Source organism: Klebsiella sp. RIT-PI-d, assembly GCF_001187865.1.
Taxonomy (GTDB): Bacteria; Pseudomonadota; Gammaproteobacteria; order Enterobacterales; family Enterobacteriaceae; genus Superficieibacter.
Genome location: NZ_LGIT01000009.1, coordinates 1,095,508 through 1,556,880, shown reverse-complemented (window position 1 = coordinate 1,556,880; position 461,373 = coordinate 1,095,508). Strand labels below are relative to the sequence as shown.

At 52.1% G+C, this 461,373-nt stretch carries 436 protein-coding genes, 4 tRNA genes, 2 other RNA genes, 4 pseudogenes, 1 riboswitch and 1 other annotated feature (2 of these 448 cut by a window edge); of the genes and pseudogenes, 245 read left to right on the top strand and 201 right to left on the bottom strand.

Annotated elements, in window-relative coordinates:
• From cheA to AC791_RS13670, 18 genes are all read left to right on the top strand, one after another.
• Positions 1-979: the end of a chemotaxis protein CheA gene (gene cheA, locus AC791_RS13755; RefSeq protein ID WP_049840983.1), read on the top strand. Its footprint begins 1,019 nt before the window's first position; 979 of the gene's 1,998 nt are visible here — the last part of the coding sequence; its start codon lies off the left edge, out of view; its stop codon occupies positions 977-979.
• Between the two features lie 20 nt (positions 980-999).
• Entirely contained in the window at positions 1,000-1,503 is a 504-nt protein-coding gene (cheW, locus tag AC791_RS13750) for a chemotaxis protein CheW (RefSeq protein WP_049840982.1), read from the top strand.
• A 516-nt stretch (positions 1,504-2,019) separates the two neighbouring features.
• Positions 2,020-2,580 (top strand): spore coat U domain-containing protein, encoded by a 561-nt coding sequence (locus AC791_RS13745; protein WP_416202306.1) that lies wholly within the window; start codon positions 2,020-2,022, stop codon positions 2,578-2,580.
• An 8-nt stretch (positions 2,581-2,588) separates the two neighbouring features.
• The gene (locus tag AC791_RS13740) at positions 2,589-3,137 is read left to right on the top strand and encodes a spore coat U domain-containing protein (protein ID WP_049840981.1); all 549 of its coding nucleotides are present in this window, start codon (positions 2,589-2,591) and stop codon (positions 3,135-3,137) included.
• Between the two features lie 34 nt (positions 3,138-3,171).
• Positions 3,172-3,915, top strand: a complete 744-nt coding sequence (locus AC791_RS13735) for a molecular chaperone (RefSeq protein ID WP_228136910.1) — start codon at positions 3,172-3,174, stop codon at positions 3,913-3,915.
• Positions 3,891-6,287 carry a fimbria/pilus outer membrane usher protein gene (locus AC791_RS13730; RefSeq protein WP_049840979.1) on the top strand — a complete coding sequence of 799 codons (2,397 nt, stop codon included), beginning with the start codon at positions 3,891-3,893 and terminating at the stop codon, positions 6,285-6,287. The genes AC791_RS13735 and AC791_RS13730 overlap by 25 nt, the downstream gene beginning before the upstream one ends.
• Positions 6,284-7,249: a spore coat U domain-containing protein gene (locus AC791_RS20625; RefSeq protein WP_049840978.1), complete on the top strand. Its 966-nt coding sequence runs from the start codon at positions 6,284-6,286 to the stop codon at positions 7,247-7,249. The genes AC791_RS13730 and AC791_RS20625 overlap by 4 nt, the downstream gene beginning before the upstream one ends.
• Before the next feature lie 93 nt (positions 7,250-7,342).
• Entirely contained in the window at positions 7,343-8,992 is a 1,650-nt protein-coding gene (tar, locus tag AC791_RS20620; protein ID WP_049840977.1) for a methyl-accepting chemotaxis protein II, read from the top strand.
• Positions 8,993-9,034: 42 nt separating this feature from the next.
• Positions 9,035-10,636, top strand: a complete 1,602-nt coding sequence (tap, locus tag AC791_RS13715) for a methyl-accepting chemotaxis protein IV (RefSeq protein ID WP_049840976.1) — start codon at positions 9,035-9,037, stop codon at positions 10,634-10,636.
• Between the two features lie 19 nt (positions 10,637-10,655).
• The gene (gene cheR / locus AC791_RS13710) at positions 10,656-11,522 is read left to right on the top strand and encodes a protein-glutamate O-methyltransferase CheR (protein ID WP_049840975.1); all 867 of its coding nucleotides are present in this window, start codon (positions 10,656-10,658) and stop codon (positions 11,520-11,522) included.
• Positions 11,519-12,568, top strand: coding sequence for a protein-glutamate methylesterase/protein-glutamine glutaminase (locus tag AC791_RS13705; protein ID WP_049840974.1), 1,050 nt, complete (start codon positions 11,519-11,521; stop codon positions 12,566-12,568). The genes cheR and AC791_RS13705 overlap by 4 nt, the downstream gene beginning before the upstream one ends.
• A gap of 16 nt (positions 12,569-12,584) precedes the next feature.
• A complete protein-coding gene (cheY, locus tag AC791_RS13700) occupies positions 12,585-12,974 on the top strand; it encodes a chemotaxis response regulator CheY (RefSeq protein ID WP_049840973.1) in 390 nt (129 codons plus the stop codon).
• 9 nt (positions 12,975-12,983) lie between these two features.
• A complete protein-coding gene (gene cheZ / locus AC791_RS13695; protein ID WP_049840972.1) occupies positions 12,984-13,625 on the top strand; it encodes a protein phosphatase CheZ in 642 nt (213 codons plus the stop codon).
• A gap of 223 nt (positions 13,626-13,848) precedes the next feature.
• Positions 13,849-14,997 (top strand): flagellar biosynthesis protein FlhB, encoded by a 1,149-nt coding sequence (gene flhB, locus AC791_RS13690; protein WP_049840971.1) that lies wholly within the window; start codon positions 13,849-13,851, stop codon positions 14,995-14,997.
• Positions 14,990-17,071 carry a flagellar biosynthesis protein FlhA gene (gene flhA / locus AC791_RS13685; RefSeq protein ID WP_049840970.1) on the top strand — a complete coding sequence of 694 codons (2,082 nt, stop codon included), beginning with the start codon at positions 14,990-14,992 and terminating at the stop codon, positions 17,069-17,071. Before flhB ends, flhA begins: the two co-directional genes overlap by 8 nt.
• Positions 17,071-17,463, top strand: a complete 393-nt coding sequence (gene flhE, locus AC791_RS13680) for a flagellar protein FlhE (RefSeq protein ID WP_049840969.1) — start codon at positions 17,071-17,073, stop codon at positions 17,461-17,463. The genes flhA and flhE overlap by 1 nt, the downstream gene beginning before the upstream one ends.
• A gap of 261 nt (positions 17,464-17,724) precedes the next feature.
• On the top strand, positions 17,725-19,305 hold the full coding sequence (locus AC791_RS13675) for an MFS transporter (RefSeq protein WP_049840968.1): 1,581 nt from the start codon (positions 17,725-17,727) through the stop codon (positions 19,303-19,305).
• A 4-nt stretch (positions 19,306-19,309) separates the two neighbouring features.
• A complete protein-coding gene (locus AC791_RS13670) occupies positions 19,310-20,449 on the top strand; it encodes a glycoside hydrolase family 88/105 protein (RefSeq protein WP_049840967.1) in 1,140 nt (379 codons plus the stop codon).
• A 60-nt stretch (positions 20,450-20,509) separates the two neighbouring features.
• Here AC791_RS13670 and argS read toward each other — a convergent pair whose 3' ends face one another.
• The gene (gene argS, locus AC791_RS13665; RefSeq protein WP_049840966.1) at positions 20,510-22,243 is read right to left on the bottom strand and encodes an arginine--tRNA ligase; all 1,734 of its coding nucleotides are present in this window, start codon (positions 22,241-22,243) and stop codon (positions 20,510-20,512) included.
• 192 nt (positions 22,244-22,435) lie between these two features.
• On the opposite strand from argS, the gene AC791_RS13660 reads away from it, so the two are divergent.
• Genes AC791_RS13660 through cutC form a run of 3 tightly spaced genes read left to right on the top strand, consistent with a single transcriptional unit; the run spans position 22,436 to position 24,459 of the window.
• A complete protein-coding gene (locus tag AC791_RS13660) occupies positions 22,436-23,008 on the top strand; it encodes a VOC family protein (protein WP_049840965.1) in 573 nt (190 codons plus the stop codon).
• A gap of 52 nt (positions 23,009-23,060) precedes the next feature.
• The gene (locus AC791_RS13655; protein WP_049840964.1) at positions 23,061-23,699 is read left to right on the top strand and encodes a DUF2238 domain-containing protein; all 639 of its coding nucleotides are present in this window, start codon (positions 23,061-23,063) and stop codon (positions 23,697-23,699) included.
• A 10-nt stretch (positions 23,700-23,709) separates the two neighbouring features.
• Positions 23,710-24,459, top strand: a complete 750-nt coding sequence (cutC, locus tag AC791_RS13650) for a copper homeostasis protein CutC (protein WP_049840963.1) — start codon at positions 23,710-23,712, stop codon at positions 24,457-24,459.
• Positions 24,460-24,540: 81 nt separating this feature from the next.
• Here cutC and cmoB read toward each other — a convergent pair whose 3' ends face one another.
• The 5 genes from cmoB to AC791_RS13625 are packed head-to-tail and all read right to left on the bottom strand — an operon-like array spanning position 24,541 to position 28,121.
• Positions 24,541-25,512 (bottom strand): tRNA 5-methoxyuridine(34)/uridine 5-oxyacetic acid(34) synthase CmoB, encoded by a 972-nt coding sequence (gene cmoB, locus AC791_RS13645; protein ID WP_049840962.1) that lies wholly within the window; start codon positions 25,510-25,512, stop codon positions 24,541-24,543.
• Positions 25,509-26,252: a carboxy-S-adenosyl-L-methionine synthase CmoA gene (gene cmoA / locus AC791_RS13640; RefSeq protein ID WP_049840961.1), complete on the bottom strand. Its 744-nt coding sequence runs from the start codon at positions 26,250-26,252 to the stop codon at positions 25,509-25,511. Before cmoA ends, cmoB begins: the two co-directional genes overlap by 4 nt.
• A gap of 39 nt (positions 26,253-26,291) precedes the next feature.
• Positions 26,292-26,687 carry an MAPEG family protein gene (locus tag AC791_RS13635; RefSeq protein WP_049840960.1) on the bottom strand — a complete coding sequence of 132 codons (396 nt, stop codon included), beginning with the start codon at positions 26,685-26,687 and terminating at the stop codon, positions 26,292-26,294.
• 52 nt (positions 26,688-26,739) lie between these two features.
• Entirely contained in the window at positions 26,740-27,558 is an 819-nt protein-coding gene (locus tag AC791_RS13630; RefSeq protein ID WP_049840959.1) for a DUF72 domain-containing protein, read from the bottom strand.
• Complete coding sequence (locus AC791_RS13625) at positions 27,555-28,121, bottom strand: hydrolase (RefSeq protein ID WP_049840958.1); 567 nt, start codon at positions 28,119-28,121, stop codon at positions 27,555-27,557. Before AC791_RS13625 ends, AC791_RS13630 begins: the two co-directional genes overlap by 4 nt.
• Positions 28,122-28,374: 253 nt before the next feature.
• Between AC791_RS13625 and aspS the strand changes: the two genes are divergently transcribed.
• The 4 genes from aspS to ruvC are packed head-to-tail and all read left to right on the top strand — an operon-like array spanning position 28,375 to position 31,923.
• On the top strand, positions 28,375-30,153 hold the full coding sequence (gene aspS, locus AC791_RS13620; RefSeq protein ID WP_049840957.1) for an aspartate--tRNA ligase: 1,779 nt from the start codon (positions 28,375-28,377) through the stop codon (positions 30,151-30,153).
• The gene (nudB, locus tag AC791_RS13615; protein WP_148677823.1) at positions 30,146-30,598 is read left to right on the top strand and encodes a dihydroneopterin triphosphate diphosphatase; all 453 of its coding nucleotides are present in this window, start codon (positions 30,146-30,148) and stop codon (positions 30,596-30,598) included. The genes aspS and nudB overlap by 8 nt, the downstream gene beginning before the upstream one ends.
• A 25-nt stretch (positions 30,599-30,623) precedes the next feature.
• Positions 30,624-31,367, top strand: coding sequence for a YebC/PmpR family DNA-binding transcriptional regulator (locus AC791_RS13610; RefSeq protein WP_049840955.1), 744 nt, complete (start codon positions 30,624-30,626; stop codon positions 31,365-31,367).
• Between the two features lie 34 nt (positions 31,368-31,401).
• Positions 31,402-31,923: a crossover junction endodeoxyribonuclease RuvC gene (ruvC, locus tag AC791_RS13605; protein ID WP_049840954.1), complete on the top strand. Its 522-nt coding sequence runs from the start codon at positions 31,402-31,404 to the stop codon at positions 31,921-31,923.
• A gap of 41 nt (positions 31,924-31,964) precedes the next feature.
• Here the strand turns inward: ruvC and AC791_RS13600 are convergent, their stop codons facing one another.
• Entirely contained in the window at positions 31,965-32,561 is a 597-nt protein-coding gene (locus AC791_RS13600) for a YebB family permuted papain-like enzyme (protein WP_049840953.1), read from the bottom strand.
• A 152-nt stretch (positions 32,562-32,713) separates the two neighbouring features.
• Here AC791_RS13600 and AC791_RS13595 point away from each other — a divergent pair, with 152 nt between their 5' ends.
• The 4 genes from AC791_RS13595 (at position 32,714) to AC791_RS13580 (ending at position 35,788) form a co-directional block, all read left to right on the top strand.
• Positions 32,714-33,388, top strand: coding sequence for a hypothetical protein (locus AC791_RS13595; protein WP_049840952.1), 675 nt, complete (start codon positions 32,714-32,716; stop codon positions 33,386-33,388).
• Positions 33,389-33,539: 151 nt separating this feature from the next.
• Positions 33,540-34,151: a Holliday junction branch migration protein RuvA gene (ruvA, locus tag AC791_RS13590; RefSeq protein ID WP_049840951.1), complete on the top strand. Its 612-nt coding sequence runs from the start codon at positions 33,540-33,542 to the stop codon at positions 34,149-34,151.
• Between the two features lie 8 nt (positions 34,152-34,159).
• Positions 34,160-35,173, top strand: coding sequence for a Holliday junction branch migration DNA helicase RuvB (gene ruvB, locus AC791_RS13585; protein ID WP_049840950.1), 1,014 nt, complete (start codon positions 34,160-34,162; stop codon positions 35,171-35,173).
• 162 nt (positions 35,174-35,335) lie between these two features.
• Positions 35,336-35,788, top strand: coding sequence for a hypothetical protein (locus AC791_RS13580; RefSeq protein ID WP_049840949.1), 453 nt, complete (start codon positions 35,336-35,338; stop codon positions 35,786-35,788).
• Positions 35,789-35,862: 74 nt separating this feature from the next.
• On the opposite strand, the gene znuB is transcribed toward AC791_RS13580, so the two are convergent.
• Positions 35,863-36,651, bottom strand: coding sequence for a zinc ABC transporter permease subunit ZnuB (gene znuB, locus AC791_RS13575; RefSeq protein ID WP_049840948.1), 789 nt, complete (start codon positions 36,649-36,651; stop codon positions 35,863-35,865).
• Complete coding sequence (gene znuC / locus AC791_RS13570; protein WP_049840947.1) at positions 36,648-37,403, bottom strand: zinc ABC transporter ATP-binding protein ZnuC; 756 nt, start codon at positions 37,401-37,403, stop codon at positions 36,648-36,650. Before znuC ends, znuB begins: the two co-directional genes overlap by 4 nt.
• A gap of 77 nt (positions 37,404-37,480) precedes the next feature.
• Here znuC and znuA point away from each other — a divergent pair, with 77 nt between their 5' ends.
• From znuA to lpxM, 3 genes are all read left to right on the top strand, one after another.
• Entirely contained in the window at positions 37,481-38,425 is a 945-nt protein-coding gene (znuA, locus tag AC791_RS13565) for a zinc ABC transporter substrate-binding protein ZnuA (protein ID WP_049841638.1), read from the top strand.
• Between the two features lie 15 nt (positions 38,426-38,440).
• Positions 38,441-39,760: a murein DD-endopeptidase MepM gene (mepM, locus tag AC791_RS13560; protein WP_049840946.1), complete on the top strand. Its 1,320-nt coding sequence runs from the start codon at positions 38,441-38,443 to the stop codon at positions 39,758-39,760.
• A 118-nt stretch (positions 39,761-39,878) separates the two neighbouring features.
• On the top strand, positions 39,879-40,856 hold the full coding sequence (gene lpxM / locus AC791_RS13555) for a lauroyl-Kdo(2)-lipid IV(A) myristoyltransferase (protein ID WP_049840945.1): 978 nt from the start codon (positions 39,879-39,881) through the stop codon (positions 40,854-40,856).
• Between the two features lie 36 nt (positions 40,857-40,892).
• On the opposite strand, the gene pyk is transcribed toward lpxM, so the two are convergent.
• Positions 40,893-42,335: a pyruvate kinase gene (pyk, locus tag AC791_RS13550; RefSeq protein WP_049840944.1), complete on the bottom strand. Its 1,443-nt coding sequence runs from the start codon at positions 42,333-42,335 to the stop codon at positions 40,893-40,895.
• A 105-nt stretch (positions 42,336-42,440) separates the two neighbouring features.
• On the bottom strand, positions 42,441-43,331 hold the full coding sequence (locus AC791_RS13545) for a MurR/RpiR family transcriptional regulator (RefSeq protein WP_049840943.1): 891 nt from the start codon (positions 43,329-43,331) through the stop codon (positions 42,441-42,443).
• Positions 43,332-43,685: 354 nt separating this feature from the next.
• On the opposite strand from AC791_RS13545, the gene zwf reads away from it, so the two are divergent.
• From zwf to kdgA, 3 genes are all read left to right on the top strand, one after another.
• A complete protein-coding gene (gene zwf, locus AC791_RS13540; protein ID WP_049840942.1) occupies positions 43,686-45,161 on the top strand; it encodes a glucose-6-phosphate dehydrogenase in 1,476 nt (491 codons plus the stop codon).
• 221 nt (positions 45,162-45,382) lie between these two features.
• Positions 45,383-47,194 carry a phosphogluconate dehydratase gene (edd, locus tag AC791_RS13535; RefSeq protein ID WP_049840941.1) on the top strand — a complete coding sequence of 604 codons (1,812 nt, stop codon included), beginning with the start codon at positions 45,383-45,385 and terminating at the stop codon, positions 47,192-47,194.
• Positions 47,195-47,233: 39 nt separating this feature from the next.
• On the top strand, positions 47,234-47,875 hold the full coding sequence (gene kdgA, locus AC791_RS13530; RefSeq protein WP_049840940.1) for a bifunctional 4-hydroxy-2-oxoglutarate aldolase/2-dehydro-3-deoxy-phosphogluconate aldolase: 642 nt from the start codon (positions 47,234-47,236) through the stop codon (positions 47,873-47,875).
• A gap of 62 nt (positions 47,876-47,937) precedes the next feature.
• Here the strand turns inward: kdgA and purT are convergent, their stop codons facing one another.
• On the bottom strand, positions 47,938-49,116 hold the full coding sequence (gene purT / locus AC791_RS13525) for a formate-dependent phosphoribosylglycinamide formyltransferase (protein ID WP_049840939.1): 1,179 nt from the start codon (positions 49,114-49,116) through the stop codon (positions 47,938-47,940).
• 141 nt (positions 49,117-49,257) lie between these two features.
• Here purT and AC791_RS13520 point away from each other — a divergent pair, with 141 nt between their 5' ends.
• The 4 genes from AC791_RS13520 (at position 49,258) to ptrB (ending at position 52,902) form a co-directional block, all read left to right on the top strand.
• Positions 49,258-49,545, top strand: a complete 288-nt coding sequence (locus AC791_RS13520) for a YebG family protein (protein WP_049840938.1) — start codon at positions 49,258-49,260, stop codon at positions 49,543-49,545.
• Positions 49,546-49,625: 80 nt separating this feature from the next.
• Positions 49,626-49,985 (top strand): protein YebF, encoded by a 360-nt coding sequence (gene yebF, locus AC791_RS13515; protein ID WP_049840937.1) that lies wholly within the window; start codon positions 49,626-49,628, stop codon positions 49,983-49,985.
• Between the two features lie 94 nt (positions 49,986-50,079).
• Complete coding sequence (locus AC791_RS13510) at positions 50,080-50,739, top strand: tellurite resistance TerB family protein (protein WP_049840936.1); 660 nt, start codon at positions 50,080-50,082, stop codon at positions 50,737-50,739.
• Between the two features lie 87 nt (positions 50,740-50,826).
• Positions 50,827-52,902: an oligopeptidase B gene (ptrB, locus tag AC791_RS13505; RefSeq protein ID WP_049840935.1), complete on the top strand. Its 2,076-nt coding sequence runs from the start codon at positions 50,827-50,829 to the stop codon at positions 52,900-52,902.
• Here ptrB and exoX read toward each other — a convergent pair.
• Positions 52,884-53,546, bottom strand: coding sequence for an exodeoxyribonuclease X (gene exoX, locus AC791_RS13500; protein ID WP_049840934.1), 663 nt, complete (start codon positions 53,544-53,546; stop codon positions 52,884-52,886). The genes ptrB and exoX overlap by 19 nt on opposite strands.
• 33 nt (positions 53,547-53,579) lie before the next feature.
• Positions 53,580-53,810, bottom strand: coding sequence for a DNA polymerase III subunit theta (locus AC791_RS13495; RefSeq protein ID WP_049840933.1), 231 nt, complete (start codon positions 53,808-53,810; stop codon positions 53,580-53,582).
• A gap of 136 nt (positions 53,811-53,946) precedes the next feature.
• Here AC791_RS13495 and yobA point away from each other — a divergent pair, with 136 nt between their 5' ends.
• From yobA to AC791_RS13480, 3 genes are read left to right on the top strand one after another with little or no spacing between them, the layout of a single operon-like run.
• The gene (gene yobA / locus AC791_RS13490; RefSeq protein WP_049840932.1) at positions 53,947-54,321 is read left to right on the top strand and encodes a CopC domain-containing protein YobA; all 375 of its coding nucleotides are present in this window, start codon (positions 53,947-53,949) and stop codon (positions 54,319-54,321) included.
• 1 nt (position 54,322) lies between these two features.
• Positions 54,323-55,192 carry a copper homeostasis membrane protein CopD gene (copD, locus tag AC791_RS13485; RefSeq protein ID WP_049840931.1) on the top strand — a complete coding sequence of 290 codons (870 nt, stop codon included), beginning with the start codon at positions 54,323-54,325 and terminating at the stop codon, positions 55,190-55,192.
• 16 nt (positions 55,193-55,208) lie between these two features.
• Complete coding sequence (locus tag AC791_RS13480) at positions 55,209-55,550, top strand: YebY family protein (RefSeq protein WP_049840930.1); 342 nt, start codon at positions 55,209-55,211, stop codon at positions 55,548-55,550.
• 536 nt (positions 55,551-56,086) lie between these two features.
• On the opposite strand, the gene AC791_RS13475 is transcribed toward AC791_RS13480, so the two are convergent.
• Both AC791_RS13475 and AC791_RS13470 read right to left on the bottom strand, forming a co-directional pair.
• On the bottom strand, positions 56,087-56,500 hold the full coding sequence (locus tag AC791_RS13475) for a hypothetical protein (protein ID WP_049840929.1): 414 nt from the start codon (positions 56,498-56,500) through the stop codon (positions 56,087-56,089).
• On the bottom strand, positions 56,497-57,042 hold the full coding sequence (locus tag AC791_RS13470) for a TetR/AcrR family transcriptional regulator (RefSeq protein ID WP_049840928.1): 546 nt from the start codon (positions 57,040-57,042) through the stop codon (positions 56,497-56,499). Before AC791_RS13470 ends, AC791_RS13475 begins: the two co-directional genes overlap by 4 nt.
• A 101-nt stretch (positions 57,043-57,143) precedes the next feature.
• On the opposite strand from AC791_RS13470, the gene AC791_RS20965 reads away from it, so the two are divergent.
• The gene (locus tag AC791_RS20965; RefSeq protein WP_049840927.1) at positions 57,144-57,572 is read left to right on the top strand and encodes a PACE efflux transporter; all 429 of its coding nucleotides are present in this window, start codon (positions 57,144-57,146) and stop codon (positions 57,570-57,572) included.
• 112 nt (positions 57,573-57,684) lie between these two features.
• Here the strand turns inward: AC791_RS20965 and AC791_RS13460 are convergent, their stop codons facing one another.
• From AC791_RS13460 to yebS, 6 genes are all read right to left on the bottom strand, one after another.
• Positions 57,685-57,870, bottom strand: coding sequence for a hypothetical protein (locus AC791_RS13460; RefSeq protein ID WP_049840926.1), 186 nt, complete (start codon positions 57,868-57,870; stop codon positions 57,685-57,687).
• Positions 57,871-58,063: 193 nt separating this feature from the next.
• Positions 58,064-58,255, bottom strand: coding sequence for a YebW family protein (locus AC791_RS13455; RefSeq protein ID WP_049840925.1), 192 nt, complete (start codon positions 58,253-58,255; stop codon positions 58,064-58,066).
• 105 nt (positions 58,256-58,360) lie between these two features.
• Complete coding sequence (locus AC791_RS13450; RefSeq protein WP_049840924.1) at positions 58,361-58,600, bottom strand: YebV family protein; 240 nt, start codon at positions 58,598-58,600, stop codon at positions 58,361-58,363.
• 112 nt (positions 58,601-58,712) lie between these two features.
• A complete protein-coding gene (gene rsmF / locus AC791_RS13445; RefSeq protein WP_049841637.1) occupies positions 58,713-60,152 on the bottom strand; it encodes a 16S rRNA (cytosine(1407)-C(5))-methyltransferase RsmF in 1,440 nt (479 codons plus the stop codon).
• 76 nt (positions 60,153-60,228) lie between these two features.
• Positions 60,229-62,862, bottom strand: coding sequence for a PqiB family protein (locus tag AC791_RS13440; RefSeq protein WP_049840923.1), 2,634 nt, complete (start codon positions 62,860-62,862; stop codon positions 60,229-60,231).
• Complete coding sequence (gene yebS, locus AC791_RS13435) at positions 62,831-64,114, bottom strand: membrane integrity lipid transport subunit YebS (RefSeq protein WP_049840922.1); 1,284 nt, start codon at positions 64,112-64,114, stop codon at positions 62,831-62,833. The genes AC791_RS13440 and yebS overlap by 32 nt, the downstream gene beginning before the upstream one ends.
• 144 nt (positions 64,115-64,258) lie before the next feature.
• On the opposite strand from yebS, the gene AC791_RS13430 reads away from it, so the two are divergent.
• The 4 genes from AC791_RS13430 to htpX all read left to right on the top strand — a co-directional run bounded on the left by AC791_RS13430 (position 64,259) and on the right by htpX (position 68,670).
• Entirely contained in the window at positions 64,259-64,756 is a 498-nt protein-coding gene (locus AC791_RS13430; protein ID WP_049840921.1) for a GAF domain-containing protein, read from the top strand.
• A gap of 98 nt (positions 64,757-64,854) precedes the next feature.
• Positions 64,855-65,541, top strand: a complete 687-nt coding sequence (gene proQ / locus AC791_RS13425; RefSeq protein ID WP_049840920.1) for an RNA chaperone ProQ — start codon at positions 64,855-64,857, stop codon at positions 65,539-65,541.
• Between the two features lie 19 nt (positions 65,542-65,560).
• Complete coding sequence (gene prc, locus AC791_RS13420) at positions 65,561-67,597, top strand: carboxy terminal-processing peptidase (protein WP_049840919.1); 2,037 nt, start codon at positions 65,561-65,563, stop codon at positions 67,595-67,597.
• Positions 67,598-67,788: 191 nt separating this feature from the next.
• Complete coding sequence (htpX, locus tag AC791_RS13415) at positions 67,789-68,670, top strand: protease HtpX (RefSeq protein WP_049841636.1); 882 nt, start codon at positions 67,789-67,791, stop codon at positions 68,668-68,670.
• 42 nt (positions 68,671-68,712) lie between these two features.
• On the opposite strand, the gene AC791_RS13410 is transcribed toward htpX, so the two are convergent.
• Positions 68,713-70,086 (bottom strand): MFS transporter, encoded by a 1,374-nt coding sequence (locus tag AC791_RS13410; RefSeq protein ID WP_049840918.1) that lies wholly within the window; start codon positions 70,084-70,086, stop codon positions 68,713-68,715.
• Between the two features lie 176 nt (positions 70,087-70,262).
• On the opposite strand from AC791_RS13410, the gene kdgR reads away from it, so the two are divergent.
• From kdgR to rlmA, 7 genes and pseudogenes are all read left to right on the top strand, one after another.
• Positions 70,263-71,054, top strand: a complete 792-nt coding sequence (gene kdgR / locus AC791_RS13405; protein ID WP_049840917.1) for a DNA-binding transcriptional regulator KdgR — start codon at positions 70,263-70,265, stop codon at positions 71,052-71,054.
• A gap of 186 nt (positions 71,055-71,240) precedes the next feature.
• Positions 71,241-71,384, top strand: a complete 144-nt coding sequence (gene mgrB / locus AC791_RS13400) for a PhoP/PhoQ regulator MgrB (RefSeq protein ID WP_049840916.1) — start codon at positions 71,241-71,243, stop codon at positions 71,382-71,384.
• A gap of 72 nt (positions 71,385-71,456) precedes the next feature.
• Positions 71,457-71,744 carry a YebO family protein gene (locus tag AC791_RS13395; RefSeq protein WP_049840915.1) on the top strand — a complete coding sequence of 96 codons (288 nt, stop codon included), beginning with the start codon at positions 71,457-71,459 and terminating at the stop codon, positions 71,742-71,744.
• A 645-nt stretch (positions 71,745-72,389) separates the two neighbouring features.
• Positions 72,390-72,535: pseudogene (locus AC791_RS20395) on the top strand (DUF2627 domain-containing protein).
• 12 nt (positions 72,536-72,547) lie between these two features.
• Positions 72,548-72,757: a transcription antiterminator/RNA stability regulator CspE gene (cspE, locus tag AC791_RS13390; RefSeq protein ID WP_001062678.1), complete on the top strand. Its 210-nt coding sequence runs from the start codon at positions 72,548-72,550 to the stop codon at positions 72,755-72,757.
• 217 nt (positions 72,758-72,974) lie between these two features.
• Positions 72,975-74,720 (top strand): peptidoglycan glycosyltransferase FtsI, encoded by a 1,746-nt coding sequence (gene ftsI, locus AC791_RS13385; RefSeq protein WP_049840914.1) that lies wholly within the window; start codon positions 72,975-72,977, stop codon positions 74,718-74,720.
• Positions 74,721-74,781: 61 nt separating this feature from the next.
• A complete protein-coding gene (rlmA, locus tag AC791_RS13380) occupies positions 74,782-75,576 on the top strand; it encodes a 23S rRNA (guanine(745)-N(1))-methyltransferase (RefSeq protein ID WP_049840913.1) in 795 nt (264 codons plus the stop codon).
• Here the strand turns inward: rlmA and mntP are convergent.
• The 5 genes from mntP to manX all read right to left on the bottom strand — a co-directional run bounded on the left by mntP (position 75,573) and on the right by manX (position 79,723).
• Positions 75,573-76,139, bottom strand: coding sequence for a manganese efflux pump MntP (gene mntP / locus AC791_RS13375; RefSeq protein WP_049841635.1), 567 nt, complete (start codon positions 76,137-76,139; stop codon positions 75,573-75,575). The two genes, rlmA and mntP, sit on opposite strands and share 4 nt — an antisense overlap.
• 1 nt (position 76,140) lies before the next feature.
• A riboswitch (yybP-ykoY riboswitch) is annotated at positions 76,141-76,320 on the bottom strand.
• Positions 76,321-76,519: 199 nt separating this feature from the next.
• Positions 76,520-76,975, bottom strand: a complete 456-nt coding sequence (locus AC791_RS13370) for a DUF986 family protein (protein ID WP_049840912.1) — start codon at positions 76,973-76,975, stop codon at positions 76,520-76,522.
• A gap of 52 nt (positions 76,976-77,027) precedes the next feature.
• Complete coding sequence (gene manZ / locus AC791_RS13365; RefSeq protein ID WP_049840911.1) at positions 77,028-77,879, bottom strand: PTS mannose transporter subunit IID; 852 nt, start codon at positions 77,877-77,879, stop codon at positions 77,028-77,030.
• Between the two features lie 12 nt (positions 77,880-77,891).
• Positions 77,892-78,692, bottom strand: a complete 801-nt coding sequence (manY, locus tag AC791_RS13360) for a PTS mannose transporter subunit IIC (RefSeq protein WP_049840910.1) — start codon at positions 78,690-78,692, stop codon at positions 77,892-77,894.
• 59 nt (positions 78,693-78,751) lie between these two features.
• The gene (gene manX, locus AC791_RS13355; RefSeq protein WP_049840909.1) at positions 78,752-79,723 is read right to left on the bottom strand and encodes a PTS mannose transporter subunit IIAB; all 972 of its coding nucleotides are present in this window, start codon (positions 79,721-79,723) and stop codon (positions 78,752-78,754) included.
• A gap of 439 nt (positions 79,724-80,162) precedes the next feature.
• On the opposite strand from manX, the gene yoaE reads away from it, so the two are divergent.
• Positions 80,163-81,722 carry a CNNM family cation transport protein YoaE gene (gene yoaE / locus AC791_RS13350; RefSeq protein ID WP_049840908.1) on the top strand — a complete coding sequence of 520 codons (1,560 nt, stop codon included), beginning with the start codon at positions 80,163-80,165 and terminating at the stop codon, positions 81,720-81,722.
• A gap of 334 nt (positions 81,723-82,056) precedes the next feature.
• Here yoaE and sdaA read toward each other — a convergent pair whose 3' ends face one another.
• From sdaA to pabB, 3 genes are all read right to left on the bottom strand, one after another.
• On the bottom strand, positions 82,057-83,421 hold the full coding sequence (gene sdaA / locus AC791_RS13345; protein ID WP_049840907.1) for an L-serine ammonia-lyase: 1,365 nt from the start codon (positions 83,419-83,421) through the stop codon (positions 82,057-82,059).
• A gap of 161 nt (positions 83,422-83,582) precedes the next feature.
• Positions 83,583-84,161, bottom strand: a complete 579-nt coding sequence (locus AC791_RS13340) for a CoA pyrophosphatase (protein ID WP_049840906.1) — start codon at positions 84,159-84,161, stop codon at positions 83,583-83,585.
• A gap of 3 nt (positions 84,162-84,164) precedes the next feature.
• Positions 84,165-85,526, bottom strand: a complete 1,362-nt coding sequence (gene pabB / locus AC791_RS13335) for an aminodeoxychorismate synthase component 1 (RefSeq protein ID WP_049840905.1) — start codon at positions 85,524-85,526, stop codon at positions 84,165-84,167.
• A gap of 83 nt (positions 85,527-85,609) precedes the next feature.
• Between pabB and AC791_RS13330 the strand changes: the two genes are divergently transcribed.
• Together AC791_RS13330 and AC791_RS20555 are read left to right on the top strand one after the other, a co-directional pair.
• Positions 85,610-85,792: a YoaH family protein gene (locus tag AC791_RS13330; RefSeq protein ID WP_049840904.1), complete on the top strand. Its 183-nt coding sequence runs from the start codon at positions 85,610-85,612 to the stop codon at positions 85,790-85,792.
• Between the two features lie 14 nt (positions 85,793-85,806).
• A complete protein-coding gene (locus AC791_RS20555; protein WP_158443034.1) occupies positions 85,807-85,971 on the top strand; it encodes a hypothetical protein in 165 nt (54 codons plus the stop codon).
• Positions 85,972-86,005: 34 nt separating this feature from the next.
• Here AC791_RS20555 and AC791_RS13325 read toward each other — a convergent pair whose 3' ends face one another.
• Complete coding sequence (locus AC791_RS13325; protein ID WP_049840903.1) at positions 86,006-86,350, bottom strand: RidA family protein; 345 nt, start codon at positions 86,348-86,350, stop codon at positions 86,006-86,008.
• A 130-nt stretch (positions 86,351-86,480) separates the two neighbouring features.
• Between AC791_RS13325 and AC791_RS13320 the strand changes: the two genes are divergently transcribed.
• The 5 genes from AC791_RS13320 (at position 86,481) to rnd (ending at position 92,883) form a co-directional block, all read left to right on the top strand.
• Entirely contained in the window at positions 86,481-88,391 is a 1,911-nt protein-coding gene (locus AC791_RS13320; protein WP_049840902.1) for an ATP-dependent DNA helicase, read from the top strand.
• Between the two features lie 63 nt (positions 88,392-88,454).
• Positions 88,455-89,150, top strand: coding sequence for a tRNA (adenosine(37)-N6)-threonylcarbamoyltransferase complex dimerization subunit type 1 TsaB (gene tsaB / locus AC791_RS13315; protein ID WP_049840901.1), 696 nt, complete (start codon positions 88,455-88,457; stop codon positions 89,148-89,150).
• 37 nt (positions 89,151-89,187) lie between these two features.
• A complete protein-coding gene (locus AC791_RS13310; protein WP_049840900.1) occupies positions 89,188-89,769 on the top strand; it encodes a Slp family lipoprotein in 582 nt (193 codons plus the stop codon).
• Positions 89,770-89,974: 205 nt separating this feature from the next.
• On the top strand, positions 89,975-91,660 hold the full coding sequence (fadD, locus tag AC791_RS13305; protein WP_148677800.1) for a long-chain-fatty-acid--CoA ligase FadD: 1,686 nt from the start codon (positions 89,975-89,977) through the stop codon (positions 91,658-91,660).
• Between the two features lie 104 nt (positions 91,661-91,764).
• The gene (rnd, locus tag AC791_RS13300) at positions 91,765-92,883 is read left to right on the top strand and encodes a ribonuclease D (protein ID WP_049840898.1); all 1,119 of its coding nucleotides are present in this window, start codon (positions 91,765-91,767) and stop codon (positions 92,881-92,883) included.
• A gap of 46 nt (positions 92,884-92,929) precedes the next feature.
• On the opposite strand, the gene minE is transcribed toward rnd, so the two are convergent.
• The 3 genes from minE to minC are packed head-to-tail and all read right to left on the bottom strand — an operon-like array spanning position 92,930 to position 94,733.
• Positions 92,930-93,196 (bottom strand): cell division topological specificity factor MinE, encoded by a 267-nt coding sequence (gene minE, locus AC791_RS13295; protein WP_049840897.1) that lies wholly within the window; start codon positions 93,194-93,196, stop codon positions 92,930-92,932.
• Between the two features lie 3 nt (positions 93,197-93,199).
• The gene (minD, locus tag AC791_RS13290) at positions 93,200-94,012 is read right to left on the bottom strand and encodes a septum site-determining protein MinD (RefSeq protein ID WP_049840896.1); all 813 of its coding nucleotides are present in this window, start codon (positions 94,010-94,012) and stop codon (positions 93,200-93,202) included.
• 22 nt (positions 94,013-94,034) lie between these two features.
• Positions 94,035-94,733, bottom strand: a complete 699-nt coding sequence (gene minC, locus AC791_RS13285; protein ID WP_049840895.1) for a septum site-determining protein MinC — start codon at positions 94,731-94,733, stop codon at positions 94,035-94,037.
• Positions 94,734-94,859: 126 nt separating this feature from the next.
• On the opposite strand from minC, the gene AC791_RS13280 reads away from it, so the two are divergent.
• From AC791_RS13280 to AC791_RS13270, 3 genes are all read left to right on the top strand, one after another.
• On the top strand, positions 94,860-95,135 hold the full coding sequence (locus AC791_RS13280) for a YcgL domain-containing protein (RefSeq protein ID WP_049840894.1): 276 nt from the start codon (positions 94,860-94,862) through the stop codon (positions 95,133-95,135).
• A 36-nt stretch (positions 95,136-95,171) separates the two neighbouring features.
• Positions 95,172-95,831: a fumarylacetoacetate hydrolase family protein gene (locus tag AC791_RS13275; RefSeq protein ID WP_049840893.1), complete on the top strand. Its 660-nt coding sequence runs from the start codon at positions 95,172-95,174 to the stop codon at positions 95,829-95,831.
• A 93-nt stretch (positions 95,832-95,924) separates the two neighbouring features.
• Positions 95,925-96,371, top strand: a complete 447-nt coding sequence (locus tag AC791_RS13270; protein WP_049840892.1) for a YcgN family cysteine cluster protein — start codon at positions 95,925-95,927, stop codon at positions 96,369-96,371.
• Positions 96,372-96,499: 128 nt separating this feature from the next.
• Here AC791_RS13270 and AC791_RS20390 read toward each other — a convergent pair whose 3' ends face one another.
• A complete protein-coding gene (locus tag AC791_RS20390) occupies positions 96,500-96,598 on the bottom strand; it encodes a YoaK family small membrane protein (RefSeq protein WP_148677799.1) in 99 nt (32 codons plus the stop codon).
• Between the two features lie 4 nt (positions 96,599-96,602).
• Positions 96,603-96,764 carry a hypothetical protein gene (locus AC791_RS20615; RefSeq protein WP_199485508.1) on the bottom strand — a complete coding sequence of 54 codons (162 nt, stop codon included), beginning with the start codon at positions 96,762-96,764 and terminating at the stop codon, positions 96,603-96,605.
• Between the two features lie 446 nt (positions 96,765-97,210).
• Between AC791_RS20615 and AC791_RS13265 the strand changes: the two genes are divergently transcribed.
• Both AC791_RS13265 and AC791_RS20610 read left to right on the top strand, forming a co-directional pair.
• Positions 97,211-97,549: a hypothetical protein gene (locus tag AC791_RS13265; RefSeq protein ID WP_148677798.1), complete on the top strand. Its 339-nt coding sequence runs from the start codon at positions 97,211-97,213 to the stop codon at positions 97,547-97,549.
• Between the two features lie 142 nt (positions 97,550-97,691).
• Positions 97,692-97,847 carry a hypothetical protein gene (locus AC791_RS20610; protein ID WP_199485507.1) on the top strand — a complete coding sequence of 52 codons (156 nt, stop codon included), beginning with the start codon at positions 97,692-97,694 and terminating at the stop codon, positions 97,845-97,847.
• Between the two features lie 599 nt (positions 97,848-98,446).
• Here the strand turns inward: AC791_RS20610 and AC791_RS19880 are convergent.
• Positions 98,447-98,620, bottom strand: coding sequence for a general stress protein (locus AC791_RS19880; protein ID WP_072094355.1), 174 nt, complete (start codon positions 98,618-98,620; stop codon positions 98,447-98,449).
• 705 nt (positions 98,621-99,325) lie between these two features.
• Between AC791_RS19880 and AC791_RS13260 the strand changes: the two genes are divergently transcribed.
• Both AC791_RS13260 and umuC read left to right on the top strand, forming a co-directional pair.
• Positions 99,326-99,742 carry a translesion error-prone DNA polymerase V autoproteolytic subunit gene (locus AC791_RS13260; protein ID WP_077264634.1) on the top strand — a complete coding sequence of 139 codons (417 nt, stop codon included), beginning with the start codon at positions 99,326-99,328 and terminating at the stop codon, positions 99,740-99,742.
• 2 nt (positions 99,743-99,744) lie between these two features.
• Positions 99,745-101,016 carry a translesion error-prone DNA polymerase V subunit UmuC gene (umuC, locus tag AC791_RS13255; RefSeq protein WP_049840889.1) on the top strand — a complete coding sequence of 424 codons (1,272 nt, stop codon included), beginning with the start codon at positions 99,745-99,747 and terminating at the stop codon, positions 101,014-101,016.
• Positions 101,017-101,053: 37 nt separating this feature from the next.
• On the opposite strand, the gene dsbB is transcribed toward umuC, so the two are convergent.
• Entirely contained in the window at positions 101,054-101,584 is a 531-nt protein-coding gene (gene dsbB, locus AC791_RS13250; protein WP_049840888.1) for a disulfide bond formation protein DsbB, read from the bottom strand.
• A 287-nt stretch (positions 101,585-101,871) separates the two neighbouring features.
• Here dsbB and fadR point away from each other — a divergent pair, with 287 nt between their 5' ends.
• Positions 101,872-102,591, top strand: coding sequence for a fatty acid metabolism transcriptional regulator FadR (gene fadR, locus AC791_RS13245; protein ID WP_049840887.1), 720 nt, complete (start codon positions 101,872-101,874; stop codon positions 102,589-102,591).
• 45 nt (positions 102,592-102,636) lie between these two features.
• On the opposite strand, the gene AC791_RS13240 is transcribed toward fadR, so the two are convergent.
• Positions 102,637-104,169, bottom strand: a complete 1,533-nt coding sequence (locus tag AC791_RS13240) for a SpoVR family protein (RefSeq protein WP_049840886.1) — start codon at positions 104,167-104,169, stop codon at positions 102,637-102,639.
• 320 nt (positions 104,170-104,489) lie between these two features.
• On the opposite strand from AC791_RS13240, the gene AC791_RS13235 reads away from it, so the two are divergent.
• Together AC791_RS13235 and dadX are read left to right on the top strand one after the other, a co-directional pair.
• On the top strand, positions 104,490-105,788 hold the full coding sequence (locus AC791_RS13235) for a D-amino acid dehydrogenase (RefSeq protein WP_049840885.1): 1,299 nt from the start codon (positions 104,490-104,492) through the stop codon (positions 105,786-105,788).
• 9 nt (positions 105,789-105,797) lie between these two features.
• On the top strand, positions 105,798-106,868 hold the full coding sequence (dadX, locus tag AC791_RS13230) for a catabolic alanine racemase DadX (RefSeq protein ID WP_049840884.1): 1,071 nt from the start codon (positions 105,798-105,800) through the stop codon (positions 106,866-106,868).
• 98 nt (positions 106,869-106,966) lie between these two features.
• Here the strand turns inward: dadX and AC791_RS13225 are convergent, their stop codons facing one another.
• A complete protein-coding gene (locus AC791_RS13225) occupies positions 106,967-108,700 on the bottom strand; it encodes a potassium/proton antiporter (protein ID WP_049840883.1) in 1,734 nt (577 codons plus the stop codon).
• Positions 108,701-108,798: 98 nt separating this feature from the next.
• Complete coding sequence (gene ldcA, locus AC791_RS13220) at positions 108,799-109,713, bottom strand: muramoyltetrapeptide carboxypeptidase (protein ID WP_049840882.1); 915 nt, start codon at positions 109,711-109,713, stop codon at positions 108,799-108,801.
• A 95-nt stretch (positions 109,714-109,808) separates the two neighbouring features.
• On the opposite strand from ldcA, the gene emtA reads away from it, so the two are divergent.
• Positions 109,809-110,420 carry a membrane-bound lytic murein transglycosylase EmtA gene (gene emtA, locus AC791_RS13215; RefSeq protein WP_049840881.1) on the top strand — a complete coding sequence of 204 codons (612 nt, stop codon included), beginning with the start codon at positions 109,809-109,811 and terminating at the stop codon, positions 110,418-110,420.
• Here the strand turns inward: emtA and ycgR are convergent, their stop codons facing one another.
• Entirely contained in the window at positions 110,421-111,152 is a 732-nt protein-coding gene (ycgR, locus tag AC791_RS13210; protein WP_049840880.1) for a flagellar brake protein YcgR, read from the bottom strand.
• A 198-nt stretch (positions 111,153-111,350) separates the two neighbouring features.
• Between ycgR and AC791_RS13205 the strand changes: the two genes are divergently transcribed.
• The gene (locus AC791_RS13205) at positions 111,351-111,602 is read left to right on the top strand and encodes a GlsB/YeaQ/YmgE family stress response membrane protein (RefSeq protein WP_049840879.1); all 252 of its coding nucleotides are present in this window, start codon (positions 111,351-111,353) and stop codon (positions 111,600-111,602) included.
• A 48-nt stretch (positions 111,603-111,650) separates the two neighbouring features.
• Here AC791_RS13205 and AC791_RS13200 read toward each other — a convergent pair whose 3' ends face one another.
• From AC791_RS13200 to AC791_RS13175, 6 genes are all read right to left on the bottom strand, one after another.
• Complete coding sequence (locus AC791_RS13200) at positions 111,651-113,768, bottom strand: TonB-dependent siderophore receptor (protein WP_049840878.1); 2,118 nt, start codon at positions 113,766-113,768, stop codon at positions 111,651-111,653.
• 194 nt (positions 113,769-113,962) lie between these two features.
• Positions 113,963-115,642, bottom strand: coding sequence for an alpha,alpha-trehalase (locus AC791_RS13195; RefSeq protein WP_049840877.1), 1,680 nt, complete (start codon positions 115,640-115,642; stop codon positions 113,963-113,965).
• A 146-nt stretch (positions 115,643-115,788) separates the two neighbouring features.
• A complete protein-coding gene (locus tag AC791_RS13190) occupies positions 115,789-116,586 on the bottom strand; it encodes an ABC transporter permease (RefSeq protein WP_049840876.1) in 798 nt (265 codons plus the stop codon).
• Entirely contained in the window at positions 116,579-117,337 is a 759-nt protein-coding gene (locus AC791_RS13185; RefSeq protein ID WP_049840875.1) for an ABC transporter ATP-binding protein, read from the bottom strand. Before AC791_RS13185 ends, AC791_RS13190 begins: the two co-directional genes overlap by 8 nt.
• The gene (locus AC791_RS13180) at positions 117,334-118,641 is read right to left on the bottom strand and encodes an acyl-CoA thioester hydrolase/BAAT C-terminal domain-containing protein (protein WP_049840874.1); all 1,308 of its coding nucleotides are present in this window, start codon (positions 118,639-118,641) and stop codon (positions 117,334-117,336) included. Before AC791_RS13180 ends, AC791_RS13185 begins: the two co-directional genes overlap by 4 nt.
• Entirely contained in the window at positions 118,638-119,702 is a 1,065-nt protein-coding gene (locus tag AC791_RS13175) for an ABC transporter substrate-binding protein (protein WP_049840873.1), read from the bottom strand. The genes AC791_RS13180 and AC791_RS13175 overlap by 4 nt, the downstream gene beginning before the upstream one ends.
• A 411-nt stretch (positions 119,703-120,113) precedes the next feature.
• Between AC791_RS13175 and AC791_RS13170 the strand changes: the two genes are divergently transcribed.
• The 8 genes from AC791_RS13170 to AC791_RS13135 are packed head-to-tail and all read left to right on the top strand — an operon-like array spanning position 120,114 to position 127,093.
• Positions 120,114-120,812, top strand: a complete 699-nt coding sequence (locus AC791_RS13170) for a GntR family transcriptional regulator (RefSeq protein WP_049840872.1) — start codon at positions 120,114-120,116, stop codon at positions 120,810-120,812.
• Positions 120,809-121,576 (top strand): ABC transporter ATP-binding protein, encoded by a 768-nt coding sequence (locus AC791_RS13165; RefSeq protein WP_049840871.1) that lies wholly within the window; start codon positions 120,809-120,811, stop codon positions 121,574-121,576. Before AC791_RS13170 ends, AC791_RS13165 begins: the two co-directional genes overlap by 4 nt.
• A complete protein-coding gene (locus tag AC791_RS13160) occupies positions 121,577-122,350 on the top strand; it encodes an ABC transporter permease (protein ID WP_049840870.1) in 774 nt (257 codons plus the stop codon).
• Positions 122,351-122,354: 4 nt separating this feature from the next.
• A complete protein-coding gene (locus AC791_RS13155; RefSeq protein ID WP_049840869.1) occupies positions 122,355-123,335 on the top strand; it encodes an ABC transporter substrate-binding protein in 981 nt (326 codons plus the stop codon).
• A gap of 12 nt (positions 123,336-123,347) precedes the next feature.
• Positions 123,348-124,364 (top strand): zinc-binding dehydrogenase, encoded by a 1,017-nt coding sequence (locus AC791_RS13150; RefSeq protein ID WP_049840868.1) that lies wholly within the window; start codon positions 123,348-123,350, stop codon positions 124,362-124,364.
• A 12-nt stretch (positions 124,365-124,376) separates the two neighbouring features.
• Positions 124,377-124,790, top strand: coding sequence for a PaaI family thioesterase (locus AC791_RS13145; RefSeq protein ID WP_049840867.1), 414 nt, complete (start codon positions 124,377-124,379; stop codon positions 124,788-124,790).
• A 9-nt stretch (positions 124,791-124,799) separates the two neighbouring features.
• On the top strand, positions 124,800-125,588 hold the full coding sequence (locus AC791_RS13140) for a VOC family protein (RefSeq protein ID WP_049840866.1): 789 nt from the start codon (positions 124,800-124,802) through the stop codon (positions 125,586-125,588).
• On the top strand, positions 125,585-127,093 hold the full coding sequence (locus AC791_RS13135; RefSeq protein ID WP_049840865.1) for a class I adenylate-forming enzyme family protein: 1,509 nt from the start codon (positions 125,585-125,587) through the stop codon (positions 127,091-127,093). The genes AC791_RS13140 and AC791_RS13135 overlap by 4 nt, the downstream gene beginning before the upstream one ends.
• 45 nt (positions 127,094-127,138) lie before the next feature.
• Here the strand turns inward: AC791_RS13135 and AC791_RS13130 are convergent, their stop codons facing one another.
• A complete protein-coding gene (locus AC791_RS13130) occupies positions 127,139-128,143 on the bottom strand; it encodes an AraC family transcriptional regulator (protein ID WP_049840864.1) in 1,005 nt (334 codons plus the stop codon).
• A gap of 61 nt (positions 128,144-128,204) precedes the next feature.
• On the opposite strand from AC791_RS13130, the gene AC791_RS13125 reads away from it, so the two are divergent.
• Positions 128,205-129,437: an MFS transporter gene (locus AC791_RS13125; RefSeq protein WP_049840863.1), complete on the top strand. Its 1,233-nt coding sequence runs from the start codon at positions 128,205-128,207 to the stop codon at positions 129,435-129,437.
• A gap of 43 nt (positions 129,438-129,480) precedes the next feature.
• On the opposite strand, the gene AC791_RS13120 is transcribed toward AC791_RS13125, so the two are convergent.
• Positions 129,481-130,359, bottom strand: coding sequence for an alpha/beta fold hydrolase (locus tag AC791_RS13120; protein ID WP_049840862.1), 879 nt, complete (start codon positions 130,357-130,359; stop codon positions 129,481-129,483).
• Positions 130,360-130,515: 156 nt separating this feature from the next.
• Between AC791_RS13120 and AC791_RS13115 the strand changes: the two genes are divergently transcribed.
• Both AC791_RS13115 and AC791_RS13110 read left to right on the top strand, forming a co-directional pair.
• The gene (locus tag AC791_RS13115; RefSeq protein WP_049840861.1) at positions 130,516-131,103 is read left to right on the top strand and encodes a CGNR zinc finger domain-containing protein; all 588 of its coding nucleotides are present in this window, start codon (positions 130,516-130,518) and stop codon (positions 131,101-131,103) included.
• Positions 131,104-131,166: 63 nt separating this feature from the next.
• Complete coding sequence (locus AC791_RS13110) at positions 131,167-131,670, top strand: cupin domain-containing protein (protein ID WP_049840860.1); 504 nt, start codon at positions 131,167-131,169, stop codon at positions 131,668-131,670.
• Here the strand turns inward: AC791_RS13110 and AC791_RS13105 are convergent.
• The 6 genes from AC791_RS13105 to AC791_RS13080 form a co-directional block, all read right to left on the bottom strand.
• Positions 131,617-132,228 (bottom strand): nucleotidyltransferase family protein, encoded by a 612-nt coding sequence (locus AC791_RS13105; protein WP_072094354.1) that lies wholly within the window; start codon positions 132,226-132,228, stop codon positions 131,617-131,619. The genes AC791_RS13110 and AC791_RS13105 overlap by 54 nt on opposite strands.
• Positions 132,216-133,166: an XdhC family protein gene (locus tag AC791_RS13100; RefSeq protein ID WP_049840859.1), complete on the bottom strand. Its 951-nt coding sequence runs from the start codon at positions 133,164-133,166 to the stop codon at positions 132,216-132,218. The genes AC791_RS13105 and AC791_RS13100 overlap by 13 nt, the downstream gene beginning before the upstream one ends.
• Positions 133,167-133,170: 4 nt before the next feature.
• Positions 133,171-135,378 (bottom strand): aldehyde oxidoreductase molybdenum-binding subunit PaoC, encoded by a 2,208-nt coding sequence (gene paoC / locus AC791_RS13095; protein ID WP_049840858.1) that lies wholly within the window; start codon positions 135,376-135,378, stop codon positions 133,171-133,173.
• Positions 135,379-135,382: 4 nt separating this feature from the next.
• The gene (locus tag AC791_RS13090; protein ID WP_049840857.1) at positions 135,383-136,333 is read right to left on the bottom strand and encodes an FAD binding domain-containing protein; all 951 of its coding nucleotides are present in this window, start codon (positions 136,331-136,333) and stop codon (positions 135,383-135,385) included.
• Positions 136,330-136,890 (bottom strand): aldehyde dehydrogenase iron-sulfur subunit PaoA, encoded by a 561-nt coding sequence (paoA, locus tag AC791_RS13085; protein WP_049840856.1) that lies wholly within the window; start codon positions 136,888-136,890, stop codon positions 136,330-136,332. The genes AC791_RS13090 and paoA overlap by 4 nt, the downstream gene beginning before the upstream one ends.
• A gap of 169 nt (positions 136,891-137,059) precedes the next feature.
• A complete protein-coding gene (locus AC791_RS13080) occupies positions 137,060-138,382 on the bottom strand; it encodes a cation:proton antiporter (protein ID WP_049840855.1) in 1,323 nt (440 codons plus the stop codon).
• Positions 138,383-138,488: 106 nt separating this feature from the next.
• On the opposite strand from AC791_RS13080, the gene AC791_RS13075 reads away from it, so the two are divergent.
• On the top strand, positions 138,489-139,280 hold the full coding sequence (locus AC791_RS13075) for a phosphate/phosphite/phosphonate ABC transporter substrate-binding protein (protein WP_049840854.1): 792 nt from the start codon (positions 138,489-138,491) through the stop codon (positions 139,278-139,280).
• A 43-nt stretch (positions 139,281-139,323) separates the two neighbouring features.
• Here AC791_RS13075 and AC791_RS13070 read toward each other — a convergent pair whose 3' ends face one another.
• The 3 genes from AC791_RS13070 to AC791_RS13060 form a co-directional block, all read right to left on the bottom strand.
• Positions 139,324-140,214: an oxidoreductase gene (locus AC791_RS13070; protein WP_049840853.1), complete on the bottom strand. Its 891-nt coding sequence runs from the start codon at positions 140,212-140,214 to the stop codon at positions 139,324-139,326.
• A gap of 20 nt (positions 140,215-140,234) precedes the next feature.
• Positions 140,235-141,062, bottom strand: a complete 828-nt coding sequence (locus AC791_RS13065) for an EamA family transporter (protein ID WP_049840852.1) — start codon at positions 141,060-141,062, stop codon at positions 140,235-140,237.
• 75 nt (positions 141,063-141,137) lie between these two features.
• Positions 141,138-142,043 carry a LysR substrate-binding domain-containing protein gene (locus AC791_RS13060; protein WP_049840851.1) on the bottom strand — a complete coding sequence of 302 codons (906 nt, stop codon included), beginning with the start codon at positions 142,041-142,043 and terminating at the stop codon, positions 141,138-141,140.
• A gap of 335 nt (positions 142,044-142,378) precedes the next feature.
• Here AC791_RS13060 and AC791_RS13055 point away from each other — a divergent pair, with 335 nt between their 5' ends.
• Positions 142,379-142,912, top strand: coding sequence for a cysteine hydrolase family protein (locus AC791_RS13055; protein WP_049840850.1), 534 nt, complete (start codon positions 142,379-142,381; stop codon positions 142,910-142,912).
• Between the two features lie 180 nt (positions 142,913-143,092).
• Here the strand turns inward: AC791_RS13055 and AC791_RS13050 are convergent, their stop codons facing one another.
• The 3 genes from AC791_RS13050 to pth all read right to left on the bottom strand — a co-directional run bounded on the left by AC791_RS13050 (position 143,093) and on the right by pth (position 145,974).
• Complete coding sequence (locus AC791_RS13050; RefSeq protein WP_049840849.1) at positions 143,093-143,809, bottom strand: YebC/PmpR family DNA-binding transcriptional regulator; 717 nt, start codon at positions 143,807-143,809, stop codon at positions 143,093-143,095.
• A gap of 372 nt (positions 143,810-144,181) precedes the next feature.
• Entirely contained in the window at positions 144,182-145,273 is a 1,092-nt protein-coding gene (gene ychF / locus AC791_RS13045; RefSeq protein WP_049840848.1) for a redox-regulated ATPase YchF, read from the bottom strand.
• 116 nt (positions 145,274-145,389) lie between these two features.
• Positions 145,390-145,974 (bottom strand): aminoacyl-tRNA hydrolase, encoded by a 585-nt coding sequence (gene pth / locus AC791_RS13040; protein ID WP_049840847.1) that lies wholly within the window; start codon positions 145,972-145,974, stop codon positions 145,390-145,392.
• Between the two features lie 256 nt (positions 145,975-146,230).
• Here pth and ychH point away from each other — a divergent pair, with 256 nt between their 5' ends.
• A complete protein-coding gene (ychH, locus tag AC791_RS13035) occupies positions 146,231-146,503 on the top strand; it encodes a stress-induced protein YchH (protein ID WP_049840846.1) in 273 nt (90 codons plus the stop codon).
• 44 nt (positions 146,504-146,547) lie between these two features.
• On the opposite strand, the gene dauA is transcribed toward ychH, so the two are convergent.
• From dauA to lolB, 4 genes are all read right to left on the bottom strand, one after another.
• A complete protein-coding gene (gene dauA, locus AC791_RS13030; RefSeq protein WP_416202300.1) occupies positions 146,548-148,263 on the bottom strand; it encodes a C4-dicarboxylic acid transporter DauA in 1,716 nt (571 codons plus the stop codon).
• A gap of 99 nt (positions 148,264-148,362) precedes the next feature.
• On the bottom strand, positions 148,363-149,310 hold the full coding sequence (gene prs, locus AC791_RS13025; RefSeq protein WP_148677797.1) for a ribose-phosphate diphosphokinase: 948 nt from the start codon (positions 149,308-149,310) through the stop codon (positions 148,363-148,365).
• 126 nt (positions 149,311-149,436) lie between these two features.
• On the bottom strand, positions 149,437-150,306 hold the full coding sequence (gene ispE / locus AC791_RS13020; protein ID WP_049840844.1) for a 4-(cytidine 5'-diphospho)-2-C-methyl-D-erythritol kinase: 870 nt from the start codon (positions 150,304-150,306) through the stop codon (positions 149,437-149,439).
• The gene (gene lolB / locus AC791_RS13015) at positions 150,303-150,920 is read right to left on the bottom strand and encodes a lipoprotein insertase outer membrane protein LolB (RefSeq protein WP_049840843.1); all 618 of its coding nucleotides are present in this window, start codon (positions 150,918-150,920) and stop codon (positions 150,303-150,305) included. Before lolB ends, ispE begins: the two co-directional genes overlap by 4 nt.
• Before the next feature lie 195 nt (positions 150,921-151,115).
• Here lolB and hemA point away from each other — a divergent pair, with 195 nt between their 5' ends.
• The 6 genes and pseudogenes from hemA (at position 151,116) to kdsA (ending at position 156,261) form a co-directional block, all read left to right on the top strand.
• Positions 151,116-152,372: a glutamyl-tRNA reductase gene (gene hemA, locus AC791_RS13010; RefSeq protein WP_049840842.1), complete on the top strand. Its 1,257-nt coding sequence runs from the start codon at positions 151,116-151,118 to the stop codon at positions 152,370-152,372.
• Positions 152,373-152,407: 35 nt separating this feature from the next.
• On the top strand, positions 152,408-153,490 hold the full coding sequence (gene prfA / locus AC791_RS13005; RefSeq protein WP_049840841.1) for a peptide chain release factor 1: 1,083 nt from the start codon (positions 152,408-152,410) through the stop codon (positions 153,488-153,490).
• Positions 153,490-154,329 carry a peptide chain release factor N(5)-glutamine methyltransferase gene (gene prmC, locus AC791_RS13000; protein WP_049840840.1) on the top strand — a complete coding sequence of 280 codons (840 nt, stop codon included), beginning with the start codon at positions 153,490-153,492 and terminating at the stop codon, positions 154,327-154,329. Before prfA ends, prmC begins: the two co-directional genes overlap by 1 nt.
• A 57-nt stretch (positions 154,330-154,386) precedes the next feature.
• Positions 154,387-154,557, top strand: a pseudogene (locus AC791_RS20810) (siroheme synthase); the annotation flags it as partial.
• 3 nt (positions 154,558-154,560) lie between these two features.
• The gene (sirB1, locus tag AC791_RS12995; protein WP_049840839.1) at positions 154,561-155,367 is read left to right on the top strand and encodes an invasion regulator SirB1; all 807 of its coding nucleotides are present in this window, start codon (positions 154,561-154,563) and stop codon (positions 155,365-155,367) included.
• A 39-nt stretch (positions 155,368-155,406) separates the two neighbouring features.
• Positions 155,407-156,261 (top strand): 3-deoxy-8-phosphooctulonate synthase, encoded by an 855-nt coding sequence (gene kdsA / locus AC791_RS12990; protein WP_049840838.1) that lies wholly within the window; start codon positions 155,407-155,409, stop codon positions 156,259-156,261.
• 50 nt (positions 156,262-156,311) lie between these two features.
• Here the strand turns inward: kdsA and chaA are convergent, their stop codons facing one another.
• Positions 156,312-157,406, bottom strand: a complete 1,095-nt coding sequence (gene chaA / locus AC791_RS12985) for a sodium-potassium/proton antiporter ChaA (RefSeq protein WP_049840837.1) — start codon at positions 157,404-157,406, stop codon at positions 156,312-156,314.
• A 262-nt stretch (positions 157,407-157,668) separates the two neighbouring features.
• On the opposite strand from chaA, the gene chaB reads away from it, so the two are divergent.
• Entirely contained in the window at positions 157,669-157,899 is a 231-nt protein-coding gene (chaB, locus tag AC791_RS12980) for a putative cation transport regulator ChaB (protein WP_049840836.1), read from the top strand.
• Between the two features lie 161 nt (positions 157,900-158,060).
• Positions 158,061-158,726, top strand: a complete 666-nt coding sequence (locus tag AC791_RS12975; protein WP_049840835.1) for a gamma-glutamylcyclotransferase — start codon at positions 158,061-158,063, stop codon at positions 158,724-158,726.
• 44 nt (positions 158,727-158,770) lie between these two features.
• On the opposite strand, the gene AC791_RS12970 is transcribed toward AC791_RS12975, so the two are convergent.
• The 3 genes from AC791_RS12970 to AC791_RS12960 form a co-directional block, all read right to left on the bottom strand.
• Entirely contained in the window at positions 158,771-160,555 is a 1,785-nt protein-coding gene (locus AC791_RS12970) for a methyl-accepting chemotaxis protein (protein ID WP_049840834.1), read from the bottom strand.
• Positions 160,556-160,662: 107 nt separating this feature from the next.
• Positions 160,663-161,016, bottom strand: a complete 354-nt coding sequence (locus tag AC791_RS12965; RefSeq protein WP_049840833.1) for a DsrE/DsrF/TusD sulfur relay family protein — start codon at positions 161,014-161,016, stop codon at positions 160,663-160,665.
• Positions 161,017-161,111: 95 nt separating this feature from the next.
• Positions 161,112-161,663: a YbhB/YbcL family Raf kinase inhibitor-like protein gene (locus AC791_RS12960; protein ID WP_049841633.1), complete on the bottom strand. Its 552-nt coding sequence runs from the start codon at positions 161,661-161,663 to the stop codon at positions 161,112-161,114.
• A 153-nt stretch (positions 161,664-161,816) separates the two neighbouring features.
• Between AC791_RS12960 and AC791_RS12955 the strand changes: the two genes are divergently transcribed.
• Positions 161,817-163,205 carry a YchO/YchP family invasin gene (locus AC791_RS12955; RefSeq protein WP_049841632.1) on the top strand — a complete coding sequence of 463 codons (1,389 nt, stop codon included), beginning with the start codon at positions 161,817-161,819 and terminating at the stop codon, positions 163,203-163,205.
• Here the strand turns inward: AC791_RS12955 and narL are convergent.
• Both narL and narX read right to left on the bottom strand, forming a co-directional pair.
• Entirely contained in the window at positions 163,202-163,852 is a 651-nt protein-coding gene (gene narL / locus AC791_RS12950) for a two-component system response regulator NarL (protein WP_049840832.1), read from the bottom strand. The two genes, AC791_RS12955 and narL, sit on opposite strands and share 4 nt — an antisense overlap.
• On the bottom strand, positions 163,815-165,641 hold the full coding sequence (gene narX, locus AC791_RS12945; RefSeq protein ID WP_049840831.1) for a nitrate/nitrite two-component system sensor histidine kinase NarX: 1,827 nt from the start codon (positions 165,639-165,641) through the stop codon (positions 163,815-163,817). Before narX ends, narL begins: the two co-directional genes overlap by 38 nt.
• A gap of 310 nt (positions 165,642-165,951) precedes the next feature.
• Between narX and AC791_RS12940 the strand changes: the two genes are divergently transcribed.
• From AC791_RS12940 to AC791_RS12865, 16 genes are all read left to right on the top strand, one after another.
• Complete coding sequence (locus AC791_RS12940) at positions 165,952-167,349, top strand: NarK family nitrate/nitrite MFS transporter (protein ID WP_049840830.1); 1,398 nt, start codon at positions 165,952-165,954, stop codon at positions 167,347-167,349.
• A 380-nt stretch (positions 167,350-167,729) separates the two neighbouring features.
• Positions 167,730-171,473 carry a nitrate reductase subunit alpha gene (locus tag AC791_RS12935; RefSeq protein ID WP_049840829.1) on the top strand — a complete coding sequence of 1,248 codons (3,744 nt, stop codon included), beginning with the start codon at positions 167,730-167,732 and terminating at the stop codon, positions 171,471-171,473.
• Entirely contained in the window at positions 171,470-173,005 is a 1,536-nt protein-coding gene (gene narH, locus AC791_RS12930; RefSeq protein WP_049840828.1) for a nitrate reductase subunit beta, read from the top strand. Before AC791_RS12935 ends, narH begins: the two co-directional genes overlap by 4 nt.
• Positions 173,002-173,712: a nitrate reductase molybdenum cofactor assembly chaperone gene (gene narJ / locus AC791_RS12925; RefSeq protein ID WP_049840827.1), complete on the top strand. Its 711-nt coding sequence runs from the start codon at positions 173,002-173,004 to the stop codon at positions 173,710-173,712. Before narH ends, narJ begins: the two co-directional genes overlap by 4 nt.
• Positions 173,712-174,389, top strand: a complete 678-nt coding sequence (narI, locus tag AC791_RS12920; RefSeq protein WP_049840826.1) for a respiratory nitrate reductase subunit gamma — start codon at positions 173,712-173,714, stop codon at positions 174,387-174,389. Before narJ ends, narI begins: the two co-directional genes overlap by 1 nt.
• Before the next feature lie 106 nt (positions 174,390-174,495).
• Complete coding sequence (locus tag AC791_RS12915) at positions 174,496-175,503, top strand: 3-oxoacyl-[acyl-carrier-protein] synthase III C-terminal domain-containing protein (RefSeq protein ID WP_049840825.1); 1,008 nt, start codon at positions 174,496-174,498, stop codon at positions 175,501-175,503.
• Positions 175,500-176,516, top strand: a complete 1,017-nt coding sequence (locus AC791_RS12910) for an NAD-dependent epimerase/dehydratase family protein (protein ID WP_049840824.1) — start codon at positions 175,500-175,502, stop codon at positions 176,514-176,516. Before AC791_RS12915 ends, AC791_RS12910 begins: the two co-directional genes overlap by 4 nt.
• Positions 176,494-177,300, top strand: coding sequence for an MBL fold metallo-hydrolase (locus tag AC791_RS12905; RefSeq protein WP_049840823.1), 807 nt, complete (start codon positions 176,494-176,496; stop codon positions 177,298-177,300). Before AC791_RS12910 ends, AC791_RS12905 begins: the two co-directional genes overlap by 23 nt.
• The gene (locus tag AC791_RS12900) at positions 177,297-178,583 is read left to right on the top strand and encodes a F390 synthetase-related protein (protein WP_049840822.1); all 1,287 of its coding nucleotides are present in this window, start codon (positions 177,297-177,299) and stop codon (positions 178,581-178,583) included. Before AC791_RS12905 ends, AC791_RS12900 begins: the two co-directional genes overlap by 4 nt.
• The gene (locus tag AC791_RS12895) at positions 178,583-179,197 is read left to right on the top strand and encodes a phosphatase PAP2 family protein (protein WP_416202299.1); all 615 of its coding nucleotides are present in this window, start codon (positions 178,583-178,585) and stop codon (positions 179,195-179,197) included. Before AC791_RS12900 ends, AC791_RS12895 begins: the two co-directional genes overlap by 1 nt.
• Positions 179,190-180,314: a sterol desaturase family protein gene (locus AC791_RS12890; RefSeq protein ID WP_049840821.1), complete on the top strand. Its 1,125-nt coding sequence runs from the start codon at positions 179,190-179,192 to the stop codon at positions 180,312-180,314. The genes AC791_RS12895 and AC791_RS12890 overlap by 8 nt, the downstream gene beginning before the upstream one ends.
• On the top strand, positions 180,301-181,398 hold the full coding sequence (locus AC791_RS12885; protein WP_049840820.1) for a fatty acid desaturase family protein: 1,098 nt from the start codon (positions 180,301-180,303) through the stop codon (positions 181,396-181,398). The genes AC791_RS12890 and AC791_RS12885 overlap by 14 nt, the downstream gene beginning before the upstream one ends.
• Complete coding sequence (locus AC791_RS12880) at positions 181,398-182,363, top strand: NAD-dependent epimerase/dehydratase family protein (protein ID WP_049840819.1); 966 nt, start codon at positions 181,398-181,400, stop codon at positions 182,361-182,363. Before AC791_RS12885 ends, AC791_RS12880 begins: the two co-directional genes overlap by 1 nt.
• Complete coding sequence (locus AC791_RS12875; protein WP_049840818.1) at positions 182,360-183,487, top strand: glycosyltransferase family 2 protein; 1,128 nt, start codon at positions 182,360-182,362, stop codon at positions 183,485-183,487. Before AC791_RS12880 ends, AC791_RS12875 begins: the two co-directional genes overlap by 4 nt.
• Entirely contained in the window at positions 183,484-184,026 is a 543-nt protein-coding gene (locus AC791_RS12870) for a hypothetical protein (protein WP_049840817.1), read from the top strand. Before AC791_RS12875 ends, AC791_RS12870 begins: the two co-directional genes overlap by 4 nt.
• Positions 184,026-185,228, top strand: coding sequence for a glycosyltransferase (locus tag AC791_RS12865; protein WP_049840816.1), 1,203 nt, complete (start codon positions 184,026-184,028; stop codon positions 185,226-185,228). Before AC791_RS12870 ends, AC791_RS12865 begins: the two co-directional genes overlap by 1 nt.
• A 137-nt stretch (positions 185,229-185,365) precedes the next feature.
• On the opposite strand, the gene AC791_RS12860 is transcribed toward AC791_RS12865, so the two are convergent.
• From AC791_RS12860 to AC791_RS12845, 5 genes are all read right to left on the bottom strand, one after another.
• Positions 185,366-185,450 (bottom strand) — tRNA-Tyr (locus tag AC791_RS12860).
• A 36-nt stretch (positions 185,451-185,486) separates the two neighbouring features.
• A non-coding RNA gene (locus AC791_RS19870) (RtT sRNA) lies at positions 185,487-185,618 on the bottom strand.
• 44 nt (positions 185,619-185,662) lie between these two features.
• Positions 185,663-185,747, bottom strand: a tRNA-Tyr gene (locus tag AC791_RS12855).
• Positions 185,748-185,909: 162 nt separating this feature from the next.
• Positions 185,910-186,752, bottom strand: coding sequence for a formyltetrahydrofolate deformylase (purU, locus tag AC791_RS12850; RefSeq protein WP_049840815.1), 843 nt, complete (start codon positions 186,750-186,752; stop codon positions 185,910-185,912).
• Positions 186,753-186,801: 49 nt separating this feature from the next.
• Positions 186,802-187,260, bottom strand: a complete 459-nt coding sequence (locus AC791_RS12845) for a YchJ family protein (protein WP_072094353.1) — start codon at positions 187,258-187,260, stop codon at positions 186,802-186,804.
• Between the two features lie 696 nt (positions 187,261-187,956).
• Here AC791_RS12845 and rssB point away from each other — a divergent pair.
• Together rssB and galU are read left to right on the top strand one after the other, a co-directional pair.
• Complete coding sequence (rssB, locus tag AC791_RS12830) at positions 187,957-188,970, top strand: two-component system response regulator RssB (protein WP_049840811.1); 1,014 nt, start codon at positions 187,957-187,959, stop codon at positions 188,968-188,970.
• Positions 188,971-189,286: 316 nt separating this feature from the next.
• The gene (gene galU, locus AC791_RS12825) at positions 189,287-190,186 is read left to right on the top strand and encodes a UTP--glucose-1-phosphate uridylyltransferase GalU (protein WP_049840810.1); all 900 of its coding nucleotides are present in this window, start codon (positions 189,287-189,289) and stop codon (positions 190,184-190,186) included.
• 145 nt (positions 190,187-190,331) lie between these two features.
• Here the strand turns inward: galU and hns are convergent, their stop codons facing one another.
• The gene (gene hns / locus AC791_RS12820) at positions 190,332-190,745 is read right to left on the bottom strand and encodes a histone-like nucleoid-structuring protein H-NS (protein ID WP_049840809.1); all 414 of its coding nucleotides are present in this window, start codon (positions 190,743-190,745) and stop codon (positions 190,332-190,334) included.
• A gap of 558 nt (positions 190,746-191,303) precedes the next feature.
• Here hns and tdk point away from each other — a divergent pair.
• Complete coding sequence (gene tdk, locus AC791_RS12815; protein ID WP_049840808.1) at positions 191,304-191,927, top strand: thymidine kinase; 624 nt, start codon at positions 191,304-191,306, stop codon at positions 191,925-191,927.
• An 88-nt stretch (positions 191,928-192,015) separates the two neighbouring features.
• Here the strand turns inward: tdk and adhE are convergent, their stop codons facing one another.
• Entirely contained in the window at positions 192,016-194,694 is a 2,679-nt protein-coding gene (adhE, locus tag AC791_RS12810; protein WP_049840807.1) for a bifunctional acetaldehyde-CoA/alcohol dehydrogenase, read from the bottom strand.
• 478 nt (positions 194,695-195,172) lie between these two features.
• Between adhE and AC791_RS12805 the strand changes: the two genes are divergently transcribed.
• The 6 genes from AC791_RS12805 to oppF all read left to right on the top strand — a co-directional run bounded on the left by AC791_RS12805 (position 195,173) and on the right by oppF (position 202,168).
• Positions 195,173-195,820: a YchE family NAAT transporter gene (locus AC791_RS12805; protein ID WP_049840806.1), complete on the top strand. Its 648-nt coding sequence runs from the start codon at positions 195,173-195,175 to the stop codon at positions 195,818-195,820.
• 768 nt (positions 195,821-196,588) lie between these two features.
• Positions 196,589-198,223 carry an oligopeptide ABC transporter substrate-binding protein OppA gene (oppA, locus tag AC791_RS12800; protein ID WP_049841630.1) on the top strand — a complete coding sequence of 545 codons (1,635 nt, stop codon included), beginning with the start codon at positions 196,589-196,591 and terminating at the stop codon, positions 198,221-198,223.
• An 84-nt stretch (positions 198,224-198,307) separates the two neighbouring features.
• The gene (gene oppB / locus AC791_RS12795; RefSeq protein WP_049840805.1) at positions 198,308-199,228 is read left to right on the top strand and encodes an oligopeptide ABC transporter permease OppB; all 921 of its coding nucleotides are present in this window, start codon (positions 198,308-198,310) and stop codon (positions 199,226-199,228) included.
• Between the two features lie 14 nt (positions 199,229-199,242).
• The gene (gene oppC / locus AC791_RS12790) at positions 199,243-200,151 is read left to right on the top strand and encodes an oligopeptide ABC transporter permease OppC (RefSeq protein WP_049840804.1); all 909 of its coding nucleotides are present in this window, start codon (positions 199,243-199,245) and stop codon (positions 200,149-200,151) included.
• An 11-nt stretch (positions 200,152-200,162) separates the two neighbouring features.
• On the top strand, positions 200,163-201,167 hold the full coding sequence (locus AC791_RS12785; protein WP_049840803.1) for an ABC transporter ATP-binding protein: 1,005 nt from the start codon (positions 200,163-200,165) through the stop codon (positions 201,165-201,167).
• Positions 201,164-202,168 carry a murein tripeptide/oligopeptide ABC transporter ATP-binding protein OppF gene (gene oppF, locus AC791_RS12780; RefSeq protein ID WP_049840802.1) on the top strand — a complete coding sequence of 335 codons (1,005 nt, stop codon included), beginning with the start codon at positions 201,164-201,166 and terminating at the stop codon, positions 202,166-202,168. The genes AC791_RS12785 and oppF overlap by 4 nt, the downstream gene beginning before the upstream one ends.
• Before the next feature lie 75 nt (positions 202,169-202,243).
• Here the strand turns inward: oppF and AC791_RS12775 are convergent, their stop codons facing one another.
• Together AC791_RS12775 and cls are read right to left on the bottom strand one after the other, a co-directional pair.
• Positions 202,244-202,573, bottom strand: coding sequence for an HI1450 family dsDNA-mimic protein (locus AC791_RS12775; RefSeq protein WP_072094352.1), 330 nt, complete (start codon positions 202,571-202,573; stop codon positions 202,244-202,246).
• Between the two features lie 34 nt (positions 202,574-202,607).
• Entirely contained in the window at positions 202,608-204,068 is a 1,461-nt protein-coding gene (gene cls, locus AC791_RS12770) for a cardiolipin synthase (RefSeq protein ID WP_049840801.1), read from the bottom strand.
• Positions 204,069-204,213: 145 nt separating this feature from the next.
• On the opposite strand from cls, the gene AC791_RS20385 reads away from it, so the two are divergent.
• Positions 204,214-204,387: a YciY family protein gene (locus AC791_RS20385; RefSeq protein ID WP_133159223.1), complete on the top strand. Its 174-nt coding sequence runs from the start codon at positions 204,214-204,216 to the stop codon at positions 204,385-204,387.
• Between the two features lie 33 nt (positions 204,388-204,420).
• Here AC791_RS20385 and AC791_RS12765 read toward each other — a convergent pair whose 3' ends face one another.
• Positions 204,421-204,717 carry a YciI family protein gene (locus tag AC791_RS12765; protein ID WP_049840800.1) on the bottom strand — a complete coding sequence of 99 codons (297 nt, stop codon included), beginning with the start codon at positions 204,715-204,717 and terminating at the stop codon, positions 204,421-204,423.
• Between the two features lie 219 nt (positions 204,718-204,936).
• On the opposite strand from AC791_RS12765, the gene tonB reads away from it, so the two are divergent.
• The gene (gene tonB, locus AC791_RS12760) at positions 204,937-205,656 is read left to right on the top strand and encodes a TonB system transport protein TonB (protein WP_049841628.1); all 720 of its coding nucleotides are present in this window, start codon (positions 204,937-204,939) and stop codon (positions 205,654-205,656) included.
• Between the two features lie 32 nt (positions 205,657-205,688).
• Here tonB and AC791_RS12755 read toward each other — a convergent pair whose 3' ends face one another.
• The 3 genes from AC791_RS12755 to pfkB form a co-directional block, all read right to left on the bottom strand.
• Positions 205,689-206,549: a fructosamine kinase family protein gene (locus AC791_RS12755; protein WP_049840799.1), complete on the bottom strand. Its 861-nt coding sequence runs from the start codon at positions 206,547-206,549 to the stop codon at positions 205,689-205,691.
• Between the two features lie 104 nt (positions 206,550-206,653).
• Positions 206,654-206,944: a type V toxin-antitoxin system endoribonuclease antitoxin GhoS gene (ghoS, locus tag AC791_RS12750; protein ID WP_049840798.1), complete on the bottom strand. Its 291-nt coding sequence runs from the start codon at positions 206,942-206,944 to the stop codon at positions 206,654-206,656.
• A gap of 86 nt (positions 206,945-207,030) precedes the next feature.
• Entirely contained in the window at positions 207,031-207,963 is a 933-nt protein-coding gene (gene pfkB, locus AC791_RS12745; RefSeq protein WP_049840797.1) for a 6-phosphofructokinase II, read from the bottom strand.
• 313 nt (positions 207,964-208,276) lie between these two features.
• Between pfkB and AC791_RS12740 the strand changes: the two genes are divergently transcribed.
• The 15 genes from AC791_RS12740 to selO all read left to right on the top strand — a co-directional run bounded on the left by AC791_RS12740 (position 208,277) and on the right by selO (position 222,154).
• Positions 208,277-209,035, top strand: coding sequence for a DUF481 domain-containing protein (locus AC791_RS12740; protein ID WP_049840796.1), 759 nt, complete (start codon positions 208,277-208,279; stop codon positions 209,033-209,035).
• Positions 209,036-209,355: 320 nt separating this feature from the next.
• On the top strand, positions 209,356-211,284 hold the full coding sequence (gene thrS / locus AC791_RS12735; RefSeq protein ID WP_049840795.1) for a threonine--tRNA ligase: 1,929 nt from the start codon (positions 209,356-209,358) through the stop codon (positions 211,282-211,284).
• 3 nt (positions 211,285-211,287) lie between these two features.
• On the top strand, positions 211,288-211,830 hold the full coding sequence (gene infC, locus AC791_RS12730) for a translation initiation factor IF-3 (RefSeq protein ID WP_072094350.1): 543 nt from the start codon (positions 211,288-211,290) through the stop codon (positions 211,828-211,830).
• A gap of 86 nt (positions 211,831-211,916) precedes the next feature.
• Positions 211,917-212,114, top strand: coding sequence for a 50S ribosomal protein L35 (gene rpmI / locus AC791_RS12725; protein ID WP_001124225.1), 198 nt, complete (start codon positions 211,917-211,919; stop codon positions 212,112-212,114).
• A gap of 50 nt (positions 212,115-212,164) precedes the next feature.
• A complete protein-coding gene (gene rplT / locus AC791_RS12720) occupies positions 212,165-212,521 on the top strand; it encodes a 50S ribosomal protein L20 (protein WP_002440151.1) in 357 nt (118 codons plus the stop codon).
• Between the two features lie 106 nt (positions 212,522-212,627).
• Positions 212,628-212,751 (top strand) — a sequence feature (Phe leader region).
• Entirely contained in the window at positions 212,633-212,677 is a 45-nt protein-coding gene (gene pheM, locus AC791_RS20550; RefSeq protein WP_001386830.1) for a pheST operon leader peptide PheM, read from the top strand. Its footprint overlaps the feature before it by 45 nt.
• Before the next feature lie 40 nt (positions 212,752-212,791).
• Positions 212,792-213,775, top strand: coding sequence for a phenylalanine--tRNA ligase subunit alpha (gene pheS, locus AC791_RS12715; protein WP_049840794.1), 984 nt, complete (start codon positions 212,792-212,794; stop codon positions 213,773-213,775).
• 15 nt (positions 213,776-213,790) lie between these two features.
• Positions 213,791-216,178 carry a phenylalanine--tRNA ligase subunit beta gene (pheT, locus tag AC791_RS12710; RefSeq protein ID WP_049840793.1) on the top strand — a complete coding sequence of 796 codons (2,388 nt, stop codon included), beginning with the start codon at positions 213,791-213,793 and terminating at the stop codon, positions 216,176-216,178.
• 4 nt (positions 216,179-216,182) lie between these two features.
• The gene (gene ihfA / locus AC791_RS12705; RefSeq protein WP_006820203.1) at positions 216,183-216,482 is read left to right on the top strand and encodes an integration host factor subunit alpha; all 300 of its coding nucleotides are present in this window, start codon (positions 216,183-216,185) and stop codon (positions 216,480-216,482) included.
• 157 nt (positions 216,483-216,639) lie between these two features.
• Complete coding sequence (gene btuC / locus AC791_RS12700) at positions 216,640-217,620, top strand: vitamin B12 ABC transporter permease BtuC (protein WP_049840792.1); 981 nt, start codon at positions 216,640-216,642, stop codon at positions 217,618-217,620.
• Between the two features lie 29 nt (positions 217,621-217,649).
• Positions 217,650-218,201 carry a glutathione peroxidase gene (locus AC791_RS12695; RefSeq protein ID WP_049840791.1) on the top strand — a complete coding sequence of 184 codons (552 nt, stop codon included), beginning with the start codon at positions 217,650-217,652 and terminating at the stop codon, positions 218,199-218,201.
• Positions 218,201-218,950 carry a vitamin B12 ABC transporter ATP-binding protein BtuD gene (gene btuD, locus AC791_RS12690; RefSeq protein ID WP_049840790.1) on the top strand — a complete coding sequence of 250 codons (750 nt, stop codon included), beginning with the start codon at positions 218,201-218,203 and terminating at the stop codon, positions 218,948-218,950. The genes AC791_RS12695 and btuD overlap by 1 nt, the downstream gene beginning before the upstream one ends.
• 79 nt (positions 218,951-219,029) lie before the next feature.
• The gene (locus AC791_RS12685; protein WP_049840789.1) at positions 219,030-219,494 is read left to right on the top strand and encodes a C40 family peptidase; all 465 of its coding nucleotides are present in this window, start codon (positions 219,030-219,032) and stop codon (positions 219,492-219,494) included.
• Positions 219,495-219,935: 441 nt separating this feature from the next.
• Positions 219,936-220,649 (top strand): EAL domain-containing protein, encoded by a 714-nt coding sequence (locus AC791_RS12680; protein WP_049840788.1) that lies wholly within the window; start codon positions 219,936-219,938, stop codon positions 220,647-220,649.
• Positions 220,650-220,711: 62 nt separating this feature from the next.
• Positions 220,712-222,154, top strand: a complete 1,443-nt coding sequence (gene selO, locus AC791_RS12675) for a protein adenylyltransferase SelO (protein WP_049840787.1) — start codon at positions 220,712-220,714, stop codon at positions 222,152-222,154.
• A gap of 5 nt (positions 222,155-222,159) precedes the next feature.
• Here selO and hemP read toward each other — a convergent pair whose 3' ends face one another.
• From hemP to AC791_RS12665, 3 genes are all read right to left on the bottom strand, one after another.
• The gene (gene hemP / locus AC791_RS19860; protein WP_072094348.1) at positions 222,160-222,339 is read right to left on the bottom strand and encodes a hemin uptake protein HemP; all 180 of its coding nucleotides are present in this window, start codon (positions 222,337-222,339) and stop codon (positions 222,160-222,162) included.
• Between the two features lie 135 nt (positions 222,340-222,474).
• Positions 222,475-223,521 carry a 3-deoxy-7-phosphoheptulonate synthase AroH gene (aroH, locus tag AC791_RS12670; RefSeq protein WP_049840786.1) on the bottom strand — a complete coding sequence of 349 codons (1,047 nt, stop codon included), beginning with the start codon at positions 223,519-223,521 and terminating at the stop codon, positions 222,475-222,477.
• Between the two features lie 154 nt (positions 223,522-223,675).
• The gene (locus tag AC791_RS12665) at positions 223,676-224,509 is read right to left on the bottom strand and encodes a pyruvate, water dikinase regulatory protein (RefSeq protein ID WP_049841627.1); all 834 of its coding nucleotides are present in this window, start codon (positions 224,507-224,509) and stop codon (positions 223,676-223,678) included.
• A gap of 330 nt (positions 224,510-224,839) precedes the next feature.
• Here AC791_RS12665 and ppsA point away from each other — a divergent pair, with 330 nt between their 5' ends.
• The gene (ppsA, locus tag AC791_RS12660) at positions 224,840-227,218 is read left to right on the top strand and encodes a phosphoenolpyruvate synthase (protein WP_049840785.1); all 2,379 of its coding nucleotides are present in this window, start codon (positions 224,840-224,842) and stop codon (positions 227,216-227,218) included.
• Positions 227,219-227,288: 70 nt separating this feature from the next.
• Here ppsA and rprA read toward each other — a convergent pair.
• Together rprA and ydiK are read right to left on the bottom strand one after the other, a co-directional pair.
• Positions 227,289-227,396: antisense sRNA RprA (gene rprA / locus AC791_RS19855), an RNA gene on the bottom strand.
• A gap of 216 nt (positions 227,397-227,612) precedes the next feature.
• Entirely contained in the window at positions 227,613-228,671 is a 1,059-nt protein-coding gene (ydiK, locus tag AC791_RS12655; RefSeq protein WP_049840784.1) for an AI-2E family transporter YdiK, read from the bottom strand.
• A 197-nt stretch (positions 228,672-228,868) separates the two neighbouring features.
• Here ydiK and AC791_RS12650 point away from each other — a divergent pair, with 197 nt between their 5' ends.
• From AC791_RS12650 to lpxP, 3 genes are all read left to right on the top strand, one after another.
• Positions 228,869-231,925, top strand: coding sequence for an FAD-binding and (Fe-S)-binding domain-containing protein (locus AC791_RS12650; protein ID WP_049840783.1), 3,057 nt, complete (start codon positions 228,869-228,871; stop codon positions 231,923-231,925).
• Positions 231,922-232,332, top strand: coding sequence for a 1,4-dihydroxy-2-naphthoyl-CoA hydrolase (menI, locus tag AC791_RS12645; protein ID WP_049840782.1), 411 nt, complete (start codon positions 231,922-231,924; stop codon positions 232,330-232,332). The genes AC791_RS12650 and menI overlap by 4 nt, the downstream gene beginning before the upstream one ends.
• A 204-nt stretch (positions 232,333-232,536) precedes the next feature.
• Positions 232,537-233,457 carry a kdo(2)-lipid IV(A) palmitoleoyltransferase gene (gene lpxP / locus AC791_RS12640; RefSeq protein ID WP_049840781.1) on the top strand — a complete coding sequence of 307 codons (921 nt, stop codon included), beginning with the start codon at positions 232,537-232,539 and terminating at the stop codon, positions 233,455-233,457.
• Positions 233,458-233,497: 40 nt separating this feature from the next.
• Here the strand turns inward: lpxP and iraP are convergent, their stop codons facing one another.
• The gene (gene iraP, locus AC791_RS12635; protein WP_049840780.1) at positions 233,498-233,836 is read right to left on the bottom strand and encodes an anti-adapter protein IraP; all 339 of its coding nucleotides are present in this window, start codon (positions 233,834-233,836) and stop codon (positions 233,498-233,500) included.
• A 430-nt stretch (positions 233,837-234,266) separates the two neighbouring features.
• Between iraP and sufA the strand changes: the two genes are divergently transcribed.
• The 7 genes from sufA (at position 234,267) to ldtE (ending at position 240,910) form a co-directional block, all read left to right on the top strand.
• A complete protein-coding gene (gene sufA, locus AC791_RS12630) occupies positions 234,267-234,644 on the top strand; it encodes a Fe-S cluster assembly scaffold SufA (RefSeq protein WP_049840779.1) in 378 nt (125 codons plus the stop codon).
• 2 nt (positions 234,645-234,646) lie between these two features.
• Complete coding sequence (gene sufB / locus AC791_RS12625; protein ID WP_049840778.1) at positions 234,647-236,131, top strand: Fe-S cluster assembly protein SufB; 1,485 nt, start codon at positions 234,647-234,649, stop codon at positions 236,129-236,131.
• Positions 236,132-236,150: 19 nt separating this feature from the next.
• Complete coding sequence (gene sufC / locus AC791_RS12620) at positions 236,151-236,897, top strand: Fe-S cluster assembly ATPase SufC (RefSeq protein ID WP_049840777.1); 747 nt, start codon at positions 236,151-236,153, stop codon at positions 236,895-236,897.
• The gene (gene sufD / locus AC791_RS12615; protein WP_049840776.1) at positions 236,872-238,146 is read left to right on the top strand and encodes a Fe-S cluster assembly protein SufD; all 1,275 of its coding nucleotides are present in this window, start codon (positions 236,872-236,874) and stop codon (positions 238,144-238,146) included. Before sufC ends, sufD begins: the two co-directional genes overlap by 26 nt.
• Complete coding sequence (gene sufS, locus AC791_RS12610) at positions 238,143-239,363, top strand: cysteine desulfurase SufS (protein WP_049840775.1); 1,221 nt, start codon at positions 238,143-238,145, stop codon at positions 239,361-239,363. The genes sufD and sufS overlap by 4 nt, the downstream gene beginning before the upstream one ends.
• Positions 239,364-239,375: 12 nt before the next feature.
• Positions 239,376-239,792 carry a cysteine desulfuration protein SufE gene (sufE, locus tag AC791_RS12605; protein WP_049840774.1) on the top strand — a complete coding sequence of 139 codons (417 nt, stop codon included), beginning with the start codon at positions 239,376-239,378 and terminating at the stop codon, positions 239,790-239,792.
• A gap of 98 nt (positions 239,793-239,890) precedes the next feature.
• Complete coding sequence (gene ldtE / locus AC791_RS12600; protein ID WP_049840773.1) at positions 239,891-240,910, top strand: L,D-transpeptidase LdtE; 1,020 nt, start codon at positions 239,891-239,893, stop codon at positions 240,908-240,910.
• 62 nt (positions 240,911-240,972) lie between these two features.
• On the opposite strand, the gene AC791_RS12595 is transcribed toward ldtE, so the two are convergent.
• Entirely contained in the window at positions 240,973-241,209 is a 237-nt protein-coding gene (locus tag AC791_RS12595; RefSeq protein ID WP_049840772.1) for a major outer membrane lipoprotein, read from the bottom strand.
• A 310-nt stretch (positions 241,210-241,519) separates the two neighbouring features.
• A complete protein-coding gene (gene pykF, locus AC791_RS12590; RefSeq protein ID WP_049840771.1) occupies positions 241,520-242,932 on the bottom strand; it encodes a pyruvate kinase PykF in 1,413 nt (470 codons plus the stop codon).
• A 459-nt stretch (positions 242,933-243,391) separates the two neighbouring features.
• On the opposite strand from pykF, the gene fumD reads away from it, so the two are divergent.
• Positions 243,392-243,604 (top strand): fumarate hydratase FumD, encoded by a 213-nt coding sequence (gene fumD / locus AC791_RS12585; RefSeq protein ID WP_049840770.1) that lies wholly within the window; start codon positions 243,392-243,394, stop codon positions 243,602-243,604.
• A gap of 37 nt (positions 243,605-243,641) precedes the next feature.
• Positions 243,642-244,445: pseudogene (locus AC791_RS12580) on the top strand (sugar phosphate isomerase/epimerase family protein); the annotation flags it as partial.
• Positions 244,446-244,474: 29 nt separating this feature from the next.
• Here AC791_RS12580 and AC791_RS12575 read toward each other — a convergent pair.
• The 3 genes from AC791_RS12575 to mdtK form a co-directional block, all read right to left on the bottom strand.
• A tRNA-Val gene (locus tag AC791_RS12575) sits at positions 244,475-244,551 on the bottom strand.
• 9 nt (positions 244,552-244,560) lie between these two features.
• Positions 244,561-244,637 (bottom strand) — tRNA-Val (locus AC791_RS12570).
• 152 nt (positions 244,638-244,789) lie between these two features.
• Positions 244,790-246,163 (bottom strand): MdtK family multidrug efflux MATE transporter, encoded by a 1,374-nt coding sequence (gene mdtK, locus AC791_RS12565; RefSeq protein ID WP_049841626.1) that lies wholly within the window; start codon positions 246,161-246,163, stop codon positions 244,790-244,792.
• Positions 246,164-246,395: 232 nt separating this feature from the next.
• Here mdtK and AC791_RS12560 point away from each other — a divergent pair, with 232 nt between their 5' ends.
• Entirely contained in the window at positions 246,396-247,034 is a 639-nt protein-coding gene (locus AC791_RS12560; RefSeq protein WP_049840768.1) for a riboflavin synthase, read from the top strand.
• Between the two features lie 70 nt (positions 247,035-247,104).
• Here the strand turns inward: AC791_RS12560 and cfa are convergent, their stop codons facing one another.
• The gene (gene cfa, locus AC791_RS12555; RefSeq protein ID WP_049840767.1) at positions 247,105-248,253 is read right to left on the bottom strand and encodes a cyclopropane fatty acyl phospholipid synthase; all 1,149 of its coding nucleotides are present in this window, start codon (positions 248,251-248,253) and stop codon (positions 247,105-247,107) included.
• 297 nt (positions 248,254-248,550) lie between these two features.
• On the bottom strand, positions 248,551-249,732 hold the full coding sequence (gene punC, locus AC791_RS12550) for a purine nucleoside transporter PunC (RefSeq protein ID WP_049840766.1): 1,182 nt from the start codon (positions 249,730-249,732) through the stop codon (positions 248,551-248,553).
• A gap of 111 nt (positions 249,733-249,843) precedes the next feature.
• Here punC and punR point away from each other — a divergent pair, with 111 nt between their 5' ends.
• Positions 249,844-250,773: a DNA-binding transcriptional activator PunR gene (punR, locus tag AC791_RS12545; RefSeq protein ID WP_049840765.1), complete on the top strand. Its 930-nt coding sequence runs from the start codon at positions 249,844-249,846 to the stop codon at positions 250,771-250,773.
• Position 250,774: 1 nt separating this feature from the next.
• Here the strand turns inward: punR and purR are convergent, their stop codons facing one another.
• On the bottom strand, positions 250,775-251,800 hold the full coding sequence (gene purR, locus AC791_RS12540; protein WP_049840764.1) for an HTH-type transcriptional repressor PurR: 1,026 nt from the start codon (positions 251,798-251,800) through the stop codon (positions 250,775-250,777).
• Positions 251,801-252,096: 296 nt separating this feature from the next.
• Between purR and AC791_RS20380 the strand changes: the two genes are divergently transcribed.
• On the top strand, positions 252,097-252,186 hold the full coding sequence (locus AC791_RS20380; protein ID WP_148677796.1) for a YnhF family membrane protein: 90 nt from the start codon (positions 252,097-252,099) through the stop codon (positions 252,184-252,186).
• A 192-nt stretch (positions 252,187-252,378) separates the two neighbouring features.
• Here AC791_RS20380 and sodB read toward each other — a convergent pair whose 3' ends face one another.
• The gene (sodB, locus tag AC791_RS12535) at positions 252,379-252,960 is read right to left on the bottom strand and encodes a superoxide dismutase [Fe] (RefSeq protein ID WP_049840763.1); all 582 of its coding nucleotides are present in this window, start codon (positions 252,958-252,960) and stop codon (positions 252,379-252,381) included.
• Between the two features lie 120 nt (positions 252,961-253,080).
• Positions 253,081-253,878: a C40 family peptidase gene (locus AC791_RS12530; protein ID WP_049840762.1), complete on the bottom strand. Its 798-nt coding sequence runs from the start codon at positions 253,876-253,878 to the stop codon at positions 253,081-253,083.
• Positions 253,879-254,222: 344 nt separating this feature from the next.
• Between AC791_RS12530 and AC791_RS12525 the strand changes: the two genes are divergently transcribed.
• Positions 254,223-254,570 (top strand): Grx4 family monothiol glutaredoxin, encoded by a 348-nt coding sequence (locus AC791_RS12525; RefSeq protein WP_049840761.1) that lies wholly within the window; start codon positions 254,223-254,225, stop codon positions 254,568-254,570.
• A gap of 46 nt (positions 254,571-254,616) precedes the next feature.
• On the opposite strand, the gene rnt is transcribed toward AC791_RS12525, so the two are convergent.
• From rnt to AC791_RS12505, 4 genes are all read right to left on the bottom strand, one after another.
• Positions 254,617-255,264, bottom strand: a complete 648-nt coding sequence (gene rnt, locus AC791_RS12520) for a ribonuclease T (protein WP_049841625.1) — start codon at positions 255,262-255,264, stop codon at positions 254,617-254,619.
• Between the two features lie 105 nt (positions 255,265-255,369).
• A complete protein-coding gene (gene gloA, locus AC791_RS12515; protein ID WP_049840760.1) occupies positions 255,370-255,777 on the bottom strand; it encodes a lactoylglutathione lyase in 408 nt (135 codons plus the stop codon).
• A 90-nt stretch (positions 255,778-255,867) separates the two neighbouring features.
• Positions 255,868-256,965: an alkene reductase gene (locus AC791_RS12510; RefSeq protein WP_049840759.1), complete on the bottom strand. Its 1,098-nt coding sequence runs from the start codon at positions 256,963-256,965 to the stop codon at positions 255,868-255,870.
• A 55-nt stretch (positions 256,966-257,020) separates the two neighbouring features.
• Entirely contained in the window at positions 257,021-257,620 is a 600-nt protein-coding gene (locus AC791_RS12505) for a TetR/AcrR family transcriptional regulator (RefSeq protein WP_049840758.1), read from the bottom strand.
• Between the two features lie 105 nt (positions 257,621-257,725).
• Here AC791_RS12505 and AC791_RS20375 point away from each other — a divergent pair, with 105 nt between their 5' ends.
• From AC791_RS20375 to sodC, 3 genes are all read left to right on the top strand, one after another.
• Complete coding sequence (locus tag AC791_RS20375; RefSeq protein ID WP_199485517.1) at positions 257,726-257,968, top strand: DUF1289 domain-containing protein; 243 nt, start codon at positions 257,726-257,728, stop codon at positions 257,966-257,968.
• Positions 257,969-258,016: 48 nt separating this feature from the next.
• Positions 258,017-258,913: an aldo/keto reductase gene (locus AC791_RS12500; protein ID WP_049840757.1), complete on the top strand. Its 897-nt coding sequence runs from the start codon at positions 258,017-258,019 to the stop codon at positions 258,911-258,913.
• Positions 258,914-258,994: 81 nt separating this feature from the next.
• Positions 258,995-259,516, top strand: coding sequence for a superoxide dismutase [Cu-Zn] SodC (gene sodC, locus AC791_RS12495; protein WP_049840756.1), 522 nt, complete (start codon positions 258,995-258,997; stop codon positions 259,514-259,516).
• On the opposite strand, the gene AC791_RS12490 is transcribed toward sodC, so the two are convergent.
• Genes AC791_RS12490 through AC791_RS12480 form a run of 3 tightly spaced genes read right to left on the bottom strand, consistent with a single transcriptional unit; the run spans position 259,517 to position 262,639 of the window.
• Positions 259,517-261,532, bottom strand: a complete 2,016-nt coding sequence (locus AC791_RS12490) for an FUSC family protein (protein ID WP_049840755.1) — start codon at positions 261,530-261,532, stop codon at positions 259,517-259,519. It lies immediately after the preceding gene.
• Positions 261,529-262,392 carry an HlyD family secretion protein gene (locus AC791_RS12485; RefSeq protein WP_049840754.1) on the bottom strand — a complete coding sequence of 288 codons (864 nt, stop codon included), beginning with the start codon at positions 262,390-262,392 and terminating at the stop codon, positions 261,529-261,531. The genes AC791_RS12490 and AC791_RS12485 overlap by 4 nt, the downstream gene beginning before the upstream one ends.
• A gap of 4 nt (positions 262,393-262,396) precedes the next feature.
• Positions 262,397-262,639, bottom strand: coding sequence for a DUF1656 domain-containing protein (locus AC791_RS12480; protein WP_416202298.1), 243 nt, complete (start codon positions 262,637-262,639; stop codon positions 262,397-262,399).
• 188 nt (positions 262,640-262,827) lie between these two features.
• Here AC791_RS12480 and slyA point away from each other — a divergent pair, with 188 nt between their 5' ends.
• On the top strand, positions 262,828-263,268 hold the full coding sequence (gene slyA / locus AC791_RS12475; RefSeq protein ID WP_049840753.1) for a transcriptional regulator SlyA: 441 nt from the start codon (positions 262,828-262,830) through the stop codon (positions 263,266-263,268).
• 28 nt (positions 263,269-263,296) lie between these two features.
• On the opposite strand, the gene AC791_RS12470 is transcribed toward slyA, so the two are convergent.
• Both AC791_RS12470 and slyB read right to left on the bottom strand, forming a co-directional pair.
• Positions 263,297-264,658: a GGDEF domain-containing protein gene (locus AC791_RS12470; RefSeq protein WP_049840752.1), complete on the bottom strand. Its 1,362-nt coding sequence runs from the start codon at positions 264,656-264,658 to the stop codon at positions 263,297-263,299.
• A gap of 262 nt (positions 264,659-264,920) precedes the next feature.
• On the bottom strand, positions 264,921-265,388 hold the full coding sequence (gene slyB / locus AC791_RS12465; RefSeq protein WP_049840751.1) for an outer membrane lipoprotein SlyB: 468 nt from the start codon (positions 265,386-265,388) through the stop codon (positions 264,921-264,923).
• Between the two features lie 257 nt (positions 265,389-265,645).
• Here slyB and anmK point away from each other — a divergent pair, with 257 nt between their 5' ends.
• The 4 genes from anmK (at position 265,646) to tyrS (ending at position 269,307) form a co-directional block, all read left to right on the top strand.
• Complete coding sequence (gene anmK, locus AC791_RS12460) at positions 265,646-266,758, top strand: anhydro-N-acetylmuramic acid kinase (RefSeq protein ID WP_049840750.1); 1,113 nt, start codon at positions 265,646-265,648, stop codon at positions 266,756-266,758.
• Positions 266,759-266,863: 105 nt separating this feature from the next.
• A complete protein-coding gene (mliC, locus tag AC791_RS12455; RefSeq protein WP_049840749.1) occupies positions 266,864-267,187 on the top strand; it encodes a C-type lysozyme inhibitor in 324 nt (107 codons plus the stop codon).
• Between the two features lie 63 nt (positions 267,188-267,250).
• Positions 267,251-267,907, top strand: a complete 657-nt coding sequence (gene pdxH / locus AC791_RS12450) for a pyridoxamine 5'-phosphate oxidase (protein WP_049840748.1) — start codon at positions 267,251-267,253, stop codon at positions 267,905-267,907.
• A 125-nt stretch (positions 267,908-268,032) separates the two neighbouring features.
• Entirely contained in the window at positions 268,033-269,307 is a 1,275-nt protein-coding gene (tyrS, locus tag AC791_RS12445) for a tyrosine--tRNA ligase (protein WP_049840747.1), read from the top strand.
• Between the two features lie 58 nt (positions 269,308-269,365).
• Here tyrS and gstA read toward each other — a convergent pair whose 3' ends face one another.
• The 13 genes from gstA to blr all read right to left on the bottom strand — a co-directional run bounded on the left by gstA (position 269,366) and on the right by blr (position 281,245).
• On the bottom strand, positions 269,366-269,971 hold the full coding sequence (gene gstA / locus AC791_RS12440) for a glutathione transferase GstA (RefSeq protein ID WP_049840746.1): 606 nt from the start codon (positions 269,969-269,971) through the stop codon (positions 269,366-269,368).
• 111 nt (positions 269,972-270,082) lie between these two features.
• Positions 270,083-271,588, bottom strand: coding sequence for a dipeptide/tripeptide permease DtpA (dtpA, locus tag AC791_RS12435; protein ID WP_049840745.1), 1,506 nt, complete (start codon positions 271,586-271,588; stop codon positions 270,083-270,085).
• A 596-nt stretch (positions 271,589-272,184) separates the two neighbouring features.
• Positions 272,185-272,820 (bottom strand): endonuclease III, encoded by a 636-nt coding sequence (nth, locus tag AC791_RS12430; protein ID WP_049840744.1) that lies wholly within the window; start codon positions 272,818-272,820, stop codon positions 272,185-272,187.
• A complete protein-coding gene (locus tag AC791_RS12425) occupies positions 272,820-273,518 on the bottom strand; it encodes an electron transport complex subunit E (protein ID WP_049840743.1) in 699 nt (232 codons plus the stop codon). The genes nth and AC791_RS12425 overlap by 1 nt, the downstream gene beginning before the upstream one ends.
• Before the next feature lie 3 nt (positions 273,519-273,521).
• Positions 273,522-274,142 carry an electron transport complex subunit RsxG gene (gene rsxG, locus AC791_RS12420; protein WP_049840742.1) on the bottom strand — a complete coding sequence of 207 codons (621 nt, stop codon included), beginning with the start codon at positions 274,140-274,142 and terminating at the stop codon, positions 273,522-273,524.
• Between the two features lie 9 nt (positions 274,143-274,151).
• Positions 274,152-275,204, bottom strand: coding sequence for an electron transport complex subunit RsxD (gene rsxD / locus AC791_RS12415; RefSeq protein WP_049840741.1), 1,053 nt, complete (start codon positions 275,202-275,204; stop codon positions 274,152-274,154).
• A complete protein-coding gene (gene rsxC, locus AC791_RS12410; protein WP_049840740.1) occupies positions 275,205-277,331 on the bottom strand; it encodes an electron transport complex subunit RsxC in 2,127 nt (708 codons plus the stop codon).
• On the bottom strand, positions 277,324-277,902 hold the full coding sequence (gene rsxB / locus AC791_RS12405) for an electron transport complex subunit RsxB (protein ID WP_049841623.1): 579 nt from the start codon (positions 277,900-277,902) through the stop codon (positions 277,324-277,326). Before rsxB ends, rsxC begins: the two co-directional genes overlap by 8 nt.
• Positions 277,902-278,483 (bottom strand): electron transport complex subunit RsxA, encoded by a 582-nt coding sequence (gene rsxA, locus AC791_RS12400; protein ID WP_049840739.1) that lies wholly within the window; start codon positions 278,481-278,483, stop codon positions 277,902-277,904. Before rsxA ends, rsxB begins: the two co-directional genes overlap by 1 nt.
• Before the next feature lie 77 nt (positions 278,484-278,560).
• Entirely contained in the window at positions 278,561-279,001 is a 441-nt protein-coding gene (locus AC791_RS12395) for a DUF2569 domain-containing protein (RefSeq protein WP_049840738.1), read from the bottom strand.
• Between the two features lie 83 nt (positions 279,002-279,084).
• Positions 279,085-279,300 (bottom strand): transcription modulator YdgT, encoded by a 216-nt coding sequence (gene ydgT, locus AC791_RS12390; protein WP_049840737.1) that lies wholly within the window; start codon positions 279,298-279,300, stop codon positions 279,085-279,087.
• A 267-nt stretch (positions 279,301-279,567) separates the two neighbouring features.
• Entirely contained in the window at positions 279,568-280,968 is a 1,401-nt protein-coding gene (locus tag AC791_RS12385) for a GH1 family beta-glucosidase (RefSeq protein WP_049840736.1), read from the bottom strand.
• Positions 280,969-281,080: 112 nt separating this feature from the next.
• Positions 281,081-281,245, bottom strand: coding sequence for a division septum protein Blr (gene blr / locus AC791_RS20365; protein ID WP_416202297.1), 165 nt, complete (start codon positions 281,243-281,245; stop codon positions 281,081-281,083).
• A gap of 186 nt (positions 281,246-281,431) precedes the next feature.
• Here blr and AC791_RS12375 point away from each other — a divergent pair, with 186 nt between their 5' ends.
• Positions 281,432-282,475, top strand: coding sequence for an oxidoreductase (locus AC791_RS12375; RefSeq protein WP_049840735.1), 1,044 nt, complete (start codon positions 281,432-281,434; stop codon positions 282,473-282,475).
• Positions 282,476-282,512: 37 nt separating this feature from the next.
• On the opposite strand, the gene add is transcribed toward AC791_RS12375, so the two are convergent.
• Positions 282,513-283,514, bottom strand: a complete 1,002-nt coding sequence (gene add / locus AC791_RS12370; RefSeq protein WP_049840734.1) for an adenosine deaminase — start codon at positions 283,512-283,514, stop codon at positions 282,513-282,515.
• Between the two features lie 351 nt (positions 283,515-283,865).
• Here add and AC791_RS12365 point away from each other — a divergent pair, with 351 nt between their 5' ends.
• From AC791_RS12365 to AC791_RS12355, 3 genes are all read left to right on the top strand, one after another.
• Positions 283,866-284,312, top strand: coding sequence for a DUF3290 domain-containing protein (locus tag AC791_RS12365; protein WP_049840733.1), 447 nt, complete (start codon positions 283,866-283,868; stop codon positions 284,310-284,312).
• Positions 284,313-284,320: 8 nt separating this feature from the next.
• Complete coding sequence (locus AC791_RS12360) at positions 284,321-284,956, top strand: DUF421 domain-containing protein (protein ID WP_049840732.1); 636 nt, start codon at positions 284,321-284,323, stop codon at positions 284,954-284,956.
• A 265-nt stretch (positions 284,957-285,221) separates the two neighbouring features.
• Positions 285,222-285,659, top strand: coding sequence for a VOC family protein (locus tag AC791_RS12355; protein WP_049840731.1), 438 nt, complete (start codon positions 285,222-285,224; stop codon positions 285,657-285,659).
• Positions 285,660-285,772: 113 nt separating this feature from the next.
• On the opposite strand, the gene AC791_RS12350 is transcribed toward AC791_RS12355, so the two are convergent.
• The 4 genes from AC791_RS12350 to malX all read right to left on the bottom strand — a co-directional run bounded on the left by AC791_RS12350 (position 285,773) and on the right by malX (position 289,646).
• Entirely contained in the window at positions 285,773-286,105 is a 333-nt protein-coding gene (locus tag AC791_RS12350; RefSeq protein ID WP_049840730.1) for a DMT family transporter, read from the bottom strand.
• 212 nt (positions 286,106-286,317) lie between these two features.
• Positions 286,318-286,698 (bottom strand): hypothetical protein, encoded by a 381-nt coding sequence (locus tag AC791_RS12345; protein WP_049840729.1) that lies wholly within the window; start codon positions 286,696-286,698, stop codon positions 286,318-286,320.
• A gap of 113 nt (positions 286,699-286,811) precedes the next feature.
• Positions 286,812-287,990: a MalY/PatB family protein gene (locus AC791_RS12340; RefSeq protein WP_049840728.1), complete on the bottom strand. Its 1,179-nt coding sequence runs from the start codon at positions 287,988-287,990 to the stop codon at positions 286,812-286,814.
• 63 nt (positions 287,991-288,053) lie between these two features.
• Complete coding sequence (malX, locus tag AC791_RS12335) at positions 288,054-289,646, bottom strand: maltose/glucose-specific PTS transporter subunit IIBC (protein WP_416202296.1); 1,593 nt, start codon at positions 289,644-289,646, stop codon at positions 288,054-288,056.
• A gap of 165 nt (positions 289,647-289,811) precedes the next feature.
• On the opposite strand from malX, the gene AC791_RS12330 reads away from it, so the two are divergent.
• Entirely contained in the window at positions 289,812-290,840 is a 1,029-nt protein-coding gene (locus AC791_RS12330) for a Mal regulon transcriptional regulator MalI (protein ID WP_049840726.1), read from the top strand.
• 26 nt (positions 290,841-290,866) lie between these two features.
• On the opposite strand, the gene AC791_RS12325 is transcribed toward AC791_RS12330, so the two are convergent.
• A complete protein-coding gene (locus tag AC791_RS12325; RefSeq protein ID WP_049840725.1) occupies positions 290,867-292,444 on the bottom strand; it encodes a YdgA family protein in 1,578 nt (525 codons plus the stop codon).
• 101 nt (positions 292,445-292,545) lie between these two features.
• Positions 292,546-293,724: a mannose-6-phosphate isomerase gene (gene manA / locus AC791_RS12320; protein ID WP_049840724.1), complete on the bottom strand. Its 1,179-nt coding sequence runs from the start codon at positions 293,722-293,724 to the stop codon at positions 292,546-292,548.
• Between the two features lie 196 nt (positions 293,725-293,920).
• On the opposite strand from manA, the gene fumA reads away from it, so the two are divergent.
• Both fumA and fumC read left to right on the top strand, forming a co-directional pair.
• On the top strand, positions 293,921-295,567 hold the full coding sequence (gene fumA / locus AC791_RS12315; RefSeq protein WP_049840723.1) for a class I fumarate hydratase FumA: 1,647 nt from the start codon (positions 293,921-293,923) through the stop codon (positions 295,565-295,567).
• A gap of 151 nt (positions 295,568-295,718) precedes the next feature.
• Positions 295,719-297,122 carry a class II fumarate hydratase gene (gene fumC, locus AC791_RS12310; protein ID WP_049840722.1) on the top strand — a complete coding sequence of 468 codons (1,404 nt, stop codon included), beginning with the start codon at positions 295,719-295,721 and terminating at the stop codon, positions 297,120-297,122.
• Here fumC and tus read toward each other — a convergent pair.
• From tus to rstA, 3 genes are all read right to left on the bottom strand, one after another.
• The gene (gene tus, locus AC791_RS12305; protein ID WP_049840721.1) at positions 297,112-298,044 is read right to left on the bottom strand and encodes a DNA replication terminus site-binding protein; all 933 of its coding nucleotides are present in this window, start codon (positions 298,042-298,044) and stop codon (positions 297,112-297,114) included. The genes fumC and tus overlap by 11 nt on opposite strands.
• A gap of 73 nt (positions 298,045-298,117) precedes the next feature.
• Positions 298,118-299,419 carry a two-component system sensor histidine kinase RstB gene (gene rstB, locus AC791_RS12300; RefSeq protein WP_049840720.1) on the bottom strand — a complete coding sequence of 434 codons (1,302 nt, stop codon included), beginning with the start codon at positions 299,417-299,419 and terminating at the stop codon, positions 298,118-298,120.
• 28 nt (positions 299,420-299,447) lie between these two features.
• Positions 299,448-300,164, bottom strand: a complete 717-nt coding sequence (gene rstA, locus AC791_RS12295) for a two-component system response regulator RstA (protein ID WP_049841621.1) — start codon at positions 300,162-300,164, stop codon at positions 299,448-299,450.
• A gap of 126 nt (positions 300,165-300,290) precedes the next feature.
• Here rstA and AC791_RS12290 point away from each other — a divergent pair, with 126 nt between their 5' ends.
• The gene (locus tag AC791_RS12290) at positions 300,291-300,626 is read left to right on the top strand and encodes a GlpM family protein (protein ID WP_049840719.1); all 336 of its coding nucleotides are present in this window, start codon (positions 300,291-300,293) and stop codon (positions 300,624-300,626) included.
• Here AC791_RS12290 and folM read toward each other — a convergent pair.
• The 3 genes from folM to ydgH all read right to left on the bottom strand — a co-directional run bounded on the left by folM (position 300,623) and on the right by ydgH (position 303,905).
• Entirely contained in the window at positions 300,623-301,342 is a 720-nt protein-coding gene (gene folM / locus AC791_RS12285; protein WP_049840718.1) for a dihydromonapterin reductase, read from the bottom strand. The genes AC791_RS12290 and folM overlap by 4 nt on opposite strands.
• Before the next feature lie 37 nt (positions 301,343-301,379).
• A complete protein-coding gene (locus AC791_RS12280) occupies positions 301,380-302,762 on the bottom strand; it encodes an amino acid permease (protein ID WP_049840717.1) in 1,383 nt (460 codons plus the stop codon).
• Positions 302,763-302,960: 198 nt separating this feature from the next.
• On the bottom strand, positions 302,961-303,905 hold the full coding sequence (gene ydgH / locus AC791_RS12275; RefSeq protein WP_049840716.1) for a DUF1471 family protein YdgH: 945 nt from the start codon (positions 303,903-303,905) through the stop codon (positions 302,961-302,963).
• A gap of 518 nt (positions 303,906-304,423) precedes the next feature.
• Between ydgH and pntA the strand changes: the two genes are divergently transcribed.
• From pntA to AC791_RS12260, 3 genes are all read left to right on the top strand, one after another.
• Complete coding sequence (pntA, locus tag AC791_RS12270) at positions 304,424-305,953, top strand: Re/Si-specific NAD(P)(+) transhydrogenase subunit alpha (protein WP_049840715.1); 1,530 nt, start codon at positions 304,424-304,426, stop codon at positions 305,951-305,953.
• Positions 305,954-305,963: 10 nt separating this feature from the next.
• Positions 305,964-307,352 carry a Re/Si-specific NAD(P)(+) transhydrogenase subunit beta gene (pntB, locus tag AC791_RS12265; RefSeq protein WP_049840714.1) on the top strand — a complete coding sequence of 463 codons (1,389 nt, stop codon included), beginning with the start codon at positions 305,964-305,966 and terminating at the stop codon, positions 307,350-307,352.
• Positions 307,353-307,463: 111 nt separating this feature from the next.
• On the top strand, positions 307,464-307,724 hold the full coding sequence (locus tag AC791_RS12260) for a DUF2534 family protein (protein WP_049840713.1): 261 nt from the start codon (positions 307,464-307,466) through the stop codon (positions 307,722-307,724).
• A gap of 42 nt (positions 307,725-307,766) precedes the next feature.
• On the opposite strand, the gene uspE is transcribed toward AC791_RS12260, so the two are convergent.
• The 3 genes from uspE to ogt all read right to left on the bottom strand — a co-directional run bounded on the left by uspE (position 307,767) and on the right by ogt (position 310,309).
• Positions 307,767-308,717: a universal stress protein UspE gene (gene uspE, locus AC791_RS12255; RefSeq protein ID WP_049840712.1), complete on the bottom strand. Its 951-nt coding sequence runs from the start codon at positions 308,715-308,717 to the stop codon at positions 307,767-307,769.
• Positions 308,718-308,856: 139 nt separating this feature from the next.
• Complete coding sequence (gene fnr / locus AC791_RS12250; protein WP_133159226.1) at positions 308,857-309,609, bottom strand: fumarate/nitrate reduction transcriptional regulator Fnr; 753 nt, start codon at positions 309,607-309,609, stop codon at positions 308,857-308,859.
• A gap of 184 nt (positions 309,610-309,793) precedes the next feature.
• Positions 309,794-310,309: a methylated-DNA--[protein]-cysteine S-methyltransferase gene (ogt, locus tag AC791_RS12245; protein ID WP_049840710.1), complete on the bottom strand. Its 516-nt coding sequence runs from the start codon at positions 310,307-310,309 to the stop codon at positions 309,794-309,796.
• Positions 310,310-310,883: 574 nt separating this feature from the next.
• Here ogt and smrA point away from each other — a divergent pair.
• A complete protein-coding gene (smrA, locus tag AC791_RS12240) occupies positions 310,884-311,447 on the top strand; it encodes a DNA endonuclease SmrA (protein ID WP_049840709.1) in 564 nt (187 codons plus the stop codon).
• Here the strand turns inward: smrA and AC791_RS12235 are convergent.
• From AC791_RS12235 to AC791_RS12225, 3 genes are all read right to left on the bottom strand, one after another.
• Entirely contained in the window at positions 311,444-312,256 is an 813-nt protein-coding gene (locus AC791_RS12235) for a trypsin-like serine peptidase (protein WP_049840708.1), read from the bottom strand. The two genes, smrA and AC791_RS12235, sit on opposite strands and share 4 nt — an antisense overlap.
• 253 nt (positions 312,257-312,509) lie before the next feature.
• Positions 312,510-312,848, bottom strand: coding sequence for an acid resistance repetitive basic protein Asr (gene asr / locus AC791_RS12230; protein ID WP_049840707.1), 339 nt, complete (start codon positions 312,846-312,848; stop codon positions 312,510-312,512).
• A gap of 140 nt (positions 312,849-312,988) precedes the next feature.
• Positions 312,989-314,239 (bottom strand): MFS transporter, encoded by a 1,251-nt coding sequence (locus tag AC791_RS12225; RefSeq protein ID WP_049840706.1) that lies wholly within the window; start codon positions 314,237-314,239, stop codon positions 312,989-312,991.
• Between the two features lie 104 nt (positions 314,240-314,343).
• On the opposite strand from AC791_RS12225, the gene AC791_RS12220 reads away from it, so the two are divergent.
• The 3 genes from AC791_RS12220 to bioD all read left to right on the top strand — a co-directional run bounded on the left by AC791_RS12220 (position 314,344) and on the right by bioD (position 317,403).
• Positions 314,344-315,246, top strand: a complete 903-nt coding sequence (locus AC791_RS12220) for a LysR substrate-binding domain-containing protein (RefSeq protein ID WP_049840705.1) — start codon at positions 314,344-314,346, stop codon at positions 315,244-315,246.
• A 113-nt stretch (positions 315,247-315,359) separates the two neighbouring features.
• Positions 315,360-316,580, top strand: a complete 1,221-nt coding sequence (mlc, locus tag AC791_RS12215; RefSeq protein ID WP_049840704.1) for a sugar metabolism global transcriptional regulator Mlc — start codon at positions 315,360-315,362, stop codon at positions 316,578-316,580.
• A 127-nt stretch (positions 316,581-316,707) separates the two neighbouring features.
• Positions 316,708-317,403 carry a dethiobiotin synthase gene (gene bioD, locus AC791_RS12210; protein ID WP_049840703.1) on the top strand — a complete coding sequence of 232 codons (696 nt, stop codon included), beginning with the start codon at positions 316,708-316,710 and terminating at the stop codon, positions 317,401-317,403.
• A 138-nt stretch (positions 317,404-317,541) separates the two neighbouring features.
• Here the strand turns inward: bioD and osmV are convergent, their stop codons facing one another.
• From osmV to AC791_RS12175, 7 genes are all read right to left on the bottom strand, one after another.
• Complete coding sequence (gene osmV, locus AC791_RS12205; RefSeq protein WP_049840702.1) at positions 317,542-318,690, bottom strand: osmoprotectant ABC transporter ATP-binding protein OsmV; 1,149 nt, start codon at positions 318,688-318,690, stop codon at positions 317,542-317,544.
• On the bottom strand, positions 318,690-319,337 hold the full coding sequence (gene osmW / locus AC791_RS12200; RefSeq protein WP_049840701.1) for an osmoprotectant ABC transporter permease OsmW: 648 nt from the start codon (positions 319,335-319,337) through the stop codon (positions 318,690-318,692). The genes osmV and osmW overlap by 1 nt, the downstream gene beginning before the upstream one ends.
• A gap of 9 nt (positions 319,338-319,346) precedes the next feature.
• Positions 319,347-320,249: an osmoprotectant ABC transporter substrate-binding protein OsmX gene (osmX, locus tag AC791_RS12195; protein WP_049840700.1), complete on the bottom strand. Its 903-nt coding sequence runs from the start codon at positions 320,247-320,249 to the stop codon at positions 319,347-319,349.
• A gap of 19 nt (positions 320,250-320,268) precedes the next feature.
• The gene (gene osmY / locus AC791_RS12190; RefSeq protein ID WP_049840699.1) at positions 320,269-320,985 is read right to left on the bottom strand and encodes an osmoprotectant ABC transporter permease OsmY; all 717 of its coding nucleotides are present in this window, start codon (positions 320,983-320,985) and stop codon (positions 320,269-320,271) included.
• 331 nt (positions 320,986-321,316) lie between these two features.
• Complete coding sequence (dmsD, locus tag AC791_RS12185) at positions 321,317-321,931, bottom strand: Tat proofreading chaperone DmsD (protein WP_049840698.1); 615 nt, start codon at positions 321,929-321,931, stop codon at positions 321,317-321,319.
• A 160-nt stretch (positions 321,932-322,091) separates the two neighbouring features.
• Positions 322,092-324,527, bottom strand: coding sequence for a selenate/tellurate reductase subunit YnfE (ynfE, locus tag AC791_RS12180; RefSeq protein ID WP_049840697.1), 2,436 nt, complete (start codon positions 324,525-324,527; stop codon positions 322,092-322,094).
• Positions 324,528-324,725: 198 nt separating this feature from the next.
• Positions 324,726-325,028 (bottom strand): DUF1161 domain-containing protein, encoded by a 303-nt coding sequence (locus tag AC791_RS12175; RefSeq protein ID WP_049840696.1) that lies wholly within the window; start codon positions 325,026-325,028, stop codon positions 324,726-324,728.
• A gap of 104 nt (positions 325,029-325,132) precedes the next feature.
• Between AC791_RS12175 and AC791_RS12170 the strand changes: the two genes are divergently transcribed.
• Positions 325,133-325,843, top strand: a complete 711-nt coding sequence (locus AC791_RS12170; protein ID WP_077264631.1) for a YnfC family lipoprotein — start codon at positions 325,133-325,135, stop codon at positions 325,841-325,843.
• A gap of 16 nt (positions 325,844-325,859) precedes the next feature.
• Here AC791_RS12170 and speG read toward each other — a convergent pair whose 3' ends face one another.
• Both speG and AC791_RS12160 read right to left on the bottom strand, forming a co-directional pair.
• Positions 325,860-326,414: a spermidine N1-acetyltransferase gene (gene speG, locus AC791_RS12165; protein ID WP_049840694.1), complete on the bottom strand. Its 555-nt coding sequence runs from the start codon at positions 326,412-326,414 to the stop codon at positions 325,860-325,862.
• 41 nt (positions 326,415-326,455) lie between these two features.
• Positions 326,456-326,803 (bottom strand): DUF1283 family protein, encoded by a 348-nt coding sequence (locus AC791_RS12160; RefSeq protein ID WP_049840693.1) that lies wholly within the window; start codon positions 326,801-326,803, stop codon positions 326,456-326,458.
• Between the two features lie 145 nt (positions 326,804-326,948).
• On the opposite strand from AC791_RS12160, the gene AC791_RS12155 reads away from it, so the two are divergent.
• The 7 genes from AC791_RS12155 (at position 326,949) to AC791_RS12125 (ending at position 335,704) form a co-directional block, all read left to right on the top strand.
• A complete protein-coding gene (locus tag AC791_RS12155; RefSeq protein ID WP_049840692.1) occupies positions 326,949-327,275 on the top strand; it encodes a YnfA family protein in 327 nt (108 codons plus the stop codon).
• Between the two features lie 107 nt (positions 327,276-327,382).
• Positions 327,383-328,597: a starvation-sensing protein RspA gene (rspA, locus tag AC791_RS12150; protein WP_049840691.1), complete on the top strand. Its 1,215-nt coding sequence runs from the start codon at positions 327,383-327,385 to the stop codon at positions 328,595-328,597.
• Between the two features lie 11 nt (positions 328,598-328,608).
• Positions 328,609-329,625, top strand: a complete 1,017-nt coding sequence (locus tag AC791_RS12145; RefSeq protein ID WP_049840690.1) for a Zn-dependent oxidoreductase — start codon at positions 328,609-328,611, stop codon at positions 329,623-329,625.
• Positions 329,626-329,680: 55 nt separating this feature from the next.
• Complete coding sequence (locus AC791_RS12140; protein ID WP_049840689.1) at positions 329,681-331,057, top strand: MFS transporter; 1,377 nt, start codon at positions 329,681-329,683, stop codon at positions 331,055-331,057.
• A gap of 54 nt (positions 331,058-331,111) precedes the next feature.
• Positions 331,112-332,518 carry a glucuronate isomerase gene (uxaC, locus tag AC791_RS12135; RefSeq protein ID WP_049840688.1) on the top strand — a complete coding sequence of 469 codons (1,407 nt, stop codon included), beginning with the start codon at positions 331,112-331,114 and terminating at the stop codon, positions 332,516-332,518.
• Positions 332,519-332,544: 26 nt separating this feature from the next.
• Positions 332,545-334,089: an MFS transporter gene (locus tag AC791_RS12130; RefSeq protein WP_049840687.1), complete on the top strand. Its 1,545-nt coding sequence runs from the start codon at positions 332,545-332,547 to the stop codon at positions 334,087-334,089.
• 151 nt (positions 334,090-334,240) lie between these two features.
• Entirely contained in the window at positions 334,241-335,704 is a 1,464-nt protein-coding gene (locus AC791_RS12125) for a mannitol dehydrogenase family protein (RefSeq protein ID WP_049840686.1), read from the top strand.
• Positions 335,705-335,761: 57 nt separating this feature from the next.
• On the opposite strand, the gene AC791_RS12120 is transcribed toward AC791_RS12125, so the two are convergent.
• Together AC791_RS12120 and ydfG are read right to left on the bottom strand one after the other, a co-directional pair.
• Complete coding sequence (locus AC791_RS12120) at positions 335,762-336,448, bottom strand: GntR family transcriptional regulator (RefSeq protein ID WP_049840685.1); 687 nt, start codon at positions 336,446-336,448, stop codon at positions 335,762-335,764.
• A gap of 90 nt (positions 336,449-336,538) precedes the next feature.
• A complete protein-coding gene (gene ydfG, locus AC791_RS12115; protein ID WP_049840684.1) occupies positions 336,539-337,285 on the bottom strand; it encodes a bifunctional NADP-dependent 3-hydroxy acid dehydrogenase/3-hydroxypropionate dehydrogenase YdfG in 747 nt (248 codons plus the stop codon).
• Between the two features lie 203 nt (positions 337,286-337,488).
• Between ydfG and dcp the strand changes: the two genes are divergently transcribed.
• Complete coding sequence (gene dcp / locus AC791_RS12110) at positions 337,489-339,534, top strand: peptidyl-dipeptidase Dcp (protein ID WP_049840683.1); 2,046 nt, start codon at positions 337,489-337,491, stop codon at positions 339,532-339,534.
• Positions 339,535-339,641: 107 nt separating this feature from the next.
• On the opposite strand, the gene AC791_RS12105 is transcribed toward dcp, so the two are convergent.
• Complete coding sequence (locus tag AC791_RS12105) at positions 339,642-339,884, bottom strand: biofilm development regulator YmgB/AriR family protein (RefSeq protein WP_228136899.1); 243 nt, start codon at positions 339,882-339,884, stop codon at positions 339,642-339,644.
• Positions 339,885-340,051: 167 nt separating this feature from the next.
• Complete coding sequence (ftrA, locus tag AC791_RS12100) at positions 340,052-341,104, bottom strand: transcriptional regulator FtrA (protein WP_077264630.1); 1,053 nt, start codon at positions 341,102-341,104, stop codon at positions 340,052-340,054.
• Between the two features lie 68 nt (positions 341,105-341,172).
• Between ftrA and AC791_RS12095 the strand changes: the two genes are divergently transcribed.
• The 7 genes from AC791_RS12095 to urtE all read left to right on the top strand — a co-directional run bounded on the left by AC791_RS12095 (position 341,173) and on the right by urtE (position 348,494).
• Positions 341,173-341,577, top strand: coding sequence for a rhodanese-like domain-containing protein (locus AC791_RS12095; protein ID WP_049840681.1), 405 nt, complete (start codon positions 341,173-341,175; stop codon positions 341,575-341,577).
• A 154-nt stretch (positions 341,578-341,731) separates the two neighbouring features.
• Positions 341,732-342,835, top strand: coding sequence for a cobalamin-independent methionine synthase II family protein (locus AC791_RS12090; RefSeq protein ID WP_049840680.1), 1,104 nt, complete (start codon positions 341,732-341,734; stop codon positions 342,833-342,835).
• Positions 342,836-343,026: 191 nt separating this feature from the next.
• Positions 343,027-344,298 carry an urea ABC transporter substrate-binding protein gene (urtA, locus tag AC791_RS12085; RefSeq protein ID WP_049840679.1) on the top strand — a complete coding sequence of 424 codons (1,272 nt, stop codon included), beginning with the start codon at positions 343,027-343,029 and terminating at the stop codon, positions 344,296-344,298.
• 43 nt (positions 344,299-344,341) lie between these two features.
• Positions 344,342-345,916, top strand: a complete 1,575-nt coding sequence (gene urtB, locus AC791_RS12080; RefSeq protein ID WP_049840678.1) for an urea ABC transporter permease subunit UrtB — start codon at positions 344,342-344,344, stop codon at positions 345,914-345,916.
• A complete protein-coding gene (gene urtC, locus AC791_RS12075; RefSeq protein ID WP_049840677.1) occupies positions 345,916-346,989 on the top strand; it encodes an urea ABC transporter permease subunit UrtC in 1,074 nt (357 codons plus the stop codon). The genes urtB and urtC overlap by 1 nt, the downstream gene beginning before the upstream one ends.
• Positions 346,989-347,786 (top strand): urea ABC transporter ATP-binding protein UrtD, encoded by a 798-nt coding sequence (gene urtD / locus AC791_RS12070; protein WP_049840676.1) that lies wholly within the window; start codon positions 346,989-346,991, stop codon positions 347,784-347,786. The genes urtC and urtD overlap by 1 nt, the downstream gene beginning before the upstream one ends.
• 9 nt (positions 347,787-347,795) lie before the next feature.
• The gene (urtE, locus tag AC791_RS12065) at positions 347,796-348,494 is read left to right on the top strand and encodes an urea ABC transporter ATP-binding subunit UrtE (protein ID WP_049840675.1); all 699 of its coding nucleotides are present in this window, start codon (positions 347,796-347,798) and stop codon (positions 348,492-348,494) included.
• A gap of 43 nt (positions 348,495-348,537) precedes the next feature.
• Here the strand turns inward: urtE and ydeE are convergent, their stop codons facing one another.
• The gene (gene ydeE, locus AC791_RS12060) at positions 348,538-349,728 is read right to left on the bottom strand and encodes an efflux MFS transporter YdeE (RefSeq protein WP_049840674.1); all 1,191 of its coding nucleotides are present in this window, start codon (positions 349,726-349,728) and stop codon (positions 348,538-348,540) included.
• A gap of 183 nt (positions 349,729-349,911) precedes the next feature.
• On the opposite strand from ydeE, the gene eamA reads away from it, so the two are divergent.
• Positions 349,912-350,811: an O-acetylserine/cysteine exporter gene (gene eamA, locus AC791_RS12055; protein WP_049840673.1), complete on the top strand. Its 900-nt coding sequence runs from the start codon at positions 349,912-349,914 to the stop codon at positions 350,809-350,811.
• Between the two features lie 30 nt (positions 350,812-350,841).
• Here the strand turns inward: eamA and marB are convergent, their stop codons facing one another.
• The 6 genes from marB to ptrR form a co-directional block, all read right to left on the bottom strand.
• A complete protein-coding gene (gene marB, locus AC791_RS12050; RefSeq protein WP_049840672.1) occupies positions 350,842-351,060 on the bottom strand; it encodes a multiple antibiotic resistance protein MarB in 219 nt (72 codons plus the stop codon).
• A gap of 30 nt (positions 351,061-351,090) precedes the next feature.
• Positions 351,091-351,474, bottom strand: coding sequence for an MDR efflux pump AcrAB transcriptional activator MarA (gene marA / locus AC791_RS12045; RefSeq protein WP_049840671.1), 384 nt, complete (start codon positions 351,472-351,474; stop codon positions 351,091-351,093).
• Between the two features lie 17 nt (positions 351,475-351,491).
• A complete protein-coding gene (gene marR / locus AC791_RS12040; protein ID WP_049840670.1) occupies positions 351,492-351,926 on the bottom strand; it encodes a multiple antibiotic resistance transcriptional regulator MarR in 435 nt (144 codons plus the stop codon).
• A gap of 238 nt (positions 351,927-352,164) precedes the next feature.
• Positions 352,165-353,355 (bottom strand): sugar transporter, encoded by a 1,191-nt coding sequence (locus tag AC791_RS12035; RefSeq protein ID WP_049840669.1) that lies wholly within the window; start codon positions 353,353-353,355, stop codon positions 352,165-352,167.
• A 251-nt stretch (positions 353,356-353,606) separates the two neighbouring features.
• The gene (locus tag AC791_RS12030; RefSeq protein ID WP_049840668.1) at positions 353,607-354,551 is read right to left on the bottom strand and encodes an L-lactate dehydrogenase; all 945 of its coding nucleotides are present in this window, start codon (positions 354,549-354,551) and stop codon (positions 353,607-353,609) included.
• Between the two features lie 88 nt (positions 354,552-354,639).
• Positions 354,640-355,503, bottom strand: a complete 864-nt coding sequence (ptrR, locus tag AC791_RS12025; RefSeq protein ID WP_049840667.1) for a putrescine utilization regulator PtrR — start codon at positions 355,501-355,503, stop codon at positions 354,640-354,642.
• A 106-nt stretch (positions 355,504-355,609) separates the two neighbouring features.
• On the opposite strand from ptrR, the gene sad reads away from it, so the two are divergent.
• The 15 genes from sad to AC791_RS11955 all read left to right on the top strand — a co-directional run bounded on the left by sad (position 355,610) and on the right by AC791_RS11955 (position 370,357).
• Positions 355,610-356,995 carry a succinate-semialdehyde dehydrogenase gene (gene sad, locus AC791_RS12020; RefSeq protein WP_049840666.1) on the top strand — a complete coding sequence of 462 codons (1,386 nt, stop codon included), beginning with the start codon at positions 355,610-355,612 and terminating at the stop codon, positions 356,993-356,995.
• Positions 356,996-357,074: 79 nt separating this feature from the next.
• A complete protein-coding gene (locus AC791_RS12015) occupies positions 357,075-358,664 on the top strand; it encodes a methyl-accepting chemotaxis protein (RefSeq protein ID WP_049840665.1) in 1,590 nt (529 codons plus the stop codon).
• A gap of 62 nt (positions 358,665-358,726) precedes the next feature.
• Entirely contained in the window at positions 358,727-359,653 is a 927-nt protein-coding gene (gene glsB, locus AC791_RS12010; RefSeq protein WP_049840664.1) for a glutaminase B, read from the top strand.
• Complete coding sequence (locus tag AC791_RS12005) at positions 359,653-360,015, top strand: DUF4186 domain-containing protein (protein ID WP_049840663.1); 363 nt, start codon at positions 359,653-359,655, stop codon at positions 360,013-360,015. Before glsB ends, AC791_RS12005 begins: the two co-directional genes overlap by 1 nt.
• Positions 360,016-360,197: 182 nt before the next feature.
• Positions 360,198-361,190: a diguanylate cyclase gene (locus tag AC791_RS12000; RefSeq protein ID WP_049841620.1), complete on the top strand. Its 993-nt coding sequence runs from the start codon at positions 360,198-360,200 to the stop codon at positions 361,188-361,190.
• A gap of 51 nt (positions 361,191-361,241) precedes the next feature.
• Complete coding sequence (locus tag AC791_RS11995) at positions 361,242-362,210, top strand: sensor domain-containing diguanylate cyclase (protein WP_049840662.1); 969 nt, start codon at positions 361,242-361,244, stop codon at positions 362,208-362,210.
• Between the two features lie 81 nt (positions 362,211-362,291).
• Positions 362,292-362,819 (top strand): GNAT family N-acetyltransferase, encoded by a 528-nt coding sequence (locus AC791_RS11990; RefSeq protein WP_049840661.1) that lies wholly within the window; start codon positions 362,292-362,294, stop codon positions 362,817-362,819.
• Positions 362,820-362,935: 116 nt separating this feature from the next.
• Complete coding sequence (locus tag AC791_RS11985) at positions 362,936-364,387, top strand: tagaturonate reductase (protein WP_049840660.1); 1,452 nt, start codon at positions 362,936-362,938, stop codon at positions 364,385-364,387.
• Positions 364,388-364,580: 193 nt separating this feature from the next.
• Positions 364,581-365,495 (top strand): bestrophin family protein, encoded by a 915-nt coding sequence (locus AC791_RS11980; protein ID WP_049840659.1) that lies wholly within the window; start codon positions 364,581-364,583, stop codon positions 365,493-365,495.
• 16 nt (positions 365,496-365,511) lie between these two features.
• Positions 365,512-365,739, top strand: a complete 228-nt coding sequence (locus AC791_RS19845) for a DUF1272 domain-containing protein (RefSeq protein WP_072094346.1) — start codon at positions 365,512-365,514, stop codon at positions 365,737-365,739.
• Positions 365,740-365,949: 210 nt separating this feature from the next.
• Entirely contained in the window at positions 365,950-366,657 is a 708-nt protein-coding gene (locus AC791_RS11975) for a phage antirepressor KilAC domain-containing protein (RefSeq protein ID WP_049840658.1), read from the top strand.
• Between the two features lie 169 nt (positions 366,658-366,826).
• The gene (locus tag AC791_RS11970; RefSeq protein WP_049840657.1) at positions 366,827-367,687 is read left to right on the top strand and encodes an aldo/keto reductase family oxidoreductase; all 861 of its coding nucleotides are present in this window, start codon (positions 366,827-366,829) and stop codon (positions 367,685-367,687) included.
• A 250-nt stretch (positions 367,688-367,937) separates the two neighbouring features.
• Positions 367,938-368,174: a DUF2171 domain-containing protein gene (locus tag AC791_RS11965; protein WP_049840656.1), complete on the top strand. Its 237-nt coding sequence runs from the start codon at positions 367,938-367,940 to the stop codon at positions 368,172-368,174.
• A 219-nt stretch (positions 368,175-368,393) separates the two neighbouring features.
• Entirely contained in the window at positions 368,394-368,975 is a 582-nt protein-coding gene (locus AC791_RS11960; RefSeq protein WP_049840655.1) for a YrbL family protein, read from the top strand.
• 434 nt (positions 368,976-369,409) lie between these two features.
• Complete coding sequence (locus AC791_RS11955) at positions 369,410-370,357, top strand: heparin lyase I family protein (RefSeq protein WP_049840654.1); 948 nt, start codon at positions 369,410-369,412, stop codon at positions 370,355-370,357.
• A gap of 76 nt (positions 370,358-370,433) precedes the next feature.
• Here the strand turns inward: AC791_RS11955 and AC791_RS11950 are convergent, their stop codons facing one another.
• Positions 370,434-370,754: a hypothetical protein gene (locus AC791_RS11950; protein WP_049840653.1), complete on the bottom strand. Its 321-nt coding sequence runs from the start codon at positions 370,752-370,754 to the stop codon at positions 370,434-370,436.
• 163 nt (positions 370,755-370,917) lie between these two features.
• A complete protein-coding gene (locus AC791_RS11945) occupies positions 370,918-371,142 on the bottom strand; it encodes a hypothetical protein (RefSeq protein ID WP_049840652.1) in 225 nt (74 codons plus the stop codon).
• Here AC791_RS11945 and AC791_RS11940 point away from each other — a divergent pair.
• The gene (locus AC791_RS11940) at positions 371,113-371,535 is read left to right on the top strand and encodes a hypothetical protein (RefSeq protein WP_049840651.1); all 423 of its coding nucleotides are present in this window, start codon (positions 371,113-371,115) and stop codon (positions 371,533-371,535) included. The genes AC791_RS11945 and AC791_RS11940 overlap by 30 nt on opposite strands.
• Positions 371,536-371,565: 30 nt before the next feature.
• Here the strand turns inward: AC791_RS11940 and AC791_RS11935 are convergent, their stop codons facing one another.
• Positions 371,566-371,961 carry a cytoplasmic protein gene (locus AC791_RS11935; RefSeq protein WP_049840650.1) on the bottom strand — a complete coding sequence of 132 codons (396 nt, stop codon included), beginning with the start codon at positions 371,959-371,961 and terminating at the stop codon, positions 371,566-371,568.
• A 376-nt stretch (positions 371,962-372,337) separates the two neighbouring features.
• On the opposite strand from AC791_RS11935, the gene AC791_RS11930 reads away from it, so the two are divergent.
• The 7 genes and pseudogenes from AC791_RS11930 (at position 372,338) to AC791_RS11905 (ending at position 381,383) form a co-directional block, all read left to right on the top strand.
• Positions 372,338-373,807: a basic amino acid/polyamine antiporter gene (locus tag AC791_RS11930; protein WP_049840649.1), complete on the top strand. Its 1,470-nt coding sequence runs from the start codon at positions 372,338-372,340 to the stop codon at positions 373,805-373,807.
• A 98-nt stretch (positions 373,808-373,905) separates the two neighbouring features.
• Complete coding sequence (locus tag AC791_RS11925; protein WP_049840648.1) at positions 373,906-376,275, top strand: Orn/Lys/Arg decarboxylase N-terminal domain-containing protein; 2,370 nt, start codon at positions 373,906-373,908, stop codon at positions 376,273-376,275.
• A 74-nt stretch (positions 376,276-376,349) separates the two neighbouring features.
• Positions 376,350-377,849, top strand: a complete 1,500-nt coding sequence (locus tag AC791_RS11920) for a basic amino acid/polyamine antiporter (protein ID WP_199485506.1) — start codon at positions 376,350-376,352, stop codon at positions 377,847-377,849.
• A 545-nt stretch (positions 377,850-378,394) separates the two neighbouring features.
• Positions 378,395-378,688: a helix-turn-helix domain-containing protein gene (locus AC791_RS11915; protein ID WP_049841618.1), complete on the top strand. Its 294-nt coding sequence runs from the start codon at positions 378,395-378,397 to the stop codon at positions 378,686-378,688.
• 4 nt (positions 378,689-378,692) lie between these two features.
• Positions 378,693-378,836 (top strand): annotated as a pseudogene (locus AC791_RS20805) (type II toxin-antitoxin system HipA family toxin); the annotation flags it as partial.
• Positions 378,837-379,463: 627 nt separating this feature from the next.
• On the top strand, positions 379,464-380,462 hold the full coding sequence (locus tag AC791_RS11910) for a hypothetical protein (RefSeq protein WP_049840647.1): 999 nt from the start codon (positions 379,464-379,466) through the stop codon (positions 380,460-380,462).
• 3 nt (positions 380,463-380,465) lie between these two features.
• On the top strand, positions 380,466-381,383 hold the full coding sequence (locus AC791_RS11905; protein ID WP_158443033.1) for an S-4TM family putative pore-forming effector: 918 nt from the start codon (positions 380,466-380,468) through the stop codon (positions 381,381-381,383).
• 91 nt (positions 381,384-381,474) lie between these two features.
• Here the strand turns inward: AC791_RS11905 and AC791_RS11900 are convergent, their stop codons facing one another.
• The 4 genes from AC791_RS11900 to AC791_RS11885 form a co-directional block, all read right to left on the bottom strand.
• Positions 381,475-381,954 (bottom strand): hypothetical protein, encoded by a 480-nt coding sequence (locus AC791_RS11900; RefSeq protein ID WP_049840646.1) that lies wholly within the window; start codon positions 381,952-381,954, stop codon positions 381,475-381,477.
• Positions 381,954-382,229 carry an ECs_2282 family putative zinc-binding protein gene (locus AC791_RS11895; RefSeq protein WP_049840645.1) on the bottom strand — a complete coding sequence of 92 codons (276 nt, stop codon included), beginning with the start codon at positions 382,227-382,229 and terminating at the stop codon, positions 381,954-381,956. Before AC791_RS11895 ends, AC791_RS11900 begins: the two co-directional genes overlap by 1 nt.
• A 98-nt stretch (positions 382,230-382,327) precedes the next feature.
• On the bottom strand, positions 382,328-383,725 hold the full coding sequence (locus AC791_RS11890) for an ISNCY family transposase (protein ID WP_049840644.1): 1,398 nt from the start codon (positions 383,723-383,725) through the stop codon (positions 382,328-382,330).
• Positions 383,726-384,087: 362 nt separating this feature from the next.
• Positions 384,088-385,554, bottom strand: coding sequence for an EAL domain-containing protein (locus AC791_RS11885; protein WP_049840643.1), 1,467 nt, complete (start codon positions 385,552-385,554; stop codon positions 384,088-384,090).
• A gap of 324 nt (positions 385,555-385,878) precedes the next feature.
• Here AC791_RS11885 and AC791_RS11880 point away from each other — a divergent pair, with 324 nt between their 5' ends.
• Complete coding sequence (locus tag AC791_RS11880; protein ID WP_049840642.1) at positions 385,879-386,763, top strand: hypothetical protein; 885 nt, start codon at positions 385,879-385,881, stop codon at positions 386,761-386,763.
• Positions 386,764-386,798: 35 nt separating this feature from the next.
• Here AC791_RS11880 and AC791_RS11875 read toward each other — a convergent pair whose 3' ends face one another.
• The 12 genes from AC791_RS11875 to AC791_RS11820 form a co-directional block, all read right to left on the bottom strand.
• A complete protein-coding gene (locus tag AC791_RS11875) occupies positions 386,799-387,974 on the bottom strand; it encodes an HlyD family type I secretion periplasmic adaptor subunit (protein ID WP_049840641.1) in 1,176 nt (391 codons plus the stop codon).
• Positions 387,971-390,145: a type I secretion system permease/ATPase gene (locus AC791_RS11870; RefSeq protein WP_049841616.1), complete on the bottom strand. Its 2,175-nt coding sequence runs from the start codon at positions 390,143-390,145 to the stop codon at positions 387,971-387,973. The genes AC791_RS11875 and AC791_RS11870 overlap by 4 nt, the downstream gene beginning before the upstream one ends.
• Positions 390,146-390,209: 64 nt before the next feature.
• Positions 390,210-410,006, bottom strand: a complete 19,797-nt coding sequence (locus AC791_RS11865) for an Ig-like domain-containing protein (RefSeq protein WP_049840640.1) — start codon at positions 410,004-410,006, stop codon at positions 390,210-390,212.
• A gap of 121 nt (positions 410,007-410,127) precedes the next feature.
• Positions 410,128-411,465 (bottom strand): TolC family outer membrane protein, encoded by a 1,338-nt coding sequence (locus AC791_RS11860; RefSeq protein WP_049840639.1) that lies wholly within the window; start codon positions 411,463-411,465, stop codon positions 410,128-410,130.
• 643 nt (positions 411,466-412,108) lie between these two features.
• Positions 412,109-412,540, bottom strand: coding sequence for a nuclear transport factor 2 family protein (locus AC791_RS11855; protein WP_049840638.1), 432 nt, complete (start codon positions 412,538-412,540; stop codon positions 412,109-412,111).
• A 244-nt stretch (positions 412,541-412,784) separates the two neighbouring features.
• The gene (locus AC791_RS11850) at positions 412,785-414,020 is read right to left on the bottom strand and encodes a Zn-dependent hydrolase (protein ID WP_049840637.1); all 1,236 of its coding nucleotides are present in this window, start codon (positions 414,018-414,020) and stop codon (positions 412,785-412,787) included.
• A complete protein-coding gene (locus AC791_RS11845; RefSeq protein WP_049840636.1) occupies positions 414,017-414,499 on the bottom strand; it encodes an L-2-amino-thiazoline-4-carboxylic acid hydrolase in 483 nt (160 codons plus the stop codon). Before AC791_RS11845 ends, AC791_RS11850 begins: the two co-directional genes overlap by 4 nt.
• Positions 414,500-414,516: 17 nt before the next feature.
• Positions 414,517-415,674, bottom strand: a complete 1,158-nt coding sequence (locus AC791_RS11840) for a branched-chain amino acid ABC transporter substrate-binding protein (RefSeq protein ID WP_049840635.1) — start codon at positions 415,672-415,674, stop codon at positions 414,517-414,519.
• Between the two features lie 24 nt (positions 415,675-415,698).
• Entirely contained in the window at positions 415,699-416,421 is a 723-nt protein-coding gene (locus AC791_RS11835; RefSeq protein ID WP_049840634.1) for an ABC transporter ATP-binding protein, read from the bottom strand.
• Entirely contained in the window at positions 416,414-417,181 is a 768-nt protein-coding gene (locus AC791_RS11830) for an ABC transporter ATP-binding protein (RefSeq protein WP_049840633.1), read from the bottom strand. Before AC791_RS11830 ends, AC791_RS11835 begins: the two co-directional genes overlap by 8 nt.
• A complete protein-coding gene (locus tag AC791_RS11825) occupies positions 417,178-418,287 on the bottom strand; it encodes a branched-chain amino acid ABC transporter permease (protein ID WP_049840632.1) in 1,110 nt (369 codons plus the stop codon). Before AC791_RS11825 ends, AC791_RS11830 begins: the two co-directional genes overlap by 4 nt.
• An 8-nt stretch (positions 418,288-418,295) precedes the next feature.
• On the bottom strand, positions 418,296-419,246 hold the full coding sequence (locus tag AC791_RS11820) for a branched-chain amino acid ABC transporter permease (RefSeq protein WP_049840631.1): 951 nt from the start codon (positions 419,244-419,246) through the stop codon (positions 418,296-418,298).
• Positions 419,247-419,413: 167 nt separating this feature from the next.
• On the opposite strand from AC791_RS11820, the gene AC791_RS11815 reads away from it, so the two are divergent.
• From AC791_RS11815 to AC791_RS11805, 3 genes are all read left to right on the top strand, one after another.
• Positions 419,414-420,349, top strand: coding sequence for a LysR substrate-binding domain-containing protein (locus AC791_RS11815; protein ID WP_049840630.1), 936 nt, complete (start codon positions 419,414-419,416; stop codon positions 420,347-420,349).
• Between the two features lie 138 nt (positions 420,350-420,487).
• Positions 420,488-420,760, top strand: coding sequence for a VF530 family DNA-binding protein (locus tag AC791_RS11810; RefSeq protein WP_049840629.1), 273 nt, complete (start codon positions 420,488-420,490; stop codon positions 420,758-420,760).
• A 185-nt stretch (positions 420,761-420,945) separates the two neighbouring features.
• Positions 420,946-422,271, top strand: coding sequence for a glycoside hydrolase family 10 protein (locus AC791_RS11805; protein WP_049841615.1), 1,326 nt, complete (start codon positions 420,946-420,948; stop codon positions 422,269-422,271).
• A 66-nt stretch (positions 422,272-422,337) separates the two neighbouring features.
• Here the strand turns inward: AC791_RS11805 and AC791_RS11800 are convergent, their stop codons facing one another.
• Positions 422,338-423,069: a MerR family transcriptional regulator gene (locus AC791_RS11800; RefSeq protein ID WP_049840628.1), complete on the bottom strand. Its 732-nt coding sequence runs from the start codon at positions 423,067-423,069 to the stop codon at positions 422,338-422,340.
• A 183-nt stretch (positions 423,070-423,252) separates the two neighbouring features.
• Positions 423,253-424,473, bottom strand: a complete 1,221-nt coding sequence (locus AC791_RS11795) for a diguanylate phosphodiesterase (RefSeq protein WP_049840627.1) — start codon at positions 424,471-424,473, stop codon at positions 423,253-423,255.
• Positions 424,474-424,804: 331 nt separating this feature from the next.
• On the opposite strand from AC791_RS11795, the gene ycgZ reads away from it, so the two are divergent.
• The 4 genes from ycgZ to AC791_RS11775 all read left to right on the top strand — a co-directional run bounded on the left by ycgZ (position 424,805) and on the right by AC791_RS11775 (position 426,672).
• Positions 424,805-425,044, top strand: a complete 240-nt coding sequence (ycgZ, locus tag AC791_RS11790) for a regulatory protein YcgZ (protein ID WP_049840626.1) — start codon at positions 424,805-424,807, stop codon at positions 425,042-425,044.
• Between the two features lie 159 nt (positions 425,045-425,203).
• Positions 425,204-425,497, top strand: a complete 294-nt coding sequence (locus AC791_RS11785) for a hypothetical protein (RefSeq protein ID WP_049840625.1) — start codon at positions 425,204-425,206, stop codon at positions 425,495-425,497.
• Positions 425,498-425,548: 51 nt separating this feature from the next.
• Positions 425,549-425,815: a biofilm development regulator YmgB/AriR family protein gene (locus tag AC791_RS11780; RefSeq protein WP_049841614.1), complete on the top strand. Its 267-nt coding sequence runs from the start codon at positions 425,549-425,551 to the stop codon at positions 425,813-425,815.
• A 194-nt stretch (positions 425,816-426,009) separates the two neighbouring features.
• On the top strand, positions 426,010-426,672 hold the full coding sequence (locus tag AC791_RS11775) for an HAD family hydrolase (RefSeq protein WP_049840624.1): 663 nt from the start codon (positions 426,010-426,012) through the stop codon (positions 426,670-426,672).
• A gap of 41 nt (positions 426,673-426,713) precedes the next feature.
• On the opposite strand, the gene AC791_RS11770 is transcribed toward AC791_RS11775, so the two are convergent.
• The 7 genes from AC791_RS11770 to AC791_RS11740 all read right to left on the bottom strand — a co-directional run bounded on the left by AC791_RS11770 (position 426,714) and on the right by AC791_RS11740 (position 432,609).
• Positions 426,714-427,955, bottom strand: coding sequence for a vWA domain-containing protein (locus AC791_RS11770; protein WP_049840623.1), 1,242 nt, complete (start codon positions 427,953-427,955; stop codon positions 426,714-426,716).
• Between the two features lie 114 nt (positions 427,956-428,069).
• Positions 428,070-428,645 (bottom strand): TerD family protein, encoded by a 576-nt coding sequence (locus AC791_RS11765; protein WP_049840622.1) that lies wholly within the window; start codon positions 428,643-428,645, stop codon positions 428,070-428,072.
• Between the two features lie 61 nt (positions 428,646-428,706).
• Positions 428,707-429,285: a tellurium resistance membrane protein TerD gene (gene terD / locus AC791_RS11760; protein WP_049840621.1), complete on the bottom strand. Its 579-nt coding sequence runs from the start codon at positions 429,283-429,285 to the stop codon at positions 428,707-428,709.
• Between the two features lie 36 nt (positions 429,286-429,321).
• Positions 429,322-430,353 carry a TerC/Alx family metal homeostasis membrane protein gene (locus AC791_RS11755; RefSeq protein WP_049840620.1) on the bottom strand — a complete coding sequence of 344 codons (1,032 nt, stop codon included), beginning with the start codon at positions 430,351-430,353 and terminating at the stop codon, positions 429,322-429,324.
• Positions 430,354-430,374: 21 nt separating this feature from the next.
• Positions 430,375-430,830: a tellurite resistance TerB family protein gene (locus AC791_RS11750; RefSeq protein ID WP_049841613.1), complete on the bottom strand. Its 456-nt coding sequence runs from the start codon at positions 430,828-430,830 to the stop codon at positions 430,375-430,377.
• Positions 430,831-430,852: 22 nt separating this feature from the next.
• On the bottom strand, positions 430,853-432,028 hold the full coding sequence (locus AC791_RS11745) for a TerD family protein (RefSeq protein ID WP_049840619.1): 1,176 nt from the start codon (positions 432,026-432,028) through the stop codon (positions 430,853-430,855).
• On the bottom strand, positions 432,028-432,609 hold the full coding sequence (locus tag AC791_RS11740; RefSeq protein WP_049840618.1) for a TerD family protein: 582 nt from the start codon (positions 432,607-432,609) through the stop codon (positions 432,028-432,030). The genes AC791_RS11745 and AC791_RS11740 overlap by 1 nt, the downstream gene beginning before the upstream one ends.
• A 320-nt stretch (positions 432,610-432,929) precedes the next feature.
• On the opposite strand from AC791_RS11740, the gene AC791_RS11735 reads away from it, so the two are divergent.
• From AC791_RS11735 to AC791_RS11680, 12 genes are all read left to right on the top strand, one after another.
• Positions 432,930-433,985, top strand: a complete 1,056-nt coding sequence (locus tag AC791_RS11735) for an ATP-grasp domain-containing protein (protein WP_049840617.1) — start codon at positions 432,930-432,932, stop codon at positions 433,983-433,985.
• Positions 433,986-434,058: 73 nt separating this feature from the next.
• Positions 434,059-435,201, top strand: a complete 1,143-nt coding sequence (locus AC791_RS11730; protein WP_049840616.1) for a phosphoribosyltransferase domain-containing protein — start codon at positions 434,059-434,061, stop codon at positions 435,199-435,201.
• On the top strand, positions 435,194-435,976 hold the full coding sequence (locus AC791_RS11725) for a hypothetical protein (RefSeq protein ID WP_049840615.1): 783 nt from the start codon (positions 435,194-435,196) through the stop codon (positions 435,974-435,976). Before AC791_RS11730 ends, AC791_RS11725 begins: the two co-directional genes overlap by 8 nt.
• Positions 435,969-437,042, top strand: a complete 1,074-nt coding sequence (locus AC791_RS11720) for a cysteine protease StiP family protein (protein ID WP_049840614.1) — start codon at positions 435,969-435,971, stop codon at positions 437,040-437,042. The genes AC791_RS11725 and AC791_RS11720 overlap by 8 nt, the downstream gene beginning before the upstream one ends.
• Positions 437,042-437,998 (top strand): HpcH/HpaI aldolase/citrate lyase family protein, encoded by a 957-nt coding sequence (locus AC791_RS11715; RefSeq protein ID WP_049840613.1) that lies wholly within the window; start codon positions 437,042-437,044, stop codon positions 437,996-437,998. The genes AC791_RS11720 and AC791_RS11715 overlap by 1 nt, the downstream gene beginning before the upstream one ends.
• A 14-nt stretch (positions 437,999-438,012) precedes the next feature.
• Positions 438,013-438,480 carry a hypothetical protein gene (locus tag AC791_RS11710; protein ID WP_049840612.1) on the top strand — a complete coding sequence of 156 codons (468 nt, stop codon included), beginning with the start codon at positions 438,013-438,015 and terminating at the stop codon, positions 438,478-438,480.
• Between the two features lie 169 nt (positions 438,481-438,649).
• Positions 438,650-439,285 (top strand): vWA domain-containing protein, encoded by a 636-nt coding sequence (locus AC791_RS11705; RefSeq protein ID WP_049840611.1) that lies wholly within the window; start codon positions 438,650-438,652, stop codon positions 439,283-439,285.
• Positions 439,286-439,306: 21 nt separating this feature from the next.
• A complete protein-coding gene (locus AC791_RS11700) occupies positions 439,307-439,948 on the top strand; it encodes a TerD family protein (protein ID WP_049840610.1) in 642 nt (213 codons plus the stop codon).
• A gap of 1 nt (position 439,949) precedes the next feature.
• Positions 439,950-440,588 (top strand): vWA domain-containing protein, encoded by a 639-nt coding sequence (locus tag AC791_RS11695; RefSeq protein WP_049840609.1) that lies wholly within the window; start codon positions 439,950-439,952, stop codon positions 440,586-440,588.
• A gap of 22 nt (positions 440,589-440,610) precedes the next feature.
• The gene (locus AC791_RS11690; protein WP_049840608.1) at positions 440,611-441,648 is read left to right on the top strand and encodes a TerY-C metal binding domain-containing protein; all 1,038 of its coding nucleotides are present in this window, start codon (positions 440,611-440,613) and stop codon (positions 441,646-441,648) included.
• The gene (locus tag AC791_RS11685) at positions 441,645-443,204 is read left to right on the top strand and encodes a PP2C family serine/threonine-protein phosphatase (RefSeq protein ID WP_148677792.1); all 1,560 of its coding nucleotides are present in this window, start codon (positions 441,645-441,647) and stop codon (positions 443,202-443,204) included. Before AC791_RS11690 ends, AC791_RS11685 begins: the two co-directional genes overlap by 4 nt.
• 19 nt (positions 443,205-443,223) lie before the next feature.
• Entirely contained in the window at positions 443,224-444,723 is a 1,500-nt protein-coding gene (locus AC791_RS11680; RefSeq protein WP_049840607.1) for a helix-hairpin-helix domain-containing protein, read from the top strand.
• Positions 444,724-444,762: 39 nt separating this feature from the next.
• Here AC791_RS11680 and AC791_RS11675 read toward each other — a convergent pair whose 3' ends face one another.
• The gene (locus tag AC791_RS11675; protein ID WP_049840606.1) at positions 444,763-445,950 is read right to left on the bottom strand and encodes a zinc-dependent alcohol dehydrogenase; all 1,188 of its coding nucleotides are present in this window, start codon (positions 445,948-445,950) and stop codon (positions 444,763-444,765) included.
• Positions 445,951-446,120: 170 nt separating this feature from the next.
• On the opposite strand from AC791_RS11675, the gene AC791_RS11670 reads away from it, so the two are divergent.
• Genes AC791_RS11670 through AC791_RS11660 form a run of 3 tightly spaced genes read left to right on the top strand, consistent with a single transcriptional unit; the run spans position 446,121 to position 447,933 of the window.
• A complete protein-coding gene (locus tag AC791_RS11670) occupies positions 446,121-446,903 on the top strand; it encodes an OBAP family protein (protein ID WP_049840605.1) in 783 nt (260 codons plus the stop codon).
• A gap of 54 nt (positions 446,904-446,957) precedes the next feature.
• On the top strand, positions 446,958-447,152 hold the full coding sequence (locus AC791_RS11665; protein WP_049840604.1) for a hypothetical protein: 195 nt from the start codon (positions 446,958-446,960) through the stop codon (positions 447,150-447,152).
• Between the two features lies 1 nt (position 447,153).
• On the top strand, positions 447,154-447,933 hold the full coding sequence (locus AC791_RS11660) for a hypothetical protein (protein WP_049840603.1): 780 nt from the start codon (positions 447,154-447,156) through the stop codon (positions 447,931-447,933).
• Positions 447,934-447,967: 34 nt separating this feature from the next.
• On the opposite strand, the gene AC791_RS11655 is transcribed toward AC791_RS11660, so the two are convergent.
• Entirely contained in the window at positions 447,968-448,399 is a 432-nt protein-coding gene (locus AC791_RS11655; RefSeq protein WP_049840602.1) for an OsmC family protein, read from the bottom strand.
• A gap of 223 nt (positions 448,400-448,622) precedes the next feature.
• On the opposite strand from AC791_RS11655, the gene sra reads away from it, so the two are divergent.
• On the top strand, positions 448,623-448,763 hold the full coding sequence (gene sra, locus AC791_RS11650; protein WP_049840601.1) for a stationary-phase-induced ribosome-associated protein: 141 nt from the start codon (positions 448,623-448,625) through the stop codon (positions 448,761-448,763).
• A gap of 68 nt (positions 448,764-448,831) precedes the next feature.
• Here sra and AC791_RS11645 read toward each other — a convergent pair whose 3' ends face one another.
• The 5 genes from AC791_RS11645 to fdnG all read right to left on the bottom strand — a co-directional run bounded on the left by AC791_RS11645 (position 448,832) and on the right by fdnG (position 455,547).
• Positions 448,832-450,040 (bottom strand): alpha/beta hydrolase, encoded by a 1,209-nt coding sequence (locus AC791_RS11645; RefSeq protein WP_049840600.1) that lies wholly within the window; start codon positions 450,038-450,040, stop codon positions 448,832-448,834.
• 72 nt (positions 450,041-450,112) lie between these two features.
• On the bottom strand, positions 450,113-450,481 hold the full coding sequence (locus tag AC791_RS11640; protein WP_049840599.1) for a hypothetical protein: 369 nt from the start codon (positions 450,479-450,481) through the stop codon (positions 450,113-450,115).
• 477 nt (positions 450,482-450,958) lie between these two features.
• Positions 450,959-451,612: a formate dehydrogenase-N subunit gamma gene (gene fdnI / locus AC791_RS11635; RefSeq protein WP_049840598.1), complete on the bottom strand. Its 654-nt coding sequence runs from the start codon at positions 451,610-451,612 to the stop codon at positions 450,959-450,961.
• Complete coding sequence (gene fdxH / locus AC791_RS11630) at positions 451,605-452,489, bottom strand: formate dehydrogenase subunit beta (protein ID WP_049840597.1); 885 nt, start codon at positions 452,487-452,489, stop codon at positions 451,605-451,607. Before fdxH ends, fdnI begins: the two co-directional genes overlap by 8 nt.
• Positions 452,490-452,499: 10 nt before the next feature.
• Positions 452,500-455,547: a formate dehydrogenase-N subunit alpha gene (fdnG, locus tag AC791_RS11625; protein WP_148677791.1), complete on the bottom strand. Its 3,048-nt coding sequence runs from the start codon at positions 455,545-455,547 to the stop codon at positions 452,500-452,502.
• Between the two features lie 217 nt (positions 455,548-455,764).
• On the opposite strand from fdnG, the gene yddG reads away from it, so the two are divergent.
• Complete coding sequence (yddG, locus tag AC791_RS11615) at positions 455,765-456,646, top strand: aromatic amino acid DMT transporter YddG (RefSeq protein WP_049840594.1); 882 nt, start codon at positions 455,765-455,767, stop codon at positions 456,644-456,646.
• On the opposite strand, the gene AC791_RS11610 is transcribed toward yddG, so the two are convergent.
• Entirely contained in the window at positions 456,643-458,136 is a 1,494-nt protein-coding gene (locus AC791_RS11610) for a SmvA family efflux MFS transporter (RefSeq protein ID WP_049840593.1), read from the bottom strand. The genes yddG and AC791_RS11610 overlap by 4 nt on opposite strands.
• 124 nt (positions 458,137-458,260) lie before the next feature.
• Here AC791_RS11610 and AC791_RS11605 point away from each other — a divergent pair, with 124 nt between their 5' ends.
• Positions 458,261-458,845 (top strand): TetR family transcriptional regulator, encoded by a 585-nt coding sequence (locus tag AC791_RS11605; RefSeq protein ID WP_049840592.1) that lies wholly within the window; start codon positions 458,261-458,263, stop codon positions 458,843-458,845.
• A 40-nt stretch (positions 458,846-458,885) separates the two neighbouring features.
• Here the strand turns inward: AC791_RS11605 and nhoA are convergent, their stop codons facing one another.
• Together nhoA and AC791_RS11595 are read right to left on the bottom strand one after the other, a co-directional pair.
• Positions 458,886-459,731 carry an N-hydroxyarylamine O-acetyltransferase gene (nhoA, locus tag AC791_RS11600; RefSeq protein WP_049840591.1) on the bottom strand — a complete coding sequence of 282 codons (846 nt, stop codon included), beginning with the start codon at positions 459,729-459,731 and terminating at the stop codon, positions 458,886-458,888.
• Between the two features lie 72 nt (positions 459,732-459,803).
• Positions 459,804-461,373: the 3' portion of an ABC transporter permease gene (locus AC791_RS11595; RefSeq protein ID WP_199485515.1), read on the bottom strand. It continues 50 nt past the right edge of the window; 1,570 of the gene's 1,620 nt are visible here — the last part of the coding sequence; its start codon lies off the right edge, out of view — the gene reads right to left on this strand; the stop codon is at positions 459,804-459,806.

The window sequence follows — 461,373 nt, the reverse complement described above, 5'->3', positions numbered from 1 at the left end:
GGAATATGTCTTCAGCCGCTTCCCGCGTCTGGTGCGGGATCTGGCCAGTAAGCTGAATAAGGAAATTGAACTGACGCTGGTGGGGAGTTCCACCGAGCTTGATAAAAGCCTGATTGAACGCATCATCGATCCGCTGACGCACCTGGTGCGTAACAGCCTTGACCACGGTATTGAATCCCCGGATACGCGGCTTGCCGCCGGAAAATCGGCGGTGGGTAATCTGGTGCTGTCCGCCGAACATCAGGGCGGCAATATCTGTATTGAAGTGACCGACGACGGTGCAGGACTGAATCGTCAGCGGATCCTGGCGAAAGCCGCCTCGCAGGGCATGGCCGTTCATGACAACATGAGCGACGAAGAGGTCGGGATGCTGATTTTCGCTCCGGGCTTCTCCACCGCGGAGCAGGTGACCGATGTGTCCGGGCGCGGTGTCGGTATGGATGTGGTAAAACGGAACATCCAGGAGATGGGGGGGCACGTTGAGATCCAGTCGAAACAGGGTACGGGCACCACCATTCGCATCCTGCTGCCGCTAACATTAGCTATTCTTGATGGCATGTCGGTGAAAGTGAGCGGGGAAGTATTTATCCTGCCGCTGAATGCCGTTATGGAATCCCTGCAGCCGCGCATAGAAGATCTGCATCCGCTGGCGGGTGGCGAACGGGTACTGGAAGTCCGCGGCGAGTATTTGCCGCTGGTTGAATTGTGGAAAGTGTTTGATGTTCAGGGTGCCAGAACCGAAGCGACGCAAGGAATTGTGGTGATCCTGCAAACAGCCGGACGCCGTTATGCGCTGCTGGTCGATCAGCTTATCGGCCAGCATCAGGTGGTGGTGAAAAACCTCGAGAGTAATTATCGCAAAGTACCGGGTATTTCTGCCGCCACTATTCTCGGGGATGGTAGCGTGGCGCTGATCGTCGATGTTTCAGCGCTTCAGGGATTAAATCGTGAACAACGTATGGCGCACACAGCAGCCTGATTAAGTTAAAAGGGTAAAAAATGACCGGTATGAATAACGTTACAAAACTGGCAGGTGAGCCATCGGGTCAGGAATTTTTGGTCTTCACGCTGGCCGATGAAGAGTATGGGATTGATATCCTGAAAGTGCAGGAGATCCGCGGTTACGATCAGGTAACCCGCATTGCCAACACCCCGGCTTTCATTAAGGGCGTGACCAATCTGCGCGGAGTTATTGTCCCTATCGTTGATCTGCGGGTGAAATTTGAGCAGCAGGGCGTTGAGTATAATGACAACACGGTGGTGATCGTACTCAATCTCGGTCAGCGTGTGGTCGGAATTGTGGTTGATGGGGTTTCCGATGTGCTGTCACTGACTGCTGAACAAATCCGTCCGGCACCGGAATTTGCCGTCACGCTCTCTACCGAATACCTGACCGGTCTCGGCGCACTGGGCGAACGCATGTTGATTCTGGTTAATATTGAGAAATTACTCAACAGCGAAGAGATGGCGCTGCTGGATTCTGCTGCAAATCACGCTGCCTGATACATCCTAAGACACCCTGTCCGCAGCCGCGGACAGAGTGTCTCTTTCCGATAAGTACTGCTGGTCCATTTCTGCCGTTTCGCTATAAATACTTTTTCTTTACAATGAATCGCTTAACCCAATATCGCTGATATTATTGCGAAGTATATTATATTCGTTAGCTATTAAGTCTGTGTAATATAAAGTTAAGCAGTATTAAATTAAATATTGATTTTAAAATATCACCTGCCGCAGTTAATGGGAAATTCGGCATTGTTCAGCGTGATAAAAATCACAAAATCAGCACCACTTGTATGAAATAAATTGATGAAAGAGTGGCTTCTCGGCTAATTGGCTGAAATATAATATGAATAATATCATTATGGAAAAACAATGCTGAAACTTTTATCTTTATTATTCGGTTGGTTTAATCTAAATTAAATAAGAAGGCTGCTTGTGCAGCATCGCGTATTCACGGGTGGCGGCGTAAATAAAACGCTGAAATTATCTTATACCGGAGACGGTACTATGAACCGAATGCGTCTTTTAATCCTTACGAGCAGTATTCTGGTTTTAATGAACACTCAGGCCCACGCGGTCACCAGCAACGGCACCATTGGTGCCACGCTAACGCTGACCAACGGCTGTTTAATCAATGGTTCGCCCAGTCAGAATGGAATTAATTTCGGTACCCTGGATTTTGGTACGCACCCGGCAACGTTCTCCACGCTTACCACGCAATTAAGAGGGGCCACCAGCGGTAATAGTTTTGGTATTCAATGCACCACCACCAGTTATCGGGTTGAAATTACGGGGAATACGCATACGGCAAATCCAGGCTCTTCAGTTGGAACGCCGGGCACCGATCCACGCTATCTGGTCAATACTGATGATGCCACTCAGGGCGTCGCGTATAATTTGTATAGCGACAGTGGTTTTAATAATGAAATCACCAATAACACTCCCATTCCCATCGCATCAAATACCGGACCTGTCGATAATTACACGTTGTATGGACGTATCCAGGACGGCGGTAACAGTATTAGTGTGGTTCCCGGCACATATACCGACACCATTAATGTCAGCGTAACGTACTGATTCTCCCGATGCGGCGAATACTAAAAGGCTCCTTTCGGGGAGCCGGGCTACGCCTACGCACAGGCTTTTTTTTCGCCCTGACGATCTTACCGTTCAGCGGGCCGCAGGCGCTAACCAAACAAACCTTTCAGGTAAGCGCCACCATTGTGCGGGGATGTTCGGTAGTCAGCGGCACGGGAGGAGAGCTGGGGGTGCTCAATTTTGGCACCCGCTCCGGTGCAGCGTTCGGCACTATCAGCGCGCAGTTCGTGCCCAATACAGCGCTCTCGCTGGCCTGTACGCCGGGCGTCGCGCTGACCATGACTATTGATGGCGGCCAGCATTATGCTTCAGTACGCAACATGCAGCGGGCGCAGGGAGCGGAGCGTGTTCCTTATCGGCTTTACAGCAGCAGTTCGCTGGCCGCCAACAGTGAGATTGTGGTCAACCAGCAGGTGGCCGTTCCGGTAACTGACGCCGGTAATATCGCTCTGACGCTGTTTGGCGTGGCGCAACTGACTGCGCTAAGTCCGGCAGGGGTTTATAACGATCAATTAACGGTGACCTTATCGTGGTGATTCAGGGAGAACAAAAATGAGAGCTGTTACTGTTATGGCGCTGGCGGCCTTGCTGATGTCAGGCTGCTTTGCGGGCGACCAAAAAGCCCATGCCGCTGCCACTATCTTATTGTGGCCTATCGATCCGTGGCTTGGCGCCGACATGAATGCCAGCGAGCTGTGGATTGAGAATCAGGGAAACAGCGCTGCCACCATGCAAATACGCATTGTGCGCTGGACGCAGGAGGGCGGCTATGAGCGATACCAGTCGCAGCAGGACGTGGTTGCCAGCCCGCCGATCCTGCGTATCGATCGCGGCAGTAAGCAGTTAATTCGGCTGATTAAGCAGACCGCTGCTCCTGCCGGCGTCGAGAAAGCCTATCGCATTATTATTGATGAAATTCCCCAGCCTGATGCCCCCGCGACGCCGCAAATGGGGATCAAACTGCAAATGCGCTATTCCCTGCCGCTATTTGTATATGGCAGCGGGATACGCACTCAGCTCAATGCTGCCAATCATGCTGATGTCCAGACTGACCGGCTGAGCTGGCGTGTAGTTCAGCAGGCGGGCAAACCGGCCATCGAAGTCATCAACCGGGGTAATGTCCATCTGCGCCTGAGCCACGTCACGGTGGCGCAAAACGGGCAGAAATACAAACTGGGAGAAGGGCTGCTGGGATATGTCCTGCCCGGTCAGTTCCACCGCTGGCCGTTACCGGCGGGTGCCAGCCGACCGAACGCACTGGAGGCGACAATTAATGCGAAGGATGCTAAATGGCACTCCGCACCCGGCAATTAGGCTCGCTGATGCTACTGACTTTAGTAACCCACGCCACCGCGGTAAATGCTCAGGATGCGGATGATGCACTGCCGCCGCCGCCGGGTGCGTCTGCCGTTAACGCAGAGACGCTATATCATCTGGCGCTGGTGATTAACCACTACGACACGCGGCAGGTGGTGCCAGTGGTACAGCGTCAGGGTCACTATTTTGTCAGCAGCGCAGATTTACAGCGTGCCGGTCTGGCGGCTGAGCATCTGCCGCAGGGGGAAGTTAATCTGTCAGCATTGCCCGAGGTGCGCGTAGAGTACGACGGCAACGGTCAGCGTCTGTTATTACGCGTGCCGCGCGACTGGCTACCTGTTACGGCCACCGCGTTTCGCGACGGCATTGCGCATACAGAGCCGGTCAACGGGCAGGGCGCGCTGATCAATTACGATCTTTACACCAGTCAAACCGAGCACGGCACTGGCCAGGCGACGCTCTGGCATGAGTTTCGTTATTTCTACGACATTGGCTCGCTCACCTCGACAGGCAGCCTGCGATATATCTACGCGGGCGATCATCCGCAGCAGGAGGGATATATTCGCTACGACACGACGCTTAATCTGACAAATGAAGAAGATGTCACTCAGTGGAGCATCGGCGATGTGATCACCGAATCGCTGAGCTGGAGTAATAGCGTGCGCGTCGGCGGCATACGCTACGGGCGGGATTTTTCGCTGCGTCCGGACCTGGTCACGTGGCCGCTTCCGGCATTCTCCGGCGAGGCGGCGGTGCCCACCGCTGTTGATCTGTTCATTGACGGCTACCGGGCCGGAAGCACTCAACTTCAGCCCGGGCCTTTTTCGCTGACCAATCTGCCCTATGTTAACGGGTCGGGCAATGCGGTACTGGTGACAACGGATGCGCTGGGGCGTCAGGTCAGCACCGTTCTGCCTTTTTATGTTGACAGCGCACTGCTTAGCCCAGGTCTGAGCGATGGGGCGATTACGTTAGGCGCGCTGCGCAGACGCTATGGTATCGACAATTTTGACTATGGTCCGGCGGTGGGCAGCGGTTCCTGGCGCTATGGTCTGACCGACTGGCTGACGCTGGAGAGTCATGCTGAAGGGGCAGAGTCGCTGGCGCTTGGGGGGCTCGGCAGCGTGGTAAAACTGTGGCGCATGGGCGTGGTGAACAGCGCCTGGACGCAGAGCCAGATGCGCGGTGAAGAGGGACATCAACTCAACTGGGGATACCAGTACAACACCAGTACCTTTAGCCTCGGCACTCAGCACACCCGGCGCGATGCCGATTTTGGCAATCTCGCGCTCTATGACTACGATCGACCCGTCAATATGAAAGGCAATAATGAGCCGATCGCCAGCCTGAGTAAAAGTGCCGATCAGTATTCACTGTCTGTCAATCTGGATGAATGGGGCAACGTGGGGGCGGCATGGATTGGGGTACAAAGTTTTGACGGGCAGCGTAGCGAACTGCTGAATATCTCCTGGAGCCGCAATCTGTGGGGCAGCAGCAGTATCTACCTGGCGGCCAGTCAGGATCGGCAGCGTGATGACTGGACCCTGGCGATGTCCATTCAGATCCCGTTCGGCGAACGGGACGGCGTTGGGGTGAGTCTTGAGAAAACGCCGGACGCCGGGACGTCACAGCGCATTAACTATAGCCATGCCATGCCTACCGATGGCGGTTTTAGCTGGGACATGGCGTGGGCCAGGCAGTCTCAGGCCAGCCAGTATCAACAGGCTTCGCTCGGCTGGCGTAATAATTACGTTGAGTTGCAGGGCGGCGGCTACGGCGAGCGGAATATGATGACATGGTGGGGTGAGGCGACGGGATCGCTGGTCTTTATGGACAGCCAGTTTTTTACCGCCAATAAAATTAACGACGCTTTTGTGGTGATCAGCACCGATGGCTATCCCGATATTCCGGTCAGTTATGAAAATCAGCCCATGGGGAAAACGGACAAAAATGGCTACCTGCTGGTCAGCGGCGTATCGTCCTATTATCCGGCGAGCTATCGCATCGACGCGCTGAATTTGCCGGCGGATACCCGCTTAAAAGAAACGGAGCAGCGGGTAGCCCTGCGCCGTAATAGCGGTTATCTGGTGGAATTTCCGATGACCCAGACCAAAGTGGCCAGCGTGATCCTCCATGATGAAAACGGTGATGATATCCCGCCGGGAAGCCAGGTCTACAGGCATATGCAGCCCGCTACCGTAGTGGGCTATGACGGTATTGCGTGGCTGGAAAATCTCAGCGAGGTTAATACGCTGAAAGTGATAACCTCTGACGGGATGACGTGCCATGTTACCCTGACCCTGCGCGACAACCCGCTCCATCAGCTACGTACCTATGGGCCATTGACCTGTAAGGCCGATCGCTTATGAAACGGGCGTCCATTGTTTTACTTGTACTTTTATTTTTCAGTCCGGCACTACGCGCCGCCTGCGTTGCCAGTATTGGTAATGCCGCCTTCGGCTCGCTCTCCTCGTTTACCGTCAGCAATACGGAGCCGCAGGTGGCGGTGAATCTGATCGTCGAATGCGACACGGTGCTTAATCTGTTAACCAACGACTCGGTAACGCTCACTTATTCCAGCGCCTCATTTAGCGCCGATAGCCGCGCTACCCTGCGGCGCACCGATGCGCCAGCTAATCCGGATGCCGTGCCCGTCCGGCTGTGCGGCGGGCAGAATTGTACCGCCGCCACAGAAACCCTGACCACCCGCAGCTACACCTGGAGCGGAAATACGCTCCTGGGTCTGCTTGCCGTGAAACGCTATACGCTGCCGGTTTATTTACGGCTGACAGGTGGTCAGAGCGTCAGCGCAGGACCGTATCGGGTGACGCTCAATTTCTCGGTGAGTTACAGCATCTGCGCGCTGGGGGCATCCTTAATATGCACGACGGCGCAAACCGGCACTAAAATGCTCTCGACGCAGGTTGATCTTACCGTACTGAGCGACTGTATTACGATTAATGCGCCAAACGTCAACTTCGGCAGCGCGCCCATGGTGCGGGATTTTCCGGTTATCTCCCAGTCTGTAGGCATCACCTGTACTAAAGGCAGTACGTATACCGTCGGGATTAACAATGGCAACTGGGCCAGCGGCAGCGTGCGCAATATGGCCTCTGGCGCTAACCGTCTGAGTTACGATCTCTATAAAGGCGCAACCACCAGTCGCTGGGGCAGTACCGGGGCGGAGCGCTGGGCCAGTAGCGATGCATCCGCCGTCAGTCAGGACGGATTGCTGCGGACTTACCACTACACCGCCCGTATTCTCAGCGGGCAATCCACTCCGCCGGTCGGCGACTACAGCGACACGCTGCTTATCGATATCGTCTTCTGAACGTAACGATGAAATATTATTCCGTAAGGCAAACATAAAGTTCCCTTCCGGCTTGCCGATAACTTCGATAACAAGCCATTGAGAAGGTGCTGTATGTTGAATCGTATCCGCGTTGTCACATTGCTGATGATGGTGCTGGGCGTCTTCGCGCTCCTGCAACTGCTGTCCGGCGGTCTGCTGTTTTCATCATTACAACAGAATCAGCACAGTTTTATCCTTTCCAACGATCTGCGTACTCATCAGGCTGAAATCAATAAAACCTGGGCACTGATGCTGCAAACCCGCATCAACCTTAGCCGCTCGTCAGCGCGCATGATGATGGATGCGGCAAACCAGCAGAGCGGTGCCAAAACGGATCTGCTGAAAAATGCCCGCAGTACGCTTGAGGACGCGGGCAGACATTACGCGCTCTTCCAGCGTACGCCACAGCCGGCAGAGATGCTGGCAGCCAGCCAGACGCTGGACGCCAGCTATCAGAAATACCGCACCGCACTCAGCGAACTGATTCAGTTTCTGGAAAACGGTCAAATGGATGCCTATTTTGCGCAGCCCACTCAGGGGATGCAAAATGCGATGGGCGAGGCGATGACCCGGTACGCGGCCCTGAGCGAAACGCTGTACCACGACGCCTTCACCGCCAGCGCGCAGGATTACCGTTTTGCCCAGTGGCAACTGGCGATCCTTGCGGTCGTTCTGGTGATGGTGCTGGTCGGCGTCTGGTACGCCATTCGCCATACCTTGCTCGCGCCGCTGGCCGCCATTATCAGCCATCTGCGCCACATCGCCAGCGGCGATCTCACCCGGCCAGTGATGCTTTCCGGGCGTAACGAAATGGCTCAGCTTGCCGGAACAGTTGAGCACATGCAGCAAGCGTTGATCACTACGGTCACTAACGTGCGTAGTGGAACGGATGCCATCCATAGCGGGATGACCGACATTGCCCGTGGCAATCACGATCTTTCTTCCCGTACCGAACAGCAGGCTGCCGCGCTGGAAGAGACTGCCGCCAGTATGGAACAGCTTACCGCCACGGTGAAACAAAATGCCGACAACGCCCGCCAGGCATCGCAACTGGCGCAGAGCGCATCCGGCACGGCTCGCCACGGGGGGAAAGTGGTTGATAGCGTTGTGAATACGATGCACGACATCGCCGCCAGCTCGAAAAAAATCGCTGACATCACCAGTGTCATCGACGGCATTGCTTTTCAGACCAACATTCTTGCGCTTAACGCAGCCGTTGAAGCGGCACGTGCCGGCGAGCAGGGCCGGGGATTTGCCGTGGTCGCAGGCGAAGTGCGCAACCTCGCCAGCCGCAGCGCGCAGGCGGCAAAAGAAATCAAAGCGTTGATTGACGACTCGGTGAGCCGCGTTGACACCGGCTCGGTGCTGGTGGAAAGCGCGGGTGAAACCATGGCGGATATCGTCACTGCCGTCACCCGGGTTACCGACATTATGGGCGAGATCGCTTCCGCCTCTGATGAGCAAAGTCGCGGCATTGAACAAGTGGCGCTGGCGGTCGCCGAAATGGATCGCGTCACGCAGCAAAATGCCTCTCTGGTGCAGGGATCGGCGGCATCAGCCGTCGAACTGGAACAGCAGGCCAGCCGACTGACTCAGGCGGTATCGACGTTTCGTCTGTCGTCTGGTGCAACCGCCATCGTTTCATCGCCGCCGCCAATGGCTGCAACACCGCATTCACGCCCGGCGGTTGCCGGGGCTGATAATAACTGGGAAACCTTTTGATTTTTTGTGATGGCGGCGCATTGCCGTGTAATGGGAGCGTTGATGTTTAATCGTATTCGTATCTCGACCACCTTGTTTTTGATCCTTGTTCTCTGTGGTTTGCTACAGGTAGGAAGTAACGGTCTGTCCTTTTGGGCGTTCCGTGATGGTGTACAAAACGTTAATCAAATCGAACGCAGCAATCAACAGCGTACGCTGTTGATGCAGAGCCGGGCGGTAATGCTGGCGGCCAGTAATTCGCTCAATAAAGCCGGTACGCTGACGGCCCTGAGCTATCCGCCGGATGACATTAAAGCGCTGATGACCCGCGCCCGTGACAGTATGAAACAGGCCGATAAGCACATTGCTGAACTGATGGCGCTGCCTGCGGCGACGGAAAACGGCAAAATGCTACAGGCGGAGACGAAGAAAAGCTTCAGCGCGTGGCGTAACGACCTGGAGCATCAGGCCACCTGGCTTGAGAGCAACCAGCTTTCTGACTTTATGAGTGCGCCGGTCGACCAGTCTCAGCAGGCCTTTGAGAAAAACTTTACGGCCTGGCAGACCTACATTGATGGGCTGACGGTGCAGGCTCGCCAGGGCAGCGAAACCAATTATCACATGTCGGCGGCGATCTTCATTTCGATGATCGTTATTGCGGGGCTTATCACTACCGCGTCGCTATTCTGGTCGCGACGAATGATTGTCCAGCCGCTGGCGATAATTTCCAGCCACTTTGACAGCATTGCCAAAGGCGATCTTGCGCGTCCTGTCGCGGTGTACGGTAAAAACGAAATATCGGCTATTTTTGCCAGCCTGCTGGCAATGCAAACGGCGCTGCGTGCAACGGTGAGCGAAGTGCGGCAGGGCAGTTTTGCGATGCATACCGGCATTTCTGAAATTGCCGAAGGCAATAACGATCTGTCATCACGTACCGAGCAGCAGGCCGCATCGCTGGCAGAAACCGCCGCCAGTATGGAGCAGTTAACGGCCACGGTCGGACAGAACGCCGATAATGCACGTCAGGCTTCAGGACTGGCGCGCAGCGCAGCCGATACCGCCCAAAAGGGCGGTACTCAGGCATCGCACGTGGCCGATACCATGCGTGATATCGAAACCAGTTCGCAAAAAATTGGCGATATCATCAGCGTTATCGACGGTATTGCCTTTCAGACCAATATTCTGGCGCTCAACGCGGCGGTAGAGGCAGCACGCGCGGGCGAACAGGGACGCGGTTTCGCCGTGGTCGCAGGTGAAGTGCGTAATCTGGCCAGCCGCAGCGCGCAGGCAGCAAAAGAGATAAAAGTGCTAATTGAAGAATCCGTATCCCGGGTTCATGAAGGATCGGCGCAGGCGGAAGTCGCGGCCAAAACGCTGAGTGAGATCGTGCGCTCAGTGACCCAGGTTAACGACATCATGGGCGAAATTGCCTCGGCGTCGGACGAGCAGCGCCGGGGCATTGAACAGGTCGCGCTGGCGGTCAGCCAGATGGATCAGGTGACTCAGCAGAATGCCGCCCTGGTTGAAGAGGGCGCGGCCGCTACCGAAGAATTAACCAGCCAGGCCAATCATATGACGGCCCTGGTATCCCGCTTCCAGCTGGATGCATCACCCGTAACACACGATGCCAGGACGCCGGTGCAAGCTGCGTCACAGATCACCTGAAGGTAATTGAGAAGCCGCCATGACATCATCGCTGCCCGCCGGGCAAACGTCGTTACTTATGCAGATGACTCAGCGCCTCGCGCTGTCCGACACCCATTTTCGTCGGATATGTCAGTTGATTTACCAGCGAGCAGGAATTGTGCTGGCGGACCACAAACGTGACATGGTCTACAACCGTCTGGTGCGCCGTTTACGGACCCTGGGGCTGGAAGATTTTGGTCATTATCTGGGCATGCTGGAAGCGAATCCTAACAGCGCAGAGTGGCAGGCATTTATTAACTCCCTGACCACTAACCTGACGGCATTCTTCCGCGAAGGGCATCACTTCCCGGTGCTGGCGGAACATGCGCGTAAGCGGCAGGGCGAGTATCGCGTCTGGAGCGCGGCAGCCTCCACCGGCGAAGAGCCCTACTCGCTGGCGATCACCCTGGCCGATACGCTGGGCACCGCGCCGGGCCGCTGGAAAGTTTATGGCAGCGACATAGACACCGAGGTCCTGCGTAAAGCGCAAGAGGGTATCTATCGTCAGGAAGAGTTAAAAACGCTGTCGCCACAGCAGCTTCAGCGCTACTTCATGCGCGGTACCGGACCGCATTCCGGGCTGGTGCGGGTCCGTCAGGAGCTGGCGAACTATGTTGAGTTTGCGCCGTTAAATCTGCTCGAAAAACAGTACAACGTGCAGGGGCCGTTTGATGCGATCTTCTGCCGTAACGTAATGATTTATTTTGATAAAACGACGCAGCAGGACATTTTGCGTCGCTTTGTCCCGCTGCTCAAACCCGACGGGCTACTGTTCGCCGGACATTCGGAGAATTTCAGCCAGCTGGCGCGCGAATTCACGCTGCGTGGGCAGACGGTTTATGCGCTGAGTAAGGAGAAAGCATGAGCAAAATCAGGGTGCTTTCCGTAGACGATTCGGCGCTAATGCGCCAAATCATGACGGAAATCATTAACAGTCACAGCGACATGGAAATGGTAGCTACCGCGCCCGACCCGCTGGTAGCACGGGATTTGATCAAGAAATACAATCCTGATGTGCTGACCCTCGACGTTGAAATGCCGCGCATGGACGGACTGGATTTCCTGGAAAAATTAATGCGCCTGCGGCCGATGCCGGTGGTAATGGTTTCCTCTCTGACCGGCAAAGGCTCGGAAGTGACCCTGCGCGCGCTGGAGCTTGGAGCCATCGACTTTGTGACCAAACCGCAGTTGGGCATTCGTGAAGGGATGCTGGCCTACAGTGAGATGATCGCTGATAAAGTCCGTACCGCGTCGCGAGCGAAACTGGCGGCGAATAAACCGATTGCCGCACCGGTAACGCTCAAGGCAGGGCCGCTGCTCAGCTCTGAAAAACTGATGGTCATTGGCGCATCTACTGGCGGCACCGAGGCTATCCGTCACGTACTCCAGCCGCTGCCGCTCTCCAGTCCTGCGGTATTAATTACCCAGCATATGCCGCCGGGTTTTACCCGTTCATTTGCCGAGCGGCTTAATAAGCTGTGCCAAATAAGCGTTAAAGAGGCCGAAGATGGCGAGCGCGTGTTGCCAGGGCATGCCTACATTGCGCCGGGCGATAAGCATATGGAACTGGCGCGCAGCGGGGCCAACTATCAAATCAAAATTCATGACGGCCCGCCGGTTAACCGACATCGCCCATCTGTCGATGTGTTGTTTCACTCGGTAGCCAAATACGCGGGACGCAACGCCGTCGGGGTGATCCTGACGGGGATGGGTAACGATGGCGCGGTCGGAATGCGGGCAATGCACGAGGCGGGTGCCTGGACCATTGCCCAGAACGAGGCAAGTTGTGTGGTGTTCGGCATGCCGCGCGAAGCTATCAATAGTGGTGGCGTGAGCGAAGTGGTCGATCTTAGTCAGATAAGCCAGCAAATGCTGGCGAAAATCAGTGCCGGACAGGCAATACGTATTTAACGAGGAGTAGTATTTTATGGCGGATAAAGAGCTCAGGTTTCTGGTTGTGGATGACTTTTCCACCATGCGTCGCATTGTGCGTAACCTGCTTAAAGAGCTGGGTTTTAACAACGTTGAAGAAGCAGAAGACGGCGTTGACGCACTGAATAAATTGCAGGCGGGTGGTTTCGGTTTTGTGATCTCCGACTGGAACATGCCCAACATGGACGGTCTGGAGCTGTTAAAAACCATTCGTGCTGACGGCGCAATGTCATCCATGCCGGTACTGATGGTGACGGCAGAAGCCAAAAAAGAAAATATCATTGCGGCCGCGCAGGCGGGGGCCAGCGGCTACGTCGTTAAACCATTTACCGCAGCCACTCTGGAAGAAAAGCTGAATAAGATTTTCGAGAAACTTGGCATGTAAGGAATTGTTATGATGCAATCTTTTAATCTTGCTGAAGAACATTCAGCCGGGGATATTATTGCCCGCATCGGTAGCTTAACCCGTATGTTGCGCGACAGTCTGCGTGAACTGGGTCTGGACCAGGCGATTGCCGAAGCGGCGGAAGCGATTCCTGATGCCCGCGATCGTCTTGATTATGTTGTGCAAATGACCGCGCAGGCGGCCGAACGCGCGTTGAACTGCGTGGAGCTGTCACAGCCTCACCAGAATCAGATGGAAACGCAGGCCAAAGCGCTGTCCGGGCGCTGGGATGAGTGGTTTGAAAATCCCATTGAGCTGGCCGATGCACGCGAACTGGTGACCGATACGCGCAGTTACCTGGCCGACGTGCCGGGTCACACCAGCTTTACCAACGCGCAGCTGCTGGAAATCATGATGGCGCAGGACTTCCAGGATCTGACCGGGCAGGTCATCAAGCGAATGATGGACGTTATCCAGGAAATTGAGCGTCAGTTGTTAATGGTGCTGCTGGAGAACATGCCGGAGCCGGGCGCGCGAGCAAAACGTGAGAACGACAGCCTGCTCAACGGTCCGCAGGTTGACGCCTCTAAAGTGGGCGTGGTGGCCAGTCAGGATCAGGTGGACGACCTGCTGGATAGCCTGGGCTTTTAACCGTTTTGCGTCAGCACATGTCTGCCTGTAGCTAATAAAGTATTGATATTAATATTTTTTCCGCTCAGGGGCAGAGTAAAGTCACACTTGGCGAAACGGCAAGCCGGATTTGTCATCAACCTTAAAGGGCCTGAAAAGGCCCTTTTTCGCATAGCTATTCAGCGCATTAGCCCGCAGCGATTCTGGCATCATGATTGCGGGTAAAGCAGGATGAATAGAACGCGTGGCTGAAGATAACGACGACAAAACAGAATCCCCCACACCCCAGCGACTTGAAAAAGCGCGTGAGGAAGGGCAGATCCCCCGATCCCGCGAGTTAACCTCGCTGCTGATCTTACTGGTCGGCGTCTGCATTATCTGGATTGGCGGCGAATCGCTGGCACGCAGGCTGGCGGCGCTGCTGTCATCGGGACTGCGCTTTGATCACCGTATCATCAACGATCCGAATCTCATTCTCGGGCAAATTATCCTCCTGATCCGCGAGGCGATGCTGGGACTTTTACCGCTGATCGCCGGGGTGGTCGTGGTGGCGCTTATTGGCCCGGTGATGCTTGGCGGTCTGGTATTTAGCGGAAAATCGCTCTCCTTAAAGCTCGATAAACTCAATCCTTTACCCGGTATTAAACGCATGTTCTCTGCGCAGTCGGCGGCGGAGCTGGTGAAAGCGCTGCTGAAAGCGGCGCTGGTAGGCAGTGTGACCGGGTTTTACCTCTGGTCACACTGGCCGGATATGATGCATTTAATCAGCCAGTCGCCGTTAACGGCGATGGGTAATGCGCTAAATCTGGTTGGCCTGTGCGCACTGCTGGTGGCCCTCGGGGTGATCCCGATGGTGGGTTTCGATGTCTTCTGGCAAATCCACAGTCATATTAAAAAACTACGTATGTCACGCCAGGACATTCGTGACGAATTCAAACAAAGCGAAGGCGACCCGCACGTGAAGGGGCGCATTCGTCAGATGCAGCGGGCGGCGGCCCGGCGACGGATGATGGCCGATGTGCCGAAAGCGGACGTGATCGTGACTAACCCCACCCATTACTCGGTGGCGTTGCAGTATGACGAAAGCAAAATGAGCGCGCCGAAAGTGGTGGCAAAAGGGGCGGGGCTGGTGGCGCTGCGCATCCGCGAGCTGGCGGCTGAACATCGGGTGCCGGTACTGGAAGCGCCGCCGCTGGCGCGTGCCCTTTACCGACATGCAGAAATTGGTCAGCAAATTCCAGGCCAGCTCTATGCGGCCGTTGCGGAAGTGCTGGCCTGGGTCTGGCAGCTTAAACGCTGGCGACTGGCGGGTGGGCAACGCCCGCAAAAACCTGAAAATCTTCCGGTGCCAGAGGCGCTGGATTTTATGAATGAGAAGGACACTGATGGCTAACCTGGTGGCAATGTTACGACTGCCCAACAACCTGAAATCGACCCAATGGCAGGTGCTGGCCGGACCGGTACTGATTTTACTGATCCTGTCGATGATGGTATTGCCGCTGCCCGCCTTTGTGCTGGATATGCTGTTTACCTTTAACATTGCGCTGTCGATCATGGTGTTGCTGGTGGCGATGTTTACTCAGCGCACGCTGGAGTTCGCGGCATTTCCAACCATTCTGCTGTTTACCACGCTGCTGCGCCTGGCGCTCAACGTGGCATCAACGCGTATTATCCTGATGGACGGTCATACCGGCGGTGCGGCGGCGGGAAAAGTGGTTGAAGCCTTCGGCCACTTTCTTGTCGGCGGCAATTTTGCTATCGGTATCGTAGTTTTTATTATTCTCGTTATCATCAACTTCATGGTCATTACCAAAGGGGCCGGACGTATTGCGGAAGTGGGTGCGCGTTTTGTGCTGGACGGGATGCCGGGCAAACAGATGGCCATTGATGCCGATCTGAACGCCGGACTGATTGGTGAAGACGAAGCGAAAAAGCGCCGCTCGGATGTGACTCAGGAAGCCGATTTCTACGGTTCGATGGACGGTGCAAGTAAATTCGTGCGCGGTGATGCGGTCGCCGGGATCCTGATCATGGTCATCAACGTGATTGGCGGCCTGCTGGTCGGGGTGTTGCAGCACGGGTTACCGATGGCGCAGGCGGCGGAATCCTACACCCTGCTGACTATCGGTGACGGGCTGGTGGCGCAGATCCCGGCGCTGGTTATCTCTACGGCTGCCGGCGTTATCGTAACCCGGGTCAGCACCGAGCAGGATGTCGGTGAGCAGATGGTGACCCAGCTATTTAATAATCCGCGCGTCATGATGTTGAGCGCCGGGGTACTGGGCCTGTTGGGCATGGTGCCGGGGATGCCAAATTTTGTCTTTCTGCTGTTCACGGCTGGCCTGCTGGGACTGGCATGGTGGGCGCGCGGTCGGGAAACGAAAGCCGTTGCCGCGCCGTCATCACCGGTAAAAATGGCGGAAACGGCCCCGGCGGCTGAAGCAACGTGGAGCGATGTCCAGCTTGAAGACACACTTGGAATGGAAGTGGGCTATCGCCTCATTCCGATGGTAGATTTTCAGCAGGATGGCGAGTTACTGGGTCGTATTCGCAGCATTCGCAAGAAAATCGCCCAGGATCTTGGCTTTTTGCCGCCGGTCGTTCATATCCGGGACAATATGGATCTGCCTCCGGCGCGTTATCGCATTCTGATGAAAGGGGTCGAAATTGGCAGCGGTGATGCCTATCCAGGCCGCTGGCTGGCGATTAACCCCGGTACGGCGGCGGGAACCCTGCCCGGCGAACAGACGGTCGATCCAGCATTTGGCCTGGCCGCTATCTGGATTGAGAGCGCGCTGAAAGAGCAGGCACAAATTCAGGGCTTTACCGTGGTTGAAGCCAGTACCGTGGTAGCAACCCATCTCAATCATCTGATCAGCCAGTTTTCGGCCGAGCTGTTTGGACGTCAGGAAGCGCAGCAGCTGCTTGAGCGCGTAACGCAGGAGATGCCAAAGCTTACTGAAGATTTAGTCCCGGGCGTCATCACGCTGACCACACTCCATAAAGTGCTGCAAAATCTGCTGGAAGAGAAAATTCCCATCCGCGATATGCGCACCATCCTGGAAACGCTGGCAGAACATGCGCCGATACAAAACGATCCGCATGAATTGACGGCCGTCGTGCGTGTGGCGCTGGGTCGCGCAATCACCCAACAGTGGTTCCCCGGGACCGGTGAAGTTCAGGTTATCGGCCTTGACACCCCGCTGGAGCGTTTGCTGCTTCAGGCGCTTCAGGGTGGCGGTGGGCTGGAGCCGGGCCTTGCCGATCGTCTTCTGGCGCAAACCCAGGAAGCATTAAGCCGTCAGGAAATGCTGGGCGCACCGCCGGTGCTGTTAGTTAACCACGCGCTGCGTCCGCTGCTGGCCCGCTTCCTGCGCCGCAGCCTGCCGCAGTTGACCGTGCTGTCGAATATGGAATTGTCGGACAACCGTAATATCCGCATGACGGCGACTATCGGAGGCAAGTAATGCGCCACTTATTATGGCTGCTTTTGCTGCCGTTTAGCGTCATGGCGGCGGGTGAAGGGGCATGGCAGGCCAGCGGGCGGGGGGTGACGCTGAATCAGCGCGGCGTGGCCGCGTCGTCAGCGCCGCTGGTTTCCACCCAACCGGTAAACGGTCTGATGACCCTGGTTGCCTGGCGCTATACGCTCAATGGCCCGACACCTGCCGGGCTAAATGTGCGCCTGTGTTCTCAAAGCCGCTGTGTGCCGCTGGACGGGCAGAGCGGCGTCACTCGCGGACTAACCGGCGTTCCAGCCATCGAACCGCTGCGTTTTGTCTGGGACGTGCCCGGCGGCGGACGGCTGATGCCTTCGCTCCAGGTGTCCAGCAATCAGGTCATCGTTAACTACCGCTGATTGCACTCTTTTTCACCGGTCATCAGTAAAAACTGATGGCTGGCTCGCATTTTTGACCCGTCCTTTTGATGCAAAAGAAACACTGTTTTATAAATCAGTGAGCTTCGTGGCGCGTCTCTTTGTAATTTTGCCATTTACAGGAATGGGATGGCAAAAACAAAAAGGTAACCCTTTCTGCATACTTTTACTGTAGCCGTGTATTAACTCCCTTTGGCGAAGCCCGGTTACCGGGGCATCCCACTATAAAATCAGGGTACGGCAATGGAAAAACGTAAACCAGGTGTTATGAACTACCTCGCCTACGGCTCAGGCGACTTTCTTGGCGCAGGAACGACAGCGCTTACCGCCGCATGGCTTCTTTATTTCTACACCACCTTTTGTGGCTTAACGCCTATCGAAGCCACCTTCATTTTTGCGATTGCCCGGATACTGGATGCGGTTGTCAGTCCACTGATGGGCTTTCTGACCGACAACTTCGGCTCCACCTGGCTCGGCAGGCGTTTTGGCCGACGCAAATTCTTTATTCTGCTCGGTATTCCCTGCGTCTTTAGTTATTCACTGATGTGGATTGGCGATATGAGTTTCTGGTATTACCTGCTGAGCTATCTGGTTTTTGACGTGGTATACACCATGATCCTGGTACCGTACGAAACGCTGGTGCCGGAAATGACTGACGACTTTAAACAAAAAACCAAATTTTCTGGCGCACGCATTTCAATGGCGCAGATGTCAGCCATTCTCGCGTCTTTTTTGCCAGGTGTCCTGCTAAGCGCATTTGGTAAAGACAATCCGATCTCCTTCTTTTACGCAAGTCTGGTGTTCTCCGTACTGTGCGCGATCATGCTGACACTGGTGTGGTGTTTCACCTGGGAACGGCCCCGGGAAGAGTGGACCGCAGCCGCGCTACGTGCTGAAGAAGAAAAACGCAGCCTGACCTTTGGGCAGAGTATTCACCGGCTGGTCATTGAACTCACCTCGACGCTGCGTATTAAAATCTTTCGCCAGCATCTGGGTATGTATCTTGGCGGCTACATCGCGCAGGACGTTTTTAACGCGGTTTTTACCTACTATGTGGTCTTTGTTCTGTTACAGGATGCCTCGCTGGCCTCAAACCTGCTCGGCACCATGGCCATTTGTCAGTTCCTCGCGGTTATTGCGATGATCCCGCTGTGTATTCGCTTTGGCCCGGCTCCCTCCTACCGGATGGTGATCGTACTGTTCGGCCTCGCCTCACTCTCTTTTGCCCTCCTCTACTATGCCGGGTTGAGCGATATTTATGCGTTACTGCTGCTGGTTTCCGCCATTGCCGGGCTGGGGCGCGGCGGGATTAACTATGTACCGTGGAATATTTATACCTATATCGCTGATGTTGATGAAGTGATCACCGGACAGCGCCGCGAGGGCATTTTCGCCGGCATCATGACCCTGACGCGTAAAGCATCTCAGGCCGGAGCGGTCATGCTGGTGGGCATTATTATGCAACTCTCTGGCTTTGTCTCCGGGCAAAAAATTCAGCCGCCGGAGGTCAGTCATACCATTCTGCTGATCCTGAGCACAGGGACGATTGGGGTACTTGCCTGCGGTTTTCTGGTCTCTCTGCGCTTTAAACTGAATCTTAAAACCCACAGCGTTCTGCGTGAAGAAACCCGGAAAATGCGTGAAGCGGGACATGCGCTGGCGTACATCACGCCCGAGGCGCGCGCGACGGTCGAAATGCTTGCCGGTCTGCCTTATGAGTCGCTGTGGGGCAATAACAACGTTGGTTATCTCAATCGTAATAAACCTGCTGCGCATTCGCCCGGTCAGGGTGTTCCACTGAATTCGACATACAACAGAGGTTAAGGATATGAAGGTTTGGCCTGTTACTTATAGCGCGTTACTCCGTCAGCCTGAGCGCTTTATCACCAGGGAAGAGCTGAAAGCACTGATCAAGAAAGTCACGCATAATCTGGTCAATATTCACGATGAAAGCGGTGAATTCTTGCTGCGGCTTGACGACGGGCGGGTGATCGATACCAAAGGCTGGGCGGGCTGGGAGTGGACGCACGGCGTGGGGCTTTACGGTATCTGGCAGTACTATCAGCAGACCGGCGATCTGGAGATGCGCGACATTATCGATGGCTGGTTCACCGAGCGTTTTGCCGAGGGTGCGACCACCAAAAATGTTAATACGATGGCACCGTTTCTGACCCTCGCGTATCGCTATGAGGAGGATCATAATCCGGCGTACCTGCCGTGGCTGGAGAGCTGGGCTGAATGGGCAATGTACGAGATGCCGCGCACTGACTACGGCGGAATGCAACACATTACGCTGGCGGAAGAGAATCATCAGCAAATGTGGGACGATACCCTGATGATGACTGTTCTGCCGCTGGCCAAAATTGGCACGTTATTAAACCGCCCTGAGTATGTGGAAGAAGCGAGCTATCAATTTCTGCTGCACGTGCAAAATCTGATGGACCGGGAAACCGGGCTGTGGTTCCACGGCTGGAACTATGAAGGTCATCATAATTTTGCCAGGGCCCGTTGGGCGCGTGGCAATAGCTGGTTAACGATGGTTATCCCGGATTTCCTTGAGCTTCTGGATCTACCCGCCAACAATGCCGTCCATCGCTATCTGGTGCAGGTACTCAATGTGCAGATAGCCGCGCTGGCGAAATGCCAGGATGACAGCGGTCTGTGGCATACGCTGCTCGACGATCCTCACTCCTATCCTGAAGCGTCGGCCACCGCAGGATTCGCCTACGGGATACTCAAAGCGCTGCGTAAACGCTATGTCGGACCGGAATATGCGGATGTTGCTGAAAAAGCGATTCAGGGAATCGTGGCGCACATTTCCCCGGAAGGCGAGTTAATGCAAACCTCCTTTGGGACGGGCATGGGATCAAATCTGGCGTTCTACCGTCAGATCCCGCTGACTTCAATGCCCTATGGGCAGGCGATGGCGAATTTGTGCCTGACGGAGTATCTGCGCAAATATTTCTGAGGTGAAGACAAGAAGCGGTAAAACAGAAACGGTGCCCTCAGGCACCGTTTTTACTGGATATTACATCCGTTCTACCGTTTCAATCCCCAGCATATCCAGCCCCAGCTTCAGCGTTTTCGCCGTCAGCAAGGCCAGTTTCAGGCGGCTGTTACGCACGTCTTCGCTTTCTGCGGTGAGGATAGGGCAGTGTTCATAGAAACCTGAGAACAGACCGGCAACATCGTACAGATAGGCGCACATAACGTGTGGCGTACCTTCACGCGCAACGACCGTAACCGTTTCTTCAAATTGGAGCAGACGCGCAGCAAGCTGGGCTTCACGATCTTCACTGATACGGACTGTAGTCTTCAGCAACTGCTGCTCATCAATTTGCGCTTTACGGAAAACGGACAGCACGCGGGTATAGGCATACTGCATATACGGCGCAGTATTACCTTCGAAGGCCAGCATATTGTCCCAGTCGAAGATGTAGTCGGTAGTCCGGTTCTTTGACAGATCCGCATATTTCACCGCGCCGATACCGACCGCATTGGCCAGTTTTTCCAGCTCTTCAGCGGGCATGTCCGGGTTCTTTTCTGCCACCAGACGACGGGCGCGCTCCAGCGCTTCATCCAGCAGATCGGACAATTTCACGGTACCGCCCGCGCGGGTTTTAAACGGCTTACCGTCTTTGCCCAGCATCATACCGAACATGTGATGTTCCAGCGGCACAGACTCAGGAACGTAACCGGCTTTGCGCACGATTGTCCACGCCTGCATCAGGTGCTGGTGCTGACGGGAGTCAATGTAATACAGCACGCGGTCGGCATGCAGCGTTTCATAACGGTATTTTGCGCAGGCAATATCGGTGGTGGTGTAGAGGTAGCCGCCATCCTTTTTCTGAATGATGACGCCCATCGGCTCACCTTCTTTATTTTTATATTCGTCGAGGAAGACGACGGTCGCACCTTCGCTCTCAACGGCCAGCCCTTTGGCTTTCAGGTCGGCAACAATGCCCGGCAGCATCGGATTATACAGGCTTTCACCCATCACGTTATCGCGGGTCAGGGTAACGTTCAGACGCTGATAGGCAATCTGATTCTGTGCCATGGTGATATCCACCAGCTTGCGCCACATTTCACGGCAATACGCGTCGCCGCCCTGCAGTTTAACCACGTAGCCACGGGCACGTTCAGCGAACGCTGCATCTTCGTCGTAGTGCTTTTTGGCATCGCGATAGAAGGCTTCCAGATCCGCCAGTGCCATCTCACCCGCGTTTTCCTGCTGCTGTTTTTCGAGATAGGCAATCAGCATACCGAACTGGGTGCCCCAGTCGCCGACGTGGTTCGCACGGATGACGTTATGGCCGAGGAACTCCTGCGTGCGCACCGCCGCGTCACCAATAATGGTGGAACGCAGGTGGCCCACGTGCATCTCTTTCGCCACGTTAGGCGCAGAGTAATCAATCACGATGGTCTGCGGCGCGGGTTGAGAAATTCCCAGACGCGCAGAATTCAGCGCATCATCAACCTGTGCTGACAGGAAGGCGGGATCGAGAAAGATATTAATAAAACCCGGTCCGGCGATCTCAGTTTTGCTGGCAATACCGTTAAGATCGAGATGAGTCAGGACCTGTTCTGCCAGTTGTCGCGGTGCCATGCCCAGTTTTTTGGCAACGGCCATGACGCCATTTGCCTGATAATCGCCGAACTGGACTTTCGCCGACTGTCGAACCTGCGGTTCGCAATCTGCGGGCGCACCTGCAGCAATCAGAGCCTGACTGACTTTTTCTGAGAGAAGAGCCTGAATATTCACCGGAATACCTTACGTTGATGGCGTGACGACATTGAATAACCCGCGCCGCGCTGACATGAGAAAAATTAGCCCGGCATTATACTGCATTTGACGCAGAGCGTCAGCATCGGCCCGAAGCAACATAATCAAAGGTTGGTAAGCATGCGACGACAGGGTAAATTACCGTTTTTAAAGACGACTTCAGGCAAAGACATGGCCCACTGGCAGACAATTGACGAATTGCAGGATATTTTTGCGGACCTGCCGCGTTTTACCCAGGCGCTGGCACAGCTAAGCGCCCGACTGGGGCTGAATATCGCACCGCTGGATGCCGATCATATTTCGCTGCGCTGTCATCAAAATACAACGGCCGAACGCTGGCGGCGCGGTTTTGAACAATGCGGTGAGCTACTATCGGAAAACACAATCAACGGCCGGGCAATCTGTCTTTTTAAACTGGCAGAACCTGTTGAAGTTGCCCACTGGCGCTTTACGGTGGTGGAACTGCCGTGGCCAGGCGAAAAGCGCTATCCGCATGAAGGGTGGGAGCACGTAGAAATTGTTCTGCCGGGTGCGCCAGAAACCCTTAATGCCCGGGCGCTGGCGCTGCTGTCCGATAACGGCCTCAGCCAGCCGGGGATTGCGGTGAAAACCAGTGCGCCAAAAGGTGAACATGAGCGTCTGCCGAACCCCACGCTGGCGGTGACCGACGGCAAGGTCACCCTTAAATTTCATCCCTGGTCTATTGAGGCCATCGTAGCCAGTGAAACATCGTCGGAAAATTGAAAAATTCCCGTACAGGACGGATAGTTAACATTTCTATGCTAAGGGCATACTTATGACTTCAACCCTGAGTCCGCTGCTGATGAAAACCGGCGTTGCGATCCTGCTATTACTGCTGATTTACACGGGTATGGCGACAAAAGACAGCGCCACATGGATGATGGAAGTCACGCCGGTCGTAATCGCGATCCCGCTCCTGTTGCTGGCCCGGCGGCGCTATCCTCTGACGCCGCTGCTGTATGTTTTGATTTTTTTTCACGCCGTTATTCTGATCGTTGGCGGAATGTACACTTATGCAAAAGTACCGATAGGTTTTGACGTGCAGGCGTGGTTCGGCTTAAGCCGTAATCCTTACGACAAACTGGGGCACTTTTTTCAGGGGCTGGTGCCGGCGCTGGCAGCGCGTGAAATTCTGCTGCGCGGACGGATCGTCCGTGGCAAAAAAATGCTGGCATTTATCGTCTGCTGCATTGCGCTTGCTATCAGCGCAACCTATGAGCTGATTGAGTGGTGGGCGGCGCTGGCGATGGGGCAGGGGGCAGATGATTTTCTCGGGACCCAGGGCGATCCGTGGGACACGCAATCCGATATGTTTTGTGCCCTGCTGGGGGCTATTACCACCGTACTTATCCTTGCCGGCTGGCACACGCGTCAGCTTTTGCATCACCGTTTAATAACAACAGTAAAGGACTAAAGGAGAGAAAATGGCGTTGCTGGAAATTTGTTGTTACAGCCTGGAGTGCGCGATTAGCGCGCAGCATCACGGTGCGGATCGCATTGAGCTTTGCGCTGCGCCGCTGGAAGGAGGGCTAACGCCATCATACGGCGTGCTGAAATCAGTTCGCCAGCAGGTCACCATTCCCGTTCATCCGATTATACGACCGCGCGGCGGTGACTTTTGCTATACCGACGGTGAATTTGCCGTCCTGCTCGACGATGTTCGCACCGTGCGGGAAATGGGCTTCGCAGGCGTAGTGACGGGGGTACTGGACGAAGACGGTAATGTCGATTACGGCCGAATGAAGCAGATTATGGCAGCCGCGGGTCCGCTGGCGGTTACTTTTCACCGCGCATTTGATATGTGTGTTAATCCTTATCAGGCGTTTGATAATCTTAAAGAATTAGGTGTCTCACGCATTCTGACATCCGGCCAGCAGCCTACGGCTGAAAAAGGAATTTTATTAATTGCGGAACTTATTAGCCGTTCGCGTGTTCCAATCATTATGGCCGGATCTGGCGTCCGCGCTGGCAACCTCGATATGCTGCTTAATGCAGGCGTAAAAGAGGTTCACAGCTCCGCCGGTGGGTGGAACCCTTCACCAATGCGCTACCGCAACCCTGGATTATCCATGTCGACGGACCCGAACGCAGATGAGTATCAGCGTTATGCGGTAAACGGCAGGGCGGTGGCAGAAATGAAGGCGATCGTTACCCGCTTTAGCCAACAGAATTAACGATTTTTACCGCGCATCATGTCGCCCATATGATGCTTGTTTGTACCAGGCCCCTGCATTTACAGGGGCCTTTTTTTATCTTCAGGGTTTGCGGGCAATCAGCACCGCGCGCAGCGGCGCAGGGTAGCCTTCGACGGTTTTACTGCTGTCGTTAGGATCGAGGAAGTCAGCCAGTGATTCGGTGATCATCCAGTCCGTACGACGCTGCTCCTGCGTGGTGGTAACTGATACATCGGCAATCCGCACGTCAACAAAACCGCATTTCTCCAGCCAGTTTTTCAGCGCCAGGGCAGAAGGAATAAAGTAGACGTTGCGCATTTGCGCATAGCGATCGCCGGGCACCAGCACGCTATTTTCATCGCCTTCCACCACCAGCGTCTCAAGCACCAGCTCACCGTCCCGCACCAGCTGATCTTTAAGCTGCCACAGGTGTTCCAGCGGCGAGCGGCGATGATAAAGCACACCCATCGAAAATACGGTATCAAACGCATTTAGCGCCGGAAGCTGTTCAATTCCCAGCGGCAGCAGGTGAGCGCGCCGGTCGTTGCCGAGCAATTTGCGTACCGCTTCAAACTGGCAGAGAAAAAGATGAGTGGGATCGATACCCACCGCCATCTGTGCGCCCGCGCCAATCATCCGCCACAGGTGATAACCGCTTCCGCAGCCGACATCGAGGATCGTACGGCCGGTAAGGTCGGAAAGATGCGGCAGCACGCGATCCCATTTCCAGTCGGAGCGCCATTCGGTATCAACATTAACGCCATAAAGCGAAAACGGACCTTTACGCCACGGCATCAAATTGCGCAGCAACGTGTCGATGCGGGTGATCTGACCCTGACTGAGCGGCGTCTCGCTTTCGGCCGTTACGCTGTGCAGGAGATCCAGTCGATACGGTGCCAGTTCCGGCAGAAATTCTACGGCGTTGGACCACTGTTTAAACAGACCGTGCTGCGACTCGCGCTGCCAGCTGGCAATTTGCGCGGGCAGGGTTTCCAGCCAGTGGGCCAGCGTGCCTTTAGCAATTTGCTGATAAAAGCTGCCGAACTCAATCATGCCGGCACCTCAGCTTTTAGCGCGACCAGTGAACCAAAATTAAAGCACTGAAACCACAGTTCGCTGTGCTCAAAACCGGCCTGATGCAGACGCGCTTTATGTGTTTCTACAGGATCCGTAAGCATGACATTTTCCAGCATGCTGCGCTTCTGGCTAATTTCCAGTTCGCTGTAGCCGTTCGCCCGTTTAAAGTCGTGGTGCATATTAAACAGCAGCTCGCCGACGCTGGCGTCTTCAAAACTGAATTTCTCTGACAGCACCAGCGCGCCGCCGGGATTCAATCCCTGATAAATTTTGTCCAGCAACGCCTGGCGCTCGGGCGGGGCCAAAAATTGCAGGGTAAAATTCAGCACTACCATCGAGGCATTTTCAATGGTCACATCGCGAATATCGCCCTCGATAACCTCAACTGGCGTGGGTGCTTTATAGGCATCCAGATGACGGCGGCAGCGTTCAATCATGGCGGGAGAGTTATCAATCGCGATAATTTTACAGCCTTCGTGGGCAATATTGCGGCGAATAGAGAGCGTGGCGGCACCCAGCGAACAGCCCAGGTCGTAGACCTGCGTGTCAGGGCGGGCAAAACGTTCGGCGAGCATACCGATCATTGAGATGATGTTAGAGTAACCGGGGACCGAGCGCTGGATCATATCCGGGAAGACTTCGGCTACCCGTTCATCAAATGTCCAGTCACCGAGGCTGGCGATAGGCGCAGAAAAAAGCGTGTCGCGGTCAGACATAACGTTAAACCTAAAATAAAAAAAGTGGCGTATTGTGCGCTAATGGAGGGTGAAAACCAACTCCCACGGCATGTACCAGAGATTTGCCAGCACCATTAGCAACAGAGAGCACCAGGTTGCGCTCAGGCCTGAACGCTTCCAGCGGCCCAGTCGCTGATGCAGCCCGTAGTAATGCATCAGTCTTCCTGCCAGCAGCAGCAGGCCGCAAAGATGTACCATCCACGTTTCTGCGCCGTTCATTTCCATAAAAAGCAGCAGTATTAAGGCCGCGGGGATATATTCCAGCGCGTTGCTTTGAATACGGATAGCGCTTTGTAGCTCGCTAAAACCGCCGTCGCCATAGGCAACGCGGTACTGCATACGCAGGCGGGCAACATCAAACGAGAACTTAATTAACAACAACGCACCCAGTACGGCATACAGCGCGCTTACCATACATATTTCCTTTCAGGCAGGTATGCCGCACAGTTTATGTCAGGTTGTGTCATCAGAAAAGACAAGATTGCTGTGGGATGTCGGGGGCATCACCGAGATCGGGCAGCGCCGCCTTCAACGCCGGCCACAAGGTATCGACCAGTTCAGGCGCGTGAGCAATATCTGGCGTATGCAGGAACAGCCACGGCGTTGAGGACTGCGTCCACTGGGGCAGCAGCTTAAGCCACGCCTCAAAGAAAACCTGGTTCTGAGCCAGATCGTCGCTGCCGATAAATCTCACCATAGGGTTGTCGGCAGTGATCACGGCATGGACCGGCACTTTAGGCTTCATCTTCTGCGCTTTGATCACCGCTTCGCTGCGGGGCAGGGCGCTGTGAACCGGGCGACTATCGAGGATCACCCGATTCACCCCGCGCGCGTTCAGCCCGCGGTTAAAGTGCTGCTCGGCCTCGCCTTTGGCAAAAAATTCCGGATGACGCACTTCAACGCCGTAGGTAAATGCAGACGGTAGCCCGTCAAGAAACTGCCAGAGTGCGGGCAGATCCTGCGGACCGAATGTGGCCGGGAGCTGAAGCCAGTACTGGCCAATACGATCGGCCAGCGGCGACAGGCGCTGCAAAAACGCATCGGTCAGATCGTCGCAGTGACGTAATGCTGCCTGATGGGAAATGGTCGCCGGAAATTTAAAGCAGAAGCGGAAATTGTCATTGGTCTGCTCGCGCCAGCGCGCAACTATTTCTGCTTTGGGCAGCGCATAAAGCGTCGTGTTACCCTCCACACAGTTAAAGTGGCGGGCGTAATCCTCAAGGCTGGTAATCCCAAGCCGGCCCCATTTGGGGTGCGACCACTGCGGCAGACCAATGTAAATCATAGTGCGTTCAGAACTTCCTCAGTGCTGCGCACGCGTCCAATGCGCGGAAAAATATGGCTCATGCTGCCCTGGTGCTGATCGGCACTCGCAGCGCTACAGGCATCTTCAACCACCACCAGGTTAAAACCCAGCTCCCAGGCGTTACGGGCGGTAGACTCGACGCCGATATTGGTGGAGATGCCACACAGAATGATAGTCTCAATTCCGCGACGGCGCAGTTGCAGTTCCAGATCGGTGCCATAAAATGCGCCCCACTGGCGTTTAATCACTTCAATGTCAGTATCCTGTTTGCCCAGCGTCTGGGGATATTGCCACCAGTTTTCCGGCAGCGCGCTGCCGCCCGCCTGCATATCTACCGGCTGTTTCAGCGCCTCGGCGAAATCCGCAGACCAGCCGACACGAACCGTGACCACCGGCGCGCCCTGTTCGCGACACTTCGCTGCCAGCCGCGCAGCACGTTTAACCACATCATCAGCCGTATGCGGGCCACCGGCAAACGGCAGGATACCTTCCTGTAAATCAATGATGACCAGCGCCGTTTTTTTCGCGTTTAATTCAAACATGTTATTTTCCGTTGTTCGTGAACTGAGCCGCTCATCCTACGACGTTAGCGTCACAAATTTTGTTAATTTTTGTGAGAATCCGCAATAACCGCGCAGCAAACACGCTTACAGTACGTATCGGGCTTATCGCGAGGCAGAAATTCCAGTATAATAGCCCCCTTTTTCATCCAGTTGTGACATACAGCTAAAGCTGCGACAGTAGTGCCTGCAAGGCAGGCGACAACCAGCCTGCGGCTAAGTTAAGGGATATCTCATGCGTACAGAATATTGTGGACAGCTACGACTGTCCCACGTGGGGCAGCAGGTGACTCTGTGTGGTTGGGTCAACCGTCGTCGTGATCTCGGCAGCCTTATCTTTATTGATATGCGCGACCGCGAAGGCATCGTTCAGGTTTTCTTCGATCCGGATCGCGATGAGGCTTTTAAGCTGGCCTCTGAACTGCGTAATGAGTTCTGCATTCAGATCACGGGCACCGTGCGTGCGCGTGACGAAAAAAACACCAATAAAGAGATGGCGACTGGGGAAGTAGAAGTTTTTGCTACCGACCTGACCATCATCAACCGTTCAGAATCACTGCCGCTCGACTCGAATCACGTCAATACCGAAGAAGCGCGTCTGAAGTTCCGCTATCTGGATCTGCGTCGCCCGGAAATGGCTCAGCGCCTGAAAACGCGCGCCAGAATTACCAGTCTGGTGCGTCGTTTTATGGATGACCACGGCTTCCTCGACATCGAAACGCCGATGCTGACCAAAGCCACGCCGGAAGGTGCGCGTGACTATCTGGTGCCTTCTCGCGTTCACAAGGGTAAATTCTACGCGCTGCCGCAGTCGCCTCAGTTGTTCAAACAGCTGCTGATGATGTCCGGTTTTGACCGCTATTATCAAATCGTGAAATGCTTCCGAGATGAAGACCTGCGTGCAGACCGTCAGCCGGAATTTACCCAGATCGACGTAGAAACTTCCTTCATGACCGCCGAACAGGTGCGCGAGGTGATGGAAGCGCTGGTTCGCGGCCTGTGGCAGGACGTGAAGGGTGTGGATCTGGGCGATTTCCCGATCATGACATTCGCGGAAGCGGAACGCCGTTACGGTTCTGATAAACCGGACCTGCGTAACCCGATGGAGCTGGTGGATGTTGCCGACCTGCTGAAAAACGTTGAGTTTGCGGTTTTTGCGGGCCCTGCTAACGACGCGAAAGGCCGCGTTGCCGCGCTGCGCGTCCCGGGTGGTGCTACCCTCAGCCGTAAGCAGATTGACGACTACGGCAACTTTATCAAGATTTACGGTGCGAAAGGACTGGCGTACATCAAAGTTACCGAACGCGCAAAAGGTCTGGAAGGCATCAACAGCCCGGTGGCTAAATTCCTCAATGCAGAGATTGTTGAAGCGATCCTCGAACGCACGGGCGCGCAGGATGGCGACATGATTTTCTTCGGCGCGGACAACAAAAAAGTCGTCGCCGATGCGCTGGGTGCGCTGCGTCTCAAGCTGGGTAAAGACCTGAGCCTGACCGACGAGTCGAAATGGGCCCCGCTGTGGGTGATTGACTTCCCGATGTTTGAAGACAACGGCGAAGGCGGTCTGACCGCAATGCACCATCCGTTCACCTCACCGAAAGACATGACTGCCGACGAGCTGAAAGCCGCGCCGGAAGAGGCAGTAGCTAACGCCTACGACATGGTCATCAATGGTTATGAAGTGGGCGGTGGTTCCGTACGTATCCACCGTGGCGACATGCAGCAGACCGTGTTTGGTATTCTGGGGATTACCGAGCAGGAGCAGCGTGAAAAATTCGGCTTCCTGCTGGACGCCCTGAAATACGGCACGCCACCACATGCAGGCCTGGCTTTCGGTCTTGACCGTCTGACCATGCTGCTGACCGGCACTGACAACATCCGCGATGTTATCGCATTCCCGAAAACTACCGCGGCAGCTTGTCTGATGACTGAAGCACCGAGCTTTGCAAATCAGGCTGCGCTGAACGAGCTGGGTATTGACGTTATCAAAAAAGAGTCGCCGGAGAATAACTGATATGCGCTATAAGCGTCCCGTTTCTGTTCTGGTGGTGATTTATGCCCGGGACACGAAACGGGTGCTGATGTTGCAGCGACGCGACGATCCGGCATTCTGGCAGTCGGTGACCGGCAGCGTGGAAGAGGGCGAAACCGCGTTGCAGGCTGCTCTGCGTGAAGTTAATGAAGAGGTCACTATTGATGTTGCCGCCGAGCAACTGACCTTACTTGACTGTCAGCGGACGGTAGAGTTTGAAATTTTCAGTCATCTACGCCATCGCTACGCACCGGGCATTGAGCGCAATACAGAATCCTGGTTCTGTCTTGCGCTACCCCACGAACGGCAGATCGTTTTTACTGAACATCTGACTTACCGCTGGCTCGATGCACCCGCTGCGGCTGCATTGACCAAGTCGTGGAGCAACCGGCAGGCTATCGAAGAATTTATAATTCATACCGCCTGAACAGGCGGTTTTTTGGAGAAATTTTATGGCAGGTCACAGTAAATGGGCCAATACCAGACACCGTAAAGCAGCGCAGGATTCTAAGCGCGGCAAAATTTTTACCAAGATCATTCGTGAGCTGGTGACCGCGGCGAAACTTGGCGGCGGCGATCCTGATGCCAACCCGCGTTTACGTGCAGCGATTGATAAAGCCCTGTCTAATAACATGACGCGTGACACCCTCAACCGTGCGATCGCGCGTGGTGTGGGCGGTGATGAAGACGCGAACATGGAAACCATCATTTATGAGGGTTACGGCCCGGGCGGCACCGCGGTGATGATTGAATGTCTGTCTGATAACCGCAACCGTACCGTTGCTGAAGTGCGTCATGCGTTCAGCAAAACCGGCGGTAACCTCGGCACCGACGGTTCTGTTGCCTATCTGTTCAGCAAAAAAGGCATTATTTCCTTCGAGCAGGGTGATGAAGACACTATCATGGAGGCGGCGCTGGAAGCGGGTGCAGAAGACGTTGTAACCTTCGACGACGGCGCAATTGACGTCTACACCGCGTGGGAAGATATGGGCAAAGTGCGTGATGCGCTGGAAGCGGCTGGCCTTAAAGCCGATGCTGCTGAAGTCTCAATGATCCCTTCTACCAAAGCCGATATGGATGCCGAAACGGCACCAAAACTGATCCGCCTAATCGACATGCTGGAAGACTGTGACGACGTTCAGGAAGTTTACCATAACGGTGAAATTTCTGATGAGGTTGCTGCAACCTTAGAATGATGCCATCAAGCCAGGCAGTAACAGGAGATGCGTGATGTCTATTATTCTCGGCATTGACCCGGGATCGCGCATCACTGGTTATGGTGTCATCCGTCAGGTTGGTCGACAGCTTACTTATCTGGGCAGCGGATGTATCCGGACTAAAGTCGACGATTTACCGTCACGTCTGAAGCTTATCTATGCAGGCGTGTCGGAAATCATTACTCAGTTTCAGCCGGATTTTTTTGCTATCGAGCAGGTTTTTATGGCCAAAAATGCCGATTCAGCACTGAAGCTGGGGCAGGCGCGCGGCGTGGCTATCGTGGCAGCGGTAAATCAGGATCTGCCGGTGTTTGAGTACGCGGCGCGTCAGGTTAAGCAGACGGTTGTCGGTATCGGCAGCGCCGAAAAAAGCCAGGTACAGCACATGGTCCGTACGTTGCTTAAGCTGACGGCAAACCCGCAGGCTGACGCTGCCGATGCGCTGGCCATCGCGATAACGCACTGTCACGTCACCCAGAACGCCATGCAAATGAGCGAGTCCCGGCTTAACCTGGCGCGGGGGCGACTGCGTTAAGCCGGTCTGCATCCGGCTTGATTAATACGCATAGCCATCAGCTATGCGGCTTCTTCAGACTTGTCGGCGAACTGATGGCTGGCATAGATTAAATCCAGACGTGAATGATGCCACAGGCTGGCTGGCGTTACCGTCTTACGTTCCCACGGAATCGATCCCAGAAACCAGAACGTCCAGAAGGTCAGTTTTGCATCGGGATTGTTGCGCAGAAGCTGGCCAAACGTTTCAATATTGCCGACAGACGTACACAATGCCTCTTTATAGATGTCAAAGACAAACTTGGAGCAAAACTGGCGGGAAGAGTCGTATTTAAATCCGGTGTGATACAGCTTGTTCAGCCGGGAAGGAACCTGCCCGACGATAGCGTTTTTTTGTTCCTCACTCAGCCCGCCCTGCAAGCGGCGTACGGCGTAGCGCTTCGCCGACGACCGCTGAATAAAGCGCTGAAGCGTGGTTATGGTTGAGAGCGGAACCCGACTCTCGGCAACCAGAAAATCTTCGCCATTATGACCGATAATAATGCCGACATGATTGCTCCAGCACCGTGAGGCAGTAGATATTTGGCTAAACAACGTTGCACCAATACAGGTGAAAACAATGTCGCCGATTTCATATTTTTCAGGGTACTGATAATGCATCTTATTCATTCCTTTGGTCAGTATGCGGATACTCGCTTACCCGTTATGGCGAGGTATTATTACCACATCGCCATCGTGCTGACAGCTGCAAACGCTATTTTTTTCAGGACTCAATCATACGATTTATACCTTTTAAATTAACGAGTTATGGGATGAATATTAAGAAGCTGACAACACCCTTTTTAGCCCTGCTGCTACTCTATAGCGGTTATGCCGGATTGACGGAGTACCGCTATTACCGTGACAGTCTCCCGCTTCCTGGCAGAGTCTCGAATGTAGATGTTGTGACCTCTGAGCAGCGGCGTATGACTGACACCTGTACGCACTTTCGCGGCAGAGAAGATTGCGCAACGCTTTATCGTTACGACATAACATGGCGTGTATTAAATAAAGACTATGTTTACTCTGTTACAGATCGGCATAAACAACCTTCAACGGTCGAATGTATCGACGTGTTTATGCCAAATCCGACGGTCGCAAAGCCCTGCAATCACCTGTTTTTCAATGCCAGCCATCTGCCCGCCATTATCGCCATCTGGGCAATAGTGGCGTTTATCCTGCTGACCCTGATGCTGTATAGATATAAACAACGCCGTTTTAACCCGCCCTGCAAACCACAGCGGCACCGTATTTATAATCATCGACACCAGCTGTTACTTGAAACGGACGATCGTGATGAGGCATTTCGTTTCATCAACAGCGGATATCGTCTGCATTCAGCTTCTAAATCCGTCATTGAAATCGCAGCGGGACAGGAAAGAGGGGAAATGGAGTGCGTCAATTATTCCGTTCGCAGCCGAAAAGGGCGCAGGAAAATGGGCCCGTGAGGAATTAACGCTGCAAAATACCGATGGCTATCGCATTAGCGCCATGCAAACGATGAAAAGCGCAGGAATAATGTGTTTTACGCTGGATATCTATCCAGCCTTTTTTTATGATACACGCTGATATCATGAGCCATCAACGCAGGAGCGTCATGTGATAGGCAGACTCAGAGGCATTATTCTCGAAAAACAACCCCCCATTGTTCTGCTGGAGACGGGCGGCGTAGGCTATGAGGTCCATATGCCGATGACCTGCTTCTATGAGTTACCGGATGCAGGCCAGGAAGCCATCGTTTTTACCCACTTCGTGGTCCGTGAAGATGCTCAACTGCTGTACGGTTTCAATAACAAACAGGAGCGAACCCTGTTTAAAGAGCTGATTAAAACCAATGGCGTCGGGCCAAAACTGGCGCTGGCGATCCTCTCCGGAATGTCAGCACCTCAATTTGTTAACGCTGTTGAGCGTGAAGATCCGGCCGCCCTGGTCAAACTGCCGGGTATCGGTAAGAAAACGGCTGAACGCCTGATTGTTGAAATGAAAGACCGCTTTAAAGGATTACACGGCGATCTCTTTACGCCGGCAGCGGATCTGGTATTAACGTCTCCGGCAGGCCCTGGCACTGAAGATGCCGAGCAGGAAGCCGTTGCCGCACTGGTCGCACTCGGGTATAAACCGCAGGAAGCCAGCCGGATGGTCAGCAAAGTTGCGCGTACGGATGCCAGCAGTGAAACATTGATCCGCGAAGCGCTGCGCGCGGCGCTATGAGGTAAAGAATGATAGAAGCAGATCGCCTGATTTCAGCGGGCAATACCCTGGTTGAAGACGTTGCGGATCGCGCTATTCGTCCCAAACTACTGGAAGAGTATATCGGTCAACCGCAGGTGCGCTCACAAATGGAAATTTTCATTCAGGCGGCAAAACTGCGTAGCGAAGCGCTCGATCACCTTCTGATCTTCGGCCCGCCAGGGCTGGGTAAAACCACGCTGGCGAATATTGTGGCCAATGAAATGGGCGTAAACCTGCGTACTACTTCTGGCCCGGTGCTGGAAAAAGCGGGCGATCTGGCCGCGATGTTGACCAACCTTGAACCGCATGATGTGCTGTTCATTGATGAGATCCATCGTCTGTCGCCGGTTGTAGAAGAAGTGTTATATCCGGCAATGGAAGATTACCAGCTTGATATCATGATCGGCGAGGGGCCAGCCGCGCGCTCGATTAAAATCGATCTGCCGCCGTTTACGTTGATTGGCGCTACCACCCGTGCCGGCTCCCTGACGTCACCGCTGCGCGACCGCTTCGGCATTGTACAGCGGCTGGAGTTTTATCAGGTGCCGGATCTGCAATATATTGTCGGCCGCAGCGCGCGTTTTATGGGGCTGGAAATGAGTGAAGAAGGCGCGCTGGAGGTGGCACGCCGTGCACGAGGCACGCCGCGTATCGCCAACCGTCTGCTCAGGCGCGTGCGTGATTTCTCTGAAGTGCGGCATGATGGCACTATCTCTGCTGAAATTGCGTCACAGGCGCTGGACATGCTTAATGTCGATGCAGAAGGGTTTGACTATATGGACCGCAAACTGCTGCTGGCCATTCTCGACAAATTCTTCGGTGGCCCGGTGGGGCTGGATAACCTCGCCGCGGCCATTGGCGAGGAGCGTGAAACTATCGAAGATGTGCTTGAACCCTATCTCATTCAACAAGGGTTTTTGCAGCGCACGCCGCGCGGGCGTATGGTAACAGTCCGTGCGTGGGATCATTTTGGCATCACCCCGCCAGAAATGCCGAAATGATGGGCAGGCGAGATACTGGCTCCCGCCTGTGAAGATAACCGGTTTTTTACCTCATCTGATTTATCATACATATCATTTCTGGTAACTCGCTCATTTGTGATGGGTTTATAGCTAAGTCCTTATGTTATAAACAAATTTCACTAACACATGAGGAGTCCGAAAATGAAATCAATAAAAGTTATCTCTATTGCCGCGCTGACAATGGCGGCTATCTCAGGCGTTGCCAATGCTGCTATTTCCGATACCCAGAAATGGCAAGTAGTAGGCGAACAGGTACAAAATACCAGTAACGGACACACACTCTGTATCTCTGATGTTGCTCTTCAACAGGCGACAGTGGAAGAATGTGGTTCTAATCCAACGATGCAAAATATTCGCCGGGTCAATTTCGATTTGCAGGGCTCGCTGCGACTGGATGCAATCCCGAGTGAAGGTTACTCGCCACTCGGCGATAAAGTTGTGGTTCGTGAATATGCCCGGCTGCGTGATGATTGGGAATATAGAAATGGACAGCTGAAAATCGCTGACGTCAATGATGAGGTTAAGTGTCTTGATATTGAAGGCGGTAAGAACGTCAAGGGCGCTAAATTGTATTTGGCAACGTGTACTAAATAAAAAATAAGCGCCGGTGATTTCATCGATGCCCGGCTGCGTTGTTAATCACCCCCTCCTGTGAAGGGGGTGTTCATTTATGTATTTGGTTGTTTTTTCATCATGCTGAAAATAAACAGCAGCGCAGCGCAAAGCACTACGGATGGGCCCGCCGGTGTATCATAGAATGCCGAGAAGGTCAGGCCGCCTGTGACCGCAATCATTCCAGCGACCACCGCGATCCCCGCCATTTGCTCCGGCGTGCGGGCAAAGCGCCGCGCCGTGGCGGCGGGAATAATCAGCAATGAGGTGATAATCAGCGCGCCGACAAATTTCATGGCAACGCCAATAGTCAGCGCCGTCACCAGCATCAACAGCAGTTTCACCCGCTGTAACTTTACCCCATCAACAAATGCCAGATCCGGGCTGATCGTCATCGACAGCAGGTTACGCCACTGCCAGAGCAAAATCCCCAGTACGACAGCAACCCCGACGGCAATAGCGATAAGATCGTCAGGCGTAACGGCCAGCAGGTCGCCAAACAGATAAGCCATCAGGTCAACGCGGATGTTGGACATCAGGCTGACTACCACCAGCCCCAGAGAGAGCGCGCTGTGAGCCATGATCCCCAGTAGCGTATCCACGGCCAGGTGAGGCCGTTTTTCCAGCCACACCAGTCCGGCGGCCAGCAGCAGCGTAACCGCAATAACGGCATAGAACGGATTAACGTCCAGCAGTAAACCGAAAGCCACGCCAAGTAACGACGCATGTGCCAGCGTATCGCCAAAATAGGACATCCGACGCCAGACAACAAATGATCCAAGCGGACCGGCAGCGCAGGCCAACATCATTCCGGCCAGCCAGCCGGGCAATAAGAGTTCAATCATGAGTGTCCATTTCCCCGGCGCAGTACAATTCGACCCTGTAAATCGTGGCGATGATTATGGTTATGGCGATAGATACCAAGCTGTTCGGCCCCGCGCTGCCCAAACATTGAAATAAACTCAGGATGCAAAGAGACCACTTCTGGTGTCCCTGAGCAGCAAATATGCTGATTAAGACACAATACCTCATCGGTTTTTGCCATGACCAGGTGCAGATCGTGGGACACCATGAGTACGGCACAATCCAGCTCACGCCTCAGCCGATCGATAAGATCGTACAGCGCGACCTGACCGTTAACATCAACACCCTGCGTCGGTTCATCGAGCACCAGCAGTTGCGGACGATTGAGCAGCGCGCGGGCCAGTAAAACCCGTTGTGTTTCACCCCCGGACAGTTTTTGCATTGCGGCGTCGATCAGATGAGCGGCCTGAACACGTTTTAACGCAGGCAGAATATCATCCTTACGGGTGCCGGGACGCAGGCGCATAAACCGGCTGACAGTGAGCGGCAGGGTAGCATCAAGATGCAATTTCTGCGGCACATAGCCGATCCGCAACATGCCGTCTCGCTTGATGACACCCGAGTCGGGTGCTACCAGCCCCAGTACTACGCGCACCAGCGTGGACTTGCCCGCACCGTTGGGACCGAGCAGCGTTAAAATTTTCCCACTCGTCAATTGCAACGAAATATCAGACAGGACGCGGCGCTGCCCAAAGGAGAGTGAGACCTTTTCCAGAGTAATTAGATTTGTCATGTCATTTAAAGGTTGCACAAGAAGATGAATGTTATAATATCACATTCCACCTATCCATTACGATTATAAGTCGCAATATGTTACATAAAAATACGTTTCTTTTCGCTGCATTATCAGTAGCACTTTGGGGGAGCGCGGCGCATCAGGCTGACGCTGCGGTTGTTGCTTCAATCAAACCACTGGGCTTTATTGCTGCCGCCATCGCTGATGGGGTAACGGATACCCAGGTTCTCCTGCCTGATGGGGCTTCAGAGCATGATTACTCACTGCGTCCTTCAGACGTAAAACGCATTAAAAACGCGGACTTAGTTGTATGGATTGGTCCCGATATGGAAGCGTTTATGACTAAATCTGTTCAGGGCACGCCTGAGGCAAAAAAAGTCACTATTGCCGATCTTGCGAAAGTGAAGCCGCTTCTGCAAAAAGGACATGACGATGATGATGATGAGCACGGTCATGACGGCGACGAAGGTGAAAAAGGTGACCATCATCACCATCACGGCGACTATAACATGCATCTCTGGTTGTCCCCGGAGATCGCGAAGGCAAGTGCAGTTGCAATCCATCAAAAATTAGTAGAACTTATGCCGCAAAGTCGAGCCACACTTGACGCCAACCTGCAGGCATTCGAGGACAATCTCGCTGCTACTGATAAGCAGGTAGGTACTGAGCTGGCACCGTTGAAGGGCAAAGGTTATTTCGTTTTCCATGATGCTTATGGTTACTACGAAAAACATTATGGGCTGACCCCGCTTGGCCATTTTACCGTAAACCCCGAAATTCAACCTGGTGCCCAGCGTTTACATGAAATCAGAACACAGTTGGTTGAGCAAAAAGCAACGTGCGTTTTTGCTGAGCCACAGTTCAGGCCAGCGGTCGTAGAAGCTGTTGCCCGTGGAACCTCCGTTCGAATGGGAACGCTGGATCCTCTTGGGACCAGTATCAAGTTGGGTAAAGAGAGCTATAGCCAGTTCCTGACTCAACTTGCGAATCAGTATGCGAGCTGCCTGAAAGGAGATTAATGAGGAAGTGAATACGTGCAACAGATAGCCCGCTCTGTCGCCCTGGCATTTAATAACTTGCCCCGACCTCACCGCGTTATGTTGGGGTCGCTTACTGTTCTCACTTTAGCGGTCGCCGTCTGGCGACCCTATGTCTATCATCCTCAATCCGCACCGATTGTAAAAGTCATTGAGCTAGAGAAAAGTGAGGTTCGTTCGCTGCTTCCTGAGGCCAGCGAGCCAATCGATCAGGCACCGCAGGAAGATGAAGCCATCCCGCAGGATGAGCTGGATGATAAAATTGGTAATGAATCCGGCGTTCACGAATATGTCGTGTCTACTGGCGACACGCTGAGTAGCGTATTAAATCAGTACGGCATTGATATGGGCGATATCACCCAGATTGCCACCGCCGATAAAGAGCTGCGTAATTTAAAAATTGGCCAGCAGCTTTCATGGACGTTAACCGCCGATGGCGACTTACAGCGTCTGACCTGGGAAATGTCCCGCCGCGAAACCCGCACTTACGATCGTACGCCGACCGGCTTTAAAATGAGCAGCGAATTGCAGCAGGGTGACTGGGTTAACAGCAGCCTGAAAGGCACCGTGGGTTCAGGCTTTATTGCCAGCGCCAGAAGTGCCGGTCTGAGCAGCGGTGAGGTCAGTTCGGTTGTTAAAGCAATGCAGTGGCAGATGGATTTCCGCAAAATGAAGAAGGGCGATAAATTTGCCGTACTCATGTCGCGTGAAATGCTGGATGGTAAGGCAGAGCAGAGTCAGCTACTGGGCGTGCGTCTGAGCCTTGATGGCAAAGATTATTATGCTTTCCGTGCCGAAGACGGTAAGTTTTACGATCGCACCGGTACCGGGCTGGCCAAGGGCTTCCTGCGCTTCCCGACGTCGCGCCAGTTCCGCGTTTCCTCCAACTTTAATCCGCGCCGTACCAATCCGGTTACTGGCCGCATTGCACCGCATCGCGGGGTGGATTTTGCCATGCCACAAGGTACGCCAGTACTGGCTGTTGGCGACGGTGAAGTGGTGGTAGCCAAACGCAGCGGGGCGGCAGGGTATTATGTCGCTATCCGCCATGGTCGCACCTATACCACCCGCTATATGCACCTGCGTAAACTGCTGGTGAAACCAGGGCAAAAAGTGAAACGTGGCGATCGCGTGGCGCTTTCCGGCAATACCGGACGTTCTACCGGTCCGCACCTGCATTATGAAGTATGGATCAACCAGCAGGCAGTGAATCCGCTGACGGCGAAGTTGCCGCGCACTGAAGGCCTGACGGGCAAAGACCGTACCGATTATCTCGCACAGGTTAAAGAGGTTCTGCCGCAGTTGAGCTTCGACTAAAAAAGTCACTTCCAGCCGGCGTTTACTCCTCGCCGGCTTTTTTCTTTTGTGCGTGGCCGCAGGCCTCGTTACACTACATTATTATTTCTGACGTTATTTTTATCAGTACGGAACAGACATGGAACCTAAAAAGAATAATAGTCACTATATTCCAACATTTGAGAAACGCTTTCTGCTTCCACGCTACTGGGGAGCCTGGCTGGGAATTCTGGCTTTTTGCGCGATTGCCATCACGCCGCCGTCGTTTCGCGATCCGCTCTTAGGTAAGCTGGGCCGTCTGGTGGGACGCCTCGGTAAAAGCGCCCGTCGTCGGGCGCAAATTAACCTGCTTTATTGTTTCCCGGAAAAGAGCGAGCAGGAGCGCGAAGCCATTATCGACAAAATGTATGCTACTGCGCCGCAGGCGATGGTGTTAATGGCCGAACTGGCGATACGCAAAGAAAAAAAAGTCTCCGATCGCATCCTCTGGCAGGGCAAAGACATCATTGATGAGATGCGCCTTAATAACGAAAAGGTTATTCTGCTGGTGCCGCACGGCTGGAGCGTGGATATCCCGGCTATGCTAATGGCCTCGCAGGGACAACAGGTAGCGGGCATGTTCCATAATCAGGGCAATCCGGTGTTTGATTATGTGTGGAATAAGGTTCGGCTGCGTTTTGGTGGGCGCTTACATCCGCGTAATGACGGAATTAAACCGTTTATTCAGTCTATCCGTAACGGATTCTGGGGATATTATCTCCCTGACCAGGATCATGGCCCTGAGCAAAGTGAATTTGTTGATTTCTTTGGCACCTATAAAGCCACGCTACCTGCGGTAGGGCGCCTGATGAAATTGTGTAAAGCCCGGGTGGTGCCTCTTTTTCCAGTCTATGACAGCAAAACCCACTGCCTGACTATTCATGTTCGTCCACCAATGGACGATCTGCCGACCGCTGACGATCCCACGATTGCCCGTCGGATGAATGAAGAGGTAGAGCATCTGGTTGGCCCGCATCCGGAACAGTATACCTGGCTGCTAAAATTGCTGAAAACGCGCAGACCTGGCGAAACGGAACCGTATCGCCGTCGGGATCTTTACCCCGACGAGAAAAAGTAGAAAAAGCCCGGCATCGCCGGGCTTTTTAATGCAACGTTATTGCACGGTCAGAATACGTGTAGTGTTGGTCGTACCGATAGTGCTCATGACATCGCCCTGGGTCACGATCACCAGATCCCCTGATACCAGATAGCCTTTATCGCGCAGCAGATTCACCGCATCGGTAGCCGCCACCACGCCGTCGTTCACGCTGTCGAAATAAACCGGCGTTACGCCGCGGTACAGCGCAGTCAGGTTCAGGGTGCGCTCGTGACGGGACATTGCAAAGATCGGCAATCCGGAGCTGATGCGCGACGTCATCAGCGCAGTACGACCTGATTCGGTCATGCTGATGATAGCGGATACGCCTTTGGTGTGGTTAGCCGCATACATCGCCGACATCGCAATTGCTTCTTCCACGTTATCGAATTCAATATCCAGACGGTGCTTCGACACGTTAATGCTCGGGATTTTTTCAGCGCCCAGGCACACGCGCGCCATTGCTGCAACGGTTTCAGACGGATATTGCCCGGCGGCAGTCTCTGCCGACAGCATTACCGCGTCGGTTCCGTCCAGCACCGCGTTCGCCACATCCATGACTTCTGCCCGGGTCGGCATTGGGTTGGTGATCATGGATTCCATCATCTGCGTGGCAGTGATCACGGCCCGGTTTAGCTGGCGTGCGCGGCGAATGAGCGCCTTCTGAATACCGACCAGCTCCGGATCGCCGATTTCAACACCGAGATCGCCACGGGCTACCATGACCACGTCAGAGGCAAGGATGATGTCATCCATCGCGTCCTGAGTGGCAACCGCTTCGGCACGTTCAACCTTAGAAACAATTTTTGCATCGCAGCCGGCATCGCGTGCCAGACGGCGGGCGTAGTTCAGATCTTCGCCACAGCGCGGGAAGGAGACTGCAAGGTAGTCAACGCCAATCTGTGCGGCGGTAAGAATATCTGCTTTATCTTTTTCAGTCAGCGCTTCGGCGGAAAGGCCACCGCCCAGCTTGTTAATGCCTTTATTATTGGAAAGTGGGCCGCCAACCGTCACTTCGGTAAACACTTTCAGGCCCTGAACTTCCAGAACTTTAAGCTGAACGCGGCCATCATCAAGCAGCAGGATATCGCCTGGTACGACATCGGAAGGCAGACCTTTATAATCAATGCCGACCTTCTCTTTATCGCCTTCACCTTTGCCAAGATTGGCATCAAGCAGGAATTTGTCCCCGATGTTGAGGAAAACTTTTCCCTCTTTAAAGGTTGAAACACGGATTTTTGGCCCCTGCAAATCGCCGAGGATAGCCACGTGACGACCAAGTTTAGCCGCAATTTCACGAACTTTATCCGCGCGTATTTTATGGTCTTCCGCGGTGCCGTGGGAGAAATTCATGCGCACAACGTTAGCGCCAGCAGCAATAACTTTTTCGAGATTATTATCGCGATCGGTAGCCGGACCTAGCGTGGTTACAATTTTGGTTCTGCGAAGCCTTCTGGACATGTAATACTCCGTTGACTGAATCAAATTTTGGTGTTGCCTGAACAGGGATTCGGCAGCTCTGCGTTTAAACAACACTGCAAGAACTTACCCGAATGATGAAATAAGTTACAGCTTTGTTATCATTTTCTTGGGGGACTCCCCATAAGACTGAAGTACTTTATCAAAACGCGATTCTTTCAAAGCTTCTTTGACACGCTTCAAGTTATCTCTGAATTTTGTGCCGCGGCGTAAGGTAAATCCGGTTGCCAGTACGTCAATCACCGTTAACTGGGCTAATCGTGAAACCATCGGCATGTAAATATCCGTATCTTCCGGCACGTCGAGCGTGATAGCCAGCGTAGCCTCATGCGCGAGCGGCGTTCCGGGGGAGGTCAGCGCAATCACCATGGCATCGTTTTCCCGGGCCAGTCGGGCCAGTTCGACCAGCGTTTTCGTTCGTCCGGTATGAGAAATCAGTACCACAACATCATCATCATTGCAGTTCATACAGCTCATGCGTTGCAGAACAATGTCATCGGTATACACCACCGGAACGTTGAAGCGAAAAAATTTGTTCATCGCATCATGCGCGACGGCAGCCGAAGAGCCAAGCCCGAAAAAGGCGATTTTCTTGGCCTGGGTCAGGAGATCAACGGCACGATTGACTGCCGCCATATCCAGAGACTGACGCACATGATCGAGACTTGCCATCGCCGATTCAAAGATTTTACCGGTATAGGCTTCAACGCTGTCATCTTCATCGACATTGCGATTAACATAGGGCGTGCCATTGGCCAGACTTTGCGCCAGCTGAAGTTTAAAATCGGGGAAGCCGCGGGTATCCATACTGCGGCAGAAGCGGTTAACCGTCGGTTCACTGACTCCGGCTTCTACAGCCAGCGCCGCGATGCTGGAATGAATCGCCTGGGCTGGCGTTGCCAGGATAACATCCGCTACTTTACGCTCGGATTTGCTAAGGTGTTCCAGTTGGGACTGAATTTTTTCCAGCATATTCATTATTTACACTGCGCTCACGGTGATAAAGGATCGCTTAATAAGTAGAATTATCGTGCGGTTAAGCAAGAATATACCCCGCTGGCGAGATCAAAAGTGCATTAGCACGACAAAATGATGTTGTTTTTTTTCATTACATGATCGCGGTCGGATTTCGGTCAACGCACAATGAGAAAAATTAGCAGCAAAATTAGGGAAATGCCTGATGAAAATGCCGGATGTTTTCCCAATTATGCCTTTTAACGGGACGCAGCCGGAGCAGGGGTTTCAGGATATTGGTAAACACAGTACAGTGCTGTGTAAGAAAATTACAAGTCAGGCCTGGGAGTACCAGGATGTCCAATTGAGGAGAATGACATGGCGGTAACGCAAACGGCTCATGCATGTGATTTGGTTATATTCGGCGCGAAAGGTGATTTAGCTCGTCGCAAATTGCTTCCTTCCCTGTATCAGCTGGAAAAAGCAGGCCAGATCCATGATGATACCCGTATTCTGGGCGTAGGACGGGCTGACTGGGATAAAGACGCTTATACCAAAGTGGTCCGCGAGGCGCTGGAAACCTTCATGAAAGAAAAAATTGATGAAGGTTTGTGGGACAAGCTGAGCGCCCGTCTGGACTTCTGTACCCTGGACGTCAATGATACCGCCGCTTTTACCAGACTCGGTAAAATGCTGGATCAGGAAAATCGCGTCACTATTAACTATTTTGCTATGCCGCCGGATACCTTTGGGGCGATTTGCAAGGGGCTGGGTAAAGCTAAATTAAATGCTAAACCGGCGCGCGTGGTGATGGAGAAACCGCTCGGAACGTCGCTTGATACTTCTCGCCAGATCAACGATCAGGTTGGTGAGTATTTTGAAGAGTGCCAGGTATACCGTATCGACCATTATCTGGGTAAAGAAACGGTTCTTAACCTGCTGGCGCTGCGTTTTGCCAACTCGCTGTTTGTCAATAACTGGGACAACCGCACCATCGATCACGTCGAAATTACCGTGGCTGAAGAGGTCGGCATTGAAGGCCGCTGGGGATATTTCGACCAGGCGGGCCAGATGCGCGATATGATCCAGAACCATCTGCTGCAAATTCTCTGCATGATCGCCATGTCGCCACCGGCTGACCTGAGTGCTGACAGCATTCGTGATGAAAAAGTGAAGGTATTGAAATCTCTGCGCCGTATCGATCGCACCAACGTGCGTGAAAAAACGGTACGTGGTCAGTACACCGCCGGATTCGCGCAGGGCAAAAAAGTGCCGGGTTACCTGGAAGAAGAGGGCGCAAATAAATCAAGTCATACCGAAACGTTCGTGGCGATCCGCGTTGATCTCGACAACTGGCGCTGGGCGGGCGTGCCGTTCTATCTGCGTACCGGTAAACGACTGCCGACCAAGTGCTCTGAAGTTGTGGTGTATTTCAAAAATCCGGAGCTTAATTTATTCAAAGAGTCTTGGCAGGAATTGCCGCAGAATAAATTAACCATCCGTTTGCAACCCGATGAAGGGGTGGATATTCAGATCCTCAATAAAGTGCCGGGATTAGATCACAAACATAACCTGCAAACAACGAAACTGGATCTGAGCTATTCCGAAACCTTCAACGAGACACATCTGGCCGATGCCTATGAGCGCCTGTTGCTGGAGACAATGCGTGGCATTCAGGCTCTTTTTGTCCGTCGTGATGAAGTGGAAGAAGCGTGGAAATGGGTTGACTCCATTACCGAGGCCTGGGCCACCGATCAGGATGCACCGAAACCCTATCAGGCAGGTACCTGGGGACCCGTGGCCTCAGTGGCAATGATCACCCGCGACGGTCGCTCATGGAATGAGTTTGAATAACCCCTTAAGGTTATTTTACCGGTAACATGATCTAACACAGTTTGTCGCGTTATTTTCGACCATTTACGCCCTGCGTGGATTTCCCCGCAGGGCTTTTTTTATTACACTACCCGCAGTGATTTACCTCTGGGCTGCGCTAATCCTGCCGATTTACTCATCGCAACAGGCTGAGAATCTGCCTCGTAACGTAGCTGACAAGATAAAAATGTTAAGGAGCTTTTATGAATCCTGATTTGTTACGGGTAACAAAACGCATCGTTGAACGTTCCCGCGAGACCCGTTCTGCCTACCTCACGCGTATTGAGGCAGCCAGGAGCAGTACCGTTCAGCGCTCAACGCTTGCCTGCGGTAACCTGGCACACGGTTTTGCCGCCTGCCAGCCGGACGACAAAGCATCCTTAAAAAGCATGCTGCGCAATAACATTGCGATCATCACCTCCTATAACGATATGCTTTCCGCACATCAGCCCTATGAACATTACCCGGAGATTATCCGTAAAGCATTGCATCAGGCCAACGCAGTCGGCCAGGTCGCAGGCGGCGTTCCGGCAATGTGCGATGGTGTCACGCAGGGGCAGGACGGGATGGAGCTTTCCTTGCTCAGCCGGGAGATCATCGCGATGTCTGCCGCAGTCGGCCTGTCACATAATATGTTCGACGGCGCGTTATGGCTCGGCGTATGCGACAAAATCGTACCCGGTCTGGCGATGGCTGCCCTGTCTTTTGGTCATCTGCCCTCGGTGTTCATTCCGTCAGGCCCGATGGCCAGCGGCCTGCCGAATAAAGAAAAGGTCAGAATTCGTCAGCTGTATGCCGAGGGCAAAGTGGATCGCATGGCGTTGCTGGAATCAGAAGCAGCCTCCTATCATGCACCCGGCACCTGTACCTTTTACGGCACGGCTAACACCAATCAGATGGTGATTGAGTTCATGGGAATGCAGTTGCCCGGCTCCTCTTTTATTCAACCCGACGCACCGCTGCGCGAGGCATTAACATCAGCCGCTGCCCGCCAGGTTACGCGCCTGACCAGCAACGGCACTGAATGGATGCCGCTTGGCAAGATGATCGATGAAAAAGTGGTGGTCAACGGCATAGTGGCGCTGTTGGCGACCGGTGGCTCAACCAACCACACCATGCATCTTGTTGCGATGGCACGCGCCGCCGGGATCCTGATTAACTGGGATGACTTCACCGATCTTTCGGCGATTGTGCCGCTGATGGCGCGTCTTTATCCGAACGGTCCGGCAGATATTAATCACTTCCAGGCAGCGGGTGGCGTACCGGTACTGGTGCGCGAATTGCTCAAAGGCGGTCTGCTGCATGAAGATGTGAATACCGTAGCAGGGTTTGGACTTTCCCGTTATACCCTGGAGCCATGGCTGAATGAGGGCAATCTGGAGTGGCGCGAAGGGGCTGAGGCATCGCTCGATAGCAGCATTATTGCCACCATTGATAAGCCATTTTCCCCCCACGGCGGCACGAAAGTACTCAGCGGTAATCTTGGGCGTGCCGTCATGAAAACCTCCGCCGTTCCGGTTGAGAACCAGATTATTGAAGCACCAGCAGTGGTGTTTGAAAGTCAACATGACGTGCTGCCGGCTTTTGAAGCGGGTCTTCTGGATAAAGATTGCGTTGTTGTGGTTCGCCATCAGGGGCCTAAAGCGAACGGAATGCCAGAATTACATAAACTTATGCCGCCGCTTGGTGTATTATTGGACCGCCGTTTCAAAATCGCGCTGGTCACCGATGGACGGCTTTCTGGCGCATCGGGTAAAGTCCCTTCAGCCATTCATGTTACCCCGGAAGCTTACGACGGCGGATTACTGGCTAAAGTGTGTGATGGCGACATGATCCGCGTGAACGGACAGACGGGCGAGCTAACGCTACTGGTGGATGAAAAGGAACTTGCTGCCCGACAGCCGCATATTCCTGACCTGAGCGCAATGCGTGTGGGAACGGGGCGTGAACTGTTTGGAGCACTGCGTGAAAAACTCTCCGGTGCTGAGCAGGGCGCAACCTGCATCACTTTTTAAGATGACAAATTTGTAGATCTGGCGAGAGAAAAAACTCTGATGAAAAACTGGAAAACAAGTGCAGAAGCAATCCTGACCACCGGACCGGTCGTACCGGTTATCGTTGTCAACAAACTCGAACATGCCGTGCCGATGGCGAAAGCGCTGGTCGCAGGCGGCGTTCGCGTACTCGAAGTCACTCTGCGTACCCCGTGCGCGATGGATGCGATTCGCGCCATTGCTAAAGAAGTTCCGGACGCGATTATCGGTGCGGGTACCGTTCTGAACGCGCAGCAACTGGCGGAAGTGACTGAAGCGGGCGCGCAGTTTGCCATCAGCCCGGGGCTGACTGAGCCGCTGCTCAAAGCGGCAACCGAAGGCACTATTCCGCTGATCCCGGGCATCAGCACCGTATCTGAACTGATGCTGGGTATGGACTACGGCCTGAAAGAATTTAAATTCTTCCCGGCGGAAGCCAACGGCGGAACCAAAGCGCTGCAGGCTATTGCAGGTCCATTCTCTCAGGTTCGTTTTTGCCCGACCGGCGGCATCTCTCCGGCTAACTATCGCGATTATCTGGCACTGAAAAGCGTGCTATGTATCGGCGGCTCGTGGCTGGTTCCGGCTGACGCGCTGGAAGCAGGCGACTATGATCGCATTACCACCCTGGCGCGTGAAGCTGTTGAAGGCGCAAAACAGTAAGTTGTTAAATGCCCGCCGGTGACGGACGGGCACGGTAAACACGGGCCGACAGGCCCGTTTTTTTATCCCTGTACCTTGACCTGTGCAGCCGCCGATTTTGCACGAGCAACAGCCTCGTCAACGCTGTCGCCAGTGGCAAGCGTCACGCCCAGACGACGTGATCCGTCAATTTCTGGTTTCGCAAATAAACGCAGCTGCAAACCTGCGCCGCACGCTGTCTCGACATGACTGTAGGTAATATTCTGACTGGTAAGCTGCGGCAAAATCACTGCCGATGCGGCCGGGCCATACTGTCGAATTCCCCCTACCGGCAGGCCTAAAAATGCGCGGACATGTAGAGCAAACTCTGATAGATCCTGAGAAATGAGCGTTACCATTCCGGTGTCATGCGGGCGCGGCGACACTTCGCTGAAAATGACCTCATCGCCACACACGAACAACTCCACGCCAAACAAACCGAAGCCGCCTAACGCCAGTACTATTTCGCGGGCTATTGCCTGAGCACGTTCCAGCGCCAGAGCGCTCATGTGCTGAGGCTGCCATGATTCACGATAATCGCCATCTTCCTGTCGATGGCCCACCGGCGCACAGAAATGAACGCCATCGACAGCGCTCACGGTCAGCAGGGTAATTTCAAAATCAAACGCCACGACGCCTTCGACAATGACGCGTCCGGCGCCTGCTCGCCCGCCCTGTTGGGCATAGTCCCAGGCTTTACTAAGTTGTTCTGCACTGCGGATAAAACTCTGCCCTTTACCGGACGAACTCATAACCGGCTTAACGATGCAGGGCAGTCCAATTTCGCCTACCGCCTGCTGAAAATCGGCCTGGCTATCGGCAAAGCGGTAGGTCGACGTCGGAAGCGAAAGGGTTTCTGCCGCCAGTCGACGAATACCCTCGCGGTTCATTGTCAGTTGCGCGGCACGGGCGCAGGGAACGACTTTTTGTCCGGCCTGCTCCAGCGCAATCAGCATGTCGGTGGCGATAGCTTCTATCTCCGGCACGATATAATCCGGTTTTTCTGCGTCTACCAGCTCCTTCAGTGCCTGACCATCAAGCATATTAATGACGTGTGCGCGGTGCGCCACATGCATGGCGGGTGCATTGGCATAGCGATCGACGGCAATGACCTCAAGCCCCAGACGCTGGCACTCAATGGCGACCTCTTTACCTAATTCACCAGACCCTAATAGCATGATGCGGGTTGCTGCCGGGCGCAGCGCAGTACCTAATAAAATCATCACTCTGTTTCCTTAAACTGACCTGTCGGCAGTATAAACGAAAACGTTTGCGTCTGTCTTCGTTGGTCTTTATTTCACGGATTGATTCTTTAAAAAACGGGTGATATACTGTATAAAATTACAGTGATATGGGGCTGCAAAATGGCGGTTGAAGTTAAATACGTTGTGATCCGTGAAGGTGAGGAAAAAATGTCTTTTGCCAGCAAGAAGGACGCCGATGCGTATGACAAAATGCTCGATCTGGCGGAAGTGTTGGGTAATTGGTTAAGCCAGTCGCCGGTAACGCTGGAAGACGAGCAGCGTGAAGTCATGGCTATGTGGCTTGCCGAACAAAAAGATGTGCTGGGTACCCTGCTTAAAGCCGGGAAGCTTCCCGCGCCAAAAGCCGTGGCAGATGAAGCGTCGGCTAAACGGACAAAAGCTGCCTGACAGCCACTTGCGCTCCTGCCGTTTTGTACCATGCTTTTTCTTCAATCCCTGCGTAATGATGGGGTCTTAAGGAGAAAATAATGCATAAACGTGGAGCGCTTTTATGCCTTCTGCTATTAGCGGGTAGCGCATCAGTACAGGCGGTAAGTCACGATCCGCATCCTAAGACGGTTAAATTTCCGAACTGCGAAAAGCTGGACGCCAGCGGAATTGCAGCCAGTGTTAAACGCGACTACCAGCAAAATCGTATCGTGCGCTGGGCTGACGATCGTCAGAAAATCGGCCAGGCAGATCCCGTTGTATGGGTCGACAGTAAAGAAGTAACGGGCGCCGAAGGCCAGTGGAAGGTGCCTCTTACGGTACGGGGTAAAAGCGCGGATCTGCATTATCTGGTGCAGGTCGACTGTGCAGGAGGCACTGCCAGCTATCAGAGCCGATAACCGACAGTAATTTTCGCACCTTTTGTCGCCTTGACACTTTCTTACGTCCCTTCGCTTACGCTGAATATATCGCAGCTAAACGGAGGGGGTATGTATGGCAAACTGGCTCAATCAGCTTCAATCACTTCTGGCGCAAAAAGGCGTTTCTTCTTCTGCATCTGGCGAACAGGGGCTTAGCAAGCTGCTCGGCCCCGGTGCGCTTGGTGGCCTGGCCGGTTTACTGGTGGCAAATAAATCCTCACGCAAGTTGCTAAGCAAATACGGAACCGGCGCGTTGTTAATGGGCGGCGGTGCCGTTGCTGGCACGGTATTATGGAATAAATACAAAGATAAAATTCGCGAGGCGCATCGGGACGAACCCCATTACGGTACGCAGACAACGCCGCTTGATAAACGAACCGAGCGACTGATTCTGGCGCTGGTTTTTGCGGCCAAAAGTGACGGTCATATTGACGACAGCGAGCGGGCGGCCATTGAGGCGCAGCTGCGTGAATCGGGTGTCGAGGAGCAGGGCAGAGCGCTGGTCGCTCAGGCCATTGAACAACCTCTCGATCCGCAGCGGCTGGCACGTGATGTGGCCAATGAAGAAGAAGCGCTGGAACTCTACTTTCTCAGCTGTGCCGCTATCGATGTCGATCACTTTATGGAGCGCAGCTATCTTACGGCCCTCGGCGATGCGCTCAACATTCCGCAGGAGGTCCGCGAGGGTGTCGAGCAGGATCTTAAACAGCAAAAACAGGCGCTTCCTGAGTAATTCGTGCGGAAAGTCCCTGCGTTTCGCTTGCATCGCTGGCGTCTTTTGCCAACCTTATAGGATGTGAAAAAGCAAAAGAACCGATCTATGCCACCGAAAGCCAAACGTATTCCACATACCATGACCCTACACGGCGACACGCGCACCGATAATTACTATTGGCTGCGCGATGACGACCGTTCCGATCCTGACGTGCTTGGTTATCTTCAGGATGAAAACCGTTACGGTCATCGGATTATGGCGACGCAGCAGGTCTTACAGGATCGTATCCTGGAGGAAATTGTGGCGCGCATCCCGCAGCGGGAAGTTTCTGCCCCGTGGACAAAAAACGGTTACCGCTATCGGCATATTTATGAACCCGGCTGTGAATATGCCATTTATCAGCGTCAGTCGGTGCTGCTGGCGGAATGGGATGACTGGGAACTTCTGCTCGACGCCAACAAACGTGCCGCACACAGCGAGTTTTATACGCTTGGCGGAATGGCGGTGTCTCCCGATAACACGATTATGGCGCTGGCGGAAGATTATCTATCACGGCGTCAATATGGCCTGCGGCTGCGCAATCTGCAAACGGGTAACTGGTATCCGGAGCTGCTGGATAACATCTCTCCTGATTTTGTCTGGGGCAACGACTCTCAAACGCTTTACTACGTACGTAAGCATCCGGTGACGCTACTGCCTTATCAGGTCTGGCGGCACATGGTGGGCACCTCGTCGGCATCAGATGAGCTGATCTACGAAGAGCATGATGAAACCTTTTACGTAGGATTGCATAAAACCACCTCACAGCATTTTGTCCTGATCGCGCTTTCCAGTGCGACGACCAGCGAAATGTTGCTGTTGGATGCTTCCCTGGCAGACGCCCAGCCAATGCCATTTTTAGCCCGTCGTAAAGATCATGAATATAGCCTTGATCACTATCAGCATAAGTTCTACATCCGCTCTAATCGTGATGGCAAAAACTTCGGTCTTTACCGCAGTCGCGTACGCGATGAGCAACAGTGGGAAGTGCTTATTCCGGCGCGGGAGGACATTATGCTGGAAGGCTTTACGCTGTTCACCGACTGGCTGGTGGTCGAGGAGCGCCAGCGAGGGCTGACCAGTCTGCGGCAAATCAATCGTAAGACACGCGAAGTGACGGGCATTGCCTTTGACGATCCGGCCTATGTGACATGGCTTGCCTATAATCCGGAGCCGGAGACGTCGCGCCTGCGTTATGGCTACTCGTCAATGACCACCCCGGATACCCTGTTCGAACTGGATATGGACACCGGCGAACGCCAGGTGCTGAAACAGTCCGACGTCGCCGGCTTCGACGGTAATCTTTATCGCAGCGAACATATCTGGATTGTCGTTCGCGATGGAACTGAAGTTCCGGTTTCGCTGGTTTATCACCGCCAGCATTTTCAAAAAGGTAAAAACCCGCTGCTGGTGTATGGCTATGGCTCTTATGGCAGCAGTATGGATGCGGATTTCAGCAGTAGCCGCCTGAGCCTGCTCGATCGTGGGTTTGTTTTTGCTATTGCCCACGTGCGGGGCGGAGGAGAACTGGGTCAGCACTGGTACGAGGAGGGCAAGTTTCTGCAGAAGAAAAACACCTTTAACGATTATCTTGATGTGTGTGAGGGACTGTTAAGGCAAGGCTATGGCGACCCAGGATTATGCTTCGGTATGGGCGGCAGTGCAGGCGGGATGCTCATGGGCGCAGCCATCAACCAGCGTCCCGATCTTTTCCACGGGATCATTGCTCAGGTGCCGTTTGTGGATGTCGTCACAACCATGCTGGATGAATCTATCCCGCTGACCACCGGTGAGTTTGAAGAGTGGGGGAATCCGAAAGATGAAACCTACTATAACTATATGAAAAGTTACAGTCCGTACGATAATGTCGGGGCGAAAGCGTATCCGCATCTGCTGGTCACCACCGGGCTCCACGACTCTCAGGTTCAGTACTGGGAACCGGCAAAGTGGGTGGCCCGGCTGCGTGAGCTGAAAACCGATGAGAATGTGTTGCTGCTTTGTACCGATATGGACTCCGGGCACGGCGGTAAGTCCGGGCGCTTCAAGAGCTATGAAGGTGTCGCTATGGAGTACACCTTTCTTATCGCGCTTGCGCAAGGCTGGTTATCAGGAAAAAACGCAGATCAGGCTTTATCCAGATAGTGCTTAAGGGTCAGGCGCATTTCCGGGCTCATTCTGTCGAGGTTGTTAAACAGCCAGCGCAGATAGCCCGGATCGCGCTCAGCAACTTCAGCCACTGGCTTTCCGCGATATTTGCCAAAGCTAAAGGTGGAGACAAGGCCGGGGCGTCCGGTGACGTCGACCATCTCTTCCGGCGTCCAGCCCGAAGTCTTAATAATGTCGATAAGCAGCGCAGCCGTGATATAGCAGTCATATAAGGCGCGGTGATGATGTAATCCTGGTGGCGTTTCGACGCTCAGATTGCGCGATTTATACAGACCCATATTGCTGTACTTTATTCCCGGCCACAGACGACGCGCCATTTTCATGGTACAGATCCACTCGCCATTCATCTCAGGTAAAACCCGGCGATCAAAACTGGCGTTGTGCGCGACATACCATGGGCTGCCCTGGTAGAACGGTAGCACCTCTTCAATCCACGGCTGGTCTGCAACCATAGACTCGGTGATCCGGTGTATAGCCATGGCCTGCGGGCTAATCGGACGGTCCGGACGAACCAGATGGCTCATGGGATTGGTGATCTTCCCGTCCACCACGTCCACCGAGGCAATTTCGACTACACCGCCCTGTAAATCGCAGGTTTCGGTATCAATGACGCGCAGCATGGTTGACTCCTGAATTGACGTAATACATCACGCTTACTTGCTTCTGGGTTCCCAGGGCAGGCGTGACAAATTAACTGAGGCGAGACGATGAGCGATCAGCCGCTGGCGAAACCAGTCGCGCAGATGTTCAGGCTGCTCCCGCTCCACCATCTCGGCCACGATGGGCATATTGTAACGCTCTTTAAACGCGACGGACGCGGCGGCCAGATCAACATTAATTTTGTCCATCTCCTGCTGGGGAAGCTGGGCTAGATTGGTTTGCATCGCTCTCTCCTGTCTCAAACATGCAAAAGTTTCCGGGGTTGGCGCAGAATAACACGTCTGCCAGTGACTATTCTCGACTAAGGCATTATACAGAGTTATTCTTTGGTGCAATTACATAACAAAAAGGAATGACATCATGACGTTTACGGCCTCTTCTGTACGCAGCATAGTCCTTCTGGTCAGTGCATTATTAACGACGCCTGCTGTTTTTGCTCATGCGCATCTTAAACATCAGTATCCGGCAGCGGATGCGGAAGTTGCGGCAGCGCCTCAGGCGTTAACGCTGAATTTCTCTGAAGGTATTGAGGCGAACTTTAGCGGTCTGACAGTAACCGGCCCCGCCCAGGCAATCATTGATACCGGCAACGCGAAACGTAATGAAAAAGATCCAACTCAGCTGATTGTGCCGCTGAATCAGCCTCTCACACCAGGGCAGTATACCGTAGACTGGCATGTTGTTTCGGTCGACGGGCATAAGACGCAGGGACAATATCACTTTAGCGTGAAATAACATGCTGGAGGAAGTGTGGACAGGACTGCGTTTCGTTCATTTTGCCGCGCTAATGCTGGGTTTTGGCTGCGTGTTTTTTTGTGCCTGGCTGGCTCCCGATGCGCTGCGTGAACGTCTCGCCCGCCGTTTTAGCTTATTTCTCCGCCTCCTGCTGACGCTGAATGCGTTGACTGCGCTCCTGCTCTTGATGGTGCAGGGCGGTATTATGGCCGGCGGCTGGTCAGATGTCTGGAAACCCGGTATCTGGCGGGCGGTAGCCGGCACCCAATTTGGCGCTATCTGGCAATGGCAGATTGTGATCGGTATGATAACGCTGGCGATAGCTGTCATATTGCCACGGCGCCATCTCGCGGTATTACTGATGCTTCTCGGCGCACAGTTAATCCTTCAGGCGAGCGTGGGCCACGCAGCAATGCATGCGGGCTTTACGGGTATAGCGCATCGGGCTAATCAGGTTGTGCATTTACTCTGTGGCTCGGTTTGGATCGGCGGGTTGCCTGTCTTTATCGCCTGTCTGAAGCTGGCGAATGGGCGCAGACGACAGTCAGCCATTTATGCCATGATGCGCTTTTCGCGTTACGGGCACCTCGCCGTCGCAGGGATACTTATTACCGGCATCAACAATGCATGGCTTATTCAGGGGGCGCTATTTAGCTCCTCTGCTTATGGGCGAGCACTGCTGCTTAAATGCGTACTGGTTGGGCTGATGGTTGCCATTGCGCTGGTGAACCGTTATATCCTGGTCCCCCGAATGAACCGCGATAACGCGCGTGCGCAGAGCTTTTTTATTCGTATGACTCAAACTGAAATGGTCCTTGGGGCGCTGGTACTGGCAGTTGTTAGCCTGTTTGCCACCTGGGAGCCTTTCTGAACAACTGGCGAAAACCATGAAAAAAATTGTGATGTTAGCTGTTTTACTGACGACTTCAGCCTCCGCACTGGCGGCCCCGGGTTTAATTACCGTCAGTCGTTTTGACATAGGCAAAGACAAATGGGCGTTTAACCGGGAAGAAGTGATGTTAACGTGCAGACCTGGCAATGCGCTAATGGTCATTAATCCTTCAACGCTGGTACAGTATCCGCTGAATGACATTGCTCAACAGCAAATTAAAGACGGTAAGATGAGCGGGCAACCCTTGAGCGTGATCCAGATTGACGATCCGCAGCATCCGGGGCAAAAAATGAGCCTGGCACCGTTTATTGAGCGGGCGCAAAAACTCTGTCAGTGATGAAAGAACAGGATTATTTCCAATAAAAAAACCGCGGGCTTATCGTGATGAAAAGCTGCGGTTTTTTTCTTTTTTTGACGCGACACTCAGGCGATATTTCTGGTCACTTTTACATCAGACTGGAAAACCTGGTATGGTCAACTATTATTATTAAGCACGGCGACTAAGCCTGCATTAATGCCAACTTTTAGCGCACGGCTCTTTCTCTGGAGCCATTTCCCTGGACCGAATACAGGAATCGTATTCGGTCTCTTTTTATCTTGTTGAATGCTAAGTGTTTTTCACGGCTTCACGCTGAGAACCACCAAAAATTCACTCATTCTCTGCATTCAGCTTAAACCATAACATAATCATCCCCACGGGCGTCCAGCTATTTTTGTGTCATTGATAAAATTTTATGCCCTCACCACCGCGGTGCAATGAACGGAGATGTGCCTTTGCGGGTTAACTCTTGTTTTCAGGTTAGTAAAGTGGATAAGGGCTCGGCTGCTATAGCGTGGTAAGGACTGACGGAGCGGGTAGTGATGCGCCCTCATTTATTTATAAAATTGCGCTATTTTCAGCGCCTCGTTTTGGGTTGGCGCAGACTGGTAAAAACCCCCTTCGGTCTTAATCGGAGAAACGATCCTGGATTCCAGGATGACGTCACCATTAAATAAAACGGTAAGCTTATTATTAAGATTATCCAGGAAGAGATCGTTGAATTTTTCTGAACACGTATCGCTACGCTTCACTTTAAAAAATACAACAGGAGATACAGGGTTTCTTGAAGATGCCTGTACCAGACACTCTTTTTTAAGAGAAAAAACGCGATTACCCGCTCTATATTCCAGTCCTTTAGCCGTATCCGGACTTTTACAGCCGATCGTTGATACCATCATAAGTATGATCAGCGAGATTCTGGCGCTTTTTTTTGTCATCGTCCCGCCGGAGATAATTGCATTTATCATTTCCCGGCCTCAAGCATCATTTCGAGATCGTGAAATATATCATTCCAGACGGCATCGCTTATAGGATGGCCTACCATGTTTCTGATAAAGATCGCACCTTCAGCGGCGAGATACAGGATCCTGTGTTTGCGCTCTTCGGGCGTTTCTACTTCGAAATTACCCATCCGTTTTTGGTACCAGGCTTTCATAAACTCACTTTGAGTTCCTGAGCCAACCTGAGCGGCCAGCAACGTCAAAACACGGCTGCCTGCTTCATTCGACTCCTCCTTTGTAGAACCAATGTGAGCCTGGAGCTGACTTTTCGCATCCGTCATAGCACCCAAATGATGTGCATATCTGGCTTGCTCTCTTTCCATCCATTTTTCAAGCAGGGCATCCAGAATCTTTTCTCTGGTACCAAAGACGGACTGCACGCTGGCTTTGGAAACACCCGCTTTTATGGCAATGGCACCAAATGACAGTGCCTGGGTACCTTCAATGCTTATCACCGCTTCGGCGGCATTAAGCAAAGCTTCACGATCTAGTGTCCTTGGACGGGCCATACTCTCTCCTTTATTGATTTAAATACGATCGTATGTTAATCTAAACTTACCTTATTTCATCCGTTTAATCTATTGATTGTCTTTTATGTTCAGGAGCTTGTATGGTTCATCTTCAACCAGTGTCACGAAGAGTGGTTTATGTCCTGTTATTTGAACTCTTCGCAATTATTTTTTCCTCTATGATACTGGCTGGTATAAGTAATGGCGAGGTAGCATCATCCTTTTTCATCGCTGCCGCGCTGTCTCTTATCGCTATAGTCTGGAATTATATCTATAATACACTATTTGAAATGTGGGAAAATAAAAATAATATCATCAACAGAAGCTTTTTTATTAGGGTAATGCACTCTTTGATATTTGAAAGTGGTTTCATTTTGATCGCAGTTCCACTGTTTATGTGGTGGTACCATGTCACATTTATCCAGGCATTTATAATGGAAATAGGGATAATTTTATTTTTCCTAATATATACGTTCGTATTTACCTGGATGTTCGATAAAATTTTTCCAAAAGTGGTTACAGGCTCCTGACCTGTTTTCTACCAGAAGAAGGGTCGCGGTGCGCCATGATGATGGACGTGCAGTCAGTACGGCAAATAAACCTGCCGACAAAGTGTCATTCCCGCTGCGCTAACAACCGAACTTAGAACGTATCCATGATTGCATCAAGGATCTCTTCACAAGAAAAATGGTGTAGGCTGGCTAAACTTTCTGCTAATTCCTCAAGGGTAGAACCTGAGATACGGTTACCCTCTGAGGGTTGTGCAAAAAAGCTGCCGTCTGACAGGCCAATATCATAGACATTATTACCAAGATAAATTTTTTCCATTTTCAGCTTCTTATCAGATACCGGCAACAAGAGGACAGGTGAAATTGTTACAGACAATGTAGCCTAACTGAAGCTACCAGAATTGTCAGGTTATTTTAGTCCTGCTTAACTGTTAGCCCGGGCGATAACGTTGTCATCTCAACTCGCCCGACGGGCGAATGTGTGAGAGTGAGATAGAAAGGAGGAAAGCAGACTAAAAATCGCTGTATTCCTGGGCGGGACGCCAGAAACCGTCAATAAAATCTTCGACAGGGTAACAACCGCCGTGGCGCATACGCTGATCGTGCATGGCGACCACACATTGCTGCTCGGTATTATAGACATCCACTATGATGTCGTCACAACCCCCATCAAGATAACAAATAAATAATACCAGTGCGTACATCCTGTCCTCAGGCCTGCAGAAATATAAACTAAGTGTAGGGGATGAAACGGTAGCGGGGAAATTCCAGGAATAAATAACCCGCCTCGGCGACGGGTTCATTATGGGTCAGGCAAGGCGCATTACCCATGAATTAGAGTTCTGGTCATAATGCTCGCGATAGAGCACAGAATGTTCACCGTCAAGTATCGCCGGCACGCTGGTATCAGGGTCCCAGGCATCAAGTTGCATACATAAATCTGGATCGGAGCTGCACGGGATCACAAGCGTTCGCTCGCCCTGGGTATCACCTTTCAGTTCAGCATCTTCAATCTCGAAGGCACCAATACGTACATTCGTCTTCGTCATATCGCTCTCCGTTGATCGGCTAAAAGTGTGGTACGACCAGTTTTGTCGTCCATCTTATAGCGTAGTCAACGGCATTAAATCCGCCACTCAGAAGATGCTGAATTCCGGTATGTCATTCGTTCTTGCTGGCAAATAAGCGCCCGTCACGCACCAGTTCACGTGGATAGCTGTTTTTAAGACGTGAGCCGACCTTTTTCGCCAGTCCCAGTGGATAACCCTGGTAGGTGACCAGAACGTCGTCTACTACCGGAGGATGCTGCGGATAAATATCCCGGCCGCGATACCACTCTTCGGCTTCGGTCTGGGTTAGCTCAAAACGCAGCTTATCACTGTGCGCCAGAGCGATAATTGCTTCGTGCTGCCAGCGAAAACCTTTGTTGTGACGCTCTGCCAGTTTGATGCCCGGTCGTGAAAAACGTACCTGAGTTAACATAGGTTCTACTTCGACGGGAAACAGCCAGATCTCTTTATCGCGCTGCCATAGCTTATGGTGGCAATCCCAGCTCACGCCGGCCAGGCTTGCAGCATGAACAATCTCAGCCGTCTCGCGCGTTTTCATCGGCATAAACGGAAACTTACCCATTTTATAACCCGGTGCGGGCAGCGCTTCTACGGCGGCTGTTTTACGCAGGCGAGCAACAAAGAAGCCTTCGCAGTCAAATAGTTGCGGAAAAACGCGTAAAAAGCCGTCTGCGGTCGCTGCCTGACTGGCCCCGGTAAACAGGCTATCCAGCGGTACTATCTCCACGGCGTGGGGAAAGCGGGAAAGCAGCCAGTGCACCACGTTTTCATTTTCGTCATGATTCAGGGTGCAGGTGGAGTATACCAGGGTTCCTCCCGGCCGCAGGGCGTGAAACGCGCTTTCGATAAGCTCACGTTGGGTAGCGGCAATATCAAGGTTACTTTCGGGTGACCAGTTTTTTAGGGCATCAGGATCTTTACGTACTACACCTTCACCGGAGCAGGGCGCATCCAGCAGAATAGCATCGAAGATTTCCGGCAGTGCCGCGCCAAATACACGCCCGTCAAAATGGGTTAACGCGACATTGCTGACGCCACAGCGGCTAATATTGGCATGAAGTACTTTCACCCGACTGGCGGAAAATTCGTTGGCCAGGATCACGCCCTGATTGTCCATTTTGGCCGCGATCTGAGTAGTTTTTGAACCCGGCGCGGCGGCGACATCCATCACCCTCAGAGGTCGTGTATCATCGGCAAAAAGGGCCGTGACCGGCAGCATTGAACTGGCTTCCTGAATGTAGAACAGGCCGCTGAGATGCTCCGCCGTGCTACCCAGAGGTAATGCTTCGTCATCTTCTCGCGCGATCCAGAAGCCTTCTGTGCACCACGGGATCGGTGTCAGTTGCCAGCCGTAAGGCGCAACCAGCGTTAAGAAATCGGCAACGGTTATTTTAAGCGTATTAACTCTGATGCTGCGACGCAGAGGACGCTGACAGGCAGCCACAAAATCGTCGAATAAGAGATGGGCAGGCATGATCGCCCGCATTTGGGTCAGAAATTCATCAGGAAGAAAAGCAGAGCTGGTAGCCACGGCGCACACCACTGAAAAAAACGGGTGCGCAGTGTACCACATCTGCTCCGGCGCAGGTACGCCGGAGCAGGAGAGGTTAACGTGGCAGGGCCGTTCCCCACTGACGCCACTCTTTCGGCTCGCTTTCCTGCAACAGGAAGTGTTTCCCTTCCTGCGCTTTCGGCGACAGCGGCGTACCCGGTGGTGTTGCAAAGGCAATGCCACCGCGAATGAACTGGTTGAACGTCCCGGTTTTCACCATCCCGCCGGTGATGCCAAAGTCCAGGGAGTACCCTGAAGCCAGCCAGAACACCGAGTTATTACGCACCAGATGCTGATACCGTTTACTGATGCGCATGTTAATCATAATGCGATCGGAAAGTGAGCCAAGCGTCAGGCCCGTCACTGTCCCGACTTCAATGCCGCGGAACAGAACCGGGGTGCCGATATTTAACGATCCGGCTTCCGGCGCTTCAACCACCAGACTCAGACCATCCAGATAGCGTGAATCGGTAATCGTTGCTTCCTGAAGCTCAAATTCACGGCGGACATTACCCTGACCCGGTTCAACGTTAATGTACGGCTGTAACAACGTATCCAGATGTTCCACACCAGCGGCAGAAATTTGCGGCGTCACCACCGAGAAGCGCGTACCGGATCGGGCGAAGGTTTGCATATATTCCGGATAAAGGACCGCTTTGGCCTGCACCTCATTGCGTGAGGTGATGAGATTTAGCGTCTGCACCTGGCCGATATCAATCCCTAAATAGCGAATCGGCATGCCGGCGGCCAGTTTACCGGCATCGAAAGCATGTAACGTGATCTGACCACCTACCGCGCGCGCTTCCGTCTCGGACGCATAAAGAATGCGTTTATCGCCTTTACGTAAGCCGCCGCCAGCACCGTTCAGATTATCGAAGCTAATCGCACCTTTGATCGCCCGGGAAAGAGGAGAGGCCTGTACCGTCAGACCGCTGCCGTTGAGCTGTACCTTCGCGCCGCCCTCCGCCCAGAATACCGTGTCTTTGGTCAGCAGGTTTTGATATTCCGGCTTGATGTGCAACTCAATATCAAAGGCATTGGCACGCGGACGCACGGTAATAACTTCGCCGACTTCAAACTTACGATACAGAACTACGGACCCCGGCTGAACGTCAGGCAGGGCGCTGGCCGTCAGCGTCAGCGTCGTGGTCGGCAAATCGCTGAGGCTATTCTCCAGCGCTTTTTCCAGATTCGCGTACAGCGGATAACTGGACTTCATTTCGCCGGTTTTACCCGGCAGAATGCGTACGCCGCCGCTAAGCCATTCGCTGGCGCTGGCGCCTAAAAACTCCACGCCATCAAGGCCTACTTTTACGTCAACCCGACTATTGACCACGAATTTGCTGTCACCATGAACCAGGTCGCGATACTGCGGATCGACCGCGATGGCAAACGAGACGCCTTTGTTCGACAGCTTACGTTCAAGGACCTGCCCAATCTGCACGCCGTGCAGGATAAGCGGCTGGCCAGTATCGATGCCATAACTCTCCGGTGCAGTCAGGGTAAGCGTGAGAACATTGGGCTCCTGCAACAGCGTTTTATTGGCCGGCAGCACCACAAAGTGATCGCGCGGTTCACCTTCGCCGGGGACTAGCTCGAACGTGCTACCGGTCAGCAATGAACTGATACTGGCATTATCCAGCGATAATTTTGGGTTGCGCAGTTCAATACGTGTCTTCTCGCGCAGCAGATTCACCACGCTCGGATCAACGGTCATCTCGCCAGTGACTGCGCCACCGGGATTAAGTTTAATTTTACTCAGCTCGCCGACTTCCAGCCCCTGATACATCAAGCGGGTCGATCCGGCTTTAAGCCCGTTGCCGCCGGGTAAGTCAAGTTTAACTATCACGCCGCGCTGGCTGTGGGCCAGATCTTCATAAAGACCGTATTCGTCATCCTGGCTTGCAGGCTTTGATTCATCGGGTGAGTCAAATGCAATCGCGCCATTTACCAGGGCTGCCAGGCTCTCAAGCTGAATATTGGCTCCGCTAAGATCGATATCGGCCTTTATGCCTGAAACGTTCCAGAAGCGACTGCCTTTTTTCACAAGATTGGTAAAGCGACGTTCAATCAGAACATCAACGGTTACCCCTTCTTTATTCGGATTGATTGTATAGTCATAGACCCGACCAACCGGAATTTTACGAAAATAGACCAGAGAACCACTGTTTAGCGAACCAAGATCTGGCGCGTGAAGGTGGATCATTAGCTCGCCGGTATTAAGACGGTATTTAGGCTGCGTATCCAGCGCGGTAAAGTGATCTTCCGGTTCACCTTTGCCGGGCATCATGCCGATATAGTTGCCGCCAACCAGCGCATCCAGACCTGAAACTCCCGCCAGCGAGGCTTTCGGGGTGATAAGCCAGAACTGGGTTTCCCGACGAAGCGCATCTTTCATATCGCTTTTAATGCTGGCTGTGACTTCAATCTTTTTCAGATCCTCACTGAGACGGATCTCCTGAACCGTACCGATTTCCACCCCCTGATAACGTACAGGCGTACGTCCGGCGACGATGCCGTCAGCAGACATAAAATCGATAGTGATCGTCGTTCCACGCTCTTCATAACTGCTCCAGATTAACCAGCCAGCAATAAGCAGAGCGATGACAGGCAGCAGCCAGAATGGCGAAATGCGCCTTTTTGTTTTAATTCGCGCTTCAGTCGTCGAAGCGGGCGTTTCCTGACTCATGTGCATCCCAAAGTAAGCGGCTATCCAGCCATTCAACAGCAAGAATTGTCAAAATTACCGCTGCGCCAAAATAAAACGCAGCTGGCCCCATGGTAAACGCGAGCAACTGGTCGCGATTGATAAGCGACATTGTCAGCGAAATAACAAATAAATCCAGCATTGACCATCGGCCGATCCAAATCACCATGCGCAGCAGATTAATGCGCAGGCGCAGCCCATGGGCCCATTTAAAGTGAATACTAATAAGTAGCGTAAACAGTACAATCACTTTGGTAAAGGGGACCAGGATACTGGCAACAAACACCACTGCCGCTACCGCGACATTACTGCTGGCAAGCGACATTATCCCGGAGAAAATCGTATCCTCCTGGCGCCCGCCGTTGAGATAAATAACGGAGATAGGAAGCAGGTTAGCAGGCACCAAAAAGATTAGCGAGGCGGTTAACGCCGCCCAGCATTTTTGCAGACTATGACGGCGGCGCAGACGCAGGGGAATATGACAGCGCGGACAACGCCCGTTTTTGTCTGGCAAACCGGTAAAATGACATCCCAGGCAAACTCGCAGATCGGGATGAATGCGCAATGCCGGGCGCGTCGGATAAAACCGTTCCCACAGCTGCTCGACGTTAAGATGAATAAGTGTCAATACGCTTAAGAGCATCAGCGCGACAAAGGCCAAAAGCCCAATACCGGGTTGCAGGTAAGCATAATCCTGTACTTTGATTGCCGCGACACCAATTCCTACCAGATAGATGTCGAGCATTACCCACTCTTTGAGTTTATCCAGCATCAGCAGCACCGGGCGCAGATTCATGCCGAGAATGTTGCCCAGCCACAGATAGGCGATCGCACAGACCAGCACCAGCGGCGCGCCGATAGTGCAAAACAAAACCATGGTAGCTGTGATCGGATCGCCCATCTCCTTCATTTGCCAGATCCCCTGTAGCACATTGGCATCAATACGGACGCCCAGCAGGTAGATCCGCAGCAGAGGCTCATTCCAGGCGAAGGGCATCAGCAGCAGCATCGCAATGGCCATTGCGCCGAGACGCGTCAGCGACCAGTCGCGACTGTCACGAATTTTTGCCTCGCATTGCGGGCAGTATGCGCTTTGATTCGATTTCATGACCGGCAACATAAAAAGCGTATCGCATTGCGGACAACGTTGATACTGTGCGCGAGGCAACGGATCGCTAACCGAATGGACGATAATTTTTTTCGACGGTCTAAAGGTGTTTGCTTTAAGTGCCATTTAGTGAGAACAGAAATGAATATATAACACTATATTAACTCATGAATCGGATTCACCTTGAGCCTAAACGCATTTAATGCTTATTTTATAGGGCAAAGAGTCGGACAAAGAGCCGAAGCGAATTTTAATACAAATGGTTGGATAATGAACAAAACAGAATTTTACGCGGATCTGAACCGTGATTTAAAGGCATTAATGGCAGGCGAAACCAGTTTTCTGGCGATTCTTTCCAATACCAGCGCGCTGCTTTTCGAACGTCTGGAAGCGGTTAACTGGGCAGGATTTTATTTACTGGAGGGCGAAACGCTGGTTTTAGGTCCCTTCCAGGGGAAAATTGCCTGCGTGCGCATTCCGTCAGGACGCGGTGTTTGCGGCACGGCGGTGGCTGAAAATCGTATTCAGCGCGTTGATGATGTCCATGCATTTGCCGGTCACATCGCCTGCGACTCTGCCAGCAATGCAGAAATCGTATTGCCGTTGACGGTAGAAAATCAGATTATTGGCGTTCTGGATATCGACAGCACCGTCTTCTCGCGCTTCACAACCGAGGACGAGCAGGGGCTAAGTGAGCTGGTTGAGCATCTTGAGAAACTGCTTGCCGCCAGTGATTATCAAAAATTCTTTGCCCTCAAAGCAGGATAATCAACGGATAACGTAGCATTTACCGATAGCGTCATTATAATGACGCCTGTTCATGCCTGCGGGCTTGTTGGCTACGTCCGTTGTAATCAGGAAATTTCATGGAAAATCAACCTAAGTTGAATAGTAGTAAAGAAGTTATCGCATTTCTGGCCGAACGTTTTCCTCAGTGTTTTAGTGCTGAAGGTGAAGCGCGTCCGCTTAAAATCGGCATTTTTCAGGATCTGGTCGCCCGTGTTGAAGGTGAAATGAACCTCAGCAAGACTCAGCTTCGCTCCGCACTGCGTTTGTATACCTCAAGCTGGCGTTACCTGTACGGCATTAAAGCGGGTGCAACCCGTGTCGATCTCGACGGCAATGCCTGCGGTGAACTGGATGAGCAGCACGTTTTACACGCTCGCCAGCAGCTGGAAGAGGCGAAAGCGCGCGTACAGGCACAGCGTGCTGAGCAGCAGGCGAAGAAGCGTGAAGCAGCAGGTGAAGGCCAGCAGCCGACCGACGCCCCGCGTCGCGAACGTAAGCCGCGTCCTCCGGTTCGCCGTAAAGAAGATGCTGAACGTAAATCTCGCGCCGCTAAACCGGCACCAAAAGCGCAGCCTGTTGCCCGTGAAGAAAAATTCACGCCGGTTTCAGATCTCTCTGCGCTGACCGTGGGCCAGTCCCTTAAGGTGAAAGCGGGTAATAGCGCTATGGATGCTACCATCCTGGAAATCACCAAAGATGGCGTTCGAGTACAGCTGACGTCTGGTATGTCAATGATTGTACGCGCAGAACACCTGGTGTTCTGAAACGGAGGCCAGGCCTGGCATGAACACATTTTTTAAACTCACTGCAATCGCAGGCATGTTTTTAGCGGCAGGCCATGCTTTTTCAGCGGATGAGATCACGCGTGCCGATCAGATTCCGGTTCTTAAGGAAGATGTTCAGCACTCTACGGTAAGCGAGCGTGTTACATCGCGTTTCACGCGCTCGCATTACCGTCAGTTCGATTTAGATAAGGCCTTTTCCGCCAAAATCTTCGATCGTTATCTGAACCTGCTTGACTACAGTCACAACGTCCTGCTGGCCAGCGACGTTGAAAAGTTTGCAGATAAAAAAACGGTGCTTGGCGACGAGCTGCGTTCAGGCAAGCTTAACGTCTTTTATGATCTGTATAATTTGGGGCAGCAGCGTCGTTTCGAGCGTTATCAATATGCGTTAAAAGTGCTGGAACGTCCGATGGATTTTTCCGGCAACGATACGTTTAACCTCGATCGCAGCAAGTCCCCGTGGCCCAAAGACGAAGCAGAGTTAAACGCGCTGTGGGACGGTAAAGTTAAGTATGATGAACTGAGCCTGAAACTGACCGGCAAAACCGACAAAGAGATCCGCGAGACGTTAAACCGTCGCTACAAATTTGCGATCCGCCGGCTGGCGCAGTCCAACAGTGAAGACGTTTTCTCTCTGGCGATGACCGCATTCGCTCATGAAATCGATCCGCACACTAACTATCTGTCACCGCGCAATACCGAGCAGTTCAATACCGAAATGAGCCTCTCGCTCGAAGGGATTGGTGCCGTATTACAAATGGATGATGATTATACGCTGATCAACTCAATGGTCGCCGGTGGACCGGCGGCGAAAAGCAAAGCGATCTCGGTGGGCGACCGTATTGTTGGGGTCGGCCAGGTCGGACAGACCATGGTCGATGTCATTGGCTGGCGTCTTGACGATGTTGTAGCGCTGATCAAAGGCCCAAAAGGCAGCAAGGTTCGCCTTGAAGTATTGCCGGAAGGTAAGGGCACTAAAACGCGTATTGTTACTCTGACCCGTGAGCGAATTCGTCTCGAAGACCGCGCGGTTAAGATGACGGTAAAAAACGTCGGTAAAGAGAAAGTCGGCGTGCTGGATATTCCGGGCTTTTATGTTGGTCTGACCGATGACGTCAAGGTACAACTGCAGAAGCTCGAGAAACAGAACGTCAGCAGCGTCATTATTGATTTACGGACTAACGGCGGCGGAGCGCTGACTGAAGCTGTATCGCTTTCCGGCCTGTTTATTCCGTCTGGCCCTGTGGTCCAGGTACGCGATAATAACGGTAAGGTTCGTGAAGATAGCGACACTGACGGCGTGGTCTATTACAAAGGTCCACTCGTCGTGCTGGTCGACCGTTTCAGCGCTTCAGCTTCTGAAATCTTTGCGGCGGCAATGCAGGATTATGGCCGGGCGCTGATTGTGGGTGAACCTACCTTCGGTAAAGGTACGGTGCAACAGTATCGTTCTCTGAACCGTATTTACGATCAGATGTTGCGTCCGGAATGGCCTGCGCTAGGTTCTGTGCAGTATACCATCCAGAAATTCTACCGCATCAACGGCGGCAGTACTCAGCGCAAAGGTGTGACCCCCGATATCCTCATGCCAACCGGCACGGAAGAGACGGAAACCGGCGAGAAATTTGAAGATAATGCGCTGCCGTGGGATAGCATCAATGCGGCAACCTTTGTGAAGTCAGGTGATTTGACGCCTTTTGGACCTGAACTGCTGAAAGATCACAATGCACGCATTGCTGAAGATCACGAGTTCCAGTACATCATTAAAGACATCGCCCGCTTTAATGCGCTGAAGGATAAGCGAAACAACGTTTCTCTTAATTACGCCCAGCGTGAGAAAGAAAATGCTGAAGATGATGCGACGCGTCTGGCGCGGATTAACGACCGATTTGCGCGGGAAGGTAAGCCGTTACTGAAAAAACTCGACGATTTGCCGAAGGATTATCAGGAACCTGACCCGTATCTTGATGAAACGGTGCATATCGCCGTGGATTTATCCCATCTGCAAAAAGAGCAGCCGGCGAAAAGCAAATAGTAACAGGCACCGGACAAATTTCTGTTCGGTGCTTTTTTTACATTCTCCCCCGACGTAAGAAACCCCCGCTAAAATGTAAAGTTGCGTTATTCTCGTGACTTAGCGCGCCAGATTGCTTGAAAATGGCGATAATACCCATACGATATGGGTATCGCATAGTGCGTTTTGTTAAGCTGAGGTTAAAAAATATTATGATGCGAATCGCGCTTTTCCTGATGACCAACCTGGCTGTTATGGTGGTGTTTGGGCTGGTGCTAAGCCTGACGGGAATTCAGTCGAGCAGTATGACTGGCCTGCTAATTATGGCGCTGCTGTTTGGTTTTGGTGGTTCGATTGTTTCACTATTAATGTCGAAATGGATGGCCCTTAAATCTGTCGGCGGTGAAGTGATTGAGCAGCCGCGCAACGAAACAGAGCGCTGGCTGATGCAAACCGTATCACAGCAGGCTAATCAGGCGGGTATCGCCATGCCGCAGGTGGCCATTTACCATGCGCCGGATATCAACGCGTTTGCCACGGGTGCGCGCCGTGATGTGTCGCTGGTGGCGGTCAGTACCGGGCTGTTACAGAACATGAGCCGTGATGAAGCTGAGGCGGTTATCGCCCATGAAATCAGTCACATCGCGAATGGTGATATGGTCACCATGACCCTGATTCAGGGGGTGGTGAACACGTTTGTGATTTTCATCTCGCGCGTACTGGCCCAGATAGCCGCGGGTTTTCTCGGTGGCAACCGGGATGAAGGTGAAAGTAACAACGGCAACCCGCTGATTTATTTTGCGGTTGCGATGGTGCTGGAACTGCTGTTCGGCATTCTGGCGAGCATGATCACCATGTGGTTCTCGCGCCACCGTGAGTTCCATGCAGATGCGGGCTCGGCACGTCTGGTGGGGCGTGAAAAAATGATTGCCGCCCTGCAGCGTCTGAAAACCAGCTATGAGCCGCAGGAGGCCAGCAGCATGATGGCATTCTGTATTAACGGTAAGTCGAAATCGCTGAGTGAGTTTTTTATGACTCACCCGCCGCTGGATAAGCGTATTGAAGCGCTGCGCAGCGGCGAATACCTCAAGTAGTTGTTGTCCTCAATGCCCGGCTGCTAAACACGGCCGGGTTTTTTATGCCTGCGCCCGGGGCTGGGTCATGCGTAAACCGCTGACAATTGCCGCCATAACGGCCAGTACACCCGCCAGCAGCAGACAGGTATGGGTGCCCGCATCGCTAAACAAATTAAACATCAGGGCCACCAGCGCCGCACCAATACTTTGCCCCAGCAAGCGTGCCGTACCCAGCATTCCACTGGCTCCGCCACTGCGCTGACGTGGCGCTGATGAAATAATAGTATGGTTATTGGGAGACTGAAACAAACCGAATCCCGCACCGCACAGCAGCATTGGCCAGATGATATTCCAGTCAGATGGCGAGGCGGGTAGTAAGGCCAGTCCAAACAAACCGCAGGCCATCACTATCATGCCCAATGACCCCAGCAAGCCCGCGTGAACTTTTTCAATCAAATATCCTGCCAGCGGAGCCATGATCATTGTCGCCAGAGGCCACGGCGTCAGTAATAGCCCGGTTTCTACCTCACTGCGTCCGACAATGGATTGCAGGAAAAAGGGCAGGGAGACCATTGCCAGCATTTGCGCACAGAACGAGCAAATTGACGTGCAAAGAGATAACGAAAAAACAGGAATACGCAGCAGATCAATAGGCAGAAGCGGCACCGGAAGCTGTAACTGGCGGCGAACAAAGAAATAGCCTGCGACCAGCATCACGAATACCTCAAGCATGACCAGTTCTTTCGATTGCCCCTGCGCAAAACCGCTTAGGGCCGCGATCAATAAGCCAAATGTCAGCGCATTCATTACTGCACTCGGGAGATCAAATCGTGGCGTGCTGGTACGCGGGCCGTTGGCCGGCAGAAAACGCAGCGCCAGCACCAGGGCGATAATCCCTAACGGCACATTAATCAAAAATAGCCACTGCCAGGAGGCCACTGAGAGAATACCTGCTGCGATGGTCGGACTGGCAGCAGACGAAACGGCAACCACAAACGAGTTAATTCCCATTCCCCGGCCCAGTTGACGCGCCGGATAAATAAGGCGGATTAACGCGGTATTCACACTCATTAATGCCGCGCCGCCGAATCCCTGTGCGACACGGGCAAGCGTCAGCGTGAGTAATGAGTCAGAGAGCGCACAGGCAAGCGACGAAAACGTGAAAACCACCAGTCCGATTTTATAGATCCGCCGATAACCAAACATGTCTCCGAGAAATGCCAGCGATAAGAGGGTGATAACAATCGCGATTTGATAGGCATTGACTATCCATATGGACGACGCGGGCGAGGCATTCAGGTCGCCTGCAATGGTTGGCAGGGCGACATTAGCGATTGCACCATCCAATACGGCCATTGCGATGCCAAGAACGATGGTCGCAATTGCACCGTAACGCTGAGCCGTCGGCAGGCCGTCAGAAAACGTGTTTTTCATAGTGTAAAAAGATAAGGTGAGCAAATGATTGTCTGGAAAATAATTCTAGCACTAATAATTCGAAGCCAGTTCGCAGATTTGTAACGAAGAAGCAGAAGAACCGTTGCGGCCGGAGGGGCGCGAATTTATAATAAAAACTCGTTCTGATTTTTATAAAACAAAACCCGAGGTGATAAATGGCACTCGCAGATTTGGATAAGCAGCCAGATTCTGTCTCTTCAGTATTGAAGGTTTTTGGCATCCTGCAGGCGCTTGGCGAAGAGCGTGAAATTGGGATCACCGAACTGTCGCAGCGCGTCATGATGTCGAAAAGCACCGTTTATCGCTTTTTGCAGACCATGAAATCACTGGGGTATGTCGCTCAGGAAGGGGAGTCTGAAAAATACTCCCTGACCCTTAAGCTGTTTGAACTGGGCGCGCGCGCGCTGCAAAATGTTGATTTAATCCGCAGCGCGGACATCCAGATGCGGGAGCTTTCGCGCCTGACAAAAGAGACGATTCACCTTGGTGCCCTGGATGAAGACAGCATTGTCTACATCCATAAAATTGATTCCATGTACAACCTGCGCATGTATTCACGTATTGGCCGCCGCAATCCGCTTTATAGCACCGCAATTGGTAAAGTGCTGCTGGCATGGCGCGAGCGGGATGAAGTCGTGCAGATCCTTGACGGCGTGGAGTATAAACGCAGCACCGATAGCACGATCACCAGTACGCAAGCGCTGCTGCCGCTGCTCGATCAGGTGAAAGCACAGGGGTTTGGCGAAGATAATCAGGAGCAAGAAGAAGGTCTGCGCTGCATCGGCGTGCCGGTTTTTGACCGTTTTGGCGTGGTCATTGCTGGGTTGAGCATCTCTTTCCCAACGCTGCGTTTTTCTGAAGAAAGACTGCACGAGTATGTCGCAATGTTACATACCGCGGCACGTAAAATTTCAGAGCAAATGGGGTATAACGCTTACCCGTTCTGATTATTATCACGCCGCCCAATGCGGCGTGATAGTCACAGAGTTTAACTTATCGTTGACGACGGCAACCTGTCCGCGTCGTTAAGGCAAAGCCAAAATATCTTAATAACCAGACTTTCAGGCAGTTAACTCCCTGTTTAAGATAAGCATGTTAACCTGGCTTTATAAGATGACGATGTGGAGTCCGGTGTGAAAAAATTTAGATGGGTGCTTCTGGCAGGCGCAATTGTTGTTGGTTTGCTGATCTGGACCCAGTTGCTCAATGCATTGTGCGATGAGGACGTACAATTTTTCAGTGGCATTTGTGCGATAAATAAATTCATTCCCTGGTAAGCATTTTTTGCATCAGTGATTTCCTTCCTTAGCGCGAGTGGTAAGATAGCGTGTTTCCTTTGAGGTGGTGAAATGAATGAATTAATCAATTCCGGGATGCTGAATATTGCCTCCCTGCTGGTGTCTCTGCTTGTACTGATTGTGGGGCTGGTGCTGTGGTTTTTTATCAATCGCGCAAGCTCCCGAACCAATGAGCAAATAGAACTTCTGGAAGCGCTGCTCGATCAGCAAAAGCGACAGAATGCGTTGCTTCGTCGGCTTTGTGAAGCCAATGAACCTGAGAAAGCGGCGACGCCCTCCCATTCTGCAGACGTTAGTGCGGGCGAAGATGATTTTATTCGCCTGGTAGCCGAACGCTAATCAGCATTACCCGGCAGGCATTTTACCGTGCCGGGTTTTTTCTTACCTCTGCTCGTTTTCAGTGCAAATCGGGTATGGTGATATCGATAAGTGTGTAAAGTATGATGGCTTAATAAGCCGCGTTCTATTGGCACTGTATAAACAATATCTCCGACATCATTTCTCTTTAAGAATGAACTTATCTTCATCGAAACGTTTTCATTGCCTTTCAATGATGCAATATTACCCGTGTTTCATTATTTTGGTGCATATTATAAAAGCATTAAATTATCATTAAGCATTGATTAAACTTTAGCTGGTCTGGTTAAAAAACATGCCCTGGCTAATTCTTGTCTATGATTTTTTACGCATAACTATGCATAAAATCATCTAAGTTGGCGATGAGTAGTGGCCAGTATCCACGTTTATGCTTCCGCAAAACAAGACGAAAGAGGGTGCTGAAGCCCTTCATAGCGCTATTTCCCTGCCTCAGGCCTCGGATCGGTAAAAATTACGGATGCTGTAGAAATCGCATAAAATGTGGATCGGCAATAAAACGACTAATAAATATGTGCGATGGATCGATACCTGTTTAAAAATGGCTTGCCATAATTAACGTTATATGTGATAACACCTTCAGGTTAAACGAGGTACAGTCCTGTTTATATGTGGCATTTCAGTAAAGAAGTTCTGAGTAAACACCTTGCGTTGAATACCGCTTCTCTGCCGAACCTTTTATTTGTGCCTCAAGCAGTAATGTAAAGTCTCAGTTTTATCCATGCTAGAGCCTTCGGGCAAAGAAAACTCTCTAAGGAATTTTGCAAATGGCAAAGATCAAAGGTCAAGTTAAGTGGTTCAACGAATCTAAAGGTTTTGGTTTCATTACGCCTGCTGACGGCAGCAAAGATGTGTTTGTACACTTCTCTGCAATCCAGGGTAACGGCTTCAAAACTCTGGCTGAAGGCCAGAACGTTGAGTTCGAAATTCAGGACGGCCAGAAAGGTCCGGCTGCTGTTAACGTAACTGCAATCTGAATTTAATACCACTGATCTTGTCGCGCGCAGCGCATCACTATCAGCTTTAAAGCCTCGCCATAGCGGGGCTTTTTTACGATTATTTTTCAAAGTGTTACAGTAAGCCTCTTCTCGTCGTGCTTTGTTGCAAAACGACATCATAATTCGCACCGCTCTCTCGTCGTAACGGGTATTCTCCAGCCCGATCATCGCGTTATCATCGACGAATGGAGTCTGCGTGCAGAATAAAAAAAGTAATACAGGTCATCCTTTCACTGCGGTGCGTTTTGGGCTGGTATGTGTCGTCATTTTAGGTTGTCTGGGGCTATTGCTGGCGCGGGTCGGCTGGTTACAAATTGTGGAGCCAGACGATCTGGTGAAGCAAGAGGATATGCGTTCATTACGTGAAATTCCGTCGGCAGCACCTCGCGGAATGATCGAGGATCGCAATGGCAGACCGCTGGCGGTCAGCGTACCGGTGGATGCCATCTGGGCCGACCCTCTGACGTTGTTAGACAAAGGTGGGCCAGGCACCGATGCGCGCTGGCAGGGGCTGGCAACGCTTTTGAATATGTCACTGGATACGCTCTCGCAACGTATTAACGAGCATCCACATTCAAGGTTTATTTACCTTGCCCGGCAGGTCGATCCCCAACAGGCAAAATGGGTCGGCAAACTTAACTTACCCGGCATTAACCTGCGCGAAGAGTCCCGGCGCTTTTATCCGGCGGGACACGTTGCTGCTAATCTGATTGGATTTACCAATATCGACGGGCAGGGAATTGAGGGTGTAGAAAAAAGCTTTAATGCTGAGTTAACCGGTAAACCTGGTGCCCGGCTGGTCCGCCGCGATCGTCATGGTCAGGTTATCGAAAATCTCACCGACATTACGCCGGTTCCGGCGCACAACATCCAGCTCAGTATCGATGAGCGTTTGCAAACCGTAACGGAAGATGCACTGGATAACGCTGTCCGCTGGAATAAAGCTCAGTCGGGGGCGGCAGTGCTTATTAAGATCGATACCGGTGAAATTCTCTCGATGGCCAGTTATCCGGATTTCAACCCTAACAACCGGGAAAAGGCCACGCTGGATGATTTTCGTAACCGGGCGATCAGCGATACGTTTGAACCGGGTTCTACGGTTAAACCCCTGGTTATCATGACTGCACTTCAGCAGGGTATTGTGCAACCGGGAAGCGTGGTCGATACCCATCCCTATACCCTTGATGGCCATCGTATTCGCGATGTGGGCTTTTATCCCGAACTGACCCTGACCGGCATCTTACAGAAATCGAGTGATACCGGCGTTTCCAGGCTTTCGCTGGCAATGCCGGTGCAACACCTGCTGGATACGTATGAACATTTTGGCTTTGGTGAGCCAACCGGGCTTGGGCTGACAGGTGAGAGCCGTGGCCTTCTGCCACAGCGTCGCTACTGGGGGCTGCTGGATCGCGCAACCTTTTCTTTCGGCTACGGTCTGATGGTTACGCCGCTACAGCTGGCGCATGTGTATGCCACGATTGGCAGCTTTGGTCTTGAGAAACCGCTGTCGATTACCCGTATCGATCCGCCGGTGTTAGGTAAAAGAGTGATGCCGGAAGAGATCGTTCATCAGGTTGAACATATGATGGAAAGCGTTGCCCTGCCAGGCGGTGGGGGAACTAAAGCCGCAGTACGCGACTACCGGGTGGCGGTGAAAACCGGGACGGCCAAAAAAATTGGCGATGACGGAAAATATATTGATAAATATGTCGCTTATACCGCAGGTGTCGCGCCTGCCAGTCATCCGTTGTTTGCCCTGGCGGTAGTCATTAACGATCCGCAGAACGGCAAATACTATGGCGGGGCAGTTTCCGCGCCCGTTTTCAGCCAGATTATGGGTGATGTATTACGACTGGAAAATGTCATGCCGGATGGTATGGCTCCGGACGCCGAACACCTGCTGGTAGTGCACGCGTCCTCTGTTGACCGGACCTCATTGTAATGATTTCCTCCATGGGCGATAAGCGTTACACTTTCGCCCTCGAATTTTTCCCGGAGTCGTTATGTCTTACAGTTGCCCGCTTTGCCATGCCCCACTGACCCGGCATGATAACAGCTATCTTTGCCCGCAGCGGCATCAGTTCGACCAGGCAAAAGAGGGGTACGTAAATCTGCTGCCGGTACAACATAAGCGTTCACGCGATCCGGGTGACAGTGCAGAGATGATGCAGGCGCGGCGTGCCTTTCTCGATGCCGGGCATTATCAGCCGCTGCGTGACGCGCTGGTGGAAAGGTTGCGGCATATTGCTCCGCAAACGCTTCTGGATATTGGATGTGGAGAGGGATATTACACCCATGCTTTTGCTGATGTTGCCGGAGATACATGGGGGCTTGATGTCGCAAAAGCGGCTATCCGGCCGGCGGCTAAACGCTATCCTCAGGTGAATTTTTGCGTTGCCTCCAGCCAGCGTCTGCCGTTTAATGCGCACAGCATGGACGCCGTTATGCGTATTTATGCGCCCTGTAATCCGCAGGAGCTGGCGAGAGTAGTTAAGCCTGGAGGGTGGGTGATCACAGTAACGCCGGGGCCCCGGCATTTAATGGAGCTGAAAGGGCTTATCTATCCGCAAATTCATTTGCATGAACCGACCAACGAACCACTTACCCATTTTGAGCTTTATGAACATAACTCGCTGAGTTATGAGATGGCGTTACGTGGGGAAGAGGCCGTGGCACTACTGCAAATGACGCCTTTTGCCTGGCGGGCAAAGCCGTCAGTGTGGCAAACGTTAGCAACCCAGGCGGTATTTCGCTGCCAGACTGATTTCAGTATTCACTGCTGGCAGCGGGAAAGTTAACCGGCGTAGTGGCTCCAGAGGATCTGGCAGCCGATGCCGATAAGCACCACGCCGCCGAGGATCTCTGCCCGCTTGCCCAGCAGCGGGCCTATAAAGCGACCAAGCATGATACCGAGGGTGGACATCACAAGTGTTGCGCAGCCAATGGCCAGCGCGGTGGTAATAATGTTGACCTGCAAAAATGCCAGACCGACGCCAACCGCCATTGCATCAAGACTGGTGGCAATCGCCGTAGTGACCAGCAGGAAAAAACCATGGCGGTGCTGCGGCTCGCCCCTCTCATCCTCATTATCGCGAAAACCTTCGATAACCATACGGCAGCCTAAAAACAGCAGCAGGAAAAAGGCAATCCAGTGGTTCCACTCCAGTACAAACTGGGTGGCCAGCATACCCAGTGCCCAACCAATCAGCGGCGTTAGCGTTTCGACTGCCCCAAAGATAAGACCGGTACGCAGGGCTTCAGAGAATTTAGGTTTGTGAAGAGTGGCACCCTTTCCGATAGAGGCGGCGAAAGCATCCATCGACATGCCGAGAGCAAGGAGAACGGTAGCGGATAAATTCATAATAACGTCCTGACCGGGAACCATTAAACACATCACCACCCCCAGTAAACAGTGGTTGATGCGCCTATGGTCTCGCCTGATCGCAGTACTGCGACCCGTACGCGCCACGTCTTTCAACGAGTATGTTGACACGTACATTTCCGGGAACGGTGGAAATCGGCTACTCCCCAATGACGGGCGCAACCTTAACATATTTAATTAATATCAGACAATAACAAAAAATAGTTATTTCATCGTCAGAGTGATAACGATTTTCATTTGCTGCCATACGTAAATAAAACGTTAATAAGTATAAGCGTATTCATGAGTGAATATAGCCGTGGCTATATTCATAACCTCAGGCTAAAAAGAAATATAGCTATGGCTAATTTTATAACTAACTAATTTGCAACAAGTAATTTATATATTCTCTCTAAATCGTCTATATTTCGTACCCTTACCAGCAGCCGGCGATGTTCCAGTTGTATAACCAGAACACCATCTTCGGATAAATTCATCTCTTTAATCCGGCTATATTCTATCCACACATTGGCAAAGAAAAACCCGTCTTTCTTGAAAATGATTTTCGGCACCCTGATCCAAAATAGATACAGTCCCATTAATGCCAGCGCACTTAATAACCATGTGGTTATTATTGCGCCATGGATGCTCACGTTATTGTAGATAAGGATGCCGATTAATCCGACGAAGATAAAGCTGTCAATGCGCCCACGTCGCAGCAGAGGTACCGCGAGCAGGACAGGGCCATGACGGCGAGGCATGATGAACTGATCGTAGAGAGCAAATCCCAACAGCAGGGCGATAAACAGAACCAGCACAATATCGGTCAGGGTCATTTATTTTCCTCAAAAAAAAGCCGGGGCATAGCCCCGGCGGCACAACGTATTATTACAGACCCAGCAGGCCAACCGCATATCCGGCGATACCGATAACAAAGAACCCGATGATGATCCAAAGTGGGTTAACTTTCTTACGCAGTAGCCACATACAGGCGAAAGTAAGCAGCAGAGGAACCAGACCCGGCATAAGCTGGTCAAGGATCGTCTGGACGGTGGTGACGTTTTCTTTACCGGTCTGGTCGGTGATCCGCGATACGACCAGCGGAATGTTAACGTGCGTCCACTTGTTTACCAGCGCTCCCATGACAAACAGGCCGAGAATTGACGCCCCCTCAGTCAGTTTCTGCAGAAAGCCGCCGCCCATATCTTTTACGATATCAATACCTTTACGGTATCCGTAGGCCACACCGTAATAACGGGTTGCCAGACGAACCGCGTTAAACAGGATGAAGAACAGCAGGGGTCCCAGCAGGCTACCGCTCATCGCGATACCGGCACCCAGCGCGGCAAATACCGGGCGTACCGTTCCCCAGAAAATCGGGTCGCCGACGCCGGCCAAAGGCCCCATCAGACCGACTTTGATGCCGTTAATGGCCCCGTCGTCGATCTCTGCACCATTGGCACGCTGTTCTTCCATCGCCAGCGTCACGCCCAGAACCGGTGCTGCGACATAAGGATGGGTGTTAAAAAATTCCAGGTGACGTTTAATTGCCTGACGGCGCGCTTCGTTATTTTCCGGATACAGGCGTTTAATAGCCGGCACCATGGAGAAGCAAAAGCCCAGCGCCTGCATACGTTCGAAGTTCCATGAACCCTGAAACAGGTTAGAACGCAGGAATACGCCACGAATATCACCCGGAGTCAGTTTCTTCTCGGTAGTCGTTTTAGTGATATCAACCATTTCGTTCACCTGTTAGTCCAGTTCATTATCAAGATCGTTTGCACCAGCCGCCGGAGCCGGGGCGCCTGCGCTACGGTTGTATTTCGGGCTCAGCTGGATGTACAGAACTGCCATCACTGCGCCGATAACGCCGAGTGCAACCAGGTTGAAGTTAGTAAAGGCTGCAGTTACAAAGCCCAGGTAGAAGAACGGCATCAGGTAGCCTGCGCGCATCATGTTGATGACCATCGCATAACCGACGACTACGATCATCCCACCTGCGATATTCAGACCGCCGGTCACCACTTCCGGAATAGCGTTCAGCATATTCTGGACTTCACTGGTCCCGACAGAAATTGCCACGATCACGGCCGGAATAGCGATACGCATCGCTTGCAGGAACAGGGAAGAGACGTGGATCCAGGAGAGGGCCGTCAGGTTGCCGCTGTCTGCCGCCTTATCCGCTGCGTGCTGGAACGCCACGGTAATAGTACGAACGATGATAGTCAGAACCTGACCGGCGGCTGCCAGTGGGATAGCCAGCGCGATACCAGCACCGATGCTTTGATGTCCCGCAATGACCAGAATGGTCGAAATAATGGAGGCCAGTGCCGCATCAGGTGCAACAGCGGCACCGATGTTCATCCACCCCAGGGCAATCATTTCCAGAGTACCACCGATAATAATACCGGTCTTCATATCTCCAAGAACGATACCGATGAGGGTACAGGCCACCAGCGGGCGGTGAAACTGAAACTCATCGAGAATCGATTCCATGCCCGCGATACACGCTACGATAAATACCAGTACAATCTGAAGAGTGGTAATCTCCATTGCACTTCTCCTATGAACGTAAGACTAAAATATGAAATAAATAACGTCTGCGCGATGGGTTATTTACTGACTTTTGCGATCAATTCCATCATTTTCAGTTTTTGATCGCTTGAAACTTTACGAACTTCAAGCTCAATGCCGCGATCGTTCAATTGTCTGAACGCTGCGATATCTTTTTCATCGACTGAAACCGCGTTATTAACCTGCGTTTTACCCTGACGGAATGCCATGCCGCCAATATTGACTGAGGTGATTTTCACCCCACCTTCCACCAGACGCTCAACATCCGTTGGATTGGTAAACAGCAGCATGACGCGCTCACCCGCGTATTTCGGATTATTGTAAACGCGGATCATTTTATCGATATCAACTACGTGTGCCGTCACGCCCGGAGGCGCAACCTGGGTTAGCAGCGTTTTACGCACGGTATCTGCCGCCACTTCATCACTGACAACGATAATACGACGTACGTTGGTTTCTTTCGTCCAGCGGGTCGCCACCTGACCGTGAATTAAACGGTCGTCGATGCGGGCAAGACCAATGACCATGTAGTCATTCTCACCCATAGGTTTTGCAGGCGTTGCCGGGCGTGGTGCCGCCGCTGCAACGGGCGCAGGCGCAGCCTGTTCAACCGGTTTCGCTTTCAGTGCTTTCACACCTTCACGACCCGTTTCAACCGCCAGAGCTACCAGTTCATCAAACGTCGGATTATCATCGCGACCCATTAACGTTTCGACCAGCATCGGGATATTCACGCCGGCGATAACTTCGTAGTGCTCTTTATCGACGACAATACGGCTTGCAGCATTAAACGGGCTGCCTCCCCATGTATCGACGAGAAATAGCACACCGTGGGTAGTATCAAGCTTTGCTAATTGCGCGTTATACTTCTCAATCAGCGTTTCTGCATTTTCGCCGGGCACAAAATCAATCCAGCCGACGTTTTCCTGCTCGCCTAAAAGCATTTCAGCGGTTTTAAGCAGTTGTTCTGCAGCCCAACCGTGTGTACCAATTACAATAGCAATCGTCACTTGCTACCTCCTTTATTATCGTTAATACATCGACTCTCGGATGCATTGTGAATCGTTTTAGGAAACCGAATCGATTCAGATCTCTATTTGGCCCAAAACTCATTACTACGGTGAATTATTTTAGATAGTAAAAAAATAAATAATGTGATGAAGATCCGTAATTTAAATATGTGTCGAGATTAATTTCGCGACGCAAAAGATCGCACATTATGCAAAGACAGGTAAATCTTTGCCAAACCTGGGTTTTGTCTGATATGTTTAACTTTCGTTTAACCTAGCAGGAGAACAGGGCAGCCGCCCGTCGTATGGACCGTCACCGACGCCTTTTTGCATTCACGCACCCTCGTGCCATTTCTCGTCATCACATGATCCCTTTCGCCATTGTCACGCCTGAAATAATCCCGGCGTTAACCAAACTCGTCGCCAGCAGGAGCCTGTCATGGAATTGTTAATGGACCCCTCAATCTGGGTCGGGCTGCTTACGCTCGTCGTCCTTGAGATTGTGCTTGGCATTGATAACCTGGTGTTTATCGCCATCCTCGCGGATAAGCTACCGCCTAAACAGCGCGATAAAGCCCGTTTGATTGGTCTGTCGCTGGCGTTAATTATGCGACTGGCGCTGCTGTCGGTTATTTCGTGGATGGTTACGCTCACCAAACCGCTGTTTAGCGTCTGGGACTACGCTTTCTCAGGCCGCGATTTGATTATGCTGCTGGGGGGACTTTTCCTGTTGTTTAAAGCGACAACGGAGCTCCACGAGCGGCTGGAAAATCGCCAGCATGACGGTGGACATGGCAAAGGGTACGCCAGCTTTTGGGTGGTCGTCGTGCAGATCGTTATCCTGGATGCGGTGTTCTCGCTTGACGCAGTCATCACTGCGGTAGGGATGGTTAACCACCTGCCGGTAATGATGGCGGCGGTGGTGATTGCAATGACGGTTATGCTTCTGGCCTCGAAGCCGTTGACCAACTTCGTTAACCAGCATCCGACGGTAGTGGTGCTGTGTCTGAGCTTCCTGCTGATGATTGGTCTGAGTCTGGTGGCTGAAGGCTTTGGTTTCCATATTCCGAAAGGCTATCTGTACGCGGCCATTGGTTTTTCGATTATTATCGAATTTTTCAATCAGGTGGCGCGCCGCAATTTTATCCGCCATCAGTCCACGCTGCCGCTGCGCGCGCGTACTGCCGATGCTATCTTACGGTTAATGGGCGGGCGCAAACGTAATAACAGCCAGAGCGAATCGGATACCCATACTCACGTGCCCATTCCGGAAGGGGCATTTGCCGACGAAGAACGCTACATGATCAATGGCGTGCTTACTCTGGCTTCCCGCTCGCTGCGCAGCATCATGACGCCGCGCGGGGATATCAGCTGGGTCGATGCCAATCTGAGCACTGATGCTATCCGTCAGCAGCTGCTTTCATCACCACATAGTCTTTTCCCGGTGTGCCGTGGCGAGCTGGATGAAGTGATTGGTATCGTGCGGGCAAAAGAATTGCTGGTAGCACTTGAGGCGGGCGAGGACGTCATCGCGATGGCCTCGGCATCACCAGCGATTGTGGTTCCGGAAACGCTGGACCCCATTAACCTGCTGGGCGTTTTGCGCCGGGCACGCGGTAGCTTCGTGATCGTTACCAACGAGTTTGGCGTGGTACAGGGGCTGGTTACGCCGCTGGACGTGCTGGAAGCTATTGCCGGTGAATTCCCGGATGCGGATGAAACGCCAGAAATCATTGCCGATGCTGAAGGCTGGCTGGTGAAAGGCGGAACCGATCTTCACGCCCTGCAACATGCGCTGGGGCTGGATACTCTTGTTAATGACGAAGACGATGTGGCAACGGTTGCAGGCCTGGTAATCGCGGTTAATGGGCATATTCCTGCCGTTGGCGACGTTATTGAACTGTCTCCGCTGCGTATTACTATTGTTAACGCTAACGATTATCGCGTTGACCTGGTGCGCGTGGTTAAAGAGCCGTCGGAACACGACGAAGAAGAGTAATTTGACGAGTGCGCCATATTTTCCCGCTGGGAAGTGTGGCGCACTTAATATACCCCGCTTTTAAAACCGCTTATCGAGCCGCCCCTTATTTCTGCTTATTTAAACATGCTGCGAGCCAGCAATAAAATCGCGCGCATTCTGAATTAGGCTACGCTGCGAAATAAATCGTATTCATACGTCGCAATTGTCCATCAATCCTGATGCATTGAGTAGGGTATAACGTTTAGTCGGGCAGGCTTATTCAGCGCCAATAAAAATGCCCGCATCACGGCGTGTGATACGGGCAGAATAGAGACCGAAAAATTTATCCCATCAATGAAAGACGGGCCGGGGGTTAGTCACACTGGACTTTGATGGCCAGGCCACCGCGTGAAGTTTCACGATATTTCGCGTTCATATCCTTGCCGGTTTCGTACATCGTCTCAATAACTTTATCCAGAGACACGCGCGGTTCGCTGGTGCGACGCATCGCCATACGCGCCGAGTTAATCGCTTTAACCGAGGCAATCGCGTTACGTTCAATGCACGGAACCTGAACCTGTCCGGCTACCGGATCGCAGGTCAGACCAAGGTTGTGTTCCATGCCAATTTCAGCTGCAACACACACTTGCTCAGGACTGGCTCCCAGCAACTCTGCCAGACCTGCTGCGGCCATCGAGCAGGCAACGCCAACCTCGCCCTGACACCCGACCTCAGCGCCAGAAATAGAGGCATTCATTTTATACAGCGCGCCAATCGCGCCCGCCGCCATAAAATAGCGAATATAGATATCCGGGCTAACCGGCTCGATAAAATGATCGTAATAGGCCAGTACCGCCGGAACGATACCGCAGGCACCGTTGGTTGGCGCGGTCACCACGCGCCCGCCCGCAGCGTTCTCTTCATTGACGGCCAGCGCAAACATATTTACCCAGTCAATGACGATCATTGGATCGTTGGACATTTTATCGCTGGAAACCAGCATCCGACGCAGCGCAGAAGCGCGACGGGGAACGCGCAGTGGGCCGGGCAGCACGCCTTCAGTATTTAAGCCGCGATCGATGCAGGCCCGCATGGTCTGCCAGACATCAGCAAAGTACGCTTCAATTTCAGCTTTACTGTGCAGGGCCAGCTCGTTCTGCATGACCATTGCGGACAAAGAAAGCCCGGTTTCTTTGCAGTAGTTAAGCATCTCCTGGGCCGATTTAAACGGGTACGGCACGTTAACATCGCCGCCAGCATCCTGACCAAAATGCTCTTCATCAACAATAAAACCGCCGCCGATGGAGTAGTAGGTTTTGCTGTAGATAACCTTATCGCCGTTCCACGCGTGAATTTGCATGCCGTTTTCATGCAGCGATAAGTTATCGCTGCGAAAATGCATCCCGTCATTAGCGGGAAAATCCACCTCATGGGCCCCGTTTGCCAGCAGCAGGCGACCGCGGGTTTCGACATCGCGGATAAACGCCGGAATACTGTCGATGTCAACGGTTGCAGGCAGGTTACCGGCCAGGCCCATAATAATCGCGATATCCGTATGGTGACCTTTACCGGTCAGCGAGAGTGAGCCATAGACGTCGACCGATACGCGGGTGACCTGGGTCAGCAGATCTTTTTCGACCAGATCATCGACGAACTGTTTACCGGCCTTCATTGGCCCTACAGTGTGGGAAGATGAGGGACCTATCCCCACCTTAAACATGTCGAATAGACTAATCACGGTATGTACTCCTGACAGGGTTACTGGGTAACAGTAACGATGTAAAAATTGGGCTTAGTGTAAGAGGGAACGGGATTTTCAGCCTGACTATTCACATGAATTAAACTAATCAATAACGACTGATTTTCTAATGAATACAGGCTGCGTCATAACAACTATAGTCAGGGTTTCAGTCCCACTTGTAGCGCCAGCTCACGAATAATGCCCGCGGTCATGCCCCAGACAAAATAGTGCTGATACCAGGAGAGCCAGACGCGATGCGAATTGCCGCGTCGGTGGATATCAAGAGGATGGTAACGCCCCAGACGCAGGGCCTCTGCCAGCGGCATTTCGAATACGGCGGCAACTTCATCTTCACTGGCGCGCCAGCGCAGATCCGGCGGAATAATACCGACGACAGGGGTGACCTGAAAGCCGGTAACGCTGTCAACCGGCGGCAGGACGCCGATGACGTCTACGGCCTGCGGCGGAATAGCCACTTCTTCCTGCGCTTCTCTCAACGCGGCGGCAATCAGCGACGCATCGCTTGCATCCACTGCGCCGCCGGGAAAGGCGACCTGCCCGGCGTGTTTACGCAGGTGAGGGGCGCGGCGGGTGAGTAACAGTCCCGGCTGCGGCCGGCGGATAATCGGGATCAAGACGGCTGCCTGCCGACGGTTAAGGGTCGCGTCGTTCGCCTGCGGCCGTAAAAGCTGAAAGCGTGATAAAAAATCATCGAGGGTCAGATTGTGGGCATCCACCAGTCATTTCTCCAGTTGTTGCAGGATACGATTCACTTTATCGAAGGTTTCCTGATATTCCGCTTCTTGCTGGCTATCTGCGACAATTCCGCCGCCTGCGGAGCAGTAAAGCTGTCCGTCTTGTGCGATAAGCGTACGGATCGTAATGCTGGTATCCATATTTTTGCACAGGCTCAGATAGCCGATACTCCCGCACCAGGCATTGCGGCGGTGCGGCTCCAGTTCATCAATGATTTCCATCGCCCTGACCTTGGGGGCACCGGTGATAGAGCCGCCGGGAAAGGCGGCGCGCAGTAAGTCAGTAGCATGAGTCTGTTCAGGCAGCGTCGCAGTCACGGTACTGACCAGATGATGCACCGCCGGAAACGGTTCAACCACGAACAGCTCCGGTACCCTGACCGTACCGGGAACCGCAACGCGACCAATATCATTACGCATTAAATCCACAATCATCAGATTTTCAGCGCGATCTTTTGGCGAGTCAGCCAGTTTGGCCGCCTGCCGGGCATCGTCATCAGGATTATCCAGCCTCGGCAGGGTGCCTTTAATCGGTCGGGTCTGGATCTGCCCTGCGCGCAACTGGATAAAACGCTCCGGCGACAGGCTGATAATCGCCCCCTCATTAAGACGAATAAATGCGCTAAACGGGGCTTTATTAGCGGCGTTAAGCTGACAAAACATCGGCCACTCATCGCCACAATATTGCGCCTGAAAACGCTGCGCCAGGTTGACCTGATAGCAGTCGCCGCTGTGTAACCAGGCCTGCACCAGGCGAAATTTTTCCCCGTACTCTTCGCGGGTCATATTAGAGCGCCACGTCGACGTTAAACTAAACGCAGTGCGGTCAGGTAAGGGGCGCTCAAGAAGCCAGGTCAGACGCTGACGGGCATCAGTATGGCTGAGCAGAATGACCCGTTGGCGACAGTGATCGACTATCAGCGCCCAGTCATAAATCCCCACCGCCATATCCGGCAGCGAAATATCCGCCAGCGCGTGTTCAGGGAGTTTTTCGAAACGTCGGCCTAAATCGTAGCCAAAAAGACCCAGCGCGCCGCCCTGAAACGGCAGATCATCCTGCTTTTCAGGATGGAGATTTAGCCTCTCCAGCGCGTGTTGCACCAGCGTTAATGGATCGTCCGCTGAACAGTATTGTTCGGCAGTGCTGGCTATCGTCGTGGTATCACCCTGCGTCACCAGCGTGGTGCACGGATCGGCGACCAGAATATCGAAGCGGCTGTGCGGATGGCTGGCATAACCTGAATGCAGTAACATCGCCCACGGCAGGTGGCTAATGGCGGAGAAGTAATATTCGGCAGCGTCGCAACGCCAGGGTAAATCAATTAAAGTGGGGGATTGGGTATTCATCGTATCTGACTCTGTGCTCTCCCGCTGGCTAAGCGCCGGACAGCATGAAATAATAAGCGCTAACAATGTAGCAGGAGTACGTCATGTTTGCAGGTTTACCTTCGCTCAGTCATGAGCAACAGCAACAAGCGGTCGAGCGTATCCAGGAACTGATGTCGCAAGGCATGAGCAGCGGTGAAGCCATTTCACTGGTTGCCAGTGAGCTGCGTGCCAGTCATACCGGTGAACGGATTGTGGCGCGTTTTGAGGATGAAGACGACGAGTAAGTGCCCGGGAGCACATGATGCGGCGCGGGCATCGAGTTTTACCGCATGGAAACGGGGTTACGCTGCATCATACCTACGCCGGGGATCGGTTTCATCGCGTGGCAGAACTGGCCATTGAGCATAAGCCGCAGGCCAGTTACGAGGCGAGGATTAACGCGCTACATCACTACAGCGAATAGGGTGATTTCCTGGACCTCACCTGCGGCATCGCGATTAAACCGCAGCAATAATTTTGATCTCAACTTTATACTGCGGTTTCATTAGCGTTGCCTGTACCGTACAGCGTACCGGCGCATGGCCTGCGACAACCCACGCGTCCCACGCGTTATTCATCGCGGCAAAATCTTCGCGATCCGCCAGAAAAATCGTTGCGTCCAGAATCTGCGTTTTATCGCTGCCCTGTTTTGCCAGCACGGCGTCAATTTGCGCCAGCGTGTTGGCGGTTTGCGCCTCGGCATCGGCATCCAGATTTTCCGGTACGCCAGTGTAGTACAGGGTCTGATTGTGGATCACCACATCAGACCAGCGGGCCTCGGCATCAATACGGGTAATTGTCATGGTATTATCCTTTTTACATTCTCATCTTCAGCGGCTAAGACTGCCACAGAGTCGGCGCGCCGTCATCTCTTCGACTGGCTAAAGTGCGCTTCCCCTGACATAATCACTGGCGATTTAACCAGGGGGTAGCGTGACGGACGATTTTGCAACAGACGGCCAGTTAGCCAAAGCCATACCGGGCTTTAAACCGCGTGAGCCGCAGCGCCAGATGGCGGCAGCCGTTGCCAGCGCGATTGAGAAAACGCAGCCGCTGGTGGTTGAAGCGGGAACCGGGACCGGCAAAACCTATGCCTATCTTGCGCCTGCGCTGCGTGCGGGTAAAAAAGTCATTATTTCCACCGGTTCAAAAGCCTTACAGGATCAGCTCTATAGCCGCGATCTGCCTACCGTCGCTAAAGCACTGGAATTTACCGGCAAGCTGGCGCTGTTGAAAGGGCGCTCCAACTATCTTTGCCTTGAGCGTCTGGAACAACAGGCGCTGGCGGGCGGCGATCTTCCGGTACAAACGTTAAGCGATGTGATCCTCCTGCGTTCGTGGGCCAATCACACTATCGATGGCGACATCAGCACCTGCGCAAGCGTGGCGGAAGATTCTCAGGCGTGGCCGCTGGTCACCAGCACCAATGACAACTGTCTGGGCAGCGATTGTCCGCTGTACAAAGAGTGCTTCGTGGTTAAAGCGCGTAAAAAAGCGATGGACGCGGATGTGGTGGTGGTGAACCACCATCTTTTTCTCGCCGATATGGTGGTCAAAGACAGCGGTTTCGGCGAGCTTATTCCTGAAGCCGAGGTTATGATTTTCGATGAAGCGCATCAGCTACCGGACATTGCCAGCCAGTATTTCGGCCAGTCGCTCTCCAGCCGTCAACTGCTGGATCTGGCGAGGGACATCAGTATTGCCTACCGCACCGAGGTAAAAGACACTCAGCAGCTGCAAAAATGTGCCGACCGCCTGGCGCAAAGCGCGCAGGATTTTCGCGTGCAGTTAGGTGAGCCGGGCTATCGCGGTAATCTGCGGGAGCTGCTGGCGGATGCCAGTATTCAGCGTGCGCTGCTGTTGCTTGATGATGCGCTTGAGCTTTGTTATGACGTGGCAAAACTGTCTCTGGGGCGTTCAGCGCTGCTGGATGCGGCGTTTGAACGTGCCACGCTGTATCGCGCCCGTTTAAAACGGCTGAAGGAGATTAACCAGCCGGGCTACAGCTACTGGTATGAATGTAACTCGCGTCACTTTACCCTTGCGCTGACGCCCCTGACCGTGGCTGAAAAATTCAAAGAGGTGATGGCGCAGAAACCGGGAAGCTGGATCTTCACTTCCGCAACGCTTTCAGTTAACGATGAACTTCATCATTTTACCTCGCGTCTGGGCATTGATGAGGCACATTCTCTGTTGCTGCCCAGTCCCTTCGACTACGCCACGCAGGCGTTACTGTGCGTGCCGCGTAACCTGCCAACCGCTAATCAACCCGGTGCCGCGCGTCAGCTGGCGGCAATGCTGAAGCCGATGATTGAGGCGAACAACGGCCGCTGCTTTATGCTCTGCACCTCTCACGCCATGATGCGCGACCTGGCCGAACAGTTTCGTGCCACCATGACGCTGCCGGTTCTGCTCCAGGGCGAAACCAGCAAAGGCCAGCTTTTGCAGCAGTTTGTTAGTGCCGGTAATGCGTTACTGGTGGCAACCAGTAGCTTCTGGGAAGGGGTCGATGTGCGTGGCGATGCGCTGTCGCTGGTGATCATTGATAAACTGCCGTTTACCTCGCCGGAAGACCCGCTGCTTAAAGCGCGCATGGAGGATTGCCGCCTGCGCGGGGGCGATCCTTTTGATGACGTCCAGCTCCCGGATGCCGTAATCACCCTCAAGCAGGGGGTAGGGCGTCTTATTCGCGACGTTGAAGACCGTGGCGTGCTGGTTATCTGCGATAATCGGCTGGTGATGCGACCTTACGGGGCGGTGTTTCTTGCCAGCCTGCCACCGACGCCGCGCACCCGCGATATCGGCCGGGCCGTTCGCTTCCTTGCCGTTCCGCCAGCGCGGTAATTTCTCTGAGGCTGTGATAAAATCAGCCTAATTTAGTGATATGGAGCGTAAGACGCCATCCCCATGCGAATTCTGGCTATTGATACCGCCACTGAGGCTTGTTCCGTTGCCTTGTGGAATGACGGTAAAATCGGTGCTCATTTTGAACTGTGTCCGCGAGAACATACTCAACGTATTTTGCCCCTCGTACAGCAGCAGCTGAGTGAAGGCGGCGTTACGCTGGCGGAACTTGACGCGCTGGCCTTCGGACGTGGACCGGGAAGCTTTACCGGGGTGCGGATTGGCATCGGCATTGCGCAAGGGCTGGCATTAGGGGCCGGACTGCCGATGATTGGCGTATCGACCCTGATGACCATGGCGCAGGGAGCCTGGCGTAAAACCGGGGCAACTCGGGTGCTGGCCGCCATAGATGCCCGAATGGGCGAGGTTTACTGGGCCGAATACCAGCGTGATGACAACGGCGTCTGGCATGGAGAGGCGACCGAAGCAGTGCTTAAACCTGAGGCTGTCAGCGCACGGTTAAAAAATCTGCACGGAGAGTGGGCCACGGTCGGTACCGGCTGGCCTGCCTGGCCTGATTTAGCGCAGGGCAGCGATCTTGTCGTTACCGACGGTGACATTCTCCTTCCAGCAGCTGAAGATATGCTTCCGCTGGCCTGTCAACTGCTGGCGCGTCAGCAGACCGTGACGGTTGAGGCGGCTGAACCAATATATTTACGTAATGAAGTCGCGTGGAAGAAACTTCCTGGCCGGGAATGAATCTGAGTACACAAAGACTCAGTAAAGAGGATGTATTATGGCGGTTCAAAAACAGATTTTACGCTGGATAGCCGCGGGTGCAGTGACCCTGGCGCTTAGCGGGTGCGTCACCATTCCTGATGCGATTAAAGGCTCCAGCCCCACGCCGCAGCAGGATTTGGTCCGGGTAATGAATGCGCCACAACTGTATATCGGCCAGGAAGCGCGCTTCGGTGGTAAAGTTGTTGGCATTGAGAACCTGCAGGGCAAAACCCGTCTGGAAATTGCCACCGTCTCGCTGGACGATGGCGCACGCCCGGCGCTCGGTGAACCGTCTCGTGGGCGGATCTACGCCGACGTCAGCGGTTTCCTCGATCCGGTCGACTTCCGCAATCAACTGGTGACCGTCGTTGGGCCGATTACCGGAACCACTGAAGGTAAGGTCGGCAACACGCCCTACACCTTTATGGTCATGCAGGTGAACGGCTATAAACGCTGGCGCGTCATGCAGCAGGTTATGCTGCCGCCACAGCCGATTGACCCCTGGTTCTGGGGAGCCGGACCCCACCCCTGGGGCTATGGCTACGGCGGCTGGTACAACCCTGGACCGGCTCAGGTACAGAGTGTTGTAACCGAATAACTACTTGTAATCTATAACAAATAAGCAGCGGCAGGTCCGCTGCTTCTCTGTGGTTTACAGGCATTACAAAAATAAATAGTGACGCGCTTCGCAACCTGAATTCTGGTTGATTAATAAACTGGTACGCTGAGTTAATATAATGTTAACGGCTTGTTTATTATCTGGGGTTGTGATGACGACGAATTCACGTTTTAGAGGTGCTGCATTGAAAAAGGTTTGGCTAAACCGTTATCCCGCCGACGTTCCGGCGGAGATCAATCCTGACCGTTATCACACCCTGATTGAACTGTTTGAACACTCAGTTGCACGCTACGCCGATCAACCTGCCTTTGTGAATATGGGTGAGGTGATGACCTTCCGCAAGCTGGAGGAGCGTAGCCGGGCCTTCGCCGCCTGGCTCCAGCAGGGGCTGGGCATGAAAAAGGGCGATCGTGTCGCGCTGATGATGCCCAATCTGCTGCAATATCCGGTCGCCCTGTTTGGCATTCTGCGCGCCGGCATGACGGTGGTTAACGTCAATCCCCTGTATACGCCACGCGAACTGGAACATCAGCTGAATGACAGCGGCGCAACGGCCATTGTCATCGTTTCCAACTTTGCCCACACGCTGGAAAAAGTCGTTGATAAGACTCAGGTAAAGCATGTCATCCTGACCCGCATGGGCGATCAGCTCTCGCCTGGCAAAGGCACGCTGGTCAATTTCGTGGTCAAATACGTCAAGCGGCTGGTACCGAAATACCATCTGCCGGATGCTATCTCGTTTCGCAGCGCCCTGCATAACGGCTATCGACTCCAGTACGTTAAGCCCGATCTGGTGCCGGACGACCTGGCGTTCCTGCAATATACCGGCGGCACTACCGGCGTGGCGAAAGGCGCTATGCTCACCCACCGTAATATGCTGGCGAACCTGGAACAGGTTAACGCGACTTACGGGCCGCTGCTGCATCGCGGTACTGAGCTGGTTATTACTGCGCTCCCGCTGTATCACATCTTTGCGCTTACCATGAATTGCCTGCTGTTTATTGAGCTGGGTGGGCAAAACGTATTGATAACCAACCCGCGTGATATTCCCGGGCTGGTGAAAGAGCTGGCGAAATATCCGTTCACTGCCATGACCGGTGTAAATACCCTTTTCAACGCGCTGCTGAACAACAAAGATTTCCAGCAGCTCGATTTCTCTACTCTGCATCTTTCTGCGGGCGGCGGAATGCCGGTCCAGCAGGCGGTGGCAGAGCGCTGGGTGAAATTAACCGGGCAATATTTGCTGGAAGGGTACGGCCTGACCGAATGCTCTCCTCTGGTAAGCGTAAATCCACACGATATTGATTATCACAGCGGCAGTATCGGCCTGCCCGTGCCCTCTACTGAAGTGAAGCTGGTGGATGATGAGGACAACGAAGTGGCGGCTGGCGAAGCAGGCGAGCTGTGCATTAAAGGTCCGCAGGTGATGCTCGGCTACTGGCAGCGCCCGGATGCCACTGATGAAATCATCAAAGATGGCTGGCTGCACACCGGTGATATCGCCGTAATGGATGATGAAGGCTTCCTGCGCATTGTCGATCGCAAGAAAGACATGATCCTGGTATCCGGTTTTAACGTGTACCCCAACGAAATCGAAGACATCGTGATGCAGCATCCCGGTGTGCTGGAAGTGGCGGCGGTCGGGGTACCGTCCGGCAGCAGCGGCGAAGCGGTAAAGATTTTCGTGGTCAAAAAAGAGAACAGTCTCAGCGAAGAGTCGCTGATCGCTTTCTGCCGCCGCCAGTTAACCGGTTACAAAGTGCCAAAACAGGTAGAGTTTCGTACCGAGCTGCCAAAATCGAACGTCGGTAAAATTTTGCGGCGAGAACTGCGTGACGAAGCGCGTAGTAATGTGGACAATAAAGCCTGAGCCACGAGTAAGTCGCCAGACGCCGGTTAATCCGGCGTTTTTTATGGGCGCAAGTTAATAGCCTGATGAATCAGGGTTTAAGAGAATACGATTTGAACTATCAGATGATCACCACTAATGACGCGCTGCTCACCCTGTGTGAAGAGGCGCGCCACGTTCCGGCAATCGCGCTGGACACCGAGTTTGTCCGCACTCGCACTTACCATCCACAGTTAGGCCTGCTGCAATTATTTGACGGACAGCGCGTAACGCTGATTGATCCGCTGGGGATCACCGACTGGTCGCCGGTACGCGAGTTATTGCAAAACCAAAACGTCACTAAATTTCTGCATGCCGGTAGTGAAGATCTGGAAGTTTTTCTGAAAGAGTTCGGCGTGATGCCGCAGCCCTTTATCGACACCCAGATCCTGGCCGCCTTTTGCGGTCGCCCGGGATCGTGGGGCTTTGCGCCAATGGTCGAAGAGTTTACCGGTCTGAAGCTGGACAAAAGCGAGTCGCGTACCGACTGGCTGGCGCGTCCGCTGACCGAGCGACAATGTGATTATGCTGCGGCTGATGTCTGGTATCTGCTGCCCATCGCCCACCAGCTGCTGGCCGAAACCGAACGTGCTGGCTGGCTTGCCGCGGCGCTGGATGAATGCGAGCTAATGAAAAAGCGTCGTCAGGAGAGTGTTGACCCGCAAGAGGCATGGCGTGATGTTACTAATGCATGGCAATTGCGCCCTCGTCAGCTGGCGTGTTTACAACTGCTGGCCGCGTGGCGACTGAATAAAGCGCGCGATCGCGACATGGCCGTCAACTTCGTGGTCCGGGAAGAGCATCTGTGGACAGTGGCGCGCTATATGCCGGGCAGTCTCGGTGAACTGAGCAGTCTCGGTCTTTCAGGCAGCGAAATTCGTTTTCATGGCAAAGCGCTGCTGGCGCTGGTTGAAAAAGCACAGGCGATTGCGGATGAAGACTTACCGCAGCCACTGCTGAATCTGATGGATATGCCCGGTTATCGTAAAGTCTTCAAAGATATTAAAGCGATAGTGCAGGAGATCAGCGCGGTGAAAGGCTTGAGTGCTGAACTGCTGGCGTCGCGCCGGCAGATTAACCAGCTGCTAAACTGGCACTGGAAGCTGAAAACGCCTGCGGCGCTGCCCGAGCTGATTTCTGGCTGGCGTGGTGAATTAATGCGCGAGCCACTTGAGACGTTGCTGGCGAAGTATCCGCGCAGCTAAAACAGAAAAGGATACCGGGCGGCGCTGACCGCCCGGTGAAGTGCGGCTACTTTGACTCTTCCGCTTCAGGCAGAGTGACGTTCAGTTCCAGAATGGAAATATCATCTCCCTTCTGTTCCAGTTGCACGGTGACCATTTCAGGGTCGATCTGCACGTAGCGGCAAATCACTTCCAGAATATCGCGTTTCAGCTGCGGCAGGTAGTGCGGCTCGGCGTCACTACGGCGACGTTCTGCAACAATAATCTGTAATCGCTCTTTCGCGATATTAGCCGTATTCTTTTTCCGTGACAGAAAAAAGTCGAGTAATGCCATAACTTATCCTCCGAACAGGCGCTTGAGGAAACCTTTCTTCTCTTCTTCAACGAAGCGGAAAGGGCGTTCTTCTCCCAACAGGCGATCCACCGTATCGGCGTATGCTTTGCCCGCATCTGAAACGGTATCCAGAATGACAGGCTCCCCCTGGTTGGAAGCGCGCAGGACGGACTGGTCTTCCGGGATCACACCAACTAATTTGATGCGCAGAATTTCCAGCACGTCTTCCATGCTTAACATATCACCTCTGCTCACGCGCCCTGGGTTGTAGCGGGTTAACAACAGATGCTCTTTAATTGGTTCATCACCATTTTCTGCCCGGCGTGATTTGGAGGCCAGAATACCCAGAATACGATCGGAGTCACGCACCGATGAGACTTCCGGGTTGGTGGTAATAATGGCTTCATCCGCAAAATAGAGGGCCATCAGCGCCCCGGTTTCTATACCGGCCGGTGAGTCGCAGACAATGAAATCAAAATCCATTCCCTTTAGCTCATCAAGCACTTTTTCGACGCCTTCGCGGGTCAACGCGTCTTTATCACGCGTTTGCGACGCCGGAAGAACGTAGAGGTTCTCCGTGCGCTTGTCTTTAATCATTGCCTGATTCAGCGTGGCATCGCCCTGAATCACGTTAACGAAATCGTAAACCACGCGCCGCTCACAACCCATAATTAAATCGAGGTTACGCAGGCCGATATCGAAATCAATAACGATGGTTTTTTTACCCTTCTGGGCTAAACCTGTAGCGATGGCCGCGCTGGAGGTGGTCTTGCCAACGCCCCCTTTACCCGAAGTAACTACAATAATGCGTGCCATAAAAATTCCTTGTTAAAAGGGATTACTCTAAGGGTTCGATCGACAAAGCATCATTCGCCAGACGTAAGCGCGCGGCTTTGCCGTAAAATTCGGCTGGTATTTGATCGCTCAGCCAGTATTCACCTGCGATAGAAATTAATTCCGCCGTCAGGTGCGTACAAAATATTTGTGCTTCTCTGTCACCGCTGGCACCTGCGAGAACACGACCTCTCATCATGCCATAAACATGGATATTTCCGTCGGCAATTAATTCTGCACCTGCGCTGACGTTGCTTGTCACAATTAAATCACATTGTGGTGCATAGACGCGCTGACCAGAACGAACGGGAACATCAATTAGCCGTGTTTTTGTGACGGGCGTCACGACCGCGGGGGCGGGTGGTTCATCTGCCGGGACCGGCCGAATAACTTTTTCCTTACCCTCAGTAAGAAGAGGAAAACCCGCTCTGTCTATTTCTGCTTTAAGTGCAGGGTCCTTACAACCGCTCACGCCGATAATACGTAAACCTGTTGCAGTGATTGCTTGCTGAATAGGCAGCCAGTTAAAGGGCACGTCCAGTGTACTCACGTTAACGACCACCGGGGCATGGCGTAAAAACGCCGGTGCCTGGGCGATTTTGTCTTCTAACGCCTGACGAATAACTTCCGGCTTTGCCTCATGCAAATGAACCACTGATAAGGTGAAACTACTTCCTTTAAGTTCGATTGGCGTGTTTGACATCCTGGCCTTACTCAATTTGCTTTTTACCACCGCCGATGTGGGATGATATTCCGAAGACTCTCTGGCATGTTATAGTCACTATTATATTGAGGCAAGTCACCTCCCGCTTAATTCAGAGTAAAAGTTATGTTTTGTGTGATCTACAGAAGTATCCGACGCGAGCAGACCTATTTGTATGTTGAAAAAAAGGACGATTTTTCACGCGTGCCGCCAGAACTGATGGACGGTTTTGGTAAACCTCAGCTCACTATGCTGCTGCCGCTCGATGGCCGCAAAAAATTAGCCGGGGCTGATTTACAAAAAGTGAAACAGGCATTAACTGAGCAGGGCTATTATTTACAGCTCCCGCCGCCGCCTGAGAATTTACTGAAGCAACATCTGGAATTGGCAGGCAAAAAATAACCTCAATCGAACATTTGATTAACTGCAGGGGAAAATATGTATCAACATCATAACTGGCAGGGCGCTCTGCTGGATTACCCGGTTAGTAAAGTGGTCTGTGTGGGCAGTAATTATGCTAAGCACATTAAAGAAATGGGCAGCGCCACGCCGGAAGAGCCGGTGCTGTTCATTAAGCCTGAAACCGCGCTGTGCGATCTGCGCCAGCCATTGTCGTTGCTCCAGGGGCACGGCTCAGTGCATCATGAAGTAGAGCTGGCGGTGCTTATCGGTGCCACGCTGCGTCAGGCGTCAGAAGAACACGTTGCCAAAGCGATTGCAGGCTACGGGGTGGCACTCGATCTTACGCTGCGCGACGTGCAGGGAAAAATGAAAAAGGCGGGGCAGCCCTGGGAAAAAGCTAAAGGGTTTGATAACTCCTGCCCACTTTCGGGATTTATTCCGGCCGCCGAATTCAGCGGTGACCCGCAGGACACCCCGCTGGGCCTGAAAATTAACGGCGAAGTGCGCCAGCAGGGCACGACGGCGGATATGATCCATAAAATTATTCCGCTTATCGCCTATATGAGCCGCTTTTTCACCCTGAAAGCCGGAGATGTGATATTAACCGGCACGCCAGAAGGCGTGGGGCCGTTGCACAGCGGCGATGAACTTGAGGTCAGTTTCAACGGTCATTCTTTGACTACGCGTGTGTTGTAACGCACTCTTGCCGCCGGCACAGGCGGCAAAACTTGCATCAGGGTGTCAGAGTGGTTATAAGGAGCACCCTGGATCTTAATCGTGGACATCTTTATGAGCAATTTACCCTTCTGGCAGAGCAAAACCCTTGACGAAATGTCCGACGCAGAGTGGGAATCGCTGTGTGACGGCTGCGGACAATGCTGTTTGCATAAGCTGATGGATGAAGATACCGATGAGATCTACTTCACTAATGTCGCCTGCCGCCAGCTCAATATTAAAACCTGCCAGTGCCGTAACTATGAGCGTCGTTTCGAGTACGAGCCGGATTGTATCAAGCTAACCCGTGATAATCTGCCAACCTTCGAATGGCTGCCGCATACCTGCGCCTATCGCTTACTGGCAGAAGGGAAAGATTTACCGGCCTGGCATCCGCTGTTAAGCGGTTCAAAAGCCGCGATGCACGGCGAACGTATTTCAGTTCGCCATATTGCGGTACGTGAGTCTGAAGTGAGCGACTGGCAGGACCATATCCTCAATAAACCGGACTGGGCGCAGTAATTTACTCCCTGTTATTCGCCAGGGTTAACTGCCCGCTGCCATTGTTGCGCGGTAAGGCGGTATACCCGGCTCGGCGGCGCGTCAGGAACATCGCAAACGTGAAGTGGTTAACATAAGGGCGGCCTTACTTATGAGCCGGGCGTCGCGTAGCCGCCGCCAATGAACCACGTCAGAAAAGCGACGGCGACAAAAAAGATCACGATGGGAAAAGCGATACCTAATCTCACAGTTTTACCCTTGCAGTGCTACACCAATAATCGCATTCACCAGGGCAGAAATCATAAAAACGCCGCCCAGAATGGTCCAGACGCGCTGGCGTTGTCTGAACGCCAGCGCAAGAAAAATGAGCGCCATCACAAAAAACGGCACGGCGATGATAGCAAATGTGGACATCGTTTTCTCCATAATAAATATCGCTGCCACATTTTGCAGCCGTTCCCTTTATAGCGTTAATCATCAGATAAATGAAAGTATAAATGAAATCATTCCCTAATAATGGTAGGCCACAGGTTAGCTAAATCTAAACGTTATTAGACGGTACATCGCCCATCACTTTACGCTTTTCGGTTATGGCGGGGCACAACGCACCGCTGGAATAACCTCCTTAAAGAAGGATAGTTCTTAAAAAGTCGCACACCGCTGACGGTTATCAATACCAAACAAGATTTATAACGCATTGTTATGCCAATATTATTTAAGCATTAAGCTTTTTTATGATTCCCTTGCGATGTCCTGCCGATATTTGCTTTTTGTGCGCTCGAAAAAACAGGCGTATTAAAAAAAGGTAATATCAGGTTCCAGCATAACATCTGCAATGTAACTCATAGCATCGGGAGAAGATGATGAAAGACGTATCCACCCACCATACTCACTGCCCATCGTGTAATGAGCTGATTACGGTAGACGCTGAGGCATGTGAGCATTGCCATGCCCATAAAATAGACAACTATATTCCCCATGACGTCCGACTAAAAATAAAAGCGTTAACCGGCATTGTCGCCTTCCTGCCGTTACTGGGTTTTTTAATTTCTGCGATTTATCTTAACCACATAATGCTCACCGGCATCATTTGTCTGTTGTTATCTGTGGCAGCGGGTTCTGTTGTGTATCAGAAATTGCAGACTCATGAGAAAAAGAAAAACATCACTGTCTGGAAGCGCCGAACGTTAACCTGGTAATAAAAAGGGGAAAACTAACCGGTTTGTTAAAGCAATAGACTGCCTGATAATCAGTTGTGGTCAGGGAAGTACCGTACTTACTTGTTAAAACCCCGTTTTTCTTCCAGGCTTAATGCAACGACAGTCAGAAGGAGAAAGCAAAATGAGCAAGCACGATGTCAACCGTGAGCAAGAGAAAGACCAACACACGCGTTCCGTTAAGGATAATCCAAAAGAGCAGGGGGAGATCCCGCGCACGCGCGACAGCAGTGATGATGATAAAGAGGATCCTTATAAAGACGAGAACACCTCCCGCTAGCGACGCTGAGTCCCTGTACGGTCAAAGGCATTGACAACAGTAAAATGCCTTTACTTTGTTCCCGGCTAACACGGTACTGGTTAAACGGGCTCATCAAAACATAAACAGGATACCGCGTGTACAATTTACCGCAGTCATAATTAAAATATTTTGTTGCACTATAAATAGCCTGATAAGTATTAATTAGGCCAGCCAGCAGAATGACTTTCTGTATTTTTTATGCGTTTATTCAACCTGATTAAAAACAACGCCTATTAAGCACAAAGCGCTAAAAATTAACGCAGGTCAATGTATATTATTCTGCGCACTGACCTCGTCGCCATGGATTGGTAGTTAGTTGGAATATTCCGCGGGGTCAGTCCAAATTTTAAGCGGTAAATGAATGCGAATGACGCAAATACATTTTACGCGATTGAGGACAGTATCAGCAGGTCACCTGCGATCTGTTTTATAAACGTAATAGATTTTAAATGCCCGAAGGTTTATATAAGGAAGGCGGGATAAAACGTGGCGAGCCAGAATCAGCTCGCCATTGCAGCTATAAAATTAATGTATTTTTAATCTTTCATTACATTACTTTTATGCGTTATCAGGTGGTCTTACTTTTTACCGCTGCTCTGTCCGCCTTTTTTACCGGCTTCAGACGCTTTTTGCGGGTCATCTTTAAAGTTACCGCCGCTACCGCCGCCGCTCTTTCCGCCTTTCTTGCCGGCTTCAGACGCTTTCTGCGGATCATCTTTAAAATTACCAGAACCACCACGATGTTCAGCCATCATATATCTCCACTGTACGTTAGACATATAATCGATACTTATGATAAATATCGACTGCTTTCAGATCTAAAGTTAGCTTAAAAAGAAAGGGCGTCAAATTATATAAAAACCTGGCTGCCGCTTCGTTGCCTGGAAATTTGCCGCTTCGCTTTTATGCGCACTCATGGCAACAGATTGAAACTCTCAGCTTTTTTACATGTTAACAGCGTCAGTGATTATTTTACCCTGGGTGACGGATGTGTTTTCGCTTACTTTTGCTTACAGGTTAGCGTGTTTTTTACCGCAAATTATTGACCCGCTTCGTTACCAAGGTGTCTTTTTCTTTCGCTAATAATGTCAAAAACACAGAATATGTTTCTCCGTTAACCATAAGTTTTGCATATAGACTCAAAAACAGTCTTTACCGTGGCAGTCTGGCGGCATGTGCATTGCGGCAGTATTTTGTAATTAACGTGCCTGGCCTGGTTATGAAACAGGCCAACGGTATTCTTCTGCAACAAAAACGATGTTAATGATTTATCTTTTTTTGCTCAGGCTTCGGGTAAACACGCTTCGCGTGCAAAGTGACAAATTTGTTGTCACTAACCTCTCTGTTTGCAGCAAAATTTTCTGTGAAAGAAATTAATAGTTATTCTCTGACTTGATCTCAACGGCAACTCAAATTACTGTTTAAATATACAGTTGTTCATTGAGGTACTCATTTTGATGTTTATTCAACCAGCGGAACTGCGTCCGATCGTTTTGCTGCCTTTATTCAGCGATCTGGTTCAGTGCGGTTTTCCATCCCCCGCGCAGGACTATGTCGAGCAGCGCATTGACCTCAATGAACTGATGATCCAGCACCCCAGCGCAACCTATTTTGTTCGCGCATCAGGCGATTCAATGATTGAAGGAGGAATTAGCGATGGGGATTTACTGATAGTAGACAGCTCAAAGACCGCAGGGCATGGGGATATTGTTATCGCCTCCGTCGAAGGTGAGTTTACGGTAAAACAGCTACAGTTGCGCCCGGCCATCCGTTTAAATGCGCTCAATAAAGCCTACGCGCCCATCTTCGTCGGCTGTGACGAGGTACTGGAGATATTTGGTGTCGTCACATGGATTGTTAAAGCGGCGGGCTGAGTATGTTTGCGCTGGTTGATGTTAATTCGTTTTATGCCAGCTGCGAGACGGTTTTTCGCCCCGATTTAAAAGGATGGCCGGTGGTCGTGCTTTCCAATAATGACGGATGCGTTATTGCCCGCAGCGCTGAAGCTGCGCGGCTGGGCATTAAAATGGGAGAGCCGTACTTTAAGCAGCGCATACTTTTCCAGCAGCATCGGGTTGCTGTTTTTAGCAGTAATTATGAACTGTATGCCGATATGAGCCAGCGGGTTATGTCGATTCTGGAAGACATCATGCCCGGAATAGAAATTTACAGCATCGATGAAGCGTTTTGCGATCTGACCGGCGTCAGCCACTGTCGCGACCTGGCCTCATTTGGCATGGAAGTGCAAAATATCCTGCGACAAAGTACGCATCTGACCGTCGGCGTCGGGATCGCGCCCACTAAAACGCTGGCCAAACTTGCAAATCTTGCTGCCAAAAAATGGCCGCAGACGAAGGGGGTGGTCGATCTGTCAAACCCCGAGCGCCAGCGTAAATTAATGGCGCATCTGTCGGTGGGTGATGTCTGGGGCGTAGGCAGAAATATTGCCAAAAAACTGTCCACCCTGGGTATCGATAACGTACTGCAACTGGCCGACGCCGATATTCGCCTGATCAGAAAACATTTTAGCGTCGTTCTGGAAAGAACCGTGCGTGAACTGCGCGGTGAGTCCTGTCTGCAAGTGGATGAGTTTATTCCTGAGAAGCAGGAAATTATGTGCTCCCGCTCTTTTGGCGAACGGATCTGTGACTACCCACCGATGCGTGAGGCCGTTTGCTATTACGCGTCACGGGCAGCAGAACGAATGCGTGGGCAGCACCAGTATTGTCGGTTTATCTCCGTATTTATTAAAACGTCCCCCTTTGCGCCTTATGCTGCCCGCTACGATAACAGCGCCTCAGTACGACTCCACATTCCCACCCACGATACGCGCGACATCATCGACGCGGCGATGAAATGCCTTGATGCCATCTGGCGCGAAGGCCATCACTATCAAAAAGCCGGGGTGATGTTGAGCGATTTCTTCAGTCAGGGTGTGGCTCAGCTTAATCTGTTCGACAGCAATACACCGCGCGTGGATAGCGAAGCATTAATGGGTGTGATGGATAAGTTGAATCAAAAGCAGGGGCGGGGAACGCTTTTTTTTGCCGGACAGGGAATGGAGCAGCAGTGGCAAATGAAGCGTGAGATGCTGTCGCCGCGCTATACCACCCGCTTTTCTGATTTGCCGCGCGTGCGCGTGCGCTAGATAAAGAAAGCCCGGCAATAAGCCGGGCTGCAAAATCTTATCGGCCGAACAAATCGCGTTTTTTTGGCTTTAGCGGCTGGGCAATGACCACCAGGATCGCAACAACCAGATAGGCAGCGAAAATACCCACCAGCCATTGCGGCATCTCCAGCGTCAGGAACGACCACTGACGCTCGGCGCAGTCGCCCGAGGCAACGAACACGCTGGGAAGCCACTTGTCCAGCGGCAGCCACTGCGGGAAGCGTGCGGCGAAATCACAGGTCTGGAACGGTGACGGATGCAGCTGGATCATTGTATGTTCCCATGCCAGCTGCAGGCCGCGCCATGCGCTGTACAGCCAGATAAGGATCGCCACGTAACGTAGCGGTGTTTTCGGTGCAGCGGCACCCACCAGACCCGCTCCCATAATACCAAACAGCGCGCTACGCTCATAAATACACAGCACGCAGGGCTTGAGCAACATAACGTGCTGGAACCACAACGCAACCATCTCCAGCGCAAAGGCGGTTAGCGCCATTAATAACCATGCTCCGCGTCCGCGAGAGCATTGGTTTAAAAATCGCAACATAATTATTTCCCTGGAACATGCTAAGAGACGGCAGTGTAAACGAAATCATTCAGCAGGCCACTAGCCGTAACGAAAATAGTGCGTAAATGAGTATTTATTATGCGAAAAGTCAAATGGCGCCGTAAAGCGTATTATCAGTAAATAAGAAATTGATATGTCAGTGGGCAAAATAAAAGCGTGAAAATGAAACAGCGATCCCTTTTTAATTGACGGTACGTGCTACCTGCCTGGTGGGAGCTCTGGTATGATGAGTCAACGTTGCAACGCTGAGTAATGGAAATAGCACTATGGTTATAAAGGCGCAAAGCCCGGCGGGTTTCGCTGAAGAGTACATTATTGAGAGCATCTGGAATAGCCGTTTTCCTCCAGGCTCTATTCTGCCTGCTGAACGCGAACTCTCTGAATTAATTGGCGTGACGCGGACGACTCTACGTGAAGTCTTGCAACGTCTGGCGCGTGATGGCTGGCTCACCATTCAGCATGGTAAGCCGACAAAAGTGAACAACTTCTGGGAAACGTCCGGGCTGAATATCCTCGAAACGCTGGCCCGCCTCGATCATGAAAGCGTCCCGCAGCTTATCGACAACCTGCTGTCGGTGCGGACCAATATTTCCACGATTTTTATCCGTACGGCATTTCGTCAGCATCCCGACCGTGCGCTGGAGGTCCTGAGTCGCGCGCGCCTGATAGAAGACCACGCCGATGCGTTTGCCGAACTCGATTACAACATTTTCCGGGGGCTGGCGTTTGCTTCCGGCAATCCTATTTACGGTCTGATCCTTAACGGCATGAAAGGCTTGTATACCCGCATCGGACGCCACTATTTCGCTAATCCGGAAGCGCGCAGTCTGGCGCTGGGCTTTTACCACCGGCTGGTGGAGATTTGTGAGCAGGGTCTGCACGAGCAGGTTTATGATACGATCCGCCGCTATGGGCGCGAAAGCGGTGAGATCTGGCACAGGATGCAAAAAACGCTGCCCGGCGATCTCGTCATTCAGAGTCGGTAATCATACTTAACCGGGTAGCCCTGAGCGCTACCCGGCGTCTCTTCTTTACAACGTATTCATTTTTGTCGGACAGCGTTCCAGTAACTCAATACTGCCGTCCGCGTTCTGCTGTTCAAGCTTTACGTCAAACCCCCACAGCCGATGTACGTGTTTCAGCACGTCTCGCCGGCCCTTGTCCAGCGGCACACGGTTATGCGGAATGTAGCGCAAGGTCAGGGAGCGATCTCCGCGTAAATCCACATTCCAGACCTGAATATTAGGTTCAAGATTACTCAGATTATATTGTGCCGACAGACGAGAGCGTAGTTCGCGATAACCGTCCTCATTATGGATCGCAGAAATCTCCAGATAGTTGTGATGATCGTCATCCACCACGCTGAACAGCCGAAAATCACGCATCACTTTCGGCGACAGAAACTGACTGATAAAACTTTCGTCTTTAAAATCGCGCATGGCGAAATGCAGCGTTTCCAGCCAGTCGGAACCGGCGATGTCCGGGAACCAGTATTTATCTTCTTCCTCAGGCGACTGGCAAATCCGTTTAATATCCTGGAACATGGCAAAACCCAGCGCGTACGGGTTAATACCGCTGTACCACGGACTGTTGTACGGGGGCTGGAACACAACATTCGTATGACTGTGTAAAAACTCCAGCATAAACCGTTCGGTTACTTTTCCTTCATCGTAGAGATGATTGAGAATGGTGTAGTGCCAGAACGTGGCCCAGCCTTCATTCATGACCTGAGTCTGTTTTTGCGGATAAAAATACTGACTGACTTTACGCACAATACGCAGGATCTCACGCTGCCACGGCTCCAGCAGCGGCGCATTTTTCTCCATAAAATAGAGTAAATTCTCCTGCGGCTCGGAAGGATAGCGGCGCGCCTCGGTTACCGCCTTTTCCTCTTCCCGTTTTGGCAGCGTGCGCCACAGCGTATTTACCTGACTTTGCAGATATTCCTCGCGGCTTTTCTGCCGGGCTTTCTCTTCCTGAAGCGAGATTTTTTGCGGACGCTTATAGCGATCGACGCCATAATTCATCAGGGCATGGCAGGAGTCCAGCAGCTTTTCGACTTCTTCAACGCCGTAGCGTTCTTCGCACTGGCTAATATAGTTGCGGGCGAAAAGCAGGTAGTCAACAATGGAACTGGCATCAGTCCAGCTGCGGAAAAGATAATTGTTTTTGAAGAAGGAATTGTGACCGTAGCAGGCATGGGCCATGACCAGCGCCTGCATAGTGATGGTATTCTCTTCCATCAGATAGGCGATGCAGGGGTTTGAGTTTATGACGATTTCATAAGCCAGCCCTTGCTGGCCGTGCTTATACAGCCGTTCCGTCTCAATAAATTTTTTGCCGAACGACCAGTGGGTATAGTTAATCGGCATTCCGACGCTGGAATAGGCGTCCATCATCTGTTCTGAGGTGATCACTTCAATTTGATGCGGGTAGGTATCGAGCCGATAGTGTTTTGCAACCCGGTCAATCTCCTGCAGGTAGACGTCCAGTAAGTCAAACGTCCAGTCGGGTCCATCGCTCAAACGTATCGTGTCCTTGTTCATGGAATCAATCGTTGCCATTAGCGCGCCCTCATTGTTAGCGGCTCTCTCTGTCTGGAAAGCCTCATTTCAAGCATAGAACACCGGATAAAATGTGTGCAGGGTGAGAACGCTTTTCTTCCCCGCCTTCTCAACGTAAAGCGATAAAAAAAAGCTGGTTAGCAGCCGTTTATGCTGGATAAAAATCGTCGTCAGCAGGAGATGCCAAAAGTTACGTTTCCATAACTGACGGGCATGATGTGAGGTAGCTCACCATAAAAAAGTCGAATGTTGAATAATATATTCATCTGGGTTATCAATTTGTAATCAGACGATTGTTCTTTACTCATGATGGAGTGGATATGCACGTTGTCGTACTGGGAAGTGGCGTGGTGGGCGTAACCAGCGCCTGGTATTTACGTCAGGCCGGGCATGATGTCACGGTTATCGACAGGGCCGCCGGGCCGGCGCTTGAAACCAGCGCCGCTAATGCCGGACAAATCTCCCCTGGCTATGCGGCACCGTGGGCGGCACCCGGCGTTCCGCTAAAGGCCATCAAATGGATGTTCCAGCGTCACGCTCCGCTGGCCGTCTCGCTTGACGGATCGTCGTTCCAGCTAAAATGGATGTGGCAGATGCTGCGCAATTGCGATACGCGCCACTATATGGAAAACAAAGGCCGCATGGTGCGTCTTGCTGAGTACAGCCGCGACTGCCTGAGAACACTGCGTGCCGATACCGGTATTCAGTATGAAGGGCGGCAGGGCGGTACGCTTCAGCTCTTCCGTACCGCGCAGCAGTATGAAAATGCGGCGCGCGATATTGCGGTGCTGAAAGACGCCGGCGTCCCGTATCAGCTGCTGGAAGCCCGCGATCTGGCGCAGATAGAACCTGCGTTGGGTGGCGTATCGCACCGTCTTACCGGCGGACTACGGCTTCCTAACGACGAAACCGGTGATTGTCAGCTTTTCAGTCAGCGGCTGGCTGAGATGGCTGAGCAGGCGGGCGTGGTTTTTCGCTATAACATGTCGGTCGATCGCCTGTTGTATGAGAGCAATAAAATTTACGGCGTGAAATGTGGCGACAATATTATCAAGGCCGACGCGTACGTGATGGCGTTTGGCTCTTACTCCACTACGATGTTAAAGGGGCTGATGGATATCCCGGTGTATCCTCTGAAGGGCTACTCGCTGACCATCCCAATTGATGACGAGAGCGGTGCACCCGTTTCGACTATTCTGGATGAAACCTACAAAATTGCCATTACGCGCTTTGAGCAGCGTATCCGCGTTGGCGGCATGGCGGAGATCGTCGGTTTTAATACCCGGCTCTTACCCCCGCGCCGCGAAACCCTCGAAATGGTCGTCCGCGATCTGTTTCCTCGCGGCGGGCACGTTGAGCAGGCAACGTTCTGGACCGGCCTGCGGCCGATGACGCCGGACGGTACGCCGATTGTCGGACGCACGCCGTTTAAAAATCTGTGGCTGAATACCGGTCACGGCACGCTGGGATGGACAATGGCCTGCGGCTCCGGCCAGCTCATCAGCGATCTTATTTCCGGACGCACGCCGGCTATTCCCTTTGACGATTTGGGCGTCGCACGCTACAGCGCGGGCTTCAGACCGTCAACGCCCGCGCATTTGCACGGCGCACACTCATAAGGAGTTGTTATGTCCCGACCTGTCCACGCCACGGTGGATCTTAACGCCCTGCGGCAGAATCTGCTGATTATCCGCCGGGCTGCGCCGCAGTCGCGCGTCTGGTCAGTGGTTAAAGCCAACGCATACGGACACGGGCTGGATCGGATCTGGGGCGCGTTAAACGCCACGGACGGGTTTGCGCTGTTAAATCTGGAAGAGGCCATTCTGTTACGTGAGCGCGGCTGGAAGGGGCCCATTCTGATGCTCGAGGGCTTTTTTCATGCAGATGAGCTGGAGCTGTTTGATAAATACCGGCTCACCACCAGCGTTCACAGCAACTGGCAAATTAAAGCGATTCAAACGGCGCGGCTTCATGCGCCGCTGGATATCTATCTGAAGATCAACAGCGGTATGAATCGCCTCGGCTTTATGCCGGATCGTATTTACAGTGTGTGTCAGCAGCTGCGCGCCCTGCGCAATGTCGGTAGTCTGACGCTGATGTCGCATTTTGCTAACGCCGATAAGCCAGACGGGATCGACGACGCCATGCAGCGAATTGAGCAGGCGGCAGAAGGCATTGATGCGCCGCGCTCATTGTCGAATTCAGCGGCGACGTTATGGCATCCGCAGGCGCATTTTGACTGGGTACGGCCGGGGATCGTGCTGTACGGAGCATCGCCCTCCGGACACTGGCAGGATATTGCTAATAGCGGGCTTAAACCGGTTATGACCCTGCGCAGTGAAATCATCGGTATTCAAAATTTGCGGGCCGGAGAGACCGTTGGCTACGGTAGCCGCTATCGCGCAGGCGGCGAACAGCGGATAGGGATTGTGGCCTGTGGCTATGCCGACGGATATCCGCGTCATGCCCCGAACGACACGCCGGTAATGGTGGATGGCGTGCGTACCCGGGTGATTGGCACCATTTCTATGGATATGCTGACTGTCGATCTTACGCCGTGCCCGCAGGCCGGAATTGGATCATCGGTCGAACTGTGGGGACAGGAGATTAAGATCGATGATGTGGCACGTGCAGCAGGCACCGTGGGCTATGAATTAATGTGCGCCCTGGCGCCGCGCGTGCCTGTAGTGACAGTGTAACGTTTAACATCTGTGCCTTTTGCCCGGTGGCGCTACGCTTACCGGGTCTGGAGGTCAGATCGGTTCTATATGTTAAGTCCAGCGCCGGTATACGCGCGCTACTCGACATCATCCTCTGCCACGCGCACACCCACCTTGCGCACGTCATTATCCTCTTTTTCCGCGACTGTCCATACCATTCCGGCGAACTCAACCTGGTCGCCGACCACCGGAGCAGCACCTAACAGATGCTGCACAATTTCGCCCAGCGATTGCTGACTGTCGCGAAACGCTTCCCCGCCTTCAAGACCATAAATCACGGCTACGTCGGCAAATTTAGCGCTGGCCTCCAGAATAAAGTCGCCGAAGAAGCGTTGGTCAAGCGACACCGGTGGAGACTGGCTGAACAGTTTACCCAGCGCCGGGAGATCGCGCTCGCGACCGATCACGCACAGCACATCGTTCTCGCGAAGACGCGTGCTGCCGGTCGGGTGTAACAGCGCATTATCACGAAACAGCGCGGCAATGCGGGTTTCACGTGGCATATGCAGATCGCGCAGCGCAGCCCCGACGCACCACTGATCGGCGCTAAGCTGATAAATAAACTGCTCCCACGGGTTATCCGGATGAATATCCAGCCCAATCCGGGAGCCGGGACGACCAACCGGCGGCACCACCACTTTGGCTTTTTTTGCCGCCCAGCCGAGGGAGGTCCCCTGGAGCAGCAGCGAAATCAACACTACGAAAAAGGCCACATTAAAGAATAATCGGGCGTTTTCCAGCCCGGCCATCATCGGGAATACCGCCAGGATAATCGGCACCGCGCCGCGCAGGCCGACCCAACTGATAAAAATACGCTCGCGCAGATTGAATCCGCGAAACGGCAGCAGGGCGGCAAACACTGATAGCGGACGGGCAATGAAAATCATCCATGCCGACAGCACCAGCGCCAGCGCAGCAATCGGCAGCAGATCCGAGGGCGTAACCAGCAGGCCCAGCACCAGGAACATGCCAATCTGCGATAGCCACGCAAGGCCATCAAAGTTTTGCAGAATGCCAAAGCGATTGCGAATAGGGTGATTACCCAGCCAGAAGCCGCACAGGTAGACCGCCAGAATGCCGCTGCCATCAAGTGAGGTGGTCAGGGCGAAAACCAGTATGCCTCCGCTCAGCGCCAGCAGCGGATAGAGCCCGGCGGGCAGAACGATGCGGTTAATCATCTGCTGTAGCAGATAGCCTCCAAACAGGCCAATCGCGATGCCCAGTCCGAACTGCTGAATAATGTGTACCACAAATAGCCAGCTCAGCCCGGTTTCATGCTGCTGGATCATCTCTATCAAGGTGATGGTCAGGAATACCGCCATCGGATCGTTGCTACCGGATTCAATCTCAAGCGTCGACCCCACGCGTTCGTTAAGCCCTTTACCGCCCAGCAGAGAGAAGACTGCTGCCGCGTCGGTCGAACCGACAATGGCGCCAATCAGCAGACCTTCGATCACATTCAGGTTAAAGAGCCACGCGGCCATCATGCCGGTTAATGCGGAGGTGATTAGCACGCCTATTGTTGCCAGCGACAGGGCCGGACCCAGCGCGACGCGGAATGAGCTGGCCTGGGTGCGCATCCCGCCGTCCAGCAGGATCACCGCCAGCGCCAGGTTACTGATCAGGTACGCCAGCGGATAGTTATCAAATGGAATACCACCGATGCCATCGACACCTGCCAGCATGCCGATAGCCAAAAAAATAACCAGGATTGGAATACCAAGACGCGACGAAAATGAACTTAATAAAATGCTACTGGTGATTAACACCGAACCCAGAATAAACAGACTAATTATCGCCGTGGCGTCCAAAGTTCACGTACTCCTCATCTTCGTGAATGATCTTTACAAAAAGTTACCATAATTACGCTACGTTGATGGGACTAATACGTGCCTTATAGGGATTTTTTTTACTGTCTCATGACCGGGTGACCACTGATGGTGAGCGCCGAACGATGGCCAGTATGAAGTAATGTTGCCTGCGCCCCGAGCGGCAGGGTGACGGTACGCGGCTCATGACCAAAATCCAGCCCGCTAATCACCGGTACGTCAAGGCGCGAGCGCAGGTAGTCACACATTACGTCAAGATCGTACCCTGCATCATAGTCGTTGGCCGCCACGCCGCTAAAGCTGCCGAGCACAATAGCCTGCTGGCGGTTAAGCAGCCCGGCGTAATGAAGTTGCAGCAGCATACGCTCAACGCGGAACGGATGTTCGTTGATGTCTTCGACGACCAGAATACCGTTGTCGATAGTCGGAAGCCATGGCGTGCCGATGAGCGAAACCAGCATTGCCAGGTTGCCGCCCCATAGCGTACCGGTGGCGCGGCAGGCCGGACCATTACCTTGCCATTCGAGGGTAAATTCCGGCTCGCGCAGAGCCTGCCAGAAATGATGCTCCGTAAATTCATCCAGCGTGTCCGCGCCAAAATTACCGGCCAGCATCGGGCCGCTAAAGGTAATGATGTTGCCGGTAGCCAACAGCCCCATCTGGATAGCCGTAAAATCACTGTGGCCGCAAATCAACAGCGGGTCCTGCTGCTGGCGCTTGACCAGCGCCGGCCAGTCAATCTCTGCCAGCAGGCGACTGGCACCGTAGCCGCCGCGCACCGCCAGCACAATCCGATCGGCGCCAGCGAGTGTCGCCAGGCCGTTAATCTCCGCCAGCCGGGCCTGCTCGCTTCCGGCAAATCGCTGGTCGCGGCGCAAGATAGCGTCACGGTTTTCCACCACGTGCCCGGCGGCTTCAAGGCGTTCAACGCCGCGCGCCGCGGCAATCTGGTTAATGCAATAGCCGGACGGGGCAACAAGATGAATCAGAGACATGGCATTTCCTTGCTGGGAATGAAACGGTTATCATGCATTTAACCCCCACCGTTGTCATCCGCAGCGGCAGATCTCAGGTTTAAAAGGATTGATGCGTGAAATTAAGATGGTTTGCTTTTCTGATTGTATTACTGGCCGGATGTTCGTCAAAAAAAGAGTATACCAACCCGCCGTGGAACCCTGAAGTTCCGGTAAAACGCGCAATGCAGTGGATGCCAATAAGTCAGAAAGCGGGCGCGGCGTGGGGCGTCAGTCCGCGGCTTATCACCGCGATCATCGCCATTGAGTCCGGGGGGAATCCAACGGTTGTCAGCAAATCGAATGCCGTAGGATTAATGCAGCTTAAAGCCTCAACGTCGGGGCGCGATGTCTATCGCCACATGGGCTGGCGCGGAGAGCCATCGACCAGCGAGCTGAAAAATCCGGAACGGAATATCTCTATGGGCACCGCCTATTTGAGCATTCTGGAACACGGGTCGCTGGCGGGGATCCAGGATCCTGTCATCATGCAGTACGCGCTGGTGGTGTCGTATGCCAACGGGGCAGGCGCATTATTAAGAACCTTCTCCTCTAACCGCAAAGAAGCGATCAAGAAGATTAACGCGCTAAGCCCGGATGAATTTGTTGAGCACGTAGCCGATAACCATCCTGCACCGCAGGCCCCGCGCTATATCTGGAAAGTTCAGAAAGCCATGGACGCCATGTAATCAGCGCACTTTTTTGGCGCGTTCGCGCGCCTCGCGCTCCAGCGAGAAGATGATCCGCTGCAGTTCGCGCTCCGCCGCTGGGCTGACGTTAAGAAAACGAAAACTCAGGCGTGGCGTGCTGATAGTCTCATTTTTACCGTCCACTACTTTGCGCTCGGTGATGGCAATCAGCTGAACGTCAAAATGAAAACGTCCCCATTCGCCCATATCCAGTTCAATCTGCGACAAACGCGTTCCCGGCTGTAACAGCTGTGGTGGCGCATTTTCCATCAGCGCGCCCAGCCCGCCCAGCGACAGGTCATATAGCCGAAAGCGAATTGCACTTTTATCAGCCAGTTTTGCATGACAGAAGTAGGCCGGATGCAGCGGAGCATTGATGCGGAAATATTCCCGGCGCTGGAGAAACCACAGCGTTGACGGCAGAGGGGTCACAAATGCCGGAAGCTGTTGCCAGCTGACGCTTTGCAGTGAGGGCAGATGAAATTCAACCTTAGCGCCCTGTGTCTCGGCGGTGATCTCAATATTCTGTGCGCGCTGGACGGCGCTGTTTTCATAACCCTGGCTGCCAAAATCAATAACCAGCTGCTCCTGAGTTACATCCAGAATACGGCTGATAAACTGCCCCGACGCCCAGCATACGCGGATCGGAATTTGCTGTTTATGCAGATCGCGCAGGACGCCGAGCACCGCCAGCGGGCTTTGTTTAAGAAACTGTTCACTGTATTGCGTCACGCCGAAAGGTTCCCTGATGATATTCCTTTGCTGAAGTATCGGCGGCTGGCGGCAGAACTTCATAGCAGAGCGTGGTTTTTTTGCCAGTGAGAAAAATTTTCTCCGGCGCCGCACATTTACCAGGATTTACCTATACTTGAAACGTTAGTGCAGGGGAACAACGCCTGCTTTTTGTGTGACTTACAGGAGGATGGACTGATGGGTATTATTGCCTGGATCGTATTTGGACTTATTGCAGGTATTATTGCCAAGCTGATCATGCCGGGACGCGACGGGGGTGGATTTTTTCTGACCTGTATCCTGGGGATTATTGGTGCGGTAGTAGGTGGCTGGCTGAGTACGCTGTTTGGGATCGGTGGCCCGGTAAGCGGCTTTAACTTCGGCAGCTTCATGGTCGCGGTAGTGGGCGCCATTGTGGTACTGGCGATCTTCCGAATGGTACGCCGGTAACCCGTAGTCATGTTTTTGCCGGGCAGCAGATGCTGCCCGGCACGATTATCAGAAGTCGTAACCCACTGTCGCTATCACGCTTCGTTCAGCGCCCACATAACAGTTTCCTGTCCCGTAGCAGCCCGCCACATAATCACGATCGGTCAAATTGTTCGCATTAACCTGAACAAACGCCCCTTTTAACGATGGTGTCCACGCGCCCAGATCGGCCCGCACGGAGGCATCCAGCAACGTTGTTGACGGTAAACGCTCGGTGTTGCGATCGTCAGCCCACTGCTTGCCAATATAGCGCACGCCGGTGCCGACACTTATTCCATCGGTGATCCGATAGTGCGCCCATAACGAGGCCATCTGATCCGGTGTCAGCTGCGGCGTATTGCCATCATTACCGTCCAGTGAATCCTGGAAGCGCAGACGGTTCCAGCTATAAGAGGCGATAGTGCTCAGTTCCGGCGTAATTTGATTACGCGCTTCCAGCTCTACGCCCTGCGAATGGACTTTGCCCGCGGGAATAAAGGTGGCCGTGGCGATGTTAATATCGCGCGTTGCCACATCCTTCTGCGTCAAATCATACATGGCCACGCTATACATATCGGCAGTGCCCGGCGGCTGGAATTTAATCCCCGCTTCATACTGCTCGGCAGTGGTCGGTTTTAACAGCTTCCCGTTCGCCCCGGCAAGCGTTGCCGGCGTAATGGCTTCACTGTAGCTGATATAGGGTGATAATCCGTTTTCAAAGGCATAAAGCAGCGAGGCGCGGGTGCTGACATGATCGTCCGAGCGGCGGTTTTTAGTATCAAACGTATCGCTGACCTGCTCAGAGACCAGACGATCGAAACGGCCGGAGAGATCCAAATGCCAGCGGTTCCAGACCATTTCATCCTGGAGATAAACGCCAGTCTGATAGTAGCGACGGTTGTTATAGTCGCTGTAGGTCACGGTATGGCCGGTCTGCAGCGTATAGCCGGTAAATGGATCGAGCATGGCGGCAGAGCCGGCACCGGTCCATAAATCATTGCGGAAACGATGATATTCGCCGCCCAGCACCAGGGTATGCGCAACATCGCCGGTTGCGAAATCGGCCTGCACGCGGTTATCCGTAGACCACGCATCCAGCGAACCGCGCGAACCACTGTAGCCGCGCGCCAGGTTATCGGAGCCGTCAATCCAGCCAACCTGATACACCTGATCCAGCGACACGTTGGAGTGGGTATAGCTGCCGCTGGAGTGTACTGACCAGATATCATCGAACTGATGATCGAATTCGATACTGTAAATCTGCTCGCGACGCTTATAGCCATCACCCGGATCGCCTTCATTGGTGTCTGTCGACAGCTTACGACCGTTGTGGGCATAGCGCGTTCCCTCCAGCGGCAGGGAACCGTGATAGCCACCGGACGGATCTTTTTGCAGGTACGCGCGCAGCAGCAGGCTGGTGTCGGTATCCGGCTGCCAGAGCAGGGAAGGTGAGATCGCATAGCGTTCTTCACGGGTATTGTCGTACTGGGTATCACTGGTGCGGGTCATGCCGATAATGCGCCACGCCCACTGATCGTTAATGGCGTCGGTAAAATCAAACGCGCCGCCTTTGGTATTCTGGGTGCCGCCGCTGAGGCGAACATGTCCCTGCGGGGTAAACTGTGGACGTTTAGAGGTCAAATTCACCAGTCCGCCCGGTACGCTCTGACCGTACAGCGCGGATGACGGGCCTTTTACCACGTCCACGCGTTCGATAAACCACGGATCGATCTGAATGACGTTATGGCTGCCGCCGTCGCTCATCAGGCGCATACCGTCGAGGAACAGGTTGTCCACGTCGCCGCCGTGGAAACCGCGCAGCGACACGGTGTCAAAACGGGTCGCACCGCCGCTAAAGTTGGAATAAACCCCCGGGGTATAATTCAGGGCCTGACTGATGGTATTCGCGCCTTGATCGTCCATTTGCTGGCGGGTGACTACCGAAACCGACTGTGCGGTGGTGATCAGCGGTTTATCGGTTTTGGTCGCGCCGCGTGAGGTTTTAGCCGTATAGCCTTCGGTCGGGGTGAGGGCAGAGTCAGCAGGTGCGGCAGTCACCACCACCGTTTCTTCTGCCAGCGCAAAATGAGGAAGCGCCAGCGCGAGTGCGCAGGCCAGCGTGGAGCGTTTAGCCATCAATCGGGTCATCGCAAATTCCGGAGTTATGTAAAAGTGTAAGCAGGAAATGCGAATTATTATTGTTATCGTTTTTATATTCAAGCGATTTGCGCGGATAAATCCCTGCCAAATCAAAGGACTCAGCGGTTAAGTACGCATCAGGAAAGGAATATTTACGACACAAGCGCTACCCCACTACCAGAATGGGTAGTGGGGTACACAGGTTACTGCGCCTGTTTTGTGCTTACTGCATCATCGTTTGCCGCATCCGGACGGGTGGCAGGCACGTTATCGCAGGGTTTTTCTTTTGGACAGACGCGATCCAGCATTTTCAGGGTGACCCCGTTAGTCCAGCCAAATCCGTCCTGAAGAGGATATTCTCCGCCGCCACCGCCGGTTCCGGTTGAGCTGACGTCGTATTTCTCGACCAGCTTTTTCTCCCGGTCATACGTATGCTGCACATTGGTCAGGAAGCGCCAGGTGACGTCCATCGCCACTTTATGATGACCGTAATTTTGCAGGCCTTCGGCCGCTACCCACTGCAATGGTGCCCAGCCGTTCGGCGCATCCCACTGCTGACCGGTGTTAACCGTGGTGGTAGTGATGCCGCCGGGTTTGAGTAACTGTGAGGCGGTGACCGCCGCCACTTTGTCGGCCCGATCTCGCGCGGCGGCATTGACGTACAGCGGGAACAGGGCCGCCGCCGTCAACTGACTGCGCACTTTTTTCGTTTTCAGATCATAATCGGCGTACCAGCCTTGTTTATCATTCCACAGCCAGGTTTCCATTGCCCGCTGACGTGCGCTGGCTTCGGCATCATACTGACTGGCCTTCGCCTCGTCGCCTGCCGCTTTACTGGCACGGGCCAGCACTTTCTCCATTTTGAACATCAGCGAGTTTAAGTCCACCGGCACGATGCTGGTGGTGCGCAGGCTGCCGAGCTGATGAGGATCGTCCATCCAGCGCGAGCTGAAATCCCAGCCGGAGGCGGCACCGGCGCGCAGGTCACGATACACCTCGGTCGCCGGGCGATTTGGCGTATTTTTAGCGGTCGTCACATCGTCGAGCCAGGACTCAGTACGCGGCGCATCACGCTCATCCCAGTAGCGGTTAAGCAGCGCGCCATCATCAAGTTTCACCACCCGCTTATTGCCTTGTCCTGCGGTCAGTGAACTCGCGCCATCCATCCAGTAGTTATGTTCTTTCTCAAGCTGGGGCAAATATTTTTTTAACACCTCATCACCATTGTGATCGGCCAGCAGCTCGACCATAAAAGCGAAGAAAGGCGGCTGTGAACGGCTGAGATAGTAGCTGCGGTTACCGTTAGGAATATGGCCAAAGGTGTCAATTTCCCAGGCGAAGTTGGCAATCATGTCTTCAATCTTGTCCCAGTGCCCGCTCTCTGCCAGACCCAGCATGGTGAAATAACTGTCCCAGTAGTAGATCTCGCGAAAGCGCCCGCCGGGCACCACGTAAGATTCAGGCAGCGGAAGCAACGAATCCCATTTACTTGCGCGATCGGTGGTGCGGGTCAGCACCGGCCACAGGCCATCAATATGCGCGCGCAGGCTCTGACCCGCGGGCGGAACATACTTTTCGCCTTCGCCAGGCAGGGTAAAGTTCAGATCAACAAAACGGCGCAAATCAAAACCGCGCTGGCCGCGCTGCATCCGATAGTCGGCGAGGATCATCAGCGGATCGCCTTTTGGCACCGCATCGGCAAAGGTTTTCTGATCGGGGAACAGTTTGGCACTCTGTACGTCGGTAAACAGCGGGCCGAGCAGGACATCAGGCGGCTGTTTAAGGGCATCGTCAGCCAGTGCAGAACCGGCGGTAAAAAGCAGGGTGCTGAGCGCAATGTTCAGCGCCAGCACGCGAGGGCGGCGCATAGCAGGTATTATCATCGATTATTCTCCTTAAGACAGGTATATCAGCGCAACCGCTGCATCAACCTTCTGAAAACCTTAGACGAATATCGGCCCCTGCGAGTGATGAATGTGGCATTTTGCGGTACAACAGACATTTTCGCTTCACCAGATGCCACCGCAACTTAGCGACCGGCGGTTTTTCTTCCCCGACGATGGCGTACCGCCGCGCCGCCTTCCCAGAAGACCACCCGCTGCTGTAGCCAGCGCACAGTCTGCGCCCCGCAGAGACCCAGCAGCGCCAGCAGAACAACGCCGGAAAACATCGCCGACAGGTTCATGCTGACCGAGCTTGAGGCGATGAGATACCCCAGTCCGCTTTGGGCTGAAAGAAATTCCGCCACTACCGCGCCGATCAGCGCCAGCGCCACGCCAATTTGCAGCCCGGCGAAAATCTCACCTGCGGCCGAGGGCAGTTTGACGTGAAACAGCAGCCAGCGCGGTGACGCTGAAAATGCCCTGCAGGCGTCGAGTAACTCTGCATCGGTACGGCGAATACCGTTTACCGTATTCACAAATAGCGGGAAAAAGCAGACCAGCGACACCAGCACGACTTTTGACAGCATCCCAAAACCGAACCACACCAGAATAATGGGCCCCAGCGCCACTTTCGGTGTTGCCTGTAGGGCGACCAGTAGCGGGTAGATAAACTGCTCAAAGGTGCGCGACTGTGCCAGCGCGATGCCAAGAATAATCGCCAGCAGGCTGCCAATGACATACCCACTCAGGGTTTCACTTAGCGTGGTGGCAATGTGCGGCCACAGGCTGCCATCGCGAAAACCGGTCAGCAACGCCTGCCAGACCGCAGCCGGGGAGGGCAGCAGATAGTCCGGAATAGCGAAAATGCGTACACAGCCGTCCCAGATAACCAGCAGAACGGCCAGACTAATAAAAGGATACAGATGCGGTAAAAATCTACGCATGGGTAAAGTACCTCCGTAAATGCTGGCACAGGGCCATAAACTGCGGATCGCCGAGGGTCTGTGACGTGCGGGGGCGCGCCAGAGGGACAGGCAGCTCCTCAATGATGCGGCCCGGGCGCGGTGACATCACCAGCACCCGGTCGGCCAGAAACACTGCTTCCTGGATACTATGAGTAATAAACAGTACCGACTTACGCTGCTGCCCCCAGATGCGCTGAAGCTCAAGCGTCAGCGCTTCCCGCGACAGCGCATCCAGTGCGGCAAACGGTTCGTCCATCAATAACAACTGCGGATCGTGGAGCAGCATGCGGGCAATGCCAACGCGCTGCTGCATCCCGCCCGACAGCTCAAAAGGATAATCGGTGGCAAAATCAGCCAACCCTACCAGCTCCAGCATTTGCCGGGCGCGGACGCTGGCTGCGGCACGCGGCATTCCCAGCGTACGGGCCGGCAGCAGAACATTTTCGAGAACGCTCTTCCACGGCAGCAGATTCGGCTTTTGAAACACCACCCCCGCGTCACGACCCGGACCGTTAACCGGCTGGGCGGCCAGCAGAACCTCCCCGCGAGTGGCGTGCATCAGGCCCGCTGCCAGCTTTAATACGGTGGATTTTCCGCAGCCGGAAGGCCCCAGTAGTGCGACAAATTCACCTGCGCCAACCTGTAAATCGACACCGTCGAGGGCGTCAATTTCGCCCCGGCGGGTCGCATAGGTTAGCCCGACGCCACGCAGTTCCAGCGCTATACTCATGTTTGCTCCTGATGTGCGCCAACCGCTGCCGTAAGGAATGTCAGCACCTGTTGCCAGCTCAGCCGATTGGCGCGGGCATTGGCTACAGGCGTACCGCCGCCGTCGATGATCACCCCGGCAACCGGGTGTACTTTGGCAATATCCGTGGTGGGAACGAATGGAAAGCCGATAGCGTGGCCGCTCCCTTCATTGCGCTGATGCACGACCGGCCAGCGGTGCTGGCGATCGCTCAGGTCGGCCGCGATCCGCGAGCAGTAATCGGTGGAGGGCCAGAATCCGTCGTCGGTTGCTGAAATTAACAGCACCGGCCCGGCAATGCGCTCTACCGGAATACGCGCCGCCGCCAGGCTGTCTGCATCGCGTTCGACATTAACGAACGCCGGGGCCTGGCGAATAGGTACGCCCGCACGCGCCGGATGGTCAAAGGCATGCCAGTCGGCGCAGGGATTATCCTGCCAGATATTACGCAGCGGCTGTCCACGCCAGGTCCAGGCCGGGGCATCGCGGGGTTCGTCAGGGCGTCCGGCCCGCAGCGTGCCGTGGATCACGGCGCTGGGGACGTAGCCAATCACCGCAGAGACGCGCTCCGGAAAGGTGGCGCCCAGCAGCAGGGCCAGCTCGCCGCCGCGTGAATGACCGGCCACCGCCACAAACCCGTGGCGCGGGTGCAGCGTCTGATGAACCCAGTCGAGGGCGGTTGAAAAATATTCCAGCGGCGTAGCGGAAATAGTCTCAGGACGTCCCGGGGCCTTAAAGTAAGCCAGCGCGAACGCCAGATAACCATGCGCGGCCAGCAGCGCCGCACGCTGCCCGGGCGTACCGCCACCGGAGCCATTCAATACAATAACGGCCGGATGCGGGCCTTCCCCGGCAGGAATAAACAGCGTGCCGGACAGGCCGTGCTCCCGTACCTCACGGCAGGTTACGCCGTCAGCGAGAAACCGCTGCGTGATGTGGGCCCGGGCCGTCTGACCCGCCGCGTCAACGATTTCAAGCTCTGTCCGACGCGGTTGCAGAGAATCGCTCAGCGCAGCGTCAACCGGCGGTGTCACCTGGCGCAGTGACCACAGCGCCGCCATTGGCTCATGTGATACGGTATTGTCCGTCAGCGGCGAGGCGTCATTTACCTCGAGGGTGCCGTCATCCGCAATCATAAAACGGGTATGGCTCTGCCAGCGGCTGCCATCTGCCAGCCCCAGCGAGGCACTGAGGTGGGCGATGCCGGGCGCGAGTCCCTGCGCAGACAGACGACGCGGCTGGTCAATCAGCCCGTCAGGTTTATCAACGTAAAGCGTGGCACTCATTTTGCCGCCTCCGCTCTGGCCCGCAGGGCGGTTTTATCAAAATCATCAAAGTCGGCAACAAATTCACGGGAGAAAATTTTCTCAACCGGTACGTTGGCATCGGGGAATTCTCCCGCCTTCGCCATCGCGGTAATTGCCGTGCGAATGACGGCCAGATCGTACTCACCGGGTTTACGGCGGGTGCCATCAGGAGAGTAAAGCGTGCGCTGAAGACGTCTGGTCAGCAGCGTTTTGGCCTCTTCAAATCCTTTGCCATCTGCATTGGCTGGTTTACTTTCAGGGTGTTGTCGCCAGAAGGCCCGCACGCAGTAGCCGGGATTAATTTCGCAGACATACTGCGCTTCGGTGTAGGCCCGGCCAAAACGACGGATCAGATCGGGATTTTCGGTGAAGGTGTCCTGATGGGCAATAAAGCCGTTGCCGGGGGCCTGCTGGAAAACATCCGGATAGGGAATACGGCGGATTTTCGTTCCGGTCAGCTCAAAAATATCTCCCCAGCTATTGTTGTAGTTAAGGGCATCAACCCGATGACTGCGCAGCGCCTGGAAACCGGAGCCGAGGACGCCCACCGCCACAAACTGCACGTTTTTACCCGGCTCCAGCCCGGCGACCCGCAGCGCAGCGCGACTATTGGGCAGGGTGCCCCAGGTCAGCGCACCGACCCCAATGGTTTTTCCTTTTAAATCGGCCAGCGTTTTGATTGGGGAGTCCGCCAGGACCGTATATTCCAGGGTTTGCGCCGGTGTTCCGTTATAGAAATAGCGTAGCGGCAGCGGATTTTTGCCGTTGAAATAGCTGGAGATAACCGGTTCCGCGACCGGATAACCAAAGGTCACGCGTTTACTGGCAACCTGCGGTAACAGCGCGCCTGCACCCTGGAAGACCAGTACTTTCACCGCCAGGTTTTGCTCTTTAAACAGCCCCAGCTCTTCTGCCGCCGCGTACGGCGCACCGTCATGAACGGCGGGAGGAATAGCTAACGCAACGGTGACCTCATCCGGCGTCTGCGCATGGGCAACGCCGCTGAGGCCAACAGTCAGTAATAATGAGGATAAGCGCATACACGATCCTTGACCGGGAGAAAACGGCCAGGTTAGAGCATGACCGGCTTTCACAGAACGAACAATTCTCGCTATCAATATGCGCAAAATGTGTTTGTTGAGCAGCTCATCGGCAAAGCGCCTTTTTCCACCCATCGAAAGCCTGCATCAGGCGAGTGAAAACCCAGCGGCTGGCACGCTGCCGGCCTGCATGGATACTGACCTGGCACCATGTTAACCCTCTGGTATTGATTCAGTGATCAGTACAGCGTGGCGCTGTGAGCATCTCAGCTCAGACAAATTCAGGGATTATATTGCCGGTTTTGTTATTAGAATTTGGCCGGAAACCGATCCTAGAATGGCCTCACTAAGACGACCAACGCCGGGCTGTGAGATGCTCACCGCCGGCGCGTTACCCAGCGTGAGGAAAACATGGCGCACTCTTTATCATTAAGCGATCGGGCATATCAGGCCATCCGCCGCGACATTCTGACCTGTCGCATGATGCCGGGCGCGCTGGTGACAGAATCTGAACTCATGGAGCGCTATCTGCTGGGAAAAAGCACCTGTCGTCTGGCGCTGGCGCGGCTTAGCCATGAGTTTTTGATTGAGTCCCGGCCGCGTAAAGGCTACCGCATCGCGCCTATCACCCTACAGGATGTGGAGGAAATTTTTACCCTGCGCGCCCAGCTTGAGCCGTTGGCTGCCCGGCTGGCAGTGGGCAAAGTGGATATTGACCTGCTTAAACAGCTGGAAGCTGACTGCCGGGTCGAGGTTGCTGCACCGCTGCCAACGCGTATCGACGTCTTTATGAATGCCAATAAACGTTTTCATCTGGCCATTGCCGGGGCGGCGGGAAACCAGCATTTACTGCGCACGCTTTCGACGCTGATGGATGAAATGTCGCGGCTGGTGGCGCTGGGATTTAATGTCCAGCAAACCAAACCAGAAATTCGCCACGATCATAATGCCATGATCCAGGCTTTCGAAGAGCAGGACCGCAAACGGGTTGAGTTTATCGCCCGGCGGCACATTGAAACCTTTCAGGCGATGACCCTGGAAAAAATTTACGCCACCCTCACCACCGGCGGCACGCTGCTGCCGATACAGAAACGGAGTCCCGGCTTATGAGCGCACAGCTTAACGATTTTCCCGCGCCTGTTGACCCGGTGATCCATCTGGACGGCGTCAGCAAGCAATTTGATGGACAAACGGTGCTGGAGAATATCGCCCTTGATGTCTGGCCCGGCGAAATAGTCGCCCTGCTCGGTGCATCCGGCGGCGGCAAAAGTACCTTACTGAATATTATCTCAGGTCTGTTGCCGGCTGACAGCGGCGCTATCACGCTGCAGGGAGAGGACATTACGCGCTTTAGTCAGTGGCGTCAGGTGGCCTATTTGTTTCAGGAGGATCGCCTTTTGCCGTGGCGCACGGTTCATCAGAACGTTAACTTTGCGCTGGAAAACAGCAGGCTTACGCGTCAGGTACGCCGTCAGCGGGTTGACGACGCGTTACGGCTGGTCGGCATGGAAAAGGTCGCGGCGAAGTGGCCGCACCAGCTCTCCGGCGGGATGCGCAGCCGTATTGCCCTGGCGCGCAGCCTGGTGGCCGATCCGCAGATATTGTTGATGGACGAACCCTTTTCCCGGCTCGATCCACATACCCGTAGCACCATGCACAGTGAACTGTTGCGCATCTGCGCGCTGAAAAATATGACGGTGGTCATCGTCACGCATGACGTTGAAGAGGCGGTGATCCTCGCCGACCGGATTGTGATTTTGCAGCCCAATCCGGGGCGCATCAAACAGAGCGTCACCCTCGCATTACCGCGTCCACGGCTGCCCACCGGGCGCGATGTCGCGGAAAAAGTGCGCCTGCTGCGCCTGGAGGTATAGATGAACTGGCTGCGTAAAAGACGCTCGTTGATCGTTCAACGCCTGGTGCTGCTGGGGATCTTCTTTCTGGCCTGGATGCTGGCCGCGCACAATATGCCTGCGTTTGTCCTGCCGGGGCCGCAAAAAACGTTTCAGGCGCTGCTGGCACTGTGGCAAAACGATACTCTGTTGCAGGATGTAAGCGTGACGTTCTCGCGAGTGCTCAGCGGCTTTCTGCTGGCGACACTGGTGGGTACTCTCGCCGGGCTGGCGCTGGGAGCCAGTCGTCAGCTGGCACAATTTTTTGAGCCGCTGCTGGCGGTGTTCAATACGGTCTCCTCGGCGATCTGGGCGATTTTCGCCATTATCTGGTTTGGCATCTCTAATGCAACCACGGTTTTTGTGGTGTTCATGACCGCCATGCCGCTGATCCTGACCAACGTCTGGCAGGGGGCGCAAACCGTTGAGCGGCACTATGTCGAACTGGCACAGAGCTTTCGCATGAGCCGCCTGCAAACGCTCGGCAAAATCTACCTGCCGACCATTTTGCCGTACTTCTTCTCGGGCGCGCGGCTGGCCTTCGGCTTTGGCTGGCGCGTGTCGCTGGTGGCCGAAACCCTTGGCGCGTCGGATGGCATCGGCTATCGCCTGCGTCAGGCCGGGGATCTGGTGCAAACCGATCAGGTTTTCGCCTGGACGCTATTGCTTGTCTCACTGATGCTGCTGCTGGAAGGCGGGGTACTTAAGCCGCTGGAGCGTCATCTTTTTCGCTGGAAATCATCGACACAGGACTAACAGTATGAAAAACGGGTTAAAGGCGGCTATCCTGGCTGCCGGGGCGCTCTTTGCCCTGAACACAGCAGCCGCTGACAAAGTGCGTATTGGTTACTGGAGCAGTGGTGTCAGCCTCGGCTACGGTACCGTACTGGAAAATAAAGACTTTTTAGCTAAACGCGGCATTGACGCCGAGTTTGTTCATTTCCCGGATGTGAATGCGCCGATCAAAGCACTGGCGTCAGGCTCTATCGATCTGGCCTTTGGTGCGCCGCTGGCGGGAGTGTTTAGCAGTAGCGCGCAGGGGGTGCCAATCCAGATTTTTGCCGCCACGCAGCCTGCGGATGTGCAATTTGTCGTGCCGAAAGGATCGCCGATTACCTCGCTCGATCAGCTTAAGGGCAAGAAGATCGGCATGTCGCCCGCTGGCTCCTCGGTGGCGGTTATCGCCTCCACGCTATTGCAGAACAATAACCACATCGACGCCAGCGATTTCCAGCTTATTGGCGGCAATGAGTCGCGGCTGGCGCAGTTCCTGGTGCAAAAGCAGGTGGATGCGGCAGCATTGCGCTCGCTAACCATCGCCCAGCTCAACGAGCTAAACGTGACGTCGCTCGGCAGCTTTGCCGACGAGTGGAAAAAATTAACGCATAGCGAAGCGGTGCCGTACATCGGCGTCGGGGCGGTGCGCAGCGAGCTGATTGAAAAGCACCCGCAGACCGTCGCCCGCGTCATCGCCGCGCTGCGTGACACCCTGGCATGGGGCAAAACTCACCCGCAGGAGGTGGTTGAGCTGCTGCAAAAAAATGCCAATCTGCCAAAGCATGATGCCGAAGTCTATTTCAGCCGCTGGGACAGTATGAACCGCCTTACGTTTGAGCCTGAGGATATCGACACCCTCAAGCGCCAGCACCAGGTCTTCGTCGCCAGCGGCACGGTAAAGGGCGACGTGCCCGACAACCTGTATAACGACTCCGCCTATCGCGCGGCCAAATCCATTCAATAAACGGAGATCACCGTGAGCCATACCATGAAAGCATTACAGCTCAATCAGCACGGCAGCCTCGACAATCTGTCGGTCGTAACCGATAAGCCCCGGCCAGTGCTACAGGCCGGACATGTCATTGTGCGGGTTAAAGCCTCCTCATTTAACTATCACGATGTGTTTACCGTTAACGGTATGCCAGGCATTAAAGTGCCGCTGCCGGTGGTGCCAGGCCTGGATCTGGCCGGCGTTATTGATGACGTTGCCGATGACGTCAGCGGCTGGACCCCGGGGGACAGGGTACTAGTTAATCCGTTAAAACCCGGCGTCGGGCTGATGGGTGAAATGACCGACGGCGGCATGGCCGAGTATGCGCTGGTTGAGGCGGCACAGCTTATTGCCCTGCCTGACGGCGTAAGTTTTGCTCAGGCTGCCGCACTGCCCGTGGCTTACGGGACTGCGCACCGGATGCTGTTTACCCATAACACCATTAAACCCGGCGATCGGGTGCTGATCCTCGGAGCCAGCGGCGGCGTCGGGAGCGCCTGCGTGGTGCTGGCCAAAAAATTGGGAGCAGAAGTGATTGCCTGCGCAGGCAGCGCGGAAAAAGCAGAGGCATTGCGCAATTTGGGCGCTGACTGGGTGGTGAACTACCGGGAGGAGGACTTCTCGCGCTGGGCGATAAATCGCTACGGCAAACCGCAGCGCCGCAACTATGAAGGCGGTGTGGATGTGGTGATCAACTTCACCGGCGGCGATACCTGGCGCCCGTCACTTAAATGCCTGAAACGCGGCGGTACGCTTCTGGTGTGTGGTGCCACCGCAGGCTATGACCCGGTGGAAGACCTGCGCTATATCTGGAGTTTTGAACTCACCATCAAAGGGTCTAACAGTTTCTATCAGGACGATTTAGAGGCGCTGCTGCAACTTGTTGCCCGGGGCGTCATCGTGCCGTTAATCGACCGGGAAGTACCGCTGGAGCAGGCGGCAGAAGGATTACGGCTTATCCGCGACCGGGAAGTCCTCGGCAAAGTCATCGTCACCCCTTAAGGAGAAAACACCATGAGCGAAATACTTTTAAACGCTGCACAGGTGCAGGAAAAATTGTTGAAAGGAGCGTATCACCAGTGGCTCGGGCTGGAAGTCGAGGCCGTGGCAGAAGGCGAAATTACGCTGCGCGCCCGTTTTCGTGATGAATGGGTGGTTAACCCGGCGGGTGGCTACATTCACGGCGGCATTCTTGCGGCGCTGGTCGACCTGACCGCCGACTGGGCGCTGGTGGCCTGGACCGGCAAAGGTGTGCCGACGCTGGATATTCGCGTCGATTATCACCGCGCCGCGCGTGGCGATCTGCGCATTACAGGCAAAGTGATTAAAGTGGGTAAGCAGGTATCCAGCGCAGAAGCCTGGGTCTATGACGCAGAAAACCGGCTGGTGGCCAGCGGTCGCGGCCTGTACGCCATGCCTGCGGCATAGGGAGACATTATGCCGCTGACGCTCGATCATCTGGTCATCAATAATCATTTTGAGCTGACCATTGCCCGCGAGGCGTTTACCGCCCTCGGATTTACCCTCACGCCGGAAAGCCATCATTCGCTGGGCTCGCTGAATCAGCTGATTATGTTCAGCGATCATTATCTTGAGCTGATTGGTCTCCCGGGTGACGGGAGTCGGGTGCGTCAGGAGTTGCTCGACAGCCCACGCGGTATTGACGGCCTGGTGTTTCGCAGCCCAGATGCCTTCGATACCGCGCGGCAGCTGGCCGCGCAGGGGTTTTCAGTCCTGCCGGTACAGCATTTTTCCCGCACCGTTGAGGCTGACGGCGAGCGCGGTGAAGCGCGGTTTAGCACCGTACGCCTGGCGCCTGGCAGCTTTGCGGCCGGGCGGGTTTACTTTTGCCAGCACCATACTCCGCAGTGGCTGTGGCGCGAGCCGTGGCTACAGCACGCCAACGGTGTCAGAGGCATTGAGAGCCTGATTCTGGTAACCGATTCTCCTGATCAGGAACAGCGCGCGTGGCAGCGTGCTGGCACGCTGTCTCCGGGTTTTACGCTGCGCATCATTTCCGGCGAGCAGTGGACGCACTATTCGGCAGGTCTTCCGGGGCTGAACCCGGCGCGTCAGAGCCAGTTTGCGGCGATCGCATTTCGCGGCGGCAATCCGCAGCGGCTTATCCGCGCGGCACAACAGGCTGGACTGCCCCATATTCAGACTGAGGAGCGGCTGCTTATTGCCATTCCGGCTATTCACACTTTACTTGAGTTCAGTCTATGATCCTGACTAATCTTGGTTCGCTATCGTCCACGGTTCGCGCTGTGCAGCAGGCCGCATTTATTCAGCCCGCACATGATAATAATCATGAGTACAGCATAACCTTTGCTGAACTCGACGCCCGCGCGGATGCGGTGGGGGCGGCGCTGTATCAGCAGGGATATCAACCCGGCGAGCGGGTAGCGCTGCTGGGGCGTAATTCGGTTGCCTGGATGATCGCCTTTCTCGGCATCCTGCGCGCCGGGCTGGTGGCGGTGCCTGTCAACATTAAATTCCCGCCGGCAACGCTTGCCGATATTCTCATCGATTGCGATGCCCGGCAGGTTATCGGTGAGCCGGAATTACTGGAGAGCGTAACGTTTGCCGGTCCGCAGTGGACGTTTGACGCGTTAGTCGATCTTCCTGCTGCCGTCGGCTTTATGCCGTTTCAGCCGCAGGCCGACAGCCTCGCAATGCTGCTCTACACCTCCGGCTCCACCGGAATGCCAAAGGGCGTCCGTCTGACCCATGCCAGCCATCGCTGGGTAGTCGAGACCCGGCTGGCAATGAATGAACTGGCCGGCCAGCGAGTACTGATTGCCGCACCGTTTTACCATATGAATGCGCTGGCCCTGGCATTATTGACTCTGGCAAGCGGAGTGACCACCGTTCTGCTACCCCAGTTTCAGGTACGCGATTACATCGCGGCGATTGCCCACTATCGTTGCAGCTGGCTGACCGCCGTTCCGCCGATGATTGCAATGATGATGAAAGAGAAAACGCTGCTGGCACAAAGCGATCTCTCCTCCGTTCGGGTGGTGCGCATGGGGTCGGCCCCGGTTAACGATGGCCTGTTTCAGCAGATCCAGCAAATCTGGCCGCAGGCGCGGATCATTAATGCCTATGGCACGACCGAGGGCGGCCCAATTGTGTTTGGTCCACATCCTGACGGGCTGGTGGCCCCGCAATCTGCAAATGGCTATGCGCATCCGGCGGTCTCTTTACGCCTGCGTGATGAGCACGGTACGCTGACTCATCACGGTGTGCTGGAAATAAAAAGCCCGGCCTTAATGCAGGGCTACCATCAGCGACCTGATATCGCCAGCCCGTTTACCGATGATGGCTACTACCGCAGCGGAGATGTCTTTACCCGTGATGAACAGGGCTTTTACACCTTTGTCGGACGGCAGGACGATATGTTTGTCTGCGGCGGTGAGAATATTTATCCCGGCGAAGTAGAACGGCTGCTTGAGCAGCATCCCGCTGTCCAGCAGGCGTGCGTGGTGGCTATTCCGGATGAAATTAAAGGCAGCAAACCGGTGGCGTGGGTGATCCCCCGCGAGGGCTACCCGGTGCAGCCAGAGGCCATTAAAGCCTGGACATTACAGCACGGCCCGGCGTATTTACACCCTCGTCATATCTGGTTGACCGCATTTTTCCCGCTGGCGGGGACCAACAAAGTGGACCGCCATGCGTTACGCAGACAGGCACTGCAGCAGCTTGCCGGGCAGACGCCGCACCCTGTTTAATCGCTGATCGCTATCGCGAACCTTTCTGCGCCAGCGGCATAGCGGTCATAGCGACGCCTGTTTCAGACGCCTGGCGCCTGGCGCCTGTCCGGTGACACGTTTGAATGCCCGGCTGAAGGCCGCCTGGGAAGTATAACCCAGCCGCTGTGCAACCGTTTCGATCGGCAGTCGATGCTCGGCTAACCACTGGCTGGCAAGGTGCATACGTAATTCAGTGACATAACGTAAAGGGGAAGTGCCAATAGTCGCCTGGAAGCGATCGGCGAAAACCGAGCGTGAGATATGGCATTCCGCCGCCAGTTCGCTGACCGTCCAGCTACGTCCTGGCTCGCGGTGCAGTGCCAGGATAGCCCGTGCCAGTCGGGGATCGCGCAGTGCGGCGACCAGCCCGGACTCATTATCGCAGCCGCATTCCACCCAGCCGCGAACAATCATCGCAGCCACGACATCGGCCAGCCGGGCAAGTATCCCGGCGAAGCCCACGCGTGATGAGCACATCTCCTGCTGCATCGATCCCAGTACCGGAACCAGCCCCGGATAGCGTCCACTGTGAATATCAACCAGCATCATATCGGGCATTAATGGCTCCAGCCCCTGCATCCCGCCCAGGTTAAATTCCATACAGCCGTAGAAAAAGACCGCCCCCGATGCCGGGCTGGCTTTCTGGCAGGTTTTTACTGCATAGACGGTTTCTCCTATTGGCGCAGCATCGAGACTTTCCAGGCAGTGCACAGCGGCGGCAGAATGCGATACCAGCTGATGTTGCGTACCCTTCGGCATAAACACAGCATTTCCAGCGTCAAGCCGATGCAGTTGACCATCGTGCAGGCGTAGTAGAGCCGTGCCGGACGCCAGAAAATGGAAATAGGCACGCCCCGCTTTGGCCGGGAAGTTCAGGCCAAATTCGCTACCGGTCACTACCCGGCGATATTGCACGCCACGCAGACGCATTCCGGTTAATAATTCACTAATTAATGCTGAAGAAAGGGCAAAGGGCGCTTGAGGCTTCATTTCAGGTGTTTGAGTCAAAAATAGCGGGTTTTGCATCATAGACCATCCTGCTTTTAGCCTCCACAATTTTACCTCTCTCACTCTTTTCAGGATTATTACAATGAGCCATACCGTGTGCGACAGCCGTTGCGCCTTAACGGAGCATTCAGCGCCCACTACTCCCGCCTGGCTGGCGGTATTTTCACTGGCGATGGGCGTATTTAGTCTGTTGACCGCAGAATATCTGCCTGCCAGCTTATTATCTCCAATGGCAACAGAATTGGGTGTTTCTGAAGCGTTAACCGGGCAGGCCGTGACTGTGACAGCAGTGGCTGCGCTCTTTGCCGGACTGCTGGTGCCTGGACTAACGCGTAATATCGACCGTCGGACAGTGCTCCTTATTTTCACCGCCTTAATGATTGTATCCAGTTTACTGGTGGCCTGGTCATCCAGCCTGGGCATCTTGTTGCTGATGCGTATCGTATTAGGCGTCGCGCTGGGAGGATTCTGGAGCATGGCCGCTGCGATAGCGATGCGCCTCGTGCCGCTGGCGCTGCTGCCGCGCGCGTTATCGATTATTTTTAGCGGCGTGGCGGTGGGCACTGTAGTTGCCGTGCCGCTTGGCAGTTACATGGGCGGCCTGTTTGGCTGGCGCAGCGCGTTTATCGCGTCCGCCGCGCTGGGCGGGATAACCCTGATAGTCCAGTGGTCCTCGCTTCCTTCGCTGGTGCCCGGTAAACCGGCGCAGCTGAAAACGATTATTGAAGTACTGCGCCGCCGTGGCATTGCGATGGGAATGCTGGCCTGCATACTGGTACACAGCGGGCATTTTGCGCTGTTTACCTACATTCGGCCTTTTCTTGAAACTACCAGCGGGCCGGGTACAAACGGTATTGCGTTGATCCTGTTGGGCTTTGGGGTCGCCAACTTCATCGGGACGCTGCTGACGGGGTCGCTACTTGCACGTAGCGTTCGTGCCACAATGGTCATAATGCCGATGGTGATCGGCGTAACCGCACTGGCGCTGGTATGCCTACCCGCCACGCTACCGCTTCAGGCAGCGCTGATAGCGCTATGGGGGCTGGCGTTTGGAGGCATTCCGGTAGCGTGGTCGAATTGGGTGACCCGGGCAGTACCAGACAGGGCGGAAAGCGCTGGAGGAATGGTCGTGGCATCCGTTCAGTCGGCGATAGCTGCAGGCGCGGCCGGAGGTGGGCTGATGTTTAGCGTCAACGGAATTAGCGGCGTCTTTATTGCGGCAGGGAGCGTTATGCTGCTGGCTGCGCTAGTGATTGGCACAAAAGTACAAAGTAATCCGGCCTCTTCTCAGCCCCGCGAGCGGGCCTCACGTTAGCGTTGACGCCGCGCAGCGTTCTGTTGCGCGGCAATAATCGTGATTACCTCGCATCGCCAATCACGTCGCGGATGCGGGTGGCGATATGATTCACATGGGTTTCCAGCGCGAAATGACCGGTGTCCAGCAGTTCCACCACCGCACGCGGGTTATCACGCTGCCAGGCTTTGGCGCCGGGTGGAATAAAGAACGGATCGTGCTGGCCCCAAATAACCAGCGTGGGAAGCTGTCTGGCGCGGAAAAAAGCCTGAAACTCCGGGTAGCGGGTCAGATTATTGGCATAGTCGAGAAACAGATCCAGCTGAATATCCCTGTTGCCCGGCCGCTCCATTAACAGGGTATCAAGATGCCAGGTTTCCGGGGCCACGCTCTGCGGATCTTTTACGCCGTGCAGATACTGCCAGCGTATCCCTTCCAGATTCAATACTGCATCATTGACGACCTGGCGGTTTTCTGCCGTGGGTGACGCCCAGTATGCGCGGACCGGAGCCCAGGCCTCACCCAGACCCTCAAGATACGCGTTGCCATTTTGTGAGATCAAGCCGCTTACCCGCTCAGGATAATTCAGCGCCAGTCGCAAACCAGCAGGTGCGCCATAATCGAAGATGTACAGCGCGTAGCGTTGCAGATCCAGGGCATCGACAAAGGCCGTCAATGTCTGGCCGAGGGCATCAAACGTGTAACGATAGTGGCGTTCTGGCGGAATTTCGGTAAATCCAAATCCCGGCAAGTCAGGCGCAATCAGATGAAATTTATCTGCCAGCAAAGGAATTAATTGCCGAAATTGATGGGACGAAGCGGCAAAACCATGGACCAGCAGCAGGGTCGGCAGCGTGGGTTCTCCGGCTTCCCGATAAAATACGCGTACGCCATCAGCATCGACAAACTGGTAACGCACGGGGTAATGAATATTCATCGTCATACGATCTTCCTTCTTGTAACTGTTAAATTGCTATTTGAGTGGTTACTTAATGTCAGTATGGGCCAAATAAGTAACCAGTCAAATTATTTTTAAAGGTTACATGCGACCCGGCATCGGCTATTATGCGTTGACGCTTATTGAGCATTGAGGTGAGTTATGACTTCTGAAACCCCGGCGCAGACCGATCGCCAGCCGTTATTTCTGGCGGATCACGCCGCGCTGGATTTTCTTAATACGGTAATGCAGGTGAATGGATCGGCGCACGATCTCTGGCAGTCGGATGAAGATGTCTGGCGCTGGCTGGTAGACGCGAGCCTAATCAGTCCGGATGAAAAAATCATCTGGCCTGCCGGAGCATTACTGAACGATGCCCGGCATCTGCGGGAGATCGTTCGCACGCTGGTGGTGCAAAAAAAATCCGCAAATACGCTGGAGCCACAGGCGCTTAACGCCTGGCTGGCTGCGGTTCCCGCTTACCGGCAACTTGTTGTTGATGACGAGGGTATCGGGCGCAGCACAACGGTTTATGCCAGTCATAGCCCAACCCGGCTGCTGGCAGCCGTCGCCGGACTGGCGGTGACGTTGCTTATCGACCCGCATGTTGAGCTGATCCGCACCTGCGAACATCCTGATTGCACATTATGGTTTTACGATCGCACCAAATCACATCGCCGTCGCTGGTGCAGTATGGCGCTGTGCGGCAATCGGGCAAAAGTCGCCCGTTTTCGTCAACAGCAAAGATAGTGGCCGGAGCAATGCTTAACAGCGACTACACTCACAGGGTGTGGCTAACGACGGAGAGCAACGATGCCCGATCAACATCACCGGACAGTAACACCGCAGACCCAGTTTTTTATTGCCCATGACTGGGTGCCCAATCATCCCCGTCTGCCGGTACTGATTTATCCGCGCGTGGAGCCAGAAGGGGATAGCGCCGGTGCGCTGGAACGCCGCTTTGCCGACAACGGCTGGCCACCCGCCTGGCGAGATGGCGTATTCGATTATCATCATTACCACTCAACGGCTCATGAAGTATTGGGCATTGCTGCCGGGACGGCACGCCTGCTACTGGGCGGCCCGGGTGGGAAAGCATTTGATGTGCGACAAGGCGATGTCATCCTGCTGCCCGCGGGCACCGGGCATTGCCGGATATCCGCCTCGACTGATTTTCTGGTGGTGGGCGCGTATCCTGTGGGGCAGAAGCCGGATCTCTGCCAGCAGGCGGCGACCGAAGAGATGCTGGCGCGCATTGCGGCGCTAGCGTGGCCGGCGCGCGATCCGGTTAATGGCGATGTCATGCGCGCAGGATGATCCCGCCTGCCTTTTTTTGCGGGCCGCCAGTCGCTGACGTGCCCGGTTAAGATCGGCGAGCGTGTCAACGTCATGAATAATACCAACATCATGACAGGTTATATCCCGGACTTTTCCTGCTGCTCTCGCCGCGCGAACAATTGCCGCCGCGCCGGTATCGGCGTTCAGGGCGCTGAGCGCGACCAGATGCTCGCGGCCAAACGCCACCGGATGCCCGTGCTGTTGACGAAAGTGAGGTACCACCACTGAGTGCCCGCCCAGCGCACCGGCGACCCGTTGCAGGGTTCGCGGGCGGATCAGCGGAAGATCGCCGGGCAAAATTAGCCAGCCTGATGCGTCGGCCGTGGCGCGAACCCCTGCGGCTATTGAAGCACCTATTCCGGCAGTTCCGCCTTCAGGACGTACCAGATACCCGCGCAGCCCGGCGTTATCCACCGCGTCCAGCACATGCTGCAACACGGTTCGCCCCGCAAGTAACGTATCGAGCTTATGGCATTCGCCTCCCGAGGCCAGAAAGCGGGTGCCCTGACCAGCAGCAAGGATAATCACCGTTGGCATAAATAATTATCCAGCATTCTCGTTCGGGCAGCGGCCACGTCTGCCAGCACCGAGAGGGCCAGCGAACCGGCATCGCGGGCTTTGGGGAAAAGACCAATGGGGGCGTTGATCCGCGCAATCACCTGCGGCGAGTAGCCCAGCGCCAGTAGCCTTTCTGTACGCCGCTGGTGAGTCCGTTCGCTGCCCAGCGCGCCAATATAAAACGGGGTGGCGTGCAGCGCCGCATCCAGAAACGGCAGCTCCTGATGCAGGTCGTGATACAGCAGGACCACCGCGGTGTCATCATCAATCAGTCCGGCAACACTGGCGGGGCGAAGACCCTCGCCGGTGTATATTTCATACCCGGCAGCCTGGGCAATGCTGACGGTAATATCAAGCGCGGCGGGGCGACCCGCCATGACAACCCGGGGGCGAGGGCGATAACCAATTTGATACCCCGACTCAGTATACCCGGTTGTTATCGCCTCAGGCAGGGCGGTAAAGCCAGCATGCTCAGGGTGCCAGGACAAGCCCGCTGGCCGGCGCTGCTCCAGCGCGTTAAGCACTGAGAGCAGGGGCTGTACTGAAGAGATCTGCCGGATGTGCAGGGTAATACCGCCCCCGCACGGCAGGACGATATCCATATATGGCGAACCCTCACCATACAGAACATCGCGATCGCGACCGCTACGAAGCACCTCCAGCGCTTCGCAGGCCGCCGCCGCCTCAATGCAGCCGCCGGACCCCACCCCGCAATACTGCCCGTCTCCCCGGACCGCCATTTGCGCCCCGAGCGGTCGCGACGAGCCGCCGCGGATGGCCGTTAAGGTAACCAGTGCGGCGGCCATGCCGGCGTGCAGCGCCTCGGCGGCGAACCGCAGGATCACCTGCGGTTCGTCTGACTGAAATGCCGGGCGCGGCGTACATGGAACCGGTATAGCGGTGATAGATTGCAGCACGGTATCATCCTTTTTGCGGCGGTTCAGGCATCTCTGCCAGCAGTTTATCGAGCGTGACCGGATATTCCCGCACTCGTACGCCAGTCGCGTTATAAATGGCATTGGCAATAGCCGCCCCGACGCCGCACAGACCCAGTTCACCAACGCCTTTGGCTTTCATTGGCGAAGACACAGGATCAGTTTCATCAAGGAAAATCACCTCCTGCTCACCGATATCGGCATGGACCGGCACCTCATAAGCCGCCAGATCGTGATTCACAAAATAGCCGCGCCGGGTATCCACCACCAGTTCTTCCATGAGTGCTGCGCCCACGCCCATAGTCATCGCGCCAATGACCTGGCTACGTGCAGTTTTAGGATTCAGAATGCGTCCCGCTGCGCACACCGCCAGCATCCGGCGAATACGCACTTCAGCGGTGAACCTATCAACGCCCACCTCGACAAAATGCCCGGCGAAGGTGGACTGCTGGAACTGCTTATCCAGATTGCCGAATTCAATAGAATCCTCAGCGGTTAGTCTGCCCTCACGCGCGGCATCGGTCAGCGGCAGACGTTGTCCACCGGCTATCACTTCACCCTCGCTAAAATCGGCGTCGGCAGGATCAATACCGAGTTTTTGGGCGATCTGTTCACGCAGCTTAACGCAGGCCGCATATACGCCTGCGGTGGACGTATTCGCTCCCCACTGGCCACCGGAGCCTGCCGATACCGGGAAATCGGAGTCGCCAAGTTTAACGACAACGTTCTCCAGCGGCACGCCGAGCATCTCTGCGGCGGTCTGACCAATAATGGTATAGCTGCCGGTGCCGATGTCGGTCATATCGGTTTCGACCGTCACCGTGCCGTCTGGATCCAGATGTACACGCGCACCTGAGGTATCGACCATGTTATTTCGCAGCGCCGCCGCGACGCCCATACCGACCAGCCAGCGCCCGTCTCGAACCTGAGCGGGTTGGGCAACGCGCTTTTGCCAGCCAAATCGCTCAGCGCCTTCCCGCAGGCAGGCGGCCAGCTGACGACAGGAGAAAAAGCGCTCCGGCTGGGTAGGGTCAACCTGGGTGTCATTAAGAATACGAAATTCAACCGGGTCGATTCCCGCTTTTTCCGCTATCTCATCAATGGCCACTTCCAGCGCCAGCAGGCCTGCCGCCTCCCCGGGCGCGCGCATGGCATTCCCCTCGGGCAGGTCAAGCTCTGCCAGCCGCAGGCCGGTCAGGCGATGTTGCCCGGCATACAGCAGATTGGTTTGTTGCACCGCCGTTTCCGGCGTACCGCCCGGCAGGTTGCCGGACCAGCTAATATGCGAGATGGCTGAAATATGGCCAGCGGTATCGGTACCGATACGTATATGCTGGATTGTCGCCGGGCGATGGGTAGTATTATTGGCGATCAGCGGGCGTTGCAGCATCACTTTCACCGGACGCTGAAGGGCTTTTGCACCCAGCGCCGCCAGTAGCGCATCGCTGCGTAAAAACAGCTTGCTGCCGAAACCACCGCCGATATACGGGGAGTAGATCCGTATCTGTTCTGGTTCAATTTTTAGCGTCGCCGCCAGCTCTTTACGACACCAGGCAATCATCTGATTAGACGTCCACAACGTGACGTTGTCACCGTTCCATACGGCCATTGAGGCGTGAGGCTCCATCGCAAAATGCGACTGGTCAGGCGTGGTGTACACCGCATCCAGCTGGACAGGCGCGGCAGCAAAGGCGCTGGCAAAATTGCCGGTAATATTATCGGGCGTGTCCTCCGGCGGCTCTGTAACCGCGGGTTTCGCTTTTGCCAAATCGAACGCGCCATCTTCGGCGTCATACTCCACCTCTACCAGACTGGCGGCGGCGCGTGCCTGTTCGAACGTTTCAGCAACCACCAGGGCAATAGCCTGATGGTAATGCTCAATCTTTGGCCCCCCGAGCAGCATGGCAGTATTCATCTCGCCTTTACCGAGCGGTCCGGCGTTTTCAGCGGTAACAATAGTCAATACGCCGGGTGCGCGGCTGGCTGCCGCCGTATCAAAAGCCTTAATTTTCCCTTTGGCAATCGCTGAACCGACCACGTAGCCATAGGCAACATTGTCGACTTCCTGATGCCACTCATAGGCGTAGTGCGCTGAGCCGGTTGTTTTTAGCGGGCCGTCAATTCGGTCCCGGGGCTGGCCCACGACTTTCTGACGATCGATGGGGTTAGCGGTAGCTGGTTTATCAAATTTCATGGGATTATCCTCTCGCTTCCGCCAGGACCGAGGCGAGCGTACGCTCAGCCAGAGTCAATTTAAACTGATTCTCAGCCGTCGGTCGGGCATCTTTAAACAGTTGCTGACAGACCGCCTGCGCGCCGTTGGGCAGCTCGGCGTCGGCTTCTGCTTTACGCCACGGCTGGTGCGCCACGCCGCCCAGCGCGACACTTCCGCGCCCATCGGGATGAATAATCGCCGCCACGGAAATCAGCGCAAAAGCGTAGGATGCCCGATCGCGCACCTTGCGATAAAGCTGTACGCCGCCTGCCGGCGGGGGCAGGGTGACGGCGGTGATCAGTTCACCAGGCTGAAGCCGGGTTTCCAGATGTGGCGTATCGCCGGGGGCGCGATAAAACTCAGCCAGCGGAATACGGCGTTCGCTGCCGTCGGGTTGGATGGTTTCCACTACGGCATCCAGCACGCGCATGGCGACGGCCATATCGCTGGGGTGGGTAGCGATGCACTGTTCGCTGGCCCCGACAACCGCCAGCTGGCGGCTGTAACCGTCAAGCGCTGAACATCCGCTGCCCGGCTGGCGTTTGTTACAGGGCTGATTGGTATCGTAAAAATAGGCGCAGCGGGTGCGCTGGAGCAGATTTCCACCGGTGGTCGCCTGGTTACGCAGCTGTCCGGAAGCGCCGGCCAGCAGCGCGCGCGTCAGGACCGCATAATCACGGCGCACGCGAAGATCGGCTGCCAGATCGGTATTGCGTACCAGCGCGCCAATGCGCAGTCCGCCTTCCTCCGTCGCCTCAATCTGGTCGAGCGCCAGGCCGTTAACATCAATCAGATGAGCCGGCGTTTCAATTTCAAGCTTCATTAAATCTAACAAATTGGTGCCACCGGCGATAAATCGTGCGCCTGGATGTTGTGCAGCGCTGCTTGCCGCCCCGGTCAGGGTGGTAGCACGTTCATAGCTAAAGGATTTCATTTAACATCCCTCCCGGCGGCTTCATTGATGGCGGCAAGGATGTTGCGGTAAGCGCCACAGCGACAGATATTGCCGCTCATCCGCTCGCGGACTTCTTCTTCCGTCAGGCTGGACGGTGCCAGTAAATCTCCGGTAACGTGGCTGGGAATACCGGCTTCAATCTCTTTCAACATGGCGATGGAAGAGCAAATTTGCCCGGAGGTACAGTAGCCGCACTGAAAGCCATCGTGTTTCACAAACGCGGTCTGCATCGGATGCAGATTATCCGGCGTGCCGAGTCCTTCAATGGTGGTAATGTCGGCATCCTGATGCATGACAGCCAGCGTCAGACAGGCATTGATCCGCCGTCCGTTAACCAGCGTTGTACAGGCACCGCACTGCCCGTGATCGCAGCCTTTCTTGGTACCGGTCAGATGCAGATGTTCGCGCAGGGCGTCCAGCAGCGTTGTACGAGTATCGATATCCAGTTCGTGCTTTTTACCGTTGACGGTGAACTTCAGGTGCGCCATTTCAACTGACGGTATAACGTCAGTGGCGGCGGACGATTGCTTACACATTAAGATTCTCCAGTATTCAGGGAGCAAAAACCAAACGACACAAGGGCGCAGTGCGCTATTTTTTGAATGTCTTTAAGCGTAGTCGGCTTTTGCCGCTTGTGAGATAGACCGGAAGGAAGTTGTGCAAAACGCGCCCGGACACGAGATGGTGCCCGGGCGACGGCGTGGATCACTGCTGCTGTTTTTTATGTCGCAAGGTGAGAAGCGGGGTCACCGTAATGCCGTGTACCAGTACGCTGATAGTCACGATAGTGATAGCCGTATCAGTGACCAGACTGGCCTCTGCACCCTGAAAACCATGCACATACGCGTAAGCAATGTAGTTCAGGCTGCCGATACCGCGGATCCCCAGCCAGCCAAGGCTTATCCGGTGCAGCCACGGACGTTGCGACCGCCATGTCACCAGCAGTACTGAGAGCGGGCGGATAACAATGAAAATAATGAGCGCCAGCGGCAATGCTGCGCTGCTCCAGTGCTCCGCCAGCGTAATGCCGAGAATAATGATGAGCGTCGCGGCAAACAGTCGCTCTACGGTGTCGCCAAAGGAGAGAGCATCTCCGATGATAAGCCCGACAGATTTGATCGGATTCTTCACGTTCAGCCCGTGACGGGTATGAGGGTTGACCAGCATTTCAGCGGGTAAATCATCATCGGCCTGTTGATCGGGGTGCCTTTTTTGCACGCTGACCTCGGTGCTGCGCAGCCCGACGCCGGCGGCAAAGGCGGCCAGGAAGCCTGAGGCATCTACCCACTGGGCAAACGCAAAACTCAGGCAGATCAGGGCCAGCGCCACGAAATCGCTGGGGGCTACTTCGCCCTGCGCATGACGCGAACGGGTGGCCATAATGCCGATAAAGCGTCCGAGCAGAAAGCCGATAGCCAGGCCGCCAATCAGCGCCCATACCAGATCGACACTGAACCATTTCAGCAGTTCTTCACCACTCAGCGCTGAACCCGCTTTGTTCCATAGCAGGGCCAGCATCAGAAACGGCAGCGCCGTGCCGTCATTTAGCCCGGCTTCGCTGGACAATGAAATGCGTAGCTTATCGCCATCCTGCGCATCGTTGATCGCCACCAGGCTCGCCAGGACCGGATCGGTCGGGGCGAGGATCGCCGCCAGCGCCAGCGAGAGTGGCCAGGAGATCCCGGTCAGGAAGTGAGATGCCACCATGATCCCGCCAATGGTCAGCAGCATTCCCGGCAGTGCCAGCATAATACCCGTCTTCCAGAACCTGAATTCCAGCGGCAAACGGATTTTAAGCCCGGTAATAAATAACGACGCCGCCATGGCGATTTCGGTAATATGACTGGTCAATGACGCGTGTTCAACAATATCAATGCGCAATATGCCCAGTCCCCACGGACCGCATAAAATGCCCACGACTAAATAAAGCCCGAAGACCGGAACCGCAAAACGGCTGATCCAGCCATAGGATAAAGACATTAACAGTAACAAGACGCCTGTTGCTGCCGTCCACCCCAGATACCCCATACTTCACCTCTACACCCACTGCTCAAGCATTAGGTTATAGTTGGTAATAGGGGGATGTTCCACACGACGCCGCCGTAATAAGCACGATGTAGCCAGGATAAACACCATGTATCAGACGCTTTCGCTACCCATGTACCAACCGGAGAGCGCCGCAACGCGAGCGCTATTACAGGCTATTCAGCAGCGATTAGCGGATTATGCGCACCCGTCCCGGCCGGTCTCTCCTCGGGCCGATCTGCTGTCCCACTGGCGTCAGGAGAATATGCTGCTCAGCCAGTGCTGCGGATTTCCCCTGATGACTGCGCTTGCAGGGGTTCAGGTGGTGGGATGTTTCCACTACTCAGCCGAAGGGTGTGACGGATCTAACTATCGCAGTGCGCTGGTGGTGCGCCAGCAGGACAAGGGGGCAACCCTGGCCGCGTTCCGGGGGCGGCGCGCAGCCTGTAACGCTGTCGATTCCCAGTCAGGCTATAACGCCCTCAGATACAGCATCGCACCACTGGCGCAAAACGGCGCATTTTTCTCGCAGGTAAAGCTAACCGGTAGCCACCGACAATCGCTTGCGGAGATCGCCTGCGGTGCGGCGGATATTGCTGCTATCGACGCGGTCAGCTGGGCGCTTTTCCAGCGTGACGAACCGGCGCTGGCAAGCGAACTGGCGGTTATTGGCTGGACACCCCTCACGCCCGGATTACCGCTGATCGCTGGCGCAAACTGTTCCCCTGATACGCTGGCGACATTACGGGTGGTACTAAGCGCGCTGGTGAGCGATCCTCATTACCTAACCTGCTGCGAGGCACTGTTGATTACCGGTTTTAGCGTGGTGCCCCGCGAAGCCTATACGGTGGTACTGGACTGGCAGCGCCAGGCCGCGGAGCAGGGGATAACGTATCTGTAACCGTGCACTGTGATGATGCCCTGAATGCTCAGCCATATTGTTATTAACCTGGTCCTTCGCTGCCTGCCACCAGCAGCGGCATCAGCACATCGCTGATGGGAACAGCAATACCGTGTGTACGACCGAGACGCTGGATCACGCCGTTGCGCGCGTCCCACTCCATCGGGCGATTAGCCTGGCGATCGGCAAGAATAGAGGTGCTTAAATCGGCTGGCGCACGCTGAAAATCGCCCACGATTGTCTCTATGACCTCATCGTCCAGTATCGCCCCACAGGCGCGGGCAACGGTAAGGCATTCGCGTAGCCAGGCCCGCGCCAGCTCGCGGATATCCTCCCGGGTGAACATTCCTGCACGGCGACCGGCAAGAACCATCAGACCGGCAACCGCGTTCTGCAGCAGTTTGCGCCAGGCGACTGAGGTGAAGTCTGTCGACAGTTCAATGGCGCAGCGCGAGCCGCGTAATGCCTCTACAACCCGTTTTGCCTGCGGCACATCCGGTAGCGTCAGTCGCGGTTTGGCTCGCAGCCAGACGGCATTATCCGGTTGCCGCTGAGCCGGGAACCATACCACTGAAGGCAGCACCGTTGCGCCATTGACCCACGGGCTAAGCTGGACCTGCTGTTCAATGCCATTTTGCAGCGCGCAGACGACCGTATTTTTATCACACAAGGTGTTCAGCCAACCGCTAATATCGGCATTCTGCGTGGTTTTCACCGCCACAAACACCAGATCATAAGGCTGACTAATCGTCATTGGATCGTTTAATACCGGACCGGGAACCGTAATATCGTCGTCATCATAATGCAGCAATAACGTCGGATGCGCGGTGCGTCCACACAGCAGCGGCGTACGCCCCGCTTCGTGCAGCATCGCGGCAAGCGTAGTGCCAATTGCGCCCGGTCCAATCAGTGCAGTGGTCGGTTGATCTGACATCGTATGTTCTCCTGATTGACTTAACTTATTAACAGTGTGCCGGTGACAATTACCGCACACGCCACGATTTTTCTTACCGTCAGCGCTTCGCCAAAAAACCAGTAGCCGATCGCGGCCACAAACAGCACGCTGGTTTCCCGCAGGGCTGAAACCGCACCCATCGGCGACCGAGCCATGGCATAGATAATAATGCCGTAGGCCAGCAGCGAAACCAGCCCGCCCGCCACCGCGCCCGGTAAGTCCGGCCGCCAGCGCAGTAAGTTTTTATGTCCGCGCAGCAGGATATACACCGCAGGCATCAGCACGCCCCAGAGGGCGCTCATCCAGACGGTATAAGATAATGCGTTGCCAGAAAGCCTTACCCCCATCCCATCCGCTACGCTGTAGGCAGCGATGAACGCCCCGGTCACCAGGGCCGGGCATATGCCCGATCCCCGCAGCCCGCGCATTCTGACTGCCAGCATCAGGATGCCAGCAGAAATAAGAGCAATGCCGCCCACCGTATGTAAGGCGATCTTCTCATGGGCGAACAGCGCCGCAGCGCAGGCAATCAGTAGCGGTGACGATCCGCGTGCAACCGGATAGATCTGACTCAGCTCGCCACTTTGATAGCTACGTACCAGACACAGGTTATAGCCCACGTGGAGTAGTGCGGACAGTAGTGCATATTTCCAGCTTGCGCGCGCCGGAAGCGGCAAGAACAGGGCAATTGCGCCGCTGGCCAGGGCAATTGCGATACACATGATGGTCATTGACCACAGTTTGTCTGTGCCGCCACGCAGTAGCGCGTTCCAGGTGGCATGGAGCAAGGCGGCGAATAAGGTCAGGGCAATCAGCGTTTCGGACATGCGGTCATGCTAACCAGTCTGCGACATTGGGAACAGTGAAGTCTCATCATCCGGTCATGAATAAAAGCTCATGCATTAACCATAACGCTGTTGGGCCTGCTGCGACGCGGCCAGTAACCAGCGGCGAAACTTTACGATGTGCGGCTGAGTTTCAATTCCCGGCGGACAGACAAAATAATAGGCCGCCGGAGACGGGAAGGGGATGTTAAAAAGCCGCGTCAGCGTACCGTCGGCAAGCTCTTTTTCTACGTGGCCGCTGCGCGCCAGCGCAATCCCCTGACCCAGAAGCGCGGCTTCAATCGTCATATTGGTATCGGCAAAACGCACGCTTTCGTGCAGGGCGGTAATATTGAGGCCGGTAAACTCAAACCAGACATTCCATTTCGGCACCAGATCGGCACCCTCGCGGGTAAGTAACGGATAACGTAGCAGTTCAGCAGGTTCAGCAGGCGTACCAAAACGCCGTAGCAGTGCCGGGCTGGCGACAGGGAAAATCTGCTCGCGGAATAAAAATTCGGCGAACAGGGCCGGATAGTTACCGTGTCCAAACCGGATCGCCACATCAGAGTCCGATCCGGAGAAATTAATTGCCTTATCGGTACTGTCCAGCGACACGAGGATCTCCGGGTGTAGCCCGGCCAGATCGGGCAGGCGGGGGAGAAGCCATTTCAGGGCAAAGGAGTAGGTGGTATTGACCCGCAGTTTCACTCGACCATGTTGTTCGCGCAAATCGGCAAGCGTCGTATCGAGCTTGCCGAAAAATTCACGTACCAGCGGGGCCAGTGCGGCCCCGGCAGGCGTCAGGCGCAGGATTTTACCCCGCTGAAAAAGTTGCAGGCCCCACAGATCTTCCAGGTTTTTAAGCTGATGGCTGACGGCGCTTTGGCTAATACACAGTTCGTCAGCGGCAGAGGTAAACGTAGCGTGACGCGTGGCGACTTCAAACGCGCGCAGCGTGGCCGTGGGTGGAAGGTTGCGCATTATTTCTCCCGTTTATGAGTGAATACTCATATCACCACAGGTTAGCGCGTTGATGCCAGTGGATCAGGACGGTAAAAAATTGTATTAGATACTTAGTTGGTGTTATAAGAGAAAAAGCAACCCAACTACGTTGCCGTTATTTTACCGGAAAACATTTACCTGCAGGTAGATAATGCTTATTACAGCTCAGCGAACATTGCCCCTCACCACCACCGGAATCTGCGGCGGTGTGAGTGTATCTGTGGCTGACGCCTGACATAGCAGACCCTCATTCCTCGCCACACCGGACGGGGAATAACAGCTCTCCGTTCATATTATTTGAATGGAGACACACGATGATTTTATCTGAAAGCGCGCTAGTTGTTATTGATATGCAGGAGGGGCTATTCAGAGGGCCGGTTTCCCCGTACCGCGCAGACGCTGTGCTGGCCAATATCAGGCGGCTGATCGACAACGCGAGGCGGGCTGAAGTCCCGGTGTTTTTTATCCGTCATACCGGGCCTGACGGCTCTCCCTTCTCGGCGCAAAGCCCGTTAACACATCTGCTGCCTGAACTTAACGTGGATGTTGAGCAGGATAGTGTCATTATCAAAAAGTATCCCAGCTGTTTTCGCGATACCGGGCTAGTGCCTCAGTTGCGCGAGAGAGCGGTAAAGCAACTGGTTATTGTCGGCATGAAGAGCGAATTTTGTGTTGATACGACCTGCCGTGCTGCACCGGAACTGGGTTTTAGCACCGTATTGATCTCAGACGCGCATACTACGGTGGATAACGAAAATTTATCGGCCAGGGACATCATCGACCATCATAACCGGACGCTGGCTGGCCCGTTTGTGACTCTATCCACAACCGTGGACTGGCGCTTTTGATGCTGAACGGTGCTGTCGCAGATACGCTTTTGCCAGCCTGAGTTGTCATGAATGACAGCATGGTATCGGAGAGTATGAGAGTTACCTGGCGTTTTGCATAAGGATTCGACATCCTTTTAAACCGGTAACTCTCAACCAGGGCTATGTGTCAGAACGCGTCGTGACTAATACAATTTATAATTAGAGGTTCGCAACGTTATGATAGACTTTTTGAACATCGTCATCCGCTTCAAGAGCATCGACAAGCCCTTCGAAGGTTTCTAAATCTTCTGCTGAAAGCTCAATTTCTGATTGGGCAATCAGTTCTAATTCGGTTGTTGAAAATTCAGTAATGCCAGCTGCTTTTAGTGCAGCAATGCCTTTGTGAAGATCCGTAGACTCAGTATAAATAATGATGTTGCCTTCTTCTTCCGTTACATCACGGACATCAACTTCAGCCTCAAGCAAAATTTCAAAAATACGATCAGGATCGGTTCCTTTAAATACAATGACTCCCGTATTGTCGAACATATAGCTAACAGCGCCTGCTGCGCCGATATTACCGCCTTTTTTATTAAAGATGTTGCGGATATTGGCAATCGTGCGATTAACGTTCGACGTCAGCGTTTCAGCGATAACCATGGAACCACTGGGGCCAAAGCCTTCATAACGTCCCGGCACGAATGTTTCGTCACCGCCACCTTTGGCTTTATCAATAGCTTTATCAATAACGTGTTTTGGAACCTGGGCCTGCTTCGCACGCTCAATAACGAATTTTAACGCTGAGTTTGATTCTGGATCGGGTTCACCCTGTTTAGCCGCAGCATAGATTTCTACACCGAATTTTGCATAGACATTAGACGTTGCACCGTCTTTAGCCGTTTTTTTAGCAACAATATTGGCCCATTTACGTCCCACTGGAATGGTCTCCTCGATAATTTATTTACATTTTTGGCAGGTTATTAACCTGGGTATTTTCCGTTACATTATATCATGACAGGTAATTTGTCGTCTATGAGAAACAAAAACGACACAATACGACGCAATGACGTTTAATTTTATTAATGGCGGCAATCACCGATAAACTATTTACGAATTTTTTCGCTGTCTTTTTTATTCGTGTTAATTGATCTACAACAACAATCTGAAATAAATACGGACAGTAAATTTTAGCGGCGCGACGGGAGATAACGTGGGGCTTTTATGAAATAAAAAATCCACGCCGCGGCGTGGATTTTATTGCGCCAGGTAATCTTATGAGGTTTAGCAAAACCTCACGAGACAACTTAGCTAGACGTTAAACAGGAAGTTCATAACATCGCCATCTTTGACGATGTACTCTTTTCCTTCAGCGCGCATTTTGCCGGCTTCCTTCGCGCCCTGTTCGCCTTTGTAAGCGATAAAGTCTTCAAAGGCGATAGTCTGCGCGCGGATAAATCCTTTTTCAAAATCGGTGTGGATTTTGCCTGCGGCCTGCGGCGCGGTGGCGCCAACGGGAATGGTCCATGCGCGAACTTCTTTTACGCCGGCGGTGAAATAGGTCTGCAGGTTAAGCAGCTCGTAGCCTGCGCGGATCACCCGGTTAAGGCCCGGCTCTTCAATGCCCAGCTCGGCCATGAACTCGTCACGATCGGCATCGTCTAATTCAGCGATGTCGGATTCAACAGCGGCGCAGACGGCGACAACCACAGAACCTTCTTTCGCCGCGATCTCGCGGACCTGATCCAGATACGGGTTGTTTTCAAATCCATCTTCGTTGACGTTAGCGATGTACATGGTTGGCTTCAGGGTCAGGAAGCTCAGGTAACGGATCGCCGCTTTGTCTTCTTCAGTTAAGTCCAGCGCGCGCAGCATACCGGCGTTTTCCAGCTGCGGCAGACACTTCTCCAGCGCGGCCTGTTCAGCTTTAGCGTCTTTATCGCCACCTTTTGCTTTTTTGGATACCCGGTGCAGCGCACGTTCGCAGGTGTCGAGATCCGCCAGCGCCAGTTCGGTGTTGATGGTGTCGATGTCTTCTGCCGGATCAACTTTACCCGCCACGTGGATGATATTGTCGTCTTCAAAGCAGCGAACAACGTGACCAATGGCTTCGGTTTCACGAATGTTAGTCAGGAACTGGTTTCCCAGGCCTTCGCCTTTAGACGCGCCTTTCACCAGACCTGCGATATCGACAAATTCCATAGTGGTCGGCAGAATGCGCTGCGGTTTAACAATTTCGGCCAGCTTGTCCAGACGCGGATCGGGCATCGGAACCACACCGGTGTTCGGCTCAATGGTACAGAACGGGAAGTTAGCCGCTTCAATACCGGCTTTGGTGAGCGCATTGAACAGGGTGGATTTTCCGACGTTAGGTAAGCCAACGATACCGCATTTGAATCCCATGATTTAGATCACCTTAATATCTTGATAATCAACCTGTTATCGATAACAGATTGTAGAAAAGTAAATAGCTTTGCCCATTATACACTGAGCCAGACAAAAATACCGCACATCGCGGGTTATTGCGCGCGGAAAGCGTGTAATCGGTTAGTTGCTTTAGTCAGGCCTTCTTTCAGCCAGACCTCAGTACAGCGCGCCGCTTCGTCAATTGCATCGTCAATGAGCTTCTGTTCAGCCGCCTGGGGTTTTCCCAGCACAAAGCCGACGACTTTGTCTTTATCGCCAGGGTGACCAATGCCGAGACGTAAGCGGTGAAAATTGGGGTTGTTGCCCAGTTTACTTATAATATCTTTCAGGCCGTTATGCCCGCCGTGCCCACCGCCCAGTTTGAATTTGGCCACCCCCGGCGGCAAGTCCAGCTCATCATGTGCCACCAGAATTTCATCAGGATTAATGCGGTAAAAGGTGGCCATGGCGGCAACGGCTTTGCCGCTCAGGTTCATAAAGGTGGTGGGCACCAGCAGACGGACATCTTCGCCTGCCAGCGAAATGCGCGAGGTAAAGCCAAAAAATTTACCTTCTTCGCGCAGGGGAGCGCGGTAACGTTCCGCCAGAAGATCCACATACCAGGCACCCGCGTTATGACGCGTTGCCGCATATTCCGCGCCGGGATTCGCCAGGCCGACAATCAGTTTTATGCTCACGTATTTATTTCCGAAGGGTCGATATTATGCGCGTAGTGTACTGTCTGCGGCGGGCAATGACAAAATTCCGCGCGCTAATGATGATTGCCATGCTGAATTATTAGAAATTGATGTGATTCAATGGCTTGTTTGTAAATTTATGTTGACTTTATATTTGGTAATGTGATCCGTTACGCAATCCCCGAGGGGGCAGGTGACTATACTTTAGCTATACGGAAAAGGGGTTTCCTTTCCACCTGACGACCCGGAGGTTCATATGAAACGTAAAAGCGCTTCGTTATGCGGTAACACACTGATGGTGTTAGGGCTGGTGGTGATGGTAGTTGGCGTTGGCTACTCCATTTTAAATCAGCTACCACAGCTTAACCTGCCACAATTTTTCGCCCACGGCGCGGTTTTTAGTATCTTCCTTGGTGCAATCCTGTGGGTAGCTGGCGCACGTATCGGTGGGCATGAGCAAATTAGCGATCGCTACTGGTGGATTCGTCATTACGATAAACGCTGTCGTCGCGATGGCCGCCCCAGCTAATCAGGCATAAAAAAACGGCACTCTGTTGAGCGCCGTTTTCGGTTTTATACTGACGCCGACAGGTTCGCCAGAGCCGCATCGCGGTCGGGATAAAACGCCAGACGTCCTGGCACCGGTTTTATGGCTGCCCGCGCCATCGTGCGCAGCGGCTGAAACTCCAGATTGGTCACCCGCAGTTCACATCCCTCCGGCAGTCTGCTAATAAAACGCTGGAATGCATCCAGACCACCGGCGTCAAGAACAGGCACCGCGTCCCAGCTCAGGATCACAATGCGCTTGCCTGCAATGCGCGATTCCAGTTCAGTAAATAACCCGTCAGCCGCAGCAAAAAACAGCGGGCCAATGACGCGCAGAACCAGCACATCGTCCGGGACAGTAACGTTAACCGCAGCAAAGCGCGTCATGCGGGCAATACGGCGCATAAAGAGCAGGGACGCCAGCACAATACCCACGCTAATGGCCACCACCATATCAAACAGTACAGTCAGCGACATGCAGATGAGCATCACAATAATGTCGTCGACTGGCGCACGGCGCAGCAGGTTGATGACTTTATGCGCCTCGCTCATATTCCACGCCACCATCAGCAGCAGCGCTGCCATGGCCGAAAGCGGAAGCCATGAAAGTAGCGGAGCCAGCACCAGCAGGGCGAGGATCACCAGCACCGAGTGGATAATCGCAGATACTGGAGAGGTTGCTCCCGCCCGTACGTTTGCCGCTGAACGCGCAATCGCGGCGGTGGCGGTAATGCCGCCAAAAAACGGAGCGATAAGGTTGCCAAGACCCTGACCAATCAGCTCGCTATTAGCTTTATGTTTGGTACCGGTCATACCGTCCAGCACCACGGCGCAAAGCAGTGATTCGATTGCCCCCAGCATGGCCATTGAGAATGCCGCAGGAAGCAGCGCCTGCAGTGAATTCCAGCTCAGGGTAAAGCTCGAGCCGGGTAGATCCCACGGCAAGATGAGCTGCGGCAGCAGTTGCGGAATTCCGTTACCGGTTGAACCGTCAGCCAGCACATAGTGAAACTGCGATCCGATAGTGGCAACGTTAGCCCCCATCAGGTTAACAATGACCATCACCGCGCAGCCCGCCAGCAGCGCGGGGAGATGTCCGGGCACGCGTATGCCCAGCCGCGGCCAGAAGATAAGCGTGGCCAGAGTGACGATGCCGATAGCGGCGTCGCCTGGGTTGATCGTCGGCAGCGCCATCACCAGCGCACCGACTTTTTGTAAGTAGTGTTCCGGTACGTGCGCCATTTGCAGACCGAGAAAGTCTTTGATCTGCATAGTACCGATAGTTATGCCGATCCCGGAAGTAAAGCCGAGGGTGACGGAAAGCGGGATATATTCGATTAATCGGCCAAAACGTGCCAGCCCGAACAGAACCAGAAATACGCCGGACATCAGGGTTGCCACCAGCAGGCCAGCCAGCCCAAATTGTTGGGCAACCGGATAAAGAATGACCACAAAGGCGGCGGTCGGGCCAGAGACGCTGAAGCGCGATCCGCCGCTAAGGGCGATCACAATGCCGGCGACGGCAGACGTATAAAGTCCGTACTGAGGCGCGACGCCGCTGGCAATAGCCAGTGCCATCGCCAGTGGAATGGCAATAATACCGACGGTAATACCCGCAATCACATCGCGTATGAAGCGTGAGCCGGTATATTTCTCTTTCCAGCACGCGTCTATGAGCGCACGAAAAGGCATCACATGTGTAGAGAGAATATTTTTCACCAGGGTGATCGTCCGTGAGCGCATTATCAGTCAGTGACGGCACCGATAACGGAGGCATTAGTCATACAAATAAAGATAACAGATAAAAAAACCCGCCGTAGCGGGTCTTTTATACTGGCCCGATTAATGCTCGAACATAGCAGAAATAGATTCTTCGTTGCTGATACGACGAATCGCTTCGGCCAGCATACCCGACAGGGTCAGGGTACGCACGTTCGGCAGCGCTTTGATTTCATCAGATAGCGGGATAGTGTCACATACCACAACTTCATCAATGACGGAGTTGCGCAGGTTATTCAACGCGTTACCGGAGAAAATCGGGTGGGTTGCGTAGGCAAATACGCGTTTTGCGCCACGCTCTTTGAGGGCTTCAGCCGCTTTACACAGCGTACCACCGGTGTCGATCATATCGTCAACCAGCACGCAGTCGCGGCCAGCAACGTCACCGATGATGTGCATCACCTGAGAGACGTTAGCACGCGGACGACGCTTGTCGATGATCGCCATGTCGGTATCGTTGAGCAGTTTGGCAATCGCACGGGCACGAACGACGCCGCCGATATCCGGTGAAACCACAATCGGGTTATCCAGATTCAGTTGCAGCATATCTTCGAGCAGGATTGGACTACCAAATACGTTATCAACCGGTACGTCAAAGAAGCCCTGGATCTGTTCAGCATGCAGGTCAACGGTCAGTACGCGGTCAACCCCTACGCTGGACAGGAAGTCAGCGACGACTTTCGCCGTGATAGGCACACGAGCAGAACGTACGCGACGATCCTGACGGGCATAACCGAAGTAGGGGATAACGGCTGTGATGCGGCCTGCAGAAGCACGGCGCAGGGCATCGACCATAACAACCAGTTCCATCAGGTTGTCATTAGTAGGGGCACAAGTGGACTGGATGATGAAAATATCACCACCGCGTACATTTTCATTAATTTGTACGCTGACTTCGCCGTCGCTAAAGCGACCTACGGCGGCGTCGCCAAGGGAAGTGTACAGGCGGTTGGCAATACGTTGTGCTAGTTCCGGAGTAGCGTTACCAGCAAAAAGCTTCATATCAGGCACGAGAAAAACCTCAGGCATGCGTCCAGTGGTGGATGAAATGTGCCAAAAACGGTGCGGGCCAGGAACAATTTCATCCAAACGGTGTATTAAAGAGCGCGATGCAACGTCTGAAACAGGGTGACGTTGTCACCGAAACTCAGTGAGCTCCGAAAGGGTTTGCTGAAGCGGTGAGTGGTTCACACCACGCGCAACAAAGCCGTGCAGCCATTCCGGGGCTTGCTCTAGCACCTGACGAGCAGCAGATTCGGTCTCGAATTCAGCAAAGACACAGGCTCCTGTGCCAGTCAGGCGCGACGGCGCGTATTCTAACAGCCAGGAAAGCGCCGCATCAACCTCATGAAAACGTTTTCTTGCGATAACCTCGCAATCATTGCTGAATTCACATTTTAATAACGTTTCAATTGACCTTTTTGGCGTATTACGTAACAGATCCGGGTCTTTAAAAATCACCGGCGTCGGAATACTGACCCCGGGGTGCGCCACCAGATACCATTTTTCCGCGACCGTCACCGGCGTCAGGACTTCGCCGACGCCCTCAGCAAAGGCGGCATGGCCATGAACGAAAACCGGAACGTCTGCCCCGAGGGTTAAACCCAGCGTGGCCAGTTCGTCGACTGACAGACCACACCGCCAGAGCGTATTAAGCGCCACCAGCACCGTTGCCGCATTCGACGAACCGCCGCCCAGTCCGCCGCCCATCGGCAGACGCTTCTCTATGCCGATATCGGCCCCGCAGCCTTCTGGCAGACGCTGGCTTTGCTGCGCGGCCTGCATCAGCAAGTGGGCGGCGCGCACGATCAGATTTTCGTCATTCGGCACGCCGTCAACCGGCGTCAGCAGGCATACCTGGCCATCCTGACGCAGTGTGAAGCTTAGCGTATCGCCGTAATCGAGAAACTGAAACAGCGTTTGCAGCGTGTGATAGCCATCGGCACGCTGGCCGGTTACATACAAAAAGAGATTCAGTTTCGCCGGTGAGGGCAAGCGTAACGTCATTTAACGATCCAGTTATCCATTTTGAGTTTGATGCGCGAAGAACCTTGCGTCAGTTCCATATTAGACGGCAGGGCAGGCTGCGTTTTACTGTCGTAACCGCTGTAAACCACTTTCCAGGTCTTGCCATTCTGCGCATAGTTCACTTCGCTCAGACGGTACTGACTATCGAGTTTATAATCGGTGGCATCGCCCGGCAGACCCAGTATCCACTGACGCAGACTGTTTAGCGGAATAGGCATTCCAGTCAGTTTACCGATCATCTCTTCAGCATCGTCGGCGGTATAGTGTTGACCTTTGTTATCGACCAGCTCTACTGAACCTGGCTGGGCTTTCAGCTCAAGTTCAGTACTGCCCAGCGGATTCGTGAGCAGCAGACGATAGCGGTCCTGGCCGGTTTGCTGCCAGAAGAAACGGGCATAGACTTTTTGCTGATCGGAAATAAAGGCAAACGCTCCGCGCGTCTGGTACTGATTAAGCTGGCGGATCTCCTGCTGATGCTGACGCCACTGCGGCGAGTCCGGGCTGGTCGCCGGGCCTTTTGGTTGATGAGAGACACAGGCGCTCAGAACCAGCGCGGTTAGCGGCAGCAGGCGTAATAAACGGCTTTTGATCATCGTAAATCCTTGATGTACGTTGCGGAGTTAACACTTAATGCTAGCGTTACCGTAAGATACCGTCTACGTTCACGTTATCTTAAATACCATTATCGCTAATTACTCCAAAAGGATAGCGTCCCTTTTATTGATTCCGCGCATCCTGTATGATGCGTGCAGGCTAACCTTATCAACGCTGGTACTACTCCCGCACACATGACCCTTTTAGCGCTTGGCATCAATCACAAAACAGCACCTGTCGCACTGCGTGAACGCGTGGCGTTCGCGCCGGATACGCTCGACCAGGCGCTGGAAAGCCTGCTGGCGCAGCCAATGGTGCAGGGCGGCGTAGTGCTGTCAACGTGTAACCGTACCGAACTCTATCTGAGCGTTGAAGAGCAAAGCGATCTGCGTGAGAGGCTGATTCGCTGGCTGTGCGAGTATCATAATCTCAATGAAGATGAAGTGCGCAATAGCCTCTACTGGCATCAGGACAACGATGCGGTAAGCCATTTGATGCGCGTGGCCAGCGGCCTCGACTCCCTGGTGCTCGGTGAGCCGCAAATTCTCGGTCAGGTAAAAAAAGCGTTTGCTGACTCCGAGCGCGGGCATCTTAACGTCAGCGAGCTGGAACGCGTGTTCCAGAAATCCTTCTCCGTAGCCAAACGGGTACGTACCGAAACCGACATCGGTGCCAGCGCAGTCTCCGTGGCGTTCGCCGCCTGTACGCTGGCGCGACAGATTTTCGAATCGCTTTCTACCGTTACCGTGATGCTGGTTGGCGCGGGTGAAACCATTGAACTGGTGGCCCGACATCTGCGTGAACATCGCGTCAGCAAAATGATCATCGCCAACCGTACCCGGGAACGGGCACAAGCGCTGGCGGATGAAGTTGGCGCAGAAGTCATCGCCTTAAGTGACGTCGATGTTCGTTTGCAGGAAGCGGATATCATTATCAGTTCCACCGCCAGCCCGCTGCCGATTATCGGTAAAGGTATGGTCGAGCGCGCGCTCAAAGCCCGCCGCAACCAGCCGATGCTGCTGGTAGATATCGCCGTCCCGCGTGACGTCGAACCTGATGTTGGCAAACTGTCTAACGCGTATCTCTACAGCGTTGACGATTTGCAAAATATTATTCAGCACAATATGGCGCAGCGTAAAGCCGCCGCCGTACAGGCTGAAACCATCGTGGAACAGGAAGCCAGTGAGTTTATGGCGTGGCTGCGCGCGCAAAGCGCCAGCTTCAGCATCCGCGAGTACCGCAGCCAGGCCGAGTCAGTGCGTGATGAACTGACGGCTAAAGCGCTGGCGTCTCTGCAACAGGGAGGCGACGCGCAGGCCATTATGCAGGATCTGGCGCGTAAATTAACCAACCGCCTGATCCACGCACCAACCAAATCTCTCCAGCAGGCTGCCCGTGACGGGGATGACGATCGCCTGCATATTTTGCGCGACAGCCTCGGGCTGGAGTAGCACAACCATTCTTATAACAGGGTGCATTAACGCCTATGAAGCCTTCTATTGTTGCTAAACTGGAAGCTCTGCACGAGCGCCATGAAGAAGTTCAGGCGCTGCTGGGCGCTGCGGGAACCATCGCCGACCAGGAGCGGTTCCGGGCGCTGTCGCGGGAGTACGCGCAGCTTAGCGATGTTTCACGCTGCTTTACTGACTGGCAACAGGTTCAGGAAGACATTGAAACCGCGCAACTGATGCTCGACGATCCCGAAATGCGCGAAATGGCGCAGGAAGAGATGCGCGATGCCAAAGAAAAAAGTGAGCAGCTGGAGCAGCAATTACAATTGTTACTTCTGCCGAAAGATCCTGATGACGAACGCAATGCGTTTGTTGAAGTTCGTGCCGGCACCGGCGGTGACGAAGCGGCGCTGTTTGCCGGCGATCTGTTTCGCATGTATAGCCGTTATGCCGAATCCCGCCGCTGGCGCGTGGAGATAATCAGCGCTAACGAAGGCGAACACGGCGGGTATAAAGAAGGGATTGCCAAAATCAGCGGCGATGGCGTTTACGGCCGCCTGAAATTTGAATCTGGCGGTCATCGGGTGCAGCGCGTCCCGGCGACAGAATCTCAGGGTCGCATTCATACCTCAGCCTGTACCGTCGCGGTGATGCCGGAGTTGCCGGAAGCGGAAATGCCGGATATCAACCCGGCGGATCTGCGTATTGATACCTTCCGCTCCTCGGGCGCGGGCGGTCAGCACGTTAACACCACCGATTCCGCTATACGTATTACGCACTTGCCGACCGGAATTGTGGTGGAGTGTCAGGATGAACGTTCCCAGCACAAAAACAAAGCCAAAGCGATGTCAGTGCTCGGGGCGCGTATCCGGGCCGCAGAAGTAGCCCGTCGCCAGCAGGCGGAAGCGTCAACTCGCCGTAACCTGCTCGGCAGCGGCGATCGCAGTGACCGTAACCGGACCTACAACTTCCCGCAGGGGCGCGTAACGGATCACCGTATCAACCTGACGCTCTACCGTCTGGATGAAGCGATGGAAGGCAAGCTGGATATGCTGATTGAGCCTATCGTGCAGGAATTCCAGGCCGATCAACTGGCGGCATTGGCCGATCAGGAATGATGGATTTTCAGCAGTGGTTACGGCTGGCCGTTGACAGACTGAGTGCCAGCGAAAGTCCACGTCGCGACGCGGAGATTTTGCTGGGCTATGTTACCGGGCGGGCAAGAACATTTATTCTCGCCTTTGCCGAAACCATGCTGAAGACCACCGAGCTTGAGCAGCTGGAAGCATTGCTGATGCGGCGCGAGCGCGGCGAACCCATCGCGCATCTGACCGGTCAGCGTGAGTTCTGGTCGCTGCCGCTGTTTGTCTCTCCCGCAACCCTGATCCCGCGCCCGGACACCGAATGCCTGGTCGAACAGGCGCTGGTACGCCTCCCGGCTGAGCCGTGTCAGATCCTCGATCTTGGCACTGGAACCGGGGCCATTGCCCTGGCGCTGGCGACCGAGCGTCCGGATTGTGCTGTTACGGCGGTGGATTTCCATCCTGACGCCGTGGCGCTGGCCACACGCAATGCACAGCATCTGGATATCCGCAACGTAACGCTGATGCAGAGTCACTGGTTCAGTGCGCTTTCCGGGCAACGTTTCGCCATTATCGTGAGTAACCCCCCCTATATTGATGAGGCCGATCCGCATCTGGGGCAGGGGGATGTGCGCTTTGAGCCCAAAAGCGCGCTGATTGCAGGGCAGGAGGGGCTGGCCGACCTCGCGCACATCATTACCACCGCGCGGGAACACCTGCTACCGGCAGGCTATGTGTTAGTCGAGCATGGCTGGCAGCAGGGCGAAGCCGTACGGGCACTATTTAACGCGGCGGGCTATCAGCAGGTGGAAACGTGCCGGGATTATGGCGGTAACGATCGCCTGACGCTGGGGCAGTTTTGCCCGCAGGAATAACGTGTCAGATGCACAGCAATAACGCACTATCGGCTATGTCTGGTACCGGGCTGGCGGCTGACTGAGACGCCATTTGGCGTTATTATGGATATTGTTTTGGGTTTTGTTGCGTCCGGTCATTGTTGTCCGCGCAGCCGGTAAGCAGGCATTATCGCCTTTCTGCCGGGGCTGGTGGTGCTCTACATCATCATTAAACTCGCCACCACAAAAATACCGTTATTGGGGTAAATTATGCGGTCGTTGGCCGATTTCGAATTTAATAAAGCATCGCTGTGTGAAGGCGTGATCCGGATTTCAGAAACCGTCCGGGACGATTTTCCGGTGCAGACCGTTTACGCTGCGCTCGGCGATCTGGTCAGCCTGGCGCAAGAAGAGATCAGCACGGCCTGGAGTGAAGAGCGTCAGCTGGAAAAGCTGCTGGAGCTATTTTTTAAAGAGTGGGGATTTGGCGCCTGTCGCGGCATATATCGCCTGTCCGATGCATTATGGCTGGACGAGGTATTGCAAAAACGTCAGGGTAGCGCGGTATCGCTGGGGGCGATCCTGCTATGGGTGGCACAGCAACTGTCGCTGCCGCTGGCGCCGGTGATTTTCCCGACGCAGCTTATCCTGCGGGCCGAAACCTCAGAAGAAATATGGTTGATTAACCCGTTCAATGGCGACACCCTTGACGAGCACACTCTTGAAGTCTGGCTAAAAGGTAATATCAGCCCGATAGCGGAGCTTTTCAACGAAGATCTCGATGAAGCTGATAACGCGGAAGTCGTGCATAAAATGCTGGATACCCTTAAAGCGGCGCTTATGGATGAGGGACAAATGGAACTGGCGCTGCGCGCCAGCGAAGCACTGCTGTCCTTTAATCCGGACGATCCCTATGAAATTCGCGACCGTGGGCTTATCTATGCGCAGCTTGACTGCGATCATATTGCACTGACGGACCTGAACTATTTCGTTGAGCAGTGCCCGGAAGATCCGATAAGCGAAATGATCCGTGCGCAAATTAATTCTATCTCGCAGAAACACATTACCTTGCATTAATCTGGAATGAATCCGATTTAACCCTGATAAGGCGATCCTATGAAACAAAAAGTGGTTAGCATTGGCGATATTAATGTCGCAAACGACCTGCCGTTCGTGCTGTTTGGCGGGATGAACGTCCTTGAGTCGCGCGATCTGGCGATGCGTATTTGTGAACACTATGTAACCGTAACCCAGAAACTGGGCATTCCCTACGTGTTCAAAGCCTCTTTTGACAAAGCCAACCGGTCTTCTATCAATTCCTACCGTGGTCCGGGTCTGGAAGAAGGGATGAAGATTTTCCAGGAGCTGAAACAGACGTTTGGCGTAAAAATCATCACTGACGTCCATGAAGCCAGCCAGGCCCAGCCGGTTGCTGACGTTGTTGATGTGATCCAGCTTCCCGCTTTCCTGGCGCGTCAGACCGACCTGGTTGAAGCCATGGCGAAAACCGGTGCGGTGATCAATGTGAAAAAGCCGCAGTTCGTAAGCCCAGGCCAGATGGGTAACATCGTCGACAAGTTTATTGAAGGCGGTAACGATCGGGTCATCCTGTGCGACCGTGGGGCGAACTTCGGTTACGACAACCTGGTTGTGGATATGCTGGGCTTTGGCGTAATGAAAAATGTCTCCGGTAACTCACCGGTAATTTTCGATGTGACCCATGCTTTGCAATGCCGTGACCCGTTTGGCGCCGCCTCCGGTGGTCGCCGCGCACAGGTGACCGAACTGGCTCGTGCCGGTATGGCCGTAGGTCTGGCCGGTCTGTTTATTGAAGCACATCCGGATCCTGCTAATGCAAAATGCGATGGCCCGTCTGCATTGCCGCTGGATAAGCTTGAGCCGTTCCTGAAACAGATTAAAGCCATTGACGATCTGGTGAAGAACTTTGAGCCGCTGGATACCAGCAACTAAATAAAAAAACCCGCTGCGGCGGGTTTTTTTATTGGCGTTTCCGTTACCCGTCAGGCAAAGATCGTCATCAAATAGGCAATAAACAATGCCAGATGTGCGGCACCGTTAAGCACGTTGGTGCGCCCGGTCGAAAACGAAATCTGGCACAGAACCAGGGAGGCCACCATCACGATCATCTCAGGCGCTCCCAGGGCAAAGACTAAATCATTGCCTGTGGCAAAGGCGATCAGCGTGACTACCGGCACGGTCAATGAAATGGTCGCCAGCACCGAGCCAAAGAATAAATTCATTGCGCGCTGCACCTGATTATTCAGTACGGCTTTCAGCGCTCCCAGCCCTTCAGGTGAAAGGATCAGCAGGGCGACAAGGAAACCAGTGAAGGCAACAGGGGCATTCAGCTCGGTTAACAGCGCTTCCAGCGGCGCAGCGTTCATCTTGGTAACGGCAATGACCGCGATCAGATGTACGATCAGCCAAATCGTATGCCATATATTGCTGTGCGCTGATGGCTTGCCGTGATGCGGATCGTCACCGTCATCTTCGTGTTCATAAACAAACAGGCTTTGATGCGTTTTGGTCTGGATCAGCAGAAACACGCCGTACATTGCCGCCGAAATCAACGCGACCAGCAGCGCCTGAGAGGTGCTGAAGTTGCCGCCGGGCAGCGCCATCGGGAAGACCAGTACGATAATAGCCAGCGGAAACAAGGCGATAAGATACTGTTTAATGCCGAACAGATTCACATACTGAGTGGCGAATTTGCGCCCGCCCAGCAGCAATGCAAAACCGACCAGTCCGCCGGTCACAATCATGATGATTGAATACAGCGTATCGCGCATCAGGGTAGGCGCAGCGTCTCCGGTGGCCATTAATGCAGAAATAAGGCTGACTTCAAGAATAACGACTGAAAGACTTAAAATAAGTGAACCGAATGGCTCGCCCAGGCGATGAGCAAGAACATCCGCATGTCGAACAACGCTGAAGGCGCTGGCCAGGATACCGACTAATGCCAGCGCATTAATTCCGATAACCGCTGGCAGTGACTGGCTGTTTCCCCAAAACAGCAGCACTGCCAGGGCAAGCACCGGGAAAAGCAGCGTGGTCTCCTTATGGCGGGTTTTAACCGCCTCTGATGTATGAGGCATGAACCATCTCCATATAAGCATAAATTGTAATTATAGGTAACACAAAGTCACAAAGTAGCAGAATACGCGGGTTTTTGGGTGATTTTTTACTTTTATTTACGGCTGAGGTGAAAAAGTGTTTGAGTTGCTTTAATCTCATATTTTAGAAATATTTATATGAAATTACAGTAGGTTAAGTTTGTTGCGTTTTCATTTTATCTTCTTGCTGGCAGCGATGAACTTCCTGAGCCAGGCTTAGTGTTTACCCGAACAGGAGAGCATTATGCCGTATAAAAACAGAAGCGATCTACCCGACAACGTCACCAACGTGCTGCCCGCTCATGCCCAGGACATCTATAAAGAGGCGTTCAACAGCGCCTGGGAACAGTATAAAGATAAAGAGGATCGCCGGGGCGATGCCAGCAGGGAGGAAACCGCACACCGGGTCGCATGGGCGGCGGTGAAGCATGAGTATGAAAAGGGTGATGACGATAAGTGGCATAAGAAAAAATAGCCTGCCACGCCTCCACGTTATGATCCACGGGTAGCTACCGCACCAGGGTTGCATCCGGTCCGCATTTTGCATATCGTTGAACGCAGGCTGAGCAATAAAGCATCAGCGTCAGGATCGATGAATGTTGCAGGATGCCGCAGTCGTAGTGGAGGTAGAATAACGTGTTAACCCGTGATTTCTTGCGCAATGCCGATTGTAAAACGGCATTTGGTGCGATTGATGAATCGCTATTGTGGAGCGCGGAGCAGCGTGCGTCCTCACTGGCGGGCACGCTTGCCTGCCGGCCAGACAACGGCCCGGTGTGGATTTTTGGTTATGGTTCGCTAATGTGGAACCCGGCGCTGGATTTTACCGAATCGGCCACCGCAACATTGCCGGGCTGGCACCGCGCGTTCTGTTTACGCCTGACCGCAGGGCGGGGTACTGCCTGTCAGCCTGGCCGAATGCTTGCCCTGAAAGAGGGCGGACGCACCACCGGCGTGGCATACCGTCTGCGTGATGAGGCCCTGGAAGATGAACTCTCTCTGTTGTGGAAGCGCGAGATGATCACCGGCTGCTATCTGCCGACCTGGTGTCAGCTGGAGCTTGATGATGGGCGTACGGTTAATGCGCTGGTATTTATTATGGATCCGCGTCACCCGCTTTATGAGTCTGATACCCGCGCTCAGACCATTGCGCCGCTGATCGCCGCCGCCAGCGGACCACTCGGAACCAATGCGCAGTATCTTTTCTCGCTCGAAGAAGAACTGGTGAAGCTGGGGATGCATGACGATTGTCTGAACGAGCTAGTAGGCAACGTCCGGGCGTACTTATCCGACCGGGCCTGATAAGCGCGCCCGACTGGAGCGTCGGGCGCGTGTTTATTACGATATTAAATTCGAAAATGGCCCGCCGTCTCAGCAAGGTCGCCCGCCTGAGTTTGTAATGCGCCCGCTGCAGCGGCTGATTCCACCACCAGTTCGGCGTTCTGCTGCACCATCCGATCCAGATCGTTCACCGCCTGATTGATCTCGCGAATACCGCGCATCTGTTCGCTGCTGGCGACGCTTATCTCGCGCATGATGCCAGAGACGCTGCCGATGCTGGTCACGATTTCCTGCATACTGTCCCCGGCGAGGCGCACATAGCGCGAGCCTGTGGCCACACTGTCGGTGGTGGCATCAATAAGGGATTTAATTTCTTTTGCCGCCTGCGCGCTGCGACTGGCGAGATTGCGAACTTCACCGGCAACGACCGCAAAACCGCGTCCCTGTTCTCCGGCCCGTGCAGCCTCTACGGAGGCATTAAGCGCCAGAATATTAGTCTGAAAGGCAATACCATCAATCACGCTGGTAATATCACCAATTTTGGTCGAGGCGCTCTCAATCGTGTGCATGGTTTCAATGGCGTGAGAAACCACTTCCCCACCGCGTGATGCGGCCTGGCTGGCTTTTTGCGCCTGCTCGTTAGCATCGGCAGCCGATCCCGTTGATTGTGTCACAGAGGCGGTAATTTGCTCCACGGCACTGGCCGTTTCGCGCAGACTTGATGAGGCTTTTTCCGTTCGTGTAGAGAGATCCTGATTACCGGCGGCAATTTCGCGCGCGGCGGTCTGGACTGACGCACTGGCATCGCGAAGCTGTACCATGACGCCGGCCAGCTTGTCGCTGAACGCGTTAAACGCGTGGGCGATTTGCGCTATTTCATCATGACCTGTTTCCGGCAGACGCTGTGACAAATCGTTAGTCCCGTTACTGATTGCCAGCATGGCATCACGGATCGTCAGCAGGCGTTTTAGCAGGGTCGCCACAATGGTATGTACGACAGCTCCACCCAGCAGCACCAGCACAATCAATGACAATGCGGAGGCTTTTAGCAACGACACCATTCCGGCCGTCGCATCTTTACGATCGAGAGCAACGACCAGCAGCCAGTGGGTCCCTTTAACCGGCGCGGCGGAGAACATTTTGGTGGTACCATTAAGCTGGCCTTCAACGGTTTTGCCTGATGCCAGTGCGGTAAAATCGGTATCACTTACGGCTTCGCTGAACGGCTTCAGGGTCAGCGCCGGGTTGCTGGCGGCAATAATCGTCCCGTTGTTGTCCAGTAACAGCCCACTGCTGGCGGGAGTAGGATGGATTTCACGCACGTTGGCGACCACGTTATCCATCGAGACATCACCGGCGACGACGCCCTTAAGTTCACCGTTGTCCACGACCGGGACGGCGAAGGTGACGACCAGTTTACCGGTTCCGGCATCCACGTAAGGCGCGGTAACCACCGGCGCATTCTCCTTCACCACCTGCTGATACCAGGGACGAATCGTTGGATCGTAATCCGCAGGAATGCCGTTCGCATCAGAAAATTTAGCCGTACGATTGGCATACCCGACGTAGACATTAATAAAGCCGCCTGCCTGAGCGATTTGCGCCAGCATCGGGAGCGGATCGGCACTGAGGGCCGCAGATTGCAGGGAGATAATCATCGCCAGTTTCGCTCCGGCCCAGTCGGCAATCGCCATTCCGTGACTGCCCTGCGCGCTGGTTAATATTTCCTGCTGCGAACGCTGATTGTTCTGCCTCGTGACCTGGTAATTAATTACGGTGTTGAGCAGCAGTGCAAGGGCGAGACAAGCCGCGGTGGCGGCAATAATGCGCGTGCGTATTGATTTGAACATAGAGAGGATACCTGCGGTGTTGTTTGAAAATGTATCGGCAACACGGCAGGTAAACTTGATGCCCGGAATTAAGCCATAAGAAAAAAATATGAAGCGGGGCTACACAATTAAAATGTTAATACCTTGTCAGCCTCAAGCGTCCAGCTGGCAAGCTCGACCAGCGTGCCGATTTGTGCGCCGTCAACCAGCGGCAGACTGGTGATCCCACGCCCGTCAGTACAGGTTTTGCACAGCTTTACCGGAACGTTCTGGGCGGTCAGGATCTCCAGCATCTGCTGGATATTGTAGCCTTCGGCCGGTTTCTGACCGCGTAAGCCCGCCGTTACCGCATCTGACATCAGAAACACGCGCAAATCGAGATCCGACTGCTGCTCGCGCAGGGCAATGGCCAGACGCAGGCTGTTAAACAGCGACTCGCTACCGTAAGCCGCACCATTGGCAATAATGACAATACGTTGCATGGATATTCCTTTCATACACTACGGGATTGAGCAGACTATGCTAACGCGCAATGCTCAGTCTTCCAACGCCGGATATCAATATATCGCCCGCAGGCTTACTGACCAAAGCGGCCGATCAACCCGGTTGCCGCCAGCGTTTTGCCTTTCAGCCTGTCGAACAGTTGCTCCCGGGTCAACCCGGCGGGCAGGTCAGGCGTTTGTGCTGTGGCAATCAGCGTAAACACATAGTGATGGGCACCGGTTCCGGGCGGCGGGCAGGGGCCGTGCCAGCGATCGTTACCCGGCGTATTTTTGCCGCCGGTATACCCTTTACCCTCCTGTAGCGCATTGGCAGCGAAGCCGGTGGCTGACGGTGGAATGTTATAGGCGACCAGATGCGTGACGCCAAGCCCTTTCGCCCCTTCAGAGTCGTGGACTATTAGCGCCAGACTTTTGGTCTCCTGCGGGAGATTGCTCCACACCAGCGGCGGTGAATTATTTTTGCCGGTACAATTTGGATTATCACGGGCGTTACCCGCGAATTGTTGATCCATCATGGCGTTATCCGCGAACGCGGGCGATTGCAGCATAAAAAGCGGATCGGCGGCAGCTCCGCCCACATACAGAAACAGCGCGCCGTATAACAGAGGTTTCAGGGTAGTTAACATGACCATGCGCTCCAGTAAATGACGCCTTAACTGTAGTTAAACCGCAGCGGCAACGTTAGGCTTTTTCCTGAAATTTCGCCCGCAGGTGAAAATAGTCGGCAAAAAGGCTAAGGTAGTGTGATGCCGCTCACGTTCCTGTACTCTCCGGGGTTAATGTCCAGTCACTTCCGCATCGCGTTACCTGCGATAATACTCTTGCTGCTGGCACGCGGCAGCGCCTGTGCTGAAGGATCGTTCGTTCAGCAGGCGCAAAATCCGTTCGATAATAATCAGGATGGCCTGCCGGATTTAGGGCTGGCGGAGCCTTCGCATGAGGGCGAAAAAAGCTTTGCCGAAATGGTTAAGGCCTTTGGTGAAGCCAGTATGACCGACAACGGACTAGATACCGGCGAGCAGGCCCGAATCTTTGCCATCAGTCAGGCCCGCGACGCGTTAAGCTCGCAGGTTAATCAGCAATTACAAAGCTGGCTGTCGCCGGGTGCCAGTGCCAGCGTCGAATTACAGGTCAACGATGAGGGCGATTTTACCGGCAGTCACGGAAGCTGGTTCCTGCCGATTGAGGATCGTGAGCATCGTCTGAGCTGGACGCAGTTTGGCCTGACTCGTCAGGAAGAGGGACTGGTGAGTAATGCCGGCATCGGACAGCGCTGGACCGCGGGTCACTGGCTGCTGGGCTACAACACCTTTTACGATAATCTGCTTGATGAAAATATTTCCCGCGCCGGGCTGGGCGCCGAGGCGTGGGGGGAATATTTGCGTCTGTCGGCGAATTACTATGAACCGCTCCGGGGCTGGCATGACAGCTCCATGACGGTCCAGCAGCGAATGGCGCGGGGCTACGACGTCACTGCGGCAGCGCGGCTGCCCTTCTGGCAGCATCTTAATACCCGTCTCAGTCTGGAGCAGTATTTCGGCAACAGTGTCGATCTGTTCAGTAATGGCTCGGGGGAGCATAATCCGCTGGCGGTCAAGCTGGGGCTGGATTACACCCCAATACCGCTGGTCACCGTGAGCGCGCAGCATAAGCAGGGCGAAAGCGGCACCAGCCAGAATAACGTTGGGTTAAAGCTCAATTACCGTTTCGGCGTGCCGCTGAAAAAGCAGCTTGAGGCCAGTGAAGTTGCCGCCAGCCGTTCACTGCGCGGAAGTCGTTATGATGAGGTTCAGCGCAGCACGTTGCCGGTGATGGAATCGCGGCAGCATAAAACGCTGTCGGTGTTTCTGGCCACGCCGCCGTGGGATCTTAAATCAGGCGAGACGGTGGCACTTAAAATGCAGATCCGCAGCCGCTATGGTATTAAATCATTACAGTGGCAGGGTGATACACAGCCGTTAAGTCTGACGCCACCAGCAAAGGGGAATTCGGCTGAAGGATGGACCCTTATTATGCCTGCATGGGATGAAACGCCGGGTGCACCAAACCGCTGGCGGCTGGCGGTGGTGGTTGAGGATGAACGCGGGCAGCGCGTCTCATCCAATGAGATCGTGCTGACGCTGAGTGAACCGCTGGTGACCTTTAAAAATGAAGGTATACAGTATTAAAAAATACGTTCCTGATGAACCCAGACGGCGGCTTCAACGCGTGATTTCAGCTTCATTTTTTTCAGCATATGTTTGACGTGCACTTTCACGGTGCTCTCGGTAATGTCGAGGCGACGGGCGATCATTTTGTTCGGCAGTCCCTGGGCAATCAGCTTCAGAATATCGCGCTCGCGGGGCGTTAACTGGTTGACATCCCGGTCCGAGGTGGCGCGATTAGCCCGCAGGCTGGCAGCCAGTACCGGGGTTAACGCCTCGCTCAGTACCATCTCCCCGGCAGCAGCCTGTTGCAGCGCCTTCAGCAGATCTTCCGGCTCCATATCCTTGAGTAAATAACCATCTGCCCCGCGCTTCAGCGCGGTAACCACATCTTCTTCATGATTAGAAACGCTAAAGACCACGATGCGCCCGGACAGTGTTTTCTCGCGCAGCTTATCAAGCGTTTCAAGACCGTTCATGCCCGGCATATTAAGGTCGAGCAGGATGAGGTCGGGATCCAGAGCCTCTGCCAGCTCAATACCCTGTTCGCCGTTGCTGGCTTCACCCACCACCTGAATATCCTGCGCCATACTGATCAGTTGCTTGACGCCGGTACGCAGCATCGGATGATCGTCAATAAGCAGGATGGTCGCCCGTTCCTGTTGATTCATGGATATCTCCTTGGGGTAATGAAAGTGATTTTTCGGGGATAAAATTGACAATAACGTCAGTACCACCGCTTTCGCGACGGCGGACCTGGCAATCACCGCGCAGGCTTTGTGCCCGGTCGCGCATGATAATCAGGCCATAGTGATTGGTGCGCTCTGCGCTGTCCGGCACGCCGCAGCCGTTATCCGTCACCACCAGTTTGACCTGATTATCTTTTTGCATAACGGTCACGCTGACTTCGCTTGCCCCCGCATGTTTCAGGCAGTTACTGAGCGCTTCACGGGCGATTTGCAGCACGTGAATGGCCTGATGAGAAGGCACGAAGCGTGGCGGCAGCTGATAATCAAGCTGAACCGGGAAACCAAAATGCGCACTGTACTCAAGACAGCTGGCTTCCAGTGCCGGTCGCAAGCCAGGCTCGCTAAGCTGCAGGCGGAAAGTGGTTAACAGTTCGCGAAGCTGCGCCCAGGAGGTGTTGATTTCATGACGAATCTGTCCTAACAGCTGGCGGCTACTCTCGGACAAACCTTCATCCTGCATTTGCAGACAGCTTACCTGCATTTTCATACAGGAGAGCGACTGGGCAATCGAATCGTGAAGTTCGCGGGCAATGGTGGCACGCTCCTCCATTACCATTAACTGCTGCTGGCGCTCCTGATGGCGATCGAGGGCCAGCGTGGCGGTTAATTGCTCAACCAGCGTATCAACCAGCTGTTGCTGATCGTGGCTCAGATGGCATCCGGCGGGAAGGGTGGCCAGCAAAATACCGTATTGGGTATGCGCATCGGTCAGTCGCCATTTCAGCGTGGTGCCGCCGCCTGCCGCCGGCGGAATATCCCGCGGGCATAAATGACAGCCGATATCATCGCAGCGGATACTGGAATTGCCGGTAAATTCCTGATGATTATCTTCATCTTCCATGTCATACACCCGCACTTCAATTCCACGCAGTAAGGTCAGGCCCTGTAAACCATTCAGTACCGGGGAAAGACGTTCACATAGCGTGGCCTGTGAGTGCAGGCGACGGTTGGCCTGCCATAAGAAAGACAAAATTTGATTTTTTTGCTCCAGCCCGGCGGTTTTCTCCCGCACACGCTGTTCCAGAACCGCGTAGCTTCCGGCCAGCTCCATCGACATATTGTTGAGCGCGGTGCCAAGCGTTGCCATCTCGTTGCGCCCGCTAATATGAACGCGTTGAGTAAAATCGCGGTGACTCACTGCACGCGCCATTTGCAGGAGCTGTTGCCAGGGGTGCAGCAGACGGGCCCGCAGCCAGATAATCGTAAATACCAGCAACAGAGCCATAAAAACGGCCATCGCGCGCTGAAGCCATACCACGCTCTGGATGCGCGTTTCGGTAGCGCTATCAAACGCCGTCACCAGATCGTCAATGCGGTCCACAAAGTTGACGATCTCGCCTTTCACCGTTTGCGGGTCGCGCGCGCGCTGAAGATCCGGGGACAGTTCCGTTTGCCAGTACTGCTGCAGCGCGGTCAGTTGGCTGACTTTTCCGTCCCGCTGCGCTGCATGCGCCAGCTCCTCGCTAAACGCGGTGCGCTGCATCTGCGCCAGCAGCTCACCGTCCTGCGGGCGAAGCGGGATCGCAGAGAGCAAACGGTAGCTCTGCATTCGAAGCGAACCGGCTTTGTTAATCGCATGTGCGCTACCCTGGACTCCCTGAATAAGCCAGCCGGAAATGGCCATATTGGCGATACCAATGGCGGTAGAAAGCAGGACAATCAAGGCTAATTGATTAACCAGCGTCAGCGGCGTGAACAGGCGTTTAAACATGAGGAAAGGGCTCCTGACCGGGATTGTGTTCCGGGCGTGCGGCTATTCTGAAACATCACCCGGAGTATACCCATACCTCTAAAGGATTACTCCTTTATTGCCAGAAGTCAGGAGTGTGAGAATAGATAATGAGTAAATTCTGACAGGACGGTGAAAAACCACATCTTTTTTACCGCTTTACTCTACTCATTAAGAGTGATCGCTATTTTAGCATCCTGATATGTCTGACTTTTCCTTTGATTTATATCAACTTACCTCCGGTGAGAAACCCTATGGTGTCTGAGGTAAATATTCATAATCAGAGGTGTCTATGAGTCACTCAAGCGTCCCGACCCGGGATTCTGGCTCGGTTATTACCGACTGGCGTCCGGAAGATCCGCAATTCTGGCAGCAGCAGGGCCACCGTGTGGCCAGCCGCAATTTGTGGATCTCCGTTCCCTGTCTATTGTTGGCTTTTTGCGTCTGGATGTTGTTTAGTGCAGTGGCGGTCAATCTTAATAAGGTCGGATTTAATTTCACAACCGATGAGCTGTTCATGCTGACGGCACTACCGTCGGTTTCCGGGGCGCTGCTGCGTGTTCCTTACTCCTTTATGGTGCCCGTTTTCGGAGGGCGCCGCTGGACGGCATTCAGTACCGGTATACTGGTGATCCCGTGCATCTGGTTGGGATTTGCCGTGCAGGATACCTCCACGCCGTTTAGCACGTTTATTATTATCGCTCTGCTGTGCGGATTTGCCGGAGCAAACTTTGCTTCAAGTATGGCCAATATCAGCTTCTTCTTTCCCAAACAAAAACAGGGCGGGGCATTAGGCATTAACGGCGGATTTGGTAATCTTGGCGTCAGTGTAATGCAACTGATTGCGCCGCTGGCCATTTCACTCTCTATTTTTGCTGTTTTTGGCGGAACCGGGGTCGAACAGCCGGATGGCTCTCTTCTTTATCTCGAAAATGCCGCCTGGATCTGGGTGCCTTTTTTAATGGTATTTACCCTTGCGGCCTGGTTTGGCATGAATGAACTGGCGACTTCTAAGGCTTCTTTCCGATCCCAGTTGCCGGTGCTTAAACGCGGGCACCTCTGGATACTTGGTTTTCTGTATCTGGCCACCTTCGGCTCATTTATCGGGTTTTCAGCAGGCTTTGCCATGCTGTCTAAAACACAGTTCCCGGAGGTTAACGTTCTGCACTTTGCCTTTTTTGGTCCGCTGGTGGGCGCGCTGGCACGTTCCGTTGGCGGAGCGATGTCCGACCGCCTGGGCGGGATCCGCGTCACCCTGGTCAACTTTATCTTTATGGCGATTTTCAGCGGACTGCTGTTCCTGACCTTGCCGTCTGCCGGCAGCGACGGTAATTTTATTGCCTTCTTTGGCGTCTTCCTGCTGCTGTTCTTAACCGCCGGTCTGGGAAGCGGGTCCAGTTTTCAGATGATTGCGTTCCTGTTCCGTAAAATGACCGTAGAGCGGGTTAAAGCGGCGGGTGGCACCGACGAGCAGGCAACACGCGAGGCCGCAACGGATACCGCAGCCGCGCTGGGTTTTATCTCCGCAATTGGGGCCATCGGCGGTTTCTTTATTCCTAAAGCATTTGGTACCTCTCTGGCGCTTACTGGCTCACCAGCCGGGGCGATGAAGGTGTTCCTCGTGTTCTATATTGCCTGCGTAGCAATCACGTGGGTGGTATACGGACGTAAAAAATATAATAACAAGTAATGTTTGATTATCCTGCGCGGTGAAAGCCGCGCTTTTTTTATTTGCCAATTAGTTACAACATACTTATTAAGCGGACAATATTCATCGCGGCGGCAGCGGCACCTGGTTTTTCATGAAGGTGGGTCTACCCCCTAATACCCGGTGAAATGAAAAAGGCTCACGAAATCAGATCCAGTAATCAAAAAAATTATTTAAATCAAAGGCTTGGAAAATAAGATTTTATGCCACTTTAGGAGTAGTTGTTAATTTTTGCTCAATCAAGAACCCGTCACGCATTGATCGCCGTCAATTCCCCCGATGTTTCAAAAGGTTAATTTCAGCCCATATTCAGCAATGTCGATTTATCAGAGAGCCGCCAGGCTCCACACAGGAGAGACCAGATGAGTAAATTCCTGGACAGGTTTCGCTACTTCAAACAGAAGGGTGAGACTGTTGCCGACGGGCATGGACAGCTTCTTGAGACCAACCGCGACTGGGAGGAAGGCTATCGCCAGCGCTGGCAGCACGACAAAGTGGTGCGTTCTACCCACGGCGTAAACTGCACCGGCTCATGCAGCTGGAAAATCTATGTAAAAAGCGGTCTGGTGACCTGGGAAACGCAGCAGACCGACTACCCACGTACGCGTCCGGATATGCCAAACCATGAACCTCGTGGCTGTCCGCGCGGGGCCAGCTACTCCTGGTATCTCTACAGTGCAAACCGTCTGAAATATCCGCTGATGCGCAAACGGCTGATGAAAATGTGGCGCGAAGCGAAAGTCCAGCACAGCGATCCGGTTGATGCCTGGGCGTCCATTATTGAAGACAGCGATAAAGCCAAAAGTTTTAAACAGGCACGTGGTCGCGGCGGCTTCGTCCGCTCCTCCTGGCAGGAGGTTAACGAACTGATTGCGGCGTCTAACGTCTATACCGTGAAAACCTACGGCCCCGACCGCGTAGCGGGCTTCTCGCCGATCCCGGCGATGTCGATGGTTTCTTATGCCTCCGGCGCACGTTATCTGTCGCTTATTGGCGGTACCTGCCTGAGCTTCTATGACTGGTATTGCGACCTGCCGCCTGCGTCGCCGATGACCTGGGGCGAGCAAACTGACGTGCCGGAATCCGCCGACTGGTACAACTCCAGCTATATCATTGCCTGGGGGTCAAACGTTCCGCAGACGCGTACTCCGGATGCCCACTTCTTTACTGAAGTTCGGTATAAAGGCACCAAGACTGTGGCCATCACCCCGGACTATGCCGAAATCGCCAAGCTCTGCGATCTGTGGCTGGCACCCAAACAGGGTACCGACGCCGCGATGGCAATGGCAATGGGCCACGTCATGCTGCGCGAATTCCATCTCGACAACCCAAGCCAGTACTTTACCGACTATGTTCGCCGCTATACCGACATGCCGATGCTGGTGATGCTGGAAGCGCGCGACGGTTATTATGCCGCAGGTCGTATGCTGCGCGCCGCCGATCTGGTGGATGCGTTGGGCCAGGAGAATAATCCACAGTGGAAAACCGTGGCTGTCGCCAGCAACGGCGAGATGATCGCACCCAATGGCTCAATTGGTTTCCGCTGGGGTGAAAAAGGCAAATGGAACCTTGAACAACGTGATGGTACCTCAGGCAAAGAGGCTGAGCTGAATCTCAGTCTGCTGGGCAGTCATGACGATATCGCAGAAGTGGGCTTCCCGTACTTTGGTGGGGAAGGTACCGAGCATTTCAATAAAGTTGAGCTGCAAAACATTTTGCTGCATAAACTGCCGGTAAAACGTCTGCAACTGGCGGATGGCAGTACGGCTCTGGTAACCACAGTTTATGATTTGACGCTGGCAAACTACGGTCTGGAGCGGGGGCTGGGCGATGATAATTGCGCCAGCAGCTATGACGAGATCAAAGCTTACACGCCGGCATGGGCTGAAAAAATTACCGGTGTAGCGCGCGCAAATATTATTCGCACCGCTCGCGAATTTGCTGATAACGCCGACAAAACGCACGGTCGTTCGATGATTATCGTCGGTGCCGGGATGAACCACTGGTATCACATGGATATGAACTACCGTGGTCTGATTAATATGCTGATTTTCTGCGGCTGCGTTGGTCAAAGCGGCGGCGGCTGGGCGCACTATGTGGGCCAGGAAAAACTGCGTCCGCAAACCGGCTGGCAACCGCTGGCGTTTGCCCTTGACTGGCAGCGTCCGCCGCGCCACATGAACAGCACCTCTTACTTCTATAACCACTCCAGCCAGTGGCGTTATGAATCGCTGACGGCGAAAGAGCTGCTCTCTCCGCTGGCCGATCCGGCGCGTTACACCGGGCATCTGATTGACTTCAACGTTCGCGCCGAGCGTATGGGCTGGTTACCCTCTGCGCCACAGTTAGGCACTAACCCGCTGTACATTGCTCGTGAAGCGGAAAAAGCCGGGATGACGGCGGTCGATTATACCGTGAAATCGCTGAAAGAAGGCTCGATCCGCTTTGCGGCTGAGCAGCCGGAAAACGGTAAAAACCATCCGCGTAACCTGTTTATCTGGCGCTCAAACCTGCTCGGCTCTTCCGGTAAAGGCCATGAGTACATGCTGAAGTATCTGCTGGGCACCGAAAACGGTATTCAGGGTAAAGATCTGGGCAAACAGGGCGGCGTTAAACCAGAAGAAGTGGAATGGCGCGATAACGGCCTTGACGGCAAACTCGACCTGGTTGTCACTCTCGACTTCCGTCTGTCGAGCACCTGTCTCTATTCAGACATCGTGCTGCCGACCGCCACCTGGTATGAAAAAGACGACATGAATACCTCGGATATGCATCCGTTTATTCATCCGCTGTCTGCCGCGGTTGATCCGGCGTGGGAATCAAAAAGCGACTGGGATATCTATAAGGGTATCGCGAAGACATTCTCTGAAGTCTGCGTCGGGCATCTGGGCAAAGAAACTGACGTTGTTACGCTGCCCATTCAACATGACTCCGCCGCTGAACTGGCGCAGCCGCTGGATGTTAAAGACTGGAAAAAAGGCGAATGCGATCTGATCCCGGGCGTGACTGCGCCGCATATCATGACCGTTGAGCGTGATTATCCGGCCACGTACGAGCGCTTTACCTCCATCGGTCCGTTGATGGACAAAATCGGTAACGGTGGTAAAGGCATTGCCTGGAATACGCAGAGTGAAATGGATCTGCTGCGTAAGCTTAATTACACCAAAGCAGAGGGGCCGGCAAAAGGTCAGCCGATGCTGAACTCGGCGATTGACGCCGCAGAGATGATCCTCACCCTGGCACCGGAAACTAACGGTCAGGTAGCGGTAAAAGCCTGGGCTGCATTAAGTGAGTTTACCGGTCGCGATCATACCCATCTGGCGCTGAATAAAGAAGACGAGAAAATTCGCTTCCGCGATATTCAGGCGCAGCCGCGTAAAATTATCTCCAGTCCGACCTGGTCCGGCCTTGAAGATGAACACGTGTCGTATAACGCCGGATACACCAACGTGCACGAGCTGATCCCGTGGCGCACCCTGTCCGGCCGCCAACAGCTGTATCAGGATCATCAGTGGATGCGTGATTTCGGTGAAAGCCTGCTGGTTTATCGTCCACCGATTGATACTCGCTCAGTAAAAGCAGTAATGGGTGAGAAATCCAACGGTAATCCGGAGAAAGCGCTGAACTTCCTGACGCCGCATCAGAAGTGGGGTATCCACTCCACCTATAGCGACAATCTGCTGATGCTGACATTGTCGCGCGGCGGTCCAATTGTGTGGATGAGCGAAGCGGATGCCAACGATCTGGGCATTGAAGATAACGACTGGATCGAAGTGTTTAACAGCAACGGTGCGCTCACCGCACGTGCGGTAGTGAGCCAGCGCGTACCGGCGGGGATGACCATGATGTACCACGCGCAGGAGCGTATCGTGAACCTGCCGGGGTCGGAGATCACCGGTCAGCGTGGCGGGATCCATAACTCCGTCACCCGTATCAGCCCGAAACCGACCCATATGATTGGCGGTTACGCGCAGCTGGCCTACGGCTTTAACTACTACGGCACCGTCGGCTCCAACCGTGATGAGTTCGTGGTGGTGCGTAAGATGAAAAATATTAACTGGCTGGATGGCGAAGGCAATGACCAGGTACAGGAGAGCGTAAAATGAAAATTCGTTCACAAGTCGGCATGGTGCTGAATCTTGATAAATGCATCGGCTGTCACACCTGCTCGGTCACCTGCAAAAACGTCTGGACCAGCCGCGAGGGGATGGAGTACGCGTGGTTTAATAACGTCGAAAGTAAACCCGGTACCGGTTATCCGCAGCAGTGGGAAAACCAGGACAAATGGAAAGGCGGCTGGATCCGTAAAATCAACGGCAAACTGCAACCGCGGATGGGCAATCGTGCGCTGCTGCTGGGTAAAATCTTCGCTAACCCGCATCTGCCGGGCATTGATGATTATTATGAGCCGTTCGACTATGACTATCAGCATCTGCATAACGCGCCGGAAGGGAAGCATCAGCCGATTGCCCGTCCGCGCTCGTTGATCACCGGTCAGCGGATGAACAAAATCACCACCGGTCCGAACTGGGAAGAGATCCTCGGCGGCGAGTTTGAGAAACGCGCCAAAGATCAGAACTTCCACAATATGCAGAAGGCGATGTACGGCCAGTTCGAAAACACCTTCATGATGTATCTGCCGCGTTTGTGCGAGCACTGTCTTAACCCGGCGTGCGTTGCGACCTGTCCGAGCGGGGCGATTTATAAGCGTGAAGAAGACGGCATTGTGCTTATCGATCAGGACAAATGCCGCGGCTGGCGGATGTGCATCACCGGCTGCCCGTATAAAAAAATCTACTTCAACTGGAAGAGCGGTAAGTCCGAGAAGTGCATTTTCTGCTATCCGCGCATCGAAGCCGGCCAGCCGACCGTGTGCTCCGAGACCTGCGTGGGACGTATTCGCTACCTCGGCGTGCTGCTGTATGACGCCGATGCGATTGAGCAGGCGGCAAGCACCGAGAGTGAGAAAGATCTCTATGAGCGTCAGCTGGGGATTTTCCTGAATCCGAACGATCCGGCGGTGATAGCGCAGGCGCTGAAAGATGGTGTACCGCAGAGCGTCATCGATGCCGCGCAGCAGTCGCCGGTGTATAAAATGGCGATGGACTGGAAGCTGGCCCTGCCGCTGCACCCGGAATACCGTACGCTGCCGATGGTCTGGTATGTTCCGCCGCTGTCACCTATTCAGTCGGCGGCGGATGCTGGCGAACTGGGAAGTAACGGCATTCTGCCTGACGTGGACAGCCTGCGTATCCCGGTTGAATACCTGGCAAATATGCTGACGGCAGGCGACACCAAACCGGTGCTGCTGGCGCTGAAGCGGATGCTGGCGATGCGTCACTACAAACGTGCTGAAACGGTGGACGGCAAGCTTGATACCCGCGCCCTTGAAGAGGTGGGTTTGAGTGAAGCCCAGGCGCAGGAAATGTATCGCTACCTGGCGATTGCTAACTACGAAGATCGCTTTGTGATCCCCAGTAGCCACCGCGAACTGGCGCGTGACGCATTTCCTGAGAAGAGCGGTTGTGGCTTCACCTTCGGTGACGGTTGCCACGGTTCTGACAGCAAATTCAACCTGTTTAACAGCCGTCGCATTGATGCTATCGATGTGACCACCAAAACGGAGCCGCACCAATGATCGAACTTGTCATTGTTTCGCGCCTGCTCGAATACCCGGATGCTGCCCTGTGGCAGCATCAGCAGGAACTGTTTGAGGCGCTGGCATCATCGGAAAACCTCAGTAAAGATGACGCGCAAAAACTGGGCATTTTTCTGCGCGATTTAACCTCTCAGGATCTGCTTGATGTGCAGTCTGCTTATAGCGAACTGTTCGATCGCGGTCGCGCCACGTCGCTGTTGCTGTTTGAACATGTCCACGGTGAGTCCCGCGATCGCGGCCAGGCGATGGTGGATTTGATGGCACAGTATGAGCAGCACGGTCTGCATCTCGACAGCCGTGAGCTGCCGGATCATCTGCCGCTCTATCTTGAGTATCTGGCACAGTTGCCGGTTGAAGAGGCGTTGGGCGGCTTACAGGATATTGCGCCGATTCTGGCCTTGCTGAGTGCGCGACTGACACAGCGGGAAAGCCGCTATGCGGTACTGTTCGAGCTGCTGCTGACGCTGGCCAATACCGCCATTGACAATGCCAAAGTGGCGGAGAAGATCGCCGATGAAGCGCGCGATGATACCCCGCAGGCGCTGGATGCGGTGTGGGAAGAAGAACAAGTTAAGTTCTTTGCCGACCAGGGCTGCGGTGAGTCGGAAATCGCCGCGCACCAGCGTCGTTTTGCCGGTGCCGTGGCCCCGCAATATCTGAATCTCTCCACTGGAGGACAGCAATAATGCAATTTCTGAATATGTTCTTCTTCGATATCTATCCCTATATGGCGGGCACGATATTTCTGGTTGGTAGCTGGCTGCGTTATGACTATGGTCAATATAGCTGGCGTGCAGGCTCCAGTCAGATGCTGGATCGTAAAGGGATGAACATGGCTTCAAACCTGTTTCACATCGGTATTCTTGGGATTTTCGCCGGGCATCTGCTCGGTATGCTGACCCCTCACTGGATGTATGAAGGATTTTTACCGGTTGAGGTGAAGCAGAAAATGGCGATGATTGCCGGCGGTGCCTGCGGCGTCATGACTCTGGTCGGCGGACTGCTGTTACTGAAACGCCGCCTGTTCAGCCCGCGTATCCGGGCCACCACTACCGGAGCCGATATTCTGATCCTGACCCTGCTGATGGTCCAGTGCACGCTCGGTCTGCTAACCATTCCTTTCTCCGCGCAGCATATGGACGGCAGTGAGATGATGAAGCTGGTCGGCTGGGCGCAATCGGTGGTAACGTTCCACGGCGGCGCATCTGCTCATCTCGACGGAGTAGCCTTTATCTTCCGTATGCATCTGGTACTGGGCATGACGCTGTTCGTCCTGTTCCCGTTCTCACGTCTGGTGCATATCTGGAGCGCGCCGGTGGAATACCTGACGCGCAAATATCAGATAGTACGCGCTCGCCGCTAATTTAAAACAATACGTTTACGGACCCAGGTACTAATATTCCTGGGTTTTTTTTGCTTTTTATTTCTATATCATGAAGCGAATCGTGGAATGAGAAAGTGAAAGCAGAATGGCGTATTCATCGCATCCAGGCGTTAAGGCAGCGCTAAAAATTATTTCAACAGGAATAGCCCTGCCGCCGACGCGCATCACTTCATCTTCGTTAGATACCCGGTTTGGCAAGCCGCAGGGTTATGTTGAAAAGCGCTCGGGTATCGTGTGGCGTTATCACGCAGAGCATGATGCCAGCCAGGCTGAACTGGCGGCGCAGGCATTGCACCATGCCCTTGATGCTGCCTCCCTTTCTCCTTCATCAATTGATCTACTGATTTGCGCCTCGGCGATTGCGATTCAGGCGCTTCCATGCAGCGCCACGCACATTTTAAAAGCGGCCGGAATGCCTGCCGGAACGGCTGGTTTTGATATCAACAGCAGCTGCGTCAGCTTTATTTCGGCTCTTGAAGTGGCCGCCGGATTGTTAAATACCGGTGCTTATCGGCGGATTGCGATTGTCTCTGCGGATATTGCCTCGCGTGGTATTGACTGGACGCATGAAGAATCCTCATTAATTTTTGGCGACGGCGCAGCGTGCGTTATTGTTGAGCGGGGCGACGGCGCGACCGGTATTCTGGCGAGCCTTATCGAAATGTATCCGGACGGCAGCGAACTGTGTGAAATTCGTGCCGGCGGTACGCGACGTAACCCACGCGCCGGTATTACCGACAGCGACTTTCTGTTTCATATGCAGGGAAAACCGCTGTTCCGCTATGCCTCTTCCCTGATTGATGATTACTTTGCCCGCCTGTTAACTAAAAGCGGCGTCAGCCTTGCAGAGATCGCGACGGTGGTGCCGCATCAGGCCAGTCACTTATCGCTGGAGCACATGCGCAAGCGTCTGCGGGTGCCAGAATCGACGCTGATAGACATTTATCGCCACTATGGTAATCAGGTTGCAGCGTCTATACCGACTGCCCTGCATGAGGCCAGCGTCAGCGGTCGGCTGGTGGCAGGTAAACCCGCCATGTTAATCGGTACAGCCGCAGGGCTGACGCTTGCGGGCATGGTTTTTCTGCCGTGAAAATCCTGTTGACGGGCGCGACCAGTGGTCTGGGACGAAACGCTGCCGACTATTTGCTGGCCGGTGGGCACGATGTGGTAGCGGTCGGCCGTGATCCTGTCCAGGGCGCGCGACTTGCGCAGCTCGGCGCGCAGTTTATTCCGCGCGATCTGACCGCGATCGGTAGCGAAGATTACTTTTCGCTAATGAAAAACTGCGATGCAGTGTGGCACTGCGCGGCGAAATCATCGCCGTGGGGCAGTCGCGATGATTTCTACCAGAATAATGTGCAGGTGACACAGCAACTGGCACAGGCAGCAGGCCGGGCGCAAATCCCGCGCTTTGTCCATATTTCTACCCCAGCGGTTTATTTTGATTTCCGCCACCATTATGACCTGTCAGAACGCTATCTGGCGCGCCGGTTTAGCAGCCACTATGCCAGCAGTAAATATGCAGCAGAAAAGGTTATCGCCACGGCAGCCAGTCAGTTTGCCGCAACGCGATTCACACTGCTGCGTCCGCGCGGATTGTTTGGCCCGTATGACAACGTGATTGTCCCGCGCATTATGCAACAGCTGCGTCGCGACAATGGGGTATTGCGCTTGCCGCGCGGCGGCGAGGCGTTACTCGATCTCACTTTTGTGCAAAATGTGGTGCACGCGATGATGCTGGCAACCACGGCCAAAACGTTGCCGTCCGGCAGCATTTATAACGTGACTAATCATCACCCGCAGCGTCTGAATGTGATGCTGGATGCCTTATTACGCGGGCAACTGGGGCTGCGCTATCGTCTGCGGTCGGTGCCATGGCCGGTACTGTCACTCGCTGCCAGAGGCATGGAAGCGATCGGGCACTGTCTCGATAAAGAGCCGCCGGTCACCCGCTACAGCGCGGGCGCTGTCTGTTTTGATATGACCCTAAGCAGTCAAAAAGCGATCGCTGAACTGGGCTATCGCCCACCGTTTTCTATGGCGGAAGGCATTGCGCTCACCGGCGAGTGGATAAGGGAACATGGCAAAAATTACCGCGTTTGAAGTAGGTTACTGCACGCACATCGGCTGTATGGCGCTGAAAGGGGCCGGGCTGCGCGTGTGCAAATTTCCTTCCAGAGCGTATCTGCTCGAAGTCGGCGATACGCGCTGGTTGTGGGATACCGGTTACGCCTCGTGGTTCGAGCAGTATACCCGCGTCGGCGTTTTTCAACTCTATCGCCAGCTGACCCCTGTTTATTTTGATCCCGATGAGTCCCTGGCCCGGCAGCTGCTGGCGAAAGGGCTAACCGGAGGTGATATTCGCGGCGTGATCCTGTCACACTTTCACGCCGATCACGTTGCCGGGCTGCGCGATTTTGCCGATGTCGCCTGTATCTGTTCCGGGGAAGGCTGGGCGCAGGTCAGAGCGCTGCGCGGGTTTGCGGCACTGCGCCAGGCATTTGTTCCCGGCCTGTTCCCTGACGATTTCGAATCCTCATTAACGTTTATTGAGGGGTTTGAATCGCTGACATTATCCGCCAGCCTGGCACCGTTTGAGCGAGGTTATGTGCTGCCGGGAAGCGACGGGCAGATCCTCTTAGTGCCGCTGCCCGGTCATGCTGCCGGGCATGTTGGCGCATTTGTGCTGACGGACGACGGCTGGACGCTGCTGGCGGCAGATGCCGCCTGGTCTCCGGCCAATTACCGCGAACTGCGCGGACCCTCCCGGCTGGCGAATCTGGTCATGTCTGACGCGACTGCCTACTATCAGACGCTTGAGCGGTTAAACCAGCTCTGGCAGAACGGTGTCGTCGATATACGTCTGTGTCACGAAGGGGATTTATGATACCGATTGGCCTGCTGTGGCGCTATTTCCGTACCCGCAAAGTACATTTTACCGACCGGGCGGCGCTTGACGCGTGGCAGGCGAAAAAAATGCAGGTGTTTCGCCGCAGGGTGCTGGCAAAAAGCCCCTGGTTCCGGCGCTATTTAGCCCGGCCGTTCGCCGAGTGGCCAACGATGGACAAATCACTGATGATGGCGCATTTCGATGAGATGAATACGGCGGGGTTGCAACGTGACGCGTTAATGGCCTGCGCCTTACGCAGCGAACAAAGCCGTGACTTCTCGCCCAAAGTCGGGAAGTTCAGCGTCGGCTTATCGTCGGGAACCTCCGGGCGACGTGGACTGTTCGTGGTCAGCCCCCGGGAGCAAACGCTGTGGGCCGGTGCGATTCTGGCGAAAGTGCTGCCTGACGGGCTGCTGGCTGGCGAACGTGTAGCCTTATTTCTGCGCGCTGATAACAATCTGTATCGCAGCGTCAACAATCGCTGGCTTAGTCTGGCGTTTTACGATTTGCTGGCCCCGTTTCAACCGCAGCTGGCCCGTCTTGAGGCACAATCCCCGACCTTAATTGTCGCCCCGGCTCAGGTACTGCGCACGCTGGCGCTGTCGGTGCTGGCGGGTAAGCTCACCCTGAATGTTAAAAAAGTGATTTCGGGGGCGGAGGTGCTGGAGGACCAGGATCGTGCCCTACTTGAGCAGGCTTTCGGTACGGTTGGCGAAATTTATCAGGCCACCGAGGGCTTTCTGGCATCGACCTGCGTGTTTGGCACGCTGCATTTGAATGAGGAGTTCATTCATATTGAACCTGAATGGCTGGACGAGCGGCGGTTTATCCCGGTGGTGACCGACTTTACCCGCAGCACGCAGCCGGTGGTGCGCTACCGGCTGGATGATGTTCTGGTGGCCAGCGATAAGCCGTGTCCCTGCGGCAGCGCCACCCGGGCTATCGCCCGTATTGAAGGGCGTCATGACGATCGGTTGCAACTGCCAGATGCGGCGGGGCACATGCAGATTGTTTTCGCCGATGCCTGTAGCCGGGTACTGGCCATGACCTTGCCACCTACCGCAGACTATCGGCTGATACAAACGGCTGTCGATGCGCTGTCGCTCACCGCGGACTGTGACGCCACGCAGCTAAAAATCTGTCAGCAGGCATTAAACGATCTCTTTGCCCGTCAGGGAGTTGATGTCCAGCGACTGGCATGGACGCTGGTATCGCAGGTGCCGAAACCGGAGTTTGGCATCAAGCGGCGACGTATTATACGCCAGGGGAGCGCCATCTGATGGTTGGGGTTCAACGTCTGAAACAGATGCTACTGGGCTGGGGAACGGTAGGGGTTATTTATTCGTTTTGCGATCGTTTGCAGGGAGAGGGATACCGGCTGGATCCGTGGGCCATCGATCGCCTGACGCACTTCTTACCGTCGGCTGTCTGGCTCTACTTGTCCTTTTTTCTTATCATCCCGGCCGGGTATTTTCTGGTGCCGCTGTCGGCTTTGTCCAGGCTGACCCGCAGTATGCAGTTCGCCGCTCTCGGCGCTGGAGCAATATATCTTCTGTGGCCGACCACGATGCAGTATCCGCCGTTAACCTCGCAGGGCATATCTTCTGACGTACTGGCCTGGCTTATCAGTATTGATTCGCGGCAAAACTGTTTCCCTTCATTACATGCCGCACTCACATTACTTGCGCTGCGGGCCATCGCTGCCCGCCATCAGGCGATTCTCACCCTGGCCGCCGTTGTCTGGGCGCTGGCGATTGCCGTTTCTATTCTCCAGCTGCGCCGGCATTTGTTTATTGATATCGTTGGCGGTGTTTTTCTGGCATGGGGATCTGACTGGCTCGCGATGCACTGGAATAAGCGGAAAAAAAACCACAGAGAACCCGGTTATGAGTGAATTATTGTATCCCATTATTTTTATGTTATTGCTGGTGCTGGGGGAAGCCTGTTTTTTGCACCTCAGCCACAAACGTAAAATCGACTGGCACGATATTATGTTCAACCTCAACTCCGGACACATCGTATTATGGCTATTTCGCTGCGTTGAAGTGTTGTGCTACGCGCTGGTACTCCATTATGCCAGCCTGTCGCTTTTCGACGGCGTCGCGGTTGGCTGGATTTGGTTATTCACGCTGCTGGCGTGGGATTTTTGTTTTTACTGGCTGCATCGGCTGCATCATGAACGGCGCTGGCTGTGGGCGGTACACGTCGTTCATCATCAGGGCGAACATTACAATCTGTCGCTCGGCGTCAGAAACTCCTGGTACTCCTCTCTCACAGGAATTCCCTTTTTCCTGGTACTGGCGGTGTGCGGCGTACCGCTGAGTATTTATCTGGCAGTATCTGTTATTCACTATAGTATCCAGTTTTTTAACCATAATGCCCTGACGCCACGGCTGGGCTGGCTGGAGAAGATTTTTATTACCCCTTCGCATCATCGCGTACATCATATTAATGAACGCCGTTATGCCGACACGAATTACGGCGGAACTTTTATTTTCTGGGACCGGCTATTTGGCACGCTGTGTAAAGCGCCACCCGCAGGGCCAGTGAAATATGGCGTTAAAGGCAGCCAGCTGTCGGCTAATCCATTCCGTGAAAGCAATCTGCCTTTTCAGAAACTGGCCCGTTTGAGCGCGGTTTCCTCTTCGTGTAAACCATCATCACGCGGCGGATCGGTGATGCTGATTACTGGGACACTGCTACTGTTTATGCTGGTGCTGGGCTATATCCAGCGCTATGGCTACCATATTGATGCGCTTTCACCTGCTCAGGTACTGCTGTTTTTATTGCTGGCCACGGGAACGGTGGCGTTGGGGGGGATCAGCGACGGACAACGCTGGGGGAGGATCGTCTGGTGCGGCGTAACCGTGTTATGTCTGGTTTACCCGCTGTTGCTGGCGTGGCGGGAGCCGCTGTGGCTAATTGCGCCTGTCTTACTGGTGCTCCACGCGCTTCTATTGATGTGTGGAGTAGGCCATCCATCGGCGGGGGTGGTGCGTGAATCTGTTTAATCCTCAACCGCGGCTGACCTTTCCTGCTGACGATCCGGCTCTGGTTCTGGCGTTACAGAAACAGTCGCGGAGCATCCTTACCCAATCTGACGATCACCGTTATGCCGACAGACGGACGATCCTCAAGGCGATTATGCTGGCTGTGGCGTGGGGTGGATGCTACGTCATTTCGCTCTGCCAGCAGACATTATCGGCCTATGCGCTGGCGTATGGCATGATGATGTTTTTTGCCATGCTGCTGGCGGTAAACGTGGTTCACGACGCCTCTCACAACGCATTTTTGCGCGGCAAAAGGGCCAATGCCCGACTCAGTTTTCTTGCCGCCCTGCCGCTGGGACTGGACGCTGATTGCTGGCGGGTGCGCCACGTCATGTTTCACCACGGCTTTACTAATATTGAATTCTACGATCCGGATACGGCCGAAAATGGTCTGTTGCGTCAGATGCCATCGCAACGCTGGCGGCCTTTTATGCGCGCCCAGCGCTTTTACTGGCCGCTGGTCGCCGGGCTGACCTTTCCCTGGTATATCTGGGTGGTAGACTGGCTTGACAGATGCGGCCTGACGCCAGTCACGCCGCATCTGGCCCGGGGCGGTTTCATGGGCTGGAGCCTTTTTTTATCAAGCAAACTGATCCACCTGACGTTGACCCTGCTACTGCCTCTGTGGCTACTCGCGGACCGGTTTGACATCGTTACGATTCTGGCCGTCTATGCGCTGAGTCAGATCGGCGCATCGCTGATTTTCGTTATGCTGATCGTCGGGACGCACTGGGCTAAGGGTCATACCCATCATCCAGCGGAACACGGGAAAATGTCGCAGGGAAGATTAGCCCATGCGTTTGCCACTACCTTCGACTGGACGCCCACGCCTGCCGGAATGGGCTACTGGCTGGGCGGTATTAACCTCCATCTGACGCATCATCTGTTCCCGCACTGGAATCATCGTCATTATCCGGCGCTCAGCCGTATGATTGCCCGCATTGCCGCGCAGCAGGGCATCGAATACCGGATGCTGACATTAAAAGATTTGTTAGCACTCCAGCAGCATTTTCTCAGCAAGATGGGCCAGCGACCGGATAAGTGATGATGAAGATCCTGCTCACCGGTGCATCGGGATTTATTGGCAGCACATTTCTGCGCCGGTTTGCTGCCGAACCGCGCCTCTCTCTGTATGGCGTTGGACGTCGGCCTGTGAATGATTTTCCCTCACAGGTACGTTATCAGGCGCTGCCGCTGGACCGGCTGGAGAGTCTGGATATCGAGCCTGACGTGGTGATCCATGCGGCGGGCAGGGCATCGCCGTGGGGCACGGATCGGGAGTATTATCGCGATAACGTGCAGAGCACGCAGCAGACCCTCGCGTTTTGCCGGACGCGTCAGCACCCACGCTTTATTTTTCTCTCCACCGCCGCCGTCTATTATCGCTTTGCCCATCAATTTCAACTGGCTGAAAATACCCCAGTCGGGCCGGGTTTCACCAGCGAATATGCCCGCAGCAAGTTTCTGGCAGAGCGGGAGGTTAACGACTATTGCGGCGAGAAAACTATTTTTCGCCCCTGTGGGGTGTTTGGGCCGGGTGACAACATCTTATTTCCACCGCTGCTGACAGCGGCACGTCAAAAAAGGCTGGTTAACTTGCGCAGTGATGCGCCATCGCAGGCAGAGATTATTCATGTGGATAGCCTGTGTGAATATCTGATGCAGGCGGCGACCGTGCCCCGGTTAAAGCCCTGCTACAACATTTCTGCCGCGCACCCTCTGCCAGTGGAGGGACTGCTGCATGACGTCTTGCGCCAGCTTGATTTACCGCTGCCGGGACGCGCGATGTCGGTAGATTCTGCCCGGCGGATTGCAGGCGTACTGGAGGCGGTCTGGCGTATATTCCCTCTGAAAGGAGAGCCGCCTGTTACCCGCTTTGGCATCGGCGTGTTCGGTTACTCGGCGACGCTGGACGTCAGTCGTATGCTGACAGATTTCGGCCCGCCGAAAAGTCCACTTTTGCCTGCTCTCCACCAGTTTCTGCAAGACTATAAGGCACGGAATATATGATAGTAATAGCCCTGATATGGCTGGTTATTCTGTTGTTCAAGCTGTTTTTTACGCTTCGCGTTTTAGCCGTTCCGCCGCGTAGCAACATGATGGATATGAGTGATGTTACGGTGATGCAACCGGTCCTTAGTGGCGATCCGGCCCTGGCAGAAGTGTTACAGTCAAATCTGCAAAATTTACCCGAGGCGCATTTTCTGTGGCTGATCGATGATGATGACGACGAAGGTTGGCGTGTGACACAGCAGTTACAGGCGTGCTATTCCCGGTGCGATATTCAACTTTTAGGTTTCGCCGCCGCGCCTGAAGGACAAAACCCCAAGCTGTTTAAGCTGGAGCAGGCAAGAGCGCAGGTGAAAACGCGCTGTATCGTCGTGCTGGATGATGATGCAACTCTGAGTGCCGCCTCGCTGGGTCAGCTTCTCAGTGAACTGAATGAGAACACCCTGGTCACCGCTTTACCCTGTTATCGACCCGCTCAGAATATACCGTCACGGCTGCTGGCTCAGTTTGTTAACGATAACTCGGCGCTGACCTACCTGCCGCTGCTGCCGTTTATGCCGCCGCTGACCCTCAACGGCATGTGCTATATTCTGCATCAACACACGCTGGCACAGGTGGGTGGATTTGCACCGATCGTGCAGCACCTGACCGATGATTTAGCGCTGGCCACCCTGATGAAGCGCAACAATATTACGCTGGTTCAGTCTACGGCTGTGGTGCAGGTGCAAACCAGCGTACCGGATTTTACGCGCTATTGCCGGCAGATGCACCGCTGGTTTCTCTTCGCCACGCTGCTCATGCATGAGAAATCATTTGCGGTTAATGTCGCCATTTTTCTGCTTCAGGGACTGCATCCGCTGCTTCTCTGGTGGATGCTTATGTTGACACTCAGCGATGGGGGCACAGCGCTGAGCATCATGCTGACAGTTCTGCTGTTTCGCCATCTTGCCCTGCGCTGCGTCCAACGGGGTATGTGCCGACAAATTGCGCCTCATCCGCTGTTATCGCTGCTGTCGGAGTGTCTCCAGCCGCTGCACTTGCTTCATGCGCTGATAAACCGCACCATTTACTGGCGCTCACGGCGGTATCGAATTTACAGTAACGACCGGTTCATCTCCCGATGAGTTTACAGATCGCCTTCATGACCGGCAGAAGCCAGCCGGGTTGCACCGCGTTAAGTCCGGATCAGCGTGCCTTCCTTGACGCGCTGGGCGCGGAGGGGCGTGGGCTGACGGTCAATTTTCCATGGTCTGGCGAGGATCAACCGTGGCGCGCCACGCCGCTGTTGACCGCAAGCGTCAATAACGCACGCGATTATCTTTTATCGCGCCAGTCGGCGTTCATCCGCCAGCATCGACCGGCTGTGCTGGATATGCTGGATGCAGCGTCTCAGACGCTGCTGCTTTGTGGAAGTTGTGGTCTTGAGTTATTTAATAATCTTCAACTGCCGGCAGCCTGTCTTTCACGCGTAAGTTTATTTGCCTATGGTCCGGTAGCGCGTCGCCGTCCGTCATGCCGTCATCTGCTGGTTCAGGGGCGCAAGGACTGGATTTCTCGTTTCTGGTTCGCTGATGTTGATAAGTATATTGACTGCGGACATATGAACTACCTCTCTCATCCGACACTTATTGATACGTGCCGACGTTTTATCAGGACGTTTTAATGCAGCGCTTACTTTCTCTTATTCCGCCAGGCATCACCCGGATTGATCTGCTGGCCCCGCCGTTTGCCGGGCATCTGCACCCTGTTCTGGCGATGGGGAAGGCGTTATCCGCACATTATCACGTGCGTATTATCAGCACTCGCCGCGCAGAGCCACATATTCTCGCGGCGGGGCTTTCTGCGCTAATCCTGCCTGGCGCATACGATGAATCGCTACAGAGGGTGGCCAACCCACGCTACGCCATCAAATCCAGTCCGCTAAAACTCTGTCGGCAATTTCGGGCGGTCGTCGGGTTACTTAAAAATTTTGCCGACGAACTGGCGCAACTCTGGTATCGGGCGGGCGTTCCTGAGCTGGCGATTGCTGATTTTACCCTTCCGATTGCGGGAGACGTCTGTCGTCGACTGGACATAATCTGGTGGACCAGTATGCCGTCGCCCTGCGTACTGGAGGGGCCAGACGGTACCCCGGCCTATTGTGGCGGTTTGATGCCCGCCAAAAATGGACTGGGACGGATCTGGCACAATCTCCAGCGTCAAAAAGTACGTATTTTTAAACGTACCGTCTTTGCTCTTTTTCGTCGGACGATAAGCCAGACCGGTATCACGCGTCTTTATCGTGCGGACGGCAGCGAAAGCGCCTATTCACCGTACTGTATTCTCGCACTTAGCGAACGCGAGTTTGAGTTCCCCCAGACCTGGCCTGCGGCGCTGACATTTATCGGGCCTGCGCTTTATACCCCACCGCTGGGATTTCAGGCCCCACCTTTTAAGGAAGGAAAGCGGCATGTCCTGGTAACCCTGGGAACGCATCTTGACTGGCATAAAGAGGCGGTGGTTGAAGCGGTTGTGATGCTGGCCGGAACGCTGCCGGACTGGGAGTTTCATTTTACCGATGGGAACAGTTCGGGAGGCGATCAGCACCAGCAAGGTAATTTCTGGCGGGTGTCATGGGTCGATTATGACCGCTGGTTGCCCCGCTACGATGCCGTGATCCATCACGGTGGTGCCGGCATTATGTGGCACTGCCTGAAGCAGGATATTCCTGCGCTGGTTTACCCGGTAGATTACGATCAGTTTGACCATGCTGCGCGGCTTGAGTTTAGCGGTAAAGGGATCTGGCTGCGCGGAGGTCTCAGGGCGCTCGGTCAGTCCGGTGACAAATTACGCGGGCTGGTAGAAGGGCGCGGAAAAGCGGATTAAGGTCGACGTTTTCCCCGGCTGGCCAGGATATGCAAGAAAGATATCGGGGAATAATAAGGTATTGTCTTAAGTGATGGTGGTGGGGGCAGGATATGCAAGAAAGATATCGGGAAATAATACGGTAGTATCTTAAGTGATGGTGGTGGGGGAAGGATTCGAACCTTCGAAGTCGATGACGGCAGATTTACAGTCTGCTCCCTTTGGCCGCTCGGGAACCCCACCAGGGGTAATGCTGTACCATGTCGCCATGGTTAAAGATGGTGGTGGGGGAAGGATTATTCGTCGCTTCGCTCCTCACCCTTCGGGCCATTGCCTGCGGCAATGTTCTCTCGCTTTCGCTCGAGTCGAACCTTGAACGAAGGTTCTCACCCTTCCCCGACAAGTGAACATATCAGCTTCACCTTTCGGGCTAACCATGTCGCCATGGTTAAAGATGGTGGTGGGGGAAGGATTCGAACCTTCGAAGTCGATGACGGCAGATTTACAGTCTGCTCCCTTTGGCCGCTCGGGAACCCCACCACGGGGTAATGCATATTACTACTGGCCTGCTTCCGTTTGGGGAAGCGGGGCGCATCATATCAAATGACGCGCCGCTGTAAAGCATTCCTTTGCTCAACATGAATTGTTTGCGTACTTTTCATCCGTAACGCGGCAATGCTAATCAATTCATTTCATTAACGATTAAAGAATAATCGTCCGGTTACCATAAACGAAAACGCGCTGGGCCAGAACCTGATATAACGCGCGGCTTAATACATTTTTCTCGACGTCGCGCCCGGCACGCATCATATCTTCTGCGGTATAGGTATGATCCACATGAATAACATCCTGCATAATAATCGGACCTTCATCCAGATTGTCATTAACATAATGCGCGGTGGCACCAATGATCTTCACACCACGTTCGTATGCCTGGTGGTAAGGACGAGCGCCGATAAAAGCGGGGAGGAAAGAGTGGTGAATATTAATAATTTTATTCGGAAAGCGTGAAACAAACTCCGGGGTTAGTACGCGCATGTATTTTGCCAGAACGACATAATCGGGCTGGTGTGCATCAATAGCATCTGCCATCAACCGATCGTGCTCTTCACGCGTATGCCCTTCGTGACTCACCAGCTCAAAAGGAATATCAAAGCGTTCAACCAGCGTGCGCAGGGTTTCATGATTGCCTATAACCGCCGCGATATCGACATCAAGACCACCATAATTGGCTTTCATCAATAAATCGCCCAGACAGTGCGCTTCCTTGGTTACCAGGATCACAATACGTCGGCGGCCAGCTGGGGTTAATTCACGTATAGATCCTTCCGGCAGTGCGCTATCGAGATCGGCAAGCAGGGTAGTATCATTGAAAATGCCTTCAAGTTCGGTACGCATGAAAAAACGTCCGGTGCGATGATCGACAAATTCATTATTTTGTACAATGTTAAGTTCGTGCTTGTAGCAAATATTGGTGATCCGCGCGATTAATCCCTTCTGATCGGGGCAGATAGTGCGCAGTACTTTTCGTTGTAGTGAATGCATTGCAGGGAAAATCCTGTTGAAGATGTTGACGTATGTTGTGCCAGACTGGCTATTGTCCGCAGCACTTTTTAAATTTTTTACCTGATCCACAGGGGCAGGGATCGTTTCGGCCAAACTGCGGGCGTGTTCCGTCAATATAATACCACTTTCCCCCTTCCTTTAAGAAACGGGAACGCTCAATAATCACGCCAGGCTTACCGTTCTCACTGAATTTTGCCACGAAGCTGACGAAACCTTCATCAGGGGTAGCGCCTTCCTCCTCGGATAAAACGGTAAGTCCACGCCATTCGGTATGGGCAAATCCGTTTTCAATCTCCTGACGAAACGTGTTTGCCTGGCACGAGGGATGCCAGGTGCGAATTAAATAATCGCTCACTTTCATCACGAATGCGCTGTAACGTGAGCGCATGAGATGTGATGGGGTTGGCGCTGGCTGCTCGCCGCAGACAAATTGTTGGCAACATAGGCTATACTCGACAGCGCTGCCGCAGGGACAGGGTTTTAACAAAATTGTCACCTTTTATAAATAATGACGGCGTACGTGCGCCAGGTGGCATTATGTTAACTGAGCAGTGCCGATGTTGCACGTGGGAAGCCTGAAGATGTTGACCGGTCACAATGAAATTGTGACTGAAAGGATCATGCTTACGATGAGGCTATCCAAAAGACTTTACGCTGGGTAACACCAGGTTCATTGCTAATCTCAGAGTGGCAAATTTATAGTAACAAAGCGTCATTATATTGTTGGCTGGCAACAAAAGGGTGGGTATGATCTTATTTCCTTGCAGTTGAAAAGGATATTGGTCCTCGTCACAATAAATGCTCTTCAGGAATGTCTTTTCTACCATGATATTTCATGGCTTATGACAAAAAGCAGAGATTTGTGTCGCGATGTTCGCCCGCGGATGCCAGACTATAGGCTAATGTGAGTCAATGGCAGAAAATTACAGATTAACGTCAGTAAAAGGTTGATATTTTGTTACAGCTTTTTCATCATGATATTTCTTCAGGCGAACCGCTCACAAATGAGTGGTTATGTGCAGCCATGCTGTTGTCTGCAGAAGGAAAAATTTCAGACCATAAATTTGTAATTTTTTGCAATGTTTGAGCGTGCTGTGTTTTTAAGATTACTTCCGCAGAATCTGACAAGCGATAGCGCAGATAGCATGCCAGTATTAAGTTATCGTAAGTCAGAGGAGATACCATGACGCAGCCACTGGCGGGTAAACATATTCTTATCGTTGAGGACGAGCCCGTTTTCCGAACCCTGCTGGACAGTTGGTTATTGTCGCTGGGGGCAACAACCACCCTGGCAGATGATGGTATGGATGCTATCGAGAAAATGGTCAGTTTGCAGGTTGACCTGATGATTTGTGATATTGCCATGCCGCGTATGAACGGGCTGAAGTTGATTGAGCATTTGCGCAACGAAGGTAATCCGCTTCCTATCCTTGTTATCTCGGCGACGGAGAATATGTCTGACATCGCGCGCGCATTGCGTCTGGGCGTGCAGGATGTTTTGCTTAAGCCCGTCAAAGATTTTATGCGTTTGCGTGAAACCGTTTTTGCCTGCCTTTACCCGGATATGTTCAATTCGCGTGTTGAGGAAGAGGAGCGTTTGTTTGAGGACTGGGATGCGCTGGTTAGCGACCCGGCAGCGGCGGCAAAACTCCTCCAGGAACTGCAGCCGCCTGTTCAGCAGGTGCTCTCACATTGCCGCATAAACTATCGACAGCTGGTTACCGTCGATCAGCCGGGCCTGGTACTGGATATAGCACCGCTTTCAGATCATGACCTTGCTTTTTACTGCCTTGACGTCACACGAGCCGGAGACAATGGCGTACTGGCTGCGTTGTTATTACGCGCATTATTTAACGGTTTGCTTCAGGAGCAGCTTTCTCAGCAGAGACAGCGTTTACCTGAAATGGGCAGCCTTCTTAAGCAAGTAAACAATTTACTGCGTCAGGCCAATTTACCTGGCCAGTTCCCACTCTTTATTGGTTATTACCACAGCGGCCTGAAAAATTTAATTCTTGTCTCTGCGGGGCTTAACGCGACACTAAATACCGGTGAGCATCAGATTCAGATTAGTACGGGGGTTCCACTGGGAACGCTTGGCAATACATATTTTAATCAAATCAGCCAGCGTAGCGACGCCTGGCAATGCCAAATCTGGGGTGCAGGTGGCCGCTTGCGCTTAATGTTGTCTGCGGAATGAGCAAATGAATTTACCCATCGCGATAGGTTTACCTGCCAATCTATCGCGGTGGTACTATGCTTACGTTAATACCCATCATATTTCACGTTATCTTTTCGTTGGTCGTACTTGTTCATCCCGCCAGCTCACTTCAGTAAACGGGATCGATTCAATTACGGCCTTCCTGTAACGAGAATCAGTTATGGATAATACGTAAAAGTCCTAATTCGAGGTTACCGCGCGGGATTTAGACCAGGATCACGTTCCCGGGCTGATATACTTAACGCGTTAATTTATTCATGAGAAGTTCAGATTTCGAACACTTCAGGAGAGTTGAATGGCTGCTTTAAATTCAAAAGTCAAAAAAGCCGTTATCCCGGTTGCGGGATTGGGTACGAGGATGTTGCCAGCAACCAAGGCTATCCCTAAAGAAATGTTACCGCTGGTTGATAAACCGCTTATCCAATATGTAGTGAATGAATGTATCGCCGCTGGTATTACTGAAATTGTACTGGTTACCCACTCCTCCAAAAATTCAATCGAAAACCATTTCGATACCAGTTTTGAACTTGAAGCTATGCTGGAAAAACGTGTTAAACGTCAGCTTCTGGAAGAGGTTCAGTCTATTTGTCCTCCGCATGTCACCATTATGCAGGTGCGTCAGGGACTGGCTAAAGGTCTGGGGCATGCTGTACTTTGCGCTCAGCCAGTAGTCGGTAATGAGCCTGTCGCGGTTATTTTGCCTGACGTTATTCTGGATGAATTTGAATCCGATCTTTCTCAGGATAACCTTGCTGAGATGATCAAACGTTTCGACGAGACGGGTTGCAGCCAAATTATGGTTGAGCCAGTTGAAGACGTTACTGCTTATGGCGTCGTAGATTGTAAAGGGGTTTCTCTGCAGGCGGGTGAAAGCGTGCCAATGGTTGGCGTCGTTGAAAAGCCAAAAGCCAACGTTGCACCCTCTAATCTGGCCGTTGTAGGTCGTTACGTACTGAGTGCAGAAATTTGGGCTCTGCTGGCTAAAACGCCTCCGGGGGCCGGGGATGAAATCCAGTTGACCGACGGTATTGATATGCTTATCGAGAAAGAAACCGTTGAAGCTTACCACATGAAAGGTAAAAGCCACGACTGTGGTAATAAACTGGGTTATATGCAGGCCTTCGTCGAGTATGGCATTCGTCACAATACCCTTGGCGAAGAATTTAAAGCCTGGCTTGAAGAGACGGTGAAGTAGTCATACACGATTAGAAACCGGGATAGATATTCCCGGTTTTTTTATGCCCATAAATATAGCGTAGTAAAAGTCGTACCAGAGCAGAGCAATACGTTTTTTAGCTTAAAAAAAATCCCGCCGTAGCGGGATTCTGGAATCAGCAAGATTAATCTTTAATCAGGAAATCATCCAGCTGTTTGCCTTGCTCGTCCATTGCTTTTTTGATTACCGCAGGAGTACGGCCCTGGCCAGTCCAGGTTTTAGTTTCACCGTTTTCATCGGTGTAGCTATATTTAGCAGGACGCGCAGCGCGCTTAGCTTTAGTACCGGTTTTAGCTGTAGAGATGCTATTCAGCAATTCGTTAGGATCAATACCGTCAGCAATCAGCATTTCACGATATTGCTGCAGCTTACGCGTACGTTCTTCAACTTCTGCAGCAGCAGCGCTATCTTCTTCACGACGCTCGTTTACAACAACTTCTAATTTTTCCAGCATTTCTTCCAGTGTCTCAAGGGTACATTCTCTGGCCTGAGCACGAAGAGTACGGATGTTGTTCAGAATTTTAAGTGCTTCGCTCATTGTAGTAATCTCAAACTTATATTGTGGGGTGGTTTGTTAAGCTAATAATAGAGCGTTAATTTGAGTTGTGCAATAGGGAGAAATGTAAGGAACTCAAAATTGTCTATTATTTTTTACTATTTTAATTAGTACGAACTTAAATTTTGAGCCCCATCATGGCGCAACTATTCATATTGTTGCTGATAAAGCGCTGTGTTAACCCTTGATGTCCTGTGATTTTTTTGTGCGGGGTTGTGCGACAAATTATACTCCCAACGGATAATTATCAGGCCCGCTATTTGCAAATTGATACGTTTTACCGTCGGTAAATCAAATAGCCTGCATAGCATCTAAAGGCCATAGCAATGCACATCCGGGTTGTTAGAAGAATGTAATGAGACAAAGGTTTCCTCGTTATTAATGAGTCATAGCATCAGGATAGTGCTTATAATCTCTATATCAGCGATGTTATGCCGTCCATTACACCCGTTCTCTGTTTAAGCGCATCACATGGCGCACGCAAAAAATATGCTACACTCGCGCCGCTATTAATACACTTTGATTGGGGTTATGTGGCCAATGGCACAACTATATTTCTACTATTCAGCGATGAATGCAGGGAAATCCACAGCTTTGTTGCAGTCATCATACAATTATCAGGAACGCGGTATGCGAGCTGTTGTATATACCGCCGAAATTGATAATCGCTTCGGTTCAGGAAAGGTAAGCTCCCGCATCGGCCTCTCATCGCCCGCTAAGCTGTTTAATCAGGAGACCTCACTTCTGGACGATATTCGCGCTGAGCACGCTCAGCGGGGCATTCATTGCGTTCTGGTTGATGAAAGTCAGTTTCTTACGCGCCTTCAGGTTCACGAACTATCTGACGTTGTAGACAGTCTGGATATTCCGGTTCTGTGCTATGGACTTCGCACAGACTTTCGCGGTGAGCTGTTTACAGGTAGTCAGTATCTTCTTGCGTGGGCAGATAAACTGGTTGAATTAAAGACTATCTGTTTTTGCGGCCGCAAAGCCAGTATGGTGCTGCGTCTCGATCAGGCGGGGCGACCCTATAATGAGGGGGAGCAGGTGGTGATTGGGGGCAACGAACGTTATATTTCAGTGTGCCGTAAACATTATAAACAAGCGCTCGCTACAGGCTCCCTGACGGCCATTCAGGAGCAGCATCGTCATTCAACATCCTGACGTATTAACCATCCTCACCAGCTATACGGTAGATACAAAAAAGCCTCATCAATGATGAGGCTTTTTATTAAGCGTTATCGCAACAACATCAGGCGAGTTTTTTCGCTTTTTTGTCTGCTTTTACCAGCGGGGCAGCAACGGCTGTTTCAGCAGGGGTACCTTCGTTATATTCACGACCGTAGAAGGTATCCAGCAGAATCTGTTTCAGCTCGGCAATCAGTGGATAGCGCGGGTTAGCACCGGTACACTGGTCATCGAATGCGTCTTCAGACAGCTTGTCAACGTGAGCCAGGAAGTCAGCTTCCTGCACGCCAGCTTCGCGGATAGATTTAGGAATACCCAGCTCTGCTTTGATCTCTTCCAGCCATGCCAGCAGCTTACCGATTTTCGCAGCTGTACGGTCACCAGGTGCGCTCAGGCCCAGGTGATCGGCGATTTCAGCATAGCGACGACGAGCCTGAGGGCGGTCGTACTGGCTGAATGCAGTCTGTTTAGTCGGATTGTCGTTCGCGTTATAACGAATAACGTTGCTGATCAACAGGGCGTTTGCCAGACCGTGCGGAATGTGGAACTGTGAGCCCAGTTTATGCGCCATTGAGTGACACACACCGAGGAAGGCGTTCGCAAACGCAATACCAGCGATAGTAGCTGCACTATGAACACGTTCACGCGCAACCGGGTTTTTAGAACCTTCATGGTAAGACGCGGGCAGGTTTTCTTTCAGCAGTTTAAGTGCCTGCAGAGCCTGACCGTCAGAGAACTCAGACGCCAGAACCGAAACGTAAGCTTCCAGAGCGTGAGTTACGGCATCCAGACCACCAAATGCGCACAGTGATTTCGGCATATCCATGACGAGGTTAGCGTCGACAATCGCCATATCTGGCGTTAATGCGTAGTCCGCCAGCGGATATTTTTGACCAGTTGCATCATCTGTTACTACCGCAAACGGGGTAACTTCAGAACCGGTACCGGATGTTGTGGTAACAGCGATCATTTTCGCTTTTACGCCCATTTTCGGGAACTTGTAGATACGTTTACGGATGTCCATAAAGCGCAGCGCCAGTTCTTCGAAGTGAGTTTCCGGATGCTCGTACATGACCCACATGATTTTGGCTGCATCCATCGGGGAGCCGCCGCCCAGTGCGATAATCACGTCTGGTTTAAAGGAGTTAGCCAGTTCAGCGCCTTTACGAACTACAGTCAGAGTTGGGTCAGCTTCAACTTCAAAGAAGACTTCAGTTTCAACGCCGGCTGCTTTCAATACGGAAGTGATCTGGTCAGCATAACCATTATTAAACAGGAAGCGGTCGGTCACAATCATCGCACGTTTGTGACCATCAGTAATCACTTCGTCCAGGGCGATTGGCAGTGAGCCACGACGGAAGTAGATAGATTTCGGAAGTTTATGCCACAACATGTTCTCAGCTCGCTTAGCAACGGTTTTCTTGTTGATCAGATGTTTCGGACCAACGTTCTCAGAGATGGAGTTACCACCCCATGAACCACAACCCAGAGTCAGGGAAGGCGCAAGCTTAAAGTTATACAGGTCACCGATACCACCCTGAGAAGCAGGGGTGTTAATCAGAATACGCGCGGTTTTCATTTCAGCACCGAACTTCTGTACGCGCTCAGGTTGGTTATCCTGATCGGTATAGAGGCAAGAGGTGTGACCGATACCGCCCATCGCCACCAGTTTTTCGGCTTTGACAACCGCATCGTCGAAGTCTTTCGCACGATACATAGCCAGTGATGGTGACAGTTTTTCGTGAGCAAACGGTTCGCTTTCGTCAACAACCGTTACTTCACCTACCAGAATTTTGGTGCTGGCAGGAACGCTAAAGCCAGCCAGTTCAGCAATTTTGTAGGCTGGTTGACCGACGATAGCGGCGTTCAGCGCGCCATTTTTCAGGATAATATCCTGAACGGCTTTCAGTTCGCTGCCCTGGAGCATGTAAGCGCCGTGGCTGGCGAAACGTTCACGCACCGCATCATAGACTGAGTCAACAACGATAACAGACTGTTCAGACGCACAGATTACGCCGTTATCGAAGGTTTTGGACATCAGGATAGAGGCAACAGCACGTTTAATATCTGCGGTTTCATCAATAACAACTGGAGTGTTACCTGCACCCACACCGATAGCTGGTTTGCCCGAGCTGTATGCGGCTTTAACCATACCCGGACCGCCGGTCGCAAGGATCAGGTTAATGTCAGGATGGTGCATTAATGCGTTAGAGAGTTCAACAGACGGTTGGTCGATCCAGCCAATCAGATCTTTCGGCGCACCTGCGGCAATAGCAGCCTGCAGCACAATATCAGCGGCTTTATTCGTCGCATCTTTAGCACGCGGATGTGGAGAGAAAATAATGGCGTTACGCGTTTTGAGGCTGATCAGCGATTTGAAGATTGCGGTTGATGTTGGGTTGGTGGTGGGAACAATACCGCAGATGATACCAATGGGTTCAGCGATAGTGATCGTACCGAAAGTGTCATCTTCAGACAGCACACCACAGGTTTTTTCATCTTTATAGGCGTTGTAGATATACTCGGAAGCAAAGTGGTTTTTAATAACTTTGTCTTCTACGATACCCATACCGGATTCGGCAACGGCCATTTTAGCAAGAGGAATTCGAGCATCGGCAGCGGCCAGAGCGGCAGCGCGGAAAATCTTATCGACTTGCTCTTGAGTGAAACTGGCATATTCACGCTGGGCTTTTTTTACACGCTCTACGAGTGCGTTAAGTTCAGCGACATTAGTAACAGCCATAATGGTCTCCTGATAATGTTAAACTTTTTTAGTAAATCACTGGCCTAATTAGTCAGTATAGACAGACCAGACACTGCTTGCGTAAGTACTTACAAAACAACGGATTTCTTACACTTGATTTACTGATTTACTAAAACAGCTTCACTTTACTCTACGCACTACCTTGCTTTAATTTTTGCTACCTTACGGTGTAGACAAGGTTACTCACTTCTGAGTATGAAATACGTGATCTACATCAAGTTTAAGCAAAGCTGACACCTTTCAGCACCATGTTTTAACCAGTTAGTATCAAATGTTAAGTGTTTTTAATGAGTGTAAAATTCACATTATCATAATCAATACAAATATATAACAACGTGTAATGTCAGGTTTTTTGTCAGATTTGTGGTGAAGTGTATTGCTAAAAAGCGTATCTTCAGCGCGAATCTATAATGACGTTTCGTCAACGACCACTTTTGATGAAGGTGCGGAGCCAACCGTGAGCCAGTCGCTTTTCGATTTCCCTATTTACTTCAAGTTCTTCATTGGCCTTTTCGCCCTGGTTAACCCCATCGGGATCATGCCGGTTTTCATTAGTATGACCAGCTATCAGACAGCTGTCGCACGAAATAAAACCAACATGACTGCCAACGTGTCTGTGGCGATTATTCTCTGGACCTCACTCTTTCTTGGCGACAGTATTCTTCAGCTATTCGGCATTTCAATTGATTCATTTCGCATTGCCGGCGGCATCCTGGTGGTCACTATTGCCATGTCGATGATCAGCGGCAAGTTAGGCGAAGATAAACAAAACAAACAGGAAAAGTCAGAGACGGCTATTCGTGAAAGCGTGGGGGTTGTTCCTCTGGCATTGCCTTTGATGGCGGGGCCGGGTGCTATCAGCTCAACAATTGTATGGGGCACCCGATACCATAACCTGATTCACCTTCTCGGATTTTCAGTGGCGATCGCGCTGTTTGCGTTCTGCTGCTGGAGCGTTTTCCGCATGGCCCCGTGGTTGGTCAGAATGTTGGGTCAGACCGGAATAAACGTCATTACGCGTATCATGGGGTTGTTATTAATGGCGCTGGGTATCGAATTTATTGTCACTGGCATCAAGAGCATTTTTCCAGGCCTCGTTCATTAGTCCCTTCTTTACCTCCTCTCGCGCAAACGAAACCGCTTTTGTTTGCGCCATTATTAGCAAAGCAGATATTTGAAGCTGAAATTACACGCATTCATAATAAAATCCGTTGATAGACAACTCCATTATAGATCAACGCCTTAGAATTAGGCTCGCTATTCTGCTGTATATAATATCAGCAGGCATGCTGTTATTTTTCTCACATTATACTCTTGGGCTTGCTACGGGATTATTGAAATGTTATTAGTAATTTTAGCATTCTTACAGTCAGATGTGCTAAATAGTAACCAAATGTTAATGTTTTGCAAAATACTACAAATAATACCATTACGTTACATTCCGGTGAGATGCATGATGCGATGATGTTGAAATGCAGCCATTTTTTATCGAATTTGCCGCCAGCAAGGCCCTGTCTGGCCCAAGGGGCGAAGGAATAAAAGAGAATTAGTTAACATATTTGCAAATTATATTGGCAGCATGCGGAGGCATTTGATACTTTCCGGCCAGTTAATTTGCAACAGAACTGCGTAGATGAGAATTATTTTCAAATAGATTATCTCATGCTGGAACGCAATATGTCTCGACAGGGGAGACATATTAAAGAATCGACGTAAGGTTGCCGTCAGAGCCAACCGTAATAAATAAGTCGGTGATAGCAACAAAAAAGCAGCCCGGCAGTCGCTAAAAGCTCCTGCATTGACCGGGAACCCTCACGGGAACTGAAGAAGCTGGCCAGTGGTCAGTCATTATAATTATTGGAGTATCAACACAATGTCCATCATCACAAAGAAAAGTCTGGTCGCGGCGGGTATCCTGGCAGCGCTTATTGCAGGAAACGTTGCACTGGCTGCCGATATCCCGGCGGGCGTCACTCTGGCTGAAAAGCAGACCATGATCCGTAATAATGGCGCAGAGCCTCAGTCGCTGGATCCCAATAAAATTGAAGGTGTTCCCGAAGCTAACGTTAGCCGCGATCTGTTTGAGGGACTGCTGGTAACATCTCCTGTTGACGGTCACCCGGTTGCGGGCGTGGCAGAAAGCTGGGACAACAAAGATTTCAAAGTCTGGACCTTCCATTTACGTAAAGATGCTAAATGGTCAAATGGCGAGCCTGTCACCGCCCAGGATTTCGTATACAGCTGGCAGCGTCTGGTCGATCCTAATACTGCATCCCCCTATGCAAGTTATCCGCAGTACGGTCATATCCTGAACGTTGATGAAATCGTTGAAGGTAAGAAAAAACCGTCTGAGCTGGGTGTCAAGGCTATTGATGCAAATACCCTGGAAGTTACGCTCAGTGAGCCGGTACCTTATTTTTACAAGCTGCTGGTTAACCCGGCAATGTCGCCCGTTAATAAAGGTGCAATTGACAAGTTTGGTGAGAAATGGACTCAGCCCGCTAACATCGTTTCTAACGGCGCATATAAGCTAAAAGACTGGGTCGTCAACGAACGCATTGTAATGGAGCGTAATACTCACTACTGGAATAATGCGAAAACAGCCATTAATCAGGTTACCTATCTGCCTATCTCTTCGGAAGTGACCGATGTTAACCGCTATCGCAGCGGCGAAATCGACATGACCTATAACAATTTGCCGATCGAGCTTTTCCAGAAGCTGAAAAAAGAGATCCCGCAGGAAGTACATGTTGATCCGTATCTGTGTACCTATTATTACGAAATCAATAACCAGAAAGCGCCGTTTACCGACGCTCGTGTTCGTACCGCGCTGAAGCTGGGCCTCGACCGCGATATCATCACTAATAAAGTGAAAGCACAGGGTGACCTGCCAGCGTTCGGATATACCCCACCGTACACCGATGGCGCGAAGCTGACTAAACCGGAATGGTTTACCTGGACTCAGGAAAAGCGTAATGAAGAAGCGAAGAAATTGCTGGCCGAGGCAGGCTATACCGCAGATAAGCCGCTGACATTTAACCTGCTGTACAATACTTCAGACCTGCATAAGAAACTGGCGATTGCCGCGGCGTCTATCTGGAAGAAAAATCTTGGCGTAAACGTTAAACTGGTCAATCAGGAATGGAAAACGTTCCTCGATACTCGTCATCAGGGTACCTATGATGTCGCGCGTGCCGGCTGGTGCGCAGACTATAACGAACCGACTTCTTTCCTTAATACCATGCTGTCCACCAGCTCAATGAACACCGCGCATTATAAAAGCCCGGCCTTTGACAGCATCATGGCCGATGCCGTTAAAGCCACTGACGAAGCTAAGCGTACCGAACTGTATGATAAAGCTGAGCAGCAGTTAGGCAAAGACAGCGCCATCGTTCCGGTCTATTACTATGTGAATGCCCGCCTGGTGAAACCATGGGTGGGGGGATACTCTGGTAAAGATCCAATGGACGACTTGTACACGAAAGATATGTACATCATTAAGCATTAATGGCAATACGCGGGGCAGCAGGTATCTGCCCCGCAGTGTCTTATTTCATCGTACTACAAAGGCACACGCCAGAAGGTATGGGCAATGTTGAAATTTATTCTACGTCGCTGTCTGGAAGCGATTCCGACGCTATTTATTCTTATTACAATCTCTTTCTTTATGATGCGCCTCGCTCCGGGAAGTCCTTTTACCGGAGAACGTACGCTGCCGCCTGAAGTCATGGCGAATATTGAAGCGAAATATCATCTGAACGATCCTATCTCTACGCAGTACTTCAATTATCTGAAGCAGCTTGCGCACGGTGATTTTGGACCTTCTTTTAAGTACAAAGATTATTCTGTAAACGATTTAGTTGCCGCCAGCTTTCCCGTCTCGGCTAAACTCGGTGCTGCTGCATTTTTACTCGCCGTCATATTTGGCGTTTCAGCGGGTGTTATTGCTGCCCTGAAGCAAAATACGAAGTGGGATTACTCGGTGATGGGAATAGCAATGACCGGGGTGGTTATCCCGAGCTTTGTGGTGGCTCCTTTATTGGTCATGATCTTTTCCATCACCCTCAAATGGTTGCCGGGCGGTGGCTGGAACGGAGGGGCGCTCATTTATATGATCCTGCCGATGGTCGCGCTGTCATTAGCCTATATTGCCAGCATTGCACGTATTACCCGTGGTTCAATGATTGAGGTGCTGCATTCCAACTTTATCCGCACAGCAAAGGCAAAAGGGTTACCAATGCGACGTATTATTCTTCGCCACGCCCTGAAACCTGCACTGCTACCGGTATTATCATATATGGGTCCGGCCTTCGTCGGCATCATCACAGGTTCAATGGTCATTGAAACTATTTATGGTTTGCCGGGTATTGGTCAACTTTTCGTAAACGGTGCGCTGAACCGTGACTACTCACTGGTATTGAGCCTGACGATTCTGGTAGGTGCGCTGACCATTTTGTTTAATGCGGTTGTCGACGTGCTGTATGCCGTTATCGACCCGAAAATCCGTTACTGACGCTGGAGCTCGCCATGATGTTAAGTAAGAAAAACAGCGAGGCGCTGGAAAACTTCAGTGAAAAGCTCGACGTTGAAGGACGTAGTCTCTGGCAGGATGCGCGACGTCGTTTCGTGCATAACCGTGCAGCGGTTGCCAGCCTGATTATGCTGATCGTGATTGCCCTGTTTGTCATTCTGGCACCGTTATTATCACCGTTTACCTATTTTGATACTGACTGGGAGATGATGTCGGCGGCTCCGGATATGGCTTCAGGGCACTATTTTGGTACCGATTCCTCCGGACGCGATCTGCTGGTACGCGTGGCAATCGGCGGGCGTATCTCGCTGATGGTCGGCATTGCTGCCGCTCTGGTCGCCGTGATTGTCGGCACGCTATATGGATCGCTTTCTGGTTATCTGGGCGGAAAAATTGACTCCGTTATGATGCGTCTGCTGGAAATCCTCAACTCGTTTCCGTTTATGTTCTTTGTCATCCTGCTGGTGACCTTCTTTGGGCAAAATATCCTGCTGATCTTTGTGGCTATCGGTATGGTTTCCTGGCTAGATATGGCGCGTATTGTACGTGGTCAGACGCTCAGCCTGAAGCGCAAAGAGTTCATTGAGGCGGCACAGGTCGGCGGTGTCTCTACGGCAAATATCGTGGTGCGTCACATCGTACCTAACGTCCTTGGTGTCGTGGTCGTGTATGCGTCACTGCTGGTTCCCAGCATGATCCTGTTCGAATCATTCCTGAGTTTTCTGGGACTCGGTACCCAGGAGCCATTAAGCAGCTGGGGCGCATTACTGAGCGATGGGGCAAACTCAATGGAAGTTTCGCCCTGGCTGTTACTCTATCCGGCAGGTTTTCTGGTTGTGACCCTGTTTTGTTTTAACTTTATCGGCGATGGCTTACGTGATGCCCTCGACCCGAAAGATCGTTAAGGAGCGCCGCCATGAGTATTATTCCAACTTCTCCGGTGGAACATAAATCCCCTCTGCTGCTGGATGTCAAAGATCTGCGCGTCACGTTCTCAACGCCGGATGGTGATGTCACCGCCGTCAACGATCTGAACTTCAGTCTGAAGGCCGGTGAAACGCTGGGTATTGTGGGCGAATCAGGCTCCGGTAAATCACAAACTGCATTTGCTTTAATGGGCCTGCTGGCCGCTAACGGGCGGATCACCGGTTCGGCAACGTTCGAAGGTAAGCAGATCCTCAATCTTCCTGAGAAAGACTTGAACCAGCTGCGCGCTGAACAAATCTCCATGATTTTTCAGGACCCCATGACGTCGTTAAATCCGTATATGCGGGTAGATGAGCAGTTAATGGAAGTTCTGATGCTGCATAAAGGCATTGGCAAAGCCGCGGCGTTTGAAGAATCTGTAAAAATGCTTGATGCGGTCAAAATGCCTGAGGCGCGCAAGCGTATGCGTATGTATCCGCACGAATTTTCCGGCGGTATGCGCCAGCGCGTAATGATTGCAATGGCGCTAATGTGTAAACCGAAACTGCTGATCGCGGATGAACCTACCACCGCTCTGGATGTCACCGTTCAGGCGCAGATAATGACCCTGTTAAATGAGCTGAAGCGCGAGTTTAATACTGCCATTATTATGATTACCCATGACCTGGGGGTAGTAGCGGGTATTTGCGATAAAGTGCTGGTGATGTATGCCGGACGTACCATGGAATATGGCCACGCTCGCGATGTTTTCTATCAGCCAGCCCATCCTTATTCTATCGGTCTGTTAAACGCAGTTCCTCGTCTGGATGCGGAAGGGGGAGCGTTACTGACCATCCCGGGTAATCCGCCAAATCTGCTGCGACTGCCGAAAGGGTGTCCGTTCCAGCCGCGCTGCCCACATGCGATGGAAATCTGCAGTAGCGCGCCACCGCTGGTGGAATTTGCGCCGGGCCGCCTGCGCGCCTGCTTTAAGCCGGTGGAGGAGCTGGTATGAATTCCGTAACAGAAAACAGAAATGTACTGCTTGAAATCGCGGATCTGAAAGTCCATTTTGATATCAAAGACGGTAAACAGTGGTTCTGGCAGCCGGCAAAAACGCTTAAAGCGGTCGACGGCGTTACGCTGCGGCTGTACGAGGGCGAAACGCTGGGCGTAGTCGGGGAATCCGGATGCGGAAAATCCACGTTCGCCCGTGCCATTATTGGTCTGGTTAAGGCGACCGATGGTAAAGTGGCCTGGCTTGGAAAAGATCTGCTGGGTATGAAGCCGGACGAATGGCGCAATGTGCGTAGCGACATTCAAATGATTTTCCAGGATCCGCTGGCATCGCTTAATCCGCGTATGACCATTGGCGAAATTATTGCCGAACCGCTGCGGACCTATCATCCGAAGATGTCACGTCAGGATGTGCGCGATCGGGTAAAAGCCATGATGATGAAAGTCGGGCTATTGCCTAATCTCATCAACCGTTACCCGCACGAGTTCTCAGGCGGGCAATGCCAGCGTATTGGTATTGCCAGGGCGCTGATCCTCGAGCCGAAACTGATCATCTGTGATGAGCCGGTATCCGCGCTGGATGTTTCTATTCAGGCTCAGGTCGTCAACCTGCTGCAAAATTTGCAGCGTGAAATGGGGTTGTCGCTGATATTTATTGCCCACGATTTAGCCGTGGTAAAACATATCTCCGACCGCGTGCTGGTGATGTACCTGGGGCATGCCGTAGAGCTGGGCACCTATGATGAGGTGTATCATAATCCGCTGCATCCTTACACTAAAGCCCTGATGTCTGCGGTTCCGGTACCCGATCCGGACCTGGAAAAGAATAAAACTATCCAGCTGCTTGAAGGCGAGTTACCTTCGCCTATCAATCCGCCTTCTGGCTGTGTTTTCCGTACGCGTTGTCCTATTGCCGGACCCGAGTGCGCCAAAACACGTCCGGTACTGGAAGGGAGTTTCCGCCACGCGGTCTCCTGCCTGAAGGTTGACCCGCTTTAAACGCGAAGGCTGACGAAAGTCAGCCTTTTTTATATTCTCAGGGCGATTATCAGGGCAGCACTGCTGCCCTGAACGCTATTCACGCCAGAGGATATGGCACAGTTTGTGATCTTTTTCCCGACATAACAGGACACGCGCAAAAACATCGTTAAGTTCGCCCCCGTCGGTTTCAGCAAGACCAATAACGACCTCGGCAAAAAAGTCTGGATTCAGATCAAAGTCCACATGCTCCTGCCAGTCTTCTGACGGATCAAACAGCTCTGCACCTCCACGCTCTTCAAACTGCAGATTAAACAGGATGATATCTGCCGGGTCGAGATTGTCGCCTGCCAGTTCCAGAAAAATATCGTAAGCCTGCTCAAGCGTTTCATCTTCAGTAAGACGGTTATTGAGATCCATATCCATAATGAGTACCTGTTAATTATCGATTTGGCTCGTTTTACAGTAACGGACTGAAGAAGTAAAACAGTCGCTCTGTTATTCGCTGCCATAATGGACGTTTTGCCCACAGCCGGCTATCAAGCAGCCGTGAACGAGAAATATAATCATCCTGAACAGCGGCTAAATCGCCGCCAAATCCGGCATCGTCAATAACCAACGTAATTTCAAAGTTTAGCCACAAACTGCGCATATCCAGATTCACCGTGCCGACGAGGCTCAGCTCGCCGTCAACCAGTACGCTTTTGGTGTGCAACAATCCACCTTCGAACTGATATATCTTAACGCCGGCCTCCAGTAACTCAGCAAAGAATGCACGACTGGCCCAGCCAACCAGCAGGGAGTCATTTTTACGCGGCAAAATTATACTGACATCCACGCCCCGCTGGGCGGCGGTACAAATAGCATGTAGCAGATCGTCGCTGGGCACAAAGTAGGGCGTGCTCATGATCAAGTATTCACGGGCAGCATATGCCGCGGTTAACAATGCCTGATGAATCAGGTCTTCAGGGAAACCGGGGCCTGAAGCAATGGTATGGATCGTGTGCCCACTGGCTTCTTCGAATGGCATAACATTGTTGTCAGGTGGCGGAGGTAAAATCCGTTTACCGGTTTCAATCTCCCAATCGCACGAATAGACAATGCCCATTGCGGTCGCGACCGGCCCTTCCATGCGGGCCATGAGATCGACCCACTGACCGACGCCGGCATCCTGCTTGAAGAAACGGGGATCAACCATATTCATACTACCGGTATAAGCAATATAGTTATCAACCATAATCATCTTGCGATGCTGACGCAGATCCATGCGGCGCAGGAATACACGCATTAAATTGACTTTTAACGCCTCGACAACCTCTATGCCCGCATTGCGCATCATATTCGCCCACGGGCTGCGAAAGAAGGCTACGCTACCGGCAGAATCTAACATCAGCCGGCAGTGTACGCCACGACGCGCGGCGGCCATTAACGATTCCGCTACCTGATCGGCCATCCCGCCCGGCTGCCAGATGTAAAACACCATCTCAATATTGTGCCGCGCCAGTTGAATATCGCGAATAAGCGCCTGCATCACGTCATCGGACGTGGTTAATAGCTGGAGCTGATTGCCTTTAACGCCGCCGATGCCCTGACGACGTTCACAGAGCTTAAACAACGATGAGGCGACGGCACTGTTTTCTTCGGCAAAGATATATTTGCAGGCTTTAAGATCGTTAAGCCATTTTGCTGTTGATGGCCACATGGCACGCGCACGTTCTGCACGCCGTTTGCCAAGATGCAATTCACCTACCGACAGATAAGCGATAATGCCTACCAGCGGTAAAATATAGATAATTAACAGCCATGCCATCGCGGAAGGAACTGCACGGCGCTTCATCAGGATGCGTAAGGTGATACTCGCAATGAGCAACCAGTATCCAAGAATGAGCAGCCAGCTCACTACCGTGTAGAAGGTTGTCATAAATAAAAAAATCCTTTTGATAGCGTATTGTTATGAGTGTACGCGCACATAAAATTCTGGCAAATAAAAAGCGGGTACGAAAAGCGCTGTTCTGATGACAGCAAGAGTTTATAATGCACGTTCTTCCTTTATAAGAGCAGTAAAAATGAAGCGTAGTCGAACGGAAGTGGGACGCTGGCGTATGCTGAGACAGGCAAGTCGTCGTAAATCCCGCTGGCTTGAAGGTCAGTCTCGTCGCAACATGCGTATTCACTCCATCAGGAAGTGTTTACTTAACCAGCACCGCAATATTCTGCTGTTTGCGATTTACGATCTCTAAGTGAAAAGGGCACCGTTAAAGGTGCCCACAATTTTAGAATACCTTTTTGTACGGTTTTATCGTCACATTCTGATAAACACCCGCCGCAACATACGGATCGGCATCTGCCCACTCGGTCGCTTTCTCTATAGATTCAAATTCGGCTATCACCGTTGAGCCAGTGAAACCGGCAGCACCCGGATCGTTACTGTCCACCGCAGGCAGTGGGCCAGCCGTAAGCAGACGTCCTTCATCCTGTAATAGTTGCAGGCGAGCCAGATGCGCAGGGCGCACGGACTGGCGTTTTTGCAGCGAATCAGCTACATCTTCAGCGTAAATAACATACAGCACGGTAAGAGCTCCTTATCTTTAATTTGCCAAAATACGGTATGTGAAAGCAGAGCAGACTGCAATCACCACGTTTAGCAGGGTAAAACCTTGTATAAACCAGAGATGAATTGTGCCGATTTTGGTAAAAAATGGACGAAGAGAAAATGGCTTATTGAATATGATTGCTATTTGCATTTAAAATTAGCTCATCATTTTTCAACAGATACCACTATGACTTCGATGGCCCTTGATTTACCACGCCGCTTTCCATGGCCTACATTGCTAGCTTTGTCTATTCACGGTGCTGTAATAGCAGGTCTGCTTTACACCTCGGTAAATCAGGTTGTTGAATTGCCCGCACCCGCGCAGCCTATGTCCATAACGCTGGTAGCGCCTGTGCAACCCGAACCGGTTGTTCAGCCTCCGGCTCCTGAACCCGTGGTTGAACCAGAACCTGAGCCAGAACCGGTTCCGGAACCGCCAAAAGAGGCGCCGGTGGTGATTGAAAAACCAAAACCAAAACCTGAGCCAAAGCCGAAACCTAAGCCGAAACCGGTAAAGAAAGTCGAGCAGCCAAAACGCGACGTTAAACCAGCGGAGCCGCGACCGGCCTCGCCTTTCGACAACGCAGCGCCTTCGCGCACGGTAAATAATACGCCTCCGGCGGCTAAGCCAGCCGTGACAGCACCCACCGGTCCGCGGGCATTAGCGCGTAATCAGCCTTCTTATCCGGCGCGCGCACTGGCGCTTCGTGTGGAAGGTAAAGTCAGGGTGAAATTTGATGTGACTGCTGATGGACGCGTGGATAACGTGCAGATCCTCTCCGCTCAACCTTCGAATATGTTTGAGCGGGAAGTGAAAACAGCAATGCGCAAATGGCGCTATGAATCGGGTAAGCCGGGAAATGGGCTGATTATGAATATTGAATTCCGCATCAACGGCGGTGTTAAAATAAACTAACCAACCCGTTCAGGCCGCCAGACGGGGCCTGATTATGGTGCCAGAACGCGATCCAGCGCATTTTGTGCGGTCATCAGGTGCTGGCCGCCAAACAGAATTGCCCGGTTAAGCAGCGTGTACAGTTGATACACAGGCTGTCTTTCAAGAAAACCTGACGGAAGCGGGGAAACGGATTGATAGCCATCGTAAATCTGCGGCGGTTGATCGGGATGCAGTGGAAGCATCGCTAAATCGCACTCTCTGTCTCCCCAATAGCAGGCGGGATCGTAGATAAATGGCCCCTCCGGCCCCAGCGCGCAATTGTCTGACCACAGATCGCCATGCAGCAGGGAAGGCTGTGGCTGATGATTGCCCAGACGCTGTTGGATCAGGGTGACAATGGTATCAATATCACCAAACGAAAGACCTTTTTCAGCGGCCAGCTCCAGTTGCCAGCCAATACGCTGCTCGGCAAAAAAAGTGGACCAGCGACGCTGCCAGGCATTTGGCTGTGGCGTGGTGGAGAGCGCATTGTCAAAATCCAGGCCAAACTGTGGCTGATCGCTCCACTGATGAAGACGTGCGATTTGCTGACCCAGCTGAAATGCACTGTGCGCATCCAGCGGCCGAACGGGTAAATAGTCCATGACCAGAAAAGCATTATCTTGCTCGCTGCCTACCGCCCACACACGGGGAACGGCAACCGTTTTACTGCGTGACAGGAGTTCCAGCTGATCGGCTTCTGCCGTAAAGCAGGGGAGCAACTCGCGCTCATCGTATTTCACAAAAAAATCCCGGCCAGCATAGCGAATGTGCCATGCGGCGTGGATTTCTCCGCCAGGCAGTTCACGACGCTGTTCGATCTCACCTTCGCCAAGTTGCTCACTTAACAGTCGACTGATAGCCTGCCACATGTTCTTTCTCCCATGTTTATTGCCATATCATAACGTTAGCGCACAAATGCTTTGAAAAAACCGAACTCACGCACAGTTGAAAAAACTGCCTGCCGTAATGGCACTTATTGCTTATCGTTTAACCAGGATTCAAATACGGTCACATGAACATCAGGAGTAATACCTAAGGCACTTTCAGCAAGCCCTGTTGCCAGCGCTTTTACCTCTTGTTCATTGTGGGGACTGACAAGGCCAAACGAGTTAGTTCCCAGCTCATGAACCTTACCGTCATTATCGCTAAGCGTAAGGAGAAAGCCCGCGCGCGTGAGCTGGTTATTAAGCTCATTAATTTGGGTGAGGGTTTCTTCATGAAACTTCACCGTCACTACATATCGTTTTATATCGCCTTCGCTCATGACTCACCTCATGAATTAACGGATTTTTTTAGCATAGCTGATGATAATGGTTTGGCGACTTGTGTCGCCTGACGCGGGCACAGGTATTAAACCCGACGCAAATAATCATAAATCTTCTGTGTATTTTCTGCCGAACAGAGACGCGTACCCTGATTGATCGTCGCAGCACTGCCGGCAGCAACGCCGTAGCTAACCATCTCCGCAAGCGTGGCATTTTCAGCCATTTTCAGGGTCATTGCGCCAACCATACTGTCACCTGCTCCGACAGTGCTCTGGCTTTTAACTGGAGGGGGCACAATCTGCACGCAATCCTTATTATCTACGCCCAGTGCGCCTTGTGGTCCCAGTGACACCACGACTCGCCGCGCTTTTCCGCTGCGAACAAGTTCCTGCGCCGCCTCGCGCACATCATCAGGTTGTGTAAGTTCACGCTGTACTAAGGCACTTAACTCTTTCAGGTTGGGCTTTACCAGTTCAATATTACCGAACGCCAGCGCGGCAGCAAGCGCCTCCCCGGAACTGTCAACAATACAGCGAATACTATGCTGCTGCGCCGATTTCACCAGTTGTGCCAGCCGATCAGCCTTAATACCTGGCGGAAGGCTGCCGCTGATGACCAGCAGTGAGTCCGCTTCGATCTCAAGTACGCATTTCTCAAGCTGATGGAATTCATCATCGGTAAGCGTTGCGCCTGGCATCACGAACCGATATTGCTCGCCGCTGGACTCCACATGAACATGGAGATTTTGCCGTGTCCAGTCCTGGGCGTTGACGGTGTATACCGGTACCTGCTCATCAGCCAGTAAACTCACTAAATGTTCGCCCGTTGCACCACCCGCCGGAAAAATAGCCGAAGCTCTACCCCCGAGAAAGGTAATCGCCCGGGCGACATTAATACCACCGCCGCCGGGCTCGAATACCGGCGCGCTACAGCGCAATTTTCCTTCGGGATAAAGTTGTGGTGTCAGTGTGGCACTGTCCAGAGAGGGAGCGAATGTGAGGGTATATATTTTAACCATAATAAAGCCTCTTTTTATCTCTTTAAGAGCATGACCTAATACAGATAACAGTAAGCCTGGCATTAAAGTCAGTGTAGTGACAGGGCAACAGCATGATTTTACAAATAAATACGCTTTTAATCAGGCAATAACAGCTCGGGAAGGGATACGGTTTTGGGATCGTTCTTATTCAAAAAATCCTGTAATATTTCATTGCTATGTTAATAGAGCCTTTTTATAATTTGTTACCTTTCTCTGGATTGTTAACATTGATCCCCTCGAAAGTTTCCGGGACCGTGATGGTCTCTTTTTTTGTTGTGCGGACTTATTATAAATGAAGCTCTTAAAGACAGTTCCTGCTGCTATATTACTGGCGGGAGGCGTTTTTGCATCAATGTATGCAATGGCCGACGATAGCGTTTTTACTGTCATGGACGATCCTTCTAGTGCGAAAAAACCTTTTGAAGGTAATGTTAATGCGGGTTATCTCGCGCAGTCGGGGAATACTAAAAGTTCCTCATTGACGGCTGATTCAACCCTGACCTGGTACGGCAATGCTACTGCCTGGTCTTTATGGGGCAATGCCAGCAACACCTCTTCTAACGATGAGCGTTCTTCTGAGAAATATGCGATTGGTGGACGTTCTCGTTATAACCTGTCAGATGAAAACTATCTGTTTGGTCAGGGAAGCTGGTTAACTGATCGGTATAATGGTTATAAAGAACGCGACATTGTGACCGCAGGTTATGGTCGTCAGTTCTTAAACGGGCCGGTACACAGTCTGCGTTTTGAATTTGGTCCCGGTGTTCGCTACGATCAATACACTGACGGTGGCAATGAAACCCAGCCGCTGGGTTATGCATCCGGAACCTATGCCTGGCAGATGACGGACAACGCAAAATTTACGCAGGGCGTATCCGTATTTGGTGCTGAAGATACCACCGTAAATTCTGAGAGCGCGCTTAATGTCGCGATTAACGAGCATTTCGGTCTGAAGGTTGCCTATAACCTTACCTGGAACTCTAATCCGCCGGACAGTGCGCCGGAGCATACCGATCGCCGTACAACGCTATCACTGGGTTATAAAATGTAATTTGAGCGGGCCGATTAAAGGCGGCCCGACTTTCCCGCCTGTATTTCTGTAATTGCATTAATCCTGCCTACTGAGTTAACTATACCTTTAGCAAAGACAAAAAAGTCAATTGAACCAATATGAAGCTGAATGGTGCAAACACGCTTTTTTTAATGTTACTATTCAGAGACGGCGTGAAATTAACGATATGCCGGGTTTTCAAATTGCGTCCCAATTTAGCAATTGTTGGTTAGATGGCGTCGCAATTTACTGTTTATAAACGATTATTCTCTTTGTATGTGATCTTTCGTGTGGGTCACCACTGCAAATAAGGACATAAAATGCCTGTAATTACCCTTCCTGATGGCAGCCAACGCCAGTTCGATCGTCCCGTAAGCCCGCTTGATGTTGCTCTTGATATCGGACCTGGTCTGGCGAAAGCCTGCATCGCGGGTCGCGTTAATGGTGAGCTGGTTGACGCAACCGATCTCATTGAAAACGATGCTCAGTTAGCGATTATCACCGCGAAAAATGACGAGGGTGTGGAAATTATTCGCCACTCCTGCGCGCATTTGCTGGGTCATGCTATTAAGCAGCTCTGGCCTGACACTAAAATGGCGATTGGCCCGGTCATCGACAACGGTTTTTATTATGACGTTGATCTCGATCATACGCTGACCCAGGAAGATATCGACGCGCTCGAAAAGCGGATGCACGAGCTCGCTGAAAAAAACTATGACGTCATCAAGAAAAAAGTGAGCTGGGAAGAGGCGCGTGACGCCTTTGTTCAGCGCGGTGAAACGTATAAAGTTTCTATTCTTGATGAAAATATTTCCCATGATGATAAGCCAGGCCTTTATCATCATGAAGAATACGTTGATATGTGTCGTGGACCGCACGTGCCGAACATGCGTTTTTGCCATCACTTCAAGCTGATGAAAACCGCAGGTGCGTACTGGCGGGGCGATAGCGACAATAAAATGCTGCAGCGTATTTATGGTACGGCCTGGGCGGATAAAAAGGCGCTAAGTGCCTATTTGCAACGCCTGGAAGAAGCGGCTAAACGTGACCACCGTAAAATCGGTAAACAGCTCGACCTGTATCATATGCAGGAAGAGGCGCCGGGCATGGTTTTCTGGCATAATGACGGTTGGACCATCTTCCGCGAACTGGAAACGTTTGTACGTTCCAAGCTGAAAGAGTATCAGTATCAGGAAGTTAAAGGTCCCTTTATGATGGACCGTGTGCTGTGGGAAAAAACCGGCCACTGGGAAAACTATAAAGATGCAATGTTCACCACTTCTTCTGAGAACCGTGAATACTGCATTAAGCCGATGAACTGTCCTGGTCACGTCCAGATCTTTAATCAGGGCCTGAAATCTTACCGTGATTTGCCGCTGCGTATGGCCGAGTTCGGTAGTTGCCATCGTAACGAGCCGTCAGGTGCGTTACATGGCCTGATGCGCGTTCGCGGCTTTACTCAGGATGATGCTCATATCTTCTGTACGGAAGAACAAGTACGTGATGAAGTTAACGCATGTATTCGTTTAGTCTATGATATGTATAGCACCTTTGGCTTCGAGAAGATCGTCGTCAAACTTTCCACTCGTCCTGAAAAGCGTATTGGCAGCGACGAGACCTGGGATCGTGCTGAGGCGGACCTGGCCGTTGCGCTGGAAGAGAACAACATCCCATTCGAGTATCAGGTGGGTGAGGGTGCGTTCTACGGTCCGAAAATTGAATTTACCCTATATGACTGCCTCGATCGTGCATGGCAGTGCGGTACAGTACAGCTGGACTTCTCATTACCTTCGCGTTTAAGCGCATCTTATGTTGGTGAAAGTAATGAACGTCAGATTCCGGTAATGATCCACCGCGCAATTCTTGGTTCTCTGGAGCGCTTTATTGGTATCCTGACCGAAGAATTTGCGGGCTTCTTCCCAACCTGGCTTGCACCGGTGCAGGTAGTTGTGATGAACATTACTGATTCTCAAGCCGATTATGTCAGCGAATTGACGCAAAAATTGCAAAATGCGGGCATTCGTGTAAAAGCGGACTTGAGAAATGAGAAGATTGGCTTTAAAATCCGCGAGCACACTTTACGTCGTGTCCCTTACATGTTGGTCTGTGGCGACAAAGAGGTTGAAGCCGGCAAAGTTGCCGTGCGCACCCGTCGTGGCAAAGACTTGGGCAGCCTGGACGTAAATGAAGTTATCGAGAAGCTGCAACAAGAGATTCGCAGCCGCAGTCTACAACAACTGGAGGAATAAGGTATTAAAGGCGGAAAACGAGTTCAAACGGCACGTCCGAATCGTATCAATGGCGAGATTCGCGCCCTGGAAGTTCGCTTAACAGATCTTGAAGGCGAACCCCTGGGTATTGTGAGTCTGAGAGAAGCAATCGAAAAGGCTGAAGAAGCTGGAGTAGATTTAGTTGAAATCAGCCCTAACGCCGAACCGCCAGTTTGTCGTATTATGGACTACGGCAAGTTCCTTTATGAAAAGAGTAAGTCTTCTAAGGAACAGAAGAAGAAACAGAAAGTTATCCAGGTTAAGGAAATTAAATTCCGTCCTGGTACCGATGATGGCGATTACCAGGTAAAACTCCGCAGCCTGGTTCGCTTTCTGGAAGAGGGTGATAAGGCTAAGATCACACTGCGTTTTCGCGGTCGTGAGATGGCCCACCAGCAGATTGGTATGGAAGTGCTGACGCGCGTCCGTGACGATCTGAGTGAACTGGCAGTTGTCGAATCCTTCCCAACGAAGATCGAAGGCCGCCAGATGATCATGGTGCTCGCTCCTAAGAAGAAACAGTAAGGCCTTCAAGCAGTAATGACTGTGGTTTCACAGTCATTACTCGCCTACGTTTCGTTTATTAACAATGCGAAGTGGAAGTTATTAAAATGCCAAAAATTAAGACCGTACGCGGTGCTGCTAAGCGCTTCAAAAAAACCGGTAAAGGTGGTTTTAAGCACAAGCACGCTAACCTGCGTCACATTCTGACCAAAAAAGCTACTAAGCGTAAACGTCACCTGCGTCCGAAAGCCATGGTTTCTAAAGGCGATCTGGGCCTGGTAATCGCGTGCCTGCCGTACGCATAAGTCGTTAACCCTTTTAACTTTTTAATTAGAATAGATACAGGAGAGCACATATGGCTCGCGTAAAACGTGGTGTAGTTGCCCGTGCACGTCACAAGAAAATTTTGAAACAAGCCAAAGGCTACTACGGTGCGCGTTCACGCGTATACCGCGTTGCCTTCCAGGCTGTTATCAAAGCTGGTCAGTATGCTTACCGTGACCGTCGTCAACGTAAGCGTCAGTTCCGTCAACTGTGGATTGCGCGTATCAACGCAGCAGCACGTCAGAACGGTATCTCTTACAGCAAATTCATCAACGGCCTGAAAAAAGCCTCTGTTGAAATCGACCGTAAGATCCTGGCTGACATCGCAGTATTCGACAAAGTTGCGTTCACCGCGCTGGTCGAAAAAGCGAAATCAGCTCTGGCCTAAGCCAGTTGAGAAGAGGGAGCCTGGCTCCCTCTTCTTTGTTTTTATTAATATTTTTCCGTTAAGCTCTTTCAACAAGGCCTTAATTTCCCGCTAACACAAGGTAACGCAAGCATGAATGCTGCTATTTTCCGCTTCTTTTTTTACTTTAGCACCTGAATCAGGGAGGCTAGCGCGTGAGAAAAGAAACGAAAAACAGCGCCAGAAAGCCTCCCAGTGGAGGCTTTTTTTGTATCTGGTGTTTGGATATATCGTCACATAATGAGGAAAATCATGTCACATCTCGCAGAGCTGGTTGCCAGTGCGAAGGCAGCCATTAACCAGGCGTCAGATGTTGCCGCGTTAGATAATGTACGCGTTGAATATTTGGGCAAAAAAGGGCAATTGACCCTGCAAATGACGACCCTGCGTGAGCTGCCCGCAGAAGAACGTCCTGCGGCAGGTGCAGTGATCAATGAAGCCAAGGAGCAGGTTCAGCAGGCGTTGAATGCCCGTAAATCCGATCTGGAAAGCGCGGCGCTCAATGCACGCCTGGCCCAGGAAACCATTGATGTTTCACTGCCGGGCCGTCGCATTGAAAATGGCGGCCTGCATCCGGTAACGCGTACTATCGATCGTATCGAGAGTTTCTTTGGTGAACTGGGCTTTACCGTTGCGACCGGCCCGGAGATCGAAGACGATTACCACAACTTTGATGCGCTGAATATTCCAGGCCACCATCCGGCGCGTGCCGATCATGACACTTTCTGGTTTGATGCGACTCGCCTGCTGCGTACCCAGACTTCCGGTGTGCAGATCCGCACTATGAAAAATCAGCAGCCGCCAATCCGTATTATCGCTCCGGGTCGCGTTTATCGTAACGACTACGATCAGACACATACCCCGATGTTTCATCAGATGGAAGGGTTGATTGTCGATACACACATCAGCTTTACCAATCTGAAAGGCACACTGCACGATTTCCTGCGTAACTTCTTTGAGGAAGATTTGCAGATCCGCTTCCGTCCCTCTTATTTCCCGTTTACCGAGCCGTCCGCAGAAGTGGATGTAATGGGTAAAAACGGTAAATGGCTGGAAGTGTTGGGCTGCGGCATGGTGCATCCGAATGTACTGCGCAATGTTGGCATCGATCCGGAAGTTTATTCTGGCTTTGCATTCGGCATGGGAATGGAACGTCTGACTATGCTGCGTTACGGTGTCACCGATTTACGTGCATTTTTCGAAAACGATTTGCGTTTCCTCAAACAGTTTAAATAAGGGCAGGATAAAATAATGAAATTCAGTGAACTGTGGTTACGCGAATGGGTTAACCCGGCGGTCGACAGCGAAGCGTTGTCCGGTCAAATCACGATGGCAGGTCTGGAAGTTGACGGCGTCGATGCGGTGGCCGGCAGCTTTAGTGGCGTTGTGGTAGGCGAAGTGGTGGAATGCGCTCAACACCCGAACGCGGATAAACTGCGCGTAACGAAAGTGAACGTCGGTGGTGAGCGTCTGCTGGACATCGTCTGCGGTGCGCCTAACTGTCGCCTGGGGCTGAAAGTTGCGGTAGCAACCATTGGTGCAGTACTGCCTGGCGACTTTAAAATTAAAGCGGCTAAGCTGCGCGGTGAGCCGTCGGAAGGAATGCTGTGCTCCTTTTCGGAGCTGGGTGTTTCCGACGATCACAGCGGCATTATCGAACTGCCGGCTGATGCGCCGCTGGGTACGGATATTCGTGAGTATCTGAAGCTTGACGATAACACGATTGAAATTAGCGTAACCCCCAACCGTGCCGATTGCCTGGGCATTATTGGCGTAGCGCGCGATGTGGCTGTGCTGAATAAACTGCCGCTTAACGTGCCGCACGTTGAGGCAGTGAACGCAACGATTGATGATGTGCTGCCTATTCAGGTTGATGCAACAGACGCGTGTCCTCGCTATCTGGGCCGCGTGATCAACGGCATTAATGTTAATGCGCCAACGCCGCTGTGGATGAGAGAGAAGCTGCGCCGTTGCGGAATACGCTCTATTGATGCTGTGGTTGACGTGACCAACTATGTGCTGCTGGAGCTGGGGCAGCCGATGCACGCTTTCGATAAAGATCGTATTGAAGGCGGGATTAACGTCCGTATGGCAAAAGATGGCGAGACGCTGGTACTGCTCGACGGCTCTGAAGCGAAGTTAAGCGCGGATACGCTGGTTATTGCTGACCATAATAAAGCGCTGGCCATGGCAGGTATCTTCGGCGGCGAATTCTCGGGCGTAAATGACGAGACCAGAAATGTTCTGCTGGAATCGGCCTTCTTCAGCCCGCTGTCTATAACCGGACGCGCGCGTCGTCATGGCCTGCATACTGATGCGTCTCACCGTTATGAACGCGGTGTCGATCCGGTTTTACAATATAAAGCCATGGAACGCGCAACACGCCTGCTTCTTGATATCTGCGGTGGTGAAGCGGGTCCGGTCATTGACGTAACCTGCGAGGCTGCCCTGCCGAAGCGTGCCACTATCACTCTGCGTCGCAGTAAGCTTGATCGTCTGATTGGTCATCATATCGCCGACGAACAGGTAGTGGATATTTTGACCCGTCTGGGCTGTGACGTTACGGCTGGCAATGATGAGTGGCAGGCAGTGGCACCGACCTGGCGCTTCGATATGGCTATCGAAGAAGATTTGGTTGAAGAAGTAGCGCGTATTTATGGCTACAACAGTATCCCGAATGAACCTGTCCAGGCGGGTCTGGTGATGGGTAGCCATAAAGAAGCCAATCTGTCGCTTAAGCGCGTGAAAACGATGCTCAACGATAAAGGCTACCAGGAAGTTATTACCTACAGCTTCGTTGATCCTAAAGTCCAGCAATGGGTACATCCGGGTGAAGAAGCACTCATACTGCCAAGCCCCATCTCCAGCGAAATGTCGGCGATGCGTCTGTCTTTGCTGACGGGCCTGCTGTCAACGGTGGTATATAATCAGAACCGCCAACAATCACGGGTACGTATTTTTGAAAGCGGGTTGCGCTTTGTCCCCGATACTCAGGCCCCACTGGGCATTCGTCAGGATGTCATGCTGGGTGGCGTCATCTGCGGTAACCGTCATGATGAGCACTGGAACCTGGCGAAAGAAGGCGTAGATTTCTATGATTTGAAAGGCGATCTGGAGTCAGTCCTTGATTTAACCGGTAAGTCTGCTGACATTCAGTTTAAAGCAGTCGCTAACCCGGCACTGCATCCAGGTCAATCGGCAGCGATTTATCTGAAAGATGAACACATTGGTTTTATTGGTGTTGTCCATCCTGAACTGGAACGTAAACTTGATCTCAACGGTCGCACTATTGTGTTTGAACTGGAGTGGAACAAGCTCGCAGACCGCGTGGTGCCTCAGGCGCAAGAGATTTCCCGCTTCCCGGCAAACCGTCGTGACATCGCTGTTGTCGTGGCTGAAAACGTTGCAGCAGGCGAAGTTTTGGCAGAATGTAAGAAAGTTGGCGTAAATCAGGTAGTTGGCGTAAACTTGTTTGATGTGTACCGCGGTAAGGGCGTAGCGGAGGGCTATAAGAGCCTTGCTATTAGCCTCATCCTACAGGATACCAGTCGTACACTTGAAGAAGAGGACATTGCCGCTACCGTTGCCAGATGTGTGGCGGCACTGAAAGAGCGATTCCAGGCAGCATTGAGGGATTGAACCTATGGCGCTTACGAAAGCTGAAATGTCAGAATATCTGTTTGATAAGCTTGGGCTTAGCAAACGGGATGCCAAGGAACTGGTTGAGCTATTTTTCGAAGAGATCCGTCGCGCTCTGGAAAATGGTGAGCAGGTAAAACTGTCCGGTTTTGGTAACTTTGATTTGCGTGATAAAAATCAACGCCCGGGACGTAACCCAAAAACGGGTGAAGATATTCCCATTACAGCCCGGCGCGTAGTGACGTTCAGACCCGGTCAGAAGTTAAAAAGCCGTGTCGAAAACGCTTCGCCCAAAGCAGAGTAATCTGAACTAATTAAAAAGGCCGCTTTTGCGGCCTTTTTTCTTATGCTGGACGGTCAGATAAGTAGAGTTATGTATAAGATAATTTCAGTCGTTTACTCCCTGTACCGGGAGAGAGCTTTACGCGCTGACGGCTGCGTCAGGTCAGGGAGAGGTTTATATGCTCGTCCAGGAACAACAGCTCCAGCGGCGTAACCGATGCTGGCTTATCGGCCTGACGCTAACGTTGTTGCTGCTCATCGTGCTTGGGATCAGCTCAGGAGAGCAGTGGATAAGCCCGGCGTCGTGGGCCACCCCCCAGGGGCATCTTTTCGTCTGGCAAATTCGGCTGCCCCGAACGCTGGCGGTGGTGCTGGTAGGGGCTGCCCTGGCGATTACCGGCACCGTTATGCAGGCATTATTTGAAAATCCGCTGGCAGAGCCGGGGTTACTCGGCGTCTCAAACGGAGCTGGTGTAGGACTGATCGCCGCGGTCATGATCGGACAGGGAAGCCTGGCACAATGGTCGTTGGGACTTTGTGCTATCGCCGGAGCGCTTGTCATCACGCTCATATTATTGCGATTTGCCCGCCGTCATCTCTCCAGCAGTCGTTTATTACTCGCGGGCGTGGCACTGGGGATTATCTGTAGCGCTCTGATGACCTGGGCCATCTATTTCTCGACCTCGTTTGACCTGCGACAACTGATGTACTGGATGATGGGTGGATTTGGCGGCGTTGACTGGCAACAGAGCTGGCTGATGATCGCATTATTACCGGTTATGGTATGGGTTTGCTGCCAGTCAACGGTGCTCAATTTGCTGGCGCTGGGCGAAATCTCCGCCCGACAATTAGGTCTGTCACTGGCGTTATGGCGCAACTTGCTGGTGGTAGCAACCGGCTGGCTGGTCGGCGTCAGCGTGGCGCTTGCGGGCGCTATCGGCTTTATTGGCCTGGTGATCCCGCATATTTTACGCTTATGCGGCCTGACCGATCATCGTGTATTACTGCCTGCCAGCGCGCTGGCAGGCGCAATAGCGCTAACGCTGGCTGATATCATTGCCAGACTGGCGCTGCCGTCGGCAGAATTACCGATTGGTGTGGTAACAGCCACGCTAGGCGCACCTGTTTTTATCTGGCTATTATTAAAGGCCGGGCGATAAGACCCGGTAAAATCAACTAAGGGGACGCTATGCAACATGACATTCTGAACACAACTGTGATGACCATTGACGGGGAAAACACCACGCTTGAACAGTATCAGGGCGATGTCTTACTGATTGTGAATGTCGCTTCGAAATGCGGATTGACGCCACAATATGAAGGGCTGGAGAATATTCATAAGGCATGGGCAAAAGACGGCTTTAAGGTGCTGGGTTTCCCGTGCAACCAGTTTCTCGGCCAGGAGCCGGGTAGCGATGAAGAGATTAAAACGTTCTGTAGCACGACGTGGGGCGTGACGTTCCCGATGTTCAGCAAAATCGACGTTAACGGTGAGTACCGTCATCCTCTGTATCAAAAACTGATCGCGGCTGCACCGACCGCCGTAGCGCCTGAAAGCAGCGGATTTTATGAACGTCTGGCGAGTAAAGATCGTGCGCCGCTCTATCCGGACGATATCCTGTGGAATTTTGAAAAATTCCTCATCGGACGTGACGGCCAGGTGGTGCAGCGTTTCTCACCGGACATGCAGCCAGAAGATCCGATTCTGATGGAAGCGATTAAACTGGCATTAGCAAAATAATGTCAACATGCGTGAGGCTGTGCGATGTTGCACAAGCCGGGCGGTTAGAACCGCTCTCTGCTATCGTCAGGGCCGGTGAGATGATTCATCTGGTTGGCCCTAACGGAGCCGGTAAAAGCACGTTACTCACGCGCATTGCCGGTCTCAGCGCAGGGGCGGGCCGCGTATTATTTAACGACCGGCCTCTGGAACAGTGGTCTGCAACCGCGCTGGCGCGGCACCGCGCTTTTCTCCCTCAGCAACAAACGCCGCCTTTTGCTATGCCGGTATGGCATTATCTGAAGCTACATCTGCCTGCAACACATCAGGGGCAACGCGTTGATGAAATTGCAGAAAAACTGAGACTGGGTGACAAATTAAGCCGTCAGGTTAATCAGCTTTCAGGCGGGGAATGGCAGCGAGTCAGGCTTAGCGCCGTGATTTTACAAATTCATCCCGGCGTGAATCCCCGGGGGCAGCTATTATTACTCGATGAACCGATGGCCAGCCTCGATGTGGCACAGCAATCCGCGCTGGACGGCGTGCTTAACGATCTGTGTCAGTCCGGGATTGCTATTGTAATGAGCAGTCACGATCTCAATCACACGTTGCGCCATGCCCATCAGGTCTGGTTATTATGTGCGGGGAAATTGATTGCTTCGGGCACTGCTGATAATGCGCTGACGCCTGCCGGGCTGCAAGCCGCTTATGGTATCCCTTTTCGTCGTCTGGACGTTGAAGGGCATTCTGTTCTGCTTTCTGAGAGCTAGTACGAATGGTCCCTTGCCAGTCAGATAATTAACAGGGTAAATTATTTCGTCATTTAAAGTGTAGAGGGTTCGCACGGACATGCGTTGCTGGTTTATTTTACTCATGGCACTTTTTTTAGCAGGGTGTAGCTCCCACCGGGCGCCGCCGCCTAATCCGCGACTTGCGGACTCCATTGTTGTCGTTGCTAATCTCAATGAGCAGCTTCACGCCTGGCGTGGTACGCCTTATCGCTACGGAGGAATGAGCCGCCGCGGTATTGACTGCTCTGGGTTTGTGCTAATGACGTACCGGGACAAATTCGCCCTTAAAGTTCCGCGCGAAACACGGCAGCTGGCTAACGTGGGCGCAAAGATCGATAAAGACGATCTGCTTCCCGGAGATCTGGTTTTTTTCAAAACTGGCTCAGGTGAAAGTGGCTTGCATGTGGGTATTTACGACACTGGCAACACCTTTATCCATGCTTCCACCAGTCGTGGCGTGATGCGCTCATCGCTGGATAATGTCTACTGGCGTAAAAATTTTTGGCAGGCCCGTCGCATATAGTGCAGGAAACCGCTGACTGCGGTTTCCTTTCAATACAATAAAAAATGATTTAACTCAAATTTACCAAATAGATCTGCTCGTATTATTACCTTTCTGATTTCAAAAATTTTCTTTATCTGGAACATTGCGAACTTACCCCTCTTTAATCTTCTATTTATAAGTGTCTGGTCATTTTGAATGACCGTATCGAAAAAAAGAGAGCCTGCTAAGTAATGGTGTAAACATTACATCATACATAGCGCTTTGCTGAAATCAGAGGTTTCTGCAACGACCTGTAATTGTATAACTTATCTGATATAGATTACACTGAGTCTCAAGGGTAGGGACATCCGCAATGAAAATGGGCATTATGCAATACTGTTTTTTAAAAATCATTTGGTTGAAATACTTCACCGATCATTTCAAAAAGCCTGTTCTTGCCCTTAATGAGGGGTTAGCACAATGAGAGTTTCTCTGGATAACGATTATCGTTCCGATTTATTATTTCTCCCTGCCCGAAATAGCACCGGAGAGCTGACAGGACTTGAAGTCATTGCAAACTTTTCGGCGGTAAGAGCGGATGTGCGGATACCGGTAGAGCTTGTATTGCCTCATCTTAGCGCTGAGCAGGAGTTATCTCTCTTTCTGGAGAAGCTGGCACTGCTTGAAACATGTCAGATATTTTTCATTCAACAGCAATTACTCGCCTGGATTTCTGTCACCCCGGCTATTGTTGAAATGCTGCTGGTAAACACCCAACTGGCTTCCCGAATAGAAAAATTCCCTTTCCTTGAGTTAACATTAAATGAGAATTATCCAGGATTAAATGCATTAACAGAAAGTCATCCACTGGTTTTACTGGCAAAGAGATATCCATTAGTCCTTGCCAATTTTGGTGCAGGAGATACAACTACTCATGCTGTATTCGCCGGACTATTTAAGCGTGTCGCACTTGATAAAAACTTCGTTCATCGGCAATTATCCGGGATTATGTTTGAGCCTTTTATACGCGCACTATTTGCGCAGATAAGTCCTTTTTGCACATCGGTGATGATTGGCGGAATAGATAACGAAATAATATACCAGCGCGCAATTTCTTTTCCTTTCAGTGCAATGCAGGGCGCTCTCTGGCCGGCGATCGATAAAGACAGTGTTACCTCGCTGGTTCAGCGATAACCCTGCTAACGGTCCGTGTTACAGTGGGGTATAAGGCACTACACTTACAGACAGGAGGATTTATGAACCTGTCTTTTATTAATAGCTGGCGCGACGAACTACCTGGGTTTTACACATCGCGCGATCCCGTGCCTTTACAAAATGCCCGGGTAATTTGGCATAACGCGGAGCTTGCACAGGAACTGGGTATTGCCGATGAATTATTTCACCCACAGCATGGCGCTGGCGTCTGGGGCGGAGAAGTACTGCTGCCGGGGATGTCGCCCCTCGCTCAGGTCTACAGCGGTCATCAGTTTGGCGTCTGGGCCGGTCAACTTGGTGACGGTCGCGGCATCCTGCTGGGTGAGCAACAACTTAGCGATGGCCGAAAAGTCGACTGGCACCTGAAAGGCGCCGGAAAAACGCCTTATTCCCGGATGGGCGATGGCAGAGCGGTTCTGCGCTCGACAATCCGTGAAAGTCTGGCTTCGGAAGCGATGCACTGGCTTGGCATCCCGGGGACGCGCGCGCTATCGATAACCACCAGCGACACTCCCGTGCAGCGTGAAACTATTGAGCATGGCGCAATGTTAATGCGTATTGCTGAAAGCCACGTTCGCTTTGGTCATTTTGAGCATTTTTATTATCGTCGCGAGCCGGAGAAAGTGCGTCAGCTGGCAGATTATGTCATTCGCTATCACTGGCCGCATCTGCAACACGATGATGCTAAGTATGCATTGTGGTTCCGCGACGTGGTTGAGCGTACCGCGCGAATGATCGCCCGCTGGCAGGCAACAGGTTTTGCACACGGCGTCATGAACACCGATAACATGTCGATTCTCGGGCTTACCATGGATTATGGTCCCTATGGTTTTCTTGATGATTATCAGCCCGGGTTCATCTGTAATCATTCTGATTACCAGGGACGCTATAGCTTTGATAACCAGCCCGCGGTCGGATTATGGAATTTGCAGCGGCTGGCACAGACGTTTTCATCATTTATAGATGCCGATACACTTAATAACACCCTTGATCACTATCAGCAGGTATTACTGACTGAATATGGGCTGAAAATGCGCCAAAAGCTGGGGCTGTTTACGCAACAGAAAGCGGATAACGAGTTATTGAATGCACTTTTTGCGCTAATGGCGCGCGAGAGTAGCGACTACACCCGGACCTTCAGGATGCTTAGCCAGACAAATCAACACAGCGCGGATTCACCGCTGCGTGATGAATTTATCGATCGTGAGGCTTTCGATAACTGGTTTGTAGATTATCGTGCGCGACTACAGATGGAACAGGTTGATGATCACACTCGCCAGTACGCCATGCAAAACGTCAATCCCTGCGTCATTTTACGTAACTGGCTGGCACAACGTGCTATTGAACGTGCGGAACAGGGCGATATGAGCGAACTGGAACAATTACACCGTGTGCTGCGTGAACCGTTTCGTGAACGGGACGATGATTATTCCCGACGTCCGCCTGAATGGGGTAAGGGGCTTGAGGTGAGCTGTTCAAGCTAGTTACTCTACTTGGTGAGGATCAGCTTACCGGCCAGAGTCTGGCGTAACAGATATTGCTGGCCATTATGTTCAATAATCACCCGACCTTCGGCACCTAACAGGGCTTCACTGTTGATGCGTCGATCGTTCGGGGCAGGGTATGGTGCATGAGGTGTACTGGTTTCTGCAGATTTAGTCGATGACATAACGGCTTTATAAAATGAGTATCAATAACGTAGTGATAATCATTATCATAAATATATGAAGTGGTAACAACTACCATTTATCTGGATACCCAATCCTGAAAAAACGCCATCCTGTGGATGGCGTTACCTGAAAACTTAAAAACGACTGTCTACTGCGCTTGCCAGTTTCTCAAGCAGCCGCTCACTGTCTTCCCAGCCCAGACAGGGGTCGGTGATTGACTGACCGTAAATCAGTGGCTGTCCAGCGACAATCTTTTGTGTGCCTTCGCGCAGGAAACTTTCTGCCATGATCCCGGCAATGGCCGTTGATCCATTACGGATCTGCTGGCAGATATCATCACAGACATCCAGCTGGCGACGATGCTGTTTCTGGCAGTTGCCGTGACTGAAGTCAACCACTAATTGTTCCGGTAAATCGAATTCATGCAGCGTATCGCAGGCTGCGGCAATATCGTCTGCATGGTAATTCGGTTTTTTACCCCCGCGCATGATGATGTGACCGTAAGGATTGCCGCTGGTCTGATAAATGGTCATCTGGCCGTTTTTGTCCGGCGAAAGAAACATATGGCTGGCGCGAGCGGCACGGATAGCATCTACAGCAATACGCGTGTTACCGTCCGTTCCGTTTTTAAAGCCGACCGGACAGGAGAGCGCCGAGGCCATTTCGCGATGGATCTGGCTCTCAGTCGTACGTGCGCCAATGGCCCCCCAGCTAATCAAATCGGCGATGAACTGACCGGTCACCATATCCAGAAATTCGGTTGCGGTGGGAACGCCCAGCTCGTTAACCTGCAATAACAGCTTACGTGCCAGCTCAATGCCATGATTAACGCGATAGCTGCCATTAAGATCCGGATCGGAAATCAATCCTTTCCAGCCCACTACCGTCCGGGGTTTTTCAAAGTACGTGCGCATGACGATTTCCAGCCGCCCCTGGTACTTTTCGCGCATCGGCTGGAGACGACGTGCGTATTCCATAGCCGCGTCCAGATCGTGAATAGAACATGGACCCATCACAACCAGCAGGCGGCGATCTTCCCCATTAAGAATTTTCTCGATATTGCGGCGCGACGCGGTGACGTGGCTGACCACATCCGGCGTAACGGGATAACGTAACGCCAGCTCCGCAGGCGTTACCAGGCTGCCGATCTGCGCGGTGCGCAGTTCATCTGTCTTATTCATCAGGTGTCTCAAAAAATTAGGCTTCAACGACAACGTTGCCGGGAAGTGATGCGCATCACGATAAACCAATCCCTGTCGATTTCAAGTGCAGGCCGTGTTACGCGTCTATTCAGATGACAGATGATAAACGATTTTTTATTTTTGTACTAGTTCATTAGTACATGCGGCGGCTCAATCCCATGATATCGAGAATTTTGGTCGCCATTTCTTCTACCGAGAAGTTGGTACTATTGAGAAAAGGAATATGATTCTTGCGATAAAGCGCTTCAACCTCGGCCACTTCCATTCGGCACTGGCGCATTGAGGCATAACGGCTATTTTCACGGCGCTCCTCACGTATGGCCGCAAGCCGCTCGGGATGAATGGTCAATCCAAACAGTTTAGGCTGCAGAGGTTTAAGCGCCGCAGGCAGGACAAGATTATCCATGTCATCAGCGATAAAGGGGTAGTTAGCAGCGCGCACGCCAAATTGCATCGCCAGATAAAGACTCGTGGGGGTTTTACCGCAGCGTGAAACGCCAAGCAGGATCACCTGCGCCTGATCAAGATTACGCAAGGAAATACCGTCGTCATGTGCCAGCGTGTAATCAATGGCGGCAATGCGCGCATCATATTTAGTGAGGTTCCCCGGGGTCAATCCATGTGTACGATGAGCGATCGGCGTGGGATCGAGTTTTAACTCCTGCTGTAACGGGGCAACCAGGGCCTGAACAATATCCTGACAGAATCCCTCACTTTGCAAAATAATCATGCGGATTTCGGGAATGACGATAGAGTAGAACACCAGCGGTCGAATACCCGTTTGCTGATAAATTGCGTCAATCTGATCTTTTACTGCCCGCGCCCGGCTCTCACTTTCGACAAACGGTAACGTGATGCTGTTAATGGCTACAGGAAATTGTGACATCACCGCATGACCCAGCACCTCAGCTGTGATAGCGGTACCATCAGAAATATAAAAAACGTGGCGATCGACAGAATTATCCATTTTATTCATCCCGGTTATTTGTACCTCCGCAGAGGAAATAAATTGAGTTAAACACATTTCAGCATTTGCTGTCTTAATTTAAAAAATGAAATGTTGTTTTTACTTTTTATGAACTGCCATAGTCATTTTCAGGAAGCTGAATAGACCGCTGGTCGATAAGGAAATATGGCGGAATCATAAAGTTAGCTAAATCAGGTAAACGCTCCTAAAAAATAAAAAAAGCAGTTTGCTTGAACGATTCACCGTTTTTTTTAATCGGCTAACTATGTCAGGATAAATGATGAATCAGTAGTTTTATCTCTTGCACATAAATCATAAAAGGATTGATCGATGTCCAACAATGGCTCGTCACCGCTGGTGCTTTGGTACAACCAACTCGGCATGAATGATGTAGACAGAGTCGGAGGCAAAAATGCCTCCCTGGGAGAAATGATTACCAACCTGGCTACCGTGGGCGTATCTGTTCCAAACGGGTTTGCCACGACTGCTGACGCGTTTAATCAGTTTCTTGATCAAAGCGGCGTTAACCAGCGTATATATGAGTTGCTGGATGAAACCGACATTGACGATGTCTCTGAGCTGGCCAAAGCCGGTGCACAGATCCGCCAGTGGATCATCGATACTCCTTTTCAGGGGGAGCTGGAACATGCTATCCGTGAAGCTTATGACCAGCTTTCGTCTGATGATAGTGAAGCCTCTTTTGCCGTCCGTTCATCGGCAACGGCGGAAGACATGCCGGATGCGTCATTTGCCGGACAACAGGAAACCTTCCTGAACGTACAAGGATATGATGCAGTGCTGGTGGCTGTGAAGCACGTCTTCGCGTCACTGTTTAACGATCGTGCTATCTCTTATCGCGTTCATCAGGGATACGATCATCGCGGCGTCGCACTCTCAGCAGGCGTACAACGTATGGTGCGCTCTGACCTGGCCTCTTCTGGTGTCATGTTCTCTATTGACACAGAATCTGGCTTCGATCAGGTGGTCTTTATTACCTCTGCCTGGGGATTAGGCGAAATGGTAGTACAGGGAGCGGTAAACCCGGATGAATTCTACGTCCATAAACCGACGCTGGCAGCAGGGCGTCCGGCCATCGTACGCCGTACCATGGGTTCAAAGAAAATCCGTATGATCTACGCGCCGAGCCAGGAGCACGGTAAACAGGTGTCGATTGAAGACGTTCCGCAGGCTCAACGTGATGTATTTTCGCTTACCAATGACGAAGTGCAGGAACTGGCGAAGCAGGCAGTGCAAATCGAGAAGCACTACGGCCGCCCTATGGATATTGAATGGGCGAAAGATGGTCATACTGGCAAATTATTTATTGTCCAGGCGCGTCCTGAGACGGTGCGCTCCCGCGGACAGGTAATGGAGCGTTATACCCTGCATGCGCAGGGAAAAATCATTGCTGAAGGTCGCGCTATCGGACATCGCATTGGTGCCGGAAAAGTGAAGGTCATTCATGATATTAGCGAAATGAACCGTATTCAGCCGGGCGATGTGCTGGTTACAGATATGACCGACCCGGACTGGGAACCGATCATGAAGAAAGCGGCTGCCATCGTGACCAACCGCGGGGGACGAACCTGTCATGCGGCAATCATTGCGCGTGAGCTGGGCATTCCGGCAGTGGTCGGCTGCGGTGATGCGACTGAGCGCATTAAAGAGGATGAAGATGTTACGGTATCGTGTGCGGAAGGTGATACCGGCTATGTCTACGCAGAAAAGCTCGATTTTAGCGTTAAAAGTTCCAGCGTTGACAAGATGCCCGATCTACCGCTGAAAATCATGATGAACGTGGGTAATCCGGATCGCGCGTTTGATTTTGCCTGTCTGCCCAATGAAGGCGTTGGCCTGGCAAGACTGGAGTTTATTATCAACCGCATGATTGGCGTACATCCTCGCGCGCTGCTGGAATTTGACGATCAGGATCCGAAACTGCAAAACGACATCACGCAGATGATCAAAGGCTATGATTCGCCAAAAGCGTTTTATGTCGATCGTCTTGCTGAGGGGATTGCGACGCTCGGTGCAGCATTCTGGCCGAAACGGGTTATTGTTCGACTGTCTGATTTTAAATCCAATGAGTATGCGAATCTGGTCGGCGGTGAACGCTACGAGCCGGAAGAAGAAAACCCGATGCTCGGTTTCCGCGGCGCGGGTCGCTACGTCTCAGACAGTTTCCGTGATTGCTTTGCGCTGGAATGTGATGCCGTCAAACGGGTGCGTAATGAGATGGGGTTAACCAACGTCGAAATTATGATCCCATTTGTGCGAACTGTTGATCAGGCGAAAGCCGTCATTGATGAGCTGGCGCGTCAGGGATTAAAGCGCGGTGAGCAGGGATTGAAGATCATCATGATGTGCGAAATTCCCTCTAATGCTCTGCTGGCTGAACAGTTCCTCGAGCATTTCGACGGTTTCTCCATCGGCTCAAATGACATGACGCAGCTGGCACTGGGACTGGATCGCGATTCCGGCGTGGTATCAGAATTGTTTGATGAGCGTAATGAGGCAGTAAAAGCGCTACTCTCTATGGCAATCCGGGCAGCGAAGAAGCAGGGTAAATATGTCGGTATTTGCGGACAAGGCCCGTCCGATCATGAAGACTTCGCCGCCTGGTTAATGGAAGAGGGCATCGATAGCCTGTCCCTTAATCCAGATACTGTTGTACAGACCTGGTTGAGCCTGGCTGAACTAAAACAATAATGGGTTAACAGATAATTCATCCCCGACAGTCACGTTGGGGATTTTTTATTTTATGGCAGAAATTAAATGCATAAAAAAAAGCCCATCATAGGAGATGGGCAAAGACTACACACAGCAATTCATTGTTTCACTCAGGGGATTTCCATGCTTATAAATCAAGGCGTTGATTTATAACCGTGATCTAATAGTAGAATTTACGTTCTTCTGCGTCGATCGGATTCATCTCATTAGTTTAGTGAATTTAATGAATTCACGAAATATAACTGGGCCAGCCGACATAATTAATCATCAGGGTGACAGTTACACTAAATATTTAATCAGTTCTGCTTAACTAACAAAAAACGGCCAGCGTGAGGGCTGACCGAATTAAAGATGCGACAAGAAAGAATGAAGGCTATCGGGGAGGCGGGACTTCTTTCACCCAGGCATCAAACAGACGCCACGAAACCGCCAGCAGCACCGGACCAATAAATAATCCAATCATGCCAAAGGCAATCAATCCACCAATAACGCCAGAAAGTATGAGGATCATTGGTAAATCAGCCCCCATACGGATCAGTAACGGGCGCAGAACGTTATCGATGGTGCCGACAACACAGCTTATCACCAGCAGGACCGTTCCCCAGGTCGTGTCGCCACTCCAGTATAGCCAGATAATGGACGGGACCAGTACGGGCAAAGGGCCCAGCTGGATAAGGCATGAAAAAAGCATCACGACGGTCAGAATAGTGGCATAAGGCACGCCGGAAATAGCCAGACCAATCCCGCCGAGTACCGCCTGAACCAGCGCAGTAACCACAACGCCAAGCGCTACCGCGCGAATAGCCTGTGCGGCCAGCACTACGGCGGCATCACCACGCGTTGCGGCGAGGCGGGTGGCAAAGTGACGGATACCCCGTGCCACGCGTTCTCCCTGCCAGTAAAGTAGCGCGCTGAATAGAAGCATTAACCCGCAATGCATCATAAAGCGCCCAATGTGTGCGGCCTGTCCGACAAACCAGGTGGTCGTCGTCCCAATATAAGGGCGGATTTTCGCCATAATGGCAGCCCCTCCCATATCGAGAAGATTATGCCAGCCGGTATAGAGCCGCGCGCCCACCACGGGAATGCTGTTTAGCCAGTTAAGATCCGGCAGCGTCATTTCACCGGAGGATACGGAGCGAATAAGCGGTACGCCGCTGTCTACCATACTGTTAACTAACAGCGCGACAGGAATGATAAACAGCAGAAAGAGCAATAATGTCATGACCAGCACGGCCAGCGAGCGCCGGCCGAACAGGAGACGCTGTAAACGAATTAACACCGGCCACGTCACGATGACCACGGTTCCCGCCCACGCAAAGCCGAGAATAAAGGGGCGCACTATCCACAGGCAGGCAACAATCATCAGTGACAAAAAAAGCACCGACAGCAATATTTGCGGCACGTCTCTGGGCTGGTTCGGATTAACCATAACGTAAATTTACCTTTTTCATTTCGCCACAATGCGGGCGTGGCATAAAGCTGGACCATCATGATACCAGTCATTTTGACCGCGGTTATAGTGTGTAATTCTGTCAGGCAGGTAAGAAAAAAATGTGGTAAAACGATGGGTGCACAACGCAAACGATTAATCACTCACATGATAACAGTCAGGCAGGGTCAACAATAATGATCCCACAGATTTCTCAGGCTCCAGGTGTCGTTCAACTGGTGCTGAATTTTTTGCAATCATTAGAGCAACAGGGTTTTACCGGGGATACCGCCACAAGCTATGCTGACCGGCTAACAATGGCGACCGATAACAGTATTTACCAGCTTCTTCCCGATGCCATCGTGTTTCCGCGCTCGACGGCAGATGTTTCGCTGCTGGCACGGGTGGCAGCCGAAGAGCGTTTTAGCACGCTGGTCTTTACGCCGCGCGGCGGCGGCACCGGGACTAACGGGCAGGCTCTCAACCACGGCATCATCGTTGATATGTCCCGTTACATGAATCGCATTATCGAAATTAACCCTGAAGAAGGGTGGGTGCGCGTAGAAGCGGGCGTAATAAAGGATCAGCTTAATCACTATCTGAAGCCGTACGGCTACTTTTTTGCCCCTGAATTATCGACCAGTAACCGCGCCACGCTTGGCGGGATGATCAATACCGATGCCTCGGGGCAGGGGTCGCTGGCCTACGGTAAAACGTCCGATCATGTGCTAGGCGTGCGGGCGGTGTTGATCGGCGGCGATATTCTGGATACCCATCCGATGCCGGTGGCGCTGGCTGAGACGCTGGCAAAGGAACAGTCTGCATCCGGGCGCATTTATCGCACCGTTTACCAGCGCTGCCTCGAAAATCGTCAGCTTATTATCGATAAATTTCCCAAATTAAATCGTTTTCTTACTGGCTACGATCTGCGCCATGTTTTCAATGACGCAATGACAGAATTCGACCTTACCCGCATACTTACCGGCTCCGAAGGTTCGCTTGCCTTTATCACCGAAGCCCGGCTCGATATTACCCGTTTACCAAAAGTTCGCCGACTGGTTAACGTGAAATATGACTCGTTTGATTCTGCGCTGCGTAACGCGCCTTTCATGGTGCAGGCAGACGCGTTATCGGTCGAGACCGTTGACTCCACGGTGCTTAATCTGGCACGGGAAGATATCGTCTGGCATTCGGTTAGCGAACTTATCACCAATGTGCCAGATAAAGAGATGCTCGGGCTGAATATTGTCGAATTTGCTGGCGATGACGAGGCCCTGATTAATGCTCAGATGACCGCGTTGTGTGCCCGGCTGGATACGCTGATGGCGCAGGGAGAGGGCGGGATCATCGGCTGGCAGATTTGTGATGATCTTTCAGGTATCGAACGCATTTACGCGATGCGTAAAAAAGCCGTCGGGCTGTTGGGAAATGCAAAGGGTATGGCAAAACCGATTCCTTTTGCCGAAGATACCTGCGTTCCTCCGGAGCATCTGGCGGATTATATTAGCGAATTCCGCGCGCTGCTGGACGGACACGGCCTGAACTATGGCATGTTCGGTCATGTGGATGCCGGGGTTTTGCATGTGCGTCCGGCGCTGGATATGTGCGATCCGCAGCAGGAAATGCTGATGAAGCGAATTTCCGATGAGGTGGTTGCCCTGACGGCGAAATACGGTGGACTGCTATGGGGGGAGCACGGAAAAGGCTTTCGCGCTGAGTATAGTCCGGCGTTTTTCGGTGAGCAGCTCTATGGTGAGCTGCGTAAAATTAAAGCCGCGTTTGACCCGAATAATCGCTTAAATCCGGGTAAAATTTGTCCGCCGGAAGGCATCGATGCCCCCATGAAAAAAGTCGATGCCGTTAAACGAGGTACCTTTGATCGCCAGATCCCAATTGCAGTGCGGGGAGCATGGCGTGGCGCGATGGAGTGCAATGGTAACGGCCTGTGCTTCAATTTTGACGTAAAAAGTCCGATGTGCCCGTCAATGAAGATTACCAGTAACCGTATTCATTCCCCCAAAGGTCGGGCTACTCTGGTCAGAGAATGGCTGCGATTGTTGGCCGACCGGGGAATCGATCCGAATCAGCTGGAAAAAGAGCTGCCTGAGCAGCGCGCCAGCCTGCGAACGTTGATTGAGCGTACGCGTAATAGCTGGCATGCGCGTAAAGGCGAATATGATTTTTCTCACGAAGTTAAAGAGGCAATGTCCGGCTGTCTGGCCTGCAAAGCCTGTTCAACCCAGTGCCCGGTAAAAATTGATGTGCCGGAGTTCCGTTCGCGCTTCCTGCAGCTTTATCATTCACGCTATTTGCGTCCTTTACGCGACCATCTGGTGGCGACGGTGGAGAGTTATGCGCCGCTGATGGCAAGGGCACCGGGCACATTTAACTTTTTTATCAGCCAGCCCTGGATACGCAATCTTTCAGAAAAGCACATTGGCATGGTGGATCTGCCTTTGCTGTCTGCGCCATCGTTACAGCAACAGGTAGTGTCGCATCGTACGGCGAATATGACGCTTGAAGAACTGGAAGCGCTCGACAGCACGCAAAAATCGCGCATGGTGCTGATCGTGCAGGACCCGTTTACCAGCTACTACGATGCACAGGTGGTGGCCGATTTCATCCGGCTGGTGGAGAAAGTCGGTTATCAGCCCGTGCTATTACCTTTTTCGCCCAACGGAAAAGCGCAGCATATTAAAGGCTTTATGACCCGATTTGCAAAAACGGCGCGTAAAACCGCTGACTTTCTGAATCGGGTCGCGCAACTGGCTATCCCTATGGTAGGTGTTGATCCGGCACTGGTGCTCTGTTATCGCGATGAATACAAACAGGTTTTAGGCGCGCAGCGCGGCAACTTTCATGTAATGCTGGTCCATGAATGGTTATCGAATGTATTAACAGAAGAGAGCCAGCGTAACGTGAGCGGCGAAGCCTGGTATCTGTTTGGCCACTGTACTGAAGTAACGGCGCTTCCGGGCGCGCCAAATGCGTGGGCAAAAATCTTTGCCTGGTATGGTGCAAAACTGGAAAGCGTCAGCGTGGGCTGTTGCGGCATGGCCGGCACATACGGGCATGAAGTAAAAAATCATGCCAACTCTCTCGGGATTTATGCGCTTTCGTGGCAGCAAACCATGCAGCGGCTGCCGCGTAATCGTTGTCTGGCAACCGGCTATTCTTGCCGCAGCCAGGTGAAACGTATTGAAGGCAGTGGGGTGCGCCATCCTCTACAGGCATTACTGGAGATAATAGGATGATCTGGACCCGGACAGTAACGCTGGCAGCATTAAATGCAATGGGCACGAATAATATGGTCGGCCTACTGGATATTCGTTTCGACAACCTTACTGAGGATACGCTGGAAGCGACAATGCCAGTAGATGGCCGCACCCACCAGCCGTTCGGCTTGCTTCACGGTGGTGCGTCAGTGGTGCTGGCAGAAACGCTGGGTTCAGTGGCCGGTTATTTATGCTGCGAGGGAGAGCAAAAAGTAGTAGGTGTTGAAGTTAATGCCAATCATCTGCGATCCGTGCGCAGCGGCAGAGTTCGCGGTATCTGCAAAGCCCTTCACCTGGGAGGACGGCATCAGGTCTGGCAAATTGACATTGTCGATGAACAGGGCCGTTTGTGCTGCACATCACGCTTGACGACTGCAATTGTTTAAATAACAGATTGATAGCGGGCGTATTTCTGAAAAGAAATATACCCGCATGTAATATCCGCTTACGTTAAACCAACCATGATATTCTCTGCCAACGGATTTAATCCTCCTGTCCGTTGTCTCAGTTAAGACCTGTATCGCATAATGACTAATGAATAGCTTCGTTTCTCCTTTAAGCGCTACACCACTTCCGCTTAAGGAAAGCATATGAACCGTCCCCAGTTTAAACTTGAATTTTTACATCCACGTCATTGGCTTACGTGGTTCGGCTTGAGTATCCTGTGGTTGCTGGTGCAACTACCATATCCATTTTTATTCTGGTTTGGCTCCGCGCTGGGCCGGACATCACAGCGCTTCCTTCAGCGTCGGTCAGACATTGCCAACCGTAATCTTGAACTTTGCTTTCCGGGCATGGACCCGGAAGAACGCAAAACGATGATCGCGAAGAACTTCGCCTCACTGGGAATGGCGCTAATTGAAACCGGTATGGCCTGGTTCTGGTCCGACCGTCGGGTACGCAAATGGTTTGATGTCGAAGGTTATCAGTCGCTGCTTGATGCGCAACGTAAGCAGAAGGGCGTTATGGTCGTCGGCGTACATTTTATGTCTCTTGAGCTGGGCGGTCGGGTGATGGGATTGTGCCAGCCAATGATGGCAACTTACCGTCCGCATAACAGTCCGGTGATGGAGTGGGTTCAAACACATGGCCGTTTGCGTTCCAACAAATCAATGATCGACCGACATAATCTTAAAGGTCTGGTTAATGCACTTAAAAGCGGTGAAGCTGTCTGGTTCGCGCCGGATCAGGATTACGGCCCCAAAGGGAGCACCTTTGCACCTTTCTTCTCGGTGCAAAATGCGGCAACCACTAACGGAACTTACGTTATTTCACGCCTGTCAGGTGCGGAGATGCTGACTATCTCGATGGTGCGTAAAGATAATGCGCGCGGATATGCGCTGCATATTGGTGAAAAAATGGAGAATTTCCCACGCGGAAATGAATTCGAGGCTGCCAGCTATATCAATAAAATGATTGAAAATGAAATTCTGCGCGCGCCGGAACAGTATTTATGGATACACCGCCGCTTTAAAACGCGCCCAACGGGTGAAGCGTCTCTGTATATTTAATTGGCTTTAACGCTCACCGGGACCCCAATCCCGGTGAGCGTTATGCATTGTCACCATCACGTGCAGCAATCGCTTTCATGGCATTAACATCAAGTTCAGCGCCAACCTTCGTTAACAGCTGTGCCATGGATAAAATCTCATTAAATTCATTAAGCAATATTTCGGCATCCGCTCTGTGCGGATTGTCGGCCATTTCTACTGCCGCATTGATGGCTTTTTTGACGGCTTCGACCATATCCATAGAGTTACTTTTACTGCTGGTAGTCAGTAAAAATGCGCTGAGCAGCAGCGATTGCGCCTCAATGCGTGCGGAGAGCTGTTTTGTTTCAGCATCCATTCTTGATATTTTGGCGATCATACCTAAAATAATATTGGTCATCTTTTCTCTCCCTGCCAGCATGAAGGCTGACGGCATTAGTTTCCCGGTTATTATTCTGAACAGAAAATCGCTATAACCGTATTAAAAGACAGGGCAGTGTTGCACTTTCTGCTCATCACCGCACCAGAATTTAATTGAAAATATCAGGTTTATCGCAATATTGTCATTTTTTGATTTCATAAATAGGCATTACCTATACAACTTTTCCATTGCCCGCCTTAGCTGACGTTACCCCATCTAAAATAATTGAAAATCAACAAGATAATTAACTCTTATGCCATTTTATACGTACCTGGCTACGGTCTATGCTTATAAGAAGCCCAGTGAAAAGACCCCAATACTGAATACCCGTACGACAGGTGGGTTGAAGTGATAATCATTATCACTAACATAGTGTTAACTTTTCAGTCTCTTAACGTGAGGTAGATCCATGGATTTGCATTCAGGGACTTTCGATCCCAAAGAGTTTACCTGGCATGGTTTGACAATAACGCCGGCCGCTGCCGGGCATATTCGTCAACTGGTCAGTAAACAGCCCGGCATACAAGGTTTGCGTTTGGCCGTTAAGCAGACCGGCTGCGCAGGCTTTGGTTATGTGCTGGATACGGTGAGTGAGCCACATAAGGACGATCTCCTTTTTGATGTTGAGGGAGCGCGTTTGTGGGTCCCGCTTGAGGCAATGCCTTTTATCGACGGTACTGAAGTCGATTATGTCCGTGAAGGCTTAAACCAAATTTTCAAATTCAATAATCCAAAAGCCCGGCACGAATGTGGCTGTGGTGAAAGTTTTGGCGTGCAGGCGGAATAATTATGTCACGTAATACTGAAGCAACTGACGATGTCAATATGTGGTCCGGCCCGCTCAATTATAAAGAGGGTTTTTTCACACAGTTACAAACGGATGAACTGGCCCACGGTATTAGCGAAGACGTTGTGCGGGCGATTTCCGCAAAGCGTAATGAACCCGAGTGGATGCTTGAATTTAGGCTTAATGCATACCGCGCCTGGCTGGAGATGGAAGAGCCACACTGGCTAAAGGCGCACTATGACAAGCTCAACTATCAGGATTATAGCTATTACTCTGCGCCATCATGCGGCAACTGCGATGATACTTGCGCCTCCCAGCCTGGTGCATTACAGCAAACCGGCCCGGCTTCATTTCTGACCGATGAAGTTGAAGAGGCATTTAAGCAACTTGGCGTTCCCGTACGTGAAGGACATGAAGTGGCGGTGGACGCTATTTTTGACTCGGTATCGGTCGCTACGACTTATCGGGAAAAGCTGGCCGAGCAGGGGATTATCTTCTGTTCATTTGGCGAGGCGATTCACGATCATGCGGAGCTGGTTAAAAAATATCTGGGGACAGTCGTTCCAGGTAATGACAACTTTTTTGCCGCCCTTAATGCCGCTGTGGCCTCAGACGGCACATTTATTTATGTGCCTAAAGGCGTCACCTGCCCAATGGAACTGTCGACCTATTTTCGCATCAACGCCGAAAAAACCGGACAGTTTGAACGCACTATTCTGGTCGCCGATGAAGGCAGCTATGTCAGCTACATTGAAGGGTGTTCAGCCCCGGTACGTGATAGCTACCAGCTTCACGCGGCGGTCGTGGAAGTCATCATCCATAAAGATGCTGAAGTGAAATACTCGACGGTGCAGAACTGGTTCCCCGGCGATAACAATACCGGCGGTATTCTGAATTTTGTGACCAAGCGCGCGCTGTGCGAAGGCGAAAACAGCAAGATGTCGTGGACGCAGTCCGAGACCGGTTCCGCTATTACGTGGAAGTATCCAAGCTGTATTCTGCGCGGTGATAATTCGATTGGCGAATTCTTCTCCGTCGCACTGACCAGCGGGCATCAGCAGGCCGATACCGGAACCAAAATGATCCACATTGGTAAAAACACCAGGTCGACCATTATCTCGAAAGGCATCTCGGCCGGGCACAGCCAGAACAGCTATCGTGGACTGGTTAAAATTATGCCGACCGCCACCAATGCGCGTAACTTTACGCAATGTGACTCCATGCTGATCGGGCCGGATAGCGGTGCACATACTTTTCCGTATGTAGAGTGCCGTAACAACACTGCTCAGCTTGAACACGAAGCCACGACATCGCGCATCGGTGAGGACCAGCTTTTTTACTGCCTGCAGCGTGGGATCAGTGAGGATGATGCGATATCCATGATCGTCAACGGGTTCTGTAAGGACGTTTTTTCTGAACTGCCGCTGGAATTTGCCGTAGAAGCGCAAAAACTGCTGGCCATCAGCCTCGAACATAGCGTCGGTTAAGTATCTAAGGGAACAGCCCATGTTAAGCATTAAAGATTTACAGGTATCGGTCGAAGACAAAGACATTCTGCGCGGATTAAATCTTGAGGTCCGTCCAGGGGAAGTCCACGCCATTATGGGGCCTAACGGCTCAGGTAAAAGTACGCTGTCGGCTACGCTTGCCGGGCGTGAAGATTATGAAGTGACCGGCGGAAGCGTCGAATTTCGCGGAAAAGATCTGCTGGAGCTTTCCCCCGAAGATCGGGCGGGCGAAGGTATTTTCATGGCCTTTCAGTATCCGGTGGAAATTCCTGGCGTCAGCAATCAGTTTTTCCTGCAAACGGCACTGAATGCGGTTCGCACCTATCGCGGGCAGGAGTCGCTGGATCGCTTCGATTTTCAGGATTTAATGGAAGAGAAAATTGAGCTACTGAAAATGCCAGCGGATTTGCTGACCCGCTCAGTTAACGTTGGTTTTTCAGGCGGTGAAAAAAAGCGCAACGATATTTTGCAAATGGCGGTCCTGGAGCCAGAGCTGTGTATTCTCGACGAATCTGACTCCGGGCTGGATATCGATGCGCTGAAAATTGTTTCTGAAGGTGTGAATGCGCTGCGTGACGGTAAACGAGCCTTTATTATCGTAACTCACTATCAGCGTATCCTGGACTATATCAAGCCAGATTTTGTCCACGTTCTTTATCAGGGGCGGATTGTGAAATCAGGTGATTTCACGCTGGTCAAACAACTGGAGGAGCAGGGCTATGGCTGGCTTACCGAACAGCAGTAACGTGCTGCAACAGTGGCATCATCTCTTTGAGTCGCAGGGTGCTCCTCGTTCACCTCAGGCGCAGCAGCATCTGCAACAATTGCTGCGGCTCGGATTGCCGACGCGCAAGCATGAAAACTGGAAATATACGCCGCTGGATGGGCTTTTTGCTCATACTTTTGTTGCAGCCCCAACTGCTGAGATCGCGGCTGAACAGCGTGATGCTATGGCGCTGGATGTGGAGGCAATCAGGCTGGTGTTTGTTGACGGAGAGTACCACGCCGCCTTAAGCGACAGCCTAAAAGACAGCGGCTATGACATTCATATCGGCCCTGAGACACAGAACCCCACCGGGGCTATTCAACCTGATGTTTTTTTACATCTGACTGAGAGCCTGGCCACCAGCGTGACAACCATCCGCGTGGCGCGTAACCAACGGCCTTCTAAGCCGTTGCTGCTAATGCATATCACCCGTGGCGTGTCTGACGATGAGTTGAATACCGCGCATTATCGCCATCATATTGATCTTGCCGAAGGCGCAGAGGCAACGCTTATCGAGCATTATGTTAGTCTGAATGAAATGCGCCATTTCACCGGTGCCAGAGTGACGATGCGCGTGGGGGCTAACGCGCAATTGCACCATATGAAACTGGCGTTTGAATCGCCGGTAAGTTATCACTTTGCGCACAATGATATTGTGCTCGGGCAGGATGCTGCTGCCTTTAGCCACAGCTTCCTGCTCGGTAGCGCAGTTTTGCGCCACAATACCAGTAGCCAGTTAAATGGTGAGAATACGACGCTGCGGCTCAACAGTCTGGCCATGCCGGTGAACACTGAAGTCTGCGACAGTCGCACCTGGCTTGAGCACAACAAAGGTTATTGCAATAGCCGTCAGCTCCACAAAACCATTGTTAATGATAAAGGGCGTGCGGTATTCAACGGTCTGATTAACGTGGCGCAGCATGCGATCAAAACCGACGGGCAGATGACCAATAATAACCTTTTACTGGGTCGCCTGTCGGAAGTGGACACTAAACCGCAATTAGAAATCTATGCCGATGATGTGAAATGTAGCCACGGTGCGACTATCGGGCGCATTGATAACGAGCAGCTGTTTTATCTCCGCTCGCGCGGCATTAGCGCGCAGGCTGCGCAGCAAATGATTATCTACGCCTTTGCCGCTGAACTGACAGAGGCTATAGGTGATGAAACGCTTAAAAAACAGGTGCTGGCCCGCATCGGTCAGCGTCTTCCTGGAGGCAAAGCATGACATTTCCGGTTGAGCAGGTACGGGCCGATTTTCCGGTGCTGGCGCGCGAAATCAATGGTCAGCCGCTGGCGTATCTGGATAGCGCGGCCAGCGCGCAAAAACCACGTCAGGTCATTGACGCAGAAAGCGAATTTTATCGACAGGGTTACGCGGCCGTGCACCGTGGCATTCATACCCTGAGTGCCGAAGCAACAGAGCGTATGGAGCAGGTTCGCCTGAAAGCGTCCCGCTTCCTTCATGCCCGTTCGCCGGAAGAGCTGGTATTTGTCCGCGGTACAACCGAAGGTATTAATCTTGTTGCCAACAGCTGGGGAGAGAGTCAAATCCAGCCCGGCGACAACATTGTGATTACCGCGATGGAGCATCACGCCAATATTGTGCCATGGCAGATGCTTTGCGCACGTAAAAACGCTGAGCTACGTGTGATACCGCTTACTGCGGAAGGTACGCTGGAACTGAATGCGCTGGCGGGCCTGCTTGATGCTAAAACGCGTCTGGTGGCTGTTACCCACGTATCAAATGTACTGGGGACGGAAAACCCGGTGGCTGACATCATTAACGTGGCCCATCAGCATGGCGCGAAAGTGCTGATTGATGGTGCGCAAGCAGTCATGCATCATGCCGTCGATGTGCAGGCGCTGGACTGCGATTTTTATCTGTTTTCAGCGCATAAACTGTACGGTCCGACCGGTGTCGGCATTCTGTATGCGAAAGAGGCTATCCTTCATGAGATGCCCCCCTGGGAGGGCGGCGGCTCAATGATTGCCACCGTCAGCCTGACTGAGGGTACGACCTTCGCCAAAGCGCCGTGGCGGTTTGAAGCGGGCACGCCAAATACGGGCGGCATTATCGCACTTGGTGCGGCGCTGGATTATGTCAGTGGGCTGGGACTTGAGAATATTCATGACTATGAGCAGACGCTAATGCAGTATGCGCTTGCACAACTCGCCACGGTGCCTGATATCACTATATATGGCCCGACCGGGCGACTGGGTGTTATTGCGTTTAATCTGGGTCAACATCACGCCTATGATGTGGGCAGTTTTCTTGATAACTACGGTATCGCTGTCCGAACCGGACATCACTGTGCGATGCCTCTGATGGCGCATTATCAGGTCCCCGCCATGTGCCGGGCGTCGTTCGCCATGTACAACACCAGTGAAGAGGTGGATCGGCTGGTGGCAGGACTGAAACGTATTCATCAGCTACTGGGATAGCAGGGAGAGGTTATGGCAGTATTACCGGACAGAGAAAAGCTCCTGCAAAACTTTCAGCGCTGCGCTAACTGGGAAGAGAAGTACCTGTATATTATTGAACTGGGGCAGCGGCTGACGCCGCTTAGCGATGAAGCGCATAACCCAGAAAATATTATTCAGGGTTGCCAAAGTCAGGTGTGGATTGTTATCCAGCAAAACGACAGGGGTGTTATTGAGCTTGAGGGCGATAGTGACGCCGCCATTGTTAAAGGGCTGATTGCAGTAGTATTTATTTTATATCATCAGATGACCGCGCAGGATATTATCGCCTTTGACGTGCGCCCGTGGTTTGAAAAAATGGCCCTCACTCAACATTTGACGCCTTCCCGCTCCCAGGGTCTTGAAGCAATGATCCGCGCCATTCGCGCTAAAGCCGCGAATCTCGGCTAAACTCTAAAAACAGCTTTTCATTCTGTTACGCGAGGCGGTTTTCCGCCTCGCTGGTTTTCAGCTTTCCGGCGTTCTGCCGGTGATTAAGGAATTCCAGTATGAAGCGCGCGTCTCTCATTACTCTAACTCTCATTAGCTCTCTCATGGCGTCTCAGAGCGCCAGAGCGGTAGATTATCTATTGCCCGCACCGGGCAGTCGGGTTATCGGTGAAAATCAGATTTATGTGGTGCCAACCGACGGTAAAAATCTGGAGTCCATTGCTCAGCGTTTCGATACCGGCATATTATTGTTGCTGGAAGCAAATAACACGGTCGATCCGCTGCTGCCTGCACCTGGCAGTGAGCTGACGATCCCGTCGCAGATGCTGTTACCCGATGCCCCCCGTGAAGGCATTGTGATTAACCTTGCTGAACTCCGTTTATATTATTATCCGCCGGGTAAAAATATTGTTCAGGTGTTCCCGATTGGCATTGGTCAGCAGGGACGGGAGACGCCGGTGATGACCACCCGAATCATCCAGAAAATCCCAAATCCTACCTGGACCCCTACGGCCAATATTCGCGCCCGCTCGCTGGCGCAGGGGATCACCCTGCCAGCCGTTATCCCGGCCGGGCCAAATAACCCTCTGGGACGCTTTGCACTGCGTCTTGAGCAGGGAGGTGGGGAATATCTCATTCACGGGACGAATGCGCGTAACAGCGTTGGTTTGCGCGCCAGTTCCGGCTGTATGCGAATGCGTGCTGCGGACATTCAAACGCTATTCTCCCAGGCAACGTGGGGAACCCGGGTTCAAATCGTCAATGAACCGATTAAATTCTCAGTAGAGCCTGACGGGCAACGCTATGTTGAGGTTCATCAACCGCTGTCTCAAAACGACTGGGATGACCCACAGACCGTGCCGATTGCGGTGACGGCAAGCTTTGGCCGATTTGCTGATGACAGTGAAAGCGATCTTACGGGTATTAATAGCGCGATCACACGCAGGGCAGGCTATCCCGTTCAGGTAAATGCCACGATGAATAACCCGGCGCCGGTACAACGCGTGAATGTACAGCCTGCGCCAGTGACTCAGGCACAAGGAACGCTGGTCACAGCGAACAGTCTGGTGATGCAGTAGGGATTAATGGAAGACAAAAAAAATGGCGCACAATGTGCGCCATTTTATTAAACCAGGAACACTTATTTTTTGTAAGTGCGAGTCTGGTTGTCCAGACGCTGGTTAGCACGTGCTGCGTCGTCTTTAGCAGCCTGAACGTCAGAACGGATTGCGTTCACGTCGTTGCTCAGTTGGTCAACTTTAGCGTTCAGAGTCTGAACGTCAGAAGACAGCTGATCGATTTTAGCATTGCTGGAGCAACCTGCCAGCAGAGTAGAACCCAGGATTACCGCGCCCAGTACCAGTTTAGTACGATTCATTATTAATACCCTCTAGATTGAGTTAATCTCCATGTAGCGTTACAAGTATTACACAAAGTTTTTTATATTGAGAATATTTTTTTGATGCGAATGTGCTTATTTTTGATCGTTCGCTCAAAGAAGCATCGACTGTCACTGTTTCATCAAAAAAACTGTGTTAAAACAGCAGGCTTCCATCGGATTCATCTTAGATAATTACGCTTTTAAATAGTAAAATATGATTTGCATTTCTAATGAACCTGGCGTTTGCGAAAATAAAAAAAGCGCCCCGCAGGACGCTTTTTATACAAACAGACACATTCTGAAATTATTACAGGACGTGAACAGATGCCGTATTGGTTGTTCCGCTCGGAACCAGTGCACCAGAAACCATGACCACTACGTCACCTTTCTGAGCCAGACCGCTCTCAACCGCAACTTCTTTACCCAGACGGTAGAAATCATCAGTAGAGTTAATTTCTTTAACCAGCTGTGCCACAACGCCTTTGCTCAGAACGAGCTGACGCGCAGTCACTTCATTAGTAGTCAGCGCCAGAATGGTGGCGTCCGGGAAGTACTTACGCACGGCACGTGCAGATTTGCCGCCGTTGGTTGCTACAACGATCAATGGTGCTTCCAGTTTTTCTGCAGTTTCAACCGCGCCACGGCAAACCGCTTCGGTGATACGCAGTTTACGGCTGTCATGACTGTCATCCAGACGGCTGTTCATCACGCGATCGGTACGCTGACAGATAGTTGCCATGATGGTCACCGCTTCAAGCGGGTATTTGCCTTTGGCTGACTCGCCTGACAGCATTACTGCATCGGTACCGTCAAGGATGGCGTTCGCCACGTCACCGGCTTCAGCACGGGTCGGACGCGGGTTTTTGATCATGGAGTCCAGCATCTGCGTTGCAGTAATAACTACTTTACGCGCGCGGATACATTTTTCGATCATCATTTTCTGAGCGAAGATAACTTCTTCAACCGGGATCTCTACGCCCAGGTCGCCACGAGCAACCATGATACCGTCAGACGCTTCGAGAATTTCGTCGAAGTTGTTCAGGCCTTCCTGGTTTTCAATTTTGGAGATAATCTGGATGTTCTCGCCGCCGTGAGCTTTCAGATGTTCACGAATTTCAACAACGTCAGAACGCTTACGGATGAAGGAGGCAGCAACAAAGTCAACGCCTTGTTCGCAGCCGAAAATCAGGTCTTGTTTGTCTTTCTCAGCCAGCGCTGGCAGGGCGATAGAGACGCCCGGCAGGTTAACGCCTTTGTTTTCGCCGAGGTCACCGTTGTTCAGAACTTTACAGATGACGTTGTTACCTTCGATTGCGGTAACTTCCATGCCGATCAGACCATCGTCGACCAGTACGGTGTTGCCAACAGAAAGGTCAGAGGTAAAGCCTTCATAGGTCACGGCAACGGTATTGCTGTTACCGACAACGGTTTTATCGGTGGTGAAAGTGAATGACTGACCCGCTTTCAGCGAGACGTCGTTACCACCTTCCAGTTTAATGGTACGAATTTCCGGACCTTTGGTGTCCAGCAAGATCGCCGCTTTTTTACCGGTTTTGCTCATCACGTTGCGCAGATTCTGGATGCGCTGACCATGTTCTGCATAGTCGCCGTGGGAGAAGTTAAGACGCATAACGTTCATGCCAGCGTCGAGCATTTTGGTCAACATCTCTTCGGATTCGGTTTTCGGGCCGATGGTGCAAACAATTTTGGTCTTTTTCATGACAGTCTTAGTCTTTAAGTTGAGAAGAATATGAAGGTGACGGGCCGGGGACATAGCGCCACGGTGTCAAACCAGTGATGCGAAAACTGCGATGCCACATGATAAGGATAGGTGACATCAAAAAAGCGTGCAGAGGAATGTGTGCTGGCGGTTCAGCCCATGACGTGAAACAAAGATGTACGCGTTTGAGGAGATAGTTCAAGGCGCTGAAACCATTCAATTAAGAAACGGTCGGCATTATACGATGTTACATAGTAAAAGGAAAATAAAAACAGCGTTTTAATATGGATTTGGGCATCCTGACAGCGCTTGTTGGGGAAATGTTAGAACAGAGTAGCTATGTCGTACTGATGATGTCAGTAATGCCCGTAACTATGCAACAGCGCACCGAGATAGTGTTTGATTTAACACGGTTTTTGTCAATAATGTAATTATATTGTTACGGAATCAGGAGGCAGGATGGGAAATCGGGCAAAAGATGACGCACTGTATCAGGAGATGTGTCGAGTCGTGGGGAAAGTGGTTCTTGAGATGCGCGACCTTGGACAGGAGCCTAAGCATATCGTCATCGCCGGTGTCGTGCGTACGGCGCTGGCCAACAAAAATATTGCGCGTTCCGATCTAAATCGGCAAGCCATGGAGCAGGTGGTGAAGGCGCTTTCAGGCCAGTAATCTCAGCCTGTTGGCTGTTCTGAACCAGGAGAAAAATATGTTTCGTTCAATCGCCACCGTATCACTGGGCGGCACGTTGCCAGAGAAATTACGCGCAATTGCTGCCGCAGGTTTTCATGGCGTCGAAATTTTTGATAAAGATCTGCAAAGTTACACCGGTACGCCGGCTGACATTCGTGATATGGCTGCGGATTCAGGATTGCAGATTACACTATTTCAGCCGTTACGCGACATAGAAGGGTACTCGTCGCGAGGGGACTTTGCCCACGCGCTTGAGCGTGCAAAGCGTAAAATCGCGCTTATGCATGAACTGGGCTGTGAGACCTTACTGCTGTGCAGCAATACGTCAGCACTCTCCTCACCAGACTATCAACAGCAGTGTGAAGATTTACGCGTCATTGCCACTCTGGCAGAGCAGGAGCAGATCCGGGTCGGTTACGAGGCACTGGCGTGGGGACGTCACGTACAGCGCTGGCGACAGGCGTGGGAACGCGTTAACGCTGTTGATAGCCCGGCGATGGGCATTGTGCTGGACAGCTTTCACATTCAGTCGCTGGGTGACAACCTTGACGGACTGAATGCGGTCCCGCTGGAAAAGTTGGTTTTTGTACAGCTTGCCGATGCGCCGCTGATGCAGCTGGATGTGCAGCAGTGGAGCCGTCATTTTCGCTGTTTCCCAGGTAAAGGGCAGATGCCGGTCGCTGCGCTGGCACGTGAAATTGTACAGCGGGGATATAATGGTCCCTGGTCACTGGAAATTTTTAACGACAGCTACTGGGCCGCTTCAGTACAGGATATGGCAAGGGAGGGGAATTCTTCTTTATTATGGCTGGAAAAACAGTTGCAGGCGTAATTGAAGATTTCATGAAATGGTGCGTCCGAGTGGACTCGAACCACCGACCCCCACCATGTCAAGGTGGTGCTCTAACCAACTGAGCTACGGACGCACTGAGAAATGGTGCGTTCAATTGGACTCGAACCAACGACCCCCACCATGTCAAGGTGGTGCTCTAACCAACTGAGCTATGAACGCATTGTTGTGCCTGACAACGGGGACGAATATTAGCGGCAGTCGTGAAATGTGGCAAGAGGAAAACACTAATTTTCTTCGCTATTTCACGCGAATGGCGAAGTGGTGTGCAACATGTCGAGAAAGTAGCCGCCCTGCGACGGCTATATTCAATCTTAACGTGCCGCACGACGTAAAATTGTACTCGACGGCTGACGCTGCAGAAAACGCATTCTGACCATCATCATCACCGCGGCTGATGTCAGACCGATGATAAAGCCTAACCAGAAACCCGCAGGACCCATCGGTTCGACAACCCAGTCAGTGAGCGCCAGCACATACCCTGTGGGCAACCCTAATACCCAGTAAGCAATAAACGTGATAAAGAAAATGGAGCTGGTGTCTTTGTAACCACGCAGGATCCCACTACCAATAACCTGAATAGAGTCGGATATTTGATAAATTGCGGCCAGCAGCATCAGGTGTGCGGCAAGCGTGACAACTTCAGGGTTATCGTTATACAGCAGGGCGATTTGTTCGCGCAGGCTCACGGTAAAAATCGCGGTTATTATCGCCATGCAGACGCCGACGACCAGGCCAGTTCGCGCCGAGGTTTGCGCTTCCAGGGTCGAACCCTGGCCTAAACGATAGCCCACGCGAATAGTGACGGCCGCCCCTAACGACAGCGGCAGAACAAACATCAGCGAGCTGAAGTTGAGGGCAATCTGATGTCCGGCCACATCAACGATCCCCAGCGGCGAGACCAGCAGGGCGACAACGGCAAACAGGGTCACTTCAAAAAACAGTGCCAGTGCGATGGGCAGGCCGAGCTGAATCAGACGCATCATGGTGGCCCAATCTGGTTTGCCAACGCCAATGTCGTTGCGGATATCGCGCATTGAGCGCGCTCTTTTGGTATAAGAGAGCATGCAAAACAGCATCACCCAGTACACTGATGCTGTAGCCACCCCGCAGCCGACGCCTCCTAGCTCTGGCATGCCAAAGTGCCCGTAGATGAAAATGTAATTCACCGGGATATTGACCAACAGTCCGCAGAAACCAATAAACATTGCCGGTTTAGTTTTCGCCAGGCCATCACACTGATTACGTGCCACCTGGAAGAACAGATAGCCCGGCGCACCAAACAGCAGGGCGCGCAGGTAGCGAACGGCTTTATCGGCCAGTTCAGGATCGATGTTATGCATGGCATGAATGATATGGCCGGCGTTCCACAGCACCACCATCACCAGTACAGATACAAAGCCCGCCAGCCAGTAACCCTGGCAAACCTGATGTGCGATGCGATCGCGACGTCCGGAACCATTAAGTTGCGCAATCACCGGCGTTAGCGCCAGCAGCAGGCCATGACCAAATAAAATAGCAGGTAGCCAGATGGATGTGCCGATCGCGACGGCGGCCATATCGGTAGCGCTATAGCCCCCGGCCATGACCGTATCGACAAATCCCATCGAGCTTTGCGCGATTTGCGCAATAATCACCGGGATCGCCAGCGCCAGAAGCTGACGCGCTTCATTTAGATACTTCTGCACGTGAATACCTTTAATATTGTTGTTATTTGAAAGACTAAAAAAGCCGCCATAAAGGGCAGCAAGAAGAATGAACAAGAGGTTATGCTGACTATTGTAATGATGATTAACCATTAAGCCAGTAAAAAAGTCGATAGGGCACATACCGGGCTGGCAAGCCTATTTTCCACCTGTTATTGTGCGTGACAGAAAGACGGGTATTAAACCGTAATGATGGCATACAGGAGTTAGTAGCATGTTTACTGGTATCGTACAGGGCACCGCAAAAATTGTGTCCATTGATGAGAAACCCAATTTCCGTACTCACGTGGTCGCATTGCCCGAAAATATGCTTGAGGGGCTTGAGACGGGGGCATCGGTGGCGCATAACGGTTGCTGCCTGACCGTAACAGAAATCAACGGGGATCGCGTCAGCTTTGATTTAATGAAGGAGACGCTGCGCATTACTAATCTCGGCGAGCTACAGCCAGGTGATGAGGTTAATGTCGAGCGCGCAGCAAAATTCAGTGATGAGATTGGCGGGCATTTAATGTCGGGGCACATCATTTCTACCGCAGAGGTGTCGAAAATTCTCACCTCAGAAAACAACCGTCAAATCTGGTTTAAATTGCAGGATCCGACGCTGATGAAGTACATCCTGTATAAAGGATTTATCGGCGTGGATGGTATTAGCCTGACGGTAGGGGAAGTGACTGCGACACGTTTCTGCGTACACCTTATTCCGGAAACGCTACAGCGTACCACGCTCGGTCAGAAAAAACTCGGCCAGCGAATTAATGTTGAAATCGATCCGCAAACGCAAGCCGTCGTTGATACGGTAGAGCGCGTTCTCGCCGCGCGCGAAGCAGTGCTTAAAATGGTGGAAGAAGAATAACGCTGGCAGAGAGTAATTCGCTTTTAGCCGGTAATAAAAGAGACCTGCGCCTGAGCGCAGGTAGAAAGGATTAGCGTGCGACGCGTAGACCGTCTTCAACACCACGTGAGAAAACGATCTGCCAGAGCTGAATATCCCGTGCCCGAAAGGCGCCCGCGCAGGCCGTCAGATAATAATCAAACATCCGCTTGAAGCGTTCAGAATAGTTATTGGCAATCTCAGGCCATAACGCCTGGAAACGTTGATACCATGCCATCAGCGTTTTGTCGTAATCAGGGCCAAAATTATGCCAGTCCTCCATTACGAAATGAGATTCACTGGCTGTCGCTATTTGCCGGACCGACGGTAAACAGCCATTGGGAAAAATATATTTATCGATCCATGGATCAACACTGGTGTCCGTTTTTTTCGCACCGATGGTATGCAAAAGGAAAAGCCCGTCCGGCTTGAGATTGCGATCCACCACCTCAAAATACGTTTTGTAGTTTTTAGGACCGACATGTTCAAACATGCCTACTGACACGATACGGTCAAACTGATCCTGCAAGTCGCGATAATCCTGAAGCAGGAAATTAACATCGAGGCCTGAACACCGGTCCTGAGCCAGCTTCTGCTGTTCGGCAGAAATGGTTACGCCGGTCACGCTGACGTGGTAATTTTTGGCCATCCATGAGGCAAGGCCGCCCCAGCCGCAGCCAATATCCAGCACTCGCATCCCGGGTTTGAGCTGTAGTTTTTCGCAAATCAATGCCAGTTTAGCCTGCTGCGCATCGACCAGATTATCGGCCTCTTTCCAGTATGCACAGGAATACTGCATGTAGGGATCGAGCATTCGGGTAAACAGATCGTTGCCCAAATCGTAATGTTCCTTACCCACGATCCAGGCACGTTTTTTACTTTGTAAATTAATCAGACGAGTTGTAGCCACGCGAAGCGTGTCTTTCAGATGGTGCGGTAACTGGGTGTCCAGACCGGCGCGGAGGATCTTAGTGAAAAAGCTGTCCAGCTGGTCGCATTCCCACCAGCCATCCATATAACTTTCACCCAACCCGAGCGAGCCTTCCTGGAGCACACGCTTAAAGAAATGCGGGTTTTTAACCTGTAAATCATAAGGAGCTGCACCATTAATGGTGATATCTGCGCGGCTTAATAACTCGTTCGCAATACGATACCAGTCGTCTTCCGGTATGCTGACGTCTTCGATACACGATGAACTCATAGCTTCTCCATCACGCGTATATGATTCAGATCCATAAAAGCGTAGATACAATTTGGCTTATGAAAAAACTTACAGTGGCACTGTAAGTTTACTGTCCGATGTAGAAACAGAGGAAGGAAGGGAACCCTTACCGAAATGCCATCCGTGGTGTAAACGGGTGAACTCCATCACCCGCTAAATAATACTGCTTTTATCGTAATAATATGCAATGCAAGAAAGTATAGGACGCTAAACACTCTGATTCAACACAAAAATGTTAGCGCGCTAATTAATTACTTCTTTGACACACTCCAGCTGTCAACGCTTTGCGGGAACCCTGATTTTGTGACTTTCCATTTGCTGCATCCAGTAGCCAATACCCGCCAGAACTGCGGTCATCAGCATAACGCTGGTGGTGGTTAACAGCGGCGTTGCCACCAGCCAGGAGACGACCAGGCTTGCAAGAAAACACAGTCCAAGCTGCAACGTATTCTGCAACGCTGCCGCGCGTCCCGTTGCCTGGGGAAAGGGACGTAGCGCCTGCGCAACAACGATGGGATAAATACCGCCGTTTGCGATCGCCATAATACAAAACGGGATCAGAAGCGCTGTCAGCGAATCAGGGCTGAATAACCCGGTACACCAGGTGCCAATCACGCTTAATGCGTAGAGACTCAGCAGCCAGGGAAGTAGCTGCTCTCCCTGCCATTTTTGCAGTGCTGCCCGGCAACCGTAGCCGCCAACTAAAAATGCAATGGTTTGCGGTACATAGCTCAGACCAATTGCGCCGGGTCCATACCCCATATCATGAAGAATAAACGGTGAGCCGGTGAGCCAGGCGAAAAAACTGGCTGAGCAGGCAGCGTAAATCAGCACGTTTCCGAGATATGAGCGTGAACGCAGCAGCATACTAAACGTCAGGGCTTTACCGTCAGTGGCATTTTTTTGCGTAACCTTCTTCAGGCGCAGGGCAGGAAGCATCAGGATCAGAGTGATAGCAAACAGCGTGGCGAATATAGCCTGCCAGTCAAAATGAGTGAGTATCCAGCTGCCAAGAAGCGGCGCGAGCGCGGGCGAAAGACCAACCAGCGGCATGATAGTGGCAAAAATACGGTTTACACGCTGCGCCGGATAGTAATCGGTAACCATGGCCTGCCAGGTGACGGCAGCCGCGCAAACGCCAGCGGCCTGGACGAAACGCAGCACCAGTAGCGTTGTGGCATCTTTAACCCAGAGCATCCCCAGACAGCCGATGGCGAAAATTGCCAGTCCGGTTAATAACACCGGGCGACGACCGAAACGGTCAGAGAGCGGGCCCCAAATTAACTGGCCAAGGGCAAACCCCGCGAGGAATACACTTAAACTGGCGCTCACCGCTGCGGCAGGCGTATTAAGATCCTGCTGAATTGCCGCAAAGGCGGGTAAATACATATCGGTGGCTAAAAAACCCAGCACGCTGAGTCCGCCAAGCCACACCAAAAACCCTTTTCCAGGTTGCATAACACTTCTCTTTATAATTGCAGATGACAGGAACATGAGTGTAGGCAGTGCATTCCAGGTTGTGAAACGCTAATATTTGCGAATTGACATCAAAAAAATTGAAGGCAAAAAATGTGGTCAGAATATTCTCTTGAAGTCATAGATGCGGTAGCGCGCAACGGTAGCTTTAGCGCGGCGGCACAGGAGTTGCACCGCGTGCCTTCTGCTGTCAGCTATACAGTCCGCCAGATGGAAGAGTGGCTGGCTGTCCCGCTGTTTGAACGTCGGCACCGGGACGTAGAATTAACGCCGGCAGGAAGCTGGTTTTTGAAAGAAGGGCGTTCTGTTATCAAAAAAATGCTGATCACCCGCCAGCAGTGTCAGCAAATTGCCAACGGCTGGCGCAGTCAACTGCCTATCGCCGTCGATAACATTGTCAGACCTGAACGCACTCGCCAGATGATTGTCGATTTCTATCGCCATTTCCCGGATGTCGAACTGATCGTTTTTCAGGAAGTTTTTAACGGTGTCTGGGATGCGCTGGCGGACGGCCGCGTTGAACTGGCGATTGGCGCAACGCAGGCTATTCCGGTCGGAGGACGCTATGCCTTTCGCGATATGGGCATGCTGAGCTGGAGCTGCGTTGTGGCGCGCCACCATCCTCTGGCGCTTAATATCGGGCCTTTAAGCGATGATGAATTGCGCAACTGGCCGTCGCTGGTACGCGAAGACACCTCGCGATCGCTGCCTAAACGTACGACGTGGCTGCTGGACAATCAAAAAAGGGTGGTCGTGCCTGACTGGGAGTCTTCGGCTACCTGCATCTCGGCAGGGCTCTGCGCGGCAATGATCCCCTCACATTCTGCCCGCCCGTGGCTGGATTCCGGGGAGTGGGTGGAGCTGGATCTGGAAAATCCTTTTCCTGATGCGGCATGTTGTTTAACCTGGCAGCAGAGTGATATTTCACCCGCGCTGGAATGGCTGCTGGCGTATCTGGGCGACAGTGAAACACTGAATAAAGAGTGGCTGCGGGACCCGCAGGAAACGGACCCCGCTTGTTAACTTAGCGGCGATAGTCAAGATAGGGACCGTCAGCAACCGATCGACGTTCAATGAGTTGAGGATGAACCTCAATTGATTTTGATTCGACGCGCTTATTCACAATGCGATCCAGCAGGGTATTGAACGCTTCCTCTCCGAGCGAGTCTTTAGGCTGATGAATGGTTGTCAGCGCCGGTGTAAAGAAACGGGCGTTGCGCACATTGTCATAGCCAATCAGGGAGATATCCTGCGGTACGCGCAAACCCATTTCATCGGCAGCGCAGAGCGCACCCATCGCCATGATATCACCGCCGCAGAAAACGGCTGTCGGGCGAGGGGATTGATTAAGAATTTTTTGCATCGCCTGATAACCTGACTCAGGCTCAAAATCACCCTGCACGATCCACTGCGGTGGAACATTAACCTGAGTTTCTTCCATTGCTTTCATAAAACCGGCCAGTCGACCTGCGCCGGTATTGCGCTCGAGCGCGCCCGGAATAATACCGATGTCACGATGTCCACGCTCAAGTAAATACCGCCCGGCCATGTAACCCCCTTCGAAGGCATTGTCGATCACCGAGTCGGTAAAATCAGCTTTGGATTCGCCCCAGTCCATTACCACCATCGGTATATGACGGTATTCTTCCAGCATTTTCAATAGCGGCTCAGGATACTCAGAGCACATCACCAGCAGGCCATCGACACGCTTCTGCGCCATCATTGAAAGGTAGGCGCCTTGCTTTTCTATGTCGTTCCAGGCATTGCCAAGGATCAGTGTGTAGCCTTTCTGAAAACAGCTTTTTTCAACCGCTTCAATAATTTCAGCAAAATAGGCGGCTTCGCTGCTGGTCGCCAGAAGGCCAATGGACTTGGTATGATTTACCTTGAGGCTCCTGGCAACGGCGCTCGGAGAGTAGTGAAGTTCTTTAATTGCCGCCCACACCGCATTACGCGTATCTTCAGCAACAAAACGCGTCTTGTTGATAACGTGAGATACAGTGGTAGTGGAAACGTTTGCGCGTCTCGCGACATCTTTAATTGTTGCCATTAAATCTTACTCCGGACCCTGGCCTGAACGCCTGCAAATAGGAGGGTAAACGTTTGCCTTTACACACCCCTGTTGCAATTTCGTCGTCATTGCTTTGCGCCGGGAAATGACACATTACGTCAGGTGAGGGGTAATGACTGGTACGCTTATAATTAAGCGTGGAATTTTGGCCGATTCTGAAGAAAAGTGAAAGAGAAAAATGTGTCTCACTTTAAATCCTGCAAGATTTTCGCCGCAAGGTGTGTAAAAATGGACAAGCTCACATTTCACAAGGTTATAACAAGGAGTAAAAATCGATGAGTACCGATCTTAAGTTTTCCCTGGTCACCACGATCATTGTCCTGAGTCTGATTGTCGCAAGTGCTCTGGTTGCTGTCCTGCACTGATTGCTCCGGCGGAGTATTTTCTCTCCCTCGTGCTCCGTACCAGCTTATTGTGCTGATAGTAAAACTGTTTTGCTTGTGGCTTACTTTTATTTTTTCAATGATGTCGCTTTTTTCGCCGCGCCAGCCAGCATATGAGACCTGCATTAGCCGCTAACGGGTAACACAGAGGGCGCAAGCCCTCTGTGTGTTAACTCAGGCTGCCAGGTTGTCAGCCACGAATGACCAGTTCACCAGCGCCCAGAAATGCTCCAGATAACCCGGGCGGGCATTACGATAGTCAATGTAATAAGCATGTTCCCAGACATCGACCGTTAATAGCGGTTTGTCGGAGGTGGTCAGCGGTGTGCCGGCGTTAGAGGTGGATACAATCGCCAGGCTGCCGTCAGATTTTTGTACCAGCCATGTCCAGCCAGAACCAAAATTCTTGATTGCCGCATCGGTAAACTGCTTTTTAAAGTCGTCTACGCTGCCGAACGACTGGCTAAGGGCTGCGGCGAGATCGCTGCCTGGTTCGCCGCCAGCGTCAGGAGCCAGGCAGTGCCAGTAAAAGGTGTGGTTCCATACCTGAGCCGCATTGTTAAAAATAGCGCCTTCCGAGCCGCGAATAATGTCCTCAAGCGACTGGTTTTCCCACTGCGTATCTTTGATGAGGTTATTCAGATTTGTTACGTAGGCCTGATGATGTTTGCCGTGATGATAAGTGAGGGTCTGGGCAGAAATGTGCGGTTCCAGCGCGTCTTTTGCATACGGTAATGCAGGTAATTCAAACGACATTGCAATACTCCTTTTTTATTTTGATAACTCAATATCCACATGATAAGCATGGATATATTAACAAAATAAAGGCACAGGCAGAAGAGGCGTTCTTAGGCTGCATGTGCCCTAAAAGGATAATCAGCGGATCGTTTTAGCTGTCATCACCCGGCGTGCCCCCACATAGTGACGCACCCAGTAATCTTCGCTCAATGATGATATCTGGATATCCTGACCGCTGCGCGGTGACTGAATAAATTTACCGTTCCCGACATATACGCCAACGTGGTCGGCGGTGCCTCTGCCCTGAGTGCGGAAGAACACCAGATCGCCGCTTTCGAGACTTCTGCGCTCAATCGGTGCGGCATCACGCAGATGGTACATCTCGTTAGCCGTCCGCGGGATAGGGATTTTGACTAAATCTTTGTAGGCATAATAAACCAGACCGCTGCAATCGAAGCCGGTGCGCGGCGAGGAACCGCCCCAGTGATACGGTTTGCCGATCTGATTCATTAACTTTGACATGGCCGTTTTTTGTGCTTTTTGCATACGGACCTTATGGACATCACTCAACGCCAGCGGTTTGGCTGAGGCATTGAGGCATTTATTCTTGTAACCTTTGCGCGTGAGGCATTTTTTATCTGCCAGTTTTACGGCCGCAATTTTGCTGTTTTTAGTACTATTGCGCTGAGATTTACTGGCAGTGAGGGTGGTTTTATTTTTCGTTTTAGCGGTGTTTTTACTGGCTTTGGTAGCGGTTTTACTGGCTGTCTTGCTGGTCTTCTTACTTTTATTCTTTTTGCCCGACGCTTTTGCAAAATGCGTTTTTTCTGTGGCCGACGCTCTCGTTTGTTCAGAGGCCTGGGCAAGCGGTGAAAAAGTAAGCGATGTTAACAGTAAAGCACAGAGCGTGATCGAGACTTTGTTTATCCGCGCCACTGAGCATTCCCCTGATTCGGGCAGGCATGAGGATATGCCTGCGGGTGATGATAACAAAAAAGCCTGATGATTCTAATGCATAAAAAGGCTGGAAGTTAATAGTCTTTTTGCATGTAAAATAGCAATTTGCTATCGAGTGCAAAAAAAAGCATCAGTTAACATGACGCAAGCGCATTATTTGTGCAATTGATTTATGCAATGAATACCATAACGGCATTAATTACATATCTTCCGGCGTAAGACGATACAATAATAGCGCGTGAATAAAATGTTATTTTCGGTATGGGGCCTGAAACGCTACAATGACAGACTACTGCCGTAAAAGAAGTTAAGGAAGCATGACAATGACGACGACAATTGAAAAAATCCAGCGTCAAATCGCTGAAAACCCGATCCTGCTGTATATGAAAGGATCACCTAAGTTACCAAGCTGCGGCTTCTCTGCTCAGGCGGTTCAGGCACTCTCTGCCTGCGGCGAGCGTTTTGCCTATGTCGACATCCTGCAGAATCCGGACATCCGCGCCGAATTACCGCAATATGCAAACTGGCCAACTTTCCCGCAGCTGTGGGTCGATGGTGAACTGGTTGGCGGCTGTGACATTATTATTGAGATGTACCAGCGTGGTGAGCTTCAGTCGCTGATTAAAGAGACTGCGGCTAAGTACCCTGCCGAGGGGACTGACGCGCAGTAAGCGTAATGTCTGATTAAAAAGCGACGTCACGTCGCTTTTTTTATGGCTATGCTTCGTCGGGAACGGGCAGCGGCCAGCCGCCGAGACGTTTCCAGCGGTTGACAATTTCGCAAAACAGCAGCGCAGTTTGTTCCGTATCGTACAGGGCCGAGTGAGCCTGAGTGCTGTCGAAATCAAGACCTGCCGCAGCACAGGCTTTAGACAACACGGTTTGCCCCAGCGCCAGCCCGCTCAGGGCAGCGGTATCAAACGTGACGAAAGGATGAAACGGGTTACGCTTCAGAGAGGATCGCTCTGCTGCCGCCATCATAAAGCCATGATCAAACGTCGCATTGTGCGCGACCATAATTGCCCGGTTACATCCCCGATCCTTAATGCCTTTACGCACCGCTTTAAAAATAGCGTGTAATGCGTCATGTTCACTGACGGCACCCCGCAGCGGATTGGTTGGATCGATCCCGTTAAAGGCCAGCGCTTCAGGCTGTAAATTTGCCCCTTCGAAAGGCTCAACGTGAAAATGCAGCGTGGTATCCGGCATCAGCCAACCGTGTTCATCCATTTTCAGGGTAATAGCAGCGACTTCAAGGAGTGCATCGGTTTTGGCGTTAAATCCAGCCGTTTCGACATCTATGACAACAGGGTAAAAACCACGAAAACGGTCGCACAGACCAGTCAGTTGAGCGTTATCGGACATCAGTATCTCTTCGTAAAACAACGTAGCGCGTATTATGGCAAATTTTACCCACAGTTGCAGTAAGCGCCAGTAGAAAAGGGCGGGCCAGAACAGGCCCACCGGTGATTAATCGCCGAGACCTTTACCTGCGTCTTTTGCTTCAATCAGTTCGATTTTATAACCATCCGGATCTTCAACAAAAGCGATAACCGTGGTGCCACCTTTGACCGGGCCGGCCTCACGCGTCACGTTACCGCCGCTTTGGCGAATTTTTTCGCAGGCTTCAGCAGCGTCATCAACACTCAGCGCAATGTGACCATAGGCGTTACCCAAATCATAATGATCGGTACCCCAGTTATAGGTCAGTTCAATGACAGCTTCGTCACTTTCCGGGCCGTAGCCGACGAAGGCGAGGGAGTATTTATACTCCGGATTTTCACTGGTCCGCAGCAGCGACATACCCAGTACATTGGTATAAAAATTGATAGATCGTTGCAGGTCGCCAACACGCAGCATGGTGTGAAGTAAGCGCATCTCATCCTCTCAGTAAGTTGTTTATCTTTTCATTTCAAACAGAAACGCTGTTTTAGTATAGCGGCGGAACCTCGCCGCTATCAATGATGATTATAATGAGGGGTAATCCGTATAACCTTCAGCGCCGCCGCCGTAGAAGCTTTCCGGACGCTGCGGGTTCAACTCAGCTTTACGTGCCAGACGCTCGACCAGATCCGGGTTAGCAATGTAGTCACGGCCAAAGGCCACTGCGTCAATCAAACCTTTAGCGATCAGCGTTTCTGCTTTCTCCGGCGTATACGCGCCAGCACCGACAATAGCGCCGTCGAAACGTTCACGCACTTTCTGGCGGAACGACTCAGTGTAAGGCTCGCCGCCAGCCCAGTCCGGCTCCGACATGTGCAGGTAAGCAATACCGCGCTTGTTCAGCTCTTCAATCAGATAAAGGGCATCTTCTTCTTCGTTTGGACCGTTATCTGTATTCTGGAACGTCCCGACCGGCGACACGCGAATACCAATGCGATCGGCACTCCACTCTTTACTGACGGCATCAACGACGTCCAGCACCAGACGAGCGCGATTTTCTACGCTGCCGCCGTACTGGTCGGTACGATGGTTAGAAGAAGGGGAGAGGAACTGGTGGAGCAAGTAACCGTGTGCTGAGTGTAGCTCGACAAGATCAAAACCTGCGTCACGAGCATTCGCTACCGCCTGGCGGAAATCATCAACAATTCCCGGTATTTCGCTGGTTTCCAGCGCGCGCGGGGTTGAGGTGTCAACGCGGATCGCATTGCCTTTTTCATCACGCAGGGAGGTACGTGTACCTGCATTGATCGCTGATGGCGCAACCGGAGCCTGGCCTGCGGGCTGAATGCTGCTGTGCGAGATACGTCCGGTGTGCCAGAGTTGAACGGCGATATGCCCGTTTTCTGCATGAACGCCAGCGGTGATTTTTTGCCACGCGGCGATTTGCTCCGGGCTGTGCAGTCCCGGCGCACCAGCATAGCCTTTAGCCTGCGCGGAAATTTGTGTTGCTTCAGAGATAATCAGCCCTGAACTGGCACGCTGGCGATAGTATTCAGCCATCAGCGGCGTCGGGATATCGCCCGGCTCAATGCTGCGCAAGCGGGTAAGGGGAGCCATAAACACACGGTTAGGCGTGGTGATAGCGCCTACTTTTAACGGGGTAAACAATTTTTCGGTAGTCATTTAAAACTCCTGAGTAGACCGGTCGTCTTGAAAGTTAGGAAATAAAAAACGCCTGTTAAACAGCAGGCGCTGCAATAACTGTTTTTACATGTTCAAGGGCGCTTTCCAGCGCTATTACACTGCGCGACATTTTGGCCTGTAAGTTTGCGCCCAGCCATAAAGAGTACAGTACCTGCGCCTGAACGGTGGCATCGCCCGTAAATATCAGACTGTTCTGCTGACGCCCTTGTTCAAGCACGCGCGCCAGCAGTGAAATGATCATACTGACGCCAGCATTCATTTCGGTGCGCATATCTTCCGACAGATCGCATACTTCGGCAGAAAGTTTAACGGTTAAACAGCCGCTGATAGTACCGTGCTGATTAAACTGTTCAATCGTGTTGAGATACCACGCCAGCAGACGCGTCCGGCACGATGACTGCCCGCTAAAAAAGTGCTGGTTTAACGCCTGTTCATACGCCGCATAGTGACGATGCAGCATCGCAACGCCAAACGCCTCTTTAGAGCGAAAATAGTGGTAGAACGATCCTTTCGGGACCTGCGCCGTCTTAAGCAGCTCGCTAAGTCCCATGCCGGTAAATCCGCGATGCATACAAAGCTGCTCGCCGATGGCAAGGATATGTTCACGCGTATCATGTTCAGTATGTCTGGTCATGCAGCTACTGTAATAGACCAATCGGTCTAACGCAACCCACAATTTAAGTTGCGCGTTTGGCAATGTGCGTCTTCAATAACAATAACTATCTCATTACGCGAGGCGCTGGTGGCAGAACAACTGGAGTTTTTCCCGCTGCAAAGCCCTTGCCGTGGCATTTGCCAAATGGACGATCGCGGATTTTGCCGCGGTTGTATGCGTACGCGCGATGAGCGCTTTAACTGGCAGCATTTTAGCGATAGTCAAAAGCGGCAGGTGCTAAGACTATGCCATCAACGTTTATTGCGTAAATTACGCGCGAATAAACCCGATTCAGATGTTGAACCGCAGCAACCCTCACTTTTTTGAACAAGTAATTGCGTATAATCGACGTAATACTTTGTTGAGGAAAGCATAATGGTTCAGCGTATTACAATGGCACCCCAGGGGCCTGAATTTTCACGTTTTGTAATGGGTTACTGGCGTTTGATGGACTGGAATATGTCGGTGCAGGCGTTAGTCGATTTTATTGAAGCCCATCTTGATCTCGGCATTACCACGGTCGATCATGCCGACATTTACGGCGGTTATGCCTGTGAAGCCGCATTCGGGGAAGCGCTAAAACGCGCGCCACAGTTGCGTGAGCGAATGGAAATTGTCACCAAGTGTGGTATCGCCACTACCGCCCGGAGCGAAAATACGCTCGGGCACTACATTACTGACAGCGATCATATCATTCGCAGTGCAGAACAATCCCTGAAGAATTTGGCAACCGACTACATTGATTTGCTTTTGATCCACCGTCCTGACCCATTAATGGATGCGGATGACGTCGCTGACGCATTTTTAACATTGCATAAGAGCGGAAAGGTCAGTCACTTTGGAGTATCAAACTTTACCCCTCATCAGTTCGCGCTATTGCAGTCGCGGCTGCCGTTCACGCTGACCACTAATCAGGTGGAAATTTCTCCGGTACATCAGCCCCTGTTACTTGATGGCACATTAGATCAGCTCCAGCAGCTGAGAGTGCGCCCAATGGCGTGGTCTTGCCTGGGAGGCGGTCGTCTATTTAACGATATCACCTTCCAGCCGCTGCGCGATGAACTTGCGCAGGTCGCGCAGGAACTGAACGCCAGCAGTATTGAAGAAGTGGTTTATGCCTGGATCTTACGCCTTCCTTCCCAACCGCTGCCGATAATTGGCTCGGGTAAAATCGAGCGTGTGCGCGCGGCTATTGCTGCTGAACATCTGCAACTTACCCGTCAACAATGGTTCCGCATTCGTAAAGCCGCGCTTGGCTACGATGTGCCCTGAGCCACGCTTTTGAAGGCTTTCCGGTGAAAGCGGTGTCCGTGGTTTACACTTATCGCGGGCACTGAATTTACCGGAGGTCGTATGAAGCATTTTAGTTTGGCACTGTTAACCCTCGTTGTGTGTACTGGCGCGCAGGCGGCAAGTGAAAAGGTACAGATGAATCTGGTCACTTCGCAGGGCATTGGCCAGTCAATTGGTGAGGTCAAAATTAGTGAAACGGATAAGGGACTGGAGTTTTCCCCGGATTTAAAAGCGTTGCCGCCTGGTGAGCGTGGTTTTCATGTTCATGCAATGGGAAGTTGCGAACCGGCGATGAAAGAGGGGAAACCCAGCGCTGCTGAAGCAGCGGGTGGACATCTCGATCCGCAAAAAACGGGCAAGCATGAAGGACCTGAAGGTCACGGCCATGCTGGAGACCTGCCGGTTCTGATGGTTGATAAAGACGGAAAAGCGACTCAGGCCGTCGTTTCTCCGCGTTTGAAAAAGCTTGATGAGGTCAAAGGTAAAGCGCTGATGATCCACGTAGGTGGAGACAACTTTTCCGATAAACCTGAACCGCTGGGCGGTGGCGGGGCACGTTTTGCCTGTGGCGTCATCAAATAATCAGTGCTGAACGGCTTTCGCATCGACTGCCAGCTCCAGCTGCGAAAGCGAACACTGCAATCGCCAGATAATCGCCGCCAGTTCTCTGGCGGCCGGCTGATGATGTTTCGCCAGCGTATTACTGATCCGTTCAAACTCGCGTAACGTCACCTCCAGAGGCCGGTGCTGAACCCCGCGCTCGCTCATCACATCCCGTAAAAGCGCCAGACACTTGTCACGAACTTGTGCCAGCGGATCCGATCGTGTCTCCCAGGCACGCAGTTGCCAGACGACATGGGTACAGTTGAGAAGAACCACTCCCCAGCGTAAAAGCCAGCGTCGCGCCAGTGCATCCTGACTGCTACTGAGCTGATTAACCTGATGATATACCAGCGATTCAAACTGACCTTCACTGTGCCCGGGACGGGTACTTAACTGATCGATAAAGTGACGCCGTAACGCCCGAATGTGCCGTCGGCTTTTCCGCGTATCGGAAACGGGACGCAAAACCGCAAATGCCAGCCATGCCAGCCCAACACCCAGCACTTTAGCAATGTTATCATTCAGAAATTCGGCGAAATCATAAACGGGTGGATTGGTCACCGCGATAAACGACGACATAAAAACAATGAGCTGGCCCCATAATCCCGCCTGTTTGGGTATTTGCTGCTTAAACAGCTGCATGGTGATAAGCAAGGGAAAGATGAACAGCAAAAACTGCCATAATTCGGTAATTTGTACCATCAGGCCGAATTTAACAAAGAAGCTGAATAGTGACAGGATGAGCAGCGCGCGTATCAGCAGGGTAAGGGAGTTAAACGGCGAGGGTGCCACAGCGTAAATAACACTGCCTATGGCCGTCATGGTTAGCGCTGCCGACCCTGATTCCCATTGCGTATTGATAGTCCATGCTCCGACCGTCATTAACGCGACAAAAACGCGACATCCATTCCATACGGCTTCAATATAATCCGTATGCCGTGCCAGTGACGGGGTTGCGGGAACCGTGAATTCGGTAACCGCAGACGCATTTTCAAGCGCTTTTAGCCAGCGGCTATTACGTAGATAAACGAGGCAAAAATAGCGCAGTCGCTGCCAGAAGGCATGGTGACGATAATCCTGCGTATTGCCTGGCGCAAGAGGCGCAATAATGCGCGCCAGGGTGTAAATATCTGCATCATTACGCGCTAATGCCTGAACGACCTCGCTGAGAATGCGCTGCGTATTTTCAGGCGCATCTGGCCAGTTCAGTAGCATTCGCCGCTGGCTGGAGATAATGCTGGTCATGCGTAACTGCTGGTGCAAAAGATAATTAAGCAAATTATTATGCCGGCGAAAGCGATAGTGGCTCCAGAATGCCTGAATACGCAGTAAGTTCATGGTCAGGATCTGGCGAATAACGCCTTCGTGCGCGGTGCGAATGGCATCGGTATTGTCGGGTGTCCAGAGTAGTGCCGCATGATCCAGCAATCGCGCATGCATGTTTTTCAGCGCGGTAATCAGAGCCGAACCGTCAGAGCTGCTCGGCAGGATCATCATCATCAGGCCGCCACAAAGGATGCCGAGGATGACTTCACACACGCGTGCCTGCGCGATTTCCCAGAGCTGGGTGGCATCGGTAATATTGATAACCGGGAATGCGATAATTGCGGCTGTATAGCCTGATAGCTGAAAAGCATAGGTCACGTTATTGTTAAACAGCGCGCAGGCCCAGGTGCACACCGCAAGCCATGCAGAAATACTGAATAAAAATAACCACGGGTCGACCAGCGTATGGCCGGCAATGATCAGCGCCGCCGTTGCGCCAAGCAGACTGCCGGCAATACGGCCAAAACTTTTACTGATGACGCCGCCAACCGTCGGGAAGCTAACCACGGCAGCTGAGGTCATGGCCCAGTAGGGTTCATCCAGATCCAGATAATAGGCAATGCTTAATGCCAGACACATCGCAATAGTATTACGCAGGGCATAACGCCATTGTGCCGACGTAGCCTTAACCCAGGGCAGCGTTTGCCATGAAAAATGCACCTGCTTCATCTACCGTCGCCAATGGCCACACTGCATGTTGTCCCGGAGACGAGGGTCAGGTCTTGCGGCAGCTGGTCGAATTCGATACGGACCGGAACGCGCTGTGCCAGCCTGACCCAGGGGATATTGGGTTTAATATCTGCGACCAGACCACTGTCACTCTCAACGCTCTGATCGTAAATAGCCCGGCCGATACTGGAAACGTGACCCTGTAACTTTACATCGCTGCTGTAGAGAACAATTTGCGCGGGCTTGCCCGGCTGAATGTGACGAAGCTTGGTTTCTTCGAAATAGCCGATAACATAAAATGAGTGACTGTCTATCAGGGCAAAAACCGGCTGGCCTTCGGAGGCGTAATTACCGATGCGAGTAGAAAGGTTTGTGATCCAGCCATCAACCGGAGCTTTAACCGTCGTTTGTTCAAGCTGCCATTTGGCATGCTCCAGCGTGGCTTTGGCTGCTTCAACGCTGGCTTTCATGGCATCTACCGTTATGCTGGCAGTATCAAGATCTTCTGCAGAAATATAATTATGTGGCAGATTACGTCGACGATTTGCCTCATGACTGGCTTTGGCGAGATCGGCGCGGGCTTTCGCCAGCTGCGCTTCAGCATTAAGCACGGCAATACGCCAGGGCGTCTCATCAAGGCTAAACAGAACCTCCCCGGCCTTAACAAACTGATTATCTTTCACCTTCAAAGACTGGATCGTGCCGGAAACCTGCGGCGTGATATTCACTTGCTCGGCACGAATTTTGCCATCGCGTGTCCACGGCGACTGCATATAAAAATTCCATACTGCCCATACTGCAACCACGGCCACGGCAACAACCAGCAACGTAGAGAAATATTTTAATTTTTTCAATGACATAGCATTACCACGAGACAAGAATAACCAGCGCCAGACATACCGAAAGCGCAAATAAGGAGAGATCCATTAACATTGGATGCCAGATGTCGCCCGCGTACAGCCAATCCCGCAGTAAGCGATGCACGCACAACCAGACGAAAAACCCTAATAGCACTGCTTTGAATAGAGGTGGGAAATAAATGGATGCACCAGCAACCAGATCCTTCAGAAGCATTCCTGAAGCATTGAAAATCAACTCCACGAGCATAATCCTTCTCAGTAAATGAGTATTGACTCGCCAGCATCAGCTAAGCTTGCAAACAGTGCGCCATTTTTCCTAAGTGTAAAGCATTGCAATTCCCGCCGCGAATGCGGCAATGCATTTGTCTTGTCAATATAAATGCTGCACACTATTCTAAAATCACCATAATAACTTAGCAACCTAATTATAAGGAGATGAAATTGGAATCGCCATTAGGATCAGACCTGGCACGTTTAGTGCGAATCTGGCGTGCTCTAATTGACCATCGCCTCAAACCTCTGGAGTTAACGCAGACACACTGGGTCACGCTGCATAATATTCATCAGCTGCCGCCCGAACAGTCGCAAATTCAGCTGGCAAAAGCGATAGGCATTGAGCAGCCATCCCTGGTTCGAACGTTAGATCAACTGGAGGAAAAAGAGCTTATCTCCCGACAGACCTGTGCTAACGATCGCCGCGCAAAGCGTATCAAACTTACGGCAAAAGCGGAGCCACTCATCACAGAAATGGAAAATGTGATCAGTAAAACCCGTGCAGAGATCCTCTCAGGGATCTCTGCACAAGAGCAGGATGCGCTGATTAACATGATTCAGCGTCTGGAACACAATATTATTGAGCTTCAGACAAAAGGCTGAAAACAGAGCCTTGCATGATGCAAGGCTCTTATTCTTCCCATACTACAACTTTATTACGCCCTGTTTCTTTGGCCTGATACATGGCTTTATCAGCATGCTCAACGCATATTTCAGCTGAGAGCATAGCGCTGGTGGCGGTATACACCCCCAGAGAAAGGGTAATAGGTTCCGGAAGCTGCTGTTGACTGGTTTGAGCGTCATGACTGGCAATGGTAAGCCGAATACGTTCAGCGATATTTCTCGCATCCTGTGCGCTGGTATTGTTCAGCAATAAAGCAAATTCTTCACCCCCAATGCGCGCTGCCACATCGTCCAGACGTACAGCATCCTGAAGCACCCCGGCGACAAACTGAATAACCTTATCGCCCTGCAAATGCCCGTATGTATCATTAATACGCTTAAAGCGGTCAAGGTCACCGACGATAACGGAAACCGGCTTCAGATCTGCTTCGGTAAGCTGTTTTACCAGGACGTCGTAAAAATAGCTGCGATTATGTAGCCGGGTGAGCGGGTCGCGAATTGAATTTTGATATGACTGAAGATATTTATCCCGGGAGACACGATACAGCTGAAAGATGTCATACAACAGAGTGAAAATAATAAACAGGGTGGAGGTCGTTTCAAAAAAGCGTGCCTGATACCAGGCAATACCCTCGCTGTTATTATCAGACAGTAAAAATAGCAGGGTAAAAATATAAGAGGCGCAGAAAAAAGCGCCGCTATACCAGAAAATATTGCCTAAGCGCGTAGCACTTAGCAGTATCACTAATGTTAAGCTCCATTCGATGACTAATAACCAACTGAAAAAATGCGTCCACACCGGGGTAAAAAGGTGCGTTTCATTGTCAACGAACGCAACATTTAATAGAGGATTAAAACTGGAATATAAATAGGCGAGCACCAGCATCAGTAGCGTAAAAAAGATGATGGCTAAAATAATAGTCGTATGAAGTGCCGGTCCTTTTTCAATCCATTCTTTTTTACGAAACAGCAGAATAGATAGCGCAAACAGAACCGCCATCATCATATTACGAAAAGTAAAAAAAATAATCGCATCATTGTAATTAGCAAGAGTGCTGGTCCCACACATAAACCAGGCCGGGAAGCTGCTGAGAGTGCCTACCATCATGATGGCGGAGCCTGCAAAGGCACTGCCAATGGCCACCAGGTAGAGGTGTTTTTTATCACAACAGTATTTCATAAACATGAACCCGGCAACCAGGCAGTGAAATACCAGCAAAAATATGGTCATTGCCGGGAAAAGCAGCGGTGAATAGGTTTGTTCAGGGCTAATCAATACTTTAAATACTATATCTAACAAAGATATGGCAATAAAGCAGATGACAAAAAAAAGGAAATATCTGTTCAGTGAATGCTCTTTCGCTATCATTAATGACATCCTGTGATGCAAGGAAACATCAGGCTCCGTGCCTGTTCTTACTCAGACGCTCAGTCGTCTATTAACGATTTTATAACTTATAGATATTGTAAATATTGCGCGGGAACAAATTATTATAACTGGTTAGCACTTTATATATTCATGTGGTGAATGCATTGGTAGTGAATATATAAATAATGAATTGTTGGTTTGCGCACAGGATACATTCAGGCAGAGCAATGTGCGTGGCAATAACTCACCACGCACGAAGACATTAACGCGGAGAAACGGTAATTTCACTACCGTTGCTGGCCATCGCGACACGCTGACCAGAAGCGAATTGAGTATTACCCTGTTTCTGTACCACCATAATGGTGTTACCGTCATCCTTACGGATCTCAAGCTCTACGCCCTGCGTTTTATTCATTGAACCCTGAACGCCCTGACCAGCAACGCCGCCAGCAACCGCGCCTGCCGCAGTAGCCAGTGAACGGCCTGCGCCACCGCCAATCGTATTGCCGAGGAAACCGCCCAGAACAGCGCCGCCAATTGCGCCGATAGCATTGGAATCATTACCGCCCTGAATCTGCACCGGACGGACATGAACGATAGTGCCGTAGGACACATTTTGTACCTGTTTGGCTTCGGACGCAGAGTAAACGTCTCCGGACAGACCGCTATTGTTAACACAACCTGCCAGCGTAAGACCAATCATCGAAATGCCTAATACACGTAAAATCATCTATGAATCTCCTGTTCACCAAGAAAGCTCAGGCGAGCATCTGTCTGTGAGTAATTATATGCGTTTCAACGCGACAGTTGTTAGGTTGCGGCGAAACAATAGTAAAATAATAGTCTGACAAGGCTTAACCAGACCTAAACAAGCCCCCGGCAGAGCTTTCAGCATGAAAATATTGATAAAAAATATTAACGCATCATGGCATTAGGTGTCACTTTATGATGGAGTAAAATCTCTGCCAGACGAATTAAGGAAGACGTATGATATCGGGTCGCTATATTGGCGTTATGTCCGGCACCAGCCTTGATGGTGTCGATGTTGTCCTCGCCGCCATTGATGAAAACATGGTGGCACAACAGGCCAGCTTGTCATGGCCGATACCGCTGGCGATTAAAGAGTCTATTCTCGCCATTTGTCAGGGACAATCATTAACATTATCACAGCTGGGTCAACTGGATACACGGCTTGGTTGCCTGTTTGCTGAGGCCATTCAGGCCCTGATGCGCGAGCAAAATTTGCGTGCCGAAGAGATTGTCGCCATCGGGTGTCACGGTCAGACTGTATGGCATGAGCCGGAGAGTGAGGCTCCAAATACTCTGCAAATTGGCGATAACAACCAGATAGCCGCCCGCACCGGTATTACCGTGGTTGGCGATTTTCGCCGCCGTGACATGGCGCTTGGCGGGCAGGGCGCGCCGCTGGTTCCCGCTTTTCATCATGCGCTACTTGCCCATCCTGAAGAGCGGCGAATGATACTCAATATCGGCGGTATTGCGAATTTGTCGCTGTTAATCCCGGCAATGCCGGTCCGTGGCTATGATACCGGTCCGGGAAATATGTTGATGGACGCATGGATCTGGCGTCAGTGTAAAAAACCTTATGATAAAGATGCGGAATGGGCCAGTGCGGGTAGAGTCATCCTGCCATTACTGCAGGAGATGCTCAGCGATCCCTATTTTGCCGCACCGCCGCCCAAGAGTACCGGCAGAGAATACTTCAACTTTGCCTGGCTTCAGTCATATCTTTCACGTTACCCGGGGCTGGATGCAAGGGATGTTCAGGCGACGCTGGCGGAGTTAACCGCGGTGACTATCGCAGAGCAGGTTCTGTTGAGCGGAGGCTGTGAGCGCTTACTGGTTTGCGGTGGCGGCAGTCGAAATCCGCTATTAATGACGCGCCTGGCCGGGCTACTGGCTGGAACGGAAGTCTCAACAACCGATGCAGCCGGGGTTTCCGGAGACGATATGGAGGCACTGGCGTTCGCCTGGCTGGCGTGGCGAACTCTTGCCGGTAAACCCGGTAATCTTCCCTCTGTTACTGGCGCATCAGAGGCGTCCGTACTTGGGGCTATTTTTCCGGCTAATCGCCGGTAAAATAAGAGTTAACCGAATACCCGCTACGCATCCTGCGGGTAAACTGTTCCCTCCAGGGAGGAGTGTGTGTTCTCCCACGTTCGGAATGTCTTAAGGACTCGCTTAATGAAAAAAATAGTTATCGCAGCGCTTCCGTTAATGCTTGCGGGCTGTAGTTATTACGGTCAAATGGTGGAGCGGATGCATACTGACACGCTGCAATACCAGTGTGATGAAAAACCATTAACCGTACAGGTCAATAATACCCGTCAGGAAGTCCATTTTAATTATGACGACACGCCGCTTACGCTAAAACAAGGTTTATCAGCTTCTGGTGCGCGCTATACAGACGGGATTTGGGTATTCTGGTCGAAAGGGGACAGCGCCACGGTTTACAATCGGGATCGTATTGTATTGAACAACTGTCAGTTGCATACGTCACAGCGTTGAGATTTAGGCCTGGGCAGCGCACAATAGCGTTATCTCTTACGTTAACAGTCCAGGTCAAACGCTATGTCAGATAACGATGAACTCCAGCAAATCGCGCATTTGCGCCGTGAATATACCCGGGGCGGCCTGCGCCGCGGCGATCTCCCCTCTGCACCACTGGAACTGTTTGAGCGATGGCTAAAGCAGGCCTGTGAGGCGCGTCTTGCCGATCCTACCGCGATGGTAGTGGCAACCGTTGACGAACACGGCCAACCTTATCAGCGCATCGTTTTATTAAAGCATTTTGACGATAAAGGCATGGTCTTTTATACCAACCTGGGCAGTCGCAAAGCGCATCATCTTGAGCATAACCCGCGAATTAGCCTGCTTTTTCCATGGCATATGCTGGAACGGCAGGTGATGGTCATCGGCAACGTTGAGCGTCTTTCAACCCTTGAAGTCATCAAATATTTTCACAGCCGCCCCCGCGACAGCCAAATAGGTGCCTGGGTATCACAACAGTCCAGCCGTATTTCCGCACGCGGCGTTCTGGAAAGTAAATTTCTTGAGCTAAAACAAAAATTCCAGCAGGGTGACGTTCCTTTGCCCAGTTTCTGGGGCGGTTTTCGGGTGAGCTTTGAACAAGTCGAATTCTGGCAGGGGGGCGAACATCGCTTACACGATCGTTTTTTATACCAGCGTGACGGCAATGAGTGGAAAATAGATCGTCTGGCACCGTAATGATGGCAAAATGTTGTTTTATGTACTGGTACTCCTGTTTCCGGCGCTTTATTCTATGTCTCTTTCGCATCAGGCGAACAGTCGTGTACCGGCAAAGGTGCAGTCGTATTTAGATGGAGATCTTGATGGCAAGCAGTAACTTGATTAAACAATTGCAAGAGCGGGGGCTAATTGCCCAAATTACGGACGAGGAAGCGTTAGCAGAGCGACTGGCGCAAGGGCCAATTGCACTCTATTGCGGTTTCGATCCTACCGCTGACAGCTTGCATTTGGGGCATCTTGTTCCCTTGTTATGCCTGAAGCGCTTCCAGCAAGCCGGGCACAAACCTGTAGCACTGGTGGGCGGCGCGACCGGCCTGATTGGCGACCCAAGCTTTAAAGCTGCTGAGCGCAAACTGAATACCGAAGATACCGTACAGCAGTGGGTCGATAAAATTCGTACTCAGGTTGCGCCGTTCCTCGATTTTGATTGCGGTGAAAATTCGGCAATTGCAGCGAATAACTATGACTGGTTCGGCGGTATGAGCGTTCTGACGTTCCTGCGCGATATCGGCAAACACTTCTCTGTTAATCAGATGATCAACAAAGAGGCGGTTAAACAGCGGCTCAATCGTGATGATCAGGGGATATCGTTTACCGAGTTCTCCTACAACCTGCTTCAGGGATATGATTTTGCCTGTCTGAACAATTTGCACGGCGTTGCCCTGCAAATTGGCGGGTCGGATCAGTGGGGAAATATCACCTCCGGTATCGACTTAACGCGCCGTCTGCACCAGAACCAGGTCTTTGGTCTCACCGTTCCGTTGATCACTAAAGCGGACGGCACTAAATTTGGTAAAACCGAAGGTGGTGCAGTCTGGCTCGATCCGAAGAAAACCAGCCCGTATAAGTTTTACCAGTTCTGGATCAATACCGCAGACGCCGATGTATATCGTTTCCTCAAATTCTTCACCTTCATGGACATCGCCGAAATTAATGCGCTGGAAGACGAAGATAAGAACAGTGGGAAAGCACCACGAGCCCAGTATGTTCTGGCTGAGCAGGTAACGCGCCTGGTGCACGGTGAGGAAGGGTTGACTGCGGCAAAACGCATTACGGAAAGCTTGTTCAACGGTACTCTTAGCGCCTTAAGCGAAGCTGACTTCGAGCAGCTGGCGCAGGATGGGGTGCCAATGATCGAAATGGACAAAGGAGCTGATTTGATGCAGGCGCTGGTTGATTCTGAACTTCAGCCTTCTCGTGGTCAGGCACGCAAAACCATTGCCTCAAATGCCGTCACCATTAACGGTGAAAAGCAGATTGACCCAGAATACACGTTTGCCGACAGCGATCGCTTATTTGGCCGTTATACGCTGCTGCGCCGCGGTAAGAAAAATTACTGCCTGGTGTGCTGGAAATAAATCCGCAGAGTAAGATCAAAGGAGCATGGGTAACCATGCTCCTTTTTTTTTGCTTAAGTCAACTAAGCCCTTCAGCCGCCAGCGCAGCAATCACCGCCGGACGCGCCGCAACCCGTGCCATATACGCTTCTATATTATTCAGGTTACTCATATCCAGTTTCACCGCCTGCGCCCAGCGCAAAACGGTATACAGATAAGCATCGGCAATAGTAAAGCGCAGCCCATTAATCCACTGCCTGTCGTGCAGTGATTCTTCAATAAAATGCAGTTTTTTCTCCAGAAGCGCACGCACAGTGGGTTTGTAGTCTTCCGGCGTATCCGGGCGGAACAACGGCGTAAACCCTTTATGCAGTTCAGTGGCGATATAGTTGAGCCATTCAAGCGCTTTGTAACGGGTAATACTGCCCAGTGGAGCCAGAAGCTGGCGATCGGCGACGCTGTCGGCAATATATTGCATAATTGCCGTGCCTTCCGTCAGCAGCGTATTATCATCCAGCAGCAAAGCCGGGACTTGTCCTTTTGGATTGACGCTAAAAAAGTCACCGCCATTCTCCAGATGCTTGTTCGCCAGATCCACTTTTTCCAGCGTAAAGTCAGTGCCGCTTTCACGCAGGACAATATGTGATGCAAGTGAACAGGCACCCGGTTTATAAAACAGCTTCATAGGTAAACTCCTTTGAGGGCAGCATTATGTGTATTCGTATGGTAGTGCGCTATAAGCAAAAAAAAAAGCCGCTAACAAAGTTAGCGGCTGAAAAAGTGTTTCCCGATAATATTATGCGACAGGATCCTGCGCGGCTTTCATGTCGTTATCATCGTTTTGCGTCATACGATTCAGTTTTGGCGCGGTTAACAGCATCAGGATGGCAATGACAGCGGTCGCGATGCCAATCTGCAGGAATACATGACCATATACCTGTAAAGACAATACCGGATCGGTAACATCTTCAGGAACCGCCATCATGTTTGCCACGTAACCGCCGATCAGGTTGGCACCTGCGGTTGTCAGGAACCAGCTGCCCATAATGAAGCCCATCAGACGCTGCGGCACCAGCTGCGCAACCATTGCCAGGCCCAGACCTGAAATCATCAGCTCACCGATACTTTGCAGAGCGTAGCTCAGCACCAGCCAGCCCACAGAAACGATCCCGGCATCTGTAGCCAGTTTTGCCCCTATCGGCAGTACCAGGAACGCGCCTGAACACAGCACCATCCCGATCGCAAATTTCGCCGGCATCGGCAATGTATCGCCCATTTTGGTATAGATAGCAGCAAGAATAGGGCTACCCACGATGATCCAGAAGGGGTTGAGTGCCTGATACTGTTCCGGCTGTACATTGAAACCGAAAAGCGCATGTTCAACGTTATGGATGGCAAAGAAGTTCAAAGACGTAGGCATCTGGCTATAAAGCACGAAGAAAATGATGGCCTGCAGCATCAGGATGAACGCTACAATCATTTTGCGACGCGCTGCGCCCTGCATGGCGAATGTTTCTTTCGCAAAGATGCAAACGATACCCAGTGCAATAACGCCCAGCACCATACGTGCAATCTGCTGGTTGTGCAGCAGCCAGGTTGCAATTGCCACCAGGACGATAACGCCCACGATGGTCATCAGCAGTTTTCCTACCTGCAACGGCGCGAAGTCTGGTTTTGAACCGTACTGTTTAACCCAGCGCTGGCAAAACGCAAAGTTGATCACGGTAATAATCATACCGACTACGCTCAATGCAAATGCTACGCTCCAGCCAAATCGTGCCGCCAGCCATGGGGTTGCCAGCATAGAGAAGAAGGAGCCAATATTGACCGCCATGTAATACATGGTAAAGGCGCCATCGAGGCGCGGATCGTCTTTGGCGTAGCAGGTAGAAAGCAGAGCGGACGGGTTAGCTTTGAACAAACCATTACCGACAGCAATGGTTGCCATGCCCATATACACTACAGCGACATCGTGCCCGGACCATGCGACCAGCGCGTAGCCGATAGCCAGTACAACGGCACCTAGCATAATGACGCGTTTAGTACCGAGAACTTTATCACCCAGCCAGCCGCCAATGGCAACCAGACCATAGACCAGGGCACTAAAAGACGAAAACAGCGTGATTGAATCCGTTTCGGTCATACCCAGCTGTTTTACCAGGTAAACCGCCATAATCCCTTGCAGGCCATAGAAGCCAAAACGCTCCCATAATTCTATCGAAAAGATAAGATAGAACGCTTTTGGCTGTTTGAAAGCGTTAATACTTACGCTTTCTGTTGGTTTATTGTTTGCAGTTGACACATATACCTCTTTTTTTACATCCCATATCAACGGGGGTGTTTTCGGTGGGATGCTCAATAAACATCCACTACTTTATAATTATTCTGGAGGGGAAACGGCAGATAATGTTCACTATCCTGCCCACTCAGGCAATACTTTTGTAATAAGCTGTTACATATAAATTTTACCGCATAATAAACCTGCTATGCAAATGTTATCCAGTGTTTAATTTTATCGTTTCATTTATAGTGGTTTTTTAAACTACTGACAGCGCGTTTTTTACCCCGACTGGCCATATATTTTGCTGTTAAGCTTGTTTTGTAGTGATATAGGCCATAATCTGAAAAAAATCTGGTTTATTGTTTTGTTTCTCGAGTATTTCATAAAGGTAATTCAAATGTGAAACCGAAAAATGAAAACAAATAATTAACATTGCGTTAAGGATTGAAACAGCGCCAAAAGGCTTAGAAAATTTTCATCACAAAAGAATCATTACGCAGGTAAGAGGTTCTAACACAGAATAAAAATATGAAGCATGATGATAATGATAGTTTTTTAGCCTTCAAACCGCTGCATCAGGGCAGCGGCTAAACATACGTAACCGTTAATGATGAAAATTAACCGTATACTTTTTCAGGGTATTCGCACAAATCTTCAATAATGCAGGAGCCACAGCGTGGTTTGCGGGCGATGCAGGTATAACGGCCGTGCAGAATTAACCAGTGATGGCAATCCACTTTAAACTCGGCTGGTACGACTTTGAGAAGTTTGTCTTCCACTATTTCGACATTTTTGCCTGCGGCAAATTGTGTCCGATTGCAAACGCGAAAGATGTGGGTATCAACCGCGATGGTTGGCCAGCCAAATGCGGTATTGAGCACCACGTTGGCCGTTTTACGTCCTACACCCGGCAACGCTTCAAGCGCAGCCCGGTCTTCAGGCACGTCGCCATTGTGCAGATCAATCAACATCCGGCAGGTTTTGATGATATTTTCAGCTTTGCCATTATAAAGGCCGATGGTTTTGATATATGACTTAACGCCCTCAGTGCCCAGTTCAAGCATGGCATGAGGCGTATTAGCCACGGGATACAGTTTGGCTGTCGCTTTATTAACGCTCACGTCCGTAGCCTGCGCCGACAGCAATACGGCAATCAGCAGCTCAAAAGGTGAAGTAAAATTCAGCTCTGTTGTCGGATGCGGATTATTATCGCGCAACCGGGTAAGGATTGTGCGGCGTTTTACGTTATTCATCAGGCCTTCTCTGATGCCACTGGCGCAGAAATGACGGCGTCGGCAATCGTCTGCGCGCGGCGTTTTTTCGAGCGTTCATCAATAAGATATTTTACCGCCAGCATCATACCTAACCCAATAAATGCGCCCGGCGGCAGCATGGCCAGCAGAAATGGCGTATCGGTGTGAAAGATTTCAATGCGTAACGCTTTCGCCCACGGACCGAGCAAAGCATCCGCGCCATCAAATAACGTACCGTTACCTAATATTTCACGCAGGGATCCCAGAACAAACATCGCGCTGGTGGCGCCCATGCCGATGGAAAAGCCGTCGAGGGCAGAAAGCGCCACGCTTTTTTTGGCGGCGAATGCCTCCGCCCGACCAATCACAATGCAGTTAGTCACAATCAACGGAATAAAAATCCCCAGCGACTGGTATAGCCCGTAGGCATAAGCGTTGATCAGCATTTGCACTACGCTCACTACCGAGGCAATGATCATGACATAAATCGGAATACGGATTTCAGCCGGAACCCATCGGCGCAGGGCTGATATCGCCGAGTTAGTCAGGGTCAGAACCAGCGTGGTAGCAAGCCCTAATCCAAGAGCGTTAGTTGCTGTTGAGGTAACGGCAAGCAGGGGACAAAGCCCCAATAACTGCACCAGGGCTGAGTTATTTTTCCATAGCCCCTGGACGATAACGTCTTTAGCTTCGCTCATCGTTTATTCTCCACATGCTGGTAGTTGAGACAGTTGCGCAGGCAGCGTTTGAGCATACCACCCCGTTCGCTTTACCGCATTGACCACCGCGCGAGGGGTGATGGTTGCCCCGGTGAACTGATCAAAATCGCCACCATCTTTCTTCACCGCCCAGTGGCTGTCATTTTCACTGTCAATTTTTTTACCGGCGAAATGAGTGATCCAGTCAGAAAGGCGTAGCTCGATTTTGTCGCCAAGCCCGGGCGTTTCGTGATGTTCAATCACCCGCGAGCCAAGCACGGTGCCGTGAAAATCAGCGCCAACCAGAAGCCGGATGGCGCCGGAATAGCCATCTGGCGCAGTGGATTCCAGCACGGCAGCAACCGGGGCATCATTTTGGGTCGCAATATAAACGCGATGTTGCCCTTTGCCTAGTGCCGCAGCCTCCACCAGATAACAGCTTTTTTGCAGATCGTTGTTATACATACCGGCAGGGACGACCTGATCGAAAAGCGCTTTTTGTTGCCCGGCAGCCTGTTGTGCAATTGTATTCTTTGTTAATTGATCGATTGCTGCCGTTAATCCCGTTGAGCCAATGGCGAAAAGCGCCAGCGTGACGCCATGTTTACGCATAGTCTTCAGCATGTTCTTTCCTTAGCGATGACCGTAAACGCGCGGGCGCGTGTAATAATCAATCAATGGGACCGTAATATTAGCCAACAGCACGGCGAAAGCCACACCGTCAGGATAACCGCCGAAACTGCGAATTAACCACACCAGCAGGCCTGCCAGAGCGCCAAAAATAAGTCTGCCGCGATTGGTCGTGGAGGCCGTAACCGGATCGGTCAGGATGAAAAAAGCCCCGAGCATCGTCGCCCCTGAAAACAGATGAATCGAAGGGGCGGGGAGTTCTTCAGGAGCCAATAACCAGCCCAGCGTCGCACAGACGGCGAGGCTTGCAAGAAAGCTGACCGGAATATGCCAGCGAATCGCTTTTTGCCACAGTAAAAATAATCCACCCGCCAGAAACGCGATATTCACTTCCTGCCAGCCAATGCCCGCCAGCGCATTTTGATAAATGGCAGACTGCATAATCTGCGCAACGTCCTGTCCGGCATGCAGTGAGGTTTTGAAGGTATCCAGCGGTGTTGCCTGGCTAATGCCATCAATGCCGAGGCGCAGGGCGTTCATATTGTAACCGGCTGAGGTTTGTCCGCTAAAAATGACCTTAAGGACATCCATCATCCCAGGTGCACGCGCAGCAATATCATGGGGGGGAAGCCACGAGGTCATTTGTACCGGAAAAGAAATCAGCAACACAACATAACCAATCATGGCCGGATTAAACGGGTTATGCCCCAGGCCACCATAAAGCTGTTTAGCGATGATCACCGCAAAAACGCTACCAAGAACTATCATCCACCACGGCGCCAGCGGCGGGATACTGATTGCCAATAATACCCCGGTGAGCCAGGCTGAGTTATCGGACAAAATAGCACCAATATGCTGCTTGCGAAGTTTAAGCACAATAGCCTCAGCGCCACAGGCACTGACACTGGCGAGGATCAGTTGTATAAGTGTTCCCCAGCCAAAAAACCAGGTCTGCATGGCAATGCCCGGGAGGGTTGCCAGCAGAACCAGCATCATAATTCGTGATGTCTGGCGTTGATTATGGGTGTATGGAGAGCTTGCGATTCTGAAAACCATTTAATCCTCGTTAACTGCCTGCTGTGCTAATTTTTTTGCCTGAACGCGGGCGATAGCCGCTTCAACGGCGGCTTTACGCGGATCGACCGGCTCTGGTGCAGGTTCGCTCTGCGGCGATTGCTGCTGCTTGCGCGCTTTCGCCCGCGCGATAGCCGCGTCAACGGCGGCTTTACGCGGATCGACCGGCTCTGAGGCGGGTTTGCTCTGCGGCGATTGCTGCTGCTTGCGCGCTTTCGCCCGTGCGATAGCCGCTTCGACGGCGGCTTTACGCGGATCGACCGGTTCTGGTGCGGGTTCGCTCTGCGGCGATTGCTGCTGCTTGCGCGCTTTCGCCCGCGCGATAGCCGCTTCGACGGCGGCTTTACGCGGATCGATCGGATCTGGTGCGGGTTCGCTCTGCGGCGATTGCTGCTGCTTGCGCGCTTTCGCCCGTGTGATAGCCGCTTCAACGGCGGCTTTACGCGGATCGACGATTTCTTCACCCGATTGCAGTGGTTGTGCCTTTTCAGCCAGCCGCGCTCTGGCCTGCGCTTTTCGCGCCTCACGGGCTAAGATAGCTTCGCTGTTATCCGGTATTGCCCCGGCCTGAATAATGACAGGCTCTCCTGCCGTCTGCTGTTTTTCCCGCACGCGAGCAACAGCAGCCTGAATAGCATCCTGATCCTGGGCGGCCGGCTGCGCTGCGGAACGTTTATGACGCTCCAGTCGCGCGGTTTTTTCTTTCTCAAGCCTTACCTGACGCGCTTCGAAGCGTGATTTTGCTTCAGCGGCTCGTTGGTCTTCAAGGCTGATGGCATAAATTTCTGCTTTTTCCTGACGGAAATACTGCACCAGCGGGATATTACTCGGGCACACCCAGGCGCAGGCACCGCATTCAATACAATCTTGTAGATTGTGTGCCGTGGCCTTGTCATGTTGTTGTCCCTTGCTGAACCAGTACAGCTGCTGCGGCAAAAGATCGGCCGGGCAGGCATCGGCACACGCGCTACAGCGGATACAGCCTTGCTCTTCCTGAGGCGTTCCCGTCTCGCTCACCGACGGGGCCAACAGACAGTTCGTAATTTTAACGACCGGCACATCCAGCCACGGAAGCGTAAAGCCCATCAGCGGGCCACCCATAATCACCATCTGTTCAGCAGATGGACAGAACCCGGCAAACTCAAGCAAATGGCGCACCGGCGTACCCAGCCGCGCCCATACGTTGCCGGGACGTGAAATTGATTCACCGGTCAGGGTCACGACGCGCTCCGTCAGCGGCTCACCGTCGATTACCGCGCGTTTAATCGCATACGCCGTACCGACGTTCTGCATCAATACGCCGATATCTGACGATCGGCCTCCCTGAGGAACCTGTTTCCCGGTCAGAATTTGGGTTAACTGTTTTGCACCGCCAGACGGGTACTTCGTCGGGACCACCCGCAAAGAAATATCATGCACATCGGCCAGAACGGCGCGGAGCATTGAGATTGCCTGCGGTTTGTTATCTTCAATGCCGATAAGCACCTGGCGCGGCTGCAAAATATGCGCAAGGATACGTACGCCCTCAACGATTTGCGCCGCGCAATCCTGCATCAGACGATCGTCTGCGGTAATATAGGGTTCACATTCAGCCGCATTGATGATCAGCGTTTCAATCCGATCGCCACCGCCGCGCAGCTTGCTGCCGGTAGGGAAACCTGCGCCCCCCAGGCCTGCAACGCCAAACTGATGAATGCGCTCAATAAGCGCCTCGTGACTTTTAGTGTGATAATCGTGCCAGCCGTCACGGTCGATCCAGCGATCTTCACCATCGGCATCAATAATTACGCTTAATTCAGCCAGTGCTGAAGGATGAGCGGTAGAGTGGGGTGCAATCGCCACCACTATGCCGGACGTGGGCGCATGAACGGGAAGCATTCTTCCCCAACCGCGCGTTAGCGGCTGGCCGCGCAAAACGTAATCACCCGCCTTAACGCACAGTTCGCCCTCAGCACCAATATGCTGCTTCAACGGGATCACAAAGCGCTGGGCAAGAGGAACCTGTTGCAACGGCGTACCGCTGGACTGACTCTTCATTTCTGGCGGATGAATGCCGCCGTTGAAATCCCAGATCTTGTCCTTACGAAAGGCTGAAAATAATTTAAACATGTTGTTCCACAGGAATGATGCGTACTGGAATGGTCTGCAAATCCCACTTCCAGTTGTCTGTTGTGGTGGCCGCAGGTTGCAACGTTATGCAACGCGTCGGGCAGGGGTCCACACAGAGATTACAGCCGGTACACAACTCGTTCATAACGGTATGCATCGCGCGGGTCGCGCCAATAATCGCATCCACTGGACAGGCCTGAATACATTTTGTGCAGCCAATGCAATTATCTTCATCAATAATGGCCAGCATACGCACAGGCTCCTGAGCCTGGGTATCGCCTTCAATCGGCTGAGGATCGACGTTAAGCAGAGTCGCTATTTTTAGCATTACCGCCTCGCCACCCGGCGCGCACCGATTAATATTCTCGCCATTCCGACCTACAGCTTCAGCGTAGGGGCGACAGCCGGGAAAGCCGCATTGACCGCACTGACTTTGCGGTAAGACGGCGTCAATTTTCTCAACGATAGGATCTTCTTCCACCGCAAAGCGGCGGGAGGCATAGCCCAGAATAAGGCCAAAAATAAGCCCCAGAATACCCAGTGCGGCGATAGCTATCCAGATTGCTGTTATCACAGTTTTACCAGCCCGCTAAAGCCCATAAAGGCAAGCGACATCAGGCCTGCGGTAATCAGCGCAATAGCATTGCCGCGAAACGGGGCCGGAACGTTAGCAACGGCCAGACGTTCGCGGATAGCGGCAAAAAGTACCATGACCAGAGAAAAGCCAGCCGCAGCCGAAAAGCCATACAGCGCAGATTGCAGAAAATTGTGCCCGAGATTAATATTCAGCAGGGCCACGCCAAGCACCGCGCAGTTGGTGGTAATCAGCGGCAAAAAAATACCCAGCAGGCGGTACAGCGCAGGGCTGGTTTTGCGGACTACCATCTCAGTAAATTGCACAACGACGGCGATGACCAGAATAAATGCCAGCGTACGCAGGTAAACCAGATCCAGGGGGATGAGGATCCAGTTATCAATCAGCCAGGCACAGACAGACGCCAGCGTCATCACAAACGTGGTGGCCAGACCCATTCCCATCGCTGTTTCCAGCTTTTTAGACACCCCCATAAAGGGGCACAGCCCGAGAAACTTCACCAGTACGAAGTTGTTTACCAGGACTGTTCCAACAAATAGCAATAAATAGTCAGTCATTATTCGACCTGAAACAAAAAAAGCCGCCTATTATCGGTCAAACCCGACCTGGCGACAACAGGGAAACTGTAGGGTTATTACGGATTGACGAACGTGTCTTTTACCCGCTGCGATCGCCTGAAATACGGAGCCAGCAGCGCTGCTGCCAGTAAAGGGAACAGAAGTTGCTTCATCGCCAGCATGTCATTGACGGGGGAAAACGCGAACGCTTTTATCGCCAGCAGCACGGAAATGAGCAGCCAGATAATATAATGACGCGGCACAGATTTACGGCGTTTGAAAAAGGCGATAGTCAGCCAAAGTGTGTAATACCACATGGCAACAGCAAACGCGAAGGAAGCGATCCAAAGCGCTATGTAACCAGTGCTTTGTCCCTTCAATGATGATAACGCTTCCGGTGTCATGAGGGCACCGGCATAAATGAGTAACGAAAGCGAAGCGCTAAATAGCGCCAACAGGAGCCAGGCCAAAGGTGCCAGCAACCAACCGCCAATTCGCTCACCAGGTTTTACAGACATGCCTACTCCACAAACTAGCGCCAGAAAAGTGGTCAACGACCGGGTCGGAAGTATAAAACAACTGGCGCTACTATTTACAGACTTTATTGCACGTATCGCCAGACAGTCTTGGGAACCTGGCCAATATCGAACAATTTACCACCGGAAACCAGTTCAGCACGGCGGTGATCGGCAGCCCGGTACATGCTGATGATGTCCGATTCATCAGTCAGGTTATAGTTTAGATGGTCAAACAGTTTTTCCAGACTTTCAAGAGAACTAATCTTACGAAACTTTAATAAATAGTCCTGAACGGTCATATTCAGCGGGTCCATTTTATAATGAGAATAATTATATGAATTCGATTTATCAAATCTGGATATGTATTCAAATCCCGACTTTACCTGTATATAACGACTCAGCAACCCCCAGAAGTAACACTTCTGATCGCTGAATAGCGTAAGCAAAATTTACGTCATAAAAGGGTAAACATTAAAGTACGACATATTGCTGACTTTTGCAGATAAGGGATATAGGGCATATCTGTCATATATAGCAGGTGCCGGACGGCACCTGCGGGAAGAAGATTAGCGCTGTTCGCCGTTGCTGGCAATAACGTTCTGATACCAGTAGTAACTCTTTTTGCGTTTTCGTGCTAAATCCTGCGTATGATCGACATAAACAAAGCCATACTGCTTTTTATAACCGTTTAGCCAGCTCAACAGATCAATAAAAGACCACGGATAATATCCACGGACATCGGCTCCCTCAGCAATCGCTTTTTCCAGGGCGTCAATGTGCATACGCAGATAATCAATGCGCGGATCGTCGACGATTTCACCCTCAATAATCGGATCTTTCGCGCCGAGGCCATTTTCGGTGATATAAATCGGGATATCACCGTAACATTCCTTGACCATCATAATGCCGTCGGTCAAGCCCTGCGGCCAGATTTCCCAGTCCCAGTCGGTATAAACCCCTTCCGGGTTACGTACAAATTTGAACAGGCCTTTGAAACCAAACTCCCCGCTGCTCTGGCTTTCACCGCTATAGTTTGCCTGAGTATGCGTTTCATCCGGATTAGCCGCCACGGTTTCCCGACGATAATAATTAAGGCCGATAAAATCACAGCGGTTATCGCGGAGCAGATCCATGTCTCCTGGCGCGCACTGCGGAACGCCCCACAGGCGTTGAGCCTGCTGTAGCAGGGCTTCAGGGTATGTCCCTTTGAGGACAGGATCATAAAACCAGTGGGTATGGATAGCATCTGCAAGCTGGGATGCGGCAATATCATCAGCGCTTTGCGTTAATGGCGTATGTGGCTGAAGGACATTAACAAATCCGATTTCACCCTTAATTTTTGCTTCACGAAATGCGCGAACAGCCATCGCATGAGCAATAAAAACATGATGACAGGCCTGAATAGCGCGAGCGGGATCGTTTACTGACGGCGGATGACTGCCGGTTATATAGCCATGGCCAATAAATACGATAGTTTCATTGAAGGTGGCCCACAGCTTAACTCTGTCGCCAAAACGGTCATAGCACAGGCGCGCGTATTCAACGAACGCGTCAGCTGTTGCCCGGGATTCCCAGCCGCCTTCATCCTGCAACGCCTGAGGCAGATCCCAGTGATAGAGGGTTAACATTGGCTCGATATTGTGCGCCAGTAGCTCATCAATCAGGTCGCTGTAAAAGGCGATCCCGGCTTCGTTAACTACTCCACGCCCGTTGGGCAGCAGGCGCGGCCAGGAAACGGAAAACCGGTAGCTTTGTAATCCCATCTCAGCCATCAACGCGACATCCTCACGGAAACGGTGATAGTGATCGACAGCAACATCGCCATTGGTATCCTGATAAGTGGTACCAGGCTGATGGGAGAACACATCCCATATAGAAGGGCCCTTGCCATCCTTGTCGTGCGCGCCCTCAACCTGGTACGCCGCAGTCGCAGCACCCCATAGAAAATTATCCGGAAAAGCAGCCATGCCTTGCTCCTGTTGGCTAAAAATAACAGTTTAAGAAGAGCGTCAGACAGGATGCAACCGGTTTCAGAAACCGGTTACAGTATTGCGAGCGGGATCACTTTTCGCTGAAATACTATTTATGTTGCACGGCAATATCCGTCTGCGGAGGCTGATAACGATCAATATGATTGGCGGCCAGCAGTAACAGAACCGTAATAACTACCACGGACCAACCAACAAGTTCCAGAATACGTGAAAATGGCGATGGCATAAATTTCTCAAACCAGATTAAAAACATCAGTAAATGCTACCTGGTACATCCGGGATCGACAAGTCTGTCGCTGTATTTAATTAAGTCAGACGTTTCACCAGGTTAACTTTTGGTGATTCAGATGGGCAACAATGACCTCTGCGGGTTATTAATATGTTGTGACTGAGGAAGATATCGGGTGAAATAGAAGCAGATAATAGAGAGGGCGACAAAATGAGTGATAGTTTACGTGTTGGACTAATTGGTTACGGGTATGCCAGTAAAACATTTCATGCGCCGCTCATTGATGGTACGCCGGGTCTGGAACTGGCGGTGATATCCAGCAGCGACGAGGGCAAGGTTAAAGCTGACTGGCCGGCCGTTAACGTCGTTTCCGAGCCTAAGCACCTCTTTAACGATCCGGACATTGACCTTATCGTGATCCCGACGCCCAATGATACCCATTTCCCGCTGGCGAAAGCAGCGCTCGAAGCGGGTAAACATGTTGTCGTGGACAAACCCTTTACCGTGACCTTGTCACAGGCTCGGGAGCTGGATGCGCTGGCCAAAAGCCGTGGTCGAGTATTATCGGTGTTTCATAACCGCCGCTGGGACAGTGATTTCCTCACGGTCAAAGGGTTGCTGGCTGAAGGTTCGCTGGGTGAAGTTGCGTGGTTTGAATCTCATTTTGACCGTTACCGCCCGCAGGTCCGTAATCGCTGGCGTGAGCAGGGAGGACCTGGCAGTGGTATCTGGTACGATTTAGGACCACATTTATTGGATCAGGCGGTCAATTTATTTGGTTTGCCGGTCAGCATGACGGTCGATTTAGCCCAGTTACGCCCGGGCGCGCAGTCAACAGACTATTTTCACGCCATTCTCAGCTATCCGCAGCGGCGCGTGGTCCTGCACGGAACGTTACTGGCGGCGGCGGAAACGGCGCGCTATATCATCCACGGTTCACGTGGTAGCTACATTAAATATGGTCTTGATCCCCAGGAAGAGCGGCTCAAAAATGGCGAGCGCCTGCCGCAGGCTGACTGGGGTTACGATATGCGGGATGGTGCTATAACCCTCGCTACTGGCGACGATCGCGTAGAGGAAAAACCATTGCTGACGCGTCCTGGAAATTATCCGGCCTATTACGCAGGCGTGCGCGATGCGCTTAATGGAGAGGGAGAAAACCCGGTGCCAGCCAGTCAGGCTATTCAAATTATGGAGCTGATTGAACTGGGGATCGCCTCATCTAAACAGCGTGCAACTTTGAACTTGAGCTAAAACTGAACCCGCTCATCCTGGATGAGCGGGCGGTATATTAGCCTTTGGCAATACGTGCAATTAATGCCGCTTTTTCCTGCGGCGTCAGAAATGCAATCTCAAGACCGTTAATTTGCGCCTGGCGAATTTGCTGCTGGCTTAGTCCGGCCGCAGGCGCAGCAACCGTATACTCATGAACAATATCCACCCCTTGTACTGCCGGATCGTCAGTATTGATTGTTGCCAGCACGCCCTGTTCCAGAAAGGTTTTCAGCGGATGGTGAGCGAGTGCTGCCACCGTGCTGGTTTGAATATTTGATGTCAGACAGGATTCAATGCCAATTCTCTGCTCACGGAGAAATTCCATTAAGGCAGGATCTTCAATAGCTTTAACGCCGTGACCAATTCGTTCAGCGCCAAGCTCACGAATAGCCTGCCAGATGCTCTCCGGGCCTGCTGCTTCGCCAGCATGTACCGTAATATGCCAGCCTGCATCGCGGGCGCGGTTAAAATGACTCAGGAACAGCGAGCCAGGGAAGCCCAGTTCGTCACCGGCCAGATCGAGGGCGGTGATGCCGTCACGGTGTGCCAGCAGCGCCTCAAGCTCTTGCAGGCAGGCTGATTCACCAAAGGTACGGCTCAGAATGCCAATCAGACGCGCTTCAACGCCGAAATCGCGACTACCTTCACGCACACCGGCTATTACCGCTTCAACGACATCCGCTACCGGCAAATTATGGGTCATTGCCATGTAGCCTGGAGAAAAACGCAGTTCGACGTAATGCAGGCCGTTGCGGGCCGCATCTTCCATATTTTCGTAAGCGACGCGGCGACAGGCGTCAAGATTGGCAAGAACTTTAACCCCCCAGTCCAGTTTTGCCAGAAAACTGACCAAATCAGGTTCGTTATGGGTGACCTGCACGTGTGGCGTCAGGGCTTCCAGCGTGTTCGCCGGCAGAGTCAGATTGTGCTGACGGCCAAGATCAAGAATGGTTTGCGGACGGATGTTACCATCCAGATGGCGATGAATATCCGTTAAGGGCAGGGAAGTATCAATCATGATCGCACTCTTGTTGTAGGTAAAGTGCGATCCATTATACATCACATTGTTAAGCGATTAAAAATGCTGGCTAAATCATCAATCTAAGACGGTGACCGAGCCAGTCAAAAGACATTCGCGGTTGTTTATATGCGTCAATTACATTGTCACGCCCTGCTGGTGGGCTTCGGAAGGTTTCCACGCAGGCCGTCTTAATGCATGTTGAATGATTTTATGCTTATACTTTAGACGTGTCAGATAATGGCAACGTAATGTTGTTGATTAATAACTTATGGGGAATGGAAGAATAAAAATGGCAATACACCATATCAACAAAGATGAAGTCTATAGTAAATATGGGGCTATATCTGCATGACCTTTTATGGAATCAATTATCTTCAGGCTCAGTCTAATATAAATGACTTCTTCAAATATATTATTATATTTAGTACATTATTTATACTTATCGTAGCTTTCAGTTTGTACATGCGTCATCGTTTGCAAACTAAGTATCGGGATCTAACCATAATCGCTTTTTTATTTTTACTGTTCATCTCTGGTGTGCAATATGCAGATTACACAGACAGTCAAAATATACATTCAAAATCATCGCAAATGGTTAATTTTGTGAGGCTACTGGAAAAGGAGAAAGGGGTAGATATAAACTCTATTTTTTCTAATTCTGTACAACTGTCGGATGGTGTTATCGTTAGAATTGACAGCTCGTATTATCGCGTGAATCTTAGTAGCGATCAGAAAACGTATAATCTGGTTAAGGTTTCTCTAATGAACCCAGATATAGAAGTTATAAAAAATTAAGGTATAAAATGATTATCTATACACCGATTATTATAAAGCTTGGGTTAGGAATATTGTGTTTAATAGTCCAGATAAATCTCATGGGGAAAGGTAATCTGGCACCTTCATCGGCAATGGACCAGGTTCAGAACTATGTTTTAGGCGGGATCATTGGCGGCGTAATCTACAACGAATCAATCACCGTACTGCAATTTATTCTGGTATTAATTATATGGACTTTACTGGTTTTTTTACTGAAGTTTCTAAAAGAAAACAATCGCTTAGTCAAAAGAATTATTGATGGGAAACCCATTACTCTGGTGCACAATGGCAGCGTTAATGTTAAAGAGTGTCTGAGAAATGGTGTTTCTGCGAATGACCTGATGTTTAAGCTGAGAGCAAACAACATCTATGAAGTAGAGCAGTTGAAACGCGTCGTTCTCGAACAAAACGGGCAGCTTACGATTATTCAAAGTGGCGATGAAAATATACGTTACCCAATCATAGTCGATGGATTAGCGAATAATGACTTACTTGAGATTATCAATAAAGACACGGAGTGGTTAGAAAGCGAGATCGCCAGGCAAGGCTTTAGTAAAATAAGTGAAGTCTATTTGGGTGAATATCTGTCAGGAAGAATTAATCTATACGGATATGAAAAATAAATCGCGGCCTAGCCAGGGAGGGCGGTAGTTGCCAGTCGCAAAACCGAATGGCTATTATTATCCTGACGATAGCGAAGCCGATACGTGGATGCCTGAACCCTGAATTTTCGCCGGGAATAGTGACGTACAGAGTTTGCCGCTGTGGCAGATTCTGTGCCCGCAGGTACTGGGTCTGGAGTTAGTATCACGCGGCATTTATGCTTGACCTGAAGTTAACTTGAGCTTTTAGGATGTAGGTTCTGAATTTGATTAAAGAGATAGATAAATGCAAGACGTTGATGTGGGTTTTACGCACGTAGCCTTTTCTGTCAGGGACATCGATAAAAGCATTGCTTTTTATGAGCGTTATGCCGGTATGGTTATTGTTCATCGGCGCGCACCGGATGTTCCGCAAGCCCGTAAAGTGGCATGGCTGAGCGATCATACGCGGCCATTTGCGCTGGTTTTGGTGCAATCAGACAATGTGCTCGATACGCCCCTGGGCCATTTTGGTCATCTCGGGGTAGCCTGTGCCAGCCGCGACGATATCGATAACAAAATTACCCTGGCGCGGACAGAAAACGTGTTGCGCAAAGAGCCGGAGGAAGCCGGGGATCCGGTAGGATATTACGTTTTTCTTGCCGATCCAGACGGCAACACTCTGGAACTGTCATACGGACAGCGTGTAGGGCTTGAAGCCATTGCCAGCAAGATCCCTGCGTAAGGGGCGTAAGCCTGCGGCAGGCTCATGCGGGCCACGGCCAGAACGAGCGGCCAATCGCAACCCTTAGCGCTATCTACCGGACGACCAGATAGCGCCCTTCATTCGTTCAGAATTTAGTGGGCCGTGGTTTTTGATAATACATTCAGCACGACAACGCCGCTGATAATTAATAGCATCCCGACAACTGCCCAGACATCCAGTTTTTGTCCAAACAGGAACCAGCCCAGCACGGAGACACTCACGATCCCAAGCCCGGACCAGACTGCGTAAGCAATACTGAGTGGAATGGACTTTAAGGTAAGGGATAGACAATAAAAGGCTATAGCATATCCGACAACCACGACAACCGACGGCACCAGTTTTGTAAAGCCTTCGCTTAGTTTAAGGCTTGTCGTCGCAATAACTTCTCCTGCTATCGCAATTAATAAAACAATCCATGCATTCATCATTCACCCGGTAATTAAGTTAAGCAGGATGAATTTTAAGTCATATAAATAAAATGTGTAGTCTTGTCTTTCTTAAATAATGGTGAACAGCGTTGAATGGTTTTTCGCTCGCGCAGCCTGTGCGCGGTGAAACGCTTGAGCCTTAACGGTGTGCGATCGGCAACATTCACCATCGCCTTACCTGACATCGTTCAGGCACCATTATGAACATATTATCTGACCGTACGGCACAGCTGCTGCGCGATATCGTCAAGTTCACGATCGTATGAGGCACGCTCAGCCGCACTCAGGAAACCCTGTTGATTTACATACCCGTCGGTATCTTTTCTGATGCGGTCCGCACGATGCCACAGTGCGTCAGACTGCGACTCTGCAAGAAAGCGCGCTTTGCGGGCATTACTGATATCGGCCTGGAGCACATTGATACGTACCGAGATGTGAGCCTGAAGCGGGTCGGATATTCCTTCTCCCGCTTCGCCTTTCACGTCGCGCTGGGCCTTTATGTCACATGACGGCCAATCGTGTGTTAATGATGGTGTGGCTGCGGCATTGTCAGCAGCAAGCAGCACCAGGCCGAGCGCGAGCTTTTTCATTGCTGTTCCTTGTAGAGGATTATTCACATGCAGAAGTATAGATCCTGTGGACGGGCGATCGCTATAATCCCCGGCAGAACCATGCAGGTTACGCTGCAGACATCTCAGGGCGACTAAGATTGGCGTAATGAGTGAATTCCGGCAATCAATCGTTCTACCCCTTTTTCCAGTTTGCTACGCGGACATCCGGCATTAAGACGAATAAACCCGCTTCCTTCAGCGCCGTAGGTGTAACCTGGCATGATGGCGACTTTTTGCTGTTCAATCAGCGTTTTTTGCAGGGCGTGCTCATCGATCTTCAGCGGTCTTAAGTCAATCCAGGCAAGGTAGGTTGCCTGCGGCGGCTGCCAGTTTAACTCGGGAAATGCCGCATTAAGCGTAGTTGCCACATAGCGTAAATTATCCTGAAGATAGTCGCGCAGCGCATCCAGCCAGGGGGCGCCGTGCTGGTAAGCGGCAACATGAGCGACCAGGGCAGGAACTGATGGCGACGAGAGGGCATCGCGATTTTTTAGCGCGTCAAGATAGGCGTGGCGGGTAGCTTCATCACCAATCAAACCCCAGGCGCCGGTCAGGGCCGGAATATTAAAGCTTTTGGAGCCGGAGGTTAACAGCGCCCAGCGGCTGCGTGCTAACCCGGACCACGGAATGTGGACATGGTCTCCCCAGACCATATCCATATGAATTTCGTCGCTTATCACCGCCACGTCATGTTTTTCGCAGAGCTGCACCATTGTCATCAGTTCTTCCCGCGTCCACACTTTGCCGCTGGGGTTGTGCGGACTGCACAGTAACATCACGCGGTTCCGGGGCTGTGCCAGTGCCTGTTCGAGTTGAACGAAATCACAATGCCAGTCATTGTTGTTTTTCTGCAGCGGGACTGCCACCACCTGGCGCTGATTACTTTCAATTGTCTTATAGAACGCGTCGTAGGCTGGAGTGTGGACCACAATGCCATCGCCAGGGGCAGACCACTGGCGGATCATCTCTGCAACCATGTAAATGACGGAAGGTCCGTACACCAGCTGTTGAGTGTCAATCTGACTATTAAAACGGGTTGCGAACCAGTGCTCAATTGCAGCTATAAAGTCGTCGTTTTTCCAGCGGCTGTAGCCCAGCACGCCGTGACCAAGGCGCATACGCAGGGCATCAAGAATGCAGGGCGCGGTGGCAAAATCCATATCCGAGATAGTAAAAGGGAGCAGATCGGCAGCGCCAAAACGATCGGCGATGTAGTCCCACTGCGTGCACCACGTGCCGCGTCTGTCCACCGGAGTCGAAAAATCAAACATATCAGCGTCCTTATCTTTAAATCGTAGGCTGATTCCCCCCCGACCTGGAGGGGAAAATGCATTTTAAGCCTGTACTGAATTCATCAGCATCGTCAATTCATCTTTTACCGATTGTACCTGTGGGCCAATCACGACCTGAAGATTATGCTGATTGAGCTGAACCACGCCAATAGCCCGCAGATTTTTTAGGGCGGCACTGTCCACTTTATTCATATCCTGCACCGACAAACGCAGACGAGTAATACAGTTATCCAGAGAAACAATATTTTCGGCGCCGCCCAGCGCCGCCAGTATGGCGGGAACGTTATAACCGGATTTTCCTGTCACGCCAGCAACGGTCTTTTCGAGTGCGCTGGCGGTGTCAACTTCACGTCCGGGCGTTTTGATATTAAAGCGCAAAATAGCGAAACGGAAGATAGCGTAATAGATCACAAACCAGACTGCCGCGACGACCGGAACCATGTACCAGCGGGTGGCAAAGCCATGCAAAATACCAAACACGACGAAATCGATAATATTGCCGTCGGTATTACCAATGGTGACGCCGAGCACCGCCATCATGGTGAAACCCAGCCCGGTAAGCAGCGCATGAATGACATATAATACCGGCGCAACAAACAGGAACAGGAATTCAAGCGGCTCCGTAGTGCCGCCAACGACGCAGGCAACAACACCTGAAATCAGTAATCCTTTTACTTTATGTCGATTTTCCGGGCGTGCACACTGATACATCGCCAGCGCGGCACCCGGAAGACCGCCGAGGAAAGACGGCATTTTTCCCTGCGACAGGAAGCGGGTAGCGCTTTCTGCAAAACCATGCGTTTCGCTACAGCCCAGTTGCGCCTGGAAGATAGTCAGCGCACCGCTCACGCTGTGACCGCAGACATCCAGGGTGCCGCCCGCTTCCGTAAAGCGAATGAGCGCAACCAGGATGTGCTGCAGGCCGAAAGGCAGCAGCAGGCGTTCACCGGTACCAAAAATCATCGGGCCAAAATCGCCTGCGCTATTAATGACATAGCCAAGCGCATTGATACCCATTGCAAAAAAAGGCCAGACCAGGGGTATGACAAGGCCTACCAGGCCCATAACCACAGCGGTGATAATCGGCACAAAGCGTGTACCGCCAAAAAAGGCCAGGGCATCCGGCAGGCGGATGGTATGAAAACGCTCATGCAGCATCCAGACGATGATCCCGGCAATCACTGCGCCGAGGATCCCGGTATCTATTGACTGGATGCCCAGGATAGACTGAATATTATTGGCCTTTAAAATGGCAGCATCGGTCGTCGGAAGTATACCCTTTGCGGTTAACCAGAAATTAACCACCAGGTTCATGACTGCGTAACCGACAAATCCGGCAAAGGCCGCTACGCCTTTATTGTCGCGGGCTAAACCCAGTGGGATGGCGATACAGAACATCACCGGCAGGAAACTAAAAGCGAATGAGCCGACTTTGCTCATCCAGCCAAAGATGCTCTGCAGGACAGAATTATCCAGCCAGGGTAAAAGGGTGGTGACATCATGACTGCTCAGGGAACTGCCGATCCCCATCATGATCCCGCAAAAAGAAAGCAGCGCCACCGGTAGCATAAAGGTTTTGCCGAGTTGCTGAAAGAATTCCCATAGCGTCAATTTTTGTGCAGCTTTTGGATTCACTAAAGACTCCTGGTCGGTCTGATGATTCATCTATGAGAGTAAGATAAATCGTTTTACCTTATTTTAGTGAGATTACTATCACACTATTGGCTTACCATAGTGTTAAGACGGTTTAATGATAGATAAAACGTTTTATCTATTGGCCAACGATAAACGGATAATCAAATGGCAATCGCAAAAAAAATTACCATTAACGATGTTGCGCAGGCGGCGGGGGTTTCCGTCACCACCGTATCACTGGTTTTAAGTGGAAAAGGGCGAATATCGTCTGCAACGGGTGAAAGAGTCAATCATGCGATTGAGCATTTGGGTTTTGTTCGCAACAGGCAGGCAGCTTCGCTAAGAGGCGGTCACAGCGGCGTTATAGGGCTGATAGTCAGCGATCTCTGTGCGCCGTTTTATGCCGAATTAACGGCGGGGATCACGGCAAGGCTGGAATCGCAAGGACGGATGTTATTTCTGACGCAGAGCGGTAATGAGCAGCAGTGGCTGTTGCAACGCCTGGAGATGCTGATTTCTCAGGGTGTAGATGGCGTGATTATTGCCGGTTCGCTGGCACGCGGAGCAGAACTCCGTCAGATCGCAGATGAGGCCGGTATTCCGCTGGTCTTTGCTTCGCGGGCCAGCCATCTTGATGATGTAGACATCATCCGTCCTGATAATATGCAGGCCGCACAAATCATCACCGGACATTTAATCGAGCGTGGTCACCAGCGTATTGCCTGGCTTGGTGGTCAAAGTACTTCCCTGACCCGTGCCGAACGCGTGGGCGGCTACTGCGCAACATTACTTAAATTTGGCTTACCTTTTCACAGTGAGTGGGTGGTAGAGTGCGAATCAAGCCAGAAACAGGCGGCAGAAGCAGTAGGTGTGCTGCTACGACAAAACCCGACTATCAGCGCCATCCTGTGCGACAATCGCGTTGTGGCGATGGGCGCGTGGTTTGGTCTGCTGCGCGCGGGCAAACAGAGCGATGAGAATGGTTTAGGGCGCTATTTTGAACAGCAGGTTGCGCTGGCCTCTTTTGCTGATGTCCCGGAAGACGCGCTTGACGATATTCCGATCGGCTGGGTGATTAACCCGGCAAGAGAAATGGGCGAAAGCCTTGCAGAACGTATCTTGCAACGCATTGATAACCGGGCCATGACGCTACGTAATCATATTATGTCCCCGAGGCTGGTAATTAAAAAATAGCCCCTCAGGACGAGGGGCTAACATTATTACTGTTGAGGTGCCGGTGCAACCGGGGCAGGGACTGCCGGGGTCGCAGGGTCGGCCGGAACTGCGGGCACCGCCGGATTAGCCGGTTGCGGAACCGGAATACCCAGATCCGGCATACCGAACATGCCTACAAACTCTTCCAGCGGCATTTTCTGGCCGTTTAACGTGACCTGACCGTTACTGTATTGCAGACGGGCAGTGATATTGTCATCTTCCATCGTGGTAATACGGAACATCTGGCCCATTGCTGCCAGACCTTTCACCTGCTGGCTGGCCAGTTTAGAGGCTTCCTCGTTCTGATACCCCTCCAGACGCGCAATCTGGGTCATAAACTCGATCGCCATATCCGTTGGGATCACCAATTTGGTGTCGAGGGATTTAACACTGCGATCAACTTCCTGCGCCAGGGTCTGCACGGGCTGCGTATTCTGCGCGGGATCTTTCAGGAACAGGGAGAGGTTAAAGGTGGTCTCACCTTTGCTGTTTTTCCAGCTAAGCGGGGCTACAGTGATCACCGGATCGCCTTTCAGCAGCAGCGGCAGGGCGCCAAAAAAGGCTTCCGTCATTTTCTGCTGATACAGCTGCGGGTTTTGAACGACTTCAGGTTGCGCCATCAGCGCCCGGGACTGAGCATTATACTGCTGGCTGAACTGATGCCAGGCCTGACCATCAATCTGGCCGATTTTAACCGTCAGCTTACCGTGACCCATATCCTGATTCTGTAACTTCAGGCTGTCGAGCGTGTAGTCGAGCTGAGTGTCGACCGTTTTATTGTCTTTACCCAGCTCAGATTTACCCTCAATGTTCATGCCTTCCAGCACTGCCAGCTCTTTACCTTCAACCGAAATTGACAGCTTCTCTACGCTCAGCTTCTGATTACCGATGCGCTCATCAAATGACGTCAGCTGGCTGTCACCCTCGGTTTTTAATTTATTAAAGGTCATTTGAACGCGTTGGTTATACTCATTTACCGCATCAATCATGCCGCTATCCGCGTTGCCCGAAAGGGAGAACACATTCCCTTCGCGATCGGCTTCCAGCTGGAAATCTCCGCCGCTAAAGGCGACTTTTTCACCTTCACTTTGATAATTGAGCGGTTTGAGCGAGATGTCAGAATGGCTGTCGCCTGAATAGCCAATGCGCGTATTGGCCACAAATGGTGCTTCACCTTTGGCGATATCGAACAGCGGCTTAGAGGCTTCAGTATTCGCAAGTGTTGTGTTGACTGAAGCCATAGAGGGGATCAGGTTGAATTTTTTCAACTGAGCCAGCGGGAAGGGACCGTGATCGACACGCTCATTAAATACCACGCTTTGCCCTGTTTTAAGCCACGGGCTGGTGGTGCCGGGGACCGGCTTGATAACCAGGTCCAGATGACTGGTGAAGATCCCACGCTGGTAATTGGCATAGCCCAGCTCAACGTTAGCTTCCGGCGCAGTACGTTTCAGCTGTTCATTCGCCTGTTGAACGACCGTTGCAATTCGATTTTCGAACTGTTTTCCGGTGTACCAGGCACCCGCAGTCCAGACAACGCCCAGGGCAACAATAATTCCGGCAGCAACCACAGTTTTTTTCATAATGCTTATCCCTAAAATAAAAAACGGGCGAAAAACACCGCCCGATAAGAGTGCAAGGCTACTTGTAAGCGTAGCAAGACTTTATAAAAAAGTTCAGCAACTTAATTGAGTCTGTTATAGACGCGCGCCAGGCGACCCGTTCCGCTCACCGCAACCGGGGATTCAGCACAGCTGATAAATGCGGATTCACCTGGTTTAAGGACCAGCTGTTGCTCATCCTTACGCACTACGGCTTCGCCTTCAACACAAAACACAATCGCCGCGCTCTGCTGTGCAAGGCTAGTTTCCTGATTCGTGAGATCGTGCAGGGAGAAAGCGAAATCATCCACCGGAACAGGAAAATCCAGCTGATGACCATTTTTAACCGGCTGCGTCAGCAGTTCTGCTGCCGGTTTAGCCACGAATTTCACATTGGCGACCAGCTCAGGGATATCGATGTATTTTGGCGTCAGTCCGGCGCGCAGCACGTTGTCTGAATTGGCCATCACTTCCAGCGCCACGCCCTGGAGGTAGGCATGAGGCGTCTCAGCGAATAAAAACATCGCGTCGCCAGGATTTAACTTCACCACATTCAGCAACAGCGGCGAGAAGAGCCCGCTGTCATCAGGGTAAAATTGAGAAATGAGTCGAATAGTTTGCCACGGCTCGCCTTCCTGAATATCGATAACCGATTTGAGGACCGCCAGCGCCCGCCGTTTCTCGTCACCTTCCAGCGCCAGAAGACTGGCAAAAAGCTGTTTCAGGCGATCTGCATCCGGCTGCTGTAAGAAATGGGCAATTGCCGCATGGGCACCGGCCACCGGCTGTAGCAGCGAAACAATTTCCGAAAACTCGCGAAACGCGTTCATCGCTAAAAACGGCGTGAGCGCAAACACCAGCTCAGGCTTGTGATTGGGATCTTTATAGTTACGCTCAGCCGCATCCAGCGGTAGCCCGGCAGCGTTCTCCTTAGCAAAACCCTGTTCAGACGCCTGTTTGTTTGGATGCACCTGAATAGAAAGCGGTTGTTCGGCACAAAGCACCTTAAACAAAAAGGGCAGCTCGCCAAAGCGGGTGGCTACTGCCTGGCCGAGGATCGTAGATTTATCAGCGTCAATGATTTCGCGAAGAGAGCGGGAGTGACCGCTGGCATCCTGAACCTGTGAGCTGCTCTTCGGATGGGCGCCCATCCACAACTCTGCCATCGGCAGGTTTTGCGGATTAGCCATACCGTAGAGTTCCGTTAACGCAGAATGACTTCCCCAGGCATAGTTTTGCACTGAGTTGATGAGTTTTTGCATTATCAAGCCCTGTATTTAATGGAGTTAATCCCGGTATTAAACCAATAAACCCGGCAGAAGTAACCCTCAGGCCTAAAAAGTCGTATTACTCTCAGTTTTTGTTAAAAATTTGTGTAGGATAAGCGGACTCGCGTTGAACAGGGCAAATGGAATATCTGCCTTAACAATAACCAGTTGAGTCATCAGTGAGAGCATAATGTCGAACAAACCCTTCTGTTATCAGGACCCCTTTCCGCTGGCTAAGGATGAAACCGAATACTATCTCCTCAGTCAGGATCACGTTTCCGTCGAACACTTCGCAGGGCAAGAGATCGTAAAAATTGAGCCGCAGGCACTGACACTGCTGGCTCAACACGCCTTTCATGACGCATCCTTCATGCTGCGCCCGGCACATCAGCAGCAGGTTGCGGATATTCTGAGCGACCCGGACGCCAGTGAAAACGATCGCTATGTTGCCCTGCAATTTCTGCGCAATTCTGAAATTGCTGCCAAAGGCATTCTGCCAACCTGTCAGGATACCGGAACCGCCATTATTATGGGTAAGAAGGGCCAGCGCGTCTGGACCGGTGGCGGTGATGAGGCTGCGCTGGCGCGCGGTGTGTATAACACCTTTATTGAAAATAATCTGCGCTACTCGCAAAACGCTGCGCTCGATATGTATACCGAGGTAAATACCGGCACCAATTTGCCGGCGCAGATCGATCTCTACAGTATGGATGGCGACGAGTACAAATTTTTATGCATTGCCAAAGGCGGTGGCTCGGCCAATAAAACCTATCTTTACCAGGAGACAAAGGCGCTGCTTTCGCCCGGCAGGCTAAAAAGTTACCTGGTGGAAAAAATGCGTTCTCTTGGTACTGCGGCCTGTCCGCCTTATCATATTGCGTTTGTGATCGGCGGTACGTCGGCGGAAGCTACGCTGAAAACCGTCAAGCTGGCCTCAACAAAATATTATGATGGTCTGCCACATGAAGGGAATGCGTTGGGACAGGCCTTCCGCGATGTGCAACTGGAGCAAGAACTGCTGGTGGAGGCGCAAAATCTTGGCCTCGGCGCACAGTTTGGCGGCAAATATTTTGCCCACGATATCCGGGTGATCCGTCTCCCGCGTCACGGGGCATCGTGCCCGGTTGGTATGGGGGTCTCTTGTTCAGCCGATCGCAATATTAAAGCCAAAATTAATCGCCACGGCATCTGGGTTGAACGTCTGGAAAACAACCCATCGCGTTATATTCCCGAGGCATTGCGGCAGGCTGGTGAGGGGGAGGCGGTTCAGGTCGATTTGAATCGTCCGATGAGTGATATTCTCGCTCAGCTGTCGCAATATCCGGTGTCGACGCGCTTGTCGCTGACCGGCACGATTATTGTCGGACGCGATATTGCTCATGCGAAGCTCAAAGAGCGGCTCGATCGCGGGGAGGGCTTACCCCAGTACGTCAAAGATCATCCAATTTATTATGCAGGGCCAGCGAAAACGCCGGAAGGTTATGCCTCCGGTTCGCTCGGGCCGACCACGGCTGGCCGGATGGATTCCTATGTTGATCAGCTTCAGGCTCATGGTGGCAGCATGATCATGCTAGCGAAGGGCAACCGCAGTCAGCAGGTTACCGATGCCTGTCATAAGCACGGAGGCTTTTATCTTGGCAGTATCGGCGGTCCGGCGGCCGTGCTGGCACAGAGCAGTATTAAGCGTCTGGAGTGTGTTGAGTACCCGGAGCTGGGAATGGAAGCCATCTGGAAAATAGAGGTCGAAAACTTCCCGGCCTTTATTCTGGTTGATGATAAAGGTAATGACTTCTTCCAGCAAATAAACAGCGGCCAGTGCGCCCGCTGCATAAAATAACCTTTCTTATCCTGTTCCCGGCAGCGCGCTCTGCCGGGAAATTAATCTTAAGCGCACGAAGCATTAAGTGAGTAAGCAAAAATACCCGATACTTTACCTGGTCGCCGGTGAGCAATGTCGACACGTCCATTTTTTATATAAGGAATCCGTCATGACAACGCATCGCAGTGAAAAAGATTCAATGGGGGCGATTGATGTCCCGACAGATAAATTGTGGGGAGCACAAACCCAGCGATCGCTGGAGCATTTTCGTATTTCAACTGAAAAAATGCCGGTCTCGCTGATCCATGCTCTGGCGCTGACCAAGCGCGCCGCCGCGAAGGTGAATCAGGATCTCGGTCTGCTGGGCGCGGAAACGGCCTCCGCGATTATTGCCGCTGCGGATGAGGTGCTGGCTGGAAAACATTCTCAGGAGTTTCCGCTAGCTATCTGGCAGACCGGCTCCGGCACGCAAAGTAATATGAACATGAATGAGGTTCTGGCAAATCGCGCCAGCGAACTGCTGGGCGGCGTGCGGGGTATGGAGCGTAAGGTTCACCCTAATGATGATGTCAATAAAAGCCAAAGTTCAAACGATGTTTTCCCAACGGCTATGCATGTCGCGGGAATTATTGCAATTAAGGAAGAGCTTATTCCGCAGATCGCAGTGCTTAAAAATACGTTGACCGCTAAATCAGCCGCCTTCCGCGATATCGTTAAAATTGGTCGTACCCATTTACAGGATGCCACACCGCTGACGCTGGGGCAGGAAATTTCCGGCTGGGTAGCCATGCTTGAGCATAATCTTCGCCATCTGGAACAGAGTTTACCGCACTTAAGCGAACTGGCGCTGGGCGGTACGGCTGTGGGTACCGGGCTGAATACGCATCCTGAATATGCTGAACGTGTGGCTCAGGAGCTGGCATCACTAACCGGTCAGGCATTTGTGACTGCGCCAAATAAGTTTGAGGCGCTGGCAACCTGTGATGCGCTGGTTCATGCTCATGGAACGCTTAAAGGGCTGGCCGCCTCACTGATGAAAATCGCCAACGATGTTCGCTGGCTGGCATCTGGCCCCCGTTGTGGGATCGGCGAATTGTCTATTCCGGAAAACGAACCTGGCTCATCCATCATGCCGGGCAAGGTGAATCCGACCCAATGTGAAGCAATGACCATGTTGTGCTGCCAGGTGATGGGCAATGATGTAGCGATCAATCTGGGCGGCGGATCGGGCAATTTCGAACTCAATGTTTATCGGCCCATGATTATCCATAATTTTATGCAGTCAGTGCGCCTGCTGGCTGACGGCATGGAGAGTTTTAACGAGCACTGCGCTATCGGTATCGAACCAAACCGTGAGCGCATCGCACAATTACTCAATGATTCATTGATGCTGGTGACTGCGCTGAATACCCATATTGGCTACGATAAAGCGGCAGAAATCGCCAAAAAAGCGCATAAAGAAGGTCTGACGCTGAAAGCTTCAGCGCTTAAACTCGGCTATCTCACTGAAGATGAGTTTGAGCGCTGGGTGCAGCCGCAAGAGATGGTCGGCAGCTTGCCTGCTAGTCGTTAGCCACGTACAGGTGCAGTCGGGGAATAATTGGCGTTAATGACTGCGCCTGTGGCTTATAGCGATGCTGTACGTTTGCCGCATCATAATCCAGTAGCTCGCCAATATCCGGCACGCTGACGCCGCCCGTGCCGGAGATCAGCGCGATAATCGGGCCAGGACAGGCGTGCTGGACCTGTTTTTGCTGGCCGGGATACCAGACCCGGGCGATGGGCTGCACCTTAACCGGCCGTTTGATTTTAAGTTTTGCCTGCTCGGGCAGGGCCGCAACATCCTGATACTCACGTTCCAGCCGCGCCTGCCACTGCTCCCGCGTCCACGGGGCGACGGCACGTGGCGACTTCAGGCTTTTCTCAAGCTGCTCCAGCACATCATTACGCGTCAAATTTTTAATAATGTGCTTATTTGCCCAGCCAAAACGCAGCGTACCGGGATTATTTAATAGGGTAATACTTCGGTAAGCATTTAACGTAATCAGACCCGGAAGATAACGATGGACCCACTCGAAACGCGCCGTTGAGGGCAGGCCGGACTCAACGGTCACTATGTTTTCGAATGTCGATTTAAGCGTATTAATTACGGTCACACGTGTCGCAATCGCTTCTTGCTGTGCCGCCATGACCTGAAGACAAATCACACCCGGAAGACGTACAGCCGCTTTACTACTGCGCACCTCGGACTGCTGCTGGATGAACAGGTGACTAAAATGTGCCAGCGCCTGGGCGAATGCCGCTTTTCCTACGTGCTGCAACACCCGGATACGGTTTAGCGGCGAATGCTCATCCTGCTTTTTAATTTCGGGCAGTTCAAATACCCGACCTGCCAGCAGACGGCAGTCGCTGAGATCGGCCCGCAGTGCGGCCAGTTCATGTTCAAGCTCGCGAAACGTAGAGGTTAAACGCTCCACCACATCATAACTGGCCATAAATTTCCCCATTAGTTACAACATACTCTAAGTTTGATAACTTTACGCAAACTCTGGCTACAGTACAACTTTTTCAGGCAGAAACAGGAAGGTTAACGTTATGCCAAAGAGGCCAGCTAAAACTAAAGCGTGCGCCACCTGCCGGGCTGGCCTCACAGACAACCTCGCCGGCCATTGCCTGAGCAATTGACGAGACAATGGCCAGACCCAGCCCACAGCCGCCGGTGGCGCGATCCCGGCTGGGATCGAGGCGAACAAACGGCTCGAAAACGCGCTGGCGTTCACTCTCCGCAATACCCTGACCATCGTCATCCACACGCAGCCAGGCGCGGCTGCCCTCACGCTCCAGACTCACCACAATCTGCTGCTGGCTATAGCGTAAGGCGTTATTGAGCAGATTATCTAAAACCCGCTCCATCAACCGCATGTCCAGAGCACCATAGTCTCCCTGAGTGAGTGTGTCGACCACGATTTGCCGCTGCGGATTCACAGATTGCACATCATCAATATGAGCCGCTACCCACGCCGGCAAATCCGGCGTCGTCAGGGTGAGGGTGGTTTGCGGTCGATCCAGACGGGCGTAGGTTAACAGCTCTTCGATAAGCGCTTCGAGTTGTTCAATATCGCGGTTAAGCGCCAGTAGTTCCTGGGGGGCCAGACCCTCACTCATTTCGAGGCGATAACGCAGGCGGACCAGAGGCGTGCGCAACTCATGCGCTATGCCATCAATAAGCCGTTTTTTGCTGGCAATCAGAGCATTGATATTGTCAGCCATCTGGTTAAACGCGATCCCCAGTCGTTCAAAGCTGGACATACTGTCAAAATGAATACGCTCGTCCAGATGTCCTTCACCCAGTCGCTGCGCGGCCGATTCAAGCCGCAGCATATCCTGCCAGTGAGGTCGCATCCAGATGAACACCGGAAATGCCAGCGAGATGGCGATAAACGCTATCAGGACCACATCCAGTATTCGCATCTGATGCATAAAATAGAGATAGGGTATTGGGCCGACCGCCAGCACATAGTGACTACGTGGAATACGCTGCACAAAGGTGTATTGGTCGTCGAGCGCCACAATATCACCCGCGTGCAGGTGTTTCATATCGCTGGCGTTAAGCTCAAATTTACTTAACGGCTCAATGCGCAAATCAAATGACAAATTGAGATCCAGCCGCTTAAGGGTTTTATTCCACGCATGAGGCGGAATTTCACGCAGTTCACTGCGCATCAAATAGAGTGAGCTTTTCATCAGATCGTCCAGCGACTGGCGCCCGGCTCGCTCGGCGGTGAATTTATAGACCAGCCCAACCAGCATTGTCATTACCAGAAAACAGACGAACAGCAGCAGGTAAAACTGCACGAAAAGCTTTTTCATAGCATTACGTTATCCAGACGGCGATGGCTCAATTGTCCCAGGCGTGCGGGGCGAATAAATAGCCTTTATTACGCACAGTTTTAATACGATAAGGTTCGGTAGCGCTGTCGCGAAGTTTTTTCCGCAGCCGGGAAATGGCAACATCAACACTGCGATCCATACCGTCATAGCTAACCCCGCGCAGATTTTTAAGCAGCGCATCGCGGTCCATGATCTGTCCGGCGTGGGTGGCTAACTCCCACAATAAATCAAAATCAGCCGTTGAGAGCACAATATTATCGCCGCCGAGTAAAACCTGACGGTTGACCGGATCGATAGCCAGGGTACCAAAGCGAATCGCTTTATGTGGGGTGAGGGCGGTCATGCCCGAACCGGGTGTCCGGGTCAGATGCTGGCGCAGGTGCAGATGCAGGCGAGCCAATAATACGGCAGGTGGCGTTGTTTTAAGAATATAATCGTTGGCCCCCAGTTCCAGCGACAGGATGTGATTCATATCGCTGTCAAGGGAGGTTAAAAGCACGATGGGGCCTTGCCAGCGGCTGCGTAAATCGCGACAGATCGTCATACCGTCTTTACCTGGCAGCATGATATCCAGTAGCACCAGGTCCGGCGCTTGCTGCAATATCGTCTCTTCGGCCCGATCGCCGCGCGTTTCAAGCACAACATCAAAGTCATGTTTTGTGAGCCACGCGGTTATAAGCGAACCGACTTCGGGATCATCTTCGACAAAAACAATTTTATTCATATGTTTGATACGATACAAAAAACGTCAACATACACTGCCTGCGTAAAAGCTTCCATTAATCGTTCATAAACAGGACCATTTCCGCTATGCTGCGGGAATTGTTAGCTATCTGTTAAAGGCAAAGGAATGGCGCTGCTGCTCAAGGCCGTACTGGGTGCGCTGGTGGTAATACTCATTAGCGTGCTGGCCAAAACCAAAAATTATTATATTGCCGGACTGATCCCTTTATTTCCGACATTTGCGCTGATCGCGCATTATATTGTGGCGAGTGAGCGCGGTGTTGAGGCGTTGAGAACCACCCTTGTCTTTGGCATGTGGTCAATTATTCCCTATTTTCTTTATCTCTTATCACTCTGGTACTTCATCGCCTTCATGCGCCTTCCGCTGGCGCTCGGCGGCGCAGTCCTGTGCTGGAGTCTTAGCGCCTGGATACTGATTTTGGTCTGGAGCCGCGTTCATTAACGCAGCGGTCGACCGCCATCAACACCAAAACTGCGGCCGGTGACGTAGCAACTCACCAGCAGATAATTGACCAAATCAATAATTTCTTTTTCTCCGGCCGCGATTTTCATCAGTGACTTATTCAGGATCTGCTGGCGGTGATCCGGATCGTCATTGTCATTGAACAAAATCAACGAGGGCGCAATCGCATTCACTTTGACCTCCGGAGCCAGCTTGCGCGCAAACGAGCGGGTCATATTATCCAGTGCGGCTTTACTGGCGGCATAGGCGATATGCTTATCGCTGCCTTTCTCAACTACATAGTCAGTAAAATGAATAATGTCGCTGGCTGCGTGACCGCGTCCGCGCAGAAGACTTTCCAGAGCATGATTAAGCAGGTAGGGGGCATGTACATGAACATGCAGCATCGCGGATAACACCTCAGTAAGCGGCGTGCCGGGTTTTTCCGCTATCCACGCGCTGGCATTATGAATAATGGCCCGTAAGGCGTCGGTGTGGGTTTTGACTTCTTCGGCAAAGGCAAGTATCCCCTCATCGTGGCAAAAGTCAGCCTGAATACAAATTGCACCGGCTTTTTCCAGGCCATCTATTGCACTGTGACGCGTACGATAACTCACAATAACCGGCTGAAAGTGATTGAGGAAATGGTGGGCAAGAGCGAGGCCGATGCGGCGGCCTCCTCCAGTAATTAAAATAGGTCGTGGCTGACTTCCCATCGTTATCTCCTTAAGTGATTTGCGATGGGGCAGCGTTCTACCTCATCAGCATCCAGGTTGCCGGAACAGCGGCAACCAGTAAAAACACAATCAGGACCTTTTCACCTGCACATAACCTGCGCTCATGCTGATGCGTACGGCGGGCATAAATAAAAACGAACAGGCCGGGCGCATAGAGCACCACTGATAACAGTAGGTGCATCGGGCCGGAGGCATACAATAACCATAAGCCATAAATACAGGCTCCGATACCTGTCGCCTGATGAAGCGGACGCGTGGCGATCTTGACCAGAAAGGCCCCGACCAGAAAATAGGGAACCAGGATCATTTCTGAGGCGATATTCAGCAGCGTGCTGTAATCTGCATGTGTGATCCAGATAAGCAGCAAACAGGCCTGCACGCTTATGTTGGTCAGCCACAAAGACGCCGAGGGCGCATTGTTTTTATTTTGTCTGGCGAAAACGCGCGGGAACGCTTTATAGGTCGCAGCGACCAGCGGCACTTCTGCCGCCATGATGGTCCAGCTAAGATAAGCCCCGCAGACGGAGATGATTAAGCCGGTGGCGATAATCACCTCGCCCCAGGAGCCCATCATATTAACCATGATCCCGGCCATCGATGGGTTGCGCATTTCAGCCAGTTCCGGGCGTGGAACGACCCCCAGCGATAGCATGGTGACCAGAAGGTATACGCTCAACGCCGCCAGCACGGCCATGAGCGTGGCGCGTCCAACATCCCGCTTATTTTGCGCCCGGGCAGACACCACCACCGCGCCTTCAACCCCAATAAATACCCAAAGGGTGATTAACATTGTGCCTTTTACCTGCTCCCAAACCGGCATCGATAAATCGACTCCGCTGAAATCCAGCGTAAAGGTGTCAAGACTAAAGGCGAGGCCTGCCAGCACAATAAACAGCCCCAGCGGCAGCAGTTTAGCGAGGGTGGCCGCCAGGTTTATGCCGGCGGCAGTTTGTACCCCACGCAGAACCAGCGCATGGACAATCCACAGCAGTACCGAGGATCCGACGATAGATTGCCAGGTATTTCCATCGCCAAAGATACGCAGTTCGGGTGTATCAGTAAAAAAGCTGAGGGCGGAAAAGACGATAACCAGATAAGAGACATTGGCGATCACCGCGCACAGCCAGTAACCCCAGGCAGAGCAAAAGCCGATTAGTTCGCCAAACCCTTCGCGAGCATAGGTAAAAATGCCACCATCCAGATCCGGACGCAGCCGGGTCAGTAACAGCATTGCAAAGGCCAGCAGCAGGATACCCACACCGGTAATCGCCCAGCCAATGATAAGTGCCATCGGACCAGCAACCTGGGCCATATTCTGCGGCAGGCTAAACACCCCTGCGCCCAACATGGAGCTTAAAACAAGTGCAGTTAATGCACTAAGGCCAAGTTTCTTTTGCATGGGCATCCTGTGGCAAAAAGAGGAATTGTGCGAATATTTATTATGTTAAAACGCATAAAAATGGTCGATCGCTCTGAGGCGCGGGATTGTACGAAGTGTGATAGTGAGATGCAATATGTAAGGGGGGAATACAGACAATATCGTGGAAAAAACGGAGCGGTCTGAAAACCGGGCCTGATATCAGGCCCGAAAACGGAATTATTTGTACAAATCCGCACTGATAGTAACGTTGCCTCCGCGCTCCTGCCACTGACGGGTAATGTGATAGTACTTCGCGCCTTTCTTCGCTGCACGTTTGGCAACCTGGTATGACACTTCCGTCATGTTGCCGTAGTTACCGGTGAATTTAACACTGTCAAACGGCACCATCTGCGCGGCTGTGATTTTGTTCACTTCTTCAACTTTCTTGCCGTCGGGGAGCGTGACAGTGTAACGTCCGCCTTTTGATGACTGGGTTTCAAAGAATCGCCCAATTTCAGCACTTGGTGCTGCGCTGGTCGCAACGCCTGGGATCTCAACTTTTTTCGCTTCTTCACCGCCTTTAGCCAGCGCAGCGCGTCCGGCATCGGAATCTGCCGGGATAGCATCTGGACTCTGCAGTACGCGTTTTTTCGCATCGGCTTTATAGATAAACGCCGTGATGCGCTGGTTACCACCCTGGTTAGTATCGACCTGACGCACGATGTAGAATGATGCTGCATCTTTCTGTCGTGCGGCTTTAGTAATGGCGTTGTTAACTTCAGGCTGGCTGCGGAAGAATCCCTGAATAGTGACGGTATCGAAAGGTTCCAGTTCAATGGCCTGATCTTTTGGCAACTCCATTACACCGTTAATAACGCGATTCTGCGGCTTATCTGCCTGTACAGCATTTTCTTTATAGACATCCGCCACCACGCGCCAGTTACCGCTGTTATTGGCATCAGCAGTATCCTGAATATAAAACGAGGCTGCGCCCATTTTGTCCGCGCGACGTGAAACGGCATTTACCGCATCGCTAATAGCGTTAAAACGACCGGTCACCACGACGCGATCGTAAGGCTTTAGCGCGGCTGCTTGCTCCGGCGTTAATTCTGTTGCTGCCTGTGCCGACAGGGCGGTGGCAGACAGGAGTGCGGATGCCAGGAGTGTGTTCTTAAGCTTCATAAAAAAGAGTCCTTTGCCTTGCGCAAACCAGTGACTGGTATTGTTGTAGTTAATGAAAATTGTGCTGATTATTGCATTTAAACAGCGCGATTGTCTGCGTGATTTTTCGGTCTGCGTATCCGGAGCGTTAAAGAAAGATAACTTTTATTTATATGTGGAAAAAACAGACGTCTGACCGGTAAAAACAATAAGAGTTATTACTTTAACAGGTTAACGTAATGTTAAATTAATTTTTAGCTGTGAAACATTATTATTACAGGCGCTGTCCGTCACGCGCATTATCACTCTTACTAATGATTTTCAGCGCTAAATGCTGATTTGAGGACGGTTATCAGCCTGATCGCCAAAAATTTTATAAATACTTTTTCCTGACGGTGGATCGCTACGGTTATTTTCAGTAGCTTATAGAAAGTTTGTTACTGTTTTATTTTCTAAAGGTAATGCTTTTCGACGGATCAGGTCGCGCATTATCTCTGGCATACAACAACCATCTTCATAAATCGATGGAAGGGAAAACTATGCGTATTGGGGTACCAAAAGAGCGGTGGGCCGGTGAAACGCGAGTTGCAGCAACGCCAAAAACGGTTGAGCAGCTGCTAAAACTCGGTTTTACCGTCGCTATTGAGAGCGGTGCAGGCAAGCTGGCCAGTTTTGATGATGACGCGTTCATTCAGGTGGGTGCCGATATCGTTGATGAAAGCAGCGTCTGGCAGTCTGATATCATTCTTAAAGTGAACGCACCTGCCGAGGCGGAAATCGCCTTACTGAATCCAGGGACAACCTTGATCAGTTTTATCTGGCCGGCACAGAACGCGGAATTGATGGAAAAACTGGCGGCGCGAAACGTCACCGTCATGTCAATGGATGCCGTACCGCGCATCTCACGTGCTCAGTCACTCGATGCACTAAGTTCGATGGCCAATATCGCCGGTTACCGCGCTATTGTTGAAGCTGCGCACGAGTTCGGCCGTTTCTTTACCGGCCAAATTACCGCAGCGGGTAAAGTACCGCCAGCGAAAGTGATGGTGATTGGTGCAGGTGTAGCCGGTCTGGCCGCTATAGGCGCGGCTAATAGTCTGGGCGCTATCGTCCGGGCTTTTGACACCCGTCCGGAAGTGAAGGAGCAGGTTCAAAGTATGGGGGCTGAGTTCCTCGAACTGGACTTTAAAGAAGAGGCTGGTAGCGGCGATGGCTACGCCAAAGTCATGTCTGAAGCCTTCATTAAAGCGGAAATGGCGCTGTTCGCCGCACAGGCGAAAGAAGTTGATATCATCGTGACTACCGCCTTAATTCCGGGCAAACCCGCACCAAAACTAATTACCCGCGAAATGGTTGATTCAATGACGCCGGGCAGCGTGATTGTTGATCTGGCGGCACAAAATGGCGGTAACTGCGAATATACCGTCGCCGGGGAGGTTGTCACAACCGCTAACGGCGTGAAAGTCATTGGCTATAGCGATCTGCCTGGCCGCCTGCCGACCCAGTCTTCTCAGCTCTATGGCACTAACCTCGTTAATCTGCTGAAGCTGCTGTGCAAAGAGAAAGACGGCAATATCATCGTCGATTTTGACGATGTGGTTATTCGTGGCGTGACGGTGATCCGCGAAGGTGAAGTAACCTGGCCTGCACCACCCATTCAGGTTTCTGCCCAGCCGCAGGCGGCACCGAAGGTAGCCCCTGCACCGGCAGAGCCGGAAAAACCGGTCTCATCCTGGCGTAAATATGCGCTGATGGCGCTGGCGATTATCCTTTTTGGCTGGCTTGCTGACGTGGCACCGAAAGAGTTCCTCGGTCACTTTACCGTGTTCGCGCTGGCCTGCGTGGTCGGCTATTACGTGGTATGGAACGTGTCTCACGCGCTGCATACGCCGTTGATGTCGGTTACCAACGCCATCTCGGGCATTATCGTGGTGGGCGCACTATTACAAATTGGGCACGGCGGATGGGTTAGCTTCTTCAGCTTCATCGCCGTATTGATTGCCAGTATTAACATTTTCGGTGGTTTCACCGTGACTCAGCGTATGCTGAAAATGTTCCGGAAGAACTAAGGGGTAACATATGTCTGGAGGATTGGTTACAGCTGCATACATTGTTGCCGCGATCCTGTTTATTTTCAGCCTGGCGGGTTTATCGAAACATGAGACCTCGCGTCAGGGTAACACCTTTGGTATCGCCGGGATGGCGATTGCGCTGATTGCCACCATTTTTGGCCCCGATAGCGGCAATGTAGTGTGGATAATCGTTGCTATGGCGATTGGCGGCACCATTGGTATGCGTCTTGCCAAACGTGTAGAAATGACCGAGATGCCCGAACTGGTGGCCATTCTGCACAGCTTCGTTGGCCTTGCGGCGGTACTGGTAGGGTTCAACAGCTATTTGTACCACGAACCAGGTATGGCCCCGGTTCTGGTCAATATTCATCTGACCGAAGTGTTCCTCGGCATCTTTATTGGTGCGGTAACCTTCACCGGGTCGATCGTCGCATTTGGCAAATTACGCGGTAAAATCTCCTCTAAACCGCTGATGCTGCCGAACCGCCACAAACTGAACCTGGCGGCACTGGTAGTATCCTTTTTGCTGCTGGTGATCTTTGTTCGTACCGACAGCCTGTTCTTACAGGGGCTGGCGCTGTTGATTATGACGATTATCGCGCTGGCGTTTGGCTGGCACCTGGTCGCGTCTATCGGCGGAGCCGATATGCCGGTCGTGGTCTCAATGCTGAACTCTTATTCTGGCTGGGCGGCGGCGGCGGCGGGCTTTATGCTCAGTAACGATCTGCTGATTGTCACGGGGGCGCTGGTGGGTTCGTCCGGTGCGATCCTGTCTTACATTATGTGTAAAGCGATGAACCGCTCGTTTTTCAGCGTTATTGCAGGCGGATTTGGCACTGACGGAAGCTCGGACGGTAGCGATACTGAAGTCGGTGAGCACCGTGAAATCAGTGCGGAAGAGACCGCAGAGATGCTGAAAGGATCGCAGACGGTCATTATCACCCCCGGTTACGGTATGGCGGTGGCGCAGGCGCAATATCCGGTTGCCGAGATTACCGAAAGACTTCGCGCCCGCGGGATCAAAGTACGTTTTGGCATCCACCCGGTAGCCGGGCGTCTCCCCGGACATATGAACGTTCTGCTGGCGGAAGCGAAAGTCCCTTATGATATTGTGCTGGAGATGGATGAAATCAATGACGATTTCGCTGACACCGACACCGTTCTGGTTATTGGCGCTAACGATACGGTAAATCCGGCGGCACAGGACGATCCGCGCAGCCCTATCGCCGGCATGCCGGTGCTGGAAGTCTGGAAAGCGCAGAACGTAATTGTATTCAAACGCTCAATGAATACAGGTTATGCAGGGGTGCAAAATCCGCTGTTCTTTAAGGACAACACTCAGATGCTGTTTGGCGATGCTAAAGCCAGCGTCGACGCGATCCTGAAAGCGCTGTAATTTCACCATCAATACTGTAAACCGCTCCCCGGAGCGGTTTTTTTATAAGCGGCTGGCATGTTATTGTTGATGCCAGGTGGTGGGATTGTTATCAATACAGGAAAACAGAGCATGTTAATGGCAAAACTGAAAAGCCGTAACGGTAAAAAATTTATTGCAGGCGTTGTGCTGGTTTTTATCACTGCTTTAGCGGTGGTAGGCCGTGCGACTATTGTGGGTGTGATCCAGCAATATAATATCCCGCTGGCTAACTGGACGCCGTCCATGTTTGTTATTCAGTCGGCGATGATTTGCGTTTACAGTCTGGTCTTCACCATTTTGCTGTCGATTCCGCTCGGGATTTATTTTCTCGGCGGCGAGCGCCAGCAATAAAAAAGACCCGGCAAGCCGGGTCTGTTATGTCAGGCGAAACGATTAATCGTCTTCGGCGTCATCCAGTTCTACTGGCGTTTGGAACTGATCGGGTTTAATAACCAGCAGGTCACAGCGCAGATGATCAATCACCTGTTCAGCCGTATTGCCAAGGAACGCGGCAGAAAGCCCGGTTCGGCCTACGGTGCCTAACACCACAATCCCGGCCTGCAAATGTTCAGCCAGATCCGGGATCACCTCTTCAGGCAGTCCTTTCTCAACGTGAGTCATATTCTCGCTAATGCTGAACTTCTGTCGTAGCGCTTTCATCGCCAGCAAATGCTGTCCGCGAATCGCATCGTTGTAGACGCTGGGGTCAAAATCAGGGAGTTCAATCGCAATATTAATAGGCGTAACAGGGTAGGCTCCGCCGAGATGAACTTCGGTATGGTTAACATGTTCTGCCAGCGAGAGCGTCTCTTTAACCAGCTTTTCATTCAGAGAATTATGGTATTCCTCTTCACTGGCGAGGTTAACAGCCACCAGCGCTTTACCGCCTTCAGGCCACTGTTGATCTTTAACCATCCACACCGGGCACGGGCATTTACGCAGCAGATGCCAGTCAGTTGGGGTAAAAATCACCGATTCCAGTTTTTCATGCTGATGGGTCATTTTGAGCAGCAAATCATGATCGCCGCTCATTACTTCCTGAATAATGGCCTCGAAAGGGCGATTATGCCAGACCACTTTGATGTCGATGGGAATACCCGCTTCCAGATAAAATTTTGCCTGTTCCTTTATCCACGCGGTTCGCTGGCTTATTACGCCCTGACGCATAGCCGTTCGCTCGTCCGGAGAGAGCAAGGTGGTCATTTCATACGAAAAATCATAGATCGGCAGGAAGGCTTTGATGCGGCCGCCAATCCGTTGGTGTAAATACACGGCGCGCCGCAGTGCGGGTTGATCGTCCTGATTCGGGTCGATAGCGACCAGTATATTTTGATATTTTGCCATAGTGAATCTCCTTACAACTGTCGCCACAGTCTGTAACTACAAGATAACTCATCTATGTAAAATGAAACAGCGGATAACCTTCACCAGATCAATAAATCAGACAATTATAATGTCTGGCGAAGGCTGATAACAAAAGGGATCAGGCAGGATTGCGGCTATGACCTGCCAGCTGCGCCAGCGTGTCATTGTTTTCAATAGTGATGTATTTACCCTTAACAGCCAGCATACCGCTTTTCTGAAAACGTCCCAGCAGGCGGCTAATAGTCTCAACGGTCAGGCCGAGATAATTGCCAATGTCGCCACGCGTCATGGTCAGGCGGAACTCACGCGGGGAAAAACCACGCTGAGCGAAACGGCGGGAAAGATTATAGATAAAGGCTGCCAGACGCTCTTCAGCATTCTTTTTCGACAGCAGCAGGATCATATCCTGATCGCCTTTAATTTCGCCGCTCATCAGACGCATCATCTGTTGACGCAGGTTAGGCATCTTACCCGACAGATCGTCAAGGGTCTCAAACGGGATCTCACACACCATTGAGGTTTCGAGCGCCTGAGCAAAACTGGGATGATGGCCGGTGCCGATGGCATCAAATCCCACCAGATCGCCCGCCAGATGGAATCCGGTAATTTGCTCATCACCCTGTTCAGTAATGGTGTAGCTTTTAATGGTGCCCGAACGAATAGCATACAGCGATTTCAGTTCATCACCCGCTTTAAACAGAGTCTGACTTTTCTGGATGGGCTTTTTACGCTCGATGATGTTATCAAGCTGATCAAGCTCATGCTCATTTAGCGTGAAAGGGATGCAAAGCTGGCTGATACTGCAATCCTGACAATGGATAGCACAACCGCCAGACTGAATGCGCCGTATAATTCGCTTTTCCGGGATCATAGGTCTGCTCAGGCCGTTATTGATATTGGTCAATTTTATCATCTTTTTTGTGAGCAAGTAACCCTGCTAAATCCGCATTCATTGGATAATGAAATAGTTATGAAAAAAAACAATTCATCTCCTTGATATTATTAAGGTTATGAAAACAGTCTCGAAACGTAAATGTTAAACTCCGCACGCATAGTCAAAGTAAAAGATAGCCTTCATGACGTAAAAGCCACTCTTTACGCGCTACGCCGCCCGCATAACCGGTCATGGTTCCATTACTGCCAATGACCCGGTGACATGGAACCACAATGCTTATCGGATTTGATCCATTAGCCGTACCGACCGCACGGGCCGCACCTGCACGTCCGAGAAATGTGGCAAGTTGACCATAATGCATGACCTGACCACAGGGGATTTCACGCAGCGCTTTCCATACCTCACGTTGAAAAGGTGTTCCGGCAGTCTCAGTTGGTAACGTATCGATAATCGCCAGATTCCCCGAGAAGTATTCATCCAGCTTCTGGCACAGGCCACCGGGATTTTTGCTGTCAACCCGGCAATAACCGGTCTTTTTGTAATGCAGATCGAGTAATAGCGACATGCGTGCACTGTGTTCGTCCCACTCAACCGCGCGCAGTCGGAACTGTTCGTCGCAGATCACCCAAAGTTCGCCGAGCGGCGTTGAAATTTTATCCTGCAAGAGTATTAACATTATTTTCCCCTCTCTCCAGAACGATAAATAATGTGCATCTTTTATCAGCTAATCAAGTGGCATATGGCTATCTGCCGGAGAACAGGATTGATTGACAAAGAATATCAATAATTGCTATGCCGACATGTAATACATAAGTAGTATTAATTGATTTGTCTGCTAAATGAATAAAGCCATAAAAAATTAAGGGTTTATACGTAGGTAGCGTAAAAAAGCCATAAAAAACAGAGCCTGCCGACATCCAACAGACTCCAGAGGGATTAACTACTTATGTCCATGGTGATTTCCGCATTTGTTTTCCCTGATGCGGATAATTTAAGTTATAACAACAAATCCGTTATTTTCCAGCACCAGCGGGTGATATATTTCACAGATTTCAACGTGCGGGTTAAATATTAACCGTAATTAATCAGTGTTAACGTTTAATAAACCCGGCAGAGAGCGAAAACGGTAGCAGCGTTATTGTGGGCAACCGTGATTAAAATCTGATTGAAAAGTATGTAAATCGCATTGAGCGTGGGAGAGTGCACCGCTATAGTGACATTGCAGATCCCGGTTAGCCAGAGGACAGATCATGAACCTTGACGACAAATCACTTTTTCTTGACGCCATGGAAGATGTCCAGCCGCTAAAGCAATGCAGCGATGTTAAATGGTATCCAAACCGTAAATCGCGTACGCCGGAGCGAATCGACCTGTTGCAGCTGGATAACTTTCTGACAACCGGTTTTTTAGACGTTATCCCACTTGCCACGCCGCTGGAGTTTCGGCGTGAGGGGTTACAGCATGGCGTGCTGGAAAAGTTACGCCAGGGAAAATACCAGAATCAGGCCAGCCTGAATCTCTTGCGCCATCCGGTTGAACAATGTCGGCAAAAAGTTTTCGCCTTCATTACTCAGGCGCATCAGGACGGCTTACGTAATCTGCTCATTGTGCACGGAAAAGGGCGGGATGATAACGCACATGCCAATATCGTTCGCAGTTATGTTGCGCGCTGGCTTTGTGAATTCGAGGACGTTCAGGCGTACTGTGTGGCATCACCTCATCACGGCGGCAGCGGTGCCTGTTACGTTGCGCTACGCAAATCCAGCGAGGCCAAAAGAGATAACTGGGAGCGTCACGCCAAGCGTAGCCGTTAGTTGCCGCTATTTTTCGCCAGAGCGTCCAGTTTATCGCTAAAACCGGTCACCGCAATTGCCCGGTTATCCGCTCGCCAGCGATCCTTTGCTGCAGGCGCCGAGCTTTGAACGGCGATCAGTTCCCAGCCTCTGGCCGTTTTGAGCATCAACGGCGACCCGCTATCACCCGGTAGCGTATCGCACTGATGTGACAACACCGAGTTTTGTGCCCAGCCGGTAACCACACAATCCTGATGACTGTAAAGATCGTCAAGATGATCCACCGGATAACCTGATTGGGTTACTTTGCGATCGGCTGCTTTCAGCGCGGCGGTCAGCGCGGCTTTATCGCCCTGAAATAACGGCAGTGGAGTAATACCAGACGGCGGATAACGCAGGACAATCAGCCCGAAATCCCACGACGCGGCGGCAGGCGGAACTATCCAGCCGTCGCCGTCAGGTGTAAGACGCTTGCCTAATGAGGCATCCACCCGACCTTCGATACCGTGGATCTCATAGCGCCAGAGACCTTTTTGTGAAATAAAACGTAGCGCTACCGCTTTATCCGCAGTGCCTTTAGGTGGGGTTAACAGACAGTGGCCTGCGGTTAACGCAATATTGGGAGTGATAAGCGTTGCAGTACATAAATTACCGCTGGCGGTTTCAAGCTGTCCGATAGCATCCCATGGTGAGGCTGTGGGATCAGCAATCTGCGTCCGGTCGTCATGACCAAAAAACAGCGTTCTGATCTCTTTTGCACTCATACTTTCATCAGCATGTGCAGTCAAAGAAAACAGAATAGATCCTAACAACATAACGGTTTTACGCATATCACTCTCAGACGGGGTAATTATGATTATTAAAAGTGAACCCAATGAGGTAACTATAGACGGGACGCGAAGAAAGTGGGAGCAAAATCAGCGTGCTACATTAATTTAGAAAGAAACGCGTGGCAATGAGAGCGCATAAAATTAGCGTAATCAGAATGAGCTCAAATCGATAGCGGCGCATCATCACAGCTCTCCCAAAAAAATCGGCGCTGGATGTGCGCCGATTTATTTATTACCGTATTCCGATAGTTATTTACGCAGCTGGCTGAGCGGCAGTCTTAGTCTGCGCTGGCTTTGCGGCGTTATGTTTTACCGTTTTTTTGCTTTTCTTAGCTGCCTGCGCTTTCTGCGCGGCGGGTTTGGTTGCATCCTGTTTTACTGCTTTTTTGTGCTTTTTTGCCGCCTGTGCTTTCTGATCGGCGGCCGGTGTTGCAGCTTTATGATGTTTTTTATGGTGCGTTGTTTTCGCGGTTGCCGTATGAGTAGTGCTGGCTGACGCCGGAGTTTGCGTGGTGCTGGTAGTTTCAGCGGCGAATGCAGCAGATGACAGACCCATAGCAGCGGCAACAACCAGAGCTAATACTTTTTTCATTCTGATATCCTCGAAATGGTTTTTCATTCAACCCCACTGCGGGGCCGTTGAAAACACTATATCCCTGACTACTCACGCTTTCCGTGAGTGTTTGGTTTCGCCGTGTAACCGTTTGTACATCACCAAACGAGGATGAATCATTAACGTAAACGCCTGTGCAGTATGTTGCCAACGATCAGGGCGGCTATCAGCATCAGCGCAATAAAACCGCCCACGCCATTCCAGCCAAACTTATGCCAGAACAGTCCGCCCAGTGTACCCGCGACGCTGGAACCCGCGTAATAGCAAAACAGATAAAATGAAGAGGCTTGCCCGCGCGCGCGCCGTGCCCGGGGGCCAATCCAGCTACTGGCTACGGAATGGGCGGCAAAAAAACCGGCCGAGAACAGTAACATGCCGGTAAATATTAGCCAAAGCGAACTAAACAGGGTCAGTAATAAGCCTGCAAGCATGATGCCGGTGGCGGAAATCATCACCGGCCCACGGCCATAGCGGGCAGTCAGTGCGCCAGCTTTGGGTGAACTCCACGTGCCGGTGAGATACGCCACGGAGAGCAGTCCGACGGTGGCCTGACTCAATGACCATGGCGATAACATCAATCGATAGCCAATATAGTTAAACAGAGTGACGAATGATCCCATTAATAAGAAACCTGCCGTGAACAACAGCGGTAATCCTTTATCGTGCCAGTGCAACCGGACGTTAAGCAGTAGTACTTTGGGCCGCAGCGAAGATGCTTTGAAATGCTGTGATTCGGGGAGGATCTTCCAGAACATAATGGCAGAGGCAAGGGCGAAGCAGCCGATAGTGGCAAGCGCAATGCGCCAGCTAAATAAATCGGTTATTACGCCGCTTAATAATCGACCGCTCATTCCTCCAATTGAGTTTCCACTGATGTAGAGGCCCATTGAAAAAGCAACATAGCTCGGGTGGATCTCTTCGCTAAGATATGTCATGCCGACAGCAGCCACGCCGCTTAAGGCTAAGCCCGTTAGCGCCCGCATGACCAGAATGCCGTGCCAGCTGGTCATTAACGTTGAAAGCAGGGTACAGCATGAGGCCAGTAATAAGGCCGTCACCATCACTTTTTTACGCCCGATCGCATCAGACAGTGGGCCGGTAAATAAGAGTCCTGACGCCAGCATAGCCGTCGATATTGAGAGCGAAATACTGCTGCTGGCCGGGGAAATACCAAATTCATGTGACAAGACGGGCAGGATCGGCTGGACGCAATAAAGCAGAGCGAACGTCGCCAGCCCTGCTGAAAAAAGGGCCAGCGTGACGCGGATAAATGGTCGGGTTCCGCGTTTAATATAATTTGTCGGTTGGGATGAAAGTGGGGAAATGGCGTCGTTGATGGGGGCGGCATCAACGGTTGTTGTACGGCTCACGGAAGATTCCTTGCGCAGAAAAGAATGAATATCACCTGTAAAGAGTAGGAAATTGTAAATAGTATGTCTAATATATTAATAATCTTAATTGATACTTTAAAAATATGAATATTGAACTTCGCCATCTTCGCTACTTTATTGCTGTCGCTGAAGAGCTGCATTTTGGTCGTGCGGCCGCCAGACTGAATATTTCTCAGCCTCCGCTGAGCCAGCAGATCCAGACTCTGGAACAGCAGATCGACGCGCGTCTGTTCAACCGTACTAATCGCAGCGTAAGTCTGACTACCGCAGGTAAGCAATTTCTTGCCGACAGTCGACAAATACTGGCTCAGGTAGAGGAGGCGGCTTCACGAGCTACCCGGTTTCATCAGGGGGAGGCTGGTGAGCTGCGATTAGGTTTCACTTCTTCCGCACCCTTTATTAAATCCGTATCCGATACCCTTTCCACTTTTCGCCATCTCTATCCTGATGTTCATATTCAGACACGCGAGACTAATACTCGTGAACAGATTGCCCCGCTGAACGAAGGAACGCTGGATTTAGGCCTGATGCGTAATACGCCACTGCCTGATACGTTGAGCCGGAAGGTGATCCTTCATGAGCCACTGCTGGCCATGATCCATCGCGACCATCCTCTGGCCAGACAACACGCCGTTAGTCTGGTCGAGCTGGCAGGTGAGCCATTTGTCTTCTTTGATCCGCATGTTGGAACTGGCCTTTACGACGATATCCTCGGACTGATGCGCCGCTACGGATTATCACCGATCATCACTCAGGAGGTCGGTGAGGCAATGACTATCATTGGTCTGGTAGCCGCAGGCCTGGGTGTGTCTATTTTACCGGCGTCTTTCTGCCGTGTTCAGCTGGATGAAATGTGCTGGATACCTATTGTTGAAGAAGATGCTGTTTCTGAAATGTGGCTGGTCTGGGCACATCACCGGGTGCTCAGTCCGCCGGCAGTTCACTTTAAAGAACGCTTAATAGCGTGTATTAATGCCATAAATTAACGAAAAAATGTGCGACAAATCACATGGCTAAGCAAAAATTTGACGCTGGCTATTGAAGTGCTTCAACATAGGCTGCAAATTATTTCGAAGCGCGAAAATAAAGGGAGTCAGCGGTGGTCAGCGACAGTCAGCCAGGACATATTGATCAAATTAAGCAAACCAACGCAGGGGCGGTATATCGTCTGATTGATCAGCTTGGCCCGGTATCTCGCATCGATTTATCGCGACTCGCTCAGCTTGCGCCAGCCAGTATTACCAAAATCGTTCGTGAAATGCTCGAAGCGCATCTGGTGCAGGAAACTGAGATTCAGGACCCGGGCAGTCGCGGGCGTCCCGCTGTCGGTCTGATGGTCGAAACAGACGCGTGGCACTATCTTTCTTTACGCATTAACCGCGGTACTATTCAGATGGCGCTACGCGATCTGAGCAGCAAGGCCGTGGCGGAAGAGGAACTGGCGCTGCCTCTGGACGATCCGCAACCGCTGCTAACCCGCATTGTTACCCACGTTGATCGGTTTTTTATACGCTACCAGCATAAACTTGAACGTTTAACCGCGATTGCCATTACGTTGCCGGGTATCATCGATACCGAGAATGGGATTGTGCACCGGATGCCATTTTATCTGGATGTGAAAGATATGCCGCTTGGTGAAACACTGGAAAATCATACTGGCGTTCCCGTGTATATCCAGCACGATATTAGCGCCTGGACGATGTCTGAACTGCTGTTTGGCGCATCGCGCGGCGCGCGAGATGTGATACAGGTCGTTATCGACCATAACGTTGGGGCAGGGGTAATTACAGATGGACGCTTGCTACACGCGGGCAGCAGCAGCCTGGTCGAAATTGGCCATACTCAAGTCGACCCCTTTGGAAAACGGTGTTACTGCGGCAATCATGGATGCCTTGAAACCATTGCCAGCATTGAAAGCGTGCTCGATCTCGCACAGGTAAGAATGAGTCAGTCGATGAGCTCACGACTGCATGAACAGCCGTTAACCGTGGCATCACTATGCCAGGCTGCACAGGAAGGGGATTTGCTGGCAAAAGATATTATCACCGGTGTTGGCACCCACGTTGGGCGCATTATTGCCATCATGGTCAATTTATTTAATCCACAAAAGATTTTAATCGGTTCCCCCTTCAATCAGGCGGCGGAAATTCTTTTTCCCGCCATTGCACAATGCATAAGCCAGCAAGCGCTACCGGCGTACAGCAAGCGCGCGACAGTAGAAAGTACCCAGTTTTCTAACCAGGGCACAATGGCTGGAGCCGCGCTGGTGAAAGATGCCATGTATAACGGTTCTTTACTGATCCGCCTGTTGCAGGGTTAACAAATATTTACTGTTAACCTAAAAATTGCGCTACCTCAAATTAGCCACTCACGTCTTCACTTAGACTTTCTCCACCCTGATCTATTACTACGAATGATAATTATCTGATCGAACAGTGGAGTGAGTTATGCTTGAGCGTTTCTTTATTACCGGTACTGATACTGCTGTCGGAAAAACAGTCGTTTCGCGCGCGCTGCTCCAGGCGCTGGCTGGCCGTGGCAAAACAGTAGTGGGATATAAACCTGTAGCTAAAGGAAGCAAAGTTACGCCGGAGGGGTTACGCAATAAAGATGCACTGGTGCTGCAAAGCGTGTCGACGCTCTCTCTGCCTTATGAAGCCATTAATCCGGTAGCATTAAGTGAAGAAGAAAGCAGCGTGGCCCACAGCTCATCCATTAATTATCCGCGTCTGTCAGAAGGCCTTGCAGCCCTTAGCCGTCAGGCCGATCACGTCGTGGTTGAAGGGACAGGCGGCTGGCGTGCTCTGATGAACGATCTCCGTCCGCTCTCCGAATGGGTGGTGCAGGAACAGCTTCCGGTCCTGATGGTTGTAGGTATTCAGGAAGGCTGTATCAATCATGCGCTTCTGACGGCTCAGGCTATTGCCAATGACGGACTACCACTGATCGGATGGGTGGCGAACCGAATCAATCCCGGACTTGCGCATTATGCTGAAATTATTGACGTGCTGAGTAAAAAATTGCCTGCGCCACTGGTGGGTGAACTTCCCTATTTGCCGCGCGCAGAGCAGCGCGACCTGTCACAGTATATTCATCTGGAAATGTTTCACGATGCATCACTGGTAGATGGAGTTCCGGCGTAATAAGCAGGCAAATAAGCAAGTATATTGTGCAACCTGGCGGCATCGGGTACAAAAGCTTTGCGTGCTTTCGTACATATTATCTTTTGCTGAGAACGTTGAGGTTCCCCGGGCAGTATTACCGCTCGGGGAAACAGGATATTAGTTGTCGCTGTGAATATTCAACGCCCGGCGGGTACGGCCGGAACTGAGATAGTCAGCGATATAATCCTGAGATATTTCACCGCTGTAACGTCCTTCTTCATCGACGATAGGCATCCAGCTGGTATTGCTCTCATATAACTTCGACAGCACCACACGCAGGTTATCTTCTGCTTTACCCGTAACGCGGAAAGGATGTAGCAGGGACGCGCTGTCGCCGGTGGCATTACGCGCTTCACGGCGTTTGATAAAGCCCAGCGGCTTATCATCGACATCAACCACCGTGATTGCACGAATATCATTGTCATCCATAATAGCAAACGCTTCTGCCGCAGGCGTTGACCGGCGCACGGTCAGCGTGGGCTGCTGATCGGTCACATCGCCAGCAGAAACCAGCAGCAATCGCTTGAGAGTGCGATCCTGTCCAACGAAGGAGCCAACAAACTCATTTGCCGGTTTCGCCAGTAGCTCATCCGGGCTGGCGCACTGAACAATACGTCCCTGACGGAAAACGGCAATTCGGTCGCCAAGCTTTAATGCTTCATCAATATCGTGGCTTACCAGCATGACGGTTTTTTTCAGTTTACGCTGCATCTCCAGAAACTGGTTCTGAATGACTTCGCGGTTGATAGGGTCAACCGCGCCGAAAGGCTCATCCATCAGCAGTACTGGAGGATCGGCGGCCAGCGCGCGAATAACGCCTATACGCTGCTGCTGGCCGCCGGACATCTCTTTAGGATACCGGTGCAAAAACTTTTTTGGGTCCAGAGCTACCATATCCATCAACTCTTCCGCACGGCTTTTGTAACGGGCTTTATCCCAGCCCAGCATTCTGGGTACCACCGTGATATTTTCCTCAATAGTCATATTGGGAAATAAGCCGATCTGCTGGATAACATAGCCAATATTGCGCCGCAACGTGACGGTGTCCATCTCGCTGGTGTCCTGGCCATTAATCAGGATTTTACCGCCTGAGGCCGGGATCAGCCGGTTAATCATCTTCAGGGTAGTCGTCTTACCACAGCCGGACGGGCCAAGCAGAACGCACATTTCACCCTCAGGCACGTTCAGGTTAACGTTATCGACCGCGTTAAAAATCTGGCCGTTCTTTTGTTTAAATTGCTTCGTCAGATTTTCCAGTTTTATCATTATCGTATCCCCTTCGGTGTCAGCACGATTTGCAGACGATGCAGTAACCAGTCAAGTACAATCGCCAGCAGACAAATCATCAATGCGCCGGCAATCAGCATTCGAATATCGCTTCCGCCAATACCATTAAGCAGCAAAAGCCCCAGGCCGCCCGCGCCAATAACGGCGGCTATCGCCATAACGCCGATGTTCATTACCACGGCAGTGCGGATACCGCCAAAAATAACCGGCAGCGCCATCGGGATTTCTACCCAGCGCAGACGTTGCCAGAATGTCATACCAATACCGCGTCCGGCTTCGCGCAGGCCCGGGGGCAGGTTATCCAGCGCGGTATGAGTGTTACGCACGATGGGCAGAAGAGAGTAAAGGAAAACGGCGGTAATGGCCGGCAGCGCGCCAATACCCTGGCCTATCAGTGAAAAAACCGGGATCATTAAACCAAACAGGGCAATAGACGGTATGGTTAACAGGATAGTCGCCACGCCCAGCACCGGTGTCGCCAGCCATTTATAGCGAACAATGACTATCCCCAGCGGTACCCCAATAACAATAGCCAGGCCCACCGCCAGCCCTACCAGCCACAGATGCTGAAAGGTAAGGCTCCCAATATATCCAGCATTATCAATAATATAATGTATAGTATCCATCATCGCTCCTTATAGCATGCCTTTGCTTTGCAGGAAGTCGCGGGCAACCTGCTGAGGTGTCTGATGATCGATATCCACTTTGGCGTTTAAATCGATAATCGTTTCATTATTGAGCTGGCTCGACAGCGTATTCAATGCTTCCTCAAGACCAGGATTTGCCTCAAGAGTATCCTTACGCACCACCGGCGTAACGGCGTAACTCGGGAAAAAGCCTTTATCGTCTTCCAGAACTTTCAAATCAAAGCCTTTGATACGCCCATCGGTGGTGTAAATCAGGCCTGCATCAACAAAGCCATCCCGGATAGCGTTATATACCAGGCCCGGGTCCATCTGGCGAATTTGCGGGCGATCTAACGCCATCTGGTACGCTTTTTGTAACGGCTTCATGCCGTCGCTACGACCTGAAAATTCAAGATCCAGCCCCAGTAGCCAGTTGTTATCGGGGTCGGTTTGCCGGATATGTTCGATTTTCTCCACCATTTGCGACATCGTTGTAATATGTTCGGACTCTGCGCGCTGTCGCTGCATAGCAAAGGCATAGGTATTGTTCATATCGGCAGGCTGTAGCCATACCAGACCCTGTTTAGCATCCAGCTTTTTCACCGTGTCGTAGGTCTCTTGCGGCGTCATTCTCTTATCAATATGGTTGAAGATAATTAGCGAGGTACCGGTATATTCCCACGTCATGTCTATCTGTTTGTTAATCATGGCATTGCGTGAAATGACCGTGGCAATATTGGTTTGCGGTCGGACCTGAAACCCTTTTTTCTGCAAATACTGTACGGTCATCGCAGAGAGAATATGCTGCTCGGTAAAACTTTTCGTCGCCAGTATCAGCGGCGCGGCACTGGCCTGTGTCGCGATTAACGAGGCGGCAGCCAGCAGGCCGATGAAATGTCTACGTAACGTCATTAAACGCTCCTTATTATTGTTATCGGGCAGTGTGCGGAGTCAAAATTCGACCAAGACTTGCCAGCAGGACATCCAGTATCAGGGCAAAGAGCGCCGTCGCGGCTGCGCCAAGAATAAGCGTCGGGAAGTCATTAAGGTAAATACCGGGGAAGATCAGCTCACCGTAGCTGCTGGCACCAATCAGAAATGCCAGCGGTGCAGTACCCACGTTAATCGCCGTTGCGATGCGAATACCTGACAGCATGACGCTCCAGGCATTCGGTAATTCAACCTGACGTAAACGTTGCCATTTGGTCATACCAATGCCGTTTGCCGCCTCCAGTAGCGAAGCCGGAACCGAGCACAATCCGGCATAGGTATTGCGCACAATCGGCAGCAGTGACGCCAGAAACAGAGCAATAATCGCTGGCGTATCGCCAATACCGATAAATACCATAGCCAGTGCCAGGACGGCCAACGGCGGCAGGGTATTTCCGATATTAAATATCTGCATCACATATTCAGCTACGCCGCGTGCCGCAGGGCGACTCAATAGGATCCCACAAGGGATGCCCACCAGCAGTGCAAGAAACATGGAGCTAAACACTAATATAAGATGCTGTTGCCCGAGATAAATAAGGTCAACTTTGCGTTCGATAATGGTATCAAGGCCGATGCCCCAGACCAGTAATGCCACTACGGCAATGATTGCTGCGATAAATAAAAGCGCGCGCTGGAGCGCATTCAGAGTATGCATTCTCGTCCTTCTCCCTGTATGCATGTGTTATGGCAACCCTAAGTTGCATGTTGTTATGCCATGTGTGGCAGGGTCATAGAGCTATAGCAAGGCAGGCGCAGGGTCGCCATAAAGCTGCGAAATTAATAGTTTATGAGGGGAAGCGTTATAAGCAGGTGAAGCCGTATAACGTAACGGCTGAGGGCAGGGTTAGAGATAATTCTTAAAATGATTCACGGCAAGTGACAGTGTCACTTGTTATGATTTAGGTAGCACTCGCTGCCGCTGATTATTCAGAAAAAACGTGTGTCTGGACATAACTGCCGGAGCAACGTCTCCGGCAGGTGCGTACTCAGCGATAAAGCGGCTTCTGGCTGACCGGAATAAGTAACCGGCCCTGCCACTGTGTCAGAGTAAGCTGTGCGAGTTGTCCCAACGCCTGATAAAACGGGTGAGACGCATGTTCACAAAACAGAGACAGAAAGCGCCCGGCCCACGGCAGCAAATGCCATGCCAGAAGCTGTTCACATTCACTGTCACGCTCATTCTCACTCAGCCAGGCGGCTAACATTAATACCGTGCCGAAGTGATCCTCCGGCTCATTGCGGGTAGTATCAAACGCGATGGCGTTATCACGCATCCACTGGCGCAGGGCCAGCGTTGACTCACCAAACAGCACGCTTTCACGATCCAGCCAGACGGAGCCCCACGGGGGAGCGGGGAGTGCCCAGGGGCCAACGAAAAGGCGCTGATATGCCTGTGGCAGCGATTCGTCGGCAGGCTGACTGAATGTCGCGGCCAGAGGTGCCAGCGACTCAGGCGCCAGCGGCCACTGTTCAGCCCATTCTCCGCTGACGAACGCGTCGGTCAGGGGAGCGACTTCAGGCGCGTCGGGTGGGTAATAGAAGAGTGCGCCCAGCACGCGAGCCGTGAAGGCAAACGATCCGCACTCATGTAACTCTTTCATATTCTGTTTCCTTAAAACGCGCAGGATCCACTGCGCTTGTCGCTTAATCTGTCACAGGCAGGCTATAAAATACGGTACGCCCCGGAACGTCGCCCGTAGCCACCACAATCCATTACATCAATAAACTGAATGTATGGAGAGTGACGGCGAATAAGCGGGCTTAGACCTTCTCGATTTCAACCAGATTAGTATGCTGTGGATTGCCTTTCGCCAGTGGAGAGGGACGATGGGTGGTCAGCGTATTCATGCAGGAACCATGGTCGATGCGGTCGCCGTTCATGTTGGCCTCATGCCAGGCACCCTGGCCCATAGCACTCACGCCAGGCATGATCCGCGGCGTGACTTTTGCGACAATCCGCACTTCACCACGCGCATTGAATACCCGAACTTCATCGCCGTTAGCAATGCCACGTTTTTGCGCGTCAATGGGATTCAGCCAGACTTCCTGGCGGCAGGCACTCTTCAGAACATCAATGTTGCCGTAACTGGAGTGAGTGCGGGCTTTATAGTGAAAACCGAAAAGCTGAAGCGGGAATTGACGCCGCTGCGGATCGTCCCAGCCTTCAAACGTAGAGGCATAAACAGGCAGCGGACTTATGGTTTCATCTTTTTCAAGCTCCCATTTTTGAGCTATCTCAGCCAGACGACTGGAATAAATCTCAATCTTGCCTGACGGGGTCTTCAAGGGATGCGCCAGCGGATCTTCACGAAAGTCTTTATAGGCAATAAAATGACCCGCCGGATCTTTACGCTTGTAAATTCCCATTTTTTTCAGCGCCTCATACGAGGGTAATAGCGGATCTTTGGCGACCATTTTGGCGTATAAATATTTCAGCCACTCCTCCTGAGTACGGCCCTCAGTAAAGCGCTGATAAACATCCGGCCCCAGACGTTTAGCCACTTCACTCATCATCCAGTAAATGGGGCGACGTTCAAATTTAGGCGCGGTGGCAGGCTGAATGAAAATTAAATAGCCCATGTTTCCGGCATAGTCATTCGGAATAATATCTTCTTGCTCAACCGTCATCAGGTCGGGCAGCAAAATATCAGCGTACTTCGCAGAAGACGTCATAAAATTATCAATGACCACGATGGTTTCGCATTGGCTGTCATCCTGCAAAATATCGTGCGTCTTATTAATATCTGAGTGCTGATTGGTAATGGTATTACCCGCGTAATTCCAGATGAACTTAATCGGCACATCCAGTTTTTCTTTGCCGCGAACGCCATCGCGAGTTGCCGTCATTTCCGGACCACGTGCGATAGCATCGGTCCAGCTAAAACAGGATATTTGCGTTTTAATCGGGTTATCCGGCAGCGGCATTCGCTCAATGGTCATGGTATAGGTCGATTCACGTGCGCCGCTGTTGCCGCCGCTAATCCCTACGTTGCCGGTGAGGATCGGCAGCATGGCAATGGCTCGCGACGTTAATTCGCCATTAGCCTGACGTTGTGGTCCCCAGCCCTGACAGATATAAGCCGGTTTAGCCGAGCCTATTTCGCGCGCCAGTTTGATAATACGGTCAGCAGGAATACCGGTGATATGTGCCGCCCAGTCCGGCGTTTTAGCAATACCATCTTCACCGTCACCGAGAATATAAGCTTTATAGTGGCCATTGGCGGGCGCGCCTGCGGGTAGGGTTTTTTCATCGTAGCCGACGCAGTAGCGGTCGAGAAAATCCTGATCGACCAGATTTTCACTGATTAATACCCACGCCAGCGCGGAAACCAGAGCGGCATCGGTACCGGGGCGGATGGGGATCCATTCATCTTCTCGTCCGGCTGCAGTATCGGTATAGCGCGGATCAATCACGATCATTTTGGCCTGTGAACGTTCACGGGCCTGCTCAAGAAACCAGGTGATCCCGCCACCGCTCATGCGGGTTTCAGCCGGATTATTACCAAACATCACTACCAGTTTTGTGTTTTCAATATCAGAGGTACTGTTGCCGTCGTTGGAGCCGTAGGTATAAGGCATCGCGCAGGCAATTTGCGCGGTGGAGTAGGTGCCATAGTGGCTCAGGAACCCGCCGTAGCAGTTCATTAACCGTGCAACCAACGAAGCGTAGGGTGAAGAGCGGGTAATATTGCCGCCAACAATTCCCGAAGAATAATTGATATAAACGGCTTCATTACCGTATTTTTGCACCACGTGCTGCAAACTGCGGCTCAGGGTATCCAGCGCTTCATCCCAGCTAATGCGCTCAAATTTGCCTTCACCACGCTTACCGACACGTTTCATAGGGTAATTAAGACGATCGGGATGATTAATCCGCCGACGGATCGAGCGACCTCGCAGACAGGCGCGGACCTGATGATCCCCGTAAACATCACTGCCGGTATTGTCTGTCTCTACCCAATACACTTCGTCATCACGGACGTGCAGGCGTAATGCGCAACGACTGCCACAGTTGACCGAGCACGCGCCCCAGACCACTTTGTCAGGCTTTTGCGTTGCGTGTTGAACAGCCGCCGCCGCAGGGTTAAAGCCGAAAGGTAAAGATAACCCCCCGGCAGCCAGGGCCAACGATCCTATCGCGGTTGATTTGACAAGCGTACGTCGGCTGATCCCGCCCGTGTTTTCGACATTAGACATACATGCTCCATCATAGTAATCATTATGAAAACATTGTCGGCCGCAGTTAATACGGGCCTGATGATGGGTTATGCTACCTTCTGAGGAGTAAAGGGTATTATCACGGGTCAAAAATGGGGGAATTAAGCGGGAAAGGTGGCGTTTAATCGACCATGCTCACAGTATTAAACGCCAGAAGAAGAGATTGAACGTCTTTATTTACTGCGGCTCGGCAGGCTGCCCCTCCTGGGTTGTGCCGCCGCTTACCGGATAATTGCCGCTGCTGGTCCGGGTATAAAGAATCTTATAAGTGTCATTCGCGCAGTGACCAACCACCTGAGCATCAGGCTGATCCATCTGGTCGTTAGGGACAATTGACAGGGTAAAACCGGATTCAGGCACGCCATTGCCGATGACTTTTTGTTGGATATCATCTTTTACGCGTTCACAAGAATCCGGGGCCGCCAGTGCGGGCGCTGAAGCTGCAATAAGCAGCGCGATTAACCAACGAGAAGTGTTCATGATCATCTCCTGATTGTGGGATTTCAGACAAAGCATAGCACAGACAGTGTAAACGTCTGTATTTGCTATTATAATTGAGAAAGGTCCTGACTCAGGTAGACAATGTGAAGATATTACTGCTCTCGATCCCCTTAAGCATACTACTGGCTGGCTGTGATGACCCCGCGCCGCCGGCGGCATTTACCCCGGAGATGGCGGGCTTTTCCAGCGAATTTGATTTTGATCCGCTGCGTGGGCCGGTAAAAGAATTTAGCCAGACGCTGTTAAATGATAAGGGTGAAATCGCCAAACGCGTCTCAGCCTCAATGTCAAAAGAGGGCTGTTTCGACGTGCTGGAGTTACATGATGTAGAGCATGATTCAGGCGTAGCGCTGATCCTGGACGCCAATTACTACCTGGATGCTCAGACGCATGAGAAAAAAGTGCGAACGCAGGGAAAATGCCAGCTGGCAGAACTTCCTGCCGCTGGTCTGTCATGGGAAACAGACGAACGCGGATTTATCACCACGGCCAGAGGTCATGATGTTCAGATTCAGTATCAGTATGACAGCGACGGTTATCCGCTGGGGAAAACGTCTGAAGCCAAAGATAAACGGCTGAAGGATGAAATCAAACCCTCAGCCGATCCGCGTAAAAAAATGAATTACACCGCGGTCAGCTTGCTAAACGATCGTCCGGTGACGCGGGCCACTCAATCCTGCAAGTATGACAGCCATGACAACCCGGTAAACTGCACATTGCAGCTTATTGATCAAAGCGCGACGCCCGCAGTAGAAACCCAATACACCATCGAATACAAAACCAGATACTACTAAGCCCACCTGCCGCGCATCACTGCGCGGTGGGTTTGAGTAGCGTCTGCCCGGATGGCTTATGGTTACTCAGATACTCTTGCTGGAAAATACACATACGAATTGTATTGCGATATTCACCATTGATAAAAAACTCATGAATCAGTTCACCTTCGATTCTGAATCCGAGCTTGCGATAGATATGGATCGCTTTTTCGTTTTCTTTATCGACAATAAGGTAAAGCTTATACAAGTTTAATACCGTAAAACCATAATCCATCGCCAGCTTTGCCGCGCGTGAAGCCAGTCCTTTTCCCTGATGCTCAGGAGAAATAATAATCTGGAACTCCGCCCGGCGGTGAACGTGGTTTATCTCGACCAGCTCGACCAGACCAACGTTATCGCCATTGCTGTCTACAACAAAACGGCGCTCGCTCTGATCGTGTATATGTTTATCGTAGAGATCGGATAACTCAACAAACGCTTCATAAGGCTCTTCAAACCAGTAGCGCATAACGCTGGCGTTATTGTCGAGCTGGTGTACGAAGCGCAAATCTTCACGCTCAAGAGGGCGTAGTTTAATACCTGTCGCCATCAGAATTCCTTTCCTTTTATTTATTGTTCAGAAACCATTTATTACGGTGCAACCACGCGGCCGGTACGACGATCCAGACAGCGTAACGTATTTGGCTCCCAGTAGGCGTTGACATTAGCGCTCTGCTGGCATTTATCCTGAGCATCAAACGCCACGTCAGCTTTGTCCCACTCCTTTTCAGCACGCTTATTCACCTTCTGGCGCAGGCTGCGGGTATCATTCCACTGCTCTTTATCCATCGCGGCATTCTGGCGGCTTTGCGCGCTGTCGCCTGATTCGATAATCAGTTTACTGGTTTCGGCATGAGCCGCGCCGGAGGCTGTATACATAACGGCAGCCAGCGTCAGCATTGCCGTTAATCCAAAACGTTTGCTCAGTGTTATCTTCATTACGGATTCCTCTATCGGTGCTCTGGACACTATAACGCTAATTCTACTCTATCTCTCCCGGGGCGCATACCCGCGGTAACAGTGTGAGAAGGTTGAAATGATTATGCCGTATGATGGTTCAACCGATCCTCACTGAAACTTACTCATGTTTAAAACGACAGTTCTCTTTTTCATCACTGCACTTTGCGAAATTATAGGTTGCTATCTTCCATGGCTATGGCTCAAGCGAGGCGGAACGCCGTTACTGTTGATCCCCACGATGCTGTCACTGGCACTGTTTGTCTGGCTGTTAACCCTTCATCCGGCGGCTAGTGGTCGTGTGTATGCCGCTTATGGCGGGGTTTACGTCTGTACAGCACTTCTCTGGCTGCGCGTCGTTGAGGGCGAGAAACTAAGCGTTTACGACTGGTCCGGGGCGCTGATCGCGCTCTGTGGAATGCTTATTATCGTGGCGGGATGGGGGCGCGCCTGAGCGCCTTTTTTTGTGACCGGGCGCGATTTTTTGTATAACAATACTTGTATGGTAGTAGCTCAGTAAGTAAATTCCCGTCATCACATACCGAGATGTAAGGGATAAAAATGAAAATTGTTAGCGCAGAGGTGTTTGTCACCTGCCCGGGTCGTAACTTTGTTACTTTAAAAATTACGACCGATGAAGGGATCACCGGACTGGGTGATGCCACGCTGAATGGACGCGAACTGTCGGTAGCTTCCTATCTGAAAGACCATCTGTGTCCGCAGCTGATTGGCCGCGATGCGCATCGCATCGAAGACATCTGGCAGTTCTTCTATAAAGGCGCGTACTGGCGTCGCGGCCCGGTCACCATGTCAGCAATTTCCGCTGTCGATATGGCGCTGTGGGATATCAAAGCTAAAGCGGCCAATATGCCGTTATATCAGTTGCTCGGGGGAGCCTCACGTGAAGGCGTAATGGTTTACTGCCACACCACAGGGCACTCACTTGATGACGTGCTGGAAGATTACGCCCGTCATCAGGAAATGGGTTTTAAAGCGATCCGGGTGCAATGCGGTGTGCCGGGAATGAAAACAACCTACGGCATGTCAAAAGGTAAGGGTCTGGCCTATGAGCCCGCCACCAAAGGCCAGTGGCCTGAAGAGCAACTGTGGTCGACGGAGAAATACCTCGACTTTACGCCGAAGCTATTTGCTGCGGTACGCGAAAAATTTGGCTTTAATGAACACCTGCTGCATGACATGCACCATCGCCTGACGCCCATTGAAGCCGCGCGTTTTGGCAAAAGTATTGAAGACTATCGCCTGTTCTGGATGGAAGATCCGACCCCGGCTGAAAATCAGGAATGCTTCCGCCTGATCCGCCAGCATACCGTTACGCCAGTCGCCGTCGGCGAAGTATTTAATAGCATCTGGGATTGCAAACAGCTCATTGAAGAGCAGCTGATTGACTACATCCGCACTACTATCACTCACGCCGGCGGTATTACCGGAATGCGGCGCATTGCTGATTTTGCCTCTTTATACCAGGTCCGTACTGGATCACATGGTCCTTCCGATCTGTCACCGGTTTGTATGGCGGCTGCACTGCATTTTGATTTGTGGGTACCGAACTTTGGCGTTCAGGAATACATGGGCTATTCCGAGCAGATGCTGGAAGTCTTCCCGCACAACTGGACCTTTGATAACGGCTATATGCATCCAGGTGATAAGCCGGGATTAGGCATCGAATTCGACGAAAAACGGGCGGCAAAATACCCCTATGAACCGGCCTGTCTGCCGGTCGCCCGTCTGGAAGATGGCACCTTGTGGAACTGGTGAGGAAATCGAAAATGAAAAGCGTCGTTATTAAACAGCCCAACGAACTGGTGATTGAAGATCGTCCGCTGCCCGTTCCGGCAGCGAATGAAGTAAGAGTTAAAATTAAACTGGCCGGAATATGTGGTTCTGATAGCCATATCTACCGCGGGCACAACCCGTTTGCCCACTATCCGCGCGTCATCGGCCACGAATTTTTCGGCATCATTGATGCCGTTGGTGACAACGTTGATGCCGCACGTATTGGCGAGCGCGTATCCGTCGATCCGGTGATTAGCTGTGGTCACTGTTATCCTTGTTCAGTCGGAAAGCCGAATGTGTGCTCGTCACTTGTGGTATTAGGCGTACATCGCGACGGTGGATTTAGCGAATATGCGGTAGTCCCGGCGAAAAACGCATTCGCTATCCCGGCGACAATTTCCGATCGTCACGCGGTTATGGTCGAACCATTTACCATTGCTGCAAATGTCACCGGTCAGGTTAATCCCGGTGAAAATGATGTGGCCCTGGTCTACGGTGCCGGGCCAATGGGACTGACCACCGTTCAGGTACTGAAAGGAGTCTATAACGTCAGGCAACTGATTGTTGCCGATCGTCTTGATGAGCGCCTGGAGATGGCCAAAAGCAGCGGCGCTGACTGGGTGATTAACAACAGTGAGCAATCCGTGGCCGATTTACTCGCCGAAAAAGGAATTAAACCTACGCTTATCGTCGATGCGGCGTGCCATCCTGCTATTTTGCAGGAAGCCATTAACCTCGCGTCACCAGCAGCGCGGATTGTGATCATGGGCTTTTCCAGCGAACCCGGTGAAATCACCCAGCAGGGGATCACCGGCAAAGAACTTTCTATTTTCTCATCCCGGTTAAACGCGCATAAATTCCCGATTGTAATCGACTGGTTAACAAAGGGACTTATTGATCCGGAAAAACTGATAACACATTCATTTGATTATCAGCAAATTGAGCGTGCTATTACCGTTTTTGAAAAAGATCAGCGCCAGTGCTGTAAGGTTTTACTCACGTTTCACTAATAATTATACCAATGCGAGATTGTAGTACGCATCTTACCTTTTTGAGATTGCCAATATGACGCAAATAAAACATGAAAGAAACACTAAGGATTTAGTGCGGGCCGCGTTATCCGGTTGGTTAGGAACGGCTCTGGAGTTTATGGACTTTCAACTTTATTCTTTAGGTGCTGCACTGGTCTTCCATGAAATATTTTTCCCGGAACAATCAGCAGCCATGGCGCTTATTCTTGCAATGGGCACGTACGGTGCAGGTTATATAGCAAGAATTGTCGGTGCCTTTATATTTGGAAAAATGGGCGACACCATTGGCCGTAAAAAGGTATTGTTTATTACAATCACAATGATGGGTATTTGCACGACACTTATCGGTGTCCTTCCGACTTATGCCCAAATTGGTATTTTTGCGCCCATTTTGCTGGTGATCTTGCGTATTATTCAGGGGTTGGGGGCGGGCGCTGAAATATCCGGTGCCGGAACCATGCTTGCAGAATATGCACCGAAAGGTAAACGTGGGATTATTTCGTCCTTAGTCGCCATGGGGACCAACTGTGGCACCCTCAGCGCGACGGCAATCTGGGCCGCAATGTTCTTCTTTCTCGACAGGGAAGCGCTGGTGGCGTGGGGCTGGCGAGTGCCGTTCCTGGCAAGTGTTGTGGTCATGATATTTGCCATCTGGCTGCGACTGAACCTGAAAGAAAGCCCGGTGTTCGAAAAAGTTAACGATGCCGAACTTTCTGTGGCGAAAGCGCAACCCGGGGAAAGTACACTGGGCGCGATGTTCAGAAGCAAATCGTTCTGGCTGGCGACGGGGCTTCGCTTTGGGCAGGCAGGAAATTCTGGTCTTATCCAAACTTTTCTGGCGGGCTATCTGGTTCAGACGCTGCTGTTTGACAAGGGCATTCCGACCGACGCATTAATGATAAGCTCAGCCATCGGCTTTATTACCATTCCTTTGTTAGGATGGCTATCAGACAAATTTGGCCGGCGCTTACCTTATATTTTATTAAATATTTCAGCCATCATTCTGGCATACCCGATGCTGTCTATTGTCGTGGATAAAACCTACAGTCCGGGCGTTATTATGCTGGCGCTTATTGTTATTCATAATTTTGCTGTGCTGGGACTGTTTGCGCTGGAAAATATTACCATGGCAGAGATGTTCGGTTCACGAAATCGTTTTACCCGCATGGCTATATCAAAAGAAGCAGGCGGACTTGTGGCTGTTGGCTTCGGGCCAGTACTGGCAGGTATTTTCTGTAATATGACTGGTTCATGGATGCCCGTTTTAGTCATGCTTATTGTTTATTCCCTTATCGGCCTTTTCTCAGCCTGGATGATGCCTGAAGTAAAAGACCGCGATTTAAGTATTGCAGATAACGCCGCCGATCGGCATGAAAGCGTAAGCGTTACCGATACTCGTCATTATATCTGAATAAATAGGCATGGCTGAAGTCATGCCTTTATTTAGATAATTATGGAGGAAAATATGAATTTTATTAACGACCGCTTTATGATTAATAATGAGCCTGGCGTTGAGCTTTATCAGCAGGTAGCAAGACACCTGCCGATTATTGATTACCATTGTCACCTTGATGCGAAACAGATTTACGAAAATATTGCTTTTGACAATATGACCGAACTCTGGCTTGCGGGTGACCATTATAAATGGCGCGCAATGCGGGCAAACGGCGTCAGCGAGGCGTTCATCACCGGAGAGGCAACAGCAGAAGAAAAATTTCAGGCCTGGGCGCAAACGGTAGAGTCTTGCTTTGGTAACCCGCTTTACCACTGGACCCATCTGGAACTTAATTTTTATTTCGGCTGCGATCGGATGCTGGACAGCAATAACTGGCGCGAGATCATGGATCATTGTAATCGCCGCCTGAAAGAAACTGACTTTACGCCACGTGCGTTAATCTCGCGTTCAGGAGTGGAAGTCATCTGCACCACGGATTCGCCGCTGGATCCATTACAATATCATCGCCTTCTGGCCGAAGATAAGTCGCTGACCTTCAAGGTCCTGCCAACATTTCGTCCGGATGAGATGTTTGATGAAAACCCGCAAACGTATCTGCTGTTTATTGAGAAACTTTCAGCACTCACCGGGAAGCCTGTTACTTCGTTAGCTGAATTTGATGCGGCTATTGGGCAACGGATTGATTTCTTTCATCAGGTTGGATGCCGGATTTCCGATCATGGACTGCTTAATATTGATTATGTTGCGGCAGAGACATCACAGGTATCCGCGCTGTTTTTAAGAAAACTGGCTGGCGAAACGTTAACGATGACGGAAAACGCCATTATCAGTAGCGCAATGTTTATTCTGCTGGCGAAGCATTATAAAAAGCGGCGCTGGGCTATGCAGATTCATTTTGGCGCTATCCGTAATAACAATAGCAAAATGTTTGATGCCACAGGCATTAATACCGGTTTCGACTCGATTAACGATCAGGTCAATCTGGCCTCGGGGCTTAATCGTTTACTGGACGCGATGGCGCAGCAAAATGCATTACCTAAAACCATTCTTTATAATCTAAACCCTGTTTATAACGATATTGTTGCCACCGCCGTGGCTAATTTTCAGTCAGGCGACGACGGGGTCAAATCTCCAGTTCAATTTGGCTCTGGCTGGTGGTTTAACGATACCCGGCGCGGTATGGAAAGCCAGCTAAACACGCTGGCCGATCAGGGCCTGCTGATGAATTTCGTGGGTATGCTTACCGATTCACGCAGCCTGGTATCCTACACCCGGCATGATTATTTCCGTCGTATCCTGTGCAATCTCATTGGAGGATGGGTAGCACGTGGCGAAGTTCCTGATAATAAAGAAGTCCTGACCCGGATGATAAAAAATATCTGCCACGATAATGCCGAGAAATATTTTAACTTTTAATTGAAAGTTTTCGCTGAGGATAGAACATGACGCACAAAAATAAAAAAATAACCATACCGAAGAGTATTGGTTATGGCCTGACCGATATTATGGGCGGTGGTGCTTTCACCGTTATTGGTGCATGGTTATTATTCTTTTATACCACCTTTGTTGGCCTTTCTCCGGTTGAGGCCGCCTCAATTGTCGCTATCGCCCGTATCGTGGACGCTGTGGTCAGTTTGTTTATGGGAAGTTTCACCGACCACTTTTATAAAAATATATTAGGTAAGAAATTTGGCCGCCGCCGTTTTTTCCTGTTAATTGGCGCACCGTTAATGCTGGTGTATGCTTTGCTGTGGCTCGATGGCATGAGCTATGGCTTTTATCTGGCGGTCTACCTGGCTTTCGAGGTTATTGCCGCAATGGTTCTTATCCCCTGGGAAACATTGCCCTCAGAGATGACTAAAGATTTTAATTCCCGGACAAAACTGTCTACCTGCCGTATGTTTTTATCGGCGACCGGGACATTTCTTGCCACCTTTATTCCTGGCCTGCTGATCAAGCATTTTGGTGAACATAATGCCAATGCCTACCTGATTAATGGCATCGTGTTTGCCATCCTGTTTATGGTTTGCGTGTTTATTTCATGGAAAGTGACATGGGAGCGTGAATTAACACCTGAAATGCTCGCAGAGCTTGAAAGTAAAGCCGTACCGCGGACGTTTGGTGAAAATATCAGTATGGTTGGCGGTTTGTTTAAAGATTATGCCTCAACACTAAGGGTCAGAGCGTTCAGAAAACATCTGGCTATCTATCTTTTCTCATTCACCGGCAAGGATGTCTACAACACGGTTTTCGTCTTTTTCTGCGTATATTGCCTGAATGTCTCATCGGCATTTGCCGGCAGTTTATTATCAATGAGTATTGTTGGCCTGCCGGTTACCTTACTGGCCGGGCTTGCCATTATCAAATATGGCCCGTCACGCCTGTATACCTTTGCGTATTGCGTAATGTTGCTTTGCCTGCTGGGCTTCTTTGTCGTTTACCAGTTTCCGGGGTGGAATACCATTCCGACGCTTATCGTGCTGGCAGGTGTTTACCAGGTTGGTCGCTGCGTTCTGGAGTTCACGCCGTGGAACGTCTTTCCGTTTATTCCGGATATTGACGAGATGATCACCCGTCAGCGGCGGGAAGGGTTGTTTGCCGCTGTGATGACATTCTCACGTAAAACGACCGTTGCTATTGCCACGTTTGTAGTAGGGCTTCTGTTGCAGTTTGGCGGCTACGTCAAAGGCAGCCAGGTCCAGCCGCCAGAGGCGATCAACATGATTGCCATACTGTTATTTGCAGGTACCGCCGGCTTGCTGATTATTGCGCTGTGGCAGGCACTGACGTTCCATCTGAATAAACAGACGCACAAAATCTTTGTCGATGAGGTTGAGCGTCTGAAAGCTAACGGGGCTAAGCAGGATGTGACGCCTGAAACACGTCGTATTGTGGAAGATCTTACTGGCTATCGCTATGAGCAATTGTGGCATGAATCAGCCCAGTCAAAGACGACACCAACCAATACCCTCTCTAACGCAAACTAAGGTGTCCTGACGCACTGAGAATAACCTTAAGCCTGTCACACAAGTTAAGTTTTTTGTTATACCAGTTAAACCAAGTTTAATACAAATCAATGTATTCGCTGCATCAGCGGGTAATCTGGTGCAGTGAAAACATCCATATAGCGAGCTAAAAATGGAAAACGGACTGTTAAAAGCAAAAGCAACTCTTCCGACCTACGATCGGAGCAAACTGATCCCACGTATTGTGCATCTCGGTTTCGGTGCATTTCATCGGGCACATCAGGGGGTATATGCGGATATTCTGGCTTCTGAGCACGGCAGTGACTGGGGCTATATTGAAGTTAATTTGATTGGCGGCGAACAGCAAATTGCCGATCTGAAAAAACAGGACAATTTATATACGGTAGCAGAGATGTCTGCCGATGCCTGGACTGCGCGCGTTGTCGGCGTGATTAAAGAAGCACTTCATGCTCAGGTAGACGGCATGGAGGCCGTGCTGGCGAAAATGTGTGAGCCACAAATTGCGATTGTGTCATTAACCATTACCGAGAAAGGATATTGTCATTCTCCAGCTACCGGGCAGCTGATGCTCGATCATCCGCTTATTGTGAATGACCTCCAGCACCCGCAACAGCCGGCATCCGCCGTCGGTGTGGTGGTTGAAGCGCTGGCGCGACGTAAGGCTGCTGGTCTGTCGGCGTTCAGCGTCATGTCCTGCGATAATATGCCTGAGAACGGTCATGTTATGCGTAATGTGGTCTGTACCTATGCTCGCCATATCAGTAATGAGCTGGCAGACTGGATCGAGCAGCACGTTACGTTCCCTTCAACCATGGTGGATCGTATCGTCCCGGCCGTAACGGCGGATACGCTGGCCAAAATTGAGCAGATCACCGGTGTTTCCGATCCAGCAGGTGTTGCCTGTGAGCCTTTCCGTCAGTGGGTTATTGAAGACAACTTTGTCGCGGGCCGACCCGCCTGGGAAAAAGCCGGGGCGGAACTGGTTGCCGATGTTCTGCCTTTTGAAGAAATGAAACTGCGAATGCTCAATGGCAGCCACTCATTCCTGGCGTATCTTGGCTATCTTGCCGGTTATCAGCATATCAACGACTGTATGGATGATGCTAACTACCGTCGTGCCGCACATGCATTGATGTTGCAGGAGCAGGCGCCGACATTAAAAGTGCAGGGTGTTGACCTAAAAAATTATGCCGATCGTCTGATTGAACGCTACAGCAATCCGGCTCTGCGCCACCGCACCTGGCAAATTGCGATGGACGGGAGCCAGAAACTTCCGCAAAGAATGCTGGACTCTATTCGCTGGCATCTTGCAGATCGGAGCCGCTTCGATCTGCTGGCACTCGGCGTGGCAGGCTGGATGCGCTACGTTGGTGGCGTGGATGAACAGGGGAATGCGATTGACGTGTGCGATCCGCTCCTCGCGATTATTCAGAATGCGGTGAGCAGCAGTGAAGAGGGTGAAGCGCGGGTTCAGGCACTGCTGGGCATTGAGGCCATTTTTGGTAAAACACTGGCGGATAACAGCGAATTCATCGGCCATGTGAGCCGGGCTTACCAGCAACTGCTGGCACAAGGTGCGAAAGCGACCGTTGCACAGGTCATGGCGCCACGCTAATCACAGTGCACAGAGCCGGGCGCAGCCACCGCGTCCGGCTTGTTATTCTTCTTTGACTTAATCTTCACTAAACCAGTCGCTATTTTCCTGACGGATCAGCTGTACAGAACCGCTGATCTCCTGCAAATGCAACGCCATTGCATTTTCGATTGCATCAGCATCACGCTGCGTGAGTGCGGCAAAAATATCGAGATGCTGACGAAGCAACATTTCCGGCGGGGAGATATGATCGAGGCTCATGTAGCGTACACGGTCGATAGTCGCTTTAATATTTTCAATGGTATCCCACGCCAGCTGGCAGTCGGCAATCAGCGCCAGTTTCTGATGAAACTCATCATCAAGCAGAAAAAAATCGTTAAGTTGTTTACGATCGATGGCAATGCGTTGTTGATGCAGGTTTTGCTCCAGCGGATAAAGTTGCGCATCGGTGACCATTCCCGCTGCCCGGCGGGCAACCGCACATTCGATGGCCTGTCGCACAAAACAACCATTGCTGACCTGAGAAAGCGAAATTTTATTAACGTAGCTGCCTCGCTGCGGACGGATCTGAATCAGCCCATTTTCGGCAAGTTTAATAAACGCTTCACGTACCGGCTGACGAGAGACATCGAAGCGGACTGAAATTTCTTTTTCAGACAGCGGCGTACCGGGCGGGATCAGACAATGCACGATATCGCGGCGCAGGATCCGATAAATCTGCTGATTAACAGGTTGTGTAGGGTTCAGTTGAGTTTCGAAGGTCATTCATTTTTACTTATTAGGCGATTAACCGGCTGATTTTAACACCACTTTCCCGTTTTCAATACCCGACCTTTCGGCCGGGCAATAAAAAAATTAACCGCGATGCACACTTAGTCCTGCCCAAGTCTGGCAAACAGGCATCATCTCAAGGGTATTGATATTGACGTGTTTTGGCAGCGTTCCCACCCACCAGACCGCTTCAGCAATATCTTCCGCGGACAGCGCGGTGGTGTTTTCGTAGGTTTTTTCCGCTTTAGCATCATCGCCTTTAAAACGGACATTGGAAAACTCCGTACCGCCAGCCAGCCCCGGCTCAATATTAGTGACGCGAATCGCCGTACCGTGAAGATCGGTACGCAGGTTAAGGCTAAACTGTTGCACAAAGGCTTTGGTCGCACCATAAACGTTGCCCCCGGCATACGGCCAGCTACCCGCGGTTGAACCGAGATTGATCACGTGCCCGCGGTTGCGCTCAACCATCCCGGGCAGGATGGCGCGGGTCATATATACCAGGCCCTTATTATTGGTGTCGATCATGTTCTCCCAGTCTTCGACACTCGCTTTGTGCGCCGGCTCCATGCCCAGCGCCAGCCCGGCGTTATTCACCAGGATATCGATCTCGCGCCAGTCGGCCGGGAGAGAAGCCAATTGTTCCTCAATGGCTGCACGATCGCGGACATCCAGCTGAAGGGGGTAAATGGCATCGCCCAGCTCGTCTTTCAGCGCCTGAAGACGCTCCTGACGTCGACCGGTGATAATGACTTTATGCCCATTCTCAACGAAACGACGCGTAATGCTTTCACCAAATCCCGCTGTAGCGCCGGTTACCAGAATAATCATCTCACTGTTCCTCAAAGCTTTTTGTGTTGTATAACTTTACCATGCGTCCCGAATTGCGGGAAACCGAAGTTAAGTGTGGCAAAAAAGTCTCGTCAACGTTTGGATTACCTGCCAATCCACGCTATTTTTGGGCGAATGTCTAAAAAGGCGTACTATCGCAGCAATGCTTTCGAACACAGCCGGTTACGCCTCTGGAGAAAATAATGTTAATAAACAATCCCTTTTTTAGTGCAAGTACATTGCCTTATCAGGCACCGCCTTTCGATCGGATAGATGCAAGCCATTATCGCCCGGCCTTTGATGAAGGGCTACGCCTTAAGCGCGAAGACATTAAGGCTATTATTCAAAACCCGGCATCGCCTGATATTGAAAACACCTTTGTGGCGCTCGAAAAAAGCGGCGCGCTGTTGACGAGGGTAACTAACGTATTTTTTGCCATGTCTCATGCCCATACCAGCGATGCGCTACAAATCCTTGATGAGCAGTTTTCCGCCGAGCTGGCTGCGCTGGCAAACGATATTTACCTCAATGATGCGCTTTTTCAGCGCGTTGAGCAGGTATGGCAGCAGCGTGAAGCGCTGGCGCTGGATGACGAGTCGTACCGTCTGGTTGAGGTGGTCAGGCAGCAGTTCGTGCTGGCAGGCGCAAGGCTTAACGAGGCGGATAAAGCCGGGCTAAAAAAATGGAACACGGAAGCCGCAACGCTCACCAGCCAGTTTAATCAACGGCTGATGGCCGCAAGTAAAGCCGGAGGATTACGGGTTGAGCGTCCTGAATCCCTGGCTGGATTAAGTGAAGATGATATTGCCGCAGCCGCGCAAGCCGCACGAGATAGAGGACTCAGCGAGAGCGGGTTCATCCCACTATTAAATACCACGCAGCAGCCTGCGCTGGCCTCGTTAAAAGATCGCCAGACGCGTGAGCAGTTATTTAATAGCAGCTGGTTGCGCAGCGAAAAGAACGATGAAAACGATACCCGATCACTGATACTGCGGCTGGTTGAAATTCGTGCCCGGCAGGCGGGCCTGCTGGGTTTCGACGATTATGCAAGCTGGAAAGTGGCCGATCAGATGGCCAAAACGCCGGCGGCGGCACTGGCGTTCATGCGTGAAATTACCCCGGCGGCTCGTGCACGTGCTGAAGCTGAGCAGGCCGCAATTCAGCAGGTCATTGATCAACAGCACGGTGATTTTCAGGTGCAGGCCTGGGACTGGGATTTTTATGCTGATAAAGTGCGTCAAAATACCTGGGCTTTTGACGACGCTCAGGTCCGGCCTTATCTGGCACTCGACACCGTGCTGGAAGAGGGGGTTTTCTGGACCGCTTCCCGGCTTTTTGGCCTTCGTTTTGTCGAGCGCGTCGATATACCTGTTTATCATCCGGATGTGCGGGTGTGGGAAATTTTCGACGCCAGCGGTGAAGGGCTGGCGTTGTTCTACGGAGATTTCTTTGCCCGTGACTCCAAAAGCGGCGGGGCATGGATGGGCAATTTTGTTGAACAATCGACGTTGCTTAAGACCCGTCCGGTCATCTACAACGTCTGTAATTACCAGAAACCGACGGCAGGCCATAGGGCACTCATCTCGTGGGATGACGTGATTACGCTGTTTCATGAGTTTGGTCATACACTTCATGGCCTGTTCGCAACTCAGCGTTATGCCAGCCTCTCCGGGACCAACACCCCGCGCGATTTTGTCGAGTTTCCGTCACAAATTAATGAACACTGGGCGACGCATCCGCAGGTATTTGCCCGTTTTGCCCGTCACTACCAAACCGGCGAGCCGATGCCCGAAGCGTTACAGGCCAGTATGCTCAAGGCCACCCGCTTTAATAAAGGATATGAAATGACCGAGCTGCTTAGCGCCGCTCTACTGGATATGAACTGGCACAGCATCAGCGCGGATAGCATACCCGATTCTGTCGATAAGTTTGAACGCGAGGCAATCCGCCGCGAACAGCTTGATTTGCCTGCCGTTCCGCCGCGCTATCGCAGCAGCTACTTCGCCCATATTTTCGGCGGCGGCTACGCGGCGGGCTACTACGCCTATTTATGGACCCAAATGCTGGCCGACGACGGCTACCAGTGGTTTGTCGAGCAGGGCGGTTTAAACCGTGAGAACGGGCAAAGATTCCGTGAGGCGATTTTGTCGCGAGGCAACAGTACTGATTTAGCTGAACTTTATCAGCAGTGGCGCGGGCACGATCCGCAAATTGAACCCATGCTGGTGAATCGCGGATTAAACGGATAAGGTCTTTTTCAGGGCGGAAACAAAATGGGTCAGATTCGACCGTCCGTCCTGAGATGAAAAAAACGGGCTTTCGCCCGTTTTTTTTCATCTGTTCTGCGTACTGATAATTAAATGTCGTCAGGAGTATTTAGTACAACCATCTCCAGTGCACTGCGGTAGATATCCAGTTTTACGATATCTTTTTCCGTTTCAAGCCGGACAACCAGCTCAAGAATGATATCTTTATTATTAACAGCTGTTTTTCTGGACAAAAGATCCTGCATAATCTCAGAAATGACTTTTTGCCCGGCATCATCATGGCCATAACCTAACGACATCGGGGAGCTCTGGTCGACTTCTTGTATTGACATGTTTTATGTTGCACCGTGCATAGTTAACGATCGTAGGTAACACCGGCTCTGGCCGGCGTGTTCAACTCAACGGTTTCAAACTAGTCACAAACCTGCAAATGCACAAATATAAAAGCAAAAATATTTTCATTACATCAAAATTAATAACAATTTAGTAACTGTTCTTATCATATCTGAGTGCCAAATCTACGGCCATCCGCCGATTGTCCAGGCTCCGCTATTAGCACATCACGATTCTCCCGACGATACCGGGTCGGCGATACGGCAAAATGCTGACGAAAGTGTTGACGCAAGACGCTGGCGTTACAAAACCCGGTGAACTCTGCAATCGCCTCAATACTGTGCGAACTCTGGATAAGATACTGCTGAGCGCGGCGCAAACGCTGTTGTCGGATCCAGCGTGCGGGAGTCGTACCAGTAGCCTGAGAAAAGCGGCGAAGCAGAGTGCGGGGACTCATTCCGGCGCGTTGCGCCAGCGAGTCGAGGGTATGCGATCCGGCAAGATCCTGATGGAGATAATCAAACAATTGTCCGAGAGACTGGCTTTCCCGGGCCTTTGCCACCGGGTGAGTCACCTTCTGGCGCTGGGAACCGTCGCGGTGCGGCTGGATCACCAGTCGTCGCGCAACGCTATTGGCTATTTCAAGGCCATAATCTTGCCGCACCACATGTAAACAGAGATCGAGACCTGCTGCGCTCCCGGCTGACGTCATGATGCGCTGATGGTCAACGTAAAGAACGTCATCCACCACCGCAATATCGGTAAAGCGCTGCTGAAGGGTTTGCGTATATCGCCAGTGGGTGGTCGCCTTCAGGCCATTGAGAAGCCCGGTGGCAGCCAGCACAAACACGCCAGAACAGATAGAGATCAACCGGCAGCCCCGGGCATATGCATCACATAATGCTGCAACAAGCGTTGCCGGTACTGGAGAATCAACTCCGCGCCAGCCGGGAACAATAATGGTGTCTGCCGTGGACAATAGATCCAGACCACCATCAGCCATAATCCGAATCCCACCCGTTGCGCGCATTTCCCCACTGTCCACCGCCGCGACCGCAAACTGATACCAGCGATTGCCATATTCCGGGCGCGGCAGGCCAAAAATCTCCACCGCGACGCCGAATTCAAAAGTACAGAGGCCATCATAGGCGAGAACAACTACCTGATGTCGTGCGGGAGCGGGATCAATTATTGTCATTTCTTCACTGTTTTCTGACATGTTTATGGGCGGTTTTAACAGAGGTTATCTGGTTAAATCATTGTTAACACAAACAAGGAGAACACGCCATGAGTTACGTTACTGACTATCCTGCCGCGCTTCCAGAAGAAGCCATTCATCATTTCGCCCGTCGTCTGGCCGTTGAAGCGGATTGTTCTGACGTGCATGACGCGATTAACAACGGTCAGCAGGATTTTGTTTTACTGCACGTTATTGGACACCCCACAGCCTTCAATGAAAAGCATGTACCCGGCGCGATCCATCTTCCTCATCGGCAGATCAATGCCGGGACGCTGGCGCAGTGGCCAGAAGAGATGCTGTTAGTGGTTTACTGCGCCGGGCCTCACTGCAATGGCGCAGATAAAGCGGCGTTGAAAATTGCTCAGGCCGGAAGGGCAGTAAAAATTATGCTCGGGGGGATGACAGGATGGAGTGATGAAGGATTCGCATTCGAAGGAACCCATAGCCGCTAAGATGAATTATTTTCAAGTGCCGTGAAATTTTCTCCTTTGCGATAAACCTGTCGCCGTGTCATCTTTTAGACATGTAGCCATCCAGAAGTCCAATGGTTCGAATGCTGAATTATCACTGCTGGCAATGAATTTGCCAGCAGCATGAGGAGAAAATATGTCATACCAACACGGTCCGTACCGCGCAGACATCGTCGGCAGTTTTTTACGTCCTGACAGTATCAAACAGGCCCGTCTGCAACTGGCGGGCGGTGATATTACGCCCCGGCAGCTTCGTGACGTGGAAAATGAAGCCATCCGCCATGTCGTACAACAGCAATGCGAGTGTGGCTTGCATGTAGTAACCGACGGTGAATTTCGTCGCGCGTGGTGGCACTTCGATTTCTTCGACGGCTTAGACGGCGTGGAACGCTATGATTCTGATCGGGGTATTCAGTTTAACGGCGTACAAACCAAAGCTCACGGCGTGCGCGTCACCGGGAAACTTGGCTTCGGTGAACACCCTATGCTCGAAGATTTCCGCTATCTGAAAAGTATCAGCGGCAATGCCGAGCCGAAGATGACTATTCCGTCCCCCAGCGTGCTGCATTTTCGCGGTGGACGTAAAGACATTGATGCTACGGTCTATCCCGACCTCAGTGACTATTTTGCCGATTTAGCCACCACCTGGCGTGAGGCTATTCAGGCCTTTTATGCCGCTGGCTGCCGCTATCTTCAGCTCGATGATACCGTCTGGGCTTATCTTTGCTCTGACGAGCAGCGCCGTCAGGTGCGCGAGCGCGGCGACGATCCTGATGAGCTGGCAAAAATTTATGCCTCCGTACTGAATACTGCGCTGGAAGGTAAGCCTGACGATCTGATCGTCAGCCTGCACGTGTGTCGCGGCAATTTCCGCTCAACGTGGATCTCCGAAGGTGGTTACGAGCCGGTGGCAGAGATCCTGTTCGGCACGGTGAATGTAGACGCCTTTTTCCTCGAATATGACAACGATCGTTCCGGTGATTTTGCGCCGCTGCGTTTTATCCGCCCTGGCCACCAGCAGGTGGTGCTGGGGCTAATTACCACTAAAAATGGCGAGCTGGAAAACCCGGAAGGCATCAAAGCGCGGTTGCAGGAAGCGGCTCACTATGTTGATTTAAAGCAGATCTGTCTGAGTCCGCAGTGTGGTTTCGCCTCAACGGAAGAAGGTAATGCCCTCACGGAGCAGCAGCAGTGGGATAAAGTGCGCCTGGTCACCGATATCGCCGCTCAGGTCTGGTAACCGGTCCGGTACAGGGCTGCACTGTAATAATGCAGCCCTGTACCACAATAAGGCTTTATCTGTAACGATTGTAACAATACCTGCCCTGATATCACCCTTCCTCGCTACCCTGCCAACCTGGCACTTTTCTTGCTCTATCACTCTTGACCCGCGTTTTCGACCTTCGTCATTTGATTATTCAGGAGTGAATTATGCAACGTCGTACCCTGTTAAAAGCTTTTGCGCTCTCGGCCTCCATTGTCAGCATGGGAATGTCTTTTCATGTTTATGCTGCCGACACCATAAAAGTCGGCATTATGCATTCGCTCTCGGGCACTATGGCGATTTCGGAAACGCCGCTGAAAGACGTTGCGCTCATGACCATTGATGAGATCAATGCGAAGGGCGGCGTACTGGGGAAAAAACTTGAGCCGGTGGTTGTCGACCCGGCCTCTAACTGGCCGCTGTTCGCTGAGAAAGCGCGGCAGTTGCTGTCTCAGGATGAGGTCGCCGTGGTTTTTGGCTGCTGGACCTCGGTGTCGCGTAAATCGGTACTGCCGGTATTTGAAGAACTGAATGGCCTATTGTTCTACCCGGTGCAATATGAGGGTGAAGAGATGTCGCCTAACGTCTTTTATACCGGTGCGGCACCAAACCAGCAGGCTATTCCGGCGGTAGAATATCTGATGAGTGAAGACGGTGGCAGCGCGAAACGTTTCTTCCTGCTCGGCACAGATTATGTCTATCCGCGAACCACCAATAAAATTTTGCGCGCGTTTCTACATTCAAAAGGGGTGCAGGATAATAATATCGAAGAGGTTTATACCCCGTTTGGCCATAGCGATTATCAAACCATTGTGGCTAACATCAAAAAATTCTCCGCGGGTGGCAAGACAGCGGTTGTTTCGACCATTAATGGTGATTCCAACGTTCCGTTTTATAAAGAGCTGGCAAACCAGGGGCTGAAGGCGACTGATGTACCGGTTGTTGCCTTCTCAGTAGGGGAAGAAGAACTGCGCGGTATTGATACTAAACCGCTGGTCGGCAATCTCGCCGCCTGGAACTATTTTGAATCCGTTGATAATCCGGTGAATCAGAAATTTGTTGCCGACTACCGGGCATGGGCCAAAGCGCGCAAATTACCGAATGCTGACTCCGTTGTTACTAACGATCCGATGGAAGCCACTTACGTAGGTCTGCATATGTGGGCACAGGCGGTGGAGAAAGCCGGCACCACGGATGTTGATAAAGTCCGTGCAGCCATGGCGGGACAGTCGTTTGCCGCGCCGTCAGGCTTTACGCTCACCATGGATAAAACCAATCATCACCTGCACAAGCCGGTCATGATTGGCGAAATTGAAAATAACGGTCAGTTCAACGTGGTATGGCAAACCGACGCCCCGGTGCGCGCCGAGCCGTGGAGCCCGTTCATTGCTGGAAACGATAAAAAATCCGACAGCCCGGTTAAAACCGGCGGGCAATGATTTTCGGCCCTCCGGATGAGGGCTCGTTTCTGGAGAACGCGCTATGAACGTCATACGTCTTATTTGCTGTTTACTGTTGCTGACCGGATGGCTGCCCATCGGCGTCCAGGCCGGGGATGCCGATGATTTTGTTGCCGCCAGTCGCAGCGCTCAGGCCACGCTTCTGGAAAAATGGACCGTCGAGCCACAGGCGCAGCGACTGCCGTTGCTGCGTGCGCTGGTGGCTGAAAATGTCAGCGCTGACGTACAGCATCGCGCCTTTATACTCAGGCAGGATCAACCGGTGGCGCTGGACGGTACCGCTACCGTACAGGGAACGTTAAAAAAAGTGCGGCTGACTAACCGGCTGCGTAACCTGGCCGCTACCGCGCTGGCCACGCATCTTCTGGTAAGTGACAACGTCACGGAAAGAGTCACCGCTGCCCAAACGCTACGCCGGGAGGCACAGCCTGAAACGCTTCCCATACTTCGGCTGCGGCAGGCACAGGAAACTGACCGCAACGTTAAGCAGCAGCTATCCCTGGCCATCGCCGGGTTACAACTGCAAAGTCACGATGCCACCCTACGTCGTAGTGCAGCAGAAGCACTGGGCGAGGCAGCCGAGCCTGAAACTCAGGCGCGATTACTACCGTTAATGGATAGCAACATTGAGCCTGATGCTGGCGTACGTGCCGCTGCTGCGGCCAGCGTACAACAGATCAAACAGCGGCTGATCGTCGGTGAGGTACTGGGGCAGGCGTTCATGGGCCTTTCTCTGGGATCGATTTTATTGCTGGCGGCGCTGGGGCTGGCGATCACCTACGGATTACTCGGGGTTATCAATATGGCGCACGGCGAAATGCTGATGCTCGGTGCCTACAGCACATGGATGGTGCAACAGGTAATGGCGCAGCTGGCCCCTCAATGGCTGGCATTTTACCCGCTGCTTGCTCTGCCGGTCGCTTTCATTGTAACGGGCGGGATGGGGATGCTGCTGGAGCGCACCATCATCCGCCATCTGTATGGTCGTCCGCTGGAAACGCTGCTGGCCACCTGGGGTATCAGCCTGATGCTGATTCAGATTGTCCGAATGCTTTTTGGTGCGCAAAACGTCGAAGTGGCGAACCCGGCGTGGCTGTCAGGCGGCATTCAGGCGCTACCTAATCTTATTTTGCCGTGGAACCGCGTCGTAGTGCTTGGCTTCGTCCTGCTGGTGCTGTTTTTCACCTGGCTTATCCTCAATAAAACGCGGCTGGGAATGAATGTGCGGGCGGTGACGCAAAATCGCGCGATGGCAGCCTGCTGCGGCGTGCCGACCGGACGTGTTGACATGCTGGCCTTTGGGCTGGGGTCGGGGATTGCCGGCCTGGGTGGCGTTGCGCTGTCCCAGCTGGGAAACGTCGGACCTGAACTGGGCCAGGGATATATTATCGACTCATTTCTGGTTGTCGTGCTGGGCGGTGTCGGTCAGCTGGCCGGGAGCGTTGCTGCCGCGTTTGGTCTTGGGATCTTTAACAAAATTCTCGAACCTCAAATGGGGGCAGTGCTCGGGAAAATCCTGATCCTGATCGTCATTATTTTATTTATTCAGAAACGGCCGCAAGGGCTGTTCGCCCTGAAAGGGAGGGTCACAGACTGATGAGCCAGCCTTTAACGCTTACTCTGGCGCAGAAAGCGCCATTAACGTTCCGCATTGTCGGCATCATTCTGACTGTGGCCCTGCTGATGTTACCATTTCTGGCGCTGTTACCTGCCGGACATCCGCTGGCTATTTCAGTCTGGACCCTGACGCTGGCAGGCAAAATTCTGTGCTATGCGGTGGTCGCCGTTGCGCTGGATCTGGTCTGGGGCTATGCCGGAATGCTGTCACTGGGACACGGTATATTCTTCGCGCTGGGAGGCTATGCCATGGGAATGTACCTCATGCGCCAGGCGGCAGGCGACGGGCTACCGGCGTTTATGTCTTTTCTGTCATGGAGTGAACTGCCGTGGTTCTGGTGGGGAACGCAGCATTTTGCCTGGGCCATGATGCTGGTTGTCCTGGTGCCCGGACTTCTGGCGCTGATCTTTGGTTATTTTGCTTTTCGCTCGAAAATTAAAGGCGTTTACTTTTCAATCATGACTCAGGCCCTGACCTTTGCCGGTATGTTGCTGTTCTTTCGCAATGAAACGGGCTTTGGCGGCAATAATGGGTTCACCGGTTTTACGACCATTCTGGGTTTTCCGGTAACCGCCACCGCCACGCGGATCACACTCTTTCTGGCCACCGTTATTCTGTTGTTGCTGGCGTTATCGGTCGGCTACACGCTGGCGAAGAGTAAGTTTGGTCGGGTATTAACCGCGGTACGCGACGCCGAAAACCGACTGATTTTCTGCGGCTACGATCCACGCGGTTTTAAACTGCTGGTATGGACGCTTTCAGCCGTCCTCTGTGGGCTTGCCGGTGCCCTGTATGTTCCGCAGGTTGGTATCATTAATCCGGGTGAAATGTCACCAACAAACTCCATCGAAGCGGCGATCTGGGTGGCGCTTGGCGGGCGCGGAACCCTGATAGGACCGGTACTGGGCGCAGGATTAGTCAACGGTGCCAAAAGCCTGTTTACCGTCACCATGCCAGAGTACTGGCAACTCTTTCTTGGACTGATCTTTATCCTGGTGACGTTATTTTTACCGCGTGGCGTCATCGGCCTGCTGCGTAAAGGAGATAAGTGATGCAACCTGACGAAGGACTTTTCACCAGGCAGCTTCCCGGCGACCGCTTTCGCGCCCAGACAGACCCGGTACTGCAACTGAAAAATATTAACGTCAATTTTGACGGATTCCAGGCCTTAACCAATCTGACGCTGAATATTGGCGTCGGTGAATTACGCTGTGTGATTGGTCCTAACGGCGCGGGAAAAACGACGCTGATGGACGTCATAACCGGCAAAACCCGGCCGCAAAGCGGGTCAGCACTTTACGATCAGACGCTGGAACTAACCCGCCTTGAACCGATAGACATCGCCCGGCGCGGAATTGGCCGCAAATTTCAGAAGCCGACCGTATTTGAAGCGTTAACCGTGGCGGAAAATCTGGAGCTGGCGTTGAAAACCGATAAATCGGTTCTGGCAACGCTGCGTGCAAGACTGAGCGGTGAGCAACGGGATCGCATTGACGAAATTTTACTGCTGCTACGGCTCAGTAACGCACGGGATTCCCGTGCCGGGCTACTGTCTCACGGGCAAAAACAGTTTCTTGAAATCGGCATGTTGCTGGTACAGGAGCCGCATTTGTTATTGCTTGATGAGCCCGCCGCCGGCATGACCGATGCGGAAACCGCCTATACCGCCGAGCTTTTTCGCCAGCTTGCCGGAAAACACTCGCTAATGGTAGTAGAGCACGACATGGGCTTTGTTGAAACCATTGCCGATCGGGTTACTGTCCTGCATCAGGGACAGGTGCTGGCGGAGGGATCGCTACGCGAAGTTCAGCAAAATGAACAGGTCATTGACGTCTATCTTGGACGCTAAGGAGCGAGGATGTTACAGGTTAACGATTTGCATCAGTACTATGGCGGGAGTCATATTCTGCGCGGGGTCAGCTTCACGGCCCGTCCCGGGGAAATCACCTGCCTGCTGGGGCGAAACGGGGTCGGTAAAACCACGCTGCTGAAATGCCTGATGGGTCTTATTCCAGCGCGCAGTGGTGAGGTGATGTGGCAGGACAGGCCGATTACCCTGCGTAAACCTCATCAGCGCGTGCAGTCCGGAATAGCCTATGTCCCGCAGGGGCGGGAGATCTTTGCGCGCCTGACTGTCGAAGAAAATTTACTGATGGGGCTGTCCCGTTTCCCGGCTCGCGATGCGCGTAGCGTTCCCGATGATATTTACGCGCTTTTCCCGGTGCTAAAACAGATGAAACACCGGCGTGGCGGCGATCTCTCCGGCGGCCAGCAGCAGCAACTGGCGATTGGCCGGGCGCTGGCCAGCCGTCCTGCGCTGTTGATCCTTGATGAGCCTACTGAAGGTATTCAGCCATCGGTTATCAAAGAGATTGGTCTGGTGATCCGCCAGCTGGCGAACCGTGGCGACATGGCAATCCTGCTGGTCGAACAGTTTTACGATTTTGCGGCCGAACTGGCCGACTGCTACCTGTTAATGTCGCGCGGAGCCATTATTCAGCAGGGACGGGGAGCGGATATGGACGCCGACGGGGTCAGGTCAATGGTCGCTATTTAATGTATGCCTGAGGCGAAAGCTTCAGGCATCCCCGAAGCAGACTTCAGTTTTGCTGCACTGCATTGTGCTGAGGTTTGCAATGCATCCCGCGCACGATCATTAACCACGCCAGGACAATTGCTGCCATCAAAATTGCGAACAGTGACCAGTGCGGCAAGTGCGTTAATATTACGCCAGTCGCCAGCGGATTTGCGGCGGCACCCAGCCATCCCAGCGCCTGAGCCGAGAAATAGCTGGCTTTCATCCCTGGCGGAGCAATATTATCGATTAGCATATACTCACCGGGGGCAAATATGATTTCCCCGATAGTAAACACCGCGGCCGATATTCCCCAGATAACCAGATTGACGCCGGAAAACATAAATCCGACCAGACCAGCCACAAAGAAAAAAGTACCGGCAGCCATCAGCGGGCGTAAGTTAGAGGCGGTTAATCGGCTACCGATAAAATATTGCAGGATGACAACCAGCGCGGCGTTGACCGGCAGGACCACGGCAACAACCTGTTGCGCAGTACGAGTATCGGCCACGGCCAGTACATACTGCGAAATACATGACGCAAAAGAGCCGCCGACAAACGACGCCAGAAAGCCCGAGAGCGTAAACCAGAATAGCGCTTTATCCTGCAATAGCACCGAGGGCGACCAGGCTACCTGCTTGCCGACGGACGTGCTTGCTGATATGCGCTGCACATAGCGCTGAATAAACACCAGCGGAAATGCTGCACAGACCGCCGCCAGCCAGAAGGGCAAATTCAGGCTGTACATCACCAGCAGCGTGCCAAGCGGGGGGCCAACCGTCCAGCCAATATTAAGAAAGCTGTAATTGAGCGAAAATATACGCGCTTTTTCTGTCGCAGAGAGCACATCAGCAAACCATGCTTTTACCACCGTTGAGAAAACGGAATAGGCACAGTTGATCATGGCGAAAAAGATCACCACCAGCATGACATTATTGACTGACGGAATAGCAATAAAGCCAAAAATAAATACCATGATTGAAACCAGCATATAGCGCTTTTTATCAAACCTGTCTGCCATAATGCCGAAGCCGAGACTGAACAGCACGCCGATAGTCAATGCAATCGTCATTGCATAACCAATCATCTCGACGCTCATCGCATAACGGCGCGTCAGATAAATAGTCATAAAAGGAAGTGTTGCACCGCGACCAATAGTTAAAAGTAATGACGATGCCAGCAGCGCGGTAATAGAGCGCCTGGTTGATGTGATCATGTTCCTGCCCAAATATGGCTATATTTCATTTTCTTGTCTTATCAGGAATATCACGCAATAAGAACAATGTATAGCGGGGTAAGGGAGGAGACTGCCCTACCAGAAATAATGATCTATTAAAACGGGTTTTTTTCCGCTAACGTGGTGAAGTTCACAAAATTCTAACAATTACAGAGGCAGGGTATGACGCGAAAAGATGGGCTGCTGGCGCTATTGGTGGTGGTCGTATGGGGGCTGAATTTCGTGGTCATCAAAATGGGGCTGCACAACATGCCACCGCTGCTGCTGGCGGGCCTGCGATTTTTGCTGGTGGCATTTCCCGCCTTGCTGTTCGTCGCACGACCCAAAGTTCCTTTTCGCTTGTTGCTGGGCTACGCGCTGACCATCAGCTTCGGGCAATTTGCTTTCCTGTTTTCTGCGTTAAAATTCGGTATGCCGGCAGGCCTGGCCTCGCTGGTTCTGCAGGCTCAGGCTTTTTTCACCATTATTCTCGGGGCGTTTGCCTTTGGTGAGCGCTTACAGGGTAAGCAACTGGCTGGGATCGCCCTGGCGGTGGTGGGGGTGCTGGTATTAATTGAATCCAGCCTGAACGGTCAACATGTAGCCCTGACCGGATTTATGCTTACGCTGGCGGCTGCGCTGAGCTGGGCGTGCGGCAATATTTTTAATAAAAAGATCATGCAGCTTGATCATCGTCCACCGGTCATGTCGCTGGTGGTCTGGAGCGCGCTGATCCCGATAGTGCCGTTTTTACTGGCCTCGCTGATTTTTGACGGTCCGCAGGCCATTCGCCACAGTCTGATAACTATTGATGTGACCACAATCCTGTCGCTGGTGTATCTGGCATTTGTTGCCACTATCGTAGGCTACGGGATCTGGGGCACGTTGTTGGGGCGGTATGAAACCTGGCGCGTGGCTCCGTTATCCTTGCTGGTTCCGGTGGTGGGGCTGGCCAGTGCTGCGCTGCTGCTGGGTGAAACACTCAACATTTTACAGCTTGCCGGGGCAGCGCTCATTATGGCTGGACTTTATATTAATATCTTCGGCTTGCGGGTGGGTAGGATCAACGCGGTGCGGGGATAAACGCCGCCCCGCAAATGCGGGGCGAAAGCATCACCGACGGTGTTGATTGAAATAGGCTACGCCCAGTGCGTCGGACTTATCACTTCCGTTGCCCATATGATTAAAATCAAAGGGAGAAACATCAGAGGCGGAAGGTACAATGAGCGCGGCAGGCGCGCCATTTTCAGCCGGATGACGTGATTGCTCCGCAAAGCTCTGAGCCGATGTCAGCATAGCAAGTGCAAGGGTAGCGGAGACGAGCAGTTTCATGATTTCCTCGATACGTCTTAATACAGGCGATTAATGATTACAGTGATTTAATGGTTGCAGGTAGCGTGCTTCACCGGGCATATCCATAATCCGGTACTTATGCGGCGGCACGTCGAAATAGTTTTTGAACGTTCGCGTCAGGGTTTGCTGCGATTCAAAGCCATAGCGCTCAGCCAGATACAAAATCGGCTCGTTACTCTGCTTCAGCTTGCGGGCGATTTCCGTCAGCTTTCGGGTGCGAATATACTGGCCCAGCGAGTGCCCGGTCTCTTTTTTAAACATTCTTTGCAGGTGCCATTTTGAATAACCCGAGCGCTCCGACACTTTTTCCAGTGACAAGGGGCACTCCAGGTTATCTTCTATCCAGTTCAAGATGCTATGAATAGTAATGGCGTCAGTATTACGTCTGGACATCGTCTTACCTCTTCTGTTTACGGCAGTACTTTCTTGAGCAGGTATTCAAGAGTAGCCACTTCGTCTGCCGCTAAGTTTTTTGTTAGTTCCTGATGCAGATCTTGCCCGACAAGTTGATGGCATTGCTCACAAATGGTCGTACCTTCCGGCGTTAGTCGTACCAGCACACCGCGTTTATCATTGGGGTTTGGCAGCCGCTCAACCCAGCCTTTACAGACCAGTCTGTCGAGCATACGGGTCAGAGCACCTAAATCGACCGACAGCACTTTTTTTAGCTCAACAGGCGTTACGCACACTTCGCAGCGAATAGAACATAGCACTTTGAACTGGGTGGCAGTAATGTCCTGCGGAGAGAGATAATCATTCAGCAGACGGTCTTTTTTCTGGTTAACCATGTGGATCAAGCGTCCGAGCGGAATGATTTCGTTAAACAGATCCCCTGAACTTTTCACAATGGTTGCCCTGGCAAGTATATTAGTTGCGGGGGATATTATTGCCCAGGCAAACATAAGTCAACTGAATGAATAAGCTTATGCCACGATTTGCTAAAAGGACAGTTATGCGCTTATCTGGAGCGGTATTGAGCGAGATAAAAGGCGGGGGGACCGGAATGCTTTGGCCAACATTAATGCGGAATTATTTGTTCAAGTGATAATTCAGGACGGCAAAGCCGCCCTGAGTGGGGAAATACTAATGAGGTTGTTCTTCCAGTGACACCGGCCAGCGACGGAAAATAATCACCGCCCAGATCAGCGCAGCCAGCGCCGGGATTGCACCCGCATAGCCGATAGCGGCCATCGACACATGCGTACTCACCTGGCTGCCCACCAGCGCGCCCGCGCCGATACCAAGATTAAAAATGCCTGAGAACAGAGCCATCGCCACGTCGGTCGCATCCGGGGCCAGCGCCAGAACTTTCACCTGCATGCCAAGGCCAATAATCATAATTGCCACTCCCCAGAATACGCTCAGAACCGCAAGATGATTTTCATTGCGTGCCGCCGGAACCAGCAGCAGCAGACATATCACCAGCAGGCCTATTGCCCCTGCAATCAGGGTCGACGCGTGCAGGTTACCCAGTTTGCCAAACAGTAAGCTGCCGAGGATGCCGGAGCCGCCGAGGATCAGCAGCAGGACGGTGGCATAAGTACTGCTAAGCCCGGCAACGTTCTGCACAAACGGTTCAATGTAGCTGTAGGCGGTATAGTGTGCTGTTACCACGACGACGGTAAGCACATAAATGCTCATCAGCGCCGGGCGACGAAACAGCAGCGGCAAACTCCTGAGTGAGCCAGAGTGCTCGCTGGGAAGTCTCGGTAGCAACTTAATCAGGCACAGTAGCGTGATTAGCGCGCCCACGCCGATGACAAAAAAGGTAGTACGCCAGCCAAAGTACTGACCCACAATACGGCCGATCGGTATTCCCAGCACCATTGCCAGCGCAGTGCCGGTGGCGATCAAACTCAACGCCTGGGCACGTTTTCCCGCCGGGGCGAGGCGAATCGCCAGTGAGGCGGTAATCGACCAGAATATGGCGTGCGCAAACGCAATACCTATACGGCTTATTATCAGGACGGTGAAATTCCATGCCAGAAATGACAGTACGTGACTGGCGATAAACACCACAAACAGCCCAATCAGCAGTTTGCGGCGTTCCATTTGGCTGGTTAGCAGCATAAAGGGCAGGGACATCAGGGCGACCACCCAGGCATAGATGGTTAGCATGATGCCGACCTGCGCCGTCTCCATGCCAAAGCTTGTCGCGATATCGGACAGCAGACCTACCGGCGCGAATTCAGTGGTATTAAAAATGAACGCTGCGATGGCAAGCGTGACCACACGAAGCCACGCGATTTTGCGTGAAACAGTATTCGTCGTCATAGCGTTAGTCTGGGTTGGTTGTACATAAGAAGAGAAGACGATGTTAAAGCTATCCCTGACGCAAATACAACTAATTTGTGACGCAGATCTCAATTTATCCGGTCATAAAGTAAAGATTTGCCCGACCGCGTATTAATACTGGTGCAACCCGTGCGTCATATGTCAGCGTATCTGAACCAGAATGCTCAGGACAACATTATGCGAACAATGGAATGCTGTGTCAGCCTGCGCCCCGGCTGACACACTTATTATCATGGCAGGCGGGCAATATTCGCCTGAATAACGCTTGCCGAATAACGAAATTTTTCCAGCTCATCATCAGCGAGATGGAGTTCAATAACCTGCTGGACACCACTTTGTGCCAGTACCGCCGGTACGCCAATGGCAACATTGCTTACGCCATATTCGCCATCCAGAATGCAGGAGATGGCCAGCGCGCGATGGCTCCCTGTAAAAATATTGCGACAGATCTCAGCAATTGTCCCGGCAATACCGTATTCAGTACAGCCTTTTCCGGCATAAATTTCGAAGCCCAGCTTGCGTACTTTTTCCGCCAGTGCTGAACGATCAAGGGGCTTGCCCATACGGCGCTGATACAGGTCAGCGATGGGAGAGCCGTAGACCGATGAATGTGACCAGACCGGAAACTGGGTATCACCATGCTCGCCAAGGATGAAAGCATCGATACTCTGCGCGCCGATATCCAGCTGCCGGGCAAGCGTGCGGCGTAAGCGGGTAGTATCCAGCCACACGCCGGTGCCGATGATCTGGTTTCTCGGCAGCCCCGAAAGCGTCCATACCTGCCAGGTAATGATATCGCACGGATTGGTAGCGATAAGAAAGATGCCGTTAAAACCGCCCGCCATCATCTGTGGGATAATACTTTTCACAATCTTCGCGGTGCTGGTCAGTTCATCCAGTCGCGTCTGGCCAGGCTTAAGGGCACCGCCGGAAACGGTGATCACTGCAATATCAACATCCGCGCAGTCGCTGGCGTCGCGGGAGCAAATCGTTACCATTCCTGGCATATAGGCGGCAGCATCGCTGAGATCCTGAACATGACCTTCAACCCGGGCCTTATTAACATCAACCAAAATCAGCTCTTCGCAAATGGTCTGATTAAGCAGCGCGTAGGCAGCAGATGCTCCGACGTTGCCTGCGCCTATAATCATCACTTTGCGTGCTTTAGTGTTCATAGCGAGTCCGTTTAACGTGAAAGCAAAAAATAAAACTACTGCCTGAACCCGGGACAATGCAAGGATCTACAGCACCTATAGGATAATGCTATGGTTTTACCTCGTTCACTATCTCAATAAAAGCGTCCAGCGAGCGCGTCATTCCGCCGCGTCGCCACACCAGCCAGGTGGTCAGCCATCGCCACTCTTTACTAAGCGGCCATGCGCTAATCTGATGACTGCCGGGCATCGCCTCCAGCATTGATCGTGGGATCAGCGCCAGTCCGGCACCGGCAATGACGCAGGCCAACATCCCATGATAGGACTCCATTTCGTGAATTTTTCCCGGCATGGCATGGTCGGCGTGAAACCAGTTTTCGAAATGGCGACGATAAGAGCAGTTAGCGCGAAAGGCATAGATGTTGACACCGTTAACGTCGCTGGCACGGGTAACGGGCCGATGTCCACCGGGGGCGACAACCACCATTTCTTCCCGCCAGACAGGCAGCCCGTCAAGTGCCGGGTGGAGGACCGGTCCATCAACAAACGCGGCGCTTAGCGTCCCGGCCAGCACGCCGTCCAGCATGGTGCCGGATGGCCCCGTCGCCAGGTCAAACTGAATTTTTGGATAGCGCCCGGTATATTGTGCAAGCAGCGCCGGAATGCGCACGGCGGCCGTGCTTTCAAGCGAACCCAGAGAAAATAACCCTTGCGGCTCATCACCGGTAACGACCTTGCGCGCTTCATCTACAAGGGCCAGAATTTGCTCACTGTAGCGCAGGAAATTATGCCCGGCCGGGGAGAGGCGCAGGCGCTGGTTCTCACGAATGAACAGCGCGACGCCAAGGTCGGCTTCCAGCTGGCGAATGCGGGTGGTCAGATTTGACGGCACCCGATGTACGGTGGCAGCGGCCTGAGTAATACTGCCGGCTTTCGCCACCGCATTAAACATTTCAAGCTGAGTTAAATCCATGTCGTTCTCGATTTGTGAATGGAGTGGTTAATATTATTCATTTTTAACACTTGTGCGAGTGTAGCAGAATAGCTGTCACCTGATAATTTCGACAAGTGAGAAGAAGATGACTTCACCTGCACACACTGCAACATCCGTTAACCCGGCGAACGGCCGGCCACTTTCTTCCCGGCCGTGGGCCACCCGCGACGAGCTGGAACGCGCACTTGAACGGGCCTCTGGCGGCTATCGTCAGTGGCGTAATGTCACTGTGGCTCAGCGGGCAGCAAAACTGCGCGATCTTGGCACCGTACTGCGTAAAAACGCTGAAGCGATGGCGCAGATGATTTGTCGCGAAATGGGCAAACCTATCCGTCAGGCCCGGGCTGAAGTGAGTAAATCGGCAAACTTATGCGACTGGTACGCAGAACATGGCCCGGCAATGCTCAAGACAGAGAACACAACCGTGGCCGATCGGCAGGCGGTCATTGAATACCGTCCGCTGGGAGCGATTCTGGCGATAATGCCGTGGAATTTTCCCCTCTGGCAGGTCCTGCGTGGTGCGGTTCCTGTTTTGCTGGCGGGCAATAGCTATTTACTGAAACATGCGCCGAATGTGCAGGGCTGTAGTGCGCTCATTAAACAGCTGTTTGATGAAGCCGGTTTCCCGGAAGGGGTTTTCGGTGAAATCAATGCAACCAATGACGGCGTGAGTCAGGCGATTGCCGATCCACGCATAGCGGCGGTGACGGTAACCGGTAGCGTCCGTGCCGGCCAGGCCATTGGCGCGCAGGCGGGCGCTGCGCTTAAGAAATGCGTACTTGAGCTTGGCGGCTCCGATCCGTTTATCGTCCTCAACGATGCCGATCTGGATTTAGCGGTGAGCGCTGCGGTTGCCGGGCGTTACCAGAATACCGGGCAGGTATGTGCGGCGGCGAAACGCTTTATTGTCGAAGCGGGTATCGCCCAGGCATTTACCGACAGGTTTGTGGCGGCGGTCGCTGAACTGAAAATGGGCGATCCGGGCGATGAGCAATCCGATCTTGGCCCGATGGCGCGTTTTGATCTGCGTGATGAGTTACATCAGCAGGTTCTGAAAACGCTTGAGCAGGGCGCGACATTGCTGTCAGGGGGCGAAAAGGTAGCCGGTGAGGGTAATTACTACACCGCTACCGTCCTCGGCGATGTTACCCCAGAAATGACCGCATTTCGCGAGGAGTTGTTTGGTCCAGTTGCGGCCATTACGCTTGCCAGGGATGCGCAGCATGCGCTGGCCCTGGCAAACGACAGTGAGTTCGGTCTGTCTGCCACCGTAATTACCGCCAGTGAAGAACAGGCGCGCTTTTTTACCGATCATCTCGAATGCGGAGGCGTGTTTATTAATGGCTTTAGCGCCAGCGATCCACGGGTGGCGTTTGGCGGCGTTAAAAAAAGCGGCTTTGGCCGTGAGCTGTCGCATTTCGGTCTGCGCGAGTTCTGCAATATTCAGACCGTCTGGAAAGATCGTCGCTAGGTGATGTCATTATACTGTCATGGCACTGTCATTTTCATCTCATAGACTCACGCGTAACGTGTTGTAAAAGATGAAAATGATGAACTTAATACAAATTTCCCGTCGTACATGGCAGCGCATTCTTCCCCGTCAGTTTGGCCTTCTGACGGGGATACTATGCATTATTTTTCTGTTTTCCGCCCTGCAAATAACCTCATCATTGCTGCTGTCACATTCGCTCAACAATGCGCGGCTTAGTGAACAGCGCAATCAGCAAGCGCATCTGCAGCAGGCAAAAGTTGATGAGGCCCGGATAGCGCTGCTTACCGCCAGCGATTTACTGAATCGTGCCGGAGTATGGTTTATGCAGGATCGTGATACCGGCTCGGTAGGCAGCTGGAACGGCCTGCTTGAGGATGCCGGGCGTGAACTTGCCCATTCGCAACAGGCGTGGAAAGCATGGCACGCGCTCAATCCTCCCGCCGATGATGAACTGGTGAATAGCTACCAGCTGTTTTACAGCGCCATTAAAGAGCAGGTCGACGCTCTGGGTAAAACACAGTCTATAGATGCTTTCTTTGCGGTACCGGTGCAGGCTTTTCAGGCGGATTTTAATCAGCACTACGCGCGTTTTCAGCAAGCGACTGAACAGCGCGCCGGGGTCGGGCGGCAGTCCTTTATGGCAAGCTTGGCATCGCTACAAACGCTGTTTCTCCTGGCACCAGCGCTTCTGCTGGTCATTGCTATCGCCGTCTGGCTGGGAATGTCGCGATGGGTGATCGTCCCGCTACGACAATTAATTAGCCATATTAACCAGCTGGCCGCAGGCGATCTTTCTGCATCACTGCCGCCGGTTCAGCGGTTTAACCGCGAGATCCATCAGCTCAGCCTGAGTATTAGCGAGATGCAAACCGGCCTTCAGCAGCTGGTAATAGAGGTTACTGACGCTACCACGTCGATGGTGGCAAATATTCAACGTCTGGCGGAGGGAAACCAGACGCTGTATCAACAGTCGGTGAAGCAGGCACGTGAGCTGGATGGCGTTACCCTGCATATTGCCGCGCTTGAAGCGCACGTAGAAGGCAATACCGGCTACGCACAGCAGGCCAGCCAGCGCGCGGACGAAGCGCGTCAGGCGGCAGAAAAGGGCGATCGAATGATGGATACGGTAAATCAGTCGATGCGGGAAATTGTTGACCGTTCAGCGGAAATGCGTGGAATTGTGGCGATGATTGACAGCGTGGCCTTTCAAACCAATATTCTGGCGCTTAACGCGGCAATAGAGGCTGCCCATGCCGGGGATCGGGGACGCGGGTTTGCGGTGGTCGCTAATGAGGTGGGGCTGCTGGCCCGGCAAAGCAGCCACTCTACCCGCGATATTCAGCAGTTAATTAACCACTCGTTGCAGGGGATTGAGTCCGGTTCGACGGCGGTTAATCGTCTGGAGGACAATCTTCAGCAGGTTACCCGGCTGGTGGCTACCCTCAGCAGCCTGCTAAGCGACATTTCAGGTGCCACGCTGCGTCAGGGAGAAAGCATCCATTCGATGACGCGTCAGTTGCACGTACTGAACCGGGTTGCACGTCAAACCGGCGAGCTGGTCACCCATGCGTCACGGGCATCTCAGCAATTGCAGGATGATTCACAGCAGCTGACGCTGGCGGTTACCCGATTTCGGCTTCCGGCCTGACGGCTGAGCATTAGCTCTGTTATACTCCTGGGCCAAAAATGGTCCGGGACAAGGAGCAACAGGTGGCGAAGGTCATCACAACGGCATTACTCGAATCGATTTTACACGAGGTCCGTCCTTTAATCGGTCAGGGAAAGGTCGCTGATTATATTCCGGCACTGGCCGCCGTGAGTCCGAATAAACTCGGCATTGCTATCAGCACAGTAGAGGGCCAGCATTTTGCGGCAGGCGATGCCAGCGAGCGCTTCTCTATTCAGTCTATCTCTAAGGTGCTGAGCCTGATTGTAGCGATGAATCATTATCAGGAAGATGAAATCTGGCAGCGCGTAGGGAAAGATCCCTCCGGGTTGCCGTTTAATTCACTGGTGCAACTTGAGCTGGAACAGGGAATACCGCGCAATCCATTTATTAATGCCGGCGCGCTGGTGGTGTGCGATATGCTGCAAAGTCGCCTGAGCGCACCCCGTCAGCGCATGCTGGAAATCGTACGTCAGCTCAGCGGTGCGGCTGATGTGGGCTATGACAGCGTCGTGGCGCGGTCTGAGTTTGAACATTCGGCGCGCAATGCCGCCATTGCCTGGCTTATGAAGTCGTTCGGCAATTTCCATAATGATGTTTCTGGCGTGCTGCAGAATTATTTTCACTACTGCGCGCTGAAAATGAACTGCGTTGAGCTTGCCCGCACCTTTTTATTTTTGGCAGATAAGGGCAGGGCACCTCATCTGAGCGAACCGGTATTGACACCACTCCAGTCCAGACAAATTAATGCCCTGATGGCAACCAGCGGGATGTATCAGAGTTCAGGTGAGTTTGCCTGGCGTGTGGGATTGCCGGCGAAATCAGGGGTCGGAGGGGGTGTGGTGGCAATTGTCCCACATGAGATGGCGATTGCTGTCTGGAGCCCGGAGCTGGATAGCACGGGTAACTCTGTTGCCGGCGTTGCCGCACTGGAAAAACTGACACAACAGCCGGGGCATTCGGTATTTTGATGGATCGTCTTGAGACTCTTTTTGCGCGTTTGTCGCGCTCGGCTTTTCGCGCCCGTTTTCGTCTCGGCGTAAAGGAGCGGCAGTATTGTCTGGATAAAGGCGCGGAGACTATCAGTGAACATGCCGCTGATTTTGTAGCCCGTCGGCTGGCTCCGGCAGAGCCACTAAATGATGGCAGGCAGACACCGATGCGCGGCCATCCGGTTTTTATCGCACAACATGCCACGGCGACCTGCTGTCGCGGTTGTTTGGAAAAATGGCATCACATCCCTCAACATCAGGTGCTTTCGCCCTCTCAGCAGCAGTGGATTGTGCAGGTGATTTTTCACTGGCTGGTGATACAAATGAATCCGCCTCGTTAGAAAATATAAATCTTATTGTTTAAAATAGGTTAGGCAGATGATAAGAATTATTTAAATCACTTGATACTGGCTTTTATCGTCAATAAGATAAGTCTGCATACGCGGCGGAAAATCGTGACATGAACAAATCTGACACGCTATTAAAAAATGAACGGGTTACCGGAGCCAGATTTGTCAGACGCATGTTTCTGATGCGAACGCTCGGCACGCTCTTGTGTTTTTTCCCTATCCTTTCTGTACTGGTTGAGTTGAACCGGCCCCTGTGGTTAATAGTATTACTGGCTATTAATGCCTTTATCTGGCCGATGGTGGCCTATATGCGGGCTAAGCGAGCAACCATCCCCCTTGAGAGTGAGCACCGCAACCTGGTGGTGGATGCCGCGACCGGCGGATTCTGGATCGCGATGATGGCCGTTAACCTGCTGCCCTCGGTAGTTATCGCCACGATACTGATGTCAGACCGGGTTTCTGCCGGTGGTTTTCCTTTACTACGTAAAGGGGCGCTGGTGATGCTGGCGGCGTTTATTATGACGTGGCTGCCTTTAGGGCTTCCGTTTGTACCTGAAGTCTCACAGAAAACGCTGTATGCCACGCTGCCGCTGATCGCTATTTACGTCTTTGCCCTCAGTGTACTGACCAATTCTATTGCCCGTAAGTTGCATAAAAATAGTCGCGAGCTTGAACGCATTGCCATGATGGATCCGCTGCTGGATATTGCTAACCGTCGGTTGCTCGAACAAAGAATTGCGCTAGAGTTGAGTAAACTGCAGCATAATACGCACAGCTCAGTATTAATGTTTATTGATATCGATAACTTTAAAGAGGTTAACGATCGTTTTGGTCATAAAGTGGGTGATTTGCTTTTAGTGACAGTGTCACAGATTCTGCATGTCGCGACGCGTAAAACCGACACCCCTGCGCGTCTGGGGGGCGATGAGTTCGTGATCCTGCTGCCAGAAACGCCGGATGAAGAGGCGAAAACGATCGCCAGACGCATTATGGAAGCGGTGGCCGTAATGACCGTATTACCGGATAACACGCTTTCTTTAACGCTGAGTATCGGTATTGCCAGCGCCACTAAAGAGATGTCATCGTCTACCGACTGGCTTAAAGCAGCGGATGACGCGCTTTATCAGGCCAAACGTGAAGGAAAGAATCGTATCTATGCGCACTGAAAAACGGAGCTTACTGGCATAGACTGAAGTATCCATATTGAAGGAGATGCAATGAAGAGTCCGGCCATACCTGTGAACGAACCGCAACGTCTTGCCTCATTACATGAGTCAGGCATCCTTGAATCCGGCGATCCGCAGCGCTTTGACCGTTTAACCCGTCTTGCAAAGCGTCTGTTCGATATCCCCGTCGCGCTGGTAACGCTGGTGGACGAAGAAGTACTGATTTTCAAGTCACATGATGGAATCGATATTACAACGCTTCCCCGCAATATCTCTTTTTGTGGGCATGCTATTTTAAGCGAGTCGCCGCTGGTTGTTACGGATGCCACACTGGATGAACGCTTTGCCGATAATCCGCTGGTTGAAGGCGACTCGCACCTGCGATTTTATGCGGGATACCCTTTACGCCTGCCGGATGGCGCTGTCGCCGGCGCTTTTTGCCTCGTTGACAGGGAACCCCGGGCCTTCAGTCCCGGCGATCTGGATATGCTTAAGGATCTGGCTGCTATCGTGGAGGGGGAGTTTGCGGCTATTAATGCGGCGACCACCGACGAACTAACGGGATTGTTTAACCGTCGGGGCTTTAACAGTCTCGCCAGCTATGCCATACGTTCTGCCGCTCGCCGAGCCGTACCACTCACTTTGGGCTGGCTCGATCTCGACGGTTTCAAAAAAATTAACGATCGCTTTGGACATGCTGAAGGCGATGTCGCCCTTAAAACGATGGCAAATCTGCTAACCAGTTCATTTCGCGACACGGACCTGACCGTGCGCTACAGTGGCGATGAGTTTGCTATTCTGTTCTCCGATACCGATGAAAATGGCGCATGGATAGCGATGCAGCACCTGGCTGAAGAAGCGGAAGCGTTTAATGAACGTTCCGGCAAGCCCTGGAAGCTGGCATTTTCCTGGGGCGTGACCGAGTTTAATCAGGATGGCTCAACACTTGAAGAGTGGCTGCAGGCCGCCGATCAAAAGATGTATACCATGAAAAATAAAGACTCCGGGAAAAGGCGCTAATATCACAAGAACGTATGAAACAAAAGCTTGTGTAATTAATTTGTTAAAATAATAGTGGTGTAGCCATACTCAGGAAAAAATATGTCTACATCAATCACTCTTCATTCCTTTTCTGGTGACGATATTCTTTGCCACCTTGATGCCCTGACCGATATTCTTGAAGATTGTATTGCTGGCGGTGCTTCCGTCAGTTTTATGCTCCCATGTCAGCGAGACACGCTAAAGGCGTGGTGGACAAACATTGCACAGAGCACGGATATGAAAGAGCGCCTCGTTCTCGTGGCGCTGGACTCAGATCAACGGCCCATTGGTACAGTTCAGCTGATTCTCAGTCAGCCGGAAAATCAGCCGCACCGGGCCGATGTTGCTAAATTACTTGTCCACTCGCGTGCACGGCGACAGGGCGTTGCTGCACAGCTTATATCGATGCTTGAGTCTACCTCGCTCCTGCATCATAAAACCTTACTGGTCCTTGATACGGCTACTGGCAGTGGAGCAGAAATGTTCTATCAACAACAGGGCTGGCACAAGAGTGGGGAAATACCTGATTACGCGCTCATGCCCGATGGGGTATTAACCGCGACCAGCGTGTATTACAAACAGATGTGATTTTTTTGCTATAGCGTCACGATTTGATCAAAACGGGGTTTTATTGGTTTAAAAGTCTGTTAAGTTATTGGACCAATTCTGCTGAGTTGTATGATTAATCAAAAAAGGACCCTATTGTGAAAACGCTGAACCGTCGTGATTTCCCCGGTGCAAACTATCCTGAGCGTATTATTCAGTTTGGTGAAGGCAACTTTCTGCGCGCTTTTATCGACTGGCAGATTGATCTGCTGAACGAAAACACCGACCTTAATGCAGGTGTGGTCATTGTTCGGCCGATTAAGAGTGACTTCCCACCGTCACTGAGCACTCAGGATGGTTTGTATACTACGATCATTCGTGGTCTGAATGAGCAGGGCGAAGCGGTAAGTGATGCTCGTTTGATTCGTTCAGTTAATCGCGAAATCAGCGTTTATACCCACTATGATGAGTTCCTTAAGCTTGCACATAACCCGGATATGCGTTTTGTGTTTTCAAACACCACGGAGGCCGGAATTAGCTACCATGCAGGCGACAAATTTGATGATGCGCCTGCCGTTAGCTATCCGGCTAAACTGACGCGCCTGCTTTTTGAACGTTTTAGCCACTTTGGCGGTGCGGCAGACAAAGGCTGGGTGATCATTCCTTGTGAGCTGATTGACTATAACGGTGACGCTTTGCAGGAGCTGGTCTTGCGCTATGCGCAGGAGTGGGCGCTACCGACAGAATTCACCACCTGGCTCAACGAGGCGAACACCTTCTGTTCGACGCTGGTTGACCGTATCGTGACGGGCTACCCGCGTGATGAAGTGGCTCAACTTGAAACCGAGCTGGGCTATAAAGACGGTTTTCTGGATACCGCAGAGCACTTTTATCTGTTTGTGATACAGGGACCTAAATCGCTGGCAGCAGAACTGCGTCTCGATAAATATCCGCTTAACGTCTTAATCGTTGACGATATTAAACCGTACAAAGAACGTAAAGTGGCCATTCTCAATGGCGCGCATACCGCGCTGGTTCCTGTTGCCTGGCAGGCCGGGCTGGACACCGTAGGCGAGGCGATGAACGATCGGCAAATTTGTACTTTTGTTGAGAAAGCTATCTACGAAGAGATTATCCCGGTTCTCGATCTGCCGCGTGACGAGCTGGAATCCTTCGCCAGTGCAGTAACCGGGCGTTTCCGTAACCCCTATATTAAGCATCAACTGCTATCGATTGCGCTGAACGGCATGACCAAATACCGGACGCGTATTTTACCGCAGCTGCTGGCAGGGCAAAAGACCACCGGGACGTTACCGTCACGTCTGACCTTCGCGCTGGCGGCACTTATCGCTTTTTATCGGGCAGAGCGCAACGGTGAAACCTATCCGGTACAGGACGATGCGCACTGGCTTGAGACATACCAGCAGCTGTGGGCTAAGCATCACGATCGCGAAATTACCACCTCTGATGTTGTGCGAACGGTGCTTAGCCATCGCGATCACTGGGAGCAGGATTTGACCCAGGTTCCCGGTCTGGTTGAGCAGGTAACGCATGATTTAGACGCTATTTTAACGAACGGAATGCGTGAAGCAGTAAAACCGCTTTGTTAATCCGATTGACCCGGCGCAAGCCGGGTTTATATTCAACTTAATTAGTTACAACATACAAGCAATCTATATTAAATAGAAAAACGTTAGCACGTGCTTTAAAACGTCAATCAGTAAAAAAGGGGACACTGCGGGTTGAAAGTGTGATGGCAATCACGTTTAATTCCCGAATGATTCACCTGCTAATAACATTAAAATGATCCTGAGACCGCAACAACACTGGCTGGCGCTGATTTTTGTCTGGCATGGCTCTGTGCTTTCTAAAGTCATCTCGCGACTGCTGCTCAACTTCCTGCTGTCGGTTATCGTCATCCTGATACTTCCCTGGTATACCTCACTGGGCATCAGGCTTACCGTCGCGCCATTCAGCATTCTGGGCGTGGCCATCGCAATTTTTCTGGGCTTTCGCAATAATGCAAGCTACTCCCGCTTTGTTGAGGCTCGCCAACTCTGGGGGCAATTGATGATCGCCTCGCGATCGCTGTTTCGGGAAGTAAAAAACACCTTGCCTGATGAGAGCCACACTGGCGAATTTGTGCGTTTACAAATTGCATTTGCCCACTCGCTGCGTATGACACTTCGTCGCTTGCCGCAGGAGCAAACATTAAAACCTTTGCTGCCTTCGCAACATCTGGCCGACGTACTGGCGTCACGTTCCCCGGCTAACCGCATTCTACTACTGATGGGAGAGTGGCTGGCCGTACGCCGTCAGCGCGGCGAACTTTCAGATATCCTTTTTCATAGTCTGAATAACCGCCTGAACGATATGTCAGTCGTGCTGGCAGGGTGTGAGCGTATTGCTAATACGCCCATTCCATTTGCCTACACGCTTATTTTACACCGTACGGTTTATATCTTTTGTATTTTACTGCCTTTCGCGCTGGCGGTTGATTTACACTATATGACGCCGTTCATTTCAGTACTGATTTCATATACTTTTATTTCACTGGATTCACTGGCCGAAGAACTTGAAGATCCTTTTGGGCTTGAAAATAACGATCTCCCGCTGGATGCAATCTGTAATGCTATTGAAATTGATTTATTACAAATGAACGATGAAACGGATATCCCGGCGATAAGCGTACCGGATAAAAACTATCAACTTACCTGAGCAGGCGGAGCGCACTATGCTGGAACTGAGACCAAACTGTGAACGCTGTGACATCGATTTGCCGCCGGATTCTCTGGCAGCGTTTATTTGCTCATTTGAGTGCACATTTTGCATAGCGTGTGCTGAAAAACATCTTCAACGTCGTTGTCCAAACTGTCAGGGCGAATTGGTCCGGCGTCCAGTTCGTCCTGCTGAGAAATTGCTGAAATTTCCGTCTTCAGTTGTGCGCGTTTTGCGCTCCTGAGCAGGCATATCTGTGCTATATAGAAAGGTTAAACTGGCGCTGTATGCGATCCAGGCACCTGTTTTCTAAAGGAATAACGCGGCAGGCGCTCCAGATTTTCCAGTGAACGATAAAAGACGACACCGCTCAAAAAAAGAACTGGATATTTAACCAGTACATTGTATACTATTTCAACTACCCCCAGGGGTGTTGTTAGTGAGTGGTGAACCTATGATGATTACGTTTGATAGCCAACGAAGCCTTGATCAGTCTGCCCTGATGAGTAGCCGCGAGATTGCGACTCTGACCGGTATAACGCATGGTGAAGTAAAACGTATTATTAATGGCCTGGAGACGGCGCAACGCTTTTCCCAGCCCGTAACGGTCAGTCTTTATGAAAAAGAAGGGGAGACGTATCAGGAGTTTTTTCTGAATAAGCGTGATTCCCTCCTCGCTGTCTCTCGCCTGTCGCCGGGGTTTACTGCCGAAGCGCTGGACTGCTGGCAGGAGCGAGAAAAGCGTGACAATCTGCCGGATTTCACCAATCCGGCAACCGCCGCGCGAGCCTGGGCTGAACAATATGAGCAGCGTCAGCTTGCTGAACAGCGTCTGGCGCTGACGGCGCCGAAAGCCGCATTTTTTGACAGCTACATTAACGTTGACGACTCTCTCGGCTTTCGTCAGCTCTGTAAAATGCTCAGAGCCAAAGAGCCTGAATTCCGTCAGTTTCTGTTAGAGCGTAATATAATGTACCGGACAGGCGGCGTGCTGACGCCGCATCATCACCATGCCCAGGCCGGCTACTTTACGCTGCGCTCCGGAACCGGTGAGAATCAGCATACGTTTTCACAGGCGCGTTTTACCGCGAAAGGGGTTAAATGGGTGGCCAGCCTGTGGGCGGGGTACCTGGCAACGCAGTCGAGAACGGCGGCGGCATAAACGCTGTATCATGGCCCGCCACGCGGCGGGCATTACCTGTCCTTTGATCCCCGTTTTTCTCCCTGTGCGATCCCGCGCATTTTCATACCCCCACGATGAAATGTGCCGTATTATCCTTAAACGATAAAATGATTGTGGCTTTCTACCCAGCGTATAAGGATTAACCCTCATGCATACTTCTCGTAATGGCAGCTTCAAACTTGGGGATCGTCAGGTAAAACGTATCGGCTATGGCGCCATGCAGCTGGCGGGTCCCGGAGTATTCGGTCCGCCAAAAAATATCGATGCCGCACGTGATGTTCTGCGGGCCGCTATGGCAGCAGGCGTTAACCATATTGATACCAGCGATTTTTATGGTCCGCACGTGACGAATCAGCTTATTCGGGAAACGCTGACTCCCTATGCGGACGATTTGGTTATTGTGACCAAAATCGGCGCACGCCGAGATGATAAAGCGAACTGGCTTCCGGCTTTTTCTGCTCAGGAACTGCGTCAGGCCGTTGCAAGTAACCTGACCAATTTAGGGCTTGAACAGCTGGATGTGGTTAACCTGCGCCTGATGTTTAGTGCGCATGGTCCGGCAGAGGGTTCGCTTGAAGCGCCATTGAATATTCTGGCTGAACTTCAACAGGAAGGACTGGTTCGTCACATTGGATTAAGTAATGTGACAATAAATCAGATAGAAGAAGCGAAGAAAATCTGTTCTATCGTTTGTGTTCAGAATCATTACAATCTCGTGCATCGCCACGATGACGAAATGATAGACGCGTTGGCCGCCGAAGGTATTGCTTACGTGCCATTTTTTCCGCTTGGCGGCTTTACGCCGATTCAGTCATCCGGGCTGAATAAAATTGCTGAAAGGGAAGGCGTCACACCTATGCAACTGGCGCTGGCATTTCTGTTACAGCGTTCTGATAATATACTGCTTATTCCCGGCACCAGCTCTGTCACGCATTTTCATGAAAATATGGCCGCAGGGCAACTTACGCTATCACCTGAAGTCATTGCAGAGCTTAATTCCCTCGCTTAAAAAAATATGCAGGATAGATAATCGCTATCCTGCATAATTCTTATTTCTTTTTTTTTATTATTATTCATGTATATAAAACTGCGGCATACACAGCTCATATAGTTGCTATTAACTCTAAAGCATAGAAGCTTCGTTCACACATCGGCCGCTATTGGCAATTTGTTTCAAAATGCTAACAGGCGCTGCATGCTTCTATTTGTGGTCTATGCTTTACAGGGTTACATAAACATCAACCAACGAAAGGTATTTTATGATTAATAAAAGCGAAATTAAAGACCATACTCAGGTTGTAGCAAGCTGCGGTACCCATGTTGGTGTTGTTGATCATCTTGACGATCAGGATCGCATTAAGCTGTCTAAAAGCGATCCAGAATCGGGCGGCAAACATCACTTCATCCCGCTGTCATGGGTAGAAAAAGTCGATGATAACAAAGTTATCCTCAACATAAACAGCAAAGAAGTGTTCGCCGGCTGGCAAGAAGCCTAAGCTATACCACTAAGCCCCCGATTTGGGGGTTTTTCTTTGCCTGTAATCCTGCCGCTATTTAGCGGTTTTTGTGTTTTTTTGCAGCGATTACGCTATACGTTTACTTTGCGTTAATATCTACCACAGCATACTAACCGTTTAACGTCATTTTACGCTCAGGATCTCTACCTCAAGAGCGCAGGGCGATTATATTTCAACCGCTAAGAGTCAAAAACGATTATGAAGCCAGAACTTGTGTTGACCGATGATGATTTATTGGCCAAAGGTAACGATCGCTATGTTTTCCAGCATCCGCACGATCGTACACTTCTGGTTAAAATCGTTATTCCCGGGATCGCAAAGTACAAAAGCAAGTTGCGAGAAGTTCACCGCGATATTAAGGAATGCAAACCCTATAATGATGCCGATGCACTTTATATACAGAAGATAGAAGGGCTGGTTGAAACCAATAAAGGATTAGGGCAAGTTATTGTTAAAGAGCAGGATGAGCATAACAACATCGCCCAGACCGTGTACCAGCTGGCGCTTAACAACGAACTTGACGTCGTTAAACTAAACAAACTCAATCTTTTCCTGGCGTGGTTCGTCACAACGCGAGTCATCATTAACTCACTGCATTGTAAAAACATCGTTTATGCCTGGGATAATGCCCGCCAGGAGTATCGGTTTAAAGTTATCGACGGTTTTGGCGAAAAAACGTTTTTCCAGATAAGTAAGCTTTCTGCCGCCTTGCGTGACAAAAACAAAATTAAATGTCTTAAACGTATGCTCAGCGATCTGAACAACCTCCAGCAGCGCTGATTGAGTCTCGCCAGGTACCGCGATTAAAAATGCCTTAAGGATCTGTTGATCCTCTGAAAGAAAAGGATGTGCTCTACAATCTTATACAACGCCTGGCCCTCACTGGAGGGCAACGTTTTTGCCGATGCCTGGTAGTTTTCATCAATTGTCGATGCTTCACGAGCCTATGCAGTACCACAATTTTTGTCCTGTTAACAGGAACAGAATTTTTCCTTCATCAATACCTACTGGCAACTAAATGTTATTGTCCCGGTGAATGACGACCAGCTAAGATGTTTTGCATCAAAAAATCAGAATTTGACATTATTTTATGTTCAAAAAAAATAATATTTAACTCCTTTTATAAGCATAAGATCGCATCAGATGATGATGCATTGCAGTTAAGCTGTCGAAGAACCAGACTGATTACACGCCATAGTGACCAGGAGAAAATAATGTTCTCAGCCCTAAGTACTTATTCTTTACCTCAATCCCTGAATCAGCCAATAAATAGTCTAAATGTCGCACATACATTAATAGCCCCTGGCAGCATTGCCCAAAACATAAGAAGCGTTCGCAACACTGACACCTACTGCGTCACAATCTCTCACATGGACCGTTCATACGATCCTATCTCGCATAGTCGCGGGCGAAAACTCGAAAGTATAAAAACGGCTTTCAGGGATGACATAAAATCATTAACTAACTATAACATAAGTATCAACACCAGAGCTTATACGCAATTAGGAGTCTCAGGGCGGCAAGAAATTAAAAAGGCCATGGACAACAACTCCGTTTCTTTTGAAAAGGGTGCATGGGAAGGAAAAAAAGGAAATAACGTATTACGCTTTAATCTTGCCAAAGAAAAGGGTGACTACAGAGTAGAACTTGCACATAAAAACACTCTGAATATGAACACCGATTCTCTGTATGAATTTCAGATGAATGCAGACCATGCCGCTCATGATGTAATTTTCTTCCAGGTAAAAGAGAATGGTGGCAATATGAAGACCAGTGGTGGAGGACGGCCACCAGTATCTCTTCACTTGAAAAATGAGAACGAAATCCATATCGCCATTAACTCAGAGAATGGCAAAGTATTAAGAGAAAAAATAGCCATTCTTGATTGCCCACAAAATTGGTATAATTTCAAAGTCAGGATAGTCTGGAACAGGGAACACCCCCAAGTTCAGGTAGCCGTCAATGGGAAAAGTGTTTTTGAAACCAATCTTTCATTTGGTGCACATAACTCTAATAATCACTATAGCAAATTTGGCATTTATATTCCGCAACAGAAAAAAGTAGAAGGCGTAAAGGATACATCACTTCTGTTTGACAATGTTAAAGAGACTCATCGCTATTTTCACCCTAAGATTAGACCGGCAGCTAATCAAAACAGATAAGATTACGCTGTACAGAGAGAGCGGGTTGCATAATAGCTCTCTCTGTTTTTAGATAATCAATATAACTCAGAAATAATTAAACGCATTTAAACGTCAGGCGAGCAACGCCATTCAACAGCATATGCGTATCAATATCCGTTTTAACTTCTCTCATTGATTTGTTTTGGACCCGGCAGAAATCAGCCGCTTTTTTTGATGCAGTGCCAATCGCACCCGGGATACGGCCTGCACCAGGCGCTGCCTCTACTTCTGTATAATAATCCCCGTTATCCAGCTTTTTGACATTAGACTGGTAGGTCAGGCCCACACCGTGAAATTGCGTTTTATCATTTTGCACAGCGCAACCGCTTAAGAAAGTGCCGACTAAAAGGGTGACAACAACTGTTGATATTTTCATTTGAAGATAAATCCTTGAGTGTTTGGTTGGGCCCTATTTTACAAAACGAAATGAAACACTCGTTAAACCAGGTATGATTTGCAGGCACATTAATTAATACAGTCACGACTGCCGGCACGAATGGTAGCTGAACGGGCAGGGCGCAACAGCGTCCTGAACCGGTTCAGACGACGGCGGGAAGCTCGCTGTCTTTGATATCGGCAATCGGCGCGAGAATTTCGCGATCGAATTCTCTGACGGCTTCGCCGGCTCTGACGCGTGCAGACCAGTCATGATTTGCCAGCCCTCCACGACCAGGAGCGATAAAATCGGCACCAGCGTCAATAACGTCTTCAGCTCTGCCAGCGTCATTAACAGCATGCCAGGCGGCCTGTATTTTTCCGGCCATTCGCTGGATGCGCCGCTGGCATGGCAGCAAACCAACTCTAACCGCTCGCTGCTGAAAATGGTCACCGGCGAGGCCGGACAACCGGAGCGTACGCTACGCGAAGTGTTTCATCCTGTGCAGGGGCTGGGGCGGCAGAAGACCTTTGTCGGCAGTGGCTCCAGCGTGGCGGGGCAGTTGGCACAGTGGCTACAGGAGAGCGATACCGATGACATTAATCTTGCGCAATGGTTTTCGCCAGGCTGTTTTGAGGATTTTGCCCGGTGGGTGATCCCGGAGTTGAAACATCTCGGCCTGTCAGGGAACCCGACTGAGCCGCTGACGCAGCGTCAGCGGCTATTTCCCGAAGGCGGAGCCGAGCCTGCTGCCGATCATCCATCGCAGCATAATGGGTAAACAGGATATTAAGCGAAAATAAAAACGTTGTTAATGCCGGGGTATCGAGGTCTCGTGGAGATGGCGCCAGGATACCTCGCCATTATGACTTAACTCGAATACAACAGTAGAAAAACGAAGCGTTGGGTCTTTACCTGGTAGCTTTTGCAACTCTTTATAAACTACAGTTGCACCATTTTCACTTTCAGTAACGATCTGCATATCGCTGATATCAATTTCTAAACCCGGACGTGAGCCACGCTGAGTACGAAAAAATGCGTTTAATGTGGTGAAGTCCAGCAAATCACCGCCAGGTGTTACCATTGAGTATTCAGGACTAAAACGCGCTAAAAGATTTTCACAAATTGTATCATTAGCATCTTTATTACTTAGCCAGCTTCCAATCAATACGTGAGCATTCAGCACTTCCTCAAAATAGCGATTCATTTTTTCTCCTTACTACGCGTTCAGACCATTTGCTCATTTGCAATGCGGCTAAAAAACAGGAGAGAAATGATAGCACTGCAAGTTGCAAACATAAAGCTAAGGCTGTAAGAATGTACAATGGTTATATGCGTCATTTTCTTTAAAAGTCGTCTATTATTTTAAATTTTATTTAGTTCCCATTTAACTTTCCTACAAGTGCAGGAATGAGATTACACATAGTAATGGTTGACTCCCATATACAGGGTATAAATTATAAATATAATGCGCTTTATAGGGATGACCTTATTCAGAATTAAGTTATATCGTCAGAAGTATTAGCATTCATAACACGGATAATTTCAAATAATTTTATGATTTTAAAAATAAGACTCAGCTTATGCATATCGATTTGAGTGAAAAAAATAATAAGCAAAAGCTGGGCTTGCTTGCGCTAATATCCATTGTCGTAAGCTCAATGATCGGCAGCGGCGTTGACGGGCTTCCCCAGAATATGGCGGAGAATTCTGCCGTAGGGCCGGTAGCGATAGCCTGGATAGTCTGCGGTATCGGCATGTTTTTCATCTCCAGAACTTTTATCGTGCTGTCAAATATTCGACCCGATCTCCAGTCAGGGGTGTACATGTATGCCCGGGAAGGGTTTGGCCGGTTTACGGCCTTTAACGTTGCCTGGGGCTACTGGCTGATGACCATCTGCAGCAACGTCGCTTTTGCCATTATGGTGATGGACACGCTGAATTATTTCTTGCCCGGTGATTTCACGGGCGGCAACAATATTCCTTCCGTTATCGGTGCCTCTTTGCTGATCTGGGGCTTCAACTTTTTAGTTCTCTCCGGCACCCGCATTGCCGGATCGATTAACATCGTCGGCACGCTGGCCAAACTGATCCCGCTGGTAGCCTTTATCTTTATTCTCATGCTGTTTATGAAGTCCACCACGATCGCGGATAACGTCTGGGGGCACAGCGCCAGTGAGGCCAGTCGGGATCTGGGCCCCATTTTCTCACAGGTGACGTCACCACTTAGCGTTGCGCTCTGGAGCTTCATCGGCGTTGAGGGGGCCGTCGCGCTTTCCGGCCGGGCCAAAAATAAACGCGACGTGGGTAAAGCCACATTTATTGGCTTCGTCGTATCACTGATTATTTGTCTGCTGGTCTCCATCCTGCCGTTTGGCGTGCTCACTCAACATGAGCTCAGCACAATTCCAACGCCGTCCACCGCCGGTATTCTGAAGATTGTTGTCGGTGAATGGGGCGAGATTATGATTACCCTGGGGGTGCTGATTTCGGTTCTTACCAGCTGGCTGGCGTGGACCATGATCTGCGCCGAACTGCCGATGGTGGCAGCGCAGAACGGCACGTTCCCGAAACCGTTCAGCAAAAAAAATGAGCAGGGTTCGGCCTCGGTTTCGCTGTATATCAGCAGTGCGTTTATGCAAATCGTCGTACTTCTGGTCTATTTTTCTAACGATGCCTGGCTTGCAATGCTGGCCATCTCCGCCCTGACCGTACTGCCGGCATATTTAATGACCTCGGCCTACCTGTTTAAACTCTGTATGAACGGCGAGTACGCCCGGTATACCACGCATCATAGCCGCAGCGCCGCGCTGGTCAGCAGTATTATCGGTTTTGCCTTCTGCCTGTTTATGTTCTACGCCAGTGAAATGAGATATCTGGCGATGGTTCCGGTGCTGCTTACGCTGGGCGTACCCCTGTTTATCTGGGCAAGAATAAAAGACGATCGCGCAGATAAAATATTTACGCCGCGCGAACGAGCATTTTTTGTTTTACTGCTGGCCCTCGACTTTATTGTTCTTATTTTACTGCTTAATAAGACGATACAATTTTAGACCGAATTAATTTAAGGCAAGTTACGGTGACGATAATGTCTGTTTATTGGGCATGACATCCTCACAGTTAAATATTATCTGAACAGTGGAGACCCCTGATGAAGTTTAACCACAATCTTTTATTTATTTCCTCAGAACATCTTGATGGCGATAGCCCTTCGCAGCAGGTACTGGAAGAGCTTCAGACCGAACTCGCGGAACGCGGTTTTAAAATTCATATCACGCACCGGATCGCTGATGGGGTAAAACTCATCGAAAAAAGCACCCGTTACAGCGCGATTGGTATTTACTGGGAGGCTAACAATCCGACCTTTGCTGAAGAGTTGCAGCACTTTATCAGCGTATTCCGTAAAAGAAATGCCGCGACGCCGCTGATCATGTTCTCAGAAGAGAATATTACCGATCGCATCCCGCTCGACGTCTTAAAAGAGGTCAGCGAATATGTTTATCTGTATTCCGAATCCGCTGCCTTCACTGCTAATCGACTGTACACCTTAGTCCACCGCTATGCGGAAAAGCTCCTTCCTCCCTATTTTAAAACCCTGAAGGACTTTACCGAGGACGGTGATTATTACTGGGACTGCCCGGGGCATATGGGGGGAATGGCCTATCTGAAACACCCTGTTGGCATTGAGTTCATTAACTTCTTTGGCGAAAACATGATGCGCGCCGATATTGGCGTGGCTACCGCGGAGATGGGCGATTATCTGATCCACACCGGACCGCCTAAAAAATCGGAAGAAATTGCGGCCCAACTGTTTGGCTCTGACTGGACCTTCTACGGTGTCTCCGGCTCGTCGGGGTCGAACCGTATTGTGGCCCAGGCTGCGGTCGGCGCGGATGAAATTGCCATTATTGATCGAAATTGCCACAAGTCACTTAATCATGGCCTGACCCTGTCTCAGGCAAGGCCGGTTTACCTCAAACCTACCCGCAACGCGTGGGGCCTAATTGGGCCTATTCCGACGGGACGCCTGAAGAAGGCCAGTATTGATGCGTTGGTAGTAAATAGCCGACTGGCACCCGGTGCAGCCAGCCCGTCTCCGGCTTACGCCGTGGTAACCAACTGCACCTACGATGGCTTCTGTTATAACGTGAATGACGTAGTCAGACACCTGGGCGAAAGCGCACCGCGCATCCATTTTGATGAAGCATGGTATGCCTATGCGCGTTTCCATCCGCTATACCGGGGGCGCTATGCCATGGACGCGGAGGATACGCCAAATCGTCCGACCCTGTTTGCCGTACAGTCCACTCATAAAATGCTGCCCTCGCTCTCCATGGCCTCAATGATCCATGTGAAGAAAAGCGATCGCGCGCCGCTTAATTTCGATGACTTTAACGATGCCTTTATGATGCACGGCACGACCTCACCCTATTATCCGATCATTGCGTCAATTGATGTAGCGGTGAGCATGATGAAGGGTGAATCCGGTTATTCACTGGTGCAGGAGTCAATTGAAGAAGCGATTGCCTTCCGTAAAGCCGTGGTCAGCGTCAAACGCCAGATCCAGGAGCAGGAGGGCGGTGACGCCTGGTTCTTCGATGTGCTTCAGCCAACCGAGGTGCAGGACAGCGATTCCGGGCAGCGCTACAGTTTTGAAGAGGCACCTGTATCGCTGCTAAGCCACAGCGCCGACTGCTGGTCGCTGCGCGCCGGTGAGCGCTGGCACGGTTTTGCCGATGAGGATCTGGCCGAAACTAACAGCATGCTCGATCCGGTAAAAGTGACCCTGACCTGTCCGGGGATCGGCCCGGAGGGGGAATACCAGAAAAACGGGATTCCAGGATATTTACTTACCCGTTTTCTCGATGACCGTCGCATTGAAATTGCCCGTACCGGTGACTACACCGTGCTGATCCTGTTCTCCGTCGGCATCACCAAAGGCAAGTGGGGCACCCTGATTGAAAGCCTGCTGGCCTTTAAAAAGCACTACGACAATGACGATCTGGCCACAGATGCTATCCCGTCGCTGAAAGCGCATTCCCCGCACTACGACGGGCTAACGCTCAAGGCGCTGTGTCAGAAGATGCATGAAAAAATGGATGAGCTGGAGCTGATGTCGCATATCAACGATGCGGTGAACACCGACCCGGAGCCGGTTATGACCCCGGCAGACGCCTATCAGAAAGTCGTACGCTATAAAACCGAGCATATCCGCCTGGATGATTTCAGCGGCAGAATTGCTGCCAGCATGCTGGTTCCTTATCCCCCAGGCATTCCTGTACTGATGCCGGGCGAACGCATGCCGCAGGGTAACAAAGGCATTATCGGCTATCTGCGCGCGCTTCAGGAATTCGATAAGCACTTCCCCGGATTTGAACATGAGATTCAGGGCGTTAACGTCGATGAAAACGGGGACTTCTGGGTCAGGGCGATTGTGGAAGAAGAGCGCGAGGTGCACACGTTGCCCGGCCACATCACCTTTAAACGCCATGTCTCCGGTATTAAAAAGGGCCGCCAGTAGGCGCGTGAGAGAACAATGCCGTCGGATCGTCTGCAATCCGGCGGCGGTATGACAGAATAGCGGGAGAAAACGTTATGGCAGAGCAGTCTTCAGATGTAAAAAATAGTGATAATAGCGCCGGTGGACATAAGCTGGGGCTAATCGCCCTGATCGCCATTGTCGTTGGCTCCATGCTGGGAGGCGGCGTCTTCAGTCTGCCGCAAAACACGGCGGCCTCTTCTGCGCTGGGGCCGGTAATCATTGCGTGGATTATTGCCGGGATCGGTATTTACTTTATCGCAAACTCGTTTCGCGTGTTATCAGATCTGCGTCCGGATCTTCAGGCCGGGGTGTATATGTATGCCCAGGAAGGTTTTGGTTCCTTTATTGGCTTTAACGTCGCCTGGGGCTACTGGCTGATGACCGCATTTGGCAACGTTGCCTTTGCGGTTATTTTAATGGATGCCTTTAATCAGTTTATGCCGGGCGTTTTTACGGATGGCAATAATCTGAACTCCATTATTTGCGGCTCAGTGCTGATCTGGGGCTATAATTTTCTTGTTCTGTCCGGGACAAAAGTGGCCGGATTTGTTAACACTCTGGGAACCATCGCCAAGCTGGTCCCACTGATCCTGTTCGTATTACTGCTGGGTGTGCTGATCGATTATTCGGACCTGTTTAAAAACTTTTGGGGAGAATCACCGGCGATCCTCAGCGGCAGCGGAAAAGACGCTGCACCGGTATCGCTGCTGTCTCAGATCCTGGCACCGATGACCGTAACGCTCTGGGCCTTTATTGGCGTTGAGGGCGCGGTTGTTCTATCCGGGCGGGCCAAAAATAAGCAGGACGTAGGGAAAGCCACGCTGATCGGCTTTCTGCTGGCGCTGATTATTTATATGTTAATGTCCATTCTGCCGTTTGGCGTAATGCCTCAGGCAGCACTGGCGCAGGTCAGTAACCCCTCTACCGCAGGCGTGCTAGCCCGCGTTATCGGTGAGTGGGGCGAATGGCTGATGAACGTGGGTCTGATTATTTCTGTTCTGGCCGGCTGGCTTGCATGGACCATGCTATGCGCTGAAATTCCGATGGTAGCCGGACAGAAAGGCGCTTTCCCGCGCGTGTTTGCCCGCACGAACAGTAAACAGGCGGCCAATGTCTCGCTGTGGGTTAGTAGCTTTGTGATGCAGGCGGCCATGTTACTCGTTTATTTTTCAAATAATGCCTGGACCACTATGTATAATATCAGTGCGCTGATGGTTGTTCCGGCCTATATTACCACCACGCTATATCTGACCAGCATTTGCCGAAACGGTAAATACGACCAGTATGCAAAAAAAGGCCGCAGGCTGGCTTTATTCAGCGGTGTTTTAGGCGCGCTGTTCTGTCTGTTTATTCTTTACGCCAGCCAGATTGAGTATGTTGCATTAATTCCTATCCTGTTGACCTGCGGTCTGCCGGTCTTTATCTGGTCAAGGAAGGAAAAAAACGATGGCCAGCCGATATTTACCAAAAAAGAGCTGATTTATCTGACTATACTGCTGCTGTGCGATGTTATCGCCGTTGCCCTGTTTATTGGTGGATATATAACAATTTAAGTCCGGGTTAAACCGTCACGGGGACCGTCTTCGCCGGATGTAATGCCGCCTTTTATACAAGAGAGGCGGCAATCTTACTGAAATGAGTACGCTGTAAATATAATTTTCGATGTCCAAACCGCCCCTTGGGTGGAAAGGCTCCCACAATCGCGTGTCCTTATCCTTTAAGCCTCTGCTAAGCCTTAACGTGCCGTCAGGCTTCGCTTGATTCTACTTTTGTTAACACACACACGTTGTTTTCTCCTTATTTTCTCAAAGATCGCGGGCGGCTTGGTCTGGACACAATTGTTGCGTTGTTTGGGTTGAAGAGAGCAGGGTAGTTAGATCTGAGCGATGCCTGGGGTCGCGCGTAACGGCTTTTTATTGATAGCTCTCTCCTGGAACACGCCATTAAGATCTGTGCTGTCATTCAGTAACAGCCTGAAGGTTGTACTTCATAGTTAACAGCTTTTAGACTGTTAATTTGATATTACAGCCTTTAGGGTGTATATTTTTAAAAACAGCCTACGAGGTGTATCAGAGGAAACTACCGAGGCCAGCTTATGATTAATAATCATTACCCGTTAAACACGCTCAACCAGTTGCGCCCATTGCTCATTGGTTTTCGCAAAGCGAATGGTCTGACGCAAAAAGACCTGTCCGAAAGGTTAGGCATCACTCAACAAACATACTCACGTCTGGAAGCCAACCCTGCCAGTGCGAGCATTGAACGGCTATTCAAGGTGTTTTCCGTCCTGGGGGTAAAAATCAGCTTCTCCTCAGCTACCACCTCTTCAGAGGGGAAGCAGACGGAAGAAATGCTTAAATCAAATTCACCAGCACGACAGGAGCAATGGTAACGGTATGAGTCGAAAACAGCAGCGCCTGGCAATCTGGATGAACGGAATCAAAGTCGGATACTGGGAAAAAAGTAAAGGAGTGGACAGCTTACAATACCTTTCTGAATGGTGCGCTGATGAACAAGGAAGGCCTCTCTCACAATGTCTCAGAACAGCTCAGAAACAACCACGATGATGAGCACATCATCCAGTAATCTTCACATTGTTTTGTCAGTTGCTTCGAATCGTCATTCAGGGAGTTCGACCGGAACAATTCAATAAGCTTGCAGCAGATAGCAGCATTGTCGGGGTGAGCACGACAGACTTTCAATGTTATCAGCCTTCAAGGAGTTATGGTGTGTAGATTACTGCATGAGGTGTTCATGGTTTGGCATTTGACTGAGTAGTTATTGGCAATGAGTTGTCAGCATGAGGACTTCATAGCGAATTCGAAAACAGCTAAAGCCGAGAGAAGCACATAGCCAAGTGAGACAAAGAATCTCCGCATCCAGCTAAAGCCTCAGAACGACTCAACGCTCATCACGAGCACAATCCCTCGAACGCAGTGAGAGCTTAGCTGGAGACTTCCTCAATTTAGCTCAGAGGGCGCAACGACTGCACCAATCTGGCTACAAATCCCGGAAACTAACGTTTGTCAAAGCTAAGTTCAGATGTCCGGGGTAGGGCAAAGTTCAAATGTCCTCCAATACTCAGTAGTTTGCAGGAGTAAATTCATGTGGAGACAGCCTATAACTTAATGGTAAAATTAGCCTTTAGCTGGTAGAAGAGGGATGCTATGGCTCTTACGGTGACTGCTGCGTTTAACGATTTTCAGCGAAATATAGTAAATCTAGACACCTCTCAAACTAATCAAGCCAGAGCTAGTAGAGATTGGTTGCTGGGCAGAATGAACACTTTTCCAAATAATGATGTTTATTTTCCCATAATATACCCTGATATACATACAGGTTTTGGTTCTTTTGCTAGACGTACAAAAATCCGCCCTTTAGATGATATAGATCTTATGTTTGGTCTCGATGGTGATGATTGTGTATACATCGAGAGTGATGGAAAAATATTAATCACTGCGCGTGAAGGAACAGTTCGCTTAAAATACTATAAGCATGATGGTACAAATTTTATTAACTCTCGAAAAATAATAAATAGTTTTATCTCAAGCCTAAATCAAATTCCGCAATATGATAAGGCAGATGTAAAAAGAAATCAGGAAGCAGCTACTCTTAAGCTAAAATCCTATGACTGGAATTTTGATATAGTTCCTGCATTCATTACTAATCCAGATTCATTCGGCAAGACATATTATTTAATACCAGATGGCAATGGTCATTGGAAGAAGACAGACCCACGAATTGACAAGCAAAAAGTCACAGATCTTAATGTTAAACTTTCAGGAAACATGTTAAATGTCATTCGTGTAATAAAATATTGGCAAAAACGTCCTACTATGCCTTCAATGAGTAGTTACTTGTTAGAGACCATGTTACTTAACTACTTCAACGGTCGCTCAGAATGTTATCAATGGGTCGATTTAGAGATTGTCAGTGTTTTAGGTTACTTAGCCTCTGCTATATTTAGTCCAGTATACGATCACAAAGGCATACAAGGGAATATAAACAACCTTAGTGATGATGAGAAATTAAAGATATCCATCCGCTGTTATCTTGACCAAGGAAAAGCAACGGAAGCCCGTAATTACGAAAGCCAAAATAACCACAGAGCGTCCATTAACAAATGGCAGGATGTTTTTGGTGTAAACTTCCCATCATACGGATGAAAAATGAGTCAAATATTTTTGCGCCAAAATGATAGTAAAAACATCGAGTTGCTGATGGCAATGAGGCGGACCTACTCACAGGTAAAATTTGTTAACTGGGTAGTATTTTTTCTTAGTGTCGTAATATCTGTCGCTATTGTAATATTTACTACAGTGATAAAGAAAATGGGGTTGTTCCCTCATTTGACTATAGCTCCTTACCTCGGTTATTACGGTATAATTGTGTTGCTTATCACAATTGTTTTTTCCACAGTGATTTCCTCAATGAAAAAATGTGCAGCCACTATTCAGGAAATGTTTGACTGCGATGTTTTACACATTCCATGGAGTGAATTAAAAGTAGGTAAGCCGGTTGGTAGAGAAGATATTTTTAAGTCTTCAAGGTATTACAAAAAAAGAAACAAAAAGGATGAGTTCCTTAACTGGTATCTAAATAAGGATTACGAAGCCAATGAAAACGTGATGGCATTATTATGTCATGCTAAAAATTTCGGTTGGGATAAGTCACAACGTGATGTTATGAGTAAAATCTATTTTATCACTATGTTAGTTTCCTTTTTGATACTTCTTGCATATGGTTTGTGGTCTAAATCTTCACTGGAAGATTTTTTGTTTTATATTGTTTTTACGCTTCCTTTCTTTAGACATGTGATAATGTTATACGTTGAAAACAAAAAATCAATCAGTCGAATTATTCGCGTCAAAGATTTTATTGAGAAAAAAATACAGAGCATAAAGATAAGTGGCATGATAAACAATGATATCTTATCTCATGAATTAAGGGCGATTCAGGATGAGGTTTACGCCCATAGATCGACCTCTAATCCTGTTCCCAATTGTCTCCACAGATTCATGCGGAAGAATAATGAGGCGATTTATGATGATTATTTTGAAGATAACTTAAAAATCTTACCACAGTAGAGATGTCCGTATACCAGAAAAGTTGAAATGGCCGCTGAGGAAATATCTTCCACAGCGGTCTTTTTAGTTAAATGTTGTTGAGTAAGTAAATTCATATTGAAATGAAAAAATCCTCTTCATTTCTTTTTTTATAATCATCATCCCATATGAGTTTTATCCGGTATTTGGTTTTACTACCGAAACTTAGCCCCGAAATGATCTCAATTCCGTGTTGCGGATGCAGTATCTCATATGGGAATTTTTCTTCTACATCCGATATTACAAGGTATTCATCACCATCATTGTCAGGGAAATGAATTTCTATATTTCTAGCGTCAACTTTGCCTCTGTTAAATACTTTTAACCTATAATTATTTCTGGCTATTTTTACCAAGCGAGCACCAAGTTCAGCCTTCATATCATTGATGGCGGACTTTGTTTCTTTTTCCAGAAGCAACTTACGTAACCTATCTTGCTCATCTTTGATAACCTTTTGTTCTCTTGCATTTTTCCCTGATCTAATCTCGGATGATATGATGGTGTAGATTGATACTGCAAGCGCACCTAAAGCGATGACGTCACTTGTCGTCATTATTTTATCCTTATATTTTTACTTCCCTTAAATGCGTTCTTCAGTATGTCGTTAAATTGCTTCTGTATATCATTCGGCAACTCTTCTTTTACTTCATTAACATGTGAATCAATACTTACGCCATTCTCTTGTATTAACTCATCGTTAGTGAATTTTTTTCCGCAACCTAAGCATTTGACGTCCTCCAACTCTTCGGTATGCTCCATTTCTGCCCCTCCACATACAGGGCATAATAGAGTAATTTTTCTATTGTATTTCTCAGGATTCAATTTCATATATTTCCACCTTTCTTATATGCCATTTTAGGGATGCTATGGACTTAAAAATTGAGGGGGCACTTAATTTATCCTTACTTATCATAACACTGAAGCTATTATCTTGTACCGAAAATTTCCTCAGAACGTGACTGTAATGTCTTCAACGCATCGAGCATATCGTCTCCGCCCAGGGAGCGCTGTGATTTCTTCTCTGTGGGTTTCCTGCGCCGCCGCGAGGGGCCATCTCCGGCAGGAAGAGCCTGAGATCGGTTATTGTCGCGTTTGTCCTGAACCAACTTAATAAACTCAAGTGTCCGCCCGAGGCGCTTGTTGTCCACGATAGCACCCTGGTCAATTTCCTGAAGACGATCATAAGTGGAGTAGGGAAGGACGACTCCGTTTAGCCGGAGTTCTTTCCGGCCATCCGGGTAATGCCAGACCTCAATGTACTTCCCAATAGATCTGCGGCTTAACTCATTATCCTCAATCAGATAGAGTACTTTGTCATACTGCACCGTCAGGGATTTTGAAACACGGCGCTGTTCCCGCCATGTGAAAAATGCGGCCAGATCATCGTCATTCTCAAGTGGTCGATGCACATCAAAGTCATGCCGGGGCGCTTTCGCAAAACGCCGGTTGTAATCAGTCATAAACTCATCAGCAAAATGATTGGCTGCATCCACTGAAGAAATGCCCCTGAGCCTGAGTTCCTTTACGAGGCGATCCTGAAGCGTCAGATGGGCGCGCTCCACGCGGCCTTTGGCTGAGCTGGTATTGGCGCAGATAGTCTGGATGTTCAGCTCGTGCATCGCACGGCCAAACTGGGTATAACCATCGCCGCCGGTGGCATTTTTATTGTTGATTCTGAAGACGCTGGCTTTGTCGCTATACAATGCCAGTGGTTTGCCATGCTTTTCCAGATAGCCCCTAGTGGCTTCAAAATAGGTGAAGGTTGATTCCGATTTCACGAAACGAAGCTGCATCAGGCGACTCGTTGCATCGTCGACGTAGACCAGTGCGGTACAGGCGGGCGCACGGTTCTCGAACCAGCGATGGTCACAACCATCAATCTGTATCAGTTCGCCGCAGCAGGCCCGTCGATAACGTGGCTGCTGAACTTTTGGCGCACGTTGTTTGCGGGGGATCCAGAGACCAGCTTTGACCATGAGTGAACGGACAGTTTCTTTGGAAAGGTGAATATCGTGCAGTTCTGCGAGTTTCTCGCACGCAAGCGTAGGCCCAAAGTCGGTATAGCGTTCGCGGATAATATTGAGTGCGTACCGGGCAAGACCATCAGGTAGTTGGTTATTGCTGGGCTTTCCACGACGACGGCTAGCCATACCCAGTGGGCCAGATTCACGGTAACGCGACAGAAGGCGTCGGCACTGACGATCGGAAATACCAAGGCGCTGCGCGGCCATCAGTGTGGTCAGACGCCGGTCGACAACGTCCTGAATGATTTTGAGTCGGTTAACTTCGTCCAAAGTGAAAAACTCCGCTGCGTGTGCCGTCATCAGAATCCCTCGATGGTGAATCTACGTGACGGACATCTTAACTTAGCCCAGAACGGACATTACAACTTTGCTGTTACAACGTTAGTGCGCATAATGTATATTATGTTAAATTGACCTGATTGTTTGCTGATGTGATGAACCTTCCTTCCTGTCTCTCCTGCGTTGGCATCATTTTTCGAAGCTGATTGCTTCATTACTACCCTTCTTCTGGAGGATCAGTATTCCGCAGATAGTAATACAAGCTCAATAAGCATTGCTCCACACCGGCGACATTGGGCATTGAATGAAGCTGTCGTCACTACATTGCCCGTCACGTTCACCACTATGGTGATAAATGAAGCCAGTCTGTGGAACAATATTTATCAACTGAACAACCTTACCATCCGATCGAGTTCATCTTCTTTTACTGCCTTTGAAAGATAATATCCTTGAAAACTTTTGATACCTAAAGCGACGAGTTTATCGAATTTTTCTTTACTATCGACACCTTCCGCGATGCAGTCTCCTCCTGTTATATCACTATAGAAACTCATCGCTTTAATAAGGTTATAATCATTGTCGTTGGCGACAAAGCTATCCACAATATCCCGGTCTAGTTTCATTCCATCGAAATGAACATGACGCACGGGAAACAAAGTATGATGGTTTGAAAAACAGTCATCCAAAAATAGTCGACAGCCAGTATTACGCAAGCGCTGCATCGTTTCAGGGATCGCGTTATCTTTCATAACATCTATAGATTCAGCAAGTTCGAATACCAGCTTTTCTGCCCACAGCGGCTTAAGCAGCATTTCAGTCGCTTTTTTCGCCATCCCTGGGAGCGAATTCCCGGAGGCAAGCTGCGACGGAATGTTCACTGAAAAATAATACTTTCCATTATATTTATTAATACCTGCTATAGCTGCATTAATAACCAATGCGGTGATTTTTATCCAGATTTCAATATTTGAGATATCGTGTAAAAAACTTGCTGGCGTCATAATTGTGCCATTCTGATTCCAGCGTAGAAGCACTTCAAACCCTACAACTTTTTTATAGCGATCGGTAATAACCTGATACACCGGAAACAGTTGCCTGTTAAGTAAAGCATTGAAAATGTCCACCTCTTGACTGGATAGCATTCTTTTTTCATTTTTTCGTTTGCGATTGCTCTCTATTCTTGACGTATTAAGATCGCTCAACCATCGGTGAATTTGATATAGTTTTTTTAAGCCCTCCTTTTTATGAGCGTAAATTGTTTTATCCGATAATCCCGTCGCTTCACACTGTTTTTTCACGGGTATGCCGCGATAGCAATCCAGTAAAACCTCCAGTTCTCGTTTCGTTAACCCTTTCAAACTGTCCTTACAGTTGAATCCGGCGTGTGACGCTTCACGCAGTGGGCGAGAGAAATTTTTTACCGCGCCCGGATTGTCATTAAAATATGCCGTCATATCCGGAATATCGGCTATACGGATCGCGGATAATTTGAATTTATTATCCAGAAGACTTCCAAGGGTATGCAGCAGCCAGCTGTCCGGTATTTTCCCATACAGCGTGACAGGTTTTAATCCCGGTAATGCATTAAGAACCGACGCGAGTTTCTTAAGGCTCTCAAGGAGGTTGACGATATCTCTTTCAAGAAACACTGAAATTGTAGCATATTGATTTGATAGAATATCATCTATTGTCTGTTGGCTAACTTCATCACCATCAAAGTCGATATTCACCGCCTTTATGCCCTGCTTTTCAAGTAACAGTCTGTATCCCTGGAATGTGAAACTGCAGGCTGAGATGATAAATTCTTGCTCATAACGAGCAGTACTTTTACGAATATAGTGATGGCTCAAAACCTGCTCCTGGGTAAATGAACGTGACGTCTCTTGCGCAGTAAAATCAGCAACGCAATGAGGCGCTCAGTTTATGAATGCAACTTAGAAATCAACCTGTTATAAAATAATTTTACAGCACATCAGGGGGTTTATGAACCATAATTAACGTGATAAGGCAGAACATCTTTGCGTCAATCGAGCGCTGTATTCATATGCAGGGTAAATATAAGAATCTTTTCAAATTACGACAGAAAAATATTCAATGTCGAAGTATAATAATGTTGCCAAACGGAAGATTGGCTACTTCACTTCATCAGCTTGCTCGAAAAAGAGAGAATTTCAATGGATAATCACATCTCATCTAGTGCGTTACTACATCGAAGGGATGTCATTAAGAGTAACCCGCAGTTTGACAAAGCAATATTGCAACACTACACTATTAACGATGCTATATATAAAAAACAGCCTTTATTTTATAAAACGATGTTGCAGGAATCTCGGCTCAACATAATCCTTTCAATGTGCTGTTTCATCTTCGGTAATCAAGCTGAGTCAGTTTCAGAGATAAAGACGTTATGCTCACGTTATAAAATTGCCAGTCCGAACAGCGTTATCGCTATCATCACAATACTTCGCACGACCGGTCGCATCAAAACCTGGCGATGTACAGAAGACAGGCGCAAAATTATCATTGCGCCAACAAAAAAAGGATTAGATGAACTTAAACGCTATATGTCCGGGGCGTTTATGCCTGTGAGTATTTTATATCCAGGGTTTAACATTAGCGTTGACCTGCTGGATAATGACGTACTGCGGCATAACTTTTTTCGCCGGGCAGCGGAATATCTTTTTCGCGGCTTAATATTCAGGAAGATTTTACCTGAGGTGGAATTGTTTATTGATAAAGATGGAGGTCGCATGATTATGTTATACCTCTATCTGCAAGCTATTAAAAATAAAACGGCACACGGCGCCACAATTGATTATTCAGCGAGCACCCTCGCTAAAGAGTTTTTTGTTTCGCGTATTCATGTTAATCGGATAATTAAATCTGCCCAAAAGATGGGCTATCTTAAAGACCGGGGTGATGGTCGCATGTCGATTTACCCTGCATTTATTGAACTTGTTGAAAATTACGCCGGGTTATATTTTGCTTATGTGACGCATTATATCAACTTTGTTCCCAAAGAAGGTCACCCTACTCTTAACGTGATGTCTGCAGAATAATCAGACAGGCGTTCGGTTATCCGAACGCCATTTGTTTACCTTTCTCTCAATGCTTCTTTCGCTTTATTCAGCGGTTTTAGCAGATAATCAATAATCGTTTTGCTTCCCGTTTTTACATCCACGGTGGCAATCATGCCCGGGAACACCGGAAAATCTTTACCTTGCTTGTTAGTAAGATGGTTACTGTCGGTGCGGATATATACGCGGTAGTAGTAAACATCTCTTTTTACTTCATCCTGAAGCGTATCCGGTGAAATCATGGTGACTTCCCCCTTTAAACCGCCGTAAATGGAGTAATCATAGGCGGTGATTTTCACCAGCGCCTTTTGTCCAGGATGAATAAACGCCACATCGCGCGGTGAAATTTTTGCCTCGATCAGCATCTGATCGTCCAGCGGCACCAGGCTCATCAGTTTACCATTTGGTGGAATAACGCCACCGACAGTGGTTACATCAATGTCTTTTACAATCCCCCGAACCGGAGCATTAAAAGTCAGGCGTGTTAATGAATCTTCCCTGCCCTTCATTACTGAGCGTTGCGCTTCGATTTCAGCATTCGCTTTTGCCAGCTCTTCACGGGCGCGAACGTAATACTGATTTTTCATCTCGGTTATTTTGCTTTCAAGCTCATTTTTTTGACGCTCAAGACGCAGGACTTCAACTTTACTGGCTGCCCCCTGCGTGACCAGCGGCCGCGTTAACGACAGCTCACGCTGGACAAGTATCACGCCCTGGCGCAGCCCCTCCAGCCCTTTGTCAAGACTGTCCCGGCGTGAGTGATAAAGCGCCGTTTCCTGTTTAACCAGATCCGAGTCATCATTCAGCGCCATCGGGAACACCAGCTCGCTGTCGTTCACCTCGGCATTCAGACGTGCTGCCGTCGCCATCGCCGCATTAAGCCGGGACTCACTTTCCAGTACGCTTGACTCAGTTTTGGTGCGATCGAGTTGCGCAAGTGGCTGACCACGTTCGACAATGTCACCTTCATGCACCATGAGAGTGTGAATAATCCCTCCCTCGAGTGACTGGATGACCTGCTCATGAGAAGACGGAATGACCTTGCCGTTGCCGGTAGTCACTTCATCGAGATCAAACAGGCTCGCCCAGGTGATAAATGCCGCCAGCAACGCAAACAGCGACCACGCCACCAGCGTGGAGCGCGGAAGTCGCGGCTCTTTCAGGCGGCTGTTAAACCGGGAGAAATCATTCATGCTGCCCCCTTCGCTTTTGCCGTTGCGGGTTTAAGGGTAACGGTACGCTGTGGCGCATTTTGCGGGGCGTGCTGCTGCAAAATGGCATCGCGAGGCCCATCCATGACCACTTTGCCGTTTTCCAGCACGATGATGCGGTCAACCAGATCGAGGATCGGCAGACGGTGCGTGGCAACGACCAGTGTCCGACGCTTACCGAGCCACTGATGAAGATGCTGGATAAACTGCTTCTCGCTTACCTCATCCAGCCAGGCGGTAGGTTCATCCAGCAGCAGTATGTTCGGTGAGGTGATTAACGCCCGTGCCAGCAGTAAGGCCTGACGTTGCCCGCCGGATAACCCGGCACCGCCCTCATTGATGATGTAGTTCATTCCCAGTTTCTGCTTACGGACAAATTCCAGCGCACCGCTGTTGTGCAGCGCCAGCTGGATCTCATCATCCGTGGCAAGAGGATTACCCATCAGGATGTTGTCCCGCACGGAGCCAAAGAACAGCCGGGCCTGCTGGCTAAGCAGCTGCATATCACGACGCACATCGGCAGGATCAAGTTGGTTTAACGCAATATCATCCAGCAGAATACAGCCCTGTTGTGGCTCCTGCATCCCCGCCAGAAGCTGCAACAGGGTGCTTTTACCCGACCCGTTGCGCCCAAGAACTGCAATGCGCTCGCCGGCACGGATCTGTAGCTTCGCGATATTCAGTACGGTGAGTTTCTCTTCGTCGTCGTAATAAAACCCGACGTCGTTAAGCTGATAGTTACCTTGCAAATGGGATTTATGCACTTTCTTGCCCTGCTGCGGATCGTCAATCGGACGCTGCATCAGATCGTCGAGCCCTTTACGCGCTACTTTTGCGGACTGCCATCGCGAGAGCACGCCGGAGATCTGCGACAGCGGCGCAATGGTACGCGATGCCAGAATAGAGGTCCCCACCAGCGCACCGGTCGTCATGTCACCGGCGATCACCAGATAGCACCCCACCAGAAGCACCACGGCATAAACAATAGACTGCACTTCCTGCGTCCAGGTTAACAGCAGCCCTGTTAACCAACGTTGTTTCATGCCGACGCTTGCGGCAACGTCGTTCGTGTTATTCCACTGGTTCTGAAAACGTTGCTCTGCGCGCATCAGCTTAATATCTTCAAGACCCTGCACCGCTTCCACCAGCGTGGCGTTACGAATGGCAGATTCACGCATCCCTTCACTGGAAAGTTTTGCCAGCGGGCGCTGTAACAGCAGGCCGGGAATAAGCAGCAGCGGTACGGCCATCAATACCACCAGCACCAGCGGTCCGCCAACCATCCACATAATAAAAACAAACAGTACGAAGAACGGCAGATCGGAAATGGCCGCGATGGTGGTAGACGTAATCAGCTCGCGCACCGACTCCAGCTCGCGGATCTGGGCGATAAACGAACCGGTGGATTTTGACCGCGCGCCGTTTTTAATTCTCAGGGCGTGAGCAAACACACGTTCAGAAATACGCAGATCGGCGCGTTTCCCCACCACATCGGAAATATGCACGCGCAGCATACGCATAATAAATTCGAAAGTGATGGCGATCATCACGCCAGCAAACAGCACCCACAGCGTCGCCTCAGACTGCGATGGGACAACTCTGTCGTACACCTGCATCGAAAAGACCATACCGGACAGCGCCAGCACGTTAGCCACCAGCGCCACCAGCATGATATCGCTGTAACGCCGCCAGTCCTTCAGCGCCAGCTGCCAGAACCAGTTTTTTTCATAGGGTTTGATGTAGTCATCCACGCGCGCATCCGGTGTGGATTCGAGGGGGCGTAGCACCATCAGTTCGACTAACCGTGGACCGAGCTCTTCACACGTCAGGGTTGTCTCCAGGCCACCGTCACCGCTGAACTGCAGGCTAACATTGCCTTCGTTGTCCATGCGGTTAATAACCGCGATCTGCCCACCGGTAAACTCTGCCAGCAGCGGTAACCGCCACGGGTCGAGGGACACCGCTTCTGCCGCTATCCTGCGCATCCCCAGCCCAAGCTGGCGCGCCATCTCCTCCAGTACCAGCTGGCGTGGAGACTGACTTTCATGATTTATCGTGACCCGAACCTGCTCCGCCGAGAAATCCAGCCGATAGTGTTTTGCGATAACCAGCATGCCCTGTAGCCAGGGTTCGTACTGTTGATGTGTTTTCATAATGTGAGTGCTATTGATGTTAAGAAACGCAAAAACCGCGGGGATCGCTCCCCGCAGCGTTGTTTTACGCAATTAACAGTTGATGGTTAGCCAGCAGCGTGGCCAGATCTGTCTGCACGCCGTTCAGCGTCACCAGCGTCGTGGGTGAGAACTGACCACCCGCGCCGTCGAGATCGACCTGGATGTCAGTATTACTTCCGTTTTGCACCACGCGAATATAATCGGCAATGTTGCCTGCACTGCTATCCAGCGTTGCTACGCCGTTCACATAGCTCGCTGAGCCGGTGCCGGTATAGCCGCTGTCGGAAAGCAGATCGCGCAGGTCAATACGGTCCGTATCGGCCGTCCCTTCCCAGGTGCCGACAGTAAAACCGTTGACCACATCGCTGCCGTTACCGCCGGTCGCATCCGAGGCGTTAATAAGTTTATAGAGCAACGTATCATGACCGCCGCTGCCGATATTAAACGTGTCATTCCCGCCGCGCCCTTCAAACTGATTATCACCGCTATTGCCGGTAATAACGTCGTCGTAATTTGATCCATTGATACCTTCAATGTTCAGCAGGCGCGAGGTGCCAAATCCGGTGTCCTGAGCCGTTGACAGCCGCAGATCGACGGTAACGCCAGAGGTGGCATTTCTGTAGTCCACTACGTCTGTCCCGGCGGTATTGCTCCAGGTATCGTAATCGGAGGTCGTATTCCAGCCGCCGGAGCCGTTATAGGTATATGTGCCATCCTCTGCAATAAAGGTATCGTTATACCCGGTGCCGGTAATTGTTCCGCTGTGGCCGCCGGTTGCGGCTTCGGCTGTCAGAACATAGCTCTCTTTGCCGTTGCCCGCCGTCAGATCGTCCCAGGTCACGTTATCCGGCGCACCGTTAGTGAATTTAACGATTTGTGCCGAGTAGGTTTCATGCGGATCCAGACCGTAGAAACTCACCAGGGCCGAGGCATCGTTCGAACCGATACCGGATTGCGCGTTGATGATCTGCGAGGCTACCCGAACGCCTGCCGCGTTATACAGGTTGACCGTATTACCGTAGTAAGCATTGATGCCTTCGCTATCGACGATACGCAGATGCATCGCGGTGCCATCAGCAATCGTGGTGTTGTTTTGCAGCAGAACCACTTTACCGTTCAACTGCGACACCAGTAGATCCTGTTTACCATCCCAGTTGTAATCTACCGCCGCCATGCCGGTCACATTCGTCAGTCCCGCCGCAAGCTGGCCTGAGGTCCAGGCTGAATCTTTGCCGTTATTGGTGAACAGCGTGGCCGTCTGTGATGCGCTATAGGTGCTGAGCTTAATGATGTCCATCTTGCCATCAGCGTTCCAGTCCACGGCGACGGAGAGATAACCCGCCGTGGCGTTAGAGGCTTCCACCGCGCTTTTAGTGGTGAGAAGCTTACCGTTACCGTCGTTGTAGTAAATTACCCCGCCTGTGTTATTGAAGCTGCTGCCCAGGTACAGATCCATGTAGCCATCACCGTTGAAATCCGCCCACGTCATGGACGCTGCCGTAGTGGTATCCGCAGTATTGCCAACAAAGACGTTAGTAATATCCTGGCCTATAGACAATGTTCCGGTTCCGCTATTGGCGATCGCCGTTAACGCATAGATCCCGCTACGGTTAGTATGCTGCACGATATCCACGGCACCATCGTTGTTCAGATCAACCGCGGAGATTTCCCGCCCGAAAACAAACTGTCCGAAAAACCCGCCCGCCCCTCTGTTGCCATCCGGGGTCAGTACGCCGTTGTTATTCACCAGATAGGTCAGAGAGTCAAACCCGGCATCACCGTAGGCCAGATCCAGATAACCATCACCCGTTTTGTCGTAGGCGATCACACCGCCGTAATAAATGGTAGTCCCTACCGGCAACTGAGCACCGGTATAGGTTTTACCGTCGTAGGTCCACATGATCTGCGTTGAGTTGGCATAGAACGTCTCTGTCGCAAATACGTCCAGCGTCCCGTTACGATCGAAGTCAACCTGAGTCTGGCTTACCATGGCGTAGCGTCGGGTATTGGTCAGTGCACTCGCCGCATAGGTTGAGACATCGCTGCTCGAATAGGATTGCGAGTTCGCCGTGATGTTCCACAGGCCGCTACTGTTCAGCCCCACCGACATAGTTTCATTATCCGACGCGCCCGCCGCAGTTGCCCAGTCAGTATTTACCGTCGAGGTGCCAATCACCAGGCTGCCGGTTGTGGTGCCGGTGGTGTTACCGTTACCCGCGCTGCTTTTCACCTGTGCCGTCACGTCGTAACTCGCTACGCTAAGAGCATCGCTGTCCGGGATCTGCAGATACCAGGTATTGTGAGCGGGATCGACCACCACAGAGCCACCGGTTTCGGAGGTATAGGTTTTGCCGTTAACTTTCACGACCAGGTATTCCCCGTTCACCAGATCCGCAGAGAGCTTACCGCTCACAATCGGTGTGGTATCCGGGGTGGTTTGTGCGGTAATCGTCGCCGTGGTGGTGGGGATACGGGTATCAACTTTCAGCACAAATCCATCAGATTCCGTATAGTTACCGGCTATGTCGGTAATACGCAGAATGTAGGTATGATTTCCGTCGGTCAGACTGCTGTCCTGGTAGGTCCAGCTTACCGTACCGTTCATCGTTACCTGACCCAGCAGGATCCCGTCGCGATAAAGCTGCACAATCTCGCCGTCGTCCGGGGCGTGATTCAGCGTGCCGCTGAGCAGCGGAGAGTTGTCATCCGTGGCGACGTCGCTGCCAAAGGTGCCCTGACGCTCGCCTTCTCCGTCGGTATAACTCACGACTGTACCAACCGTGGTTGGCGGCGTGGTGTCTATCGTCACCATCTGCGATGAGGTCGAGCCAACGTTGCCGGCCTGGTCAACGATTCGTACCTGATAGGTGTAGTCGCCGTCAGCCAGTACGCGGGTATCCGTATAGCTCCAGCGCAGATTCGTCACGGCAGCATCAACCCAGGTATTGCCGCCGTCGAGGCTAATCTGTACCCGCTCGTCACTGGCCAGCGCGCTGCCCAGCGAGCCGTTAATTGTCAGCGAGGTGTCCTGGGTGATGAAATCACTGCCGGACTGCCCGGTATCTTCGCTGATGCTGTCAATGGTGATGCCATACTGCGGTGCCTGAGTATCTACCCTCACCGCCTGGGAGGTCGTCGCTCCGACGTTGCCCGCCAGGTCGACAATCCGAACCTGATACTGATAGCTGCCGTCTGTCAGAGTACGTGTCTCGTTATAGCGCCATTGCGTACCGCTTACGGTAGCGTAAACCCAGGTCGCGCCGTCATCCATGCTCACCTGCACGTACTCGCCTGAGCCGAGCTCAGTCCCCAGCGTCCCGTGCAGGGTGTACGAGGTCGAGCTGGTCAGGAAATCGTTATCATCGAAGCCAGTATCAACGGTGATATTGTCCACGGTTACTGTTATGGCCGGGTCAGGAGCAACGGTATCGACGACTACCTGCTGATGCGCGCTGGCGCCGATATTGCCCGCCGTATCCACCACGCGCACGTAGTAGTCATAGCTCTGGTTTTCCAGCGTGCGCCCATCTACGTAGTACCAGCGGTTGCCGGTAACGTTCACATTCTGCCAGGTGGCACCGCCATCAATGCTAATCTGAGCATATTCGCCGTCAGCCAGCGTCGCGCCGAGCGAGCCATGCAGAGTTAAAGAGGTATCGTTAGTGATAAAGTCACTATCGCTTAACCCGGTGTCTTCGCTGATGCTGTCGATGGTAATGGTTTTGCTGGCATCCGGCGGCACGGTATCAATGGTAACCAGCTGACTGATGGTGGCACTGATATTCCCCGCATCGTCGATGACGCGCAGTTGATAGTTGTAATCACCGTCGGCCAGGGTACGGCTATCCACGTAGGTCCAGCTCAGGCCGCTAACGCCAACATCGGTCCAGGTCACGCCGCCGTCAAGACTGATCTGGGCATGATCACCGCTGCCCAGCGCCGCACCCAGCGTACCTTTGAGACTGATCTGATTATCACTGGTGATAAAGTCGCTGTCAGACAGACCGGTATCCTGAGTCACGGAATCCACGGTAATAGTGGTGGCCGCCGGTGCGGTGAGGTCAATAACCACATCCTGACTGTCCGTTGCACCGACATTACCCGCATTGTCGATCACCCGAACCTGATACTGGTACGTACCGTCAGTGAGGGTGCGCTCGTCAGCGTAGCGCCACGCTGTGCCGGTTACGGTCAGATCGCGCCAGGTCAGACCGCCGTCGACGCTGATCTGCGCCTTCTCGTTATTGCCGGGCTGGGTCGTCAGCGAGCCATTTAACACGACTTTATTGTCGTTAGTGATGAAATCACTCGCACTCAGCCCGGTATCGTTTTGCAGTGAATCAATACTGAGCCCCATTGACGGTGGTGTGAGATCCACGGTCACCGTATGATTATCGCTGGCGCTATTACCAATCGTATTGCTCACCTGGGCGTTAATCACATACGCATCGCCATCGGCCAGTGCAGTCACGTCTGCGCTGCCGAGGGTATAGTGCCAGCTGCCATCCTCCTGCACGGTTGCGTCATAAGTTTTGCCGTTCAGCGTAATGGTTACCGTCTGGCCCGCAGGCGCGTCGGTAGAGCCACTGATGACCAGCGGCGTGCCGTGCTCGGCCGCATTGACGATGTCATCCTCAGCAAAAGTATTAATGGTGATAGTCGGGACGTCACCGTTCAGCGTCACGTTGTGCGTTGTGCTGCCCGGATTGCCCGCCTTATCGCTTACCGTCGCGGCCACGGTATAATCGCCGTCGCTGAGGCCGAGGAAATCGCGGCCCGGCACGAAGGTCGACCATAAGCCGTCGGCCCCGACGGTCGCCTGGTAGTGGTGACCATTGAAGGTCACCGTTACCGTCTGACCTTGTTCTGCCGTTGTCGTGCCGCTGATGGTCTGGCCCGCCAGTTGCCCGGCGTTGTTAACAATATCGTCATCTGCCACGGTGTTGATGGTCACGGTTGGCACGACGGTATCAACCGTCAGGGTGTGCGTGGTCTGGCCATTATTACCCGCGACATCGTTGACCGATGCTTTTACCGTCAGTGCACCTTCGCTCAGCGCGGCCAGATCGGCAGCAGGCACATTCAGCGTCCAGGTACCATCCCTGGCGACTGCTGCCGTATAGGTTTTGTCGCCCAGCGTGACGGTCACGGTTTGCCCCGCTTCTGCGCTGGTTGAGCCGTGAACGGTCAACGGCTGCTGCGTTTCTGCCGCATTGAGTACGTCATCGCCCGAGATCGTGTTGATGCTAATGACCGGCACAGTGGTGTCTACGCTGATGGTATGCGTCGCCGACGCGCTATTGCCCGCGCTGTCCTCTGCGGTAACAGCGATCTGATAACTCGCGCCATCGGCCAGGGCTTCCACATCTGCCGCCGGTACCGTTGTGCTCCACGAACCGTCTTCCTGAACGGTAGCCGTATAGCGCTTGCCATTCAGGATCACGGCCACTTCCGTGCCGCTGGCAAAGTGCGAGCTGGAACCGTTGATCATGAGTGCATTACCCGCTTCCGCCGCATTGATGACGTCGTCGCCGCTGAGGGTGTTGACGGTGAGCGCCACGGAGGCAGTATTCACCACCACATTATGCGTCTGCGTGCTGCTATTACCCGCGCTGTCGGTCAGGGTCGCGCTAATGGTCACTTTGCCGTCGGCCAGCGCGGCGATTGCGCTGGCCGGAACGCCCACGCTCCAGTTACCGCTGGCATCAACGGTAGTGGTGTAGTGATTTGAGCCGATAGTAATGACCAGCTTATCGCCAACGTTCGCACCGGTTGCCGTCCCGCTGACGATCTGAGCCTGTCCATGCTCCACGCTGTTGATCACATCATCGCCCGCCACGACATTAAAGCTGATGGTCGGCGGCGTGTTTACAAGCGTAATCCCTTTATTCGCGCTGCCAGGATTACCTGCAACGTCGCTCACGCTGACCTGTACGGTATAGCCATTGTCCGCCATCGCGGTCAGATCTGCCGCTGGCACGTTGACGCTCCAGATGCCGCCCTTCTCAGCCTGCGCGGTGTAATGCTTATCGTCAAGCGTAACGGTGACCGTCTGTCCCGCTTCGGCCGTGGTAGTGCCGGAAATCGTGACACCCGCAGCGGCTTCCGCCCTGTTAATAACGTTATCGCCTGCCACGGTGTCAATTGACACCGTAGGCGCTGTCGTATCCACGCTGTATTCGCGGCCTGCCGTGGCGCTGTTACCGTTGACGTTAGTGACGCTGACCTGCACCCGGGCATCGCCGTCTTTCAGATCCGCCAGAGCAGCAGACGGCACGGTCGTCGTCCAGTTGCCGTCTGCATCAACCTTCGCGGTATAAGACCTGCCGCTAAAGGCAATGGTCACGATCTGGTTTTCCTCAACGTTTGATGTCGTACCGGAAAGCACCAGATCCGCCCCCTTCTCGGCGGCATTAATTACGTCGTCAGTGGCAATCGCTTCGATGCTGACGGCAACCGGTGCCAGATCGACCGTTACATCGTGAGTGGCTGAGATCGGATTTCCCGCCGCGCTCTGACCGGCAACGGTCAGGACCGCTTTGCCGTCTGCCAGGCCACCCACGTCTGCTGCCGGGATGGCGGCACTCCAGGAGCCGTTCGCCAGCACGGAAGCTGCATAGGTTTTACCGTTGAGGGTGACGGTGACCGTTGTGCCCGCTGCCAGTCCGTCGCTGGAGCCGGTGACGATCAGGTTCTGATTATGCTCAAGGCTGTTGATCACGTCATCACCCGCCACGGTGTCCACGTGCAGCACCGGCAGGCTGACGTCGATAGTCACATCGCGTTCGCCGGCGCCGGTATTGCCGTGTCCGTTGGTGACGGTGGCCTTCACCTCCAGGTTGCCGTTATCCAGCACCGTCAGAACCGATGCCGGAACGTCGACCGACCATGTCAGGTCGTCCTGTACCGTTGCCGTATAGGTCTTGCCACCCAGGGTCACGATCACCGTGTTGCCCGCTTCGGCATTAACCACGTTACCGCTGATGGTCTGGCCTGCCGCGACTTCGGCCGCATTAATCACGTTATCGCCCGCCACCGTATTGATGATAACGGCTGGCAAGGCGGTATCGACCAGCAGGTTCGCGGTCGTGCTCACGCTGTTACCCACCGCACTGGTCGCCGCCGCACTCAGGGTGTAGCTGGCTTCACCCAGGCCCGCCAGATCGGCTGCCGGAACCGTCAGGCTCCAGTTGCCGTCTGCGTCGGTGGCAGCGGTGTACTGTTTACCGTTCAGTATGACGCTTACGGTGGTGCCTTCCGCCAGGTTAGCGCTGGTCCCGCTGACGCTCAGATCCTGACCTTTTTCCACTGCGTTCAGCACGTTATCATCGCTGATGGCGTTGAAATTGACCGACGGCAGGCCGGTGTCCACGGTCACTTGATGGCTGTCTTTACCGGTGTTGCCCGCGGCGTCCGTCACGCTGACGTTGAGAGTGACGCTGCCGTCGCTAAGACTGGAAATAACATTAGCGGGAATACCCACGCTCCAGTGACCTGCCGCATCCAGCACGGTGGTGAAGGTCTGACCGCCAATCGTAACGATGACCCGATCCCCCGCTGCTGCACCGGTGGCGGTGCCGCTGATGATTTGCGCCTGTGCGTGTTCAGTCAGGTTAATCACGTCATCGCCGGCGACGGTATTGATGGTCACCGCAGGAACGGTCACATCCACCGTCAGGTTATGCTCAACGGAGGCCGGGTTACCCGCTTTATCACTAACGCTCGCGGTAACGCTCGCGCTGCCGTTGGGCAGTAACGCGAGATCCGCCGCCGGCATGGTCAGCGTCCAGTTGCCGTCTGCGCTGACGGTTGTGGTGTAGTCTTTACCGTTCAGCGACACGGTGACCGTCTGACCCGCTTCGGCGGTGCTGGTCCCGGAGACCGTCAGATCAGTCTGCGCTTCTGCGGCATTGAGAATATCGTCACCCGCAAGAATATTAATGGTCAACGACGGCGCGGTCGCATCCACGCTGTACTCGCGGCTTGCGGACGCGCTGTTACCGTTTACGTTAGTGACGCTGACCTGCACGCGGGCATCGCCGTCCCGCAGATCCGCCAGAGCGGCAGATGCCACGGTCGCCGTCCAGTTGCCGTCGGCATCAACCTTCGCGGTATAAGCCTTGCCCCCAAAGGCAATGGTCACGATCTGGTTTTCCTCAACGTTTGAGGTCGTACCGGAAAGTACCAGATCCGCCCCTTTCTCAGCGGCGTTAATCACGTCGTCAGTGGCAATCGCCTCAATGCTGACGGCAACCGGTGCCAGATCAACTGTCACATCGTGAGTGGCTGAGATCGGATTTCCTGCCGCGCTCTGGCCGGCAACGGTCAGGACCGCTTTGCCGTCTGCCAGGGCACCCACATCTGCTGCCGGGATGGCGGCACTCCAGGAGCCGTCCGCCAGTACGGAAGCTGCATAGGTTTTACCGTTGAGGGTTACGGTGACGGTTGAGCCTGCTGCCAGCCCGCCGCTGGAGCCGGTGACGATCAGGTTTTGCGCATGTTCGATACTGTTGATCACGTCATCGCCCGCCACAGTATCCACGTGCAGCACCGGCAGGCTGACGTCGATAGTCACATCGCGTTCGCCGGCGCCGGTATTACCGTGCCCGTTGGTGACGGTGGCCTTCACCTCCAGGTTGCCGTTATCCAGCGCCGTCAGAACAGACGCAGGAACGTCGACCGACCATGTCAGATCGTCCTGTACCGTTGCCATATAGGTCTTGTCACCCAGGGTCACGATCACGGAGTTGCCCGCTTCGGCATTAACTACGTGACCGCTGATGGTCTGGCCTGCCGCGACTTCGGCCGCGTTAATTACATTATCGCCAGCCACCGTATTGATAGTAACGGCTGGTAAGGCGGTATCGACCAGCAGGTTCGCGGTCGTGCTCACGCTGTTACCCACCGCGCTGGTCGCCGCCGCACTCAGGGTGTAGCTGGCTTCACCCAACGTGCTAAGGTCTGCTGCCGGAACCGTCAGGCTCCAGTTGCCGTCTGCGTCGGTGGCCGCGGTGTACTGTTTACCGTTCAGTATGACGCTTACGGTGGTGCCTTCCGCCAGGTTAGCGCTGGTCCCGCTGACGCTCAGATCCTGACCTTTTTCTACCGCGTTCAGCACATTGTCGCCGCTGAGGGGGTTGAAGCCGACGGATGGCAGCCCGGTATCCACTGTGACGTTATGAATGCCGGAGCCGGTGTTACCCGCTGCATCGGTTACGTTGACATTGATCGCCACAGTGCCATCCTGTAGCGCGGAAATGACCTCAGCCGGAACGCCCACGCTCCAGTGACCTGCCGCATCCAGCACGGTGGTATAGGTCTGACCGCCAATCGTAACGGTAACGTTATCCCCGGCTGCTGCGCCAGTGGCGGTACCGCTGACGATCTGCGCCTGAGCATGTTCACTCAGGTTAATCACGTCATCGCCGGCGACGGTATTGATGGTCACAGCAGGAACCGTCACATCCACCGTCAGGTTGTGGTCAACAGAGGCCGGGTTACCCGCTTTGTCACTGACGCTCGCGGTGACGATCGTGCTGCCGTCAGGTATTTCTGCCAGATCAGCCGCCGGCACGTTCAGCGTCCAGTTGCCGTCTGCGCTGACGGTTGTGGTGTAGTCTTTACCGTTCAGCGACACGGTGACCGTCTGGCCCGCTTCGGCGGTACTGGTCCCGGAAACCGTCAGGTCAGACTGCGCTTTTGCAGCATTGATAATGTCGTTAGCCGCAAGAGTATCAATAGTCAAAGACGGCGCGGTCGCATCCACGCTGTACTCGCGGCCCGCTGAAGCACTATTGCCGTTCACGTTAGTGACGCTGACCTGTACGCGGGCATCGCCGTCCCGCAGACCTGCCAGATCGGCCGCCGGGACGGTTGCCGTCCAGTTGCCGTCGACATCGACCTTCGCGAGATAGATTTTGCCCGCCATGCTGATCGTCACCGTCTGCCCGGCTTCGACGTCGGTGGTCGCGCCGGAAAGCACCAGACTGGCACCTTTCTCCGCCGCGTTAATTACATCGTCAACCGCGATGGCATTGATACTGATCGCCACGGCCCCTAAATCCACGGTCACATCGTGGCTCAGGCTCACCGGATTACCTGCCGGGCTTTGCCCGCTGACGCTAATGTTCACCGTGCCTTCAGGCCAGGTACGGACATCCGCCTGCGGAACTGCCGCAGTCCACGTGCCGTCTGCCAGCACGCTTGCCGTATAGCTTTTACCGTTTACGTTGACCGTCAGCGTTGCCCCGGCGTCTATTCCCTGGCTGGAACCGGTGACGATCAGGTTCTGATTATGTTCAATGCTGTTGACCACATCATCGCCCGCCACCGTATCCACGCGCAGGCCAGGCAGCCTGGCATCAATGGCGATCGCGCGCTCGCCTGAGCCGGTATTACCGTGGTCGTTGGTGACGACTGCACTCACGCGCAGGCCACCGTCGCCCAGCGCGGTGAGAACCTCCGCCGGCACGTTAACCGACCAGCTTAGATCGTTCTGTACCGTGGCGGTGTAAGTATTACCGCCGATGGTCACGGTTACCGTGTTGCCTGCCTCAGCATTAACTACGTTACCGCTGATGGTCTGGCCTGCCGCAACTTCGGCCGCGTTAATCACGTTATCGCCCGCCACCGTATTGATAGTGACGGCTGGCAAGGCGGTATCGACCAGCAGATCCGCGGTCGTGCTCACGCTGTTGCCCACGGCGTTAATCGCCGATGCGCTCAGGGTATAGCTGGCTTCACCCAGGCCCGCCAGATCGGCTGCCGGAACCGTCAGGCTCCAGCTGCCGTCCGCCGCTGTCTTCGCCGAGTACTGTTTACCGTTCAGTATGACGCTTACGGTGGTGCCTTCCGCCAGGTTAGCACTGGTCCCGCTGACGTTCAGATCCTGGCCTTTTTCCACCGCGTTCAGCACGTTATCATCGCTGATGGCGTTGAAATTGACCGACGGCAGGCCGGTGTCCACGGTCACTTGATGGCTGTCTTTACCGGTGTTGCCCGCGGCGTCCGTCACGCTGACGTTGAGGGTGACGCTGCCGTCGCTAAGACCGGAAATCACATTAGCGGGAATACCCACGCTCCAGTGACCCGCCGCATCCAGTACGGTGGTGAAGGTCTGACCGCCAATCGTAACGGTAACGTTATCCCCGGCTGCTGCGCCGGTGGCGGTGCCGCTGACGATTTGCGCCTGAGAATGTTCGGCTATGTTAATTACATCATCGCCGGCGACGGTATTAATGGTCACAGCAGGAACCGTCACATCCACCGTCAGGTTGTGATCAACAGAGGCCGGGTTACCCGCTTTGTCGCTCACCGCTGCGGTGACGGTTGCGCTGCCGTCAGATAATCCTGTCAGATCAGCCGCCGGCACGCTCAGCGTCCAGTTGCCGTCTGCGCTGACGGTTGTAGTGTAGTTTTTACCGTTCAGCGACACGGTGACTGTCTGTCCTGCTTCGGCAGTACTGGTCCCGGAAACCGTCAGATCAGACTGCGCTTCTGCGGCATTGAGAATATCGTCACCCGCAAGGGTATTGATGGTCAAAGACGGCGCGGTCGCATCCACGCTGTACTCGCGGCCCGCTGAGGCACTATTGCCATTCACGTTAGTGACGCTGACCTGTACGCGGGCATCGCCGTCCCGCAGACCTGCCAGATCGGCAGATGGCACGGTTGCCGTCCAGTTGCCGTCTGCATCCACGGAGGCGGTGTAGCGTTTACCGCTGAAAATGATGCTGACGGTCTGGTTCTCTTCCACGTTAGAGGTAGTGCCCGAAAGCACCAGATCCGCGCCCTTTTCGGCCGCGTTGATCACGTCGTCCGTCGCGATGGCATCAATACTGACGGCAACCGTCGCCAGATCGACCTTCACATTATGATTAATCGTGACCGGGTTACCCGCCATACTCTGGCCTTCAACGGTCACGGTGACCGTTCCTGCTGGCAGGGCGCTTACCTCCTCTGCGGGGATCGCTGCACGCCAGCTGCCGTCTGCCAGCACGGTCGCCAGATAAGTTTTGCCATTAATGGTTACGGTCAGCGCCGTACCTGTACTCAGACCGTCGCTGGAACCGCTGACAATCAGGTTTTGCGCAAGTTCGATACTGTTGATCACATCATCACCCGCCACCGTATCCACGCGCAGCCCCGGCAGCATGGCATCGATCGTGATGTCGCGCTCGCCAGCGCCGGTGTTACCGTAGCCGTTGGTGACGCTGGCTGAGACCAACAGGTCGCCGTTACCCAGCGCCTTCAGCACCGACTCCGGCACATCGATGGACCATGTCAGGTCGTCCTGTACCGTCGTCGTATAGGTTTTACCGCCCAAGGTCACGATCACCGTATTGCCCGCTTCGGCATTCACTACGCTACCGCTGATGGTCTGCCCGGTTGCCAGTTCTGCGGCGTTGATCACATCGTCGCCAGCGACGGTATTGATGATGACGCCAGGCAATACCGATTCCACGCTCACCGTGCGAGACGCGTTGCCGCTGTTGCCGGCGCTGTCCGTTGCTGATGCAGTGACGGTATACAGGGCCTCACCCAGCGCTCCCACCTGTTCAGCCGGAACAGTCGTTGTCCATTGTCCGGCGCTATCGACCGTCGCGCTATAGGCTTTGCCGTTGAGCATAACGGTAACAATGGCGCCGGCTGCCAGCCCGGAGGCGGTACCTGAAATAGTGATATCCTGGGTTTTATCGATGCTGTTAATGACATCGTCATCCGACAGCGTATCGATGGTCAGCACCGGTGCGGTCAGGTTGACTTCCACATCATGCGTGGCGCTGTTGCTGTTACCGGCTTTATCAGTCAGCGCTGCGGTAATGGTGTAATCGCCGGCAGTCAGCGCACTGACGTCTGCCGCAGGTACACCGATGATCCAGTTACCGGCAGCATCCAGGGTCGCAGTGTAATTTTTATTATTGATGGTGACGGTTACCACATCGCCCGCTGCCGCGCCGGTGACGGAGCCCGTGACAATCAGCGCCTGCCCATGCTCAGCGCTGTTGATCACGTTATCGCCCGAAACAGGATTAATCGTTACCTGCGGCACGGTGGTATCGACCAGCACATCACGATCCGCTGAGGCCGGGTTGCCCGCTTTATCGGATACCGCTGCCGTGATGGTGTAGTTGCCATCAACAATCGCCCCCAGATCGGCGGAAGGCACGGTCACGCCCCAGCCGCCGTTGGCCTGAACGGTGGTGCTGTATTCCTTACCGTTCAGGGTCAGGGTTACGGTCTGCCCGACTTCGGCGTTGGTTATGCCGTTGATGACCAGATCCGCCTGCGCTTCTGTTGCGTTGATGATGTTATTATCGCTGACGATCTCAATAGACACCGTCGGCGCGGTCGAGTCCACGCTGTACTCGCGGCCTGCCGATGCGCTGTTACCATTGATGTTAGTCACGCTCACCTGCACGCGGGCATCACCCTCTTTCAGGTTGCCTACATCCGCCGACGGTATCGTCGCCGTCCAGTTGCCGTCGGCATCCACGGTCGCGGTGTAGCGTTTACCGCCAAAGCTGATGCTGAGCGTCTGGTTCTCTTCCACGTTGGAGGTAGTGCCCGAAAGCACCAGATCCGCGCCCTTTTCGGCCGCGTTGATCACGTCGTCCGTCGCGATGGCATCAATGCTGACGGCAACCGCTGCCAGATCGACCGTCACATTGTGTGTGATGGAAACCGGATTACCCGCCGCACTCTGACCTGCAACGGTCACGGTTACGTTACCCGCCGCCAGGGCGCTAACGTCTGCCGCCGGGATGGCGGCGCTCCAGGTACCGTCTGCCAGTACTGTACCGGCATAGGATTTACCGTTCAGGGTCACCGTCAGAGCGGAGCCGACGGCCAGCCCCTCGCTGGAGCCGCTGACGATCAGGTTTTGCGCGTGTTCGATGCGGTTGATCACATCGTCACCTGCCACGGTATTCACCCGCAGTCCCGGCAAGCTGGCATCAATCGTAATATCACGCTCGCCGGAGCCAGTGTTGCCGTGGCCGTTAGTCACGCTGGCTAAAACCGTCAGATCGCCGTTGCCGATAGCGGTCAGGACCTCCGACGGAACCTTCACCGACCAGCTTAAATTATCCTGAACCGTGGTCGTGTAGATATTTCCGCCGATGGAAATTGTGACAGTGTCACCGCTTGCCGCGCCGCTTACCGTCCCGCTCAGGAGCTGTCCGGTGGCGACTTCTGCTGCGTTGATCACATCGTCGGTGGCGATAGCGTTAAGAATGATAACCGGGCTTGCGCTGTCTACCAGCACGTTATGGCTGGTATTCGCATTGTTGCCTGCGGTATCGGTCACGCTGGCCGTCACGGTGTAAGTAGCCTCACCAAGTGCCGAGACATTGCCTGCCGGAACAGTAACGCTCCAGTTGCCGCTGGCGTCGGTGGTGGCAGTATAGTTAATACCGTTAAGGGTTACGGTAATGGAGGTGCCAGCCGGCTGATTACTGGTGCCGGAGAGCAACAGATCTTCGCCTTTTTCACTGGCATTGATCACGTCATCACCCGCCAGGGTAGTGATGGCAATAACCGGCGTGGTCAGGGAAACGTCAATATCGTGCGTGGCGGTGGCGCTGTTACCGGCTTTGTCGGTGACAGATGCGCTAAGGGTGTAATTACCGTTAATCAGGGCATTAATATCAGAGGCCGGTGCGCCGATATGCCAGTTTCCGGCATCGTCCAGCAGGGAGGTGTACTCTTTGCCGTTCAGCGTCACGGTAATAACATCGCCTGCCTGTGCGCCGCTCACGTTACCGGAGACAATCAGCGCCTGACCGTGTTCAGCAATGTTAATAATGTCGTCACCTGCCACCACGTTAAAACTGATGTGCGGCACAGTGGTGTCAACCAGTATGGTTGCCCCCGCGCTTGCCGGATTGCCTGCTTTATCGGATACGGTTGCGGTGATAGCCGCATTGCCGTCGGTGATATTTGCCATGTCGGCAGCCGGTACGTCCAGCGTCCAGCTACCGTTGGCCTGAACCTGTGCGCGGTATTGATTGCCGTTGAAATTGACGATAACCGTCTGACCGGCTTCAGCGCTTGAAGTACCGCTCAGGGTCAGATCCTGCGCCGCTTCCTGCGCGTTCAGCATGTTGTCGTTGCTGATGGGATTGATAGTTACCGTCGGCGCGGTGGTTTTTACGCTGTATTCCTGTACCGTAGAGGCTGCGTTGCCGTTCACATTGGTCACGCTGACGTTTACGCTGGCGTCGCCGTCTTTCAGGCCTTTAAGATCCGCCGCCGGCACCGTGTATGTCCAGTCGCCGCTGGCATCGAGGGTCGTGGTATACGTTTTACCCGCAACGATCAGGGTGACAGTCTGGCCTGCTTCAACGTTGGAAGAGGTGCCGGATAGTACCAGATCCTGGCCTTTTTCTGCCGCATTCAGCACGTTGTCATCGGTCACGCTATTGATGCTAATAGCCACCGGTGCGAGATCCACCTCGACCAGGGAGCCAATATTCACCGGGTTGCCGGCGGTATCTTGCGCGCTGGCCTGAATTGATTGCGCTCCCTCCGTCCATTGCGACACGTCTGCCGCCGGCACCGCCGTCTGCCAGGCGCCATCTGCCAGCACCGTTGCCGAATAGGTTTTACCGTTGATAGCCACCGTCACGATAGTGCCCGCGACCAGATCCGTACTGGTGCCGGAAACAATCAGATTTTGCGCGTGTTCAATGATGTTAATGACGTCATCGCCCGCAACAGTATCAATACGCAGGCCGGGCAGCCGGGCATTGATAGTCACCTCCAGCGATGACGATCCGGTATTGCCGTAGTCATTCGTCACGCTTGCCGATATGGTCAAATCGCCGTTGCCGAGCGCGGTTAACTGGCTTTGGGTTAACGGCAGGCTCCAGCTGAGATCATCCTGTACGCTAACGGTGAACGTCTGGCCACCGAGCACAATCGTGACGGTATCACCCGCCGCCGCATTGCTTACCCTACCGGTCAGGGTTTGCCCCGCCGCCACTTCTGCGGCATTAACGATGTTATCGCCGGCGAAAGTATTGATGATCAACCCCGGCAGCGAACTGTCTACCAGTACGTCGTGGGTGGTGGATGTGCTGTTGCCAACGTGGTCGGTGATCCGGGCAGTTACCGTGTACGTCGCCTCGCCCAGTGCGCTTACCACAGACGCAGGGACTTCAACGTGCCAGTTCCCGTCCGCGTCCGTGATGGCGGTGTACTCTTTACCGTTCAGATTAACGGTGACGGGGGTACCTTCCGACTGGTTGCTGGTCCCTGAAAGCTGCAACGCTTCGCCTTTCTCGGTGGCGTTGATAACGTCGTCCGCCGCCAGGGTATTGATGCTGATTTCCGGCATCACAGTGTTCACGGTAACGTCCAGCGAATTGCTGCCGGTATTGCCGGACCGATCGGTTACTGAGACGGTGATTGTCAGGGGGCCGTCAGACAGTCCCTGGATCACAGAAGCAGGTAAGCCGAGACTCCAGTTGCCCGCCGCATCAACTACGGCAGTGTAGTCCACCTTATCAAGGGTGATAGTGACCCGATCGCCTGCCGCCGCACCGGTGACAGTACCGCTGAGGATCTGCGCCTGTGAATGGGCAATCTGGTTAATGGTATTGGTATCGGTGACAAAATGATCAATGATGACCTGCGGTACGGTGGTATCCACCAGACTCACACGGTCGGCGCTGCTGAGGTTGCCCGCGACGTCGCTCACGGTCGCGGTTATCTTCACGCTGCCATCTGTCAGTGCGCCAACGTCGGCGGCCGGTACGGTCAGGGCCCAGGTCCCGTCGATTTGTACCTGAGTCTGATAGGATTTATCGTTCAGCATTACGGTCACGGTCTGACCCGCTTCGGCATCACTGCTGCCGCTGATCACCAAATCCTGCTGCGCTTCTGCCGCATTAATGATGTTGTCGGATGTCAGGGTGTCCACGGTGAGGGTCGGTGGGAGCGTATCGACGGTCACGAAGCGTGAGGATCCAGCGCTGTTGCCGTTAACATTGGTCACGCTCACGCTCACCGGCGCGCGACCGTCGCCCAGCAGTTCCATCGCGTGCGCCGGCACGGTCAGACTCCACGTGCCGTCCTGCTGAACCTGTGCGGTAAAGGTCTGGTCAGCAAATTTGATTACCACGGTTTGCCCGGCTTCCACGCCCTGCGTCTGACCTGACAGCGTGACATCCGCCGCTTTTTCCGCCGCATTCAGTATATTGTCGCTGGAGACGGTATCGATAGTGACCGCCACAGCATTCAGATCCAGTTTCAGGGGGTGCTCAGCAGAGACGGTATTGCCCCATGCATCTGCTGCACTAGCCGTAACGGTAATATTCCCCGCGGCCCAGTCCTGAAGGTCGGATGCAGGTACGCCAATCTGCCAGCTACCGTCAGCGGCCACCACGCCGGCATAATCGATGTTATTGAGGGTAACCTTTATCTGCGTGCCTGCGGCAAGATGAGCACTGGTGCCCGTCACGGTCAGATCCTGCTGCTGTTCGATGGCGTTAATCACATCATCGCCAGAAATGGTGTTCACGCGCAGACCAGGCAGTTCGGCGTTGATGTTGGCTTCGCGTTCACCGCTGCCGGTGTTGCCGTGCGCATTGGTCACCGATGCGCGGAAGGATAAACTGCCGTCGCCAAACGCATTAAGATCGGCCGACGGGATTGTCACGCTCCAGCTCAAATCGCTATCGACTGTGGCGGTATAGTGCATGCCGCCAACAGAGATAGAAACAGTATCGCCCGCCGCCGCGCCGGTCACGCGTCCACTGAGAGTTTGATCTACCGCCACTTCTGAGTTGTTGACGAGATTGTCACCGGCAAAGGTATTGATAATCACCTGTGGGATCGCCGTATCGACCAGCAGACTGGCATCAGCTGAAGCGCTGTTACCCACACTGTCGGTACCACTCACCGTCACGGTATAGAGAGTATTTGCCAGACTCAGCACGTCAGAAACCGGAACCTGGACAGACCAGATGCCGTTTTCAACCGTAGCCTGATAATGCAGATTATTTAACGTTACGCTGATGGCGCTGCCGTCAGGCAGATTGCTGGTGCCGCTCAGGCGCAGAGGCTGCATCGCCTCCTGCGCGTTCAGGATGTTATCGCCGCTGATGGGGTCGATGGTGAATACCGGGGGAATGCCGCTTAGTGTCACCCCGTGCGTCGCGCTACCGGTATTGCCCGCGGCATCGGTGACGAAAGCGGAAATACTGTGTTCACCCTCGCCCAGCGCGCCGATGACGGAGGCCGGCACGCCGACGCTCCAGTGACCATCAGCCTGAACCACACCGGTGAAGGTCTGGCCGCCAAGGTTAACGGTGACCACATCGCCTGCTGCTGCGCCGCTCGCCTGACCGGAAATAATCTGCGCCTGGCCCTGCTCTCCGGCATTGAGAATATCGTCGCCTGCCACGGTATCAATGGTGACTACAGGTGCTGCGGTATCAACGAGGAAATCGGCGGTGGCCGAAGACCCATTGCCTGCTTGATCACTCACGTTCACGGACAGTGAATGATTGCCCTCCGCCAGCGTCTGCACATCGCTGGCCGGCAGGGTAACTGACCAGGTGCCGTCACGGCCTGCGATGGCTGTATAATTGTTCCCGTTCAGCGTCACGGTGACCATCTGGCCTGCTTCCGCATTCGTTTTACCGGTCAGGATCAGATCCTGGTTGTGCTCTGCGGCGTTAATGATGTTATCGCCGGAAATCGTATCGACCGATAGTGTCGGGGCGGCGGTATCCAGGCCAATCGTCTGGCTGCCGCTTACGGTGTTACCCGCTGCATCTTTACCGCTGACGTTGACCGTCCAGGTTCCGTCGCTGAGCGCCTGCGCGTCTGCGGCAGGCACGGTTACGTGCCATGAACCGTTTGCGCTCACTTCAGTGGTGTAGGTTTTACCGTTCAGCGAAACAGTGAGCGCCGTTCCCTGGGTCAGATTTTTGCTCTCACCGGACAGCGTAAAGCCTGCTGACTGCTCGCTGGCGTTGATTACGTTATTGCCCGCCGTGGTGGACAGCGTGATGGTGGCGTCGGCGGTTGAGACAATCAGGGTTATGCTGCCTGCGTCGGTTGTTTTACTGCCGTCGATCTGCACGATGGACCAGGTATGTTCTCCATCCGTCTGCGTCGGAAGTTTTACTGTCCAGGCCCCGTCTTTACCTACCATCGTGCTGGCAATAGTCATGCCGCTGCTATCTTTGATCTGAATGGTCGCGCCGGGCTGACCGGTACCGCTGAACGTTGGGGTGTCGTCGTCAGTGATCTCTTTTGCTTTGAGTACACCCTGCTTATCCCCGGCGTGGTCCGTCACCAGGAAGGTCGGGGTTGCGCTCTCCACTTCTTTGGTGTTATCGATGACTCTGGTTTTGTCATCGCCGCCGTGAGCCAGCAGTGCGCCAATAGCACCGCCGCCTAATGCGGCACCCGCTACCCAGCCCCACGGCGCATCATCTAAAATGCTACCCTGATCGATGAAAGGTTCAATGCTGCTGATGGGTGTAGCCTGCGCGGTAAGTTCTGTTACCGCAACTCCTGACGCCTCCCCGACATCGGCAAAAGTAATATGAGTCAGCTCCTGATTATCGTTAAACACCAGTTCTGACCGGGTATGAGTCTCAGGATCTTCAACAAAATAGTTATTGCAGCGAATAACGCTACCGTCTTTCATATAAACGAGAAGATCGTTACCCTGGCGAACATAGCGCACTACGTCCCCGGCAGAGCCCTGTATTTCAATCACGCTCGGTGAAGAAATAGAGACTGAAAGATTACCTTCGCCGGATAATTTTGTTTTCTCTGCCGTCTTACGAATAATGACATCAACAACTTTTACGTTACTCATATTCTTCTCCTTGCAGGTGTACGGATTCCTGTGGATATGTCGCCCAGATGCATGTGGTTATCTCCGGGAAAAATCACCCGGTATTGTTGAACTTATTTCGCGTGGAAAGGCGCGTCGTGCCTTAATTCAGGTCAGGTAATTTTGCGGCAGCACTTTTTTCGATCCCAATTAGCGACATAAGATTGTCTACGGCTGATGCGTAATTAATTGCCGAGTTCCAGCCATCATATTCTGCCGTAATTCTTGCTGAGGTCGCTGCCCAAACATCCTGTTCAACGCTGAGCAAATCATTAATGCTGCGCTTGCTCAGCGTATATTCATTTTTGTAGACCTGACGTGTGCGGAGTGCACTTTCAAGCTGACGTCGCCCGGCATCTATTCGCCCCCGCGCCCCTGCCCAGTCAGCCTGCGCAACGGAGGCCTTTTGCAGTACATCGAATCGTGCCTGGTCAACCTGAGACGATGCCATCGCTTTTGCGCCCTCAGCCTGGCGTACACGTGCAGATACCGCGCCTCCCTGATAAATAGGCGCGTCGATATTGAGCTGGATCTGATCGTCCCAGTAGGAACGATTATCCGATTCATAGCGTGTACGCCCGCCTTTCAGGCTTAACGTCGGCCAGTGCTGAGACTTTGCCGTCTCGACGCCATATTCAGCCGAACGCTCCTTATTCTGCGCGGCCATTACCGCCGGGATTAATGCGTAATCAATACGGTTAAGGGAACCAGACTCAGGGGCCAGATTATCGGGTACAGGGGAATAGCGTTCTGCCTGCATTCCCGTTAATACCGCAAGCTTTGCGCGGGCGCTGTTTAGCGCAGCAGTATATTGTTCTACCGTAGCCTGCATGCCGGCGATACGGGTCTGGGTCTGAAGTTCGTCAGACGTTGAACTCACTCCCGCATCCGCACGCAGCTTTGCCAGCTGGGCTACATTTTCGAGCGCCTGAACGTTTTCTTTTGCAGCCTGCACCAGGTCGCCATAACGCTTGATCTCTACATAGCTGAGGGCCGTTTTTGTCGCGACATCCGACAGCGTGGCCATCAACTGAAAGCGATAACTGTCACGCTGAGCTGAAGACTGATTAATGCTGTTATTGGTTTTGCCAAAATCGTAAATCAGCTGCGTCAGGCTCAATCCCCAGGCTGCTGAATTCCTCAGCGATCCGCTCGAATCTGTGGTCTGGCTGTGACCCGTACTGCCGTTCAATGATATTTGTGGCATCCAGCCACTGCGCGCTTCATCTATTTGCGCCTGGCCGATCCCCAGCTGCGCAGCCTGCTGGCTGACCGAGGGATCGCGATCGATTGCGAAAAGAATACTTTCTTTTAAGCTGGTTTCAGCAATCGGTGCAATACCCACCGGATTGCTATTGGCATAAACCGTGTTTGCCACTAATGCAATTAAAGCTATAGCGGCTGACATTCTTAATAGCCTGTAATTTTGTAATGTAGTCATTTTATCCCCCTGACGCTGAGTGCTGATGCACGACTTATCCAAAAGAGGTAGCGCTCATCAGACAAATATCCTTCTCTCCATTCCGACTAAATTCAGGATGTCGTGAACCCAGCCCATTTAAAATGAGAATGAGAATCGCCCGGAGGATTATTAGCATCAGAATTTGCTTAATTTATTAACTGCCCTGAAGCATAACAAAATGATAAAAATTCAACTACAACCACAATGTTACCAGGGTGTTAAAAATATGGGGGTGAGTTTGATTTCCGTACGCTGAATAAAAAAGCGACATTAAAATTAAATAAATAAAGTCGTTGTTATTTAAGTGAAATTTATAAAGCAGCAACTGTACATTTCTGAGTTTATTTCAATGTATGTTATACACAAAGATTTTCAGGGCAATGTGAGTTTAGTTAATGCCGGGTATAAATATTTTATTTTCAACTAAGATTTTAAGTAAATACGGGGTTATAATCTACGAAAGGCATAGTAGACAAAAAATAATGCTTATAAAGTTTATCATTGTGGTTGATAAGACGAATTAATGCGCATAAAACACGCCTGACAAAATATTCATTCATTAAGAAAATTATTGATATTGCAGAGCCTGGCCCATCAAATCTGATGCGCCAGACAACTGGATTTACTGCGGTAACTTGTATGCCTGACGAGCTAATAGTTTCCATGCACCCGCATTGTCTTTCTTCATGACCAGCATCACACCGATCTTCACGTCTCCGGGTTTACCGCTATCGTTAGTTTTTGCCTGCAGAATATGGCGAACAATCGCAACATCACCATCAATCTGGACCGTTTGATCGCTCAGGTTCAGCGTCTCGAATTTCGATTTCCCGGTTACAATTGCATTGACAAATTCAGCATTGTTTTCCACCCGTCCGCTTGAGTGACCATAGCTCAACGAGGGCAGCCCAACGTTTTCCAGACTGGACTTTTCTCCGCTTAGCATGGCCAGGCGCATGTTTTCAACTGCATCAGTTACCGCTTTAGTATCAGAACCTTGTGCAAAGCATGTGCTGCTAAGTAGTAGCAATCCCACATAAAATAATTTTTTCATGTCAGTCTCCTGTTTAAGTTTTCGTGATCCAGAATAACGGGGCAAAAAAGACATTCCTGTCGGGAACAGGATCAATCTGCCACCATAAAACAGAACAAGATATTATAAAAAATAAAACATCATTTCATATGCCCGGATCACATATCAGAGATTGAGTGCTGTAAATAAAACGGAGACTAAATGCTACGCCTGACCAGTGAGCTATCGGTCAGGCGATGTTGCTAAGTGCTTAGACAATGAATGTTCAGTGCGCGGCTGCAGGGTGTTCGTCTGCCGCCTGTAACAAGGTATGCAGTAACACGTTCGCGCCTTTTTCCGCCCAAATTGGGTGAATATTCTCGGCCTCATTATGGCTGATCCCCTTTTCACAAGGGATGAAGATCATGCTGGCTGGCGCGATGGCATTGAGATAGCAGGTGTCATGTCCCGCGCCGGAAACCACATGTCGCCATGTATAACCTGCATTTGTGGCCGCCTTTTCGACACGAGCAATACAGTCGGGATCGAACGCGATGGGCGCATAATCAAATAGCCGTTCAATGTCGACTTCCAGTCCTGCAAGACTTGCAACGGCGGCATAAAGGCTCTCTTCCATGGCGACGAGGATGTCGGCGTCAGGATGGCGGAACTCCACGCTGCACACCACTTCACCCGGCACGACATTGCGGGAATTGGGGCTATTTTGTACCATACCCGTCGTGGCCCGCCCATCAGGAGCATGGCGGAACCCGATATCCTCCACCATCAGCGCAAGTCGGGCGAAGCCGGTCAGCGCGTCGCGACGGCTGTTCATCGGCGTAGTTCCGGCATGCGCGGAAAATCCTTTTAATATAATGGTGTACCAGCGTTGCCCCATCGCGGCATGCACTACGCCAATATCATAGCCTTCGTCCTCCAGAATTGGCCCCTGTTCAATATGCAGTTCATAGCATGAGTGCAGCGGGATCGGCCGCGCCGGACGGCTGCCACGATAGCCAATAGCGTGCAGCGCATCACCGACTGTAATACCGTCGGCGTCCGTCCGGGAAAGCGCAAAGGCTTCGCTGAACTGACCGGTCCAGACGCCGGAGGCCAGCATCGCAGGCGCAAAACGTGCGCCTTCTTCATTGGTCCAGTTAACCAGCAGAATATCGCGCTCGGTCTTAATGTTGAGATCGTTAAGGGTACGCAGTACTTCCAGCCCGGCCAGCACGCCGTAAATGCCATCAAAGCGCCCTCCACGCGGCTGCGAATCTACATGCGATCCGGTCATGACCGGCGGCAGATGGGGTTGCCTGCCGGGGCGGCGGATAAACATGTTTCCCAGCGAGTCCACGTCGCAGCTTAACCCGGCGTCGGTTGCCCAGTCGCGTAAACGATCGCGCGCGATCCGATCCTCATCACTGAGCGCCAGTCGTGTCACGCCGCCAGCAGGCGTCGCGCCAATCTGCGCCATCGCCTCAAGCGTCGCCCATAGCCTGTCTGAATTAACGGCAATCATGGCTTTTCCTTTTTCACGCGATAGCGAAAATCGCAGCAGCGCGCGCCCTGCATAATCGTGGTAGTGCGGGTCAGTTCGACATCGGGTGCATAGCCGACAATAAACTTCTCGTCCCTCGCGCAGGAAAGCAGATGACCAATCTCCCCTAACCCCATCTCATGGTACATTTCAGCATAGCGACAGCGGGTGACGTCGTAGTTATAGTGCCGATCATCATCGTCTATGACTTTGACATCCAGCGCATTGTCCTTTTCCCATAAATATTGCAGCGCGACAAAACTGCGCAAATCTGCGCCATCCGGCTCCTGTTGGGCGAACGTTTCGCCAGCATGGATGGCGGCCTGCTCAATGGCCTCACCGATAATCGCCTGAGCGCGATCTCTTCCCAGATCGCGAACCAGAATGTCATAAATCGGTTTAATAATTTCAGCTTCAATTTTGCGGCGGGCAAGAATACCCAGCTCGTTATTATCACTCATCACATTGCCTCACTACGTTACTTCGCGGCTGATCCACCCAGCACGGTCTGCGGCTGCCATTTACCGTCAACCACTTTATATACGGTGAAAGATGGCGCTTTCAGATTACCTTCTTTGTCAAAGGCGATCGGACCTGTCACACCAGAATAATGACTGGCGCGCAGCACATGCAGATAGGCCGACGGGTCGACGGAGTTTGCTTTTTGCATCGCGGCAACCAGAACCCGGGTGGCGTCGTAAGCGAACGGCGCATGCAGTTCGATATGCGTGTGGTAACGTGATTGCCAGGCCTGTTCAAACGCTTTACCGCCCGGCATCTGATCGACCGGCAGCCCTGGCTCAAGCGCGACGACGCCATTACCTTCTTTTTGCGCCAGTTGCAGGAAGGTTTGGCTGACGAAGCCGCCCGCACCCATTAATGTCGCGTTAATGCCCAGCTGTTTGAGACGTCGGGCCAGCGGTGCCGCCTGGCTGTCAACGCCGCCAAAGAAAATCAGATCGGCATTTTTGCTGCGAATGGCGGTCAACACCGCACTAAAATCGACGGTTTTGTCGTCCACGTACTGGCGGTCAACAATCTTGCCTCCCTGCGCTTCAATCGATTTGATGAATTCATCCGCCAGTCCCTGACCGAACGCTGTGCGATCGTCAATCACCGCAATACGTTTGGCCTTGAGGGTCTGCAGGGCATACTCGCCGGCGATTTTTCCGCCATCATCGTCATGTCCCATTACCCGGAAACTGGTATCGAACCCTTGCTGCGTATAAGCATGTCCTGTGGCGACCGGTGCGACCTGAGCAATCCCGGCATCGTGGTAGATACGCGCTGCCGGAATGCTGGTGCCGGTATTCCAGTGCCCCACGACGCCAGCGACGCCGCTATCGACCAGACGCTGTGCCACGGCGACTGCGGTACGCGGATCGGACTGATCATCTTCGGACTGAAGTTTAAACGTCACCGCTTTACCGCCGATCACCGGGTGCTGCTTATTGATATCTTCGATAGCGAGTTGCGCGCCATTCTCCAGATCTTTACCGATACGCGCTGACGGTCCGGTCAATGGACCGGCCAGTCCGATAATTACCGTTTCTGCCTCCTGCGCGAATGCAGGCAGTGTGGTGAAGCCGGTTAAAAACATGGCGGCGCTAAGCGCACTGATCGTTATTTTTTTCATGGTATTCCCTGGTGTTAATTGCGGTTAAACGGGCGATTCGCCCAGATAAATATGCGCAATGCTGTCATCAGCCAGCAGCGCGCGTGAGTCGCTATGGTGGACAATACTGCCGCTCTCCATCACCCATGCGGTATCGGTTATTTCCAGCGCCAGTCGGGCATTTTGCTCAATCAATAACAGACTGATGCCGCGTGCCCGCAGGGTGGCAATCAGATTAAAAACGTTCTCAACCATCAGCGGCGCAAGCCCCATTGAGGGTTCATCGAGGATCAGCAAGCGGGGTCGGCTCAAGATGGCGCGATTTAGCGCCAGAAGCTGCTGCTCACCGCCGGAAAGCAGTCCGGCAAGCTGGTGTTGACGCTCACCGAGACGAGGGAAGCGAGCAAAAATATCGTCGATTTCGCGTTTGACGGCGGCAGGGTCTCGTCGACGCCAGGCTCCCATTTGTAGATTTTCCATTACCGTCATTCGGGTAAAAATCCCCCTGCCTTCCGGCACCATTACCAGTCCGGCTCGCAGAAGCTCTTCCGGTTTTTGTTTTGCCATCTCACGCCCGGCAAAGGTTCGTTTGCCCTGAGCGGGCTGCAGGCCAGCGATCGCCCGTACCGTGGAGCTTTTGCCCGCGCCGTTAGCGCCAATAAGCGTGGCTTGTTCGCCCTCGTGGAGTACGAAGGAGACGTCACGCACCGCCTGTATTCCACCGTAGTGGACGCTAAGTCCGCTAACGCACAATAAGGGTTCAGACATGGGCATTCCCTCCCAGCCAGGCGGCGACGACCGCCGGATCGCGGCGAACGCTTTCCGGCGTGCCGGTAGCAAGTACCTTGCCGTAGTCCAGTACCGTTAATCGATCGCAGATCCCCATAACCAGCTTGACGTCATGCTCAATCATCAGTAGCGTTTTCCCGTCATCGCGAATGCGCCTGAGCAATTCGCCCAGCACCACTTTTTCGGCGGCATTCATACCGGCCGCCGGTTCATCAAGCGCCAGAAGCAGCGGGTCGCTTGCCAGCGCACGGGCTATTTCCAGTCTGCGTTGATGACCATATGCCAGATCGCAGGCGCGATAGCTGGCGAACCGGGCGATCCCGGTATATTCCAGCCAGTGCCAGGCCAGCTCGCGGGTTTGCGCCTCTTCATGCCGCGCGCGTTTATGACGCACGAGTGACCCCCATAGTCCGTTACGGGTGCGAACATGACGCCCAACCATGACGTTCGCCAGCACCGACATTTCGTTAAATAGACGTACGTTCTGAAACGTTCGGGTGATGCCCACGCGCGTGACTTTTTCAACATTTCGTGGCGTATAAGGCGCGTTGTTAAGCATAAATGTGCCGCTGTCTGCCGGATAAAGTCCGGTAATCAGATTAAAACAGGTGGTTTTACCGGCGCCATTAGGGCCAATGAGACCGTAAATTTCCCCTGACTGGACCTCAAGCGACACATTGTCCACCGCCTGGACGCCGCCAAACCGTTTACTCATGCCTTTTATATTCAGAAGTGTCATTGCTGAATCTCCCGATGACGCACAGGCCAGATCCCGGCGGGTCGCAGAAGCATCACCAGCACCAGCGCCAGACCATAAAACAGTTGACGCAGGATTTCAGGGTCAATCAATACGCTGCCGAACAAGGCCTGCTGAACAGGTGCTGCCTGGCTGCGCAATAGCTCCGGCAACGCCGTCAACAGTACCGCCCCTAAAATCACACCGGGAATGTGCCCCATTCCTCCCAGCACTACCATCGCCAGCACCGCAATTGATTCCTGCAACGTAAAGGATTCCGGCGAGACAAATCCCTGAAATGCAGCGAACAGTGCTCCCGCGATGCCGCCGAAAGAGGCGCCCATCGCGAATGCCAGTAGCTTATAGTTGCGTACATTGATGCCCATCGCGCGTGCCACATCCTCATCTTCCCGAATGGCGTGCCACGCACGTCCAACGCGCGAGTGTTGTAACCGTACGCAGACCACGATGATCGCCACAATCAGTAGTATCAGCAGGTAGTACCACAGCCACAGTGAGGGAATTTTCAATCCGAACCAGTGTTGTATACCGCTGAATTTGATGCCAAAAAGCGAGAACGTATCAATTCCGGAAATGCCTTTTGCGCCGTTGGTAATGTTGACCGGACGGTCAAGATTACGCATCAGAATACGGATAATTTCGCCGAAGCCGAGCGTCACGATGGCCAGATAATCACCGCGCAACTTGAGCGTTGGCGCGCCCAGCAAAATGCCGCAGACGGCCGCCGCTACCGCAGCAATCGGCACGATCAGAAAATAGGAGACATGCAGCCCGTCAGGAAACCAGGCCTGAAGCAGGGGAAATGTTTCCAGCAGATGCGGTGAGGCCAGTAGCGCTGCCAGATAAGCGCCTACCGCATAAAATGCGATAAACCCCATATCGAGCAGCCCGGTAAAGCCGACCACAATGTTCAGACCCAGTGCCAGCATGATATACAGCAGCGCAAAGTCGATGACCCGAACCCAATAGTTGCCGCCCAGTTGTCCGGCAACCACCGGCGCGACCATCACCGCGAGTGTAAAAAGCGCCAGCCCGAACCAGGGACGACGGGACGCTGGTGTAGCAGACTGTAAGTGTGGGGTTGTCATATTGTCACCTATGCCCTTTGCGCCACGCGCTCGCCAAGAATGCCCGCAGGACGGAAGACCAGCACCAGAATGAGCACGATAAAGGCGAACACATCCTGATAGTTACTGCCAAAAACGCCGCCGGTCAGTTCACCCAGATAGCCTGCACCCAGCGCTTCAATGACGCCGAGCAGCAGACCGCCCAGCATGGCACCCCGAATGTTGCCGATCCCGCCCAGCACCGCGGCAGTAAAGGCCTTAATGCCCGGCAGGAACCCCATGGAAAACCCTGCATTGCCATAATTACTGGCCATCATCACTCCGGCCAACGCCGCAAATACGCCGCCGATCGCAAATGTCAGGGTAATGATGGCATTCGGACTCACCCCCATCAGGCTGGCGACGCCGGGGTTTTCAGCCACCGCGCGCATTCCCCGTCCCAGGCGGGTAAATTCAACCAGCACCCACAGACCGAGCATGACAACCAGCCCAAGACCGATCGTGACAATGCCGGTGACGGTAATAATGGCGGGCGGATGCGCTTCGCTACCGTGGGTTATGGCAATCGGATCCATTGACAGGATTTGTGGAAACATAAGCGGATTGCGCGTCCAGATGATCATCGCTACGGTTTGCAGCAGCACCGATACGCCGATACCGGAGATCAGCGGGGCCAGACGCGGCGCATGGCGCAGGCGGCGGTAGGCAAAGCGTTCAACCGCCATCGCCAGCAGCGCGCACACGACCATTGCTGTCAGTAGCGCCAGGCACAGACGGGCCAACGGTGGCAGCGAAGGAAAAGTGCTTTCCAGCATGTTCATCGCCGACAAAGTGGTCAGCGCGCCAACCATTAAAATATCGCCATGCGCAAAATTAATGATCCGCAGAATGCCATACACCATGGTGTAACCCAGCGCGATTAGCGCATAGATGCTCCCCAGCATGATGCCATTGATTAATTGTTGTATTAAGGTATCCAAAACATATCCGACAGAGTCTCACCATGGACGTACCTTCCAACAATTGAATAAAATTGTGAAATACGGATATATTATTTCTTATGATAATTATGATGCTATATATATTGTTGATATTTATAAAATTTTAAATATCAGGCTACATATATTCGCTTTACGGAAATCAACATATGAGAAAAACAGAACAAACGTTGACGTCATCATCAGCCGCCAACGGCACGCTGCACAACGACCCTCCACTGCGTGCAGTACGTACTTTTGAAGCTATTGCCCGCACGGGGAGCGTTACGCTTGCGGCCCAGGAACTGGCCATTTCGCCTTCGGCAGTGAGCCATCAGCTACGAGTGCTGGAAAATTTTTTGCAGATTGCTCTGACGGAGCGCCACGGACGGCGGCTGATTCTGAGCCAGCAGGGTCGGGACTATTACCGCTCCATTCGCGCCGCGTTTAACGTACTGCGTCAGGCGACGGAACATCTGGTTGAACAAGTGCAGACCCGGCAGGTGACAATCAGTCTGATCCCTCTTTTTGGTATGGGCTGGTTTATTCCTCGTCTGCCTGCCTTTGTGCGGGACAACCCGCAAACGGAAATCAACGTCGTATATGCTAACCACCGTAATTACCTCAGCGACGCCTCGGATATGTCCATCCGCTTCGGAAATGGTCAGTGGGCAGGCTATCAAAGTGAACAGCTTATTTCCGGCCGAATGGTTCCTGTTGCCAGCCGCGCGTTTTTGCGCCTGCATGGGCATATCGATACTCCTGAACAGCTACAGCAGATGCCGCTGCTGCATGACGAAGAACGCGCCACCTGGCAGCAATGGTTTTTGCAGCAGAACGTGCGTCGACCCGCGAGGCTAAGCGGCCCCCTGTTTGAAGACGGTTTGCTAACGCTTGCTGCCGTTCAGGCGGGACTGGGCTGCGCGATGATGCGCGAGCCGTTAATCGCGCCTTATCTCGAAAGCGGCGAGCTGGTGAAGCTATTTGATCTACCGATTGACGACGGGCGGCATTACTACCTCTGCGTGCGCCAGGACAGCGAGATGACTGAAGAAGGTAAACAGCTGCACCGCTGGTTACGGCTGCACAAAAACGTGGACGGCTGAGGTTATGCAGGCCCGGATGCCGTACGATCGTGTTGTGCTCAGCGAACCGGGTATGACGTTATCCGTTTGCTGCTACACGCACTTTCTTGTACCCTTCTTCTGCCCTGTTAACTCGCTTCAAACAGACCCGGACCCGCTATGACTAAGCACCACTCTACTGATCCTCTTCACGGCATTACGCTTGAAATGCAAATTAACGCGTTAGTTGCCCATTATGGCTGGGTGAAGCTTGGACAGCTTATCAACATCAACTGTTTCAAAAGCGATCCCAGCGTTAAGTCGAGTCTAAAATTTCTGCGCCGCACGCCCTGGGCCCGCGCTGAGGTTGAAGCGCTATATCTGGATTCGTTGCAGGATGCTCAGCAGGCACCTGCCGATCCGTGGGCAAATAGCCGCAGTAAAGTACGATAATGCTTCAAAGTGACATCTAACATCTCATAAAAGTGACGGTGTCACTTTTACCGTGCCTGCTATTAGCTTAATAAGAGAAAAGTCTGTATTGCCCCTCGCCCCTTTTCCTCACAATACGACTTGTAACTTTCATGCGCCAGAGGCTTAATAGCCTGATTATTAAAACTGACATTATCGGATCGCGCATGGTCGCCCATTTTCGTCGCACTCTTTTAGCTAAACGATTAACCATTCTGATTTGCGGTGCGCTTTTTCTGGCGGGCTGCTCGTCGAAAACCTCACAATCCGTTATTACACCGCTTCCTCCGGTGACTAAACATCCGCTGGCGGATAAGTCTCAGCAAAACTCTGAACCGGTGCGTGGTATCTGGCTGGCGACAGTCTCCCGTCTCGACTGGCCACCGGTTAACTCGATTAACGCCAGTAGCGCCGTCGGTCGCAACAGCCAGCAACAAAAAGCACTAATAGATAAGCTCGATCAGTTGAAAGACCTCGGAATTAACACCGTATTTTTTCAGGTAAAACCTGATGGCACCGCCCTGTGGCCGTCTAAAATTTTACCGTGGTCGGATATGCTGACCGGTAAGATAGGCCAGGATCCGGGTTACGATCCGCTCCAGTTTATGCTGGATGAAGCGCATAAACGCGGAATGAAAGTTCACGCCTGGTTTAACCCTTATCGGGTTTCCGTCAACCTGAAACCCGGCACCGAAGCGGAACTTAACCGAACGTTACCGCTGCGACCTGCGAGTGTTTTTGTGCTGCACAGGGAGTGGATCAGAACCTCGGGCGATCGCTATGTTCTCGATCCGGGGATACCGGAAGTCCGGGACTGGATAACCAGTATTGTGGCGGAAGTCGTTGCTCGTTATCCGGTGGATGGCGTTCAGTTCGACGATTATTTTTACACTGAGTCACCCGGCGCGACGCTTAACGATAGCGCGACTTTCCGCCAGTATGGCCAGCATTTTGCTTCGAAAGCCGACTGGCGGCGTCACAATACTGAGCAACTTATTGAGCAAGTTTCACGTTCAATTAAGCAACTGAAGCCGGAGGTTGAATTTGGCGTCAGCCCCGCAGGCGTCTGGCGCAATAAATCGTTTGATCCGGCCGGGTCCGATACGCGTGGCGCAGCGACGTATGATGAGTCCTATGCCGATACCCGACGCTGGGTTCAGCAGGGATTACTGGATTATATTGCACCGCAACTGTACTGGCCGTTTTCCCGCAGTGCCGCCCGCTATGATGTTCTCGCTAACTGGTGGGCGGATGTCGTTAAATCGACCAATACGCGGCTCTATATTGGAATTGCTCTATACAAGATAGGCGAGCCATCCAGGAAAGAACCCGACTGGACGGTAGGCGGTGGCGTCCCGGAATTAAAGAAACAGCTCGATCTGAATGAAGCTAACCCTCAAATTAACGGCACAATCTTATTTCGGGAAAGTTATTTAAACCAGCCCCAGACTCGGGAGGCCGTTTCGTATTTAAAACGCCGCTGGGGTAATTAACAGATCATACTTGTCGTTTTTACAGGTCGGTAAACAATAAAGCGCTGTGCAAAGGTGCACAGCGCTTTAAATACCGTGGTAAGTAATGGCAAAGCCCTGCTCCTGCCAGTGAGCTAATTGCTCATGTTGTCGTCTTGACAACGCTTTGCCTGACCATAAAAAAATTTGCTGTCCGGGAAAAAGTTCCGGCCGTGGAGAATCCAGCGGTTCTGCTAAAACGGTAATATGCCAGCCCTGCTGTGACAGACGCCATCCTTCCAGCCAAAGCCGGGTGTGGTCGTCACTTCCCCAACCGATAAGTAACGCCTCTTTGCCCTCTTTTTTACGTGCTTCAGAAAGACACGTTACGGCGTAATCAATAAGCATCCCATCCAGAAGACTACACATGGTTCTCGCGGTATGCTGATCGAGACTCAGCTTCTGGCGAACGGGAACGAAAACGTTGTCGATAAGGTTTTCCGCCGAATGTTTTCGTCCAATATCCACTATTTTTGCACGAAGACTAACGGGCTGAACATGACGCAGTATGCTCATCATCTCTTCCTGCAACAGGGTCCAGCTGTCATGATTGGCAACCTCGTCCTGCTCCAGTAACGCTTTTACCTTACCTACGGGTACACCACTGTCCACCCAGCGTTTAATTTCGACAATACGCTGAATATCATCTTCATCAAACTGACGATGTCCGCCTATGCTACGCTGAGGTTTAAGTAGACCGTAACGCCGTTGCCAGGCACGTAATGTAACGGGGTTAATCCCACATCGTTCAGCCACATCACCAATGCTGTAAAAAGCCATTTACACTCTCATACTTTAAACCGGTATGTACAAGTTTAAGCTAACAACTCCGCATTAGTTGTACAAGTTTTAATTTCAAAAATATCGAGTGATGGTTGGATCCAGACATGCTGCTGGACCAAAACCCATAAAAAAGCTGCTGATGATGAACATCAGCAGCAGTTTTTCGAAACCTGTCGCACGTTAGAAACTGGTTTTCTTTTCCGGCCAGGAGACAGCAGGAACAACGCCCAGTTCAGGTCTGGCAAAGAGGTAGCCCTGGAAAAGGGAAATACCGGCTGACTCCAGCCACATCCACTCTTCTGCCTTCTCTACGCCAACGGCAGTGATGGAAATCTCCAGCGATGTACAGCATTTGATAATGGCCTGAACTATAGCCTGACGCGGCCCACTTTTGTGTACATCCTTGATCAGGTCGCGATTGATTTTAATCCGGTCTGGCTGGAATTGGGCAAGTAAAGAAAGCCCGGCAAAACCTGAACCAAAGTGGTCAATGGCAACGCGAATACCCGCTGCTTTTAACTGCCTGACGCCGTCAGTAAATTCATCAATGCGGGAAATAATCTCTTTTTCAGTGAAATCGACAATAATCTGTTCGGGAACCAGACCATTAAGCTCAATTTCGGTTAAAAGAAAGTTAACGGCATCAGGGACATTGACCAGCGTCATGGGTTGTAAATTGACGGTCAGCGTCTGTTCTCCCAGATTTAGCGCGGCCGCCATCGCAAATGCCACTTTCTTACTCTGCAGGTCGGCGTGATAAATATCATCACCGCTCAGAGAGGCAAAATACGCCTGCGCCGAATCGCCGTCTGGCGTGCGGATCAGTGCTTCAAGAGAAACAATTTCCTGAGCCAGAGGGTCGATGGTCGGCTGGAATGCGAAGCTACAATTCGCTACGGATTCAATCTTCGCGCCTTGCGGCAGCAAGGTATTACCGTCCGAGACGAAGTCCCAGGAATCATCCGCAGGAATTTCGAAATAGTTCTCTTTTTCCCGCGCTTCAACGAAGGTGCGGAAAAACTGAAGTGCACGGTCATCATAGATCAGCTGGTATTTCGAGGTACCCTTATCGAGAACCACTTGTAGCACTTCATCCCTGTCATGCTCGCGCAAATCAAATATTTCCATCCCTGACTTACCGAAACGTCGCGATGGCGAGTAGTCACGTAAAAGCTCAACGACATTGTAGTGGCGATCATCCTCACAGATGTGACGATAGATAGCGGAAACACTCTCTTCAGGCCCTTCCAGTAGCTGGAAAAAGTGGGTGCCATTAAACAGTAAAATGCCGGTGACCCCTGCATGGCTGTTCTTATCGTTAGCCGCAGCAACCATCTCCTCCAGCGCTTTATAAGGAACGTTATCGCAGAAGTGACTGCGGTAAATGATAGTGGTGAGCATGAAAATCTCATATGCCGGATGAATGAACTGTCACACTAGCAGATACACGATGAGGGATCCCGTGATACTTCATCATTTGGCACACTTTGATATGACAAAAATTGCAGTCCTCGGCGTCAAATGTACAAAAAAACGTGCGACTTAACCGTTAACCTATACATAGCAAAACATTGTTGCATGCGGGCTATTTTTTAACGTGTTGTAATTTAACAATTAAGTTAAAAATAAGTTATATTTTTTAATATTTGTACAATTAACTATGTACAACTTTCTCAAACTTGTATAACTTTAGCTGAACTTGATGCGAACACTAATCTTACAGGAGTGACATATGCAGCAGAACGGTTACCTTCCGGATAGCGCTAATGCCATTGCCCGTTATTTCAATAAAGCGGTCCTGCCAACTCAGCAGGAGACACTGGGCGAAATCGTACGGGAAATTCTGATGGACGGGCGTAACCTCAACCGTAAAGCAATTTGTACAAAATTGCTTAAACGCCTTGAGACCGCCAGGGGTGCAGAAGAGGAAAGCCATTACCATACGCTGATTGGCCTGTTATTTAGCCGCTAATCTTTGCTACCGATGTCCTTTTATCCAGGTCAATTCGAACGGGAGAAAGATTGCATGCTTCACAAAGGACCGGCAATTTCCAGCGGACCTCTTCCAGCAGTGAACTGACTTTAAGCCTTGCTTCCTGGCCAGAAAGCCCGGGCGATTAGAGATACAGTTATGAAAAGAAGTGAAATAGAACAACTGACAGACGAACTTATTGGCGAAGCGGTATTATCTTTACTGGTCGACAATAGTCCGATTAATACCCAGGCGCTGATTAGCCGACTGCGTTCAATGGAGTCTGGTGAATCAAACAGTCAACGACGGGACCTTATTACCGGTATTATTAATGAAATTAGTAATGCGCCGGTACGCAATAATACGCGCAATGAATCCTCTAAGTGGGATGATGATAATGTTCATTCGCTTTTTGGCTCGAGTCAGATGCGTGGGCAACGTAAAAATCATTAATAGCCTTAACCGGCGTAACACTATTCGCGGAGTATTGACATGAGCCAGACCATGCTTGAGGAATCAGAGGGATACGAACATTTGCCCACCATGGCGCTGACTCGGTATTTCCGCAATTCCGGTGACCGGCTGTTAGAAGAATCTGCGATACTGGGCATGGCAATCAGAAGTATTATGGCTTCTCATGGTGAGCTATCTAACAAAGCGATTATACAAAAACTGATCGCCTTTCTTGATGCTACTCATGATGTAGAAACGGGCAATATTATTCGCAAGACGCTGGAAATTATTGTCGATCACACCATGGACGATCTCTGATACGCCTCTCCAGTTCCTGTCCGGAGCGCATGATGACACTGCGCTTCGGATCCATTCTGTGTCTCATCCTTCCATCATTTAAACGATGCTTAGCCCCTAAAAATTTGAGATGATGTACAAATCATCGCTAAGGTCAGAAGTCTTTCTTCAGGACCTTTGATACCTGTACCTATCATTGAGAGTCAAACGTCGTTATGGAAACTACACACGCCAATGTTCTGTCGGTCTTTGATTTTGATGGAACCCTTACGCGTCACGATAGCTTCATTCCCTTTCTCCGCTATGCGTTCGGCAACCGTTATTTTGTGCGTAAGATTGCCAAAATGACCCTGCCCGCGCTTCGTTGTATGCGCCGCAAGCTGACCCGTGATGAGCTAAAAGAAGTGTTGATTACCACCTTTCTGACCGACATTGATGAAAAATGGGTGCGTGCGAAAGCAGAAACCTTTTGTCAGCTGTACTGGGATCGATTAATGCGGACCAGTGGATTGGTGGCGGTTGCATCCGAGCGTGTATCCGGTGCCGAAGTGACGTTATGCTCCGCCTCCCCCGAGCTGGTTCTTCAGCCTTTTGCTGACAAGCTTGGGATCAAGCTTATCGGCACTCAGCTCGAGGTTAAGAATGGCAAGTTGACCGGCAGGATCAGCGGCCACAACTGCCGGTGCGTCCAGAAAATTAACCGCCTGGAAAGCGTTTATGGGTCGCTAGCCGATTATCATTTGCGTGCCTGGGGCGATACCCGCGGCGACTACGAACTGCTTACCGCGGCGAGAGATGCGCACTGGCGTCATTTTCATCCGGCATGGAAACGGCGTAAGTCACCGCTTGAAATGCTTAAAGCCAACCATCAGAGCTAACAGCATTCGGCGCTATATCGCCCCATAACGGGGCGGTATTCTTAAAGAATATGCAATGATTTAGCGTTATCGTACCAGGCCCGAAACTCTTCCAGCAATAAATCATACAGCTTATCGTCTTTCATTTTTGCAAAGTCATCAATAGCGAAGAAATGGCTATTATCAATTTTGCGTTGGGTAAAGGTGTCCAGATCTTCCAGGATGCCATAACTCGAGCCGCCAAGGCCGACGAATTTCCAGAAGATGGGTTCTTCAGCGGAGCGACGGATGGCTTCTTTTATTTCCCGGGTTTTGCTGATACCACCGTCCGTGATAAATACCACAAATACAGGCAGCTTACTTCCACGATAAAAATCGATAATTTCATTCATTACCGGCGGTTCATTATTCAGTCCCCCGAGGCCGGGAAGATTTTCCAGCCATGAGGCACGAGAAAGGCTCTGAATATGGGCGATATAATCATTAAGATTATCCAGCGTGACGTCGGGATATTTTTTATGCCGCTGTGCAAAACCCCAGACATCCATCGAACCATCGTCATCGAACTGGACGGAGAGAACCGCAATTCTGTCGAGAACGGACTGAACGTGGCCCTTTTTAAACTGCCCTTTCATTGATCCTGACGCATCCAGGACAAATGCAACCCTGGCCTGTAGTGATGCAAGCTTATGCTTCTCAAGACTGACAGTCGCATTCTTTGCAAGGCTGACCAGACGTGGTGCTTTGTCCTGCAATTTTTTCTCGAGGCTTATTTTGGCCGCAGCGGGTTCAGCCGCAGCAGGCGCTGCGACATCGACGCCATAGTTTAAGGCCAGCGGTTCCAGCCCACCATTAAAGCCCTGGCCGATCGCTTTCAGTTTCCACTGTCCCTTATAGCGATAAACTTCCGCCACAATCAGCGCTTTTTCCTGACGATGGTGAACCTCAACATCGAACTGCGCCATATTGTCAGCGGTCATTGATAACTGAGCTAAATGCCCCAGGGTATTATCACCGTCGATCGCTACCGTCAGGGCAATTTTTTGGATACGGGCGGGTACGCCCTGTAAACGCAGATAAAATCCGGCACGGCCAGGAGAGAAATCCATGCGAACCGCCCCTTCTGATGACTGAAGATTATTAAAGAAGATAAAGTCAGCATCTTGCGTCACCTTGCCGTTTTCATCCAGCAAGAAAGCGGAAGGATAAATGTCGCTATGAAATGAAGAGTGTGTCTGATAATTGAGTCTGAGAGTCACTTCGGAAGTAGTAATGACAATGTTTTGTCCTGCCTGAAGTTGCATAAACGTTCCTTTCTCATTTGCCGACAAAAAGCAGAGCACTTCGGGAAACGCAAATGGCGCTAATTTTTGTGGACAACAGAAAAGCCCGGCAGAAGCCGGGCTTTTAAAACGCGATTAGATATTAACACCGTGTTGAGAGGCCAGCGCGCCCAGACCGCCGGCAAAACCCTGACCTACGGCTTTGAATTTCCATTCATTACCGTGGCGATACAATTCACCAAAGATCATTGCGGTTTCGGTAGACGCATCTTCAGACAGATCGAAACGGGCAATTTCAGTGCCGTTGTCGTTGTTGTAAACGCGCATGAAGCTGTTGCTTACCATACCAAAATTTTGCTTACGGGCTTCTGCTTCATAAATGGTGACCGCAAAAACCAGTTTTTTAACGTTGGTGTCTACTTTAGCCAGCTCAATTTTGATCTGCTCATCGTCACCATCGCCAGCGCCGGTACGGTTATCGCCCTGGTGCTCTACTGCACCACACGGGCTTAGTTTGTTGTTAAAGAAAACAAAATGACCATCGGACAGCACTTTGCCATCCTCGCCAACCATGAAAACTGATGCATCCAGGTCAAAATCCTGACCATCCGTTACGCGCGCATCCCATCCAAGACCGACCATGGCAATGTTCATGGTTGGTGCTTCTTTAGTAAGGGATACGTTACCGCCTTTTACGAGAGAAACTGCCATTTTTAGCTCCTGCTGTTAATGAGGGAGCTGCGTACGCAGCTCCGGTTATAAGGATTATCAATCAGGATGCGTTAATGCCGTACTGCGCACAAACCGATGCCAGACCGCCAGCATAACCCTGACCTACTGCACGGAATTTCCACTCCGTGTTGTGACGATAAAGTTCGCCAAACAGCATCGCAGTTTCAGTAGATGCATCTTCAGTCAGATCGTAACGCGCCACTTCCGTTTGGTTGTCGTTGTTAACCAGACGAATAAAGGCACCTGAAACCTGACCAAAGCTCTGACGGCGAGCCTGAGCGTCATGAATAGTGACCACAAAAATGACTTTATCAACGTCTGCCGGAACGGTATCCAGTTTAACGATCAGCGATTCATCATCACCGTCGCCTTCGCCGGTACGGTTGTCACCGGTGTGGGTTACAGAACCATCGGCTGATTTCAGGTTGTTGTAAAAAATAAAGTCAGCGTCACCGCGCACTTTGCCATTTTGTCCAAGCAGAAATGCGGACGCATCCAGGTCAAAATCCTGACCATCGGTAGAGCGGGCATCCCAGCCAAGACCAATCAGGACATTTTTCATTGAAGGTGCAGTTTTGCTCAGAGAGACATTACCGCCTTTAGAAAGAGAAACGCTCATACAGAATCCTCACTGGTTACATTTGTAAGATAAAAGTTATTTCTCAGCATCTGCTTTTTCCGGGAACAACACGCTGGCGATGATCCCGATAGCCAGTACCACCAGAACAACAATCAGGCTGGTTGTCGCGGAGAGGCTGTAGCCATGATGCCAGATATGATCGGTTGCATTCAGCCCCAGTTTGACCGCGATAAAGAACAGCAGCACGATTACCGCTTTTTCCAGATGCGTCAAATACTGTTTCAGGGCTTCCAGTACAAAATACAGCGTACGCAGGCCGAGGATAGCAAACATCATCGCACTGTACACAATCAGCGGTTCACGGCTGACCGCGATAATCGCCGGAACAGAGTCAAATGCAAACATCACATCAGAGAGTTCAACGACGGCAACGCACAGCATCAGCGGCGTCGCATACAGCGCAGCCTTTTTCACTCGACCCACTACAACGTCTTTGTTTTCCGGTTTAGCCAGTTCTGCATCCACTTCTTTCTGCGTCAACAGGAAAGCATGACCGGATAGCTTTGGCCAGATGGGGAAGAAGCGTCTGACCATACGATAGGCAAGATGCTGTGAATAATCTTCGACCTCATCTTCATCACCGCCGCTTTTCAACATCATAACCGCTGTCCACGCCACGATAACCGCAAAGATCAGTTCGACGTATGGCCCCAGGGACAGTAAGCCCGTACCGATGGCAACAAAGATCCCCCTGAAGACAATGGCGCCTACGATCCCCCAGTACAGTACACGATGGCGATAGCGGTCGGGCACAGAGAACCACGAGAAAATAGCCATCATCACGAACAGGTTATCGACGGAGAGCACTTTTTCAAGCGCATAACCGGTAACGAACAGGCTCGCGACTTCTGCACCGTGATGCACGTACAGGAAACCCGCAAAAGCCATTGCCACAATGACCCAGAAAACAGACCACAATGCCGCACTCTTCAGCGAGATTGGCTTATCATGGCGATGCATGAAAAGGTCAATAAAGATGGCACCGACCGCCAGTACAACAAATACAATAACCGTTTCAGCCGGAAATCCGATATGTGTAGAAACCATGTTTTACCCTTTGCAGAAAAATCAGAGGCCAAATTCGGCAGGCTCAAAGCCCAGCGCGATGGCAATTTCACGAACGGCTTTCTGCTCATCAGGATCGAAATTACCATCGCTTTTGCCGACGGCGATCCCTACCCGAATCGCTAACTGCGCGGCTTCAGGCTGATCTTTCAGAGCCAGAATATATTTCATTGTTTCGCCTTTTCCGATTTCCATATCAAAGTCAAAACTCGAAATCAGTTTGTTGAAGAAGTCGATAACCTCTGAGGTATCAAACACTTTCAACTCATCAGATGATTTCAGAAAACCAATCATCTTTTGCTTTTCTTCCGCACTTACGCCATCGCTGGCTACGGCGATGCGGGCACAGACGGCAACCGTCCCCTGCATGAATTTTTTATTTTTGAATCGACTTACCTGCTTAGTCAGTTCTTCACGGCTGCTATTAAATGCGCCTTTAACTTTATTGAAAAAACTCATTTTTTTATCCTCATCATTCACATTATTTAGAGCCGGTAGTCCAGCGAAAGTCCCAGCCGAATGCACGGTCCAACTCCTGTTGTCCCTTAAAGAACTGATTAATACGCTCAATCTTGATGGCACCGTTTTCATTCACCAGACGGGCAATCGCGCACAGCGTGCGTTTGTTATCGCCTTCTGTCAGGCGGGTTTCAATCGGCGGCTGCTCAGGTACGTGCAGGGTAACCACGCCATCGGTTTTATCCCAGCTGGCAGCACCCTGATAAATAAAGGTATAAATCAGAACTTCACTGATGTTTTGCCATTCACGCCCATTAATATGTATCCACTCACCATCGCTGACGTCACCCGTGCGATCGTCGCCCTGAAGCTGGACAAACGGCTGTGAATGATAAGAGCCAAACATATTCCCCAGCGCCTGAACGATGGTTTTCTGCCCGTCGCGAAGTCTGATAAAAGCCCCGAGATCGAGGTCTACGCCCTTATCGCCGCCAAACATGCCCAATAGCCCCCCGGATGATTTACTGCCCCGGTGCCAGTTGAGATTAATGCGAATTTCACCAAAGTTGTCCCGTTTGGCCAGGCTGATTGCCGGTTTTTCTTTGGTTAACGATACTTTACTCAGGCTTATTTTATTCACCGGCGGCGCGGGCGGCGCAGGTGGTGTTGACGCAGAAGCCGAAGTGGGCGCTGGCGTCGGGGAATCAGCAATATCAACGCCAAAGTGCTCGGCCAGCGGTTTAAGTCCGCCGTTAAAGCCCTGAGAAATAAAACGGAATTTCCACTCTCCGTTACGTCGATATAGCTCACCCAAAATCAATGCGGCTTCTGCGCGGCCGTTAAGATCAACGTTGCCGCTGGCGACTGATGCACCTGCATGGTCAACCTGAATCGACAAACTGCCCAGCCCTGAAACCTTCTGTGCGCCGTCGCAGGTTACCGTGAAAGCGACTTTCTGCACGTCTGCTTTCAGGCTATTGAGATTAACGGTAAAAGTGGTGCTATTACCGTCATTCATCAGGCTAATTGTTCCATCATCATTACGTGGCTGACCGTAGAAAACCATATCCGGGTCGCCTTTCACTTTGCCGTCAGCATACAGGCGGAAAGCAGAGGTATCGACGGAAGAACCCGCAGCAATACGCACGCGTAGCTCGGCGGCTGGAACGGAAATATTACCTCCAGGGCTTAAATTCATTAGCGCACCACCGTAGCCACAACTTCTGGCAGCATGTCATCAATTGTTCGCCCACGGCAGGCATTACCCAGCGCGGTGAAGTCCCAGCTGCCACCATTGCGACGCAGAGAAGCAATCAGGATACCGGTGTGGCTACCCTGCTCTGAGAGCTCGTAGCGCGCCAGCTCTTTATTGTTCTGGTCGACAACGCGACAGAACGCATTCTGCACCTCATTGAAGGTTTGACCGCGAAAGCTGTTAACGGTAAAGGCCAGATATTCGGCTTGTGCAGGAAGTTTTGTCAGATTGACGTTGATCACTTCATCATCGCCATCGCCCTCGCCCGTCAGGTTATCACCGCTATGCATCACAGACCCACAGCGGGAATTAAGCTGACGGAACCAAATGGTATCGATTTTATTGCCATTGGCGTCGAGAAGAATACAGCTTGCATCAAGGTCTATTTCGCCTGAGCCGCCCAGTAAGCCACCTAAAAATCCTTTTTTCTTAATCGGGTCCCAGCCAAGTCCAAACTTAAGCTGGCTGAGTGAAGAGGATTCTTTACTGAGCGACACTGTCTGATTTTTACTTAAAGAGACCATATATTTTCCTTAATGAGGATTGACCGGCGCGACATACCAGCGTTGAAAACCTGGCGTTTAAAAAATCATATCATGATGTAGTTCACTCACAAGGTAAATTTCGATGAAAGTTCAGCTTATGATGATAAATCATTGAAATAAATTCATTTATAATTTTAACCCCCCCTATTTATTAGGGGGGATTGGTGGAGTGACCCTATCAATTCAGGGAGTGAATATGACTGCTTTTATAATCATAATATGATTGACATTAAAATGCAGCCTGCATAGACTGAACGGCTATCCTCCCCTATTTACGTACTGACCCGTAAAGAGCAAAAATGAAAAATAAAATATGGTTTATGGAAGGTCTTTCTTCTCAACGGGATATCATTCAAAGTGTAAATGATTTTTCCAAAACGTGTGATCGCCCTGTCACAATCTATGCATCGCATCGTAATGAAAGAAATGAAATTTTATCCCTGGCGCATTTTTCTTTAATAGAACCGAAAGATGACGAACAGCGTTTGGCATTTATTGAAGCTATAGTAAAAGAACATGCCATCAACGTTATTCATACAGGACGCCACTGCCAGTGGTTTGAAACGCATCGCCAGGCCATCGAATCATCAGGGATTGTGCTGACTACTGGCGCATCCGGCGTAGAGAGCATAGATATCGCTGATGACAAAGTAGCGTTTGCGCAACTGATGGAAAAGAATGGATTACCGGTTGTGCCTTCCGTACGTATCACGACGCTGAATGAACTTAAAACACAGCTCACTCACTCGCCGTTCATGTCATCACCGCTGTGTGTAAAACCGGTAAAAGGGATTTACGGCATGGGATTCTGGCGCTTTGATGATGCTGCCTCGTCCATGACAGTAATTAATTATCCTGAACGTCGTTTGATCCCGACATGGCAGTATCTGGCCGCCTGTGAATCCGCCGGATCGTTTGAGCCACTGGTGCTCATGCCTTACCTGCCCGGCCCGGAATACTCTGTCGATATGCTGGTCAACAAGGGAACCGTTCTGGCCGCCGTCGGACGGCGTAAAGAAGGGGCACTTCAGTACCTTGAAAATACCGGTGAGGCTTACGAACTGGCACGCGCTTGCGCGGCAGTAATGAAAGCCGACGGACTGGTCAATGTACAAACACGTCATGATGAAAGCGGCAAGCCGGTTCTCCTTGAGATCAATATGCGTCCCTCTGGCGGCATAGGCTACACCCGTCATAGCGGCGTGAATTTACCGGGATTATACGCAGGCTTCACGCTTGGTTATCTTAGCGAAAGTGAGGTCCGGTCTGAGGCCGACGCGCATTTCCGTCCGGCAGTGGTGCGGGCAGTAACCGAGGCTATCGCTTACCAACCGATGCTGACAAATACGCTCTAAGGAAGGCGCATATGACTGAAATTATCCGTACCAGGCAGGATTATCTCCCCTATCACGTTCAGGATGTAACGCTATGCTGAATACCCACGACGAAAACATATATCGTCGCACGCTAACCAGTGGAACAATCAGTGTCACCCGACATCAGGGACAGGCTGCGCTTGAATCTTTATTTGATATCGGCGAGCGCCGCAATCCTAAACGGGCTTTTTTGTTTGTCAGTAAAGTGCTCGGTCGACATATTCCGGTATTCCCCTCAACGATGCGTGCTGTTTTTCGCCAGCTGGGCGAGCAATTTCCGGCCGATTTAGCTGGCCCGGTCGTGTTTATCGGCATGGCCGAAACCGCAGTCGGGCTGGGGGCTGGGGTCTTTGACGAGCTAAGAGCGCGTGTTCCCGATGCCGTTTATCTGACCTCTACCCGCCATCCTGTAGACGGTGAATTACTTTGCGAATTTAAAGAAGCGCACAGCCATGCCACCGATCATTTGCTCTATTTGCCCTCAGATCCTGAAATGCGCCGTCGCGTACAGGAGGCGCAAACGGTCGTTCTGATTGATGATGAAGCGACCACGGGCAACACCTTTATTAACCTGCTGGCGGCGCTGCGCGACGAGGGCGGATTATCATCGCTGCGTCAGGTGGTCACCGTTACGTTGACCGACTGGAGCCACGGCGCGCTGGCGGCAGGCTGCCCGCTGCCGGTTTTACCTCTGTCGCTGGTCAGCGGACAGTGGTCGTGGGAGCCGTTGCCTGATGCTCCAACACCCGTCATGCCACAGGTTAATATCACGGCAGCGGGCACTTTCTCGCCGTCGCGCAAACAAACCTGGGGGCGATTAGGCATGCTGGAACCGGCTGCCGACCTGGCACCGGGTGTGACTGCACAGCCAGGCGAGAAGATCCTGGTACTGGGGTCCGGGGAATTTGTGTGGGAGCCGTTTTTGCTCGCAGAACGCCTGCAAGCTATGGGCGCAGAGGTGAAATACAGTTCCACCACGCGTTCACCCATTGCCACGGGTTTTGCCATTCAATCCGCCATTGCCTTTACCGACAACTACGGTCTGGGCATCCCCAATTTTTTGTATAACGTTGCGCATCAGTCATTCGAGCGTATTTTACTTTGCGCTGAAACGCCGGCAGAAAGTATTGACCCCCTGCTGCTCACCGCCCTGAAAAAGGTTGCTGGCAGCGTAGAGATTATTACCTATGAATAAACCTGTTTTCCTTTCAGATCTTGACGACACGCTGTTTCAGACCCGGCGTAAAATGATCAATGAACTGGACCTCGAACCGTATCGCACCGGTGCACTTGACCGCAGTCTGCAACCGCGCAGCTTTATGACCGAGGAGCAATCAATGCTGGTTGACTGGCTGCTTGACTGTGCGGAATTCATTCCGGTAACGGCCAGAGGCACAGAAGAAATTAGCCGGGTACAGATCCCGTTTCGTTCCTGGGCCATTACCACCCACGGCGCTGTTATTCTTAATGCCGACCGACAGCCTGATGAGGAATGGAAAGCACATATGCTTGCCTGCTTAGCGCCTTATGAAGAGAAACTTCTCACTATGCAGCGGCAGATTACTGAACTTATGGCAGCCAGAGATATTAATGCCTGGGCACGTCTTAACTATGAATATGGTGACGTGCCGGTTTACCTGGTGATGAAGCATCGGGACAGTACGCGGCTTGATGAACTCAATGCTATTGGCGATGAAATTGAAGTCCTGTTTTCAACTCATGGATTTTACATTCATCGCAACAGTAACAATATTGCCTGGCTCCCGACGCCGGTAGAAAAAGGTCTGGCCGTCAGCTGGCTATTAGAAAAGTTACGTGCAGAGCGCGGCGTTTTTCCGGTGATTGGCCTCGGTGATAGCCTCAGCGACTACCGGTTTATGAAGCGTTGTACCTGGTTTGGCATGCCGCAGCAAAGTCAGTTTGCCGACGCCATTGCACAGTCACTGTTTGGGGAGAAAGATCATGCGTGATGAAATTTCATTCTCAGGCTCATATTTGCCTGAAGACGTTCATTTTCTCCTGCAGCCGGTACAAATGGAAATGACCCCGGTCGAACTGAAAGAGGAATATATTCAGTCGGGCAAAAAACACTATTCGGACATGCTCAGCCAGGAGCCAGAGCCAACGGCATGGCATCTCGACCTTTTCCGCCGCTCGCTGGATCGCGGCGCTGAACGTCTGGCAACGGAAGTTCAGCAGCTGGCCAGCGCGCTGGCAACGCAGTTTGGCGAGACGCCGATTGTGCTGGCAAGTCTGGTCCGCGCTGGCGTGCCGCTGGGCGTAATGCTACAGCAGGCGCTGCGCGATATGGGTAAAGTCTCGTTTCATTACGGCATCAGTATTATTCGCGACCGGGGTATCGACACTGCGGCTCTTGAGTGGATTGAAGCCCGCCATGGCACCGACGGCATTGTCTTTGTTGACGGCTGGACCGGGAAAGGCGCTATCACCGGCGAACTGAGTAAATCTCTGGCCGGCCGGCCGGGGTATCCGGCGATCCCGCGGCTGGTAGTGCTGGCCGATCCGTGTGGCCGGGCATGGATGTCAGCCAGTGATGATGACTGGCTGATCCCCTTTGGTATTATGGGGGCGCCTGTCTCCGGTTTGATTTCGCGCTCCATCTGGACGGAGGAAGGATTTCATGGCTGCGTGCAGTGCGATCATCTGGCCGCCTGGGAATGCAGCCGTATGCTGGTCGACACCGTAGCGCAGCAGCGTAAACGTCTTCAGAATGTGCCGCCGCTGTCGTCTGAACACGCAGATAAAGCCAGTCTGCGCGAAAAAAGCGACTGGGTTGTCAATACGCTGGCCAGCCGCTATCAGGTAGACAGCATAAACCGTATCAAACCCGGTATCGCTGAAGCGACGCGAGCGGTACTCCGCCGGGTTCCCGATCATGTCTTCGTTCGTGCTATTGACGATCCTGACGTGGCCCTGCTTGTGGCGCTGGCGCGTGACAAAGGCATTAACATTGCTGTAGTTGGCGAGGCTATCGGGCAATATCGCGCCGTCACCATCATTAAAAAGGTGCGTTGATGATGAAAAGACTCTCACCGTGGAATCTTGGGGCAACACTTTACATGCCTGCGACCCGCATGGATATCGCCGATGCGATCCTCACGATTAAAGTAGAAGGACTTCGTTCACTGGTTATTTGCCTTGAGGACGCGGTTAGCGAGGAGGATGTTCCTGCGGCGCTTAATAATCTGCAGGCGCTGCTCGAAACATTGTCCAAAGCTAAAGCCGCCGACGGCAGCTCGCACTGGCCGCTGGTCTTCGTTCGCCCGAGAGATGTTGAAATGGGTGCACGGCTAACCCGGACCATGAATCTCAGTGCCATTGATGGGCTGGTTTTGCCCAAGTTCACCCAGGCATCACTGCCGGCGTGGTGGGAATTCATTCAGCACACGCATTTATGTATGATGCCAACGCTAGAAACGGAAGACGTTTTTGACGTTGAACAAATGCGCCGGCTGGCGATCGCCCTGCTGGACCATCCCTGCCATCAACGTATTATTGCCCTGCGCATTGGTGGTAACGATCTGATGAATGTGATTTCGCTTCGTCGCCCGCGCCAGCTTACGCTTTATGATGGCCCGATGGGATATGTTATTAAAATGCTGGTGTCGGTATTCGCCACCCGCGGTTTTGCCCTGACTGCGCCAGTCTGTGAGCATATTGACGATCATGACATCATGGACAAAGAGCTGGCGCTTGATATAGCACATGGCCTGGTGGGGAAAACGGCTATTCATCCCAATCAGATAGCTAAAATTGAGGCGGCGCTCAGGGTGTCAGATAACGACTATGCCGATGCCCTGCGGATCCTGAACTCCTCCCAGGCCGTGTTTAAATCGCTGGGCGCGATGTGTGAGCCGGCGACGCACCGCCGTTGGGCCTCTGCTGTCCTGGAAAGAGCGCAGGTTTATGGCATTATTAGCGATCGCGGCAACGGTGAAATTGTCCGTATTCCACTTTCGCAGCAGAATTAAGGATACGCAGGAAAATGCAATTAAGTTCCCGACAAGAGCGAGTATTCAGGCTGGCCACTATGCTTGGCACGGGCAAGCCTGTTTCCGCGACTCATATTCTTGCGGTGCTGGAGTGTTCAGAACCTACCCTTACCCGGGCGCTTAAAGAATTACGCGGATCGTATCTCGCCGAGATAAAATACAGTAAGGCGGCCCATGCCTATCAGATCACGCAATTTGGTACGCTGGATAAAAAAGTGCTGCGCAGAATGACGGAGTCGCTTAACGCACATGCGGAACTGAAAAAAAGTGAAGCAGCCCATTGGGTCGATCTTGATAAAGACAAAAAAACCGCAGTATCGCTTTCATTACGGATGAGTATTTTACGCAAAATAGACCGATACGCGTTTGCTAATGATAAAACCCGCAGTGAAGTGGTTGAATTGTTAGCAGAAAAAGCATTCGAAATTTTGCAAAACCAACGCGTCAATACCAGGAAATAGCGATCGCGTCCTTCTGCCCGTGGCGTCCGTTACGGGCTACAATTATCCTTCATATGCCCACTATCCAGAAAAAACTCGCTCATAATGCTCGAAAAGCATACTGTATTTTAGTCTTTATTCTGGATAAGACTTCGGGGTTAAAAAATAGATACATTATCAGGAGCTATATATGCGCAGACTCCCTGTCTATTTACTTCTCGACACGTCAGGCTCCATGCATGGCGAGCCGATTGAAGCCGTTAAAAACGGGGTTCAAACCCTGCTCACCACGCTTAAGCAAGATCCCTACGCCCTCGAAACCGCCTGGGTTTCAGTCATTACTTTCGATTCCTCTGCGCGCCAGGCTGTTCCTCTCACCGACCTGTTAAGTTTTAAACTCCCCGATCTGGCTGCCAGCGGAACCACCGCACTGGGTGAACCGCTCTCCCTCACGGCGGAGTGTATTTCCCGTGAAGTACAAAAAACCACGGCTGAAACGAAGGGTGACTGGCGTCCTCTGGTCTTTATTATGACCGATGGATCGCCTACCGATGACTGGCGTAAAGGCGTAGGTGAATTTAACGCGGCACGAACTGGCGTGGTTGTCGCCTGTGCGGCAGGACATGCTGCCGAAACTAAGGTCTTACAGGAGATAACCGAGATAGTCCTGCAGCTTGATACTGCCGACTCCACCACGATCAAGGCCTTCTTTAAATGGGTTTCCGCCAGCATTTCCGTTGGTAGCCAAAAGGTGGAATCGAAAAAAGAGGTGATTGGCCTGGACGACCTGCCACCGCCACCGCCGGAAGTAAATGTTGTTCTGTAACCACATAAATAAGGAGATGTTATGTCAGTCAGTTTACGCAAAGGGCAAGGCGTTAGCCTGCGAAAAAATGAATACGATCTTTCCTCCGTTACAATTGGTCTGGGATGGGATATTAACGAAGAGAAGAAAGGATTTTTAGGCAGCGTTTTTGGCAAGAAGGAAGAGGAATACGATCTCGACGTCATCGCTTTTTTATGTAATGCCCAGGGAAAAGTGACTGATTTAGGCGATCGGGAGAATGGCAAACCGACGCTAATTAACGGCGATATTATCTTTTTTAATAGCCTGCGGCATAAATCAGGCAATATCTGGTTAACAGGCGATAACCGCACCGGGGCCGGTGATGGAGATGATGAGCAAATTATCGTTAAGCTTAATGCCCTTGAACCGCGCTACGAAAAAATCGTATTTATTGTCCAGATCTACAATGGCGAGCGCCTGAAACAGCATTTCGGCAAAGTAAAAAACGCATTTATTCGCGCAGTCGATGCCCGCAATATTGAAATGGCGCGTTTTGATCTCTCCGGCGGTGCCACATTTAATAATCAATGCTCCATGCTATTTGCAGAACTGGTCAGAGAGCCAGACGGCTGGAAACTCAATGCTCTGGGAGAACCGTCAGCATCTGACACGTTTGTCACGCATCTAAAGAGCTTTATATAATATGAGAAGACTACCTGTATATCTGCTCATTGATACCTCAGGATCGATGCGCGGCGAGTCTATTCACGCGGTGAACGTTGGCGTGCAGGCAATGCTCAGTGCGCTGCGTCAGGACCCCTATGCGCTTGAGAGCGTCCACATTTCGATCATTACGTTTGATAACGACGCGCGGGAGCACAGTCCATTATCGGCGCTGGAGAACTTCCAGTTTACCGATATTGTCGTGCCCAGCGCCGGCGGCACATTTACCGGGGCCGCGCTGGAATGTCTTATTACCTGCGTCGATCGCGATGTACGCCGTTCAGATGGCGATCAAAAAGGCGACTGGCGACCGCTGGTATTTCTGATGACTGATGGTACGCCGTCAGACACCTGGGCCTATGGAGAAGCGATCAAAGAGGTAAAACGTCGCGCATTCGGTGCGATCATTGCCTGTGCGGTAGGACCCAAAGCGCGTCACGAGCATCTGAAACAGCTTACCGATACCGTCGTGGCGCTTGAAACGCTGGACTCCACCGCGTTTGCCGGCTTCTTCAAATGGGTATCCGCCAGCGTTGCCTCGGGCAGCACCAGTGCAGGCGTCAACGCCCGTTCGGATACGCTTCCGCCTCCTCCGCCTGAAATTCAGCTGGTGCTGTAATGAGCCTGATGAGGTGATATTCATGAGAAGACTTCCGGTATTTTTTGTTCTGGATTGCTCAGAGTCGATGATTGGCGACAATCTCAGGAAAATGAATGACGGCCTGCAAATGATCGTCAGCGATCTGCGAAGAGATCCACACGCGCTGGAAACCGCGTGGATTTCGGTTATTGCATTTGCAGGCATCGCCAGAACCATCGTGCCACTGCACGAGGTATTATCGTTTTATCCGCCGCGTCTTCCCGTCGGCAGCGGTACTCATCTTGGGGCCGCACTGCGTGAGCTAACGGTACAGATTGATACGCAGGTGCGTAAAACCACCGTCGAACGCAAAGGCGACTGGAAGCCAGTGGTTTATTTGCTCACCGACGGCCATCCGACTGATGACGCCGCAGCTGAAATTAAACGCTGGAAAGCTCAGTACGCCCAAAAAGTTAATTTGATCGCAATCGGACTGGGTCCGGCAGCCGATCTCAACGTACTCCGCCAGCTCACTGAAAATGTCTTTCATTTTACCGAAGCACACGAGGGTGATTTTACCCGCTTTATTAAGTGGATCACGGCGTCAGTGACTGCACACAGTCGTAGCGTCGGCGAGACCTCCCCGCCGCCTGCGCTTAACACCGATTCTCTGGTGAAGCTGGCGAAAGAGGATGTGGCCCGCGCCTGCGACGAAACCTGTGTCACTCTGGCCGGACGGTGTAGCAAATCACGTCGCCCTTACCTGATAAAGTACGAGCGCCCTCCGGTAAATCTGTCCGGCCTTAATTTCAGCCTGAATATCAACGGCTTTAATCTTGCTGGCTGTTACCCTATTGATGAAGATTATTTTGAATGGAGCGATGCGGCGGCCTCATCTATACAGGTCAATACCCGCGAGTTGCACGGCGTTCCAGGTTGTCCACACTGCGGAAATGCCAGCGCATTTGCGTTATGCAGTTGTGGGCGGTTGCTGTGCATCAACGGACCGGACGATATTATCTGTCCCTGGTGCGATAACGCGTTGACCTTCAGCCACGGTGACAATGACGACTTCGACGTAAACAGAGGGAAAGGATGATCGGCGACATTACGCCTCTCAAAAAGCAGATCCTGGCGCTGATTGTTGTGCATAACGGCCTTACATTGACGTCAGAACAACAGCAATCGCTGGATGAGGATAGTGAATTGCAGGCTGACCTCAGCGCAATTATTGAAAAAGTGAGCAGGGTCGTGGCCTCAGCAGAAGACGTGGATCAAGTCCCTCATACGCCAGCACCTGACGCTGATGAATCGGCGACAGCTGAATCTGAGACCGGAAGCGATCCTGCCTCGTGGCAAAAAATGCCTTATCACGAACTTGATGAACATTGCGCTCAGGAAGAGAAACCCGTGAATAAAGTCGTTCAAACACTTAAGCCCGGACAGGTGCCTGAACATCCAGCCGATGCCGGGACTCGCGTCGTTAATCCTCCTGTGGCGCGCATTGGCATTGCAAATGCCCGCGCCGGGACGCCCTTCCACTGTGCCGTGGACATTTCTCTCGATAATGGCGAGTGCGCAGAGGTTCAGGACGTTATTTTCGACACGCCCTGCGGACTCACGTTTAACAAAGATGATGGCACCCTGTCCGGAACGCCAGTGGCGAGCGGTGACATTGGTATCAGGGTAAGATGGTGTTCGCCATCGTGTCCTGACGGCGAATCCCGCCTTACCTTTATCGTGAATCCCGATCCACGCACCTTATGGAAAGATATCGATCCGCCTGAAGACGATCGCTATTATAAAAAGAATGTTGATCGTCAGCTTATTCAGCAGCCTGGCGTCAATATCGTTGCCGCCAGCCGGCGTGGACGCTCACATGCACACGTTGGATCTTTTCGCGATGACGACTTTTATGTCAATCACAGCCAGCACAGCGGCTGGAGTATCATGCTGGTGGCCGACGGTGCCGGTAGCGCCAGTTATTCTCGTCAGGGATCGCTGATTGCTACTGAGATCGTCGGCAACTATCTGTTCGATCAGCTTAAAGATGATCAAGGCCTGGCGCTCAAAATGCAGATAACCCAGTGGAATACCGGCGATCAACGGCAAATCTGGGACTATTTTTACCGACAGTTCAGCCTTGCCTGCGCGCTGGCAGTGAATAATATCAATCATGAAGCTAAAATCGCCGGAGAAAAAAGCAAAAGCTATTCGACAACCCTGCTGGCGGTCGTCTCTTTTCGCGAGGGCGATGAACTTTTCGCTGCCGCATTCTGGCTGGGTGACGGTGCGATTGCTGCCTGTGGTCCAGCAGGAAAAGTCCGGGTTCTCGGTATGCCTGATAGCGGCGAATATGCAGGACAGACGCGCTTTCTTGATGCCGACACCATTCAGGACGCTGATTTCAGCAAGCGTATTATTATTGGTCGCTGGAAAGATATCTCTCACCTGGTCTTAATGACCGACGGCATCTCCGATCCGTTCTTTGAAACTGACAACGGTCTGCTTAATCCGCAAAAATGGGATGCGCTTATTGCCGAGTTGACTCCGCATCTGGAGGAATCAGGTACAGCAGACGAACATCTGATCGAATGGCTTAATTTCTTTTCGCCGGGAAATCACGATGATCGCACCATCGTGATCTCGTGGTGACAGAGGGCGGATAACGACTATGGCAACTCTTGTAACCTGTACTACCAGGGGCGGTAAAACCGTTCAGTATGTCGATGAAATTATCGGCTCTGGCTCGATGAAAGATGTCTACTTTTCCCCCGATAAATCCTACGTGGTCGCTTTTTATAAAAAACCGCAAAACGAGCAGGCCCGTGAGCGAATCGATATGATCACCGGTCGCTATCGGGCAAATATTTTTGAACAGTCCGGCGGCGAATACTGGAAAGATCTCTTTTGCTGGCCAACCGATGTGGTCGAACATGCGGGGAAAATCGGCATTGTGGTACCGACCTATCAGCATCATTTCTTTTTCAAATATGGCTCCAGAAATAACGATTTTCTCGGCATTCGCGGGCGGGAAAAAGAAGGCAAATGGTTTGCCAGCGCCAATAATCAGAACAAGTTTCTCGATCCTCGCGAAAAAGGTACTACGTTAACCTATCTTAAAGTCTGTCTGCTGTTAAGCCGCGCCGTCAGAAGAATGCATGCAGCAGGTTTATGTCATAGCGATTTGAGTTATAAAAATGTCCTGATCGACCCTGAACAGGGGCACGCCTGTATTATTGATGTCGATGGGCTGGTGGTGCCGGGAAAATTTCCCCCGGACGTAGTTGGCACGCCTGATTTTATCGCCCCGGAAGTGGTTAAAACGGCACATCTTGAAAAAGACGATCCGAACCGGGTATTACCGAGTATTTTAACCGATCGTCATGCGCTGTCAGTGCTGATTTATATGTATCTGTTCTTTCGTCATCCGCTGCGGGGCGGCAAGATCCACGATCTGGATGATGAAATGCGTGATGAGTCGCTCTCAATGGGCGAGAAGGCGCTGTTTATTGAACATCCTGTCGATCGCAGTAACGCGGTAAAATTAAATCAGGTTTCCCCTTCATCGCTTCCGTGGGCCGATCCGCAGAAAATCCCCTATACCATCATGGGTCCTTATCTGACGCCGCTTTTTGATCGGGCCTTTATTGAAGGGCTGCATCATCCGCAGCGGCGACCCACGGCAGATGAGTGGGAAACCGCGCTGGTGAAAACCGTTGATCTGATCCAACCCTGTCAGAATCCGGCCTGCGAACAAAAATGGTATGTCTTCTGCGGAAAAACGGCGCCGGTCTGCCCCTATTGCGCGACGCCGTATAAAGGCAAGCTACCGATTTTGAACCTTTATTCATCGCGCAAAGCTGGCAGTTTCAGGCCTGATGACCACCGCCTGATGGTGTGGAGTGGTCAGTCCCTTTATGCCTGGCATGTAAACCGGCTGATTGCACCTAACGAACGTACGACTGAGGCACAAAAAAAACGGGTAGGCTATTTTGTGTTCCATAACGATCGCTGGTGGCTGGTCAATGAAGGGATCCCGGGCCTGATGTCGCTCCCGGAGAAAACCCGGATCGATATTGGTGATAAACTCCCCCTTGATGACGGGGCGCAGTTTATCTTATCCACCGAAGAAGGCGGCAGGCTGGTGGTCGTGCAACTCATTGCGAATTAATTATGCTGGCCGGGTGGCACTCTGCACCCGGCAGCAGACTTATTCGACAGCAGGCGTCATTCCTGGCACCAGGATAACTTTACGACAATCTTCCTTGCGCTTTTCAAAAATCTCATACCCTTTCGCCGCCTCTTCCAGAGGCATATGGTGGGTAATAATTTCCTCTGGTCGCAGCAGCCCTTCTTCAATCAGCTTTAGCAATTCAGGTAGATAAGCATGCACATGGGTCTGACCCATTTTAAAGGTCAAACCTTTATCAAACGCATCACCGAATAAGAAGCCATGAATAAAACCGGCATAGACGCCCGGTACGCTGACTATCCCTCCGCGGCGTACGGCGGCAATACACTGGCGCAGCGCCTTACCGCTACTGCCCTCAATTTTAAGGTTGCTGAGTACGGTTTCCGTCAGGCTGCCCTTAGCTTCAAAACCAACGGCATCAATGACCGCATCGACGCCGCGATGATTATCCGTATTCTCAATAATCCATGCGGCCGGATCGTCATTCTTATCAAAATTAATCGGAATAACGCCATAGCACTGGCAGGCAAAATCGAGGCGATAATCATGATGGTCGATCATAAATATTTTTTCTGCTCCTAAATATCGGGCGCAGGCGGCAGATAATAATCCGACCGGACCAGCCCCGAAGATTGCCACGCTGGAGCCTTTCTTGATCTCAGCATTTTTAACTGCCTGCCAGGCGGTCGGCAAAATATCAGTTAAAAATAAGACCTTATCATCAGAGAGAACGCGCGGAACCTTAAAAGGCCCGGTATTCGCTTTGGGCACCCGAACATATTCTGCCTGGCCACCGGGTACGCCACCATATAATTTACTGTAACCAAAGAGCGCCGCAGGTGGAGTAATGGTTTTCCGGTTTAATGCGGCGCCCTTGCCGCTGTTAGTAGTTTCACACGCTGAGAATTGTTCGAGCTGGCAAAAAAAACAGTCGCCGCAGGCAATCACAAACGGGATCACTACGCGGTCGCCACGGCTGACGGCAGTGACGTCTTTCCCTGTCTCGACTACTTCGCCCATAAACTCATGACCAAAGATATCACCGTGATCGGTACCCGGAATTTTCCCCCGGTATAAATGCAAATCCGAGCCGCAGATGGCGGTCGCGGTCACACGCAAAATAATATCATCACTGGCTTCAATAATGGGGTCCGGATGCGTATCAACGCTCACCTTATGTGGCCCATGATAAGTTAGTGCTTTCATATTTTTCTCCGGGAGAGTGCCCTGCCAGGGCAAGAACTTTTAAATTTAGTTGCCAGCAGGCAAAGTGCAAGGTAATGGGCTGTAGCTGAGAATAATCTGGCATCGATATTTACTCTGGAATGAATTTGCACCAGGGTTAATACATACAATGAAAAATAAGGTGATATCGTATGAAATTCGCTGGCTGGCTAATTTCTACCTCGGTCCTGCTGACCGGCTGCGGCGCATCCAATTCTCCTTCGCCGGTTAACGCGACGGGTGAAGAGACGTCGACCAAAATGAAAGTTCTTGCCGCAGGCGCGTCGGTCATTCAGGACCGCCCTCCCATTGACGCGATGAGTACCTACCTGGATGGTTTCCATTTCTATAGCGGTGAATTAAAAGGACAAATGGAAGCGCACCATTATGTGACTGTTCTGAATGAAGATGTGATGCAGGCCGTGATTTATGATGGAAATACTTCGGATGCAAAACTGATGGGCATTGAATACATTATCAGCGAGCGGCTGTTCAAAACGTTACCGGAGGAAGAAAAAGCCTACTGGCATAGCCATCGCTACGAGGTGAAATCAGGCAGTCTGGTCGCTCCGGGCTTACCTGAAGCAGCAGAGAAACCATTAATGAGCAAAATTGTGAATACCTACGGAAAGACCTGGCACACCTGGCATACCGATCGCGACAAAACGCTGCCGCTCGGTGCACCGGCGCTGATGATGGGTTTTACCGCCGATGGTCAGTTGAATCCCCGGTTACTGGCCGATCGCGATCGCCGTTTTAATATCGATTCACATCAGCTTCGCGAATCGCGCAAGACGATTGTGGCAAACCCCGTCGCGTCGGGCGCAGATGGCTGGCAAAACGGTACCGCCATTCAACTTAAACGAGTTGAATTCAAAAATGGTCAGCAGTATCAGGGTCATGTACATCATTCGGATTTGTCCGCTAAGCCCTGAAATTTCCTCCTTTTTTGTCGGGAGTTTCTATACTGGGTCGAGGAGGTTTTACCTATGCAATGGCTTCGTTCACTGTTTACCAGTCCCGAAAAATTTTTACAGGTAATGAATCACCACGATATTGAAGAATCTATTGAAGATGGCGAGCGCATTCTGGTCGATGACGATGGCAATGCGACAGTCAATGTACATTGTCGTGACGTCCAGGACGACTTTGACCGCCATGTAAACGCACTCAAAAGGGCCTGAAATGGGAACGGCAATATTTATGGTACTGATGGTGTGTGGATACTGGTATAGCAGCCGCGATCTCTCCACACGCTTCAAATTTAAACGCACTTTCGGCTGGGATGTTTATTTTCTCGTTGCGCTTTACGGTTGCATTTTCGTACTACAGGGAATTATCGCTACCGGTATTTTATGGCTGATATTGCTTATTGCATCCGTCACCATGAACGCCCTGCCCGTCTGGTTTGGCCCGGAAGAACACCGCTTACAGATGGTGTTTATGAACTGGAGTTTTTTAGGTATTCAGGCTCCAGTAGTCATTATGCTGGCCTTCGCTATTTTCTTTTGCCTCTATCGCTCAAACTGGGCGATGAGTGCCAGACTGGATAGCAAAGGCCGACTCTCGTTATATAAAGAGCTGGCCAGCGCCAATAGTCTCGAAGGATTACTCTACCAGTGCATGGAAAGCGGACAACTGGTGTGGTTAACGCTGAAATCTCAGCGAATCTACATTGGTATGGTTCATGCGGCGACGTTTGATGCCAGCAATGCCAGTAACATTGTGGTCATTCCTATGCTGAGCGGCTATCGTGATAGCAACACAGGTGATTTTACTGTTGAGCACAATTACAGCGCCTGGTATGCCGATCATGATATTACGCTAACCTCAGACCCACAATGTGCCCTTGATTTTCGCAAGGTTATCCTGCTTGAACAGGTTGAGAGTTTCTCACTCTTTGATCCATCGCAGACTCTGGCATTAGGGATGCATAAAGAGAGTGTCATGTTTAAGGAAGGATAGTGGAAATCGCCCGCAGGATGCGGGCGAAACACAATTACGCGTTTAACTGGTAATCAAGCGTAATTTCAGCATTCAGTAGCTGTGAAACCGGGCAACCTGCTTTTGCTTTCTGGATGATAGCATCAAACGCGGACTGCTCAATTTGCGGCACAGAAACGTTGCTTTTCAGCGCCACTTTAGTGATTGCAAAACCACCGTCTTTCTTATCAAGAGAAACATCTGCGACAGTGTCAATTGACGTTGGCGTATAACCCTGCTCACCAAGCATCAGGGAAAGTGCCATTGAGAAACAGGCAGCATGTGCCGCACCAATCAGCTCTTCAGGGTTAGTGCCTTTCTCACCCTCAAAGCGAGTATTAAAACCATAAGGACTCTGATTAAGCACGCCGCTCTCAGTCGAAACCGTTCCTTTACCGCTTTTAATATCGCCTTCCCAGTGTGCCTGACCTTTCTTATGAATTGTCATAATTGACTCCTTTTTGTTGTCGAGTCATCAAGTATAGGCGCTATAACTGAGTGTGAGGCAAAAAGAGAGTGTTCCTAAAAAACGCTGGTCTGATTGCAAAATGAGCAGCAATAGCCGATGCTTTAAAGCCAGTTCGCCGTGCGGACTGTTATTAGGGTAACGTTTCGTCCGGCGCCTGCCGGGCTTGTCCTTGAAACCAGTAAAACAGGATTAAGGAGTAAGAATGAAATCGAACCGTCATGCACGCCATATCCTTGGACTCAACTATCGGGTCTCGAATCAGAAAAAAGTAGTTATTGAAGGTGAAAGCGAAAATTCCGTTACGCACACCCATGCCACCGGGCGCAAACGCCGCGCAGAATAGCGCTTTTCTCTGAACACGATCACGGACACCATCTTCTGAGGAAGATGGTGTTTTTTTATTTCTGTGATTTATTTTGCGGCCGCGGCCGCGGGGCTTTTTGACAAGCCCGTAACAATACTGTCAATATTATGCTCCATCAAATCATAGCTATTTTCATGCGTATAGTCGGTGCGTTCTCCACCTACGTTATACCCCGCTGCGATCAGTTTACTACGCAATTTTTCACCTTCTGCGCCGAGTTTTTCATTATCGGTTAACAGAATGATTGGGCAATCTTGTGTCAGGCCTTTGAGGTTTTTCTCAACCGAAAATTGCCCATTCAATGACTTAGACAGTGCACCGAGCGTTCCTGCCGGATTAATCATACAGTGTGCAGCCACGGCTTTACTCATACTTGGCATAGGGCGATCTAAAAATAGTCCTGACACCGCCATACCGTTTTGCTCTGCGTATCTGGTCAGTTCTGCGGCAACCGGCGCACCCATTGAGTATCCATGGATGATAATATTGGCCGGATCAATTTTTCTGTCGTTGACCAGATAATGCAGCATGGTCCGGGCGTCCTGATAAAGGCCTGCTTCAGATGGCGTCCCCTCACTCTCACCGTAACCGCGCATACTGACAGCAAGCACATCAAGGCCTTTTATCTGATACTGAAGGTTAGACCCAATCGTTTTGTGATCAAAAGGTGCACCCGATCCGTGTAAAAATAAAACAACACGATTCGTGTTATCAGTAGTGCCTTTTGAATCGACGCCCCAGTTATAATAACCGGATAGCTTTCCTGCCTCTCCTTCAAGAACCACTTTCTCGGCATGACCTGCTTTTACAGCCTGATTAAACAGCGCTTGAACTGCTGGTAATATGTTACGTCGTTCTTCCTGAGTTCCGAACAAAACATTATTAAAAAATTTTGTTGCTGGATTAGATGAAGCTCTGGACTTTGACGACTTTATATTGGTAACTTTTTGCGCATCAGTAATTGATGTGGTAATAACTCCATCACCTAACTTATCACGGATCATTTGACTAAGTTTAGTTCGAACAGTAGCGCTTTTAACTTGCTGTAAAGAACCATTTATTTCGTTGATTTCATTGAACGCCCTTATTAACCCCTTATCATGGGGATTAAATTCTGTTTCGGTCATAACTTTAGAATGAATTGATTCTAGTTTCTGACTGATTTTACTAATTGTTTTTTTAGAAATGTCAGAATTATTGGCTTTTAATAAAATAGCCTGATTGAGCGTGTGCGTTGAACTTATGCGGCCTAACATAGATTACCTACAAAAAAATTAATCATAATGATAAAGTACTGTAAGCAGTGTTACAGCTCCTCACCGACGCTGTTATTGCGTGGACAGATTCTTCGATACACCGCCGTTCGAAGACGCCCGGTTCATCACTCTCAGTGAATCGGCGATTGATATATCGACGACTTTATTCCCCAGTGATTCATTAACCAACCGGCTAATTTTTTCATAAACCTTATCGCTTTTAATTTTCTGTAAAGAATCGTTTATTAGGTTAATTTCTTTAAACGCCCTTATCAAGCCTTTATCGTTGGGATTTAACGGGGTTTCTATCATCACTTTCTGGTGGATTGACTTCAGTTTCTGACTGATCTTACCGAGCGTTTTATCAGATATATCCTCTTTATTAGCTTTCAGTAAAACAGCCTGATTGAGTGTATGACTTGAATTTATGCGACCAAACATAGCTTATCTCCAAAAATTTAATTGTAACGATGGGAGCGCAACAAAAATTGTAAAAAACGCTACAAGTTTTTTATACGGGGTTTCAAACTCAACTGTATCAAAAGTATGCCTTATACGTTTTTTAACTCAATTCGTCTGCCCGGATATTCTCCTTATCAAAAATAGTCATATGCTGCGTCTTTATAGGATGACAGGAACAAGCGTAAGCTCGCCCCTACGGGAATAATTCAACACATGATGTTACTCAGGAGAACGAACGGAGACAGAGGTATCCATTGGCTCTGATACGACGAGGGGATTGTAATCACGGACACTGATCCTTCCTGTCTTGCCGGACGGTTTTTACCACGTCTTCTTAGCGTCGTAAGTTAAATAAATCTTTGGTTATAATGTATGTTGTAACTAATAATCGAGCTTGCTCTGTTCTCTCTTTAATAGTCGCGTCATAAAAAAGGCCCCATCATCGGGGCCTCTTCATCACAAACCGTGTTGACTCTCTTTTTTTGCCTCCAGACGCTCCACATCCCGATACCAGCGCGGATGGTGCTTCTTCGCCCAGCGGCGGCTCACCTTACCTTCTACCATCCCCGTGATGGAGCCTTTGACCCAGAACGCCATATACATATGAATAAGAATGGCGTGGATTAAGATAATTGCCGAGGCGGCGTGTAGCAGCAAGCTATAGCGGATCACCTGAATCGGAAAGTAATGGGCAAAATAAGGACGCCAGATAACCACCCCAGTGACCAGCAGCACGAAAATCATGCTCATGATGGTCCAGAACATCATTTTCTGCCCGGCGTTATATTTCCCGACCCGGGCGACCTTATGCTCGTTCCCTTTCAGCACCTCAACAATTCCTTTCACCCAGGGAATATCCTGCTTATCCGGAATATTGTGATGCACAAAGCGTACAAACATAAACATCAGCGCAATAAAAATGACCACGCCAAAAAAGGGATGCAGGATACGACCCATTTGCGGCGTGCCGAAGGTTTCCGTCAGCCACTGGAGCGTTGGAAAGAAAAAAGAAATTCCCGACAGCGCCACCAGAAAGAAGCAAATTACTACCGTCCAGTGACAGGCCCGATCTATAAACCGGGTACGCACAATCCTTCTGGTATCACTCATGATGGTCCTCCTCCTCATCATCAACCTCTTTATTCGGACCGATACCGATATAGTGATAAATCAGCCCGGCAAAGGTCGCGACAAACCCAATGGCGGAAAGTGGCTTCAGAACGCCCTTCCATAACGTAACGGCTGTATCAATTTGCGGATCTTTTGCCAGACCATGATAAAGCTGGGGTCTGTCCGCATAATGCAGCACGTACATCACATGCGTGCCGCCCACGCCTTGTGGGTTATAAACTCCCGCATGTTGATACCCGCGCGCTTTCAGTTTACTCACCCGCCGATCCGCGATTTCCAGCATCTCCTGCTTGCTACCAAAATGGATGGCCCCGGTCGGACAGGTCTTCACGCAGGCAGGCTCCTGACCGACGCTCACCCGGTCAACACACAGCGTGCATTTATATACCCGGTTATCCTCTTTATTCAGCCGGGGAACGTTAAACGGACACCCGGCAATACAGTATCCGCACCCAATACAGTGTTGCGATTGAAAATCAACAATACCGTTAGCGTACTGAATAATCGCGCCGGCAGAAGGACATGCTTTGAGGCAGCCCGGATCGGCACAATGCATACAGCCGTCTTTACGAATCAGCCATTCGAGTCGCCCGTTCTCGTCGGTTTCACTAAAGCGCATCACCGTCCAGGATTTTGCGCTGAGATCGGCAGGGTTGTCATACACCCCGACGCAATGCCCCACCTCATCGCGAATATCATTCCATTCTGAACAGGCCACCTGGCAGGCTTTACAGCCCACACAGGAGGAAACATCGATAAGCTTGGCCACCTCCATTTTATAGTCACGCCCCTGCGGCGGCGGGGTGACTGAATTGGTGGCGGAGCGTTTAATAATGTCCTGAGTTTCTGACGCCATTTCTCGCTCCTTACATCTTCTCAATATTGACTAAAAACGCTTTATATTCCGGCGTCTGTGAATTGGCATCACCCACGTTGGGGGTCAGGGTATTGGCGATATAGCCTTTCTGCGCCACACCTTCATAGCCCCAGTGCAGCGGGATACCCACGGTTTCGACCTGCTGACCGTTCACCTGTAAGGTGTGCAAACGGCGGGTAACCACGGCAACGGCGCGAATAAAGCCGCGCTGACTGCTTACCGTGACCCAATCGCCATTCGCAATACCTTTCGCCGCCGCCAGTCCTTCGCTAATCTCAACGAATTGTTGTGGCTGGGCGATGGCGTTCAGACGGGCATGTTTAGTCCAGGTATGAAAATGTTCAGTCAGACGATAGGTTGTACCAACATACGGGAACCGGTCCTTTTTACCCAGGCGCGCCGCATCGTCGTCATACAAGCGAACCACCGGGCTGGAGATAACCTCAGGATGTAACGGATTGGTACCCAGCGGCGTTTCCATTGGCTCGTAATGTTCCGGAAACGGTCCTTCTGCCAGCTTATCGAGGGCAAAGAGACGTCCCAGCCCTTCCGGCTGCATAATAAATGGCCCGGTAGCACTGCCCGGCGGCGCGTTATTGAAATCAGGAATATCGTTGCCGTGCCAGGCCGTACCGTTCCATTCAATCAGCATCCGTTTCGGGTCCCAGGGTTTACCCTTGATATCCGCCGAGGCGCGGTTATACAGCACCCGACGATTTAGCGGCCACGCCCACGCCCAGCCGGCCGTATTGCCCAGACCCGACGGATCGGCATTATCGCGATTGGCCATCTGGTTTCCCTGCGCGGTCCAGCTCCCGCTGTAGATCCAACAGGACGAAGCGGTGGTGCCGTCATCGCGCAGCAGGGCAAAACTATTCAGCAACTGACCTTTTTTCGCCACCAGCACACCGCTGGCGTCATAAAGATCGGCCAGCGCCAGCCCATTATTCTCTTTCGCCACCTCTTCCGATTCGGGTTTATCCGGCTGCTTATATTCCCAGCCCATATTTAACAGCGGTTCAACACCTGCCCCCCCTTCGCGACGATACATATCGCGCAGGCGATGATAAATTCCGGCAATTATTTCGCCATCATTGAGTGCCTCACCCGGCGCATCCTGCCCCTTCCAGTGCCACTGTAGCCAGCGTCCTGAATTGGCAATAGAGCCATCCTCTTCGGCAAAGCAGGTTGACGGCAGGCGGAAAACTTCGGTCTGGATCGCCGCAGGATCGACATCATTCATCTCGCCGTGGTTTTGCCAGAACGTTGAGGTCTCCGTCACCAGTGGATCGATAACGATCAGGTATTTCAGTTTGCTGAGTGACTGCACGACCTTATTCTTATCCGGGAACGAGGCTACCGGGTTAAAGCCCTGACAGAAATAGCCGGTCACCTTTCCCTGATGCATCATGTTGAAGTACTTAATGACGTCGTATGACTGATCCCATTTCGGTAACCAGTCAAAACCCCAGTCATTCTCCTTCTGCGCTGCATCGCCGTAAAAGGCTTTCATCAGGCTGACGAAGAACTTCGGATAGTTGCTCCAGTAGTTCACCTGATCCGCCAGCGTGGCTTTCGGCGTACTGGCTGTCAGATAGGTGTGCAGCGACGTTTGTTTCTCCGACGGCAGGGTCAGATAACCCGGCAGGCTGGTAGACAGCAGGCCAAGATCGGTTAATCCCTGGATATTCGAGTGCCCGCGCAGGGCGTTAACACCGCCGCCCGCCATCCCCATATTGCCCAGCAATAGCTGGATCATGGCCATGGTACGGATGTTCTGTGCGCCGACGGTATGCTGCGTCCAGCCCAGCGCATACAGAAACGTAGTGGTACGATCGGCAACACTAGTCGAGGCCAGCGCTTCGCATACCTTCAAAAAATCGGCTTTCGGCGTACCGCAAATGTTCTCCACCACATCGGGGGTATAGCGGGAAACATGCTGTTTCAGCAGATTCCATACGCAGCGCGGATGACGCAGAGAATCATCACGACGTGCATAGCCGTTTTCATCGAACTGATAATTCCACGACGCTTTGTCGTATTGACGTTTTTGCGCGTCGTAGCCGCTAAACAAGCCATCATCAAAACTAAAATCGTCGCGCACCAGTAAACTGGCGTTGGTATAATGCCTGACATACTCCGCATTGATTTTTTGATTCTGGATCAGATACAGCAGTACGCCGGACAAAAAGGTAATGTCCGTGCCGGAGCGGATCGGCGCATAAATATCCGCGACCGAGGCCGTGCGGGTAAAGCGCGGATCGACCACGATCAGCAGTGCATCGTTATTATTCTTCGCTTCCATCGCCCAGCGGAACCCCACCGGATGCGCTTCTGCGGCATTCCCCCCCATTACCATAACAACGTTGGCGTTTTTGATATCAACCCAGTGGTTGGTCATCGCACCGCGACCAAATGTTGGAGCAAGACTTGCTACCGTTGGTCCGTGTCAGACGCGCGCCTGGTTATCAACTGCCAGCATCCCCAGCGAGCGCACAAATTTCTGGGTCAACATTCCGGTTTCATTACTGGCCGCCGAAGCACACAGCATCCCGGTGGTGAGCCAGCGGTTAACCGTCACACCCTCATCATTTTTTTCGATAAAGTGAGCATCGCGATCGGCTTTCATCAGGCGAGCGATACGTGTGAAAGCGTCCTCCCAGCTAATACGCTGCCATTTATCATCACCCGGTGCGCGATACTGCGGATAACGCAGACGGTTATCACTATGAATATAATCCAGCAGTCCTGCGCCTTTCGGGCACAGTGCGCCGCGGCTAACCGGGTGATCCGGATCGCCTTCAATATGGTAAATCGTTTCTTTAGTATTCTTCGCCCCGTCGCCGAGGCTGTACATGAATAATCCACACCCTACGGAACAGTATGTGCAGGTATTACGGATCTCTTTCGCGCGTAGCAGTTTATAGTTACGCGTTTGAGCCAGCGCCATTTCAGGTGCAAATCCCAACGCTGCCGCCGTGGTTCCGGCCATACCGCCCGCGCAGAGTTTAAAAAACCTTCTGCGACTAATGTCCATTGCATTCCTCATTATTCTGATATGTCCTGCGGCAGGCAAACTAACAGCAAAACCCCTGATTTTTTTGCGTCAAATCAAGTCTCGTTGTTGACGCCCTCTAAATAGTCGGGGCATTCGGCTTTTATTAATCCTTAGGAAGTAGTACGTTCGGCATCAGGCAATAAAAATGTTATAACTGCGGTTTGCCAATGTAATGTATTAAGTTTTCTGAGTAATTATGACCAGACAACGCGCAACAGCGATCGGGCTTATTGCCATTGTATTGTGGAGCACTATGGTGGGGCTTATCCGCGGCGTCACTGAGGGACTGGGACCTGTTGGTGGGGCGGCAATGATCTACACGCTCAGCGGGTTATTATTACTGTTTACCGTTGGCTTTCCGGATATTCGTCACTTTCCTCGCCGCTATTTGCTGGCAGGTGCCGCGCTGTTTGTGTGCTACGAAATTTGCCTCTCCCTTTCACTGGGCTATGCTGCAACCCGTCATCAGGCTATTGAAGCTGGTATGGTAAATTATCTCTGGCCGGGGCTGACTATTTTATTTGCCATCCTGTTTAACGGCCAGCGCACTAATGCCTGGATAGTGCCCGGACTGCTGCTGTGTATTATCGGCGTTGGCTGGGTGCTCGGCGGGGACGATGGATTCGTCATTGATGATATTATCCGCAATATTACCGCCAGTCCGCTGAGTTATATTCTGGCGTTTTGTGGGGCGATTATCTGGGCGGGGTATTGTACTGTCACCCGCAAATACGCACAGGGCAATAACGGCATTACGCTGTTTATTATCCTGACCGCACTCACGCTGTGGTTGAAATATGCGTTCTCTGCACAGCCGCCGATGCTACTTAGCGGGCCGATCGTACTTAAACTGGTACTGGTCGCGCTGGCGCTGGGTTTTGGTTACGCCGCCTGGAACGTCGGCATTCTTCACGGTAATGTTACCCTGCTGGCAACCGCCTCTTACTTTACGCCGATACTCTCCTCGGCGCTGGCAGCGTTTTTACTCAACGCCGATTTATCGTGGGCATTCTGGCAGGGAGCCTGCATGGTCTGCGCAGGCTCCCTGCTGTGCTGGTTTGCAATCAGGCAACGTTAAGCGGACGCTTTCTGCACCTTTGCCAGGCTGAACCAGATCCCCATCGCCAGCACCAGCAACATTCCACCCGCTGAAAAGAGCGCGACACTGTGTGAACTGATGAACGCCTCTTTTGCCGCTGCGATCAGCGGATGCGCGAGGCTTTCATCCAGAGTCGCGGCTAGCTGCACCGCTTCGGCGATGGACGATGTCGCCTGTCCGCTCTGTTCAGCCGTCAGTCCGGCGGGCAAAACCACGGAGGATGTATAGCTGCGACTGAGGATCACGCCAAACAGGGCAATCCCCATTCCTGCACCTAATTCATAGGCCATGGTTTCGATTGCACCCGCTGCCGCCGCTTTCTCTTTTGGTGCCGCCGCCATAATGGCAGCAGTCGACGCCAGCAGTGCACTGGCCGCACTGAAGCCTAACATCGCCATCAGCCCCCATGCCTGCCAGGGCTGCGTGCTGAAACTGGTCATCGACAGTCCGAGAAAACTCAGTGCGCTGAGCATCATACCGCCTGTCGCAACATAACGTAATCCAAAACGCGAGACCAGCAGACCGGCAACCGGCCCGCTAAAGCCGCTCGCCAGCATAACCGGCAGCATAAACAATCCGGCGGCAAATGGCGTTTTATCATGAACGAACTGTAACTCCTGCGCCATCAGCAGTTCAAAACCGACCAGGGTGATCATGGCGGTCATCGCCATCACTACACCGCTTAGAATAACAGGATGGGTAAACAGGCGCAGATCAATCATCGGCATTGACGTTTGCAGCTGGAGACGAATAAACAGGGTTAATAGCACACCTCCCGTCACCATAATCGCCAGCACCATTACCATCGCCTGCTGTCCTTTCATCCCGGTTTTAATGCCATACACCAGCAGCAATATCGCCGTAATCAGCAACAGAGCGTGAGTCAGATTAAGCGGCTGTTCCCGTCGCCCTGTCTGGCGGGGCAACAGCCAGGCCCCGCATATCAGTACCAACAAAATGACGGGCACATTGATCAAAAAAATGGCGCTCCAGTGAAAATGTGCCAGCACCATTCCACCGAGTAGCGGACCGAAAGCTGCGCCACCCGATCCTACAGCGGTCCAGATCCCGAGCGCGATGTTGCGCTCGCGGGTGCGGATGAACGTGGTGCGTATTCCGGCAAGCGTCGCCGGGAGGATCATTGCCGCCCCGCCCGCCAGCACCACCCGGCTCATAATCAGCCATTCTGCGCTCTGGGCCAGCGCAGCCAGCAGAGACGCGATGCCAAATATTCCGCTGCCAAGCATCAGCAGACGCTTATAACCTATTCTGTCACCGAGCGCTCCCATGGGTAGTACCAGCCCGGCCATAACCAGGGAATAGATATCAATAATCCACAACAATTCATTCCCGGAAGCGCCAAGCGTCAGGCTTAGCGTCGGGGCCGCCACATGCAACACGGTGGCATCAATAGCCACCGGAATATAAACCAGCACGATAATCAGTAAAGTCAGCCACTGACGAGACATAGATCCATCCTCAAATTCAAAACTGGACACCCGTCCAACTCTGACGATCCTACGGAAAGTTGAACACTTGTCCAGCTTTTTTGTTATTCTGCTACACAGCGGATTTAGTGAGGAAAAGAAGGTTATGAGCTATCTGAATCGTGAGGAGCGTCGGGAGCATATACTGCAGGCCGCCATGCGTGTGGCGCTGGACAACGGATTTACCGCCATGACCGTGCGGCGTATTGCCAGCGAGGCGGGTGTCGCCACCGGTCAGGTACATCATCATTTTATCTCGGGCGCCGAACTTAAATCGCTGGCCTTTATCCGCGTTATTCGCGCCCTGCTTGACGTTGATGCGCTACCAGCAGATGCCAGCTGTCACCAGAAATTGTTGTCCATGCTGGGCAGTGATGATGAACGGTTTGAAAAATATATTCGTCTGTGGCGTGAAGCACAGATCCTTGCCGTCAAAGATGATGACATTAAAGGGGCCTATATTCTGACCATGGAAATGTGGCATGACGAAACGGTGAGTATTATTCATCAGGGCTGTCTGGCCGGTGAATTTACCCTCTCGGACAGCGCAGAAAATGTTGCCTGGCGGCTGATTTCACTGGTCTGTGGTCTGGACAGTATTCACGTACTGGGGATGACGGCCCTCGATCAGGCCGCTTTTGAGCGCCATCTGACCCGCGTTATTGCCCTTGAGCTGAAAGCGCCTGAATGATAATTTTCGCGCCCCACCGTTTTAGCGTGGAGCGCGCTGACTATTTTCCCGCCTGCGGGTGAGTATCGAATCCGGCCATCACGGCGGCCAGCGCATCCTCGGTGAAGCCGTAACGCGGATCGCTCACCCCAAGACCGAAACGTTCCTGTAGCGTGTGATACAGTGCCGGGACGTCAGGAAGCGTAAACTGCTCGACGACCCGATCGTCCTGCCAGTGGGTAAAATGAAAATTGGTCAGCGTCAGTTTACCGCCGTCCGGCAGGTGGCGGCACATCAGCAAATGATGCAGGAAATGCGACTGCGGCCAGTGTGCCGACCAGAAATTTCCCATCATAAAATCTGCCAGATACTGCTGCGTCAGATCGAAACGGTACATGGATTGCCAGCGCTGATGGTGCAGAAACTGCAATATCCAGTCGTTGCCCTCCTGCTGCAGACGATAACAACCATGCGGCGTCTCCTGTTCACTATCGGCCAGCAGCCGGACTGGCGCGGTCAGGGTCTGACTACCAAAACCGACGTCGGCAATCCAGCGCTCACCGTCAAGCTCTACCAGCAGCAGCCGGTGGGTACGCGGCGGCATCTGCTCCGGATTAGCCAGCACCACCCGCCCCAGTAAACTGCGCACCTGAAAACCAATCTCCACCAGCGCGCGCTCAAGCAGACCATTTTGTTCAAAACAATAGCCGCCGCGCCGGGCGGTAATCAGTTTGTCTTCCAGAGAACGGTCGTCGAGCAGGATCTCTCCCGGCAGCAAAACATCCAGATTCTCAAACGGCACGGTGCAGTTATGCCGTAAATGTATTTCCCGCAGGGTGGCAAGATCCACTGTGGGTTGTGATTCAACGTTCAGTCGGGATAAATAAGCGTGTAAAAACGGGGTCATCAACGGCTCCGGTAAAAATTATTTTCCCTGTTATACCCTGGATTTTTCACGCCAGCGGTGAATTCGTGCGATCTACTGCCTTTCATTACGCTGCAATATCGCCAGCGCGCTTAGCATCAGGATCAGCCCCGTCACCAGCGTCAGGGTTGCCATTGCCATTCCCTGTCCGGGCGATCCCTGCTCAAACTGTCGCCAGATAAACACGGCTACCGTCTGAGTGCCCGCCGGAGCAAGCAACAGCGATGTCACCAGTTCGCGTGAGGCGATGGCAAAAACCATCAGCATGGCTGCCAGCATTGCCGGGAATACCAGCGGCAGAACGATCAGCCGCAGCGCCTGAAGCGAGGATGCACCGTGCACCCGGGCAGCGGATTCCAGATTACCCCCTAACTGACGCAGCGCACTGCCTACATAACGGACCGGCCAGGGCAGCAATAAGCAGCAGTAAGAAAGTAACAGAATGAGCCAGGTATTGTAGGGTGAAACCGGCCAGAACGTGCGGTTCCACAGCAGGATCAACCCCACACCAACCACAATACCGGGCAGCGCCGCCGGCATCAGCGACAGCGCATCAATAATACCGCGTCCTTTTATCTTTTGCACCACCACCAGCCACGCCGCCAGCAGCCCGACCAGGCCGGTAATAAGCGCAGCGCAAAACGCCAGCGACAGGCTGGTCCCCAGCGCAGAAATCGCATCACCCTGCTGGCTAAAAAGTGCCGCGTAATGTGACAACGTCACGTTACCCCATGATGCGCCGCCGGATAACGTTGCCGTAAGGCTGGTGATCACCATGGATATTCCCGGTAATCCCACTGCCAGAAAACCCACCCCGCTCATGGCTACCACCACCGGGATAATCCATTTGCCCGGATGCATGCCGCTATTTTCCGCAGGCTTGCCGGTGATACTGGTGACTTCTTTGTCCCCGACCAGACGGCGCTGCAGCCACCAGCCGCCAAGCGCTACGGCAATCAGTACCAGCGACAGTAAAGAGGCACCGGGAAGATCAACCGGCCAGTCGGCCAGCTTTTTCTCAATGCCGACGGTCAGCATCACGACACCGGCGCGGGAACCAAGCGCTGCCGGCACGCCGTACTCTTCAATCGCCAGGATAAATGACAACAGCACTCCCGCCGCCAGCGCCGGGGAAACCATCGGCAAGGTAATATGCCAGAAAGCGCGCCAGGCGCTGGCTCCGTGCACGCGGGCTACCAGCGCAAGCCGTTGACCGCTGGCCATCAGGCTGCGCGAAACGGCAAAATAGATAACCGGGAAAATATTCAGGGTCATCACCAGAATAATCCCTGCCCGGCTGAACAATACGTCGTTCAGATTGACCCCGGTAAATTGCTCCAGATAGCCGTGGGTTTGTAGCACCAGCGTCCACGACAGCGCCACGATATACGGCGGAGTAAGAAAAGGGATCAGGAACAGCACATCCCACAGTTTTGCCAGCGGAAGGTGAAACAGTCCCCGGGCCACTCCCAGAGGCAGGCCGATAACCGCGCTCAACGCGGCAACCACCACGGCGATGGTTAACGTTCCCCCCAGCATAGCCGGAAGGCCAGGATCGCTGATCAGCGGCATAATACCGGCGAATGGTGAACGCCATGAGCCGGCGCTAAAGTCGGGAAAAATC

What these genes read in the sequence shown, in the direction of transcription:
- cheW (WP_049840982.1), top strand. Translation starts at nt 1,000, where the DNA reads ATGACCGGTATGAATAACGTTACAAAACTGGCAGGTGAGCCATCGGGT.
- AC791_RS13745 (WP_416202306.1), top strand. Translation starts at nt 2,020, where the DNA reads ATGCGTCTTTTAATCCTTACGAGCAGTATTCTGGTTTTAATGAACACT.
- AC791_RS13740 (WP_049840981.1), top strand. Translation starts at nt 2,589, where the DNA reads ATGCGGCGAATACTAAAAGGCTCCTTTCGGGGAGCCGGGCTACGCCTA.
- AC791_RS13735 (WP_228136910.1), top strand. Translation starts at nt 3,172, where the DNA reads ATGGCGCTGGCGGCCTTGCTGATGTCAGGCTGCTTTGCGGGCGACCAA.
- AC791_RS13730 (WP_049840979.1), top strand. Translation starts at nt 3,891, where the DNA reads ATGGCACTCCGCACCCGGCAATTAGGCTCGCTGATGCTACTGACTTTA.
- AC791_RS20625 (WP_049840978.1), top strand. Translation starts at nt 6,284, where the DNA reads ATGAAACGGGCGTCCATTGTTTTACTTGTACTTTTATTTTTCAGTCCG.
- tar (WP_049840977.1), top strand. Translation starts at nt 7,343, where the DNA reads ATGTTGAATCGTATCCGCGTTGTCACATTGCTGATGATGGTGCTGGGC.
- tap (WP_049840976.1), top strand. Translation starts at nt 9,035, where the DNA reads ATGTTTAATCGTATTCGTATCTCGACCACCTTGTTTTTGATCCTTGTT.
- cheR (WP_049840975.1), top strand. Translation starts at nt 10,656, where the DNA reads ATGACATCATCGCTGCCCGCCGGGCAAACGTCGTTACTTATGCAGATG.
- AC791_RS13705 (WP_049840974.1), top strand. Translation starts at nt 11,519, where the DNA reads ATGAGCAAAATCAGGGTGCTTTCCGTAGACGATTCGGCGCTAATGCGC.
- cheY (WP_049840973.1), top strand. Translation starts at nt 12,585, where the DNA reads ATGGCGGATAAAGAGCTCAGGTTTCTGGTTGTGGATGACTTTTCCACC.
- cheZ (WP_049840972.1), top strand. Translation starts at nt 12,984, where the DNA reads ATGATGCAATCTTTTAATCTTGCTGAAGAACATTCAGCCGGGGATATT.
- flhA (WP_049840970.1), top strand. Translation starts at nt 14,990, where the DNA reads ATGGCTAACCTGGTGGCAATGTTACGACTGCCCAACAACCTGAAATCG.
- flhE (WP_049840969.1), top strand. Translation starts at nt 17,071, where the DNA reads ATGCGCCACTTATTATGGCTGCTTTTGCTGCCGTTTAGCGTCATGGCG.
- AC791_RS13675 (WP_049840968.1), top strand. Translation starts at nt 17,725, where the DNA reads ATGGAAAAACGTAAACCAGGTGTTATGAACTACCTCGCCTACGGCTCA.
- AC791_RS13670 (WP_049840967.1), top strand. Translation starts at nt 19,310, where the DNA reads ATGAAGGTTTGGCCTGTTACTTATAGCGCGTTACTCCGTCAGCCTGAG.
- AC791_RS13660 (WP_049840965.1), top strand. Translation starts at nt 22,436, where the DNA reads ATGGCCCACTGGCAGACAATTGACGAATTGCAGGATATTTTTGCGGAC.
- AC791_RS13655 (WP_049840964.1), top strand. Translation starts at nt 23,061, where the DNA reads ATGACTTCAACCCTGAGTCCGCTGCTGATGAAAACCGGCGTTGCGATC.
- cutC (WP_049840963.1), top strand. Translation starts at nt 23,710, where the DNA reads ATGGCGTTGCTGGAAATTTGTTGTTACAGCCTGGAGTGCGCGATTAGC.
- cmoB (WP_049840962.1), bottom strand. Translation starts at nt 25,512, where the DNA reads ATGATTGAGTTCGGCAGCTTTTATCAGCAAATTGCTAAAGGCACGCTG.
- cmoA (WP_049840961.1), bottom strand. Translation starts at nt 26,252, where the DNA reads ATGTCTGACCGCGACACGCTTTTTTCTGCGCCTATCGCCAGCCTCGGT.
- AC791_RS13635 (WP_049840960.1), bottom strand. Translation starts at nt 26,687, where the DNA reads ATGGTAAGCGCGCTGTATGCCGTACTGGGTGCGTTGTTGTTAATTAAG.
- AC791_RS13630 (WP_049840959.1), bottom strand. Translation starts at nt 27,558, where the DNA reads ATGATTTACATTGGTCTGCCGCAGTGGTCGCACCCCAAATGGGGCCGG.
- AC791_RS13625 (WP_049840958.1), bottom strand. Translation starts at nt 28,121, where the DNA reads ATGTTTGAATTAAACGCGAAAAAAACGGCGCTGGTCATCATTGATTTA.
- aspS (WP_049840957.1), top strand. Translation starts at nt 28,375, where the DNA reads ATGCGTACAGAATATTGTGGACAGCTACGACTGTCCCACGTGGGGCAG.
- AC791_RS13610 (WP_049840955.1), top strand. Translation starts at nt 30,624, where the DNA reads ATGGCAGGTCACAGTAAATGGGCCAATACCAGACACCGTAAAGCAGCG.
- ruvC (WP_049840954.1), top strand. Translation starts at nt 31,402, where the DNA reads ATGTCTATTATTCTCGGCATTGACCCGGGATCGCGCATCACTGGTTAT.
- AC791_RS13600 (WP_049840953.1), bottom strand. Translation starts at nt 32,561, where the DNA reads ATGCATTATCAGTACCCTGAAAAATATGAAATCGGCGACATTGTTTTC.
- AC791_RS13595 (WP_049840952.1), top strand. Translation starts at nt 32,714, where the DNA reads ATGAATATTAAGAAGCTGACAACACCCTTTTTAGCCCTGCTGCTACTC.
- ruvB (WP_049840950.1), top strand. Translation starts at nt 34,160, where the DNA reads ATGATAGAAGCAGATCGCCTGATTTCAGCGGGCAATACCCTGGTTGAA.
- AC791_RS13580 (WP_049840949.1), top strand. Translation starts at nt 35,336, where the DNA reads ATGAAATCAATAAAAGTTATCTCTATTGCCGCGCTGACAATGGCGGCT.
- znuB (WP_049840948.1), bottom strand. Translation starts at nt 36,651, where the DNA reads ATGATTGAACTCTTATTGCCCGGCTGGCTGGCCGGAATGATGTTGGCC.
- znuC (WP_049840947.1), bottom strand. Translation starts at nt 37,403, where the DNA reads ATGACAAATCTAATTACTCTGGAAAAGGTCTCACTCTCCTTTGGGCAG.
- znuA (WP_049841638.1), top strand. Translation starts at nt 37,481, where the DNA reads ATGTTACATAAAAATACGTTTCTTTTCGCTGCATTATCAGTAGCACTT.
- lpxM (WP_049840945.1), top strand. Translation starts at nt 39,879, where the DNA reads ATGGAACCTAAAAAGAATAATAGTCACTATATTCCAACATTTGAGAAA.
- pyk (WP_049840944.1), bottom strand. Translation starts at nt 42,335, where the DNA reads ATGTCCAGAAGGCTTCGCAGAACCAAAATTGTAACCACGCTAGGTCCG.
- AC791_RS13545 (WP_049840943.1), bottom strand. Translation starts at nt 43,331, where the DNA reads ATGAATATGCTGGAAAAAATTCAGTCCCAACTGGAACACCTTAGCAAA.
- zwf (WP_049840942.1), top strand. Translation starts at nt 43,686, where the DNA reads ATGGCGGTAACGCAAACGGCTCATGCATGTGATTTGGTTATATTCGGC.
- edd (WP_049840941.1), top strand. Translation starts at nt 45,383, where the DNA reads ATGAATCCTGATTTGTTACGGGTAACAAAACGCATCGTTGAACGTTCC.
- kdgA (WP_049840940.1), top strand. Translation starts at nt 47,234, where the DNA reads ATGAAAAACTGGAAAACAAGTGCAGAAGCAATCCTGACCACCGGACCG.
- purT (WP_049840939.1), bottom strand. Translation starts at nt 49,116, where the DNA reads ATGATTTTATTAGGTACTGCGCTGCGCCCGGCAGCAACCCGCATCATG.
- AC791_RS13520 (WP_049840938.1), top strand. Translation starts at nt 49,258, where the DNA reads ATGGCGGTTGAAGTTAAATACGTTGTGATCCGTGAAGGTGAGGAAAAA.
- yebF (WP_049840937.1), top strand. Translation starts at nt 49,626, where the DNA reads ATGCATAAACGTGGAGCGCTTTTATGCCTTCTGCTATTAGCGGGTAGC.
- AC791_RS13510 (WP_049840936.1), top strand. Translation starts at nt 50,080, where the DNA reads ATGGCAAACTGGCTCAATCAGCTTCAATCACTTCTGGCGCAAAAAGGC.
- ptrB (WP_049840935.1), top strand. Translation starts at nt 50,827, where the DNA reads ATGCCACCGAAAGCCAAACGTATTCCACATACCATGACCCTACACGGC.
- exoX (WP_049840934.1), bottom strand. Translation starts at nt 53,546, where the DNA reads ATGCTGCGCGTCATTGATACCGAAACCTGCGATTTACAGGGCGGTGTA.
- AC791_RS13495 (WP_049840933.1), bottom strand. Translation starts at nt 53,810, where the DNA reads ATGCAAACCAATCTAGCCCAGCTTCCCCAGCAGGAGATGGACAAAATT.
- yobA (WP_049840932.1), top strand. Translation starts at nt 53,947, where the DNA reads ATGACGTTTACGGCCTCTTCTGTACGCAGCATAGTCCTTCTGGTCAGT.
- copD (WP_049840931.1), top strand. Translation starts at nt 54,323, where the DNA reads ATGCTGGAGGAAGTGTGGACAGGACTGCGTTTCGTTCATTTTGCCGCG.
- AC791_RS13480 (WP_049840930.1), top strand. Translation starts at nt 55,209, where the DNA reads ATGAAAAAAATTGTGATGTTAGCTGTTTTACTGACGACTTCAGCCTCC.
- AC791_RS13475 (WP_049840929.1), bottom strand. Translation starts at nt 56,500, where the DNA reads ATGATAAATGCAATTATCTCCGGCGGGACGATGACAAAAAAAAGCGCC.
- AC791_RS13470 (WP_049840928.1), bottom strand. Translation starts at nt 57,042, where the DNA reads ATGGCCCGTCCAAGGACACTAGATCGTGAAGCTTTGCTTAATGCCGCC.
- AC791_RS20965 (WP_049840927.1), top strand. Translation starts at nt 57,144, where the DNA reads ATGGTTCATCTTCAACCAGTGTCACGAAGAGTGGTTTATGTCCTGTTA.
- AC791_RS13460 (WP_049840926.1), bottom strand. Translation starts at nt 57,870, where the DNA reads ATGGAAAAAATTTATCTTGGTAATAATGTCTATGATATTGGCCTGTCA.
- AC791_RS13455 (WP_049840925.1), bottom strand. Translation starts at nt 58,255, where the DNA reads ATGTACGCACTGGTATTATTTATTTGTTATCTTGATGGGGGTTGTGAC.
- AC791_RS13450 (WP_049840924.1), bottom strand. Translation starts at nt 58,600, where the DNA reads ATGACGAAGACGAATGTACGTATTGGTGCCTTCGAGATTGAAGATGCT.
- AC791_RS13440 (WP_049840923.1), bottom strand. Translation starts at nt 62,862, where the DNA reads ATGAGTCAGGAAACGCCCGCTTCGACGACTGAAGCGCGAATTAAAACA.
- yebS (WP_049840922.1), bottom strand. Translation starts at nt 64,114, where the DNA reads ATGGCACTTAAAGCAAACACCTTTAGACCGTCGAAAAAAATTATCGTC.
- AC791_RS13430 (WP_049840921.1), top strand. Translation starts at nt 64,259, where the DNA reads ATGAACAAAACAGAATTTTACGCGGATCTGAACCGTGATTTAAAGGCA.
- proQ (WP_049840920.1), top strand. Translation starts at nt 64,855, where the DNA reads ATGGAAAATCAACCTAAGTTGAATAGTAGTAAAGAAGTTATCGCATTT.
- prc (WP_049840919.1), top strand. Translation starts at nt 65,561, where the DNA reads ATGAACACATTTTTTAAACTCACTGCAATCGCAGGCATGTTTTTAGCG.
- htpX (WP_049841636.1), top strand. Translation starts at nt 67,789, where the DNA reads ATGATGCGAATCGCGCTTTTCCTGATGACCAACCTGGCTGTTATGGTG.
- AC791_RS13410 (WP_049840918.1), bottom strand. Translation starts at nt 70,086, where the DNA reads ATGAAAAACACGTTTTCTGACGGCCTGCCGACGGCTCAGCGTTACGGT.
- kdgR (WP_049840917.1), top strand. Translation starts at nt 70,263, where the DNA reads ATGGCACTCGCAGATTTGGATAAGCAGCCAGATTCTGTCTCTTCAGTA.
- AC791_RS13395 (WP_049840915.1), top strand. Translation starts at nt 71,457, where the DNA reads ATGAATGAATTAATCAATTCCGGGATGCTGAATATTGCCTCCCTGCTG.
- cspE (WP_001062678.1), top strand. Translation starts at nt 72,548, where the DNA reads ATGGCAAAGATCAAAGGTCAAGTTAAGTGGTTCAACGAATCTAAAGGT.
- rlmA (WP_049840913.1), top strand. Translation starts at nt 74,782, where the DNA reads ATGTCTTACAGTTGCCCGCTTTGCCATGCCCCACTGACCCGGCATGAT.
- mntP (WP_049841635.1), bottom strand. Translation starts at nt 76,139, where the DNA reads ATGAATTTATCCGCTACCGTTCTCCTTGCTCTCGGCATGTCGATGGAT.
- AC791_RS13370 (WP_049840912.1), bottom strand. Translation starts at nt 76,975, where the DNA reads ATGACCCTGACCGATATTGTGCTGGTTCTGTTTATCGCCCTGCTGTTG.
- manZ (WP_049840911.1), bottom strand. Translation starts at nt 77,879, where the DNA reads ATGGTTGATATCACTAAAACGACTACCGAGAAGAAACTGACTCCGGGT.
- manY (WP_049840910.1), bottom strand. Translation starts at nt 78,692, where the DNA reads ATGGAGATTACCACTCTTCAGATTGTACTGGTATTTATCGTAGCGTGT.
- yoaE (WP_049840908.1), top strand. Translation starts at nt 80,163, where the DNA reads ATGGAATTGTTAATGGACCCCTCAATCTGGGTCGGGCTGCTTACGCTC.
- pabB (WP_049840905.1), bottom strand. Translation starts at nt 85,526, where the DNA reads ATGAATACCCAATCCCCCACTTTAATTGATTTACCCTGGCGTTGCGAC.
- AC791_RS13330 (WP_049840904.1), top strand. Translation starts at nt 85,610, where the DNA reads ATGTTTGCAGGTTTACCTTCGCTCAGTCATGAGCAACAGCAACAAGCG.
- AC791_RS20555 (WP_158443034.1), top strand. Translation starts at nt 85,807, where the DNA reads ATGATGCGGCGCGGGCATCGAGTTTTACCGCATGGAAACGGGGTTACG.
- AC791_RS13325 (WP_049840903.1), bottom strand. Translation starts at nt 86,350, where the DNA reads ATGACAATTACCCGTATTGATGCCGAGGCCCGCTGGTCTGATGTGGTG.
- tsaB (WP_049840901.1), top strand. Translation starts at nt 88,455, where the DNA reads ATGCGAATTCTGGCTATTGATACCGCCACTGAGGCTTGTTCCGTTGCC.
- AC791_RS13310 (WP_049840900.1), top strand. Translation starts at nt 89,188, where the DNA reads ATGGCGGTTCAAAAACAGATTTTACGCTGGATAGCCGCGGGTGCAGTG.
- rnd (WP_049840898.1), top strand. Translation starts at nt 91,765, where the DNA reads ATGATCACCACTAATGACGCGCTGCTCACCCTGTGTGAAGAGGCGCGC.
- minE (WP_049840897.1), bottom strand. Translation starts at nt 93,196, where the DNA reads ATGGCATTACTCGACTTTTTTCTGTCACGGAAAAAGAATACGGCTAAT.
- minD (WP_049840896.1), bottom strand. Translation starts at nt 94,012, where the DNA reads ATGGCACGCATTATTGTAGTTACTTCGGGTAAAGGGGGCGTTGGCAAG.
- minC (WP_049840895.1), bottom strand. Translation starts at nt 94,733, where the DNA reads ATGTCAAACACGCCAATCGAACTTAAAGGAAGTAGTTTCACCTTATCA.
- AC791_RS13280 (WP_049840894.1), top strand. Translation starts at nt 94,860, where the DNA reads ATGTTTTGTGTGATCTACAGAAGTATCCGACGCGAGCAGACCTATTTG.
- AC791_RS13275 (WP_049840893.1), top strand. Translation starts at nt 95,172, where the DNA reads ATGTATCAACATCATAACTGGCAGGGCGCTCTGCTGGATTACCCGGTT.
- AC791_RS13270 (WP_049840892.1), top strand. Translation starts at nt 95,925, where the DNA reads ATGAGCAATTTACCCTTCTGGCAGAGCAAAACCCTTGACGAAATGTCC.
- AC791_RS20615 (WP_199485508.1), bottom strand. Translation starts at nt 96,764, where the DNA reads ATGTCCACATTTGCTATCATCGCCGTGCCGTTTTTTGTGATGGCGCTC.
- AC791_RS13265 (WP_148677798.1), top strand. Translation starts at nt 97,211, where the DNA reads ATGATGAAAGACGTATCCACCCACCATACTCACTGCCCATCGTGTAAT.
- AC791_RS20610 (WP_199485507.1), top strand. Translation starts at nt 97,692, where the DNA reads ATGAGCAAGCACGATGTCAACCGTGAGCAAGAGAAAGACCAACACACG.
- AC791_RS19880 (WP_072094355.1), bottom strand. Translation starts at nt 98,620, where the DNA reads ATGGCTGAACATCGTGGTGGTTCTGGTAATTTTAAAGATGATCCGCAG.
- AC791_RS13260 (WP_077264634.1), top strand. Translation starts at nt 99,326, where the DNA reads ATGTTTATTCAACCAGCGGAACTGCGTCCGATCGTTTTGCTGCCTTTA.
- umuC (WP_049840889.1), top strand. Translation starts at nt 99,745, where the DNA reads ATGTTTGCGCTGGTTGATGTTAATTCGTTTTATGCCAGCTGCGAGACG.
- dsbB (WP_049840888.1), bottom strand. Translation starts at nt 101,584, where the DNA reads ATGTTGCGATTTTTAAACCAATGCTCTCGCGGACGCGGAGCATGGTTA.
- fadR (WP_049840887.1), top strand. Translation starts at nt 101,872, where the DNA reads ATGGTTATAAAGGCGCAAAGCCCGGCGGGTTTCGCTGAAGAGTACATT.
- AC791_RS13240 (WP_049840886.1), bottom strand. Translation starts at nt 104,169, where the DNA reads ATGGCAACGATTGATTCCATGAACAAGGACACGATACGTTTGAGCGAT.
- AC791_RS13235 (WP_049840885.1), top strand. Translation starts at nt 104,490, where the DNA reads ATGCACGTTGTCGTACTGGGAAGTGGCGTGGTGGGCGTAACCAGCGCC.
- dadX (WP_049840884.1), top strand. Translation starts at nt 105,798, where the DNA reads ATGTCCCGACCTGTCCACGCCACGGTGGATCTTAACGCCCTGCGGCAG.
- ldcA (WP_049840882.1), bottom strand. Translation starts at nt 109,713, where the DNA reads ATGTCTCTGATTCATCTTGTTGCCCCGTCCGGCTATTGCATTAACCAG.
- AC791_RS13205 (WP_049840879.1), top strand. Translation starts at nt 111,351, where the DNA reads ATGGGTATTATTGCCTGGATCGTATTTGGACTTATTGCAGGTATTATT.
- AC791_RS13200 (WP_049840878.1), bottom strand. Translation starts at nt 113,768, where the DNA reads ATGACCCGATTGATGGCTAAACGCTCCACGCTGGCCTGCGCACTCGCG.
- AC791_RS13195 (WP_049840877.1), bottom strand. Translation starts at nt 115,642, where the DNA reads ATGATAATACCTGCTATGCGCCGCCCTCGCGTGCTGGCGCTGAACATT.
- AC791_RS13190 (WP_049840876.1), bottom strand. Translation starts at nt 116,586, where the DNA reads ATGCGTAGATTTTTACCGCATCTGTATCCTTTTATTAGTCTGGCCGTT.
- AC791_RS13185 (WP_049840875.1), bottom strand. Translation starts at nt 117,337, where the DNA reads ATGAGTATAGCGCTGGAACTGCGTGGCGTCGGGCTAACCTATGCGACC.
- AC791_RS13180 (WP_049840874.1), bottom strand. Translation starts at nt 118,641, where the DNA reads ATGAGTGCCACGCTTTACGTTGATAAACCTGACGGGCTGATTGACCAG.
- AC791_RS13175 (WP_049840873.1), bottom strand. Translation starts at nt 119,702, where the DNA reads ATGCGCTTATCCTCATTATTACTGACTGTTGGCCTCAGCGGCGTTGCC.
- AC791_RS13170 (WP_049840872.1), top strand. Translation starts at nt 120,114, where the DNA reads ATGGCGCACTCTTTATCATTAAGCGATCGGGCATATCAGGCCATCCGC.
- AC791_RS13165 (WP_049840871.1), top strand. Translation starts at nt 120,809, where the DNA reads ATGAGCGCACAGCTTAACGATTTTCCCGCGCCTGTTGACCCGGTGATC.
- AC791_RS13160 (WP_049840870.1), top strand. Translation starts at nt 121,577, where the DNA reads ATGAACTGGCTGCGTAAAAGACGCTCGTTGATCGTTCAACGCCTGGTG.
- AC791_RS13155 (WP_049840869.1), top strand. Translation starts at nt 122,355, where the DNA reads ATGAAAAACGGGTTAAAGGCGGCTATCCTGGCTGCCGGGGCGCTCTTT.
- AC791_RS13145 (WP_049840867.1), top strand. Translation starts at nt 124,377, where the DNA reads ATGAGCGAAATACTTTTAAACGCTGCACAGGTGCAGGAAAAATTGTTG.
- AC791_RS13140 (WP_049840866.1), top strand. Translation starts at nt 124,800, where the DNA reads ATGCCGCTGACGCTCGATCATCTGGTCATCAATAATCATTTTGAGCTG.
- AC791_RS13135 (WP_049840865.1), top strand. Translation starts at nt 125,585, where the DNA reads ATGATCCTGACTAATCTTGGTTCGCTATCGTCCACGGTTCGCGCTGTG.
- AC791_RS13130 (WP_049840864.1), bottom strand. Translation starts at nt 128,143, where the DNA reads ATGATGCAAAACCCGCTATTTTTGACTCAAACACCTGAAATGAAGCCT.
- AC791_RS13125 (WP_049840863.1), top strand. Translation starts at nt 128,205, where the DNA reads ATGAGCCATACCGTGTGCGACAGCCGTTGCGCCTTAACGGAGCATTCA.
- AC791_RS13120 (WP_049840862.1), bottom strand. Translation starts at nt 130,359, where the DNA reads ATGACGATGAATATTCATTACCCCGTGCGTTACCAGTTTGTCGATGCT.
- AC791_RS13115 (WP_049840861.1), top strand. Translation starts at nt 130,516, where the DNA reads ATGACTTCTGAAACCCCGGCGCAGACCGATCGCCAGCCGTTATTTCTG.
- AC791_RS13110 (WP_049840860.1), top strand. Translation starts at nt 131,167, where the DNA reads ATGCCCGATCAACATCACCGGACAGTAACACCGCAGACCCAGTTTTTT.
- AC791_RS13105 (WP_072094354.1), bottom strand. Translation starts at nt 132,228, where the DNA reads ATGCCAACGGTGATTATCCTTGCTGCTGGTCAGGGCACCCGCTTTCTG.
- paoC (WP_049840858.1), bottom strand. Translation starts at nt 135,378, where the DNA reads ATGAAATTTGATAAACCAGCTACCGCTAACCCCATCGATCGTCAGAAA.
- AC791_RS13090 (WP_049840857.1), bottom strand. Translation starts at nt 136,333, where the DNA reads ATGAAATCCTTTAGCTATGAACGTGCTACCACCCTGACCGGGGCGGCA.
- paoA (WP_049840856.1), bottom strand. Translation starts at nt 136,890, where the DNA reads ATGTGTAAGCAATCGTCCGCCGCCACTGACGTTATACCGTCAGTTGAA.
- AC791_RS13080 (WP_049840855.1), bottom strand. Translation starts at nt 138,382, where the DNA reads ATGGGGTATCTGGGGTGGACGGCAGCAACAGGCGTCTTGTTACTGTTA.
- AC791_RS13075 (WP_049840854.1), top strand. Translation starts at nt 138,489, where the DNA reads ATGTATCAGACGCTTTCGCTACCCATGTACCAACCGGAGAGCGCCGCA.
- AC791_RS13070 (WP_049840853.1), bottom strand. Translation starts at nt 140,214, where the DNA reads ATGTCAGATCAACCGACCACTGCACTGATTGGACCGGGCGCAATTGGC.
- AC791_RS13065 (WP_049840852.1), bottom strand. Translation starts at nt 141,062, where the DNA reads ATGTCCGAAACGCTGATTGCCCTGACCTTATTCGCCGCCTTGCTCCAT.
- AC791_RS13060 (WP_049840851.1), bottom strand. Translation starts at nt 142,043, where the DNA reads ATGCGCAACCTTCCACCCACGGCCACGCTGCGCGCGTTTGAAGTCGCC.
- AC791_RS13055 (WP_049840850.1), top strand. Translation starts at nt 142,379, where the DNA reads ATGATTTTATCTGAAAGCGCGCTAGTTGTTATTGATATGCAGGAGGGG.
- ychF (WP_049840848.1), bottom strand. Translation starts at nt 145,273, where the DNA reads ATGGGATTCAAATGCGGTATCGTTGGCTTACCTAACGTCGGAAAATCC.
- ychH (WP_049840846.1), top strand. Translation starts at nt 146,231, where the DNA reads ATGAAACGTAAAAGCGCTTCGTTATGCGGTAACACACTGATGGTGTTA.
- dauA (WP_416202300.1), bottom strand. Translation starts at nt 148,263, where the DNA reads ATGCGCTCACGGACGATCACCCTGGTGAAAAATATTCTCTCTACACAT.
- ispE (WP_049840844.1), bottom strand. Translation starts at nt 150,306, where the DNA reads ATGACGTTACGCTTGCCCTCACCGGCGAAACTGAATCTCTTTTTGTAT.
- lolB (WP_049840843.1), bottom strand. Translation starts at nt 150,920, where the DNA reads ATGATCAAAAGCCGTTTATTACGCCTGCTGCCGCTAACCGCGCTGGTT.
- hemA (WP_049840842.1), top strand. Translation starts at nt 151,116, where the DNA reads ATGACCCTTTTAGCGCTTGGCATCAATCACAAAACAGCACCTGTCGCA.
- prfA (WP_049840841.1), top strand. Translation starts at nt 152,408, where the DNA reads ATGAAGCCTTCTATTGTTGCTAAACTGGAAGCTCTGCACGAGCGCCAT.
- prmC (WP_049840840.1), top strand. Translation starts at nt 153,490, where the DNA reads ATGGATTTTCAGCAGTGGTTACGGCTGGCCGTTGACAGACTGAGTGCC.
- sirB1 (WP_049840839.1), top strand. Translation starts at nt 154,561, where the DNA reads ATGCGGTCGTTGGCCGATTTCGAATTTAATAAAGCATCGCTGTGTGAA.
- kdsA (WP_049840838.1), top strand. Translation starts at nt 155,407, where the DNA reads ATGAAACAAAAAGTGGTTAGCATTGGCGATATTAATGTCGCAAACGAC.
- chaA (WP_049840837.1), bottom strand. Translation starts at nt 157,406, where the DNA reads ATGCCTCATACATCAGAGGCGGTTAAAACCCGCCATAAGGAGACCACG.
- chaB (WP_049840836.1), top strand. Translation starts at nt 157,669, where the DNA reads ATGCCGTATAAAAACAGAAGCGATCTACCCGACAACGTCACCAACGTG.
- AC791_RS12970 (WP_049840834.1), bottom strand. Translation starts at nt 160,555, where the DNA reads ATGTTCAAATCAATACGCACGCGCATTATTGCCGCCACCGCGGCTTGT.
- AC791_RS12965 (WP_049840833.1), bottom strand. Translation starts at nt 161,016, where the DNA reads ATGCAACGTATTGTCATTATTGCCAATGGTGCGGCTTACGGTAGCGAG.
- AC791_RS12960 (WP_049841633.1), bottom strand. Translation starts at nt 161,663, where the DNA reads ATGTTAACTACCCTGAAACCTCTGTTATACGGCGCGCTGTTTCTGTAT.
- AC791_RS12955 (WP_049841632.1), top strand. Translation starts at nt 161,817, where the DNA reads ATGTCCAGTCACTTCCGCATCGCGTTACCTGCGATAATACTCTTGCTG.
- narL (WP_049840832.1), bottom strand. Translation starts at nt 163,852, where the DNA reads ATGAATCAACAGGAACGGGCGACCATCCTGCTTATTGACGATCATCCG.
- narX (WP_049840831.1), bottom strand. Translation starts at nt 165,641, where the DNA reads ATGTTTAAACGCCTGTTCACGCCGCTGACGCTGGTTAATCAATTAGCC.
- AC791_RS12940 (WP_049840830.1), top strand. Translation starts at nt 165,952, where the DNA reads ATGAGTCACTCAAGCGTCCCGACCCGGGATTCTGGCTCGGTTATTACC.
- AC791_RS12935 (WP_049840829.1), top strand. Translation starts at nt 167,730, where the DNA reads ATGAGTAAATTCCTGGACAGGTTTCGCTACTTCAAACAGAAGGGTGAG.
- narH (WP_049840828.1), top strand. Translation starts at nt 171,470, where the DNA reads ATGAAAATTCGTTCACAAGTCGGCATGGTGCTGAATCTTGATAAATGC.
- narJ (WP_049840827.1), top strand. Translation starts at nt 173,002, where the DNA reads ATGATCGAACTTGTCATTGTTTCGCGCCTGCTCGAATACCCGGATGCT.
- narI (WP_049840826.1), top strand. Translation starts at nt 173,712, where the DNA reads ATGCAATTTCTGAATATGTTCTTCTTCGATATCTATCCCTATATGGCG.
- AC791_RS12915 (WP_049840825.1), top strand. Translation starts at nt 174,496, where the DNA reads ATGGCGTATTCATCGCATCCAGGCGTTAAGGCAGCGCTAAAAATTATT.
- AC791_RS12905 (WP_049840823.1), top strand. Translation starts at nt 176,494, where the DNA reads ATGGCAAAAATTACCGCGTTTGAAGTAGGTTACTGCACGCACATCGGC.
- AC791_RS12900 (WP_049840822.1), top strand. Translation starts at nt 177,297, where the DNA reads ATGATACCGATTGGCCTGCTGTGGCGCTATTTCCGTACCCGCAAAGTA.
- AC791_RS12895 (WP_416202299.1), top strand. Translation starts at nt 178,583, where the DNA reads ATGGTTGGGGTTCAACGTCTGAAACAGATGCTACTGGGCTGGGGAACG.
- AC791_RS12890 (WP_049840821.1), top strand. Translation starts at nt 179,190, where the DNA reads ATGAGTGAATTATTGTATCCCATTATTTTTATGTTATTGCTGGTGCTG.
- AC791_RS12880 (WP_049840819.1), top strand. Translation starts at nt 181,398, where the DNA reads ATGATGAAGATCCTGCTCACCGGTGCATCGGGATTTATTGGCAGCACA.
- AC791_RS12875 (WP_049840818.1), top strand. Translation starts at nt 182,360, where the DNA reads ATGATAGTAATAGCCCTGATATGGCTGGTTATTCTGTTGTTCAAGCTG.
- AC791_RS12870 (WP_049840817.1), top strand. Translation starts at nt 183,484, where the DNA reads ATGAGTTTACAGATCGCCTTCATGACCGGCAGAAGCCAGCCGGGTTGC.
- AC791_RS12865 (WP_049840816.1), top strand. Translation starts at nt 184,026, where the DNA reads ATGCAGCGCTTACTTTCTCTTATTCCGCCAGGCATCACCCGGATTGAT.
- purU (WP_049840815.1), bottom strand. Translation starts at nt 186,752, where the DNA reads ATGCATTCACTACAACGAAAAGTACTGCGCACTATCTGCCCCGATCAG.
- rssB (WP_049840811.1), top strand. Translation starts at nt 187,957, where the DNA reads ATGACGCAGCCACTGGCGGGTAAACATATTCTTATCGTTGAGGACGAG.
- galU (WP_049840810.1), top strand. Translation starts at nt 189,287, where the DNA reads ATGGCTGCTTTAAATTCAAAAGTCAAAAAAGCCGTTATCCCGGTTGCG.
- hns (WP_049840809.1), bottom strand. Translation starts at nt 190,745, where the DNA reads ATGAGCGAAGCACTTAAAATTCTGAACAACATCCGTACTCTTCGTGCT.
- tdk (WP_049840808.1), top strand. Translation starts at nt 191,304, where the DNA reads ATGGCACAACTATATTTCTACTATTCAGCGATGAATGCAGGGAAATCC.
- adhE (WP_049840807.1), bottom strand. Translation starts at nt 194,694, where the DNA reads ATGGCTGTTACTAATGTCGCTGAACTTAACGCACTCGTAGAGCGTGTA.
- oppA (WP_049841630.1), top strand. Translation starts at nt 196,589, where the DNA reads ATGTCCATCATCACAAAGAAAAGTCTGGTCGCGGCGGGTATCCTGGCA.
- oppB (WP_049840805.1), top strand. Translation starts at nt 198,308, where the DNA reads ATGTTGAAATTTATTCTACGTCGCTGTCTGGAAGCGATTCCGACGCTA.
- oppC (WP_049840804.1), top strand. Translation starts at nt 199,243, where the DNA reads ATGATGTTAAGTAAGAAAAACAGCGAGGCGCTGGAAAACTTCAGTGAA.
- AC791_RS12785 (WP_049840803.1), top strand. Translation starts at nt 200,163, where the DNA reads ATGAGTATTATTCCAACTTCTCCGGTGGAACATAAATCCCCTCTGCTG.
- oppF (WP_049840802.1), top strand. Translation starts at nt 201,164, where the DNA reads ATGAATTCCGTAACAGAAAACAGAAATGTACTGCTTGAAATCGCGGAT.
- AC791_RS12775 (WP_072094352.1), bottom strand. Translation starts at nt 202,573, where the DNA reads ATGGATATGGATCTCAATAACCGTCTTACTGAAGATGAAACGCTTGAG.
- cls (WP_049840801.1), bottom strand. Translation starts at nt 204,068, where the DNA reads ATGACAACCTTCTACACGGTAGTGAGCTGGCTGCTCATTCTTGGATAC.
- AC791_RS20385 (WP_133159223.1), top strand. Translation starts at nt 204,214, where the DNA reads ATGAAGCGTAGTCGAACGGAAGTGGGACGCTGGCGTATGCTGAGACAG.
- tonB (WP_049841628.1), top strand. Translation starts at nt 204,937, where the DNA reads ATGGCCCTTGATTTACCACGCCGCTTTCCATGGCCTACATTGCTAGCT.
- AC791_RS12755 (WP_049840799.1), bottom strand. Translation starts at nt 206,549, where the DNA reads ATGTGGCAGGCTATCAGTCGACTGTTAAGTGAGCAACTTGGCGAAGGT.
- ghoS (WP_049840798.1), bottom strand. Translation starts at nt 206,944, where the DNA reads ATGAGCGAAGGCGATATAAAACGATATGTAGTGACGGTGAAGTTTCAT.
- pfkB (WP_049840797.1), bottom strand. Translation starts at nt 207,963, where the DNA reads ATGGTTAAAATATATACCCTCACATTCGCTCCCTCTCTGGACAGTGCC.
- AC791_RS12740 (WP_049840796.1), top strand. Translation starts at nt 208,277, where the DNA reads ATGAAGCTCTTAAAGACAGTTCCTGCTGCTATATTACTGGCGGGAGGC.
- thrS (WP_049840795.1), top strand. Translation starts at nt 209,356, where the DNA reads ATGCCTGTAATTACCCTTCCTGATGGCAGCCAACGCCAGTTCGATCGT.
- rpmI (WP_001124225.1), top strand. Translation starts at nt 211,917, where the DNA reads ATGCCAAAAATTAAGACCGTACGCGGTGCTGCTAAGCGCTTCAAAAAA.
- rplT (WP_002440151.1), top strand. Translation starts at nt 212,165, where the DNA reads ATGGCTCGCGTAAAACGTGGTGTAGTTGCCCGTGCACGTCACAAGAAA.
- pheS (WP_049840794.1), top strand. Translation starts at nt 212,792, where the DNA reads ATGTCACATCTCGCAGAGCTGGTTGCCAGTGCGAAGGCAGCCATTAAC.
- pheT (WP_049840793.1), top strand. Translation starts at nt 213,791, where the DNA reads ATGAAATTCAGTGAACTGTGGTTACGCGAATGGGTTAACCCGGCGGTC.
- ihfA (WP_006820203.1), top strand. Translation starts at nt 216,183, where the DNA reads ATGGCGCTTACGAAAGCTGAAATGTCAGAATATCTGTTTGATAAGCTT.
- btuC (WP_049840792.1), top strand. Translation starts at nt 216,640, where the DNA reads ATGCTCGTCCAGGAACAACAGCTCCAGCGGCGTAACCGATGCTGGCTT.
- AC791_RS12695 (WP_049840791.1), top strand. Translation starts at nt 217,650, where the DNA reads ATGCAACATGACATTCTGAACACAACTGTGATGACCATTGACGGGGAA.
- btuD (WP_049840790.1), top strand. Translation starts at nt 218,201, where the DNA reads ATGTCAACATGCGTGAGGCTGTGCGATGTTGCACAAGCCGGGCGGTTA.
- AC791_RS12685 (WP_049840789.1), top strand. Translation starts at nt 219,030, where the DNA reads ATGCGTTGCTGGTTTATTTTACTCATGGCACTTTTTTTAGCAGGGTGT.
- AC791_RS12680 (WP_049840788.1), top strand. Translation starts at nt 219,936, where the DNA reads ATGAGAGTTTCTCTGGATAACGATTATCGTTCCGATTTATTATTTCTC.
- selO (WP_049840787.1), top strand. Translation starts at nt 220,712, where the DNA reads ATGAACCTGTCTTTTATTAATAGCTGGCGCGACGAACTACCTGGGTTT.
- hemP (WP_072094348.1), bottom strand. Translation starts at nt 222,339, where the DNA reads ATGTCATCGACTAAATCTGCAGAAACCAGTACACCTCATGCACCATAC.
- aroH (WP_049840786.1), bottom strand. Translation starts at nt 223,521, where the DNA reads ATGAATAAGACAGATGAACTGCGCACCGCGCAGATCGGCAGCCTGGTA.
- AC791_RS12665 (WP_049841627.1), bottom strand. Translation starts at nt 224,509, where the DNA reads ATGGATAATTCTGTCGATCGCCACGTTTTTTATATTTCTGATGGTACC.
- ppsA (WP_049840785.1), top strand. Translation starts at nt 224,840, where the DNA reads ATGTCCAACAATGGCTCGTCACCGCTGGTGCTTTGGTACAACCAACTC.
- ydiK (WP_049840784.1), bottom strand. Translation starts at nt 228,671, where the DNA reads ATGGTTAATCCGAACCAGCCCAGAGACGTGCCGCAAATATTGCTGTCG.
- AC791_RS12650 (WP_049840783.1), top strand. Translation starts at nt 228,869, where the DNA reads ATGATCCCACAGATTTCTCAGGCTCCAGGTGTCGTTCAACTGGTGCTG.
- menI (WP_049840782.1), top strand. Translation starts at nt 231,922, where the DNA reads ATGATCTGGACCCGGACAGTAACGCTGGCAGCATTAAATGCAATGGGC.
- lpxP (WP_049840781.1), top strand. Translation starts at nt 232,537, where the DNA reads ATGAACCGTCCCCAGTTTAAACTTGAATTTTTACATCCACGTCATTGG.
- iraP (WP_049840780.1), bottom strand. Translation starts at nt 233,836, where the DNA reads ATGACCAATATTATTTTAGGTATGATCGCCAAAATATCAAGAATGGAT.
- sufA (WP_049840779.1), top strand. Translation starts at nt 234,267, where the DNA reads ATGGATTTGCATTCAGGGACTTTCGATCCCAAAGAGTTTACCTGGCAT.
- sufB (WP_049840778.1), top strand. Translation starts at nt 234,647, where the DNA reads ATGTCACGTAATACTGAAGCAACTGACGATGTCAATATGTGGTCCGGC.
- sufC (WP_049840777.1), top strand. Translation starts at nt 236,151, where the DNA reads ATGTTAAGCATTAAAGATTTACAGGTATCGGTCGAAGACAAAGACATT.
- sufD (WP_049840776.1), top strand. Translation starts at nt 236,872, where the DNA reads ATGGCTGGCTTACCGAACAGCAGTAACGTGCTGCAACAGTGGCATCAT.
- sufS (WP_049840775.1), top strand. Translation starts at nt 238,143, where the DNA reads ATGACATTTCCGGTTGAGCAGGTACGGGCCGATTTTCCGGTGCTGGCG.
- sufE (WP_049840774.1), top strand. Translation starts at nt 239,376, where the DNA reads ATGGCAGTATTACCGGACAGAGAAAAGCTCCTGCAAAACTTTCAGCGC.
- ldtE (WP_049840773.1), top strand. Translation starts at nt 239,891, where the DNA reads ATGAAGCGCGCGTCTCTCATTACTCTAACTCTCATTAGCTCTCTCATG.
- AC791_RS12595 (WP_049840772.1), bottom strand. Translation starts at nt 241,209, where the DNA reads ATGAATCGTACTAAACTGGTACTGGGCGCGGTAATCCTGGGTTCTACT.
- pykF (WP_049840771.1), bottom strand. Translation starts at nt 242,932, where the DNA reads ATGAAAAAGACCAAAATTGTTTGCACCATCGGCCCGAAAACCGAATCC.
- fumD (WP_049840770.1), top strand. Translation starts at nt 243,392, where the DNA reads ATGGGAAATCGGGCAAAAGATGACGCACTGTATCAGGAGATGTGTCGA.
- AC791_RS12560 (WP_049840768.1), top strand. Translation starts at nt 246,396, where the DNA reads ATGTTTACTGGTATCGTACAGGGCACCGCAAAAATTGTGTCCATTGAT.
- cfa (WP_049840767.1), bottom strand. Translation starts at nt 248,253, where the DNA reads ATGAGTTCATCGTGTATCGAAGACGTCAGCATACCGGAAGACGACTGG.
- punC (WP_049840766.1), bottom strand. Translation starts at nt 249,732, where the DNA reads ATGCAACCTGGAAAAGGGTTTTTGGTGTGGCTTGGCGGACTCAGCGTG.
- punR (WP_049840765.1), top strand. Translation starts at nt 249,844, where the DNA reads ATGTGGTCAGAATATTCTCTTGAAGTCATAGATGCGGTAGCGCGCAAC.
- purR (WP_049840764.1), bottom strand. Translation starts at nt 251,800, where the DNA reads ATGGCAACAATTAAAGATGTCGCGAGACGCGCAAACGTTTCCACTACC.
- AC791_RS20380 (WP_148677796.1), top strand. Translation starts at nt 252,097, where the DNA reads ATGAGTACCGATCTTAAGTTTTCCCTGGTCACCACGATCATTGTCCTG.
- sodB (WP_049840763.1), bottom strand. Translation starts at nt 252,960, where the DNA reads ATGTCGTTTGAATTACCTGCATTACCGTATGCAAAAGACGCGCTGGAA.
- AC791_RS12525 (WP_049840761.1), top strand. Translation starts at nt 254,223, where the DNA reads ATGACGACGACAATTGAAAAAATCCAGCGTCAAATCGCTGAAAACCCG.
- rnt (WP_049841625.1), bottom strand. Translation starts at nt 255,264, where the DNA reads ATGTCCGATAACGCTCAACTGACTGGTCTGTGCGACCGTTTTCGTGGT.
- gloA (WP_049840760.1), bottom strand. Translation starts at nt 255,777, where the DNA reads ATGCGCTTACTTCACACCATGCTGCGTGTTGGCGACCTGCAACGATCT.
- AC791_RS12510 (WP_049840759.1), bottom strand. Translation starts at nt 256,965, where the DNA reads ATGACTACCGAAAAATTGTTTACCCCGTTAAAAGTAGGCGCTATCACC.
- AC791_RS12505 (WP_049840758.1), bottom strand. Translation starts at nt 257,620, where the DNA reads ATGACCAGACATACTGAACATGATACGCGTGAACATATCCTTGCCATC.
- AC791_RS12500 (WP_049840757.1), top strand. Translation starts at nt 258,017, where the DNA reads ATGGTTCAGCGTATTACAATGGCACCCCAGGGGCCTGAATTTTCACGT.
- sodC (WP_049840756.1), top strand. Translation starts at nt 258,995, where the DNA reads ATGAAGCATTTTAGTTTGGCACTGTTAACCCTCGTTGTGTGTACTGGC.
- AC791_RS12490 (WP_049840755.1), bottom strand. Translation starts at nt 261,532, where the DNA reads ATGAAGCAGGTGCATTTTTCATGGCAAACGCTGCCCTGGGTTAAGGCT.
- AC791_RS12485 (WP_049840754.1), bottom strand. Translation starts at nt 262,392, where the DNA reads ATGTCATTGAAAAAATTAAAATATTTCTCTACGTTGCTGGTTGTTGCC.
- AC791_RS12480 (WP_416202298.1), bottom strand. Translation starts at nt 262,639, where the DNA reads ATGCTCGTGGAGTTGATTTTCAATGCTTCAGGAATGCTTCTGAAGGAT.
- slyA (WP_049840753.1), top strand. Translation starts at nt 262,828, where the DNA reads ATGAAATTGGAATCGCCATTAGGATCAGACCTGGCACGTTTAGTGCGA.
- AC791_RS12470 (WP_049840752.1), bottom strand. Translation starts at nt 264,658, where the DNA reads ATGATAGCGAAAGAGCATTCACTGAACAGATATTTCCTTTTTTTTGTC.
- slyB (WP_049840751.1), bottom strand. Translation starts at nt 265,388, where the DNA reads ATGATTTTACGTGTATTAGGCATTTCGATGATTGGTCTTACGCTGGCA.
- anmK (WP_049840750.1), top strand. Translation starts at nt 265,646, where the DNA reads ATGATATCGGGTCGCTATATTGGCGTTATGTCCGGCACCAGCCTTGAT.
- mliC (WP_049840749.1), top strand. Translation starts at nt 266,864, where the DNA reads ATGAAAAAAATAGTTATCGCAGCGCTTCCGTTAATGCTTGCGGGCTGT.
- pdxH (WP_049840748.1), top strand. Translation starts at nt 267,251, where the DNA reads ATGTCAGATAACGATGAACTCCAGCAAATCGCGCATTTGCGCCGTGAA.
- tyrS (WP_049840747.1), top strand. Translation starts at nt 268,033, where the DNA reads ATGGCAAGCAGTAACTTGATTAAACAATTGCAAGAGCGGGGGCTAATT.
- gstA (WP_049840746.1), bottom strand. Translation starts at nt 269,971, where the DNA reads ATGAAGCTGTTTTATAAACCGGGTGCCTGTTCACTTGCATCACATATT.
- nth (WP_049840744.1), bottom strand. Translation starts at nt 272,820, where the DNA reads ATGAATAACGTAAAACGCCGCACAATCCTTACCCGGTTGCGCGATAAT.
- AC791_RS12425 (WP_049840743.1), bottom strand. Translation starts at nt 273,518, where the DNA reads ATGAGCGAAGCTAAAGACGTTATCGTCCAGGGGCTATGGAAAAATAAC.
- rsxG (WP_049840742.1), bottom strand. Translation starts at nt 274,142, where the DNA reads ATGCTGAAGACTATGCGTAAACATGGCGTCACGCTGGCGCTTTTCGCC.
- rsxD (WP_049840741.1), bottom strand. Translation starts at nt 275,204, where the DNA reads ATGGTTTTCAGAATCGCAAGCTCTCCATACACCCATAATCAACGCCAG.
- rsxC (WP_049840740.1), bottom strand. Translation starts at nt 277,331, where the DNA reads ATGTTTAAATTATTTTCAGCCTTTCGTAAGGACAAGATCTGGGATTTC.
- rsxA (WP_049840739.1), bottom strand. Translation starts at nt 278,483, where the DNA reads ATGACTGACTATTTATTGCTATTTGTTGGAACAGTCCTGGTAAACAAC.
- AC791_RS12395 (WP_049840738.1), bottom strand. Translation starts at nt 279,001, where the DNA reads ATGTCTGTAAAACCTGGTGAGCGAATTGGCGGTTGGTTGCTGGCACCT.
- ydgT (WP_049840737.1), bottom strand. Translation starts at nt 279,300, where the DNA reads ATGACCGTTCAGGACTATTTATTAAAGTTTCGTAAGATTAGTTCTCTT.
- AC791_RS12385 (WP_049840736.1), bottom strand. Translation starts at nt 280,968, where the DNA reads ATGGCTGCTTTTCCGGATAATTTTCTATGGGGTGCTGCGACTGCGGCG.
- blr (WP_416202297.1), bottom strand. Translation starts at nt 281,245, where the DNA reads ATGTTTTTAATCTGGTTTGAGAAATTTATGCCATCGCCATTTTCACGT.
- AC791_RS12375 (WP_049840735.1), top strand. Translation starts at nt 281,432, where the DNA reads ATGAGTGATAGTTTACGTGTTGGACTAATTGGTTACGGGTATGCCAGT.
- add (WP_049840734.1), bottom strand. Translation starts at nt 283,514, where the DNA reads ATGATTGATACTTCCCTGCCCTTAACGGATATTCATCGCCATCTGGAT.
- AC791_RS12365 (WP_049840733.1), top strand. Translation starts at nt 283,866, where the DNA reads ATGACCTTTTATGGAATCAATTATCTTCAGGCTCAGTCTAATATAAAT.
- AC791_RS12360 (WP_049840732.1), top strand. Translation starts at nt 284,321, where the DNA reads ATGATTATCTATACACCGATTATTATAAAGCTTGGGTTAGGAATATTG.
- AC791_RS12355 (WP_049840731.1), top strand. Translation starts at nt 285,222, where the DNA reads ATGCAAGACGTTGATGTGGGTTTTACGCACGTAGCCTTTTCTGTCAGG.
- AC791_RS12350 (WP_049840730.1), bottom strand. Translation starts at nt 286,105, where the DNA reads ATGAATGCATGGATTGTTTTATTAATTGCGATAGCAGGAGAAGTTATT.
- AC791_RS12345 (WP_049840729.1), bottom strand. Translation starts at nt 286,698, where the DNA reads ATGAAAAAGCTCGCGCTCGGCCTGGTGCTGCTTGCTGCTGACAATGCC.
- AC791_RS12340 (WP_049840728.1), bottom strand. Translation starts at nt 287,990, where the DNA reads ATGTTTGATTTTTCGACTCCGGTGGACAGACGCGGCACGTGGTGCACG.
- AC791_RS12330 (WP_049840726.1), top strand. Translation starts at nt 289,812, where the DNA reads ATGGCAATCGCAAAAAAAATTACCATTAACGATGTTGCGCAGGCGGCG.
- AC791_RS12325 (WP_049840725.1), bottom strand. Translation starts at nt 292,444, where the DNA reads ATGAAAAAAACTGTGGTTGCTGCCGGAATTATTGTTGCCCTGGGCGTT.
- manA (WP_049840724.1), bottom strand. Translation starts at nt 293,724, where the DNA reads ATGCAAAAACTCATCAACTCAGTGCAAAACTATGCCTGGGGAAGTCAT.
- fumA (WP_049840723.1), top strand. Translation starts at nt 293,921, where the DNA reads ATGTCGAACAAACCCTTCTGTTATCAGGACCCCTTTCCGCTGGCTAAG.
- fumC (WP_049840722.1), top strand. Translation starts at nt 295,719, where the DNA reads ATGACAACGCATCGCAGTGAAAAAGATTCAATGGGGGCGATTGATGTC.
- tus (WP_049840721.1), bottom strand. Translation starts at nt 298,044, where the DNA reads ATGGCCAGTTATGATGTGGTGGAGCGTTTAACCTCTACGTTTCGCGAG.
- rstB (WP_049840720.1), bottom strand. Translation starts at nt 299,419, where the DNA reads ATGAAAAAGCTTTTCGTGCAGTTTTACCTGCTGCTGTTCGTCTGTTTT.
- rstA (WP_049841621.1), bottom strand. Translation starts at nt 300,164, where the DNA reads ATGAATAAAATTGTTTTTGTCGAAGATGATCCCGAAGTCGGTTCGCTT.
- AC791_RS12290 (WP_049840719.1), top strand. Translation starts at nt 300,291, where the DNA reads ATGGCGCTGCTGCTCAAGGCCGTACTGGGTGCGCTGGTGGTAATACTC.
- folM (WP_049840718.1), bottom strand. Translation starts at nt 301,342, where the DNA reads ATGGGAAGTCAGCCACGACCTATTTTAATTACTGGAGGAGGCCGCCGC.
- AC791_RS12280 (WP_049840717.1), bottom strand. Translation starts at nt 302,762, where the DNA reads ATGCAAAAGAAACTTGGCCTTAGTGCATTAACTGCACTTGTTTTAAGC.
- ydgH (WP_049840716.1), bottom strand. Translation starts at nt 303,905, where the DNA reads ATGAAGCTTAAGAACACACTCCTGGCATCCGCACTCCTGTCTGCCACC.
- pntA (WP_049840715.1), top strand. Translation starts at nt 304,424, where the DNA reads ATGCGTATTGGGGTACCAAAAGAGCGGTGGGCCGGTGAAACGCGAGTT.
- pntB (WP_049840714.1), top strand. Translation starts at nt 305,964, where the DNA reads ATGTCTGGAGGATTGGTTACAGCTGCATACATTGTTGCCGCGATCCTG.
- AC791_RS12260 (WP_049840713.1), top strand. Translation starts at nt 307,464, where the DNA reads ATGTTAATGGCAAAACTGAAAAGCCGTAACGGTAAAAAATTTATTGCA.
- uspE (WP_049840712.1), bottom strand. Translation starts at nt 308,717, where the DNA reads ATGGCAAAATATCAAAATATACTGGTCGCTATCGACCCGAATCAGGAC.
- fnr (WP_133159226.1), bottom strand. Translation starts at nt 309,609, where the DNA reads ATGATCCCGGAAAAGCGAATTATACGGCGCATTCAGTCTGGCGGTTGT.
- ogt (WP_049840710.1), bottom strand. Translation starts at nt 310,309, where the DNA reads ATGTTAATACTCTTGCAGGATAAAATTTCAACGCCGCTCGGCGAACTT.
- smrA (WP_049840709.1), top strand. Translation starts at nt 310,884, where the DNA reads ATGAACCTTGACGACAAATCACTTTTTCTTGACGCCATGGAAGATGTC.
- AC791_RS12235 (WP_049840708.1), bottom strand. Translation starts at nt 312,256, where the DNA reads ATGCGTAAAACCGTTATGTTGTTAGGATCTATTCTGTTTTCTTTGACT.
- asr (WP_049840707.1), bottom strand. Translation starts at nt 312,848, where the DNA reads ATGAAAAAAGTATTAGCTCTGGTTGTTGCCGCTGCTATGGGTCTGTCA.
- AC791_RS12220 (WP_049840705.1), top strand. Translation starts at nt 314,344, where the DNA reads ATGAATATTGAACTTCGCCATCTTCGCTACTTTATTGCTGTCGCTGAA.
- bioD (WP_049840703.1), top strand. Translation starts at nt 316,708, where the DNA reads ATGCTTGAGCGTTTCTTTATTACCGGTACTGATACTGCTGTCGGAAAA.
- osmV (WP_049840702.1), bottom strand. Translation starts at nt 318,690, where the DNA reads ATGATAAAACTGGAAAATCTGACGAAGCAATTTAAACAAAAGAACGGC.
- osmW (WP_049840701.1), bottom strand. Translation starts at nt 319,337, where the DNA reads ATGGATACTATACATTATATTATTGATAATGCTGGATATATTGGGAGC.
- osmX (WP_049840700.1), bottom strand. Translation starts at nt 320,249, where the DNA reads ATGACGTTACGTAGACATTTCATCGGCCTGCTGGCTGCCGCCTCGTTA.
- osmY (WP_049840699.1), bottom strand. Translation starts at nt 320,985, where the DNA reads ATGCATACTCTGAATGCGCTCCAGCGCGCGCTTTTATTTATCGCAGCA.
- dmsD (WP_049840698.1), bottom strand. Translation starts at nt 321,931, where the DNA reads ATGAAAGAGTTACATGAGTGCGGATCGTTTGCCTTCACGGCTCGCGTG.
- ynfE (WP_049840697.1), bottom strand. Translation starts at nt 324,527, where the DNA reads ATGTCTAATGTCGAAAACACGGGCGGGATCAGCCGACGTACGCTTGTC.
- AC791_RS12175 (WP_049840696.1), bottom strand. Translation starts at nt 325,028, where the DNA reads ATGAACACTTCTCGTTGGTTAATCGCGCTGCTTATTGCAGCTTCAGCG.
- speG (WP_049840694.1), bottom strand. Translation starts at nt 326,414, where the DNA reads ATGGCGACAGGTATTAAACTACGCCCTCTTGAGCGTGAAGATTTGCGC.
- AC791_RS12160 (WP_049840693.1), bottom strand. Translation starts at nt 326,803, where the DNA reads ATGAAGATAACACTGAGCAAACGTTTTGGATTAACGGCAATGCTGACG.
- AC791_RS12155 (WP_049840692.1), top strand. Translation starts at nt 326,949, where the DNA reads ATGTTTAAAACGACAGTTCTCTTTTTCATCACTGCACTTTGCGAAATT.
- rspA (WP_049840691.1), top strand. Translation starts at nt 327,383, where the DNA reads ATGAAAATTGTTAGCGCAGAGGTGTTTGTCACCTGCCCGGGTCGTAAC.
- AC791_RS12145 (WP_049840690.1), top strand. Translation starts at nt 328,609, where the DNA reads ATGAAAAGCGTCGTTATTAAACAGCCCAACGAACTGGTGATTGAAGAT.
- AC791_RS12140 (WP_049840689.1), top strand. Translation starts at nt 329,681, where the DNA reads ATGACGCAAATAAAACATGAAAGAAACACTAAGGATTTAGTGCGGGCC.
- uxaC (WP_049840688.1), top strand. Translation starts at nt 331,112, where the DNA reads ATGAATTTTATTAACGACCGCTTTATGATTAATAATGAGCCTGGCGTT.
- AC791_RS12130 (WP_049840687.1), top strand. Translation starts at nt 332,545, where the DNA reads ATGACGCACAAAAATAAAAAAATAACCATACCGAAGAGTATTGGTTAT.
- AC791_RS12125 (WP_049840686.1), top strand. Translation starts at nt 334,241, where the DNA reads ATGGAAAACGGACTGTTAAAAGCAAAAGCAACTCTTCCGACCTACGAT.
- AC791_RS12120 (WP_049840685.1), bottom strand. Translation starts at nt 336,448, where the DNA reads ATGACCTTCGAAACTCAACTGAACCCTACACAACCTGTTAATCAGCAG.
- ydfG (WP_049840684.1), bottom strand. Translation starts at nt 337,285, where the DNA reads ATGATTATTCTGGTAACCGGCGCTACAGCGGGATTTGGTGAAAGCATT.
- dcp (WP_049840683.1), top strand. Translation starts at nt 337,489, where the DNA reads ATGTTAATAAACAATCCCTTTTTTAGTGCAAGTACATTGCCTTATCAG.
- AC791_RS12105 (WP_228136899.1), bottom strand. Translation starts at nt 339,884, where the DNA reads ATGTCAATACAAGAAGTCGACCAGAGCTCCCCGATGTCGTTAGGTTAT.
- ftrA (WP_077264630.1), bottom strand. Translation starts at nt 341,104, where the DNA reads ATGTCAGAAAACAGTGAAGAAATGACAATAATTGATCCCGCTCCCGCA.
- AC791_RS12095 (WP_049840681.1), top strand. Translation starts at nt 341,173, where the DNA reads ATGAGTTACGTTACTGACTATCCTGCCGCGCTTCCAGAAGAAGCCATT.
- AC791_RS12090 (WP_049840680.1), top strand. Translation starts at nt 341,732, where the DNA reads ATGTCATACCAACACGGTCCGTACCGCGCAGACATCGTCGGCAGTTTT.
- urtA (WP_049840679.1), top strand. Translation starts at nt 343,027, where the DNA reads ATGCAACGTCGTACCCTGTTAAAAGCTTTTGCGCTCTCGGCCTCCATT.
- urtB (WP_049840678.1), top strand. Translation starts at nt 344,342, where the DNA reads ATGAACGTCATACGTCTTATTTGCTGTTTACTGTTGCTGACCGGATGG.
- urtC (WP_049840677.1), top strand. Translation starts at nt 345,916, where the DNA reads ATGAGCCAGCCTTTAACGCTTACTCTGGCGCAGAAAGCGCCATTAACG.
- urtD (WP_049840676.1), top strand. Translation starts at nt 346,989, where the DNA reads ATGCAACCTGACGAAGGACTTTTCACCAGGCAGCTTCCCGGCGACCGC.
- urtE (WP_049840675.1), top strand. Translation starts at nt 347,796, where the DNA reads ATGTTACAGGTTAACGATTTGCATCAGTACTATGGCGGGAGTCATATT.
- ydeE (WP_049840674.1), bottom strand. Translation starts at nt 349,728, where the DNA reads ATGATCACATCAACCAGGCGCTCTATTACCGCGCTGCTGGCATCGTCA.
- eamA (WP_049840673.1), top strand. Translation starts at nt 349,912, where the DNA reads ATGACGCGAAAAGATGGGCTGCTGGCGCTATTGGTGGTGGTCGTATGG.
- marB (WP_049840672.1), bottom strand. Translation starts at nt 351,060, where the DNA reads ATGAAACTGCTCGTCTCCGCTACCCTTGCACTTGCTATGCTGACATCG.
- marA (WP_049840671.1), bottom strand. Translation starts at nt 351,474, where the DNA reads ATGTCCAGACGTAATACTGACGCCATTACTATTCATAGCATCTTGAAC.
- AC791_RS12035 (WP_049840669.1), bottom strand. Translation starts at nt 353,355, where the DNA reads ATGACGACGAATACTGTTTCACGCAAAATCGCGTGGCTTCGTGTGGTC.
- AC791_RS12030 (WP_049840668.1), bottom strand. Translation starts at nt 354,551, where the DNA reads ATGAACACTAAAGCACGCAAAGTGATGATTATAGGCGCAGGCAACGTC.
- ptrR (WP_049840667.1), bottom strand. Translation starts at nt 355,503, where the DNA reads ATGGATTTAACTCAGCTTGAAATGTTTAATGCGGTGGCGAAAGCCGGC.
- sad (WP_049840666.1), top strand. Translation starts at nt 355,610, where the DNA reads ATGACTTCACCTGCACACACTGCAACATCCGTTAACCCGGCGAACGGC.
- AC791_RS12015 (WP_049840665.1), top strand. Translation starts at nt 357,075, where the DNA reads ATGAACTTAATACAAATTTCCCGTCGTACATGGCAGCGCATTCTTCCC.
- AC791_RS12005 (WP_049840663.1), top strand. Translation starts at nt 359,653, where the DNA reads ATGGATCGTCTTGAGACTCTTTTTGCGCGTTTGTCGCGCTCGGCTTTT.
- AC791_RS12000 (WP_049841620.1), top strand. Translation starts at nt 360,198, where the DNA reads ATGTTTCTGATGCGAACGCTCGGCACGCTCTTGTGTTTTTTCCCTATC.
- AC791_RS11995 (WP_049840662.1), top strand. Translation starts at nt 361,242, where the DNA reads ATGAAGAGTCCGGCCATACCTGTGAACGAACCGCAACGTCTTGCCTCA.
- AC791_RS11990 (WP_049840661.1), top strand. Translation starts at nt 362,292, where the DNA reads ATGTCTACATCAATCACTCTTCATTCCTTTTCTGGTGACGATATTCTT.
- AC791_RS11980 (WP_049840659.1), top strand. Translation starts at nt 364,581, where the DNA reads ATGATCCTGAGACCGCAACAACACTGGCTGGCGCTGATTTTTGTCTGG.
- AC791_RS19845 (WP_072094346.1), top strand. Translation starts at nt 365,512, where the DNA reads ATGCTGGAACTGAGACCAAACTGTGAACGCTGTGACATCGATTTGCCG.
- AC791_RS11975 (WP_049840658.1), top strand. Translation starts at nt 365,950, where the DNA reads ATGATGATTACGTTTGATAGCCAACGAAGCCTTGATCAGTCTGCCCTG.
- AC791_RS11970 (WP_049840657.1), top strand. Translation starts at nt 366,827, where the DNA reads ATGCATACTTCTCGTAATGGCAGCTTCAAACTTGGGGATCGTCAGGTA.
- AC791_RS11965 (WP_049840656.1), top strand. Translation starts at nt 367,938, where the DNA reads ATGATTAATAAAAGCGAAATTAAAGACCATACTCAGGTTGTAGCAAGC.
- AC791_RS11960 (WP_049840655.1), top strand. Translation starts at nt 368,394, where the DNA reads ATGAAGCCAGAACTTGTGTTGACCGATGATGATTTATTGGCCAAAGGT.
- AC791_RS11955 (WP_049840654.1), top strand. Translation starts at nt 369,410, where the DNA reads ATGTTCTCAGCCCTAAGTACTTATTCTTTACCTCAATCCCTGAATCAG.
- AC791_RS11950 (WP_049840653.1), bottom strand. Translation starts at nt 370,754, where the DNA reads ATGAAAATATCAACAGTTGTTGTCACCCTTTTAGTCGGCACTTTCTTA.
- AC791_RS11940 (WP_049840651.1), top strand. Translation starts at nt 371,113, where the DNA reads ATGCCAGGCGGCCTGTATTTTTCCGGCCATTCGCTGGATGCGCCGCTG.
- AC791_RS11945 (WP_049840652.1), bottom strand. Translation starts at nt 371,142, where the DNA reads ATGGCCGGAAAAATACAGGCCGCCTGGCATGCTGTTAATGACGCTGGC.
- AC791_RS11935 (WP_049840650.1), bottom strand. Translation starts at nt 371,961, where the DNA reads ATGAATCGCTATTTTGAGGAAGTGCTGAATGCTCACGTATTGATTGGA.
- AC791_RS11930 (WP_049840649.1), top strand. Translation starts at nt 372,338, where the DNA reads ATGCATATCGATTTGAGTGAAAAAAATAATAAGCAAAAGCTGGGCTTG.
- AC791_RS11925 (WP_049840648.1), top strand. Translation starts at nt 373,906, where the DNA reads ATGAAGTTTAACCACAATCTTTTATTTATTTCCTCAGAACATCTTGAT.
- AC791_RS11920 (WP_199485506.1), top strand. Translation starts at nt 376,350, where the DNA reads ATGGCAGAGCAGTCTTCAGATGTAAAAAATAGTGATAATAGCGCCGGT.
- AC791_RS11910 (WP_049840647.1), top strand. Translation starts at nt 379,464, where the DNA reads ATGGCTCTTACGGTGACTGCTGCGTTTAACGATTTTCAGCGAAATATA.
- AC791_RS11905 (WP_158443033.1), top strand. Translation starts at nt 380,466, where the DNA reads ATGAGTCAAATATTTTTGCGCCAAAATGATAGTAAAAACATCGAGTTG.
- AC791_RS11900 (WP_049840646.1), bottom strand. Translation starts at nt 381,954, where the DNA reads ATGACGACAAGTGACGTCATCGCTTTAGGTGCGCTTGCAGTATCAATC.
- AC791_RS11895 (WP_049840645.1), bottom strand. Translation starts at nt 382,229, where the DNA reads ATGAAATTGAATCCTGAGAAATACAATAGAAAAATTACTCTATTATGC.
- AC791_RS11890 (WP_049840644.1), bottom strand. Translation starts at nt 383,725, where the DNA reads ATGACGGCACACGCAGCGGAGTTTTTCACTTTGGACGAAGTTAACCGA.
- AC791_RS11880 (WP_049840642.1), top strand. Translation starts at nt 385,879, where the DNA reads ATGGATAATCACATCTCATCTAGTGCGTTACTACATCGAAGGGATGTC.
- AC791_RS11875 (WP_049840641.1), bottom strand. Translation starts at nt 387,974, where the DNA reads ATGAATGATTTCTCCCGGTTTAACAGCCGCCTGAAAGAGCCGCGACTT.
- AC791_RS11870 (WP_049841616.1), bottom strand. Translation starts at nt 390,145, where the DNA reads ATGAAAACACATCAACAGTACGAACCCTGGCTACAGGGCATGCTGGTT.
- AC791_RS11865 (WP_049840640.1), bottom strand. Translation starts at nt 410,006, where the DNA reads ATGAGTAACGTAAAAGTTGTTGATGTCATTATTCGTAAGACGGCAGAG.
- AC791_RS11860 (WP_049840639.1), bottom strand. Translation starts at nt 411,465, where the DNA reads ATGACTACATTACAAAATTACAGGCTATTAAGAATGTCAGCCGCTATA.
- AC791_RS11855 (WP_049840638.1), bottom strand. Translation starts at nt 412,540, where the DNA reads ATGAAAAAATTATTTTATGTGGGATTGCTACTACTTAGCAGCACATGC.
- AC791_RS11850 (WP_049840637.1), bottom strand. Translation starts at nt 414,020, where the DNA reads ATGATTGCCGTTAATTCAGACAGGCTATGGGCGACGCTTGAGGCGATG.
- AC791_RS11845 (WP_049840636.1), bottom strand. Translation starts at nt 414,499, where the DNA reads ATGAGTGATAATAACGAGCTGGGTATTCTTGCCCGCCGCAAAATTGAA.
- AC791_RS11840 (WP_049840635.1), bottom strand. Translation starts at nt 415,674, where the DNA reads ATGAAAAAAATAACGATCAGTGCGCTTAGCGCCGCCATGTTTTTAACC.
- AC791_RS11835 (WP_049840634.1), bottom strand. Translation starts at nt 416,421, where the DNA reads ATGTCTGAACCCTTATTGTGCGTTAGCGGACTTAGCGTCCACTACGGT.
- AC791_RS11830 (WP_049840633.1), bottom strand. Translation starts at nt 417,181, where the DNA reads ATGACACTTCTGAATATAAAAGGCATGAGTAAACGGTTTGGCGGCGTC.
- AC791_RS11825 (WP_049840632.1), bottom strand. Translation starts at nt 418,287, where the DNA reads ATGACAACCCCACACTTACAGTCTGCTACACCAGCGTCCCGTCGTCCC.
- AC791_RS11815 (WP_049840630.1), top strand. Translation starts at nt 419,414, where the DNA reads ATGAGAAAAACAGAACAAACGTTGACGTCATCATCAGCCGCCAACGGC.
- AC791_RS11810 (WP_049840629.1), top strand. Translation starts at nt 420,488, where the DNA reads ATGACTAAGCACCACTCTACTGATCCTCTTCACGGCATTACGCTTGAA.
- AC791_RS11805 (WP_049841615.1), top strand. Translation starts at nt 420,946, where the DNA reads ATGGTCGCCCATTTTCGTCGCACTCTTTTAGCTAAACGATTAACCATT.
- AC791_RS11800 (WP_049840628.1), bottom strand. Translation starts at nt 423,069, where the DNA reads ATGGCTTTTTACAGCATTGGTGATGTGGCTGAACGATGTGGGATTAAC.
- AC791_RS11795 (WP_049840627.1), bottom strand. Translation starts at nt 424,473, where the DNA reads ATGCTCACCACTATCATTTACCGCAGTCACTTCTGCGATAACGTTCCT.
- ycgZ (WP_049840626.1), top strand. Translation starts at nt 424,805, where the DNA reads ATGCAGCAGAACGGTTACCTTCCGGATAGCGCTAATGCCATTGCCCGT.
- AC791_RS11785 (WP_049840625.1), top strand. Translation starts at nt 425,204, where the DNA reads ATGAAAAGAAGTGAAATAGAACAACTGACAGACGAACTTATTGGCGAA.
- AC791_RS11780 (WP_049841614.1), top strand. Translation starts at nt 425,549, where the DNA reads ATGCTTGAGGAATCAGAGGGATACGAACATTTGCCCACCATGGCGCTG.
- AC791_RS11775 (WP_049840624.1), top strand. Translation starts at nt 426,010, where the DNA reads ATGGAAACTACACACGCCAATGTTCTGTCGGTCTTTGATTTTGATGGA.
- AC791_RS11770 (WP_049840623.1), bottom strand. Translation starts at nt 427,955, where the DNA reads ATGCAACTTCAGGCAGGACAAAACATTGTCATTACTACTTCCGAAGTG.
- AC791_RS11765 (WP_049840622.1), bottom strand. Translation starts at nt 428,645, where the DNA reads ATGGCAGTTTCTCTCGTAAAAGGCGGTAACGTATCCCTTACTAAAGAA.
- terD (WP_049840621.1), bottom strand. Translation starts at nt 429,285, where the DNA reads ATGAGCGTTTCTCTTTCTAAAGGCGGTAATGTCTCTCTGAGCAAAACT.
- AC791_RS11755 (WP_049840620.1), bottom strand. Translation starts at nt 430,353, where the DNA reads ATGGTTTCTACACATATCGGATTTCCGGCTGAAACGGTTATTGTATTT.
- AC791_RS11750 (WP_049841613.1), bottom strand. Translation starts at nt 430,830, where the DNA reads ATGAGTTTTTTCAATAAAGTTAAAGGCGCATTTAATAGCAGCCGTGAA.
- AC791_RS11745 (WP_049840619.1), bottom strand. Translation starts at nt 432,028, where the DNA reads ATGAATTTAAGCCCTGGAGGTAATATTTCCGTTCCAGCCGCCGAGCTA.
- AC791_RS11740 (WP_049840618.1), bottom strand. Translation starts at nt 432,609, where the DNA reads ATGGTCTCTTTAAGTAAAAATCAGACAGTGTCGCTCAGTAAAGAATCC.
- AC791_RS11735 (WP_049840617.1), top strand. Translation starts at nt 432,930, where the DNA reads ATGAAAAATAAAATATGGTTTATGGAAGGTCTTTCTTCTCAACGGGAT.
- AC791_RS11730 (WP_049840616.1), top strand. Translation starts at nt 434,059, where the DNA reads ATGCTGAATACCCACGACGAAAACATATATCGTCGCACGCTAACCAGT.
- AC791_RS11725 (WP_049840615.1), top strand. Translation starts at nt 435,194, where the DNA reads ATGAATAAACCTGTTTTCCTTTCAGATCTTGACGACACGCTGTTTCAG.
- AC791_RS11720 (WP_049840614.1), top strand. Translation starts at nt 435,969, where the DNA reads ATGCGTGATGAAATTTCATTCTCAGGCTCATATTTGCCTGAAGACGTT.
- AC791_RS11715 (WP_049840613.1), top strand. Translation starts at nt 437,042, where the DNA reads ATGATGAAAAGACTCTCACCGTGGAATCTTGGGGCAACACTTTACATG.
- AC791_RS11710 (WP_049840612.1), top strand. Translation starts at nt 438,013, where the DNA reads ATGCAATTAAGTTCCCGACAAGAGCGAGTATTCAGGCTGGCCACTATG.
- AC791_RS11705 (WP_049840611.1), top strand. Translation starts at nt 438,650, where the DNA reads ATGCGCAGACTCCCTGTCTATTTACTTCTCGACACGTCAGGCTCCATG.
- AC791_RS11700 (WP_049840610.1), top strand. Translation starts at nt 439,307, where the DNA reads ATGTCAGTCAGTTTACGCAAAGGGCAAGGCGTTAGCCTGCGAAAAAAT.
- AC791_RS11695 (WP_049840609.1), top strand. Translation starts at nt 439,950, where the DNA reads ATGAGAAGACTACCTGTATATCTGCTCATTGATACCTCAGGATCGATG.
- AC791_RS11690 (WP_049840608.1), top strand. Translation starts at nt 440,611, where the DNA reads ATGAGAAGACTTCCGGTATTTTTTGTTCTGGATTGCTCAGAGTCGATG.
- AC791_RS11685 (WP_148677792.1), top strand. Translation starts at nt 441,645, where the DNA reads ATGATCGGCGACATTACGCCTCTCAAAAAGCAGATCCTGGCGCTGATT.
- AC791_RS11680 (WP_049840607.1), top strand. Translation starts at nt 443,224, where the DNA reads ATGGCAACTCTTGTAACCTGTACTACCAGGGGCGGTAAAACCGTTCAG.
- AC791_RS11675 (WP_049840606.1), bottom strand. Translation starts at nt 445,950, where the DNA reads ATGAAAGCACTAACTTATCATGGGCCACATAAGGTGAGCGTTGATACG.
- AC791_RS11670 (WP_049840605.1), top strand. Translation starts at nt 446,121, where the DNA reads ATGAAATTCGCTGGCTGGCTAATTTCTACCTCGGTCCTGCTGACCGGC.
- AC791_RS11665 (WP_049840604.1), top strand. Translation starts at nt 446,958, where the DNA reads ATGCAATGGCTTCGTTCACTGTTTACCAGTCCCGAAAAATTTTTACAG.
- AC791_RS11660 (WP_049840603.1), top strand. Translation starts at nt 447,154, where the DNA reads ATGGGAACGGCAATATTTATGGTACTGATGGTGTGTGGATACTGGTAT.
- AC791_RS11655 (WP_049840602.1), bottom strand. Translation starts at nt 448,399, where the DNA reads ATGACAATTCATAAGAAAGGTCAGGCACACTGGGAAGGCGATATTAAA.
- sra (WP_049840601.1), top strand. Translation starts at nt 448,623, where the DNA reads ATGAAATCGAACCGTCATGCACGCCATATCCTTGGACTCAACTATCGG.
- AC791_RS11645 (WP_049840600.1), bottom strand. Translation starts at nt 450,040, where the DNA reads ATGTTAGGCCGCATAAGTTCAACGCACACGCTCAATCAGGCTATTTTA.
- AC791_RS11640 (WP_049840599.1), bottom strand. Translation starts at nt 450,481, where the DNA reads ATGTTTGGTCGCATAAATTCAAGTCATACACTCAATCAGGCTGTTTTA.
- fdnI (WP_049840598.1), bottom strand. Translation starts at nt 451,612, where the DNA reads ATGAGTGATACCAGAAGGATTGTGCGTACCCGGTTTATAGATCGGGCC.
- fdxH (WP_049840597.1), bottom strand. Translation starts at nt 452,489, where the DNA reads ATGGCGTCAGAAACTCAGGACATTATTAAACGCTCCGCCACCAATTCA.
- yddG (WP_049840594.1), top strand. Translation starts at nt 455,765, where the DNA reads ATGACCAGACAACGCGCAACAGCGATCGGGCTTATTGCCATTGTATTG.
- AC791_RS11610 (WP_049840593.1), bottom strand. Translation starts at nt 458,136, where the DNA reads ATGTCTCGTCAGTGGCTGACTTTACTGATTATCGTGCTGGTTTATATT.
- AC791_RS11605 (WP_049840592.1), top strand. Translation starts at nt 458,261, where the DNA reads ATGAGCTATCTGAATCGTGAGGAGCGTCGGGAGCATATACTGCAGGCC.
- nhoA (WP_049840591.1), bottom strand. Translation starts at nt 459,731, where the DNA reads ATGACCCCGTTTTTACACGCTTATTTATCCCGACTGAACGTTGAATCA.